This is a genomic window from Sphingobacterium sp. UT-1RO-CII-1, from assembly GCF_026711005.1.
In the GTDB taxonomy this organism is placed as follows: Bacteria; Bacteroidota; Bacteroidia; order Sphingobacteriales; family Sphingobacteriaceae; genus Sphingobacterium.
The window spans coordinates 346,029-807,401 of record NZ_JAPPVJ010000002.1 but is presented as its reverse complement, the minus strand read 5'-3'; the positions used below and the strand labels follow the sequence as shown (position 1 = coordinate 807,401).

Annotated in this window: 382 protein-coding genes, 4 tRNA genes, 3 pseudogenes and 2 riboswitches (2 of these 391 running past the window's edge); of the genes and pseudogenes, 233 read left to right on the top strand and 156 right to left on the bottom strand. The window is 37.4% G+C overall.

Going from position 1 to position 461,373, the window contains the following annotated elements:
- A protein-coding gene (locus ORI89_RS07280) for a mechanosensitive ion channel domain-containing protein (protein WP_268229786.1) crosses the window boundary here: on the top strand, nt 1-901 show its 3' portion. Its footprint begins 896 nt before the window's first position; 901 of the gene's 1,797 nt are visible here — the last part of the coding sequence; the start codon falls outside the window, past its left edge; it ends in the stop codon at nt 899-901.
- A gap of 221 nt (nt 902-1,122) precedes the next feature.
- Here ORI89_RS07280 and ORI89_RS07275 read toward each other — a convergent pair whose 3' ends face one another.
- From ORI89_RS07275 to lysS, 6 genes are all read right to left on the bottom strand, one after another.
- Nucleotides 1,123-1,905 carry an NYN domain-containing protein gene (locus tag ORI89_RS07275; RefSeq protein WP_268229785.1) on the bottom strand — a complete coding sequence of 261 codons (783 nt, stop codon included), beginning with the start codon at nt 1,903-1,905 and terminating at the stop codon, nt 1,123-1,125.
- On the bottom strand, nt 1,878-2,492 hold the full coding sequence (locus ORI89_RS07270) for a sugar O-acetyltransferase (protein WP_268229784.1): 615 nt from the start codon (nt 2,490-2,492) through the stop codon (nt 1,878-1,880). The genes ORI89_RS07275 and ORI89_RS07270 overlap by 28 nt, the downstream gene beginning before the upstream one ends.
- 216 nt (nt 2,493-2,708) lie before the next feature.
- Nucleotides 2,709-3,152, bottom strand: coding sequence for a hypothetical protein (locus ORI89_RS07265; protein WP_268229783.1), 444 nt, complete (start codon nt 3,150-3,152; stop codon nt 2,709-2,711).
- 96 nt (nt 3,153-3,248) lie between these two features.
- On the bottom strand, nt 3,249-4,145 hold the full coding sequence (locus tag ORI89_RS07260; RefSeq protein WP_268229782.1) for an AraC family transcriptional regulator: 897 nt from the start codon (nt 4,143-4,145) through the stop codon (nt 3,249-3,251).
- Between the two features lie 155 nt (nt 4,146-4,300).
- On the bottom strand, nt 4,301-4,498 hold the full coding sequence (locus ORI89_RS07255; RefSeq protein WP_268229781.1) for a DUF6965 family protein: 198 nt from the start codon (nt 4,496-4,498) through the stop codon (nt 4,301-4,303).
- Nucleotides 4,499-4,617: 119 nt separating this feature from the next.
- Nucleotides 4,618-6,339, bottom strand: a complete 1,722-nt coding sequence (gene lysS, locus ORI89_RS07250) for a lysine--tRNA ligase (RefSeq protein ID WP_268229780.1) — start codon at nt 6,337-6,339, stop codon at nt 4,618-4,620.
- 327 nt (nt 6,340-6,666) lie between these two features.
- Here lysS and ORI89_RS07245 point away from each other — a divergent pair, with 327 nt between their 5' ends.
- The 6 genes from ORI89_RS07245 (at nt 6,667) to ORI89_RS07220 (ending at nt 11,588) form a co-directional block, all read left to right on the top strand.
- Nucleotides 6,667-6,915, top strand: coding sequence for a type B 50S ribosomal protein L31 (locus ORI89_RS07245; protein WP_268229779.1), 249 nt, complete (start codon nt 6,667-6,669; stop codon nt 6,913-6,915).
- A gap of 79 nt (nt 6,916-6,994) precedes the next feature.
- Nucleotides 6,995-8,185, top strand: a complete 1,191-nt coding sequence (locus ORI89_RS07240; protein ID WP_268229778.1) for a putative sugar nucleotidyl transferase — start codon at nt 6,995-6,997, stop codon at nt 8,183-8,185.
- 20 nt (nt 8,186-8,205) lie between these two features.
- Entirely contained in the window at nt 8,206-8,970 is a 765-nt protein-coding gene (tpiA, locus tag ORI89_RS07235; protein WP_268229777.1) for a triose-phosphate isomerase, read from the top strand.
- Nucleotides 8,971-8,972: 2 nt separating this feature from the next.
- Complete coding sequence (prmA, locus tag ORI89_RS07230; RefSeq protein ID WP_268229776.1) at nt 8,973-9,815, top strand: 50S ribosomal protein L11 methyltransferase; 843 nt, start codon at nt 8,973-8,975, stop codon at nt 9,813-9,815.
- 1 nt (nt 9,816) lies between these two features.
- Entirely contained in the window at nt 9,817-11,187 is a 1,371-nt protein-coding gene (locus ORI89_RS07225; protein WP_268229775.1) for a Mur ligase family protein, read from the top strand.
- 68 nt (nt 11,188-11,255) lie between these two features.
- Nucleotides 11,256-11,588, top strand: a complete 333-nt coding sequence (locus ORI89_RS07220) for a helix-turn-helix domain-containing protein (RefSeq protein WP_268229774.1) — start codon at nt 11,256-11,258, stop codon at nt 11,586-11,588.
- Between the two features lie 112 nt (nt 11,589-11,700).
- Here the strand turns inward: ORI89_RS07220 and ORI89_RS07215 are convergent, their stop codons facing one another.
- The 3 genes from ORI89_RS07215 to ORI89_RS07205 all read right to left on the bottom strand — a co-directional run bounded on the left by ORI89_RS07215 (nt 11,701) and on the right by ORI89_RS07205 (nt 13,679).
- Entirely contained in the window at nt 11,701-11,856 is a 156-nt protein-coding gene (locus ORI89_RS07215; RefSeq protein WP_268229773.1) for a hypothetical protein, read from the bottom strand.
- A gap of 129 nt (nt 11,857-11,985) precedes the next feature.
- Nucleotides 11,986-12,546 carry an SMC-Scp complex subunit ScpB gene (gene scpB / locus ORI89_RS07210; protein WP_268229772.1) on the bottom strand — a complete coding sequence of 187 codons (561 nt, stop codon included), beginning with the start codon at nt 12,544-12,546 and terminating at the stop codon, nt 11,986-11,988.
- An 11-nt stretch (nt 12,547-12,557) separates the two neighbouring features.
- Nucleotides 12,558-13,679, bottom strand: a complete 1,122-nt coding sequence (locus tag ORI89_RS07205) for a CofH family radical SAM protein (RefSeq protein WP_268229771.1) — start codon at nt 13,677-13,679, stop codon at nt 12,558-12,560.
- A gap of 332 nt (nt 13,680-14,011) precedes the next feature.
- Between ORI89_RS07205 and ORI89_RS07200 the strand changes: the two genes are divergently transcribed.
- Nucleotides 14,012-14,290, top strand: a complete 279-nt coding sequence (locus ORI89_RS07200) for a GNAT family N-acetyltransferase (protein WP_268229770.1) — start codon at nt 14,012-14,014, stop codon at nt 14,288-14,290.
- Nucleotides 14,291-14,525: 235 nt separating this feature from the next.
- Nucleotides 14,526-15,506 (top strand): diaminopimelate dehydrogenase, encoded by a 981-nt coding sequence (locus ORI89_RS07195; protein ID WP_268229769.1) that lies wholly within the window; start codon nt 14,526-14,528, stop codon nt 15,504-15,506.
- Nucleotides 15,507-15,589: 83 nt separating this feature from the next.
- Here the strand turns inward: ORI89_RS07195 and ORI89_RS07190 are convergent, their stop codons facing one another.
- Together ORI89_RS07190 and ORI89_RS07185 are read right to left on the bottom strand one after the other, a co-directional pair.
- The gene (locus ORI89_RS07190; RefSeq protein ID WP_268229768.1) at nt 15,590-15,784 is read right to left on the bottom strand and encodes a cold-shock protein; all 195 of its coding nucleotides are present in this window, start codon (nt 15,782-15,784) and stop codon (nt 15,590-15,592) included.
- Between the two features lie 41 nt (nt 15,785-15,825).
- Entirely contained in the window at nt 15,826-16,938 is a 1,113-nt protein-coding gene (locus tag ORI89_RS07185) for a DEAD/DEAH box helicase (RefSeq protein WP_268229767.1), read from the bottom strand.
- A 626-nt stretch (nt 16,939-17,564) separates the two neighbouring features.
- On the opposite strand from ORI89_RS07185, the gene ORI89_RS07180 reads away from it, so the two are divergent.
- Entirely contained in the window at nt 17,565-18,206 is a 642-nt protein-coding gene (locus ORI89_RS07180) for a nitroreductase family protein (RefSeq protein WP_268229766.1), read from the top strand.
- Nucleotides 18,207-18,434: 228 nt separating this feature from the next.
- Here ORI89_RS07180 and ORI89_RS07175 read toward each other — a convergent pair whose 3' ends face one another.
- Nucleotides 18,435-19,319: an AraC family transcriptional regulator gene (locus ORI89_RS07175; protein WP_268229765.1), complete on the bottom strand. Its 885-nt coding sequence runs from the start codon at nt 19,317-19,319 to the stop codon at nt 18,435-18,437.
- A 368-nt stretch (nt 19,320-19,687) separates the two neighbouring features.
- Here ORI89_RS07175 and ORI89_RS07170 point away from each other — a divergent pair, with 368 nt between their 5' ends.
- From ORI89_RS07170 to ORI89_RS07090, 17 genes are all read left to right on the top strand, one after another.
- Nucleotides 19,688-20,608 (top strand): dihydrodipicolinate synthase family protein, encoded by a 921-nt coding sequence (locus ORI89_RS07170; protein ID WP_268229764.1) that lies wholly within the window; start codon nt 19,688-19,690, stop codon nt 20,606-20,608.
- A 146-nt stretch (nt 20,609-20,754) separates the two neighbouring features.
- Nucleotides 20,755-21,966, top strand: coding sequence for an acyltransferase family protein (locus ORI89_RS07165; protein WP_268229763.1), 1,212 nt, complete (start codon nt 20,755-20,757; stop codon nt 21,964-21,966).
- A gap of 68 nt (nt 21,967-22,034) precedes the next feature.
- The gene (locus ORI89_RS07160; RefSeq protein WP_268229762.1) at nt 22,035-23,294 is read left to right on the top strand and encodes a purple acid phosphatase family protein; all 1,260 of its coding nucleotides are present in this window, start codon (nt 22,035-22,037) and stop codon (nt 23,292-23,294) included.
- Between the two features lie 18 nt (nt 23,295-23,312).
- Nucleotides 23,313-25,076, top strand: a complete 1,764-nt coding sequence (locus tag ORI89_RS07155) for a purple acid phosphatase family protein (RefSeq protein WP_268229761.1) — start codon at nt 23,313-23,315, stop codon at nt 25,074-25,076.
- Nucleotide 25,077: 1 nt separating this feature from the next.
- Entirely contained in the window at nt 25,078-26,256 is a 1,179-nt protein-coding gene (locus ORI89_RS07150; RefSeq protein WP_268229760.1) for a sialidase family protein, read from the top strand.
- Between the two features lie 24 nt (nt 26,257-26,280).
- A complete protein-coding gene (locus tag ORI89_RS07145) occupies nt 26,281-28,491 on the top strand; it encodes a hypothetical protein (protein WP_268229759.1) in 2,211 nt (736 codons plus the stop codon).
- A 19-nt stretch (nt 28,492-28,510) separates the two neighbouring features.
- Nucleotides 28,511-30,910 (top strand): hypothetical protein, encoded by a 2,400-nt coding sequence (locus ORI89_RS07140; RefSeq protein WP_268229758.1) that lies wholly within the window; start codon nt 28,511-28,513, stop codon nt 30,908-30,910.
- Nucleotides 30,911-30,914: 4 nt separating this feature from the next.
- On the top strand, nt 30,915-31,739 hold the full coding sequence (locus tag ORI89_RS07135; protein WP_268229757.1) for an HpcH/HpaI aldolase family protein: 825 nt from the start codon (nt 30,915-30,917) through the stop codon (nt 31,737-31,739).
- 261 nt (nt 31,740-32,000) lie between these two features.
- The gene (locus ORI89_RS07130; protein WP_268229756.1) at nt 32,001-33,059 is read left to right on the top strand and encodes a sialidase family protein; all 1,059 of its coding nucleotides are present in this window, start codon (nt 32,001-32,003) and stop codon (nt 33,057-33,059) included.
- A 96-nt stretch (nt 33,060-33,155) separates the two neighbouring features.
- Nucleotides 33,156-36,488: a SusC/RagA family TonB-linked outer membrane protein gene (locus ORI89_RS07125; RefSeq protein WP_268229755.1), complete on the top strand. Its 3,333-nt coding sequence runs from the start codon at nt 33,156-33,158 to the stop codon at nt 36,486-36,488.
- 16 nt (nt 36,489-36,504) lie between these two features.
- Nucleotides 36,505-38,187, top strand: a complete 1,683-nt coding sequence (locus ORI89_RS07120; protein WP_268229754.1) for a SusD/RagB family nutrient-binding outer membrane lipoprotein — start codon at nt 36,505-36,507, stop codon at nt 38,185-38,187.
- 3 nt (nt 38,188-38,190) lie between these two features.
- Nucleotides 38,191-39,048: a glycerophosphodiester phosphodiesterase family protein gene (locus ORI89_RS07115; protein WP_268229753.1), complete on the top strand. Its 858-nt coding sequence runs from the start codon at nt 38,191-38,193 to the stop codon at nt 39,046-39,048.
- A gap of 359 nt (nt 39,049-39,407) precedes the next feature.
- A complete protein-coding gene (locus tag ORI89_RS07110; RefSeq protein ID WP_268229752.1) occupies nt 39,408-42,860 on the top strand; it encodes a SusC/RagA family TonB-linked outer membrane protein in 3,453 nt (1,150 codons plus the stop codon).
- 10 nt (nt 42,861-42,870) lie between these two features.
- The gene (locus ORI89_RS07105; protein WP_268229751.1) at nt 42,871-44,535 is read left to right on the top strand and encodes a SusD/RagB family nutrient-binding outer membrane lipoprotein; all 1,665 of its coding nucleotides are present in this window, start codon (nt 42,871-42,873) and stop codon (nt 44,533-44,535) included.
- Between the two features lie 104 nt (nt 44,536-44,639).
- On the top strand, nt 44,640-46,016 hold the full coding sequence (locus ORI89_RS07100; protein ID WP_268229750.1) for a PhoPQ-activated pathogenicity-related family protein: 1,377 nt from the start codon (nt 44,640-44,642) through the stop codon (nt 46,014-46,016).
- Nucleotides 46,016-46,954 carry a polysaccharide deacetylase family protein gene (locus ORI89_RS07095; protein ID WP_268229749.1) on the top strand — a complete coding sequence of 313 codons (939 nt, stop codon included), beginning with the start codon at nt 46,016-46,018 and terminating at the stop codon, nt 46,952-46,954. Before ORI89_RS07100 ends, ORI89_RS07095 begins: the two co-directional genes overlap by 1 nt.
- Nucleotides 46,954-47,835: a bile acid:sodium symporter family protein gene (locus ORI89_RS07090; RefSeq protein WP_268229748.1), complete on the top strand. Its 882-nt coding sequence runs from the start codon at nt 46,954-46,956 to the stop codon at nt 47,833-47,835. The genes ORI89_RS07095 and ORI89_RS07090 overlap by 1 nt, the downstream gene beginning before the upstream one ends.
- A gap of 20 nt (nt 47,836-47,855) precedes the next feature.
- Here the strand turns inward: ORI89_RS07090 and pdxR are convergent, their stop codons facing one another.
- Entirely contained in the window at nt 47,856-49,280 is a 1,425-nt protein-coding gene (gene pdxR / locus ORI89_RS07085; RefSeq protein WP_268229747.1) for a MocR-like pyridoxine biosynthesis transcription factor PdxR, read from the bottom strand.
- 239 nt (nt 49,281-49,519) lie between these two features.
- On the opposite strand from pdxR, the gene ORI89_RS07080 reads away from it, so the two are divergent.
- The 10 genes from ORI89_RS07080 to ORI89_RS07035 all read left to right on the top strand — a co-directional run bounded on the left by ORI89_RS07080 (nt 49,520) and on the right by ORI89_RS07035 (nt 60,092).
- Nucleotides 49,520-50,656, top strand: a complete 1,137-nt coding sequence (locus ORI89_RS07080) for an aspartate aminotransferase family protein (RefSeq protein WP_268229746.1) — start codon at nt 49,520-49,522, stop codon at nt 50,654-50,656.
- Nucleotides 50,643-51,503: a pyridoxal kinase gene (pdxY, locus tag ORI89_RS07075; protein WP_268229745.1), complete on the top strand. Its 861-nt coding sequence runs from the start codon at nt 50,643-50,645 to the stop codon at nt 51,501-51,503. The genes ORI89_RS07080 and pdxY overlap by 14 nt, the downstream gene beginning before the upstream one ends.
- A 124-nt stretch (nt 51,504-51,627) precedes the next feature.
- A tRNA-Cys gene (locus ORI89_RS07070) sits at nt 51,628-51,697 on the top strand.
- Between the two features lie 62 nt (nt 51,698-51,759).
- The gene (locus tag ORI89_RS07065) at nt 51,760-52,500 is read left to right on the top strand and encodes a YggS family pyridoxal phosphate-dependent enzyme (RefSeq protein ID WP_268229744.1); all 741 of its coding nucleotides are present in this window, start codon (nt 51,760-51,762) and stop codon (nt 52,498-52,500) included.
- A gap of 105 nt (nt 52,501-52,605) precedes the next feature.
- Nucleotides 52,606-53,895, top strand: coding sequence for a serine hydroxymethyltransferase (gene glyA, locus ORI89_RS07060; protein ID WP_268229743.1), 1,290 nt, complete (start codon nt 52,606-52,608; stop codon nt 53,893-53,895).
- 395 nt (nt 53,896-54,290) lie between these two features.
- Entirely contained in the window at nt 54,291-54,719 is a 429-nt protein-coding gene (locus tag ORI89_RS07055; protein WP_268229742.1) for a hypothetical protein, read from the top strand.
- Nucleotides 54,720-54,730: 11 nt separating this feature from the next.
- A complete protein-coding gene (locus ORI89_RS07050; RefSeq protein ID WP_268229741.1) occupies nt 54,731-56,158 on the top strand; it encodes a sodium:solute symporter family protein in 1,428 nt (475 codons plus the stop codon).
- A 145-nt stretch (nt 56,159-56,303) separates the two neighbouring features.
- Nucleotides 56,304-57,392, top strand: coding sequence for an aspartate/ornithine carbamoyltransferase family protein (locus ORI89_RS07045; protein WP_268229740.1), 1,089 nt, complete (start codon nt 56,304-56,306; stop codon nt 57,390-57,392).
- Nucleotides 57,393-57,406: 14 nt separating this feature from the next.
- On the top strand, nt 57,407-59,359 hold the full coding sequence (gene asnB / locus ORI89_RS07040) for an asparagine synthase (glutamine-hydrolyzing) (RefSeq protein WP_268229739.1): 1,953 nt from the start codon (nt 57,407-57,409) through the stop codon (nt 59,357-59,359).
- A 91-nt stretch (nt 59,360-59,450) separates the two neighbouring features.
- The gene (locus ORI89_RS07035; RefSeq protein ID WP_268229738.1) at nt 59,451-60,092 is read left to right on the top strand and encodes a CatB-related O-acetyltransferase; all 642 of its coding nucleotides are present in this window, start codon (nt 59,451-59,453) and stop codon (nt 60,090-60,092) included.
- A gap of 113 nt (nt 60,093-60,205) precedes the next feature.
- On the opposite strand, the gene ORI89_RS07030 is transcribed toward ORI89_RS07035, so the two are convergent.
- A complete protein-coding gene (locus ORI89_RS07030; protein WP_268229737.1) occupies nt 60,206-60,688 on the bottom strand; it encodes a GNAT family N-acetyltransferase in 483 nt (160 codons plus the stop codon).
- Between the two features lie 228 nt (nt 60,689-60,916).
- On the opposite strand from ORI89_RS07030, the gene ORI89_RS07025 reads away from it, so the two are divergent.
- The 4 genes from ORI89_RS07025 to ORI89_RS07010 all read left to right on the top strand — a co-directional run bounded on the left by ORI89_RS07025 (nt 60,917) and on the right by ORI89_RS07010 (nt 65,172).
- Nucleotides 60,917-61,699: a hypothetical protein gene (locus tag ORI89_RS07025; protein ID WP_268229736.1), complete on the top strand. Its 783-nt coding sequence runs from the start codon at nt 60,917-60,919 to the stop codon at nt 61,697-61,699.
- 292 nt (nt 61,700-61,991) lie between these two features.
- The gene (locus ORI89_RS07020; protein WP_268229735.1) at nt 61,992-63,437 is read left to right on the top strand and encodes an FAD-dependent oxidoreductase; all 1,446 of its coding nucleotides are present in this window, start codon (nt 61,992-61,994) and stop codon (nt 63,435-63,437) included.
- Nucleotides 63,438-63,670: 233 nt separating this feature from the next.
- Nucleotides 63,671-64,900: a BamA/TamA family outer membrane protein gene (locus ORI89_RS07015; protein WP_268229734.1), complete on the top strand. Its 1,230-nt coding sequence runs from the start codon at nt 63,671-63,673 to the stop codon at nt 64,898-64,900.
- 53 nt (nt 64,901-64,953) lie between these two features.
- The gene (locus tag ORI89_RS07010) at nt 64,954-65,172 is read left to right on the top strand and encodes a hypothetical protein (RefSeq protein WP_268229733.1); all 219 of its coding nucleotides are present in this window, start codon (nt 64,954-64,956) and stop codon (nt 65,170-65,172) included.
- 208 nt (nt 65,173-65,380) lie between these two features.
- On the opposite strand, the gene ORI89_RS07005 is transcribed toward ORI89_RS07010, so the two are convergent.
- Both ORI89_RS07005 and ORI89_RS07000 read right to left on the bottom strand, forming a co-directional pair.
- Nucleotides 65,381-67,828, bottom strand: coding sequence for a TonB-dependent receptor (locus ORI89_RS07005; RefSeq protein ID WP_268229732.1), 2,448 nt, complete (start codon nt 67,826-67,828; stop codon nt 65,381-65,383).
- Between the two features lie 112 nt (nt 67,829-67,940).
- Nucleotides 67,941-68,846, bottom strand: coding sequence for a helix-turn-helix domain-containing protein (locus ORI89_RS07000; RefSeq protein WP_268229731.1), 906 nt, complete (start codon nt 68,844-68,846; stop codon nt 67,941-67,943).
- 145 nt (nt 68,847-68,991) lie between these two features.
- On the opposite strand from ORI89_RS07000, the gene ORI89_RS06995 reads away from it, so the two are divergent.
- The 3 genes from ORI89_RS06995 (at nt 68,992) to ORI89_RS06985 (ending at nt 72,782) form a co-directional block, all read left to right on the top strand.
- Complete coding sequence (locus ORI89_RS06995; protein WP_268229730.1) at nt 68,992-69,624, top strand: urease subunit beta; 633 nt, start codon at nt 68,992-68,994, stop codon at nt 69,622-69,624.
- A gap of 3 nt (nt 69,625-69,627) precedes the next feature.
- Nucleotides 69,628-71,340, top strand: coding sequence for an urease subunit alpha (gene ureC / locus ORI89_RS06990; protein ID WP_268229729.1), 1,713 nt, complete (start codon nt 69,628-69,630; stop codon nt 71,338-71,340).
- A 206-nt stretch (nt 71,341-71,546) separates the two neighbouring features.
- A complete protein-coding gene (locus ORI89_RS06985) occupies nt 71,547-72,782 on the top strand; it encodes a PQQ-binding-like beta-propeller repeat protein (RefSeq protein ID WP_268229728.1) in 1,236 nt (411 codons plus the stop codon).
- A 74-nt stretch (nt 72,783-72,856) separates the two neighbouring features.
- On the opposite strand, the gene ORI89_RS06980 is transcribed toward ORI89_RS06985, so the two are convergent.
- From ORI89_RS06980 to ORI89_RS06960, 5 genes are all read right to left on the bottom strand, one after another.
- On the bottom strand, nt 72,857-74,086 hold the full coding sequence (locus ORI89_RS06980; protein ID WP_268229727.1) for a benzoate/H(+) symporter BenE family transporter: 1,230 nt from the start codon (nt 74,084-74,086) through the stop codon (nt 72,857-72,859).
- Nucleotides 74,087-74,207: 121 nt separating this feature from the next.
- The gene (locus ORI89_RS06975) at nt 74,208-75,470 is read right to left on the bottom strand and encodes a hypothetical protein (RefSeq protein ID WP_268229726.1); all 1,263 of its coding nucleotides are present in this window, start codon (nt 75,468-75,470) and stop codon (nt 74,208-74,210) included.
- Nucleotides 75,471-75,476: 6 nt separating this feature from the next.
- Nucleotides 75,477-77,537 carry a hypothetical protein gene (locus ORI89_RS06970; RefSeq protein WP_268229725.1) on the bottom strand — a complete coding sequence of 687 codons (2,061 nt, stop codon included), beginning with the start codon at nt 77,535-77,537 and terminating at the stop codon, nt 75,477-75,479.
- 131 nt (nt 77,538-77,668) lie between these two features.
- A complete protein-coding gene (locus ORI89_RS06965) occupies nt 77,669-78,298 on the bottom strand; it encodes a response regulator transcription factor (protein WP_268229724.1) in 630 nt (209 codons plus the stop codon).
- On the bottom strand, nt 78,295-80,526 hold the full coding sequence (locus tag ORI89_RS06960; protein ID WP_268229723.1) for a sensor histidine kinase: 2,232 nt from the start codon (nt 80,524-80,526) through the stop codon (nt 78,295-78,297). Before ORI89_RS06960 ends, ORI89_RS06965 begins: the two co-directional genes overlap by 4 nt.
- A 234-nt stretch (nt 80,527-80,760) precedes the next feature.
- Here ORI89_RS06960 and ORI89_RS06955 point away from each other — a divergent pair, with 234 nt between their 5' ends.
- Nucleotides 80,761-81,105, top strand: coding sequence for a DUF4870 domain-containing protein (locus ORI89_RS06955; RefSeq protein ID WP_268229722.1), 345 nt, complete (start codon nt 80,761-80,763; stop codon nt 81,103-81,105).
- Nucleotides 81,106-81,195: 90 nt separating this feature from the next.
- A complete protein-coding gene (locus ORI89_RS06950; RefSeq protein WP_268229721.1) occupies nt 81,196-82,692 on the top strand; it encodes a hypothetical protein in 1,497 nt (498 codons plus the stop codon).
- Nucleotides 82,693-82,771: 79 nt separating this feature from the next.
- On the opposite strand, the gene ORI89_RS06945 is transcribed toward ORI89_RS06950, so the two are convergent.
- From ORI89_RS06945 to ORI89_RS06935, 3 genes are all read right to left on the bottom strand, one after another.
- On the bottom strand, nt 82,772-84,115 hold the full coding sequence (locus ORI89_RS06945; RefSeq protein WP_268229720.1) for an efflux RND transporter periplasmic adaptor subunit: 1,344 nt from the start codon (nt 84,113-84,115) through the stop codon (nt 82,772-82,774).
- A 14-nt stretch (nt 84,116-84,129) separates the two neighbouring features.
- The gene (locus tag ORI89_RS06940; protein WP_268229719.1) at nt 84,130-88,485 is read right to left on the bottom strand and encodes a CusA/CzcA family heavy metal efflux RND transporter; all 4,356 of its coding nucleotides are present in this window, start codon (nt 88,483-88,485) and stop codon (nt 84,130-84,132) included.
- A 142-nt stretch (nt 88,486-88,627) separates the two neighbouring features.
- Nucleotides 88,628-88,948: a DUF6660 family protein gene (locus ORI89_RS06935; protein WP_268229718.1), complete on the bottom strand. Its 321-nt coding sequence runs from the start codon at nt 88,946-88,948 to the stop codon at nt 88,628-88,630.
- 364 nt (nt 88,949-89,312) lie between these two features.
- Here ORI89_RS06935 and ORI89_RS06930 point away from each other — a divergent pair, with 364 nt between their 5' ends.
- Nucleotides 89,313-89,990: a hypothetical protein gene (locus tag ORI89_RS06930; RefSeq protein ID WP_268229717.1), complete on the top strand. Its 678-nt coding sequence runs from the start codon at nt 89,313-89,315 to the stop codon at nt 89,988-89,990.
- Nucleotides 89,991-90,047: 57 nt separating this feature from the next.
- On the opposite strand, the gene ORI89_RS06925 is transcribed toward ORI89_RS06930, so the two are convergent.
- On the bottom strand, nt 90,048-90,518 hold the full coding sequence (locus ORI89_RS06925; RefSeq protein ID WP_268229716.1) for a DUF7832 domain-containing protein: 471 nt from the start codon (nt 90,516-90,518) through the stop codon (nt 90,048-90,050).
- A gap of 386 nt (nt 90,519-90,904) precedes the next feature.
- On the opposite strand from ORI89_RS06925, the gene ORI89_RS06920 reads away from it, so the two are divergent.
- The 9 genes from ORI89_RS06920 to ORI89_RS06880 all read left to right on the top strand — a co-directional run bounded on the left by ORI89_RS06920 (nt 90,905) and on the right by ORI89_RS06880 (nt 104,776).
- Nucleotides 90,905-91,504, top strand: a complete 600-nt coding sequence (locus tag ORI89_RS06920) for an RNA polymerase sigma factor (RefSeq protein WP_268229715.1) — start codon at nt 90,905-90,907, stop codon at nt 91,502-91,504.
- An 87-nt stretch (nt 91,505-91,591) separates the two neighbouring features.
- The gene (locus ORI89_RS06915) at nt 91,592-92,773 is read left to right on the top strand and encodes a FecR family protein (protein WP_268229714.1); all 1,182 of its coding nucleotides are present in this window, start codon (nt 91,592-91,594) and stop codon (nt 92,771-92,773) included.
- Between the two features lie 298 nt (nt 92,774-93,071).
- Complete coding sequence (locus tag ORI89_RS06910) at nt 93,072-96,461, top strand: SusC/RagA family TonB-linked outer membrane protein (protein ID WP_268229713.1); 3,390 nt, start codon at nt 93,072-93,074, stop codon at nt 96,459-96,461.
- Nucleotides 96,462-96,463: 2 nt separating this feature from the next.
- Nucleotides 96,464-98,311 carry a RagB/SusD family nutrient uptake outer membrane protein gene (locus ORI89_RS06905; RefSeq protein ID WP_268229712.1) on the top strand — a complete coding sequence of 616 codons (1,848 nt, stop codon included), beginning with the start codon at nt 96,464-96,466 and terminating at the stop codon, nt 98,309-98,311.
- Between the two features lie 5 nt (nt 98,312-98,316).
- Nucleotides 98,317-99,585 carry a glucuronyl esterase domain-containing protein gene (locus ORI89_RS06900; protein ID WP_268229711.1) on the top strand — a complete coding sequence of 423 codons (1,269 nt, stop codon included), beginning with the start codon at nt 98,317-98,319 and terminating at the stop codon, nt 99,583-99,585.
- Nucleotides 99,586-99,787: 202 nt separating this feature from the next.
- A complete protein-coding gene (locus tag ORI89_RS06895; RefSeq protein WP_268229710.1) occupies nt 99,788-101,008 on the top strand; it encodes a serine hydrolase domain-containing protein in 1,221 nt (406 codons plus the stop codon).
- 178 nt (nt 101,009-101,186) lie between these two features.
- Complete coding sequence (locus ORI89_RS06890) at nt 101,187-103,103, top strand: peptide-N-glycosidase F-related protein (RefSeq protein ID WP_268229709.1); 1,917 nt, start codon at nt 101,187-101,189, stop codon at nt 103,101-103,103.
- Nucleotides 103,104-103,659: 556 nt separating this feature from the next.
- Complete coding sequence (locus tag ORI89_RS06885) at nt 103,660-104,232, top strand: Crp/Fnr family transcriptional regulator (protein WP_268229708.1); 573 nt, start codon at nt 103,660-103,662, stop codon at nt 104,230-104,232.
- A 118-nt stretch (nt 104,233-104,350) separates the two neighbouring features.
- On the top strand, nt 104,351-104,776 hold the full coding sequence (locus ORI89_RS06880; protein ID WP_268229707.1) for an SRPBCC domain-containing protein: 426 nt from the start codon (nt 104,351-104,353) through the stop codon (nt 104,774-104,776).
- A gap of 169 nt (nt 104,777-104,945) precedes the next feature.
- On the opposite strand, the gene ORI89_RS06875 is transcribed toward ORI89_RS06880, so the two are convergent.
- From ORI89_RS06875 to ORI89_RS06845, 7 genes are all read right to left on the bottom strand, one after another.
- The gene (locus ORI89_RS06875; RefSeq protein WP_268229706.1) at nt 104,946-105,593 is read right to left on the bottom strand and encodes a carbonic anhydrase; all 648 of its coding nucleotides are present in this window, start codon (nt 105,591-105,593) and stop codon (nt 104,946-104,948) included.
- Between the two features lie 56 nt (nt 105,594-105,649).
- Nucleotides 105,650-107,257 (bottom strand): SulP family inorganic anion transporter, encoded by a 1,608-nt coding sequence (locus tag ORI89_RS06870; RefSeq protein WP_268229705.1) that lies wholly within the window; start codon nt 107,255-107,257, stop codon nt 105,650-105,652.
- A gap of 122 nt (nt 107,258-107,379) precedes the next feature.
- Nucleotides 107,380-107,715: a hypothetical protein gene (locus tag ORI89_RS06865; protein WP_268229704.1), complete on the bottom strand. Its 336-nt coding sequence runs from the start codon at nt 107,713-107,715 to the stop codon at nt 107,380-107,382.
- Nucleotides 107,716-107,949: 234 nt separating this feature from the next.
- On the bottom strand, nt 107,950-108,603 hold the full coding sequence (locus tag ORI89_RS06860) for a hypothetical protein (RefSeq protein WP_268229703.1): 654 nt from the start codon (nt 108,601-108,603) through the stop codon (nt 107,950-107,952).
- A 20-nt stretch (nt 108,604-108,623) separates the two neighbouring features.
- Nucleotides 108,624-108,914, bottom strand: coding sequence for a helix-turn-helix domain-containing protein (locus ORI89_RS06855; protein ID WP_268229702.1), 291 nt, complete (start codon nt 108,912-108,914; stop codon nt 108,624-108,626).
- Nucleotides 108,904-109,257, bottom strand: coding sequence for a type II toxin-antitoxin system RelE/ParE family toxin (locus ORI89_RS06850; RefSeq protein WP_268229701.1), 354 nt, complete (start codon nt 109,255-109,257; stop codon nt 108,904-108,906). The genes ORI89_RS06855 and ORI89_RS06850 overlap by 11 nt, the downstream gene beginning before the upstream one ends.
- A gap of 38 nt (nt 109,258-109,295) precedes the next feature.
- Nucleotides 109,296-109,739, bottom strand: a complete 444-nt coding sequence (locus ORI89_RS06845; RefSeq protein WP_268229700.1) for a hypothetical protein — start codon at nt 109,737-109,739, stop codon at nt 109,296-109,298.
- A 541-nt stretch (nt 109,740-110,280) separates the two neighbouring features.
- Between ORI89_RS06845 and ORI89_RS06840 the strand changes: the two genes are divergently transcribed.
- Genes ORI89_RS06840 through ORI89_RS06830 form a run of 3 tightly spaced genes read left to right on the top strand, consistent with a single transcriptional unit; the run spans nt 110,281 to nt 117,281 of the window.
- Nucleotides 110,281-112,725, top strand: a complete 2,445-nt coding sequence (locus tag ORI89_RS06840) for a TlpA family protein disulfide reductase (RefSeq protein ID WP_268229699.1) — start codon at nt 110,281-110,283, stop codon at nt 112,723-112,725.
- On the top strand, nt 112,718-115,921 hold the full coding sequence (locus ORI89_RS06835; RefSeq protein ID WP_268229698.1) for a SusC/RagA family TonB-linked outer membrane protein: 3,204 nt from the start codon (nt 112,718-112,720) through the stop codon (nt 115,919-115,921). Before ORI89_RS06840 ends, ORI89_RS06835 begins: the two co-directional genes overlap by 8 nt.
- 4 nt (nt 115,922-115,925) lie before the next feature.
- Entirely contained in the window at nt 115,926-117,281 is a 1,356-nt protein-coding gene (locus ORI89_RS06830; RefSeq protein WP_268229697.1) for a RagB/SusD family nutrient uptake outer membrane protein, read from the top strand.
- Between the two features lie 51 nt (nt 117,282-117,332).
- Here ORI89_RS06830 and ORI89_RS06825 read toward each other — a convergent pair whose 3' ends face one another.
- The 3 genes from ORI89_RS06825 to ORI89_RS06815 form a co-directional block, all read right to left on the bottom strand.
- A complete protein-coding gene (locus ORI89_RS06825; RefSeq protein ID WP_268229696.1) occupies nt 117,333-117,683 on the bottom strand; it encodes a hypothetical protein in 351 nt (116 codons plus the stop codon).
- A 208-nt stretch (nt 117,684-117,891) separates the two neighbouring features.
- On the bottom strand, nt 117,892-118,383 hold the full coding sequence (locus ORI89_RS06820; RefSeq protein WP_268229695.1) for a MauE/DoxX family redox-associated membrane protein: 492 nt from the start codon (nt 118,381-118,383) through the stop codon (nt 117,892-117,894).
- 270 nt (nt 118,384-118,653) lie between these two features.
- Nucleotides 118,654-119,661 (bottom strand): helix-turn-helix domain-containing protein, encoded by a 1,008-nt coding sequence (locus ORI89_RS06815; RefSeq protein WP_268229694.1) that lies wholly within the window; start codon nt 119,659-119,661, stop codon nt 118,654-118,656.
- A gap of 276 nt (nt 119,662-119,937) precedes the next feature.
- Here ORI89_RS06815 and ORI89_RS06810 point away from each other — a divergent pair, with 276 nt between their 5' ends.
- From ORI89_RS06810 to ORI89_RS06755, 12 genes are all read left to right on the top strand, one after another.
- On the top strand, nt 119,938-120,882 hold the full coding sequence (locus ORI89_RS06810; RefSeq protein ID WP_268229693.1) for a hypothetical protein: 945 nt from the start codon (nt 119,938-119,940) through the stop codon (nt 120,880-120,882).
- Between the two features lie 424 nt (nt 120,883-121,306).
- Nucleotides 121,307-121,873 carry an RNA polymerase sigma factor gene (locus ORI89_RS06805; RefSeq protein ID WP_268229692.1) on the top strand — a complete coding sequence of 189 codons (567 nt, stop codon included), beginning with the start codon at nt 121,307-121,309 and terminating at the stop codon, nt 121,871-121,873.
- Nucleotides 121,874-121,941: 68 nt separating this feature from the next.
- Complete coding sequence (locus tag ORI89_RS06800; protein ID WP_268229691.1) at nt 121,942-123,138, top strand: FecR family protein; 1,197 nt, start codon at nt 121,942-121,944, stop codon at nt 123,136-123,138.
- Nucleotides 123,139-123,227: 89 nt separating this feature from the next.
- Nucleotides 123,228-126,623, top strand: a complete 3,396-nt coding sequence (locus ORI89_RS06795; protein ID WP_268229690.1) for a TonB-dependent receptor — start codon at nt 123,228-123,230, stop codon at nt 126,621-126,623.
- An 83-nt stretch (nt 126,624-126,706) separates the two neighbouring features.
- Nucleotides 126,707-128,167 carry a RagB/SusD family nutrient uptake outer membrane protein gene (locus ORI89_RS06790; protein WP_268229689.1) on the top strand — a complete coding sequence of 487 codons (1,461 nt, stop codon included), beginning with the start codon at nt 126,707-126,709 and terminating at the stop codon, nt 128,165-128,167.
- Complete coding sequence (locus tag ORI89_RS06785; protein WP_268229688.1) at nt 128,167-128,931, top strand: glycerophosphodiester phosphodiesterase; 765 nt, start codon at nt 128,167-128,169, stop codon at nt 128,929-128,931. The genes ORI89_RS06790 and ORI89_RS06785 overlap by 1 nt, the downstream gene beginning before the upstream one ends.
- A gap of 329 nt (nt 128,932-129,260) precedes the next feature.
- A complete protein-coding gene (locus tag ORI89_RS06780) occupies nt 129,261-130,340 on the top strand; it encodes a baeRF3 domain-containing protein (RefSeq protein WP_268229687.1) in 1,080 nt (359 codons plus the stop codon).
- Between the two features lie 601 nt (nt 130,341-130,941).
- Complete coding sequence (locus tag ORI89_RS06775; protein ID WP_268229686.1) at nt 130,942-132,231, top strand: hypothetical protein; 1,290 nt, start codon at nt 130,942-130,944, stop codon at nt 132,229-132,231.
- A 249-nt stretch (nt 132,232-132,480) separates the two neighbouring features.
- Nucleotides 132,481-133,017, top strand: coding sequence for an NADPH-dependent FMN reductase (locus ORI89_RS06770; protein ID WP_268229685.1), 537 nt, complete (start codon nt 132,481-132,483; stop codon nt 133,015-133,017).
- A 149-nt stretch (nt 133,018-133,166) separates the two neighbouring features.
- Nucleotides 133,167-133,478 carry a hypothetical protein gene (locus ORI89_RS06765; protein WP_268229684.1) on the top strand — a complete coding sequence of 104 codons (312 nt, stop codon included), beginning with the start codon at nt 133,167-133,169 and terminating at the stop codon, nt 133,476-133,478.
- 38 nt (nt 133,479-133,516) lie between these two features.
- Nucleotides 133,517-134,104, top strand: a complete 588-nt coding sequence (locus ORI89_RS06760) for a Crp/Fnr family transcriptional regulator (protein ID WP_268229683.1) — start codon at nt 133,517-133,519, stop codon at nt 134,102-134,104.
- A 198-nt stretch (nt 134,105-134,302) separates the two neighbouring features.
- On the top strand, nt 134,303-135,022 hold the full coding sequence (locus ORI89_RS06755; RefSeq protein ID WP_268229682.1) for a pirin family protein: 720 nt from the start codon (nt 134,303-134,305) through the stop codon (nt 135,020-135,022).
- On the opposite strand, the gene ORI89_RS06750 is transcribed toward ORI89_RS06755, so the two are convergent.
- The 4 genes from ORI89_RS06750 to ORI89_RS06735 form a co-directional block, all read right to left on the bottom strand.
- Nucleotides 135,017-135,298, bottom strand: coding sequence for a hypothetical protein (locus ORI89_RS06750; protein WP_268229681.1), 282 nt, complete (start codon nt 135,296-135,298; stop codon nt 135,017-135,019). The genes ORI89_RS06755 and ORI89_RS06750 overlap by 6 nt on opposite strands.
- 1,204 nt (nt 135,299-136,502) lie before the next feature.
- Nucleotides 136,503-136,718, bottom strand: coding sequence for a hypothetical protein (locus ORI89_RS06745; protein WP_268229680.1), 216 nt, complete (start codon nt 136,716-136,718; stop codon nt 136,503-136,505).
- Between the two features lie 1,590 nt (nt 136,719-138,308).
- On the bottom strand, nt 138,309-139,370 hold the full coding sequence (locus ORI89_RS06740; RefSeq protein ID WP_268229679.1) for a fatty acid desaturase family protein: 1,062 nt from the start codon (nt 139,368-139,370) through the stop codon (nt 138,309-138,311).
- A gap of 137 nt (nt 139,371-139,507) precedes the next feature.
- Nucleotides 139,508-140,944 carry a LuxR C-terminal-related transcriptional regulator gene (locus tag ORI89_RS06735; protein ID WP_268229678.1) on the bottom strand — a complete coding sequence of 479 codons (1,437 nt, stop codon included), beginning with the start codon at nt 140,942-140,944 and terminating at the stop codon, nt 139,508-139,510.
- Between the two features lie 570 nt (nt 140,945-141,514).
- Here ORI89_RS06735 and ORI89_RS06730 point away from each other — a divergent pair.
- From ORI89_RS06730 to ORI89_RS06715, 4 genes are all read left to right on the top strand, one after another.
- A complete protein-coding gene (locus ORI89_RS06730; protein ID WP_268229677.1) occupies nt 141,515-142,315 on the top strand; it encodes a hypothetical protein in 801 nt (266 codons plus the stop codon).
- A 103-nt stretch (nt 142,316-142,418) separates the two neighbouring features.
- The gene (locus ORI89_RS06725) at nt 142,419-149,837 is read left to right on the top strand and encodes an MBG domain-containing protein (RefSeq protein ID WP_268229676.1); all 7,419 of its coding nucleotides are present in this window, start codon (nt 142,419-142,421) and stop codon (nt 149,835-149,837) included.
- Nucleotides 149,838-149,842: 5 nt separating this feature from the next.
- The gene (locus tag ORI89_RS06720; RefSeq protein ID WP_268229675.1) at nt 149,843-150,787 is read left to right on the top strand and encodes a PorP/SprF family type IX secretion system membrane protein; all 945 of its coding nucleotides are present in this window, start codon (nt 149,843-149,845) and stop codon (nt 150,785-150,787) included.
- 642 nt (nt 150,788-151,429) lie between these two features.
- On the top strand, nt 151,430-153,217 hold the full coding sequence (locus tag ORI89_RS06715) for a DUF4091 domain-containing protein (RefSeq protein WP_268229674.1): 1,788 nt from the start codon (nt 151,430-151,432) through the stop codon (nt 153,215-153,217).
- A 7-nt stretch (nt 153,218-153,224) separates the two neighbouring features.
- On the opposite strand, the gene ORI89_RS06710 is transcribed toward ORI89_RS06715, so the two are convergent.
- The gene (locus ORI89_RS06710) at nt 153,225-153,641 is read right to left on the bottom strand and encodes an NUDIX hydrolase (protein WP_268229673.1); all 417 of its coding nucleotides are present in this window, start codon (nt 153,639-153,641) and stop codon (nt 153,225-153,227) included.
- A gap of 416 nt (nt 153,642-154,057) precedes the next feature.
- On the opposite strand from ORI89_RS06710, the gene ORI89_RS06705 reads away from it, so the two are divergent.
- Nucleotides 154,058-154,525 (top strand): Tll0287-like domain-containing protein, encoded by a 468-nt coding sequence (locus ORI89_RS06705; RefSeq protein WP_268229672.1) that lies wholly within the window; start codon nt 154,058-154,060, stop codon nt 154,523-154,525.
- A 46-nt stretch (nt 154,526-154,571) separates the two neighbouring features.
- Here ORI89_RS06705 and ORI89_RS06700 read toward each other — a convergent pair whose 3' ends face one another.
- Nucleotides 154,572-155,927 carry a KamA family radical SAM protein gene (locus tag ORI89_RS06700; RefSeq protein ID WP_268229671.1) on the bottom strand — a complete coding sequence of 452 codons (1,356 nt, stop codon included), beginning with the start codon at nt 155,925-155,927 and terminating at the stop codon, nt 154,572-154,574.
- Nucleotides 155,928-156,540: 613 nt separating this feature from the next.
- On the opposite strand from ORI89_RS06700, the gene ORI89_RS06695 reads away from it, so the two are divergent.
- Both ORI89_RS06695 and ORI89_RS06690 read left to right on the top strand, forming a co-directional pair.
- Nucleotides 156,541-156,972 (top strand): cold shock domain-containing protein, encoded by a 432-nt coding sequence (locus ORI89_RS06695; RefSeq protein ID WP_268229670.1) that lies wholly within the window; start codon nt 156,541-156,543, stop codon nt 156,970-156,972.
- A gap of 216 nt (nt 156,973-157,188) precedes the next feature.
- A complete protein-coding gene (locus ORI89_RS06690; RefSeq protein ID WP_268229669.1) occupies nt 157,189-158,682 on the top strand; it encodes an acyl-CoA dehydrogenase family protein in 1,494 nt (497 codons plus the stop codon).
- 17 nt (nt 158,683-158,699) lie between these two features.
- Here ORI89_RS06690 and metQ read toward each other — a convergent pair whose 3' ends face one another.
- From metQ to ORI89_RS06675, 3 genes are all read right to left on the bottom strand, one after another.
- A complete protein-coding gene (gene metQ / locus ORI89_RS06685; protein ID WP_268229668.1) occupies nt 158,700-159,512 on the bottom strand; it encodes a methionine ABC transporter substrate-binding lipoprotein MetQ in 813 nt (270 codons plus the stop codon).
- 85 nt (nt 159,513-159,597) lie between these two features.
- Entirely contained in the window at nt 159,598-160,254 is a 657-nt protein-coding gene (gene metI / locus ORI89_RS06680; protein WP_268229667.1) for a methionine ABC transporter permease MetI, read from the bottom strand.
- Between the two features lie 5 nt (nt 160,255-160,259).
- A complete protein-coding gene (locus ORI89_RS06675; RefSeq protein WP_268229666.1) occupies nt 160,260-161,006 on the bottom strand; it encodes a methionine ABC transporter ATP-binding protein in 747 nt (248 codons plus the stop codon).
- 395 nt (nt 161,007-161,401) lie between these two features.
- Between ORI89_RS06675 and ORI89_RS06670 the strand changes: the two genes are divergently transcribed.
- The 7 genes from ORI89_RS06670 to ORI89_RS06640 all read left to right on the top strand — a co-directional run bounded on the left by ORI89_RS06670 (nt 161,402) and on the right by ORI89_RS06640 (nt 170,756).
- Entirely contained in the window at nt 161,402-163,009 is a 1,608-nt protein-coding gene (locus ORI89_RS06670; RefSeq protein ID WP_268229665.1) for a fucose isomerase, read from the top strand.
- Nucleotides 162,999-164,660, top strand: coding sequence for a ribulokinase (locus tag ORI89_RS06665; protein WP_268229664.1), 1,662 nt, complete (start codon nt 162,999-163,001; stop codon nt 164,658-164,660). Before ORI89_RS06670 ends, ORI89_RS06665 begins: the two co-directional genes overlap by 11 nt.
- Nucleotides 164,653-166,203: a sodium:solute symporter gene (locus ORI89_RS06660; RefSeq protein ID WP_268229663.1), complete on the top strand. Its 1,551-nt coding sequence runs from the start codon at nt 164,653-164,655 to the stop codon at nt 166,201-166,203. Before ORI89_RS06665 ends, ORI89_RS06660 begins: the two co-directional genes overlap by 8 nt.
- 51 nt (nt 166,204-166,254) lie before the next feature.
- The gene (locus ORI89_RS06655) at nt 166,255-167,424 is read left to right on the top strand and encodes a sialidase family protein (RefSeq protein ID WP_268229662.1); all 1,170 of its coding nucleotides are present in this window, start codon (nt 166,255-166,257) and stop codon (nt 167,422-167,424) included.
- A 137-nt stretch (nt 167,425-167,561) separates the two neighbouring features.
- A complete protein-coding gene (locus tag ORI89_RS06650; protein WP_268229661.1) occupies nt 167,562-168,815 on the top strand; it encodes a DUF3748 domain-containing protein in 1,254 nt (417 codons plus the stop codon).
- 140 nt (nt 168,816-168,955) lie between these two features.
- Nucleotides 168,956-169,648 (top strand): hypothetical protein, encoded by a 693-nt coding sequence (locus ORI89_RS06645; RefSeq protein ID WP_268229660.1) that lies wholly within the window; start codon nt 168,956-168,958, stop codon nt 169,646-169,648.
- Nucleotides 169,649-169,886: 238 nt separating this feature from the next.
- Entirely contained in the window at nt 169,887-170,756 is an 870-nt protein-coding gene (locus ORI89_RS06640; protein WP_268229659.1) for a sugar phosphate isomerase/epimerase family protein, read from the top strand.
- 75 nt (nt 170,757-170,831) lie between these two features.
- On the opposite strand, the gene ORI89_RS06635 is transcribed toward ORI89_RS06640, so the two are convergent.
- Nucleotides 170,832-171,014 carry a ribbon-helix-helix domain-containing protein gene (locus ORI89_RS06635; RefSeq protein ID WP_268229658.1) on the bottom strand — a complete coding sequence of 61 codons (183 nt, stop codon included), beginning with the start codon at nt 171,012-171,014 and terminating at the stop codon, nt 170,832-170,834.
- A 45-nt stretch (nt 171,015-171,059) separates the two neighbouring features.
- The gene (locus ORI89_RS06630; protein WP_268229657.1) at nt 171,060-171,929 is read right to left on the bottom strand and encodes an SPFH domain-containing protein; all 870 of its coding nucleotides are present in this window, start codon (nt 171,927-171,929) and stop codon (nt 171,060-171,062) included.
- Between the two features lie 258 nt (nt 171,930-172,187).
- On the opposite strand from ORI89_RS06630, the gene ORI89_RS06625 reads away from it, so the two are divergent.
- From ORI89_RS06625 to ORI89_RS06595, 7 genes are all read left to right on the top strand, one after another.
- Nucleotides 172,188-172,260: transfer RNA gene (locus tag ORI89_RS06625), tRNA-Lys, on the top strand.
- 159 nt (nt 172,261-172,419) lie between these two features.
- Entirely contained in the window at nt 172,420-172,920 is a 501-nt protein-coding gene (locus ORI89_RS06620; protein WP_268229656.1) for a hypothetical protein, read from the top strand.
- Nucleotides 172,921-173,554: 634 nt separating this feature from the next.
- Nucleotides 173,555-174,646, top strand: a complete 1,092-nt coding sequence (locus tag ORI89_RS06615; protein ID WP_268229655.1) for a hypothetical protein — start codon at nt 173,555-173,557, stop codon at nt 174,644-174,646.
- 51 nt (nt 174,647-174,697) lie between these two features.
- Nucleotides 174,698-175,684: a hypothetical protein gene (locus ORI89_RS06610; RefSeq protein ID WP_268229654.1), complete on the top strand. Its 987-nt coding sequence runs from the start codon at nt 174,698-174,700 to the stop codon at nt 175,682-175,684.
- A gap of 24 nt (nt 175,685-175,708) precedes the next feature.
- A complete protein-coding gene (locus ORI89_RS06605; protein ID WP_268229653.1) occupies nt 175,709-175,942 on the top strand; it encodes a hypothetical protein in 234 nt (77 codons plus the stop codon).
- Between the two features lie 466 nt (nt 175,943-176,408).
- The gene (locus ORI89_RS06600; RefSeq protein WP_268229652.1) at nt 176,409-177,761 is read left to right on the top strand and encodes a hypothetical protein; all 1,353 of its coding nucleotides are present in this window, start codon (nt 176,409-176,411) and stop codon (nt 177,759-177,761) included.
- Nucleotides 177,762-177,767: 6 nt separating this feature from the next.
- Complete coding sequence (locus ORI89_RS06595) at nt 177,768-178,772, top strand: SPFH domain-containing protein (RefSeq protein WP_268229651.1); 1,005 nt, start codon at nt 177,768-177,770, stop codon at nt 178,770-178,772.
- A 52-nt stretch (nt 178,773-178,824) separates the two neighbouring features.
- On the opposite strand, the gene ORI89_RS06590 is transcribed toward ORI89_RS06595, so the two are convergent.
- A complete protein-coding gene (locus tag ORI89_RS06590; RefSeq protein ID WP_268229650.1) occupies nt 178,825-180,156 on the bottom strand; it encodes an amidohydrolase family protein in 1,332 nt (443 codons plus the stop codon).
- 228 nt (nt 180,157-180,384) lie between these two features.
- Here ORI89_RS06590 and ORI89_RS06585 point away from each other — a divergent pair, with 228 nt between their 5' ends.
- The 7 genes from ORI89_RS06585 (at nt 180,385) to ORI89_RS06555 (ending at nt 187,189) form a co-directional block, all read left to right on the top strand.
- Nucleotides 180,385-180,939 carry a Crp/Fnr family transcriptional regulator gene (locus ORI89_RS06585; RefSeq protein ID WP_268229649.1) on the top strand — a complete coding sequence of 185 codons (555 nt, stop codon included), beginning with the start codon at nt 180,385-180,387 and terminating at the stop codon, nt 180,937-180,939.
- Between the two features lie 75 nt (nt 180,940-181,014).
- The gene (locus ORI89_RS06580) at nt 181,015-182,235 is read left to right on the top strand and encodes an MFS transporter (RefSeq protein ID WP_268229648.1); all 1,221 of its coding nucleotides are present in this window, start codon (nt 181,015-181,017) and stop codon (nt 182,233-182,235) included.
- 39 nt (nt 182,236-182,274) lie between these two features.
- Complete coding sequence (gene folK, locus ORI89_RS06575; protein WP_268229647.1) at nt 182,275-182,781, top strand: 2-amino-4-hydroxy-6-hydroxymethyldihydropteridine diphosphokinase; 507 nt, start codon at nt 182,275-182,277, stop codon at nt 182,779-182,781.
- 107 nt (nt 182,782-182,888) lie between these two features.
- Nucleotides 182,889-183,869, top strand: a complete 981-nt coding sequence (locus tag ORI89_RS06570; RefSeq protein ID WP_268229646.1) for a deoxyhypusine synthase family protein — start codon at nt 182,889-182,891, stop codon at nt 183,867-183,869.
- A gap of 364 nt (nt 183,870-184,233) precedes the next feature.
- A complete protein-coding gene (locus tag ORI89_RS06565) occupies nt 184,234-185,274 on the top strand; it encodes a linear amide C-N hydrolase (protein WP_268229645.1) in 1,041 nt (346 codons plus the stop codon).
- Between the two features lie 30 nt (nt 185,275-185,304).
- Complete coding sequence (locus ORI89_RS06560; RefSeq protein ID WP_268229644.1) at nt 185,305-186,450, top strand: PCMD domain-containing protein; 1,146 nt, start codon at nt 185,305-185,307, stop codon at nt 186,448-186,450.
- The gene (locus ORI89_RS06555) at nt 186,443-187,189 is read left to right on the top strand and encodes an outer membrane beta-barrel protein (protein ID WP_268229643.1); all 747 of its coding nucleotides are present in this window, start codon (nt 186,443-186,445) and stop codon (nt 187,187-187,189) included. The genes ORI89_RS06560 and ORI89_RS06555 overlap by 8 nt, the downstream gene beginning before the upstream one ends.
- A gap of 127 nt (nt 187,190-187,316) precedes the next feature.
- On the opposite strand, the gene ORI89_RS06550 is transcribed toward ORI89_RS06555, so the two are convergent.
- The 5 genes from ORI89_RS06550 to ORI89_RS06530 all read right to left on the bottom strand — a co-directional run bounded on the left by ORI89_RS06550 (nt 187,317) and on the right by ORI89_RS06530 (nt 195,326).
- On the bottom strand, nt 187,317-187,994 hold the full coding sequence (locus tag ORI89_RS06550; RefSeq protein ID WP_268229642.1) for a LytR/AlgR family response regulator transcription factor: 678 nt from the start codon (nt 187,992-187,994) through the stop codon (nt 187,317-187,319).
- Between the two features lie 19 nt (nt 187,995-188,013).
- Nucleotides 188,014-189,363: a sensor histidine kinase gene (locus tag ORI89_RS06545; RefSeq protein WP_268229641.1), complete on the bottom strand. Its 1,350-nt coding sequence runs from the start codon at nt 189,361-189,363 to the stop codon at nt 188,014-188,016.
- 222 nt (nt 189,364-189,585) lie between these two features.
- Entirely contained in the window at nt 189,586-190,095 is a 510-nt protein-coding gene (locus ORI89_RS06540) for a GNAT family N-acetyltransferase (protein ID WP_268229640.1), read from the bottom strand.
- Nucleotides 190,096-190,200: 105 nt separating this feature from the next.
- Nucleotides 190,201-192,894, bottom strand: coding sequence for a M14 family metallopeptidase (locus ORI89_RS06535; RefSeq protein WP_268229639.1), 2,694 nt, complete (start codon nt 192,892-192,894; stop codon nt 190,201-190,203).
- A 2-nt stretch (nt 192,895-192,896) separates the two neighbouring features.
- On the bottom strand, nt 192,897-195,326 hold the full coding sequence (locus ORI89_RS06530; protein ID WP_268229638.1) for an alpha/beta hydrolase family protein: 2,430 nt from the start codon (nt 195,324-195,326) through the stop codon (nt 192,897-192,899).
- A 476-nt stretch (nt 195,327-195,802) separates the two neighbouring features.
- On the opposite strand from ORI89_RS06530, the gene ORI89_RS06525 reads away from it, so the two are divergent.
- From ORI89_RS06525 to ORI89_RS06505, 5 genes are all read left to right on the top strand, one after another.
- A complete protein-coding gene (locus ORI89_RS06525) occupies nt 195,803-196,816 on the top strand; it encodes a LacI family DNA-binding transcriptional regulator (protein ID WP_268229637.1) in 1,014 nt (337 codons plus the stop codon).
- A 426-nt stretch (nt 196,817-197,242) separates the two neighbouring features.
- Complete coding sequence (locus ORI89_RS06520) at nt 197,243-200,230, top strand: SusC/RagA family TonB-linked outer membrane protein (protein ID WP_268229636.1); 2,988 nt, start codon at nt 197,243-197,245, stop codon at nt 200,228-200,230.
- 11 nt (nt 200,231-200,241) lie between these two features.
- On the top strand, nt 200,242-201,807 hold the full coding sequence (locus ORI89_RS06515; RefSeq protein WP_268229635.1) for a RagB/SusD family nutrient uptake outer membrane protein: 1,566 nt from the start codon (nt 200,242-200,244) through the stop codon (nt 201,805-201,807).
- Nucleotides 201,808-202,024: 217 nt separating this feature from the next.
- Nucleotides 202,025-203,011, top strand: a complete 987-nt coding sequence (locus ORI89_RS06510; RefSeq protein ID WP_268229634.1) for a SusF/SusE family outer membrane protein — start codon at nt 202,025-202,027, stop codon at nt 203,009-203,011.
- 225 nt (nt 203,012-203,236) lie between these two features.
- Entirely contained in the window at nt 203,237-204,583 is a 1,347-nt protein-coding gene (locus tag ORI89_RS06505) for an MFS transporter (protein WP_268229633.1), read from the top strand.
- Here ORI89_RS06505 and ORI89_RS06500 read toward each other — a convergent pair.
- Nucleotides 204,557-205,495: a hypothetical protein gene (locus ORI89_RS06500; protein WP_268229632.1), complete on the bottom strand. Its 939-nt coding sequence runs from the start codon at nt 205,493-205,495 to the stop codon at nt 204,557-204,559. The two genes, ORI89_RS06505 and ORI89_RS06500, sit on opposite strands and share 27 nt — an antisense overlap.
- A 224-nt stretch (nt 205,496-205,719) precedes the next feature.
- Here ORI89_RS06500 and ORI89_RS06495 point away from each other — a divergent pair, with 224 nt between their 5' ends.
- Complete coding sequence (locus ORI89_RS06495; protein WP_268229631.1) at nt 205,720-206,166, top strand: hypothetical protein; 447 nt, start codon at nt 205,720-205,722, stop codon at nt 206,164-206,166.
- 341 nt (nt 206,167-206,507) lie between these two features.
- Nucleotides 206,508-207,776, top strand: coding sequence for a DUF2264 domain-containing protein (locus ORI89_RS06490; protein ID WP_268229630.1), 1,269 nt, complete (start codon nt 206,508-206,510; stop codon nt 207,774-207,776).
- Nucleotides 207,777-207,862: 86 nt separating this feature from the next.
- On the opposite strand, the gene ORI89_RS06485 is transcribed toward ORI89_RS06490, so the two are convergent.
- The 3 genes from ORI89_RS06485 to ORI89_RS06475 form a co-directional block, all read right to left on the bottom strand.
- The gene (locus ORI89_RS06485) at nt 207,863-208,882 is read right to left on the bottom strand and encodes an outer membrane beta-barrel family protein (RefSeq protein ID WP_268229833.1); all 1,020 of its coding nucleotides are present in this window, start codon (nt 208,880-208,882) and stop codon (nt 207,863-207,865) included.
- Between the two features lie 10 nt (nt 208,883-208,892).
- The gene (locus ORI89_RS06480) at nt 208,893-210,248 is read right to left on the bottom strand and encodes a TonB-dependent receptor (protein WP_268229629.1); all 1,356 of its coding nucleotides are present in this window, start codon (nt 210,246-210,248) and stop codon (nt 208,893-208,895) included.
- Between the two features lie 156 nt (nt 210,249-210,404).
- Nucleotides 210,405-211,229, bottom strand: a complete 825-nt coding sequence (locus ORI89_RS06475; RefSeq protein WP_268229628.1) for a helix-turn-helix domain-containing protein — start codon at nt 211,227-211,229, stop codon at nt 210,405-210,407.
- 269 nt (nt 211,230-211,498) lie between these two features.
- On the opposite strand from ORI89_RS06475, the gene ORI89_RS06470 reads away from it, so the two are divergent.
- From ORI89_RS06470 to ORI89_RS19270, 8 genes are all read left to right on the top strand, one after another.
- A complete protein-coding gene (locus tag ORI89_RS06470) occupies nt 211,499-213,412 on the top strand; it encodes an AAA domain-containing protein (protein ID WP_268229627.1) in 1,914 nt (637 codons plus the stop codon).
- 71 nt (nt 213,413-213,483) lie between these two features.
- Entirely contained in the window at nt 213,484-213,708 is a 225-nt protein-coding gene (locus ORI89_RS06465; protein ID WP_268229626.1) for a CDGSH iron-sulfur domain-containing protein, read from the top strand.
- 296 nt (nt 213,709-214,004) lie between these two features.
- Complete coding sequence (locus tag ORI89_RS06460; RefSeq protein WP_268229625.1) at nt 214,005-215,012, top strand: Rpn family recombination-promoting nuclease/putative transposase; 1,008 nt, start codon at nt 214,005-214,007, stop codon at nt 215,010-215,012.
- Nucleotides 215,013-215,229: 217 nt separating this feature from the next.
- Nucleotides 215,230-215,352: a hypothetical protein gene (locus tag ORI89_RS06455; RefSeq protein ID WP_268229624.1), complete on the top strand. Its 123-nt coding sequence runs from the start codon at nt 215,230-215,232 to the stop codon at nt 215,350-215,352.
- A gap of 330 nt (nt 215,353-215,682) precedes the next feature.
- Nucleotides 215,683-215,904, top strand: a complete 222-nt coding sequence (locus ORI89_RS06450) for a winged helix-turn-helix transcriptional regulator (protein WP_268229623.1) — start codon at nt 215,683-215,685, stop codon at nt 215,902-215,904.
- Between the two features lie 256 nt (nt 215,905-216,160).
- Complete coding sequence (locus ORI89_RS06445; protein ID WP_268229622.1) at nt 216,161-217,303, top strand: ImmA/IrrE family metallo-endopeptidase; 1,143 nt, start codon at nt 216,161-216,163, stop codon at nt 217,301-217,303.
- 6 nt (nt 217,304-217,309) lie between these two features.
- Nucleotides 217,310-217,747, top strand: a complete 438-nt coding sequence (locus ORI89_RS06440) for a DUF4411 family protein (protein ID WP_268229621.1) — start codon at nt 217,310-217,312, stop codon at nt 217,745-217,747.
- Nucleotides 217,725-217,811, top strand: coding sequence for a hypothetical protein (locus ORI89_RS19270; protein WP_442800874.1), 87 nt, complete (start codon nt 217,725-217,727; stop codon nt 217,809-217,811). The genes ORI89_RS06440 and ORI89_RS19270 overlap by 23 nt, the downstream gene beginning before the upstream one ends.
- A 690-nt stretch (nt 217,812-218,501) precedes the next feature.
- On the opposite strand, the gene ORI89_RS06435 is transcribed toward ORI89_RS19270, so the two are convergent.
- Nucleotides 218,502-218,663, bottom strand: coding sequence for a hypothetical protein (locus tag ORI89_RS06435; protein ID WP_268229620.1), 162 nt, complete (start codon nt 218,661-218,663; stop codon nt 218,502-218,504).
- A 732-nt stretch (nt 218,664-219,395) separates the two neighbouring features.
- Here ORI89_RS06435 and ORI89_RS06430 point away from each other — a divergent pair.
- Entirely contained in the window at nt 219,396-220,415 is a 1,020-nt protein-coding gene (locus ORI89_RS06430) for a hypothetical protein (RefSeq protein ID WP_268229619.1), read from the top strand.
- A gap of 107 nt (nt 220,416-220,522) precedes the next feature.
- Complete coding sequence (locus ORI89_RS06425; protein ID WP_268229618.1) at nt 220,523-220,765, top strand: hypothetical protein; 243 nt, start codon at nt 220,523-220,525, stop codon at nt 220,763-220,765.
- A gap of 286 nt (nt 220,766-221,051) precedes the next feature.
- On the opposite strand, the gene ORI89_RS06420 is transcribed toward ORI89_RS06425, so the two are convergent.
- Complete coding sequence (locus tag ORI89_RS06420; RefSeq protein ID WP_268229617.1) at nt 221,052-221,573, bottom strand: hypothetical protein; 522 nt, start codon at nt 221,571-221,573, stop codon at nt 221,052-221,054.
- A gap of 406 nt (nt 221,574-221,979) precedes the next feature.
- On the opposite strand from ORI89_RS06420, the gene ORI89_RS06415 reads away from it, so the two are divergent.
- Nucleotides 221,980-222,114 carry a hypothetical protein gene (locus ORI89_RS06415; protein WP_268229616.1) on the top strand — a complete coding sequence of 45 codons (135 nt, stop codon included), beginning with the start codon at nt 221,980-221,982 and terminating at the stop codon, nt 222,112-222,114.
- Nucleotides 222,115-222,555: 441 nt separating this feature from the next.
- On the opposite strand, the gene ORI89_RS06410 is transcribed toward ORI89_RS06415, so the two are convergent.
- Together ORI89_RS06410 and ORI89_RS06405 are read right to left on the bottom strand one after the other, a co-directional pair.
- Nucleotides 222,556-223,275, bottom strand: a complete 720-nt coding sequence (locus ORI89_RS06410; RefSeq protein ID WP_268229615.1) for an ABC transporter permease — start codon at nt 223,273-223,275, stop codon at nt 222,556-222,558.
- Entirely contained in the window at nt 223,265-224,140 is an 876-nt protein-coding gene (locus tag ORI89_RS06405) for an ATP-binding cassette domain-containing protein (protein WP_268229614.1), read from the bottom strand. The genes ORI89_RS06410 and ORI89_RS06405 overlap by 11 nt, the downstream gene beginning before the upstream one ends.
- Before the next feature lie 902 nt (nt 224,141-225,042).
- Between ORI89_RS06405 and ORI89_RS19265 the strand changes: the two genes are divergently transcribed.
- Nucleotides 225,043-225,267 (top strand): recombinase family protein, encoded by a 225-nt coding sequence (locus tag ORI89_RS19265; RefSeq protein ID WP_442800873.1) that lies wholly within the window; start codon nt 225,043-225,045, stop codon nt 225,265-225,267.
- Between the two features lie 113 nt (nt 225,268-225,380).
- On the opposite strand, the gene ORI89_RS06400 is transcribed toward ORI89_RS19265, so the two are convergent.
- Complete coding sequence (locus tag ORI89_RS06400) at nt 225,381-225,701, bottom strand: hypothetical protein (protein ID WP_268229613.1); 321 nt, start codon at nt 225,699-225,701, stop codon at nt 225,381-225,383.
- Between the two features lie 905 nt (nt 225,702-226,606).
- On the opposite strand from ORI89_RS06400, the gene ORI89_RS06395 reads away from it, so the two are divergent.
- From ORI89_RS06395 to ORI89_RS06355, 9 genes are all read left to right on the top strand, one after another.
- On the top strand, nt 226,607-229,048 hold the full coding sequence (locus ORI89_RS06395; RefSeq protein WP_268229612.1) for an AAA family ATPase: 2,442 nt from the start codon (nt 226,607-226,609) through the stop codon (nt 229,046-229,048).
- Between the two features lie 93 nt (nt 229,049-229,141).
- Nucleotides 229,142-229,360: a hypothetical protein gene (locus ORI89_RS06390; RefSeq protein ID WP_268229611.1), complete on the top strand. Its 219-nt coding sequence runs from the start codon at nt 229,142-229,144 to the stop codon at nt 229,358-229,360.
- Nucleotides 229,361-229,377: 17 nt separating this feature from the next.
- Complete coding sequence (locus ORI89_RS06385; protein WP_268229610.1) at nt 229,378-231,540, top strand: KAP family P-loop NTPase fold protein; 2,163 nt, start codon at nt 229,378-229,380, stop codon at nt 231,538-231,540.
- A gap of 45 nt (nt 231,541-231,585) precedes the next feature.
- Nucleotides 231,586-234,114 carry an HD domain-containing protein gene (locus ORI89_RS06380; RefSeq protein ID WP_268229609.1) on the top strand — a complete coding sequence of 843 codons (2,529 nt, stop codon included), beginning with the start codon at nt 231,586-231,588 and terminating at the stop codon, nt 234,112-234,114.
- Entirely contained in the window at nt 234,108-234,305 is a 198-nt protein-coding gene (locus ORI89_RS06375; protein WP_268229608.1) for a hypothetical protein, read from the top strand. The genes ORI89_RS06380 and ORI89_RS06375 overlap by 7 nt, the downstream gene beginning before the upstream one ends.
- 91 nt (nt 234,306-234,396) lie before the next feature.
- Complete coding sequence (locus ORI89_RS06370; protein WP_268229607.1) at nt 234,397-235,590, top strand: ImmA/IrrE family metallo-endopeptidase; 1,194 nt, start codon at nt 234,397-234,399, stop codon at nt 235,588-235,590.
- Nucleotides 235,591-235,604: 14 nt separating this feature from the next.
- Complete coding sequence (locus ORI89_RS06365) at nt 235,605-236,153, top strand: hypothetical protein (RefSeq protein WP_268229606.1); 549 nt, start codon at nt 235,605-235,607, stop codon at nt 236,151-236,153.
- 16 nt (nt 236,154-236,169) lie between these two features.
- A complete protein-coding gene (locus tag ORI89_RS06360) occupies nt 236,170-237,078 on the top strand; it encodes an AbiTii domain-containing protein (RefSeq protein WP_268229605.1) in 909 nt (302 codons plus the stop codon).
- 44 nt (nt 237,079-237,122) lie between these two features.
- The gene (locus ORI89_RS06355; RefSeq protein WP_268229604.1) at nt 237,123-237,353 is read left to right on the top strand and encodes a hypothetical protein; all 231 of its coding nucleotides are present in this window, start codon (nt 237,123-237,125) and stop codon (nt 237,351-237,353) included.
- Between the two features lie 131 nt (nt 237,354-237,484).
- Here ORI89_RS06355 and ORI89_RS06350 read toward each other — a convergent pair.
- From ORI89_RS06350 to ORI89_RS06330, 5 genes and pseudogenes are all read right to left on the bottom strand, one after another.
- Nucleotides 237,485-237,694: pseudogene (locus tag ORI89_RS06350) on the bottom strand (hypothetical protein); the annotation flags it as partial.
- Nucleotides 237,695-237,735: 41 nt separating this feature from the next.
- Nucleotides 237,736-238,404, bottom strand: coding sequence for a DUF6904 family protein (locus ORI89_RS06345; protein ID WP_268229603.1), 669 nt, complete (start codon nt 238,402-238,404; stop codon nt 237,736-237,738).
- Nucleotides 238,405-238,449: 45 nt separating this feature from the next.
- A complete protein-coding gene (locus ORI89_RS06340) occupies nt 238,450-238,941 on the bottom strand; it encodes a hypothetical protein (RefSeq protein WP_268229602.1) in 492 nt (163 codons plus the stop codon).
- A gap of 175 nt (nt 238,942-239,116) precedes the next feature.
- The gene (locus ORI89_RS06335) at nt 239,117-239,779 is read right to left on the bottom strand and encodes a hypothetical protein (protein WP_268229601.1); all 663 of its coding nucleotides are present in this window, start codon (nt 239,777-239,779) and stop codon (nt 239,117-239,119) included.
- A gap of 47 nt (nt 239,780-239,826) precedes the next feature.
- Nucleotides 239,827-240,375, bottom strand: a complete 549-nt coding sequence (locus ORI89_RS06330; protein ID WP_268229600.1) for a hypothetical protein — start codon at nt 240,373-240,375, stop codon at nt 239,827-239,829.
- 507 nt (nt 240,376-240,882) lie between these two features.
- Between ORI89_RS06330 and ORI89_RS06325 the strand changes: the two genes are divergently transcribed.
- The 3 genes from ORI89_RS06325 to ORI89_RS06315 are packed head-to-tail and all read left to right on the top strand — an operon-like array spanning nt 240,883 to nt 247,692.
- Nucleotides 240,883-245,088: a SusC/RagA family TonB-linked outer membrane protein gene (locus ORI89_RS06325; RefSeq protein WP_268229599.1), complete on the top strand. Its 4,206-nt coding sequence runs from the start codon at nt 240,883-240,885 to the stop codon at nt 245,086-245,088.
- A 4-nt stretch (nt 245,089-245,092) separates the two neighbouring features.
- Nucleotides 245,093-246,448, top strand: coding sequence for a RagB/SusD family nutrient uptake outer membrane protein (locus tag ORI89_RS06320; RefSeq protein ID WP_268229598.1), 1,356 nt, complete (start codon nt 245,093-245,095; stop codon nt 246,446-246,448).
- Nucleotides 246,449-246,453: 5 nt separating this feature from the next.
- Nucleotides 246,454-247,692, top strand: coding sequence for a TlpA family protein disulfide reductase (locus ORI89_RS06315; RefSeq protein WP_268229597.1), 1,239 nt, complete (start codon nt 246,454-246,456; stop codon nt 247,690-247,692).
- A gap of 60 nt (nt 247,693-247,752) precedes the next feature.
- Here ORI89_RS06315 and ORI89_RS06310 read toward each other — a convergent pair whose 3' ends face one another.
- The 4 genes from ORI89_RS06310 to ORI89_RS06295 all read right to left on the bottom strand — a co-directional run bounded on the left by ORI89_RS06310 (nt 247,753) and on the right by ORI89_RS06295 (nt 250,018).
- Nucleotides 247,753-247,977 (bottom strand): hypothetical protein, encoded by a 225-nt coding sequence (locus ORI89_RS06310; RefSeq protein WP_268229596.1) that lies wholly within the window; start codon nt 247,975-247,977, stop codon nt 247,753-247,755.
- 141 nt (nt 247,978-248,118) lie between these two features.
- Nucleotides 248,119-248,325, bottom strand: coding sequence for a hypothetical protein (locus tag ORI89_RS06305; RefSeq protein ID WP_268229595.1), 207 nt, complete (start codon nt 248,323-248,325; stop codon nt 248,119-248,121).
- Between the two features lie 147 nt (nt 248,326-248,472).
- Nucleotides 248,473-248,931: a hypothetical protein gene (locus ORI89_RS06300; RefSeq protein ID WP_268229594.1), complete on the bottom strand. Its 459-nt coding sequence runs from the start codon at nt 248,929-248,931 to the stop codon at nt 248,473-248,475.
- Nucleotides 248,932-249,235: 304 nt separating this feature from the next.
- Nucleotides 249,236-250,018, bottom strand: coding sequence for an MBL fold metallo-hydrolase (locus ORI89_RS06295; RefSeq protein ID WP_268229593.1), 783 nt, complete (start codon nt 250,016-250,018; stop codon nt 249,236-249,238).
- 183 nt (nt 250,019-250,201) lie between these two features.
- On the opposite strand from ORI89_RS06295, the gene ORI89_RS06290 reads away from it, so the two are divergent.
- The 6 genes from ORI89_RS06290 to ORI89_RS06265 all read left to right on the top strand — a co-directional run bounded on the left by ORI89_RS06290 (nt 250,202) and on the right by ORI89_RS06265 (nt 258,232).
- Nucleotides 250,202-250,741 carry an AAA family ATPase gene (locus tag ORI89_RS06290; protein ID WP_268229592.1) on the top strand — a complete coding sequence of 180 codons (540 nt, stop codon included), beginning with the start codon at nt 250,202-250,204 and terminating at the stop codon, nt 250,739-250,741.
- A 4-nt stretch (nt 250,742-250,745) separates the two neighbouring features.
- Nucleotides 250,746-251,297 (top strand): DUF1572 family protein, encoded by a 552-nt coding sequence (locus tag ORI89_RS06285; RefSeq protein ID WP_268229591.1) that lies wholly within the window; start codon nt 250,746-250,748, stop codon nt 251,295-251,297.
- A gap of 239 nt (nt 251,298-251,536) precedes the next feature.
- Nucleotides 251,537-252,403, top strand: a complete 867-nt coding sequence (locus ORI89_RS06280) for a helix-turn-helix domain-containing protein (protein ID WP_268229590.1) — start codon at nt 251,537-251,539, stop codon at nt 252,401-252,403.
- Between the two features lie 128 nt (nt 252,404-252,531).
- Complete coding sequence (locus ORI89_RS06275) at nt 252,532-253,662, top strand: efflux RND transporter periplasmic adaptor subunit (RefSeq protein WP_268229589.1); 1,131 nt, start codon at nt 252,532-252,534, stop codon at nt 253,660-253,662.
- Between the two features lie 9 nt (nt 253,663-253,671).
- Complete coding sequence (locus ORI89_RS06270; RefSeq protein WP_268229588.1) at nt 253,672-256,803, top strand: efflux RND transporter permease subunit; 3,132 nt, start codon at nt 253,672-253,674, stop codon at nt 256,801-256,803.
- 43 nt (nt 256,804-256,846) lie between these two features.
- Nucleotides 256,847-258,232, top strand: a complete 1,386-nt coding sequence (locus ORI89_RS06265) for an efflux transporter outer membrane subunit (RefSeq protein WP_268229587.1) — start codon at nt 256,847-256,849, stop codon at nt 258,230-258,232.
- A gap of 74 nt (nt 258,233-258,306) precedes the next feature.
- On the opposite strand, the gene ORI89_RS06260 is transcribed toward ORI89_RS06265, so the two are convergent.
- The 6 genes from ORI89_RS06260 to ORI89_RS06235 form a co-directional block, all read right to left on the bottom strand.
- Nucleotides 258,307-258,486, bottom strand: a complete 180-nt coding sequence (locus ORI89_RS06260; protein ID WP_268229586.1) for a hypothetical protein — start codon at nt 258,484-258,486, stop codon at nt 258,307-258,309.
- A complete protein-coding gene (locus tag ORI89_RS06255) occupies nt 258,483-258,773 on the bottom strand; it encodes a type II toxin-antitoxin system RelE/ParE family toxin (protein ID WP_268229585.1) in 291 nt (96 codons plus the stop codon). The genes ORI89_RS06260 and ORI89_RS06255 overlap by 4 nt, the downstream gene beginning before the upstream one ends.
- 14 nt (nt 258,774-258,787) lie before the next feature.
- Nucleotides 258,788-259,000, bottom strand: coding sequence for a DUF2683 family protein (locus tag ORI89_RS06250; RefSeq protein ID WP_268229584.1), 213 nt, complete (start codon nt 258,998-259,000; stop codon nt 258,788-258,790).
- A gap of 157 nt (nt 259,001-259,157) precedes the next feature.
- Nucleotides 259,158-259,724: a hypothetical protein gene (locus ORI89_RS06245; protein ID WP_268229583.1), complete on the bottom strand. Its 567-nt coding sequence runs from the start codon at nt 259,722-259,724 to the stop codon at nt 259,158-259,160.
- A gap of 18 nt (nt 259,725-259,742) precedes the next feature.
- On the bottom strand, nt 259,743-260,813 hold the full coding sequence (locus ORI89_RS06240; RefSeq protein WP_268229582.1) for a hypothetical protein: 1,071 nt from the start codon (nt 260,811-260,813) through the stop codon (nt 259,743-259,745).
- A gap of 132 nt (nt 260,814-260,945) precedes the next feature.
- Complete coding sequence (locus ORI89_RS06235) at nt 260,946-262,706, bottom strand: hypothetical protein (RefSeq protein WP_268229581.1); 1,761 nt, start codon at nt 262,704-262,706, stop codon at nt 260,946-260,948.
- 402 nt (nt 262,707-263,108) lie between these two features.
- On the opposite strand from ORI89_RS06235, the gene ORI89_RS06230 reads away from it, so the two are divergent.
- The 7 genes from ORI89_RS06230 (at nt 263,109) to punC (ending at nt 274,782) form a co-directional block, all read left to right on the top strand.
- Complete coding sequence (locus ORI89_RS06230) at nt 263,109-263,678, top strand: RNA polymerase sigma factor (protein WP_268229580.1); 570 nt, start codon at nt 263,109-263,111, stop codon at nt 263,676-263,678.
- 162 nt (nt 263,679-263,840) lie between these two features.
- Entirely contained in the window at nt 263,841-265,079 is a 1,239-nt protein-coding gene (locus ORI89_RS06225; protein ID WP_268229579.1) for a FecR family protein, read from the top strand.
- A gap of 188 nt (nt 265,080-265,267) precedes the next feature.
- Complete coding sequence (locus tag ORI89_RS06220; RefSeq protein WP_268229578.1) at nt 265,268-268,555, top strand: SusC/RagA family TonB-linked outer membrane protein; 3,288 nt, start codon at nt 265,268-265,270, stop codon at nt 268,553-268,555.
- 7 nt (nt 268,556-268,562) lie between these two features.
- Entirely contained in the window at nt 268,563-270,206 is a 1,644-nt protein-coding gene (locus ORI89_RS06215; RefSeq protein ID WP_268229577.1) for a RagB/SusD family nutrient uptake outer membrane protein, read from the top strand.
- Between the two features lie 37 nt (nt 270,207-270,243).
- Nucleotides 270,244-272,955: a GH116 family glycosyl hydrolase gene (locus ORI89_RS06210; RefSeq protein ID WP_268229576.1), complete on the top strand. Its 2,712-nt coding sequence runs from the start codon at nt 270,244-270,246 to the stop codon at nt 272,953-272,955.
- Nucleotides 272,946-273,518, top strand: a complete 573-nt coding sequence (locus ORI89_RS06205) for an RbsD/FucU domain-containing protein (RefSeq protein WP_268229575.1) — start codon at nt 272,946-272,948, stop codon at nt 273,516-273,518. Before ORI89_RS06210 ends, ORI89_RS06205 begins: the two co-directional genes overlap by 10 nt.
- 79 nt (nt 273,519-273,597) lie before the next feature.
- On the top strand, nt 273,598-274,782 hold the full coding sequence (gene punC, locus ORI89_RS06200; protein ID WP_268229574.1) for a purine nucleoside transporter PunC: 1,185 nt from the start codon (nt 273,598-273,600) through the stop codon (nt 274,780-274,782).
- A 55-nt stretch (nt 274,783-274,837) separates the two neighbouring features.
- Here punC and ORI89_RS06195 read toward each other — a convergent pair whose 3' ends face one another.
- Both ORI89_RS06195 and ORI89_RS06190 read right to left on the bottom strand, forming a co-directional pair.
- On the bottom strand, nt 274,838-275,329 hold the full coding sequence (locus ORI89_RS06195; protein WP_268229573.1) for a hypothetical protein: 492 nt from the start codon (nt 275,327-275,329) through the stop codon (nt 274,838-274,840).
- A 167-nt stretch (nt 275,330-275,496) separates the two neighbouring features.
- The gene (locus tag ORI89_RS06190; protein WP_268229572.1) at nt 275,497-276,795 is read right to left on the bottom strand and encodes a hypothetical protein; all 1,299 of its coding nucleotides are present in this window, start codon (nt 276,793-276,795) and stop codon (nt 275,497-275,499) included.
- A 490-nt stretch (nt 276,796-277,285) separates the two neighbouring features.
- Here ORI89_RS06190 and ORI89_RS06185 point away from each other — a divergent pair, with 490 nt between their 5' ends.
- From ORI89_RS06185 to ORI89_RS06145, 9 genes are all read left to right on the top strand, one after another.
- Complete coding sequence (locus ORI89_RS06185) at nt 277,286-280,444, top strand: SusC/RagA family TonB-linked outer membrane protein (protein WP_268229571.1); 3,159 nt, start codon at nt 277,286-277,288, stop codon at nt 280,442-280,444.
- Between the two features lie 18 nt (nt 280,445-280,462).
- Complete coding sequence (locus ORI89_RS06180) at nt 280,463-282,388, top strand: RagB/SusD family nutrient uptake outer membrane protein (protein WP_268229570.1); 1,926 nt, start codon at nt 280,463-280,465, stop codon at nt 282,386-282,388.
- A gap of 39 nt (nt 282,389-282,427) precedes the next feature.
- On the top strand, nt 282,428-283,645 hold the full coding sequence (locus ORI89_RS06175; RefSeq protein WP_268229569.1) for a DUF5000 domain-containing lipoprotein: 1,218 nt from the start codon (nt 282,428-282,430) through the stop codon (nt 283,643-283,645).
- Nucleotides 283,646-283,672: 27 nt separating this feature from the next.
- Nucleotides 283,673-284,395, top strand: coding sequence for a DUF4998 domain-containing protein (locus ORI89_RS06170; protein WP_268229568.1), 723 nt, complete (start codon nt 283,673-283,675; stop codon nt 284,393-284,395).
- Nucleotides 284,396-284,827: 432 nt separating this feature from the next.
- A complete protein-coding gene (locus tag ORI89_RS06165; protein ID WP_268229567.1) occupies nt 284,828-287,866 on the top strand; it encodes a SusC/RagA family TonB-linked outer membrane protein in 3,039 nt (1,012 codons plus the stop codon).
- Between the two features lie 20 nt (nt 287,867-287,886).
- On the top strand, nt 287,887-289,572 hold the full coding sequence (locus tag ORI89_RS06160) for a RagB/SusD family nutrient uptake outer membrane protein (protein WP_268229566.1): 1,686 nt from the start codon (nt 287,887-287,889) through the stop codon (nt 289,570-289,572).
- A 113-nt stretch (nt 289,573-289,685) separates the two neighbouring features.
- Nucleotides 289,686-292,184: a hypothetical protein gene (locus ORI89_RS06155; protein ID WP_268229565.1), complete on the top strand. Its 2,499-nt coding sequence runs from the start codon at nt 289,686-289,688 to the stop codon at nt 292,182-292,184.
- A 171-nt stretch (nt 292,185-292,355) separates the two neighbouring features.
- Nucleotides 292,356-294,197: a carbon starvation CstA family protein gene (locus tag ORI89_RS06150; RefSeq protein ID WP_268229564.1), complete on the top strand. Its 1,842-nt coding sequence runs from the start codon at nt 292,356-292,358 to the stop codon at nt 294,195-294,197.
- Between the two features lie 281 nt (nt 294,198-294,478).
- Entirely contained in the window at nt 294,479-295,462 is a 984-nt protein-coding gene (locus ORI89_RS06145) for a lipoate--protein ligase (RefSeq protein WP_268229563.1), read from the top strand.
- A gap of 1 nt (nt 295,463) precedes the next feature.
- Here ORI89_RS06145 and ORI89_RS06140 read toward each other — a convergent pair whose 3' ends face one another.
- Nucleotides 295,464-297,185, bottom strand: a complete 1,722-nt coding sequence (locus tag ORI89_RS06140) for a hypothetical protein (protein ID WP_268229562.1) — start codon at nt 297,183-297,185, stop codon at nt 295,464-295,466.
- 216 nt (nt 297,186-297,401) lie between these two features.
- Here ORI89_RS06140 and ORI89_RS06135 point away from each other — a divergent pair, with 216 nt between their 5' ends.
- The 4 genes from ORI89_RS06135 to ORI89_RS06120 all read left to right on the top strand — a co-directional run bounded on the left by ORI89_RS06135 (nt 297,402) and on the right by ORI89_RS06120 (nt 302,059).
- Nucleotides 297,402-297,899, top strand: a complete 498-nt coding sequence (locus tag ORI89_RS06135) for a hypothetical protein (RefSeq protein WP_268229561.1) — start codon at nt 297,402-297,404, stop codon at nt 297,897-297,899.
- A gap of 191 nt (nt 297,900-298,090) precedes the next feature.
- On the top strand, nt 298,091-299,641 hold the full coding sequence (gene guaA, locus ORI89_RS06130; protein ID WP_268229560.1) for a glutamine-hydrolyzing GMP synthase: 1,551 nt from the start codon (nt 298,091-298,093) through the stop codon (nt 299,639-299,641).
- Entirely contained in the window at nt 299,598-300,875 is a 1,278-nt protein-coding gene (locus tag ORI89_RS06125) for a hypothetical protein (protein ID WP_268229559.1), read from the top strand. The genes guaA and ORI89_RS06125 overlap by 44 nt, the downstream gene beginning before the upstream one ends.
- Nucleotides 300,875-302,059 (top strand): RsmB/NOP family class I SAM-dependent RNA methyltransferase, encoded by a 1,185-nt coding sequence (locus ORI89_RS06120; protein ID WP_268229558.1) that lies wholly within the window; start codon nt 300,875-300,877, stop codon nt 302,057-302,059. Before ORI89_RS06125 ends, ORI89_RS06120 begins: the two co-directional genes overlap by 1 nt.
- A gap of 27 nt (nt 302,060-302,086) precedes the next feature.
- Here ORI89_RS06120 and ORI89_RS06115 read toward each other — a convergent pair whose 3' ends face one another.
- A complete protein-coding gene (locus ORI89_RS06115) occupies nt 302,087-302,554 on the bottom strand; it encodes a universal stress protein (protein ID WP_268229557.1) in 468 nt (155 codons plus the stop codon).
- Between the two features lie 257 nt (nt 302,555-302,811).
- Between ORI89_RS06115 and ORI89_RS06110 the strand changes: the two genes are divergently transcribed.
- Both ORI89_RS06110 and ORI89_RS06105 read left to right on the top strand, forming a co-directional pair.
- Nucleotides 302,812-303,630 carry a C40 family peptidase gene (locus ORI89_RS06110; protein ID WP_268229556.1) on the top strand — a complete coding sequence of 273 codons (819 nt, stop codon included), beginning with the start codon at nt 302,812-302,814 and terminating at the stop codon, nt 303,628-303,630.
- Between the two features lie 24 nt (nt 303,631-303,654).
- Complete coding sequence (locus tag ORI89_RS06105) at nt 303,655-304,632, top strand: tetratricopeptide repeat protein (RefSeq protein WP_268229555.1); 978 nt, start codon at nt 303,655-303,657, stop codon at nt 304,630-304,632.
- Here ORI89_RS06105 and ORI89_RS06100 read toward each other — a convergent pair.
- A complete protein-coding gene (locus ORI89_RS06100) occupies nt 304,629-305,513 on the bottom strand; it encodes a DUF72 domain-containing protein (RefSeq protein WP_268229554.1) in 885 nt (294 codons plus the stop codon). The genes ORI89_RS06105 and ORI89_RS06100 overlap by 4 nt on opposite strands.
- Nucleotides 305,514-305,672: 159 nt before the next feature.
- Nucleotides 305,673-306,773 carry a redox-regulated ATPase YchF gene (gene ychF / locus ORI89_RS06095; protein ID WP_268229553.1) on the bottom strand — a complete coding sequence of 367 codons (1,101 nt, stop codon included), beginning with the start codon at nt 306,771-306,773 and terminating at the stop codon, nt 305,673-305,675.
- Nucleotides 306,774-307,059: 286 nt separating this feature from the next.
- On the opposite strand from ychF, the gene ORI89_RS06090 reads away from it, so the two are divergent.
- Both ORI89_RS06090 and ORI89_RS06085 read left to right on the top strand, forming a co-directional pair.
- The gene (locus ORI89_RS06090) at nt 307,060-307,491 is read left to right on the top strand and encodes a hypothetical protein (protein WP_268229552.1); all 432 of its coding nucleotides are present in this window, start codon (nt 307,060-307,062) and stop codon (nt 307,489-307,491) included.
- 202 nt (nt 307,492-307,693) lie between these two features.
- The gene (locus tag ORI89_RS06085) at nt 307,694-308,617 is read left to right on the top strand and encodes a polysaccharide deacetylase family protein (protein ID WP_268229551.1); all 924 of its coding nucleotides are present in this window, start codon (nt 307,694-307,696) and stop codon (nt 308,615-308,617) included.
- On the opposite strand, the gene ORI89_RS06080 is transcribed toward ORI89_RS06085, so the two are convergent.
- The gene (locus tag ORI89_RS06080) at nt 308,614-309,648 is read right to left on the bottom strand and encodes an MBL fold metallo-hydrolase (RefSeq protein ID WP_268229550.1); all 1,035 of its coding nucleotides are present in this window, start codon (nt 309,646-309,648) and stop codon (nt 308,614-308,616) included. The genes ORI89_RS06085 and ORI89_RS06080 overlap by 4 nt on opposite strands.
- Nucleotides 309,649-309,830: 182 nt before the next feature.
- Nucleotides 309,831-310,784, bottom strand: a complete 954-nt coding sequence (locus ORI89_RS06075; RefSeq protein WP_268229549.1) for an acetyl-CoA carboxylase carboxyltransferase subunit alpha — start codon at nt 310,782-310,784, stop codon at nt 309,831-309,833.
- 244 nt (nt 310,785-311,028) lie between these two features.
- On the opposite strand from ORI89_RS06075, the gene ORI89_RS06070 reads away from it, so the two are divergent.
- The gene (locus ORI89_RS06070; RefSeq protein ID WP_268229548.1) at nt 311,029-311,895 is read left to right on the top strand and encodes a mechanosensitive ion channel family protein; all 867 of its coding nucleotides are present in this window, start codon (nt 311,029-311,031) and stop codon (nt 311,893-311,895) included.
- Nucleotides 311,896-311,907: 12 nt separating this feature from the next.
- Here the strand turns inward: ORI89_RS06070 and coaA are convergent, their stop codons facing one another.
- The 5 genes from coaA to ORI89_RS06045 form a co-directional block, all read right to left on the bottom strand.
- The gene (gene coaA, locus ORI89_RS06065; RefSeq protein WP_268229547.1) at nt 311,908-312,855 is read right to left on the bottom strand and encodes a type I pantothenate kinase; all 948 of its coding nucleotides are present in this window, start codon (nt 312,853-312,855) and stop codon (nt 311,908-311,910) included.
- 59 nt (nt 312,856-312,914) lie between these two features.
- Nucleotides 312,915-313,316 (bottom strand): OsmC family protein, encoded by a 402-nt coding sequence (locus tag ORI89_RS06060; RefSeq protein WP_268229546.1) that lies wholly within the window; start codon nt 313,314-313,316, stop codon nt 312,915-312,917.
- Entirely contained in the window at nt 313,316-313,684 is a 369-nt protein-coding gene (locus ORI89_RS06055) for a methylglyoxal synthase (RefSeq protein WP_268229545.1), read from the bottom strand. Before ORI89_RS06055 ends, ORI89_RS06060 begins: the two co-directional genes overlap by 1 nt.
- A gap of 15 nt (nt 313,685-313,699) precedes the next feature.
- Entirely contained in the window at nt 313,700-314,929 is a 1,230-nt protein-coding gene (locus ORI89_RS06050) for a nucleoside recognition domain-containing protein (RefSeq protein WP_268229544.1), read from the bottom strand.
- Between the two features lie 64 nt (nt 314,930-314,993).
- Nucleotides 314,994-316,043 (bottom strand): patatin-like phospholipase family protein, encoded by a 1,050-nt coding sequence (locus ORI89_RS06045; RefSeq protein ID WP_268229543.1) that lies wholly within the window; start codon nt 316,041-316,043, stop codon nt 314,994-314,996.
- Between the two features lie 209 nt (nt 316,044-316,252).
- Between ORI89_RS06045 and ORI89_RS06040 the strand changes: the two genes are divergently transcribed.
- A tRNA-Ser gene (locus tag ORI89_RS06040) sits at nt 316,253-316,340 on the top strand.
- 132 nt (nt 316,341-316,472) lie between these two features.
- Here the strand turns inward: ORI89_RS06040 and ORI89_RS06035 are convergent.
- Together ORI89_RS06035 and abc-f are read right to left on the bottom strand one after the other, a co-directional pair.
- Nucleotides 316,473-317,165 (bottom strand): SMUG2 DNA glycosylase family protein, encoded by a 693-nt coding sequence (locus tag ORI89_RS06035; RefSeq protein WP_268229542.1) that lies wholly within the window; start codon nt 317,163-317,165, stop codon nt 316,473-316,475.
- Nucleotides 317,158-318,765, bottom strand: coding sequence for a ribosomal protection-like ABC-F family protein (gene abc-f / locus ORI89_RS06030; RefSeq protein WP_268229541.1), 1,608 nt, complete (start codon nt 318,763-318,765; stop codon nt 317,158-317,160). Before abc-f ends, ORI89_RS06035 begins: the two co-directional genes overlap by 8 nt.
- Before the next feature lie 287 nt (nt 318,766-319,052).
- On the opposite strand from abc-f, the gene ORI89_RS06025 reads away from it, so the two are divergent.
- The 5 genes from ORI89_RS06025 (at nt 319,053) to fbp (ending at nt 324,851) form a co-directional block, all read left to right on the top strand.
- Complete coding sequence (locus ORI89_RS06025; protein ID WP_268229540.1) at nt 319,053-320,063, top strand: NAD(P)H-dependent glycerol-3-phosphate dehydrogenase; 1,011 nt, start codon at nt 319,053-319,055, stop codon at nt 320,061-320,063.
- A gap of 3 nt (nt 320,064-320,066) precedes the next feature.
- Nucleotides 320,067-320,966: an oxygen-dependent coproporphyrinogen oxidase gene (gene hemF, locus ORI89_RS06020; RefSeq protein WP_268229539.1), complete on the top strand. Its 900-nt coding sequence runs from the start codon at nt 320,067-320,069 to the stop codon at nt 320,964-320,966.
- 19 nt (nt 320,967-320,985) lie between these two features.
- Nucleotides 320,986-322,239 carry a M16 family metallopeptidase gene (locus ORI89_RS06015; protein WP_268229538.1) on the top strand — a complete coding sequence of 418 codons (1,254 nt, stop codon included), beginning with the start codon at nt 320,986-320,988 and terminating at the stop codon, nt 322,237-322,239.
- Entirely contained in the window at nt 322,226-323,512 is a 1,287-nt protein-coding gene (locus ORI89_RS06010) for a M16 family metallopeptidase (RefSeq protein WP_268229537.1), read from the top strand. The genes ORI89_RS06015 and ORI89_RS06010 overlap by 14 nt, the downstream gene beginning before the upstream one ends.
- A 313-nt stretch (nt 323,513-323,825) precedes the next feature.
- A complete protein-coding gene (gene fbp / locus ORI89_RS06005) occupies nt 323,826-324,851 on the top strand; it encodes a class 1 fructose-bisphosphatase (protein ID WP_268229536.1) in 1,026 nt (341 codons plus the stop codon).
- Nucleotides 324,852-324,887: 36 nt separating this feature from the next.
- On the opposite strand, the gene ORI89_RS06000 is transcribed toward fbp, so the two are convergent.
- The 7 genes from ORI89_RS06000 to ORI89_RS05970 form a co-directional block, all read right to left on the bottom strand.
- Nucleotides 324,888-326,264: an exonuclease domain-containing protein gene (locus tag ORI89_RS06000; protein ID WP_268229535.1), complete on the bottom strand. Its 1,377-nt coding sequence runs from the start codon at nt 326,262-326,264 to the stop codon at nt 324,888-324,890.
- A gap of 39 nt (nt 326,265-326,303) precedes the next feature.
- Nucleotides 326,304-327,035, bottom strand: a complete 732-nt coding sequence (locus ORI89_RS05995; RefSeq protein ID WP_268229534.1) for a tRNA threonylcarbamoyladenosine dehydratase — start codon at nt 327,033-327,035, stop codon at nt 326,304-326,306.
- 2 nt (nt 327,036-327,037) lie between these two features.
- Nucleotides 327,038-327,694 (bottom strand): TatD family hydrolase, encoded by a 657-nt coding sequence (locus ORI89_RS05990; protein WP_268229533.1) that lies wholly within the window; start codon nt 327,692-327,694, stop codon nt 327,038-327,040.
- A 27-nt stretch (nt 327,695-327,721) separates the two neighbouring features.
- The gene (locus ORI89_RS05985; protein WP_268229532.1) at nt 327,722-329,014 is read right to left on the bottom strand and encodes an anthranilate synthase component I family protein; all 1,293 of its coding nucleotides are present in this window, start codon (nt 329,012-329,014) and stop codon (nt 327,722-327,724) included.
- An 18-nt stretch (nt 329,015-329,032) separates the two neighbouring features.
- Nucleotides 329,033-330,304: an adenylosuccinate synthase gene (locus ORI89_RS05980; RefSeq protein ID WP_268229531.1), complete on the bottom strand. Its 1,272-nt coding sequence runs from the start codon at nt 330,302-330,304 to the stop codon at nt 329,033-329,035.
- Between the two features lie 126 nt (nt 330,305-330,430).
- Nucleotides 330,431-330,928, bottom strand: coding sequence for a Fur family transcriptional regulator (locus ORI89_RS05975; protein WP_268229530.1), 498 nt, complete (start codon nt 330,926-330,928; stop codon nt 330,431-330,433).
- Between the two features lie 79 nt (nt 330,929-331,007).
- A complete protein-coding gene (locus ORI89_RS05970) occupies nt 331,008-333,215 on the bottom strand; it encodes a RelA/SpoT family protein (protein ID WP_268229529.1) in 2,208 nt (735 codons plus the stop codon).
- A gap of 151 nt (nt 333,216-333,366) precedes the next feature.
- Here ORI89_RS05970 and ORI89_RS05965 point away from each other — a divergent pair, with 151 nt between their 5' ends.
- The 4 genes from ORI89_RS05965 (at nt 333,367) to gloA2 (ending at nt 335,814) form a co-directional block, all read left to right on the top strand.
- On the top strand, nt 333,367-334,005 hold the full coding sequence (locus ORI89_RS05965) for a DUF4294 domain-containing protein (RefSeq protein WP_268229528.1): 639 nt from the start codon (nt 333,367-333,369) through the stop codon (nt 334,003-334,005).
- A 66-nt stretch (nt 334,006-334,071) separates the two neighbouring features.
- Entirely contained in the window at nt 334,072-334,563 is a 492-nt protein-coding gene (locus ORI89_RS05960; RefSeq protein ID WP_268229527.1) for a glutathione peroxidase, read from the top strand.
- Nucleotides 334,564-334,689: 126 nt separating this feature from the next.
- Nucleotides 334,690-335,415, top strand: coding sequence for a bacillithiol biosynthesis deacetylase BshB1 (bshB1, locus tag ORI89_RS05955; protein WP_268229526.1), 726 nt, complete (start codon nt 334,690-334,692; stop codon nt 335,413-335,415).
- A 6-nt stretch (nt 335,416-335,421) separates the two neighbouring features.
- Nucleotides 335,422-335,814, top strand: coding sequence for an SMU1112c/YaeR family gloxylase I-like metalloprotein (gene gloA2, locus ORI89_RS05950; protein ID WP_268229525.1), 393 nt, complete (start codon nt 335,422-335,424; stop codon nt 335,812-335,814).
- A 115-nt stretch (nt 335,815-335,929) separates the two neighbouring features.
- Here gloA2 and ORI89_RS05945 read toward each other — a convergent pair whose 3' ends face one another.
- From ORI89_RS05945 to ORI89_RS05935, 3 genes are all read right to left on the bottom strand, one after another.
- Nucleotides 335,930-337,009 (bottom strand): agmatinase family protein, encoded by a 1,080-nt coding sequence (locus ORI89_RS05945; RefSeq protein ID WP_268229524.1) that lies wholly within the window; start codon nt 337,007-337,009, stop codon nt 335,930-335,932.
- A gap of 192 nt (nt 337,010-337,201) precedes the next feature.
- Complete coding sequence (locus tag ORI89_RS05940; RefSeq protein WP_268229523.1) at nt 337,202-339,796, bottom strand: DUF5686 and carboxypeptidase-like regulatory domain-containing protein; 2,595 nt, start codon at nt 339,794-339,796, stop codon at nt 337,202-337,204.
- A 283-nt stretch (nt 339,797-340,079) separates the two neighbouring features.
- Nucleotides 340,080-341,753, bottom strand: coding sequence for an RluA family pseudouridine synthase (locus ORI89_RS05935; RefSeq protein WP_268229522.1), 1,674 nt, complete (start codon nt 341,751-341,753; stop codon nt 340,080-340,082).
- A gap of 137 nt (nt 341,754-341,890) precedes the next feature.
- Between ORI89_RS05935 and ORI89_RS05930 the strand changes: the two genes are divergently transcribed.
- The 5 genes from ORI89_RS05930 to ORI89_RS05910 all read left to right on the top strand — a co-directional run bounded on the left by ORI89_RS05930 (nt 341,891) and on the right by ORI89_RS05910 (nt 345,235).
- Nucleotides 341,891-342,847 (top strand): aldo/keto reductase, encoded by a 957-nt coding sequence (locus ORI89_RS05930; RefSeq protein WP_268229521.1) that lies wholly within the window; start codon nt 341,891-341,893, stop codon nt 342,845-342,847.
- Between the two features lie 19 nt (nt 342,848-342,866).
- Complete coding sequence (locus tag ORI89_RS05925) at nt 342,867-343,340, top strand: Dps family protein (RefSeq protein ID WP_268229520.1); 474 nt, start codon at nt 342,867-342,869, stop codon at nt 343,338-343,340.
- Between the two features lie 179 nt (nt 343,341-343,519).
- Nucleotides 343,520-343,939, top strand: coding sequence for a DoxX family protein (locus tag ORI89_RS05920; RefSeq protein WP_268229519.1), 420 nt, complete (start codon nt 343,520-343,522; stop codon nt 343,937-343,939).
- Nucleotides 343,940-344,082: 143 nt separating this feature from the next.
- Nucleotides 344,083-344,640, top strand: a complete 558-nt coding sequence (locus ORI89_RS05915) for a hypothetical protein (RefSeq protein WP_268229518.1) — start codon at nt 344,083-344,085, stop codon at nt 344,638-344,640.
- Nucleotides 344,641-344,818: 178 nt separating this feature from the next.
- The gene (locus ORI89_RS05910) at nt 344,819-345,235 is read left to right on the top strand and encodes a VOC family protein (RefSeq protein ID WP_268229517.1); all 417 of its coding nucleotides are present in this window, start codon (nt 344,819-344,821) and stop codon (nt 345,233-345,235) included.
- A 3-nt stretch (nt 345,236-345,238) separates the two neighbouring features.
- Here ORI89_RS05910 and ORI89_RS05905 read toward each other — a convergent pair whose 3' ends face one another.
- The 6 genes and pseudogenes from ORI89_RS05905 to ORI89_RS05885 all read right to left on the bottom strand — a co-directional run bounded on the left by ORI89_RS05905 (nt 345,239) and on the right by ORI89_RS05885 (nt 350,407).
- Entirely contained in the window at nt 345,239-345,826 is a 588-nt protein-coding gene (locus ORI89_RS05905) for a Crp/Fnr family transcriptional regulator (protein ID WP_268229516.1), read from the bottom strand.
- Between the two features lie 91 nt (nt 345,827-345,917).
- Nucleotides 345,918-346,154, bottom strand: a pseudogene (locus ORI89_RS19260) (VUT family protein); the annotation flags it as partial.
- 74 nt (nt 346,155-346,228) lie between these two features.
- Nucleotides 346,229-346,675, bottom strand: a complete 447-nt coding sequence (locus ORI89_RS05900) for a hypothetical protein (RefSeq protein ID WP_268229515.1) — start codon at nt 346,673-346,675, stop codon at nt 346,229-346,231.
- A gap of 76 nt (nt 346,676-346,751) precedes the next feature.
- Nucleotides 346,752-348,527 (bottom strand): S8 family peptidase, encoded by a 1,776-nt coding sequence (locus ORI89_RS05895; protein WP_268229514.1) that lies wholly within the window; start codon nt 348,525-348,527, stop codon nt 346,752-346,754.
- A 16-nt stretch (nt 348,528-348,543) separates the two neighbouring features.
- Entirely contained in the window at nt 348,544-349,227 is a 684-nt protein-coding gene (locus ORI89_RS05890) for a tail fiber domain-containing protein (RefSeq protein ID WP_268229513.1), read from the bottom strand.
- 553 nt (nt 349,228-349,780) lie between these two features.
- On the bottom strand, nt 349,781-350,407 hold the full coding sequence (locus ORI89_RS05885) for a 7-cyano-7-deazaguanine/7-aminomethyl-7-deazaguanine transporter (RefSeq protein WP_268229512.1): 627 nt from the start codon (nt 350,405-350,407) through the stop codon (nt 349,781-349,783).
- Nucleotides 350,408-350,409: 2 nt separating this feature from the next.
- Nucleotides 350,410-350,453, bottom strand: a riboswitch (PreQ1 riboswitch).
- A gap of 152 nt (nt 350,454-350,605) precedes the next feature.
- On the opposite strand from ORI89_RS05885, the gene ORI89_RS05880 reads away from it, so the two are divergent.
- From ORI89_RS05880 to ORI89_RS05870, 3 genes are read left to right on the top strand one after another with little or no spacing between them, the layout of a single operon-like run.
- Nucleotides 350,606-351,172, top strand: coding sequence for a hypothetical protein (locus ORI89_RS05880; protein WP_268229511.1), 567 nt, complete (start codon nt 350,606-350,608; stop codon nt 351,170-351,172).
- Between the two features lie 9 nt (nt 351,173-351,181).
- Nucleotides 351,182-352,147: a hypothetical protein gene (locus ORI89_RS05875; RefSeq protein ID WP_268229510.1), complete on the top strand. Its 966-nt coding sequence runs from the start codon at nt 351,182-351,184 to the stop codon at nt 352,145-352,147.
- A 1-nt stretch (nt 352,148) separates the two neighbouring features.
- A complete protein-coding gene (locus ORI89_RS05870; RefSeq protein WP_268229509.1) occupies nt 352,149-352,811 on the top strand; it encodes a hypothetical protein in 663 nt (220 codons plus the stop codon).
- Nucleotides 352,812-352,903: 92 nt separating this feature from the next.
- On the opposite strand, the gene ORI89_RS05865 is transcribed toward ORI89_RS05870, so the two are convergent.
- Both ORI89_RS05865 and ORI89_RS05860 read right to left on the bottom strand, forming a co-directional pair.
- Nucleotides 352,904-352,978, bottom strand: coding sequence for a four-helix bundle copper-binding protein (locus ORI89_RS05865; RefSeq protein ID WP_268229832.1), 75 nt, complete (start codon nt 352,976-352,978; stop codon nt 352,904-352,906).
- Nucleotides 352,979-353,436: 458 nt separating this feature from the next.
- Nucleotides 353,437-353,676: a DUF1456 family protein gene (locus tag ORI89_RS05860; protein ID WP_268229508.1), complete on the bottom strand. Its 240-nt coding sequence runs from the start codon at nt 353,674-353,676 to the stop codon at nt 353,437-353,439.
- 275 nt (nt 353,677-353,951) lie between these two features.
- Between ORI89_RS05860 and ORI89_RS05855 the strand changes: the two genes are divergently transcribed.
- The 5 genes from ORI89_RS05855 to ORI89_RS05835 all read left to right on the top strand — a co-directional run bounded on the left by ORI89_RS05855 (nt 353,952) and on the right by ORI89_RS05835 (nt 358,585).
- A complete protein-coding gene (locus ORI89_RS05855; RefSeq protein WP_268229507.1) occupies nt 353,952-355,280 on the top strand; it encodes a gluconate:H+ symporter in 1,329 nt (442 codons plus the stop codon).
- Between the two features lie 27 nt (nt 355,281-355,307).
- Entirely contained in the window at nt 355,308-355,778 is a 471-nt protein-coding gene (locus tag ORI89_RS05850) for a RidA family protein (protein WP_268229506.1), read from the top strand.
- Nucleotides 355,779-355,781: 3 nt separating this feature from the next.
- Entirely contained in the window at nt 355,782-356,888 is a 1,107-nt protein-coding gene (locus tag ORI89_RS05845; protein WP_268229505.1) for a D-TA family PLP-dependent enzyme, read from the top strand.
- A gap of 4 nt (nt 356,889-356,892) precedes the next feature.
- Nucleotides 356,893-357,975, top strand: a complete 1,083-nt coding sequence (locus tag ORI89_RS05840) for a dipeptidase (RefSeq protein ID WP_268229504.1) — start codon at nt 356,893-356,895, stop codon at nt 357,973-357,975.
- A 145-nt stretch (nt 357,976-358,120) separates the two neighbouring features.
- Nucleotides 358,121-358,585, top strand: a complete 465-nt coding sequence (locus ORI89_RS05835; RefSeq protein ID WP_268229503.1) for a DinB family protein — start codon at nt 358,121-358,123, stop codon at nt 358,583-358,585.
- 63 nt (nt 358,586-358,648) lie between these two features.
- Here the strand turns inward: ORI89_RS05835 and ORI89_RS05830 are convergent, their stop codons facing one another.
- The gene (locus ORI89_RS05830; RefSeq protein WP_268229502.1) at nt 358,649-359,620 is read right to left on the bottom strand and encodes a helix-turn-helix transcriptional regulator; all 972 of its coding nucleotides are present in this window, start codon (nt 359,618-359,620) and stop codon (nt 358,649-358,651) included.
- 210 nt (nt 359,621-359,830) lie between these two features.
- Entirely contained in the window at nt 359,831-360,154 is a 324-nt protein-coding gene (locus tag ORI89_RS05825) for a MerR family transcriptional regulator (protein ID WP_268229501.1), read from the bottom strand.
- A 192-nt stretch (nt 360,155-360,346) separates the two neighbouring features.
- Between ORI89_RS05825 and ORI89_RS05820 the strand changes: the two genes are divergently transcribed.
- Together ORI89_RS05820 and ORI89_RS05815 are read left to right on the top strand one after the other, a co-directional pair.
- The gene (locus ORI89_RS05820) at nt 360,347-360,793 is read left to right on the top strand and encodes a nuclear transport factor 2 family protein (RefSeq protein ID WP_268229500.1); all 447 of its coding nucleotides are present in this window, start codon (nt 360,347-360,349) and stop codon (nt 360,791-360,793) included.
- Between the two features lie 193 nt (nt 360,794-360,986).
- Complete coding sequence (locus tag ORI89_RS05815) at nt 360,987-361,658, top strand: isochorismatase family cysteine hydrolase (RefSeq protein WP_268229499.1); 672 nt, start codon at nt 360,987-360,989, stop codon at nt 361,656-361,658.
- A 49-nt stretch (nt 361,659-361,707) separates the two neighbouring features.
- Here ORI89_RS05815 and ORI89_RS05810 read toward each other — a convergent pair whose 3' ends face one another.
- Both ORI89_RS05810 and ORI89_RS05805 read right to left on the bottom strand, forming a co-directional pair.
- Nucleotides 361,708-362,232 (bottom strand): OsmC family protein, encoded by a 525-nt coding sequence (locus ORI89_RS05810; protein ID WP_268229498.1) that lies wholly within the window; start codon nt 362,230-362,232, stop codon nt 361,708-361,710.
- Nucleotides 362,233-362,448: 216 nt separating this feature from the next.
- Nucleotides 362,449-362,553, bottom strand: a riboswitch (SAM riboswitch).
- Between the two features lie 125 nt (nt 362,554-362,678).
- The gene (locus ORI89_RS05805; protein WP_268229497.1) at nt 362,679-363,764 is read right to left on the bottom strand and encodes an endonuclease/exonuclease/phosphatase family protein; all 1,086 of its coding nucleotides are present in this window, start codon (nt 363,762-363,764) and stop codon (nt 362,679-362,681) included.
- 216 nt (nt 363,765-363,980) lie between these two features.
- Here ORI89_RS05805 and ORI89_RS05800 point away from each other — a divergent pair, with 216 nt between their 5' ends.
- Both ORI89_RS05800 and ORI89_RS05795 read left to right on the top strand, forming a co-directional pair.
- Nucleotides 363,981-364,487, top strand: coding sequence for a lipocalin family protein (locus ORI89_RS05800; protein WP_268229496.1), 507 nt, complete (start codon nt 363,981-363,983; stop codon nt 364,485-364,487).
- A 184-nt stretch (nt 364,488-364,671) separates the two neighbouring features.
- The gene (locus ORI89_RS05795; RefSeq protein WP_268229495.1) at nt 364,672-365,832 is read left to right on the top strand and encodes a TlpA family protein disulfide reductase; all 1,161 of its coding nucleotides are present in this window, start codon (nt 364,672-364,674) and stop codon (nt 365,830-365,832) included.
- A gap of 69 nt (nt 365,833-365,901) precedes the next feature.
- On the opposite strand, the gene ORI89_RS05790 is transcribed toward ORI89_RS05795, so the two are convergent.
- Nucleotides 365,902-367,830: a RagB/SusD family nutrient uptake outer membrane protein gene (locus ORI89_RS05790; protein ID WP_268229494.1), complete on the bottom strand. Its 1,929-nt coding sequence runs from the start codon at nt 367,828-367,830 to the stop codon at nt 365,902-365,904.
- Nucleotides 367,831-367,851: 21 nt separating this feature from the next.
- Entirely contained in the window at nt 367,852-371,106 is a 3,255-nt protein-coding gene (locus ORI89_RS05785) for a SusC/RagA family TonB-linked outer membrane protein (RefSeq protein WP_268229493.1), read from the bottom strand.
- An 853-nt stretch (nt 371,107-371,959) separates the two neighbouring features.
- Here ORI89_RS05785 and ORI89_RS05780 point away from each other — a divergent pair.
- The 10 genes from ORI89_RS05780 (at nt 371,960) to ORI89_RS05735 (ending at nt 385,361) form a co-directional block, all read left to right on the top strand.
- Nucleotides 371,960-372,937 (top strand): FecR family protein, encoded by a 978-nt coding sequence (locus tag ORI89_RS05780; protein ID WP_268229492.1) that lies wholly within the window; start codon nt 371,960-371,962, stop codon nt 372,935-372,937.
- A 188-nt stretch (nt 372,938-373,125) separates the two neighbouring features.
- Complete coding sequence (locus ORI89_RS05775; RefSeq protein WP_268229491.1) at nt 373,126-376,584, top strand: TonB-dependent receptor; 3,459 nt, start codon at nt 373,126-373,128, stop codon at nt 376,582-376,584.
- 15 nt (nt 376,585-376,599) lie between these two features.
- The gene (locus ORI89_RS05770) at nt 376,600-378,546 is read left to right on the top strand and encodes a RagB/SusD family nutrient uptake outer membrane protein (protein WP_268229490.1); all 1,947 of its coding nucleotides are present in this window, start codon (nt 376,600-376,602) and stop codon (nt 378,544-378,546) included.
- A 36-nt stretch (nt 378,547-378,582) separates the two neighbouring features.
- Nucleotides 378,583-379,848, top strand: coding sequence for a DUF4959 domain-containing protein (locus ORI89_RS05765; protein WP_268229489.1), 1,266 nt, complete (start codon nt 378,583-378,585; stop codon nt 379,846-379,848).
- Nucleotides 379,849-379,876: 28 nt separating this feature from the next.
- Nucleotides 379,877-381,136 carry a DUF4998 domain-containing protein gene (locus ORI89_RS05760; RefSeq protein ID WP_268229488.1) on the top strand — a complete coding sequence of 420 codons (1,260 nt, stop codon included), beginning with the start codon at nt 379,877-379,879 and terminating at the stop codon, nt 381,134-381,136.
- Nucleotides 381,137-381,246: 110 nt separating this feature from the next.
- The gene (locus tag ORI89_RS05755; protein ID WP_268229487.1) at nt 381,247-382,332 is read left to right on the top strand and encodes a DUF4855 domain-containing protein; all 1,086 of its coding nucleotides are present in this window, start codon (nt 381,247-381,249) and stop codon (nt 382,330-382,332) included.
- Nucleotides 382,333-382,354: 22 nt separating this feature from the next.
- Nucleotides 382,355-383,572, top strand: coding sequence for a ComEC/Rec2 family competence protein (locus tag ORI89_RS05750; RefSeq protein WP_268229486.1), 1,218 nt, complete (start codon nt 382,355-382,357; stop codon nt 383,570-383,572).
- Nucleotides 383,573-383,761: 189 nt separating this feature from the next.
- The gene (locus ORI89_RS05745; protein ID WP_268229485.1) at nt 383,762-384,352 is read left to right on the top strand and encodes an RNA polymerase sigma factor; all 591 of its coding nucleotides are present in this window, start codon (nt 383,762-383,764) and stop codon (nt 384,350-384,352) included.
- 106 nt (nt 384,353-384,458) lie between these two features.
- Complete coding sequence (locus ORI89_RS05740; protein WP_268229484.1) at nt 384,459-384,632, top strand: DUF5808 domain-containing protein; 174 nt, start codon at nt 384,459-384,461, stop codon at nt 384,630-384,632.
- A 6-nt stretch (nt 384,633-384,638) separates the two neighbouring features.
- Nucleotides 384,639-385,361: a 3-keto-disaccharide hydrolase gene (locus ORI89_RS05735; protein ID WP_268229483.1), complete on the top strand. Its 723-nt coding sequence runs from the start codon at nt 384,639-384,641 to the stop codon at nt 385,359-385,361.
- A gap of 64 nt (nt 385,362-385,425) precedes the next feature.
- Here the strand turns inward: ORI89_RS05735 and ORI89_RS05730 are convergent, their stop codons facing one another.
- Nucleotides 385,426-385,668: a hypothetical protein gene (locus tag ORI89_RS05730; protein ID WP_268229482.1), complete on the bottom strand. Its 243-nt coding sequence runs from the start codon at nt 385,666-385,668 to the stop codon at nt 385,426-385,428.
- Between the two features lie 483 nt (nt 385,669-386,151).
- Between ORI89_RS05730 and ORI89_RS05725 the strand changes: the two genes are divergently transcribed.
- From ORI89_RS05725 to ORI89_RS05715, 3 genes are all read left to right on the top strand, one after another.
- On the top strand, nt 386,152-386,316 hold the full coding sequence (locus ORI89_RS05725; protein WP_268229481.1) for a hypothetical protein: 165 nt from the start codon (nt 386,152-386,154) through the stop codon (nt 386,314-386,316).
- Nucleotides 386,317-386,403: 87 nt separating this feature from the next.
- Nucleotides 386,404-387,222, top strand: a complete 819-nt coding sequence (locus ORI89_RS05720; RefSeq protein ID WP_268229480.1) for a GLPGLI family protein — start codon at nt 386,404-386,406, stop codon at nt 387,220-387,222.
- A 38-nt stretch (nt 387,223-387,260) separates the two neighbouring features.
- A complete protein-coding gene (locus ORI89_RS05715) occupies nt 387,261-389,894 on the top strand; it encodes a carboxypeptidase-like regulatory domain-containing protein (RefSeq protein ID WP_268229479.1) in 2,634 nt (877 codons plus the stop codon).
- Nucleotides 389,895-389,907: 13 nt separating this feature from the next.
- Here the strand turns inward: ORI89_RS05715 and ORI89_RS05710 are convergent, their stop codons facing one another.
- The gene (locus ORI89_RS05710; protein WP_268229478.1) at nt 389,908-390,828 is read right to left on the bottom strand and encodes an alpha/beta fold hydrolase; all 921 of its coding nucleotides are present in this window, start codon (nt 390,826-390,828) and stop codon (nt 389,908-389,910) included.
- Between the two features lie 151 nt (nt 390,829-390,979).
- On the opposite strand from ORI89_RS05710, the gene ORI89_RS05705 reads away from it, so the two are divergent.
- The gene (locus ORI89_RS05705) at nt 390,980-392,131 is read left to right on the top strand and encodes a TlpA family protein disulfide reductase (protein WP_268229477.1); all 1,152 of its coding nucleotides are present in this window, start codon (nt 390,980-390,982) and stop codon (nt 392,129-392,131) included.
- Nucleotides 392,132-393,124: 993 nt separating this feature from the next.
- Here ORI89_RS05705 and ORI89_RS05700 read toward each other — a convergent pair.
- Nucleotides 393,125-394,282, bottom strand: a complete 1,158-nt coding sequence (locus ORI89_RS05700; RefSeq protein WP_268229476.1) for a metallophosphoesterase family protein — start codon at nt 394,280-394,282, stop codon at nt 393,125-393,127.
- Nucleotides 394,283-394,663: 381 nt separating this feature from the next.
- Here ORI89_RS05700 and ORI89_RS05695 point away from each other — a divergent pair, with 381 nt between their 5' ends.
- On the top strand, nt 394,664-394,993 hold the full coding sequence (locus ORI89_RS05695; RefSeq protein ID WP_268229475.1) for a DUF6686 family protein: 330 nt from the start codon (nt 394,664-394,666) through the stop codon (nt 394,991-394,993).
- 77 nt (nt 394,994-395,070) lie between these two features.
- Here the strand turns inward: ORI89_RS05695 and ORI89_RS05690 are convergent, their stop codons facing one another.
- The 3 genes from ORI89_RS05690 to ORI89_RS05680 form a co-directional block, all read right to left on the bottom strand.
- Entirely contained in the window at nt 395,071-395,538 is a 468-nt protein-coding gene (locus tag ORI89_RS05690; protein ID WP_268229474.1) for an OsmC family protein, read from the bottom strand.
- 8 nt (nt 395,539-395,546) lie between these two features.
- Complete coding sequence (locus ORI89_RS05685; RefSeq protein ID WP_268229473.1) at nt 395,547-395,921, bottom strand: SdpI family protein; 375 nt, start codon at nt 395,919-395,921, stop codon at nt 395,547-395,549.
- 192 nt (nt 395,922-396,113) lie between these two features.
- The gene (locus ORI89_RS05680) at nt 396,114-396,740 is read right to left on the bottom strand and encodes a hypothetical protein (RefSeq protein WP_268229472.1); all 627 of its coding nucleotides are present in this window, start codon (nt 396,738-396,740) and stop codon (nt 396,114-396,116) included.
- Between the two features lie 307 nt (nt 396,741-397,047).
- On the opposite strand from ORI89_RS05680, the gene ORI89_RS05675 reads away from it, so the two are divergent.
- Nucleotides 397,048-397,389 carry a winged helix-turn-helix transcriptional regulator gene (locus ORI89_RS05675; protein ID WP_268229471.1) on the top strand — a complete coding sequence of 114 codons (342 nt, stop codon included), beginning with the start codon at nt 397,048-397,050 and terminating at the stop codon, nt 397,387-397,389.
- A gap of 110 nt (nt 397,390-397,499) precedes the next feature.
- On the opposite strand, the gene arsB is transcribed toward ORI89_RS05675, so the two are convergent.
- The 7 genes from arsB to ORI89_RS05640 all read right to left on the bottom strand — a co-directional run bounded on the left by arsB (nt 397,500) and on the right by ORI89_RS05640 (nt 402,531).
- Nucleotides 397,500-398,531, bottom strand: coding sequence for an ACR3 family arsenite efflux transporter (gene arsB / locus ORI89_RS05670; RefSeq protein WP_268229470.1), 1,032 nt, complete (start codon nt 398,529-398,531; stop codon nt 397,500-397,502).
- A gap of 7 nt (nt 398,532-398,538) precedes the next feature.
- Nucleotides 398,539-399,147 carry a protein-tyrosine-phosphatase gene (locus tag ORI89_RS05665; protein ID WP_268229469.1) on the bottom strand — a complete coding sequence of 203 codons (609 nt, stop codon included), beginning with the start codon at nt 399,145-399,147 and terminating at the stop codon, nt 398,539-398,541.
- 10 nt (nt 399,148-399,157) lie between these two features.
- Complete coding sequence (locus ORI89_RS05660) at nt 399,158-399,613, bottom strand: DUF6428 family protein (RefSeq protein WP_268229468.1); 456 nt, start codon at nt 399,611-399,613, stop codon at nt 399,158-399,160.
- A gap of 167 nt (nt 399,614-399,780) precedes the next feature.
- Entirely contained in the window at nt 399,781-400,107 is a 327-nt protein-coding gene (locus ORI89_RS05655) for an ArsR/SmtB family transcription factor (RefSeq protein ID WP_268229467.1), read from the bottom strand.
- A gap of 335 nt (nt 400,108-400,442) precedes the next feature.
- A complete protein-coding gene (locus ORI89_RS05650) occupies nt 400,443-400,817 on the bottom strand; it encodes a VOC family protein (protein WP_268229466.1) in 375 nt (124 codons plus the stop codon).
- 308 nt (nt 400,818-401,125) lie between these two features.
- Entirely contained in the window at nt 401,126-401,797 is a 672-nt protein-coding gene (locus ORI89_RS05645; protein WP_268229465.1) for a class I SAM-dependent methyltransferase, read from the bottom strand.
- 80 nt (nt 401,798-401,877) lie between these two features.
- Nucleotides 401,878-402,531: a CatA-like O-acetyltransferase gene (locus ORI89_RS05640; RefSeq protein WP_268229464.1), complete on the bottom strand. Its 654-nt coding sequence runs from the start codon at nt 402,529-402,531 to the stop codon at nt 401,878-401,880.
- A gap of 133 nt (nt 402,532-402,664) precedes the next feature.
- Here ORI89_RS05640 and ORI89_RS05635 point away from each other — a divergent pair, with 133 nt between their 5' ends.
- Together ORI89_RS05635 and ORI89_RS05630 are read left to right on the top strand one after the other, a co-directional pair.
- Entirely contained in the window at nt 402,665-403,243 is a 579-nt protein-coding gene (locus ORI89_RS05635; protein WP_268229463.1) for a Crp/Fnr family transcriptional regulator, read from the top strand.
- Between the two features lie 59 nt (nt 403,244-403,302).
- Nucleotides 403,303-403,725 carry a GNAT family N-acetyltransferase gene (locus ORI89_RS05630; protein WP_268229462.1) on the top strand — a complete coding sequence of 141 codons (423 nt, stop codon included), beginning with the start codon at nt 403,303-403,305 and terminating at the stop codon, nt 403,723-403,725.
- A gap of 268 nt (nt 403,726-403,993) precedes the next feature.
- Here ORI89_RS05630 and ORI89_RS05625 read toward each other — a convergent pair whose 3' ends face one another.
- Both ORI89_RS05625 and ORI89_RS05620 read right to left on the bottom strand, forming a co-directional pair.
- Nucleotides 403,994-405,169: a multidrug effflux MFS transporter gene (locus ORI89_RS05625; RefSeq protein WP_268229461.1), complete on the bottom strand. Its 1,176-nt coding sequence runs from the start codon at nt 405,167-405,169 to the stop codon at nt 403,994-403,996.
- A 290-nt stretch (nt 405,170-405,459) separates the two neighbouring features.
- Complete coding sequence (locus tag ORI89_RS05620; RefSeq protein ID WP_268229460.1) at nt 405,460-405,837, bottom strand: helix-turn-helix domain-containing protein; 378 nt, start codon at nt 405,835-405,837, stop codon at nt 405,460-405,462.
- 169 nt (nt 405,838-406,006) lie between these two features.
- Between ORI89_RS05620 and ORI89_RS05615 the strand changes: the two genes are divergently transcribed.
- Together ORI89_RS05615 and ORI89_RS05610 are read left to right on the top strand one after the other, a co-directional pair.
- Complete coding sequence (locus ORI89_RS05615) at nt 406,007-407,110, top strand: hypothetical protein (RefSeq protein WP_268229459.1); 1,104 nt, start codon at nt 406,007-406,009, stop codon at nt 407,108-407,110.
- Between the two features lie 7 nt (nt 407,111-407,117).
- Nucleotides 407,118-408,824, top strand: coding sequence for a hypothetical protein (locus ORI89_RS05610; RefSeq protein WP_268229458.1), 1,707 nt, complete (start codon nt 407,118-407,120; stop codon nt 408,822-408,824).
- Between the two features lie 548 nt (nt 408,825-409,372).
- Here the strand turns inward: ORI89_RS05610 and ORI89_RS05605 are convergent.
- A tRNA-Ser gene (locus ORI89_RS05605) sits at nt 409,373-409,457 on the bottom strand.
- A gap of 265 nt (nt 409,458-409,722) precedes the next feature.
- On the opposite strand from ORI89_RS05605, the gene ORI89_RS05600 reads away from it, so the two are divergent.
- Nucleotides 409,723-410,580, top strand: coding sequence for a glycoside hydrolase family 25 protein (locus ORI89_RS05600; RefSeq protein WP_268229457.1), 858 nt, complete (start codon nt 409,723-409,725; stop codon nt 410,578-410,580).
- A 38-nt stretch (nt 410,581-410,618) separates the two neighbouring features.
- Here ORI89_RS05600 and ORI89_RS05595 read toward each other — a convergent pair whose 3' ends face one another.
- Complete coding sequence (locus tag ORI89_RS05595) at nt 410,619-411,950, bottom strand: hemolysin family protein (RefSeq protein ID WP_268229456.1); 1,332 nt, start codon at nt 411,948-411,950, stop codon at nt 410,619-410,621.
- A gap of 227 nt (nt 411,951-412,177) precedes the next feature.
- Here ORI89_RS05595 and ORI89_RS05590 point away from each other — a divergent pair, with 227 nt between their 5' ends.
- Together ORI89_RS05590 and ORI89_RS05585 are read left to right on the top strand one after the other, a co-directional pair.
- A complete protein-coding gene (locus ORI89_RS05590; RefSeq protein ID WP_268229455.1) occupies nt 412,178-413,293 on the top strand; it encodes a phosphotransferase enzyme family protein in 1,116 nt (371 codons plus the stop codon).
- 12 nt (nt 413,294-413,305) lie between these two features.
- Nucleotides 413,306-413,947: a carbohydrate-binding family 9-like protein gene (locus ORI89_RS05585; RefSeq protein ID WP_268229454.1), complete on the top strand. Its 642-nt coding sequence runs from the start codon at nt 413,306-413,308 to the stop codon at nt 413,945-413,947.
- Here the strand turns inward: ORI89_RS05585 and ORI89_RS05580 are convergent, their stop codons facing one another.
- The gene (locus ORI89_RS05580) at nt 413,948-414,841 is read right to left on the bottom strand and encodes a 1-aminocyclopropane-1-carboxylate deaminase/D-cysteine desulfhydrase (RefSeq protein WP_268229453.1); all 894 of its coding nucleotides are present in this window, start codon (nt 414,839-414,841) and stop codon (nt 413,948-413,950) included.
- A gap of 53 nt (nt 414,842-414,894) precedes the next feature.
- Between ORI89_RS05580 and ORI89_RS05575 the strand changes: the two genes are divergently transcribed.
- Entirely contained in the window at nt 414,895-415,929 is a 1,035-nt protein-coding gene (locus ORI89_RS05575; protein ID WP_268229831.1) for an RluA family pseudouridine synthase, read from the top strand.
- A 19-nt stretch (nt 415,930-415,948) separates the two neighbouring features.
- The gene (locus ORI89_RS05570) at nt 415,949-416,803 is read left to right on the top strand and encodes an aminotransferase class IV (RefSeq protein ID WP_268229452.1); all 855 of its coding nucleotides are present in this window, start codon (nt 415,949-415,951) and stop codon (nt 416,801-416,803) included.
- Nucleotides 416,804-416,871: 68 nt separating this feature from the next.
- On the opposite strand, the gene ORI89_RS05565 is transcribed toward ORI89_RS05570, so the two are convergent.
- The 5 genes from ORI89_RS05565 to ORI89_RS05550 all read right to left on the bottom strand — a co-directional run bounded on the left by ORI89_RS05565 (nt 416,872) and on the right by ORI89_RS05550 (nt 422,252).
- A complete protein-coding gene (locus ORI89_RS05565; RefSeq protein WP_268229451.1) occupies nt 416,872-418,305 on the bottom strand; it encodes an amino acid permease in 1,434 nt (477 codons plus the stop codon).
- 21 nt (nt 418,306-418,326) lie between these two features.
- Complete coding sequence (locus tag ORI89_RS05560; RefSeq protein WP_268229450.1) at nt 418,327-419,643, bottom strand: type IX secretion system plug protein; 1,317 nt, start codon at nt 419,641-419,643, stop codon at nt 418,327-418,329.
- Nucleotides 419,644-419,750: 107 nt separating this feature from the next.
- Nucleotides 419,751-419,903 (bottom strand): FeoB-associated Cys-rich membrane protein, encoded by a 153-nt coding sequence (locus ORI89_RS19255; protein ID WP_442800872.1) that lies wholly within the window; start codon nt 419,901-419,903, stop codon nt 419,751-419,753.
- A 5-nt stretch (nt 419,904-419,908) separates the two neighbouring features.
- Entirely contained in the window at nt 419,909-422,011 is a 2,103-nt protein-coding gene (feoB, locus tag ORI89_RS05555; RefSeq protein ID WP_268229449.1) for a ferrous iron transport protein B, read from the bottom strand.
- Nucleotides 422,012-422,015: 4 nt separating this feature from the next.
- Nucleotides 422,016-422,252, bottom strand: coding sequence for a FeoA family protein (locus ORI89_RS05550; RefSeq protein ID WP_268229448.1), 237 nt, complete (start codon nt 422,250-422,252; stop codon nt 422,016-422,018).
- 129 nt (nt 422,253-422,381) lie between these two features.
- On the opposite strand from ORI89_RS05550, the gene ORI89_RS05545 reads away from it, so the two are divergent.
- The gene (locus tag ORI89_RS05545) at nt 422,382-422,840 is read left to right on the top strand and encodes a MarR family winged helix-turn-helix transcriptional regulator (protein ID WP_268229447.1); all 459 of its coding nucleotides are present in this window, start codon (nt 422,382-422,384) and stop codon (nt 422,838-422,840) included.
- A gap of 6 nt (nt 422,841-422,846) precedes the next feature.
- Here the strand turns inward: ORI89_RS05545 and ORI89_RS05540 are convergent, their stop codons facing one another.
- Nucleotides 422,847-423,656: a ZIP family metal transporter gene (locus tag ORI89_RS05540; protein ID WP_268229446.1), complete on the bottom strand. Its 810-nt coding sequence runs from the start codon at nt 423,654-423,656 to the stop codon at nt 422,847-422,849.
- On the bottom strand, nt 423,653-424,252 hold the full coding sequence (locus ORI89_RS05535) for a phosphatase PAP2 family protein (protein ID WP_268229445.1): 600 nt from the start codon (nt 424,250-424,252) through the stop codon (nt 423,653-423,655). The genes ORI89_RS05540 and ORI89_RS05535 overlap by 4 nt, the downstream gene beginning before the upstream one ends.
- A gap of 180 nt (nt 424,253-424,432) precedes the next feature.
- Between ORI89_RS05535 and glmM the strand changes: the two genes are divergently transcribed.
- On the top strand, nt 424,433-425,815 hold the full coding sequence (gene glmM / locus ORI89_RS05530; RefSeq protein ID WP_268229444.1) for a phosphoglucosamine mutase: 1,383 nt from the start codon (nt 424,433-424,435) through the stop codon (nt 425,813-425,815).
- Between the two features lie 91 nt (nt 425,816-425,906).
- Here glmM and rlmF read toward each other — a convergent pair whose 3' ends face one another.
- Entirely contained in the window at nt 425,907-426,815 is a 909-nt protein-coding gene (gene rlmF, locus ORI89_RS05525) for a 23S rRNA (adenine(1618)-N(6))-methyltransferase RlmF (RefSeq protein WP_268229443.1), read from the bottom strand.
- A 39-nt stretch (nt 426,816-426,854) separates the two neighbouring features.
- Here rlmF and ORI89_RS05520 point away from each other — a divergent pair, with 39 nt between their 5' ends.
- Both ORI89_RS05520 and ORI89_RS05515 read left to right on the top strand, forming a co-directional pair.
- The gene (locus ORI89_RS05520) at nt 426,855-427,241 is read left to right on the top strand and encodes a type II toxin-antitoxin system ParD family antitoxin (protein ID WP_268229442.1); all 387 of its coding nucleotides are present in this window, start codon (nt 426,855-426,857) and stop codon (nt 427,239-427,241) included.
- Nucleotides 427,234-427,533, top strand: coding sequence for a type II toxin-antitoxin system RelE/ParE family toxin (locus ORI89_RS05515; RefSeq protein ID WP_268229441.1), 300 nt, complete (start codon nt 427,234-427,236; stop codon nt 427,531-427,533). Before ORI89_RS05520 ends, ORI89_RS05515 begins: the two co-directional genes overlap by 8 nt.
- Before the next feature lie 44 nt (nt 427,534-427,577).
- Here ORI89_RS05515 and ORI89_RS05510 read toward each other — a convergent pair whose 3' ends face one another.
- The gene (locus tag ORI89_RS05510; RefSeq protein ID WP_268229440.1) at nt 427,578-428,846 is read right to left on the bottom strand and encodes an ATP-binding protein; all 1,269 of its coding nucleotides are present in this window, start codon (nt 428,844-428,846) and stop codon (nt 427,578-427,580) included.
- 204 nt (nt 428,847-429,050) lie between these two features.
- On the opposite strand from ORI89_RS05510, the gene ORI89_RS05505 reads away from it, so the two are divergent.
- Entirely contained in the window at nt 429,051-430,049 is a 999-nt protein-coding gene (locus ORI89_RS05505) for a hypothetical protein (protein WP_268229439.1), read from the top strand.
- 418 nt (nt 430,050-430,467) lie between these two features.
- Here ORI89_RS05505 and ORI89_RS05500 read toward each other — a convergent pair whose 3' ends face one another.
- The 3 genes from ORI89_RS05500 to rhuM (ORI89_RS05490) all read right to left on the bottom strand — a co-directional run bounded on the left by ORI89_RS05500 (nt 430,468) and on the right by rhuM (ORI89_RS05490) (nt 433,410).
- A complete protein-coding gene (locus ORI89_RS05500) occupies nt 430,468-430,908 on the bottom strand; it encodes a hypothetical protein (protein WP_268229438.1) in 441 nt (146 codons plus the stop codon).
- 188 nt (nt 430,909-431,096) lie between these two features.
- Nucleotides 431,097-432,161 (bottom strand): alpha/beta hydrolase family protein, encoded by a 1,065-nt coding sequence (locus tag ORI89_RS05495; protein ID WP_268229437.1) that lies wholly within the window; start codon nt 432,159-432,161, stop codon nt 431,097-431,099.
- Nucleotides 432,162-432,405: 244 nt separating this feature from the next.
- Nucleotides 432,406-433,410 carry a RhuM family protein gene (gene rhuM / locus ORI89_RS05490; protein WP_268229436.1) on the bottom strand — a complete coding sequence of 335 codons (1,005 nt, stop codon included), beginning with the start codon at nt 433,408-433,410 and terminating at the stop codon, nt 432,406-432,408.
- 305 nt (nt 433,411-433,715) lie between these two features.
- On the opposite strand from rhuM (ORI89_RS05490), the gene rhuM (ORI89_RS05485) reads away from it, so the two are divergent.
- The 5 genes from rhuM (ORI89_RS05485) to ORI89_RS05470 all read left to right on the top strand — a co-directional run bounded on the left by rhuM (ORI89_RS05485) (nt 433,716) and on the right by ORI89_RS05470 (nt 437,140).
- Nucleotides 433,716-433,853: a RhuM family protein gene (rhuM, locus tag ORI89_RS05485; protein WP_268229435.1), complete on the top strand. Its 138-nt coding sequence runs from the start codon at nt 433,716-433,718 to the stop codon at nt 433,851-433,853.
- A gap of 260 nt (nt 433,854-434,113) precedes the next feature.
- Nucleotides 434,114-434,305, top strand: a complete 192-nt coding sequence (locus ORI89_RS19250; protein ID WP_442800871.1) for a Fic family protein — start codon at nt 434,114-434,116, stop codon at nt 434,303-434,305.
- A gap of 506 nt (nt 434,306-434,811) precedes the next feature.
- Nucleotides 434,812-434,934 carry a hypothetical protein gene (locus tag ORI89_RS05480; protein WP_268229434.1) on the top strand — a complete coding sequence of 41 codons (123 nt, stop codon included), beginning with the start codon at nt 434,812-434,814 and terminating at the stop codon, nt 434,932-434,934.
- Between the two features lie 401 nt (nt 434,935-435,335).
- The gene (locus ORI89_RS05475) at nt 435,336-436,094 is read left to right on the top strand and encodes a type IV toxin-antitoxin system AbiEi family antitoxin (RefSeq protein WP_268229433.1); all 759 of its coding nucleotides are present in this window, start codon (nt 435,336-435,338) and stop codon (nt 436,092-436,094) included.
- 143 nt (nt 436,095-436,237) lie between these two features.
- Nucleotides 436,238-437,140 (top strand): nucleotidyl transferase AbiEii/AbiGii toxin family protein, encoded by a 903-nt coding sequence (locus tag ORI89_RS05470; RefSeq protein WP_268229432.1) that lies wholly within the window; start codon nt 436,238-436,240, stop codon nt 437,138-437,140.
- Nucleotides 437,141-437,226: 86 nt separating this feature from the next.
- Here ORI89_RS05470 and ORI89_RS05465 read toward each other — a convergent pair whose 3' ends face one another.
- Nucleotides 437,227-437,472 (bottom strand): hypothetical protein, encoded by a 246-nt coding sequence (locus ORI89_RS05465; RefSeq protein WP_268229431.1) that lies wholly within the window; start codon nt 437,470-437,472, stop codon nt 437,227-437,229.
- Nucleotides 437,473-438,123: 651 nt separating this feature from the next.
- Here ORI89_RS05465 and rhuM (ORI89_RS05460) point away from each other — a divergent pair.
- The 5 genes and pseudogenes from rhuM (ORI89_RS05460) (at nt 438,124) to ORI89_RS05450 (ending at nt 441,863) form a co-directional block, all read left to right on the top strand.
- Nucleotides 438,124-438,387: a RhuM family protein gene (gene rhuM, locus ORI89_RS05460; protein ID WP_268229430.1), complete on the top strand. Its 264-nt coding sequence runs from the start codon at nt 438,124-438,126 to the stop codon at nt 438,385-438,387.
- Between the two features lie 131 nt (nt 438,388-438,518).
- The gene (locus ORI89_RS19245; protein WP_442800870.1) at nt 438,519-438,641 is read left to right on the top strand and encodes a hypothetical protein; all 123 of its coding nucleotides are present in this window, start codon (nt 438,519-438,521) and stop codon (nt 438,639-438,641) included.
- 78 nt (nt 438,642-438,719) lie between these two features.
- Nucleotides 438,720-438,827 (top strand): annotated as a pseudogene (locus ORI89_RS19240) (hypothetical protein); the annotation flags it as partial.
- A 469-nt stretch (nt 438,828-439,296) separates the two neighbouring features.
- Nucleotides 439,297-439,626: a nucleotide pyrophosphohydrolase gene (locus ORI89_RS05455; protein ID WP_079645741.1), complete on the top strand. Its 330-nt coding sequence runs from the start codon at nt 439,297-439,299 to the stop codon at nt 439,624-439,626.
- 8 nt (nt 439,627-439,634) lie between these two features.
- The gene (locus ORI89_RS05450; protein ID WP_268229429.1) at nt 439,635-441,863 is read left to right on the top strand and encodes a DNA/RNA helicase domain-containing protein; all 2,229 of its coding nucleotides are present in this window, start codon (nt 439,635-439,637) and stop codon (nt 441,861-441,863) included.
- 207 nt (nt 441,864-442,070) lie between these two features.
- On the opposite strand, the gene ORI89_RS05445 is transcribed toward ORI89_RS05450, so the two are convergent.
- The 3 genes from ORI89_RS05445 to ORI89_RS05435 all read right to left on the bottom strand — a co-directional run bounded on the left by ORI89_RS05445 (nt 442,071) and on the right by ORI89_RS05435 (nt 445,655).
- Nucleotides 442,071-443,630, bottom strand: a complete 1,560-nt coding sequence (locus tag ORI89_RS05445) for a Fic family protein (protein ID WP_268229428.1) — start codon at nt 443,628-443,630, stop codon at nt 442,071-442,073.
- Between the two features lie 265 nt (nt 443,631-443,895).
- On the bottom strand, nt 443,896-444,798 hold the full coding sequence (locus ORI89_RS05440; protein ID WP_268229427.1) for a DNA-processing protein DprA: 903 nt from the start codon (nt 444,796-444,798) through the stop codon (nt 443,896-443,898).
- A 2-nt stretch (nt 444,799-444,800) separates the two neighbouring features.
- Nucleotides 444,801-445,655 carry a phosphoribosyltransferase gene (locus tag ORI89_RS05435; protein WP_268229426.1) on the bottom strand — a complete coding sequence of 285 codons (855 nt, stop codon included), beginning with the start codon at nt 445,653-445,655 and terminating at the stop codon, nt 444,801-444,803.
- 275 nt (nt 445,656-445,930) lie between these two features.
- Between ORI89_RS05435 and ORI89_RS05430 the strand changes: the two genes are divergently transcribed.
- From ORI89_RS05430 to ORI89_RS05420, 3 genes are all read left to right on the top strand, one after another.
- Nucleotides 445,931-447,133: a helix-turn-helix domain-containing protein gene (locus tag ORI89_RS05430; RefSeq protein WP_268229425.1), complete on the top strand. Its 1,203-nt coding sequence runs from the start codon at nt 445,931-445,933 to the stop codon at nt 447,131-447,133.
- A gap of 2 nt (nt 447,134-447,135) precedes the next feature.
- The gene (locus ORI89_RS05425; protein ID WP_268229424.1) at nt 447,136-447,771 is read left to right on the top strand and encodes a P63C domain-containing protein; all 636 of its coding nucleotides are present in this window, start codon (nt 447,136-447,138) and stop codon (nt 447,769-447,771) included.
- 320 nt (nt 447,772-448,091) lie between these two features.
- The gene (locus ORI89_RS05420; RefSeq protein ID WP_268229423.1) at nt 448,092-449,024 is read left to right on the top strand and encodes a hypothetical protein; all 933 of its coding nucleotides are present in this window, start codon (nt 448,092-448,094) and stop codon (nt 449,022-449,024) included.
- 314 nt (nt 449,025-449,338) lie between these two features.
- Here the strand turns inward: ORI89_RS05420 and ORI89_RS05415 are convergent, their stop codons facing one another.
- From ORI89_RS05415 to ORI89_RS05385, 7 genes are all read right to left on the bottom strand, one after another.
- Nucleotides 449,339-449,740 (bottom strand): hypothetical protein, encoded by a 402-nt coding sequence (locus ORI89_RS05415; RefSeq protein ID WP_268229422.1) that lies wholly within the window; start codon nt 449,738-449,740, stop codon nt 449,339-449,341.
- Nucleotides 449,741-450,081: 341 nt separating this feature from the next.
- Nucleotides 450,082-451,839, bottom strand: a complete 1,758-nt coding sequence (locus tag ORI89_RS05410; protein ID WP_268229421.1) for a UvrD-helicase domain-containing protein — start codon at nt 451,837-451,839, stop codon at nt 450,082-450,084.
- Nucleotides 451,830-453,920 (bottom strand): ATP-dependent nuclease, encoded by a 2,091-nt coding sequence (locus ORI89_RS05405; RefSeq protein ID WP_268229420.1) that lies wholly within the window; start codon nt 453,918-453,920, stop codon nt 451,830-451,832. Before ORI89_RS05405 ends, ORI89_RS05410 begins: the two co-directional genes overlap by 10 nt.
- A 283-nt stretch (nt 453,921-454,203) precedes the next feature.
- Nucleotides 454,204-454,722: a hypothetical protein gene (locus ORI89_RS05400; protein ID WP_268229419.1), complete on the bottom strand. Its 519-nt coding sequence runs from the start codon at nt 454,720-454,722 to the stop codon at nt 454,204-454,206.
- Nucleotides 454,723-454,755: 33 nt separating this feature from the next.
- The gene (locus tag ORI89_RS05395; protein WP_268229418.1) at nt 454,756-455,211 is read right to left on the bottom strand and encodes a WapI family immunity protein; all 456 of its coding nucleotides are present in this window, start codon (nt 455,209-455,211) and stop codon (nt 454,756-454,758) included.
- Between the two features lie 72 nt (nt 455,212-455,283).
- The gene (locus ORI89_RS05390) at nt 455,284-455,877 is read right to left on the bottom strand and encodes a hypothetical protein (RefSeq protein ID WP_268229417.1); all 594 of its coding nucleotides are present in this window, start codon (nt 455,875-455,877) and stop codon (nt 455,284-455,286) included.
- 65 nt (nt 455,878-455,942) lie between these two features.
- A complete protein-coding gene (locus tag ORI89_RS05385) occupies nt 455,943-456,239 on the bottom strand; it encodes a helix-turn-helix domain-containing protein (RefSeq protein WP_268229416.1) in 297 nt (98 codons plus the stop codon).
- 799 nt (nt 456,240-457,038) lie between these two features.
- On the opposite strand from ORI89_RS05385, the gene ORI89_RS05380 reads away from it, so the two are divergent.
- Entirely contained in the window at nt 457,039-460,515 is a 3,477-nt protein-coding gene (locus tag ORI89_RS05380; protein ID WP_268229415.1) for a SusC/RagA family TonB-linked outer membrane protein, read from the top strand.
- Nucleotides 460,516-460,602: 87 nt separating this feature from the next.
- Nucleotides 460,603-461,373, top strand: the 5' portion of a protein-coding gene (locus ORI89_RS05375) for a RagB/SusD family nutrient uptake outer membrane protein (protein ID WP_268229414.1). It continues 585 nt past the right edge of the window; the window shows 771 of its 1,356 coding nt (coding positions 1-771); the start codon lies at nt 460,603-460,605; its stop codon lies off the right edge, out of view.

The window sequence follows — 461,373 nt, the reverse complement described above, 5'->3', positions numbered from 1 at the left end:
TATTTTTCCATTTACGCAAGGATGGGCTAATCAGCTCATTTCTTTAATTACTAAACCTTTAAATAAAACATTTTCAGCAGTTATTGCTTATATACCAGATTTAATAACAGCTCTTGTTATTTTATTTGTAATGCGTTATTTGATCAGGTTTGTTAAATATATTTTTGCAGAAATTGACCGTGGAAATTTAGAGATTTCTGGGTTTCATCAAGAATTTGCAATGCCAACATTTACGATTGTTCGCTTTTTGTTGTATGCATTTACGATGGTGCTTATTTTTCCATATTTGCCAGGAGCAAACTCAGATGTATTTAAAGGTGTGTCGGTGTTTATTGGAGTTTTGTTTTCTTTAGGCTCATCTTCCGCAATTTCTAACATAGTTGCAGGTTTGGTGATTACATATATGCGTCCGTTCCGTATAGGCGATCGAATTACTATTGCCGATAAAACAGGAATAGTATTGGAAAAAACAGCTTTAGTGACCCGTTTGCGCACTATAAAAAATGAAGAAATTACTATTCCAAACTCTTCTATTCTCACAGGAAATACAGTTAATTACTCTACCTTTTCGGAGCAGGGTATTTGTTTTCAAGTAGAAGTAGCGGTAGGTTATGAAGAACCATGGACCAAAATACAGGAAATTTTATTAGCTATCCCTTCTAGATTAGAGAGAGTGAAAACAGATCCGCCACCATTTGTTTTACAGAAAAAATTAGATGATTTCTATGTTCTTTATGAGTTAAATGTATATATATCTAAATCAGGAGAAATCGATTTAGCTCGGTCCGAGATTTATCAGGAAATTCTTAATGATTTTTCTAGAGAAGATATTGAACTTAATGCCCCGCATCTTTATGCTGGGATGGATTTTGTGCCACAATATAAGGCGAAACAAATGTAAAAAATAGATGATAATATTTTTCTCTTCATAGAAAATGCAAGTTGTTTACTAAACAATATTGTAAATAAGCTTGAAATGAACTGTCTTAAAAAGACTGTTTTGTAAGAGTATTTTGGCCAGAGAAGCACGATAGGATTGATCCTATTACTTTTGCGTTAATCCTGATTAGCATGATAATAATAAAGATATACCTACAGAAAGAGCTTAAATGCAATGATATGTTAATCTTTTTTCAACTTGTTTTTTATATAAAAGTAAATGGCATTTGATTTTTCAATAGTTCTTTCTTCAACTTCGAAATCTTTTTTGAGCACTTTAAATAATTGTGATATCTTTTCATAACCATAGTTTCTGGAGTCAAAGTCGGGTTGTCTTTTTAATAGTAAATTGCCTATATCACCTAAAAAAGCCCAACCAACTTCATCAGCGGTATCATCTACTGTTTGTTTTAATAACTGTAGTATTGTTTTATCTATTTGGATGTTTTCAACTGCATTTTCTAAATCTTTTTTAGTGGTGTGCTTTGTGTTTTTATTTCTATCTCTAGATTCTTGACTTGTTTCTTTTTGAAGTATTTCAACATATATAAACTTATCACATGAGGCGATAAATGGTTTAGGTGTTTTGCGCTCGCCTATGCCAATAACGAGCTTTCCGGATTCCCTTATCCGAGTTGCTAATCTTGTGAAATCACTATCACTGGAAACGATGCAGAAGCCATCTACTTTATCCGTATGTAAGATATCCATAGCATCAATTATTAGAGCGGAATCTGTTGAGTTTTTGCCTTGTGTATAGCTGTATTGTTGAATAGGAGTGATAGCGTGTGTTAGCAGGTAGTCCTTCCAGTTCTCTACATAAGGGCTTGTCCAATCTCCATATATTCTCTTTATTGTTGGGACACCATAACGTTTAACTTCATTTAATATTTCTTCTATTTTCTTGTAGGAAACATTGTCTGCATCTATAAGTATTGCTATTTTGAGGTCTTTTTGATTTGCCATGAGAAATCTTCTTTATCTTGATCAGTTATTTTTCGTATAATTCTGCATGGGTTGCCTGCTGCAACCACGCCTGCAGGTATGTTTTTAGTTACTACAGATCCAGAACCAATTACTGTCCCAGCTCCGATGGTTACACCTGGGTTGATAACGGTATTCCCACCGATCCAGACGGCATCTTCTATTGTTATTGGTTTTGCAATTTCCCACCCCTTTATTCTTAAGGATGAATCTATGGGGTGACTGGCGGTAAATAACGATACATTGGGACCTATTAGAACGTTGTTCCCTATAATTACTGGCGCACTATCTAAAATTGTTAGGTTGTAATTAGCATAAAAAGCATTTCCAACTTCTATATTATAGCCATAATCGCACCGAAATGGTGGTTCGATAAAAAAACCTTTAGCAGTTTTTCCGAGTAGGTTTTTTATGATACTGTTTCTTTCTTTTATTTTAGAAGGATCTAGTAGATTCAAGGTCTGTAGAGCCTGTTTAGCTCGCTGCCTATCGTCAAACAACTCACGGCCATTAGCTTGGTACGGATCCCCTGATATCATTTTTTGTTTAACACTTTTTTCAATATTCATGTAGCTGAAAATTAGCTATAATTTTTTATTTAAAAGCCATATTCAGGAAAAAACATATTGATGATGTGGTTTAATAATGAAAACAAAAAAGGATTTTCAAACATGGAGAGTGAAAATCCTTTAACTAATCAATTATAAACCTAAATGATGATGGTGTAAATACAAGTAGTAATAGTGTGGTCTTCAATTAAACTATCCTGTAAAAGGACTTCTTTGTTATGATTGTATATCCAATGTGTTGTATCCTTTATCTTTCAGTTCAAACATGTACAACCATGCGTTTTTTGTGATTTCAATTCTTTTGTCAATTTTCGATTTGTCAACTTTAAACAAATCTAGCGCATATTCACATACTACAAGTTTTGCGCCAACAGCTTCGCTTTTTTCAATGTCTGCTTTTAATTCCTTATTTTCAGCAATTTCTTTAGCTAACTTACCAACCATAACGATTTCAAAAATGTAACCGTTTTTTTTAAGGTTCATAAGTTCTGCAGTTTCTAATGCTACCTTAAAGTGCATGACATCTGTAATCATGACGCCAAACTTTGTAGATGTTCCATTGTAGATGAGTCCATTTGTATTTGTAGATGTTTGCGCTGTAGCAAGAAGAGTAACACTTAGGAGAAGTACTGATAAAATAGTTGTAAATAATGATTTCATTTTCATAGCCATTTTTTTTAGTTGTTTTATATACTAATGCAAATTTCGCTATAAATAGGTAGAGATAAAATGGAGAAACGGGAGAAAAAATGGTAGTTATTGGTATTTGTTCCGGAAATCAGAAGGTGTTTTTTTAGTATGTTTTTTAAAATACTTGACAAAGTAGGAGTTGTCTTTGAATCCGAGCCTATCTGATATTTGATTTATATGTAGGGAAGAATGCTGTATTAATCTTTTTGCTTCTAGTATTATACGGTCTTGTATAATGGATGAAGGAGTTTTTTTAACTAGGTTGTGAGTTAAGTTAGAAAGAGTACGCATTGAAATGTGTAATCGGTCTGCGTATTCAGAAACGGTGAGGTTTTTATGGTAGTTTTCTTCGATTAAGTTGACGAAACGAATCATCATATTCTTTCTTTCATCTATAATAAAAGGGCTCGGGGCTGAGGAAGTATGCTCTAACTGAATTTTATGTCTTTGTACTTGGATAAGAAGAGCTTTTAGGTAAAAACGTAAAAGCTCTTCTCGGCCAAAAGATTCATCTTGAGCTAGTTCGCTTTGTATTTGCTCTATATATTCGCTTATTTTTTTTTGATTACCACTTCCAATATAACATGAAGGCTGTTGAAATGGATTATTGAACATACTGCATTTAAGGAAGAAGTCAACATCACTATCTCTTTGTACAATAAAGTTTTCACTAAAATTTAGAACATATCCATTATAAGCCTTTGATTTATCAAAAGAGTGTACTTGATTTGGCCCGATCAGAAATAGGGAATGTTCTACAATAGTGTAGCTTTGAAAATCGACTTTATGTGTTCCATTGCCTGATTGAAACCATATGATTTGAAAGAAATCATGCGTATGTGGAGAGGTAACGTTGCGAGTATTTAGATACTCATTTAGAGTAATAATTTCAAAATAAGAAGTTAGAGGAGCTAGAATGTGGTTAGGAAGGAAGTTTGTTACTGTATGTTTTTCAAAATTCATCTTATAGTTGTGTTCAAAATGTATTTAAAGTTTGTAATACAGATTATCTTTTAAAATTAGAAACATTTTGCAATTAAGAAAGAAATCCAAAAAATGTAATATCCTAAACTAGTATAAAAAGGTATACGAGGTAGAGTTTATTTTTGGTTAAAGCATTACCGCACAGCTTCGTGGAAAGCTAATAAACGTAGATATGCAGGAGATTTTATGATTTCTTTTTTCCAGATATCTATTTCGATAAATTGTATTTTTAGAAACTTATCAACTTCAGAAACAACCTGATGTTTGTCTATTTTTACTGTTTCTGGAAAATCCCTATTTAATAAGGCGGTTTTTAATTCTTCTACTGTCATTTATTTAAAATTGAAATAACGGGCTTCCGGGATCTGTTTGTAAATGAAAAGAAGAAATGGAATACATGTAATGTAGGTGTTTAACCATTTCTTCTTTTTAAATAACCAAGTGATTGTTCTTAATTAGTAAACCAATTAAGAACTTCTTCTTTCGTGGGCATGGTAATGTCTAGTTTCATTTTTTTTCTCATACCCCCTAAATCATTGAATACTTTATTTGGATTAGCTTCCTTAAGAGATTCTATTGTCAAAAAACCCATTTTTTGCAAAACTGGTACCCAGTCGATAGGGATACCTAGTGCTAGATAATCTTCGGTAGAAGTTGTCTTTGCTACTTTTTCAGGGCGCATTTGTGGGAAAAATAAAACTTCTTGTATAGAAGCATTGTTTGTTAAGAACATGATTAGACGATCCATTCCTATGCCTAGACCTGATGTGGGGGGCATGCCATATTCTAAAGCTCGTATGAAGTCTTGGTCGATAAACATAGCTTCATCGTCACCCTTTTCGGATAAACGCATTTGTTCTTCGAAGCGCTCGCGTTGATCTATGGGGTCATTAAGCTCTGAGTACGCATTTGCGATTTCTTTACCACAAATCATCAATTCAAAACGTTCTGTCAACTCAGGGTTATCCCGATGCTTTTTCGTTAATGGAGACATCTCTATCGGATAATCAGTAATAAATGTCGGTTGAATATAGTTACCTTCGCATTTTTCACCGAAAATTTCATCGATTAACTTACCTTTACCCATACTGGCATCTACAGCAATTCCCATACTTTTTGCAGCTTCACGGATTTCATCTTCTGTTTTTCCGGTAATATCAAAACCGGTAAAGTCGATGATAGCCTGTGTCATTGTAACCCGTTTATATGGAGCTTTGAAATCTATATTATGTTCGCCAAAGGTTGCTTTCGTAGTTCCATTAACTGATTGGGCACAGTGCTCTATTAGGTTTTCAGTAAATTTCATCATCCAGTTGTAGTCTTTGTAGGCTACATAAATCTCCATTACTGTAAACTCTGGATTATGGGTTCTGTCCATACCTTCATTGCGGAAGTTTTTAGAAAACTCGTAAACACCTTCAAATCCACCAACGATTAGGCGTTTTAAGTAGAGTTCATTCGCGATACGTAGATAAAGTGGAATATCTAAAGCATTGTGATGGGTGGTAAAGGGACGTGCAGCAGCACCTCCAGGTATAGATTGGAGAACAGGAGTTTCTACCTCCATATAACCAGCGTCGTTAAAGTATTCGCGCATCGCGCTGAAAAGTTTAGTACGCTTGATAAACGTTTCTCTATTTTGAGGGTTAACAATTAAGTCGACATAACGCATGCGGTAACGCAACTCAGGGTCTGTAAAAGCATCGTAAGTTTTTCCATCAGCTTCTTTGACAATTGGTAGTGGACGTAAGGCTTTCGATAGAATAGATAACTTTTGTACATGTATGGAGATCTCACCTGTCTGTGTAGTGAAAACATAACCTTCAACGCCAACGATGTCGCCTATATCTAATAGTTTCTTGAAAACTGTATTGTATAGTGTTTTATCATCTGTCGGGCAGATCTCATCACGTTTAACATAAGTTTGGATACGACCACTGGCATCTTGAAGCTCCATGAACGATGCGTTCCCCATAACACGACGTGTCATGATGCGACCTGCGAAACGTATGTTCTTATAGTTTAGTTTGTCACGATCATAGTTCTCTAAAATGTCAGCAGCAGAAACGTTAACTTCAAATTCATGTGCCGGATAGGGGTTAATACCTAAATCGATGATAGCTTGAAGGCTAGATCTTCTTTGTTGTTCCTGTTCCGATAATAAAGCACTCATATTTTTACAATTAAAATCTTAAAGTATAAGCCAGCTAATACTGTGATTTTTTCTTTCAGAGGAAAGTATTTATGTATTATGCAGGGATGCAAAAATAGTAAAAAAGCGGCAATGTAGGTGCATACTTACAAAATAGCCTTAAAATTGACGCTACCTTCGTTAAATTTACGGTGTGAAGTTGTCTTGTTTTAGAGGGATAAGTATTATATTTGCGATGCAACAAAGAATTGGCTTACACAAAAATGTGTAGATAATTTTGTCTTTTTTGAAAAGTTAGATTATCTTTGCACCTCGATTGTTGAAGTAATACGTAATCATAAAGATAAAATGAAAAAAGATTTGCATCCATCAAACTACAGATTAGTTGTTTTTAAAGATATGTCTAATGACTATGCTTTTGTAACTAAATCATGTGTAGAGACGAGAGAAACTATTGCTTGGGAAGATGGCAACGAATATCCATTAGTGAAATTGGAGATTTCTCATACATCCCATCCTTTTTATACAGGTAAAATGAAATTGGTTGATACGGCAGGTCGTATCGATAAATTCCGTACTCGTTACAATAAAAAATAAGGTAGCGAATTAAAACGTTATAGCTTTATCCCGATAGGAGTACTTATCGGGATTTTTTTTGTATTTTAAAATTTGCTTTATGTTGGAAGTTGTATTACATGATCGAGCGGTGTGGCGACAGCATTTATTGCCTTTATTACATACGAGATCTGCTGCTGAATTGAGGGTAGGTATTTTAACGATAGCTGAAAAATGGAGGAAATTTTGGAATGTAAAAGTAAGTTATCATACCGCAGAACATCTTCAAGGTAAATATGCTGCAAGACCCGAGGAAGGGAGTTTTTTGGTGGTAAGAGCAAATCTTTGTCCGTCTGAGGAGCTTTTAATGGTGTTAGCTTCGTTACCAATGAACACCGTTTTGGAAAGCAAGGGAAGGTGGTTGGCATATAGAACATCACAATGGGTCGAGGAACCTAACGCTGATGACTTTATAGCTCTTGAATATGAGGGACACCCTGTTTTGATAGAGTTTTTAGAGGATATTTATCTGAAAAATGAACAACAGATTTGTGCTGATTTTGATTTGCTTACGAAAAATGTTGCTTCTGAGATGTTAGAGCCCAGTAATACCTTAATTGGAGAAGCTTTGTTCTTAGGGAAAAGTGTTGAAGCTTTTTGTTGTGTGTTTAATACAGTAAAAGGACCTATATATATAGGGGAGGGGGCTGTTATAGAGGAAAGTAGTGTTTTAAAAGGGCCTTTGGTTATAGGAGCATATTCACGAGTGAAAGCAGGTGCGAAGTTATATCCGAATGTAACTATAGGTCCTAGATGTACAGTAGGGGGAGAGGTTAATAATGCAGTTTTTTTAGGTAATTCATCGAAAGGGCATGAGGGGTATTTGGGATGTGCAGTTTTAGGAGAGTGGTGTAACATAGGGGCAGGATGTAGTAATTCTAACTTACAAAATAATTGGGCTTCGGTTAAGCTTTATGACTATAAATTGGCTGACTATCGGAATACAGATTTGTTGAAAATCGGTACTTTTATTGGTGACTTTGCAATGATCGGAATAAATTCCTCAATTACAACAGGGGCGGTTATTGGAGTGGGAGCCCAGATTGCAATATCGAATATTATTCCGAAATTTGTACCGGATTTTGTTTGGTTGACAGATGGAAAGAAGTCATCTTATATTTGGGATAATTTTGCTGAGATGATGCAGAGAAGAATTGATAGAATAAGTGAAAGAGATGGAATAGAAGTCGATGTGTTAGCAAGTGTTTATGAACAAACGAGAAAAAAAAGAGAAATATTTATAAAAGTATAAACATAATAAAATAATAAGATATGCGTAAAAATATTGTAGCAGGTAATTGGAAAATGAATTTGGATTATGAACAAGGTTTAAGTTTGTTTTCTGAAATTGTGAATATGGTTAAAGATGAGGTTGTAGGTGATCAGGAGGTAGTAGTATGCAGTCCTGCAATTCATTTGCATAGTTTGCATCAATTGACAAATTCGAATAAAGTTTCGGTTGGTGCTCAAAATATTTATCAAGCCGAATCGGGGGCTTATACAGGTGAAGTATCAGCTGCTCAAGTGCGTTCTACAGGTGCTGAATATGTTATTTTGGGACACTCTGAGCGTAGAGCCTATTTTGCAGAAACCGATGAAGTGTTGGCTGAAAAGGTCAATTTGGCACTTAAAAACAGTTTGAAACCTATTTTTTGTATTGGGGAAACAAAGGATCAAAGAGAGCAAGGTGAGTTTTTTAATGTCATTCAAGAGCAGTTGGAAAAAGGTGTTTTTCATTTGTCTGCAAGCGAATTTGCAAAGATAGTATTAGCATATGAACCGGTGTGGGCTATTGGAACGGGGCTTACTGCTTCTCCTGAACAGGCGCAGGAAGTACATGCATTTATTAGAAAAAGTATTGCAAAGGCTTATAATAGTGATGTAGCAGAGGCAACAACTATTTTATATGGAGGAAGTTGTAATCCTACGAATGCAAAAGAACTTTTTTCACAAACTGATATTGATGGTGGCTTAATTGGAGGAGCATCATTAAAGTCTAGGGACTTTCTAGATATAGTGAAGGTATTTAATACGTAGAGATGAAATATTCATCGGTAATCTTTACTTCCACTAACATGGAGGATTGGCAAAAAGATTTGTTAATAGACTCTTTGGGAGATGTGGGGTACGATACATTTGAAGATATAGTTAAGGGTTTTGTTGCTTATATTCCTACAGCTAATCTTGATGTACAAGTTTTGGAAACAGTATTGCTCTCTAATACAAATGGATTTGATGTTTTTTATGAAATCGAGGATATCGAAGAGCAGAATTGGAATAGTTTATGGGAGAGTAATTTTCAGCCAATTACTGTAGATGGTTTATGTTATGTACGTGCTACTTTTCACGAACCACAAATCGATTTACCTTATGAGATAGTGATAGATCCAAAAATGTCCTTTGGAACAGGGCACCACCAGACTACCTCAATGATGTTATCTTATATCCTTGAGAATGATTTTAAGGGTAAAGATGTGCTTGATATGGGATGTGGAACAGGGATATTAGCCATATTAGCTGCTAAGCGAGATGCTCGTACGGTATTAGCAGTTGATTATGATGAAATATGTGTGGCTAGTGTGGAAGAAAATAAAGTTCTTAACAATGTGATGATGATAGAGTCAAAGTTGGGTTCTAAAGAAGTTATTCATGGAAAAGCCGTTGATGTTATTTTGGCCAATATTAATAGAAATATTCTGATTGATCAGCTCGATGAATATGCTATTGTGTTGCGGGAGAATGGAGAGCTTTATATGAGTGGGTTTTATGAAAGTCCAGATCTTGAGATTCTAAGGGGAAAAGCAGATTCGTTAGGCCTACTTTATCAAAATCATAAGGTTTTAGATAAGTGGTGTTCCGCTAAATTTATTAAAAAGTATTAGTATGCGCATTCATTTTATTGCTATTGGTGGAACTGTTATGCATGACTTAGCAATTTCTTTAGCAGAGCAAGGACATCAGATTACTGGCTCTGATGATCAGGTAGTTGAGCCATCAAGATCTAGTTTGTTGAGGGCAGGGTTGTTGCCGGAAGAGATTGGTTGGTTTCCAAGCCGAATAACAGAAGACATTGATGCAGTGATTTTAGGAATGCACGCGGAAGATAATAATCCTGAGTTAGAAAAGGCACAGCAGTTGGGATTAAAGATATATTCTTTTCCTGAGTTTGTATATGAGCAAAGTGTCAATAAGTTGCGTGTAGTTATTGCTGGTACTTATGGTAAAACAACGATCATGAGTATGGTGATGCATGTACTTAGGAAAATAGGAAAGGATTTTGATTATTTGGTTGGAGCTAAGTTAGAAGGATTCGATTCTTTAGTAAAGCTAACACAACATAATAAAATCATTTTAATTGAGGGGGATGAGTATTATGCATCTTCTATAGATAAAAGGTCGAAATTTCACTTATTTCGACCTAATATTGCTTTAATAAGCGGAGTCGAATGGAGTGAGGCAGGCTCTGATTTGGATCAGAATGAATATATGGAGCAATTTGAAGTTTTTATAGATACTATAACCGAAAAAGGAACGTTAATATACAATAAAGATAATGCTGTTTTAAAAGAGATTGTTGAAAAAACATCAGAGTGTAAAATAAATAGACATGGGTATAAACTGCCTGAGTATACAATAAATAAAGGCATAACTTATTTAAGTGTAGGGGAAAGTCAAATTCCTATACAGGTCTTTGGAAAGCTTAATTTGTCTAATATTGCTGGAGCATACACAGTATGCGAATGGTTAGGAGTAAAGCGTGCGGATTTTTACGAAGCAATAAAAGACTTTAGAAGCTCGGTGCGTTACTTAGAGTTTGTGGCGAGTAATGAGAGTAGCGTAGTATATCAAGATATTTTACACTCTTCATATAAATTAAAAACTAGTATTCATGCAGTAAAGGAGCAGTTTCCAGATAAAGACTTGATTACTATAATTGAGTTAAATATCTATGATGTTTTTGATAATAATTTTCTTAATTCTTACAATGGTGCTATGTTAGAAGCTGATTATGCTGTGGTTGTAGTCAATATAGAGCTTCTGAAAGATAAAAATGCAGTAATAGGAAATTTGGAAGAGCTTATTAAAAATGCTTTTAACCACAAGAATCTTGTGGTTCTTACAACTTTATCAAATCTAGAAAGATATCTAGAGTCTTTTAAGTCATTGAACTGTAATCTTTTATTTATGGTTCCTCCTGATCATAATAGTTTGAATATTGTAAGTTTTGCTGATAAGTTTTTTAAAAATTATTAATTATAGGGTTTGCTAGTTTTTCTTTAATGAATTTTTTATTACTTTTGATGCAAGAAAAACAATAAGTCATGAATGCATTAGGAAAAAAAATACGTCTTTTGAGACACCAGAAGGGATGGAGCCAAGAAGATGTGGCAAAACGTTTGGATATATCTATACCAGCCTTTTCAAAGATTGAAACAGGCATTACAGATGTGAACTTATCTCGATTAAATCAGATATCGAGATTGTTCGGTTTATCGCTAGTACAATTGTTATCTACTACTGATCTTGAAGAAGAAAAGCAAATAGCCGATGAAATTACGGAGCTGAATAAGAAATTACAAGTTCGTGAGGTAGAGGTTATAGAATTGCAGAAAAAAGTCATAGATCTTTATGAGCAGCTACATAAAAGGTCGTGAAAAATTTAGGTGATAAAACTAAAAAGGCAGTGCTTATTAAGAGCACTGCCTTTTTAATTTTCATTTGAATTTGTTTTTTACCTTCTTCTAATAAAAGTGAGTAGTGATGAGACTAATAGTCGTCATCGTCAAAGTCGTCAAATTCATCAATAGAATCAATGTCCTCCAAGTCGAAGTCGTCGTCGTAGTTGTCGTCAACATCATCTTCAGGTCCATTAAAATTGATGATTTCATCAATTAACTCCTCATTTTCAGCCGATAGCGTCATGGTCTTGTTTTATTAAAAAATAATTAATTTGTTGTTTTTTCAAAGGTAAAATTAATCAAGAATATGATAACTTAAAACTTTTTTATTTTTTTATTCTATTGATATTTAGTGTGTTGAATAATCTCTTTTTTAGACAGGTACTTCACCAATGCTGTTTTCCTCTGTAATAATATCTTTGAGTTGTGGAAGGTCTTTTGCCGAATTTATTCCGAAGTGGTTCATAAACTCATCACTTGTTGCGTAAATTAAAGGCTTACCTATACTATCTGCTTTTCCTGCAATGGTTATTAGTTTTCTCTCCAATAACCTTTGTATAGAGTAGTCGCAATTTACTCCTCGGATTTGTTCAACTTCTAACTTGGTAATAGGTTGACGATAAGCTATGATAGCAAGAGTTTCTAATGCTGCTTGGCTTAACTTTTTTTTATCTTTATGTGCTTGTAGCTGATTTACTACTTCATGATAGAGTTCTTTTGTCAAAAATTGATAGTGATTGTTTATCAATCTTAAGTCAAATACCTGATCGTCGGATCTGTATTTCATCTTGATTTTATCTAATAAATCTGTTAGTTCCTCTTTTGTTATTTGGATTGATAAAGCCTCTTGTAAAACCTGTTTTAGGTCATTTATACTTACTCCTTCTTCGGAAGCGAATAGAAGAGCCTCAATGTTTAAAAGTATATCTTTCACTGCACTTACTCTTAGTAATTAATAATTTGTTCTTCCATATCTGGGAGTTCTCTGAATTCGTATTTTTGAGTTCTGAGTTGAGGCTCAAAGCCCGCTTGGAGTATTGTTTCTTGTATCGATTTGGACGTGAAACGGTGCGGTGCACCTGCTGCCGAAACGACATTCTCTTCAATCATAATAGAGCCAAAATCATTTGCTCCTGCGTGTAAGCACAGTTGAGCCGTTCGTTTACCTACAGTTAACCATGAAGCCTGTATATTTTTAATATTTGGTAGCATGATGCGGGATAAGGCAATCATTCTAACATATTCTTCACCGGTTACATTGTTTGTTATTCCCCGAAGACGTTTTAGCAAGGTGCCATCGTCTTGAAAAGGCCAAGGAATAAATGCTATGAAGCCATGCGCACGTGCCGGCTTTTCATTTTGTACTTCTCTTATCCAGACAAGATGTTCAAAACGTTCATCTATTGTTTCAATATGTCCAAACATCATAGTTGCAGAGGTTGGAAGATTTATTTTATGTGCAGCTCGCATAACATCAAGCCATTCTTGCCCACCACATTTACCTTTTGAAATTAATCTACGAACTCTGTCGTTTAATATCTCAGCTCCAGCTCCAGGTAGAGAGTCTAACCCCGCTTTTTGTAGTGTTGTCAATACCTCTGTATGTGATAATCCTTCTAGTTTTGACACATGTGCTATTTCTGGTGGACCTAACGCATGTAATTTAAGTTCTGGATAAAGTTGCTTTAACTGCTTAAATAAATTGGCATAAAAGTCTAAACCCAATTCAGGATGATGACCACCTTGTAGTAATAATTGATCTCCTCCATAACGAAGCGTCTCTTCAATTTTTTCTTTATAAGTCTCTATATTAGTAATATAGCTTTCTTCATGACCAGGACGACGGAAAAAATTGCAAAATTTACAGTTTGCAATACAAACATTTGTTGTATTGACATTTCTATCAATTTGCCATGTAACTTTACCATGAGGAACTTGTATTTTACGAAGTTCATTTGCTATATAAGTGAGGTCCGATGTAGCAGCATGATGGTATAAGTATATACCTTCTTCTTTAGATAGAAAATCGAAGTTTAAGGCTCGTGTAAGTAAGTTGTCTACATTCATTAATAGCAAATATACATAGGATTTTTTTTAGCGAGAAATGTTATATTTTACTTTAGTCTTTCTCAACATTTAATCAAGTTGAGTGCTTTGGTAAAAATTTGTTTTTAAGATATTTGTTTATATTTGAGACACATTTATAAAATTAGCTTTATACCCGTTTAGTATTTTATAGAATGTATATATATATGTAACCAATAGTTTTTTGTAAAATAAGAATAGTTGTTTTGACGTTATTATTATGGTAGATGCATTTAGGTGCAGTTATTTATTCATTACACACTGAATTAATAGCATTTAATGTCTGGAATTCAGTTTTTAAATATATAATTATTATGGAATTAATACATGTAGAAGAGCAGAAGGAATGGTTGGCCTTAAATGATGAAGTGCAGATTGGAAAATTGGTCTATAAAATTGAAGATGGTTTTTTGATAATAACGCATACCGAAGTTGAACCCTATTATAGAGGAAATAAGATTGCAGAGGATCTAGTGTTAGCAACAATTGACCAAGCGCAAAATCAGACCCTGAAAATTAAACCAGAATGTTCATTTGCAGCTATTGTTTTTGATCGTTACCCAGAGCATGCTGAACTTTTAGCTGGCAATTAGTGCGATAAACTATAATTATAGGGTTTGAACATTACTAAGCTAGTTTGATTACTTTTTGTTATCAACAGATATAAATAATACTGTAGATTTTGTTCGATTTTATTTAAATTCGTCAACTAGTCTTTTCTAGGTAGATAGTAATTGCTATTCTTAAGAGAAAAGACTTATTAATCAACATCATTTTCGGATTTGATGAGATTATTTTTTTATAAGAATCAAAGTTATTGTAACAGTAATGGAAAAAGAGGTTTTGAGAATAGGTATTATAGGCTATGGCAATTTAGGAAAAGGAGTACAGCTAGCTATTGAGCAAAGTCAAGATTTAGAGCTTGTGGGGATTTTTTCAAGAAGAGATCCAAGCTCTCTTGGGGGGGGGACTTTGTTTATAGCTATGAATGAATTACATCTGTATAAAGATAAAGTAGATGTCATGATTTTATGTGGAGGTTCCTCCCAAGACCTGCCTGAACAAGTAATTGAAGTATCTAAAATATTTAATACAGTGGATAGTTTCGATACCCATGCTAAAATACCAGATTACTTTGTAGCAGTGGACAAATGTGCTAGAAGCAGTAGTAAATTGAGTTTGATATCTACAGGGTGGGATCCAGGGTTATTTTCAATCGCTCGATTGTTAGGTCAGAGTATCCTCCCTGAAGGTACTGATTATACTTTTTGGGGCAAAGGGTTGAGTCAAGGACACTCAGATGCAGTTCGTCGTGTTAAGGGCGTGAAAAACGGTGTTCAATACACAATTCCTATAGAAGAGGCATTACAGCAGGTGCGTCAGGGTGATAATCCTAATCTATCGGCAGCAGAAAGGCACGAAAGGGTTTGTTATGTTGTGGCCGAGGACGGTGCAGATTTGAAGGAGATTGAGAGATCGATTACCTCGATGCCTCATTACTTTGCGGATTATAAAACAACTGTATATTTTATTGACGAAGATGAATTAAGCAAGAATCACAACACAATGCCGCATGGAGGGATTGTATTCAGATCGGGTGTGACAGGTAGTGGTGCAAAACAAAGAGTTGAATTTAGTTTGGCCTTAGAAAGTAATCCAGAATTTACAGCTAGTGTCTTAGTAGCGTATGCTCGTGCAGTTGGAAAAATGGCTAAAGAAGGCCAAGTTGGTGCAAGAACTGTTTTTGATGTGCCATTAGGATATTTATCACCCAAATCACCCGAACAACTTAGAGCTGAGTTGCTGTAGTTTATAGATATAAATAAAGCCCATTAAATACGTATTAATGGGCTTTTTTAAAGTAGCTTTACTGTTGTAGCTTGAGTAGGTAATTATCCTACTACTTTTACATTAACAGCGTTAAGTCCTTTTTTTCCGTTTTCAACATCAAATGTAACGCTGTCATTTTCACGGATATCATCTATTAATCCTGAAGAATGTACAAATACGTCTTGACCACCATTAGCAGGTGTGATAAAACCGAATCCTTTTGTAACGTTGAAAAATTTTACTGTTCCTTCTTGCATTGTGTTATTGTATTTATTTATTAATGAATTTTAAATTTTAATTATTCTAAAACTGTTAATTGGAAACCAATTAGCTTTTGTATACTTTGTAATTCCTTTTTTTGTTCTTCACTACAGAAAGAAAAGGCGGCACCTGATTTGCCGGCTCTTCCCGTACGGCCGATTCTATGCACGTAGGTTTCGGCATCATTTGGAAGATCATAATTGATAACGTAAGGTAGCTTTTCAATATCTATCCCTCTTGCAGCTATATCTGTAGCTATAAGCAGGTGCACCGAACCCTTGCGAAAGTCTTGTAATGCTTTTTGTCGTGCGTTTTGCGATTTATTACCGTGTATGCTCGCTACGCTTACATCTTTTTTCGCCAATTGTTTAGCTAATCGATCCGCACCATGTTTGGTTCTAGTAAAGACTAAAGTCTGTTCGATACGGTGTTCAGCCATGATCTTTAGTAGCAACGCTACTTTGTCCTTTTTTTCCACAAAATAAACAAATTGCTCAACAGTTTGAGCTGTTGATGATACAGGTGTAACGTTTATTTCTTCAGGTTGCATTAATATGCTATTTGCAAACTTTCGAATTGGCGGAGGCATAGTAGCTGAGAAAAACAAAGTATGTCGTTTCTGAGGGATTTGTTTTAAAACCTTTTTGATGTCATGGATAAAGCCCATGTCTAACATGTTATCAGCTTCATCTAAAACAAGAAAACGAATATCTCTAAAAACTATAAAACCTTGATTAAATAGATCGAGTAGCCTACCAGGAGTAGCAATGATGATGTCAACACCATTTTTTAATTGCTCTATTTGTTTTGTAGGAGAAACTCCGCCAAAAATAACTGTTTGTTTTATATCCAAATATTTGGCGTACTGTAAAAAGCTATCTCCTATTTGTATTGCTAATTCACGTGTCGGTGCAAGAATAAGGGCTTTTGGAGCTTTATGGCGATGTTTTGGTTCTTTGGATAGTAAATGTAAAATTGGAATAGCAAATGCTGCTGTTTTTCCAGTTCCTGTTTGTGCACAACCTATAATATCTTTTCCTTTCAAAAGAATCGGTATTGCGCGTCTTTGTATCTCTGTCGTTTGGGTATAACCAACCGAGCTTATTGCTTTTAATATAGGATCAGCTAATCCTAATTCTTGAAATGTCATCTTTTAATATTAAAGGCCTTTTAACTATATGATATGATTTATAGGTTTAAAGCCTTTTTTAACTCATATTCTTTTGATCGATTATTAAAACAAGAAGTTATTTTGCTAAATGAACAAAGGTGAGTTGCAGTTTTTCTTCTATTTCTTACGCAGCATATATTGCCAGTTGTATACATATCAATGTGATAATAATAAATTGGCAGCTGAAAAGCGAAGACTGAATGAAAAGATTTAACTAAACAGTTTCAGAAAAAGCGTAGGCAGAGGCCCATTACAATGCAAAGATACATGAATTATTATTATAAAGTATTGTTTTAGTTTTTTTAATTCGTTTTATTTTGAATATCTCTTCCGATTTATGGGCTAGATACGACTCTATCACTATTATAAAAAATCAGTTTTGTAAGGTTAACTAAGTTAAATGGAGAAATTAATGCTAGTGTATGATTAGTACATATGTTTTTTTTCTGTCATAGTATTGTTGCTCTCTTGGCTAATCTTTGTAGGGCATTAATGGCATTATTATCTTTGAGCTTGTAAGAGATTATAGCAACATAGTATTTTGTTGTAAAATAGGTGAGTAAAAATAAAGTGGTAAAGCTTAGCTTAGATAAATTAATAAAATTATGTCATTAATAGAGGATTTGAAATGGAGGCATGCTACAAAAGCATATGATCCAACAAAAAAGGTTAGTAAAGAAGATTTGTCGAAAATTTTAGAGGCAGCACGTTTAGCTCCTACTTCATCAGGTTTGCAGCCTTTCCGTGTAATTGTTGTGGAAGATAAAGGTGTTAGAGAGAGATTGATGGAGGGGATATTTAATCCTGAGTGTTTGAGAGACTGCTCATATGTATTAGTTTTTGCTGCCTGGGATGAATACAGCTCGGAAAGAATTGACACAATGTATGATAAAACTACAGAGGAACGAGGCTTACCACAAGGTCGCTTCAATAGCTACACGGATATGTTGAAGAAATTGTATGGCAACCAGGAAAAAGAACGACATTTTGAGCATGCGGCACGTCAAACTTATATTGCTTTAGGGCTGGCACTAGCGCAAGCTGCAGAATTGCGAATTGATAGTACCCCTGCAGAGGGATTTAATAATGATGTTTTTGATGAGGTGTTAAACTTACGGGAGCTTGGGCTTAAAAGCGTAAATATTATGTACCTAGGCTATAGTGACCCCGATAGGGATTGGTTAGCTTCAATGAAAAAGGTTAGAAATGAAATGAATGAATTTGTTTTATGGGCAAAAAACAAATAACTTTTTTTAATAAAGCTTTGTGTTTTATTATTCGGAATGGAGTGCTACTTAATAAGTAACGCTCCATTTTTTATATTTTGATGGTCGGTGTAGTACATTATGGTATAACTCTTATATATAGGATGTTTGTTCGGCAGTATGACTATTTATAAAAAGTCTCAAACAAATTTAGAAAGCATGTTCTATATAAGTAAAACGACATAGACATATGGAGGTCAATTCTAGTTACTATATGGTTAGTTTTTTAGAATGGTATTTTCGTTTATATTCTAAAGGGGTCATATTGGTTATCTTTTTGAAATGTCTATAAAAATTTGAAACGTTATTGAAACCACATTCAAAACATATTATTTCTGTCGGTTGCAGATCTTCAATAAGCATACGACAGGCATGGCTAACTCTTATTTCAATGAGGAAATCATAATAGGTTTTCTTAGTTATAGTTTTAAAATATCTACAAAACGACGTGACGCTAAGATTTGCTATGCTAGCGATTTCTTCTAATGTGATTTCCTTTTTAAAGTTAATTAATGAATAGCTACAGACTTTATTAATTCGATCTACGACATTATCATCTGTGTTTTTGTAAAAGGCGTGCGGAGTAGCAATGTTAAAGTATTCCGTTGTTTCGGCCAATATTTTTAAAGTAGATATTAATATCAGTAGCCTTTTAAATTCGGAAGCATCTTGTCCTTCCATCATAAGATCTATGATCCTTTTTTTTGAATCTCCATAGATGGACATTCCCTTCTTTGCTTTTTCAAATAAGACCGGTAGTAGATAAGCTTCGGGAAGAGATAGAAAGTCCTGACCTAGGCAATAGGGTAGAAAATGAAAAATCATAGCTTCAACTTTTCGAGAAGGGTTACTTTGATAGTAGCTCTCATTGCTTTGCCACATATGTGGAAGATTCTCACCAAGTAGTATAAGTTCTCCCGATGAAAAATTACTTATGTTATCACCTATTAAGCGCACACCTTCGCCCTGAATAACATAATGTAATTCCAATTCAGGGTGATAATGCCATTCTGAGCCAAAATTTGCTGTTTTATCATGGCGTATACTAAATGAAGATAAGGCTGGTACAGGAACTCTATGAAATTGTGGTTTCATAACATGTAAATAAAAGTTTATATGATAAGAATTGGTTGTAACGGCACTGAATCACACATAAGATTGTTTATTAAGGCACGACATAAAGATAATTAATGCTTTTGTGAAAACAAAAAAATAATAACAGTGGTCTTTAAACTTAATATACTCTTAATCTCTAACGATAGTGTTTACTTTTTCCTCGTTTAGTGCTAGAATTATGTTTAAACTATGATTTTCCCTATATATTTTTATCAAGGTTGCCATTCTTATAACTTATATCTTTTTGAATCACGGTAAGATTGTACAAATCTCTGCGAAAAAACTAGAATAAATGGTTTGTTGTGATTTATACCTTTGGTTTATACAATTTAAACTAATACTCATTTATGAACAAAAATAAAAAAGACTTCATTCCCGTCATGCTAACGCCTTTTAATGATGATGGTAGTATTGATTTTGGTATGTTAACAATTTTGATAGAGGATTATATTGAAAAAGGTGTAGGAGGGCTTTTTGCAAATTGTTTGTCAAGTGAAATGTTTGATCTACTACCAGAAGAACGTTTGGCTTTAACACAACATGTAGTAAAAGTTGTCAATGGTAGAGTCCCGGTAGTGGCGACAGCTACTTTTGGTGGTGGTGTTTTAGAGCAGGCAGACTTTGTTAAGAGAATGTATGATACCGGAATTACAGCTACGATTGTTATTAGTAATATGTTGGCGGAAGAATCTGAAGCCTCTAAAATTTTTGAAGAACGATTTTTTCAACTTTTAGAATATACAGAACGGATTCCAATGGGATTATACGAATGTCCAGATCCTTTTAAAAGGATAGTTTCGGCTGATCAACTATCTAGGTTTGTTGATACAGGACGTGTAATTTACCATAAAGACACTTGTCTGGATATAGCTATGGTTCGAGATAAAATAGAAAAAACAAAGCATGAAGATGCTTTTGGATTGTATGATGCTTATATGGTGCATGCTGTAGAATCTTTAACAGCGGGATCTGCAGGTTTGTCATGTATACAAGGTAATTATTTCCCCGATCTAGTCGTTTGGTTATGTGATAATTACTATCGAATAGATAAAAAGAAAGAAGTTAAAGCTGTACAGGATTTTTTTACAAAGAATATGCATTTAATGCATGATGGGTATCCGAAGGTTGCAAAATTTATGGTAAAACATCGTATTCCTGATTTTCCAACTAAAGTGAGAAGGGGAGATTTTGGTTTGACCATAGAGTTGAGGGACAGTTTAAACAAACTTTGGGTAGAGTATACGGAACTAATGACAAATATCGCATAATAAGTGTGGGGTATAATGTGTAGGGTGAAATATCAATAAAAGCTATTTTTGAAAGAGTGTTTTTAATTGATGCATGTAGGAGTGGTGTATAGTACATTAGTATTAGGCGATATTTAAGATATGTCGATAATTTAAAGTTATATATAATGAAAGAACGTTATTATTCTTTGGATGTTTTTAGAGGAGCAACTGTTGCGCTTATGATATTAGTAAATAATCCGGGTACGTGGGAACATGTTTTTTCTCCCTTGTTACATGCAAAGTGGCACGGTTGCACACCAACAGATTTAGTTTTTCCTTTTTTTCTTTTTGCGGTAGGAAATGCGATGGCATTTGTTATGCCTAAATTAAAAAGTGCAGGATTAAATATATTTTGGAAAAAAGTGTTGAAGCGTACTTTAATTATTTTTGGAATAGGTTTGTTTTTAAATTGGTGGCCATTTTTCGAATGGTATAATAATGCACTTTATTTTAAAACCTGGAATGAAAGCGAAAATATCACTCAGGGTGTCCGTGTTTTGGGAGTTTTACAACGTATCGCCTTAGCCTATTTTTTTGCATCTATAATTGCTTGTTTTTTTAAACCTAGAAAGATTATTTATATCTCTGTCGTATTACTGGTATTGTATTGGGGTTTGTGTCTTATGTTTGGAGGAACGGAACCTTATTCTCTGGAAGGGTGGTTTGGAAACAATGTCGATAAATTTATAATCGGGCAAGTTCATATGTATCATGGTGAAGGTGTTGCGTTTGAGCCAGAGGGGATTATGAGTACCATGACATCGGTGGTACAAGTACTTTTTGGTTATTTAATAGGTTTGTTTATTTTGGAAAAAGGGAGGGTAGATTGGATTTGGAAAAAGATGCCTATCATTTCCCCAACAAATTATAGCATGCTATGTACTATTATGGTTACTGGTTTCATTGTTTTATTGATAGGATGGACTTGGTCTTTAGGATTTCCTATTAATAAGAAAATATGGACAAGTTCGTATGTTTTTTATACAACAGGTTTGGCTGTATTAACTTTAGGTGTCGCTATTTGGTATATAGAGATTGGTCAACACCGAAATGGTTTGATGCGTTTTTTTGATGTTTTTGGCAAAAATCCTCTATTCATTTATATTATGAGTAGCATGATTCCAGGTCTTTTAGAATTGATTATTATCCCACATAGATCCGCTGATGGTTTATCAACAGGAAGTAGTAATCTATTGGACTTCTTTTATAATGAGGTATGTACTAAAGTACCAGGGCCTCCAGAGTTTGGTTCGTTATTTTATTCGCTTTGTTTTTTAGGCCTTATGTGGGTAATAGGGTATCTATTGGATAAAAATAAAATTTATATAAAAGTATAATCTCTATTATAGACGGATTATCAGTACATAAGCTGATTGCAAAGAACTACTAATTAGAACAAACTAATATGATGTTATTTTTCAATAAACGCACTCTTATGCTCTTTTTTTCGCTATTGCTCTTTCGAGTTCTTTGCGTTGGGCAGTCTGAAGATGCAATAGTAGATAATACTCCTGATCAAATTGTATTAAGTGTAACAGAAGATATGGCGACTAGCGTATCAGTAAGTTGGCGTACATCAGTAAGTGTGCCAATTAGTAAAATACAGTTTGTTAAGGAAAATTCACTGTTTAATATAGAGGATTCGGCTTATACGGTAGTCTCAAAGTCAGAACTTTTAGATTTTAAGGGGATGAAAACTTGGCATCACTCTGCGCTAATCAAGGAGTTACAACCCCATACTACTTATGCTTATCGTGTGGGTAATGACCATAAATGGAGCGAGTGGATAAATTTTAAAACAATAAACGATAAAGAAGAAAAATTAAAGTTTATTTATTTTGGAGATGTTCAATCTAACATAAAAAATCTATGGACAAGAGTTGCAAAGCAGGCCGTGAAGTCAGTGCCAGATGCCGAAATAATACTTTACGCAGGAGATATTGTTAACAGGGGCAATAATCTAAATGAGTGGGAAGAATGGTTTGAAGCAAGTGGAAACATGCATCAAGCAATTCCTATAATGCCTGCAGCAGGAAATCATGATCATGGTGATTCTGAATTTGGAAAATATGAAATTTCTGCATATTGGAATAAGCAATTCAAAGTGCCTAGTAATGGTGCTGATGGGTTAGAAGGTACCTCTTATTATGTAGATGTTAAGAATGTACGTTTTGTAGTTTTTAATACAGAAATGTTCAATACCTATGAAAAAGATAGAGATAGCCAGATGGAGTGGCTGAGAAAAGTATTAATCACTAATAACCAAAAATGGTTAATTATGCTTTTTCACCACCCCATCTACTCTACAAAGAAGAATAGGGATAATGTAGAATTGCGTTCACTTGTTAAACCGCTAATTGATGAATTTAAAGTAGATCTTGTATTGCAAGGTCATGATCATACATACGCAAGGGGCAAGGAGAAAATAGCTATGCTTGATACTCGTGAATCTCACGCTACTTATGTAGTATCTGTTTCTGGCCCCAAAATGAGTGTAGTAAAAGAAGCGGATTGGATGGACAGGTCGGCAAGTTTTACTCAATTATTTCACGGAATAGAGATAGATAATAATAAGTTGATATTTTCTTCATATAAAGTTAATGGTGATCTTATGGATTCTTTCACTATTCTTAAAAAAGGAAATCGAAATACCATTAGTTATTAACTATGAGCGATGTATAGTATGTTTTATAGATTGTGTTTACAGCTAGCTGTTGTCTGCTGGGGTGGGATATCACTTCAGTCTTGCGCTACTGAACCTATAGAAGAAAACAAGATAGAGCGTGTTATTGACCTAGCAATAAGGCGAATTTATGATTCGGATCAAGTTGGTGATTTTGAGCAGATAAATCAACAGGGAGTTATGAGCTATTTTACTGCAGATGAGCTGGAAGTATTAGCCAATGATTATTGGGTTTTTGATGTTTCTACAGATGTTGAGGTTTTTATCTGTCGAGACATAAGACAAAGAGAATTGCCTTTTTGGTTGCCTCAGCGTAAGTTTCAAAAAACTTCGGATACCGTTAATAACGATAATGTTACTTATGAAGTCTGGAGCAAAACATTTGAAAAAGGGCGAGTTCGTCTAGGAATTAACGGTTTTGATAGACATAGGTATGTTTATTTTGTTATTGTTAAAGGGCTGGATGATGAAAAAGATATTGAGCTAACTCCCATATGGCCTATTGCTCAAGAAGTCAACCCTGTTGAGAGAGGAAGTGTAATTTATCATGATTGGGATGAACTTACTTTAACTCAAATGCCAGATTCTTTTAAAGGAGGATACATATTACCAACAAATCGAGGAAGGTCAAGAGAGGCTCATCTTATAGATGCTTTTCGGCGAACAGACTTTCCCGCTGCCAATATACCAGATCAATTTATACGGACATGGACTGATGATCCTCGGACTACACTCAATATCAGCTGGAGAACAAGTATGGATGTAAGTAAGAGTATGATGAAATATTGGGAGAAAGGAAGTCAGGATACTATTATGGCAGAAGGTAAGGAAACCATAATTAGTGATGTGTTATTGTCAAATAATCCCGATGTTAAAAGATATCATGTTAAACTTGAAAAGCTTAAACCTGGAAGTACCTATGAATTTACGGTTGTTTCGGATGATATAGAAATAGAAAGCCAAATGTTTACTACGGATTCAGGAGATGGAATTTTTGAATTTGGATGGTTTGGTGATATACATAATGATGAACAATGGGGAAAGAATTTGCCGCGATGGAAAGCGATGTATCCCAATGCTAAATTTTATTTGCAAGTCGGTGATTTAGTAAATACAGGACAATATAGAGACCAATGGGATAGGTTATTAGCTGCTGCTAGGCCTATAATGAAGGACAAGCCTTTTATGGCTGTTCCAGGTAATCATGATAGTCAGGAAGGGCTTTTCCCCAATATGTATTTAAAACAGCTAAGCTATCCACATAATGGACCCAATAATTTACCGAAGGGATTAAGTTATAATTTTGTTTACGGCAATACTTTTTTCCTGATGTTAGATATAGTTACTTTCTCGGTAAAGGATCAAGAGGCTTGGGTTGAAAACCTGCTTAAAAATAGCAAAGAACGATTTAAAGTAGCTGTGTTTCATTTTGCACCGCATACAGAAGAAGCAGATTATAATGAAATTTCGGAAGGTTTAGGGCGTTTATTTGATCGTTACGAAGTGGATTTAGTACTAACTGGGCATTTTCATTATTACTACCGAACGGCTGTAGATAACGATACACTTAAACATCCAGTATATGTAATGTCTGTCGGGACTAAAGAGAAGGACGATGAAATGGAAGTAAAAAAAGGATGTTTTGGTGTACATAAGGGGTATTTATATCAGCATGTAAAAGTAGATAATTCTAGTTTGTACTTAACTAGTATAGATAGCTTAGGGACTAAAATAGATGAATTTAGAATAACGAAAACCAATTAATATGAAGAATACTTTTATAGTTATTTTGTTTATGCTGGGAGTAACTTTTGCTTCGGCACAGCAATCACATTCTACTGTGGTTCAACAAAGCCTTATTTTTCCTCTTCAGGAAGAGCATGTTCATGGAAGCTCTATTGTAGAACTACCTGATGGAGATCTTTTAACCTCGTGGTTTCAAGGCTCGGGCGAACGAACAGCTGATGATGTCCGAATTATGGCTTCAAAGTTTTCACAAAGGACAAAAAAGTGGTCTAGTCCTTATTTGCTTGCAGATACAGAGGGGTTACCTGATTGTAACCCTGTTCTTTATTTAAATGGCGGTAAGCTTTTTTTAATTTGGATAGCTGTACAGGCTAATAGATGGGAATATTCGATCTTGAAGGTTAAATCAACAACGGATTTTATGGGAGAGAAGGTGAGTTGGCAATGGCAGGATAATATACTGTTAAAGCCAGGAGACGAGTTTGTCACGGAGGTTCGTGAAAAATTTAAGCAGCTCCCAAATTTAGGCAGAGGTTGGGCTGAATATGCGCCTCGTTATGATGATATGATTATATCGGCCAGTAAAGATCTTATGAAGCGATCTTTTGGTTGGATGACGAGAATTAAGCCTTTGATACTTGAGGATAGTAAAATATTGTTACCAATATATTCAGACGGACTTAATTTTTCTATGATAGCAATTAGTCAGGACAATAGTGAAACATGGAAAAGTAGTATGCCTATTGTAGGTAGAGGAAATATACAGCCAACATTAATTAGTAAGCTTAATGGTGATATCGTGGCATATATGAGAGATTCTGGTGATGCTCCTTCTCGTATGCATAAAAGTATATCAAAAGATAAAGGGCAAACATGGTCAGTCTCTGAAAAAACAGATATGCCAAGTAGTGCAAGTCTTGATATAGTGAAGCTTAGAGATGGTAGATGGTTATTGGTCCTTAATGATACAGATAGTGAGCGTTATAAATTATCCTTGTACCAATCTAATGATGAGGGGGCTTCTTGGAAGTTTGCTCACCATCTTATTAATGATACTAAAGATAAAGGAAGATATTCTTATCCAGCTATGATTGTCGGTCAAGATGGTAAGGTGCACTTAACTTATTCACATCATAAAACAGGACAGCAGAAATCAATCATTTATACAATGATTGATCCCGATAAAATAGAACGTTAACCGATATTTTAAAATATACAAATTATGAAGAAGCTAACATTAATATTATTGATTTTTTTATGTCTTTTTCTGGGCTGCAAGTCAGGAAAGAATCAAAAACAGAATCTACCTTACCATGAAGATATAGTCTATATACAGGATTATGCGGTCAAATATAAATATGACGGTGACGGTGTGTTGCTTAATATGGGCATTGACCGCAATGAGAATATTCAGATTTTGAGTAATAAAGGTTTGTTGCGACTGACAAATGGAGAATTGTTATGGCCAGGTAAAGTGGTTGAAGACAATTCTTATAGATTCATGTCTGATAAAAATATTGTTTCTATAGAGGAGGTGGATAAACAGTTTGTTTATCTCGATAGTAAGCATATTTTTAGTAATGCATGGGCTGGAAGTTTATTTGTAGAACACCATGTTGTTAATCCTAAGGGGTTTGTCCCGTATCAAAAAGACGCTTTTATAGTTTATAGCAATTCTGTAGTTAATTTTGTACAAGGAGGAAAAGTTGTCTGGAATAAAGAATTAAACGGTGAGACAGTCCTTTCTATAATACAATCTTCTTCGAAGCCTACAACTTTCTATGCGTTAACATCTGCGCATATTTATCAGGGAGATGTATTGTCTGGTGAAGTAAAAGAAGTATATGTTGGTGATGCTTTGGCTGCAATAACTGAATATCAAGGGAAGCTTGTGTTAGCACATCATAAAAAGGGCTTAATATATCTGGACGATAATTTTCAGAAAATCCGTGTTTTAGACAAACTACCTTCGTTAGATCTTACTTATGTAAAATCCATAGGCAATGATTTATGGGTTGGCAGTAAGGCTGGAGCGTTTAAAATAAACAGTGAAGATCAAATTGCTTATTATGCGAGTAAACGTTGGTTGGTTGACGACAGTGTTTTGAAAATATCAGCAATGGGAAATGATGATGTGTTGCTGCTCACAGAAAAAGGTCTTTCTCAAATTGTTTTCAAAGAGATGACATTAGCAGATAAAGCAACGTTTTATGAGAAGCAAGTTCGGCAGAGACATATAAGGAATGGCTTTAATGCTACTGTTCGTGGGATGGTTGATGGCAACTTGGGAATGGGATATATGGAGGACTCAGATAATGATGGATTATGGACTTCTATGTATCTAGGATCCCAGGTATTTCGTTATGCTGTAACAAAAGATAAAGAGGCTTTACAAAACTGTAGAGAATCGTTGGATGCTATGGAAAGACTATTTACAATTAATCCTGTGAAAGGCTTTGCCGCACGATCCTATGAACGCACAGGGCATAAAGAATTGCTAGGTGGTCCCGAGCACTGGTTGAAATCACATGAAGAAGACTGGGATTGGAAATCAACGACTAGTAGTGATGAGGCAATAGGACATATATTTGTATATGGAGCTGCAGCAGAACTTATAGACGATGTTGAGGTAAAACAACAGGCGATTCGCTTGATCGATTCAATGATGACGCACATCATTGAAAATGATATGTACCTCGTTGATTTTGATGGTAAACCTACTTTATGGGGACGTTGGAACCCTGAATATGTGAACAGTTTTGCTAAAAATATAGGTGATAGAAAATTGAACTCATCAAATATTATAGCTATGCTACAAACAGCTTATCATTTTACAAAGAAAGATGTATTTAAAGATAAAGCTTATGAGTTAATGGATAAACACGGATATCTAGAAAATCTCATGCGTCCAATGAGTGATATTGCTAAAGCAGGTGATAGTCAGGATGATCTTAGTCAATTGCTATCAACACATTGGAATCACTCTGATGATGAAATGTATTTCTTAGGTTATTGGGGCTTGTATAGATATGCTTTTACAGATGAACTGAAATTAAAGTATAAAGAGACAATTTTGGATCATTGGGAAGCGGAAAAACCAGAGAAAGATGGGCTGTGGAATATCATGACTGCTCTTACCGGTGTTTCAGAATTTGGTTTGGGTGATGCTGTCTGGTATTTGCAAAAATACCCTTTAGATCTTGTGGATTGGACGATAACTAATAGCAATAGAAAAGATATTCAGTTTATAGAAGAAAACTTTAGAAATCAATTTACGAAAGAAGTATTGCCTCCTTCTGAACTCCGTATATCAAGACATAATGCAAATAGATTTGGATTAGATGGCAGTGGTGATGGTCGATCTGAATGTAGTGCTGGGGATATTTGGTTATTACCCTATTGGATGGGGAGATACCTGGAAGTAATTAAGTAATGTAATTTCTTTTGGTATTATGAATTTCCGTTGTTTAGTTTTCGCAGTAATTACTATGTTGTTTTTCGGCAAGGAACAATATCTATACTCACAAGAATTCTCCGTCTCTGAAGCAACTATATCAATTTTTACTAAAGATCAAGGGGAATTAAGACGTACTATAAAAGTATTGCAAGAGGAGGTCTTTAAACGAACAGAAATTCATGTTTCTATCCATAGAACTAACCTATCTACGAATAGTTTAACAATTATTTTAGGGCTGGAGAAGGATGTCGAACAATTATCCCTACAGGATAGAGAATTAATTCAGAAGATGCCCAGTATTGAAAACGAAGGCTTTAAATTCTTGGTGCATCCTGAACGTAAAACGATCTTTATAATTGGTCACGACAGTAGAGGGCTTTTGTATGGTGTTGGCTATTTTTTGAGAAAGACAGAGATGCGTCCTTCCAAGATTACGCTATCTACATTACTGAATAGATCTTCAAGCCCTAAGTACGCTGTAAGGGGGCATCAGCTTGGTTATAGGCCAAAAACTAATTCGTATGATGCTTTTACTGTAGCCCAGTTTGATCAATATATAAGAGAGCTTGCTATATTTGGTGCAAACACTATTGAGATATTGCCGCCTATTACAGACGACGAGTTTAGTAGTCCACATATGAAACTGACGGCTGCCGAAATGATTGTCGAGCAATCACGTATATGTGAGGAGTATGGTTTAGATGTTAGTATGTGGTTCCCTAATATTGGAACTGATTATTTACACCCAGACTCAATAAGAGAGGAGCTTGATTATAGAGAAAGTGTGTTTTCTTCGCTTCCAAAACTTAATGCTTTATTTGTTCCGGCGGGTGATCCAGGTGATTTAGAGCCTAAAGTTTTGTTTACTTGGCTTGAACAAGTAGCTAGATTACTAAAAAAACATCACCCTAATGCCAAAATATGGTTGTCACCGCAGTTTTTTAATCCCACTGATGAATGGTTTACAACATTTTTTGATTACATAAACCGCGAATATGAATGGTTGGGTGGTGTAGTCTTTGGGCCATGGGTTAATATGCCTATACAAGAGATTCGTAATCGTCTTAATTCGTCTATTCCTATTAGGCGATATCCCGATATTACGCACAATTATAGTTGTCAATATCCAATTCATGATTGGGACTCTGCTTGGGCATTGACGCTAGGCAGAGAGAGCATAACACCGAGGCCTTATAGTATGAAAAAAACACATAACGCTTTACATCGCTATGGTATTGGTAGCATTACGTATTCAGAAGGTACTAATGATGACATCAATAAATTTATTTGGACTGGTCAAGATTGGGATCCCGAGACTAAGGTAATTGAAACTCTAAGAGACTATACACGTTTTTTCATAGGAGCAGATCATACTGAAGCAGCTGCTTTAGGTTTTATAGATTTGGAAAATAACTTAAAAGGGCCGCTTTTAACTAACCAGCGTGTTTTGCAAACATTACGTCGCTGGCAACATATAGAAGAGCATGTTCCTTTATCAATACGTCAAAACCCAAGATTTCAGATGGGGTTGATTCGTGCGTACTTTGATGCTTATACTTATCGTAGACTTTTTTATGAAACTGAAATAGAACAGCAAGTACGATATTTATTAGAACAGGCAAAAGGAGATAGTTTAACAAAAAATATTCAAGAGGCACTAAATATTTTACAGAGAACCCAGCAGCAGACGGTGGCACAGGATTGGAAGGAGAAGTGTATTGCCTTAGCTGATTCGTTATTCAGTAGTATAGGCGCTCAATTGACTGTTGAAAAGCATGGAGGACGGGAGGAACGAGGGAATTTTATAGATCATATTGATATGCCTTTAACTGATAGTCCTTGGTTACTAGCACAGCTTAAGGAAATTGAACGGTTACCTCATAGAGCTGAAAAGGAAAAGCGGATATATTCCTTATTGTATCGTACAGATCCTGGACCTGGCGGCTTTTATGATCATTATGGTACTATGGCTAGTACTGATCGTATTGTTATTAATTCTAGCTTATGGGATGATCCTGGAAGTTTAAGATCGCCACGTGAAGGCTTTAACATTAAGGTACTTAATGCTTCTCAGAGAGAAGCTACTCCCTTAGCTTGGTTAAAACAGGTTGAGACTCTTTATGATCAGCCATTACAAATCTGCTATAAAGACTTAGATACTAAAGGGAATTATAAAATTAGAATAGCCTATACAGGCCGATTTAAATCACATGTCAAGTTGGTTACAGATGATGACTTCGTGATTCATGATTATTTACTTCTTGGGCAACAGCCAGTGTATGAGTTTCAGGTTCCCGCTAGCTCGACAGCTGACGGTCAAATAACTTTTACTTGGAGCTGTAAAGTGGGGGAACGAGGATTGCAGGTGGCTGAAATATGGTTAATAAAAGAGTAAGGATATGCTTGAATTAAAAAAAGACCATCTTCTAAAAAAGATAAAGGGTGGACAGAATGTATATGGCACTTGTATAAGTTCAATTGCGCCTCATTGGCCTGTGGCTGCAAAAAAAGCTGGTTTAGACTTCGTTTTTATAGATACTGAACATATTGCTTTAGATCGAAGTCAGCTTGCTACTCTATGCCAGTTATATGAAGCCTTAGGTATTAGTCCTATTGTGCGTATACCAAACCCTGATAGTTATTTAGCTTGTCAGGCCATCGATGCTGGAGCACGTGGGGTCGTGGCACCTTATGTGGAGTCAGTAGAGCAGATAACCCAATTGACAGCTGCGGTTAAATATCGCCCATTAAAAGGCGAGGTTTTAACCAGTTATCTCTGTGGCGAAAAACTAATGACAAAGCATATGCAAGATTACTTGCAAGCCTATAATTACGGGAATATATGTATTGCTAATATAGAAAGTGTCCCTGCTATCCAACGTTTGGACGAGCTCTTGTCAGTTGCTGGACTAGATGCGGTATTTATAGGGCCGCATGATTTATCCGTGAGTATGGGGATTCCGGAAGAATATGATAATCCGTTATTTGAGGAGGCACTTACTACTATTATTAAAAAATGTAGAGAAAGAAAAATTGCGGTTGGTGTTCATTTTTCTTTGGAAGTAGAAAGACAGCTTAGATGGGTTAAAGTCGGAGCTAATTTGGTTATTCATAGTTTTGATGTTGCTTTATTTAGTCAACGACTTTGTAATGATATTTTCTTTATTAAAAATGAAATGGGCGACACATTTAATGAAAGTAGCGGCAAAGATTTAATTGTATGATTACGTGTTGTAACTGGTTGCTATACAGTTGTGGTTCTGTTTTCGTCGTTTAAACTTAATTAGCTAAGATGTGCAATTTATAGGCTAATATGCTATAATATTCACACTGTTACATGTGTTATTTTTGTCTAGAAAGAATTGGTTTTTTAGAATAAATACTTTCTATTTTAACTAAGTTAGAAAGTTTTGTTAGCATAAATATAAAACTAATACTAGTTAATCTATGTGGAATGATTTGAATATAAAAAAAATATACTATTTATGAACAAGCCAATAATGAACACTCTATTTTTCCTCTGTGCACTTTTTTTTGCGAGTTCCTGTAACTCTAAGGCAGAGAATTCTCAATTTAAAATGGTTGATTCATCTGATGTCTTTAAGGATGGGGAATATTTTGCCGAGGCCCATGCTTCGACCTTAGTAAGGTTAGATAATGGAGAAGTCTTGGCTTCTTGGTTTGGAGGTACAAAGGAAGGTAATGATGATGTGGGTATATGGCTGGCTCGAAAAACGAATGGTAATAATTGGTCTAAGTCGATACAGATTGCAAAGATTAGAGATGATGCCCATTGGAATCCTGTCTTGTTTGTTGATAATTCTAAGCAGGTACATTTATTTTTTAAAGTAGGGAAAAAAATTCCTACCTGGGAAACTTGGCTTATGAGTTCCACAGATGGTGGTCACACTTGGAGTGAACCTGTTGAACTTGTCGAAGGAGATCGAGGAGGTAGAGGACCGGTACGTAATAAACCTATTATATTAAGTAATGGTAATTGGATTGCAGGAGCTTCTACAGAAGAAGGAGCATGGATACCCTTTGTTGATATTAGTAAAGATGATGGACAAAGTTGGCAACGATCTGCCGATATAAATTTTGATACAGTAGAGGTTAAAGGAAAAGGTATGATACAACCTACTCTGTGGGAGTCTACTCCAGGTAAAGTACATATGCTATTGCGTACAACAAGTGGGTTTATTTACCGCAGTGATTCAGAAGATAACGGACAAACATGGTCAGAAGCTTATAGTATAGGTCTTCCCAATCCGAATAGCGGTATTGATTTAGTGAAGATGAAAAATGGTGATCTTGCATTACTTTATAACCCTGATAGCAAAGACTGGGGGTCAAGAGGTGAGTTACGTTTGGCGCTATCAAAAGATAATGGTTCAACATGGAAGGATGTGTTTACATTAGAAAGTGGTGATCCGAAAGATGAGTACTCATATCCAGCTATTATTTCGTGGGATAATACTTTGGGAATGACGTATACCTTTAATCGTAAAACAATTGTGTTTCGTGAATTGACGATAAGCAAATAAAAATAAGCTACTTAGCTGTAGCTTTTATAAACCAATTAATAATATTATTTCAAAATAAATTTATACATGTAACATTTGAGATTAAACTATTTAATTATGAGAATTAAGTACAAAGTTTTGAAACTGGTTGCATTGGTTTTGTGTTGCCAATATATTATTGGCATTCCCCAATCTTTTGCACAGCAAAGAGCTGAATATACAGGGATAGTATATTCGTCTGGAACCAATACTCCACTGGAAGGGGTAAGTGTTGTCGTAGCTCAAACGGGAAAAGCGACTTCTACGGATAAAGAAGGGAAGTTTACCATAAGTTTAACTTCTAGAGAGTCAAGTCTTAGGTTTTCTTTTGTAGGCTATCAGAGCAAAGAGGTTGTTAGAGGTCAAGAGTCTAACTTTACGGTTTATTTAGATCCTGCTGAAGGATCTATTGATGCGGTAGTCGTTACAGCGCTAGGCATTAAAAGAGAAGAACGCTCGTTGGGTTATTCGGTTGGTAAAATTGGAGGCGAGAGTCTCACAAAGGTTACACAAGAAAATGTATTTGGTGGTATGACCGGAAAAATTGCTGGTGTTACACTAAATCAAACGGGAGGTGTAGGTTCTTCGGTTAGTATGGTTATTCGTGGAGCTACCTCTTTAAGTTCTGATAACCAACCTTTATTTGTTGTTGATGGGGTTCCCATATCCAGTAGCGTAAACAATGTAAGGGGAATGGGAGATCGTAACGAAGTGGATTATGGTAATGGTGTTGCCGATATTAATCCAGACGACATAGAGAGCATGACAATATTAAAAGGACCTAGTGCAGCAGCGTTATATGGCTCACGTGCAGGAAATGGAGTCGTCATGATTACTACTAAATCAGGTAGGAAGGGTGAGAAAACGAAAGTTAATTTCACAACAAGTAATGTGTTTGAAAAACCTTATCGTTATTTGGATCTCCACTATAAATTTGGACCTGGCGATAGAGTAGGGCTTTTTGACGAATCGTCTGGTTATTGGTCAGGACCTGAGCTTGATAAAGGTATTAAAGAAGTTCAGTGGAATAGTCCTACAGATGCAAATGGACAGAAAATTCCGACTGAATTGCGATCCTATCGGGACAATATGAAAAACTTTGTTAATACCTCGTTCTCCTCCACTAATAACTTATCTCTTATGGGGTCAGGTAACAAATTTGTGTATCGCTTTTCTTTAAATCATTTAAATCATAAGGGACTAATTCCGAATTCAGATCTTTATAGAAATGGTCTGAACTCCAGTATCAGTTATGATTTTAGAGACAATCTAAAATTATCAACTAATATTAATGTGGTTCGATCCAACTCTAATCAAATGCCATCAACAGGTAATAGAGGAGGAAGTCCTTTGCAAGCTGTTTATAGTTATCCCCATGTCGATATTCGTGATCTGAAAAATTATTGGGAAGATGGTCAAGAGCATATTAAGCAACGTCAGGTTGCGCCAGAGATGGATAATCCTTATTTTTTAGCTTATGCCTTAACGAATGGTTTTGTAAGAGATCGTGTGTACGGTAATATTAAGCTAGATTGGACGATCAATCCTAATGTATCAGCGTTCTTTAGAGCTGCTGAATCTAGATCAAACGAACAAAGAGAAACGAAGATACCCTGGAGCTATAGTCGGGATATGAAAGGTGGTTACCACTTACAAGATCTTACTGATAAAGAGAATAACTTTGACTTTCTTTTTACCTATAAAGGGACAGATAATGGTAGCGATTTTAAATACTCTGCTTCTGGTGGAGGTAACTATATGTATAGATATTGGTCAGATTTTTACTCAGGATCTGATCGTAATGCAGGACTTACTATCCCAGGATTGTATCGGCTAGATAATATTCCAAGATCGGGGCTGAATACATATAATCGTAATTATAAAAAGATGGTTCTTAGCATGTACGCTATGGCAAACTTAAGTTATAAAGATCAACTTTATTTAGATATCACGGCAAGAAATGACTGGTCAAGTACTTTAGGGGAGAATAAACGTTCATATTTTTATCCATCAGCTTCTTTAAGCTGGGTAGCCAATGAAACCTTAGCATTACCAGATCAAATTTCGATGTTAAAGTTCAGGACAGGTTGGGCACAGGTAGGTAATGACACAGGTCCTTATCAGTTAGACCCAGCGCTTGGGCTGGGTAAGTGGGGCGATATAATTTACAGTGACGTACCCGGCACTCTATACAATCGTGATTTAAAACCAGAGATTGCAACATCTTCTGAGTTTGGACTTGATTTAAATATGTTTTCCAATAGATTACGCTTTGAAGGAACTTACTATCAGGCACAAAATAAAAATCAAATATTATCTGTTGAAATGCCTGGTTCGGCAGGTTACTCTCGAAAAAATATTAATGCGGGAAAACTTGAGAGTCGTGGATGGGAGTTTACTTTAGGTGGTACACCAATTAAGCAGGAAAATGGGTTAACTTGGGATGTTAATGTGAGTTTTACAAGAACTAGGACAAAGATTCTTGAACTAACTCCAGGTATTGATTATATTAATTTTTGGGACGAGAATGGGGCGGGGGCATATACATGGGTAGGGCAAGAAGTTGGAAATATCTACAGTAGGGGGTATGCATATGTAACGGATCCTACATCTGAATATTATAGATGGCCTCTTCTTAGTAAAAATGGTGAGTGGCAAAGGGTCGATACAAAAGAAGCTATGATCAAAGTGGGGAATTTTAACCCCAATTTCTTGGCGGGTATGCAATCTACATTTAATTACAAGAGGTTTAGCCTTAGCTTTAGTTTAGATTGGCGTAATGGGGGACAGTTTCAATCTTTCACGTATAGATATGCAGGTTCCGATTGGAAGTCACAGATTCAGTTGGACAATATGATACCTGGCGGCCTATATTCACCCGAGGAATTAGCTAATTTGTTGCGATCGGATCCTGAAAAGTACATTATCCCACGAAATGGAAATTATCCTCGAGTTGGTGGATTGACTAAAGAAACAGGTGGTTTTTATTATGATAGTGGTAGTTTTGCTTCTTATGATGGTTCATTTACCCCTGGTGTTATTGGTGTTTATGATAATGATGGTAAACTAGTTGGTTATAAAGAAAATCTAGGTGAGGATGGAACTGTTGTTTTTGAATCGTCCGATCAATATCCTTGGAATTATAATCAGGACATTACTTTTGATGCTGACTATTTAAAATTACGTGAACTGTCTATTGGCTACGATGTGCCTAAAGTGAAAGGAATTTCAAATTTACGTGTTTCTGTGTTTACTAGAAATATCATGCTTTGGAATAAAGCGAAAATTGGTGTAGATCCAGAACGGGCTTTTAAAGCTTCGAGCAATGGTAATTTTCAACAAGGTATAGAAATGAATAATGTGACTCCTTGGACAATACCTTTTGGTGTTAAATTAGATCTTACTTTCTAACCATAAAAATTCGATCATGAAAAAGATACTCTTATACAGCTTTATGGTTACACTGCTTATAACAATAAGTGGTTGTGATAAGAAACTGAATGAAATCAATGTTAACCCTAACGGTGTTGACTTATCAAGTGCTAATGTCAATCTATTATTACCAGGTATTTTGTCTCGTGTATCTGAACACTATACAGATTTAGATTTCAGTTACACAAGTGGTGTTGTTCAACATTTACAACGTGATGGTTGGTTTACTGGCTTTAACGACTATTTATGGTCACCCGAAGATTGGGTGAAGTGGTATGATGTCTTGCGGAACAATGACCTTTTAATTAAAAATGCAAATAGAGATGGTTTTGTGTTTCACGAAGGAATAGGTTTAGTTGTGCGTGCTTTTGTATACGGTAACATTGCTGATTTATGGGGAGATGCACCATATACTCAATCTATGAAAGGTGATGAGGGAGTAACGCAACCTGTTTACGATAGTCAAGAAGAAATTTATAAAGGTGTATTGGCTGATTTGGAAAGAGCAGCAGAATTATTTTCTAAAAATGATACGCGTGGTATTATTAGTAGTAATGACCTGATTTATGCTGGTGATGCGGTTAAATGGTATAAGTTTGCTAATAGTTTGCGTTTGCGTTATGCAATGCGGTTATCTACAAAGTTGCCTCAGCAAGCTGAACAGATCATTAAAACTGTTTATAATAGCCAAGTTTATATAGACAAATCAAGTGATGATGCCAATGTAGAGTATCTAGGTAACACAGCTAATGATTCTTGGAAAGTAGCTAGTCAATTTGATACTGATGGCGGGTCAAATTATAGACGAATCAAGATTGGTAAAGGATTTTTAGATTTATTGAAATCTTGGAATGACCCCAGAATATATGTTTGGGTGCAGCCTGTGCATTGTCAGTGGGTTGAAGATCTTAATTTAAGTGTAGCTACAGATGATGCAATTAGAAAAGATGGTGTCTTACAGTCTGTCAAATCTTTAACTGATTTGGAGTATAGAGCTGAAATTGCTAAGGGACATAAATTTACAAGACATTATAACCCTACTAAATTGGGATACAAGCTTGATACCGATTTGTATGTTGGCATTGGCATCGGATTAAAGGATCCTGATAGTTATAACTTAAATCCTACTCCTGGTCAAGTAGTACAAAATCAACATGTTTCACAGCTAAATCTTGCTTATACTGAGAAAAAAGGTGGTTTTTTAAAAAGAAGAATTGCTTCTGCTTCTGAAACCTATTTTATTCTTGCTGAAGCAGCATTTAAAGGCTGGATTACGGGAGGGGCTGAAGGACACTATAATAATGGTATTAAAAACTCTTTACAAGTATGGGGAGTTGAGTCATCGTATAACACTTTGATAGCTAAACCTGCAGTGAAATTTAATAATACTTTAGAGCAACTTATCGAACAAAAATGGATAGCAAGTTGGAATAACACGGTAGAATCCTGGATGGATTTTAGACGCTTAGGACTTCCTAAACTTAAACCTGGACCAGGTTCTGCTCAAGCGGTTTTACCAGTACGCTTTATTTATGGTGATAATGAAGTGAAGTCAAATGAGAAAAATTTGAAAGAAGCCTTAACTAGATTAGAAGACACACCTTATTCTAACGTCAGAGGTAAAAATAGTCAATGGTCAAAGCCATGGCTTTTACAGGGAACAAATAAGCCTTGGTAAAAGATGAAGAAGAGCATTTTTTTTATACTTATTTTCTTATCCTTGTTTATTTCCTGTCAAAGGGGTAAAAGTGATAGTTTTGCCCTGTTAGAGAAGAAGCAGAAGGACAAGGTATGGGTTGTGGCCCATAGAGCGAATACAGGAGAAGGTCAATATCCTGAGAATTCTATTGAAACAATGGAGTCATGTATAGCCAATGATGTGGATATTATTGAAATTGATGTTAGAGAGACCATTGATGGGCATTTTGTGATAATGCATGATAAAACGGTGGATCGGACAACTAATGGAACGGGCAATGTGAGTGATATGACTTTAGAAGAAATAAAGCAATTATTACTTGTACATAATAACGATACGACAACTTATAGAGTTCCTACTTTAGAAGAGGTGTTTAAAATAATTAAAGGTAAAATACTCGTTGATTTAGATATCAAGTTTGAAGATAGTGATTCATATAAAAAGCTTATTGATTTAGCCAGTGCTTACGATGTTCAAGATCAATTACTCCTATTTTTATATGATAAGGAAGATGTTGAAAGTATTCATGAAATGGCAGTTGATCTGCAAATATTACCTCGAGCTAGGTCTTTGTCCGATATTGAGTATTTGAAGAAATATGGTTTTATAAATATTATTCATATTGATGAAAGCTATTATGACGACATGGCTATGAAGAAGCTAATAGAAGGTGGATTGCGCCTTTGGATAAATACATTAGGAGAATTTGATGAGCTTGAAAAGAGTGAAAAAAATGGTTTTGAAAGTTTTTTTTATAAAATGCCTCATGTCAATGTTGTACAGACAGATCTCGCAATAGATCTAATGAATTATTTGAAAAGTAAAAAAATGAGAAATTAGATATAACCGATCTAAAAATTTAAAAATAAAACGGGATTATAAAATTGAAAATCTTGTTTTTTTAATAGTTTTGTTTCTAATGCGTAAACTAGAAGTCCCTATTATTTTTAATAGGGACTTTTTTGTTTAGATATAGTATGCTAAGATATTATAAAACAATGTCAATATTGTACATTAAAAAGCTATGCTAGCATAGTAACTTTGAGTAGTTGATAGAAATATAAATTATAAACTTTTAGAAGTCAGCGAATTATTTTCTTAATATGTTTTTAGTTATTACTAAATATTAGCTTGTTACTATTGTTTTAGTGATTATATATAAATCAATTTGATATTAAAAATTATGAAAACATCCAATTATGAGAACAATTAGAATTAAAATTTTTAGCGTGATAGGCTTTATACTCGTTTTAGGGAATATAGCCGTATCTAATTCTCGGAATTTAACTGATATTGAATTACAGCAAATTCGAGTGACTGGTAAAATATCTTCTCAGAAGACTGGTATGCCAATTTCAGGAGTTACAGTAAGCGTTAAGGGAAAATCAGGAAGTACTATTACTTCTGAAACCGGAGATTTCACACTTAATGTAAGCAATATGTCTGATAAACTAGTTTTTACACACTTGGGCTACCAAAGTCTTGAAGCTGAAATTCCGACTTCGCGTACATTATCGGTTCATTTGGTTGAAAATGATGAACGTGTCGAAGAGGTTGTAGTTACGGCATTAGGGATTAAACGTAGTGAGCGTTCATTAGGATATTCAGTTGGTGTGCTTGATAATGAACAATTGAATAAAGTGAATAATGAAAACTTTATGAATGCAATGGCTGCAAAAACACCAGGCGTATCAATTAGCTCTACTGGAGGAACAGGTTCGTCTGTAAACATGGTTATCCGTGGGGCAACATCTTTAAGCTCAGATAACCAGCCTTTAATAGTAGTTGATGGTGTTCCAGTTCAGAATACTGTGAATAACATTGGGGAGATTGGTGATCGCAATAAAGTAGATTATGGAAACAGTATTTCAAGTCTAAACTCTGAAAATATAGCAAGTATAACTATTTTAAAGGGACCAAGTGCTGCAGCTCTTTATGGATCCAGAGCTGGTAATGGTGTTCTTTTGATAACAACAAAAAGTGCAGAAGGGTTAACTAAACCCACCATACATTTAAGTTCAAACACTGTTTTTGATATTCCTTATAAATATTTAAAAACCCAGTCGAAGTTTGGTTCAGGACAATTTTCTGCGATTCCACCTGATATTTCAGGTAGTCCTCTAACTAATCCATTTGGCAATTTAGTTGATGATAAAATTGGAGGAGGCTTTGGAGCAGAGTTAGATAAAGGTTGGGAGTCAATTCAATGGAATAGTCCTTTAAACGAAAATGGGAAATATGCGCCCCTTCCTTTGATTTCTCATCCTGATAATGTAAAAAATTTCGTCCAAACTGGTTTGACTACAACCAACGGAATTTCCATTGCAAATAACTTAGAGAAGTTGTCCTACCGAATTGCTTATAGTAATATGACTAACCAAGGTATTGTACCAAAAACTAATTTATTCAATAATACGTTAAGTCTAAATTCTATTTTAAAATTTAATGACAACCTTAGTCTGAGTACAAATGTAGATATCAGTAAAAATAATTCAGGCAATAGAGCTGCAGGGAATAGGGGGACTAACCCCTTAGAAGCGGCTTATTTACTGTCAGCTAATGTTAATATTTTGGATATGAAAGATTACTGGATTGAGGGGTTAGAAGGGTTAGAGCAAAAAACACAGGATATCCATAATTCATTTTCTAAACGTCAGTTTAATAATCCCTATTTTCTCGTCAATGAAGTGAAAAATTCATTTGTCAGGGATCGTATATTTGGTAATGTCCGTATGGATTGGAAGCCATCTACAAAACTTTCCTTTATGGCACGTTTTGCAATGGATAAGCTTGATTTTGAAAAAGAAACAAAGATAGGGCAAAGCTATAGTAGAGAAAAGAAAGGGGCCTATGGAATTAGTTTCTCTCGAAATATGGAAACTAATACAGATTTTTTAGCTTCTTACACAGATAAAGCCAATCAGTTTTCTTATTCGGTATCTGCAGGTGGAAATTGGAGGTATCAGAAAGGAAATTCTATTCACAATGCCACAAAAGCATCAGGTTCAGGTTTGATAATGCCCAATGTTTACTCCATATCTAATATTTTACCTGAAAACCTAGATTATTACGATTACCGTTCTGAAAAAGGTGTGTTAAGTTTTTATGGTTTAGCTAATTTGGGGTATGCAGATATGATATATCTGGATATTACTGGTAGAAGTGATTGGTCGAGTACGCTTCCTGGCGCTAAAGCTTATTTTTATCCGTCAGCATCTCTTAGCTTAATTGCTAATGATTTATTAAGTCTTCCTGAGTCAATTAATTTATTAAAGTTGAGAGGTGGAGTTGCTCAAGTAGGTAATGATACGTCTCCATATCAATTATTAGCTGTGTTAAATAGATATTCTACCTGGGGTGATCTTCCTAGATTAGGCACTTCATCTGTGTTGAAGAATGCCTTTCTTAAACCTGAGAAAGCCACGTCAATTGAAGGGGGGATAGATTTAAATATGTTTAATAATAGACTTAGAAGTAGTTTTACCATTTATAAAAATGATAATAAAAATCAAATTTTTAATACCAAAATGCCTCCATCTTCTGGTGCTGTCATGAAAAATATAAATTCAGGATTATTAGTAAGTAAAGGACTTGAATTTTCATTAGGAGGAAATATTGTTCAGACAAATGATTGGCACTGGAGTGTTGATGCAAATATAAGTAGAAACAGGACGCGTATAATGGAACTTTCTGACGACCTTCCTTATTTTACACTATGGGAAGATGCAAAGGGAGGGGCCTGGACATATGTTGGCGACGAAATTGGCGATATCTATGATGCGGAAGTTCGTACAGTAACTGATAAGAGTAGTCCTTATTATGGTTTTCCTTTATTAGATCAGACGGGTAAATGGGTTGCTATAGAATCGGATAATACCAAAAATAAAATAGGAAATTTTAACCCCAAATTTATGATGGGGCTTCAGTCGACTATATCTTATAAAAACATGCATTTAAGTTTTTCCTTAGACTGGAGAAATGGAGGAGATTTTATTTCACAAACCTATAGACAGTTTGAAGAAGAGGGGCGTTCTGCCTTATTTATGGATAAACTTTTTCATGCTGATAAAATGGAGGGAAAAGAGCTTCGTGATTTTCTTATGGATAATGCCGATGAACATATTAGGATAAACAGTGGTTATTTTCCTCTGGTAGGAGGCCCCACTCCTGAGTATGGAAGTGTTCCTTTTGTTTATCCACCGTATACATTACCTTATGGTGGAGTTTTTATTCCAGGTGTTTATGAAGGTAAGGATGCAAATGGAGACCCTATATTGATTGAAAACCTTGGCGAAAATCTAACTGGCAAAAATGGAACCAAAACCCTTCCTCTAGCTGGCGCTACGACCTGGTCTTTTGCTAGACCTTTCTTATATGATGCTTCATATTTAAAGTTAAGGGAAATATCGTTTACCTATGATTTGCCGTCTGCGTTTGTTCGTAAGATGCGTATGGAAAAACTGAGTGTTTCAGTGTTTAGTAGGAACATTATGCTTTGGACAAAAGCTAAGATAAATATCGATCCTGAGCAAGCTTTTCAACCTGAAGGAGGGGTGCAGGGCAATGGAAGCCAGTTTAAACAAGGTATTGAGCGTTATAATATTAATCCATGGGTTATGCCCATAGGTTTTAAATTAGGTGTTACATTTTAATTGTGCGATAATGAAAAAGATAATTCACGTGATACTAGCCTTCATACTTGTGCAGTTTACAGGTTGTAAGGATCATTTACTTGAAATGAATGTTGATCCAAATGGAGCGGATCCAAAAACAGTACATCCGAATATGGTGATGACAACTGTATTAACAAATGTTGGTAAAAACCATATGAGCCTTCATTTTGATGATATATTCGCAGGCTTAATGCAGCACACTCAAAAAGATGGGTGGGGGAGCGCACATAATGAATATGACTGGAATGGAAGTCAGAGTTGGTCGCATTATTATGACATGTTAAGAGACAATGAGCTCGTTTATAAAAGATCTGAAGAATTGGGGTATGAAATACATAAAGGCATTGCGATAACTATGCGAGCTATGCTTTTTGGTTTTATGACCGATTTATGGGGAGATGTTCCTTATACGAGCTCGTTGAAAGCTGATCTTGGAGGTAATGAAAATACCTTTCCTGAATTTACAAAGCAAGAAGATGTTTATAGAGGTGTAATTCAGGAACTTAAGGAGGCTAATGATATTTTATCAAAAAACAGAAATGATTACAGTGCAGATCCAGGCTCAGCAGATATTTATTATGGTGGCGACCCTACGAAATGGCGCAAGTTAGCAAACTCACTTTTATTACGCTTTTATATGCGTTTATCGTACAAATTACCCGATTTTTCGAAAAAAGGTATAGAGGAGATAATGAACGACCCCTCAAAATATCCAGTAATTATGGATGCGAAGGATGATGCTATGATGGGGTTCCCTGGTACAGATCCTACTGCTTCTTGGATTACTAATATAAAGTTTGATTCTAATATGTCCGGATTTCGACGTATAAAAATGTGTGCTACATTGGTAGAGCGGTTGCGAACATTATCTGACCCGCGTTTATCAGTTTGGGCTGCACGTGTCAAAACCCCTATTGTTATAGATCCAAATGCTCCTCAGGGTACTGATATAATTGTGAGTGGAGAACGTATTATATCGCCAGATAAACTAGCAAGTATGAATGTTAAGTTAGAGGATATTAATCAAAATAAAGATTATATTGGTTTACCTCCTGCTTTGGAAATTCCTCAAGGTTACAATTTAAGTCCAAGTGCTCTTCAGGCCGCAGATAATCCACATGTTTCATGGCTTAATGATATATACACCAATACTTCCCATTCCTTGTTAAAAGTGCGGTTGATGACCGCTAGCGAAGTCTTATTTATTTTGTCTGAAGCCGCATTAAAAGGTTGGTCTGTCGGGGCGTCTTCTAAAGATTATTATGAAAAAGCATTACAAGCTTCTTTAACCTCTTGGGGAATTGGTGGCGGTGATATTCTAGCTTATATGAGTCAGCCAAGTGTTGTATATAAAGGCAGTTTGGAACAACTTATCGATCAAAAATGGATAGCTAGCTGGAGTGCGGCAGGAGAAGCTTGGTTTGATTATCGAAGAACGGGTTTTCCAAAATTAACCCCTGGAGTAAATGCTAAAGGATCTGTTTTACCTGTCAGGTTCTATTATATGAATGATGAATTGAATTTGAATAAAGAGAATGCTTTAAAGGCGATCGAAGGATTGGAGGTTACAAGTTATTCTAATTTTGGAGGCGACGGAAAAAACAGCGCCTGGTCAAAACCATGGGTACTGCAAGGAACGGGTAAACCGTGGTAATAGTGATTTTTTTAAATCAAAGATATAAGTTATCGATCTAGTGCTGGAACGTTGTATGCATCGATAACACAATGCTAATAGTAATCAGATAAAATAATTATAAAATGAGAAAAATAGGTGTAAGTATAAATAAGCAAAAGCATTTGGTTTTTTATGTAATAATTGTTTCTTTTTTATGGATACAGAATGCTTACGGACAACAAAACATAACACCCGAAACAGCATTAAAATCATATCTTAATAATAAAGATAATAGTTATAAATGGTCTGTCCAGGATTCTATCATCCTTCCTCAAGGAATTGTTTACGATATAAAGTTAATTTCCCAAACCTGGAAGAATATTGTTTGGACTCACCAATTAACTGTCATTATTCCTAATAATGTAAAACAAAAAACGGCTATGTTATTTATAACAGGTGGACGTAATGAAGATGGAGAGCCTCGTTTTACAAATATTAAAAAAGATGGTTTAAGTAAGGCTTTCGGAGTTTTTGCAATACAGAACAATGCTATCACTGCGATTTTACATCAAACTCCTAATCAACCTTTATATGGCAGTAAAACTGAAGATGAGTTGATCTCATACACATTGCACAACTATAAACAGGATAAAGACTATGAGTGGCCTTTGTTGTTCCCCATGGTAAAAAGTGCGGTAAAAGCTATGGATGTGATGCAAGAATTGTCTCATGAGAAAAAAGTAACCATAGTTGATGATTTTGTTGTGTCAGGAGCCTCCAAAAGAGGTTGGACAACATGGCTAACTGGTGCTAGTGATACACGTGTAAAAGCTATAGCGCCAATGGTTATTGATATTTTGAATATGCCCATTAGTCTTCAGTATCAAATCGAAAGTTGGGGTGATTATAGTATACAGATTCAAGATTATGTAAATTTAGGAATACCCCAAAGCGCACAAAGTGCTTCCGGACAAGAAATAACAGCTATGGTGGATCCATATTCGTACAAAAAGTTTCTAACGATGCCTAAGATGTTATTTATGGGCACTAATGATGAATATTGGGTAGTGGATAATGTTAAAAACTATTTGAGCGATATTCCGGGGGATAATGTTTTACATTATGTGCCTAATGTTGGTCATAGTTTAGGTGGCAGAGAAACAACTGTTGAAGCGTTGAGTGCCTTCTTTGCAACTACTGCAAATGATAAAAAGCTGCCGGTTATAAACTGGAAGTATAAAAATAGTAGTAAGAAATCAAGTGTGGAATTTCACTTTACAACTGATGAATTGATAGGGTTTGATATTTGGCAAGCAGAATCTCGTAGTCGTGATTTAAGAAAAGCAAAATGGGAATTAGTTGATCAAAAAGTTGCGAATAAAAAGTTGAAAGTTGATCAGAAGAAACCTATGGGAGGTTACAAAGCATTTTATGTGGATTTTAAATATAAACATCCCATAGATGGTTATTATACTGTTAGTTCTAGAATATTTTTAATGGACTCAAATGGAATAATGTAATGAATTTTTTTTATGTACTATTACTCGTAAGTGTTTCAGTCTATAGCGCCCATGCACAGACATTAGTAGAGTGCCTTGGATATGATGCGAATGCTAAATTGCTGATTATTAATAATGATGACGCTGGTATGTGTTATTCTTCCAATCAAGGAACAATTTTAGGGATGGAGAATGGCTTGTTATCTTCAGCAACAATTATGTTTACTTGCGACTGGAGTCCTGCTATGGTAAAGTATGCTTTAGAAAATCCAAAGAAAAGCTTCGGCGTTCATCTGACTTTAACTTCTGAATGGAAAGGCTATAAGTGGGGAAGTGTTGCTCCATCCTCAGAGGTTTCGTCTTTACTTGATGAAAATGGGAAATTATGGGCAGGAGTGCGAGATGTCTATAAACATGCTAAACCCGAGGAAGCTTACTTAGAAGGTAAAGCACAAATCCAAAAGGCACTGGATTACGGCCTAGATATAACTCATATAGACTCTCATATGGGCACTTTTCAATTGCATCCTAAATATCTTGAAAAATATATACAATTAGCTGTCGATTTTAACCTCCCTTTAAGAATGGCTTCTCAGTCAACACATGAACGATTTAAAATGGGAGACTTGAGAAATATTTGCGAAAAAAAAGGACTTATATTTCCAGACTTTCTAGTTTATGAAGAATTGGAAAATTACAATAGTACTGATGTCGAAAGTTTTTGGGTAAATATTATCAATAACCTTTCAGTAGGAGTAACAGAGCTTTATTTGCATGCTTCCACCGAAAGCGATGAGTTAAAGGCAATTACTAATAGTTGGAAAAAGAGAGCCGAGGAACTAAATGCTTTTACTTCCAGTGAAGCTGTTAGAAATGCTTTAAAACAAAACAATGTTCACATAATCAGTTATCGTGAACTTCGAGATTTACAGCGTAATACAATAAATAATAAGAACTAATGGAAAGTAATATATTGACGAGTGTTCTTATGCCCATTGCGTTGGGAGTTATCATGTTTGGTTTAGGGCTCTCCTTAACAATCGATGATTTTAAAAGAGTATATAAGTACCCTAAGGCAGTTTTTGTAGGCTTATTTTGCCAATTGTTAATTTTACCAGTTGCTTGCTTTGGTTTGATCTATCTATTCGGTCTATCTCCTGAGCTAGCGGTAGGTTTAATGCTCTTAGCGGCTTCGCCTGGTGGTCCAACAGCCAATTTATACAGTCATCTTTTTGGAGGTAATGTTGCATTGAACATTACGTTAACAGCGGTAAATAGTGTTTTAGCTCTATTTACACTGCCTCTTATAGTGAATTTTTCAATACAACACTTTATGCATCTTCATGAAGTCGTTCCTTTACAATTAAGTAAAGTAATAGAGGTTTTTTTAATAGTTATGATTCCTGTTTCAATAGGCATGTGGGTAAACAGTAAATCAAAAAAAATGACTACAAAAATAGCAGGTATGGTGAAAATTCTTTCTGCTATTTTTTTAGTTTTAATTATTGTAGGTGCTATATATAAAGAAAAACAAAATATTGTCGTTTATTTTAAACAAGCCGGATTAGCTGCTTTGTCCTTTAATATTTTGAGTCTTATGCTTGGTTATTTTATGGCAAGAATCTTTTCTATTAACAAAAGCTCATCTATGGCTATTGCTATGGAAGTGGGGATTCATAATGGTACCTTAGCTATTTATATAGCTTTAATTGTCATTGGCAATAGTGTAGTAAGTATTCCGGCTGCTATTTATAGTATTATTATGTTTTTCACCGCACTCTTATTTGGTTATCTATTTAACGTTAAAAAAAATACTCTTGAACCTGTAGTAAAAGAATAATTAATTTTTTGAAAGAAGTGTTAGAAATCATTTAATACTTCTTTCAAAATTAGGATCCCTTCTTCCATTTCTTCATTAGTAAGTGATCCATAACCGAGCCTTATACCATCTATTTTACTGTTGTTGTAATAAGTAGGTAAAGGAATATGAATACCTTTTTCTTCGACTTTTGCTAAAGTATCCATCCAGTTTATATTATTTTTAGACCATAACCAAACAGCAAGACCACCTTCAGGGATATGAAAATCAATATGATCATTAAGATGTGTTTTAAATAAACTTATAAGGAAATCTCTCTTTTGTTTGTAATAGTTTGTTGCTTTTTTTATGTGACGTTGAATCGTGCCGTTATTCATCAGTTCTAGCACAGCTTTTTCCATAATGCTATCTCCTTGTATATCTATTATTTTTCGGAGCTGTCCAATTTTCTCTAAAGTATCTTTATTTTTTGTTGCCAGATAGCCCATCCGGAGAGCAGGAGCTACTACTTTGCTTAGAGTGCCTACATAAATAAAATTACATAAGCTTTCATAAGATGAAATTGGTGGTAACGGACGATGACCAAAATGAAACTCATAGTCATAATCATCTTCGATAATAGTGAAATTATATTGTTTAGCAAGTCTTATCAATTCCATACGACGAGATAGACTCATTGTTACTGTTGTTGGATATTGTCTATGTGGTGTGATATAAATAGCCTTAACTGTATTGTTCTTTTTTAATTCCTTTTCTAGATGATCGATTTTTAATCCTTTATTATCGACCGCGATTGGTATCAGGGTGGCACCTGTATTTTCAAAACACTGCCATGCTGATTGATACCCAGGAGATTCTACAATAATAGAATCATTTTTTGTTAAAAGGCTATGCGCTATGAGGTACATAGCCATTTGGCTACCGCGAGTTATACATAAATTAAACTCGTCAACTTGCATATTTCGTTCGTGGTTTAACATTTTGACAATAGCACTTCTAAAGTCTAGATCTCCATATTCATCGGCATAGCCCATCATTTTCCAGCGTGCTTTACGTTTGAAAATATCTCTATAAGCTCTCGCAAGTTCATCAATTGGGGCGATTTTACTATCAGGATGTCCGTCATCAAAACGTATACGGATAAGCCTATTATTTTCTTTTTCTTTTCTTTTAGACTGTTTGTTCTTGTTTTTTATTGTCTCAATGGGTAAAATATCTGCGACAAAAGTTCCTCTTCGTTCCTGTGGAATTAACCAACCTTCGTTTATTAGAATGTTTAAGGCTTCAACTACCGTGTTTCTATTAATACCTAGTTTTATGGCCATGCTTCGACTACCGGGCAATGCGGTTCCTTTTTGAAGTCTTCCCGAAATAATATCTGCAATTATAGCATCTGCAATTTGTAAATAAATGGCTTTTGAATCAGCTTTGTTTAACGTAATTTCTAAATTCCAAGGTCTCAACATCTGGATTAGTGGTTTTGTTTGTTTTTTCGATATATTACTAGTCCAAAAATAGTATAATTATCTTACTTCGTTGTTCATCTCGAAACAATTATGACATGAATTTGTGTAAAGAGATACTTTTAGTGGACTATATTATTTTTTATTTACTGGACTATGATGATTAAGTTTTGAAGTACGAGATTCGTGATCTTAAAAGAGAAAGAAAGTTCTACTGTATTTTGTTTTAAAAGATAATAATTATGAAGTTGTTTGATGTATTTGAAAAATTACCAGTCAATTTAGTGCGTGGCAAGGGTAATTATGTTTATGACGATAAGAATTTTTCTTATCTAGATTTATATGGAGGGCATGGTGTTATTTCTATCGGGCATAGTCATCCGCATTATGTATCAGAGGTTACTAAGCAACTCCATGCTCTGGCGTTCTATTCAAATACTATTGAAAATTCCTTGCAAAGTACTTTAGCCCATCGAATAGGTGTTTTATCGAACTATGAAGATTATCAGATTTTTTTTAGTAATACGGGCGCTGAAGCGAATGAAAACGCATTAAAAATAGCATCATTTCATACGGGTAGATCTCAAGTGATTGCATTCTCAAAATCTTTTCATGGACGTACTTCAGCAGCTGTTGCTGCTACGGATATCGAGGCTTTGCGTGCTCCAATTAATCAAAGTGATAAGGTAGTTTTTATGCCATTTAATGATATTGATAGTGTTCGTAAACTTTTAAAAACAAATGAATTTTGTGCAGTTATTATTGAAGCTATTCAAGGGGTAGCTGGTGTTTATGTGGCAGATGATTTGTTTTTGCAAGAGCTTCAACAAGCTTGTAAAGAGACAGGAACGATGTTAATTGTGGATGAAATTCAATCTGGTTATGGGCGAAGCGGTAAGTTTTTCTCTCATCAATATGCAGGAGTCAAACCTGATTTAATAACAGTTGCTAAAGGTATTGCAAATGGCTATCCAATGGCTGCGACGCTAATCAGTCCATTTATTGAAGCCAAAGTTGGTCAACTTGGTACAACTTTTGGCGGTAATCACTTAGCCTGTGCTGCTGCTTTATCGGTTTTAGATGTTTTGGAAGATGAAGGTTTAGTCAATAATGTTGCCGAAGTAGGTGATTATTTAATGAGTGAGTTACTCAATGTTAAAGGTGTCATTGCTGTTCGCGGAAGAGGTCTTATGATCGGTGTCGATTTTGATTATCCCATCATTCAGTTAAGACATAAACTATTAGTTGATGAATATGTATTTACGGGCTATTCTGGTAATTATACTTTACGTTTATTGCCAGCTTTAACTTTTACCAAAGAATTGACAGATATATTTATTAGCAAACTTAAAAAAGTAATCGAAGATGCATCACGCTAGACAATATATATTATCTATTCAAAGTTTAGTTGCTACTGGCTTTGTTGGCAATAATACCGCAGTTTTCACCTTGCAAAGCTTCGGTATAGATGTTGTTATGTTACCTACTGTTCTGTTCTCAACCCATGCCGATGAAAATGAATATTACGGAGATTCAACGTCAGTGCAGTTATTTTCAGACCTTATTAAAGGAATACAGGTTTCCAAAGTATATAAACATATAAATATTGCATTAACCGGTTATATTAATAATATCGATCTGATTATGTTAACCGCTTCTTTTTTAGAGAAGTGGCGAAGGGATAATACTTCTGCTTTTTATATTTATGATCCTGTCTTTGGTGACACTCGGACGGGAGGATTATATATTGATGAAATAGTCGTTCAGCAATCTATCGCGAGTTTATTGCCTTTAGCAGATGTGTTAACCCCTAATCATTTTGAGCTGGAATACCTATTAGGAAAGACCATTTCGACTGAGGAACAATTAAGAGCTTATCTGATACAAGATCAACGTTTTTATGGTAAAAAGATTGTTCTAACAAGTGCAGAACTATCTGATATTAAAAAAGGTAGCGTAGAAACTATTTTGATAGAAAATGGTCAAATTTCACGTTTTTCAAGTGAACGTATAGCTATTGAGGTCGTTGGAACGGGGGATTTGTTTAACGCTTGTTTATCAGCTTTTTTAGAACGAAGATATAAATTACAGGATGCTATCCCCAAAGCAATGTCTTTGGTAAAAGATGTGCTCAAATATGTAAATGAACATAAAATTATTGAAATTAATGCGGCTGCTTTGTGTTATGCCTTTGAGAAAAATCAAGATAGGAGATTTCTGGACTAGTATTGTTTTCATGAACTGTATCACTTATGGTATGATTTAAGTCTTTAATTTAGCAGTGTATTAAGGTTCTGTTTTACAATTTTTAATTTAAGCGTAGGCGTTTTAAAAAGATATTTTTTCAATAGGTCGGGTGGCTGATCGGAAGGCAAGAGTTTGCAAGACTCTTTACAATGGTTCGAATCCATTCCCGACCTCTTTAACGTTTATAATTCAATAATAGCACCAGCATACATTGACAGCATAATTTTACGATAAAATGAAAGATACTATTCAACATAATATTAATATTATAAATGAGCGTATTGAAGCAGCTTGTTTACGAAGTGGACGTCAAAGATCAGAAGTGCAATTATTACTAGCAACTAAAACAGTGCCTGCTGATCGAATTAAATTAGCTCTCGAGTGCGGTGAGCTATTAATAGCGGAGAACAAGGTGCAGGAGATTAAAGAGAAATATGAAGTCTTAAAATCGACACAGCATACGAAACACTTTATTGGTCATTTACAATCTAATAAAATTAAAGATATTTTAAAGTATGACGTTGCATGTATACAGTCGATTGATCGGTTTGAATTAGCAGAGAAGCTAAATCAGCGTTTGCTTTTTGAAGGCAAAACAATGGACGTCTTTGTGCAGGCTAATACATCGTATGAAGAAAGTAAATTTGGAGCTAGGCCAGAAGACCTAATTCCTTTAATAGAACAAATTGCAGGACTAGAAGCTTTACGAATAAAAGGATTAATGACCATTGGTTTGTTTAGTGCTGAAGCAGAAAAAGTAAGAAAGTGCTTTAGATTATTAAAAGGCTTACAAGAGCAAGCTAAAGCGTTAAATATTCCTCAGGTTCAGCTCGACGAGCTGTCTATGGGTATGAGTAATGATCTTGAAATTGCTATTGAAGAAGGGGCAACTATTATACGGGTAGGTACAGCTATTTTTGGAGAGCGTATTTATCCGGATAGTTATTATTGGAATGAAGCAAAAAAGATAAAGTAAGTTATCGCATATTTTCTTGGACCAGTTGTTAATCTTAAAACTGTATCAGGTATGTATAGCAGATATCCGATACTTTTGTCGAAAATAAAAAAACAAAGGAGGACGATGGATATCAATTTACACATTTCGGGTTTGATTGCAGATGAGCAACAAAGACAAAAACAAGGGCTTGAACTTATTGCCTCTGAAAATTATGTTAGTCAGGGTGTTCTTGCCGCAGCAGGTTCAATTTTAACGAATAAATATGCAGAAGGATATCCCGGGCGAAGATATTACGGGGGATGTGAAGTTGTTGATCAAGTAGAACAGTTAGCAATTGATCTAGCTAAAGAAGTTTTTGGAGTGGCCTACGCAAATGTTCAACCGCATTCGGGGTCCCAGGCAAATGCGGCTGTTTTGTCGGCGTGTTTGAAGCCTGGTGATAAGATATTAGGATTTAATCTTACCCATGGGGGGCATTTGACACACGGTGCAGAAGTTAATTTTTCTGGAAAACTGTATCAGACAAGTTTTTATGGAGTGGATATCGATAATAATCTATTAGATTATGAAGAGATACAGTCGATTGCAGAACGCGAAAAACCAAAACTGATTATTGCAGGAGCAACAGCATACTCCCGAGCTATAGACTATAAAAAATTTAGAGAAATAGCCGATGCTGTAGGAGCATTATTACTTGCAGATATTGCTCATCCAGCCGGTTTAATAGCGACCGGGTTGCTTATGGATCCTGTTCCTCACTGTCATATTGTGACCACCACGACCCACAAAACATTGAGAGGGCCTCGCGGAGGATTAATTTTAATGGGTAAAGACTTTGAAAATCCTTTTGGGCTTATGGATAGAAAAGGTCAGCCAAGAATGATGTCTAATCTATTAGATATGTCAGTTTTCCCAGGAAATCAAGGAGGCCCGCTTATGCATATTATCGCTGCAAAAGCAGTTGCATTAGGAGAAGTACTTACTGATGATTACAAGCTGTATATACAGCAAGTACAGCATAACGCCAAAGTTCTGGCAGAGTCATTTATAGACTTGGGCTATCGTGTTGTTGGAGGTGGCACAGATAATCATTTAATGCTCCTTGATCTTACGACAAAAGGAATGACTGGGAGTCAGGCTGAAAGAGTTTTAGAACGGGCTAGTATTACTTTAAATAAAAATATGATTCCTTTCGATCAGAAGTCGGCTTTACAAACTTCAGGTATTCGCCTAGGGTCAGCGGCAGCTACTACTAGAGGTTTAAACACGGATGACATGAAGCAAGTTGCTTTCTTCGTTGATAAAGTATTGAGCTCTTTTAGTAATGAAACTATAATCAGAGAAACCAAACAACAGGTGAATAGTATGATGCAAGATTTACCATTGTTTTGCATGTCAGGTCGTATATCATAATCAGATATTTTGGGAATTTAACTTTTAAAGAGATATTTCCGTTGTAATCATTGTCATAACAATTTATGTAATGCGTAAGTGTCTTGTCTAATTATTAGATAAGACACTTTTTTATGTAGAGAAAAGCCACAGTCTTCAAGTAGATATAATATTTACTGATATGTTTTTTAAGAATATATCAGTAAAACTAATTGGATAATGCTTCCTGTTTATATATAAGTTTGTATTTTTTAAAATATTCTTATTTTTTATTTATTGAAATAATCCCTGTTTTTTTTGGAATTTTAATAGATAACCTCAACCTTTGTAATACGTTCTACAAATTCATGGGTGTTGGCCCCGGTTTAAAAACCTTCTGCCAGCAATAATTTTTTTATTTTATTACAACTAATAGGATGCTAAAAACATATTTATTAATCGCTATTTTTCTGGCGTTATTACCGTATTGTGTCCGGTCTGAGATACCGGATTTAAAAATAGCCAACGGCACAGAAACCAAACAAGGTGTAGTCAAATTAGACTGGACTGTTAGTGGGCAAAATAGTTTGGAAAATTATGAACTTCAGGAAGCTAATACTCCCAGCTTCACTCAACCGAAAAAAAGATATGATGGGAACGATACTGGTACCTTTATATCAGGATTAAAGAATGGAACTTATTATTATCGTGTAAGGAAAGTAGGTGATAATTGGTCAAATATAGTTTCTGTACAAATCAAACATCATTCACTTACATTAGCCATTAACCTATTAATTCTTGGAGCGATTGTATTCATCATAACTACAGCTTTAATTCTTTTTAGCCTTAGAAACCAAAATAAATAATCTAAAAAATAATGACAAACAATTCTTATATCATCTCTCCGAGTATCGGGTGGCTTATTTTGGCGGTCTTAAGTATTCTTTGGTTAGGCTTAGGGCTCTATTGGGGACGTAAAGCTAAAAACTTGGAGGGACATATGCTTGCCGGCCGTAATGTCGGAATGGCATTAGGAACAGCGACTGTTATGGCAACATGGGTCACTTCTAATACAACTATGTTAGCTCCGCAATTTGTATTAGAAATGGGAGTTTGGGGTATGTTAGCTTATTCCACTGCAGCTATAGGCCTTCTTCTTTTTGCTCCGTTAGCTAAGCGTATCCGTACGCTAATGCCGAAAGGTTATACTAGTGGCGATTTTATTCGGCTACGCTACGGTAAACCTGCTTGGATTGTCTTTCTTTTCATCAGTATTTTTTATAGTTTAATTTGGTTAATCAGCATGGGCATGGCAGGCGGTATATTAATGAATGCTATTGCTGGTATACCCTATGCATTAGGGACAACAGTTATCATTACTGTTTGTGTGGGTTATACACTCTTTGGAGGCTTGTATGCTGTAATTGGAACCGATTTTATACAGTCTGTACTTATTATGATCGGTATTGTGATCGTAGGGTTCGGTATATATCATGTATTTAATTTTGATACGATATACAGTGACTTGGAAAACAACCGTCCGATGTTACTTAATTTGCTATTTCCAGCTGCACTGATGTCAATATTTAATAATTTATTATTCAGTCTGGGGGAAGTTTTTCATAGTAATGTTTGGTGGAGTCGTACTTTTGCTCTCCGTAAAGAGGTTGGTAAGAAAGCATATACTTTAGCTGGCCTGGCATGGCTTCCTATACCTATTGCAGCAGGGTTTATTGCATTAGCTAGTGATTCATTGGGTATTAATATCGTTCGACCAGATATGGTTGGACCATTAGTTGCAGCTAATGTTCTTGGTCCAACGGGGGCTGTTATTGTTTTTATTGTTCTCTTTTGCTCATTAGCTTCTAGTATTGATGCTGTTTTAGCCGCCATTTCTGATTTAATTACCCAAGATATTTACAGGAAAATATTTAAACCTCATGCAACAGATCAGGAGCTTAAAAAGTTTGCTGCTTATATTATCGTTTTGGTTGGCATTGTTGCCCTTTTATTATGCTTACCTCGGATCGGTACTTTAGCCAGTATTTTATTTTTTGCAGGTCCGATGGTTGGTAGTACGATATGGCCCATTGCGACAGGGCTATTTTGGAAGAAAGCAAATGGTAAAGGTGCGTTATGGGGTATGCTTTTGGGGTCATTGTGTGGCTTGGTTAGCTATTTTTATCTCGGTTGGTATACTTCATCTTTAGTAGGGGCTACGGTGTCTATGCTTACTGTGTTATTGTGTACATATCTATTTCCATCAAATTTTGATTGGGAAAAACTTGATGAACCTACAACTTAAAAAAATGATGTTTTCAGAGAATTTTATTAAAATCTTAATCATACTATCACTTATAATTATTGCTTTTAGTGTCTTAATACTTATTGTATTACTAATTAATGATTACAGAAAAAAACAGATTTGGTAATAACAAAAAACTAATATCATGAACTCTACCAACCCAATGTTGTCTAGCGGTCTAAACCCTGACCCAACAGATTTACTAGGAAACGGAACAATTAACTTTTCTTTATTAAAAAAGCTTGTAGGAAAATCTATTACTGCTGTTCATCAGTTTGACAAAGAGTTAGTTTGTGAACTTTGCAAGTTTGCAGCATTGCTCGAATGTCGTAAAATCAGAACATATGATATTCTAAAAGGACAAATTGTAATTACGGCATTTTTCGAACCCAGTACACGCACGAGACTTTCATTTGAGAGTGCTGTATTGCGCCTCGACGGAAGGGTTATAAGTATTCCAGAAGGTGCGCGCAATACAGGAGTTGCAAAAGGAGAGTCATTATCAGACATTGGTGAAATGTTTAATGCTTATGGTGATGCCGTTGTTATTAGGCATACCGAAACTGAGGCATTGGCTGAAATCTCCAAAAACTTAAGGGTGCCCCTTATCAATGCAGGAAATGGATCGGGAGAACATCCGACGCAGGCATTAGCTGATTGGTTTGCCATATTGAAATGGAAACCACAAATGCAAAGTGCACAGTTACCAGAGGAGGAACAGATACATTTAGGTATTTTGGGAAGCCCAGGGAGTATGCGAACGGTGAACTCTTTTTTAAGAATGTCGCTACTGTTTAAGCAAAACATTAGAAAAATAACAGTTGTTTCAGAGCTTGCAAACCCGCTCGGTGAAGAGTTGTCGGATCTATTGGAACAGTCCGGAATTGTATTCGAAATCACTGATAATATTAACAATGTGCTAAGTGATTTAGATGTTGTTTATATGAACTCAATTGCTTTTTTGGGTGATTCATACCGTTCTTTAGACTCAAGCTTTAAATTAAATACAGAGAGTGAACTGAAGAAAGATGCAGTTGTATTACACCCATTAGCACGCTTAGATGAGCTAGACTCAACTTTGGATGAAACAGATCATAACTTGTATTTCACACAGGCGCATGGAGCTGTTTTTGTACGTCAGGCATTATTTATAGCCATACTGGATTGTTTTGATAGAATTCCTTATCAAGATCGAAAAGAAACAAAAATAGAATACGAATTACAAACTATATAATACACACATTATTAATGAGTGGAATAACAGGATATTTTAAACCAGAAGGTTTATCGAGAAATACGAAGAAGAATTTGGAACTTATGCTTTACAGTTTAAAGCATAGGGGAGATGATGGAAGTTATCAATATATTAATGAAGAGCAAGGAATTGCAATAGGACATCAATATTTACATATTAATGGTGACCCTGAGAGCGTCAGTCCTATTTTTGTTGATAAACAAGGAATTATCTCAACTGCAAATGGAAGGTTTTACGATGCTAAAAAGCAGCGCACCAAACTACTTTTTGAAGGTTATGAATTGGTATCCAAGAACGATAACGAGCTCGTTGTCCCTTTGTATCAAAAATACGGACTTCAATTTGTAGAACACCTACGTGGAGAGTTTGCTATAAGTTTATTTGATAGTCAACGTAAACGATTAATCTTAGCACGTGATCGTTTTGGAGTGAAACCTTTATTTTATCATATAACGAATGGTACAATTTATTGGGGCTCAGAAATAAAAGCATTACTGGCTCACCCACAAATTACCCCTCAGTTTGAAGGTAAGGGGTTGTTGCATCAATTGATGCATACTATGTCAAGTGGCAGTAGTGCTTTTCAGGATATTCATGCCGTAAAACCTGGGTATATGCTCATTATAGATGCCAATGAGAATACTCTTCAGATAAGTGAAAAGAAATATTGGGATTTAGAGTTTCCAAAACAAGAAGACCGGGATTTAAGCTTATCCGCCCAACATCATATAGATAATACAAGAGAACAATTACTAGATGCTGTCGCGGTCCGCATGGAAGCAGATCAGGATGTGGCTGCTTATTTATCAGGAGGAATTGATAGCTGCGCTATATTGGGTATGGCTTCCTCTTTAAGTCAGAAAAGTCTAAGTGCTTTTACAATTAGTTTCGATGACGATTCGTATGACGAATCTGCTATAGCCCGTGAAATGGCAGCTACTGTGCATGCCAAGCATACGCAACTCATTTTGACAGCCGATGATTTGTACGGCGATAATTATGCGAAAACATTATGGCATGCCGAGCGTACATTTTATAACACCTTAGGCGTTGCAAAAAAGCTGATGAGTAGAAGGGTACGCGAGGCTGGTTGTAAAATAGCGCTTACTGGTGAAGGATCGGACGAATTGTTTGGTGGATATCCTAGTTTTAAACGAGATATGTTACGATATGGCTTAGGCACAGGGGTTAGTGCCGAAGAGTCTTTATCATTTCAAAAGTTAATGAATGAATCTAATAAGCTGTTTACAGGCGCAATCTTATCCGATGAAATCCTTTCCCATCCTGCAATGGAAGATGTATGTGGGTTTACACCTTCATGGTTACAGCCTTGGATGAAAACATTGGATATAGCCCGCCCCTTACTTCATGATAACTTAATAAATGAACTGGCAGATTATGACCCCATCCAACAGATTGCTGCTTCGTTTGATAGTACACAATTGACGGGTAGACATGTTTTAGATAAAGCGCAATATACCTGGTGTAAAACAATGCTAGAGTGTCAAATTTTAAATTGGGGTGGAGACCGCGTAGACATGGCAAATGCTATGGAGTCACGGCCCCCTTTCCTTGATCATTTTGTGGCAGAAATGGCGGTTCATATCCCGCCACATTTACGGATAAATGGAAATACTGAAAAATGGGTATTAAGAGAGGCAATGAAACATATCATACCTGAAACTTTATATAAAAGAGAAAAATTTGCTTTTATGGCTCCTCCCGGTCACACTGATCCAAGGAAGATGCAAGGGTTACAATCGTTATTGAGAAAATACATGTCTGAAGAGACGGTACGAGAAGCGAAAATATTTGACTATGATCGGTTACAACAATTTATGAACAACTATAAAGTTGATACTGATCCGGTTTCTTTAACCAGAAAAGATGCGCTAATCAATCATATTTTAGGGCTTCATATACTTTGGCATCATTTCATTGCTTAAATTATATGTTATATCATTCTCCTTGAATCTTTATTTGTAGATTTGATTTCATATTAAATCAAAAGATTTATTGATGAATAACATATAGTTAATGATTAAAGATAAAGTAAAGCATTGGTCTATTGTTGAGTATTTACATGAAACCGTGAAAAACCCAAATATTCATATTAAAGGAACAAGTAGCTATTATAGTAATGCCTGGACAGATTCTTTTGAAGATAGTGTTGTGCGTTACCTGTATGGCGACCAATATAGTTTGGATAATTGGCAACCTCAATGGGAGATAGATCAACTTTATATTGGTTCTTACGTTTGTATTGCGGCGGAAGTTGTTATACTAATGGGAGGCAATAATACGCACCGTGTTGATTGGTTTAGTTTATATCCTTATGCAGAATATATTGCAGAGTCGTATCAGAAGAGCGGTGACACTATTATTGAAGATGGCGCGTGGATCGGTATGAGGGCTATGATTATGCCAGGAATACGAATCGGTGAGGGGGCGATTGTGGCATCGGGTGCAGTAGTCACGAAAGATGTTGCACCATATACTATTGTTGCAGGTAATCCTGCACGATTTGTAAAGTATCGATTCAATGAAGAAATAATAGCCTCACTCTTAGATCTAAAGATATACGAGTGGAATGAGGATAAGTTCAATGCATTGCTTCCTTTTTTAGCGTCTAATAATATTGAGCAATTAAAACAAGCTATTAAAGTATATAATGAGTAATAATAGGGCAATACTATTGTTTTGTCTGTGAATGAGGTATAATAAAAGTAAAATAGGGTTCGAATTTTCGAGCCCTATTTTATTCTCTATAGCCCAGCTTTCCCTAGTTTATATTAAAGCTCTAGCACCATATCATGCCAAACAGCACCTCCATGCATGGATGAAGAAATACCTAAGTCTATAAAGCCAAACTTTTTATAATACATTAGGAGGTGTTCTTTACAAGTTAGTATTACACCTCTCCTGTGTTGTTCTTTAGCCTGAGCAATCATATATTCAAGTAGCTTGGCCGCATAGCCTTTTTTTCTATATTCCTGCTTAACTGCCAACCCAAATACACTTTGCCATATACCATTTTCATCATGTAGGTCTGCTTTCTGAAACATTTCGTCTTCAATGGTTTTTTGATTAGAAACCATTCCATTAATATATCCAACAATTTCTCCTTCAATTTCAAGTAGCCAGAAGTGTTTTGAAAAAAACTTTAACCGTTCGTGGAAGGCATCTAAAGAGGCGGCTTCGTCAACTGGAAAGCAAAGATTTTCTATGCTATTTATTGTTTGTAAATCGTCTAGAACTGGATTTCTAAATATCATATTTTATAGAATAGTGAATGTTATTTATATTTAATTAACGTTTCTTGTTTAATTAATATAGCCCTAGGTAATGTACAAAAAATACCTATTGTTAGGTATTGATTCGCATAGCTTATCTGATGTACATTTACAATATGTTTATTTACCTATTAGGTTTTTCTAAAAAACTCTGTGTTGCTGAATTTAAAATAACGGAAATAACTTAATATGTCCAAAACTAAAACTACCATGAGAAAGATAATACTCCCAATTGTTTTATTTGGTCTGTGTGTTTCCTTTTATGTACACAATCATATGAAAGTGCGGTCGGTATTTAGAGATGCTGAAAAGGCTTTTCAATATAAAAACTATTCACAGGCATTAATCTATGCTAATGAAGCCGAGAAAATACTAGGACAATGGACTCTTTTTACATCATATCTTAAAATACAGTGTTTATATGCACTGAGCGATATGAATAACTTCGAGTCTGTTCATGTGCAAAGCCTGTATGAAGAAACAAATAAATACATTAAGCAGATAGATATCTTGCAAATTGATCATGTTTCGACAGGGGACCGTAATCTGATTTATACTATTAAGAAGAAGTTTCGAGCAATGAAAATAGAGGAACGGCATGCCCCCGGTTTTTTTGAAGCTAAAAAAGCATACGACACAAAAGATTATTATTTGGCTGTTTCATTATGGCAGACGTTGGCGCATAAAGGAAATACTTGGGCTATGCGCCACTTAGGATTGCTTTATAGGTCGATAAGAAAAACAAAGCAATCTGAGTACTGGTATCATAAGGCTGTCGAAAATGGTAATTTGCAGGCTATGCATGATTTACAAACTTTTGATAGTAGACAAGGTTTAGCTTTCTTAACTCAAAGTTCTAGTATCATGTTAGACACCTTACGGGGTGGACAAATAGAAATAAATCAATTCCGTAGTAGGAACAGCAATTCCATATCTATGCGTGAACAAAAAAACACTTTTAATATACTGCTCAAAAAAACATTGAATTTCTGACTATTAAAAAAATAAAAACACTGCTATTCATACTTTTTTTTGACTTCTCGTACTTCTCATTTTTGGAATTATGAACGATTTATCATTCAAATAAAACATTTTATTTTTCTTATTGCATATCTTTTGTTTTTAAATTTGCAGCTTCGCTTGTACCAATAGAGTAATAAAAAGCGAATGCTTATATCGCTATATAGAAGCAAAGGTTGTCTTATTCACGGCTATACTATTATTCTGGGGTGGTTGTTTTACGACATTTTCTTTCTCATATATACTAACGAAAACAAGAAGTACAGTGAGTAAAAAAGAATTTAAAGAAACAAATCGGATGATATGCCCCCGATGTTTAGGGCGTGGTAAAAAAAGCAGGAGACTACGTAAGAAAGTGCGTCAATCTTATCAGAGTGCATATGAACAGTATGTAAAAGTAGGAGAGGTATCAGACCCACCGACTCGTCCTAAAGGACAGCTGTACGTTTGTCAAGATTGTCATGGAACTGGCTTGATACTATCTTCGGGACCCGTTTCTGCAGATTATAATAAGTATCCACATGTAGCTATAGTAGGAGGAGGTATTGGTGGTACAGCATTAGCTGCAGCTTGTTTACATCGCGGTATTCCCTTTTCCCTCTACGAACGTGACCTCCATTTTTCTTCTCGTGCTCAGGGCTACGGGCTTACTTTGCAACAGGCAAGTAAAGCCATTGAGGGCCTTGGTGTAACTATTGCTGATATGGGCGTAATTTCTACCCGACATATTGTTCATACTCCGGAAGGAAAAGTGGTTGGACAATGGGGGGGAGCATGCAGAGGAGGGGAAAGTACAAAAGATTATACTAAGCGTTCAAATGTACATATTGCTAGACAGTCTTTACGCTCTGCTCTTTTAAAAGAAATTGGTGGAGAAGGTGCTATTTTTTGGGGACACAGACTAGTTGATATTATAGAGGATAATGGCGGTGTCGAATTGAGTTTTCTAGTAGATGGCGAGGTGAAAAAAACGAGAGCTGATTTAGTAGTTGGCGCTGATGGAATTCGAAGTTCGGTTCGTCAATTAGTGTTAGGTGAGACTATTAAACCATTACGTTATTTAGGTTGTATTGTTATACTGGGGATATGTCCTCTACTAGCTGTTGCTGATTTACAGAGTACCTTGCTCGATTCTGCCACTGTTTTTCAAACAGCTAACGGTCATGAACGTATTTTTATGATGCCTTATACGGCACATGAAATCATGTGGCAACTAAGTTTTCCTATGACAGAAGAAGCAGCTAAGCAATTGAGTGCAGGGGGGGCTGTAGCGCTTAAGGAAGAGGCTGTTAAGCGCACCCCATGGCATCTTCCTATTCCCCAAATTATAGCTGCGACTACGGAGGAACAGATATCCGGATATCCTGTTTATGATCGTGATCTATTAGCTGATGAATTGTTTAATGAAGATCAAGCAGTCACCTTAATAGGAGATGCGGCACACCCCATGAGTCCCTTCAAAGGACAAGGAGCTAATCAAGCGCTCTTAGATGCTTTAGCCCTAGCGCGTGCAATTTTTAGTGGTTGTCAAACCGATGAGTGGAAGACAGTAGGCATTAGAGATCTAGTACTAACAGAATTTGAATCTGAAATGATCAAGCGCAGTGCTTCTAAGGTACAAGGTTCTGCTGACGCAGCTCGATTTCTACACTCGGAAGTCGCCTTAGAAAAATGTGATCGACCGCGCGGCCAGTCATTGAAGACAAAGTGAATTTTGTGCAATTTTTAAGTCAATCTATAAATCTAAATGCGATAATTAAATTAATATAGAATATTTTTTAAGTATCTGTGAAGTACTGATTCGTTTGAAATTCAGTTAGTATAGTCGTTATCGTATGAAGTTTTGTCGATTTAATCTTACCAAGCATAAAAAAAAGCATGTTTTTTGAATAAGGTAATTTCGAAATTATTATATTACCCCATGTAGCGAAAAACGCTTTTTAAATGACGAAAAATATTTTTTTGTTTTTTTTTATCTGCTTAAGCTTTATAGGTGTTTGTTTTGGACAGAGACCTGTGAATGAAATTGAAATAACTGATTTTCGTACAGATACCAGTAAGCAACGAGATCTGATAGACATAGGTCGGGAGCTTTTAAAAATTAAGCCACCCGGAGATCAAGATAGCACAGGACAGAAGTTTTATTTTTCTTTTTTACCCTTTTCTACAAGTGTTCCCGGCGGAGGGACTGCTTTGATTACCTCAACTACAGCAGGCTTTTACCTCGGTGATCGTAAGAACACCTATTTATCTCGTGTTACTTTTACTCCATATACCAATTTTGCAAAACGCTTTGGTTTTCCTATTCGCTCGTATGTCTGGTTAAAAGAGAATAAGTGGGTTATTGATGGGGATATTAGACTGCTTAAATATCCGCATGAAATATGGGGACTTGGTAAACAATACGGTCCCAGTGATAAAATAAATCTCGACTACACCTATTTTAGGTTTTATCAACATGCATTGAAGCGGATTCGTGGCGGTTTCTTTATGGGAATAGGCTATGATTTGGACTATCGTGTAAATATTAAAAGTACAAGTGAGTCGTCCTTAGCAGACTTTACGGGCTATCCTTACGGAACGTCAGAAGAGGGGGCGAGTATTTCATCAGGGCTCAGTTTAAACTTAATATTTGATACGCGTGCCAACTCGATTAATACATTGGACGGAAACTATGCGAACTTGCAATTTCGGTTTAACCCCACATTCTTAGGGAGCACTGAAAGTTGGCAATCCCTATATTTAGAAGTAAGGAAATACTATAGGTTAACGGATAATCCTGATCGTCAAAATATGCTTGCTTTTCGAAATTTTTTTTGGACTGTGTTCAATTCCAAAACACCTTATCTCGATTTGCCAAACTTAAGTTGGGATCCTTATAATAGTTCTGGACGAGGCTTACCACTTAGTAGATATCGAGGTAAATCGCTCTACTATTTAGAAGGGGAGTATCGTCGTGATATTACCCGAAATGGACTACTTGGTTTTGTCATCTTTACGAATGCAACAAGTGTAAGTGGTCCTAAATCAGACTTGTTCGGTTCATGGAGTTTAGCAGCAGGGGCTGGTGCCCGGATAAAATTTAATAAAAACTCAGGTACTAATATAGCCATTGACTATGGTGTAAGTAAGGGACATCGTGGTTTAAGATTATCATTAGGTGAAGTTTTTTAGTGCCATGAAAATGAATTTAGTCTTTGTATCTTTGCGCTTATAAATACAATAATATGGCAAGAGAAACAAAGCAAGGGCTATATCAGGGAATAATAGAACGTGATGAAAAAGGAAACTATTTTTGTGGACCTTATCTTTTAGATTACCAATTAACTGAAGCACAATTTAAGTTAGGAGATAAAATCAGTATAAAAAAGATTATAGGAAATAATAGCGGCAAGAGTGCGGCTGATTACCCACAAAAGGCTATTAAATTCTTTTTAGCCAATTAAGAAATTGATTATTAAATAACATGGTTTACTGTATTAAAGTAAACTTTATTCATGAAATCGATTTTTAATGAGTCATGAAAATTTTACTATCTCTATCGCAAATACTTATGTATTTGCGTTTTTTAAAGAATACTTTTATAATGGTCTGCTAGTTTATTCATTGTGATATAAACAAAGTAAGCTATTAAGAGGTGCTATCTCATGGATTTTAAAATTCAAATATCACACCTAGCGACGGTAAAGGGTGCCCTTTTTTGTTATATAAGATTACTGGTATAGCGTTGTTTCCGTCCATGGCGACAGGCAGGCCATCGGTTGTGACAAAATCTGTGTTTTGTTCATTTCTTTTAAAAGTAAAATTAGGATTACTCTCGTTTTTTTGCACCAATAGATTTTGAATATCTAGGTACACTCCCAAGGCTGTTTTTTTGAAGTTATATTTTTTATCTATTCTGAAATCTAGTTGATTGTAATTCGACAACCTGTTTTGATTTAACTGCGTAGCATCCATAATTCCCTGTCCCAATAACATATAGTTTTGCTGCGAAGCTGACATATCAAAGGGCGTATATGGGTTTCCGCCAGCAAAGCGATATTTTAACCCAATATCCCAATCGTTCTTTAACTTATAGCCCATAGTTGCAGAAAATAGGTGCCTATTATCCCATGATGATGCTGTTAAAATATCGTCAATTCCTGAAAATTTACTGACTACATACGAGTAACTTAGTACATAAAAGATATTTTTCGTCATTTTTTGCTGCACGAATAATTCCACGCCATATGTTTCTCCTTTTCCTTTTGTTAATATCCGTTCACTACCTATAGAGCCGTACTGTGTCCCTTGATTTGCTAATGAGACACCTGTGCTCTCTGAAACCGGATAATTGTCATATTTTTTATAGAAACTTTCGAGTGTTAAACGTAAAGATCGATTAGGTAAAAACTCTGTGCCTAGCACATAATGACTAGAACGGGTGTAATCCATGTCTTTATTAATGAAATCACCATCTTTATCCTTGTAACCCAGTGCTGTATACACTGGTATTTTGAAGTACGTCCCTACAGATGCGTTGATATTCCATCGTTGTGTTAAGCTATATGCTGCTGATAAACGAGGCGATATAGTTTTTAAAGCATCATTTCCGGAGTCCGTCAGGTTATTCATATCTGTCCGTAATCCTCCTGATAAGAGAAGCTTTTCCTGAAGAAGCCGTTTTGATGCATGGGCGAATAGCCCATATTTCCAAAAATTTACTTTACTATTGAATTGTACTTTTTCCTCTGGTAGTATCACTGCCCCGCTAGCATCTTTAATTTCGCTGGATATACTATTTAGTACATCACCAAAATAATGTACATATTGTGCATCAACTCCGGCAGACAGTCTCCAACCTTGAATAAATTTTGTGTAATCAAATCGGAATTTGTTTTCTACTTCATCTGATTTAATTAACAATGTTCTATTTTCTTCTATTTTATTTTCATCTTTAAACTTATCAAGCGTCGTATTAAACATATTTCGGCTTAAAGTGAAGTTCATAAAGCCATTATCAATCCTTTTATTTAAAGTAAGTCCCATTGTATAAGTCCACTGACTCATGTATGGGGTAGAGCGCAATATATAGATATCTTCAGGCGTAGATTCTTTTGTCGGCGCAAAACTAAACTTATCAATAGCACCTATACCAATCGCTGTTATTGTTGTTTTATCGTTCAATTTATGATTTACTTTATATTGAAAATCATAAAAATCCGGGCGTATTGGTAGGTCTACCATTTTGAAAAGTAAGCCTAAATATGATTTTCTTGCAGAGCTTAAAAAGGTTGTTTTAGAAGAAAGTGGCCCTTCTAAAGTTAAGGCTGTTTCGGTCATACTTGACCTTATATTACCCGATAACCGGTCGGGGTTCCCGTTTCTTTGATTGATGACAAAGGTGGAAGAAAGGGCATTGCTATATTTGGGGTCAAATGCTGATGTTGTTAATTTTAAACTTTCTATAAATGAGATATTTAAAATACCTTGGGCTCCCCCCGAACTTCCCTGCGTTTGAAAATGATTTAAAACAGGTATTTCGATCCCGTCCAAGTAATATACGTTTTCATTTGGAGCCCCACCTCTAATGATAATGTCGTTTCGGTCTCCAACGCCGTTACTTAACCCAACTCCAGGTAGTGTTTGTACAACTTTTGAAACGTCAAAATTTCCTCCCGGGTTTGATTTGATTTCCTGTGTTGTTAATTGTTGTACAGATAGCGGTGTTACCATATCAGTAGCAATAGCTGAAGTGCTTTTTGTCAGGTCGATTGTTATATCTTCCAGCATCGCTGTTTGCGGGTTTAAAGTATAGCGTGCAATTAGATCGTTGCCTGAGCTTATTTCTAAGTTGTATTGCGTAAGTGTTTGGTAGCCTACAAAAGAAGCTGTCATCGTATGTTTCCCTACAGGTATACGCAACTTAAACACTCCGGCTTCATCCGTAATTGTTGATAAATCAAGACCCTCTATTTTAATACTTACGCCTTGAAGAGGCTCGTTTGTTCTTACATCCTCTACTTTACCTATAAGTTGGCCTGTCTTTTGAGCATATAAAGGAACAGTAATCGATACTAGTAATAGTAGCAAAAAAATAAGACGTTTGGGGTTGGTCATCATCGATATAAGTAATAATCTAAACTATGGAATATGCGAACATACTGTTTTTTTTAGAGCAAATTTCTTTTCTACATATTAAAATAAGCTGAAAAAGTATAACCCATCATTGGGTTTACTCGTTCGTGTTTTCTGCTAAGTTTATAATTTGTAAACTGTTTCTATATTGTACCGGGGATAGGCCAATAGTTTTTTTAAATACTTTTGAAAAATAAGTAGGTGTTGGGTAATTGAGCTCATAAGCAATCTGTGCAATATCTTTTGTCAAATCTCGCAGTAATACAAGGCTATATTGAATATTAATTTCCCCGATCCAGTATTTGGCCGACTTTCCTGTTACTTTTTTTACACAACGGTTTAAATAGTTTTCCGATATGCACAAATTTTGGGCATAAAAACCCACGGTTCTATGCTCAATATGATGTTCGTTTATGAGTTGTTTGAATAAGTATACAATTTCAAAATCCCTTATATTATGCTGCTTTTCTTTGTTGTAGCTATTTAGCCTTGATAAAATAGAGTAGAAAATAGGCATGTAAATATTCGGCCTGTTTTCACTATGCAACAGCTCTCCGTTGAGCAAAATAACACTTGCAATAATTGCTTGATAATCAAATAGACTTAAGCTGTAATACGGTGTGTATTTAAACTCGTCTTGTCTACCTTCCATTAAAAAATACTGTGTCAGCACATCTGACTCATAAACAATAACGAAACCTTCCGCATCGTTTGATACATATTGTGTTACTGTCCATGCTCCTTGGCGTATATGAACGCTTTCTTGCTGAGATATTTTATAAGTTGTTTTATTTATTTGTTGCTCAACAACTCCGTTTGTTACGAATATGATAAAATTAAATGAGGTTCGGTAAGGGTGCTGCGCTGTTAATATGCCTCTTAAATATTGTTCTATTGTGTACAGTTGTAAAGAGTTGGAGTTACCTGATATTGTAGTATCAAGAAATGGTAAATAGGCTTTTTTAAATTCCTGACTTGATAATATTCTATATATGTTTTCCACAGTGTAAACGAAAAAAATCAGTAGCTAAAATACAGAATAATATTGACAGAATAAAGTCCTGAAAAGGGACAGCTATTGCCTGTTTTAGGTATGGTTTTGCTCGACATACAGCCTATTTTAGCGCCTAGTTTATAATAAATAATTTATGTATTTAACACAGCAAGAAAAGGAAAAAATGTTTTTGCTTTTCGCGGCTTCCATTGCGAATAGCAGAAAAGAAAAAGGGCTTAAGTTAAGTTATCCTGAGGCCGTAGCCTATCTGTCAGGTTATGTAATTGAAGGTGCGCGGGAAGGGAAAAGAGTGAATACTTTGATTGTAGAATGTTCAAAGTTATTGACGTCCGAAGATGTGATGGACGGTGTTGCAGAGTTATTGGAAGATTTACAGGTAGAGGCCATGTTCCCTGACGGGACAAAACTAGTATCTATTCATCGACCAATTTTACAATATAAATCATCTGTCGTGATACCCGGGCAGTATACTTTTGCAGAAGATGACATTATTCTTTCCCCACACCGCAAACGCATTCAGGTAACGGTGGTTAATATTGCCGATCGTCCTGTGCAAGTAGGTTCACATTATCATTTTTACGAGACTAATCCAGCTCTTTCTTTTGATAGGGAGAAAACCAAAGGTTATCATTTAGATATTGCCTCGGGTTTATCTATCCGTTTTATGCCAGGAGAAGAGTTGTGTGTAGATCTGGTGGAATTTGGAGGAGAGAAAGAAATTCATGGTTTTGCAGGAAAAGTAAATGGTAAAATTCAAAAAGATTAGAAGATGAAAAAGATATCGCGCAAAGAATATGCAAGCTATTTCGGCCCAACAACAGGAGACAAAATCAGACTAGCAGATACTGATCTCTGGATCGAAATTGAGAAAGATTTTACAACATACGGTGATGAGTTGCTTTTTGGAGGGGGAAAAGTAGTACGAGACGGGATGGGGCAACACCCTTTAGCGACCAAGGAGGAAGTGCTGGATATCGTTATTTCTAATATAATGATTGTTGATCATTGGGGCATCGTAAAAGCGGACATTGGTATTAAGGATGGGATTATTGTTGGAATTGGAAAGGCAGGAAATCCTTTGGTGATGGATGGTGTTACACCTAACATGGTTGTTGGTGTAGGTACCGAATATATAGCCGGTGAAAACCTTATTGTAACGGCAGGAACTATTGATACTCACGTACATTATATATGTCCGCAACAATTTGATGTTGCTTTACAATCCGGTACAACTACTGTTGTTGGTGGCGGAACGGGGCCAACGGCAGGAACATTAGCAACTAACTGTACATCTGGCGTGTGGAATTTACAGAAAATGGCATTAGCAACGGATAAAATTCCTGTTAACTTTATTTTTCTGGCAAAGGGGAACAGTTCTAGTGCAGAAGCTTTGAATGAAATCATTACCGCTGGTGCCGGAGGGATGAAGATTCATGAAGATTGGGGCAGTACGCCCTATGTACTGAATAAATGTATGGAAGTAGCCGATGATGCCGATATTCAGGTATGTATTCATACAGATACATTAAACGAGGCAGGCTTTGTTGAAGATTCATTAGCATCTTTTAATGGACGCTCTATACATACTTACCACACAGAAGGCGCGGGGGGAGGGCATGCTCCCGATTTATTAAAGGTGGTTGAGCATGAAAATATTTTACCATCTTCTACCACACCTACCAATCCGTTTACAATCAATACTATAGATGAACACCTCGATATGATGATGATATGCCATCATCTAGATAAGAATATTCCAGAAGATATTGCTTTTGCAGAATCTAGAATCAGGGAGCAGACTATTGCTGCTGAAGGTTATTTACATGATATGGGGGCGATATCGATGATGAGTTCCGATGGACAAGCGATGGGAAGAATCGGAGAAGTCGTAACCCGGACCTGGCAGATAGCAGATAAAATGAAGAAAGATCGTGGATTTCTTTTTGAGGACCAGCCCAATGGCAACGATAATTTCCGAGTAAAAAGATATGTCTCTAAATACACGATCAATCCGGCTATTACGCACGGTATTTCAGAATATACCGGGTCTATAGAAATAGGTAAAATGGCCGATTTAGTTTTCTATCGTCCTGCCGCTTTTGGTATAAAACCCGAAATGGTTATGAAAGGTGGCTTTATTGCCTATGCAGGTATGGGTGATCCTAATGCCTCGATTTCCACACCGCAGCCCTATATGTATCGCCCTATGTGGGGATCTTATGGTAAAGTAGTAGGAGCGACATCTGCATTATTTGTTGCGCAACAAGCTATTGATAAAGGTGACTTGCAAGAGTTTGGGATAACTAAAATGTTGAAAGCAGTTAAAAACACACGAACTATTAAGAAACAAAATTTGATTCATAATGACTGTACACCAAAGATTGTTATGGATCATATTACCTATGATATCAAGATTGATGGGAATGAGGTTTCTGTGAGCCCTTCTTCATCTTTGCCATTGACACAATTATATTTTATTTAATCTCCAGCTAATAGGTCTTTAAAAATATCAAAGCTTCTTTTTTTAATAACGCTGAAAGCTTATTTGCATTCAGCGTTATTTTTTTGTTACTCTCCATGTTATTACGTGCGTTTATAAGTCATCTGCGAAGCATCAAATTAGTACCTTTTGGAATAATAATATATTTCCTTAGGTTTGTGTTAATCAATTATTTACAACAGGTTTTTATGCGTATATATACTCTTCTTATTCTTTATGTCTGTATATTTTGCTTTACCGTTCAGGCGCAACAATTTGCACGTACAGCAGATAGACAGAATAGTGCCGAATCAAGCTTTAGTGCCGATAGTGTCCAGGTTAAATGGAAAACAGAAACAGGAGGGAAGATTTTTTCTTCTCCTATTGTTTCAGATGGCATTTTATATATAGGTTCCTGCGATAGCAATCTTTATGCACTAGATAAGAATAATGGAAACATATTGTGGAGGTATAAAACAGGTGGCGAAGTGCGCTCTTCAGTTGCTATTGATGGGGGCATTGTTTACTTCTTATCCGGCGATGGTGTCTTTTATGCATTAAATGCCAAAGAAGGAATATTAAAATGGCAATTTAAGACAGGTGGAGAGCAACTTTATGACATGTGGGATTATTTTCAATCTTCGCCTACTGTAAGAAATGAGACTGTGTACTTCGGTTCGGGCGATCATCATATTTATGCTTTAAATAGTCAGGACGGTTCTTTACGTTGGCGCTACAAAACTGGAGGTATAGTCCATGCTTCTCCAGCATTATCTGAAGATGCAATATTGGTAGGCAGCTTTGATGGTTATTTTTATTGTCTTGAGGAAAATGGAGATCTTCGTTGGAAATTTAATACCTTGGGAGAGCATTATTTTCGAAAAGGTGAGGTGCAGTTTAATGCGACAATAGCAGATAGTAGTGTCTATTTCGGTGCGCGGGATTTTAATTTATATGCCTTAAAAATAAAAGATGGTTCCGGGCATTGGGTATATCATCAGCAGGGAAGTTGGGTAAGTATTCCAAGCATTGCTCGTAATCGTTTGATCGCAACTATGTCTGATTCTTTTTCTATTTTAGTGATGGGCAAAACTTACGGAAATATAGAGCACAGTCCTTGGGTGCCATTGAATGTTTTTAGTAGCGCTTCTTTGAGTGATAGTTCGGCATACTTTGGTGCTATAGATGGAGTCCTATACCACCTCAATATTTCTACAGGAGTTGTTACTTCAATCTTCCAAACAGACGCTAGTAAGAAAAATAGAATAAATTTTTTCAATACCGATGGTTTATTACGTGATGAATTACTGAGTCTTTACAACGATGATTTTATGCAAGCTTTTCTTGGTTACTACGATATGGGGAGTATTTTTTCTACCGTTTGGCTCGATCAAAAGTCGATTTATTTTGCTTCGACAGATGGGTATATCTATGCGTTAGAATAAGTGATTGTTATATCCCTACCCTAATCGGATTACCTTTTCCAATCGGGATAGGGGAAGTTCATTTTTTTTATCCACTATTTATTCGTTATATTGGATACAAGGCTTTTTTGTTTCTTCCGCCAAGTGAAGCGCCTATTGATAATAAAATGAGCCAACAGGCCTGCTATTAATCCCCAAAATGCACCTCCGATACCGAAAAGGGTGATATTAGCTGCAGAAACTAGAAACGTAATCAGGGCGGCTTCCCTCGTTTTTACATCAGCCATTGCATTTGTTATACTTCCGGCAATAGTTCCCAATAATGCTAGGCCGGCGAGCATTGCGATAAAAGACGACGGAAAAGCCATGAAAAGAGCTACAAATGTTACTCCAAAGATTCCCACAAGAGAATATAGTACCCCACAGGTAATCCCTGCTATATATCTTTTCGTAGGGTTTTCATGTGTATCCTTTCCGGTGGCAATTGCCGCTGTAATAGCTGCCACATTAAAAGGCGATGAACCAAATATTGCAAATACCATAGACCCTAATCCCGTAACAGCTAATATCGGATTAGCGCTTACCGTATAACCATCGTTCTTCAGTACGAGCATACCTGGCATATACTGACCAGTTAGTGTGACAATAAAAAGTGGTAGTGCTACGCTCAGTACTGCATTCATTGAGAAATTAGGTGCTGTAAAAATTGGCTGAGAAAAGCTCCACTCTAAAGAATTGAATGTAATATTATCGGTCAGCAACAGATAGGATAGCCCAACCAGCAAGACACCTAAAATAGCATAGCGAGATGTAAATCTTTTAATTATGATAAAACAAGCAAACAGCAGACATACGAGTACAGGGTCAACTGCTATCTCTTTAAAGGCGTTGATGCCAAAGGGGAACAGAATTCCAGCTAGCAGTCCTGCTGCTATCCCTTGGGGAATAAGTTTAATCACGCGGTCAAACATCCCTGATAGCCCTAGAATAAAGAAAGCAGTTCCTGATAGTATGTATGCTCCTATAGCCTCTGAATAGGGCACAGTTGCAAGTGCTGTAATGAGAAAAGCAGCTCCAGGCGTCGACCAAGCTGTAATAATTGGCGTTTTATAACGAATACTTAACCATAGGCCTGTTAATCCTGTTCCGAGGGATACTGCCCAAACCCACGATGAGGTAAGAGCCGCATCTAATCCTGCAACTTTAGCCGCTTGAAATATGAGAATAAAAGTGCCTCCATAATTTACGATTACCGAAACAAAACCAGCAATAATGAGGCTTGGGAAATCACTGGCTCTAAGTTTGTTTTTATTTGTTGTTGTCATCTTGCTACTTCTTTAAAATCTACTGCAAAAGTACAAGTTGACTGGTGTGTTTTAGGGTGACAGATTTTTTATTCTTAGTAGTCCAGATGGAGGTGTCAATGACCGGACATGCTTATACTCGCTACTGTGAGTAAGTCACTTTCCCTTTTAGTGTCAATGTTTTTATATCTTCTTGGGTAGCATTAAGCGTAGCTTTTACTTTCTTCTCCTTTAGCCTTTTTAATATCGATATACTCCAGCTTTCCGGCCAGTCTTCAAAGTTTACAAAAAAATATAGGGGATATAACGTTTGCTGCGGTTCTGCGCGTGTTGGAAGAATCTCCGCTGTTGAGCTTATAAGGTATTGACCAACTTGTTTTTTTTGAAATTTATAAAACAGAGCATCGGGTAATGAAGCTTCTAAAATTTTGTTATATTTCCAAGCCTGTGTAATTGTTGGTACATTTACTTCGTTGATCTGAATTTCTTCCATCATATTGAAATCATCGTCGTATGTATAGGCTATTGATGTGTCTTTTTGCAAGCTATATTGACTACTAATCTGCAAGTCAAAATAATCATCTTCCAGCTGTCCAGGTTTTAACGTGGTGTAGCTATTGATAAAAGTTGTGAGAAGTGGTATTTCCTCGGCAGGCAATACATTCCAGAACGTCAAGATTTGCTGAGTTGTATCTATATCTCTTATTTTAAAATTAGTTTTTAAGTCCTTGTTTAGCAGCCATTTTCCATCTATTTCAGTTTGTGTTTTTTTTATAGTTGCTTCTAGCTTTAAAGCACCGTTTTTTTCATTATAGGCGATATGTTTTTTTGATAATGCATCCTCAAAGCCCTTAAATGAGCCTATTTGTACCCACTTATCTTTTTCCAGCAACAAGGCTCGCAGGTCTTTAAAATCAGCATTACCTGATGTTGTTATTTTATAGACGATATTATCATAATCAAATAAGAGCTTGATATTTTTATTGATAACTACGCTCACTATTCCTTTTTCTTTATCTAAAAAGTCAATGGCCTCCGGGTAAAAATTTGCAAAAAAAGAGAAGCAGTCGTCATAGTTTTTCAACTTCAATATACCATAAAACTCCGCTTTCTGTGAAGGTATCGTAAATAAATGTATCCGAGCCGGAATCGAAATTCCGGCATCGAATACAAGTCTTTTTATCCAAGAATTGCTTTCCTTTGTTTTTGGCTGTTTATTATTCCAGGGAAATACACTAGATATATTGTCCAGTAATAGGTCGTCTACTGCAAAAGATAAAACACTCGTACTCGTGCTACTCACATATTGCTCTTTGATTTTACTTTTTCTAACGATATATACCGTGCTTATAGAGCCTACGATGAGTAGGACGAGGGTAGCTATTATAAGGGCAACTCTTTTCATGTATACTTAGTTTGTATCGCTATTATTTAAGTTCTCCATGATCTGTTTTAACAGATGTTCAAGTGCACTTTTATCTTTTTTAGGCAATTCAAGAGACAGCTCACCGTATATTCCCTTATTATTTACGGTGTTCGACTTAATTTGAACATCACCATAGTCAGAAAGGCTCTTTAGTTGTTTTTTCCAAGATTCAGTGACCGGTATTTCTAGTTTTTGTATCATCTCAGGAATAGCGGGAGTATGTACTACAAAATTGAAGGGGTACTTCATTATATCTTTCTTGATACTAGCCTGTGAGTTACTTTTAAACCTGTTTTCCTGAATAGATTTGATTTGATCGATGTCGCTTCCTACAAATACAATATCTTTCTTGAAAAGAATGTGGATAGCTTCTCTATTGTCTTTTTCTGCAATAGTATAAATATCGTTATCGTGTGTAGCTTCTTCTTTTTTTACTGCATATGCAAGAATTGTTTTGAACAAGCGCTGATCCTCAGAGGTAAACATCCATAGATAGCTAGGCACGTATTCCTCTTTGGTTTTTGTAACTTCTACATAATCGTAATTTTCATCATATTCATAGTCGATATATTCTTTAGACACTTTCTGTAGGTCATTGAGGAAAAATAAATTATCTCCTTTCATTAGTTTTCCTATCGCTTTTTCGTCCAATCCAATTTCTAAAGCTGTAGTAGCAAGGCTCAATATGTCAGCATATTCTTCACTCATCATGGGCGCATACCAACGCGAAACTAGGGTAGGCAATTGCTGCAGATATCCTTCTGTGCTAATATTTAAAGAAACATAAGCTAAATGATTATCCGGAATGTATTTTATAAAATCTTTATTTAATTTGTTTTTATAAAGCTCTTTGAAAAAGCGAATCATCTCTTGATCCACATTTACAGTACCTGCTAGTTTAATCGTATGTTTATCTTGGATGAGATCTAGTGTAGCATCTTGATAGCCATACTTAATATCTCTGATACGAACACCATATGCTACTTCTAAGATATCGTAAGGCAAAGCTTCTTGATAGGCTTGATCTAAATTTGGTATCCACATACGTACTAAGACTTTATTATCATTGATATGTATAGCTTTATTCTTAGCTAGATTATTTTGTGGCTCTAAGTAATTGTCAAAGTCTTTGGGAAACCATTGCATGAATAACTCATTTTTGATTGAATCATTTATTGCTATCCTTTCTTGGTTCAATAGATAAATAGAATCTGTTTCCATATCATATTCGTCATAATAGCTACTGTCGGAATCAAAATCCCAGTCTGTAGCTTCTGCTGAATCTCCTACTGCTTCCCAGTCTTCCCAATTTTCAATAGCCACTGTGGCTTCCTCTTCATTATAATCCTCTTCCCATTCATCTAAACTCTCTGCTTCCATTTCTTCTTCTTCCCAATCCCATTCTTCTAGGTCTTCTGTTGTTAATGTATCTACTGTAGCCGCTTCATTTTCTATGTTCCAGATAACTTCTTCCGCTGCGTCTGCTAATGTATCGTTGTACTCCCATGCATCATATCCGTATGCTTCAAGATTTAGACCGTAACGGTCGCCAACCTCTTGTATTTGAAAATAACTGTCGTTTAGCGATCCTGTCAAAATCAGTAAGCTTTCCCCATTCCAAGCTACTTGTGTTTTCCCGTCTTGTGACACTCTTTTTTCATAACCTTTATAGCTTGGGATTTCGTTAAATTTAGAGAACATGTGTTCTTGAATACGATGCCCGGCTTTCAGTGGGAATAATATTCCCGTGTAGTTTAAACTATCTGAGCTTGTTCGGTAGATATAAGCTTGCTTATTAAGATCTAAATCCTGCTCAAGAAGCTCTTTCACGGACATCTTTATGCCATTGGTTTCTTCTTCTATGGCTCCAATTTTAGCTAACGTTTCACTCCATAAACTCAGCGAACTGCTTTCTATAATACCCTTGTTGTTTATACTTACAACAAATTGGCTTTCTGCCGGTATTTTGCTGCTCAAGTCCTGAGCATGAGAAGCGATTGTTGTTAAAAATGGAATCGCTGAGAAAATTAAAAATTTTAATTTCATATATATAGTATGTTATATCAACGGTCAATATTATCCTCCTGTATATTTGGCTAACCGTTAATACAAAGTTATCCACTAATTTAGGGATTCACCATCCCCGAAAACAGGGGTTTTGTGCCCTGCAGTATAGATTATTGTATGATCAATCCGTATTCGGTTGCTAGTTTAATTGCTGAGCTTAAGTTTTTTGTGCCAAATTTCTCAATCAGGTTCTTTCTATGGCTCTCTACTGTATGTGGGCTAATAAATAGTTTTTCTGCTATCTGTGCAGTTGTTAGGCCTGATGCAGCTTCTGTGAGCACCTCTTTTTCTCTTCTAGTCAGCTTAGGTACAGTGCGCAGTTCATCTTTTGTTTTTTTATCCACGACTAGTTTTGTCTGCGAGCATAAAAATATATCTCCGTCCAACACTCTATTTACACCCGAAATAATTTCTTCTACAGAAGCATTCTTTTGCATATAGCCACGTGCACCTTGCTCTAATACACTATTAATTACTGCATATTCATTATGTACACTAATGATGATGATCTGCGTAGCGGGATATTTTGATCTCAAAGGCTTCACCAGTTCAATGCTATTAGCATCGGGTAGGTTTATGTCCAACAATAACACATCAATGGCTGTATTAGCTAATCCTGCTTCCATTTTGGTAGCGTCAGGGTAACAACCTACGACCTCAAAGCCCTCTTCTTGGGATAATATATTTCTCAACCCTTCTAACAATAAAGGGTGATCATCTGTAATGGCTATTTTTGTCATTTCGTATTGTTTTTAGGAAAGGTGATTTCTACACTTGTTCCAACGTTTATCTCCGAGTGTATATGTAGTTTTCCTTTTAAGAAATCAATTCTATATTGAATATTATGCAAACCTGCCGATTGATTGCCCTTCACTTTTTCTACGTCAAAGCCCTCTCCATCATCCTCTACTGTTAGGTGGTATTGAGTTTCCTCTTCTACAAGTTGTATTAATATCTGTTTTGCCGAGGCGTGTTTAATGGCATTATTCACCAATTCTTGTATGATCCGATAAATCAGAAGCTGTTTATCCTTTTCCAAATCACTCTCCATATGCAAAAACTGTACGTCAATATCTAAACGTTCGTTTGACATCCGTGCAGCATAATCTTTTAATGCCTCTTGTAAGCCGTATCTATTCAGTAAATCAGGCATCAGGTTGTGTGCTACCCGACGCAATTCTTCCACAGCTGTATCCATCTGTTTCAGCGAGTTCTCCAGATCGTTTTTAATCGGGGATGCCACCTGATCGCTTAATTGCGATAGGCTAATTTTTGTACTGGATAATAATCCGCCGAGGCCATCGTGCAAATCGCGTGCCATCCGTCCTCTTTCTTTTTCTTGCCCATCGAGCATCGCCGTTAGGGTAGCAATTTTCACATTCTGCCTTTCTTTATCCAGACTGAAATTATAGAGCTCTCTATTTTGTCGTAAACTTCTTGAACGTTGTTTATAAGCGTATAGAAGGAAAATAACAGCCAGTAAAAACACGACAATTAAGCTAATATAATACTTGCTTATTTTTTCTTTGTATACAATTTCATTTTTGTAATTCAATATATCTTGGGCACGGTTTTGTGCTTCTAAACGTGATAGTTTAAGTTCTTGCGATCTTTTTATCGACTCTAACTCCGTTAATTCCAGTTTCTTTCGTTGGTTTTCCTCATGCAGCTTTAGGTTCTCAAACTCTTGCTTTTGCTGTAAACTAATGCTGTGCATCAAACTGATCTGCTGTTCTTTCTTATCAGCTTCTAGCTGCATATTGATAAGCTCTTGCTGTTGTCTTTCTTTCTCAAATTGCGCTTCCAATTTGCGTCCCAATTCGAGTTGTTCTTGGTTGTGTATAGATTTAAACGTCTCCATATACGCCCGCTGATAATGAATAGCTTCGACCAGATTGTTTTCTGACTCTGCAATATCCGAAAGACTTTCGTAAATACTCAGCATAATATTTTGATCATAAACAGCGCTCTGTGTAATGGTTGTTAGTGCGGCAAGTAGGTATTCTTTAGCGCGCTCGGGTTCATTGTTTTTAACCGCTACTTCTGCCATAATGCCGTATGCTGAGGCGACATGGGTATACTGCCCTGTTGCCAATCCTTGTTTTCGGGCAAGGTCAGCATAAAAAATCACTTTATCTTTATATGACGCTGGGAAAAACCTATGGTACAAATTGGCCAAGTTATTGGCTACAAAAGAAAGGCTAGAAGGGAAGGGGATTTTATTTTTATTCTTATTGTAGGTATCAATCGCTTTTAGGTAATATTGCTCCGCTTGGTCACGTGTGTGTAGGTTGCTTTCATCTGCTATATATCGTTGTTCATACATATAGCCCATCAGCATGTAAGCATCAAAGATTGCTACAGGATCCTTTTGCTGTCTAGCAAGGTTTAGCGCAAGCTGACTGTATTTTTCTTGAAGCTGATATTCGTTCCAATTTGCATATATAGAAGTTAGTTCCTTGTAGGTTGACGATTTGCGGCTGTTCAGCGTAGGCGAGGCTGGTGCGGCATCAAAATGATTTATTGCATTTAAAAAACTTCTTACAGCCTCGCCTTCTTTATTGTCTCTCACTAAGAGCCAACCTTCGCAATAGCTTACATAACCTTTTATTTCTTGATTTTTTGACCTTTCCGCAAAGTCTTTTGCTTTTCTCAAGCTACTTTTTGAAGCTTCTGTTTCTTCATTGATGCGGTTACTCATAGCTTCAATAGCATAGAGATAGGCTGCATAACCTCCATCTTTTAACTGTACAGCTTTTTTGATATTTTCATCTAGGATAGTATAGGCCAGTTGTTCTTTTTTATTGAAAAACAAGGCCTGTATGTATTTACCGGCTATATAAAATTTTTCTGGGTTATCTGCACTTGTATTTTCATACTGTGTTTTCAAATTATCTAAAACTTCTTGTGCATGGCTAGGCTTTACTGCGCATAAAAACATAAAGCTTATACAGAGAAACTTTATCATTAATTTGAAACCTATTTTATTTAGACCCATCGCTTTATACTAATTACTTGCATATACTATATTTTGCAGTGCAAATATTCTTCCTTTTATTAAGTTATGCAATCCCTGCTTTCAACTATTTTCTGTTATTGTATTACCTAGCATAAATATCCCCAGTTTCAGCTATAGGATTAAACTTTCAATAAGTACAACTTTGTAAACGTTAATTGTATTCATTTAAACAACATTATAATCATGGACAAAAGTAGAAGTAATTTAGGAGAAGCCGATCAAGGAAAAACAGTAGCTATCGTTTCTTATCTGACTATTATAGGGCTCGTTGCTGCATTAGTGATGAACAACAGCAACCCAACATCGCTGGGACGCTTTCATATCCGTCAAAGTATTGGTATTACGGCCGCTGCTTTATTTTTAGGATGTGTTAGTTTTATTCCTGGCATCGGAGAGATACTTGGCAAAGTTGTGGGTATTATTGTTCTTTTTGTTGTTGTTTTAGGTATTCTAGGGGCTGTCAACAAACAGGAAAAAGGTATACCTGTTGTTGGGCCTTTGTTTCAAAAATGGTTTTCAATGATTTAGTACTCTATATAGGTTTAAGAAGTTGCTTACTTTTTGTAGCAACTTCTTTTCATCTTGATGAGTACTTTTATATTTTCTCACTCTCAAAATATGAAATTGAAAATCATCTCTTATATTTTACATCTGCTATTTATGACTTCCTGTGTTCAGGGAGCAGATAAAGCGCAAGATGTTCGGTCTGCTACAACTAATGAAAAATCTGTGCAAGATATAGACTGGATGCCTTACCTAACTAAGGAAGGCGATTTTATATATGTAGATAAAAAAATGAATCAGAAACTGCCTGGAACATATACGCATGCAGCTCCTTTTTTGTCTACCGGCTATGCGCTCGTGCAAGATGCTGACAGGCGCAGCGCATTGATCGATACCGCGGGTAATATTATCGTCGATTATACGGAGAACACGATTGAATTAATGCCAGTTTCAGACTTTACGCTAATGATGACCGTACGAGAGTATGAAAAAACGATGCCTGTTTGGAAATGGGAGATGAACATATTGGGGGGTGGTATTAAAAAAGAGCAAACTTATCACCGTGTTGAAATTCGTATCATAGAGAGCGACCAACTCATTTTGTCGAAAAATGTTCCTTACGCTGAAGATGATTTTAGTTTGCGCTATTCCATGCTTAATGATAACCATATTGTCTTAAACGATTTCTTGTATGAAATCAAAAACAAGAAACTTAAAAAATTAAAAGAAGGAATTGCCTATACACTAGATAAGGGGCGTTATATTCCTTATCATGAAAGTCGTTTTAGTCTTTACGATATACAGAGTAGCCAACCGGTCTTAGCAAATTTTGTTGGTACAAACCAGCTACAGCTAGATTTCAATAATCAGCCTTTAGTGCTGGACTCTATAAACATGGATCGTTATGCGCCTGTTGTGCCTAAGCTTTTAAAAGGAGGGAAGAATCAAGATGTTTACGTTTTTCCACAGTATGATAAAGCTTTCCCTAAGCACATAAAGCATGCTACAGCGGATCAACTAGCCTTTTTAAAAGAAGTCGGTTTTGTATATTCTGTAAACAATTCTCCCTACTTTATTTTAGGAAGATTCAACTATGATCATGCGGTGTGGGCTTACGATTGGTTATATATCGATATCCAGGGAAATCTGTTGAATGAAATTCAGGTTGATGACTTTTACATAATCGATCAAATCGGCTATATGGTATGGCCTGATAGGTATATGCTTTTTTCAGAAGAAGTTCTTGGCCAAGATCTCGGTAAACTCAAGTCTAGCTATGTGTATGACTCTGATAGCCTTTATATTGTTAAAACGCAGCTTGAAAACGAGCCTGTAAAAGAGGGCTTATGGAATGCGCAGAGCAAATTATGGGAAATGCAGCCCAATTATTATTCGGTAAGCATATTAGATGATAAAAATCAAATTTTTGCTATACAAAAAGAATTGGAAGGTAAATATTACCTCTACAATAATAAAACCAAAAGCGAGATCGTCACTCCAGGGTATACGTATATTTATTCCAGTGGTCTAGTTCGACTCACTGACGACAATAAAGACGATATCTACTTTTACATTGATATTCCGACAGGTGCCGAGTATAGGGCATTGTAAGCCTAATTAATCTTATTATTTTTGATATGGCCTGCTCGGAAACTTAAGCAGGCCATATCAAAAATACAACTGTTATTTTTTAATGTTCGTGCCCTCCAGTATCGTTCATCTTGGCAAGTATAAAAAAAGCGCCCTTTGTTACTATTTTGATATGAGGAGGCAGTTCACTTACTGCTGTAATTGCTGTGTAACCCATATATGATGTCCCTTTTATAACTTCATATTTTTTAAAATTGACTGCACCATTTCTATCTTTACTTTCAGCACTGTGATCGTGTTTTTCACCTTCGGGGTGCACATGTTCCTTTTCGTTAGTGTGGTCGTGGTCGTCGCCCTCTTTATGCAGGTGTTCTTCTTTTTTGTGGGGGGCCTGATCCCCTTTATCAATATGCACAAAAATATAGGTTTTACCGTCTACATCTACTAAGGCCTCATTGGGTACTGCGGTCACATAGGTGTCGTCAATATCCAGTGTGCCTACAATGTTCATTCCGTCTATTAAGCCATTTTTTTCGCCTTCAATAGCACTGTGTACGGCAATTGATTTGCCATCATTTTCAAATGATGAACCTATGTTAAATACTGTAGCGGTATAATTTTTAGCTGGGTTATTTGTTACCACAAAATTAACACGCTGCCCTATTTTAATATTTGGAATATCCTTTTCAAAAACTTGCATATCTACATGCATCATGCTGTTATCTATTATCTCCACTAAAGGAAAAGTAACATCGACATAGCTGCCTACTTTGGCGTATACATTACTGATATTGCCATTTATGGGGCTGCTTACGGCTAATATATTTTTTAAATTCGTCGTGCTTATTGTTCCTGGGTTAATTCCCATCATTTGAATCTGTCGCAGTAGGGAAGCTTTTTTGGTGCGTAGTGCGCTAAGTTTGGAGGTTGCATCCTGTAGATTTTTTTTCGCTCCGGCATTTCCTGCATTGAGTTCCTTTTGTCTTTCCAACTCTTGTTCGGCCAAAACAATGCTACTTTCCAAACTTAAGAACTCCTCTTGTAGCAGTATAAACTGAGGGTTTTCTATAGTTGCTATAACTTGTCCTTTACGCACATAATCGCCTAATTCTACGTTTAGTGTTTTTATTACGCCACCATACAGAGACGTTGCATTGGCTCTATTTTTATTCGGCACTCGCAATGTTCCATTTGCTTTAATTACAGCTGTCATATTTTTGTTTTCGATATTTCCAAGGGTTATACCCACGGCGTCCATTTGTTCGGGAGTCAATGAGGTTGTGTCCTCATCTTCCTCTGTGTGTGCTGCATCCGAGCTTTGTTCTATATTTTCAATTTTGGTTTCTTCTGTACCCTTATCTTTCTTGGAGCTGCATGCAAATCCAAAAGCACTTAAGGTCAGTACTGTCAAGAGAACGATTGAATTATTTATTTTAAATTTCATGACTTTAAAATTATTTATCTGTTTAATAAAGAATAGATGTAAATCGCCGATTCATTTACCTTTTGTATACTTTTTAGGTAGCTAATCTGTGTATCTGTTGCTGTTTGCACCGAGAATAAATATTCTACGTACGATATGTCTCCTGTGCGGTAGCCCAATTGAGAAGCTTCTATAATATCCTTACTGTTAGGAATCGCTTTTTCCACAAAATATTGATACTGCTCTATGTTTTGTCTGTAGCTTTTAATAGCGTTGTTCAGCTCTGTCTCTAGTTTTTGTGTTTGCCATTCTGCGGCTAATTCGGCTGATTTCTTTTGAAAGTCCAGTGCACGTATACGTGCTTTTGTTGCGCCATACGTGAAAGGAATAGATATGCCGATATTAAAGTAGTTAAATCTTTGGCCTCTTCCGTAATAACTATCCACTCCGTTTTTAGTATGTGTGCCTATCAAGGAAATGTTGTTATAACCCAAGGTAAATTGGGGCAAGCCCATTGCTTTTTCTAATTTTTTATTTTCCGAAGCAAGTTGCGCTTCTTGGTATAATAATTGAACTTGAGGGTGTTTGGCTACAACCGATTTATCAATCAGTTCTGTTATTGCTAGAGGGCGGTAACCGTCTGGGCTTACGATTTTAAAATCCTCTTCTACTTGTAGTAAATTCTTAAGGTTGTCGTAAGCAATATTTTCTAACACTTTATTTTCCTGATACAGCAAGCGTATTTCCCCTTGTTTAGTTTCTGCTGTACTGATATCTATTCTTTTAGTATCTCCTGTTTTAAATCGTAGTCTTGCTATCTCAATAAAGTCGAGGTATATGCTATCCAGCTCGGCTAATGTTCGGTTATTATTCTGGAGATATTCAAGCTGATAGTAGTAAGTCCTTATCTCGCTCTTGATACTATTCTCGGACAATGTTTTTAACCACTCTTTATTTTTCACCTGTGCTTTAATCAGGTCTTTTCGAGCACCAAAAAGAGTTGGAAAAGGTATTGTTTGCGAAATCATGATACCATCGTCATTAGCAAAGCCACCACTATTTCCGTATTGAAAATTGACATCTGTTTGAGGCAGTTCACTTGTCGTTTTTCGTAGTGCTTTGGTCGCTGCTATGTCCATATCATTTGCTTTTAGCTCTCTACTGTTCTGTATTCCTATTGTTATGGCTTGTTCTATTGTCAAGGGTTGCTGTGCTACTGCTACGGTAGATCCAAAAGCCAATAATAGCAGTAAACCAAGAGCTTTTATAGCCTTAGAACCTACTTTCGCCTTCATTTTTGAATTGAAAATGATATATAGTAGGGGTAATACAAATAATGTTAGTAAAGTGGCTGTAAATAAGCCGCCTATGACTACTGTCGCCAAGGGTTTTTGCACTTCCGCACCTGCACTTGTACTTATTGCCATGGGCAAGAATCCTAGTGAAGCCACCATACCGGTCATTAATACGGGGCGTAAGCGGATGAGCGTGCCTTTTTTTACCCGCTCGAAGATATCTTTTATACCATCTTTTTCCAGTTCGTTAAATTTTCCGATCAATACAATACCATTTAGTACGGCTACACCAAACAAGGCTATAAAACCAATGCCTGCACTTATACTAAAAGGCATATCTCTTAGCAATAAGGCGTAAACACCACCTATTGCACTCATGGGGATTGCTGTAAATATCAAGGTCGCTTGTTTTAGAGAGTGAAACGTAAAGTATAAGAGTACGAAAATCAATAACAGTGATATAGGCACTGCAATCATTAAACGTTGACTTGCTTTTTGCAAGTTTTCAAATTGGCCACCATAAGTAAAATAATATCCCGCTGGTAACTTTACTTTTTTGCCAAGCTCTTCCTGTATATCTTGGACCACACTCTGCACATCTCTTCCTGCTACGTTAAAACCGATTACTATTCTTCTTTTGCCAGCTTCTCTGCTTATCTGGGCTGGACCGAGTTTATAGTCGATCTCCGCAATTTGATAAAGCGGAATCTGGTTTCCATCAGGCAGTGGTATCATCAGGTTTTGGACATCAGAAATATCACTTCTGTAGGTGCTGTCCAATCTTACGACCAGGTCAAATCTTCGTTCGTTTTCATAAATAAGGCCGGCGCTTTTTCCTGCAAAGGCAGTGCTCAACATATCATTGACCTCTTCTACAGTTAATCCATAATTTGCCATTCTCGCCCGATCATAATCTACATTAATCTGTGGTAGTCCACTTACCCGTTCTACCTGTGGTGGTGTTGCGCCTTCAATTGTTTGAATAACTTCACTCACTTGTTTAGCATAAGTCGCTAGACTATCTATATTTTCTCCGAAAATTTTCACAGCTACATCTTGTCTAATACCTGTCATTAGCTCATTAAAACGCATTTGTATGGGTTGGTTTTTCTCAAAAAATACACCGGGTATCACTTCTAATCGTTCCATCATAGCATCCCCGAGTTCGCTAAAAGAGCGTCCCGATGTCCATTCACTTTGCGGTTTTAATATAATCATGAGGTCAGTGGCCTCTGGAGGCATGGGGTCTGTGGGCACTTCGGCAGCTCCTGTCTTGCCTACAACCATTTTCACTTCGTCAAACTCTTTGATTAGACGTGATGCTTGCATCGATGTCTCTATACTTTGGCTCAGAGAACTACCTTGGGGTAAAATACAGTGAAAAGCGAAATCCCCCTCCTGTAGTTGCGGTATAAATTCGCCTCCCATTCTATTGAATAAAAATATACTGCTTGCAAACAATGCTACGGCGATAGTGATAATTGCGTACTTCAGGCGAATTGCTTTTTGTAGTAGAGGGGCATAAATTCCTTGCATCTTTTCCACCATTCGATCACTAAAGCTTTTTTTACCGCTCATTTTTTTAGGGAGAAACAATGCGCACATCATCGGAATATAAGTCAACGATAATATTAACGCACCCAAAATAGCGAAGCCTACAGTTTTAGCCATTGGTGTAAACATTTTCCCCTCTACACCCACTAAGGTGAGAATAGGGATATAAACAATGAGAATAATAATTTCACCGAAAGCTGCAGCCGTACGGATCTTTGATGCCGATTCAAACACCTCTTGATCCATTTGTTCTTGGGTTAGTTTTTCTGTAGATTTTCTTAAGCCTAAATGATGCAAAGTTGCCTCTACTACGATAACGGCACCATCCACAATTAGCCCAAAGTCTATAGCTCCTAAACTCATCAGGTTTGCACTTACTCCGAAGACATTCATCATGCCTAAGGCAAAAAGGAGAGATAAAGGTATAGCAGATGCTACAATCAATCCTGCCCGCATGTTTCCTAAGAATAACACAAGCACAAATATGACAATCAGCGAGCCTTCAATTAGGTTTTTCTCCACGGTTTTTATCGCTCTTCCCACGAGGTCTGTCCGATCTAGATAGGCCTCAATAACCACATCTTCAGGTAGCGATTGTTGAATAGTAGGTAGTTTTTCTTTAATTCGCTGTACTACTTCATTGCTATTTTCACCTTTCAGCATCATTACTACGCCGCCTACCGCATCTACCTCTCCATTGTAGGTAAGTGCACCATATCTCACCGCACTTCCAAAACGTACATCGGCTACATCTTTAATCAAAATAGGCACTGTTCCACTCTTCTTGACAGGAATATTTCCTACATCTTCCAATGAAGTTAATAGTCCTATTCCTCGTATGAAGTAAGCATTCGGTTTTTTATCAATATATGCCCCGCCTGTATTTTGATTATTAAGCTCAAGTGCCTTAAAAATATCAGGCACACTGACATTCATAGCTTTTAGTTTGTTAGGGTCTACCGCTACTTCATACTGTTTAAGCTCTCCTCCAAAACTATTTACTTCGGCTATTCCAGGCGTGCCGTATAGTTGCCTTGCGACAATCCAATCCTGCATAGTACGCAAGTCCTTAGCTGTATACTTTTCTTCGCTTCCTTTTTTGGGGTGTATAATATACTGGTACACTTCGCCCAGTCCTGTACTTACGGGAGCCATCTGTGGAACTCCTATTCCTTGAGGAATGGCTTCATAAGCTTCTTTTAGCTTTTCATTGATCAGTTGGCGGGCAAAGTAAATATCTACATTTTCTTTAAAAACCACCGTAATAACAGATAGGCCAAACCTTGAAATACTACGTATCTCTTCAATGTCGGGAACATTTGCAATACTTTGCTCGATCGGAAACGTAACCAGCTGTTCTACTTCTTGGCTGGCCAAGGTGGGGGTTGAGGTAAAGATCTGTACCTGGTTATTTGTGATATCCGGCACAGCGTCAATCGGCAGTTTGCTGGCGCTCCAAACTCCCCATATTATCAATATCAAGGTCATTATTCCTACAATGAACTTGTTTTTGATGCTAAATTTAATGATGCTATCTAACACGTCTATTTTATTCTAGATTGAAAACTTGAGAAAACAAGAGGTTGTCTTCTCTTTGAAAAAAGAAAAACAGGGATTAAATTATTGTATGTTAACTATTTTGAAACGTAGTGTACAATAGTTGAACAATCAAGTTCCCTAAATATTAGACGTTAAATTGCGGAGGGTGCCAGATGCTAGCGTTGTAGTCAGTAATTATAAAAACATCTTTAACAATACTGTTTTTTACCTTCGGCTGTACTAAGAAAATAGGGAATACCGCCTTGCTATTTTGAAATGGGCTTATTGATATTCCGCAACATGTACATGCACACAAAGGAGAACAAGTGTCTGCTGTGTCTTTTTGGTCATTATTAGCAATTTGTGAAGTGCTATTTTCTATTACTACAGCTATACCATCTGTACATTGCAGTACCGATAGCGCTGTGAAAATAATAGTTAATAGTATTGCTGACCATTTTATCATACACCAAAGGTATAAAAATAATTATGCAATAGAATTGCAAAGTTCAGCGGTTGCGATATACTATTTTTATAAGCATACATACTCTAACGGACCATTTTTAACTATATCAAAAATAAATGACCATCAGTAAGATCAGAGCCAGACATAGAATAAGCACTAATAAAGAGCTTCTATCAACCTTAAACTTTGGTCTGTAAATAATCTTAATCATAATTGCCTGTTTATTAATTATATCATAGATAAATTCAATATAGTAAATATAAAAAGATGTTAGCGGCATCAATTAAGAAACATGATTTTTTATCTTTGGTATTTTAATCGCAGCAGAGTGCTTATAGCTTTGTGAATATATAGATTATTAGTCATGACACAAAAAGAATATGCCCTTTACCTTGGTAAACTTATTGACGAAGAGGTGGACACCGAAAGCGAATACCTAGATCTAGACGATCAGTTTTACGCATATTTTCAATGTTTTATGCCTTACGGCGAGAAGGCAGAAAAAATATTTGAACCAATACCTAATGGCGCTACGTTTTACGAACGTCTAAAACCTATTTTTGAAGTAACAGCACAAGAGGTACTGGGTGTCGTCGAGCAGGGGGCTTCGCCAGGCTATTTTGTTCCTTCCAAAACTGCTGATAAAGAGCAGTTACAGAGTTTAGGACGAGATCTGTTAAAACATCTTCTTTTGTTTGCCGAATTTATTCAGGATGAAGAGCTTTGGCACGCTCTTCAAGGTATCAAAACTATTGAAATAGCCGAGTCCGATGCTGTTGATTTTGATAGTAGTATGCATGAAATGTGGTATGAAGCTTTTTCCAATTGGCGACTCGAAAACTCAGATACGGATTCGTTAGTCGCTATCCTAGACGAGGCCTATTACTCGATTAGTTGCGACTATTATCTTTCCGCCTATTTCCAATATCCGCGCTATAAAAACAGGCCAGCTATAGATTTTTTAAAGCCCTACTTTGAGCTTTGGAAATACGGCTATCGTTTTGTTATCAGCGATACTAATAAAATGATACTCTACGCGTAGAGGGCTGTATGAGTCCTATACCTTTATACGTGTTTACAGGTAAGTACTAAAAAGAGTTTATTTTTTATAGGCTAACCATTCTTGAAATCGTCTGTCTATTACAGTTTTTATCAACTCGTAGTTTTCAAATGTGTTTTCTACATGGTAAAAACTTTCATATTCAAAGCCCTTAGCTTCTGCTTGTTCGTCAAATGTGTCTGCGTAGTCGTCTGCAAACGAATTGTACTGTTCGGCAAAGTCGGTTTCGTCCTCGTAGTAATCTTTTGCAAATTTATTACCCACTTCGTTTAAATCTACATCGCTTAGTTTTTCGTCGCATATTTTGATTAAAAATTCAGCACCACTCAATCTTCTGTTTTTTACCAGCTCAATTTCTTGTTCTGCATCTTCACGCAGTTCTTCCGAGATCAGGTCATTATCTATGCACCATGTCAAGAACATACCTATGTGTGTCGCAGCATTTTCATTCGCTAGGTTTTCGGGGTAGTCACCGCTATAATGCCATGAAGCATCGTCGTATTTTGCCATTGTTTGCTTTCTTTTATATGTTGATATTCTCAATCACTTATCATCAAAAATAATCCATTGTTTTGGGTTTTCTATATTAAGTTTATGTAAGGTCGATTGGTAGGGGATACTTTGGAACAACAGCTTTAAAAAGCTATACTTATATTATATTTTTATTTTTTCTGATAGAGCAGATGGAACTTACTTTCGAAGTGTATTATAAGTAAGAGCATAAATAAATTTTAAGAAGCTGTTAATTTGAATTTATAAGCTTTTAATTCTTTGTTGGTTCATTTTTTAGGAGAAGAAAAATGTAACTTGTCAAAGAATTATCTATTTTTTGCCTAAATATTGATATGTAATTAAGCTTTAGATATAAGCTTCACTTTTTGTATGAAAAGCTAATAATGTACAACCTAACGATTGATCCTAACGACGAATTTAAACTTCTGGTTGCTATGCAATCAGGAAATCAGGAAGCTTATGGAAGGATTTACCAAGTTTATAGCGCAGCTCTTTATCTTAACATATTAAAAATGGTTAAGAATGAAGCTGATGCTCAAGAGCTTTTACAGGTTGTTTTTTTAAAAGTTTGGTTGAAACGTCATCTGATTGATCCTAATCAATCATTCCGTCCATACCTATTCCAAATAGCTAAGTATAGTGTGTACAATTTTTTTCGAAAAAAAAATCTGGACAGACAGGTCGATAACTATATGCGGGAACATCAGGTTGATAGTTATAGTCATGTGGAGGAGCATTTACATGAGAAAGAAAGTGAACAATGGTTGATGCGTACAATAGAACAATTGCCTGAAAGGCGGCAGCAAATATTTAAACTTTGTAAGATTGAGGGTAAGAGTTATGCCGAGGTTAGTGAAATGTTGGGAATTTCTACCTCTACTATTAATGATCATATTGTGAAAGCCACAAGATTTATTAAAGATAGACATCAGGAACTGGGGAAGCTTGCTATCATGTTATTGATCTTTTTAATATTTAAGTAAGATGTTAGATCAAGTGCAATAAAAAAGGATTGGTGAGCAGATGATGTTTTCTTGTTACGTGTATTATGATTATAAACTCCATATGATTTGAAAGAAGATATAAAACTTCAGGACACATTTCGAAAGTATATTAACGGACAGCTTAGTGCAGATCAAGTTCGTGATTTTCTTGCTCATATCCAGTCTGGAGAAGATAGTGAGCTTCTGCAAAAATTAATAGAAGAAACTTTTGGCGAGAAAATAGATTCTGTTTCGTCTAATGATGTTTTTTTAGAGTCGGCATTAAAAAAATCTTGGAGCGCTGTTCAAGACCAGATGGAGTCTGAACCAGTCCGCAAAATTCAAAATTGGCGACTTATTGTGGGGCTAGTTGCTATCTTAATCAGTATTTTATCTGTGAGTATATGGTTCTATTTGCTTAAAGAATCTACGACAGATGACTATCAAACAGTATATAACCCTATTATACCAGGACAGCAAACTGCAACTTTAACCTTAGCTGATGGAACTCAAATTAGGCTTGCTGAGACAGCAGAAGGGCAATTGGCAAAAGATGGTCCTATTGTTATATCTAAAACTGCGGATGGGCAGTTGCTTTATGAAATACAAGAAACCGGAGAGTCTGCCTCAGGATATAATGTTCTTTCTACCGCTCGTGGTGAAACATACAAAGTGAAATTACCTGATGGTACGCAAGTTTGGTTGAATACTGCTTCTTCACTGCGTTATGCTACAAACTTTTCAGCCTTTTCTTCTAGGAATGTTGAACTCCAAGGCGAGGGGTATTTTGAAGTCGCCAGTAATCATACAAAACCTTTTATTGTACATAGTAGCGGACAAAAAATTGAAGTATTAGGTACTCGTTTTAATGTTAGTAGTTATCGTGAAGACTCGATGGTAAGTACTACTCTTTTGGAAGGAAGTGTTCGTATCGATCATCACAATAAAAAGACAATTCTTGTGCCCAATCAACAATTTCAACTTAGTAGTTCTGGTGATTTTTATCTACGAGAGGTAGACACAGATCGTATAGTCTCATGGACTAATAATGAGTTTATGTTTGATGGTGACAACATTGATGAAGTGATGAGAAAGCTGGAACGGTGGTATAATGTAGATATTATTTATGAGGGGGAAAAAAGTGTTGAGAAATTTGGCGGTGTAGTTTCCCGCTTTGAAAAGATAGAAAAAGTTCTTCAACTTTTGGAAAAGACGGGTGGGGTTCGTTTTAAAATTGAAGGTCGATCGGTCTTCGTTTTCTCTAAATAATAAGGGCTAAAATAATTCTGATAAAAATACCAACTAACATTTTATTTATTTATTAAACTACTATGATGATATGAAAAGAAGTATCCTTTAATAATAATGCTAGAATAGCATAAAAAAACAGCCAAGAACTCATAGAACTTGGCTGTCGTTTGGACATTATTTTTTAACGCTAACCAGCAGCAGGTCTTAGTTTTCGACGACAGGGACATGCTGTGTTTACCAAACTTTACAAATGTATCGAAATTATCTAAAAAAAATCGGTATTGACAGATCGTTATACCGTAGAATTTGGCTTATTATGCAATTGACCAGTTTACTTTTACTATTCACTTTGATGCAAGTTAGTGCAAATTCTTTTGCTCAAAAAGTGTCATTGAACCATAGTAAGGGGTCACTTAAAACTATTTTTAAAGATCTTAAAGTGCAAACAGGTTATAATTTCCTTTATACGGAAAGTTTACTTAAGAAATCTGTACCAGTAGATATACATGTGACTAACAAGGATTTTGAGCAGGTTTTGTCTCAAATTTTTGTTAGTCAGCCTTTAAGTTACGAGCTTGATAGCAAGACTATTGTGATTCGTGAGAAAATAAAAATTGATAATAAAACTGAAGTAATTATAAAGGATTTGTTGAATTTGGCAGTCATTCAACAGGCAATCCGGGGCCGTGTTATGAACGAGCATGGCGATGTAATATCTGGAGCAACAGTTCGAGTAAAAGGAACCAATATAGCTACAAGTACGAATGACGAGGGGATGTATGAAATAAACGAAAGCCGTTCCAGTGTCGTGTTAGTTTTTAGTGCAATTGGTTTTGCTTCACAAGAAGTAGCTGTGCATGGACAACAAGATGTTTCTGTTGTACTGAAAGAACAACTGGCCGATTTAGAGGATGTAGTTGTTATTGGATACGGTACTGCTAAAAAGAAAGATCTAACGGGAGCTGTGAGTAGTATTAAAACTGAAGATCTTGGCGGGCAGGCACCAAGAAATGTAACGGATATTTTGCGAGCCAACGCTCCGGGCGTAAATATTGGTATTGCAACAGATGCAAAATCTGAGGCCTCCGTTTCTATTAGAGGAAATGGATCTTTAACAGCTAGTAACGAACCTTTGATTGTCTTGGATAATGTGATTTACTTTGGGAGTTTAGCAGATATTAACCCCAACGATATCGCTAATATTGATATTTTAAAAGATGCTAGTTCTGCTGCGGTTTATGGTTCTCGATCTGCAAATGGAGTTATTGTTATCACTACTAAAAAGGGTAAATCTGGGAAACCTTTGATAAATTTTTCGGCCAATACAGGATTAGCTACTGTAGCAAATAAGCAGAAAATTCATGATGAAAATAGCTTTCTTAAATTTAGACAGGATTATAATGAAGGGCGTGTTGGTGAAGAGTATCTAGACAAATATAAAGAGATGTTTGTTAATCCTGGAGATTTAAAGAGAGTAGATCCGGTTACCTGGTATAATTATGATCAAAGCGTACCTGTTTCTTCTGCCAATGATCAGGAGCTTACAAAAAAATGGCTGTCTAGGTTGAATTTGACGTCTCCTGAGATTGATAATTACTTTGCAGGTAAAATTACTAAGTGGGATGATCTAGTCTTTCAAACAGGGCTTCAACAAGATTATAACGTTAGTGTTGCCAATACTTCAGAGTATACCTCCCAATACCTTTCTTTAGGTTACATTGATAGAGAGGGTATTGTGGTTGGCGATAAGTTTAAAAATATCACAGCACGCGCTAATTTAGAATCTAAGATAGCTTCTTTTTTAACTACTGGTATCAATGCTCAATTTGCTTCTCGAGATGATGGTTCTCTTCGTGTTGATTGGGGGCAAATGACCATGATATCACCTTATGGCTCGAATAACCTTGACGATTTAAACAGTGCTTATAGAAAACGTCCAACAGGTCTTGATCCAATTAACCCACTTTACGAAAAATTATATATTGATCGTAATCAATCCACTCAAACTTTAAATGCTACTTTGTATGCTAAGGTTAAATTGCCTTTCGGTATTCAATACACGATAAATTATAACCCCTACTTTAATCATCAGAATTATTTTAACCATAATTCATCTAAGTCTGAGACCTATCAGCCGGTGGGAGGTGCTGTTCAACGTAATAACACCAAGTGGTTTAGCTGGCAAATTGATAATATTTTAAATTGGCAAAAACGTATCGCAGATAAACATCAGGTTGAGGTCACTCTATTAGCTAATGCCGAAAAGGGGCAGTATTGGTATACAGGTGTGTCTGCTCAGGGTTTCACCCCTAATGATGATTTAGGGTATCATTCTTTACAGTCAGCTTCTACCAATACGATATCGAGTAATGACACCTATAAAACTGCCGATGCTTTAATGGGGCGTTTGTTCTACTCTTACGATGATCGTTATATGTTTACGGGATCTGTTAGAAAGGATGGTTATTCGGCTTTTGGTAAATTAAATCCGAGGTCGGTTTTTACTTCTGTAGCATTAGGTTGGGTCTTTTCGGAAGAAGCATTCTTCAATAATGATAGTTTCCTTAATTATGGTAAGTTAAGATTGTCATGGGGCGAAAACGGAAACAGAGAGATAGGACAATATGCTGCACTAGCTCAAATGGGCTCCGGTTTGTTGCCTTATATAAATTCGTCAGGCAGTATTTATAATATCTCACAAATTTATTTAACAAGCATGGCTAATTACAACCTCAAATGGGAAAGAACTGCTACTTATAATTTTGGATTAGATTTTGGCATATTGAACAACCGAGTTTCTGGCGCATTGGACGCCTATGTTTCCCAAACTAGCGATTTGTTAATGAGTAGGGCCTTACCAAATATTACGGGGTTTAATAGTGTTATGTCCAATTTAGGTCGGGTTAGTAATTATGGAGTAGAGTTATCCTTACAAGCTACAGTTATTAATAACGACCGTTTTAACTGGAAGTTGTTTAGTACTTATTCTATGAATAGACGGAAGATCAAATCCCTGTATGGTGATATGATTTCTGTTTTCGATGATTCGGGGACTCTGATTGAGCAAAAAGAGGCTAATGACGAAAATAACGGATGGTTTATTGATCAAGATCCTGATAGAATATGGAGTTATAAAAGAACTGGCATATGGCAGCTAGACGAGAAAGAGACGGCTGCAACTTATGGCTTGCAACCTGGAGATTTTAAGTATCTCGATCAGAATGATGATGGTATCATGGATAATAGAGATAAGGTTTTCCAGGGTTATAGGACACCTCGATCACGCATTTCTTTACGTAGTCAGATGTCATATAAAGGCTTCGACTTTTCCTTTATGGTCTATTCTTATCTTAACTATTATGGTGGTTTTCAAAGAGCGGCTAATACTTATGCTTTTCCTGATAGAACGTCTGACTACGACTTACCACGCTGGACATCAACGAATCCTATTAATGATTATGCTCGCATAGGTTCAAAAAACATAGGGACAAATTGGGTTAATAAAACCTTCTTTCGTTTAGAACATGTGACATTGTCTTATAACATTCCTAAACACTTAATTAAGGCTGCGAAAATTGAGAATGTGAAGCTTAATTTTAGTATACAAAATGCAGCTGTATACAGTAAGAATTGGAGTTTTTGGGATCCTGAAAGCGAAACTGCTACTCCGCGTACGTTCAATTTTGGTATTAATTTAACATTGTAATCATGAAACTAACGACAAAAACTATATATTATATATTGCTATTTCTTGGTAGTACAATAACTGCAGGTTGTGATAAAAACTGGCTTGAACCCAAACCTTTGTCATTCTATACGCCCGAGCAGACATTTACTGAACAGAAAGGCTTTGATGCGGCTTTAGCTGCATGTGAAAATATTATGCGTTCCGAGTTTTTTGGAGATGGTATGCCTCAACTTACCGAAATGATTCTGTCCGATATATCTGTTGAAGGTACTACGGATAAAGCCGGGCCGCAAATGGATATTGACATTTCGTTACTACCGGATGCGAACCTAAATAGTATGGATTTTACTCGGGTGGGCTGGTATTGGGAAAATGCTTATAAAGCCATACAGTATGCGAATGTTATTATTTCTAATATAAAAAATACAGGACTGGAGTCCGAGGAGGTCAAAAATAGAATTTTAGGCCAAGCCTATTTTCACCGTGCCTATTGGTACTATAAGTTAGTCCACCAATTTGGTGATGTCCCTTTTGTAGAGCATCAAGTTGTAGACGCACGTACTGACTATTACTCGGCTGATCGTTGGAGTATTTTAGAACGTATAAAAACGGAATTGGAACAAGCTTACGGGTGGGTGCCCAGCGTTGTTGATCGTGGGCGTGTAAGTAAAAATGCTATTGGTACCCTGCTTACGAAAGTTTATATATCCTTGGGGGATTTTGATAAAGCAATTCAAGTAGGACAGGCTGTGGTTGGGGCTCATCCGTTAATGACCCAACGTTTTACTACTAACCAAACTAAAGAACGTACAAATTTAATGCATGATTTGCACAGTGTTGAGGCGAAGTTAGATCCGCAAAATACGGAGGGGATTATGTATGTAGTTTCTTACCCTAATATTCCCGGATCAATTAGATCGCAGTTAGGACGAAATTTAATTCCGCGTATTGCTGGTGTTGTTACACCTGACGGACAAATTGGGGTTTCTTTCAACAAAAGTGTAGAACCTCAATATGAAATCAATACTCGCTATGGGCGAGGTATAGGACGGGCTCGTTCTACGAACTATTTTCAATACACGATCTGGACAGATAAAGAGCAAAAAGATCTGCGGGGTGTGTATAATCGCGATAGTTGGATAAGCCCTGCCGATTTATGGTACAACGACATCGAGTTAAAGAAAAAAGGCAGTGTTTATTATGGCGAACATTTGGTTAAAAATCCAGCTATGTCCGTAGAGGACTCTATTCGCTCTTGGTACCAGTGGCCACATTATAAAACCCTCGTTCCCGATCCTACTGTAATTGACTGGTGGGGAGGTGAAACTCCGATGTATATTTACCGCTCTGCCGAAGTGTATTTGCTTTTAGCAGAAGCGTACTATTGGACAGATAACTTAGTTTTGGCAGCAGAGATGATTAATGTCGTTAGGAAGAGGGCTGGTGCTAAGATTTTGACCGCTAATGATATTAATATAGGAGCTATAGTTGATGAGCGCGCACGTGAGTTGTATTTTGAAGAAAATAGACATATTGAACTTACTCGGATTTCTTATGTTTATGCAAAGACAGGTAAAACCTGTGAATATTTTGGAAGAAGTTATAACTTAGCTACACTTTCTGGTCCGGGTGGCGCTGGCTCTAATGTTAAGCAATCAGGTTATAATTTCTATTATGATTGGGTAATAGAAAAAAATAATTTTTATAACAAGGGTATAAAGCATAGGTGGGCAGAATATAAACTAAGTGTACATCATATATTGTGGCCTGTTCCAGCTTCGGCTATTAATGCAAATACACAAGGCGTGATTAACCAAAATAAAGGATATTCAGGTGCTGAAAATAATGTAGAACCTATTAAAATATAAGAATTATGAAATACACTTTTAATTTATTAGTATTCGCAATGCTTTTTTCTATTACCCACTCTGTTACCGGTCAGACGGTAAATTACGATGAGTCGAAAGTCCCAAACTATAGTCTCCCTGATGTACTAAAGACGAATAGTGGTCAAGTTGTTAAAAATTCAAAAGAATGGGAGACAATCCGCCGTCCCGAAGTATTAGATATTTTCACTAAGCAGATGTATGGGAAAACGCCTGCTGAGCAAATAAAAGTTAGCTATGAAATGCTACTTGAAAACAAAAAAGCGCTCAATGGTAAAGCAACGAGTCGACAGATCAAGATGAGTTTTGAAAATAATGGGAAAAAGGTAGATGCTCTCTTACTTTTATTGTTACCTAATAATCGGCAATTAACTGAGAAGTTGCCTGTTTTTGTGAGTTATAATTTTCGAGGTAATCATAGCACTATCAATGACTCTACTATTGTGTATAGCTATAATTATGGTTTGTATACAGAAAAAGGACATCCTTTTTGGGAGCGAGGCAACCAAAGTAGTCGTTGGGATTACGATTTGCTTATCGATAGGGGGTATGCGGTGGCGACAATGTGCTATCATGATATTTTTCCTGATAAGCCTGATTTTAAAGAATATAGCGTTGCGTCTTTATTCTCTGACTATCCCAACAGCCAATTGGCGGATGATAGTTGGGAAGCTATTGGTGCTTGGGCGTGGGGATCAAGTAGAATAGTTGATTATTTACAAGGTGTTCCCGAAATAGATACTGAGCGTGTTGCTATTGTTGGACACTCTCGATTGGGAAAAGCAGCTTTGTGGGCCGGCGCGCAGGATGAACGTTTTAAAATTGTTATTTCTAATAATTCTGGAAGTGGGGGTGCAGCACTTTCCAAGCGTGAGTTTGGTGAAACTGTTAAGATTGTATCGAATATAAAACCTGCTTGGTTTGCAAAATCTTTTAATGCTTACCGGGATAATGAAGCAAAATTGCCATTTGATCAGCATATGCTTATTGCCCTTATGGCCCCTCGTTCGGTTTATATTGCAAGTGCAGCAGAAGATTTATGGGCAGACCCAAAAGGCGAATATCTGTCAGGAGTTTACGCATCCCCGGTTTACAATTTGTATAACTTGAAAGGTCTTGAAAATACAAAGATGCCTCTCTATAACAAGCCTATTCATAATAATATAGGTTATCATATCAGAACTGGTAAACACGATGTAACTTCTGTTGATTGGACATTCTTTGTTCAATTTGCAGACCAGCAATTTGCTCGATAGTAATTAAGACAGTAAATCTGGCTAGTACTTTCTAGTCATTAAAAAATATAGGTTCGGCAAAGTATATGTCGAACCTATATTTTTTTTAGTTACTTTAGCTCAGTCAATTTAGAAGTTATGGTGCTAATAATGCTTGTAGCGTCTTTGTAATATACTTGATGATTTTTAAAATATTATTTTAACACCAGCAGTCTAAAAGAAAATGAAAAATATATTTATAATCTTTTTCGCTTCATTTTTACTCTTTTCTTGTCAATATGGGCACAAAAGCGAAAAAAGCCAACGGTTAGCTGATGATGCGCTGACTAAGAGTTTAGAATTAGCCTATCGTAAAGATGGCATTAGAGGTTTTTCTGTGGCTGTTGTTGATGAAAAGGGACTCGTGTACAACAAAGGTTTTGGCTTTGCTAGTCTCGATCAAATAAAGGCATATACTGCGCATAGCACTCAAAATATAGCTTCCATATCTAAAACCTTGATAGGTGTTGCTCTGCTTAAAGCGCAAGAGTTGGGTAAGCTAAACATTAATGATCCCATCAACGACTATTTACCTTTTAAAGTCGTTAATCCTCATTATCCTGAAATCCCCATCCTTATTAAGCATTTGGCATACCATACTTCTTCAATTAACGATCTGGATGAGGTTTACGCAAAATCTTATGTTTTAAGCAAAGATCAGCACGACGAAAATGAAGGTGTTTATGATTATTTTAATAAGCCCGAAACCCATATTTCATTAAAAGACTTTATGTTGAATAGTCTTACCCAAGGTGGTAAGTGGTATCAAAAAAGTACATTTTTAGACTCAAAGCCAGGCGAAAAACGAGAATATTCCAATATAGGGGCTGCTCTTTGCGCTTTGGTTATTGAGTCTGCAGTTGAGCAAGACTACCGTATATTCACACGAAACTACATCATGCAACCTTTGGAAATGAATAGTTCCGGTTGGTCCGTAGGAGATATTGATAGCTTAGGACGTTCTCGGTTATTTGCTTATAAAGGAAAAATGATAGCCGAATACTCTCTTATTACCTATGCTGATGGTGGACTTGTAACATCGAGCCATGATATGGGATTATTTTTATCCGAGTTGATTAAGGGGTGTAACGGAAGTGGCAAGTTGTTGACAAAGGAAAGTTATAATACCCTTTTTGAAAAACAAAGATTTATAGATCAGGATGAAACTGAAGAATATGGTGTTTTTATGGAGTTTCGAAATGATTTTTTACAGGTTAAAAATGATATGATAGGGCATAATGGTTCCGACCCGGGAGTCTTTACAGCTATGTATTTCAATCCTACAACTAAAGTGGGTAAAGTAGTTTTGGTTAATACAGATACTGATTTTACCGATATCGTATGGCCCGAAATAGAAGAAATATGGAAGTCTTTATCCGATTACGAAAGCATGATCAGTAAGTAAACGTTTCTAATTTGTTGTTTTGTATTAATTGCCCAATGGGTTTTTACTATAAAGCTATTTTTGCATTCTGTGACTACATTTTTTACAAGAGAGTACCAATAATTGCTAATGTTTTATTCTTTTAAAGTAGATTAATAAAACATCTTATCTTTATCTTTTCAAAAGCATTTTAGTGATAATGAATTTTAAATCAATCTTAACGTTATTTCTTGTTATTATATGTTTTGGAGCGGTTGCCCAAAAGCCTGTTATAACGTATGTTAACACACACGATCGTTCTACGATTATTTGTGACCCTATTACCGCGGCAAATCCTTATCCTGCTTGGGCTGTGTTTCCCAGCAAGGATGAGTCTATCCGTAAAGTCACTATGCATGTTACTTTGGGTAGCCCTGATAGCTTAAACACTGCGCATTGGGATTATTTAGATCATATTATTTTACGGCGCAAAGGCGGTAAAAATAGTCCGGAACTGAATTATGAGTTGAGCAGAATGCTGACACCTTATGGTAGTATATATAACAAGGGGTGGAGTTGGAAATGGCAGGTCGATGTCACTGATTTTGCACCGTTGTTGCGCGATAGTGTGGAGATTGTTTATGTACATACTGGCTATGAAGACAGTACAGTGGGCTGGGCTTTGAGTATAGATTTTGAAATACTGCATGGGCCTTCTGTCGTTGAGCCATTAGGTATGGAGCCTTTATGGAACCAAGCCTATAAGTATGGCGATCCTCGAGCGAATATTGAAGAACATCTTTTGCCTATATCTTATGAGTCGGAGAAAGGTGCCGAGTTGAGTCGCATCCGTATACAGCATACGGGGCATGGTATGGACAAGCCTCGTGGTTGTAGTGAGTTCTGTAGCCGTTGGCGGGAAATCTCTTTAGACGGCAAGGTCGTTGACCGCAGAGATATGTGGAAGAAATGTGGAGATAATCCACTTTATCCGCAGGGCGGAACCTGGATTTACGACCGTGCTTATTGGTGTCCTGGCGATTTGCAAGAGGCCGATATTATTGATGTTTTTACTAAACCCGGTAAACACCAAGTTTCCCTCACTATGGAGCCTTATACCGCTACGGACAATATACAAGCTGTTGAAAACATAACTTCCTTCTTGTTTCATTATTCTGCGCCAAAGCAAAAAACAGATGTAGCAATCGAGGCTATTATGGTGCCTAGCGACGAACAGCGTTTTTCACGGATGAATCCGGCAAGCTCTGGGCCACGTATTTCTTTCAGAAATTTAGGCGCAGATCTGCTTCGTTCATTGACTATCGTATACGGTACGAAAGGTTTCCCTACTAAAACCTATCACTGGAAAGGTGAGCTTGCTTTCAATCAGGTAGCTGATATTATTTTGCCCGGAGAGATCGACGAGAAAGATGGCGATAATGTTTTTCATCTAACACTTGATAAACCCAATGGCAAGAGGGATGCCTGGATTGGGGATAATAGCAAAGAGATAAAGTTTACAGCACCGGAGAGATTCCCTAATGAGTTTGTACTGGAACTGCTTACAAATAAACATCCTGAAGACAATAGCATTTATCTGGTCAATGCACAAAAAGATACGTTATATCAGAAATTGTCCTCCGTTTTGTCTCCTGAAACAGTTTATAGAGACACCATCCGTTTATCGGAGGGGCTGCACTCCTTACAGTTGATAGATACTGCGGGTAATGGTCTGGAGTTTTGGGCACAACCTCAAAAAGGAGATGGGCATCTGCGCATATTTGATTTTGCTGGCAACCTTATTCATGCTTTTGAAAGCGACTGTGGAAGTGGTGAAATGTTTAGCTTTAAAGCTACTTCCGGTTTTGAAATGGATACGTTAGTAGCTAGACATGCTTTTTCTCTATATCCTCGATCTGTTATTGATCATACTGAATTAAAAGTTGTTTCCAATACATTCAGCGACATGACTGTGCAGATTACTGTCGATGGTGTGCTGTGGCAAAAGCACGAATATAAAGCAGTTAAGAATGCAGCATATCAATATGATTTAAATCATCTTCCAAAAGGAAGGATTGTCGTAGAAGCTTTTATGAATGGAGTGAGTAGATTTAAAGGGCGGATAAATAAAAAATAATAGCGACTGTTCATCCTTTTTTGGTGGTCCTGTAAATTTGGTTTTTGATAAATAACCTATGCTTTTTATTAACTCCTGTTACAAAGAAGCTACTTTACAGCGACATTAGGTAGCTATATGCTTATATTTCAGATTGTTTTCGTTATATTAACCCTCAATTGATTAATTGCGGGGGTATAAAGCTTTCTGCAACCCCTATAATAAAAGCCTGCGTCTTTCTCTTCAAGGCTTTTATATTTTAGCACTTTATGCTATTCAGTTGTCTCACGCCCGTGGGACAACTGTTATGCATAAAGATGAAAGCATTTTAATCTTTTGAAGTTCTCTCTGTCCATTGAAAAATTAAGTCATCTAGAGAAAGTTTGTGTTTTATTTTTCGGCAACTATTTTTCCGGATATTCCTGTTCTCTCACTGCATGCATGTCCTTACTTTCTTTCATTGGTAATTATGGTATCGAGTAGTTTAGAAGTCTCTTTTGTCACTATAGGCTATTTACACAAGGTGGGCAACAAATAATATTATGTAAATTTGTAATTATTCTCAAAAACCAACAAAATGACAGAGCTTGAATCAAGTATAAGATCCTATTTTGGAATAATAGAACCAACAGAATTAAAATCTATCACTTCGCTATTCAGGCTAGAAACTTTCGATAAAGGCCATTATGTCCTTAAAACAAACAAGAAATGTGAAAGATTGAGTTTTGTACAATCTGGACTTTTACGGATTTTTACCGAGATAGAAAGTAAGGAAGTTACGCAATGGATCTCAACCAAAGGTACTTTTGTAACGGACCTATCTAGTTTTATCTTCAATAGCCCCAGTCGCTGGACAATTCAAACCTTGACCGACACAGAGCTTTACACCATCAACAAAGACGAATACGAAAAAATTAAAAACACCCTTCCCAAATGGTCTGAATTGGAAAAACTGTTTATTGTCAAATGTTTTACAACACTTGAGGACAGGATTTTTAGTCACCTTTCTATGTCGGCCGAAGAACGATATCTCTTTTTTTTCGAGAACAACAAAGAGCTATTTAATCAGGTCCCACTACAATACATTGCATCAATGCTTGGGATGACACCAGAAACTTTTAGTCGAATAAGAAAAAAACAGCTTTCTTGATTTTTGTCAAGCCAATACTGTTAAATAAGATAGACCTTTGTCATGTTAAATAAATGGAACGAGAAATTAAAAGTTTTATCTCTCTTATTTAGTGACGATTTTTATCAATTCACCAGCTATGGCAAAAGAAATCAAGACAGAAATTCTTATACACGCAACCCCAGAAATAATATGGTCAATTTTGACAGACTTTGATAACTATCCGAGTTGGAATCCTTTTATTGTTGCATTAAAAGGAAAAGTAGAAAAAGGCAATAAAATTAAAGTCAGTATTAAACCGCCGAATGGCAAAGCAATGGCTTTTAAACCAATTATAATGACTAAAATAGACAATAAAGAATTGAGTTGGTTAGGTAAAGTATTTATTGGTGGACTATTTGATGGAAGACATACATTCGAATTAATTGACAATGGTAACGGCACAACTACTTTTATTCAAAGAGAGCAATTTGAAGGTGTCTTTGTAGGGCTATTCAATCCCCAAAAAACGATTAATGGCTTCAATGAAATGAATGAAAAGTTGAAAGAACTTGCAGAACGGTAATAGTGTTTTATTTGTTGTATTTTAATAATCGCTAATTCATTTTATTAAAAAAGAGCATGTTATGGAGCTATCTTTAGCAATGCCGTATTACGCCATACAAGAAAACAAATCACGAGCATTTTGTTACTACAAATACTCGTGATTGTCTTATTAAATATGTGTGTGAATTTTATTTATAAGCAAATACTTCACCCAAATCATCGTTGCTGGTGAATGTAGAACCAAGGTCTATTAGCTCTCCCGTGCCAATGTTGATAACCATTCCGTGTACTGCTAGGTCATTCCTTTCTTTCCAAGCATTTTGAATGATCGATGTGGTGCATAAATTGAACACCTGTTCTTTAACATTAAGTTCTATCAACCGGTCGACTTTCTGGTCGTGATCTGCTATTGCATCGATCTCTTTAGCATGTATACGATATACATCTTTGATGTGGCATAGCCAATTATCTATGATTCCGAATTGTTGACGGCTTAGCGCGGCAGCAACGCCTCCACAACCATAATGCCCTGCTATAATAACCTGCTTTATTTTTAAAACATTGACTGCATAATCAAGTACCGATAGCATGCTCATGTCGGAATGGATAACCATATTGGCTATATTACGGTGTACGAATACCTCTCCAGGTTTTGTGCCTGTAAGCTCATTGGCCGGTACGCGACTATCTGCGCAGCCTATCCATAGTATTTCTGGATTTTGACCTTTAGCCAATTGTTGAAATCTGCCCGTTTTGTCTTTGCTTACAAACTCAATCCAGTTTTTATTACCTTCGAGTATTTTTTGAAAACCTATTTTTAATTCTTTATTTTCCATGTTATAAATATTATATGGTGCGTTTTTCATGCGTCCAACTTGCAGTGATAAATCTACTAGTATGCTTTTTGCATTACTTTCTTCCGTTTTAGGAATTGCTCTTGCGGTTGTTTTTTGTATGTAATATCAATTAAGATAATCTCGATACCTTTGATGCGTGCATTATGCTCATAATCTTTAATTACTTCAATCACGTCTTTATCCAAAAATTTACTGTTACGGCCATCTATTGTTACCGATTTTACAGTTTTTGGTAATGCATAAAGCTGTTTCTGTATAGCGGCTTTATTAAGGAAAGTAACCTCTTCCGCCAATGTTATTTTTACTTTAGAGCCATCTTCATTATCTTGGTCTGTGTCTTTTGAAAAATGGAAGATAAAAGCATTCTGTATGTTTGCCCGAAAGATGTAAAACATGGATACTAAGATTCCTATTCCTACGCCTTTTAATAAATCTGTTGCAACAATAGCCAATACCGTCACGAAAAAAGGAATAAACTGATCTAAACCTTTGCCATACATAGATTTAAATAAGGAGGGCTTAGCTAGTTTGTAGCCCGTATGTAATAAGATCGCAGCTAGACAAGCTAAAGGGATGAGGTTGATAATTGCTGGAATGGCTAATACTGCTAATAGTAACCATATACCGTGTAATATGGCCGATTGACGAGTACGACCGCCTGAGTTGGCATTGGCCGAGGATCGAACGATCACTGAGGTGAGCGGGATACCGCCAAGAAATCCAGATGTCATATTACCTACCCCTTGAGCCAAGAGCTCTTTACTCGTTGGAGAAACTCTTTTCATAGGGTCTAACTTATCAACCGCCTCTATACTTAGCAATGTTTCTAAACTCGCTACAATTGCTATAGTGATGGCGACGGTCCAGACCTCTATATTCGCTATTTGGGTAAAATCTGGAAAGATAAATAAAGCTTTAAACTCTTCAAATGATGACACCACTGGGATAGTCACAAAATGCGCACTTCCATTAATTAGTGCAAAGGAAGTGTTCTGAAAGCTGTAGCCTAAGGCTACACCAACTATAACCACTAGTAGCGGAGCTGGAACTTTGTTGAGGTATTGGATGGATGGCCAGTAAATCAATATGAATAACGACAATAAACAGATAATAGTTGCGCCGACATTGATTGTCGAGAAAACGGTGTCTGTAAAAGCTTTTAAGCCGCCGCCATTGTCAATTTCGAAGGCGTGAGGCTCCATCATGCCGAAGGCAAGAGGCAGCTGTTTCAATATAATGGTGATACCTATTGCTGTAAGCATACCAAGGATAACGGCTGATGGAAAGAAGTTCCCAATCATACCTGCTTTAATAATTCCCAGCACGAGCTGTACAAGCCCTGCAATAACTACTGCTAACAAGAATGTTTCATAAGCCCCTAGCTGTTGAATGGCACCATATACTATAGTGGTAAGTCCTGCTGCAGGACCACTTACGCTGAGCTGTGATCCTGAAAAAGACGCAACTACTATACCTCCTATAATACCTGTTAATATACCTGCGAAAAGGGGAGCGCCTGAAGCCATCGCAATACCCAAGCATAGGGGTAGAGCTACCAGGAATACTACAATACTCGCGGAAAAATCATATTTCAAGTCCCTTTTCGATAGTTTGAGAAAAGCGGACATACGTGTTCCTAACATAAAAAAAATTAAATGTATTTATTGATGATATTTTTTCGAATACCCTATACAACACATGATGCTATTGCATCCTTAACCAGGAGCAAAAGAAGCAGTGAAGTATGAGCTTTTAAAACTGTGTTTTAGCTATTAGGAGGCGGGGTAGGGACCGAGGCAACGAATGTACAGATGATCTTTTCATTACGTAGATAGTTACGTTGCTTTCCGTTGTTTTCTATAGTTGGGTTTAGTGTTAAGTAGTCTATAGCATCTGGTTTGAAAACTTTAGCGCCATTTTCGTGTAGATCTTCATTATTAGTGGTCGATCCTTTAGACGTTTGTTCAACTTCAAGTTGCATCAAAACTTGTAAGACTGTTCCTTTGTCCAGTGTATCTACAAAGATTGGAGTGCCAGCAATGAGCATTTTTGTTAAAAAAACAAAAAAACAAACCTTTGCTACTAAGATTTGTTTAGCCATATCAAATATATGTATGTGCTTAGCTATTTTCACTTAAACAAAAATAAAATAAAAGATCGAAATATATGTGCGTTTTGAAATTTTATTATAAAAAAAAATGAAAAAACATACGTAAAAGGTTGTTTTTTTGAATAGGTGGTATCTATTACTACTTAAAAATATAAGGCGATATTGCTTGTTATGAAGTTGAAAAATTATGCCATTGTTCAGTATTGTTGGGTGCTTTTTTAGGTTTTATTTTTTGTGCAGTTTCCAATACTTCAACACGCCATCAACAGCATCTTTCTCTAGTAGCTGTTGGTTAGCACGGCATAATATCTTGAGACATTTTTCGAGCTCGCTGATGTGGAGTTCGACATTTTCAGCCTTCAACTTTTTGTATATTTCCAAAGCATTTTGTTTTTGATCGAAATACCCATCGGCTATCCATTGCTTGAGAAGAGCCAAGAGTGGCTCGTTTGTTTTGCGTGTAGTTCCTTTTGGAGCCTGTTTCTTTTTCCAAATGATGCGTGTTCCGTCACCATTCATGTCGTAAATGATATGCGAGAAGCCTTTGTATCCTTCCTCCTTAATCTTTTTGGTATAATGGAGGTGTATATCTCCAGGTGGCGTACTGTTGATAAGTATTCTCGAAAAAGGACAATCGAGTAGATAGGGCAGTAGGTCGATCTGATCTTCGTGGAATCTGTTCTTGTCATTGGGCTTAACGATGAAGCCAAAGACGTAATTGTTGGGTTTGCCAAGGAGAAATGAAAGCTCATCATCGCTCATACCGATTTCGTTGAGCCGTTCGATTACCTGACAGATGATAACATAGTCCATCCGTGCCATGACCACGTCTGGTTTTTCAGGTTTGCGTACAGATACTATATGTTCGACTTCGATCAAGGTTAAGGATAGGTGAGAATTTAAAATTCAATGGATATTTTGACTTTTCCACCCAATCCTTTTTCGACAACATCGTATAAGGTTTTTAGGGTAATGTTACTCCCGTTATTCTCTATTTTTGAAATGTACTCACGCTTCTTATCGATGATTTCTGCAAGTTCGGCTTGGGTCAAATGTTTTTCTTCACGGGCTTTTTTAAGCATTAAGCCGATTTTAAAAGATTCGAAGTCCCTATCGAGTTCATCACGCCTTTCAGTCCCTACTTTACCGTAAATATTGTCCTTTATATCTTTCCAGTTTTTAGTTTCCATCTTCTTTGCCTTTCTGTTCGTAATATTCAACCATTATTTGTTGCGCTTTGTCGATTTGGCCTTTAGGTGTCTTCTGTGTCTTCTTTTGAAATCCATTCATTAAGACGACAAGTCTGTCGCCATCAAAAAAGCAAAACACACGCCATATGTTAGAACCTAGTTGGATCCTAGCCTCATATAGACCATCGGTTCCTGTCAAATGTTTCAAATAGTTTTTTGGAACGCGTTCGAGAGTTTCAATAGCCTCAATTATTTTGAATATTTTGTCTTGTACTTTCTTTGGTTGCTCCAAGAGGAAGTCCTCAAAATAATTTTTAAAAGCTATGACTTCTCTAACTCTCATAATACAAAGGTAATTTAAAAGTTACTTTTTATCAAGTTCTATTTCTTGAACTCTTCCCACACTTTGGTAACGACGGCTACCTCTTCAGGATTCTTACTGGTTAATGCCAAATGCTTCAAAAGCTCTTTTATATCGTTAAGCACATAGGCTTTAGAACTTGCGTGTATACCTGCTATAACTTCTCTCGCAAATGCCAGGTCGGTAAGGGATACTACGGCTTTGTCTACCTTATCATGCGAATTACTCACCTGCCAATCATCAGGAGGAGTGATGTCGGACAGCTCACAAACTAAGGCATCTGCTATAAGGGGATAGTCGGCTGAGTTGTATTGGTAAGGGGTACTTTTGTTTTCAATAGCAGCAACGTAACCTTCACTTTTTTTGATGTCTATGGAAAATAGATAGGCAGACCGGCCCTTAACTAATCTTTTAAATTTTACCTTATTTAAGATGTATAGCGAAAACCTGTTGATTTTATCCATCACGCATTATACATGAGTTGATTTATATATATAATTCAAATCGTCTACGGTAAAATTTGTAAAAATCAAAATTATGCTTACCTTTGAAAAGTGGAAGTGGTATTTATAGCTGTTTCCGCTATGTTATTTGGCTATTGACGCTGAATCTTGCTAACGAAAACGTAGGAAATTTTCATCAAGCGCAAGTTCAGGAGATCAATGCCTAATCTCTACCTTTGTAGCAGAAGGAGAGATGGGCATTCTCTTGTTTTCGCTTAAGGTTCTCCTACGACCCTCGTTGGAAAATAAGGTTTGTCCCATCTCTTTTTTTGATGGATATTCCTTTCACATAGATTCATTGCTCAATCGGCTACGATTATAAACTAAGGAGCAATGATGAAAAAACAACTACTTCAAAACATTTTTTGCCCTCCAGAATAATGGGGTATGCATAGTTTATTTGCTACAAACTATGCTTATGTATTCCTATGGACGAGGGCGCCCCGATATAGGATTTTTATTTTTTATAAACCATTTATGAATTTTATAAATCTATGTTACTATGATGCGATTTTTACGCAAAGGGGATTGTTATGCCCTTAATAAACCCCTGATAAAATACTCTGACTCTTCCCTTTATGGCTTTAGGTGCCTAATGCTGTCTTTTTTAGGCAAGTTTTATTATCAGTTTAGTTGTAATGTTCAGAAGTCCCGCGCCCGCGGGACAACTGGCGATGCCTTTAAATTGAAACGTGCTTCGACACATGGGCTACACTTTCTAAAAGCCGTCTATGAACAACAGCGACACATGCTCGATACATATCTGACACATGAACGGCACAACAACAACACATGTTTGACACATGAACGACACATGAACGGCACAACAAAGTGTGTGAAAAAGGGTGATAAAGGCAAGAAACCAGCAGTTATGAAGCGGTCATGGAGCATGGCTAGTGTAATGTCTTTTAATACACTCCTTATACACTGTTACTACTTCACGCATACTTGGCTAATACTTAGGCCATACACTAAGAGCGCTTCGGCTAGGGTAGCCGGATGGTTCGGGGTGGCTTCGAGATTGGGTCGTACTTTGGTGCACATTTGTTCGACTGGTGTTCGACTGCTGTTCGAGTGTTGTTCGAGTGCTGTTCGAGTGCGACTCGAAGCCCAGTCGAAGGCGAGTCGAAGAGCACCCGAAGGATTGTCGAACAAGTGTCGAAGCCGACTCGAAGCCCAGTCGAAGGACTGTCGAAGAGCACTCGAAGGATTGTCGAACAAGTGTCGAACACGACTCGAAGAACTGGTAAATAGATTGCTGCGTTTTACTTGCAAGGAGGGGAAGGTGGAGAATGATCTGTACATTAATCGATTGATTTTAAGGTGGTTTGGGTCGATTTGCGGAGGGGTTAGGGGTGAAGTGGGGTCTATGTTAGTTAAAAATAAAAGGAGCTCTCAAAACAGCTTAAATGAAGCGAATGGTTTTCTGCTTGATAAAGAAAGAGCTGACGATATTAAAAAGCCTATGGTCTATGGCTTACAGGTTATAGCGATATTTTGTGTGTTGTTTAATTTTGCTTCCGTGGTGGAAGCAAAGGCTCAGGAGCTCCGCCAAGGCGGGGCAACTGGGATAGGGGAGATCAAGCCTTTAGAAATAGGGGATACCATCCCTGAGGAAATATGGAATATGCCTTTGCAGGTAGTAGAATATGGAGGGAAGACTAAAGAAATTCGCCTGGCCGACTATCGTGGGAAGGTTATAATTTTAGATTACTGGGCGACGTGGTGCGGGAGCTGTATTTTATCTATGCCTAAAATGCACAAATTAGTAGATGCGTATCCAGATGATGTGGCTTTGATTAATGTCACTCATGAAGGAACTGAATTGATTTCTAAATTTGTTGCAAAAACTGCTTCGCCACAAATTCGTGAACTGGGAGACAACTTTTTTTCAGTGGTAGAAGATAAAGTTTTAAACGAGCTCTTACCCCATCAGGGTTTACCTCATATTGCTATTTTTAATACTGAAGGTGTTTTAGAGCATATTACTAATCCAATGGCTCTTAATCAGGATGTGATTGGCGGAATGGTAAATAAGCAAGAATATTATTTGCCGAAATACCGAGATAAACTAGATACTACTTTACTCTCACTTACTTTTTCGGATATTAAATATGAAAGGCCTGCTTACTATACCAGTGTATTGGGCTATTTAGATGGGTTTATGTTGCCTTCGGGTGAAAGGATAGACTCCCTAAGTAAGGTTAAACATGGTTTTTATATTAATTATCCAATTCTTAGACTGTTATCAATTGCTTCGCAATCAGAATTTAGTGTAATGATGCCTAATAGACGTGTTATGCTCTTAGATAATCCAAGTAAATTAGAATTTCATCATCTAAGAAATTCGAGTTATAACTGGAACATATATGACTATACCTATGAATATGTTTTACCTCTTTCTTATAATAAAGAGCAGGTTTTAAAAAGAATGTATAATGATTTGTCTGAGCTGTCGGGGTTTTATGCTGAAAAAGTAAGACTCTCAATGCCATGTCTTATCGTAAAGGATGGTGATCATGAAACTAAAAGATCCTTGCAATCCAAGAATAATGTTGTTTTAGTTTTGAATGAAATAGTAGAAGATAGAAGCATTCCACAAAAAGTTGGGCTTTCAGCCGATGGGGCAAAGAACTATTTTAAAAATACATCGGTAAATAATATAGTCTACTTTCTAAATAATCTTAAGTCTGGAGCTGTTCCTTTTCTCATTGATGAGAGTAGCATTGATTATAGCATTGACTTTGACCTGCCCGATGATTTAACGGATATTGATGCATTACAGAAATGTTTTGTCAATCAAGGGTTACAGCTTGAGTTAGAAGAAAGAGAGATCGATATGTTTGTGGTCTCTGATGGGCGGATTAATACATCCGATCTTGTAAATGCTCCTTTGGAGTTAACCAAATTTGGATATGTGCTCAAGGAGGGAGATCAAAATGAGTAGGTATATTATTAAATATGCAGTGCTGATCGCTTTGTTTTTAAGTGTGAAAACTAGCGTTTTTGCACAATCGATAATTCGGGGTAGAGTACAAAGTAATAGCTCTGAGGTGGTAGAGAATGCTACGATTACCCTTAAGGGAAGTCAAATCAAGACAGTTACAAATAAAGAAGGTGAATTTACATTAAATGTAAATGTAAAAAAAGGAACCTTAGTGGTCAGTAAACTGGGGTTTAGTTCTTTCGAATTAGATTTTGAAAATAATAATCTACCACTTTCAATAGTTCTTAGCACAGAAAAAAAAGAAATAGAAGAGATCATTGTCAATACTGGTTACCAAAGAATACCGAAAGAAAGAGCTACAGGTTCTTTCGAATTTGTTGATAGTACATTATTTAACAGGCAGATGGGCTCAGATGTCATTAGTCGTTTGGATGGTATTATGCCTGGCCTTCTGTTTGATAAGAGGAGAGGCAATGAAGCTGCTATGATAGTGCGAGGAGTTGCCTCATTGGGGCTTACAGATATGCGTCCACTTGTTGTAGTGGATGATTTCCCTTTTGAAGGAGATATCAATAGTATCAATCCAAATGATGTGGAAAGTGTAACCTTACTCAAAGACGCTGCTGCTTCCAGTATATGGGGGGCGAAGGCAGGTAATGGTGTTCTGGTTATCACTACAAAGAAAGGCAAAGATAATACACCATGGCAACTTTCTGCTATTGCTAATAGTACTTTTATTCAAAAGCCAGACTTATATTATAGTCCTCGGATAAACTCTAAAGATTATATTGAACTGGAACAGTTTCTTTTTGATAAAGGGACATATAACTCTATGTTAAATAATACGAGCAACAGACCTCCGCTCACACCAGTAATTGAACTACTAGAATTACACAAACAAGGGGAAGTAAGCGATAATGAACTTGAAGAGAAGCTGCAGTTTTATTCTTCGCATGATATGCGTAATGATTTATCCAAGTATTTTTACAGAGCAGGGTTAAACCAGCAGTACGCCTTAAATCTTAGTGGAGGAGGGCATAATTATTCTTCGTTATTTTCTATAGGGTACGATCAAAACAGCGCAAATACTGTAGGGAGAGATTTGACAAGGTTGACTCTAAATTTTCAGAATACGATACGTCCGTTGAAAAATCTGGAAATTGATATGGGAGTGAGGTATTCACTAAATGATCAAAAAAACAATCATCATGTTGGAGATTTGCAAATGATGTCGGGCAGAAATTTATACCCTTATGCACGGTTAGTAGATGAAAGTGGAAATGGATTGGTAGTCGAGAAAGATCTTAGGGGGAGCTACCTTGATATAGTTGAAGGAAGAGAAGAAGTATTAGATTGGCGTTATCGCCCCTATGAAGAGTTGTCGTTGGCAGACAATACGATTAAGAAGAGTAATATTCTATTTAATACAAGGGTAAAATATCAAATATTGAAAGGGCTATCTGGAGAAATGAGCTATCAATATGAATACCAGCCTACGCTAGAAAGACATCATTATAGCGATAAAACATATTTTACACGTAACCTCATCAATCGTTTTACACAAATAAATGGAGCTAATATTAATCATCAGATACCATTGGGAGGAATTTTAGATCGGTATTATTCTAATATTCATGGGCATTCTGGTCGTGGACAAGCCAATTATAATAATAGATTTGGTCAACATTCTGTTTCTGCAATCGCAGGCTTTGAGCTAAGACATACCAGTAATCGTGGAAATAGTTACAGAACCTTTGGGTACGATGACGATCTTTTACTCACATCCCTTGTTAATTCTGTTGATAGATTGCCTGTTTATGATAATTTAAGTGGAGGAGCTTTGATACCAAGCTTTAACAACGAATATGGTACAGTGCACCGTTTAGTATCTTCTTATATTAATGCAGCTTATACTTATAATGACAGATATACTTTTTCAGCTAGTGCTAGAAGAGATGCTTCTAATTTATTTGGTGTGAAAACCAATGATAAGTGGACACCTTTATGGTCCGTCGGAGGGGCATGGAATATAAGTAACGAACCATTTTATCAGTTTGATTTAATTTCCTTTCTAAAGCTCCGTACTACATATGGGTATAGTGGTAATGTCTGGGCAAATGGTGCAGCAGTTACGACTATTGATTATAGGGGAGTGACTAGGACAGCAAGGTTACCCTATGCTATTGTCAATAACCCTCCTAACCCAGATTTGCGTTGGGAGAATATAAGAACCATAAATGTAGGCGTAGATTTTGGTTTAAATAAAAATATTTTGAGAGGAAGTATTGAGTTTTATCAAAAGAAAGCTTCTGATATTATAAATTCGGTTACTACTGATCCTACTATAGGTTTTAATTCTGTTGCAAGAAATAGTGCTATTGTAAATAATACAGGATTAGATATTACTTTAGATAGTAGATTGGAATATGCTGGGGTTACTTGGTCTGGGCATGTGAATTTATCAATAAATAAAAATACGGTTGAGAAATATCTTGTTGAGCCAAATAGTTATAATTCTTGGGTCGGTGGGTCAGGAAGTACGATATCTCCAATAGTTGGTCAGCCTGCTTATTCTATGGTGAGCTACAAATGGAAAGGTTTGGATCCTGAGACAGGTGATCCTATAGGATATTTAGAAGGAGAACCGTCTAAAGATTATGCACGTTTGACCCAAGCTATTGCTTTAGAAGATTTAGTGTTTCATGGTACCGCTTTACCTGTAACTTTTGGAGCTTTACGAAATACTTTCAGCTATAAAGGGTTTTCTTTATCAGCAAATATCCAATTTAAAAGTGGCTACTATTTCCGACGTGAAACTATTAATTATACATCACTTTTGTCTCCAAGTATGTCGCTCTCTCATGGAGATTATTATCAGCGTTGGCAAAAGCCGGGAGATGAAATCAATACGACTGTCCCTTCTATGATATATCCATCCAATAACCGTAGAGATGAATTCTATCGAGAATCAGAAGCAACTGTTGAAAGGGGAGATCATATACGTTTACAGGATGTGAATTTTTCTTATTCAATAAGCAATAATAATAAAAATATGCTTGTTAAAAGCCTCACTGCCACACTGTATGCTAGACACCTGGGTATTATATGGAAAAAAACAAAGTCTGATTTAGATCCAGAGGTAAGACAAGTACCTTTCCCTAGAACTATTGGAATAGGGGTAAATGTTAAATTTTAAGATTATGAGAAGTATTTTATTGAATATTATATGCTTATTGGGGCTTCTACAATTCGGTTGTACAGAATATTTGGATGAAAAACCTGATCAATCATTGGCTATACCGAGATATATCCGCGATCTACAGGCACTAATGGATTACGAAGATAGAATGCTTATGCATTATCCAGCCGCAGGTGACGTGGCAGCAGATTATTATTACCTCACAGAAGCAGACTGGGAGGCGAGAAATGTCGATGTTCGAAATACCTATATCTGGGATGAAAATGCACAGAATAGACAGGATTGGACCTATGGATATTATCGAATATTCTACTCAAATGTAGTTTTAGATCATATTGATAAGGTGGATTTAGGAGGACAGTCTGAAACGAATAGAGATAATGTAAAAGGGCAAGCCTACTTTTTTAGGGGAATGGCATTATTTCAGTTGGCAGAACTTTATTGTCCATATTACAGTATTGGAATGGAAGATTCAGAATATGGTTTGCCTCTGCAACTTGAGTCAGACATCAATGAGCTCGTCAATCGGTCGTCTGTAAAGGAAACTTATAAACAGATTATAGAGGATCTAACACTTGCTCATCAATATCTTCCAGAGAAATCACATACTGCAGTTCGACCATCTAAAGAAGCTGCATATGCTTTGTTAGCGCGCATAAATTTAGTGATAGGTGATTATGAAAAAGGATTGAAGTATGCTGACTTAGCTCTAAATGTTGATAATGAGTTGATTGATTATGGTGAACTAGATGCGAATTTACCTTTCCCTTTTACTTTATTAAATAAAGAAGTCATTTTCTATGGAGTTAGTTTAGGTACAGCAAGTGTCCATAATCAAACAAGAGCAAAAGTGGATACACTTTTGTTTGAAAAATTTAAAGAAATTGACTTAAGGAAGTCTTTGTTTTTTGTGAAGGAAGGCGATAAGACGATAAAATATAAAGGAGATTATAACGCCACTGGTACTTCAATATTTGGTGGTTTGGCTCGAGATGAAGTTTTTTTAATAAAAGCTGAATGTGAGGTTAGATTAGATAAAGATTCTGACGCAAGGCACACGTTAAATCATTTATTGAAAAATCGATATGTGGCGGGCAGTTATGGCGTGCCTGATGATTTGAAGAGTGAAAGCCTTTTAAGTTATGTTTTAGAAGAACGTGAAAAACAACTACTTTTTAGAGGAGGGATTCGATGGTCGGATTTGAGAAGATTGAATCAAGATAAAAGATTTGAAAAAACATTACAACGAAAGTTAGGAAAGGAGCTTTATGAGTTACCTCCCAATGATTTGCGTTACACTTTTCTTCTTCCTTTTGATGTAGTAGAAATAAGTAGTTTAAAACAAAATCCGCGTTAATAAAAAAAAGGCATGCTAAAAACATGCCCTTTTGATTGACGATATTGTCTTTTAGAAAGTTGGTGTATATGGAGCAAGGTGAATATTTTCGTGATCAAGATCACTACTCAATGCTTCTTCTAAACCATCAATATCACTAAAATTAGGCTTTTCACTATCTTCAGCACTAGCTGGAGCTTCCACCATACAAACCTCTTCTATTCCTCTACAATCTGAGATGCTACCAGTTGTTGGTTCATAATTGTCAGGGTCTGCAGGGTTTAAATTTGGAGACTTCAACATCCATTTCTGCTCCGTTTGCGTCTTTTCCGCAACAGCTGCTTTCATTTTAGCGTTTACCGTGTAAACACCTAATGCTAATAGTAGTGCCATCGCAGGCACAAGTTTAATGAGCTTTTTCATAGCTTCAAAAATTTAATTGTTTATAATATTTGGTCAGAGAGCGGGAAAGCCTGGTAGAACGTTTTAGCAACTTGCCTGTTCTTATGTTTTTCCTTGCGGAGATTGATATCTAAATTGTCGCAATCCCAAAAGGTTCTACCTTTATTTCCCCGGTCCTCAAGACCCTTTTTGCGGCTTCCCGCCGAAAGCCACTATGCATAGTTTGTTTTTATTCTTTCTTATTGTTTGCTTTTAATGTTTTGCTTTTATAAACGAAATAAAATCCTGCTAGCGCCACCAGCGTATGTATGGCGTTAAAATAAAAGTGTTCGCGCCAGCCCATATCTTCAAACACTTTCCCGCAGGCACAGATCACATAGCCATACACTTCTTTATAAGCCAGGTAGGCATATACGGTATAGGCAAACAGCAGAGACCCTGCAAGCAGAAGCCCCCAAAGGCGTGTCCGCCTAAATAAGAGCAGCAGCACGGTCGTCCACTCAATAATGGGCAGTGCATAAACCAATATTGGTTTTGACCAGCTCGGGAGCGGTTGCTTGCCCATCTGAATACGAAACACCGCATGGTGCAATACTTTGCTCAAAGCTGTTTGTACAAAAAGATAGATCAGCAGAGCAGAACAGAGCACCGCCAGAGCGTCTAGATAGATTGTCAGATGCTGCCTGAAATGTTTGTTAATATCGCCTACTACTGCTTTCATGTTTCTTTGTCTTTTTGTTTCTATACAGCCAAGAAAATCTTGTGGTTTTCTTGTATGTAGCTAAAGCAAAGATAATAGCAGTTGTTGGGCTAGGGTTGACCAAATCCGTGGTCTTGTGTATACAGTTTCCGTGGTAGCGCTCAGGGGCGTACTACAGGCTTATAAAAGATAGTATTCTTTCTTCGGTGGATATCCCGTTTCCCTTTCCTTGCGTCAATTCTGCAATAAGAGGTTTTGCTTGTCATATTCCTTAAAGTTAGGCTCCCTTAGTTAACGCATTTTTTTAGTATAGTTAAGAAACTCACTGGGCGTCTTGCCTGTTTGCTTCTGGAAAAAACGTGTAAAGGCCGACACCGAGCTATAACCGCAAGCGTAGGCGCAGGAGCTTATGGAGGGCGAGGTGGCCAATAGCTTTTTTGCTATAGCGAGTAATGTGGTGTCTTTTAGTTCACTTAACGAGCAGCCGTAATATATTTTATGGATTTTGTTGAGATAGTCGACATTTCGATCCAGTAACTGTGCGAGCTCATGCACACGATACTCTTGTCCCAAGTGTTGTACCTTTTGCACAAGTAGTTTGTGTGCTTTAGTGGCCAAATTTTTGTCTGCGCTTTCTATCTTATACTCATCAAACACCTTTTCTTTTGAAAGTTTGATCAAGGCAATATAATGTGTCAATATGGTGCTTTCGTTGGATAGGTCAACATCGGTCAATTCATCGCAGAGTTGCTCGATATAAGCATGTGTTCGTTCAGCTACTTTAAAATCAATGCTGGCAACAGGCGCTGAGAGTTGCTGGCGCTGTGCATGCAGTAGGGGCAGAAGAAAATCAAATTGTAATTCATAATTTCTGCGGAATATCTTACCGTCAAAATAGAAACCAAAGAGTAGGCTTCTGCCTTTGGGCAGTACAAGGTAATATCGCCCTGTCGGAAGGTAGAAGTAGCGGGCACGCTTTGCAGATAAAACTATTTTGGTGTCTTTTTTATTTTTAGCATATAATTCAATCTCTTGGCCCTGTATTAGGTAGAGCACATGTAGATCGTTTTTCTTGATCTTGATAGGCATAGTTTTTTCTTGCTCTACGCTTATTTCATGGCAATATAGATAGCCATATCTGCCATCGAACTCTTGCGTAATGGCCCAATCGGAATCTTTCTTATAGTGCTTTTGTTTCGAATGACGGATTAACACTTCGGGCTCTCTAAGACCGACTGTGCTCGGGTTTAGAGCTCGGCCAAAGTAAGCGCGTAAATTGATATGTAAACTTTTTTTCATGATGTGGAAAGATGAATAGTGTATACTATTCTTTTTGTTTATAAATGTTTCGGGCAGTTTAGGACTATTGGCTTGCTTTAACAAGGCAAAAAAAGGGGAATTTACAGAATGTACATTTTTTGCACAGGATTTAAGGACTTTTTTACAGAATGTGCTTTTTTTGTACAGGGTTGAGTAATAGTGTTTTAAATAAAAATGATTATATTAGGTTTTTATATGTTATGTTTTATGGTGGAATGGCCTTTTAATAGGCAATTCTCTAATCATGGATAACTTATGAGGAAGCTAACTAAACTGATTTGCCTAACACTGTTATATATAATGGTGGCGCTACTGATTAATTACGGCTGGAAGCTGGTGTCGGGGCAAAGCATAAACCTGTGGTCGAAGAGGGCCTTTGTGGTGCTGTGTGGTACGCTGATTTTGCTGCTGCTGTATACCTTTTGGATATGCGGTGCGTCGAGCTGGATGTTTTGGAAAGAGGACGTGTTTAAGGGGCGTATGAACATGTTGCTGTATTTTGCACTTTACCTGATTGTCGTTGTGCTGCCAGTGGTAGGGGCGCATACCTTGCTGCTTCATGTGATAATGGAAACGCATAAGCTTAGTTTGATGCAGTCGCGCTATTGGACGACAGAGTTTTTGTTTTTCCTGCTGCCTGTGGTGAGCTATGCCGTAGTGGTTTATTTTTACCCGCAGTATAAGCTGTTTAAGGGTGAGATGGGCGAGGAGAATGGGATCTCCGACTTGCAGAAGTGGGAGTACAGCAGAAATACAGCTTTCCTACGGATGCACCTGAGAAGAAAGTACCCGCAAGAACCGTCATTTCTTAAAAACAGTGCGGTAATGTTGCTGTATGTTGTGTTTCTAGAAAAAGTAGATCGCTATGATCTGGCGTATCTGGTGACAGGCGAGAAAATAATTATCGATCCTGACAGGGGTGTGCTGGAAGAATGCGAGGCGAAAAACTGGATAGTGAAAATTTCGGAAACCGTGCAAGTGAATATGCTCTATGTAGACTGGCCGATAAAAAATTTTAGAAAATTGAGACTAGAAGAGGAGGTATGGTACCGATTTAGAAATAAAGGAATAGAGCTGGATAAATTAAAAGAACTGATAGATGTAGGGCGAAGAATGGAAGATAATGTAAAAAAATTTATTGCGACCAATAATAAAATGGGGGATGCAGGCTGGGATACACAATTAAGGCTGTTGAAATAGACGCATTTATTACAGCGGTTCCCAAAACGTTGCAAGAACTACCTCGGATACTGTCGCGTCAAGAAAGCAGGGCAGCAGTCCGATAAGAATGGATTTTGGAAGCGCAGCGGCTTAAATACATTCCGGACTTCGCACTGCTTTTAGCGAAACAGCATCCTAGTCTTGATTTTTGTTTACTTTTTATCAAGAAAAAGTAATAGATCTTTCATCAAAAAAAGTAATAGGTAAAGATAATAATATAATAAAGGCATTATAAACGAGCGAATAAAAACAAGCAACAGTATCCTGTGCTAAATACGAAGTTATCAATAGGTGTGAAGAGTTGTTTTTTGTAATACCCTTTTTAACCTTAATGATAAATTAACACCCTATTAATAGCAGCTTTATAACGAAATGTTAACCTTGTAGCATCTCGTTTTTGTGTATGAAGCAGCAGGTTAAGGATATATCAGTTGAAGAGTTCCGCTCATTTCAAAGCGGCGACTCTAAGGCTTTCCGTATGATCTTTGAAAAATATAAAGATACCTTGTACCGCTTTGCATATTCGATTAGCAAAGACAGTTTTGTAGCCGAAGAAGCCGTTCAGGAATGTTTTATAGTACTTCACGAAAAGCGCATTACTATACAAGAGCCAAACGGAATTTACCCATTCTTATTTGTTTTAATAAAAAGACACCTTATAAAGGTATTTAGGAGATCCGTGGTGGCAACCCGATACAAAAATGAACAACTGCCCACCTGGACAGAAGATCGTAATACTTTGGAAGAGCACTTAGAATGTAAAGACCTTCTAGATTTAATAAATAAGTTGGTAGACCATCTGCCCGATAAAGAACAGCAGGTTTTTAGGCTTAATAAACTGGACGGGTATAGCTGCGAAGAAATATCGCAAGACTTGAAAACATCAAAAAATACGGTAAAGAACCAATTGGCAACCGCCTCTAAAAAGATAAGACTACAGCTTAGTCGTATGTATTCGTTAATTATTTAATTTTTTTTCAGTTTACAATAGTTCTTTCTATTGACCTAAGCTATTATAGGTTTAAAAGGAAGAATAAATTGAAAAGAGAAAGACTCTATTTTTTGGTAAAACAGTATAGAGATGGCAACATCGCTGATGAAGAGCTGAAGGAACTTAAACAGTATGTGGAAAGTGAAAATTCGGATGAGCTTCTGTCAGCAGTATTTGTTGAGCTGGATGAAAAGGAGGCTTTGTTACCGCCAAAAGAGCTGGGGGGAACGGAGCTGTTTGAGAAGATAAATAAAGTGATAGATGATAGTGCCCGACGGAAAGATAATAAGCAAGTAAAACTTTTGTTTTATATGAAAACGGCAGCTGCAGTATTGCTTATGATAGGGGGGGCTTTGACGATTTGGAAGATAAGTAGTCCTTTGACACTGCCAGCAGATGAGGTGTTTGTTGGTTTACAAGAGAGTATTGTACCAGGCAATAATAAAGCTCGCGTAGTACTTGAGGACGGGAGGGAGATTGACTTGGAAAGCCTGCCCAATGATACTGTCCTGCGGATGGAGGGCTATGCTTTGGTAAAAGGTAAAAAAGGAGAGGTTTCTTATAAAATGGATGCCGGCACTAGCACGAAAAACGGACGGTATAATACAATTATTGTACCAAAAGGAGGTGAATATAAGCTGAATTTGCCTGATGGTAGTGAAGTGTGGATGAATGCATCCAGTAGTCTGAAATACCCACTGTATTTTGGTAGTGAAAGTAGGGAGGTTGAGCTACAGGGCGAGGCTTACTTCAATGTGAAGAGGAAAAAAGTAGGCCCTAAGAATTTACCTTTTATTGTGCATTCGGGTAAGCAGAAGTTGGAGGTGCTTGGTACAGAGTTTAATGTAAATACGTATGCTCATGCTATCCGGACAACTCTGGTGGAAGGTGCTGTGCGGCTAAGTTTTGGCAATGCAGAAATAAAAGAACTAAAACCTAATCAACAAGCTGTTTTTAATGATAGAACCCAAGAGCTGAATATACGGACGGTACGTGCGTATTATACAACGTCGTGGAAAGACGGCGTATTTGCATTTGATAACGCTGAACTGGATGAAGTATTGGGCAGTATAGCACGGTGGTATGACGTGAGTTTTGATTATGAAAAGGATAAACCCAAAATACGTTTTACTGGAGTGATATCTAGGTATGAGAATATAGCGAAATTATTAAAGGCGATAGAGATGACAAACAGCGTGAAGTTCAAAATAAAAGAAAGGAGGATAATGGTTCAGGCACTTTAAGAGAAAACTAAAAGTATCAGGAACGCTGCGAACGCTCCTGATATGTGCAGTATTTATAATTCAAAACAATTAAAAAACCGTATTAACAAATGTATAAAAAAATTAACATATCTTTTTTAAAAAGGGATATGCGTTCGGGTAGAGGGCGATCGCTTTCTATGAAATTAGCACTTGCGTTTATCTATACCGGAATATTGTCTTCCGGCGCAAATACGTTGGGACAAGTAGTTACTATAAATAAAAAAAATGTAAAAATGATCGATGTGCTTTGGGAAGTACAAAGACAAAGCGGTTATAATATATTTTACGATGCGGCACTTATACCAGCTAATTTGCGGTTGGATGTCAAGTTGAAAAAACAGAGTCTAGGCACTGCTTTGACTCAGATTCTTCATGCGCATGGCATGGATTATAATATGTCTGATAAAAATGTAATTCTCCATGCACGTAAAGTAATCGAAAAAAATCAACAGGAGAGTACGGTGAAACTTGGAAAGCAACAGCAGCTTGTGCAGGGAGTGGTAAAAGATGATAAAGGAGCAGTGCTATCAAATGTTACGGTGAAGGAGAAAGGTACAAATAATGGCAGTATCACGAATAGTGAAGGCTATTTTGAAGTTGAAGTATCTAAACCATTGACAGTTTTACAGTTTTCGTATGTGGGCTTTGAAACTCAAGAAATGAAGCTGACCAACCAAAAGATAATAGAGGTGAGGTTAAGTCCATTGTTTAATGAAATGAACGAGGTAGTGGTTGTGGGTTATGGTACACAAAGAAGAAGCGATCTGACGGGCTCGGTGTCGAGCATAAAAGCCGAGCAACTGAGTGTGGCACCTATGGGACAGGTGTCTAATTCGTTGCAAGGACTCTCTTCAGGCTTGGAGATTGTAGCTAATGGAGGGGCGCCGGCCGAAGAACCAACGATACAGATAAGAGGAACAGGAAGTATTAATTCTTCCAACCCCTTGGTGGTGATTGATGGGGTGCCCTCGGGAAAACTGTCAGATATTAATCCTAATGATATTGAGCAGGTAGAAGTATTGAAGGACGCATCTTCGGCAGCTATTTACGGAACAAGAGCTGCAAATGGTGTGATACTTATAACGACGAAAAGAGGGAAGCTGGGGCAGCCGACACAATTTAATGTTAATCTGTATTCGGGTATTACGAAGGTAAATAATAAGTTAGATTTGCTCGGTGCAGAGGAGTTGAGTATGCTTAAGAAAGAACGTTATACAAATGATGGTATAGCTGTTAACGAGTTTTGGAAAGATAATTATTATAGCAAGACCAGAACAGATTGGCAAGAGGAGCTGTTTCAGACCGGAAGATTGGAAAATATAGATTTAAGTGTTCGTAGCGGAGGGGAGAAGTCTTCGTATCTCACAAGCTTGGGTTATTATAACGAAAAAGGAATAATGTTAAGCTCCAAGTTTAGTCGTCTGTCTGCTCGGGTCAACTCAAATCATGTAATTTCGGATAAATTGAAGTTGGTGCAGAATTTTCAGTATAACTATAGAAATTGGTATAGCCCGTCAACAAGTTCTGTATATACTGGTGTGTTGTGGCAGGCTTTACGCTTTAACCCGGCTATTCCCGTAATGGGAGAGAATGGCGAGTGGGGGACAGCATCGGCAAATAATGAATTGGGAGATATTAATAATCCGGTGTATGAATTGGCTACAGAGGATAGAAATAAAAATAACCACAATATATTGGCTTCTCTTGCGCTGGAATATGGTATAGTAGAAAGCTTGAAGTTGAAGGCAAATGTGGGTTTTGAGGGGAATGTATATCAAGCGAAAGATTTTTTTCCGAGCGTAACGCAACAAATGAGAAGACGTAATGATGCGGAGTTAAGTGTGACGGATGAAAGAAATCATACGCTTTTGGGAGAAGCATATTTGGATTTTCGACGCACGATAGACCAACATAGTTTGGATGCTGTAGCTGGAGTGTCGATGCAGGCGAAGAAGGGAAGTTTTCAAACAGTGAAAAAGATAGGTTTTGCGGATGAGGATATGGATCAGATTGTGTTTGATAATGGCGCAACGATGAATTCAATCACAGGAAATTATGTAGTACCACAGAAGTTGGCTTCTGCTTTTGCAAGGGTTAACTATAGTTTTGATGGAAAGTATCTTTTGACAATGACCATGCGTAGCGATGGTTCGTCGAAGTTTGCGCCAGGTAATAGATGGGGATATTTTCCAGGTTTTTCAGCAGGTTGGAAATTATCGGAAGAAGCGTTTATGGAGTCCGTTTCTTTTGTTGATGAGTTGAAGCTCAAAGCAGATTGGGGAATGTTAGGCAATCAAGAAGTGGCAGATATGCAATATCTGACGGTGATCAAAAGAAATATCGATTATGGTAATAAATATACGTTTGGACCAGATAGGGTAGGTGGCGCACGTATCACAAGTTTGGCAAACCCGTTTATTACTTGGGAAAAAACGGCCATGACAAATATAGGGGTTGATGCTGTATTGTATAATGGAGGACTTACAGCAGGTATAACTTGGTTTGATAAACGTACAACAGATATGTTGATACCGGCAGTAGCAATGGGAACAGTGGGGAGAGCGACCATACCGGATTCGAATATCGGAGAGTTGAGAAATTGGGGATGGGAAATTGAGCTGGGACACCGAAAGCAGTTGGAAAATGGGTGGGCCTATAGTGTGGGAATGAATCTGACATTGCTTAAGAATAAGGTGACGAAGCTGTATGGAGATAATAATTATATCAGTTCGTTGTTTTATGGAAGACAGTCCCAAGAGATATCGCGTACCTACGAAGATATGCCTTTAGCTTCTTTCTTTGGTTGGAAGACCAAAGGCTTGTATCAGAACCAGCAGGAGATTGATGCCGATGCCTATATAGCGAATGATAGCAGAAAGGGAAATATAAAACCCGGTGATGTACGTTTTGTGGATACAAATGGGGATGGTGTAATAGATGAGAATGATAGGATGTATTTAGGAGATCCGAACCCAGATGCTATATTGGGGCTACAGCTGGGGGTGGCGTATAGGGGTTTGGCTATGCAGGCAAATGTTACAGGGAATTTTGGTGGACAATTGTATAATGCAGATCGCATGCAAGGTTTGGATCCGACGTATTCGTATAATATGTATGCAGAAGCTATGAATAGGTGGAACGGTGAAGGAACGAGTAATCAAATACCACGGATGAGTACACAAAGAGTTAACCTGAATCACCGTACATCGGATCTATTTGTAGAGAATGGGAGCTTTGTGAAGCTAAAGACATTGACTCTTTCGTATACGATTCCAACAGGTGAGAGAAGTTTTATGAAAAATATGAATGTGTATCTGATGGGAGAGAATTTGTTGGTGTTAAGTTCTTATAAAGGTTATAACCCGGAGATAGGTTATTCGGATGGTAATTTACAACGGGGCGTAGATTATGCAAACTTTCCGTTTAGTAGGAAGATAAACTTGGGCTTTAGATTTGATTTTTAAGATGAATGAAATGCTCATGTTTAGGGAAACACAAATATCCATGAGTATTCCATATGATAGATAAAAAATAGATTATACACATAATGAATAAGAGATTAATAACAGGAGCACTTCTTGGAATATTGATAAGTGTCTCCTCTTGCGATAGCATGTTGGATGTGGATATAAAGGGCCAGTATACGGAGGAAAATTATTTTAAAAATGAACAGGCGGTAGTGGATGCCGTTACTGGGCTTTATGGGATTTTTATAGCAGAGGACTTTGTGGCACATGGCGATTACACCTGGGATATTGCGTCAGATGATGTGTACCGTGCCGGAGATCATTCGGAAGATGAGGCCATAGAAACGTTTACGTTCGACGCCTCAAACCCGAAGTTGAGTGAAGGCTGGACTTGGAAATATGAAATGGTGTCACGATCGAATATCATTTTGGCGCATGTACCGCAATTGGAGTCAATCTCCGCGGAGGTGAAAAGTAGAAGTTTGGGCGAAGCGCATTTCTTTAGAGCATTTGCCAATTGGTGGTTGTATTTGCCTTATGGCGAGTTTCCTGTAATTACTCAGGAGGATGCTGTAAAAGCAAATTATAATAAGCCTAAAGCAACTATTGAAGAAGTGATGCAGACGATAGAAGAGGATTTGAAAGCTGCTGTGGAACTTTTGCCATTTACAACGGGCGAAGGAAGAGTAAGTAAGGGGGCGGCATGGGCGTATTTGACACAACTATATATGCATTGGGCAAGTTACCCTAACCAAGATGGTAAATTAGACTTGGCGATTGCGACAGGAGAGCAAATTGTGGGAAATAATGTGTTTAGACTGTCGGATAATTTTCAGGATAATTTCCGCCAGAAGAGTAAACCATTACCAGAGATGTTGCTTTATGTCACTTCGTCACAAACATGGAGAAGTACTTCTACAATTAATTATTTTAGTCCGCGAACGTTGGGCGGCTGGAATTTTTTCCATCCGATGAAGAGCTTGTATGATGCATATGGGAATGACAAGAGACGCATAGCGACAATATGGGCGGATGGAGATGAGATTGATTTGGGTGATACGAAGATGAAATATGAGGGTGCGAGCTCGGAGACCGGATATCATTTTAATAAATATACCACTTTTACACCGGAAGGAAAGCTGAGCTTTGATCTTTTAATTCCGTTGATGAGAGCCAGTGATGTGTATCTTTTGGTAGCAGAAGCAAAGATTAGAAAGTATGGTAATGGGGCAGGCGATAAGGAGATTAATATGGTAAGAGCAAGGGCAGGCGTTGATTTAGTGAGCAATGCAGGAAAAGAAGAGCTAATGCTAGAAAGACGTTTGGAGCTGGCAGGAGAGAATAGACGCTTTTTTGACTTGGTGCGTTGGGATAGGTTAGGTTGGGTAGATATTGCTTCGCTGTTGAAAAATCCAGATGCGGTGTATCATGCGGATTTAAACCGAATTAATTTTTCGCGACCGAAGAACTATTTTTTTCCATTACCACAGGTTGAAATAGATAAAAGTGGTGGTGTATTAAAACAAAACTCTAATTACTGATGAGAAGGATTGTAATAACATGGTTGTTTGTAGCAGCTTTAGTTTCTGGCTTATACGCACAGAGTGGTGAAGTGAATTTGATAGCGCATCGTGGAGGAGTGGTAGATGAGTATACAGACGAAAATAGTGTGGCGGCTGTAAGGAAAGCTGCCGACCAGGGGTATTATATGGTTGAGCTAGATGTACGTCTGACGAAGGATAGTGTTTTAGTGGTGCATCACGACCGGGATTTGGTACGCTTTTTTAATGTAGATAAAAAGTTGAACGATTTGTTTTGGGAGGAAGTATCTGTTTATGAAACTGCAAATGGACATAGGATGCAAAAACTGGAAGCTATGCTACAGTTGTGTAGAAAGGAAGGTCTGCAGGTGATGATTGATTTTAAAATAGAGGGAAAGCAACCGGCGGTATTTGAGGAGGTGTACAGCTTGTTGAAGACTTATGAGCTCGATACGGAGGCTTTGATTATCCCCTCGGAGAAAGCAACAGATTATTTTAGAGGGAGAATAAAACTAAGCTGTACGCGTGCGCAGGTTGAGGCTTATCAGAAAAGAAACGATTACTCGGCAGCGCATTATTATCTTTTTACAAACCCATCGGTGGAGGATTATCAATGGGCAGTAAGAAATAATATTCAAGTAGTAGGCGCTATAAATTATCAGAAGGGTATAGAGGAGGGATACGAAGAGCTGGCAAGTGAGTTGAAGGATTTGGGGGTGAAGTATGTGCAGTTAGATAGTCAGTTTGCTCGTTTTTTTAAGTAGCTGAAAACCTGATGCATGTTGTGCACAATAAAAGAGAGCTAGGATGCTGCTGTGTGCTTTACGGATGAAAGTAGAGCAGCAGTTGACGATCAGTTGGCGGTGCTGCGCACAGTTTAAGTTTATCATAGTGCAGCCATTTGGTTTACCAAATGGCTGCTTTGTGTCTGCAGAGAAGAGGAGGCATGGTTTTCATTGGGACGTTTATATATACTCTTGTTTGTTTTATGTGGCTTCATCTAGTTTCCTTAACAACACGCAAACAATTCTGATTAAAATATGTTGTATCAGTAATAGTCAAATAGCTCAATTAGAACATAAATTTTCTTAGAATGGATGCACAAAAACTCTTAAATGTATTAATAGACTCTACTTCAGAAATAAACATCACAATTTCTCTTAACACACACCGGACTTCTCCAGACAATCAGAAAGATGCTATCAAACTGAAAAACTTTATTTCGGAAGCAAAAAAAAGATTGTTGGAAGAATTTAATCAAAAGGATCTAGAGAAAGTTTTAAGATTGTTGGATGAAATTCAGGAGGAAGTCGATGTCCATCACAATCTTGATGCGCTGCATATCTTTGTTTCGAAGACGAAAAAGGAAATCTTCAGATCAGGATGGTCAACAGATCAAGAGGGGGTGCATATAAGTAGATATTTTGCTGTCAAACCTTTGATAAAGGAGATAACGCGTCTTTCTGAATATGGAATTTTGCTCCTTTCAGCAGGTTCTGCAGAATTATTAATAGCAAGTAATGATGCTATTGTTAAGGAAGTTGATAGCGATATTTTCCCAGTGACTGACAATCCGTTTTTGAAATCGGATCCAAATCGTCAAAGTGATTCTAAGTATCAAGACGAACGGTTGGCAGAATTTTTTAATTTGCTGGATAAAGCCATCAACCGCATAGAGTTGCTCAATAATGTAAAGGTGGTGGTCGTAGCGAGTGAAGATAATTACACCAGGCTTATGCAAGTTGCTGATCAGCCTAAGAAATATATAGGTCATATTTCACTGGACCAATCATCAGTCAATAAAACCACTATAGGAAAATCGACGTGGGATTTTATGAAAGCTCAGCATAAAATGCAAGAAGAAAGTTATTTCGCTGAGTTGGAACAAGCTGTAGGAAGTGGTTTGATTTTGACGGATCTGCAAGAGATTTACCAAGCTTGCCTAGATGGTAGAGCTGACCTTCTCATTCTGGAAGAAGATTTTAAACAATCGGTAAAATTGCAAGGTGAACGAGAAATAAGTTTAGAAAATAGCACAGGTGGAGTGGATGTAATTGATGATCTGGGGGGATTCTTGGCATGGAAAGCATTTGAAAAGAACGGGAGATTTGTATTAGTAAACCAAATTCCTAATCCGGAATTCAGACCCATTGTACTAAAAGTTCGATATTAATAGATATTCCAAATGAAGAGGACAGGTTTCACTGATCAAAATAGAAAATAGCAATTTAAAAAGCTTCGACTTTTAACTTGTAACTCCCAAAAAAGAGCGGGTTCCTTTATAAAGAAGGAGCTCGCTCTTTTTTTGTATCTGTTGTAAAGGAGGTGTGGGGTTGGTTTTCATTGACAGGCTTATTTTACCTCTATTTACGCTTTTTGTGTGCTTAAAGTAGTTTTTTAGGGCAAAACTAGCCAAAAGGTATAGCTAGACTAGGGTCGATGAGAATGGATTTTAAAAGCGTTTCTCAAAACGCTGCAAGAACGACCTTGGATGCTGTCGCGTCAAGAAAGCAGGGCGTAGTCCGATGAGAATGGATTTTGGAAGCGCAGCGGCTTAAATACATTCCGGACTAAGCGTTGCTTTTAGCGAAACAGCATCCTTAGTCTTGATTTTTGTTTACTTTTTATCAAGAAAAAGTAATAAGTCTTTTATTAAAAAAATTAATAGGTAAGATATCAGTATAACCAAGCCATCATAAAAATACCTAAGTCTGGGTATTTTATCAGATATGATAGTCAGTTAGTTTTGTATATATTAATTTAAAACTGAGATTATGATGAAGGTTATCAAACTCGCTATCCTATTGCTTTTTACTTGTAGTATAGCTCAGGCGCAAACAAAAGATTGGCTCAAATTTTATTATGAAGCCAAAGATACTGACGGGCAAGAAGCTATTGATATATTGACACAAGGTATAAAAGCATACCCAGATGAAACAACACTGTACCTCACTAGGGCAAGTGTCTATATGGAAGAACAGCAATATACTTTGGCGGAGGCCGATGCAAGAAAAGCGCTGAGTATAGAGGAGAAGAGTACCGCCGCTATGTTCATACTGTCCAATAGCTTTGAATATAGAGGTGATACAAAGGAAGCTGATCTATATCTGAAAAAGATAGAAAAGACTGATAAAAATGATGCTATGAAGTTTGCCTCTGAGTTGGTAACTGGTGCAGGTTATGCATCTCTGGATAACGAAGATGAGGTGAAGGAAGCTATTCGTACTTGCCAGCGGGCAATTCTATTATACCCTATGGTAAGTAGTTATCTTGTTATGGCAGAATTTCAGATACATGCAAAGCAGTATGGAGAAGCAAGCGCAACTTACCATAAACTCTTGAGCTTTACAAAGGATAAAGAAAGTAGACAAGAAGCTTACGTAGGCTTGGCAATAGCCTGCCATATATGTGCCGAAAAAAAGGTTGATGAATATCTTGCAGCAGCAGTAGCGGAAGATGCTTCAATGACGTTGAAAAAATATTTCGAAAAGAAAGGTGTAGAATTAGAGTCGTATAATAGTGAGAATTATATGCAAGTGATGAATAGATGGGCAAGGATAGCACCTAATGACTATATGATGTTATACCACAGAGGAGCTTACTATTATACAAATAGGGAATATCAAAAGGCTATAGATAGCTTTACAGTAGGTATAGAAACAGCCGGTAGCAGGAAGGTAGTGGATATGGTTGATCTGCTGTATTACCTCTATCGGGGGGAAGCTTATCATCACTGGTACCATCAAAATGATAATGCCGACTTATTGCCGTTGGCCGAAACAGATTTTACGAAGGTCATATCACTGGTTAAAGATGTGGAGCAGGCTTACCAATATCGGGCAGAGGTAAGAAAGCATATGTTTGAATTGAAATATTTTGCTGATGGTACGATAGATCATGAGTTGGCGAAATTAGTGTTTGAAGATTTAGACTATCTGTACGAGCGGGATGATACGAATGCTTATATTTATAGAAGCCGAGCAGTTATAAATTACTACCTCAGCGGCGAGGAGACAGAGGAGGTGTTGAAAAATCTAGAGCTTGCCGAAAAATATGCGAAGTAAAAGCAGGCTTTGATTGTCGGATAAGAGCTTATCGGATGCTGCGGGGTTGGTTCTGGCATTGTTGCTGAAGTAAAGGGGTGCTGAATTTTTTTGTTTTCTTAATACATCAGGCGATGGAGTCCCTTTTAATTGAAAGGGGCTTTATTTTTTTAAATACACGTATTTCTTAATCTAGATCAATGTACAGTCGTGGGCTTTGCGGTAATTTTGCTTGCAAAGAATCAATAGGTATTAAAAAAACATATAAATATGAACATAGTAGCTTTTGGAGCATCGTATAGTAAAAACTCTATTAATAAAACATTTGCGGCTTATGCAGCCTCACAGTTTGCGGCAGAGAAAGTAGAAGTACTAGATTTGTCAAACTATCCTTTACCACTGTTTACAACAGATGTAGAGGCGGAAATAGGACATCCCGAAGGAATATCTCATTTTTTAAATAAACTGGAACAAGCCGATCTGATTGTTATTTCATTAGCGGAGCATAATGGGACGTACAGTACAGCATTTAAAAACCTGTTTGACTGGACATCACGTGTGAAACTAAAAATGTTTGAAGGCAAGAAGGTGTTGCTTTTAGCTACAGCGCCGGGAGCAAGGGGTGGTATTTCGGTGCTGGAAGCAGCGCAACAGAGATTCCCGATACACGGAGCAGAGATTGCAGGTGTGTTTTCATTGCCTAATTTTCATGATAATTTTTCGGAAGATACAGGGATTTTACAAGAGGAATTGAAAAACAAGTTTCAGGAAGTGTTAGCGGATGTTTCGGTAGGAGACTTAGTTTAAGTGAGTTGACACAGGTCGATGTGGCAAGTTTACGGGGATATTGATTATCTTAGTGGAACAATTTGTGAACTGGAAAATAGAGACCTGTGGGAAGAATAATGAAAAGCAGCATTGAAAAAGCTGTGATGCAAGAAAAATGAATATTGTAAATGGAGAGTCTTAGTTTTTTAGTTGTAGGAAAGAATACGGATATACTGCAGACACTGCAGCGGATTATCGAGAACAATGAAGGCTGGAAAGCAGAAATTATGAGCGATGAGATGCATTGCCAAGCGTATCTGCTGGAGAAGCCTGTGGATGTGCTGCTTCTAAGCTCGGGCTTGGAAGCTGCCTTTGAAAAGGAAATGAAGATATTTGCTCGTTCGTTGGAGAAAAGAGTGGAAGTGATCGAGCATTATGGGGGAGGTAGTGGTTTGTTAAAAAGTGAAGTGTATACAGTCTTTCCGGAGTTGAGTATTTAAAAGCATGCAATGGAGCAGGCTTTTTTAGAGCCAAAGCTATGTTTGAAAATATTATAAACAGTGTAAGTAAGTATATCACGCTGACGGAAGAAGAAGAAACCGTTTTTACCGATCTTTTAGAGCGTAGAGAAGTGCCTAAGAAAACGGTGATGCTGCGCGAAGGTGAGGTGTGCCAGTTTGAGGGCTACATCATTAAAGGATGTGTTAGGATTTATTATTTGAATGAGAATGGTTTTGAAGTAACGCTGTCGTTTGCAATAGAGGACTGGTGGGTGAGTGATATTGCGTCATTTCATGAAAGAAAGCCTTCCGCTTTTTTTATCGAAGCACTGGAGGATACCGAAATGCTAGTACTGACGCCTCATGCAAAAGAAGAATTGCTTTTGTCGGTGCCAAAGTTTGAAAGGGTGTTTCGTATACTGGTTCAAAGAAACTTATCAAGTGTGCAAGATCGTTTGGTGAAAACTATTTCAAAAACGGCTACAGAACGTTATTTGGAATTTGTTGAACGTTATCCAACGATACCACTACGTGTGCCGCAATATTTTATAGCTTCTTATTTGGGTGTTTCGCCAGAATTTGTCAGTACGATAAGAAAGCGGTTAACGGCAAAAAAAGAAGAGTGAAGGTATAAGTTTAGGTGTTAATGTCAATATAGAAGAAGCCCTCGTGCTGATAAAAGGCAGTAGGGCTTTTGTTTTGGTATATTTCTTAATCTAGTTCAATGGATGGGAAATAGAGGTTTTGCATCTTTGTAAGAGTAGATAAAGAAATAAACCTGTTGAATTTCCTATGAGGAAACTTCGACATAAACTTACAGAACTATGGGAAATACAGTTTTACACAAAGCAGAGACAAGAGGTCGTGCAAATCATGGGTGGTTAGAAAGCTACCATACATTTAGTTTTGCCAATTATCATAATCCAGAGCGTATGAATTTTGGTGTGTTAAGGGTGTTGAATGATGATACGGTGGCAGCAGGTAAGGGGTTCGGAGCGCATCCGCATGATAATATGGAAATTATCAGTATTCCGTTGGAGGGCGATTTGGAGCATAAGGATAGTATGGGGAATGCAACTGTTATCAGAAATGGTGATATACAGGCGATGAGTGCCGGGACAGGGATTACCCATAGTGAATATAATAAGAATAGTGACCGGCAGGTGAAATTTTTACAGATATGGCTTTATCCGAATAAACGGAACGTGACGCCACGATATGACCAGATTAGTTTGGATGTGAAAGAAAGGCGTAATAAGTTTCAACAGATTTTATCGCCCAGTCCGGATGATGCCGGCGTATGGATTAACCAAGATGCTTGGTTTCATTTGGGGAATTTTGAGGATGGTATTGAAACGGAGTATACCGTTAAAAGTGAGCAGAATGGAGTTTATGCTTTTGTACTGAAGGGAAGTGTAGAAATAGAAGGTCAGGCGCTGGAAACGAGAGATGGCTTCGGAATCTGGGATGTCAAGAGCTTGAAAATTAAGTCTACAGCAGCGGATACGGAGGTATTATTGATGGATGTGCCTATGGCGTTATAAGTATTGCCAACAGAGAAGAAATAATGCCGCTCCTTGCACTATAGCTACAATGTGCCAGATAACGCCTTTTAGCTGCCCTATAGCGAAAAAAGACAGTGCTGTAAGGGTAGTCAGTGTCGTAGCGAAGAGCGTGCCTTGTAAGGGCTGAATGCGTTTAAAATGATTTACGCTTTCTTCCTGTGTATTGTATAGGCTACTTATGTAAAACCAGGAGATGAAGTAGTAAAGGTTTGCTAATAACGATAAGCAAACAAAAGAAGGAAGAAGTTTACGCATAGCAGTAGTCGTCTTAAATATATAATAAGGTTTAAATAACAATAGCGTCTTGCTTTGTAAGGCGCTATTGTTATTTAAAGATACTAAAGTTAATTTGAGGTTGTATGCTACGCTAGTCTGTGCTCAATAAGAAGTTGGCTCGGTGTACTCACAAAAACGGTTATGTTAGTATTCTGCTAATAGGGCGCTTTCTAAAACGAATAGGAACGACCTTGGATGCTGTCGCGTAAAAAAGCAGGGGATAGTTCGATCAGAATGGATTTTGAAAGCGAAGCGGCTTAAATACATTCCGGACTAAGCGCTGCTTTTAGCGAAACAGTATCCTAGTCTTGATTTTTATTTACTTTTTATCAAGAAAAAGTAATAGGTCCTGTTATTAAGAAAAAGTAATAAGCTACGATGTGGTTATGAGTATATCAATATAATTAACGCACCATAAAGAAGAGCATAAAGATAGACCATGCTAGTCTATGCTCAATTAGATGTGGCCTCAGTGTGTTCAAAAAAAACGGTTATGTTAGTATTCTGCTAATAGGGCGTTTTCTAAAACGAATAGGAACGACCTTGGATGCTGTCGCGTAAAAAAGCAGGGAGCAGTCCGATCAGAATGGATTTCGGAAGCGCAGCGGCTTAAATACATTCTGGACTAAGCGCTGTTTTTAGCGAAACAGTATCCTAGTCTTGATTTTTGTTTACTTTTTATCAAGAAAAAGTAATAGGTCGTTTATTAAGAAAAAGTAATAAGCTACGATGTGGCATGAGTGTATCAATATAATTAACGCATCTTAAACGAGTGCATAAAAATAGACCATGCTAGTCTATGCTCAATAAGAGATTTGCAATTAAAGTTTTCTAAAACGAATAGGAACGACCTTGGATGCTGTCGCGTAAAAAAGCAGGGAGCAGTCCGATCAGAATGGATTTCGGAAGCGAAGCGGCTTCAATACATTCCGGACTTCGCACTGCTTTTAGCGAAACAGTATCCTAGTCTTGATTTTTATTTACTTTTTATCAAGAAAAAGTAATAGGTCTTTTATTAAGAAAAAGTAATAAGCTACGATGTGGTATGAATATATCAATATAATTAAAGCATCTTAAACGAGTGCATAAAAAAGGCTATGGTATCTGCATCATCGATGACATCATAAAGAAGCGCATAAAAACAGAGAGGGCTATGGCTCCAAAATGGAATCATAGCCCTCCCTTATGTTAAGCTGTCAATAAGCTTAACAGATAGCCCTAGAGAGTTTGCAATTTCTTCGGAAAGAGCTCCCATTTTTTTAAGCTTTAGAGCCGACAATAATTTTTCACTTTTGACACGTGAACAGTGATCGCCCTTGTTTAATTGTACGTTTTTTATCAACTTTTTTTGTAGTGTTAAATCTATTGTTTTTTTTCTTTTTACCTCTGTTTCTATCATGCCTATTTTTCCTTTCTTTTACTTCGCTTTAGACACATAAATTAACGATTCATTGCACGAAGCTATAACGCTTCTTTACGATGAAACGACCATTATCCTAAGTTACAAAATATCGAAAAAAGATATCTCATAATTCCGTAAAAATAGGCTAGTGGTATTTTGTGATGCGTAAGTTTTATTCGACAGTTCTCTTATTGTCTATGGGATATATAGTCTTTTTTGCAAGATGTTATACCTGTGAAAAGATGAGAGAGCTGGTGTTAGTGGATTGTTAGAGGTGAGGCGGACGGGTTTTATATTTTGATTAGCGAATAAAATCGGTTCTCGAAAAAGTAGAATCTAGTATTATTAGACTTATAAATGGTGTGTGAATTTTAAGTTCTCTTGAGGTTCCTTTTTTTATAGTTAAAGCTTTTCGGAGTAGGGGAGAGCTTCTGTTTTTTGCGATCTAGCTGGAAGGATAACAAGAGGTGAATCATTGTTTTTTTAGAGGAGCACTGCGACTTAGGATTCAAACACTTTTTAGGACTGCTTTGTCGATTGTAAAATTCGTAATTCTTTAAATGTTTGGTTTTCTTTAGGGTTAATTGATGTTGGTTTTAAGATTGTTGTGTATGTTATATGATTTTTTTATTCATATAAAATTACTTTTTATAAGCTTGTTCAGTGCGTTTTTTTGTCGTTTCTGTCTTTTTAGCTCTAAAATAGTGTTTTTTACTTACATTTTTAGTTAATTTAAACTTCATAAATACATATCATATAAAGATTTAATGTTTTTTTTAGTTTTGTTTTTACGGTGTTAAAAAGTTTGTGTTTTTAGGGAAACTGACTGTTGTGATTTTATTGTTTTAGGATTCGGCTCTCCTTTTTAATATGATTCTTTATTGTTCTTATGCCTGTTAAATGTAGGCGGTTTTACCTTGTTGAACGTCATAGGGTATTTCTGATACTACTCGAAATAGAGTTGGTCGCTATGTGTTTTTTTTATGGATAGTTTAAGGGGTTTTTATTTTTTGTGAGCTAAAAGTAAGTGTGTTTTACACGTTGTGTTTTAGGTTTAGGTGGGCAGTGAAATGTTGTTAAAGAGTCTTTTTAGTGATTGATTTTTTGTGTGAAAATTAAATGTCAAACGGAAGTTGGTGTATGTTTTTATGTGAGAGTTGATTTTATAAATAGAAATAATGGGCTCTTATTTTCACCTGTGTTGAAGCCTTTTTTTAGATTTTATGTATAAATAAGATTGTGATATTTATGTATTTTTCTGTGAGATTAGAGCCGTGTAAGTAGTCGAAAATTAGGTATTGATGATTGCTTTTTTTATGGGTGAAATGCACATGATATTTAAGATATACGGTGGTGTTTTTATAGAAATGAGTGTAAGAAAGTAGAGTGAAATAAATGGATGGTTGATGAGGGTTTGAAGTCGTAACGAGGATATAATTACGTATGCGATTCCTGCTATAAGTAGCATTTTAAAGCTGATGATATATTGCTTTACCACGAACATCGTAAAGCAGGGAAATCATAAATTAATGCAAAACGGGCAGTGATTATCACTGCCCGTTTTGTTGCTGAATCGGGGAGTTATTTTTATCTAGACATAGCATGGATTACTTGCACATGTGAGCGAAAAGCAGTCCAAAATGATGTGAATTCATTATATTTAATATTGTACTCTTGACAAGTTTGCCGTACAATTCGATTGAGCGCTGGATAGTGAACATGGCTGATCTTGGGAAATAAATGATGCTCTACCTGATAGTTTAACCCGCCTAGTATCCACGTTAGCACTTTGCTTTTGGTTGAAAAATTGGCTGTGGATTGTATCTGGTGTATCATCCATTCTTCTTCCACCTTGGCCTTGTCAATAGTTTTGAACTCGGTTTCAGAGACGACATGGGCCAGTTGGAATACTGTTGCTAGGCTTATGCCGCATACAGCGCCTGCAATCAATAGTCCGAGCAATGTCCATAGCCATCCAACAATAAGTACTGGTAGCACAACAAAAAGGCCAAAATGAAGGGTTTTACTGGTCCAGAATATCAGTTTTTCTTTTCGTGGGAAGTGAAATTTCTCAGAGCTATGCCCCATGCGCTGCTTAAAGTACTTTTCATAATCTTGATAAAAAATCCATGCTAAGTAGGAAATACCATATAGCAATGGGAAGTAAAAACGTTGGTAGCGATGATGTTTTCGTAGCTTTTGATCATGATGTATACGCATAAACTTTACTTCTATATCATGATCTTCGCCATCGATATTGGTGTACGTATGGTGAGCGATATTGTGTTTTAGTTTCCAGAAATAGATATTTCCGCCCAATAGATTGAGCGAATAGGAAAGAAATGTATTGAGTCGCTTGCTTTCGGAAAAGGAATTATGCCCTGCATCATGCATGATGTTAAAACCGATGGCAGCAAGATTGACCCCAAACAATATACACAGCACTATAGAAATAGCCCAGTGCGGCTGTACAAAGACCAATAGGCTGTAGAGAGTGATAAATGTGAGTAGTAAGATAGTCGCTTTTATAAAAATCCGGCGGTTGCCCGTTTTCTTTTGAAGTGTTTCTTTGAAATATTGATTGGTTTTTTCTTTAAGAGTACGCGAGAATAGGGCGTTTACATTGTTGAATTTGATTGTTGGGGTCATTGAAATGAGGATGGGGTAAGTGTTGATTGTTTAAACGACAGTCTAAATTGACCGAACACTGTAAACCTACGATTAAAACTTTAATAAGCTATAGGATAGTTCGTTAAATTGATGTTAAATAATGATGTAGGTGTTTGTTATGGTTTTAACGAACGTACCTCACTTCTCGTGCTGACATCTAGTTTGACATAAAGTTTGCCTACGTGATATTTTACGGTATGAACCGATATGCATAGTTTTTCGGCTATTTCTTTATTGGAGTCGCCTTTCCAGATATGATGTAGAACCTCTACTTCGCGCTCGGTTAATTGAAATTGCGTTTGTATTTCTTCGAGCATAAATTGGTCCCGATCTGTCGGGGCACTCCGCGTGTAAGTGGAGGTTTCTTGTTTGTTTTTTTCATATTCAAGTTCTTTATCCAGCCTTAAGAGGGATAGATAGTGCCTAAGTTCTGTTTTATAACGTGCGTTTTCTTCACGAATGGTCCGTACCTTAAAAATAAGTGCAAAGCTAATGGCGACAATTTCGATGGCACTGGCTAGTCTGAGTGTATGTATATTGAAAATTGATAGAAAGTTGAGATCATAACGACGGTATAATGCATAGCCGATCCCTACAAAAACGAGTAGACCAAAGTTGATGAGTAGAAAACGGGCGTACGGATTGGTCTTGAATAGCTTACTGGCCTGGTAAAAACAAAAAGCAGGAAGAGCAAAGCGAATAAGTAAAGATATAAGGTTGAAGCCCCACCAATCGCTATAGCTATAAAGGGAAGCTGTCGCTAATAGACTGATCCCCGCTATAGTGATTAGCTTACCGAAAAATGGGATATGCTGCTTAAGATCGAGAAAATAATAGGTGAATATTGCGGCTAATACACAGGAAGCAGAGGTGTTCCAGATGGAAAAATAGGGTAATATCCATTCCTGGTTAGAGAAGTAGTATAACATACCATCCTCATAAAAGAAGGTCAGGAAGATAGAGAGCTGTAATAAAGCATAGGTGATAAACCGTAGGTCGGTAAATATGAGGTAAAAAACAACGTTGAAGAGAATAACCATTATCGCAAGCCCATAATACATGCTGAAGTATAGGATAATAAGCGAAGCCGATTGACCAAAGCGCCCAATTTCATTGGTGAATAGTTGCAGCTCATGGGGATCCGATTTTCTGATATTGATGTAATATTCGGTTGCAGACGGTATGTAATAATATACCGGATACCGGGTTTTGACCTGCAGGCCGTTGCGGTCTACATTTTTCTTTAAGCGTATCAACTGCCCGTCCTCATAGGCATATAGATCGTAGTCCATAATATGGATGGAGCGGTTCTGGAATAGAACAATATGATGGAGTAGGCTGTCGGCGATATGGCCTCTTACCCAGGTGTCGCCAGAGCTGTCTTGAGCATGATATAGACCAGAGTGGGTGTTTAAAGGCTGATAGCTAAGTTGGGTAATATTTAAGGAGTCCATGCTGCCTGCCCGGCTGTCGCTTGCGCTTGAAAGTAGTACGAAAATGGCTAGTAAAAATGTATGTACCGCAAAAGATAGATACTCCCAAATGGTATTCATAATAGGCTTTATGCTACATGGATATTTCATAAATAATTATCAGAATCGGAAATCAAACATAGAAAGAATTTAAGAGGATACAAAACTGTTCACAAAATCAGGTCTAGGATAGCCGGAGGTTATATAGGGGATGGTGTAGGCAGCCTAGTGCCTCAGGAAGGCGATAATGATCGGTTTATTTACAAAACTAGCCAAAAGGTATAGCCGTATAAGTGTTCAGAAGCAGTAGTTTTGGCGGTATTAATAGGTCGTTACCCTATTCTTATGAGTTATTATTACAAGGTTATTATTTTGCTGATAGGGAGCATATGCTTTATTGGTACAACCTCTTCTGGCAGGGATAAATGGCGAGCGTGGGATTCAGGAAATAGTGTTGAGTTTCGCCTTTTTCACTGGCACAGTCAATATTCTTTATCTCGATCAAAAAGACTATGGTAAATGTGCAGGCAAGTATCACTAGTAAAGGGAATGACCTTGTTTAAATAAAATGAAGGGTAAGCGAAACAGGAAATCGCTTGAAATTAGAACCAAATAAAAAAACACCTTAGTATGCACGCTAAAAACAATACTATGAAAAAAATAGACATACAGTTTATGATCATAATGGCGATTCTATTAGTAGTTGCGAGGCCAACGACAGTACAAGCTCAAGTAGGGATTGGTACAGAGCTGCCCCATGCTTCTGCGCAGCTGGAAATTGCTGCCGACGGGAAGGGTATTTTGATCCCTCGTATGGCAGAAGCCGATAGGCCGGCATCACCGGCAACAGGCTTACTTATTTATCAGACGGATAACCAGGCAGGGTTCTATTATTATACGGGCACGGCTTGGGAGAAGTTGGGAGCTGAAACTGGTGCTCCTGGATCCATTGGAGGAGGGGAAGCAATTGTGTCTTTCACATCGGGGTCTGCTATTTCTATGAATAGCCATCTACCAGGTGGTTCGGGACGCTTTTATATTGTTGGGAATGGAACGAGCGCCTATTGGGATGGGGCTCTGGGCGATTTAAATTTAGGTCTGGGCGCTTATCTACCCGTCACAATGTCTAGAAGTGGGACGATTTCGTCCTTTTATGCTTTGCTAAGCCTTTCTCAAGATATAAGACAAGTTGATGACAATATACGGGTTACAGCACAGTTGTATCATGCGGCTCCTGGGAGTAATATGTTTACCGCATTGGAAGGCACTTCCATAGAAATGACGGGGTTGACTTCGACATCAACGAAGGAGACGATGATAGAGGGTGATTTACCCAACTTAAATATACATCTACCCAGAAAGTCAAGATTGCTGCTTGTCTATTCTGCCACAACTGCGGCGAATAAAGTGTATGTGCAGGGATATGCAACAGCGAGTATCACGATTGACTAAAATAGCTCGGTATAGATGTAATGATGAATAAAAAAGTCAAAGTAATGAATCCAAGGCAAAAGTATGATGTGTTTTGTATTTCTTGCCTTTCCTTAGAAGTTATATGAAGAGTATAAATCGATTGTTTCGCTACGAGATTGCGGGGCTCATTTTGAGTATGTGTTTGTTTATTTCTCTTCCAGTTGCTGCACAATTAGCTGTTGGTAGCGATGGAATGTTTGTTAAGTCGGGTACACCGTTTTCGGTCAATAGGCTAGAGCTTTTTCCATCAGTGGATATTACATTTTCTACCAACCTTTTGGAGCAATCCGCTACAGACTTGCCTTACAATGGTACACAGTCTATTAAGCAGGTTTATAAATTTGCTGCGCCCATTGATTATCAAGGTAAAATTCGAATGTATTATGAAACGGGTGCGCTAAATGGTGTGGCAGCAGAAGAGTTGATGTTGGTTTATGCAGAAACGGTGGGCGGCGTATTGAGAGCCTTGCTAGGATCGACTATAGATAATATAGCTGGGTTTGTAGAATATGAATTTGTTGAATCTACTCGTATACAGCTGGTAACAGCGGTGTCTAGTTTGGCTTTGTCAGTAATTTCGCCAGACGCTGACAACATCCTCTACGTCAACCAAAGCGTCGATCAGACCGCTGCGGGCTATACCAGTTCTGGGGACAGCTGGGCAAATGCTATACCCGAACTGGCAGATGCGCTGAAGTGGGCCAACGATAATAAAGCAGCTAACTTTTGGGATACCAACAATCCTTTAAAGATTTACGTCGCCAAAGGTACCTACAGGCCGAAGTATTCTCCCGAAGATGGTGCAAACTACGGTACGGACCAAGGGCGTGACAATACCTTTTTGATGGTGGAGAATGTACATCTCTACGGGGGATTTGTAGGGGTAGAGTCAAACCCAACGGAGCGGGTACTATCCGCAATAGGGGCGACGGGAACTATACTGAGTGGAGATTTGGACGAAAATGATATTGTAAACGGACTAGGGACTAGTCTAAGTATTCAAAATAATGATGAAAATACATATCACGTAGTGATGGCTTCAGGTGACGATCAGGACTTAAATGTTTTTATAGATGGATTTGAGATAACCGGAGGTAACGCAGATGGTAGTGGGGATATTTGGGTGAATACAACTGTTTCTAGAAACGCAGGGGGTGGATTTTATCTTTCAACTTCGGGAAAGATTACCCTGACCTTAAATAACTCGAGGATTAGTGGGAATTCGACTGATAGTGAGGGAGGTGGCATTTACTCCTATGCTTATGCACCATTTGCGATTTCTAAGTCTCCACATTCTGAAATAATATTGAAAAATGTCCATGTAATAGAAAACTATGCGGTAGGTAACGGTGGTGGAATTTATAGTAAATCTTATTATAGCCCTAATAATAGCACTAAAACTTCAGCTTCTAGTATAATATTCGAACATGGAGCTGTTAGCGGAAACTATTCTGGTGGTTTTGGGGGAGGGATCTTTTCAGACGCATTTACGAATGCTACAGCAGGGGCCTCGTCTTTGCTGAATATCAGTCTGGTAAGAGTTAATGAAAATTACTCCAACTTACAGGGAGGTGGCATTTTTTCAGGTGCTGATGGGGGGTATTCTAGAGTCGAGATTTCTAAATCTGAGCTGACTAAAAACACAGCAAAGAATGATGGAGCAGCAATTAGTACATCAGCTCCTTTTGGTACTAATCATGAAAATACGATTGCTTTACATAGCTGTACTGTCGTAGGGAATAGAGGAAATTCTTACATCGCTTATAACGGTGGAAAACGGAACTTTAATGTAGGTAATAGTGTTTTTCTAGATAATAGAAAAGCCGATAATAGTAACAGCTCAATGATCGGAACACCGGTAAAAAATATTGGGTATAGTTTGATACAGGGTGAAACGAGTACGGCAAATGGGAATGTTAGCGCAGCTGGTCTTACTATCGGACAGGTTTTTACCGACTCTGCTAATGGTGATTATAGTTTGACAGATAATAGTCCGGCAATAGATGCAGGAAGTAATACCTTATATCAAGGCGATTTAGCCAATGACCTGGATCTGGCAGGCAATCCAAGATTGTATAATAATACCATTGATATGGGAGCCTATGAAAATCAAGGCGTCCAATATACTCCCAATGCGGACAATATCCTCTACGTCAACCAAAACGTAGATCAGACTGCTGCGGGCTATACGGGCTCGGGCAATAGCTGGGATAATGCTATACCTGAATTGGCGGATGCGCTAAAATGGGCCAACGATAATAAAGCAACTAACTTATGGGGTGCCAGCAATCCTTTAAAGATCTACGTAGCCAAAGGCATATACAAACCTAAGTATTCGCCTGAAGATGGGATCGTCGATCCCGCTAACCCAACGGATAACCGAGATAAAAGTTTCCTGATGGTGGAGAACGTTCAATTGTATGGAGGTTTTGACCCATTAAATAATATAATTACACTAGATGACGCTCGTGTGATGCCGGAAGTGCTTGCAGATGGTGTACCAAAGGAAAGTAGCACAATTCTAAGTGGTGATATAGGTATGACAGCAGAGAAAGGAGATAATGCATATCATGTGATGGTTTCATCGGGAGATGTAGGGAAGGCATTGGTGGATGGGTTTTTGATTCATGGCGGAAATGCAACAGGTGGACAGTCTTCAATCCCTATAAATAGTAACTATATAAAGCGCTGGAATGGTGGTGGTATCCACTTGTATAATTCCTGTCCAGTCTTAAGAAACTTAGTGATCTCTCAAAACCACGCGGATAAACATGCGGGAGCTATAGCGATGGAAGCCATCCAAAACTATTCCTTTTTATACAATATATTGATTTGTCATAATACAGCTGAATATGGAGCAGCAATAGTTTTCTGGGGAGCTGAGGGAAAAGGAAATTTCTCAAATTTGACGATGTATGACAACCAATCGATCAGTAGCTCATCATTATTTGGCTTTTTTGGAACGACATTTTTGCTGTCCAATAGTATATTGGTGGATGATGAATGGAGTCAAATAGGAGTGTCGGAACTGAAAAATACTTTACTCGTGGGAGATGATGATTTTGAAAGTATTGTTTGGACTGATGGTGGAGGAAATATTATTACAACAGAAAGCCCGTTTAGAAATGAGCAGGAAGGGGATTTCAAATTAAAGGAATCTAGTCAAGCTCAGGATGCAGGGAATGCACAGGTGTATTGGAACCTACTGCATGACGCAGCACCTTCGGCTAATCCATCATTAATGCCCGAAGCTGAAAATGAATCTTGGGGAAGGGACTTGGCAGGTGAAAGGAGATTTAGAGGGGAGGCTATCGATATGGGAGCCTATGAGTATCAAGGCGTTCAATATAGTCCGAATGCGGACAATATCCTCTACGTCAACCAAAACGTAGATCAGACTGCTACGGGCTATACCGGATCTGGGGACAGCTGGGAAAATGCTATACCCGAACTGGCAGATGCTTTGAAATGGGCAAGAGAGAACCACGAGGCTGACAATGATTGGCTGCAAAACGACAGCTTGCAGATCTATGTGGCCAAAGGGATTTATTTGCCGAAGTATAAACTCGCTGATGTAGACAATAACAATACCCCTACTACAGATAGAGACAAGAGCTTTCTGCTGGTCAACAACGTACAGCTTTACGGTGGTTTTGACCCCGCAAATGGCATCACCGAGCTGAGCCACGAGCGTATAATCCCAAGTGTCGGCAGTACTCCGGGAGAAGGTACCGTACTAAGCGGGGATCTAGCGGGCGACGACGAAGCCAATATTCCCATAGTGCAGCTAAAAGATCACCACACTAGGAAAGATAATGCCTATCACGTGGTAGTAGCAGTTGGTCATACCGATGGAGCAGAAGTAAAGCTGGATGGGTTTACCATAAGCGGTGGTAATGCTAATGTCATGTCAAAAATTCAGGTAGAAGGGCGTATAATTGATAGAAATTATGGCGGAGGGATATACTTTCATTCTCTCAAGCCAGTAAGGCTAACAAACTCTATGGTAAATGGAAATTCTACTTCACATTATGGCGGGGGGGTCCATGTTTCTTCTGTAGCAGTAAACCTGATAAATTCTACTGTAAGTGATAATTATTCAGGTCTTTATGCTGGTGGTATATGTGCCGTTGGGACTAATTTGAGCGTGACTATGATTAATTCTGCTCTGACTGGAAATTTTGCAGTGCAATATGGTGGAGGGATTTATACTAGGGTACTATCAGGGCTAAATGAAATAAATTTGAACAGCAGTACGCTTGCCGGGAATAAAGGTAGCTCCTATATTTATTTGGATGGAACGGGAACTAATCGTTTTACAACATACAATAGTGTGGTGTATGGTAATGTAAAAAGTACAGACAATTCTCAGAGTAGTTTACGAGCTAATAATTTAATTATCGATAAAAGCATCCAATATAGCTTGGTTCAGGGCGAAAGCAGTACAGCTGATGGTAATTTGGATGGTACAGCTGTTTATACCGATCTATTTACCGATGTAGCGGGTGGGGATTATAGGTTGACCGCCTGTTCTCCGGTAGTGAATGCAGGTAGCAACAGTCATTTTGTTGGACTCGATGCCGATACGAAAGATCTGGTAGGTAACCCAAGGGTATATGACTTTGCTAATGGAGGTATCATCGATATGGGAGCTTATGAATTCCAGGGCGAACAGGTCAATTACGATAATGTGGTGTTTGAAGATGCAGCCGTTACTTATAATGGCATTGCGAATACGATACTAGCAACAGATCTTCCGCAGGGTGTTACTGCTGTGTACGAAATCAAGGACGCATTGGGTGCTGTGGTTACGGAAGCGGTAAATGTAGGAACTTATACCGTTACGGCTACACTTTCGGGTTGTGGGCTGGACAAAGAACTGACAGCCACGCTCAAAATTGAGGCTGCTACGCTAACGGTAACTACCAACGTTGGACAGGGTAAAGTATACGGTGATACCGATCCGGTGTTTACTTATACGGTTTCGGGTTATCAAGGTACAGATGACGACAGTATCTTAAGTGGTGCATTGAGCAGAGTTGGAGACGAGGATGTTGGGATCTATCCGATTGAGCAAGGTGATTTAAGTGCGGGTGCTAATTACGATGTAGTGTTTGTATCAGCCCAATTTACGATTACTAAAGCTATCCTTACGGTAACTGCCAACAGTGGACAGGGTAAAGTATACGGCGAAGCTGATCCGGTGTTTACTTATACCGTTTCGGGTTATCAAGGTGCAGATGATGAAACGCTTTTAACGGGTGCATTGAGTAGAACAGCAGGCGAGGATGCGGGGACTTATCCGATTGGGCAGGGCGATTTAAGCGCGGGTGCTAATTACGCTATAGACTTTACGGGAGCTGATTTTGCTATTACTCAAGCTATGCTGACGGTAACTGCTGTCAGCGGACAGGGCAAAATGTACGGTGAAGCTGATCCGATGTTTACTTATACCGTTTCGGGTTATCAGGGTGCAGACGGCAACGGCATCTTAAGCGGTGCATTGAGCAGAACAGTAGGCGAGAATGTAGGAGCCTACCTGATTGAGCAGGGCGATTTAAGTGGGGGTACTAATTACGCTATAGACTTTACAGGAGCTGATTTTGCTATTACTCAAGCTACGCTGACGGTAATTGCTGCGAGTGGACAGGAAAAAGTATACGGTGAAGCTGATTCTGTGTTTACTTATATCGTTTCTGGTTATCAAGGTACAGATGATAACAGCATATTAAGCGGTGCATTGAGCAGAACAGTAGGTGAGGACGTCGGTGTTTATCCGATTGGGCAGGGCGATTTAAGTGGGGGTGCTAATTACGCTATAGACTTTACAGGAGCTGATTTTGCTATTACTCAAGCTACGTTAACGGTAACTGCCAACAGTGGACAGGGTAAAGTATACGGTGAAGCTGATCCTGTGTTTACTTATACTGTTTCGGGTTATCAGGGTGCAGAAGGCAACGGCATCTTAAGCGGTGCATTGAGTAGAGTTGTAGGCGAGGATGTGGGGGGCTATACGATTGAGCAAGGCGATTTAAGCGCGGGCGCTAATTACGATATAGACTTTACAGGAGCCGATTTTAAGATTACGAAAGCGGTACTACCGGCCTTTACTTTTGCAGATGCAAGTTTCGTTTACGACGGCACGGCAAGATCGCTGAAAGCTAGCGGCCTACCTGCCGGTACTATAATGAGCTATATAGGCAACGACCGGACGGAAGCTGGGGAATATACGGTTACGGCCAATATTGCTGGCGGCAACAACTATGAAGACGGTTCGCAGACCGCCAAGCTGACGATTAAGAAAGCGGTATTATCGGCCTTTGTTTTTGCAGATGCAAGTTTCGTTTACGACGGCACGGCAAAATCGCTGAAAGTTAGCGATCTACCTGCCGGTGCTACAGTGAGCAATTATATAGATAACGACCAGACCGAAGCAGGCGAATATACGGTGACAGCTAAGGTTTCTGGCGGTAACAACTATGAGGACGGTTCGCAGACCGCCAAGCTGACGATTAAGAAAGCGGTATTACCGGCCTTTACTTTTGATGATGCAAGTTTCGTTTACGACGGTACGGCAAGATCTCTGACAGCTAGCGGTCTACCTGCCGGTGCTATAGTGAGCAGTTATATAGATAACGACCAGACCGAAGCAGGCGAATATACGGTGACAGCTAAGATTGCTGGCGGTAACAACTATGAGGACGGTTCGCAGACCGCCAAGCTGACGATTAAGAAAGCGGCATTGCCGGCCTTTACGTTTGATGATGCAAGCTTCGTTTACGATGGTTCCTCTCGTTCTTTGGCAGTAGCAGGATTACCTGTTGGTGCTGCGGTTACGTATGTAGGTAACGGGCAGACCGAAGCAGGCGAATATGTGGTTACGGCTACGGTCGACGCAGGTGATAACTATATTCGGGGACTTAGTAAAACAGCGAAGCTGACGATCTCGCCATTGCAGCAAGTGCTTAGTTTTGCTCGAATTTCTGCTCAATATCGTGACGCAGGTACGGTGCAGCTTGATATTACAAGTAATAGCGATCTACCGATTCAAGTGTTTAGTGATAATCTGCTTGTAGCAGAAGTGCAGGGAGCAAGTGAACTCTTGATTAAGGGAGTAGGACAAGCTCTCATACGTGCGGAGCAGGCCGGCGATTCTAATCATATTGCTGCGCAAGCTGTAGAACAGATTTTAGAGGTTGTAAATGATCGTGGGGCTAAGCTTCCTGTCAGAGTACACCCGGCTGTATCGCCTAATGGCGACGGTATCAATGAGTTTCTACGTATAGAAGGTATCGAGCAGTATCCCGAGAATAAGTTTGTTGTTTTTGACGCAAACGGAGCTGTTATCCAGCGTTTTGAAGGTTATGACAACGCTTCTATTGTTTTCGATGGTAGTAAAGCGGGTAGACCAGTGCCGAACGGTACTTATTTCTATGTGCTGGAGGTGAAGATAGCTGGTAAATGGGAGTATGATAAAGGATATTTTGTGGTACGTAAATAACAGTTATGCAGGATAATTTAAGAACGGTGATAACGATGGTACAAAAGAAGATATTATATATAGTTTTATCGATACTGCTATTAGTTTTTTGTAGCCGTATGGTGTATGCACAACAATATATTGACCCTGCATTGTCAGGTTCATTTTCAAAGACTTTGAATCCCAGTTTTAATGCCCTTCTTTCGCAGGGCGAAGGCGATGCTTCGTTACTGTACCGCCACCAATGGGTAGGTATGGAAGGGGCTCCTAAAAGCATATGGTTTAACGCGAATATGGCTTTGGGTAGCCAGGGGGTAGTTGTTGGGATAAACGCCAAGCAGTTTAAAATCGGTGTGGAGCGCAGCACGGAGGCCTCTGCCAACTTCACAAAAACGCTGCGCATTTCGGAGTCGGAATACCTGGGTCTGGGTGTAAACCTGGGCTACACCCAGCAACGGGGCGATTACAGCAGTTTAGACCCTTCGGATCCTGCTTTTGGTGATATGCAGTACGGCACTTTGCTTTACGGCCTTTCGGTTTCGTTGGTGCGACCTGATCGTTATTATGTTGGTTTTGCTATGCCTCGGGCTATCTTCGGCTCGAACGATTCGGACTATGTTCGTCAGTTCGGCCGTGACAATACGTTTTATGTCTCGGGTGCCGCTATCTTTGACTTGGATGAGAGTATTTATCTTCGCCCAAGTTTATTGAGTAGCTACCGTGAGGTGACGGGCTTACAGTTTGATGTATCGGCTATGATTTTCTTTACCTCTAAGTTTGGTATCGGTGGCGGGTACCGGCAACGTGGCGACCTGATGGGGCATGCGGAGTTTAATTTAAAGAATATCCGCTTTGCGTATAGCTATCAGCAGAACTTGAAGAACAGCAACCTGAACCGTTTCATTAGCAACAGCACACATGAACTGGGGCTTTCTATATATTGGGGCAGGGTATGGGGGAAACGCTTGTAAGAATAGAGGGCGCTTTTAAGAATAGAGATTAATGTGTGTTTTTTTGTTGTTTAATTTTAAGTTCTATTTTGGTTAACCGGACACTTAAAAAGATAAAGGTAATAACAGCCCCTAAAATTATGGGAGCAAGGAGGGTAGTTTTATATAGAAAGATGGGTAATCCGATGATGGTGGTTATTATTAGATAAAGAGATGAAAAGGCTATTAAATAGGCTATGATTTTTCTTTTCCTTTTATAAAGCTGATTAATGATACAATAATTGCTTTGGGGCTTTAGTTTTATTTTCATGCTCTTTTTATAGAATTTTGTTTCTATATGATAATTATCAAATTATGATATAGAAAAATCATGTATAAATAAAACGTTTACTATGAAAGGGTTGCTACATGGGATGAGAAAATAATTGTTTTTTTGATGTGATTTTTTTAGTTTTTTTATGCTGTATGAAATAAGTAGGTAATATTGCTTTAACGAGGTATGTGTTAGGCCAAAATTATGATTGTTTAATACCTTGTCTAGGTAACATTTGTGATGAAATGAATTCGTGCAAACGTTTGTTTCCGAACCCTGTATTGTGTTGTTGTGCAAAAATCGCTAGTTTGTACTGTTTTTTACAAATAGAAAATATTAACTATCGATATATGATGATATTTAAACCTAGAAAAATTGCTTTTGCTCTTGTTGTTTCGATGTTCTGCGGCTTAGGGGGAGCTTATGCGCAGACTCCGGCTTTTGAATTGGTGAATTTTAAAGAAATGGCGGATCCGACGGCAGACACCCTCGCAGATTGGTCGAAAGTGAAAGCAGGGCTCCATAGTTCTTTCGTAACAATAGATAAGCGTTATCCAAAGTCTTTGGTGCCGGATGTGTTGAAGAAAAAGAACGAAACGCTGATGGGATGGAAAGGAGAGCGGGTTTCTGCACAGGTCTTGTTGTGGACAAAAGATGCAGTACATGATGTGGAGGTGAGTGTCTCGGATTTTAAAGGGGCTAAAGGAGCAAAAATATCAGCTGATGCTGCCTCTGCAAGGTTTGTAAGGTATGTCATGACAGATGAGTTTGCTGCGGGGTGTGGCTACCGCAAGAAGGAGGATTTTGTGTCGTCCCTATCACCCGATATGTTGGATGACTTAACTTCTTTTAATTTGGAAGCAGCTAAGGCACGACCGGTATGGATTACGCTAAATATACCTCAGGAAGCCCAAGCTGGAGATTATGTAGCAACAGTACAGATAGCACGCAAGGGAAAGCCGGTAGAGAAATTAAATCTTCAGGTAACAGTACTGAATAATGTTTTGCCAAAACCTGCTGAATGGGGATTTCATCTAGACCAATGGCAGCATCCGTCAGCAGTGGCAAGAGTGCATGGGCTAGAAATGTGGAGTGATGCACATTTTGAAAAGATGAAGCCTATTATGAAAATGTTAGCTGATGCAGGGCAAAAAGTGATTACGGCAACAATGAATAAAGACCCTTGGAATGTGCAAACCTACGACCCGTATGCAGATATGATTGTGTGGAATAAGAACACGGATGGAACTTGGACATACGATTATAAAGTTTTTGATAGATGGGTACAGTTTATGATGGACTTAGGTGTTAATAAAATGCTTAACATTTATTCGATTGTGCCTTGGAATAATGAAATACATTATCGAGATGTAGCAACAGGTGAAATAGTGAATGTGGTAGCGAAACCGGGAACGCCTATTTTTGAAGAGCTATGGGCTCCTTTTTTGACAGACTTGGTGAAACATTTAGGAGAAAAAGGCTGGTTAGAGATTACCAATATTGCAATGGATGAGCGGACAAAAGAGGAAGTAGATGGGGCTTTGGGCCTTTTGAAGAAGATTGCCCCAGCTTTAGGTGTGTCTTATGCAGATAACCAGAAAACTTATCAACGTTATCCAGATAGTGATGATATTAGTATAGCTGCCGATCATCCTTTTTCGCAAGAAGACCTGAAGGATCGTAAAAGTAGAGGTTTAAATACGACATTTTATGTCTATTGTGGTAATAACTTCCCTAATCAGTTTACATTTTCGGATCCTGCCGAGTCGGCCTATATGGGCTGGTATGCGGAAGCTGCAAATTTTGATGGCTTATTGCATTGGGCATTTAACTCGTGGGTGGAAAACCCGATTTTAGATTCTAGGTTCCGTACCTGGCCTGCAGGTGATACATTTATTGTATATCCGAATGGTAGGAGCTCTATCCGTTATGAAAGAATGTTGGAAGGTATACAAGACTATGAAAAAGTACAGCTTGTAAAAAAAGCATTGAAACAAAAGAACGACAGTTTATCTTTGCAAAAGTTAGAAGAAGCTATACAAAAATTAAATAGCGCAGAAAGAACGGATAGATGGAATACAGACTTAAATAATGCTAAAAATCTCTTAAATGAAATAAGTAAGGAGTTGGCCATTTAAAATACTACTAGATACAAAGTTTGTCGGCTATTAGTTTTTCAAATACCAATAATACACCAATAACTTGAGCCGGTTCGTTTTTATAATCTTCAAGACTAAAAAAGCGAACCGCCTCAATTTCACTAGAAGGGGAGATGTTTTCGTTTAGGTCATATAAATAGCATTCCTGCTCCATAATTAGATTTTTATTTTCGCCATAAGCCGGAGCTGATATGTGGCAATAATAAGTGAGTTCGGACTGATTGATAGTGAGATTAAGTTCTTCCTTTATCTCTCTTATTAAACCTGAAATTGCGGTTTCTCCTTGATCTATTTTTCCGCCTGGTAAATACCACGCTTTTTTATTTCGGCTGAAAGCTAATAGCAATCGTTTATTCTGTATGACGAGAAGCCCTGCTGTTGGTAGTTTTGTTGTTTTTTCCATCTAATATATCTGTGTTATAGCTAATGAAGTAGCTGTGTAAATATACAATGATGTCTTGGAAATATATGACCGTTTGTGGCAATAGTTTTAGAGAAAAGTGCTGAAGTATGTATACATATCAATAGTTGATGATTGATAAACTATCTGTAGTTTATGAGTGCATGAATGAGTTTAGTTTTGGACTGGTTTTTGAAGTGTATGGACATAGTTCGTAGATTGCTTGTTTTTTGCTACTCAGGCGTATGTGAGTAAATCTAGAGTGATAACTTTTGTAGACACAGGTTTCGTTTTTTCGAGAAAGTTTAAATATATGATATATGGGGCGACTGAGTATTTTTTGTGTATTGCTGTTATTTTGTTTTGCGTGTAATGTTGATGGACAGCATCATTTATCAGAAAATGAAAAAAATTCTTATATGAAATTGGGTAATCGTATTTCGATGGAGATGCAAAATGAATTGCTGAGTAATGTAGCTAAAGCTATACGAGAAGGTGGTGTTGGATATGCTGTGGAGTTTTGTCATCAGCATGCTTTGCCCATAACAGACTCTATGGCAAATTTAAATAAAGTTTATATTCAGCGATTATCGGATAAAAATAGAAATCCAGATAATGTTATTCAAACAAATGCTGATATAGAAGCATGGGAGAGAGTTAAAAAAGAGAAGGTAGATTTCATTATAGAAGAAGAGAAAGGAAAAGTGGTGTATTATAGACCTATTTTATTAGCTATGAAAACCTGTATGCAATGCCATGGTAAGGTAGAAGAGATAAAAGAGGAGGCTTTGCAGGTTATTCATGAGAAATATCCAGAAGACAAAGCTACGGGGTATGAGCTGGGGGATTTGAGGGGGATGTGGAAATTAACTTTTGCGGATAGATAGAAAAGTAATAAAAGAGGGGGCTGCTTTAAAGTAGCCCCCTCTTTTATTAAGCACTTTGGGAATCTAGATAAGCTTCTTCTATTAAAGCATTGAGCTCGTCGTCGAAGAAAAACTTGTCACCAAAGGCAGGTTTTAAATCATCCATCCAGCGCGCCTCGGGGTCGTATTTAGCAAAGAAAGGGCGGTTTACCCAGTCGGGATTTCTACCTTGAATCATTTGGAGAACAAACACTTTTTCCATCTTTCCATGTAAAGGGATTTCTTTAATGCCTAATATCTCTACTTTCCCTGGTGTACAGGACATGCTAGGTCCTCGTACCGTGCGGCAGACACCACTAACTTGTTGGTAAGCTTGCTGAAATATTTCCCATGTCTTTTCGAGAGGCACTTCAAAGTAATGGCGCGCACCCGTATCTCTTTCGACAAACATGTAATAAGGAATCATGCCTAAATTGACTTGCTCACGCCACATTTCTGCCCACATATCGCTGTTGTCGTTTATGTTTTTAATTAGTGGCGACTGGGTCCGTATCTGTGCGCCGGTAGCTCTGATCAGTCGAACTGCTTCGCGGACAGCATCTGTTTTTAATTCATTGATATGGTTGAAATGGGCCATAAAAGAAAGATTGATGCCGCTTTCAACTATACGTTTAAAAAGATCTAAAAAATCTTGAGCATCTTTGTCGGTAATAAATTTATAAGGCCAGAAACCCAGAGCTTTAGTGCCTATGCGTATAGTCTGTATGTTGGTTTTATTATTGGGATCTAAAAAGGGCTCTATGTATTGTTGAAATACTTTAAAACTCATAATCATAGGGTCGCCGCCTGTAAAAAGCACATCCGTTACTTCTTGATGTTCTTCAAGGTAGCCCATTAACTGCTCGGTTTCGCGCATGGCAAATTTTAGACCATCCATACCAACAAACTGTGCCCAGCGAAAGCAAAATGTACAGTAACTATGGCATGTTTGTCCCGAACTAGGAAAGAATAGTAGCGTTTGTTCGTATTTGTGTTGTATGCCTTCGAGTTTTTCACCCTTATACTGCGGTACGTTCATTTCCATTTGACCGGCCGGGTGTGGATTTAATTTTGTTCGAATAGAGTCGGCTATTAATTTAAGCTCATCTTTGCTGCTGTTTGCGTCAAGTGCTTCCCGCATAGTTGCGAAGTCTTGCGGATGTAGCATCTCTTTTTGTGGAAATGTAAGTCTAAAAATCGGATCATCGAGGTAGTTGTCCCAATCAATTAATTCATCGATGACATAATTGTTTACTTTAAAAGGGAGAACATTGCCCACAACCTCTATATTTATTTTTTCTTCATCACTCATGCGAGTTAGTTGGGGGATAGTTTTAAAGTTGTGTACCTGATAAGCCTTATACTTCATTTCTTTTTTAATCATATTAAGTTGTTTAAAACAATAAAAAATACTTTACGTAACGGGAAATCATATTTTATAACGAATAAAAATGTGATTTTGCTCATCCTCAGTGTAATGTGTTCTGTTGAATAATAGATTAATCGGCCATCAGATGAGCTGTGTTGCCGTTTTAGAAAAATTCCGCTGTGTGCGGAAAAATTTAATATAGATAAAAGAATGTTAAAAATAAAATAACTGAGCCATTTTATTTGAAATCGGATTTATTAGTAGGCATGATAAAGACGTTTTTTAGTGCTTTTATTAAAGCTGCTCTCCTTTCAACGGAATGAGAGGAGAGGGATAAAATAATTGAAGTAATACCGTATATAAATTGCTATATGGTATTGGTTTTTTTATAGATATAATATGGGCTATTTGTAGAACCATTTATATTTTTAGTAATTATCTGAGATTAAACAAGAGTGAGATACGATTGGCTGGTCGAGGACTTTGGTAAACTGTGATTTGAAGAATAAAATTCGTATATTTGTGAAAACGCCTTAAATATCGCCTTTTTACCTTTCGCAAGGCTGGAAAATCCGCTACTTTAAGAAGTCAAAGAAAATATTTATTTCACTTAATATCATTTTATTTAATGGGTAAAAGCCAAATTACATTTAACAAGAAAGAAAGAACCAAGAAAAAACAGCTAAAGAAAAAAGAGAAGCTCGAAAGAAGAGAGTTTAGCAAAGAAAATAACGATAAAGGGAAATCGTTTGAAGAAATGTTTGCTTACGTGGATGAGCATGGGAATTTATCAGATACTCCGCCCGAGAAAAAGTATGAGTTTAAAGAAGAAGATCTTGTACGTCCGGGAGATGGTGAAGATGAATTCATGCATGGAAAAGTTTCTTATTATAACGAGGAAGGCCGTTACGGATTTATCCGTGATAATGTGACGCGACAAACCGTTTATTTTAATGATCGTTTAGCGGGCATATCACTAAAGGTCGAGCAGCGTGTACAGTATAAATCAGTACGCACGAAGCAGGGAGAGCAAATTTCGGAGGTCAAACTTGAAGCGTAATTAGGTTTATTGACTTACAACATTTAGTAAATTTAAGAGAAAACGAAGATTTATAGGTCGAAATAGGTAACGAAAATATTTAATTTTAAAATGTAACTTCTTGTTTTATAGTTTGTTTTGTTATTTAGAGAGCTTATTCTTGCTACCATGTGTCTTTGGGAGCTTTATATTTCGTAATTTTGTCGCCGGATCAGAATGTCCCAAAAAAAATAGTACATGAACGAGAGCTTCGCACGCTTTATAAGCCAATTTAAAAGTCGGTTATTTGATTTGTTTCATAATGAATCAAATATCAATGAGTTAAGCCTGGAAAGAGGCTTGCCGCAGGAAATGTGGAAAGGAATTATGGACCTCAAGCCATTGTCGGTAGCTGTACCTACAGAATTTGATGGTAGAGGCGTAAAAGTAGAAGAATGCTTGAGTATTCTTTCTGCAGCTTCTTATGAATCACTTCCATTATCTTTGACATTTGGAATTAATATTGCCCTTTTTCTAGAACCAATGGCTAGATATGGGGATGAAGAGTTGAAGAAAGTAGTTTTCAAACGTTTTATTGAAGAGCAAGCAATGGGGGGGCTCATGATTACAGAGCCTGACTATGGTAGCGATGCTTTGAATATGCGCACGGAATATACACAGGTTGCTGATGGTTATACGTTGAAAGGACAAAAACACTGGCAAGGATTGACTGGAATGGCAGACTTTTGGATTGTGGCTGCAAGAAAGAAGTTGGAAGGTGGAGACTTAGCGCGTGATGTCGAGTTTTTTGTAACGGACAATGGCAAAGCTGAACAAAAAATAGTAGTAGAAAAGTATTTTAATAACCCGGGACTTTACATGATCCCTTACGGTTTGAATAATATTGATGTTACTGTACCAACTAATCAAAAATTGATTCTCCAGAGTACTGGACTGAAAATGATGCTTGATATTTTACATCGAAGCCGTTTGCAGTTTCCAGGAATGGGTATGGGATTTATACAGCGTATGTTGGATGAGTCTTTGAAGCACTGCCAAAATAGAAAAGTAGGAGCCAACCCACTTACTGCATTAGATTCTGTGCAATACCAACTATCACGTATACAGTCGTCATACACACTAACTTCAGGGATGTGTGCGAAAAGTACGTCAATTAGTGGTGTTGAGTTTGATCTATCGGGCAAAGGATTGGAAGCAAACAGTATGAAAGCTTTGGTCACTGACATGATGCAAGAAGCTGCGCAGATTTGTGTGCAGTTGGCCGGATCAAGCGGTTATAAGATAGAACATATTGGCGGTCGTGGAATTATGGATAGTAGGCCGTTTCAAATTTTTGAGGGATCAAACGAAATGCTCTACACACAGATTGCGGAAATTGTATTGAAGCATATGCGTAAAAGCAAAGAAACGAATTTCAATAAGTTCCTAGTTCAATTTGAACAGACCAAATTAGTTGCTGATAGATTTAGCAAGACATTAGATTTTGATCTTGTAGCAGATACATTAGCACAAAGACAAATGGTTCTGATTGGCCAGATTGTTGCACGTTTGGTTTGTTTGCAGTATGTAAATGAGATGGTAGATAAGGGATTCCGTCAAGATTTATATGATAATTGTTGTAAGCATATGGAAATGGATGTGAAGAGAATTACTTCGGACCTATCCAGCCGTAATAATGCAGTTCCGATTGTAGAATATCAAGAAGGATCGAACTGGATCGACTTTATATAAGAAAATAAAGGTGGCTGCTACCAGCCTTTGATAGCACCACCTTTAAATACCTCTTCCGCCATAGTCTCAACCTCTTCAGATTGATAGGCTTTCAAAAATGTTTTTACTTTCTCATCTTCTTTATTGTCCGTGCGGCTAACAATTATGTTGACATAGGGGGAATTTTCATTTTCAATAAATATACCGTTGCGTTTAGCCGTTAAATCATAGTTGGCCGCAAATGTGTTGTTTATGATAGCAACCGTTACTTTATTGTCGTCCAATGTACGGGGAAGCTGTGGGCCTTCCAGTTCTAAGAATTGAAGTTTGAGTTTGTTTTCTTGGATATCTGTCAATCTGGGGAGCAAACCAACACCATCTTTTAACGCTATTAAGCCAACTTCTTGTAGAAGTAATAATGCACGACCTAGATTGGTAGGGTCATTGGGGATAACGATGGTATTGCCTTCTTGTAATTCATCTATGCTTTTTATTTTTTTAGAATAGCCTGCCATCGGAAAGACAAATGTTTTTCCGACTATGGCGAAATCATAACCTCGATTGGCTGTTTGTTCCTCTAAAAAAGGTTTCGTTTGAAAAACATTTAAATCAATATCTTTTTGACGTAACGCTTCGTTAGGCATAACATAATCATTAAAAGAAATCAATTCTACATCCAGTTCGTATTTGTCTTTAGCAACTTTTTTAGCTTCTTCGGCTAGTTTATATTCAGGTCCAGCTTGGACACCCACACGAAGCGTAGAGCTATTACTGTCAGACCCCGAACCGCAGGCTACAAAACTGCTTATAAGAAATAGTGCGGTAGTTTTTTTAAGAGTTTTTTGGAACATATAGTTTGTTTTTAAATGTATAGTCAGGATGAAGATATACTTTTCAAATTAAAGTAGTTACTACGAGTGTATAAGTTATGTGTAATTACTGTCGGTGGTCAACACGTTTAGAAATAATATCACCCACAAACTGAATAGCAAACACAATGGCTATTAAAAGGATCAGGACAGAGTTCATGATGAGTGCATCGTAGCCAATATAACCGTATTGGTAACCGATGTGCCCAAGACCACCTGCACCTACTGCCCCTCCCATTGCTGAGTAGCCTACTAGAGTAATTAATGTAAGAGATGCGCTGTTGATGATGCCAGGAAGGGCTTCCGGTATCAATACTTTTCGGATAATTTGATAAGTGGAAGCACCCATTGACCGTGCGGCCTCAATAACACCATACGGGATCTCCAATAAACAGTTTTCGACAAGACGAGCTACAAAAGGAGCGGCACCTATACTTAAAGGAACAATCGCCGCTTTCATACCAATGGAAGTGCCAACCATCATTCGAGTAAAAGGAATCATCCAAACTATTAATATAATGAACGGGATAGAGCGAAAGATGTTAACGAAGAAAGCGATAACGCGATTGCTAGCCTTATTGTCGAGGAGCTGTCCTTCCCGTGTCAAGAATAGTAGAATGCCAAGGGGAAGCCCTAGTGCAAAGCTGAAAAAACCAGAAGAAAAGGTCATTACAATGGTTTCCCACGTGCCTTTTAAAAGTAATGATAGGGTTGCTTCAGACATACTATTTAATCAATAATTAGAGAAGGGTTTAATAAATCTTTTGTAATCGGAGAAAGGGGGCTACTAAATAAATTTTCAACAGTATTGCTTTCGATGATTTCGCCATCGGAGATGACTGCCACTTTATTGCAGATAGCACGGACAACTTCCATTTGATGCGTGATAAGCACAATGGTGATGTCCATCTCTTGATTTATCTTTTTTAATAGTGAGAGTATAGATCGTGTGGTCTGTGGGTCTAATGCACTGGTTGCTTCATCACATAATAATATTTGAGGATCTGAGGCTAGAGCGCGGGCAATAGCGACTCGCTGTTTTTGTCCGCCTGACAGGCTTGAGGGGTAGTCGTCATGTCTGTCTGCTAGACCAACTAATGCAAGTAAACTTTCTACTTTAGTTTTAATAGCTTCCGTATTCATGGAAGTAAGTTGTAAAGGAAAAGCTATGTTTTCAAATATAGTACGCGAAGATAGCAGATTGAAGTGCTGGAAGATCATACCTATTTTTTGACGATAACTAATGAGCCCTTTTTCGTCAAGATTGATTAAATTATCATTAAAAACATAAACAGCACCACTTTCCGGACGCTCCAATAAGTTGATGGTACGAACTAAAGTACTTTTTCCAGAGCCTGAGTAACCAATGATTCCGTAAATATCTTTTTTCTGGATATGAAGAGATATGTTTTTCAGTGCCTGTATCTCCTTCTTCTTTTTGAAGAATGTTTTGTTAATGTTCTCTAATCTAATCATATAAACCTTCGTTCATGCGAACAAACCATCAGTAGGGTTTTTGTGAGGACAAAGATACTGTTTTTTTAGTGATTTTAAATTTAGTCTATAAGTTTTATAGGGAATAGTAAGACCTTGGCTATAAGGAGGGCTATCAACTCTATTTTTTCATTTTTTAAAGGGTAGGAGCTCTGTCTATTGTTTGAATTTTATACCTTTAGTTTATGTAAAGATGTGTTGGATTTAATTTTCAGCAGTAGACTAAATTATGGGTATATCAATTATTAATACTTACAAGTCACTTGAGGAGTGGAAGAGGTAAAAATGGTATGATGTTAGAATAATTGGATAATTTCTTGAAAAAATAGATCGGTTTTTTGGAAGATATTTGTTTTATAACCAAAACACGAGTATTTATGACACGATTAGAATCTAAACAAGTAGTGATAGTCCGCAGTGGCGATTTAAGACCTTCAGCAAACTTAGATTGTTGGCCAATGCAAGAAACGATGGAAAAAAAGCTGGATGAAGCTTTGGCTAAATTTGGATGGACATCGTGGAAAGCATATGACTTTAATAGTGACAAGGGGCATGGTTTTGTAGACTACCAATACGTGGGGATGGAGATGTTTAGAAAGATAAATAAGGACGCTTATTTGATTGTTGCAATAAGTACTTGGCAATATAGTCATCATGTTTTAGCAGGTTTATTGTCGCATAGAGGACCGATTTTGATTGTAGCTAACTGGGATGGAACATATCCAGGGTTGGTAGGCGCTTTGAATCTTACAGGTTCATTGACCAAAGCGGAAAAAGCGTACAGCTTTCTATGGTCGGTGGATTTCGAGGATACGTTCTTTTTGCAAAGATTGGAAAAGTGGTTGACAGGAGAAGCTATTAAGCATGATTATAGCCATGTTAGTGCGTTTACAGATGTTGGATTATCTGTAAAAGACAAGGGATTAGCATCTTCTTTTGCTGAAAAATTGTTGGAAGAGAAAGTTATATTCGGAGTTTTTGATGAGGGGTGCATGGGGATGTTTAATGCAATAGTACCTGATGCTTTAATACACTGTTTGGGGATTTATAAGGAGCGTTTAAGCCAATCGACGCTTTATGCAAAAATGTTAGAAATAACTGATGTGGAGGCGAATGCAGTTTTAGATTGGATGTTGAATAAAGGCATGCGTTTTGACTGGGGAGATGACCCAATAAACCAGCTGACCAAAGAACAAACATTAATACAGTGTAAAATGTATATCGCCGCTTTACGCTTAGCCGACGAGTTTGGCTGTGCTGCAATAGGTATACAATATCAGCAAGGTTTAAAAGAGTTAACGCCTGCCAGTGATCTGGTAGAGGGGTTATTGAACAATACCGATAGACCGCCAGTCAAAAATGCGGAAGGAAAGATACTTTATGAGGGAGAAGCTTTGCCACACTTTAATGAGGTGGATGAATGTGCCGGTATTGACGGATACATAACTTATCATTTGTGGCGGGAACTAGGTTTAAATGGCGATAATACCTTGCATGATATCCGTTATGGCGAATACATAGAGGTGGATGGAAGAGAAGAGTTTGTATGGGTATTTTTAATTTCAGGAGCTGCGCCTGCATCTCATTTTATTGACGGCTATAAGGGTGCCGACAGCATAAGGCAGCCGCCAATGTTTTTTAAAAAAGGAGGAGGGACGTTAAGAGGAGTCAGTAGACCTGGTAAAATCGTTTGGAGTAGAGTGTATATTGAGAATAATGAATTGCATTGTGACATAGGAACTGGAAAAGTTGTTGAATTGAGTAAAGAAGAGACAGAGAGACGGTGGAAATTAACGAATCCGGAATGGCCAATTATGCATGCTGTTTTAGATAATGTAAGTAGGAATCAAATGATGGCGAAGCACAAAGCAAACCATATTCAGGTGGTATATGTTGATGGAGATTATGATGTGGAAAGGGCGGCTCGGATTAAGGCTGCAACTTTTGATAAGCTAGGTGTTAAAGTGAACTTCTGTGGGGTTTAAGTATGATAAGATGAAGGGTAAATGGGTTATAGGAATTGATTTTGGTACAGATTCGGCGCGGGCCATTCTTGTTGAAACGGCAACAGGTGAGATTTTAACTAAAGCTGTTTCGGAGTTTAGTAGATGGAAGAAAGGTCTTTATTGTGATGCTGAACTGGATCAATATAGGCAGCATCCGCTGGATTATATAGAAGCTATTGATGACCTGCTGGAAACTTTGCTGAAAGATATAGCAGCGTCGGATAGAAAAAACATTGTTGCAATAGGATCGAACACGACAGGTTCAACACCCGTGGCAGTCGATGAAAATGTACAGCCATTGGCTATGCAAGAAGAATTTAAAGATAATCCGAATGCGATGTTTATATTATGGAAAGACCATACTGCAATAAAGGAAGCTGACGAGATTAATGCTTTAGCAAAAAAATGGAAAGTAGACTATACGGTGTATAGCGGAGGGATTTATTCTTCAGAGTGGTTTTGGTCTAAGATATTGTATGTAAACCGGCGTGATAGTCGTGTAAAAGAACAAGCTTTTTCCTGGATGGAGCAGTCGGATTGGGTTCCTGCTTATTTGAGCGGAGTGAAAAAGCTTTCAGACGTGAAGCGTAACCGTTGTGCAGCAGGGCATAAGGCAATGTGGAATGAACAGTATGGAGGCTTGCCTTCTAAAGAGTTTTTGTGCTCATTAGATCCATCATTTTATCAACTGAATAATAGGTTCTATACAAAAACATATACTTCGAATGAGGTTTTTGGCAATATAGCACCATATTTTGTCGATAAGTTTGGGCTTTCCCCTGATACTAAAATTACAGTGGGAGGGATAGATGCACATCATGGAGCAATAGGTGCTGGTATACAACCATATGCTTTGATAAAAGTAGTAGGCACATCAACCTGTGATATGTTGACAGTGCCGAAAGGGGTAGCGCCACCTTTGGTAGATGGGATTTGTGGACAGGTGGATGGTTCTATAGATCCCGATACAGTAGGGTTTGAAGCAGGTCAATCTGCCTTTGGTGATGTATACAGGTGGTTTAGGGATATGTTGTTGAAGTCTGTATTCGAAATGTCCGGAGAAAATATAGATAAACAACACAAACAATACTTGGAAGATAATTTTTTGAGTTATCTCAGTGATAAAGCAGCTTTATTATCGGTGAAGGAAGATGATTTAGTTTTTACCGATTATTTTAACGGACGCAGAACACCAGATGCGGACTTTACTATTAAATCAGCCGCTATGGGTTTTTCATTGGCGACAGGGGCTGAACATGTTTTTAAAGCTTTAGTAGAAGGGACTGCCTTTGGTTCTAAAGCGATTATAGAGCGCTTTCAGTCTGCTGGTATTGCTATCAATGAGGTCATAGCAACAGGAGGAATAGCTAATAGATCTCCCTATGTGATGCAAGTTTTAGCAGACGTTCTGAATTTCGAGGTAAAGGTGGTAGATAGCGATCAAACATGTGCTTTAGGAGCTGCGGTGTTCGCAGCAACTGCTGCTGGACTTTTTGAAAATGTACAAAAAGCGAAGAAAAATTTATCAGCCGCAGTAAATAAAAATTACATTCCGAATGCTAGTAAACAAGAAATTTATAATATTTTGTACAAAAAATATAAGACTTTAAGTCGACTGAATTATGAATAATTTACCCTTTATTGACTTAGCCATTATTGTTGTATATTTAATTGCAATGGTGCTTGTTGGTGTTTATTTTTCTCGGAGAAATACATCGGCAGATGAATTTACACGAGCTGCAGGTCGGATTCCTGGTTGGGCAATTGGTATATCTATATACGCTACATTTTTAAGTTCTAATACGTTTTTAGGGGTTCCTGGGAAAGCATTTGGAGGCAATTGGAATGCTTTTGTGTTTAGCTTGTCCATGCCTTTGGCTGCATGGGTGGCAACCAAGTATTTTGTTCCTTTTTATAGAAGTACAGGAGAAGTGTCTGCTTATACTAATTTAGAGCAAAGGTTTGGAACTTGGGCACGGACTTATGCGGTAGCTTGTTTTTTATTGACACAGCTGGCAAGGATCGGTTCTATATTTTTTGGAATATCGTTGACATTACAGGCTTTGACCGGTTATGGTATGGTTGCTATTATGCTTATTACAGGCATATGTATCGTTATTTATACTGTAATGGGAGGAATAGAAGCAGTAATTTGGACTGAAGTAGTGCAGGGTATTCTGAAGACTATTGGCGCTTTGATAATTATATATCTCGTTGTAAAAGAGGTGCCAGGAGGGTTTTCGGATATCATTGCTATGGGTAAAGCAGAGGGGAAGTTTTCTTTAGGAACATTTGAATTAGATTTTGTAAGCTCTTCGTTCTGGGTTGTATTGTTGTACGGCTTTTTTATTAACCTTAATAATTTTGGAATGGATCAAAATTATGTACAGCGTTATCATACTGCAAAGTCTGCAAAAGAAGCGAATAAGTCGGTTTGGTTATGTGTTTGGATTTACGTGCCTGTCTCCTTATTGTTTTTTATTATCGGTGCGTGTTTATATACCTACTATCAACAAAACCCAGATTTATTAGTCGGCATAAAGCTGCAGGCAGCTGCAGAGCAATTGGGGCTATCGCAAGATAATCCAGCCGTAAAAGAACTCGCTTCTACATTATTGCCAGCAGATTATGGTGATAAGATTATGCCTCATTTTATGGTAAATATGATCCCGACCGGTATCTTAGGGCTTATTGTTTCAGCTATCCTTTCAGCTGCTATGAGTACGATAAGCTCAGGCATGAATGCTTCAGCAACAGTATTTACAGAAGATATTTATAAACGCTATTTTAATAAAAAGGCAACGGATAGTAAAAGTCTGAAAGTGCTATATATTGCAACTGTGATTGTAGGTTTGGTAGGTATGTTATGTGGGATTGCAATGATTGGAGTAAAAAGTTTGTTGGATATTTGGTGGACTTTATCAGGTATATTTGCTGGTGGAATGTTGGGACTTTTCTTACTTGGACTCATTGGTAAGCATGTTGGAAATAAAGATGCAGTTGTGGGTACAATAGCCGGTATATTAGTTATTTTATGGATGACTTTTTCATACATTCTGCCAGCAGATTTGGCTCATCTGAAAAATCCATTGCACTCCAATATGATCATTGTGGTGGGAACACTAACTATTTTTCTTGTAGGTAGTATTAGTCAACGAATACGGAAAAAATAAACTGATCCAGCTCTATGTTAATATATTTTCTAAATCTTTTACAGAAAAAATATGAAAAGTAATAAATCACTGTGTAATACTTTGTTGTTTATGATATTACCTTTTATTTGTTTTTCGCAAAAGGTGCCGGGGGAGATTGTTTGTTACGAACCTGCATCGTCTCAAAAGTATATCGGATCTCCTAGTTTGGTTGTTATGCCTAACGGTGATTATATAGCTGCGCATGATTTCTTTGGCCCAGAGAGTTCAGAATGGCAACAGGCTGTTTCAAGGATTTATATATCGAAGGATAAGGGAGTAAAATGGCAATTGCAGAGCACAGTTTATGGGGCGTTTTGGAGTTCATTATTTGTACATCGAGGAACGTTATATTTTTTAGGGCCCGACAGACATCACGGTACTGTTTTGATCAGAAAGTCTACCGATGAAGGTAAAACCTGGACGCAGCCTACGAATAAAGATAATGGTGTTTTGTTAACAGGAGAGTTTCATTGTGCACCAATGCCCATAATAGAATATAATGGTAGGCTATGGAGGCCTATGGAGACAGCGCATGGGCCAATAAGGCAATGGGGAAAACGATATGGAGCCATGGTGATGAGCGCTGCTATAGATGCCGATTTATTAAAAGCCGAGTCATGGCGTGCAAGTGACCCCGTCTATTATGATGAAACTTATTTGCAAGGTAATTTTGGTGGGTGGTTGGAGGGGAATTTTGTAATAGATAGAGAAAATAGGATGTGGGATATGTTGCGGGTAGATGATAAAACGAGTCAAAATGAGAAGGCTGCAATGGTGCAAATCTTAGAAAATGGTAAAGAAATGAATTTTGAGCCAGCTACAGGTTTTATTGATTTTCCTGGCGGTTCGAAAAAATTTGTCGTAAAATATGACCCTAAATCCAATGCCTACTGGACACTAGTAAATGTTGTTTCAGATGAAGTTAAGAAAAAATACCCCAGTCGGAATTCAGCAACAACGAGGAACACATTGATGCTTAGAAAGTCCCATGATTTATTGAATTGGGAGGATGTGCAAATTATACTAGCACATGAAGATGTGTTGTATCATGGGTTTCAGTATGTGGACTGGTCATTTGAAGAAAATGATATTATTCTACTTTCTAGAACAGCTTATTTTGATGGTGAAAATAATGCCCATAATAATCATGATGCCAATTATTTAACCTTTCATCGCATCAGTAACTTTAGAGATTTATAATCGGGCGGTGGAGCCGCTTATTCTATAAGCGCTCCATATTTTTTATATAATAAATGAAGTGTTTTAGCATTTATAATTATTGGAAATACGGCGTTTTATTTTTTATACTTTGTGGATGTCAATCTGTGAAAAAAAATATGAATAGAGATGAAAATTTGACAAGAAGTCTTGAAGGACACACCTTGCATCATAATAATGTTTTTTCTAAATCGGGGGAATGGATTGTGTTTGATGGGAGAAATGATGATACGAAAATCGGCGAAACAGCAGTGATAGGTATAGTAAATGCTTATACAGGAGAAGAACGCTTATTGTATAAAGTACCTAATCAGACAGTCTATGGGCCAGGGGTAGGAGCCGCTTCATTTCATCCGAAAGAAGATAAAGTCATTTTTATTCATGGTCTACCCGATGCTGATGAGCATATGCCTTATGCAATATCGAGAAGAACAGCTAAAATAGTCGACTTGGCTGATCTAGGTACGGCTTTAGATGCAGATGCACGTGATATTGAATACCCTTATTTACCAGGATCTCTGCGCGGTGGGACGCATTCCCACTGTTGGAGTCCCGATGGTACAATGGTCAGCTTTACATATAACGACGAATATGTAGATCGTGATATTCGTATGGTAGGGGTTATGGTAAAGGCCGATTCGATGTTACAGGTGGATAAAATGGGAGGGAACAATGATGGGGCTTATTATTCAGCTATAGTATCTGACGTAAAGCGTAATCCTTTAAAAGGGTCGGATGAAATTTCTAAAGCTTTTGATGAGTGCTGGCTGCCTGCTACAGCTGTTAATGGTTTGAAGCATGATGCTGTTGTCTTTCAGGGAAATACCTTAAATAGCCAGGGCGAGGTTATTACAGAGATCTATTTAGTGGAAATTGATAAGCAACAATTGCTTGCCGATATAGAGGCGGTAGGTGAAAAAGGTGAACGTCCAAGAGTGCCTCAGCTGGTTGTAGCGAGAAGGTTGACCCGTTCTGAGAACGGTTTGTCTGATTTTCGACATTGGTTGCGCACGAGTCAAGATGGCAAATATATCTATGCATTGGGAAAAGATGATAAAGGTAATAATCAATTAGTGCGTTGTGAAGTTGATTCAGGTAATTTAAATTATTTGTCAGATTTTTCTTTTTCCATAAATTCGCCTATAAATCTGAATCCCCAGTCAGATGCGCTGACATTCGTAGCGCAAGGTCAGGTTTATGTGTTTTATCTTTTAAAAGACTCATTAGTGAGATTGACGGATTTTGGAAATGATGATGGTGAGGTTGTAGGTGTGCCATCTTTTTCTTCTGATGGAAAGTTTATTGTGTTTAATCAATTTGTAAAGGCCAATAATAATAGGTGGTATATTCAGATTAAAAAATTGACTTTGTAATCCCTCTTTCGTTTTTCAGATTAATAGTTGCCTGTTATTTTAAGGTTTTCATATGACGCTATACCTTTCTGTATGTGCCATCAGTTTTGTGCTCGAATTGTGGTAGAAGTAGAATTATTTTAGGATATTAGAAACTTATTATGAAAAATTTCGAACACACGCAGGTTATTGGAGACCTGTTAAAGATAGGAAGAGAGTCTCGTGATGAGAAATGGATGAGTACTTTCTTATCGCATGTAGGTCAAGCTGCTTTCGCGTGCGGAGAGCCGCAGGTGATAAAAGGACCTGATGGGTTTCCTTATTTTCAGTTTTTTCTGCCTAAAAACGAGCAGCTTAAAGAGTTTTATGTGTTGGGTGATATGTTGGAGGATTTTCTACTTGAGAATGGCTTCGGTATAGCTTTAGAACCGAGAAATAATCAAGTAGAGTGGATACTGAGTTATGGCGACTTAGTGCATTATGCGATACACCGCACCTTTGCTATACCAACTTCACATATATTTGAGAACTCTACACTGAAAGACGAGGTGATTGATGGCTCACAAAGTGTTCAAACACTAAATCCTCCTGCTTATATTTTACCTGTAAAAGCTAGAAAAGTTATTAAGGCCTTTTTGGAAGCACAAGGCGTGAAAGAGCCAAAAGTATGCTTATTAGATAGGAGTGAAGAGGGGAAAGGCCGTGATTTAGTTTTTAATTTGGCACCCTGGCAGTTTGAAAATGAAAATCGTTATCATCAGATAATGGAAGTGATGGGTTGGTTTTTACCGAGCTATTATTCCTATGTAGCTATTCCCGAGGCTGCATTAGGTGAGGGGTTCTTTAAGCTTTGATAATATACTAAAAAAGTAAAAAATTAGGTTTTGATTATTACTCCTTCTTACCATAGAAAAATGGCGGATAGTAGGAGTAATAATAATTGAAATCTGCTAAAAAAAGCTGTGTTTTTCCTATATAGAGGCAATTTACAACGATTTCGTATTTAATTAAGGGGGTTACCTATAAAGCTTCACTGAAATTTTATTATTATTGTTTTGGTCAAACTTTAGTAAACTAACACGGATAATTATTATGATCAATTCAAGAAGACAATTTCTAAGAAATATTTCACTGGCAGCCACATCTGTTGCTATAGCGGGCGAGGTTTTTGGTGCTCCCCATAAAGAAAATGTAAGAGTAAAAGAGTCTGCAGGTGGGAAAGGTTTAAAATTAGGTGTAGCGGGGTATAGCTTTGTACATTTTAATTTAGAAGAATCTTTGAAAATGATGAAAAGAATGGATATACACTATTTGTGTATTAAGGATTTTCATTTACCCTATGATAGTTCGGATGAGCAGATCAAAATTTTTCATGAAACTTTAGCACAGTCTAATGTGAAAGGATACGCTGTAGGCCCTATCTATATGAAAAGTAACCCAGAGATAGATAGAGCTTTTGAATATGCAAAGCGTGTCGGTGTTGATTTAATTGTAGGTATTCCTGAGCCTGATGTACTTCCGTATGTAGCAGAGAAATGTAAGGAGTATAATATTAGATACGGTATACATAATCATGGGCCGGAAGATAAACTCTATCCTAATGCGTCTGTGATTTATAATTACATCAAAAATTTAGATAGCAGAATGGGGATGTGCTTTGATATGGGGCATAATATGCGTGATCAGCATGATCCTATTAAAGATCTGATTCGTTATAAGGACAGAATATTTGACTTACACTTGAAAAATGTGACGATGGCAGAAGCTAAAGGCACAACATGCGAACTGGGAAGAGGAGTAATTGATATTCCTGCCTTTGTTAAGGCTTTGAATAAAATTAAATATTCGGGTGTTTGTAGCTTGGAGTTTGAAAAGGATATGAAAGACCCGCTAGCAGGTATAGCTGAGTCTGCAGGTTACTTTAAGGGTGTAACAGCTGCTCAAGGTATTCAAGTACTTTAGAAACGAGCGCTATTTAAGATTGATTATATTTACGGGCGGAAGAGTAATCTTTCGCCCGTTTTTTTTAGAGTGGTTTTATTCTGTTTTTTTATCATCTGTTTTGATGGTGACTTTTTTACATTTTCGTCCCGTTTCTACTAATGCTTGATGAATAAGGTACTCTACCTGACCGTTCACACTCCTAAATTCGTCTTGCGCCCACTTTTCTAAAAGTTTATACATATCTTCATCAATCCTCAACACAAAATTCTTCTTCATGATGCTTGTTTTATTATAATTTTGGCCCGTTTGTTATACGTTCAATTAGTTGTAAAGTGTGCCTGTATTCACAACAGGTTGTGCAGCTTTATCGCCACATAACACGACCATAAGATTGCTGACCATAACTGCTTTGCGTTCTTCATCAAGCTCAACGACACCCTCAGTGGCTAATTTTTTTAAAGCCATTTCAACCATGCCAACAGCTCCTTCTACTATTTTACTGCGAGCGGCTACAATAGCTGTTGCTTGTTGTCTTTGAAGCATCGCACTAGCAATTTCAGGGGCATAAGCCAAGTGACTAATTCTTGCTTCTTCAACAACTATACCTGCTTTTTCTAGACGTGCTGTCAATTCGTTTTCTAAAATATGATTAACTTCTTCGCCACCGTTTCGTAAGGTTATTTCTTGAGTACCTTCTTCAAAATCATCGTAGGCAAAGCTAACTGCTAAATGTCTGACAGCAGCCTCGCTTTGAACCCGGACATAATCTACTACTCGCTCTACATCGTAAACAGCTTTATAAGTATTGCCTATTTTCCATACAACGACAGCGCCAATTTCTATAGGGTTGCCCAACTTATCATTAACTTTAATGGTTTGTCCTTGTAAATTCTCTGAACGAAGAGAAAGTTTAATGGTACTATAAAGTGGGTTGATGAAAAATAAACCATTCTCCTTTACTGTTCCTACATATTTTCCAAAGAAATTTAATACTCGAGAATGATTGGGATGAATAATCATGATGCCTTTTGAAATAAAAACAAAAGCAATAAAGAGTATAACTGAAATCACAATGAGAAAAGCTACTTCATTTTTTATGCCTGTAATAAAAAGATAAATAGAGAGTAGTAGACTGATGATAGCGACACCTAAAGCGGTGTATCCTGAAATGGGTTTTACTGTTTTTTCCATAATTTTTTGTTTAATGTAGTTTGTATGATATCAAAATGATATCATAAATATATTTTATTTTTCTTGTTTATCAAAATATCGGTCCATATTTAACAGGCTTTTTTTATTTGACAAATAAAATCTAACAATAATTTCCTCATATTGAGTGTGTTTTGATTTAATATGCAAAATTATGCTGTATTTGTTTGGTATTGTCTTCAAAATACCTACCTTTGCATCACTCCAAACAACGAAGGAAACTTCAAAAGTTAGAAGTGAGATTCCGTAGCTCAGCTGGTAGAGCAATACACTTTTAATGTATGGGTCCTGGGTTCGAATCCCAGCGGGATCACAAACAAAAGCTTCACTGAAAAGTGAGGCTTTTTTTGTATACCAATATCTGGGATGAGAACACAAGGGTTCAATCTCTTTACTTCTTGAAATCGTCATCCGCCTCATCTTTTTGTTTGTAAGAGTGCTATGCAAAGCAAAGTCTGTAAGCTTTGTGAAGATGTCTGCAGGTTTTGCTTCTGCAAGCCTTGCTTCGAGCTGGGCGCGGCGTATGCAGCGTTTTATGGCAGAGGCAGAATTGCAGATGAAGCTTATTAGCTCTTTGATATTCAGCGCGATGCTCATAAGCGGAAAGTTAATATTGGTCATAGACCGAACAAATTTGAAGTTCGGGAGTAGCAATATCAATATTTTGATGTTACGCATGGCATATAGAGGTATTGTTGTTCCGTTTCTGTTCAAGATGCTTGACAAAAGAGGAAACTCCAATGCACAGGAACGGATCGATCTAATGCAGAACTTCACCGATTGGTTTGGTCTAGATCAGATTGATTGTCTATTGGCCGATAGGAAGTTTGTGGGAGATCTCTGGCTCAACTTTCTAACCCTCCATAATATTCGTTATCATATCACGATATGTAATAATTTTAAGGTCTTCTTGGCAATAAAGCAATATTTTGTCAAAGCTTCCTATTTGTTCAATGTGATGATAAATTATTAATATTCAGAATGTTTGTGTATTGTGAAGCTAGGGGGAGAACTTTGCTACTTATCAGCTGCAAAATCCAGTGTTTAAGAAAAGACCGAATGGCTTATATTAGTCTCTTCTAATAAGTCTGATAAAGCATTGACCTCTTATAAAGAGGGCTGGCAGATCGAAACCTTTTTCAAAGAAATGAAATTCAGTGGGTTCAATATCGAAGCCCCCATGTAGCGGCATTGGAGAGGCTCGAAAAATTAATGATGCTTAGTATGTTGGCTTGTATCCGGTACTATCTTACGGCAAACGACATTGCTCGAGAAATAAAACCGATCAAGATCAAAAAACACGGGAGAAAGGCTAAATCTGCATTCAAAAATGAACTCGATTGTCTATCCGAATAGCCCCTTTCTGGGTGTGAAAAAACTGGACTTCTATATCATGAAATTTTGTCATGTAATTGGGTTTAAATTATTTTTTTTAAAAACATAAGCCGTAGGAAAAAAATAAAATAATTTTAAATATTAAATTATAATTAATATTACTATTTTTATAAAACATTTTACCAACTAACCATGGAGTCCAGATACCATTTGCAAAAACGGGGCAAAATTCTGAAAGAGCCTTATGAGTAGGAAATTAAAAAACGAGATTTATGAAAGAAAGTGAATTATTAGTTCCATTAGATTCAAAGTTTAATATTCAAGGAACAAAACATTATGTATTTAATCAAACAGGAAATATAATGATGTCATCAACAGACCCTGATGGTAATGATATTCCTGAGTCTGTTAGAGAAACTTTCTCTGAAGTATCAGTGTTTTTTGCTGCAATGACTAAATCTATATCTCAGACAATTAATCCTAATTTAATTAAGAAAGTTAAAGTAGGAGGAAAAGAGATTGAACAACCAATGTATTATTCGTTATATGATTATGATGCGTTAGAAGCTATTATTGATGGTTCAGGTTATTTTGTGAGAGTTACTGAACAAGATTTAGTATCTAAAACTAGTACTTACGGTACAACGTTTTCAACAGATTTGCTTTCTGGTGTTATAGGATTAGCAGTTGGTGATGCTATAATACCATTTGCTCAATCTATGTTAGCATCTATAGGGAAAAAATCTGAAGATTATGTGAATTTTAGTATAGCTAACTCGAGTAGTAGTAGTAAGGTAGCCAATATTATTTTTGTGTGTGAATATATAATGGGTATGCCATTAATTTCTGCAATAGTACTATCAGTTGATTCAAGTATTGCTAATTCTACCTACCAAGCAGGTCCTTGTTTTAAAGCAGAATCTACCAAAACTGAGTTGAAAATCCATAAAGATACTTACATGTTTGTTACGCCTTCTTTTATAAAAGAATTCGCTGAGGAACTTAATACAGAAATGAATAATCGTGATTATATTCAGTTGATTAACCATCTAAAAGCTTTAGTTGGCAGATCTCCATTTTTTAATAGTTTTGATACAAAAGTATCTGGAGAAATACGTGAAGGTGAAAATGGATTTATCATTGGGGAATATTTTGGACTTAAGGAAGTTAAATTGACTATAATTGGAACAGATAAAGTTTCTTTTGGTGAAGGAGGAGATAAGGTTATGCCTTCTGAAAATAGTATTTCTTTTTCAGTTTCGGGAACTGAAGAGGCTTCTTTCTCTATCAAAATAGAAGGCACTTGTACAAGCACAGGAAACAGTTATACTTTAACAACTACTTCATTACAATTTAAAGTATAATAGAATTCTAAAATATAAAATTCCTTGATAAATTAGAGAGGTTGTTAAATTATGACGGAAATTGAAAAGTTCTACACCTTTAATCAAACAGGAAATATATTAATTATAACTACTGAAAAGAGCCAGTATAAAATACCTTTAGAAGTTACAAATCTGTTTGATGAGGTTTCAGTTTTTTTTAGTACGATGATAAAGTCTATAAGTCAAACAAAAAAAGATGATGAAAATTCTTATTATTCAATAAATGATTATGATGCGGTAAGCTCTATATTAGATGGTTCGGGGTATTTAATAAACACTTCTAAACAGGAGTTATACTATAAAATTGATGATAATTCTAAAGACTTAGGCAGAGAAATTATCGGTAATGTATTAGGAATAGATCCATCTAGCTCTTCATTATCTTTTGCAGATGGAATGCTAAATTCGATGAAAAAGGACACTTTAAAGAATGTTATAAATGGAGACTTCCATATCAATCCATTAAAAAATAGAGTGTCAACTATATTTTTTATTTGTGAATATTTAATGGGTATGACATGTATAAGCGTGATGGTACTACATTTTAAATTAGACGAAAGTTTGAAATTAAATAAAACTATTCCACCTGAAAGTATATTATCTTTTAAAAAAACTGGTGCATTGCCTTCTGCCAACATGAATCAAAAAGTTAATTTTAAGAAAGTTATTAAAATTAAAGAGGCAGTTATTGATAATTCAGGTTCATTAGTTGGTGAGAAAAATTTACTTAACAAAGAAGAGTTTGTCTCTTTAGGGAAATTTATTGAAGTTGATACTAAAGAGCTAGATAATTTAAATAAGGGTTTATTTCAATCACAGATATTAAAAAGTAAAGATATAGAATCTTTAAATTTTGTTCATTTTAGAAAAGATACATATAACTTTATAAGTCCTAAAGCATTGAGTTTGTATGCTAAAGAATATAATGTACAAAAAAACAATTACGACATATTAAAAATGAAAGAGGAATTTATATCAATGATTAAAAATGTGGAATCCGAAAAACGAATAGAGTAGGAATATATTAGATAATAAAGTATTATGGCAGTTTACAATGTTCAAAAATTCTCCTACGATGGAGGTGATAGCGTATGCTTTGGTCAACAAGATGAGCATAATCATGATAAGGCAGTACAGTTTACTCACGATGTAACTAATTATTTAGTTAGTCAGGGATGTGTAAAAGTTGTAGCTGGTATATTTCAATCAAAACAACCAAGACCTAAAGCAGGAAAAGAATTTAGATGGAATGGTAATAATTGGATAAGGATCTAGCTTCAGTGATTCTAAAAGTTACTAAGACAAAAAAGTACACAATTTTAGGATAGTCTTAAATAAAAACTCCAAAGAATTACAGTTGGAGTTTTTTATTTTATAAATTATTTCTTATTCGCTTTATATCATTTTCTAGCTTTAACAGCCCCAGAAGTGTCCGACATAAGATAAGTCAGGAGAGGAGTAAGTAAGTAGTTAAGAAATTTAGCGCCAATATTACTGGCACCATACCAAAGTGTCTGACCTGCTAACTGTTTAATTGCTGCCAATAGAACGGAATTTTGAACTCGAATTTAGTAATTAAAGTGGAATTTCTGTTCTAAAAGAAAGAACTATTGTGTCTTTTATAAAAAAATATAGAAGTTGCCTACTTAACTGTATAACATAAATCGATAAATAGTAATGGTTTGTGTAGTTTTGTGAATTGTTTTTTGGACTTACAGGGAGTTAATCTGATAAAAAGGCTATGGCCAAATATATTAAAGCATTAAAATGTCCGCAGTGCGGTAGTGTAAAGAAGCAGGAGTATAAAGAAGATCATTATATCTGTAGTAACTGTGGTACCGAATATTTTTTGGACAATGATGATATTCACGTCAATATTAAACATACTTACAACAGTGAAAAAGCCCCCTCTCTGCGGGATAAAAACCGTAAAAATATTATTTATTTCTTAATCTTTATTGTGGGGATTACTCTTTTTTCGACTCTTATTACCTCACTATGGGAAGGAAAAAACGTTGTTAACACTATACATGCTAATAAAAATTATAGCGAGCGCATAGAATCTTATTTAGCATACCCGGGAAAACACCCTGAAGATATTGTCGTAATGTTTAAAGTAGAACGTAGAAATAGTTCCGCCGAAGAAAAAAGAGAGCAATATTTCATTCGTTTCTACGACCCTATACATCAGAAGGTGTTAAATGAAGAGGAAATGGTGGACTGGAAAGATGGATATCACTTGCGCTCCCGAAAATTTAGTGATGGAAAATGGTACTTATTGCCTGATAAAAGCAGCCGTCTTTATCAGTTGAATGAAGAGCGGAATGCATTGGAAGAGATAACTGATGAGATTTTTGGTGCCGTACCAGAATTGTCCTCGGGTATTGCTACCTTGGATTTTGTAAATAAAGAAAATGGAGACGGATTCCGGTTAATGACAAATGACGGTAGAGAATTTTATTATTATCCCATTGTCCAAAAGCTGTATAAGGATTTTAAGGAGCTTCGTGAATCCTACCTTGGTCTGAAAAGTTTAAAGGACGATGCTGTAGAGAGTATTCGCTTTATTTTCACTGAGAAGAGTCATGAATATCCCGATGAAAAAAGACAGTTGATTAAATATCGCTATAAAAATAATCTAGGTTATCCCATTCAATTGCCTTACAGCAACCAAACGAAGTGGCAAAAGGTCTATAATTTTAATAATCGTTTGGGCACCACCTCCTATGATAAAAAGCTGTTCCAAAACTCTCGGATTAGTGAATTCAGGGATCTTACGCCTGATAGGCTTTACTTTAGTGCCGAAATAATGTACCAAGATAAAGATAACCTGTACATTAAAGGTCTGCCGAACGCCAATCCTGAAGGTAAGATGTACATACAGAAAATTGATACAGAAACTGGAGCGGTACTATGGACATACACACCGGAAGAGGATGTTTATGCGTATGGCACAGATTTTTTTGTATACGCTAATGGAGTGGTTTTTGATTATTATAATTATGGCGCTCCAGGTCGTATAAATAAAATTGTGGTGTTGGATAATGCAGGTAAAGAAATTAGCACCATGGATCAAGACAAACTATTTAATTAAAAAGCTATGGGATTATTCCGTTTTTTTAAGAAACAGCTTGCTACTGTAGTTGAATGGCAACCGCAGGAAGCAGATAGGTTATTTTGGAAGTTTCCTGCAGTCACAGACGAAATTAAAAATGCCAGTAAGCTGATTGTAGCACCAGGGCAAGGTTGTATTCTAGTGTACGAAGGGAAGGTCGTTAATGTGATTGATAGCGAAGGAGTTTATAATCTTTCTACAAGCAATCATCCCTTTATTACCTCTCTATTAAAGTTCGCTCAACTTTTTGAAAGTGAGCACAAAATGGGGCTCTATTTTTATCGAAAAGCTCAAGTTTTAAATCAGGGGTGGGGGACATCTGCGCCTATTAAATATATAGACGAAGAATATAATATACCTGTACAGCTTTCCGCCTACGGTAATTTTTCTTACCGATTATTAGAAGCTGAAAAGTTTTTTATAGAGTATGTGGGCGCGCAAGATGAATATACTACGATGGAATTTAGAGAAGTAGCCCAGTCCCGTATACCACAAATTTTCGCTTCTTATCTAGCGAAAGAAAAAATTCCTTACCTGAAAATCGATCAGCAGGTAAACGAATTGGCTAAAGGCGTAGGTCTGGAGCTGGCTACTGAGTTTGATAATTTCGGTTTGGAGTTATTGGATTTTCGGATTGAAGGCAATTCTTTTGATAAAGACACACAGGAACGTATCGGTAGGATAGCGGATGTTTCTGCTGATACACAAGCGGCAAGTGAAGGCGGCCTGACTTACGCGCAATTGGAAAAGTTGCGTGCTTTACGAGATTCTGCCCAAAATGAGGGCGGGGTAGCTGGTGTTGGTGTAGCCTTGGGGGCGGGGGTTAGTATGGGCAAGATGTTTAGCGATCAGGTTGATGAAGTAACGCAACCTGTAAAAGGTAAGGACCCGGTAGAGCAGTTGCGTAAACTGAAACTGCTTTTTGATGAGGAAATTCTAACGAAGGAAGAATACGAAGAAAAGAAAAAGGCTTATTTGAATGATTTGTAAAAAATGAACTCCTTTAATAATCAGAAAATTAAAGGAGTTCATTCTATATGCGTTATTTTTTTAAGGTGTTTTTATACACTTTACCATCTTTTATAATTACAACGAAATTTTTATCAGGGTCGGCAATTAATTTTAAATCTTTTAATGGATCCCCATCTACTAATAGAACATCGGCTAGTGCTCCCTCACTGATTACGCCAAGTTTACCGGCATAAGGGCTTCTTAATCCTGCCATTTGCAACAATTCTCCATTATCTTGTGTGACCATTTTTAAGATCTCAGCATTTGTAAACCATTTTTGTAGTCGCAGGATAAATTGGTTTTGTTGTTCATTTAATTCAGGCTCGAATAAAAAGTCTGTTCCCCAAGCTAGTTTAACTTTGTGTTTCTTTGCCAAAGGCCATACCTTTTCTTGTCCTTCAATGACGGGTTTGCGTTTAGCTATACGTTGAGGATCCATATCTGGAGTGTCATCGACCAAATTCTGTAAGCTTAGCCAAATATCTTTTTCAGCGATAAGCTTTATAGTTTCTTCATCCAATAGTTGTCCGTGTTCTATACTTCTCACACCTGCTTCTATTGCTCTGCGTATGGCCCTTGGTGTATACGCATGGACAGTAACATAGGTGCCCCAGTCTTCAGCTGCTTCTACTGCAGCTTTCATTTCATCTAAAGTGTACTGCGTGACATCTACAGGGTCATAAGCGGATGATGTTCCTCCGCCTGCCATTAATTTGATTTGGCTTGCTCCAAAACGTAAGTTTTCCCGCACCGCCGTTAACACCTCATCACGGCCATCGGCAATGAAGGTTGCTCCATATCTTTCGGCACGTGATACTTCTCCAAAGAAGCGGCGTGATCTTTCGTTTGGTGTGCGGAAGTCGCCATGACCAGCGGTTTGACTAATGGTAGCCCCCGAAGGCCAGATTCTGGGACCTGTTATTTTACCAGCATCAATAGCTGCTTTTAACGGAAAAATAGGCCCCCCCACATCACGTATGCTGGTAAAGCCTCGCATAAGCATTTTGTGAGCTGATTGACTGATCGTTTTAAGAAGAAATTCCTCCGATAGGTCGTTCGTTACCATTTGAGGCATCGTTAATGAACCAAAAACCATGTGGACGTGTGCGTCTATTAAGCCTGGCATTAATGTTTTTCCAGAACCATTTATTTTAATGACATCTTTCGTATTTACTTTAATCGGCGACATACTGATTGTCTCAATGGTGTTGCCTTTTATTAAAACATGACGCCGATCGGTTAAAGACTGTGTCTCGTGATCCAATATTCGGACATTCTCTAATAAGATTTGGTCTTGCTGTGCTTGAGCAGAGAAAATAGAGATCGCACTGAAAAGTAAAGTGCATAGATAGACTAATCGCATAAGCAGCTTTTGTTTTGGTGTTTACTAAGGTACGAATATTTAATCTTTTTAAGTACGTCGATGTTAATTCATAATTAATTTAAGCAGTTACTGTTAAAACCGATTTGCTGAATGGATCATCAGTTTTTTCAAGATCAAGGAAGATTGTTAAAAGTGCATTTTTAATTTTTCTTAATTATCTTTAGTGGCATGTAGTAGTTTATTTAGTGCTATTTGGTAGAAAAGGTTATGAAAGAATTGATTGATTTGTTAGCGAAAAAGTATGAGGTTTTAGAATCATCTCTGAACCTTTTATTAAACAACATGACTAAAGTGGCTTTTGAAAACCATGATGTTATTGCCGATTCTGGTAATGACACTGCTAATTATTATATTATATCTGCAGGGATATGGAGAAGTTACCGTTATGAGGATGGAGACGAAATCACACTTTGGTTTGAGCGTTATGGAGATATTATGTACAGTGAAATAGCACCAACTTATAGTATTGAGTCTGTCGGGAATAGTGAAGCATATATGATAAGTAAAGCGGCTTTAGATGAATTGTGTTTGCATTCTCATGAAATATCAAACCTCATTCGGATACTGATTGAACGTTTTTACTTCGATATTACCCGTGCTTCTGTTGATTTTTCAAGTCAATTAGCCAAAGAACGATATTTAGCTGTTTTAGAGCGGGATCCCGAGTTGTTTCAGTTGGTACCTTTAAAATATATAGCTTCTTTTTTAGGGCTAACCCCGCAGTCATTAAGTCGGATCCGTAGAGAAATTTTTTCCAAGTAGGTGAAGTTACCAAATGATAACCCGAATAGGCGTTGATATTGTCTATCATTGCATGATTTTTAATAGTGCTATGTTATGACGGAAAATATGGATTTAGTGAACTGGAAGAAGAAGTTTGTTTTTATATGGACAGGACAAACATTTTCTATTCTTACAAGCTCTATTGCACAATTTGCTTTTGTTTTATGGATAGGGCTAGAAACTGGCTCGGCTAAGGTGTTGGCGTATGCAACTATTGCAGGGCTATTACCTCAAATAGTTTTAGGACCTTTCGCTGGTGTATTCGTTGATCGTTGGAACAAAAAGATAACAATGATTGCTGCTGATAGCTTTGTGGCATTATGTTCGGCAATAATTGCATTGCTTTTTCACTTGGATATGCTGGAGTTATGGTCTATTTACCTTCTATTGGCTTTACGCTCCATTGGAGGAGCTTTTCATGCACCTGCTTTGAAGTCATTAGTGCCCACTTTAGCGCCTAAAGATCAGATGGTAAGGGTAGCTGGCGTAAATGAAGTCATACAGTCGATTGCGCTAATTAGCGGTCCTGCATTAGGTGCATTTGTATTGCTTAATTATGGTATGAGTGTAGTCATGATGTTGGATGTGGTAGGTGCTTCTATAGCTTGTGTTGCTTTACTTTTTGTTCATGTTGTTAGCCCTAAAATCAAGAGAGAGCCCACAGATTCTGTTGTAAAAGACATGCTAGGGGGCGGGGCCGTGATTTTGAAAAACAAATCTATGTCCTGGCTGCTTTTTACTGAAATTATAGCACGTTTTTTTATCTTTCCGGTTATTGCAGTAACACCTTTAGTAACCTTGAATTATTATCAGGGTACAGCCTATCAGGTCAGTTTGGTAGAGATTGTCTTTGGTATAGGCTTGTTGCTTGGTGGTGGGTTATTAGCTATCGTAAATCAGCGTTATCGAAAGATATCTTTAGCGATTATTGGATACGTGATTTTGGGTGTTGTTTTAATAGTATGCGGCCTATTACCTTCCAGCTATTTTACATTATTTGCTATCTTAACTGTTTTACAAGGTATAGCAGTTCCGCTTTATGAAGGCTCTATTACAGCTTTAATACAGACACAGTTTGATATTAAATATCTGGGTAGAATTTTTGGTATAGTAGGTAGCGTCTGCCAGATTCCTGCTATAATAGGTTTAGTGTTTACGGCACAGCTAGCCGATAAACTTGGCGTGCAAAATGTTTACGTAGCAGGCGGTATGGCACTTTGTTTTTGTGCAGTATTAGTTATTTGTATTCCTAGTGTACGTAATTTAGAAAAGTAACCTTTATCCGTTGTAAACAATTTACCTAACTTTAGCCCTATGATAGCACATCAAGTTATTTTTTCTATAGGTACGAATATAGGTGATCGATTGGCTTATTTACAGGAAGCTGTTTTTGCTATTCAGAAACAGATTGGCACTGTAAAGCAAGTCTCTGCTATTTTTGAAACTTCGTCTTGGGGTTTTAATAGTATGGCCTTTTATAATATTGCTTTACTTGTTGACACATTGCTACATCCTACTGATGTTCTTGAGATAGCTTTATCTATTGAAAAAGAATTGGGACGGAAACGTAAGGAAGGTGTAGGGTATGAGGCACGACCTATTGACATTGATTTAATAAGCTATGATGATCTGGTCTTAGCATCTGAAAAACTTACATTACCCCATCCGCTCATGCATAAAAGAAAGTTTGTTTTGATACCGATGTTGGATTTAGAGATAAATTGGAAGCACCCTATTCTCGGTAAAACGCTAGTTGAGCTGTTAGAGTTATGTGGTGATGATGAGGCAGAGATCCTGAGAATAACTCCTTTTCCGAGGTGATTTATTTAACAAATGCTAAAATTTTTCTTATGTATTGTCGATAGTTTTGTACTGCTTATTTAAGCAGGTGCAATGCGTATATATACTTAATGAATAAATTTTATAAAATGGAAAATAACAAGGGGGCTGTTTCACAATTTGTAGAAAGAAATTTCCTACATTTTAATGCAGCAAGTTTAGTGGATGCTGCAAAGGGGTATGAAGCTCATTTAACAGCAGGAGGTAAAATGCTTGTTTCTTTAGCCGGTGCAATGAGCACTGCCGAGCTTGGCATTTTATTGGCCGAGATGATCCGTCAAGGTAAGGTAGATATTATAAGTTGTACAGGGGCTAATCTTGAGGAAGATATTATGAATTTGGTAGCCCATTCACATTATAAAAGAATCCCCAACTACCGGGATCTGACGCCGCAAGATGAATTGGACTTACTGAACAACAAGTATAATCGTGTCACCGATACGTGTATTCCCGAAGAGGAAGCGTTTCGTAAAATACAACATCATATCGAGAAGATATGGAAAGATGCGGAAGCTAACGGCGAACGTCACTTTCCTCATGAATATATGTATAAGCTTTTATTAAGCGGTGTCTTGGAAGAAGATTATGAAATAGATCCTAAAAACTCTTGGATGTTAGCAGCGGCAGAACGAAACTTACCAATAGTTGTGCCCGGGTGGGAAGATTCAACAATGGGAAATATATTTGCTTCTTATGTCATTAAAGGCCAGTTACAAGCTTCGACTATGAAGAGTGGTATAGAGTATATGGTTTGGCTAGCTGAATATTATGAGAAAAATGCTGTAGGTACTGGGATAGGTTTTTTCCAAATAGGAGGAGGCATAGCTGGTGATTTTGCTATGTGTGTGGCGCCTATGTTGGAGCAAGATTTAGAGAAAGAGAATACCTTGAAATGGCGTTACTACTGTCAGATAACAGATTCGACAACTTCGTTTGGGTCATATTCAGGATGTATTCCGAATGAGAAAATTACTTGGGGAAAATTAGATGTGGATACGCCAAGCTTTGTCATAGAGTCAGATGCCACTATTGTAGCACCACTGATTTTTGCTTGGGTGCTGGGGCAATAGCTTTAGTCTTTATCCATCACCTGCCATAATTCTAATACAGTTACTTATACCTGTGGAAATTACGATATGCCTCACTTAATATGAGGCATATTTTTTTACTGTTTTGCCTTGTTTTGGATTGATCGTTGCTAGTTTGTGTGTTGTTAAGGTATATTCTTATTTGTCATGTTATTGTTTTAAGAGTCAAAAATATAGTATCGTCTTTTGGGTATGAATTTATTCTAACCAATATTCAAAGGCTGTAGTTAATTTATTTTTTTTCTGGTCTAAAAATACTTGTCGGTTGCGGATGATTCTTTATCTTAGCTATTAAAATAAAAATTAAATTTTTAATAGTGTCAAGTCACCATTTAATTTAAGAAAAATGAAAAAATTATTTGCTTTATCCCTAGCAGTCTTAGCTCTTTTAAGCTTTGATGCTAAGGCTTGTACTCGCGTGGTATATAAGGGACCGAATGGTAATATAATTACCGCCCGTAGCATGGATTGGAAAGACGAGATCGCTGCTAATATATGGGTGTTTCCAAGAGGGTTATCTCGTAGTGGAGAGGTTGGGCCGCAGTCTGTTCAATGGAAGTCAAAATATGGTTCTGTAATAGCGTCAGCCTGGGACATTGCTACAACCGATGGGCTGAATGAGAAGGGGCTTGTTGCCAATGTACTTTGGTTGGTGGAATCAAATTATCCAAAGTTTGATCCCGCCGGACAGAAAAAAGGTTTAACTATTTCTGCATGGGCACAGTACGTTTTAGATAATTATGCTACTGTAGCAGAAGCTGTAAATGATTTAAAAGATGAGCCTTTTGTGTTGGTAAGTGATTATATTCCCGGTACGCAGAAATTTACAACCTTGCATCTTTCACTTTCTGATGCTTCAGGTGATAATGCAATTTTCGAGTATATCGATGGTAAATTAGTTATTCACCATAGCCCGAAATATACGGTGATGACAAATTCACCTACATTTGGAGATCAATTAGCACTGAATAACTATTGGGCAGGTATTCCTGGAACCGTGATGTTACCGGGTACTAATCGTGCTGCAGACCGTTTCGTACGTGCTTCATATTATATCAATGCTATTCCACAGACGGAAGACACACGCACATCTGTAGCTAGTGTTTTTAGTGTTATCAGAAACTGTTCAGTTCCTTTTGGTATCAGTTCAGAAAGTGAACCTAATATATCGTCAACGCGTTGGAGATCAGTTGCTGATCAAAAAAATAAGGTTTATTATTTTGAAACGGCTTTAACGCCTAATACGTTTTGGGTAGATTTAAAGAAATTTGATCTGTCAGAAAATGCTAAGACGATGAAGCTTGATTTGACTAATCACGCTACTTTCAGTGGTTTGTCGAACGACAACTTCAAAGAGTCTAAGCCATTTACCTTTGTTGGTATTTAACCTTTATATTTAATCTTAATTCACCAATTAATGATAAAATATTTCAAGTGCCTGCCGATAAGTTTATTCTTTTTAGCAGGCATATTGCTATTTACAGGTTGTATTAAAGATGCATTACCTAATATAGAAGCTGATATTCTCTCTGTAGAGTACAAAGACGACGATTTTTTTGCAGCACCTGTTGTTACAAATGATGAAGTTAAGTTGTATGCGAATGAAGATAAAATTGATCTAAAAGCTTATGCTTTTAGTTTTAAAATGAGCCGCGGAGCAACAAGTATACCGGCTAGTGGTACTGTGCAGGATTTTACCAATCCAGTCATTTACAAAATAACTTCTGAAAACGGGGCGTTTAGTAAAGAGTATACTGTGACGATGACAAATGAGAGAGTTGCTTTTATTCCGTTAGCATTTGATTTTGAGAACTATAGTATAGATCAATATTATAAGTACACTGAGTTTTATGACCTCATACAGGAACGTAGAATCGATACCTGGGATTCTGGAAATTCAGGCTTTGTACTTAGTATTTCTCCTCTGGTCAAAAAGAAAGCCAGTTTATACCCCATGCAGTTTACTAATGAAGCGCATTCGGGAGAAACTGCTGCTATGTTAGAAACAAAATCGACAGGTACTTTCGGGGCGGCCGCTAAAAAACCAATTGCTGCCGGTAATATTTTTCTTGGTGAGTTCGATTCAGGCAATGTTATGGGCGACCCTTTACTGTCTACACATTTTGGTAGACCAATAGGAGCGCCACCGATTGCATTTTCTGGTTTTTACCACTATACACCTGGAAAGAAAGTAATAGATCATAATAGTAATGTCTTGTCCAACGTGAAAGACAGTTGTTCCATAGTAGCCGTATTGTACGACTCAGAAGAGTTGTATTCACGTACAAAACTAGACCATTTGAATGGAACAAATCTTTTGACAGATCCAAGTATCGTAGCAACTGCTTATTTGTATGATGGCAATACAACCAGCTCTAAAACGTATAAAGAATTTAATATACCTTTCGAATACCTAAAGGATAAACCTCACGACGAATCTTTTAATGCCGGCAGATACCGTTTAGCTATCGTGCTAAGTTCCAGTAAAAATGGCGATAGTTTTGTGGGTGCTGTAGGGAGTGTTTTATTGGTTGATGATCTTAAGATTCATACAAATGATTAAGTATATACTATTGACAGTAGTTGCGGTGTTAGTTACAGTGGCTACACATGCGCAGGTTCAGATAGACCGTCTTGTTATACATGCAGGGTTACATATGGGGGGTGTTACGCCAGCATCTATTCCGCGCGAAATCCGATCCGTAGAGAGCTACCAGCCTTTAACCCCGATTGCAATAGGCGTGGAGCTTCCTTTCTATCAGATAAACAATAAGCTTAGCCTTTCTACCGGATTAAACCTGGTCAACAAAGGGATGAAAACAAAAGCTTTTGCAGAAAACTTTAAAGCGATGATTGATTTTGAAGACACACCCTACCAAAACTTCATCGGTTATTTCACAGGTTCTGTACGATCTAATTTCAATAACCTCTATTTGGAGCTGCCTGTCAACCTTCATTATGAGATTAATCACAAATGGAGTATACAAGGCGGTTTTGCTATTGATCGTATCTTATCAAGGTCTTTTGAAGGTGGGGTGCAAAATGCCTATATACGTTTAGGACTGCCCACAACACCAAAAATAGAAATTGATCGCGCTACCTTTGATGTATCTAAACAAATCAGTAAAACGGACTTGACGGTGCATGCTGGAGCGGTTTATGCGCTAAATGATACATGGCAAATTCGAGGAATATTTAATTATGGGCTACGAAATGTAGTTGATGCGCCTACAGAACATTTGCCTATAAAGCTCCACAATACATTCCTCACGTTAGCAGCAGGCTATGTACTGCCTTTCTAGTTATTAGGGAGGCAATATCAACTTTGTCAGCTATAGAGAAAGATATTTATGGAGAATAATTTTGTTTGAGGTCATACTGTATAAGCCGCTTCTTATAAAAGGAGCGGCTTTTATGTTTAATAAATAACTAATACATATTTCTGATTTTCAAACTGTTTATATATGTCGAACCTATCGGAACCACATAAGCCCCAATACTTATTTGATGGCGTTCAATTTTGTCAATTCTATTTTCGTTAACAATGAATGATCTGTGTATTTGAAAAAATGTAGTACTGGGGAGTAAATCAGTTGTTTCTTTTAAAGTGGCTCGGGTAAGGATCTCTTTGTTAGTTAAGACATACCGCATATAATTCCCTGTAGCTTCAATAAATAATATATCTTGGTGATAAACCTTTTGAATGTGGTAGCCGTCCTTTAGAAATATATAAGGTGTAACCTGTTGCTTCGATGATAAAGTATCTAATGCTTTGTTACATGCTTTTAGAAAGCGAGTAAAAGTAAAGGGTTTCAAAAGATAGTCTAAAGCCTCAAGTTCAAAACCCGTGACGGCATGCTCTGAGTATGCGGTAGTGAAAATAATAAGAGGTTTTCGACTTAAGCTATTGTATAATTCTATGCCAGATATATCTGGCATGTTAATATCTAAAAATAATAAATCAACATCGTTGTTAACGAGGTAATTGATCGCGTCAAATGCATTAATGAAGGTATGTTCCAAGATTAAAAAAGGAATTTTTTCGGCATGCTTTTTTATTACCTCTAACGCAAAAGGCTCATCATCTATGGCAATAGCTCTTATCATTTTATAGTATTACTTTTAGTTATTCTAATTTGATAGTTAAAAATATGAAATATTCTGATGTAGTTTCTTCAAAATGAAGCTTATGCTGTCCAGGATATAAAAGTAATAAGCGGTTGATTACATTATTTAACCCTATTCCTGAATTATGTGATTCTGGATCGTTATTCGATCGTGTGTGTATGCTGTTGTATATACTTAGTTTTAACTCTTGCTCATAAACTTGGAGCTGTATGCGTATCCAAGATCTATTTTTAAGACTTATACCGTGTTTAAAAGCGTTCTCAATAAACGGGATTAATAACATCGGGGCAATTTTTAGATTATCGTGTATTTCCTCTGGTAACTCTACTTGTATCATAATAGAGGGGAGGTCGGCAATACGTAGCTTTTGTAAGGCTATATACTCACTAATATAGTTTATTTCACGCGTAAGCAAGATGTTTTCTTGTTGATTTTCATGTAGCATAAACCGCATCATTTCACTAAGTTTATGGATGCCTGAAGCTGTTTTTTCCGCATTTTCTATAAGTGCTATACTATAGAGTGTATTCATGATATTAAATAAAAAATGAGGGTTTATCTGTGACTGTAGGAGTTTTAGGTCTGCAGCTGTTTTCCCTAATTTTTTCTCCAAGCCTAAAATTTGAGATTCTTGTTGATTTTGTTTTGCGAAAGATAAATAAGTGAGAAAAGTAATAACAAAACCTAATATTGCACAAAATGCAATATTAAAACCGTTAAAACTGGCATTGGCAAGACTTAAAGTCATCTCCATAAGGCTGGAGAATAAAGCTATATATACTAAATTACAGAGTATAGATAATGTAATACGAATGATGTTAGAATTATTATATAGTCTTAAATAAGAAAGTAGGTAATATTGATGTGTGACATACACTAGATAACAGAAAGGAATGCTCCACGCAGTTAATGTAGCGAAATATGGACTTGTTTGACAGATAATAAGAAATAGGAAAAAGCCTATTCCGAGAGAGAGAAGAACTTCTCTTATTATTTTTGCACTTAATCTGTCTTCAGAAAATCGGGTGTGCGAGTAAAGGGATGTAAGGGCTGCTTTGCCTGCTGAATATATTAGTAGGCCCAACAAGGTCATTCCACTTAATGCTAGTGGTGGTATGATTTGATTGTGAGGGAGTGGATATATTTCAGAAACAGTGTAATGTGCCAACGACTGGACCGCAAATAGTCCTATAGTCCATACTATCCATTTCTTCATTCTTTGTATAGAAAAATATTCTGGGTAGATGTATAGTAAATAGGTGCTGACAGTAGCATAACCTGTAAAGAGATGTAATTGTAGTGCTACTTGTTTAACATGATCAGAAATATCATGTATCCCTGTAATCATAAAAAAGAGATAAACAATTGTAATTAGAAAAAATTCAATCCAGCGTGTCTTCATAGTATTGGTTTTGAGTATGTTTTTTGTAATGCAAGAATAGCTAGAATTGTCCCTGAATCAAATAAAATGTGATGAACCTCGGAGAAGGTGTGATGAACTAGCGCTTTTTTAGTTTTTGTCGACTATTTCAAACTTTCTAACTACTCTTTATTTGGAATGATTTGGTTGCTATTTACGAGATAGTTTAAGCTTTTCTGTTGGCAATCCGTCTTCCATGCCTATGAAGTAAGTTTTGAACCCAAACTTCTCCAGTAGTTGGCGTGATGCTATGTTGTCAGGATCTATTATACCGATAAGGTCTACGTTGCTAGCTATTATGTCTGCTTTATTAAGTAATAGTCTACATATAGCCGTTCCATAGCCCTTACCCCAAAACTCTTCTTTCAAAATATATCCGATTTCGAGTACATTATGGTCGTATTTATAATACTCTAATTTTGCATCCCCTAAATAAATATCATCGGTGTTATATACTTTAAAATAACCTAGGTCAGTATGGTTGATGTTAGTATCAATTATTGCATTAAATTTGGTTTTGGCCTCTTCTCTGGTTAAACCTTTGCCAGATACATATTTCATGACTTTATCGTCCTTTACTAAGGTATAATAAGCTTCGAAATCTTCAGGATTGTGTTTAACTAAGTATACACTGGGGATTTTTTTCTTTGAAAGCATCATCAAATTTATCGATTTTTTTCATGAATAGTTAGGAGAGAGGGGAAAGGTAAAGTAAAAGCTCTCCGATACTATTTACCAGAGAGCTTGATATATTTGTTGTTTAGTTTAGTTGTAAAGTTGATTAAATAATAACTTAAAAGTTGCGTGACTTTGTGCTCTATTAGTTATTTCCGGGCCAAAAGCGATTAGTTTTCCTTTTCCTACTTTGGCTGCCACGCCTATGCTTGTACCTTTTAGATACTGCTGCCCATGAGCCCAGCCACTTAAAAGTGGTTTATCGGTTGTAATACTACCTAAGGCATATATATCTGCATTATTTTCTACTTTAAACACCGGGCTGTTGTTAAAAACTATATTTACCTGTCCGGTCATTCCGGCATTTTCTGTTTTTGAAAGATCTAAGCTTGCTTGCAATATGCTGGTCGGTATATAGTATTCGGAGCTCGAGAGGCGGATCTGCTTTCCATCTTCCTTGATTTTCATTAAAGGATCCGTAATGGGTAGTCCAAAATGATAAACCAATTCGGATGAACTTCCAATAGTTAATACCTGCCCACCATTTTCGACATACTTCTTTAATATGGGTATAGAGCTTTCCCTGCTTACCTGCCCTAGTAAATGAGCATATTTTTCAGGTACGAGATCAGCATCGGGTTGTCTAAACATCGTCGCAGCAGCATTCCTTGACGGAATACCTTGCCCCACAAAGAGAAGGATATCGTACTTTTCAATATCGTTATTGTCTATATTTTTCGGGTAAAATAGCTCGTAAGAAAAGCCATACTGTTCCAGTATCCAGCGCACCCACCCCGAAGGCATAGAGCCACCATAATGGTCAAATAAACCTATTTTTAAAGGCTTTACAGCCTTTAGATTTTTTGGTTGCTTGTCGATTGTCTCTATCGTTAAGCCTAAATCTTGCGACAGTTCTTGCAGCAAACCTCTCTGTTTACCTGTTACATAAAACTGCTTTGTATCTATATCTTGTTGTAGTTTTATCCCCTTATTTATAAGTCGGTTAGCAAGTAAAAAAGCATCGTTCGCTTTGCCATTAATAAGGTATCCGCCTTTGCTCTCCGATAAATTGCCACTTGATGCCACTAAAAGCACGCCATGGGGTTTACGATCAAAAGGACCTGTTACATCTTCATAAAACCTATCATATTGAACGCCCATCTGTAAGCCCAATGTCCAGCCTGCGGCATCATACGGACGCACTGGTGGTCCACCTTCATACTCGGTATCATGTGGATGGTCTTGTGGCTCGAACATATCGATAATCTGCGGGCGGAAAGCTTGATTAGTTTTTACTATAATAGAATTTTTCGGGTACTGCTTGCCGTTCACTGTAAATTGATCATTCGCTTGGTATACATAAACGCCTGATTTAATAAGTGCATTTACAAACTTTACAGCTGTTCCGAAGTCCGCTTGATCGGCAGGGAGTATAAAAACTCTTGGGTCTCTATTTTCTGCACTTCGGTACAAGCTATCATAATATGAAGCGGGAATTCGCCTTGTATTATAACCAGAAGAGCTCCCTGTCTTCACTTTACCCGATTTGATATCCTCCTGGTAGGCAGTTTGCACTGCATCTATATATTTTGGATAGGCTGTCCAATGGTTACTACTTCCTCTATCGATCGAGTTTTTTCCCATTTTATAAAAATTGTAAAGCAGTTTATCTCCATTCCGAGCAGCATAGTCCAGTATGGCTAGGTTCATAGAAACCGAATAATCTATAGAACGCTTAAAATGCCATTTTTGTGGTGCAATAGGGTTAGGCAAACCATTTCTAGGTATTTGTCGTTCGGCTACAAAAGGTATTTCGGATGGCGTGGGGCTTCCGGTTGTTTCCGTTAATATACCAATCATGTTGTGAAAGTATGGAGATGTTCTAAGTCCACCATTCCACCAAGTGGAAAACATCGATTGGTCCATGCGTACGTAGCCCGGTTTGTCTTCTTCATTCAACCTATTGATCATGGCAAAACCTACACCGTCTATTCCCGAAACCACCAAGGGGTCATATACATGATTAAAAGGATCACGGTATGGCGGGCCTGCAACTACAGTGCCTTCTGGTGAAGTTTGGTGATGATTGTAAACAATTTGAGGAAGCCAGTCCACATACATAACCTTAGCGAGGTTGGTTGCTTCTTTCATGTTGTACATAAAGAAATCCCTGTTGTTGTCGTGTCCTACATACTTTTGGTACATCGTTGGAATAGACATATTCCGTTTTGTAGGGTCTTCGTATTGCATATACCAATCTGCGAGCAGATCCTGTCCGTCCGGGTTTACATGCCACATCAAAACAACCACCTTATCCAAGTAATTTAGAATCTCTTTCTCATTACTGGATGTCAGCTTATAGAGTGTCTCAATTAATTGGTGCGAGCCCACCATTTCGTTGGAGTGCATACCTCCATCGATCCAGACAATAGGTTTTCCTTCGGTTGATAGTTTTTTTGCTTCCTCCTCGCTTATACCTTCGGCCCGCCCTAGCGATTGCGATATTTGCCTGTACTTCTCTCTGTTCGCTAAGTTCTCTGGAGAAGAAATGACAAGGAGATATTGTTGGCGGCCTTCTTCCGTCATGCCCGCTTTCTCCATATGTACACGATTTGACTCTTTAGCTACTTTAAGAAAGTAGCTTTCCATCATTTTGTAATTTGCGATCTTATAATCTTCGCCTATTTCGAATCCGAAATGTGACTTTGGGTCACTGATCTGCTGGGCGTGTGCAGTACCTATTGCTAGGGCTAATAAGCAACTAAGAATACTTTTTATCTTCATTGTTATTTATCCTTCCTGTTTTTAACATGATTTTCTAACCATTGATCCTGTTCCCAAAAAGTATGGAGAACACCTTCACGGCTGCGGTAGCCATGGAATTCTTTTGGTAAAAGTACAAGACGTACAACTCCTCCGTGTCCTTTTATTGCAGCGTATAATCGTTCACTTTGTATAGGAAATGTGCCCGAATTCTCATCATCCATACCGTGTGTCAGCAGTAATGGTTTTTTAATATTTGGGGCATAAGTGAAGGGAGACATTTTATCATAAACATCTTTAGCCTGCCAATAGGTGCGTGATTCTCCTTGAAAACCGAAAGGTGTTAATGTCCTATTGTAGGCGCCGCTTCGAGCAATACCTGCTGCAAAAAGATCAGTATGTGCCAATAGGTTGGCCGTCATAAAAGCACCATAGGAGTGTCCACCGACTCCGATACGGCTACGGTCGGCAACGCCTAAGTCAACAACATAATCGATTAAGGCCTTTGCATTATCTTCAATTTGCTGTATAAAAGTATCGTTGGGTTCGTTGCTTCCTTCACCTACTATAGGCATGTCCGCCTGATCAAGAACAGCATAACCTCTTGTTACCCAAAAGACGGGCGAGCGGAATGCTAATCGTGGGTAGCGATTCGGCGACCCTTTCACCTGGCCTGCTGCTTCTCTGGTTTTAAACTCTCTTGGGTAAGCCCAGATAAGTACGGGCAGAGGTTTGTCACCGGTTTTAAAATTTTCAGGCAAATACAGGGTTGCAGATAGCTTAAGACCATCTTTACGTGGATAGGATAGCAATGTCTTTTGCACGTTCTGTAAGCTCGGGTATGGGTCAGCGAAATGTGTCATCTGTTTTTCTTGCTTGGATTTTATACCGATAGAAAAAACATTCGGCGAGACTGTAGAAGATTCCCGAAACACGTAAATAGTTTCCTTCAAGTCGTAGTATAGTGGCTCTTCATAATAGTTTCTTTTCGACTTATATAACGTATCTTGTTTAGTCGAAAACACATTCCAGCGCATGATAAACGGTCGGTCTCCCTCGGGAGAGGCTCCGAGTCCCTGTGTGTAAATATTTCCTTTATTGTCACCGCGCAATATTCCTTTTTTGTCCACGAGCAGATTACCAGGGTCGGAATAGGTGTCCTCTGATTTCCGATTCGCTAAAATGCGTAATACCTTATTTGTTTTTGCATCTATGAGGCTAAGTTGTGAAGTACGGTCTTTGCGCCAGCTTTCCTCGATGATACCAAAACCTGTACCCCATAAAACCTGACGGATACGGTATTTTCCAGCGTATACTTTTGTAGCATTATTGATAGCAAAAGGGGCCGTTGCTTCAAAAAGCTCATCGCGCACTTCGCTGTTTTCATTGGGGTTGCCTTTATCTGCGGCGGCTGTCCATAGTAGAGTTGCATCTTTGTCTTTTCTCCACGAAAAATTGCGAGGACCAGCCACTACAGCATCAAAACTGATGGGTAAATTGTCAGCTAAAGGAATAGTATGCACCCTTGTGCTTGTCTTGTCAGTTAGCTTCAAAATAGAAACTTCGGTCGGGAACAGCTGTATGGGCACAAGGTATGAATAGGGTCTTACAATTTTTTCTATAAGTAGGTACTCCCCATTAGGAGCATAGCTGCTATTTTTTAATATTCCGGATACGCCTATATCTTTAGCCTGTCCATTTTTATTGACTTCCACCAGCTTAGAACTTAAATAATAAGCCATTAGTTCTTCGTCATATGCATTACCCAGTAGGTTTTGGTAGGTTCTCGCAGGTGTAATACCGTCTAGGTTTTCTTGCACGATAGGACCTTTAGGAACGGGGTTTTCCTTAGGTACTTCCTGGTCTGCAAAGGCTATCTGTTGTACGAGCAGTTCATTGTCATTCTTCCATTGAAATGTTTTTCCGAATGTATCATTCACCTGATCCAATATTTTTTTTGCTTGGCGCGACTGCAAATCAGCAACCCAGAGCTCTGTTTGCTTTAATGTTTTGTTGAGAAAAGCCAGAGACGTTTCTGATGGAGACCAAGTAATATCACTGAGTTGTATGTTTTGGGGTAAGCCCTCAAAAGTAAACTCTTCGTTTGTCTTTATATTCTTAATTTTTATCGAACGAAATGCTCCCGAATTTTCTCCTACCGTAGTATAAGTAATCGGGTTTATGCGTATACCCGCGAGACCTAGCACAGGTTGGGCTATTTGTTCGACTGTTTCAAATCCCGGAGATTCTAAGATTAACATCCATGTACCATCATTACTTATTTTAATATTTGGTATTTGCGGAGCATCTATTAAATCAACAATACTTTGTGGTGGTACCTTGTAAGGGATCTGCTCTTGCCCAAACGAGGGCATCGTCGACAACCAAGCGGTTGTAATAAAAGTTAAACCTTTAGCCAGAGCAATCCAGTTGGTTTTTCTTTTAAAATTCATCTGCATATATTTAAATGTATCGTGTGTTTTTTTAGTTAGCATAAAAAGGCGACTTATTATTTTTTCAAATCAGGACGTAGCTTTTTAAATAAGACGTTGAATGGTAGTCTTTGCGTTAAGTTGCTTATCGTTAGAATTGCGTATAGAAGTCTTTATCGTTTGTCTAATAGTCTCCAAATGAAAATTTTTTTTCGATGTTTAATCTGTTAGCCGAATAAAGTGCTTAAGCACTTTTTAGCACATAAACATAAGTTATTTTTATTAAATAATGGTTGGTTAATGTTTTTGAAATTATTATGTATCCGATTAGTTACTTAGCGTTGCGTAGTGATTTTATGAAAGATGTAGTTACTAAAGAGTGGGCTTATAGTGAAAAAAATAAGTGTATATTGCGCTTCGATAATTCTAATGAAGTTATTCAGAAGCTTTGTGTGGGCGATAGGGCTGTTCCAAATATATTTTAAAATTATTTTGCTATGTCACAGATTACTATAATTGATTTGGCGAAACGACTTGGTTTATCTAAATCTACAGTTTCCCGCGCTTTTCGAGATAGTAGTGATATTAGTGCGAAAACCAAAGAAAGGATATTAGCCATGGCTGATGAGCTGGGGTTTTCGCCCAATTTGTATGCGAGTAATCTACGCGTTAATCGAAGTCGGACCATCGCTATTATTATTCCTGAATTTGGTGATAATTTTTTTAGTCAGGCAATTAAAGGAATTGAGCTAATAGCACGAAACGAAAAATATCATACTTTAATTTATGTTACTGATAGTAATGTTCACAATGAAGCTAGTATAGTTCGTTCTTTAGTAAATGGACGGGTAGATGGCGTTTTAATCTCGGCTTCAGGAGAAGGTAAAGATCATAGTCATCTTCAAACATTAATAGATCATAGTATTCCTGTTGTTTTCTTTGATCGGAGCTACGAAGATATTCATACGAATTTCGTAACGGGTAATGATTTTGAATCCAGTCGCTTAGCCACGCAACATCTTATTGATAGTGGTTGTGATAAAATAGCCTATTTTACCATTAATCAAATGGTTTCTATTGGTAAAGTTCGGTTGGAAGGTTATAAGAAAGGATTGGAAGATAATGGGAAAATTTTTCAAGATCATCTCTTGTTGGATACAGAGAATGACGAGCTCATTAATAGAAGAGATATTAGAAATTTTATCAGAGAACAAAAGCCCGATGCTATTTTCGCTTCAGTAGAGCGTCTTGCTATATCTACAATTCGTGTCGCAAAAGAAGAGGGCATACGTATTCCCGAAGACCTAAAATTGATTTGTTATTCTTGTTTGGAAATTGCCGATCTTTTAGAACCTTCGTTAAGTGTGGTAAAACAGCCTGCTTTTGAGATGGGAAGGGTTGCTGCTAAGTACTTAATGGAAGAAATTAATGAACCTAAATCTTATTTAAATCAGGAGATCACTTTATTAAGCTCCAGTCTTCTATTGCAAGAATCTACTGCTACGACTTAATTATATCTATCCCATTATTATTTTTATAAAAAAAGCAGTTTCACTTTTGGAAAGTACTTTAAAGATATTATCTTTGATTTGGTTTCGGGAACATTCCCGAAATCCTAACGATTATAAAAAAAACAATCTCAATAAAATAAAGTAGTTGCTGTTCTTTTCATAATTTACTGATTTCATTCTTCTTTTCTAAAGAAAAATGATTTACCAAATTAAAGAACGAAATATTATTGTTGGAAAGCTATTGCCTTTAGTATTAGATGTTTTTAATGCTGCAAAAGCGATACGATATAATAACGATTATTTGCTACTCGTATAGTTGAGATTGTAGTGAGAGAATAATCTGTAGAGAGAAGGGGGATCACTAGGACAGAGATATCAGTGTTATGCTAACAAAATGAACTAAAACAATAATAACAAACTAATCACATGATGAACAAATTTACATTCCGTACAGTGGTGGCTATAAGCTGTTTACTGTTGCTCAGTGCACTGACGTTCGCTCAGACAACACAATTGAAGGGACGTGTTGTTGATGTTGAAGGAAAAGGTATTGCTGGAGCAACTGTGCAGGTTGTTGGCCAACAAAAAATTACCTCAACAGGTCCTGATGGACAGTATTCGCTTAGTGTAATACCAATCGGTACTTATACAGTAACTGTGTATATGATGGGGTATGAGCAAGGAGAACAGAAGTTAACAACTTCAGGAACTGAAAATACCTTAGACTTTACTTTAGTTTCTACTGCTAGTAGCTTAGATGAAGTAGTAGTTATCGGTTATGGTACTGTTCGAAAGAAACAAATAACCGGCTCTGTGTCTAACGTGACGCCGGAAGAGTTTAACAAAGGTGTTGTTATTTCTCCAGACCAATTATTGGCAGGAAAAGTAGCTGGGCTTACAGTTAATAAATCAGGTGGCGATCCTACTGCAAGTTCCACTATACAGCTTAGGGGGCCATCATCTTTAACTGCGAGTTCTTCACCATTATATGTTATTGATGGTATAGTGGGAGCCAGTATAGAGCTTATAGCTCCGGATGATATTGTATCCATGGATGTGATGAAAGACGCTTCCTCTACAGCTATTTATGGGTCTCGTGCGGCTAATGGAGTTATTTTCGTTACCACAAAGAGAGGTAAAGCCGGTGCTCCGGTATTGTCTTACAGTGGATGGGCAGCAAGTGAATCTGTCGCTAATAGTGTGAATGTACTGAGTGCGGCTGAGCATAAACAGTTTATAGAAGAACATAATCTAACAGTAGCAGCCAATGAAAGTGGGCATGCTACAGATTGGCAGAAAGAGATCACTAGAACTGGATTTTCTCATAATCATAATCTGTCATTGATGGGAGGAAGCGAAGGTACGAGATATAATGCATCAGTTAATTATTTTAATAACCAAGGGATTGTTAAAAGAAGTGGTGTCGAACGTATTATAGCACGAGCAGGTATTGATCAGAATGCCTTTGATGATCGTTTGAAATTAGCGATTAACTTATCTAACAGTATTAATAATTCTGAACATGTTGACTATAATATATTCAATGGTGCAGCACGTTATTTACCAACTTCTCCCATCCGTTCAAGTGAAGCACAATATGAACAATACGGTGGTTATTTTCAGATTCCCGGTCGGACAAACTATATGAATCCTGTTGCTATGTTAAATCAACGAGATGAATCGAGAAGTAACAATATTCTTTTAGCAAATTTCAAAGCAGATTTGACACTGATAGAAGGCTTAATTTGGTCCAATGTACTTTCATATCAACGTACTCATTACGATAAAAAATATTATATGCATCGTACAGATTTTGATTCTAAGGCTTTAGGTCGGGGGTATGCTGATAGAACAAACTTAAAACATTTGGATAAAATATTAGAGTCTTACCTAAACTATACATTTTCAAGGGATAAACACACCTTAGATGCCATGGCCGGATATTCTTACCAAAGCACAAAGAATGATGACGGTATATGGGCATCTTCTGTCGGGTTTTTATCGGATGATCTAGGTAGTAACAACTTGAATTTGGGAATGCTTCCTGAAGGCTATAATCCTTATACAGATTTTCCTAAAATTAAAGAGTCTCGTCTTATTTCGTTCTTTGGACGTATAGGTTATAATTATGATGACAAGTATCTTTTAAGTGCTTCACTAAGAAAAGACGGATCTTCAAAGTTTGGTGTTAACAATCGCTGGGCAACCTTCCCTTCTGTTTCGGCTGCATGGCGTATAAGCGGTGAGTCGTTTATGGCTGATCAAAACGTCTTTTCAGACCTGAAGCTGAGAGCTGGTTATGGAGTTTCTGGTAATCAGAACATAGACCCTTATCGCTCTATTATTGTTTTTGGTCCACAGTCGGGGCAATTTCTTTATAATGGGACATGGATGTCTGCTTATGGAGTAAATCAAAATGAAAATCTTGATTTAAAATGGGAAACGACATCCATGTTTAATGTTGGAGTAGACTTTGAAATTCTTAGAGGAAGGTTTAGTGGTACGGTAGAATATTATGACAAGCGTACAAAAGATCTTCTTTATGAATATGATGTGCCATCTCCTCCATATCAGCATAATCGTTTACTTGCAAACGGTGCAAGTATGAATAACAAAGGAGTGGAAATTGTCTTAAATGCCAATGTCTATAGAAACAGCAACTTTTCTTATAACACGTCGGTTAATTTTGCGAGAAATGTTAATGAAGTCGGATCTCTATCTTCTAATATTGAAAATATTGGTGTCGCTCAGCGCTACGAAGGTGGTATTGGTTTAGAAGGATGGACAGGACAAACAGCTTCTATTGTATTGCCAGGTCAACCGATCGGTACATTTTATGTTGCTAATTATATAGGGTATGATGAAGCAGCTAAACGTACAATTTATCAGAAAGCGTCGGGCGAATTGGTAACACAGGATCAAATATCAGCACCCGATGATTATCAGGTGATGGGACATGCACTTCCTAAATTTACTTATGGATGGAACAACAACTTTAAGTATAAGCAGTGGGATTTGAACATATTCTTACGGGGTATGTATGGTAATCAAGTGTTTAATGCTACGAGAGCTGATTTGTCAAGGCTTCAACAAGCCAATGTAACTAATATTTCTAAAGATGCAGTGAAAGAAGGCATTTTTGAAACTCCGTTAATAGCTTCGAGCCGCTTTATTGAAGATGCATCTTTTTTACGCCTGGATAATGCAACCTTGGGTTATCGTTTTAGTACCAATACGTCACGATATTTTAAGCAGGCCCGATTATATGTAACCGGACAGAATTTATTTGTATTAACAGATTATAAAGGAGTTGATCCTGAAGTAAGTCTATCTGGGTTGGCCCCTGGTATTGATAACCGTAACTACTATCCACGAACACGATCATTTGTTGTAGGCGTTAACTTAACATTTTAATAAAAAGGATTATGAAAATTAGATTCAACAAATTATATATGTTGCTATTTGCTGGAACTTTGTTTACAGGAGTGTCATGTACAAAGTTTGATGTAGATATGCACTCTGAATATACAGAAGATACTTTCCCTAAAACTCCTGAGCAGTTTGTAGCGCTCACTGGTCCGGTGTACACTTCAGCAAGAGGATATTTTAGCGATTATTTCGATCTACAAACAGCAGGTTCAGATGAGGTTATTATTCCTACCCGAGGTGGCGATTGGTTTGATGGAGGGAAGTGGAGAGATATGCATAAACATACCTGGTCTTCTTCGCATGAAGTCGTGCGTAATGCTTGGAATTGGGGATATAATGCAATTGGGACATGTAATCGAGTCTTAGGTGTATTGAATAATGCTCCTGAGTCAGATACTAAAGAGCAAACTATAGCAGAAATTAAGACGATGCGCGCTTGGTATTATTATTTGATGATGGATGCTTATGGTAATATACCACTGCAAACTTCATTTGATACGGGGGGAGAGCTTCCTTCCACCACAGCTCGTGCTCAAGTGTTTGAATTTATAGTGAATGAGCTTGAGCAAAATATAGCTTTGCTCAGTACCGAGAAATCAGAACGTACTTATGGAAGGCCTACAAAATGGTTTGCACACACTTTATTGGCAAAGATATATCTTAATGCATTTGTGTATACAGGGGAGGCAAAGTGGGATAAGGTAGTTGAACATACAAATGTAGTCTTGAACGAGGGGACTATGTTCACTTTGCAGGCAGATATGTTAGCTCAATTTAAACCTGATAATGGGGCTCAAGACTCTGAACCCATTTTTTCTATTCCGTTTCATGCATCTCGTGCTACGGGAAATACACTATTCAATAAAGTGTTGCATTATGCCCATCGTGAGACGTATGGTCTGAGTGTCAATACGTGGAATGGGTGGAGCGCACAACCAGATTACTTTGACTTATTTGATGATGATGATATGCGTAAACAGCAATGGTTGTATGGTCAGCAGTATACTGCAACGGGGCAGCCTTTGATATATGATGGAGTTAATGTCGTAATTGATCCTTATGGTTATAATTTGTTACCAGGTTCTGATTTTGATATCGGGGGAGTTGCCGATGCTGGACGTCTAGCTGGCGCACGTTCTGTAAAATATTACCCAGACAAGGATCAAATAAGTAATAATGCAAATAATGATGTGGTTGTATATCGTTTAGCAGATGTGCTATTGATGAAGGCCGAGGCTATACTACAAGGTGCCACTAACGGAACAAAGGCGGAAGCACTTGCAGCTGCTAATCAGGTTCGTGCACGGGCATTTCCAGCAAATCCTGAAAAGCACTTTACAATTGCTACATTAACTAAAGAAGCAATCTACAAGGAGCGTGGATTAGAATTTACTTTTGAAGTAACCCGTCGGACCGATATGATCCGTTTTGGAAAATGGGAAGATGCAATGCTTTTTAAGCAAGCAAATTCTGCAGAAACTTATAAACGTATATTTCCAATTCCAGCGACTGTATTGGCTAATAATGGAAACTTGACACCAAATCCAGGCTATACAAATTAAGGTGGGGGGATGATGACACTAGCTATTTACAATGATAGGTAGTGTCATTTAATACAAATTATATGAAATATTCATATAGCGCAGGTAGCACGAATGACTGAGCAGTAGTACGAACACCTATTTAAAATAAAAAAATGTTCATAATATAGTTTGGGTATTCCATATAGCAACTAAAAATCAAACCGAGCTTGCGAGCTCACGAAGTAATTATATACATATGAAAAATCAACATACACATATTATATTAATCGGGTTATTATTACTTTTAATAGGCTTCAATTCTTGTAAAAAAGTCGAACATGGAATAAGTGAACCTATTGTATCTATTAATGAAACAACACCTAGTGCGGTCCAAGCAGGGCAGTCTTTAAAGGTTGGTTTTATTTCTAATAATGTGCGTTCTTTTCAGATAGCCATTGTTAAAGATTCAGAAGTTTTACTTAGTGAAGAGGTCAGCCTCAATGAGGCTGAAAGAATAATTTACCGAGAGTTATTGATCGCTAACGAAGCATCTTGGATAGGAGAGGCTCAGCTTGTTTTAAGTTACGATGCAGGAGGAGAACGTATCGAAAAGAAAAAACCGCTTCTTATTTCAGAAAGTAACCCAGAAATGTATTTAGTAGGTGGCTCTACCGGAGCTGGTTGGGTCCCCGAGTTAGCGACTCCTATGTTTTTATACAATAGTGAGAGTAAAGAGCAGTTTGATATTTTTGAATATATTACTGTTAATGGAGATGGATTTAAGTTTGTGCCGAGCACATCAGGTTGGGATAATGCCTATGGTAAGGGGGCCGCTTCAGGCGTTTTATTGCAAGATGAAGATGCCGAAAATATTACAGTGGATAAAGATGACTTCTATCGGGTTCGTATGGACGCAAAAGCGTTGACTTATGAGTTATTGAAAGTAACGTGGGGTATTGTAGGCGATGCAACAGCTGGCGGTTGGGAAAATAGTACCGCGATGGTCTTTAGTGGTGATAAGGGAAATTATACCTGGAAAATAACCACTTCTTTAAATAAAGGTGAGTTAAAATTTAGATATAATAATGAGTGGGATATAGACGGCTTCCCTGCTAATTTGGGCGGAGACTTGTCAAATTTAACATGGGGAGCCGGTAATATAGCTATCGAATCCGCAGGAACATATATTATTGAATTAAATTTAGATCCAAAAGGTTATACAGCTAAAATAGATAAACAATAATTTCGACTATTTTGAGGTGGTTGCACATGTTTTACAGCCACCTCAAATAATAAAAAAGCTAAACATAATTTACTCGATCTTTGGTGTAAGCTATGATCTAAAACACGTATCTATTTAGTTCCTCAGATGAATTTCAATTTTTATAAAAAATAAATCTTGAAATTTATATTATATTTAGTGCCAAACTGTTTTAAGAAGGCCTAAATTAAAGTCTGACGAATATTTATGAACAAGATATGTGTTAAACCAGCCTTAAGCATATTTCAGATTATTAATATGAGCATGGGCTTTTTAGGAATACAGATGGGATTCGCTCTACAAAATAGTAATGCCTCTCGTATTCTACAAGCTCATGGGGCTGACACAGAGTACCTCTCTCTTTTTTGGCTGGTCGCACCTATAACAGGCATGGTTGTACAGCCTATTGTAGGATACTACAGTGATCGTACTTGGACAAGAATAGGACGACGCAGACCCTACATTTTAGTAGGTGCACTTTTAACTGGCATAGCACTTTTTCTTATGCCAAACACGGTGTTTTTTACAAGTTTAATGCCTTCTTTATTAATAGTTGCAGGTATATTATTGCTGATGGATACGTCAATTAATCTCACTATGGAGCCCTTTCGAGCACTAATAGGAGATAGCTTATCCAGTAAACAACGTAGTTTAGGCTTCTCTGTACAAACTATTTTAATAGGAATAGGTGCTGTTCTTGGTTCATCCTTACCTTATCTATTGACGAGATATTTTGGTTTTTCTACTACTGATTTGCAGAATGTTATCCCCGATAATATTAGATACTCTTTTTATATTGGTGCAATAGTACTTGTATTAACTGTTTTATGGACAGTTTTTACAACAAAGGAATATTCGTCTTACGAGTTAGGATTTGATAATAAATCTGTAAATACAAAAGGTATAAAGAGCTTTCTTTACGATTTGAAACACATGCCTTTAATTATGAAAAAGCTAGGGTGGGTGCAATTTTATACGTGGTTTGCTTTTTTTATGATGTGGGTGTACATGACTCCTGCCATTGCTGAACATGTTTTTTATAAAATGGAAGGTAATCTTAATCAACTTTATATTGAGGCGGGTAACTGGGTAGGTGTACTTTTTGGAGTATATAATGGAATATCTGTCCTCTATGCTGTTTTTATTTCTCGTTTAGTCGCTCGGTTTGGTAAAACAAAGGTACATGGGCTAGGACTTTTTATAGGAGGAGTATCTATGATTTCTATATTATTTATATCGTCACCCTACTCTCTGCTCCTATGTATGATGGGGGTAGGGATAGCATGGGGAAGTGTTTTATCTATCCCTTATGCCATACTAGCTGATAGTTTGCCTTCCCATAGAATGGGAGTCTACATGGGCATATTTAATTTTTTCATTACTTTTCCCCAAATAATCTGTGGTTTACTAGGAGGCATGCTGATCAAGTTTGTATTTAATAATCAACCAATTTATGGTATAGTTTTAGGCGGTTTTTTTATGCTAATAGCATCTTTTTGTGCATGGCGTATAAAAGAATCTGCTAGCCTATTCACTAATCAAATGGGAAGATAAAGCTACTTTTTGTTTCCATAAGCCCTCTATTTCAAAGTTGTTTCCCGAAGTTTTATTTTTGATAGTCAATGTATACTTAGAGGTTCTTTCTAAATATTCTATTTCACCACTTAATTTTACTGTTGTAAAGGGTTGCACAGTTAATTCTGTTTTAGAGCTATTGGGTTTAACGTAATTATCCGTAGATATCCCTTTTAAGTAAGGCACTTGTTGTGCCCAGACTATAAAATTATTCTCCTCAATTTCGTCCCTTAAAAGGAAGGGGTTTTCTTCGTCCATCCATTCAAAAGCCCCATAATCGTCACTTGAAAACTCCGATAACGATTGTACATCTTTAAAAACAGCGCTGGTTTCCATGCTTTTTTCTTTATCGCTACCATTCGTCAGCGTAATTGTAGTACAACCATCTGTACTTGTGTATATTTTTCTGCTTCCTTCAATTTCTACAATCTCTTTTTTAACCAGTTCATACCCTTCACCTTTACTTTGGTCTATGCGAATATCCTCTATACGGTTGGCTGCTGAAATCCCGATAATAAAACTTCTAGGAGTGTCTGTGAAATTTTCTTTAAGATTGATAGTGAGGTTATTATCCTTTGTCTTTTCTAATTCTAGCCAACCTTCCTCGAGCTGCACCTTGCTTATACTTTCTAGTTTTAAAGGGATTCCTTCTGTATCGTTAAACAGTGTTCCCGTTTTTTGATCTTTCACGTAAGCTACAGCCCAGATATCCGCTTCTATTTTTAGTACATCATTTGTTAAGCCCCCACTCAGTACTATATTCTTTAATCCCGGGTTGATTAAGGGAATGTTGTTTTCGTTACTCTCTTTGCTACAGGAGGATAAAAAAATTAAACTACCTATTGCAAAAGAAAAAAGTGTCGTCAGAAAGTGGTTGTAGGTGCTGCGCATGCGTTTAATTATTTTATAAAGTTCTAGTTATTCACTGTCTATAATAAAACAATAGTAGTCAATATTCACTTGAATGCAAAGTAAGAATGTTGTAAAAACTTCAATCAAATGAAAATAATATTGAAGTTCCAAGACTTCCTTCGGGAAATTGTATAGTGGAATTGCTTCAAGATGGCTATATTTATGCACAGAATTTGGATATAAAATAAAATCACCTTAAAATTATGATGGTTCGTGTTTTTTTTAATATTATTTTAATTTTGTCAATTTCATGTACTAAGGAAAGCAGTAGTGAATTTGCCACAGGCACTTCACAAGATGGAATAGTCGGCAAATGGAAACTAGTTGAGTACTCCCTTAGTGATGGAACAGCTCTACTAAAAAAGAATGATGTTAGTTCTAAAAATTATATTATAACATTTGATGACAAAGGAAATGTTAAGTCTCCAGATTTCCCATGTACTGGTAAATTTACTTATGATATGAGCAAACTTGGGAATAAAGGAGAAAATAATCTACAGGTCTCTTTTGCTGAATGTAGTGCATCCGAAATGGTCGAATACTCTATTAAAGGAAACGCTGATGCAAGTATTGTAGATAACAATACGCTGATTTTAAACTCAGAGACTTGCGACGAACCATGTACGAGGATATATAGAAGATTAAAATAGGAAAAAAACTATTCTGGTAAAGAATAATTAAGAGCACCACTCTTTAAATACCTTTTGCATCTTTGATGCAATCCCTTATTGTTAAAGAAAAATCGATGATATAGAGTCTATGTTTTTGATGGTAAATTTATCAATGGTTAGGAGAACGGCTTTATACTTGGTCTATTCCTCAGGCAGAAAGAGAACGAAATACCGATTTAACCCAAAATAATGGTTGGGATGATTAGAAGATTTTAAACAATAATAGCAAAGTTGTTATTTCGTTTAATATTGTAATTTTAAAGCACCGATTATAAAATATATAATCGGTGTTCTATTAATAATTGTTAGCAGCATACCTTATGAAAAGAAGAACCCTACTAAAAACTATTGCATCTATCACCACCGGCACGATCTTATCGCCTACTATTTTGCAGGCGTCTCCCGTTCATCTTTCCGAACAGAAAGAACATAACGGTATTTCCGACCGTGAATATTGGGTGTCTCTACTCTCTAAAATGGCTACACCCATCCTAGAGAATATCAGCAAGGGCGAGTTACAGAAAAATATGCCTATGCCGTTAAGCCCATCCTACGATAGCAGGGGGGCGGCAGTCGGTTATCTGGAAGCATTTGGCCGTTTGATTGCCGGTATAGCACCATGGCTAACCTTACCTGACGATGAAAGTACGGAAGGGCAACTACGCAAAAAGTTTAAGAAACAGATTTTATTAGGCATCCAGCACGGAGTAGATCCAAATTCGCCAGACTACTTTGCTTGGCGCGGAAAAGCCAGTCAGCCTTTAGTCGATGCCGCTTTTCTCGTGCAAGGCTTGTTACGTGCTCCAGATGCCCTGTGGCATCCTTTGCCCAGTACTGTAAAAGAACAGCTTATCACCGAGCTTAAGCTACTCAGAAGAGTGAAACCCTACGAGAGCAACTGGTTGCTTTTTGCAGCCATGACCGAAACATTTTTATACTACGTAGGCGAGGAATGCGATCGCGAGCGCATAGATCATGCTGTCCACAGGTTTGACAAAGACTGGTATGTTGGCGACGGCTGGTATAGTGATGGTGCTCGGTTCAGTTTCGACCATTACAATGCTTATGTCATTCACTCCTTGTTGGTAGAGGTCTTACAGCACAACATCACCGCTGGGGCAGAATACCAGGAAATGTACGACAGAGCTTATAAGCGTATGCAGCGCTATGCGCACCATGTCGAGCGTATGATATCTCCTGAGGGGTATCCGCTAGTCGTCGGGAGGTCGTCCACCTATCGGAATGCAGCCTTTCAATCTTTAGCATCTGTTGCTCTTGATGGCAAACTGCCTGCCGATATCTCTAAAGGCCAAGTCAGAGCTGGGCTGACAGCCGTGTTGAAACACACCTATAAAAAAGATCCTTTTGATAGTTTGGGTTGGCTACATATAGGTTATGTCGGCGATCGCCAGCAGGATTTAGGCGACTCTTATACAAATGCAGGTTCACTATATATGGCCTCTCTCTCATTTCTACCTTTAGGTTTGCCCGCCACGGATGACTTTTGGACTTGTGCACCTGAAAAATGGACATCTCAAAAGGTGTTTGACGGCGATCCCTTCCCTAAAGACTATGTAGTATCTTATTAGCTTTTAATAAGACCATTTTTTATAAACATCAACATTCTCTTGTATCCCGCTAGCAAGGTACAGGGGAATGCTTTTAGTAGCACGTCTTAAAACTCTTTCTCTCCAAACTCACTTTTACTAAACTTTAATACCTTGCCCAGTTCATTAATTTTATAACTAAAACTGAGAGAAATTTTATCAACCTCATTAATATAATTTGTCGACGCGTAAAAATCCCTTCCTCTTGTCGTTAATCGCTGCTGGTTAGCATCCCATAAGCCCATGCTTATACTGGCCCATTGCAAGGTAAACGCCCCTCTGTTGTTGAAAACAGATTTCCTCACGCTTAGATTAGGAACAAATAATTGGGTGTCTTCTCCCTGGACGGTTTCTGTCCGCGAGAGGTAGTTGAAATTCAGCTCGGTAGTCCATGTAGGCGTTATTTTAAAATGCGTATTGATATTAAATGAATAATTCAGGCTATTTCCTTTTAGCTCTTCATCAAATATATTGCCCTTCACAGCATATTGATAAAGCGTTCCTCCAAAGTATAATTTCCACCATTTTACAGGGTTTAGGTCCAATCCTGCTTCTAAACCATAGGCATCCGAAGCCTTAGCGTTCGTGTAAGTTCGATACAGAATAATATCATTATATACACTGTTCACCCGGCTGATAGGGTTTGCAGTATGCCTATAAAAAGCATTTGCAAACAGCGAGTTTTTGCCGAAGCTCTTCACAAAACCCACTTCCACTGCATCTATAAACTCGGGGCGCAGCTCTGTGTCACCTTCCTCCAATACTTCCGAGTGTCGCCTCGCCATAAACGGATTCATCATACTTGTTTTCGTTCTTTCTATACGCCTACTGTATGCAGCTTTCCATTCGTAGCCATTCTCAGCTTTATATAAAGCGGAGAATGTTGGAAACAAATCCCACTGCTTGTAAGCATAATTATCTCCCTTGGCTTCCTCCAATAACCTATCTGTATGCTCTAACCGCAGTCCGGCGCTATAGCTTAATTTTTCTCCTGTTTTATTGTACTGTGTAAAAACAGAGTGAATCTTTCGCGTTAGGTCAATGTCTCCGCCATACTCCGGTCGCTGTACAAAATCATCAGTCCCGATTATCCGCTCATTATAAGCAAACTCTCCAATATGTTTTAAATACCTCCATTATATGCTGCTCATAGACATCGTTATGATCTGTTGGATTCACATTAAGGTTATCTGTCGGGCCTCCCAACTCTGTGCGCTCGTATAAAGCCGAAGCTTGGAGCGATGATTTATTTGCAAAAATATGTTGATAATCTAAACTGCTAATAAAGAAATCACCTCGCCGTTCACGCATATTCTTGTTAAAATAAGACGAGCTAGCGAAAGGTATGTCTTCACCTTGCCTAGTTTGTATTTTTTCATACAAAAGGTCCGCTGTTCTCCATTCCGATTTTTTTCCACCATACACCGATGCCGACAGGCTGTTCCACTCGTTTATCGCATAGGTCATTGCCGCTCTCCCCGAGTATGCTTCTCGGCGGTAGCTCCGTTCACCCAACGAAGGCGATTTTGTTTGCACCCCGTCTATAATCGTGCGTACTATTCCATCTCTATAACCCGTATTATCATTTCGTTTATAATCTCCGCCTAGCGAAATATCCCATTTTCCTTTTCTGATATTCGATATGAAATCGCCTCCAAAGCGTCGGGCAGTTTTTTCATTCCCAAAAGTCTCTATACTTGGTGCGCCCAGTAAGGCATTTACCTGAAGATATGCTGCATCTCCCTTACCTTTTTTAGTTTTCACATTAATTATCCCCGATTTTCCGTCCGGGTCATATTTTGCCGAAGGCGACGTGATAATCTCTATATCTGCGATACTATTGGCTGGCAACTGGCTCAGAAAATCTGTAGCATCCGCTGCCACAGGTCTGCCGTCCAGGAGCAGTAAAAAGCCTCCCGCTCCCCGCATTAATATTTCGCCATCCACATTAACAGAAACGGAAGGCATATTTCTAAGAACGTCTATCGCCGATCCTCCGCTGGCTGCTATAAACTGGTCGGCCTTATAGATCTGTTTATCTATGCTATGTTTCATATCGCTGCCTGTCGCTTCAACCACTACGGCATCTAACATTTCAGTATTTAAAGTCAGAGCAATATCGGTCAAGTCTATTTTATTGTCTGTTCGGTCGAGTTCAATATTGTTTACCGTTTTGTTGCTGTAGCCTATAAACTGTACAGTCAAATAATAATTCCCGAAAGGTAAATCTTTTAGTGAAAATAGGCCTTTATTATCTGTCAGGGTGCCCGCAATCAGCGATGAGTCCTTTTTAGCATACAAGGCTACTGAACTGTATTCTATGGGGGCTTCATTGTTGGCGTCAATCACCTTACCGCTAATTGCTGCGGTTTGTTGCGCATGTACTGTTGTAGTACATAGAAAAAACATAAAACTCCACCAACAAGAGTGGGTTAAGATCTTTGCATATTGCATAATAGAAAATAAAAAACGGTTTGGTGTTATAGCTACTATAAAAGCAACAAAGCCAAAGAAATACAGCGCATCATAAAAGTCCCCATTTCCGTTCCAGCGTTGTTACGAGTAAATAGTGCCATACAAATTTCAAGTAAAATAGCAGCCTTGTACGGTCTATTTGAAATTATTGTGGTTTATACTGTTGTTCCGAAAAGCTTGGGGTGTGGTGCCTACATAGCGTTTGAAATACTTCACAAAATGAGAAGTATCGTTAAATTTCAGATTGTAAGCTATCTGTGTAATGTTGTTATCTGTATATATCAACAATCTTTTTGCTTCACTGATCATATGTTCAGAAATTAACATCGAGGCCGACTTCTTATAGTCTTTCCTACAATATGCATTTAGGTTTTGGGGTGTAGTATTTAGTTTTTCAGCATAATAGGCTACACTATTTATCAGATCGTCTGGTTGGTTCAGTAGATCTTTGAATTGCACACTTAAGTTCTCCTGCTGTTTGTCGGGTATAGCAAGCGGAGGTATCACTTTGTTTATCTTCGCCAAGAGTGCTTTTAACAAACCTTCAACAACTGTAAAGTCTTGCTCATCCACCAGCAATCGAAAGAGTGTCTCTATGCTATCCACCTCTTTTAGCTGCAAATAGTTCAATGCACTTAAACTGGAAAAGAGCTTTTTCAACTCATTGTCTAGTGTTTTTTCAAGAAAAGCCCTTCTCAGTAGTAGTACATACCCCTCAGGTTCGGACGTGATATCCCAATGGTGCACCTGCTCCTTGCGCACCAGAAATATAGTAGGGGGTTCTATCGGGTATATATTATAATCGATGCCATGCGTGCCGCTACCTTTCGATAGATAAATAATCTCAAAATAATTATTGTGCGTATGCGGTTTAGTCGTTCGTACATTCTTTCTAAAGGGCGCAACTTTAATAAGTTCGGTTATTTCTATCTTATTTTTTATGGCTATCGATTTTCTCAATTTGGCTTTGTATAAATGTACTTCTATTTATAAAAAGGTAAATATACATGAAGCGTTTGCTATTTGCCAATAGTTAAGCAAACAGAAAGTGCCTACTTTTTTTATAGTGGATATCACTTTTATATGCAAAAGCATATAGAAATGAATTTAATAACGCATTTTGTAAAATCAAAAAGAAAACAATGGGGTAGGGTTAACACCACATTATTTTGCGCCTTCAAAAATATTTTAAATCATAAAAATCTATAAAAAAGCTATTTCTTTGTACTATGAATTATTTTGATCAGCAAATCACTCTTTTAAAAGAAGAAAAAGACTATGATTTTGCTCAGCATGAAAAATTACTACTACATAGCACTTTACAAGAGCGTCGGCTGCAGGGCGTGAGCTGGTTTCCTATTTCCATTACCAATACCGAATTAGGGCGAGGCGATTATCTAAGTATTACCATTCAGAAGACCAATTTTTTAGAGGAAGGACACAAATTCCGCTTCGGAATGCCCGTCGCTTTATTCTCTAATTACGATCCCCAGACCGATCGTATAGAAGGCGTAATAAGCTATGTCGGGCGTGATAGCATGCGCATCTCTATCCGGGAAGACGAATTGCCCGATTGGTCACGTAGAGGCAAACTAGGGGTTGACCTTTTATTTGATGAGTATTCCTACCGCGAAATGTTTGTAGCCCTAGAAGAAGCCAAGTCACAAATAGCCCATGCTAAGCCCGGTAATATTGTAGCGCAGTTAGTTGGTCAAGAATCATGGGAAGCAGCGCATGAAAAAGAAAACCACTATCATAACCCCAAACTCAATCAAAGTCAAAATTTAGCCATTTCGGCCATGCTTGCTGATCAGCCTTTGACCATCCTGCACGGTCCGCCGGGTACAGGAAAAACTACTACCCTCATTGAGGGTATCAAAGCACTGTTAGCAAAAAATAAAAAACAAATTCTGGTTGTCGCGCCCAGCAACACAGCGGTTGATTTGCTGTCCGAACGTTTAGCCCACGTCGGGGTCGAAGTCGTGCGTATAGGCAATCCGGTACGCGTATCTGATCATCTGCAGCAATTAACATTAGACGCCCGTATTGATGCGCATCAGGCCAATAAAGAGCGCAAAACGCTCGAAAAACAGGCAAGAGCATACCTAGATATGGCGCATAAGTATAAACGGAGCTTTGGTAGGTCTGAACGTGAACAGCGCAAGGCACTTTTTGCCGAGGCCCATAAAATCCGAAAAGAGATCGATGCGGTTCAAGATTATATCAGTGCTGCTATTTTGGATAATGCCGAGGTGATAACGACAACCTTAGTAGGTGCCAACCATCCCAGTATACGGGAAAGAAACTTTCATACCCTTGTTATTGACGAGGCCGGACAGGCCTTGGAACCTGCCTGCTGGATTCCGATACTGAAATCCAATCGGGTTATCATGGCCGGTGATCATTGCCAGTTGCCTCCAACAGTCAAGTCATCGCTCCAGCCGGGGGAAGGTTTGTACATCACCCTGTTTGAGAAAATGTTCCATCGATTTGCTGCGTCTGTCTTCTTATTGGATGTTCAATACCGTATGCACCAGCAGATCATGCACTATCCGTCTAAGATGTTGTACGAAGGCAGGTTAACCGCTGCTGAAACCGTCGCCGATTGGCATTTGATTGATGACGACAAGCCCCTTGTTTTTATAGATACAGCTGGGGCGGGCTACGAAGAAACGATTGAAGATAGTGCAATTTCAAATCAAGAAGAGGCTTTATTTGTCTACCGTCATCTTCTGGAAACGGTTACCGGTCTGTCCAAAAAATATACAGCGTCTGATTTTCCAACTATTGGTGTTATAGCGCCTTATCGTCAGCAGTCTATTTTGTTAAAAGAAATTATCGCTGCCGACGATCTGCTAGCCTCCATTCGTCCATCCATTCAGATCCATACCATTGATAGTTTTCAGGGGCAAGAGAAAGACATTATTTATATCTCTTTGACACGAAGCAATGCTATTCAGCAAATAGGTTTTCTATCTGATATCCGACGCATGAATGTTGCCATGACGAGAGCGAAGAAAAAACTTATCGTTATCGGCGATAGCGCAACCATCGGAGAGCATGATTTTTACAAAGGCTTTTTAGATTATGTTACTTCCCTCGACCAATACCATAGTGTGTGGGAGTGGATGGAACGCTTCTAAATTAGGAAAACAATGCTGCTTTATCAATTCATTTTGGTTATTCTTGTAGTAAATATTTTTTATTTACTATTATGTCGAAAACGAAACTTACTATTAATAATAACGGGTCAGTAAAGATCGAGGGAGATTTTGAAATTCTTGATAGAAACGGTAATGCATACGGCCTTCAGGGCAGAACAGTACTTTCTATCTGTCGTTGCGGATTATCCAAAAACAAACCTTTCTGCGACGGAGCTCACAATGGGCATTTCGAACACGAAGCCGTAGCTTTTGATCTTCCTCCCAAAAAGGTATAGATAATTTTGTCTTGTGTCGTCTGCGCTGATGACCAACTAGATTTTAAAAAACTGTGTCTGATATGATAATTTATATTGGACACAGTTTTTTTATGCCCTTCTGTGTAGGCTCTGTTTTTCATTCACTTTATTATGCTTAGTAAGGTGTGGGCAGAGAGCTTTATCCTTGGAAGTGTGGCCAGTTCGTTGTTTTCATCCTTTAAATATATATATATATTTATGATTTAATGCTAATTATTTTAGCTTTTTAGTTTTTAAATTATTATATTTGCTTAATAACCAAATAAATAATGATTATGGGTAAATTAAAAAAGCACTTAGGTAAGTATGTTGATCCAAGAACCGATTTTGGTATCAAATTTTATTTTGGACGTGAAGAAAATAAGATCCTTCTGATCGAATTTCTTAATAGTCTATTTGAAGGCGAGAAGGTAATTGCCGATCTAAAGTATAAAACTGTCGAGCATGATGGCGATCAGCAAGATATGCGCCGCGTTGTTTTTGACCTACACTGTGTGGGTAGTGATGGCGAGGTTTTTATAGTCGAGTTCCAGCAGTTGTTTCAAGAGTTTTTTAAGGATCGTGCTGTATTTTATACCTCACGTCTGATTAATAAACAATTGGCTAGGGGTAAAAAAGGCAATGACTACTGCCTTCCAGAAGTTTATTTCGTTGGTATTTTAGAGTTCAATATGGATAAAGGCGAGGGTACAGCGCTATCCCGAAAAACAGACCGCCCGTATTTCTATGATGTCGCCTTATGTGATAAACATACGCATGAGGTTTTTTATGACAAATTGGGCTACAAGTTGGTCTCTCTCCCTGTTTTCAATAAAAGGCCAGAAGAACTCGAGACCATAATGGATCAATGGCTCTATCTTCTTAAACACTTGAGTACCATGGATAAATTGCCGTCTTTTTTGGATAAACGGATATTTGATCGTATGTTTGCTATAGGAGAAGTAGGACGATTAAAAGAGGAGGATCTAATGTCATACGAAGCAAGTTTAAAACAAAGACGGGACGCAGAAAGCGTTTATAACTCCGCATTGCGCTCAGGCCATGCTGCAGGTCTAGCTGTAGGCAAGGCTGAGGGGCTGGCTAAAGGGAAGGCTGAGGGGCTGGCTAAAGGTTTGGCTGAAGGCAAAGCTGAGGGTTTAGCTGAAGGCAAAGCTGAGGGTTTAGCTGAAGGCGCACGTAAAAATGCGATTGAGACCGCCAAGGCTATGAAGAAAGATGGGTTAACCATCGAGCAGATTGTGAAATTCACTAAACTGACAGTCGAAGAGATCGAAAAGCTTTAAGCAACATAGCATCTGCTAAAAATATATATAGCCATTCAGTTTATTGAATGGCTTTTTTTATGGGTGCTTTTGTTCTATGTCAAGTCATGGTTGCGCTAAGAAAACAATCAAAGAAGTCATAACAAGGTTGGTAGGTGGGTTGGTAGGTGGGTTGGTACAAAGTCAGCAGGAAATAATAAGGTTGATAGAAGCGAACCCATAGATATCAAAGAAAGCAATGTCAGAAAATATTGGAATCAGTACGACACCTATTGATAAACATATACGAGGTTTAAGAGAAGATAATATTATAAGGCGTGTTGGGAGTGATAGATCAGGCTATTGGGAATTATTAAGTTAATCTTACTTCCAGCATACTATTTCATCGAGAGCCGAGGTGTGGCATCTTAAAACTGTTGGTTCTGGCCGTCTACCACTTCGATGCAGAGAGTTTTATCAGAGAATAGAATAACGACATCCATACTAACTGAGTAAATATGGTGAAAAAAATGTTTTTCGCCACCGTTCTGTAGATATCTATACTGACAATCACAACGAATTATTTGCACTTCCTCTTGTTGATTTATTAGTATCTCCTTGTCGATATAGATAGGTAATGAAAAGTTATCGCTATTTTTGGTCAACCATATTTTGATAACGCTTTTCGGAAGGATTTCGGAAAGACTTCGGAATGATTTCGGAAGCGCTTCAGGACGACTTGTCGAGAGAAGTGTTTGAAATATTCAGATTTATTAGAGAATATCCTGCATACTCTGCGAAACAGCTTTCCGAAATGATTGGAAAAACGTCACGGACAATTGAAAATCATATTGCAAAATTGAAAGAATCAGGCCTCATCATTCGTAGAGGATCAAGATTGGGAGGTTATTGGCAAATAATTGATCGAAAATAAGCTTTTTAAAATAGTTAGGTCGTGCAATTACCTCATCAGGGTTAAAAAGGCCCCGTCAGCTGCAACTTAAGAAGATAGAAGAAGGGCTTCACCGTCTGGCAGCAGAGCTACAGGCTGTCGAGTTGGTGTAAGATAATAAAAAGTCGTATCTTACAATGATTAGTAATCTAAGTAAGAACCTTTTGTAAGTGGTTTTTCGAAAAACGTTAGGGAGATTACATCGGAAAATAAGACCAAAAGTAAGTACCTTTGCATTATGGCAGTAACTGTTCCAGTCAATGAAAATATTATCACATGGGCATTAGCTCGTGCTGGATATGATGTTACGGCTTTTTCCCGCAAATATCCTAACTTAAAAGTCGATAGGTGGTTGCATGGCGAAAGACAACCAACTGTTAAGCAATTGGAAGACTTTTCTAAAAAAGTGCACGTACCTTTTGGTTACCTTTTTCTCGACGAACCGCCAAATGAGACCATCGGTTTCCCATTTTTCCGAACCGGGCATCTAGCGCCTAGTTATCAGGTAAGTCCTAATGTTTATGACACCATCTTAGATTTAAGCCGACGTCAAGATTGGCTACGCGAATATCTCCAACAATTGGAGGTAGAGCAATTAGACTATGTAGGTCGATTTGATATTCATACCCCAGTAGATCGGTTTGTTCAGGATCTTCGCAAAACTCTAAATCTCAGAGCTGGCTGGACGTTAGCCTGTCAAACTTGGGAAGATACATTAAGCTTACTCATAGACGCCATCGAGCGTATCGGAATTATAGTTGTGCAAAATGGGGTAGTAGGCAATAATACGCATCGCAGCATTTCTGTCAACGAATGTAGAGGTTTTGTACTTGTCGATGCTTACGTACCATTCCTCTTTCTCAATAATAGCGATGCCAAAGCTGCCCAGTTATTCACGTTAGTGCATGAGTTGGCTCATGTCTGGTTAGGCCAAAGCGCAGGCTTCAATCAAGATCAGCTACTACCTGCCGACGACCCTATAGAGTCTTTATGTGATCGTGTGGCAGCAGAGTTTTTAGTTCCTGCCAGCATCTTAAGAAACGTTTGGACAGGTATGGAAGATATTCGTTTGCTCTCTACTCGGTTCAAAGTAAGTCCTGTAGTCATTGCTCGACGAGCCATGGATTTAGGTATGATCAGTAAAGCTCAATTCTTTGCGTTCTATGATCAGTATATGGAAACCGTGCGAACCAAAAAGGAGCAAAGTAGTGGGGGAGGAGATTTTTATAGAACAAATAAAAGACGTGTCAGCCCAATATTTGCCAGTTATGTGGATAGCGCAGTCAAAAGTGGCGCTATTACTTATCAGGATGCATTCAAGCTTACTGGTCTTTACGGAGATGTTTATACAAAATTTATACAAAATGTTGTCATAAAATAACCAAATATGACCTGTTATATCCTAGATACCAATTTCTTCGTACAAGCACATCGTCAGTATTATCCATTCGATGTGTTTCCCAGCTTTTGGGATACTATACATAGATTATGTAAGGAAGGCATTTTAGTAAGCATAGATAAAGTCTACAATGAGCTCAAGCACAATAATGATGCACTGACGCAGTGGGTAGAGGTGCATTTGCCTAAAAGTTTTTTCGTCTCCACCCAAGAGGTAATACCGCAGTATGCAGAAATAGTTAAATGGGCAACATCGAGGTCTGCTCATTATAAACCTGCTGCTTTAAGTGAGTTTCTGCATGCAGACGAAGCCGATGCCTGGCTTGTAGCCTTTGCGCTTGCTGATCGTGATAAACGCAAGCTTATTACGCACGAAGAGAGCAGGCCCGAGGGGCGAAAAAAAAATCAAGATACCCGAAGCCTGTAATGCCGTAGATGTTTGTTTTATGGATAGTATAGCCATGTTTAGGGAAGTAGGCGTCCGTATTTAACCTTCTAGGGTGCGGTTTATTTTAGCCTGATAAGACATGGGGCTTTCGTCACGGTGCTTGTGTTCTATGAAGAGATTTTATTAATGCTACTGTGTAGTTCAGGAGTAGGGGGTTATTTTTTTACATTATACAATCTAATATGATAACCTTATATAAGTTTTTTTATGTTTTCTTTTTACATTATTCAAGGTTTAAGAATGATGTACCATGGCTCGGGGCATTTTGTGCTATTGTAGTGTGTATTTACCTGCTCGTCTTATCTTTATTAGGTGCTGTCGGTCTACTAAATCTGATATCAAAGTTCGTGGGTGAACTTACCGTATATCCAAAGCTTAATTCATTAATTTTTGCTTGTACATTTCTCTATTTAATTGGAAAAGTGATTCATTTCATTTTATTTAAAAAAATGGAAATATCTAAGGTTGATGGAAAATCTCCATATTACGAATTTCAACCAACGAAAAGGGACAAGCTCAAAGTGTATTTTGTCACGGCTATAATTGTTGCTACTCTATTTATAGTCAAAGGGATCCAGGTTGTTTTAGAGTAAGCTTGATAAATGATATAGTGTATAGTTATCCTAGGACTAGACATATGTAGAAACTCTTATTTGTCCAATACAATAAGAGCTTCTTATTAACCAACTTGACACCATGTTTTAGATAGGTGTTTTTTTAACATTTTTTATTTTTAGGTCTTGTCATAAATCGCCAAAATAGCTGCTTCAATTCCTGTTATAATTATTGAAGATAAAAGTAGAATTAGAACATACATCCAAGTTGATATGTTGTCTTTTTTTGTTGGAGTAAAATCAAATAGTGGGCTTTTACCATCTACTTTCGATATTTGCATTTTTTTATAGAGAAGATATGAAAGTCCCTTCCATATTGAAAATATCAAAAAAAAGACGAAAATATATTTATTTAAGTGTACAGATGTATTTTGAATATGGAATAAAGCTTTTAGTGGAGATAGTAGACAGAATGTTCCCAAAATCCCAGCGCTTAAAGACCCAAAACAAATTGTTAATATTATCTGTGCTTTAAACCATGGTGTTTCTCCTTTGTGTTTTGAATAATATAAAAATAAAGTGTAATATATTTTATAGATAAATAGTTGCATATTTACATTCTTATTGTGGGGTTTTTTGAGGTTTGTTTTGAGATTTTTGATAGAATTCGTACAATTCCCATGTTGTTAAAATGTTGTTCGATTATCTTTTAAATAATATTTGAAATTTGAAGGTTAAATACGCATGCATAATATATATAATTGCTAATTAATCTCTCCCTAAGTCGAAATATTCAAAACTAAAGAATTTCAATAATAGTTTCCCTTTTTCAAGAACAATATTACTGTGTGGTTTATTTCGACTCCGAAATTTATAAACTAGTAAAGAATTAGTAATGTCAAAATACACGATGTTTGTTTGCTCTCCTTGTTCTAGTCTTTTGCTAAATTAACAATGCTTTTAAAAAATCAGCTCTTCGCTGCTATATCATGACACATCCTTATTGCTAATAATATTAGTTCTAGTCGTTTTTAATTGTTATGTTTGTGTTGTTAACCATTTGATAAACAGTTATGGCTAGAAAAGCTAGACGTGTAGATGACCTTTTGTGGAAATCTATCCTCGAACAAACTTTTTCTCATTTTTTGCAGTTCATGTTTCCTGATGCTGCAGAGGTATTCGATTTGGACAAACCTTTTGATTACTTGGACAAAGAGTTCGAGAGCCTTTTTCCGCCAGAGAATGGGGGCAAGGGTGTGCGTTACGTTGATAAGCTTGTCAAGGTATTCTTAAAAGATGGTAGCGAGAAGTTTATCCTATGCCATATTGAGGTTCAGAGTAGTAAGGGCAAAGGTGATCTTGCCGAGCGTATGTTTCGTTATTATTACAAGATCTTCGAACGCTACCAAGTTCCGGTTACAGCTATTGCTATCCTCAACGATCGGAATAAAAGCTACCGTCCGTCTGTGTATGTGAGCGAATTTATGGATACCAAAATTCAGTATAATTTTAAAAGCTATAAAATCTTGGACCAGGATGAAGCCGCATTACGTGCTAACGACAATCCTTTTGCTGTTGTGGTGCTTACAGCGTTGCTAGATATTCGACACACTGCTGCTGATGACGAACAACTGAAAACCATCAAGCACGACCTGTACGACGAAATGATGAAACGTAAGATGAGTAAGGCTACCCGTCAAGGGCTATATGACTTTCTTACTTATTATGTGAGTTTTGATAACCAACAGGTATTGAGTATCTTTGAACAAGAAATAGAAATTAAGTTAGGAAGGAGTATTATCATGGGAACTCGTGAATATTTACTAGATAAGGCAAAAAAAGAGGGGCTCGATAAGGGAATACAAGCCGGAATGGCTACTGGAATGGCTACCGGACTTGAGAAAGGTATGGCTACCGGACTTGAGAAAGGAATAGCCACCGGAATGGCTACTGGCCTTGAGAAAGGTATGGCTTCTGGCATTCTTAAAGGAAAAATCGAGATGTTGCAAGAACTAGGATTTAGTGTTGCTGATATCTGTAGTAAGCTTTCTTTAACCAAGGCCGAGTTAGAAAACGCTTTAAAAGGTGTTTAGTAAAGGTTTATGGTGAACTTGAACAAGAAATAGAAATTAACCCCGAAGGGCTCTTGATGGCCATATAATATAAACACTATCATCAAAATTTAGGAAGGAGTATTATCATGGGAACTCGTGAATATTTACTGGATAAGGCAAAAAAAGAGGGGCTCGATAAGGGAATACAAGCCGGCATGGCTACTGGCCTTGAGAAAGGTATGGCTACCGGACTTGAGAAAGGAATGGCTTCTGGCATTCTTAAAGGTAAAATCGAGATATTGCAAGAACTAGGATTTAGTGTTGCTGATATCTGTAGTAAACTTTCTTTAACCAAGGCCGAGTTAGAAAATGCTTTAAAAGGTGTTTAGTTAAGGTTTATGGTGAATTGTCAGAGCAGGAGCTTATGTCACACCAAACAAGTTTAAAACATAAGCGAGATACACAGCAAGCTTTCTCAACTATTATAAAACCACCTTCACCAATGCCGCTTTAGAGAAGATTACAGGCATCAACCAGCGTCAGCTGCAATCACCTCATCAGGACTGAAAAAGCCCCGCCTGCGGCAGCTTAAGAAGATAGAAGAAGGAGGGCTTCACCACAAGGCTTTAGTGTTATCTTAGGGGAGGTTGCAGGAAGTCTAGATAAAGCATGAAATTATTTTTCTTTGCTCTGATAGTCCGCATAAATCGAGTCTAGTTTATCTTTTATAATCTGGATATCTGTAGTCGGGCTTTGGCTATCCATTATTATTCCCAATTTTTGGTAAGCCTTCGTGAAGGCTTTATACGTACGCGTTTTATCAGTCCTATTTTTGATAAGTTTATGTATCTCTTCTATTTGTTTATAAAGAGCCATCAAAGGACCATTCCTTTTAATGCGTGCTTTCAGCAGGTTGGCAGCTTCTTGTTCCCGTTCTTGTATTAGTTTTTGTTCAAGTTCCTGTTCACGTCTCTGCTCTCGCTTTTGTTCGCGCAAACGATCACGTCTATTCTGCCAGTCCAAATTATGTTCCCGATTGTAAGCTGCAATCATTACTTCTGCTTTATCTGGAACATCAAATACAGCTTTTCTACTCGTCACATGCCAGCCATCACAAGAGGTGCAGTGGTAAGCCCGCACCGGGGCAAACCCAGCTTTACGTTTGATGGCATATCTGTTATATTTTATAAATGCCATTGCTTTTGCCTCGGTTTCAAAGAGAGCCTTAGACCGTCTGGCATCACGACAGAATATCAAACATTTAGAAGGTTTCATATTTCAATCCTTAAGTTATAATTGCGCTCTTATCATCAATTTGGCGTTCTTTCTTTATTTTAAGTATAATTGTTGTGCTTTATGCTAACTTAATGATAAATACCTGTAACATAAAATCATATAAAGTATCTATAGAAAATTTCACTCGCAATATAGTGGTAGATATACTACTTTGGTGCTGTGGATCTCAAGATGTACCTGGCAATTTAAGGGACAGATTGTCCAAGCTACATCTTAAATTATTTCAATATGAAATCAAGTGCGTTCCACAGATTTTTGCGAAATAATGGCTGGGCCCATATCCGTACCAGAGGCTCTCATTATATTTATGAGAAGGGGGGGACCTTATCCAGTTCCTTATCATGGTAGCAAAGAGATAGGAGAAGGGCCGCCGGTCAAGGTCTTTTTAGGAAGGACTGTTCACATGGATGCTGTTTACGTCTATCTGTGTGCACTTCTTTAACGTGTTGTGATTCTTTGAGAAAAGTGGAACAAAAATATTTTCGTATCAGGACGAATTACATCCCGCCTTTTTCGTTTTATGACAGCTTCTCTGAACCCTTTTGTTCCGTTTGTTCATAAGCTTTAGTTAGTGTATAGTTATCCTAGAACTAGATAATCTTTTTGGTTTTGTGAAAAGAAATATAGACTTAATAAATAATCTATATATGAACTCCAATAATTACTTAACGGGTCATTGTTTTTAAGCAACTTATTTTGAATTGTGAGAAGCTTTATATTGTTTTTTGTAACAAAGCTTACTTCAAATGCCTTATTAATATCATCTTCCAGTGAAAAGAATACTGTATCATTAGAGTTTTTTAAAAATTTCTTTTCATCTATACCTGTTTCAGAATTGTAAGCTGATGTAAAAGTTAATATTCCAGCTATATAATTAATATTCTCATATGGTTCTTGGAATTTTTAGATTGTGAATTAATAGTCTGAATACAATAGCGAGGCTAATAAACCATATTAATAAGATTGTAGTACTAAAGTTTTCATGTCTCATATATGACAGTAAATGGGTTGTCGGCAATAGGTTTTTTATGAATTTTAAGATAGGATGAGCACCTGTCATGCTATAAAAAATGTCCCCAACAAACATCAATATAAAATAAACTATATTGGTCAGCGTTTTACCACTATCTTTTTTACTTAAAAAAGAAACGCACAATCCTAATAAAGAAAATATGACTAAACTACTTATGCTACCAATTAAATATATTGGCATTTCCTGCCATACATTAAAATCGTAAATAAAATGAGATAAAAGTAATAGCAATAGGATAGAAATAATAAAGAACATCATACGTCCCAATAAAAAAGAAATAAAAAAATAAGAAATATCAACTGGCATAAATTTCATATATCTAATACGACCAGATGAATAGAATTCTTTAATAACAGGGCCAATTGAAAATAGACCTTCACTCATTCCCATTAACACAAATAATCCAGGTAAGATAAAACCAATATAATTTGGGTTATCAGAAGTCCAAATAGCACTAAAAACAATAAATAATAGTAATGGAAAAAGAATAGAAAAGAACACGGCTACCTTTAACCTGAAAAAACTTAGAATATCTAAATAAATATTGTATAAAAACACCTTAACTTTCATTTTTTATCAAATAATAATATACATCGTTTAATGATTTCTGAGTTCGTGTAAATATTATATCATTTTCATTTAACCAAGAAATAAGCTCTTCGTCAAAACCAAATAACATAATTTGTTGATCATATTTAAGATATAAATCAACCTTTGAATAAACTTTAGACAAATCCTCAATTTCTCCTTCCTGAATAACTAGTTTTTCTTTAAACGGAATATATCGCTCTGATAAAAGAGTGTTTACAGAAATGCCATTATCAAATAGTTGTTTTCCTTTATAAATAAAAAATACTTTGTCAGCAAACTTCTTAGCTGCTTCCCAGTCATGGGAAGCTATAAGAACAGTTCTAGGGAAATCAAAAATTAACTTGTGAATTTTAAATTGACTATTCGGATCAATACCACTCATTGGCTCATCCAATATTAATAGCTCAGGAAAATGAAATAAGGCTGTAAATAATCCAACTCTCTTTTTTTCTCCAGTTGATAACTTTCCGATTTGTTTATTCTTAATTCTATCTAACTCTAATATTTCATAAATGGAATGATCAACTTCTTCTGTAATTGAATATAGTAATCGATATTGTTTAATAATTTCTTTAACCTTTAATATATTAGAAAAAGGATAGCCATCTAGCATTAAACCAATTTTATCCTTTTTTGGCATATTGTTTTGAATGTTTCCCGAGGCTTTTATATTATCTAATAGAACGTCTAAAAGTGTAGATTTTCCCGACCCATTATTACCTAATATAAACCACTTTTCATTTGGACCTACTTGAAGGGATATATCCTTTAAAATTTCGTTACGATTGCTTATATACGACACTAAGTCTAATTTAAATATGAATGGAAGATTACTTTTTATCATACTACAAAATTAATTGAAATGGGAAATGTAACCATTGTAATAAATGCTGTGAAATAAAATACTATGCTTAAATAACATAATATGATATATAATAATTCAAGGTAACTGATGTTTGAAATTTTATTGCCTTTCAATATTAATTTGACCTTTTCATGTAGGTTACTAAAACTAAACCTCTCGTTAAGAATATCGAGCAGAATGAAGTACATATCGGAGCCAAGAGAGAAAGGGTGAGCATTGTATACAAGTTTTATTATCAAAATAAAAAATATAAAGCAACTAATAGAACGAAAGAATACTTAAACTTAATGATCTCTTCATAATAATTAAAGATTAGATTTCCTACTCTCTTGTTTACTCCATACCACAATTATGGTTGGATAGGTTTTTCAGACACACCTTAAAAAAAATCGTGTTTATATTTAGATATATCATTTAAACTAACTCCATAAATTATTTTTGAATACTACACATATTTAAATATTTGCTATTTCACATGTGCGTGCTCAATACAAAGGAGACACTTTCTCGTAGAGCACCTTAGTTTCTTTATATTGGTTATGTAAATATATAATTTTTTTTAATAAAACTATTTTTTTGAAATACTATTATCTGTCAACAATATAAACTATTTTTTTTATAAAAAAAATTGCTAATTGGTTTATAAGTTGTTTCTTTATCTTATTTAAGATCTTATCTTAATAAGATTTATGTGTATACTCTAAATATAACACGCCAAGCGAATGTTGTATATCATTATATGATGTTTAGTCTGTGTCACTTATGACTATACTATTTTTATAATGATTTTCATATATTCATGGTATGAAATCTATAAAGTACATCAGAGTATCATCTCGTGATCAGAATATTGATCGACAGTTACAGACTTAGAATATTATATTGATTACTGTAGCGGTAGCGTTAAGTTTGAAGATAGACCTTTTGGAAAGAAGATAATACATGTAGTCGAAAAGGGATTAATAGAAAAGATTCATGTTCATTCTATTGATAGATTAGGACGAAATACTGTTGATATTTTAACCACTATTGATTTTTTTAATAAAATGTCTCTTCCTGAAATCACAATATTTCCCTTGCGCAATCGGATAAGGGATACAATTTAAGAAAGTAGTTCTTAACTTGGTTATGAAACTTTTAAGAAACCGGAAGTTTAACTGGTACTAAATTAGAAACCTTCCTGAAATCTGGTTCATATGCATATGTCTATTCTTCATGTTTAGGTACTTGACAGTTTACTTCTACATGCATGCAGTTTGCTTCTATCTGTATGCAGTTCTAGTTTACATGAATGCATTTTGGATTGGCCTGCATGCAGTTTACCTCTATCTGCATACAGTTTACTTCTACATGCATGCAGTTTGCTTCTATCTGTATGCAGTTCTAAGTTTACATGAATGCATTTTGGATTGGCCTGCATGCAGTTTACCTCTATCTGCATACAGTTTGCTTCTATCTGTCTGCAGTTTAGTTCTATCTGTATGCGGTTTACCTCTATCTGCATACAGTGTACGTCTATCTGCATGCAGTTTACTTCCATATGCATGTAAGTCACTTTTACATCAATGCAAGAGTTCGCTTTTTTCTCTCTTGTTTTATGTTGTAAGTAGCAGTTTGTTAGCGCTTTAAAAAAGGTGGGGTAAAAGACTATGCTAATGATGAGGAATAGCTATCCCAACTTGATTTAGTATTAATTTATAAGATCAATTAGTTAATTCAATAATCCGTCTATTTGTACTTATCTCTGCTTTTTGGTTAATTATTTCTTTTAATATATTAATATAATGCAAGTATAGTATTTAAACATGTAGACAAAAGTTTGTGGAAATACTATCTTGTAGCAGATTATGTGCAATTATTAATTGTTGGATTTATTGTTTTCCAAGATTTTATTTAGAAGTATGAGAACTAACAAATGGTGTGTGAATTATAGACCACGATAAATACTACTTTGAATCATCTTTGGAAAATAGGGATGTTTTGTTATGATTTTTTCTAATTCTTCCCATACATAAAGAGTAGTTGAGTATTGGTTAACGAGAAGGCGACGATTGGATAGATATGAAGGCTTTCTGAAAGAAGGATGAATTTCATTTGAAGATGGTTTTATCATCAATAAAGTATCTTTTTTTACTTAATATGTTAGTGAAAAAATAGGACTAAATTAATTTGAGTTGATTTTTTTAAGTTTAATTACATTTTACGGTTTCCCGTAAACCTATCCTTATATATTAGCTAGCTTCGATACGAAAGCAATTATTAACAGAGTAAAAAGAAATTAAGGCAAGGGTATGAGGTTAGAAGTTAGTTGTAAAGTATAGCTTTTGGCTTTATAAATTTTTTATGAATATAGATATATTCTTTATTTTAGAAAAGGACCTTATCTCACTAGTGAAATTAAAGCAACTATTAGCCAGTTATTAATACTTTTTATTGTAAGAAATTATGATTAGACAAATTAACATTAACAACTTCGGTATATACAATGGCTTCTCATGGGACTCAATAAGAGATTCTGGAAATACTGTGGTTAGGTTAAAGAAAGTGAACATATTTTATGGACGAAATTATTCAGGTAAGACTACCTTATCTAGAATACTTCGAGGAATAGAAACCAAATCTATCTCGGAGAAATATGAAAGACCAGATTTCCAGTTAACTTTGGAAAATAGGCAAGTGATAAATTATACAAATTATCATCAAGGTAATCTGCTAATGAGGTGTTTCAATGAAGATTTTATTAAGGAGAATCTAAAGTTTGTTATTGATCATGAAACAGATATAATTCCTTTTGCTATTATAGGCGAAAATACCGGGATTGAAACACAAATTGAGGAAATTAAAAGTCTGTTAGGCAGTAATGAAGAAGGTGCAGAAACTCTCTTATATGCTGATTTAAAGCAAAGTAAAGCCAAGCTAGAGGTAGCGTCCTCGCAAGCGACAATATTAAAAACTAATTTGAATACTCAGTTAGCGAACAAAGCTACTGTAGGAGAAGATAGCATTAAAAAGAACTATGTTACTTACGGTGATATTAATTATAATATTGCAAAGCTGAATGGTGAAATTAGAGATATAAAAGAAAATAAAGTACAACTAATTGATTTAGAAAAGAAACACCAATATGAAACACTATTGAAAGAGAATGAAAAGACAGATGTTTCAGAATTAGAGGGTGTTGAGTGTGAAATAGAGACTATTCATTACAAGGTAAAAAGACTGGTTATCAAAGAAATTCTGGGTAGCAATAAGATTCAAGAACTTCTCGAAAATGCAACACTTAACAGGTGGGCGCAAGAAGGATATGATTTACATAAAGCTGATAGAGAATGCAAGTGCTCATTTTGTGGTAATCCTATTTCAACTGACCGTTGGGTCGCACTGGATAAGCATTTTGATGAAGAGACAGCACAGTTGAAGGACGAATTATTAGATATTGTGTCCTTAATAGAGAATAAGAAAAATCAATTATCCAGCAAAAAGACCTCAATATCTTCAGAGTTTTTTTATAGCGAATTGCAACTTAATGCATCTTCAGCAATAGATGCTATGAATTTAAGTTTGGACGTTGTTCTTGAAGAATTGAGCCAGTATGCTAGTATAGCAGAGGCCCGGTTACAGTCTTTATTAAGGAGTATTGACTTTTCTAAGAAAGTTAATGCGAACTGCATTGAAGAAGTGAATTCGAAAATATTCTTAATTAATGAAATAGTCAAAGAAAACAATGGTTTGACAAGTGAGCTTAAGGAGAGAAAAAAAAGCGCTCAAAAAGATTTAAGATACTACGAGATAAATAGTTTCATTGAGACTATAAACTACTCAGGGCAGCAAACTATTATTTTGGAAAAAGAGACAGAGGTCCAGGATAAAAAAGAAGTATTTAATGCGATACAAGAAGATGTACAGAGTAAAGAAAATGCTATAGACGAATTAGGACGAAGGTTAAACGACGAGGAAGAGGGGGCAAATCGAGTTAATCACTATTTGATAAATTATTTCGGGCATGGGCATCTCAAGCTACAGGCTGTAGAAGAAGAAATAAATGCGACGAAGAAAATTAGGTTTAATATTGTTAGAGACAATAATATAGCCTACCATCTTAGTGAAGGCGAAATTTCGCTGATCTCGTTTTGCTATTTCATGGCAAAACTTGATGATATTCATACACTAGGAAGTAAGCCTATAATTTTAATAGATGACCCTATATCCAGTCTAGACTCTAATCATATTTTCTACTTGTATAGCGTCATCAGCTCAGAGCTTTTTGTGAAAAATCGATTCGATCAAATATTTATTTCAACCCACAATTTAGATTTTTTAAAGTATTTAAAAAGATTGGATTTATCTCATCTTGAAGTGCCTAAAGCAGAAAAAATAGAACATTTTATTATAAATCGAATAGGAGAAAAAAGTGAGATAGGTCTTATGCCATCATATCTCAAAGATTATGTTACAGAATTTAATTTTTTGTTTGACCAAATTTATAAATGTGCCAAAGCAGAAATTGTAAATGATGAGAATCATCATGTTTTTTACAACTTTGGTAATAATGCGAGAAAGTTTTTGGAAGCCTTACTTTTTTATAAGTATCCATCTAGAGTGGAAGGTCAGACGATTAATGCTAGTTCAAAACGTTTATTAAAATACTTTGGTAACAATAACCAAGCTACTATTTTAACAGAGCGTGTCAATAATGAGTTATCTCATTTAGAAGAGATATTTGATCGAGGGATGCAACCTATTGATATACCAGAAATGAAAAAAGTTGCCCAGTTTATACTTGATAAAATCGAACATAAGGATCCTGAACAATATGAAGCATTGCTAGAAAGTATAGGTATAAGTATACCTGCACCGTTAATCCAAGCTAGTACAGAGTCTGCCTAAACGACAAATAAGATTATTATGACCCTAAAAGAATTTAAAGATAGTTTTCCCAAAATATTTAAACAATATGAGTTCAGTTGACATAGTCGAAATATGAAGATGAAACCTATCGATCGAACCATGTGGTTTATTGAATCTACCTATGATATTCGTTTAATTAATGTAGGACATGAAACAAAGGATATCTATCGTCCTATGATTAAATTTGATACGAAGGAAAAAATATATTATATACAATTTTCTCTTTCTGACTCGAAATATTTTTTGCTAGGGAAAGCCTTAGAGTTGATATTAATGGGGAGAGTTTATTAATTAAAATTAGTTGAAAAATGTTTGTTGACCAACCCATTATCGATTCTTCGGAGGATTCTTTTCAAAGATATCAGTTCGCAGAAAGAGTTGCAGCGATAGCTTGTAATGATAGTGAAGATCGTTCTTTAGTAGTCGGTCTATATGGAAGATGGGGAGAAGGAAAAACTTCTACGCTCAATTTTGTACAGGCTCAGTTACCCAAGGACGTTATAGTAATTAATTTTAATCCTTGGTATTTCAGTGATGAGCACCAGTTGCTTAAAGCCTTTTTTACTAGTTTATCAGTCGCTTTAGATAAAGAAATTAATACAGGTAAAGAGAAGATAGGTAGGGTGTTAGCTGATTATGGTGAATCTATCGGCGAATTTACGGAGTATATACCAAAAATAGGAAGGGCTATTAAATCCTTAAAGAGCTTTGGTAAAAAACTGAGTGAAGTAACTCTTGAAAGCCAAAAGAAAAGAGTAGATAAGATTATTCAAAAATCAAGTAAGCGAATCGTCGTTTTCATGGATGATATAGACAGACTGGATGTATCTGAAATTCAAGCCGTATTTAAACTAGTGAAATTGGTTGGTGATTTTCCGAAAACTACGTATGTATTATCTTTTGACGATGAAATGGTAGCAGAAGCTTTATCTCCAATGTATGGTAATGGAAGTTTGAACTCAGGACATAGCTTCATGGAGAAAATTATCCAGGTTCCAATAAAAATACCCAAGATTACATCCGATGTACTTTTGCAGTATACACTTAAACATATAGAAAAGGTACTTGGAAATCATTCCCTAACTTTAAATGATCAAGTGCTTCACCCTTTTATAGAAAGTTTTACGAAGTATTTGCTTCCAATGTTAACAACTCCACGAAGTGCAATTAGGTATACCAATTCGATGAGGTTATCAATAGAAATCCTTTTGGAAGAGGTTAACATCAATGATTTACTTTTCATAGAAGGAATAAAAGTTTTAGAGCCAAAAGTCTATGAATTTATACGATTCTATGGTCCGGATATTCTAAATGTGGGAAGTAAAACGTACTATGATAGCAATCACAAAAAAAGAGATGATGTGTTAGGAATAGTTGACAACTTTATTTCTGCCTATAATGATGAAAAGGGAAAAGCTATTAAAAATCTGATTTTGCATATTTTTCCCCAATTGTGGGATACTCATGGTGGAGGCATATTGTCAGACAAAACAGTGATGAAGCTAATTTCTGACAAAAGAATATGCACAAAAAGATATTTCGAGCGCTATTTTACATATTCTTTAGGAGCCGATGAGATTTCAGAAAAACATTTTAATTCGTTTTTAACTGAATTAAATGAGACAGACTCTGATGATAAGATTTTAAGTTCATTACAAACAATAGTGGAGCAATATAAAGCTTTCAATATTGTAGCGCGGCTTCGGGCTATGGAAGGAAAGTTCTCATATCAGCAGTCTAAAAACTTGCTAAAAAGCTTATCTTGTTTAGGACATGAATTTCCCTTAGATCAGAGTATTCGAATTGCTACTACATACTCACTGTCTGCAAGTTTAATAGTTCAATTATTCAAAAGTATAAAATTGGAAGAACGCTTTAATACTATAGTCAAAGTATTAAGTGCGCCTACTAATTTCAATTATGCAATGGAGATTCATTATTGGCTATTGTATAAAGGGAGAAAAGACAATTTAGAGGCTTTGACACATCAAGAAGAAAAAGATTTAGAGGAAATATTACTAGAGAGATTTATTGTCGAGTTGAAAGCAAAGGATCTCTTTGCGATTACTTCAGATATAAATCTTTCAAGAGTATTGCATTGGTGGATAGATTCAAATACAAAAGGGAGCCAGCTCTCCTCTTTGTTATACGATAAGTTAGAAGGAAAAGATGCAAATGAATTCGCATTAAGATTACTGAAGGTGTTTACACCAACTATTAATTCCACTACTTTGAGTCCAAAAGGAGTAGAGGCTAAAAGAGAAGAATATAAAGCTGGTTTCTTTGAAAATAATTATAAAGAGCTAAAAAAAGTAATTGCTCCAAAGTTATTAAATGAAAACCTTTTTGCAATTTATGGAATGAACCCATATCAAGGTGATTTGTCAAAAATATCAGATAGAGATAAAATAGATGACGAAACCCTAGTCTCAGTTTTTCAAAGATATCTTAAAGATGATTTAGAAAAGTAAAAAATATCAATCGCTATCAACAATTCTATAACAATAAAATCTACAATGAGTTTTAAAATTGATAATTCATTAAAATTAGACGAACTGGAGCTTGTTTCATATCTTAAAGGAAAAGGAAGTCCATTTATACCAGTTTTATATGACGTATATGCAAATATCATAGACAGCTTAGATAATCGAATTGCCGCAGTTTTTCCAAAATATACATTACACAATAGTGCCCACTCGTTTAGAATAATCGAGTATATGGCTAAGATTGTGACGGATTATAAAGAGTTAAGTGATCTTGAAATCACAATGTTGATTTGTTCTGCACTGTTACACGATATTGGAATGGCTGCTAGTGATGAAGATATTACTGCTATAAAAAGTGATTCTTTTGTTTTTTCGGATGTTAAGTATTCGAATATGCAGCCTTTACTAAATAATGATGAGATAGAAACCCTTCAAGAATTTATACGGAGGATACACGCCAAACTTTCTGCGAGATATATTAGAGAAAATCTAAAAGATATTTTGAAAATCCCAAAACTAACTGACCTTGATTTCGCAGAAGAATTGGCGCTAGTCTGTGAAAGTCATACCGAATCACATGATTGGATAAATAGGAAATTACAAAGGCATGTTGTACGAGGAGAGTATGTTTTAAATGGTCAGTTTATAGCGTCAGTGTTAAGAATTGCTGATATTCTAGATGTTGACCAACAGAGAACTCCATATAAATTATACAAACTTATTAACCCCAAAGGGAGAAGCAATGAAGAGTGGCTCCAACATTTCGTTATCTCTAATACGGATAAGATTGAGAAAAACCCCATTACAAACTTAAAGCAAGTGGTTTTTCATGGGACGGCTAAAAATGCGGATACTCATCGTAAGCTCTTGAACTACATTGATTGGGTGGAAATTGAAATAGCAGAAAGTATTTCACTACTTACTGGACAGGATTCTCGTTACAATTTACTATTTGACCCAAAACCAAAAATCCATATAAAACCCGAGGGATATACTTTCTCTGGGTATAAGATGACATTGGAATTTGCAGCAATAAGCTCTTTGTTAATGGGGGAAAAAATTTATGGAGATAAGAAGCTTGGACTTCGAGAGCTTATACAAAACTCACTGGATGCTTGTCGATTAAGGAAGGTTAGCGATGTGAGAGGATTTGGAGATGAGGAATATGTACCTTCTATAAAAATTCTACTGGATAGAGAAAAGAATGAAGTCATTATAAAAGATAATGGCATCGGTATGTCTATGGATGTCTTGAAAAATCATTTTTTAAACATTGGAGTTTCATATTACAAGTCCTTCGAGTTCTTGATTAGAAATTTAGAATATAAACCAATCGGTAATTACGGGATCGGTTTTCTATCCTGTTTTATGCTTTCAGATACAGTCAGGGTAAAAAGTAGGTATTATCGTGATAGAAATAGGTTAGATGTACAATTGGAAAAAGGAAATGAATGGACATCTCTCACCGAAATGGAAGATTCCTTGTTTTTTGGTACAGAGGTAATTTTGAATTATAATCAGTTCATGCACCTGTTCAATAAAGATGTAAATGAAATCAATGGGTTTCTTTCAACTTATTTTTTAACGGACGGCATTGAATTTCAAGTGTTCGATGAACCAAATGTCTATAAAATTGAGAATCCAATAGATTATGTGAAGAAAATTGAAAAGGGTAACGTTAGAATAGATTTGTCCGATTATCTTGAAGGAGTTGAAGGATATGCGGTTTTGAAGAATAAAACACAATTTATAAAAGACATTGATGAACTTGACTTACAGGGGGAAATTTATGTTTATCAGAAAACATATGAGGAAGAATATGAAGAATATAATTATGAGATAAACGAGTTATCCGATTGCGGTTTAGTTAATTTTGGAGATTTTGTAAAAGATAATGAGTTACAATATTTATTGGTTCCTCTTGTAGAAGATGAAAATGTGGAAGCTTACACAAATGGAATGAATTTTACAGATGACATTGAAGAGGTTATAGAAAAGCTTGATAATAAATTACGTTGGATTTCAATTTTGATTCCTAGTAGTGAATTTGGCAACATACGTGGAGGAGTTCTGGACAATGAAATTGATGAACTTCTAGACGGAATTTCGTACAATAAACTTGTGAAATTAGGCCATAACGGGGAGTGTCCAACAAAGAGTACTTTGTGTAAAATAAAATTGTTTGAAGGTCGCAAGAATGAGCTCTATCTGCCTTTTGATAACGATGATTTAAGTCGATATTTTTGGAAAGAAGGACCTCGAAAAGAATTATTTGTTCGAAGTGTCTTAATAAAAGATTTTGAAATTAGTTTACCTTGGGTCGCTTCTGTATTTGAGCTTTCTTCGATAGTTGTAAATGTTAACTCCAGAAAATTTATTCCAGATATTTCAAGAAATAAGATGGATAGCAACAGTTCGGTAATGATAAACAACGCGATTGGTAAAGCACTTCATAAGGCGGCTATTGATCATTTAGGTTATGGGCCAGACGAGCAAAAAGCTATTCAAGATTTTGTATCTAAATTTTATCCTGATAAAACAGAATTTGAAAAATGCTAGATCTTTTTGCAATAGGGGGATGCAAATACGAAATTTCGATAACAGATGGTCCTGGTGATTTGTATGAAATTAAGGGCACTGACTTTTATATAACATTTATTGGATACTATGGCTACGCTGGATATGGCGATGAGGGCTTGCTGATTATTAATACTTATGGGAATGGAAAGTTTATAAAGTATGAGGATTAAATATCGTTTTTAAAAATTAAAGGGTATTTACCTTTAATTTTGTTTTATTGTGAATAATTTATCTATATTTGAAGGGTAAATACTTTTAAAAGTGAAAAATATAGATATCGACAAATTGCTTGAAGAGATTTTTAACGATGATGTGTCGCTGGATCTGAAGGCTCGTTTTGAAGAAAAAATAGTTGAATACGGTGTTACCAAGACCAAGGCATTAAAACTCCTAAACGTCGATAAGGATGTGTTTGAGGATATCATTAATGGTACTGCCAAGCAACCAAACCTTATTCATGTTGTCAAGATTGCTGAGTTCTTGGAGATAAATGTAGACGACTTTATTCAAATGGTTCTTAAGAACCAAAACATCGAAAATATCACTTCTATCGACCGTGCCCGCAAGGTTAGGTTCCTGATGAAGAACTTTGATGTAAAGGCGTTGACAAAATTAGGCTTTTTTGATAATACAGATGATATAGATGAACTCGTCGAGCGTATATTGCATTACTTCGGTTATGATTCTATCCGCCACTTTGAAGAAGAATTAGTAACACCGTTATATAGCAGGACGAAACGTAAGTTTTCGGACAAGATGAAGGATTTCTGGGTCAGGTCAGCCTATCAAACCTTTCGATTGATTGACAATGAAAATGAATACGACCGCGAACGCCTTAAGGATGTCCTCGTGAATATGAAACCCTATTCACAAGATGTCAGGAACGGCCTTTATACGGTGTGTCGGGCTTTATACAATGTAGGGGTAACCGTAATTTTTCAAAACTATTTAACAACTACACATGTAAGAGGAGCGACATTCATCATAAATAATAAGCCTTGTATTGTATTAACGGACAATCAAAAAAAATATCCGACTATTTGGTTTACCCTGTTGCACGAGCTGCACCACGTCTTGTTTGATTACGATGCAATCAAGACCAATAGCTATCACCTTTCCGATGATGAAGATCTCTTCCTTATCGAAGAGAAAGCCAACAGCTTCGCACGGGATTATTTTATGCCTAGGACAAGTTTTGATTACATTAAGACGTATATTAAGAATGACTATATGGTTGAGCAGTTTGCCAAAGAAAATGAGATTCACAAGTCCTTGGTGTATTCATTCTATACGTGGTACCAGCAGGAACTTTATAATAAGAATTACTACGCAGCCTTTAAGGAGCACTATCCAGACTATAAACCCGCTATTGCTAAATTAAACCCTATCACTTGGGATGAGGATACTGTCCGGGAAGCCAGCGAAAAAATAAAAGCCGTATTCGAAATCAATTAATAAAATTTAAATCTATGGAAGAAAATAACAAGAAAGAGACTCAGCAGGAGCAACAGGTAAGTCAAACAGATCTAGAACGATTGGAGCTACTACAACGTGCCCATGAGAAGAAAGGCAAGCAACTAACCATTGACGGCGAAGCCGGAAACTTGAAAGAGATTGACGAGCTTCGGGAGTTAATAGGTAGGCAACTGGATAACCCAGAAGAAAAATACAATATCTACTACAAGGGGATACGTAAGTTACTCATGGATCATTTGCCAAAAGGAGAGGAGTATAAGGAGATGCGTGATATTATCTACGACGAGAAAAATATCTTTTTAAATCTAGGCAAGCGTAAGTGTGACGGTGGTGGCGTCCGTGGATCTGACGGGCGGATGACATTTCAGCCTGTAATGAAGGATATTTTAGATATTGTAATTACATGGGTAGGTGGATCTCAAAATCCTTTTGACCTATATCGTGAGTTTTATATGCTAAATGAAAAGCATGGATATGCGCATGAAGAATATGATGATTCAACCAGAGGAGTGGCTAATGCTATGCTGAAGTTGGCGCAATAATAGTAATCACTATATTATGAAGTTGTTAGAGCTGATTATAAATGAGTTGGCAATCAATAACGTATTGATTTCAGAACCTTTGTTAAAGACGAAAGTTCTCGCAAGTAGAATAAAAAATAGTTATTTGCTCGAATGGGTCAATTCCGAATTGAATGGCTATTCTGAGGATACAAATTTGCCAGATTATCGGGTTGAATACGGTGTGCTGATAGGAAATTATATTAACAACGGCTTTCAAATTAGCAATGCGCAAATACCAGTCCCCAACATAAGTAAAGAATTTAAGGACTTATATACTAAAATTGAGAATAGAGATAGTATAGAAGCTGTTTCAAATCTTGTGGGCAAGGATAATCTCGCATTTAGCGTAAGCAATGATAGAAGATTATATCTCGAGAATGAATTAAGAAGCTTAGGCTATTCACGTTTTCAAATACTTAACCTTCACATACAAACCCCAGTGAATTTTTTTTCAAATATTGTTTCAAATGTTCGTTCAAAATTATTGGAATTTATGTTGCAATTAGAGCAAGAATTCGGAATAGAAGCAGATCTTTCGGATTTAGCAAAAAATAATCAAATAATAAATCAAATTATGAATACAACAATTAATAATTCTGGAGATGGGGCAATTATCAATAATGGTGATAACAATAAAGTTGATGCCACTATTAAAATTCACAAAAATGATAAAGAGTCTTTAAGAGAGAAATTGTTATCAGAAAATATTCAATCAGAAGATGTTTCCGAATTGTTGGAAGTTCTAGATATTATTAAGCCAGTATCAAAAAATAATTATGGCCCTAAGGTTAATATCTGGATACAGAAAATGCTGGGAAAGGCACTTGATGGTTCCTGGAAAATTGGAATTGGAGCTGCGGGAACTCTTTTGGCGGATTGTATTAATAGTTATTATGGTCTCTAGTAATAGATGGAAAGAGATATAATTAGCCTTTTAATAATTGGAATTTGAAAAATAGTGCAGGGGTTGGAAATATTCATTTTAACACGAAGCGATTAGAGGCGATGATTGGCTACAACCACAATGACAAGAATAGCTTTAAGATATGGAATCATATAACAGCAGATGAGTTTGAAATATCTGATCGATTATTTCCTGAATCTTTTGAGTCGTTTTTTCTAATTAATGAATTAGAAAGGGCTGCTGCGATTAATAATGATGAAGGTCCTCCTATTTAACTATGTGTTATAATATTAGGTAACAATTCAAAGTTTTCCATATTGTTTTTTTTAAAAGACTCATTTCTCATTATTTGAATTAAATACAAACTATATGATATTTATTAGCCACAATTACAACGATAAAGTAGTTATTGAACCCATAGCTGAAAGACTTGGAGAAATTTTTGGTAAAGACAAAGTTTTTTATGATTGTTGGTCATGATGTTTTCCAGCGTATATTTCAACCAGTGAAAGGGATTTACCTCATGCTTTTTGCAGATAGCAAAGAAAGAGTATATCATGTCTGCATGCATAGTTGCGTCATGTAAACCAGCAAATAGATAATTTTTGCTGCCCAGATCAGATCTTATTTCGTATTTACTACCTACTAACAATTGTGTTACCATTTGATTTCCGGGAATTTAGAAAACTCGAGATCCCCAATTTCGCACTGTTGCTCTGTAGCAGAAGTTTGAAAAGAAGCGATTAATTCTTGGTATTCGGGCGAGGATATCAAAAAGAAGGAATTCAGTAATTTTGGTATATTTCGAAACCTTGTCTTGCCTAGCTTCTTATTTACGAATTCAATATGAATTGCCTGGTAAATTATAAAAACATGTTGGTTTGTAACATCGATTCGTTGAGAAATAAACTCTTTGATAGAATTTGCACCTCTTGGGTCGTAGGCGAAAAGTGCTTCTTCAAGAATATGCTCTAGAATGTAAAGGTTTGCTTGATCTCTACCGTCGTTTCGAGTGAAGCCAGCATTAAAACGAAGCGTGCTTAGAAATATAAGTATATCAGTCCATATTAGTTGAAATCCATAATAAGTGTATTGCGTGTCATCACCGATATATTCTAATTTATCCTTTATCCTTTGACCGGAAAATGCCTTTCTTATTTCATATGCGAAGTTCATTAAAAGCTTATGTTGACCTTTTTGATATTTATCTGCTTCTGAAAGAGTAGATGCTATCTTATGAACGGTTTCATACAGGCTATTAAGGTCTGCATAATCGCCATAGATATTGATTCCGGTGCCATTTTTACTAGGGTAGCCTTGTATCATTATGTTAGTGTTATAGTATTCCTTTTCAATTCGTAAAAGTTTTTATCAGTGAGAATAGAGCACTCCCACCTCTCTCTCTTCTTTCTTTTTTGTTCCCCGTTTTCCTTTGATCGAATATTTTGGTGAAAACTTGTAGTACAGCCTTTCCTCAAGTTCTTTCCTTCCAAGCTCAACTAGAATATACGAAACAGTCAGATGTGTTGTGATTTTTTGATTCAGCAAGTTCTCGATTTCTTGACAAAATCCTTTTTTTGAGCTTGGTTTTTCATAAGTATGAAAGTTAGAAAAATAATGATTTCCTATATTCCTTCGCAATGTGTGATTTTTGGTGTTTAGAAGATCAGTCATTCTCCCTTTGAGACTTCCAGTTTCTCCAACATAACAAATTTCGCCATCTTCGCGGAATATGTAGACTGCCGCCTTGGAAGAAAAAGAGTTAGCCCAACTTCTAGATAGTTCAATTTTCTGATTATTAGAATTATTTAGCAACTCATACTCAAGTCTTATTAAGTATTCTTCAATCTGTTTTTTTGTCATATTTACTTGTCTTTAGGGTTAATTTGTATTGAGGATCCTTAGTTGTGTCGAATATTAGCAATTCACAGAATGAAAACAAATCACTTTGGTTTTATAAAATTGACCAATTACATCGACTTTAAATATTGAGCTTCTCTGTTACGTTATTAATAGTGTCCATGATCTTCCTGCAATATTACACATCCTCCTTATACAACAGCCACTTCTCGTCTGTTTTGGGAAGCTTTCTGTGTGGCAGAAACTTGGGTTTCTTGCGTTTATTGGATAGCGTTGTGACGGCGCGGGATACGAGGATAGGGCGGAAGGACTCAGGAAGCTGTAATTCTCCCGACTCAGCTTTAGCTAATAAATCTTGGTAAAGTTTATACCCTGTAACCCCGTCTTTAAAATAACCATCCTGAAGCCAATCTTCGAGTATGCTCAAGACCAAAGCTTCGTGTTGAGGCGTTACATTATATTCAGGTTCTAACGGAATAGAGTAAGGTTCAATGACCGTTACCTTCTTGTTGAAACTTCCAGTGCCTTTGAATTTAATGGTTTTCTTTCCAGTTTTCTTACTTTCTATTTCTGTCTTCGTGGCGTAAATCTTGATAGTAGCCTCCTCAAATGAGTCCTTGAAAAACATATCCTTGGGGATTTTTCCCAAGACGCGCGCATAGAAATTGGTGTGATTAATATCATAAGCCGCATCGGTCGTCAGATCTTCATTATCTTCTACCTCTTTAAAGTCCTTGCCGATCAAAAATGCAAACTCCTCCTGTGTGTAGCCTTTGGCTTCACGATACATTCGAACTGTTGTGTTAAGCTCGTAAGAAAGTGTCGGGATAGTAATCGGCATATAAGAAATGATATAGGCCCAAATTTAAGAAATAAAGGCGAAAACGCTTAATCTTCTTTCAATTCCATGTTGCGGACAAACCTAATAAGCTTGGCTTTCTTTTTATCTTCGTCTGCCATTTGAACTTTAAGTAATTTTCCCTCATTATATAAATCTTCCAATTGTGCGGAAAAGTCGGAGTCCTTTTTATGATTCTCTTGCGGCAGAAATGAATTATAGTAAGTTGTAATTTCAGCGCGTAGACGTGGCGTATCAAAATAACCTTCTTCAAGTAATGAATTAAGCGCCGCTTTGACGCTCATTTTTTTAAGAATAGGTATTCTAGTCTTCTCTACCAATTGATCATCATCTAATAATTCATCTGGTAAAATATCCTGCATGGTTACACCAAAATAATTCAAAGCTTTTTTAGTGAACTCAGGAGTATAGCTTTCGTTATTATAGATGTTTTCAAAACCAGCAACTCGTGTCGGATTTGACCCTTCTGTTATCCTTCTAGAAAACTCCCTTCCAGAGATCCCTTCTTCAGAGTAAAGCGTTCTAAAAGTGTCAATGATATGTTGAGCTAGTACTGTAATTTTCCCTTTTGGTTTCATTACAGCTAATACAATGAAAACTTGTGTTATTAGTCGATAGGAGATGTTTGCATTTTATTAAAAATATGTTTATATTTGTTTTATAATTAGAAGGTTGAAAATCTTCATTGGTGTTAAATTTAGAGTCTTGCGACTGTTTATTTCTGAGGTCACAACGCAAGTCGGCAGATTAAACACCCATGTCTACGCATTTATGCTATATTTGCATAATTGGTAGATGTGGGACTGCTGTAAACCCGTGTTGTGTAAAGCCTCAGAAACTTTAAATAAACAGTCACGGTGTGTAGTCCCACATGTATCAAATTACTACTCTCCAACAAGACTCATAACATAAACAAGTTATGAGCTTAAAACAATTTCTTCAAAACATTTTTTGCCCTCCAGAGTAATGGGGTATCGTAGTCTATTTGCTAGACTACGATGATGTATTCCTATGGACGAGGGCGCCCCGATATAGGATTTTTATTTTTTATAAACCATTTATGAATTTTATAAATCTATGTTACTATGATGCGATTTTTACGCAAAGGGGATTATTATGCCCTAGAAAAACCTATAAAGAAAAGATGTTACTTATCTCTAAATAGCTTTCAATGTTTATTGCTGCCTCTCGGCACAATTTATTATCAGTTTAGTTGTAATGTTCAGGAGTCCCGCGCCCGCGGGACAACTGGCGATGCTTTTAAATTGAAACGTGCTTTGACACATGCGCTACACTTTCTAAAAGCCGTCTATGAACAACAGCGACACATGCTCGGTACATATCTGACACATGAACGGCACAACAACCACACATGTTTGACACATGAACCACACATGAACGGCACAACAAAGTGTGTGGAAAAGGGAGAAAAGAGCAAGAACCAGGCAGTCATGAAGCCATCATGGAGCATGGCTAGTGTAATGTCTTTTAATACACTCCTTATACACTGTTACTACTTCACGCATACTTGGAGAATACTTAGGCCATACACTAAGAGTGCTTCGGCTAGGGTAGCCGGGGTGTTCGGCATGGCTTCGAGATTGGGTCGTACTTTGGTGGACATTTGTTCGACTGGTGTTCGACTGCTGTTCGAGTGTTGTTCGAGTGCTGTTCGAGTGCGAGTCGAAGCCCAGTCGAAGGCGAGTCGAAGAGCATCCGAAGGATTGTCGAACAAGTGTCGAAGCCGACTCGAAGCCCAGTCGAAGGACTGTCGAAGAGCACTCGAAGGATTGTCGAACAAGTGTCGAACACGACTCGAAGAACTGGTAAATAGACCACCACGTTTTACTTGCAATGACGGTAAGGTGGTGAATGATCTGTATATGAATCGATTGATTTTAAGGTGGTTTGAGTCGTTTTGCGAAGGGGTTAGGGGTAAAGTGGAGTCTATGTTAGTTAAAAGCAAAAGGAGCTCTCAAAACAGCTTAAATGAAGCGGATGGTTTCCTGCTTGATAAAGAAAGAGCTGACGATATTAAAAGACCTATGGTCTATGGCTTACAGCTTATAGCGATATTTTGTGTGTTGTTTAGTTCGCTTGTGTATACGCAGGCGGCCGCTCAGACGCAGACCGAGCTTGTGCTTCGTGGTGAAGTACGCTCGGCTGCCGATGGGCAAGCAATTGAGGGGGCAACAGTATCCGTGGCTAAAAGAAATGCTTATACCGACAAAGAGGGGAAGTTTAGCATACGGGTGAATAACACATCGGGGATAATCGCTGTAAAGCATATAGGCTATAGCGAACAGAAAGTTACTTATGAAAATATAAATGCATTTTTAAAAATCTCTCTACAGACCAGTGAGCGGCAGATAGAAGAGGTAGAAGTGATCAGTACAGGATTTCAAGCTATACCCAAAGAGCGGGCAACAGGCAGCTTTGAATTTGTAGACAACAAACTATTCAATAGAAAAGTGTCTACGGATTTCGTGAGCCGACTTGAGGATGTCGTACCGAGCATATCATCTATAAAGACGAGTTCTTCCAATAGGGGTAACGTTATGAACCTTCATATTCGAGGTCAAAGTACATTAAGATCCGAGCGTTGGCCTTTAGTTGTTATTGATGGAATACCTTATGTTAATCGTTTTGGTGAATATGGTAAGGGAATGTTTAATAATATTAACCCCAACGATATTGAAAACATCACCGTATTGAAAGATGCAGCAGCATCTTCTATTTGGGGCGCGCAGTCTGGGAACGGCGTGATTGTTATTACGACGAAGCGTGCAAAGTATAACCAGCCTTTCCAGTTGTCTTTTAATAGCAGCTTGACAGTGGGTGAAAAGCCCGACTTGTATTATTACCCACAAATGTCAAGTGCAGACCATATAGAAGCTGAACGTTTTTTGTTTGATAATGGATATTGGGACAGTAGAATGTACGATTTTGATGAAAATTTAAGTCCCGTAATACAACTACTAAAGAAACATAAAGAAGGTGGTGTTTCTGACGTAGATATGGAAGCTGAGTTTGAGCGTTTGCGTTCAATTGATGTACGTGATGATTTTTTGAAACACGTATACCGTAATTCTACAAAACAGCAATACAACTTGCAGTTGTTGGGAGGCTCGGAAAAGATAAATACACAACTTTCTATTGGTTACGATAAAAATTTAAATTCTTTAGTTACTTCTTCTTATGAGCGGTTTACTGTGAAGAATAATACGCAATTACGTCCGTTGAAGAACTTGAGTTTAGATCTGGGTATAACTTATACAGAAGCAAAAACAAGAGATGCTACAACTAGTGGTGTGGAATATATGCGTTTGTATAGAAATTATCCATATCTAGAATTAGCTGATGAAGCAGGTAGACCACTAGTTGTTGATGCTACCCATTATAGTCCTGAATTTCGAGATACGGCTGCGGGTGGACGGCTTTTAGATTGGAAATATAGACCTTTAGAAGAACTGTATGAGGATTATGAAAAGACTCATTTACGAGAGGTGTTCTTAAATTTTCAAACTGCTTATCAACTTTCTCCTTCTTTGGCAGTAAAAGCTTTGTATGCCTATCAGCATTCCACCAATCCTATTGAACTTTGGTACGGTTTAGGGTCTATTTTTCAAAGGTCGTTAATAAATTCCCATGCTTCTTGGACAGATAATGAAGTGATTTGGGGCTTACCCGTAGGAGATTATTTAAATACGATATCTAGATATAACAAGAGTCATCAGGGGCGGTTACAATTAGATTATACGAAATCCTGGAAAGCAAAGCATGAACTGAACGCTATAGCAGGAGCTGAAATTCGTCAGGTAGGTAATAATTTAATCGGAGCAGCATTTTGGGGCTATGATCCTCAAAATTTAAGTTTTAAATCTTTAGAATTCGGTAAGCCGATTCCGGTCTTTAATGGAATGGGAGGATCGGTCTATTTAGATGACCATGCTCAGCTGGAGGGATATACTAACCGATACATATCCTATTATGCAAATGGATCTTATACGTATGATAAGCGCTATATATTGAGTGCTAGCGCCCGGCAGGATGCTTCAAACTTATTTGGCGTAAAGACGAATGATAAGTTTCAACCTTTTTGGTCGGTCGGTGGGGCTTGGTTGCTTTCGAATGAAAGCTTTATCAATGAGCAGGTTTTTCCGTTACTCAAATTGCGAGCTACCTATGGTTATAACGGAAATGTAAATAATTCTACTGCTGCATTTCCAATTATCAATGTACAGTCTGCACCACATTCTGTAACAGGCAACTCATATGCGCAAATGCAAGCACCGCCAAACCCAAGCTTGCGCTGGGAGCGCGTAGGAATGTTTAATATGGGCTTAGATTTTAATGTCAAAAACCGTTTCTCGGGTGCTTTAGAGTATTATATTAAAAAACCTAAAGACTTGATCGCCACATCCACCATAGATCCGTCAACAGGATACAGTACTTTAATGGTAAATGCTGCCGATTTAGATGGTAGAGGAGTTGATCTGTCATTACAATCGCTAAACATACAGACAAAAGATTTTAATTGGATAAGTAACCTAGTATTTGCTTACCACACCATGAAGGTAACAAAGGCTTATAACCTTAATCTTCGTTCAGATACGTATCGTTCTGGAAATTTTGGAACTATAATGACTCCTATAAAAGGTTATGATTTGTATAGCTTATTAACTTATAAATGGGCAGGGTTGGATGCAGAGACAGGTATGCCACAGGGTTATTTAGATGGAGAGGTGTCGGATGATTACTTTGCTTTAGTATATAACTCGCAAGTGGAAGATATGGATAATCACGGCTCATCACGACCTAGATTTTTTGGCTCACTCCGAAATAGTATTTCTTACAAAAACTTCGATTTATCCTTTAATATATCTTATCAATTGGGTTACAAATTCGTCCGTTCTTCCTTTGATAATCGCTATTTTAAACAAAGTGGTTTACAACATAAAGATTTTGGAAACCGTTGGCAAAAGCCAGGTGACGAGAAATATACAGATGTTCCTTCTTTTATATACTCAAATAATGTTGCTGCTGCGGATTTATATTACTATTCCTCGGCTTTAGTTGAACGAGGTGACCAGATTAAGCTGCGGGATATTCAACTGAGCTATACAATGAAGCAACTCGAAAAAGTAGGGCTTAAAAATGCACGTATTTACGCTTATATACAAAATATAGGGACACTATGGCGGGCAAATGAAAAAGGAATAGACCCAGAGTATGGAGAAAATATTCCAGACCCGAGGTATACTTCTTTTGGTGTGAACTTTAATTTATAAAATCATGAAACACAATTTACTTTTTATATTTCTGATAAGCCTTTTAAGTTTTGGCTGTAAAGATTATTTGGACCTAAAGCCTGATGCTAAAATGGCAGTGCCCAAGACCTTGGAACATGCCGATCTTTTATTGAATGATTACGGGACTTTAAATAACGGCTACCCGTCACTTAGTGATATAGGAACGGATGATTATTATTTGAAGGATAGTGATTGGAAGAGTTTATCTCAAGAAGATGAGAGAGTAACTTATAATTGGTCTGCTCAGATTTTAACAATGACTACTCAATGGCAAAATCCCTACAAAACCGTCTATTTAGCAAATCAGGTTTTGGATATTTTAAAAGATGTGGATAAAAATCAAAATCAGGCTAAGTATGATAAAGTATGGGGCGGAGCACACTTCTTTCGGGCATTTGCTTTTCATCAAGTAGCTCGGAATTTTACTTTGCCTTACAGGCCTGAGACGGCAAAACAGGAGATGGGTATTCCTTTGCGATTGACTCCAGGCTTGGATTATAAGTCGGTGCGAAGTTCGCTAGAGGATACTTACCAGCAGATTATAGCCGATTATAAAGAAGCGCTACAGTATTTACCTAACAGAGAGCCAGTGGTTGCTCGGCCTCATAAAGCTGCTGCTCATGCAGGGCTTGCACGGGTATACTTGGATATGCAAGATTATGAAAAGGCTTATATATATGCTGAAGAAAGTTTGAGTATTTATGAAGAGTTATTAATGTATGAAGATATAAATCCAGTACTCTCATATCCTTTTCAGCGATTTAATAAAGAAGTTCTTTTTCCTGCTGTTAGTTTAATTTCTGCAGCTATAGGACAAAATTTTGGACGTATTTCACCTGATTTATATAATTCATATAGTGAACATGATTATCGCAAAAGACTATATTTTAGAGCGCATACAGCAGAATCTGGAGCTTATGTGTTTAAAGGTTCCTATAATAACAATGCAGGAATGAGTTTCTTAGGTTTGACAACTAGTGAAGTCTATTTGATTAAAGCGGAGGCTGGTGTACGCATCGGAAAAGTAGATGAAGCATTAATTGCTATAAATACATTGCTCAAAAGCAGGATAGATGCAGATTATTTCGCTCCCATTACGGAGTCTGATGACGATCGTCTGCTCAAATTAATACTGGACGAGCGGAGAAAAGAACTCGTATTTCGGGGAAGCCGGTGGGCAGATTTGAAGCGGTTGAACCAAGATGAACGTTTTAAAAAGAGATTAACCCGTAGCCTAAATGGCCAAATATATACCCTAGAACCCAATAGTTTGAAATATGCACATTTGTTGCCAAATATGGTCATAACCGAGTCGGGTATGCCACAAAATAAACGTTAATGACGATGAGAATACAGATAAAGATATTATTCTTGCTGTTGGCTTTAAGCCTACAGGCGCAGGATAAGGTCGATTTGAGCAAGGCTTTAAAAGTAGGACAGGAGCTGCCTGTTTTGCCGGATTTGCCAGTGCTGAATTACCAATCGCCCAAAATAGATTGGGGTGAAATAAACGATAAAGTTATTATTCTGGACTTTTTTGATACGAGTTGTAGCAATTGTATTCGGGATATGCCCAAACTACAAAAATTGCAGGATGAGCTGAGCGACAAATTGCAGATTGTACTTGTGACCTGGCAGGATAAGGAGACTATAGAGAGATTTTATGCCAACAATGCCTATTTGAAAAAGAACAAGGTGCATTTGCCTACAATTTATGGTGACACCTTATTAAAATCGTACTTCCCGCATAAAGGAGTACCGCATACGGCTTGGATTTTTCAGAATAAGGTACAGGCAACTAGTTTTGCTGATTTTTCAAAAGCAGAAAATGTAGAAAAATTATACAACGACGGTGCAGTTAGGTTGCCAATTAAAAATGATTTTGCGGATAAAATTGTATCAAGTCTAACAAAAACCTCTGAGTTAAATAGAATTGGTTCTGTACGTATTTTAAAAGGGTTTAATGAAGAAGCTAAAGAAAGTGGATTGGAAATACGTTATGATTCACTAGAAGATGTTAACGTGTCTACCATTAATAACTTGGATGTTTTGGGGGCGTATACCTCGGTACTTGCAAGATTAAAGAAGCCAACCTTTTTTCTCAAAGAGGAACGTATAGTTTGGTCTGTTAAAAATGCTGATAAATATCGATATCCCATAAATGGAGAAGGGAAAACATCATGGCTGCTTATTAATGGGATTAATTATGAACGTATTGAAAGTAAAATTAGAACGGAAGAAGAAATTGCAAATGCTATTATATCGGATTTGAATATGTTTTTAGGATTAAATGTCCGATGGGATAATAGAAAAATACCTTGTTTAGTGTTGCAAAGTATTAATAATAAGTTGGTGCAAGAAGAAAAAGAAAGTGGTTTGTCAAGTACAGATGTGTTAGCTTTTATGATTGATTATCAAGGAGAGTTTCCGCCGGTTGTGGATGAGGTTAAATCTAAATTACGTATGGAAATTAAAGACTATTCGAGCGTAGAAACTTTAAACAGGCAATTGGAAAAATACGGGCTGATGTTAAAGGAAGATATGCGTGAACTTGAAGTCTTAGTATTTGAAGAAGTAGAATAAAAATCAAAAGGGGGCTGCTTTTATGCGCCCCCTTGCTCATTTGTTATATGCTTTAGTAACCTACGGTTTTTTTAACTTTACATTAGTAGATGAACTGCGGGTGTGTAGTGCCAAAATCATCTCGTCTTTCAGTGCCTCAGTCAATTCAGGATGGTCGGAACCATCATTGTTGGCCTGCACTGCGCAGATTTGATCTGTACCTATTGGACAACTTGGCGCAGAACTTCTTAATGTATAGTCTTGAGAAAACGTAGGATTACTGCCAGTTAATTCAAACCAAGACATAATCTTATACTTTATCTGTTTACTATTCTGTTTACAATCGGTTCATTCCGTTTTTTAAGCGGAACGGCTGCTGTGCCTCTGCCTAGCAGAAAAACCATCTATTCATGGTGCAGTCGCAGTCATTTAATATCTTATCCCGCGCTACCGGGTGAACACCGCAAACTTACGCCGGTACATTTTCATGTGCGGCTGTTTGCCGGAAACAAAAGTAAGCAGCAGCTGGGATACAACCATCAGCCCGATTCCTTTTAGGAAGTTGCTGTGGCGCATAGCTTCGCCAACAGCCCTTATGTGAAGTGCTTTTGCGCTGTATCTGCCTTTACTCCTTATATTTCCTGCGTGTTGCATTTTTATAACTTTATTTTACCTCATCCGTAAATGTATAAAACAAAGTTAGGGCAGTTTTGAAGAATTGCAGTTTCGATTTCGATAATAATAAGTTTCGAAATCGGTATTAAAAAGTTGTGATTTTGAAACTTTTAATACCTAGTATATTTATAAGGTGCTGTAGTAGCTTCTACTCATACTTAAATAATTGGCTTTGTCTCTATTGCTGATTGCTTGGGCAATGCCTTTGAAATAGGTAGGGAAAAGATCTTTAGCTTTTTCCTTTTCCTGCTTTAAGAGCTCGCCACGTATAGCACGGCGGCGTTGCCAGTGCATAATCAGCTTTTGATAGGGCTTAAGCAGATACGAGTGGGATGCCATAATTTGAATAAAATCGGCCTCCGACAGGCTGAGAAACTGGCCAGCTGTTAGTGTGACAAAAACCTCGGCATACTTCATGGGTGGGATAATAAGAAAATCGTTCGGCCCTATAAAGTGTTTGATGTCTTCATCAGGTACGCCTATTTTCTTGATAACACCTTGGGCGACGTATACGATGTCGCCTTTTTTTAAGCTTAGCTGGCGGTTTTGCCCAAGACTATGTTCTTGCAGACGGTTTTTGAGCATTAAGGTGGCGTCTGCACAAATTTTGACGTGCTTGTTGATTTCTGTAAATAATTGATCGGTCATCTCTTTTCATCCTTTCTTACATGTTTAGTTGTGAATGGCTTTATTAAGTTAGTCGTACTTGTGTGGCCTTTTAAGGAGTTTACAAGTTGGTTTATAAAAGCTTCTTTAAATCAGTTTATTACAAATGAAAGACATATATCTTTATAAAGCGAATATTTGCTTTATAAATAACTGATTTCTTAAAAATTGTAGAGAAAGCTCACATCTGATGTCGTACTGGTTTTTGATCTGTATGATATAATCAATTGTTTTTTGTAAACGATTTAAATTCGTTGATGTCGTGATAGCCGAAAATCTTAATTTCAGGATGCTGTGAAATCAAATCTCGAATCTTGTTGAGTGATTTTATTCGCATCTTATTATTATCTGCTCTGGCTTCTGCTAGTGCATGGACAGGATGTTCAGGGTAATTTAGCTCCTCACGTAGATAGTAAGCATCCGCCACATAAAATATCCATTTACCATCGACTTTTAGTGCAACTCCGCAATGCCCTAAGGTATGCCCAAATAGCGGAATGAAGTAGATTTCCGTATCAAGGGAGGTATTAACCTTTCTGGCTTCAAAACCAAACCATTGCTGCGTGGAATTTCCATATGTTCTGATTGTCGGATTGTGGTCTAACGGAGATTTTAGATATCTCGCATTTCCGGAAAGAAAATTTTCATATTCTTCACGACCAATATGTACCGTTGCATTCGGAAAATCGGGAAGCCCGCCAATATGGTCATTGTCCAGATGAGAGATGACACAATCATGGATCAATTCGGGGCTCAGCCCCAATTGTTGAATTTGTCTGATGGCAGTCAGATTTTCATCAAATCGGTAGCCCGTTATTTCGATCAGCTCTTTACCGATTCGTTCTTCCGGATAAAGGCTGTCTGACAGACCGATTCCAGTGTCGATGAGTATCATTTTGTTATCTTCTTTAACAAGCAAACAATGTCCGCAAACGTTCTCCCGGAATGGAGAAACAATTCTAACACAGTTTAGGTGATATAACTTTGGGGTAGCCTTTACAGTCATTATTGTTTTTTGAAAATTAAATATACTGTTGAAAGGCTATAAATGTAGTATTTTTCTTTAAAAACTAGAACATTTGTTCTAATTTTGTGTGCTAAAATTAGAATCGAAATTTTTACAGGAATGAATATTTTGAAATTAGTTTATTAAGGGTAACCGAAACATCAGCTTATTAGAAAAAAGATAATGAATAATTTATTTGTCATTACAGGCGGCCCCGGGGCAGGAAAAACAACCTTACTGAATTCTTTGGAAGCAAAAGGATATAAGGTCATTCCTGAAGTTGCTAGAATAATTATCCGTAAAGAAGTAGAAAGAAAAGGTGATGCATTACCATGGAAAAACAAAGAGCTTTATACAGATAAAATGATAACAGCTTCAATTCAGGATTACAAGACCGTAAATAAAGAGCAACAGACCGAAATTTGTTTTTTTGATCGGGGTACATTGGATGCTCTTTGTTATGCGGAAATGATAGGATATACACTGGCGCCCGAAATAATTGAGAAAGTGCGGAAGTGCAAGTATAATTCTAAGGTTTTTATATTGCCGCCCTGGAAAGAAATTTATACAACGGATACCGAGAGAAAGCAGGACTGGAAAGAAGCGAATGATACATATACCTACCTCAAAAATATGTACGAAAGATTTGGATATGAAGTTGTCGTTGTTCCGATAGGTACAGTTGATGAAAGAAAAGAATTTATATTAAACCAAATTAGTTAAGCAAATGAACAGCTACTTAAAAGGTGTTAAAAAACAGTTTTTGTATTACAAAATGCTTGGAGAAAAGGCAATGGAGCAATTGCAGGAGGAGCAACTTTTCTGGCAGTATAACGTAGAAAGTAATAGCATTGCCGTCTTGGTCAACCACATTGCCGGAAATATGCTTTCGAGATTCACCGATTTCTTGACCTTAGATGGGGAAAAGCCGTGGAGAAACCGTGATGCAGAATTTAGCAATCAATTTCAAGACAAAGAGGAAGTGATGAAACATTGGAATAAAGGTTGGAGTTGTTTGTTCACTACTTTAGATAATTTAAAGGATTCTGATTTGGAAAAAATTATTTATATCAGAAATGAAGGCCATACGGTTGTAGAAGCGATTAACAGGCAATTGGCTCATTATTCTTATCACATTGGTCAACTGGTTTTTATAGCTAAAATGCTGAAAAATGAAGACTGGCAAACGTTGTCTATAGAAAGGAATAAATCGGCAGATTATAATAACCTGAAGTTCTCTAAAAAGAAAGATATAAGATATTTTACGGATGATTTATAAAAAGTAATTGAAAAAAGTAAGCACCATCTTGAAAAAGAGAACGTATTGATGAGTATTTCAGACCAGAAAAAAAAGATTTTGAAAAAAACTATTCATTATAGGTGACTTGTGGTTGTCTCACAATGTTTTATACAATCAATATACCAGAGGTGAGGCCCGCCGGGATTTTGTATCTGCTTTGCTGTCCGTTTTATTACCTTATGCCAATGATAGTGCTAAAAGTTAAATAAGATTAGAAGATGGATATAAAATGGATGACCTTGTTGTCGCTACAGAAAATATTTGCCGAGTTGGGTTCCGATGAGCACTATATCCATATGCCCGTTCATAATTTAGAATATTATCCGAGGGAACCTTACCGGTCAAATTATTATGGTATCGGATTAATTAAAGAGGGTGAAATAGAATTTTTTACCGATTTGACCAAGCATCACATATCAGGGCCAGCGATTATATTTACAGGAACTTCTTCCATTAAAAGATGGAATACAACGATATCACCCTGTGAGATGGAATCAATACTATTTTCTGAAGAATTTTTACAGGAAAAGTTAATTGAATCCAATATCGTACGTGCTTTTTCCTTATTCTCAAATAATGGAGGCTATGTACTGCAAATTAATGATGACGATTATGGTGTATTTAAGCGACTTTTTGATGTAGTCGCTTCCAGAAGCTCATCTGCCTCTCTTTATCATAAGGAAGTGGTTCGCGGTATCATTTACAGTATGATCAACGAAATAGGTCATCTCTATATGAAATACCCTCCAAAGGAAGAAAATACAAACCTGCTCGTGACCAAGTTTAAAGAGGCTGTATTTAAATATTATAAAAAAAGCAGAACAGTATCATACTATGCGGAGCTGCTTAACGTTCATCCAAAACATCTGAGCCAAACTGTTTCATCTGTAACGGGGATGCCTGCCAGCGAATGGATACACCATATTGTCATTCTGGAAGCTAAAATACTTCTTCAGAATAAGCAGCTCACTATCTCAGAGATAGCATATATATTAAATTTTCCTGAGCAAAGTACTTTTGGGAAATATTTCAAAAAATATGTAGGGATAAGCCCTGTATCTTATCGCAAAAATCTTTTTCAATAACCTTACCTTTTGACCATTATTTCTGTATTTAAGCCCTTTTTATAGGCTATCTTAAAGGTAATTTTGCCAATGAATTATGTAACGGTGTTATGTCGTTACCTAACGAAGTAATATCAATTCTATTTATTATGGCAAATAAACTTATCCGGAAACTTTGTATGTTGCTTATTGCTACAGCTTTTTTATCCTGTAAAAATGACCGGCAGCAAGATCAGCATCATGAGGAGGTCGAATCGTATCAGACTATCACCGTAAATCCTCAAAAAACAACTATTCATACAGACTTTCCTGTGACCCTGAAAGGTATACAGGATGTGGAGATCCGTCCGAAAGTCAATGGTTTCATAGCTGATATATTGGTAGATGAAGGACAAAAGGTAAGTAAAGGGCAATTATTGTTTCGTCTGTTTGCTCCTGAGTACGAAGAGCAACTTGTTCAATCTCAAGCTGCAATACAAAGTATAGAGGCTGAGATGGAGGAAGCAAAACTTCAAATCGAGAAGACAAAACCGCTTGTGCAGGAAGGGGTAATCGGGAAATATGAATTAGAATCGGCACAGCATCAATTGAAGAATAAGACCGCACAATTAAATCAGGCGAAGTCTGTTCGTAAAAGTGCGGAGGTAAACGTTGAATATACACAGATCCGTGCACCCTTTGACGGAGTTATGGACTTGGTGCCATACAAAAAGGGAAGCTTAGTTAGTAGTTCTTCTCCCAACCCACTTACTCGTATATCAGACATATCCAGAATCAATGCTTATTTTTCTATAAACGAAAAGCAATTTTTTGATTGGATGGAAAAGTCCGGTGGAAAATCCGTGAGCGATTACATTAACGAGCAAGGCGAAATTAATTTAATACTGCCCAATAATCAATTATTCAATAAAAAAGGAATCGTGGATATGGTGAGTGGACAGGTAGATCCCAAAACGGGAAGCATTGTGCTGAGAGCTATTTTTCCCAATCCTGATCAAGTTCTCAGAAGCGGTAATAGTGCTAAATTAAGAGTGTATGAAAAATTAGATAGCGCTTTGATAATACCCCAACGGGCAACCGTTGAAATACAGGGCAACCGATTTGTCTATAAGGTGGATGGCGAAGGGATGGTTACGAGTGTGGCCGTAGATTTATGGGATCATACGCCATCAAACGAATATTTTATTGTTAAATCGGGACTTATAGCAGGCGACAGGATTATTGCAGAGGGGGTGGCCGGTATAAGAGAGGGTGTCAAAATTAAAACAACCACTAAATAAGACTGTGTTATGCTAAAAATATTTATCGAAAACCCTGTTTTATCCACTGTTATATCTATCATCATTGTGATACTTGGGGTGTTGGGTTTATTATCACTTCCGATTACACAATATCCGGAAATTGCACCGCCAACTGTTCAGGTAGTAGCCAACTATCAGGGGGCAAATTCAGAAACGGTAATGAAAAGTGTTATTATCCCGTTGGAGGAAGAAATAAATGGCGTAGAGAAAATGGTCTATATGAGTTCGAAAGCAAGTAATGATGGTTCTGCTGTCATTACAATTGTATTTGAACAAGGAGCAGATGCCGATATGGCTGCTGTGAATGTACAGAACAGAGTCAATCAGGCAGTGAGCCAATTGCCAGAGGAAGTTATCAAATATGGAATCACCACCACCAAACGGCTAAGTAGTGAAATATTTAGTTTTATGTACTACAGTGAAGATGACCGGTATGATCAGGCTTTTCTGGAAAACTATATACGGATCAACGTTCTGCCGAAATTGAAACGAATCGATGGCGTGGGAGACGCCTCTATTTCCGGAGGAAAAGAATACAGTATGCGGATCTGGCTTAAACCCAATGAAATGGTGGCTTACGGCCTTACGCCTACGCATATAATGCAAGCACTCTCCGAGCAGAATGTGGAAGCCGCACCCGGAAAGATAGGAGAAAATAGCAATCAAACATTTCAATACTCGCTTAAATATACAGGTAGGCTCGAAACAGAAAAAGAATTTGGAGATATTGTTATTCGCTCTACCGGAGAGGGGCAGTTCCTTCGTTTAAGAGATGTGGCCGATATTGAGTTAGGAGCCTATTCGCACGCTACTTCCATCACAGCATATGGAAAAACAGGGACTTACGTTGCGATCAACCAAACGGCAGGTTCCAATGCACACAATATCATTAAAGAATGTGAACAAATTCTTAAGGAAGCCGAATCGGACTTGCCGGCGGGTACTAAATTTGTGCAGTATGCCAATTCTAATGATTTCTTATTGGCATCTATTAATAAATTAATTTCCACACTAATAGAAGCCTTTGTTCTGGTTTTCATCGTTGTATTATTGTTCTTGCAGGATTGGCGCTCAACATTGATTCCCGCAATAGCCGTTCCGGTAGCATTGATAGGTACATTTTTCTTTTTGAACCTCTTTGGTTTCACCATTAATCTTCTGACCCTTTTTGCGTTGGTGCTTTCTATCGGTATTGTGGTCGATGATGCGATTATTGTTGTAGAAGCCGTACACGCCAAACTGCACGAGGGTGCTAAATCAGCCAAACAAGCCACGATAAGTGCCATGCACGAACTGACAACGGCTATTATTTCGATTACCCTTGTTATGTCGGCAGTTTTTATTCCGGTAACCTTTATTGACGGTTCTGTCGGTATTTTTTATAGAGAATTCGGAATAACACTGGCAGTAGCCATATTAATTTCAGCAGTAAATGCGCTAACGCTGAGCCCCGCACTTTGTGCGATATTGTTAAAGCCCTCCAAAGAAAATCAGGAACAAGAAAAAGGATTTACATCACGTTTTAAAACAGCTTTTAATCAGGGGTTTAACAAAATAACGGATCGTTATCTCGGTGCGTTACGTTTCTTGAATAGATATAAATGGATTTCATTAGGAAGTGTAGTCGCATTTGGTACATTATTCTATTATCTCGTAAAAAACACGCAAACAGGTTTTGTGCCTAACGAAGACAGCTCTTCGATATACGCCAATATTATTTTAAATCCTTCTACCTCTTTAGAAGAAACGGAAAGAATTACCGATATGGTAGATAGCCTGGCAATGACCATTCCCGAAGTGGAATATTCATCACGTTTGGCAGGAATGGACTTTTTCAGCGGAAACGGGAGTTCGTATGCGGTGGTTTTTATTAAGTTAAAACATTGGGATCAACGTCCTGACAAAGAACAGGAAATCCAGCATGTTGTGCAGAAGCTATTTGCAAAAGCAGCCTTTATAAAAGATGCCCATATCGTTTTTTTTGCCGGTCCTACATTGCAGGGATTTGGAAGTAATACCGGATTTGAGGTGCAACTACAGGACAGAACCAATGGTGCCTATGATGCTTTTGAAAAAGTAATGGGAAATTTTCTTGGTGCATTAAACCAACGTCCGGAAATTATGTATGCCACTTCTTCATTTAATACCAATTTCCCGCAATACGAAGTCAGTATAAATGTAGAAAAAGCAAAAGAAGCCAATGTATCGGTAACCGAAATACTAACAACCTTACAGGGATATCTCGGAGGAATATACGCTACCAATTTCAACAGATTTGGAAAACAATACAAGGTAATGATACAGGCTGCTCCTTCATTCCGACAAAACAGACAGGCCATAGAACAACTCTATGTGAAAAATAGTGAGGGAGAAATGGCACCTATTATTAGCTTTATTGACTTGAAAAAAGTGTATGGACCTGAATTTCTCACCCGATTTAATTTATTTAATTCGGCCTATGTAAACGGAGCCCCCAACGCCGGTTACAGTTCCGGAGATGCTATTCAGGCCATAGAAGAGGTGGCAGAACAAACACTGCCGAAAGGTTACGGATTTGAATACGCAGGACTTACACGGGAAGAAAGCCTGAGCGGCAACCAGACGGTTATCATATTTTTACTGTCTCTGCTGTTCGTTTACTTCCTGCTTAGTGCCCAGTTCAAAAGTTACATTCTCCCGTTTGCGGTATTGTTTTCTCTTCCGATAGGTTTATCAGGAGCCTTTCTGTTTGCACGTATGTTTGGTATTGAAAACAATATTTTCCTACAAATCAGTTTGATTATGCTGATAGGGCTCTTAGCTAAAAATGCGATTCTGATAGTCGAGTTTGCATTTCAATACAGAAAATCAGGAGCATCTATTATAGAGGCTGCTTTAGAAGGAGCAAAAGTGCGTTTAAGACCAATCCTGATGACCTCTTTTGCTTTCATTTTTGGTCTTTTACCATTAATGCTGGCTACAGGAGCAGGTGCTTTAAGTAATAAATCCATCGGGACAGCCGCAGTAGGCGGTATGTTAATCGGCACCATAGTCGGCGTATTGGTAATCCCTTCGCTGTATATTCTTTTCCAATATTTACACGAACGGATTTCAGGGAAAGCGTATACGATAGAAAATTAGAATCTGGAAGAATTCTTTTTGTAAAATTTAATTCAATCAAACAATGAAGTTACATTTTAAATATACAGTTGCTTTAGCTCTCATAAGTTTGTTATCATCTTGTATGACAAGCAAAAATTATATAAATGCAACACATATTGATGAGTCTTTGTACCGTACGGATGAGGCGCAGGACACGCTCAATATGGCTGATATATCCTGGCAGGAGTTCTTTAATGATGAACAATTAAGAGAATTGATAGATACAGGCCTGAAGAACAATCATGATTTAAAAATAGAGTTAGAAAGAATTTATAAAGCACAATCTCTTTTAGCGCAGTCTAAAGAGGCGTTTTTCCCTCAGTTGTCTATTGACGGAGGAGTAAAGCAGTCGCGGATGGCTTACCCGCAGAGTTTTGGATTCGTAGAAAATGCCACCATGTATGAGGCCGGATTGAGAACTTCTTGGGAATTGGATCTATGGGGCAAATTAAAAAACGGGAAAAAGGCAGCGGTTTACAAATTACTCCAGGAAGAATCAATGCAACAAGTAGTTCAAACGGAATTGATCGCAAAAATTGCAGATTATTATTACCAATTGCTGACATTGGATGAACAAGTTAGTATACTTGAAACGACCATAGAAATCCGTAAGGAAGAAGCCGAAACGATGAAAAAACTTAAAGAGGCAAACATCGTTACGGCCGCCGCCGTTGCCCAAAGTGAAGCTGGGTATCTTGAAGCTAAAAACCTGCTTCCTACTGTACAGAGACAAATACACTCCATAGAAAACGCATTGAATGTACTGCTGGGACAGTCTCCTGAAACCATCAACCGAAATACATTCAAAATCGAACCCTTATTTCCGGATGTACACATCGGAATTCCTGTACAGTTATTGCGGAACAGACCTGATGTGAGGGCAACTGAATTTGAATTGGCATCATATTTTGAAAAAATTAATATGGCAAGAAAAGCGTTTTATCCTTCTTTGACTATTAATGCTTCAAGTGGTTTTACTAATTTTGGTATAAGCAATTGGTTTACTCCGTCAGGTTTTTTCGCAAACGTTGGGGGGGGATTATTACAGCCGGTGTTTTCTAAACGGTTGAATAAAACCCAGCTTGAACTGGCAAAATCGGAGTATAGAGAGAAAGAACTGAATTTCAAAAAAACATTATTAATTGCCGGTCAGGAAGTTTCAGATGCACTGTTTAATTATAACTCAGCATCTGAACAGGAAAAGCAACGGTTAACCCAATTGATTAAATTACAGGAAGCATTAGAATATACTCAAAAATTGCTTTTATATCATAGTTCAACTAATTATACAGATGTTTTGACAGCCAGACAGGCATTACTATCAGCACAAATACAAATGACGAATGATCGCCTATTAAAGTATCAGTCCCTGATTTATTTGTACAGGGCATTAGGTGGTGGAGTATAGAGTAAGAAAAATTAATAGAACAATTATTCGTTTTTGTTGATTTTTACCATTCTTAGCAAAAAACATGCACATGCTTAATCCACAAATTTTAGCTCGCCAAAGAATAGAGTCTTTTTCCCGATCATCGTATAATTGTCATCATACTCGGGGTCGTACATATAAATATAGAGGCTGGTTTCTATATCTTTTAGCGCTACTTCTTGCTGGGCCGTGATGTCGTACAGTTTTTTTGGTAAGATGAATGTGTGATTCATAGCCAAAATGGCTCTTGACGACTGTCGACAATATACAGCAATGTTAGCTGACCTTCGCCAACAGCATAAAAAAGTGAACTTAGTTTTTTGATCGGAGCAACGCGTACTTCTCTATCAAAGGAACTTGCTTTGTACATATTAGGAAAAGAGGCAATTAATTGAATTGTTTTCTCCGTTTCTTTAACAAAATCACGTACAACCTTATCACCCCAATTTTCGTGTATGAACTCTACCAACGCTTTAAATGTGTCCTCGAAAGTGTCGGTATATTGAACTTTCAGCGCCATAACAGCTATAGAAATTAACCATTATTTAAAATAGTGTCCAGACCTTTGTAATCTTTGACACGGCCTAGCTTTAAATCTTTCTGGGCCTTACGGACACCTGCAGTGACATGGTCTGGAAAAGTAGGTTGATCACTTACTTCGTCATACCTTACGCCCAAAGCATCCAATACAGCTTTTATAGCTTGTTCGGATTTTTCATTGTCTAGATGTATTGTTAATGTCGTCATAAGCATACATTCTTAATAAATTCTAAGATACGGCTTTCTACCAATAATCGCAAAAACCGTAGGATTTACGCCAAGTCTATTTAACAAATTGTTGAGGCAAATGAAGCTAATTTACTCCCGTGAGAACAGCTTTTCTTAGCAAAAAATATGCACATGCTTAATCCACAAATTTTAGCTCGCCAAAGAATAGAGTCTTTTTCCCGATCATCGTATAATTGTCATCATACTCGGGGTCGTACATATAAATATAGAGGCTGGTTTCTATATCTTTTAGCGCTACTTCTTGCTGGGCCGTGATGTCGTACAGTTTTGTAATGGTGCGGGTGCCGGTCCATTTTTCAGGTGTCCCTATCGGATTTCTATCAAAACGGTGGTCGTTTTCGTTTGTATAGTACCAGTAAGAAGGGGCGGTTTCCATGAGGTACAACTCTTGGTTTTGATTATATAACACTTCTGCCATTCCCGTATTTTGAAACCAGGGCTCATCGGGTTCTAAAAAATCAACCGCTTCTCCAAAATGATTTTCGTCCGTCGTTACGCCCAACAAAAAGCCTTCGATCTGATCGGCCTGTATCTCGAACTGAAACGTCGATTTTTTAAGCACGTAGACATCGTCTACAGATTTTACGGCTTTGCCATTTTGTTTTACCACGACTTTTAAAGTCTGGGCCATCGTCATCAAGCTACCCAACGAAAGGAGCAATAATAGGAATGTTTTTTTCATGATAATAATCTGTAAACCTTAGTTAAACAAGGTGGGTTTTAGTTGGATTTTGATATACGACAGTTTTTGTTTTTTTCCATTTTCCGGAGCCGAATTCGTAGGGTATACTTCTGCATAAAATGTGTCGTGGTTTATCCAAAAGCCTTTGGTATCATCCGAAAATTTGAAATTTGTAAAATTAACGTACAACTGATTGATCTGCTTTTTTTCCTCTGGCAGGTATTGAGCGACTAAAAAATCTACGCCTACATCATTATTATTGCTAATGGCAGAAACTCTGTTGATGGAGGGGATAATATGAGGATAGCCTGCGGTAAATAAATCCATCGAGAATTCTGCTTCAGGATTATAGAAAACATGATAAGAGTTGTTGAGATCCAGGTTATCCTCTTTAAAAATCTCTAAATTCAAAAAATCAGAACGCCCAATATATTGATAGGATAATACCCCATCTTCGGTTTCTAAATTTTCATGTTGTTGAATCTTTTGCTCTTGTCCGTCTTTGCTGTATATCCAGTCGTTATCCTTCAGCTTTACATGCGGATTTTTTGAAAACACTTCTTCTGTTTTCGATGGAAGGGCTGCACGGTATTCATCGGCCGTTACTTCTTCTATGGTGCCATATGGAGCAAACGATTTGTTATCCAAATCAGGCCTGTCCATATAGGTGCTACTTCTGATTTCGTAAAGATTTATTCCCTTTAATGTCAGGTCAGATGAGGCCGTAAACTCCGATTTTAGCACGAAGGCTTCGATGCTATTGGATAAATTGTTTGCTATGCTGTAGTGTATCGAGTAGAAATCATCAAACTCTTTGAAGCCATAGTAATTGTCCAGTTTATGATAAGGTATCTTTACAAAAGCTGAATCTTGATGAGGAGCCAAATAAAACCGCACAGTATCTAACTGGGTATGCAATTGAAAAGGCACTTCCTGTACATTATCTACCCCTTTTACCTTTTTAAAATCGGCAAGGCTTATGGGGTGTTTTGTAGGTTGGTTTTCGTTTTTTGTTTGCTGAGCACCCGTGTTACACCCCACAAAAGTAAGAGTGAAAAATAATAATAAAAGCCCAATCCAATTTTTCATCCGTTTATCTATTAACGATTATATATAATCTGGCAACGAAGGTATTTATATTGAAATAAATGACCAAGGAAACCAGAAAATATGTTGCAAAATTGGCTGAAATCAGGGATATAAAAACACCTTTATGAGCTACTATTGTTTCTTACTTTCTATAATACACTCGGCCAGTATGATGGCTTTGAGTGCCGAGGGCTGAGCCGTGATATCAGCGATGAGCTCTGAAAATTTGTCGCAGTAAGGAGCCATTTTTTTCATGGTGTTTTTTAGTTGTCGGCAGAATTTCTTGAAGTCATCACCAAAGTGATGAAAGCGCTGTAGGTCATAAAAAGCCAGGTTTTCTTCCGTTTCGTGCAATAAATACTGCTGGTCTTCCCGCTCTAAGCGAAGGGAAGTGATCAACCAGCGCAGCCTATCGTCATTTAGCTTGGAAATATATTCAGGGTCAAGGGCAATGCTTTCAGACTCTATCAATAAAAGGGTCAGTAGGTCATTACGCTGATAGGCATTGTCCAGTTCACGTACAATATCGCTTCGCACTATTTCGCCGTTCTTGCCTAGTTCAAGTGTATCGCTGTAGTGGTCCATCAACGTTTCGTAAAGCTGGGAAACCTCTTTGGGTTTTTCTTTGTCGGTTTGTCTTTTTATTTCTTCTAGACTTTTCAAACCAAAGACCTCACGGAGATGTTCCAGGAAAAGCTCCTGAGCCGCTGGCATACCATCGGCGGGGATTGAATCAGACAGTTTGGTGGGCGGCGACGATGGAAGGAGTAGCGACAAGAAGTCTTTGAAAGCATCGTGCTCGATACGGGTATAAGTGTGTCGCTTGCCAGATAACTTTTCATAAAAGTCAAGGTCTTTTCTTGTGGGTTTGCGCATGTTAAAGGATGTTAGGCAGGCACTCAAGATAGCTTGTTTTAAGAATTTCCTCTCTTTGTTAGCGAGCCCTTTATCTTTTTTGTGCCAAGTTGAAAGAATACGGGCTGCCCGCATATAATCTGCTCCTAGTTTTTCGAAGGTATGTTTGCGGATAGCGTCGCCTATTTTTTTTAGTTCAAAATGAAGTTCTTGCTCCTGCTTTAACTTTTGACTTAGGCTTTGTGTTTCAGCCAGTAGGCTGTTAACTTCTTCCAGTAGTCCGGCACGGTCAATATCTTCTAAGTCGGATAATATTTCCTGCTCACTTAGAGAAGCTTGGTACAGCCGATAGCTGTTTTTTTTGGGCTGTTCATCATCCATATCGGGCCTAGGCTCTACCTGTACTTTTTCGCCAATGCATCGTAGGAAAAGGCAGTCGCAAAGGTGATGAAAACGATCTATGGAGATGCTCATGGTATCAAGCTCGTGGAGCATGTCCAAGATAAAATCGTCCAATTCTTTGGACCCACTGAATACATAGTGGTCAAGAGGGCTGCTTTTTTCGCCCAGCGATTGGTCGATGATGTCCATCACGGTCGTTCTATCGGCTAGATGGGAAAGACATTCCGGGCGATAATACAGCTCCAGAACGGCATACTCCTCTGGCCATATGCGGTTTTCGGTAATGCGGTCTCCCTGCCAGAAAATGCGGTTGTCTAAGAACCCGAGGCGTAAAGGTTTTTTCTCTTCTTGATAGCCGAGAGTGGATTTCCTGCCTATACTTAGGCGTAGGCAGACGACGGGTTCGGAGGGGGCGTTGATGAACGTTACAGGCTGGCTAACCTGATATTGCCTGTAGCAGAGCAGCCGGCCGATGCCCGTAATAACCAGTGATTTGGACTGCCAGCTCTTTCCGCCACCGTTTATTCTGCCGAGGTGAACGCTGCCATCGGGATCGGGCTCTGGAAAATTAAAAGTAATAGGAGGGCCTTCTCTCCCTTTCTGGTTGTGGTAAATTGATAATAGGGTATTTCTCATAACTTTGGAATATAAGTAGGGTTATATATTCTATTGCTCCTTAAAGCTAACCAATATAAAAGCGAAACCGAAATATTTACCCGATAAAAGCCTATAAACAAGGCTGTAACGCTTTAATCACAGTTGTGACCCTAACCGATTGTCACATAAGTTGCTCGTAATCTAGTGTTTATTGGGTTTATGTAGTGTGAGTGGAGGGGGGGGATTAGCCTGCGATATATCGCTTAGCCTCGATCTATATAACGACAAACGTGGGTTACTTTGATATCGGCAATTGAACAGAAAAGGAAAGTATTTGGCGGCGGCTAGTCGAGCTAAGCTATTTTCAATATATTTTTTAACTTTGACTGTGATTGAAAAAAACTAACTTAGGGGCTTACGTATCAATATTAGGCAAGACGAATGCAAATCGATAGTTATTTTGAAGACTTTAAGCGGGGAGAAGAGTTTGCCCTCGACCATTATATTCAAAAATATATTCAAAAGTTATCGTTCTTTGCCCTGAAGCTGACCAAAAATCAGGAAGCCTCGGAAGAAATAGTATGCGACACATTCTTTAAGTTATGGCAAGACCGCAGTAAGATAGAAACAGACTCCCATTTGTATAGCTTCTTATTTCGGGTAACGAAGAACGCTTGCCTAAACCACCTGCAAAAAAATAAAAATTTACCTGTTTTTGAAAGCGGCTATGAGAGCTTCGAATATGCCGACGACCAGGACATTCAGTATAATATTATTTATGCGGAGTTTATTGAGATGCTTTACAAAGAGCTGGACAAACTGCCCGAACAGCAGAAACGTGTGTTTAAGATGAGCTACTTGGAAGGATGCAGCACCGCGGAAATCTGCGAGGCCCTGAACACAACAACAAGCACGGTGTTTTACGCAAAATCAAAAGCATTACAATCGCTACGGAAGACATTCAAAGGCCGTGACTTTTTCCTGTACCTGGTGTTTACCTGGTTGTTTTAATTCCTCTATTTTTATTTTTCCAAATGGATCAACCTATAAAACTGCTTGATGATGCTGTTTTCTGGGTTGATAATGAGTGCGTTAATTTGTTTGTTAAATTAATGTGTCTTTTTTACTAAGGTATGAATGGAAAAAATGTATAACTAGATAAAGACCGACGTTATGTATGATCTACAGAATATTGCAAGTTTAATAAAAGAATATGCGGAAGGTAAACTGTCTTTGGAAAAAGAACAGGAGCTTTCTTCATGGCTGGATGCAGACCCTAAGAACCGAGTCTTTTTTGAGGATGTGTTGCATAAGCAAGATTGGAAGGTCGATGTGACGATTTTTCATGAGGCCAATTACAAAACAGACACGGCAGATAATGTTAGCAGGTTGACGGCTGCCGTGAAGGAACGTATTGTGGAAAACGGCGGTTCGTTTGCAGCGCAAAAGAAAAGGTCAGGAGGGGCACGTATCTGGTATTATGCGGCGGCAGTAGCGGCGGTATTGCTGTTTGTGGGGGTTAATTATTTAAGCCAGCGCTCGGCTGCTGTAGAAATATACGATGTGGCACGGTATCCCGAAATAGCGCAGGTTGCGCCGGGCGTAAATAGTGGTATTTTAAAAATGACAGACGGGCGGGTGATTCCGCTCAAAGAAGGGAGCAAAGCGCTGCAGATTGCAGATGGTATTCGCTATGAAAACGGCGAGCAGCTGTTGACGACCGCAGAATGGTCGGCTTTTAAAAAACTGCCCAATGCAAGCCTGACCTTGGAAGTGCCGGCAAAAAGTTATTACGAGATACTTTTAGCAGATGGCACACGGGTGTGGGTGAATGCGGGCTCTAAGCTGATGTTTCCGGCAGAGTTTGCAGCAGGCAGCCGAGAGCTAGAGCTTCTAGGCGAAGGCTATTTTGAGGTAGCAGCGCGGAAACAGGGTGGACAGTCTGTACCGTTCCTGGTGCGCAGTGGTGCGCAGCTACTGGAAGTTTTGGGGACGAAGTTTAATATTTCGGCCTATCCGGAAGCAGCAGGAATTAAGACGACCCTCGTAGAGGGACGGGTGGCAGTATCGGCCAAAGATAAAGACGCCGTGCACCTGACGGCAGGCAAGCAAAGCCTGTATAATGAGAAGGGCTTTAGGGTGAAGGAGGTGGACGTGGAGCAAGCCATAGCCTGGAAAAATGGCTTCTTCCAGTTTGACGGCCTAGAAGCGGGCGAGGCTTTCGAGCAGCTCGCACGTTGGTATGATATCACGGTAAGCTACGAAGGGAAGCATCTGAACGTGCCTTTTTATGGGATCATCGAGCGGAATAAAAACTTAAGTGTGGTGCTGGATATTCTGCAGGCGGCCGGCTTGCGCTTTAAAATGAAGACCAATGGCGAGCAAAAAGAACTGATTGTAGTTGATAAATAGAACGATAAAAACCTAAAGATGAAAGGAGGATAGGAAAAAAGTAAAAACGTAAACCTAAAAGTTATGCTATTTATCAAAGAGTTATTGAGCAGTGCTACGAACACCGCTCAATGATGGATGAAGGCATGAAAGGCGTTGATAACGCTAGCTAATTAAACTAAATCATAACCATCAAACATTACAAAGATATGTTTTATAAATCATTTGTAGAGTGGCATAAACGCTTCTTTACAAAAAGAATCCTATTGTCCATGAAGTTGACAGTTATTTTACTGGTTGCCTCTGTTTTTCAAACAATAGCTGTAGCAAAGGCGCAGAAAATTAGCGTAGTAGCCACGAGGCAGCCCCTGAAGACGGTAATGAAATCTATACAGAAGCAGGAGGGCTATTCGTTTTTCTTTACAGGGACGAATACGGCCAATATACCCGTTTCGGTAAAATTGAAGAACGCAAACCTAGAAGAGGCTATGCAGGCGATTTTGAAAGATAAAAACCTGACCTGGTCTGTGAAAGATAATACGATTGTTATAGCAGAAGCAAACAGAAATATAAGAACGGCAGAAAGCGAAGTTGGTGTACAGAACGCTGTGTCTGGCCGTATTATTGATGAAAACGGTAGGCCGGTAAGAGGGGTGACCGTGCATGCCCGAGCGACTGACGTGCGGACGCAGACGGATGAAAATGGGCGTTTTTCGTTTACGAATGTGCCCTTGGAGAGCGATTTGTCCATTACTTCTTTGGGCTACGAAGCACAGCTGTTTACTTGGAACGGGCAGAAGGATATAACGATTACTTTGGCGGCTTCTAAGATTGATATTGCAGAGATTGTGGTGGGCTATGGAACGCAAAAACGCAGCAATGTGACAGGGGCTATCGGGACAGTAGATGTAGAGAAGTCTTTAAAGTCAAGAGCCGTGACCAACGTGCAGGAACTGTTGGCAGGTACGGTAGCAGGATTGAATGTAAGCAAGGGCAGTGGCGCAGTGGGCAGTGGCGCTTCACTGAATATACGCGGTACCTCTACGATAGGAGGAAGTTCGGGTGTGCTAGTGCTGATTGACGGTGTACCCGGTAATATAAATACATTAAACCCCAATGATATTGAGAGTATTTCTACTTTAAAAGATGCAGCTTCAGCTTCCATATATGGGTCAAGAGCGGCAAATGGAGTGATTTTGGTGACAACCAAAAGCGGACAGGTTATCGATAAATTAACCGTCGAGGTGAATAGCTCGGTGGGGGTGCAGTCGCCGCAGTTTATGATCGACTTTGTGGGCGCGGAGGATTTTATGAAGCTGTGGGATAGAGCGCTACTGAACGATGGGAAAGAGGCGCTGTATGGCGAAGCGGGCTTACAGGCTTTGAAAGACGGGAAGTATGCCGATGTCAAATGGTATGAGGAGATTTACAAGAAGAATACATTGATCAATAATAATTACCTGGCGCTTTCCGGCAATTCGGAAAAAGTAAGGTATAGGTTTTCAGCTTCGCACGATTATCAGGGAGGAACACTCCCAAACAATAATTATAACCGGGTGATTTTTAAACCCGATATGCTTTTCAAAATAGCAGATAATTTTGATGCACGCGCCAATATCCAATATACCGAAACCTATATCAATGCACCGCAGGGCGGAACGGAAATATGGCAGACGCAAGCAACACGGGTAGCGCCTACGAGTTTTATACGAAATACGCTTGGGCAGTACGGCATGGGGTCGTCCATTGCAGGCAACCCCATAGCCGGCGTGTACGAGTCGGGCTTTAATAAGCAGAAGTATAAAGAGCTGATGGCGATATTCGAATTGAGCTATAGGCCGATCGAGGGAATGGAGATTAAAGGTAATTTCTCGAGGTATACGTACGATAATTGGTCGAAAAATAGGGTGAGCACCTACCAATTGTATGATGAGCAGGGGAATGTGGCGTCGGTGGAGAATAGGGTGACTTCCTTGACAGAGGGCGTAGATAACAGCTATAGGAATATGTTTCAGCTAACGGCAGATTATGCGAAAAGCTTTGGCTTGCATAATTTTAAGTTGCTAGGTGGTTTTTCGCAGGAATACTTTAAGACGACGGATTTTTCGGCCTTTCGGGATAACTTGCCTTTCGATGATATACATGTGTTGAATAGTGGTGGCCAAACAAATATGCAGGCTTCTGGTAAAGGCAGTGAGGTGGCTATACAATCGTTGTTTTCGCGCTTTAACTACGACTATGAAGGGAAATATTTATTTCAGGCCAATGTGCGGGCTGATGGGTCTTCGCGTTTTGCGCCCGGACACCGTTGGGGCGTGTTCCCCTCGTTTTCAGCAGGCTGGAATATACACCAGGAGGATTTCTTTTCCACCGACTGGTTGTCGAGTTTGAAACTGAGAGGGTCGTGGGGGATATTGGGCGATGCTGAAAAGGTGGGCTATTATGCGACGGCTGCGGTGTTATCCTATAATTCGGCGATGTATGGTTTTAACGGGGCAGTGGTGCCGGGTGCATGGAATAATGTCGCTATAAATCCACGGATCAGTTGGGAGCGGTCGGAGCAGTCGAACTTTGGTTTGGATATGGGGCTGCTTAATAAACTGAACCTGACGGTGGATTATTTTATCAATAAACGTAGCCAGATTTTGTATGCACCGCCTGTGCCGGCAGAGTTTGGCTTAGGTGGGCCGTATAATAATTTATTGCGGATGAAGAGTTACGGGCTGGAGGCTATGGTGTCGTATGCAGATAGAAAAGGCGACTGGCGCTGGGGTGTGGATATGAATACTTCCTTTGCAAGAAATAAGGTGGAAGACCTAGCAGGAACAGGCCCTTGGATTCAGGATAATACGTATACAGCTGAAGGGGGCCGGTATAATTTGGCTTACGGTTATGAGGCGATGGGGCTGTTTCAGACGGAAGAGGAAATTAAAAATGCAGCATCGCAGGGCGCGAATATTGTACCTGGAAATATACGCTATAAGGATCAGAACGAAGATGGTGTCATCAACGGAGCAGACCGGGTAATACTGCGCGATAAGCCAAGTATACGCGTGGGCATGAACATCAATTTAGGCTGGAAAAACTTGGATGCATCGGCCAATTTTTATGGCTTACTGCAAAATGCAAGGTATATATCGGGCTATGAAGGCTGGGCATTTTTCCTTACACAGAATGCACGCCCGATGCATATCGATAACTGGACACCCGAAAACCCGAACGCAACGTACCCACGGTTGAGCTTGCAGAATACGTCAAACGATACGCAGTATTCGAGCTATTGGTTGCGCAGCGCTAATTACTTTAAAATACAGAACGTGCAGGTAGGCTATACGTTTCCGCAGGAGCTGGTAGAAAAGTATAAACTTAGCGGTTTACGCTTGTTCTTATCGGCACAGAACCTCGCAACGCTAACAAATTACGAAGGTTTTGACCCAGAGGGCGGGTATTATCCTTTGGCGAGGACCTTTTCGTTTGGTGTAAACCTTAAATTTTAATGATATCATGAAGATCAATTATATATTAAAAGCAGCATTAGCAACTTCTATTGCTTTTACAACGCTATCCTGCGAGAGTTTCCTGGATAGAGACCCGCTGTCGGAGGCTTCGGAAGGAACATTTTGGAAAACAGAAAATGATGCATTGGTAGGCTTAAATGCAGTATACACGGTGCTGCCCGGAGAACGGGATTTCTGGAAAGATTCGCATAGCGACAATTCAGTGATGACCAATGCATGGGGGGAGAAAGGGCTGGGCTATATCAGTATGGGCAATCATAATGCCGCTACAGAATACCTGGAAGAAGAATGGAAATATGACGATATACGTAAATGTCTTTACTACCTAGAGCGTTTGACGGAGATGAGCTTTGATGAAAATAAGAAAAACAGATTTGAAGCAGAAGCACGTTTTATATTGGCCATGAAGTACTTCAGAATGGTGCAGCATTTTGGAGACATCCCCCTGATTAAAGAAAAACCGCTGAGCTTGGAGGAAAGTGCTTTACCACGTTCGCCAAAGTCAGCAGTGCTGGAGTATGCTTTAGAGAATGTGGAGTTTGCAGTGGGGCGTCTGCCTGACCGCTATACAGGAGCTGATTTAGGACGCGTGAATAAAGCAGCAGCTTATATGCTGAAAGCAAATATATTGCTGTATAAAGCAAGTATGAGCCAGTTTCATGAAGGCCAGGCTGCTAACGATCTTTGGAAAGAAGCTTATGAAGCTGCGGCTAAGGTGATGGGCATGGGCTATGACTTAGTGGATGATTATGCAGCTGTGTTTAAGCAGGAGAATAATTTAAATACAACAGAGGTGATTTTGGCCCGACAGTATGTGGAAGATAAGATTACGCATATGCTGCCGGTATTGGCATCGCCATCGGGTACAGGCATTACAGGTTCGGGCTGGGCGAGTTTCTGCCCGACAAGGGAGCTGATAGATTCGTACCTGTGTACGGATGGAGAAAGTATACAGAATTCGGCCAAGTATGACCCGACAAAGCCTTGGGAAAATAGGGATGAACGTTTGAAGAAGACTTTTATGCTGCCTGGAGAGCCAGTGTTACGCCCCAATGGCACGCATACGGCCTACCAGCCGCACCCCAGCTACAATATGCCCGAAAAGATTAATAGTGAGGGAGGCGGAATAACGGGCTATATGTATCTGAAGTTTAATGAACCCGAATATAGTAAGCCTTCCAGTGGTTTTGCCAATTGGCCGATTTACCGTTATGCGGAGACCTTGCTGCTTGTGGCAGAAGCTCTGAATGAGTATAAACCGGGCGATCCGCAGATTAAAGAGGCGGTCGATAAGATCAGAAAAAGGGCCGGACTGGTGCCGGTGAAGGCAGCCGAGCTGGCGGACCAAGCGGTTATGAGGAAGCTTATCCGCGAGGAACGCAGGCATGAGTTTGTGGCAGAGCACAAGCGTTACTTTGATATTTTGAGATGGAAGATTGCAGAAGACGTATTGAGCGTACCAGCAGAGGGAATAAACAGCAACCCAAATGATAAGGTGGGCGATTGGAGCAAGCCCCGATATTTGGCGCAGGAACGCATATTTGATGCAGCGAAGCATTACAAATGGCCGGTGCCGCAAAGTGCAATTGATAAGAATAAGAATTTACTACCACAGAATACAGGCTGGTAGACAAAGGACGAGTATAATAGAGAAGTAAATGAAAGATATGAACAGAAGAAATTTTTTGAAGAATTCCAGTCTGGTTGGTCTGGGGGTGTTAGCGGCGCAGTTTCCGGCTTGGTCACGAAGTGTATTTGCTTGGCAACAACCGGTACATAATATCCCGGCCGAAAAGCAGATCGATCCACAGTGGCTATCTTCCCTGTATGAACGGGGCGAAAAAATAAGCTATACGAAGTCTAAAAACGAATTGAAGTATATCGGGATGCCGGTAGGTGGGCTGCATACAGGAACAGTGTATATTGGAGGCGATGGAAGGCTGTGGCTGTGGCAGGTATATAATGATGCTTACGACGGGGCAAAGGAAGGGATTGAGACGAAGCTTGTGCAATGGAATAACGGGAAAGAGCTTGTGCCCGTGCGCCCGAGAGATGGCGCAGCGTATATAGAGCCCGCGATTGCCGACAATCTGAGGGTGCTCGAACAGGGCTTTGCAATTTCGGTGGAGCAAGGTGGCAAACAATTGGTGAAGGAGCTGCGCGAGAACCATTGGGACGAGATTATATTTGAACCATCTTACCCGACTTGTACAGTGACTTATCGCAGTAACGATTTTCCGGTAGATGTAGTGCTGACAGCTTTCTCGCCATTTATTCCTTTAGATGTGGAGAATTCATCTTTGCCTTTGGCTTCTTTGCACCTGGATGTTAAAAACAAAACAGGTAAAGCGCTCGATGTGGTGATTAGCGGTTGGATGGAAAATGGGGTGTTTAAGAATAGAAAGAACTTTTCTAAAGTACGTAAAGTGGCTTCTGCACAGCCTGTGGACGGTGGACAGACTATTTTCTTTGCTTGTGATGAGGTGCCTAGCGAGGAGCTGAAAGCAGGAGATTACGGAACGATGGCTATTTATTGTAACGACAAAGACGCGGTAGCGGTAGCTGCGGTGCAGTCATGGCCTATAGCACCGAGTGCTTTGCTACAGTCTATTGCAAAGAATGAAGTGAGCTTTGATGATTTGCAGGTGGGAAGTTTGAGCCTAAAGAGAAGTATACCTGCAGGTGGAAGTACCAGCGTGTCGTATGCGGTAAGCTGGCATTTTAATAATCCGCACCCTAAATTGCAGGAAAAGCTGAAAGATGCACAGGAGGGGTATTGTTATGGTAAGCAGTATAAGGATGCGCTGGCAGTGGCTGCGTATTATGCCCAGCATAGCGAGCGCTTGAATGGGAATACTTTAGCTTGGGCAGCAACTTGGAACGACTCGACCTTGCCACATTGGTTTTTGGACCGCACGTTTGTGAATATCGGAACATTGGCGACGGCCAATACCATGCGCTTTGGTTCGGGACGCTTTTGGGGCTGGGAAGGGGTAGGGGCATGTGCCGGAACCTGTACGCATGTGTGGCAATATGGGCAGGCTATGGGGCGTATATTTCCCGACTTAGAGCGTAACCTACGGGAGACAACAGACTTGGGTGTGGGCTTTAGGCCCGAAACGGGCGGGATTATCTTTCGCGCTGAATACGAAAGCAGGCCCGCTATCGACGGACAGGCCGGTGTGGTGCTGCGTTTCTACCGGGATCATCAGATGTCGAAAGATAACGCTTTCTTGAAGAAAAACTGGGCAAATCTTAAAAAGGCTATACAGTTTATCATCGATCAGGATAAGAATGGAGACGGCATGACGGATACACCTATGGAGAATACTTTGGATGCGGTATGGGAAGGGGAGATTGCCTGGATTGTAGGTTTAACCTTGGCCGCTATACGCGCAGGCGAGTACATGGCGGAAGAGGTGGAAGATACCGAGTTTCAGAAACGTTGTGCCAATTATGTGAAGTTGGGTACGGCGAATATGGATAAGGAGTTGTTTAATGGTGAATATTATATTCACAGACCGAATAAGGAGTTTGGACGTAAAAAACTGGGCTCTTACAATACCTGCCATATCGATCAGGTATATGGTCAGGCCTGGACTTTTCAGCTGGGGATGCCACGTATTAACGATAAGGAAAAGACTTTGTCGGCTTTAAAGGCTCTCTGGAAGTATAATTTTACGATGGATGTAGGACCGTATATTAAAACCCACCTGAATGGAAGACCGTATGCGCTTCCAGGAGAGGGAGGGATGGTGATGAATACAAACCCGAAAGATGAACAGAAACCTTACGGCGAAAATGAAACTTGGCAATTGGGCTATTTCCATGAGTGTATGAGTGGTTTTGAACATCAGGTGGCCGCACACATGATGGCCGAGGGGATGATTGATGAGAGTTTGATCCTGACAAGGGCTATTCACGATCGTTACCATGCCGCAAAGCGAAATCCCTTTAATGAAATAGAATGTAGCGATCACTACGCAAGGGCTATGGCGAGCTACGGTACTTTTATCAATGCCTGCGGTTATGAATACCACGGCCCAAAGAAGTATTTGGCTTTTTCTCCGAAATTGTCGGCCAATAATTTTAAGGCGGCTTACACAACGGCAGAGGCGTGGGGTTCGTACGAGCAACAGATAGCGGGCAGTACGGCTGATTATAATTTATCAGTAGGTTATGGCGACCTGCAGCTACAGACCTTCGGTATCGGAAAAGTAGCTGGCAAGAAGGTTGGAAAGGCACAGCTCGCTGCATTGGTGAACGGTAAGTCTGTGGGCATATCGGCTGTGAACGAGGAGGGAGATAAGGTTGTTGTTGCTTTTAAGGAGCCGCTAAGATTGCAAAAAGGAGATAATTTGAAGCTGGTATGGGCATAAGAAGAGTCTTAAGTTTTGCATTGCTAGGCGCCATGTTAAGTGCGGCAGTGAGCTGCCAGGAGCCTGCAGGAGGTGCTGCAGAGGATAGGCAGTTGAAAACATGGAAAGAGGAGCTGCGTGAGCAGCTCCCTTTAATGGGGCATAGAAACTGGATATTGGTGGTGGATAAAGCATTCCCCATGCAGACAGCTCCGGGGATGGAGTATATCTATGTGGATGAACCCCTGACAAAGGTGTTGGAGCAGGTGATGGATGAGGTGCATAAAGAAACACATATCAAACCCATCGTGTACAACGATAAGGAGCTTTCCTTTATTGAGGAAGCAGATAGCCCGGGTATAAACGATTACCGCAAACACTTGGATGGGGTGCTGAAAGGGATGAATGTACAGACTCTGGCACATGATAGTGTTTTTAAACAACTGGATGATGCGTCGAAGTTGTTTAAAGTGCTGGTCATTAAAACCAATGAAACGTTAGCTTATAGTTCTGTTTTTGTGGAGCTGGATTGCAAGTATTGGGATGGAGAAAAAGAAAGTAAGCTTAGAAAAGCGATGCCCTGATATCGCTATTTAGTGAAGTGGCTAGAAGGATTTACTGCGCTATTTGTTTTATCTTTGCTCGCAATAAAATAGCGCTGTTATGGTTCGTCAGGAGAAAAATAGTTTTTTATTTTTAGTGTATTTAGCAGGGTTAAGTATTATCGGTTTTTTAGCGACCGATATGTATTTGCCTGCGTTTGATACCATGCGTGTCGATTTAGATACTTCGAAGAGTAATATCAGTGCTTCGCTTAGTCTTTTTCTAGGGGGCTATGCTATTGCCCAATTGATGTGGGGGCCTATATCTGATAAACTGGGGCGACCTAAAGCCATTTTGATGGGGCTGGCCATTTTCGTGATTGCCTCGCTAGGTATTTACTTTACGAAGCATGTTCATGCGCTTTTGATATTACGCCTTGTGCAGGCTATTGGCGTGTGTGCAGCTGCAGTGAGCTGGCAGGCTTTGGTGATTGAGCGATACCCGAGTGCCGAGGTGAATAAAGTGTTGGCCAGTATTATGCCACTGGTAGCTCTTTCGCCAGCATTAGCCCCCTTGGTTGGGGTGTTTTTATTGGATTATTTTTCCTGGCGCTCTATATTTATCGTATTGGCGCTGTTGGCATTGCTGCTTATAGCCTATACGTTTACGTTAAGCAAAGCGACGGCAGTGGAGCGTGCAATGCCTGGCGATGCTGCGAAAGAGGGGCAGCACAAATCGTATTTTGATTTACTGCGCTCGAAGAGATACCTGGGGAATGTGCTGATTTATGCGGTATGTTCAGGAGCATTTTTTGCCTGGCTGACAGGGTCGCCGTTTTTCTTGAAAGATTTGGGCTATAATGAAAGTCAGATAGGCTTTAGTTTTGTGCCCCAAACGATTGCGTTTATGGCAGGAGGATACGGCTATCGTTTACTTTCTAACCGGGTCGAGGGTAGCCGTTTGGTACCTTGGCTATTGACAGGTTATACCATTGGTTTGGTTGGGGTATTTTTAATTACCATAACGGTGCAGCCGACGCTGACTTTACTGCTGATCCCATTTTGTTTGATGGCGCTTTGTAATGGTGCTTGCTATCCGATTGTGGTAGCACAGGCCTTGAAGACATTTCCGAACAATTCGGGCAAAGCAGCTGCTTTACAAAATACAATTCAACTGGGGATTTGCTTTTTGGCGAGCGCTTTGGTTTCTTTTTTTGCACAAACGCCCTTGTTCACAACAACTATAGTGATGCTGTGCACGATACCTTTTGCAGTTTTAGGGTATAAGTGGAGTTTAAAAGCTTAAGAGATGATGTAAGTTTTGCTGCAGGTGAATGGTAGGTTCGCCTGCAGCAATGCTGCTAAAAGAGGTCTTTAAGTTTTCCCAACAGGTCGTTGGAACCACCGTCTTGCTTGCCCGTTTTATCAGTCGAGCCACCTAGCATATTCCCGATAGTAGATAGGTCAATACCTCCGCCTTTACCCGAAAACTGGCTAAGCAAATCCTGCATGTTTAAACCACCGCCCGACGACTGGCCGAGTTTGCTTAAAATAACCGGAATCAATGACATAGCAACAGTTTTTGCGGTGTCCATGTTAATGCCCAAACCACTAAGTTTCTGTGCAAAGCTATTGGAAATCTCTGTCCCGGTATCACCCATTGATTTTTGATCTTTAAAGCTGTCTAATAGAGAGTTTATATCGCCAGAAGCAAGTTTTTGTTTAAGGACGTCAATAACCGAATCGGATGCAGCTTGAGCCGCGGCCTCATTTTTTTCGGTAGGAATATTGTCATTGGCAGATACCGCTTCTTGCGCGTAGCCTTTGATGATGTTTTGAATCTGTTCAAGCATGCTGATAAGAGTTAAGATGAATATTGTATATATAGAATACTCAATGTAGCAAATTGTTTGCTATAAAGACCTTTAGCAAACAATTTTATTCTCCAATTGTAGTTGGAAGTTGACGGATGCCTATGCGGGATATGAATAGCTGTATCGTGAATAGGAGCATGATTGTGTTAGCTCGATAGTTTTACATCCTTAATTTCGCCGACGCCGGAAAACATAAACTCTATACCGAGCAACTGGCCTATAGGTTTTTCATAGGTAGTACTGAATATTGGCTTATCGTCCAGGTATATGATGACCTTTTTATTTATAATGCTTAGGCGTACTTTCTTTCCATCCCTTAGGTCGTGACCAAAGTTTTCTAAATTCTGGTTTCGGCCACCTTTATAGTTTTCTGAAAATTTATAATCTGCCCAGGAAATACATTCCGGTTTAATCAATACAAAATAATGTGTGCTTTCCTCGCCGTACAGTAGTAAATCGACTTGCGAGCAACGCACGCCCGGCCGTATGGGCGAAGTCTTGATAAATGCTTCTATGGAAAGCTGATCAGCAGATTGATTAAAAGGCTGAACGTTTGAGAAATGAGTGAAAAATGTACGCATAGTATCGACACCCGCACGGTGAACATCTTTTAAAGAGATGCTTGGCGGGGTGAAAAGATCGATTCCTCCTTGAGTAATAGGGTACATACGGGTAGTATCATGATTCATTTTACAGGTAACTTCCCATCCTGCAGAGTTTAAAACCACACGTTGTGTATCTATTATTTTGTCTTTATAATATAATTTGGGATAATATACACCGGGCTTCTCATAATAGAATGTAATAACGCTGTCGTTCCATTTACGGTATCTACTGCGCCAATTGTCAAAGTCCATACTAAAATTGCTTAACTCCAACTGGTCACCTGTATTATTCTGAAGTTTAAATATGGCCGAATGTGGTGAGTAGCCAGTAGGGTGAAGATTCACTAATTTTACATCTATGGAGCTACCCTCTTGCGAACTTATGTAGGTGAATACAAAAAATGAAACCAATAGCACAAAAGCGGCTATAAAACCATAGATATACTTAGGGCTCTTTGACGGATTTTCCAGAGTCGCATTGGTCGTGCTGTTTACGGTTGCTTGCTCGGGGAGTTGTTGATAGGCCTTTCTATTCGTGTTTTCTACTTTGACAAATTCTTCCCAGTCGCGGTAGCCGATGTAAAGTGCGAGCGCATCCCGCGTCGCTTTTTGGGGTGTATACTCTTCTGATGTGGCTAATTTTCCAAAGATCCTTTTTAGTGTGTTTTCACTGATATAAACTTTGGTTTTCTTTCTTAGTTCTGCACTTAAGTATATGTAATCACTATTTTTCCAGTCGGTATAATTTCCACGATTAAGCTTTGTAGCTATTTTTAGACAGCATATTTCTAATATATTGAAACTTTCATCTCGATTTACGTGTCCATAATTCTTTTCCATGTTCTCTAAGTTATTGTTTACCTGAGTCTTAATTTGTTCATTGTTTTTGTACAAACTTTGGATACTTCATTTTTCTTTTTCTAAAGAAGTGACATATATGTTTGTTATGTTTTTGTAACAAAGGTATAACTGATAACCATCTAAGCCCAAATGTATGAATAAAAATGAAGTTTAATGACGCTCTAAAAAAAATGAGAAAAAAGTGCTAAATAAATTGCGGTAGATCTAAGATTTATTAGCGTATTGACTGTCTTTAATTATTGTGAGATAGCATAGAAAGGTATATTCTTAAATAACGTATTTCTTAAGAAAAGCCTCAAAAAGGCCATTGCTATTGGTACAAATGAAAAAAGACATAAAGATATCCGTAATTGGATGCTTTCTAACTAATTGATTAATGTTATGACGAATTTGTTGGTAAAGCGCAAAAGCTTTGCGGACCTATATTTTCGTGATTAACCAACAACCATTATAAAACTATTATTTAAATATGAATAAACTTAAGATTTTAAGTATTGTATCTGTATTCACTTTTTTTTATACGAATGTTAATGCCGATACGAAGACTAAAAAAACTGATTTTGATTATTATCAGTCTGAAAAAGTAACTGGTATTGTTAAAGATGAAAATGGAAATTTCTTAGCGGATGTTACGGTGTCTGTGAGAGGTACGAGTACAAGTATAGCGACAGGGCGGGACGGAAGTTATACAATAAATGTATCAAGTTCTAAAGATACATTGTTATTTACTTCGGTTGGTTATATTTCGCAAAATATACCCATAAATACTCAACGTACTATAAATGTTACGCTGGTTCAGACAGAAGCTAGTGTCGAGGAAGTAACTGTAGTAGCATTTGGAACACAAAAAAAAGAAAGTGTTGTATCTGCAATATCTACAGTTAAGCCAGGAGAGCTACGTGTGCCGAGTAGCAATCTCACAACAGCTTTGGCTGGACGTGTTTCTGGCCTTATAGCCTATCAACGAAGTGGTGAACCTGGACAGGATGATGCTAGTTTCTTCGTCAGAGGGGTAACCACATTCTCGTATGCTAGAGGTCCATTAATCCTGATTGACGGAGTAGAAATGACATCAGCAGATCTAGCTCGTTTGCAAACTGATGATTTAGCAACTTTTTCTATAATGAAAGATGCAGCTGCTACATCATTATATGGTGCGAGAGGAGCAAACGGAGTGATTATGGTTACAACAAAAGAGGGGCAAGAAGGAAAAGCAAAATTATCTTTCAGATTAGAAAACTCATATTCGACACCAACTAGAAATATTGATTTGGCTGATCCAGTGACATATATGCAGTTAAATAATGAAGCAGTTACAACTCGAGATCCTTTAAAATCTATCATATATGACTACGATAAAATTGATAATACAATTGCAGGAGCTGATCCACAGATTTATCCAGCTAACGATTGGTATAAAATGCTTTTTAAAAATTATACTACAACGCAAAGGGCTAATCTTAATGTAAGTGGAGGTGGTAAAGCTGCTCGATATTACGTTGCAGGAAGTTATAGTAAAGACAACGGTGTTTTAAAGGTTGATAGAAATAATAACTTCAATAATAATATTGACCTCAAGAAATATCTACTTAGAGCGAATGTCAATATTAATTTAACACCAACAACAGAGGCGGTTGTACGTCTAAGTGGAACTTTTGATGACTACAAAGGACCTATTGATGGGGGACAAGATTTATATAATAAGGTAATGAGGTCCGATCCAGTGTTATTTCCACCATTTTTTAAATCAGATCGTACATATTCTTATGTGACACACACACTTTTTGGTAATTACGACAAAGGGCAGTATATAAATCCATATGCAGATATGGTAAAAGGGTATAAGGATTATGCAAAATCTATGATGCTTGCGCAATTTGAGATTAAGCAAAAGTTAGATTTCATAACCAAAGGTCTGTCGATAAGAGGATTATTAAGTACCACAAGGTCATCATACTTCGATGTTAAACGCGCTTACAATCCATACTTATATTCACTTGTAGCATATGATAAACATACCGGAGAATATATGTTACAGCAGTTGAATACCGAAACAGGAACTCAATATCTCAATTATGAAGAAGGACCTAAAGAAATTAATACATCTACCTATTTAGAGAGTGCTATAAATTATTCAAGAACTTTTAATAAACATGAAGTAAACGGATTGCTTGTTGGTGTGCGTAGAGAGAGTTTAAAACCTAATGCTTCTACTTTATTACTCTCTTTGCCTTCTAGAAATTTAGGATTGTCAGGACGTGCAACATATGGCTACGATAGTCGATATTTTGCTGAGTTTAATTTCGGATATAATGGTTCTGAAAGGTTTGCAATGAAAGAACGTTTTGGGTTCTTTCCATCTATGGGCTTTGGTTGGATAGTATCAAATGAAAAGTTTTGGAATGACCGTTTAAATAATATTGTGTCAAAACTAAAATTGAAAGGTACATATGGTTTAGTCGGAAATGATGCTATTGGTGATGCGAACGACAGATTTTATTATTTATCACAAGTTAATGTAAACGATCCTGGGAAATCTTTTGTATGGGGAGAGAATTTTGATCAAACTGTAAATGGAGTGACGATTAGCCGCTACGCTAATGATAAGATTACTTGGGAGACTTCTTCTAAGATGAATTTAGGTTTTGAGCTTGGCTTGTTTAATAAGATGCAGATCCAAGCAGACTATTATACGGAGCATAAGAAAAATATTTTAATGGCACGCGCAAGCATTCCTTCAAGCATGGGACTGCAGGCAACTCCGCTAACAAATATAGGAGAGGCAAAGGGAAAAGGTGTAGATTTTTCAATTGATTATAACCATGTTGCAACAGAAGATTTTTGGATTACTGGTCGAGCTAATTTTACATATTCAACTGCAAAGTTTCAAGTTTATGAAGAGGTAGATAATTCTTTAACTCCATGGCTGTCAAAAATCGGTAAACCCGTATCTCAAACATGGGGCTATATTGCAGAACGCTTGTTTGTTGATGATATTGAAGTTGTTAATTCACCAACGCAGGCTTTTGGAGAGGTTATGGGAGGAGATATTAAATATAGAGATATTAATGGAGATGGTCAGATAACCGGCCTGGATATGGTCCCAATTGGTTATCCAACGACGCCTGAAATTATATATGGATTTGGATTCTCAACTGGTTATAAGAGTTTTGATTTGTCTATGTTTTTTCAAGGATTGGCAAGGGAGTCTTTTTGGATAGATCCTGTGAAGACCGCACCTTTTATTGATACAGATGATAACGCAAGCATAATATCGAAAAACGCATTGTTAGAAGTATATGCAAATGATCATTGGTCTGAGGATAATAGGAATATTTATGCACTGTGGCCTAGGCTCGCAGATCGATCAATCCCTAATAATACACAACAGAGTACATGGTTTATGCGTGATGGTACATTCTTGCGATTAAAGTCTCTCGAATTTGGATACTCCTTACCAAAACATATAATTTCTCGTTTAGGTGCTACTACTTTTAGAGTATATGTGTCGGGAACTAACTTATTGACTTTTAGCAAATTTAAGTTGTGGGATCCAGAGATGGCTGGTAATGGTTTAGGTTACCCTGTTCAAAAGGTGTACAACCTTGGTTTGCAAATGAACTTTTAAATACATAAGTAATTCGAAATGAAAAAAATATTATACTATTTATTGGTGTTAGTGCCAATAACATATTCATGTAATAAATACTTGGATATCGTGCCGGATAATGTGGCAACATTGGAATATGCATTTCTAGATCGTACAAGTGCAGAAAAATTTTTAGCTACATGTTATCAATATTTGCCAAACCTAGGTGTAATATCAGATGATCCTGCGATTCAAGGGAGCGATGAGTTTTGGGGTATAGAAGATCCTTTTTATGGAGCTACCAATTATAGGGGAATGAGGATGAGAAAGGGAGAGTTAAATGTTAACAGTCCGATTTTTAATTATTGGGACGGAGAATATGGAGGTAAGCCACTATTTAAAGCTATAAGAGATTGTAATATTTTCCTGGAAAATATTGTCAATTTAGAAGCTGATTTATCCGAACAAGAAAAATTGAGATGGATCTCCGAAGTGAAGTTCTTGAAAGCTTACTATCATTTTTATCTTGTACGAATGTACGGAAGTATACCCATCCAAAGGACAAGCTTAGATGTTGATGCGGGTATAGATGAGGTAAGGGTTTATAGAGAGCCTTTTGATGATGTGATAAATTATATTGTCGACCTCTTAGACGAAGCTGTGCCAGATTTGCCTATCGAAATTGCGAATAGGGCATCAGAACTGGGGAGAATTACGCAACCTATTGCATTAGCACTAAAAGCAGAGGTGTTGGCGACAGCGGCTAGCCCTTTGTTTAATGGTAATCCAGATTTCGCTAGTTATGTTGACAAGAGAGGTGTTGCTTTATTTAGTAAAGCTTACGACGAAAAAAAATGGGAAAAGGCTGCGTTAGCAGCTAAAAATGCTATAGATACAGCTTTGTTGGCGGGACATAGGTTATATCAATTTGAAGAATACCCAACGGCATTGTCGGACTCAACTCGTTTATTAATGACACTTCGCCATGTATTTGCAGATAAGTGGAATAAAGAAATAATTTGGACGGCAGCTAAATTGACCTTGAATAATTATATGTATGCAACTGCGCCCTATTTTCTTAGAGATTATAATATGTGGACGCCGTCAGATCCGTATATGGTCCCTGACTTAAGAATGGCAGAATTGTTTTATACAAATAATGGTGTGCCAGTGGATGAGGATATAAGTTTCGATTATGTAAATAGATTTCAGACAGTAGAAGCGCCAGCTGATCATAAATTTTTTGTGGAACCTAACTATATAACTGCTAAAATCAATATTAGCAGAGAAACAAGGTTTTATGCAAATTTAGCTTTTGATGGTAGTGTATGGTTTGGCAATGGAAGGGTCAAAGATGTCGGAAAAGGAAATTTGTCGGAGCAACCATGGGTCTTTAAAACAAAAAAAGGAGAAGTGCAAGGAAAAAATGGAGCCTTACGATACTCACTTTCTGGGTATTGGATTCGAAAAAGCTCTCACTTTGAAAATGTCGCAACTTCGGCTACCTCTAAAGTGACAGTACGCTCGACATTTCCAATTGTGAGATTAGCTGATTTGTATTTGTTATATGCAGAAGCTTTAAATGAAGCATTAGTGACACCAGATGAAAGAGTTTATGATGCTATAAATATAGTGAGAGAAAGAGCAGGGTTGCTAGGTGTTATTGAAAGCTGGGCAGCGTACTCTAAATATCCTACTAAACCTAAAACCAAAGAAGGTTTCCGCCAGATTATACAGCAAGAACGAATGATCGAGCTAGCTTTTGAAGGAAAAAGGTTCTGGGATTTAAAAAGATGGAAAACAGCGGCTAAATGGTATAATCAGCCAATACGAGGATTAAATGCTGATGGAGAAACAGTAGATGAGTTTAACACTGTTAAAACATTATTTGTTCCACAGTTTAAAAATAGAGACTATTTATTCCCTGTTAAAGAATACAATTTAAGGGTGAACGCCAATTTAGTACAAACGCCAAATTGGTAAACCAAAATTGGAGTTTTTAAATGAACGATAAATAATATAATGATGAAAAAAAATAGATTTTATATAATTTTGATTCTTCTGCTCGATGTTTTTATGTATTCATGTAACGAGGAAAGAATTGGCCAATTTCCTATAGAGAGTACCGCACCACAAGAATTGATAGACCCTTTTGTAGAGAATTTAAAAGGAGGAGCTACTATTCATTATACCCTGCCAGGCGATGCAGATTTATTATATGTAAAAGCGACATATACATTACCTTCAGGAGAGGTTAAAATTCAAAAAACATCAGCATTCTCTAGTTCAATCACGATTAAGGGCTTCTCTAGATCAGGAAAATCGATTGTTGAGTTGAGATGTGTAGACCGTAGTCAAAATGAGTCAGAACCAATTTTTGTTGAAATAGAACCTAAAGATTCACCAATTTTTGATATTTATAATAGTTTTAGTGTAGAACCTGCATTTGGGGGAATTAAAGTAAGCTGGGAAAATACTGAAAGTGAAGAAGTGCTAATAGATGTATTGAAAAAAGATAACGAAAATAATTGGTCGTCTATTGAAAAATTATATACCTCTATAACCAAGGGGATTGGTTTTGTTAGAAACCAAGAAGCTGTAGAAAGCAGTTTCGGAGTATATGTTCGTGATACGTATGGAAATAGAACAGATACATTATATGTAACAGAAGTACCATTCGAAGAACAGATATTAGATAAAGCTTTATGGAAAGAAATGCGTTTGTGCCCAGGCATAGAAATGAATATTTGGGGAGCAAAAAGCATGAATGTATTGTGGAATGGGATAACTAACGAAGGAACAGCATATTATTTAAATGATAGTCAAAATGGGCTAAATTCCTTTTTTACAATTGATTTAGGAGTTAAAGCACAGCTCTCTAGGTTTAAATTTTGGGGAAGAAGTGGTTGGTACTTTAATTTGCACCATCCTAAAGAATTTGAAATATGGGGGACTAATGATCCAATTGTAGCCAACTCAGATCCATGTAGTTGGAATGGGTGGACTTTATTAACTACAGGGGTATCTGAAAAACCTTCAGGTCCAGATCCATTAGCTGCAGACAAGTTATCCACTGAAGATAAAGCATTAGCAGCACTGGGGGAAGAATTTGAGTTTTCTGAAGAAGCCCCACCAGTTCGTTACATAAGATTTAAAAAGGTAAAAACTTGGACAAATTCGCCAAATGTGTTTTTGGCTGAACTATCATTTTGGGGTAAGCCCTTAAATGAAAATCAATAACAATCAATTTAAGAAATGTAAATGACAATGAAATATATAAAAATAAGTGCGTTATTCTTTGTGGCTATAGTGAGTTTATCCTTTTTGTTGAGTTGTTCTAAAATGAATGATGTACATGAGGTGTATATGAAAGACGGGGAAATAATTTATGTTGGCCGGGTTGATTCTGCGCATGCATTTCCAGGTAAAAACAGAATGTTGATTAATTATTGGATGAGTGATCCTAGGGTTAAACAATTAATTGTCTATTGGAATAGTAAAAAAGATTCTATCATTGTAGATGTTCCCAAACACGCTGTTAAAGATTCGGTGGAATTTTATATTGGAAGCAAAGAAAAACCAATAGAACAAGGAAGTTACACCTTGGAGTTTTATTCGACTGACGGAGGTAAATCGAGATCAATTGCATATGAAATACCTGTAAATATCTATGGAGAAGATTTTACAGAAACTTTGTTAAACAGGTTAATTAAAGAATCTACATTTGACCATCATAATTCAGACCTTTTAATTCAGTTTTATGCTGCTTTTGCTAAGACTGAGGTAGCCGTTGAACTGAATTATACGGATAAAGAGAACGTACAGGTGACCTCTCTCTTTAAAACGGAAGAAATTGAAAGTGCTAATAATAAGGTTGTTTTGAAAAATGTAAAAACAGCAGCTCCTATCTCTTATAGAACGCTGTATCTGCCAGAAAGTAAGTCGATTGATACTTTTTATACAGATAAAAGTTTTATAGAGTTAAAGTAGGGAGCTTATGTTTCTTGATGAAAAGTAAAGGAATATTGTTCTTTGACTACACATTAGACTATCGTTTAAATAGATTAATGTGTAGTCATTTTATAGTAGTAAAAAGTAAAGGTATGTTGTGAAGTGAATCAGTAGTATGGATAATTGATTCTATTCTTTATTCAGTTTTATACCGACGTTAGAAAAGCGATGATTAGTAAAGTACTATTTGTTTGACTGTGTGTTTACTAGTAGAGTAAATTATAGTATATAAATACCTGTTCAAAATGCATTTTTGAAATACCTAACTTTTTGATTGACTGTCATTTATCTTGTGCATAATATTGGGTGTATTTTGGCTATGTTTTTCTTCTTTATCCTACTACAGTACGGTTAAGTTTGTCTTGCTTTCTAGTGATAAGGAAGCTTTTTGTAAACCTTAAAGCCAAATATATGAATATTAAAACAACTTTATTTTTGTTGGTTCTGCTACTTTTTAATAGTAGTATGTTGATGGCGCAAAGCCGGCAAGTGAAAGGAAAGGTACTGGATGCACAAAACAAACAGCCATTAGTAGGGGTAAGTATTACTGCAAAATCAAGTGCTTTGCAGACCAGTACTGACCAAAATGGGGCTTTTACTATACAGGTAAATAGCCTAAATGAAATGTTAACTTTTAGTTACTTAGGTTATAGTAATTATGAACAACAAGTTTCTGATAAGGAACTACTGATTTCTTTAGAACCGATTAACCAGGGACTGGATGAAGTGGTAGTGGTAGGGTACGGGACGCAGCGGAAAAAAGATTTAACAGGTGCTATTAAGACTATCGGTTCGGAAGATGTAGAGGGCAGGCGAACGGTGCAGATTTCCGAATCGCTGCAAGGAAGTATGGGCGGTGTTAGTGTAACACGCAGTAGTGGAGCGCCCGGAGGAAGTTCGAGTATTTTAATACGCGGTATTACAACCATAGGTACCAATAGCCCACTGATTATTGTGGACGGATCACCGGTGAATAATATAGATCACGTAAACCCGATGGACGTAGAAAGTTTGACCGTATTAAAAGATGCAGCCTCAGCAGCTATTTATGGGTCGAGAGGTGCGGCAGGCGTGATTTTGATAACAACAAAAAGGGCAAAAGCTGGACAGCAGAGTTTTGACTACGCATACGAATTGGGGGTGCAAGAGGTTACAGCTTTGCCTAAATATGTAGGCATACAAGATTTTATGCGTTATTTTAACGAGCAACTCGTGAACGACGGAGGCTCTCCATTGTATGCGCAAGATCATATAGATAATTATTTGTCGAATCATGCCAATGATCCAGATAAGTACCCGAATACCGATTGGCAAAAAGCGGTGATGACCAACGATAATCCATTGCGAAATAGACATGAACTTGTGTTTACCAGTGGAAATGACCGTCTGAAAACAAAGGCCTCTTTAGGCTATACCAAACAAGGAGCATTTTATGATAATTACGATTACGAACGCCTGCTGGCTCGGGTGAATAATGACTTGAAAATATCGGATAAATTTGATTTAAAACTTGATTTAGGCTATAAGAGAACGAATACAGACGAAGTGCCTTATAATGTGATCTATAGAGGACGAACACTCCCTGCTTACTACGATGATTATTACCAAGATGGACGCTACGCACCGGGAAAAGACGGTGACAACCCTGTAGCTGAAATATATGATGGAGGGAATAAACGCACGCAGCTTAATCAATTATCGGCACGCATCGCCTTCAGTTATAAGCCCGTTGCAGGCTTGACACTAACAGCGCAAGTAGCTCCGATTCTTGATTTTGATAAGGTGAAGAATTATACTAAGAAAATTGAATACACCGATTTAAATGACCCGGCACGTGTTATAGCGCAAAATAGGTCAAGAACTTCACTAAATGAATCGCGTATAGAAAACTACTCCATCAATACACAGTTGTTGGCCAATTACAATTATACGCTTCGGGAAGATCATAATTTTGATGTACTGGCTGGTTTTGAAGAGAATTATAGACATTATGAAGGCTTGGCGGCTTCTAGAAACGGTTTTGCTTTAGTTGGCTTTCCTTACCTGAATGCCGGCGCTATCGATCTGAGAGATAATTCAGGCTCTGCGAATGAGTCCAATCTGCATTCTTTCTTTGGCCGATTACAGTATAATTATAAAAGCCGCTATTATATACAGGGAAATATTCGTGCAGACCGTTCGTCGAGATTTGCCAATGGACATAGGCAAGCGGTGTATCCTTCGGTTTCAGGAGGATGGGTGCTGACAGAGGAGAACTTCTTGAAGGATAATCCTTATGTTAATTTCTTGAAACTGCGTGCTTCTTGGGGTAAATCAGGAAATGAGCGCCTTTTAGACAGAAATGGAAACTCTAGTTATTATCCGTATCAGGCGCAGATAGATTTTACAAATGCATTGTTTTATCAGAATGGAAAAATTGTACCGCTGCCAGGCGGAGGACAACAGGTGTATGCGGTGCAAAACATATCTTGGGAAACCAGCGAAACCCTAGATGTTGGTGTGGATATGTCTTTTTTGGATAATAGGCTATCGGTATCCGCTGATTATTATGATAAGAAAACCTATGATATTTTATTGCCACTGGATATTCCTTTGTATTTAGGATATGATAAACCAAATCAGAATGCCGGAGAGTTAGGTGTAAAAGGCTGGGAGCTTGAGTTAGGTTGGTCTGATCGGGTAGGCGAATTAAAGTATAGTGCAGCTTTTAATATATCAGATGCTAAATCTAAGATCAGGAGTTTAAAAGGAACAGAGTTTTTAGGCGATCAGATAATCCGGCAGGGCAGCGAGTATAATGAGTGGTATGGCTATAAGTTTGATGGCATTTTTCAAAATGAAGAGGAGTTGGCAAAAGGTCCTGTGATGAATCCCAATACGAAAGTTGGTGATTTTAGGTATGTAGATGTGGATGGTAACGGCGTGATAACGCCGGACGATAAAGAGTTGCTGGGCGGTGCTTTACCACGCTTTCAATATGGAGGTAATATACGCTTGGATTATAAAAACTTTGATTTCGGCCTGGTATTTCAGGGCGTAGCAAAACGTTTGAGCCGTTTGAATAGTGAGGCAATAGAACCATTTGCAGAAGGCTTTGGTAGTTTTCCGGAAGAGCTGGTAGGCGGATTTTGGAGTGCGGCTAATACCGAAGAGCAGAATTTAGGAGCATTTTATCCTAGGCTGTCTCGGGTATCAACCAGCAGTAATTACGCTTTGTCGGATCACTGGTTGATTGACGGTTCGTATTTCCGTATTAAGAACCTTACGCTAGGCTATACATTTAAGAACAGTGTGTTTGAAAAAGTGGGTATAAATAATATTCGTGTGCACACAGCAGTGAATGATTTATTTTCGAAAAGCAAGTTTCCTAAGTATTTAGACCCCGAAGCAGGCAATTACAGCTACCCGATAACACGGACCTTCCTGTTCGGTGCTAGTGTAAGATTTTAATAAACCAATTAACTGAAACAATGATGAAAAAATATATATACATAGTAGTAACTTTAGGTTTAACGCTGAGCTCCTGCTATAAATTAGATTTAAACCCCTTGTCAGAAGCAACAAACGAGAATTTTTACCAAAATCAAACGGAACTCGAGATGGCAGTAAATGATTTATATCGATTGGATTTTTGGGGAAACGACAATGAACTGCATTCGGATAATGAATGGCACCGCGCACAATTGACAAATGCCGTGATCGGAGGGACGATGAACTCAGAGGATGGCAACGTAAAGAATTATTGGTTGGTGTGTTATAAAGCTATTGCTAGAGTTAATTCCTTCTTACACTATAAAGATAAAGCTGCCGCTAACACGGCCGAAAGTGTAATTAGCCGTTTATCAGCGGAGATGCGTGTGATACGTGCCTATCAATATGCTAAGCTGATAACGCACTTTGGAGATGTGCCGTTTATAGATGGTGTATTGACTTTAGAAGAGTCGTACGGAAAGGATCGTAATGATAAGAAAATGATCACGCAGTTTATATTTGATGAACTGGATGAAGCAGCAAAGGTGTTGCCAGAGGCTTATTCGGGGAGTGTAAAACGCTTAACTAAAGGAGCAGCACTTGGAATAAAAGCAAGGTTTGCCTTATACGTGGAGGAGTGGGCTGTGGCACGGGATGCCGCACAACAGGTGATGCAATTGGCAGACAAAGGGATCTATGAATTGCATGATGACTATGCTTCTGTATTTACTAAGCAGGGAAGCCAGAGTAAAGAAATGGTTTTTTTAATACCGAAGAGCGAGGAAAATAATGTAAATAATGGCGCAGCCTATGTGCAGGACTTTATATCGAGGAATGCAGGAGGTTTTGGAGCTTGGTTGCCAACCAGGGATTTGGTCGATGCATATGAGACTATTGAGGGGAAACCTATTGACGAATCAGCTATTTATAACCCAAAAGATCCGTTTGCAAACCGTGACCCCCGCTTAACTGCCTCTATCGTGCCGTTTGATACACAGTGGCTAGGCTTTAATTATACGCCGCACCCCGATTCATTAACGGTGTACAGCGAAAAATTTGGCAGACAGGTAAGCAATAAAGATTCGAGAGGAGTGGCAGCTTTTGCAAGCTATACCGGGTTTTTGTGGAAGAAAGGGATCGATCAGACCTGGGCCGATCGTTTGGTAGAAGATAATGATTTTATCGTGATGCGTTATCCGGAAATCTTGCTTACGTATGCAGAAGCAAAGGTGGAATTAGGAGAGTTAGATCAGTCTGTATTAAATGCAGTAAATCAAATACGTGCACGCGCTTATGCTGTAGAAGTTGGAGATGTGACGAACTATCCTGCTGTCGAAACGATGGATGCTAAGGAGCTGCTGAAGGTAATCCGTAGAGAGCGTAGAGTGGAGTTTGCAAAAGAGGGGCTTCGTTATATGGACTTGATTAGATGGCGCTTGGCAGAAGTTGTTTTGACAAAGCCAGTAATAGGCTTGCCTGATCCGGATAAACAAGATAGGAGTAAATGGCCTTTCCCGGGGGTAACACCATTGGATGAAAATGGTATTGCGGATTATAGCGGTTTTGGGGCAGACGTAAAAGTTTTAATCGAACGTAAGTTTGATAAATCTAAACAGTACCTATGGCCGATACCAGCAGTAGAAAGACGAATTAATCCGAATATTGGACAGAATCCAAATTATTGATTGATCTGATTTTTATAAAAAATTAAAACTTATAAAACAAGTTTAGCAATAGGCCATCTGTTGTGTCCTATACAGGTGGCTGAACACTATTATTATAAAGAGTAAAACAATTTATGTCAGAAGTTAAAAAGAGAGAGGCTGCTTGGTACAAGAGCAGTATTGCATGTGCATTATTAGTATCAGGTTCTTTAATTATGCAGGATGTTCAGGCACAGCAATCGAAGAATTATAGGTCGGTGAGCGGAATTTATCCGCATTTAGCGATGTATAATGACGAAGGTGAGGCAGGAACGGGCGCTGTAATCCCTTGGGCTGGAAAATTATGGGCAATTACTTACGGCCCGCATTTGCCATTTGGCTCGTCGGATAAATTGTACGAGATTGATAGCGAACTAAACCGAGTGGTGCGCAAAGAGAGTATAGGAGGTACACCCGCCAATAGGATGGTGCATAAAGAAAGTAAACAGCTTTTTATCGGGCCGTATGCTATCAATGAAAATGGGTATGTCCGTTTGATACCGTATGCGAATATGCCTGGACGTATTACAGGAACGGCCCGGCACTTGACCGATCCGGCAAATAAAGTGTACCATGGCACCATGGAGGAAGGCTTTTATGAGGTTGATGTGCATACCTTAGGGGTGAAGTGGCTATATGCCGATACCAATGTGCCAACTAAAAATCGCAATAATGTGCCGACGGCTGATCTGCCCGGCTATCACGGTAAAGGCCTATATTCAGGGCAAGGTGTATTGGTGTATAGTAATAATGGTGAATATGGAAATGATGCTTTAAAATATTTTGATACCCCATCGGGCAGTTTATCAGAATGGGATGGTGAGAAATGGAAAGTTGTACGCCGCAATCAATTTGTTGAAGTAACAGGACCAGGAGGTGTACAGGGGAATGAAAACGCCGAGACAGACCCGATTTGGGCGACAGGCTGGGATCATAAGTCGATTTTACTGGGCGTGCGAGGAGATAATGACTGGACTTTCTATAGATTGCCTAAAGCTAGCCGAAGCTACGATGGAGCCCATGGCTGGAATACAGAGTGGCCAAGGATTAGGAATATTGGCGCAGACGGACAAAACGAATACGTGATGACTATGCATGGTATGTTTTGGTCTTTCCCGGAAACATTCACGAAAAAAACGAGTAAAGGGATTCGACCACGTTCGGCTTATTTGAAGGTTATTGGTGATTTTGCGCGCTGGGGAGATAAGCTGGTGTTCGGGACAGATGATGCAGCTAAGTCGGAGTTCTTGAATAAAAGGGCAGCAAAAGGTGGTATTGCAGGACCGGGACAGTCGCATTCTAACTTATGGTTTACTGATGCGAATATTATAAATGAGCTTGGACCAAATACAGCAGAGGGTTCTGTATGGCAGAAAGATGAAGTGAAAGCAGGAGAATATTCAGAGCCGATGTTGTTTGCCGGCTGGGAAAGCCGTTCGGCTTGGTTGCATAACCATAGTAAGGTAGAGGTGTTATTAACAGCAGAAGTGGATATAGACGGAACAGGCAAATGGAGTAAGCTGGCTGATTTTAAATTAAAGGCTGGAGAGACTATACGTAAGGTGTTTGCGGAAAAAGAACAGGGCGAATGGATACGTATAAGATCGGATAAAGCAGCGCAGCTTAGCGTGCATTTTACATATCAGAATCGGGATGGCCGATCAACTGTAAGTGATGCGAAATTTGCGGGACTGTCGACCGACGGGAATTTAAACGGTGGTATACTGTATAGCCTAGGAGCGGACAGACGTGCATTGGGTTTGCTTTCTTATAATTTTGACGGGAAGGGAAATAAACAAAAAGTAGGGTATTATGAGATGGATGATAAGTTTAATTTGGTAGCCAAAACTGACGAGAAAACTGAACAGTTTATAACAGAGAATATGGCTATACCAGAGCGTGTTGTGGAAATTGGGGAATCGTCTGCACTGATTATTGATGATGCAGGCCGACGTTGGCGCTTGCCACTTAATGATAAGGAGTATACGGCACTAACAGACCAGGCCGTGTTGCGAGTGGCACGGGAGGTAGCAACAGAACGGGATCTTTTTAGTTTGCATGGTACGTTTTATGAATTGCCGGCAGAGAACGCAGATGGCTATGCGAAGATCAGGCCGATAAGTACGCATAACTTTAAGATCAACGATTATGCTTCATACCGTGGAATGCTGGTAATGACAGGCGTTGACTTGGATAAGGTAGCGGGTAATAAGGAGCATATTCAGGTTTCTAATGATGGAAAAGCAGCTGTCTGGACCGGTGTAATTGACGACTTATGGAAGATGGGGAAACCGACAGGTAAAGGAGGCCCATGGCATAATTCGAAGGTACTAAAAGGCGAAGCTTCTGACCCGTATTTAATAGGTTTTTACGATAAGAAATCGTTGGAATTATCGCATAAAGGACAAGGAACTGTGCATATTCTAGTAGAAGTAGACCCAGGGGGAGATGGCAACTGGATGACGTATAGAACAATGGCTGTGAAAAAAGGGAAAACTCTTAAATATGAGTTTCCGGCAGATTTTCAAGCTCGGTGGATACGTTTTGTTGCCGACCAGGATGTCGAGGCTACAGCGACGTTAACCTATAAATAATAAAGAGTTTGAGGGGCAATAGGTAGACTAATGCTCCTCAGACTTTTTTGTTCTTTTTGGCATATTGTTGTGAAATGTCGAGAATATTGTAGAATAGTACCTGAAATAGTATTAGTATTCTTATATTTAAACAGTTAATACATAGAGACTAATACGTAAACCTTAATTTCGATGAATTTTTTAGACAATGTTAGTGCGCTGACTTTGGTATTTGTAGCCTTACTATTGCTGGCGATAGGGTATAGGTTTTATGGGATATTTATTGCGCATAAAGTACTTCGGCTGAATGCAAGAAACACAACTCCAGCTTATGAGTTTGCTGATGGACAGGACTATGTAGCTACGAATAAAAATGTACTTTTTGGCCACCACTTTGCCGCTATAGCAGCAGCAGGGCCGTTGGTCGGACCGGTGCTGGCTGCCCAATTTGGGTACTTACCCGGAACACTGTGGATATTGATTGGGTGTGTTTTAGGCGGTGGCGTGCATGATATGTTGGTGTTGTTTGCCTCTATACGTCATAAAGGAGAAAGTTTAGCCAGTATCGCTGCAAAAGAGATAGGCCAAACGACAGGACTGGTAGCAGGTGTAGCGATATTGTTTATTTTGATTCTCACACTAGCCGGTTTATCACTGGCATGTATTAGCGCTATGCATGAAGCTCCTTGGTCGCTTTTTACCGTGATTATGACCATGCCTATTGCTATTCTTATGGGACTGATTATGCGCTACCGTAAGGATAGTGTGCTTTTGGCAAGTGTGCTGGGCGGGGTGTTGCTAGTGGTAGGAATAATAGGTGGCCATAGTTTGATGGAAGTAGACTACATCAGTAATCTGTTTAATTGGAAGGTATCTACCATTTCTATAGCAATAGCGGTGTACGGCTTCTTGGCTTCTGTGCTGCCGATGTGGTTATTGCTTGTGCCTCGAGATTATTTGTCAACTTACCTGAAAATAGGAACTATACTGATGTTGGCAGTGGGCATTATTTTTGTAAACCCGAGTATGGAGATGCCCGCGCTCACGAGTTTTATTAATGGCGGCGGGCCGGTGATCGGTGGACCGGTATTACCTTTTATTTTTATTGTGATAGCCTGTGGTGCTATATCAGGGTTCCATGCTATTATTGCAACAGGTACTACGCCTAAAATGATAGGAAATGAGAAAGATATTCTTTTTGTGGGCTACGGGGCTATGTTGGTTGAAGGTTTTGTTGCATTAATGGCTTTGATAGCAGCTTGTACATTGGTGCCCGGAGATTATTTCGCAATTAATACACCCACACATTTATATAACGATTTTTTGGCAGCTAACCCCAGCCTAGCTATGGTTGACCTGCCGTACTTTAGTGAGAAGATTGGAGTGGATTTGCAGGGCCGAACAGGAGGAGCGGTTTCTTTAGCTGTAGGTATGGCGCATATCTTTAATAGCATACCTTTTATGGATCAGCTGATGGCCTACTGGTATAATTTTGCCATTATGTTTGAAGCAGTTTTCATTTTGACAGCAATCGATGCAGGAACACGTGTGGGACGTTATTTTTTGCAAGAAATGATCGGGGGATTTATTCCTCAGTTTCAAAATAAGAGCTGGATCCCTGGGATCGTATTGTGTAGTTTTCTGTTTACTTTTTCATGGGGCTACTTAGTTTTTACAGGAAACGTTAGTAGTATATGGCCCTTGTTTGGTATAAGTAATCAACTTTTAGCAGCTTGCGGCTTAATCGTATGTACAACGATGTTGATTCGTATAAATAGGGGTAAGTATGCACTGTGCGCCGCAATACCGGGGGTGTTCATGGCCGTGATTACGTTTTGGGCAGGCTACCTGCAGGTCGTTGATATCTATTTACCGGCAGGAGATTATTTGCTAGCTAGCTTGGCGGTACTGGCAATGCTATTGATGTTTATAGTTTTTATTGGCGCATTTAAGAAATGGAGACAGCTGTTGAGAAAGAACGAAAGTTATGTAGACTATTATGGAGAAGCGGTAAAAGAGTTGGTAGAACGTTAAGGCTGACGGATGCCTAGTATTTTTGCTGATTTTTGACTACACATAGTGTAGTACAGTTTAAGCTAGGGTTTAGCAGGAGTTAAGCCAAGAATATGACGGACTTACACGGACTATCACGTATATTGACGGACTTTGGCGGAGTAGGAATGAATAGGTGATGGAGAGAATTTTGGTAAACTGACTGTCTGGATGGTCAATTGTAAAAATACATATTTAGAACCAGCATTTAAGTATCTAATCGGAAAAACTTATTATTTTTATAGTACTAAAATCTTTTTGCTATGATAATAATTGATTCACCCTCAAATAACGCTTATTTCAATATAGCATCCGAAGAGTATTTGCTATATAAATATCCGGAAGAAGATCTGTTCCTATTATACGTCAATGCGCCTTCTATTATTGTAGGGAAATTTCAGAATACATTGGCTGAAATAAATTTGGATTATGTAGAAGCAAATGATATTGCTGTAGTCCGTCGTTTATCGGGTGGAGGAACAGTCTATCATGATCTGGGGAATTTAAATTTCTCTTTTCATACCTTGATAGGTAAAAATGATTTTATGGATTTTTCGCAGTTTACAGAGCCTGTCATTAAGATGTTGAATAATATGGGAGTGCCAGCGGAGTTAGAGGGAAGAAATGACCTGCTGGTGGACGGTAAGAAGTTTAGTGGTAATGCGAAGTTGATGAAAAACGGTAAAATGATACAGCATGGTACCATCTTATTTGATTCGCATATGGAGGTACTCAGTGAAGCGCTGCGAGTAAATCCCCTAAAGTTTGTAGATAAAGCAGTAAAATCAAATCGCGCACGGGTTACTAACCTGATTGAGTATACACCCCAAGGAATGACGCTCGATTTGTTAAAAGAGCAGTTGATTGAAGAGATGGTGAAAAGTAATAGTGGAGTGGAGTTGTATACATTTACAGAAGAGGATATGCAGGCTATTCAAAAACTAGTGGAGGATAAATATAGTACGTGGGAATGGAATTATGGTTTTTCACCCAATTATAATTTTAAAAAAGCGATAAAAGTGCCAGCTGGGTTTATTGAGTTGCATTTAGATGTCGATAAGGGGCTGATTAAAGCAGCGAAAATATATGGTGACTTTTTTGCCTCTAGACCTATTGAAGAATTAGAGAAACAATTAATTGGTAAACAACATAGAAAAGAAGATATTTTACCTTTCTTATCGGGGATAAACCTGACTGCATATTTCGGAAAGGTTACGACAACCGAACTGCTCGATTTATTTCTGTAAATTATTGAAAAAATTGATGGGAAATAGGACCGTATTTCTTTCTTAGACGTTGTTTAGCTTTTTTTATAGCATCGACTGTTACACCTAGCGTATGGGCAATCTGTGTGTTGTTAAGTCCCAGTTTGGTTAACAATAGGATGCGAAGGTTTGATTCCGTAAGATCCGGTAAAGAGTTGATGACAAGCTGATAATAAGAAGGGAGCTCTTCCTCAAAGGAAGTTTTGAATCGAGCCCAATTATCGTCCGTCATCAGGTGGGAGTCAAGTAGCTTGCTAAGGGTGTAATGGTGGGCTTGCCCTCTTATGGCATTGGATTTTTTTGCACTTGACAGCTCTTTCTCTAAATTTTGTATTTGTAAATTGCGCTCTTGTAAAAACAATTTAAAGGAGGCCAGGGAATTGTTGGTCTCTTTTAGTTTCTTCTCGGAATTTAATTTGTCCATCTGTATAGAAAGAACCTTCCTGTTAAACTCTGAAGTTTGTAGCTTTAGTTTCCGGCGGTAGGTGAAAAAAAGTAAAATAACGACCACAATAAGTAATAAACTGATGGCAGTCCAACTTAACCGGATGATAGTAGCTCTTTCTACTTTTGCTTTCTCGATTTCGAGTTGAGTGATGACTTCTTTTTTTTGAAGCTCCCAGTTAATTTTACTCAAAGCATTCTCGCCGTCTGCAATGGAAACTTGAGGCTTTAAAATATTTAATTCTCTAAGAGCGTGCAATTCGTCTTTTTCATTACCGGTTAATTGTGCGATCTGTAACTTTATTTCGATACTTTCCTGTTCATAACCTTTTAAATAGCTCTTGGACTTAGCAAAAGTATAGGCTTTGTGGATTGTCGTACTGGCTTCAGTTATTTTGTTGGTTTTTAGATAGATTTTCGCCAGCTGTATTTCGGCGTACATCTTGTTGCGCTGCTCATCTAGTCTCTCTGATATCTCAATATCTTCGAGAAGCATTGTTTCGGCAAGTTCGTTAAGCCCTCTTTTTTCATAGATGGAAGCGAGGTCGCCAAGTGCTTTAGCATAACGCAGCTCATCCTGTATTTTTAAGGATAAATCCTTAGCTTCAATTAAGTGCTTTTCGGCATGATCTAAATCGTTCTCCTGTAAATAGTAAGCACCTATTGCATAACGGATAGTGGCTTCTGTATTTGTGTTAAGTGGAGCATAGGGCAAGGCTTTGGATAAATAGGTAATAGCACGTTGGGGGTCGTCTATATTCCCGAAATAATAAGCGCTTTTTACATAGACTTCGCAAGGCTGTATAAGAAGTTCTGTCTGCGGATCGTCGAGTATATTAGATACTTTTAAAAATAATGGAAGAGCTTTTGTGAGCTGTGAATAGCTGTAGTAGTAAAAGCCGAACGAGTTGTTGGCCCATGCGATGAGGTTTTTGTCTTTTGTTTCTTCAGCCAGTGCTATTGCCTCTTCAAACAATTGCGTACTTTGATTGTTTTTAGCATCGTACTGATATGCGTATTTTTCAGCTAATAGGACTTTGTGGATAATATCTAACGTCTTGGGCGTTTGTTGGGTGATTTTTTGTGCTAAGTTTTGGAAAGTGCGTTCGAAACTTGCTAAGTCGTGATGAGGTTGTCTTGCTTTATTAATAAGTGAATCTAGCGTAAAAGAATCTGCTGGTTTTGCTCCTAAATAGAGGGAAGGGAAAACCATTAAAATTAGAATGGTATAAATAGATGGTAGCAGCCTAGGTAGAAACATGGTCAAATATAATATTTTAAGTTTTTGTAAGGATATAAAAGTTAAAATTGTATTTTACTATAGTAAAGAATATAGTTTTTGGTAGCGCTTAAAAAGTTGAAATTCAATTTCTTTAACTTACTGAGAAAACGAATTTTGATAAGGACAATGAAAAGTCTATAATTTGGCTTGTTATTTGTGTTATTATATTTATATAACGACTGATTTATGCTAAAAATGAGAACTTTAATAACCTTAGCTTTATTTTTTTCTTTTAGTTTGGCTAATGGTCAGAATCTGGAGATGACAGATATAAGACGTGATTTTAAGATCGGACATAAAGATAAGGACTTGTGTCAGAGGTATCTTAAAGAGTTGGAAGAGCATGCAAACTCATCGGTGGAGCGTGGGTATGAAGCGGCATATCATATGTTTATGGCAAACCATACAGGCAATCCTTTTAAAAAAATGAGTTATTTTAAAAGTGGGCGCAAAATGTTGGAAGAAGCCATTCAGTCTGATCAAAATAGCGTTGAATTACGTTATATACGTTTGTGTATACAGTATTATATACCGAGTTATTTAGGGTATAAAGGAAATGTAGAGGAAGATAAACGGTATTTGACCGAAAATCTTTATAAACTAAGAGATGACTCGGTGAAAGACTTAATTTACAATTATTTAAAAGGTGCTAAAATGTATTCGGATGAAGAGTTAAAGCTGTTGGGGCGGTGAGCGTAAAGATGTTATTATTACCCGTTGGGCAGCTTTTATTAGAGCTGTTGTTTTTATAAAAATTTGATTATAAGTGAATTGTTGTGTTTTAGCTATATGCCTAGTTTTAGTTTGAAATTAGCTTTAATTTTTTTGGCTAATTAGTCTAAAAACGTTAAAAAAAATACAGCACTAATCCGTAACTTTGTCGCATGTCTGAAAAAATTATCATTCTTGATTTCGGCTCACAATATACACAGTTAATAGCACGCCGTGTTCGTGAGCTAAATGTCTACTGCGAAATTCATCCCTATAATAAGTTGCCTGATTTTGACTCATCTGTGAAAGGTGTGGTGTTTTCAGGTAGCCCGTATTCTGTGCGTCAGGAAGATGCGCCTCAAATAGATTTTAAATCTATTCAGGAACGCTTTCCTGTTCTAGCTGTATGCTATGGCGCACAATACTTAGCTCAACAATTAGGAGGAGAGGTTTCTCCATCTGAAATTAGAGAGTACGGACGTGCAAATCTTCAGTTTGTAGATACAACGAGCGCTTTATTGAAAGGGGTACCTGTACAATCACAGGTGTGGATGTCGCATGCGGATACAATTAAGGAGGTGCCTGCTAATTTTAAAATTATAGCAAGTACAGATAAAGTGCGCGTAGCGGCTTATCAGATAGAAGATACCATGACATACGGTATACAGTTTCATCCGGAAGTAACACACAGTACAGATGGGCTGCTCCTGATTAAGAACTTTGTTATTGATATATGCGGTTGCGAGCAAGATTGGACTTCGGATGCTTTTGTAGAAACGACTGTTTCATCACTTAAGGAAGAGTTGGGTAACGATCATGTTATCATGGCTTTATCAGGTGGGGTGGATTCTACAGTAGCAGCTGTTTTATTGCATCAGGCTATTGGTGAAAATTTACATTGCGTATTTGTTGACCACGGGTTGTTGCGCAAAGGAGAGTATGAGCAAGTGCTGGACTCGTATAAGTCTATGGGCTTGAATATTAAAGGAGTGAATGCAAAAGAGCTTTTTTACGGGCGTTTAGCAGGAGTCTCAGAACCAGAGCAGAAGAGAAAAATTATTGGTAATGCTTTTATCGATACTTTTGATCAAGCAGCGAAAGAAATTCAAAAGGAATTACCGAGTGGTATTGAAGCAAAATGGCTCGGACAAGGGACTATTTATCCAGATATTATAGAGTCTATTTCAGTTAAAGGACCATCGGCTACTATTAAGTCGCACCATAATGTAGGCGGACTGCCTGATTATATGAAGCTTAAGGTCGTAGAACCATTAAAAGCTTTGTTTAAAGATGAGGTGCGTCGAGTGGGAAAAACATTAGGAGTAGACCCTGCAATACTGGGAAGACATCCGTTCCCCGGACCAGGGTTGGCAATACGTATATTGGGAGATATTACGGAAGATAAAGTGCGCATTGTACAGGAGGCCGATGATATATATATCCGTAACCTGAAAGAAGCAGGTTGGTATGATAAAGTATGGCAGGCGGGGACTATATTTTTGCCGGTACAGTCAGTTGGAGTTATGGGGGATGAACGTACGTATGAGCATGTAGTTGCGTTGCGTGCCGTAGGTTCCTTAGACGGAATGACCGCTGATTGGATTCACCTGCCTTACGATCTGTTGGCAAAAATTTCTAATGAGATTATTAATCATGTTAAAGGAATCAATAGGGTTGTGTATGATATTAGTTCGAAACCACCAGCAACAATTGAGTGGGAATAAATTTTTATGGATAGCAATAGTGGCGCTTGCTTTTGGTGCTTGCTCGCCAAAAGTAGGTGTTTTAAAATCGCCAGATCATCGGGCAGGAAGTGTAGGCACACCTAAAACTGAAGAGACAACTAAGGAAACGGAAGTTAAAGTTTCAGCAGCCGAAGCTTTTAGACTTAAAAAGCTTAAAGAGAATAGTATATCATTACTGCTTCCTTTTCAATTGGACCAGGTGAATACTAATATGCTATCTAGACAGGATGTGGAGAGGTCGGCGATGGCATTGGATTTCTATCAAGGTTTCCAAATGGGGCTCGATGAATTAGCTGCAGCAGGTACATATTATGGTCTGAATGTTTTGGATTCACGCGATAACGAAGCTTTCATTTCATCACTAGCCGCTTCAGAGAAAATAGCCAATTCAAGCTTGATTGTAGGACCGGTGTTTCCAAAGGAAATTACTTCTTTTGGAAAAGCCCATGGAAATAAAGAGGTTTTACAGATTAATCCGTTAGCGGCTACTAAAGCAAGTGATTTTAGAATACCCAACCTGGTTTCCTTGACACCGTCAATTGATGTGCATAGTAATACTATAGCAGAAAAGGTAGCTAAAGATTATAGACAAGGTGACGTTATTATAGTTTATAACACATCGGATAATGATGGGAAACAGTTTTTAGAGCAGATGTTTAATGCTATCAAAAAGCAAAAACCGTCAGCTAAGATCGAGCAGGTGTATTCATCGGCTGAGCTTAATGAAGTGTTGACAAGGACAGGGGCAAATCTTTTAGTGACAGGTACTACAGATAGAAATAGTCTGCGCATGTTGTTGGGGAATTTAACCGCTAAGAACTTAGAAGAGTATTATATTTTCAAACTGTACGGACACCCACTTTGGGATCGTATCGATTTTAGCAATTTTGACAATTTTAGCGCTTTTGAACCTGTAATTACTAGTGAAGGACATTTGAAGGCTTGGTCTGCTAATGTGAGGGATTTTGATAAAGCTTATTTGCAACGCTACACGGTGCAGCCTTCAGATTTTTCGTATAAAGGTTATGATGCGGCGAAGTATTTTGGTCGTTTGCTTGATAAGCATGGATATAATTATGTGGATCACCTGACTAAAGAATCGTATGAAGGAATTTTTAATTCTTATGATTTTGAACATAACGACCAGTGGGGATATACGAATAAGGGAGTGAGTTTTAAAGTGTATAAGGGTACGTCCTTTCAATTGAAGTAATGACAGCTGCAGTTTTTAACCCGCGTAGAGTAGAACAACAGGTTCGAAATTTTGAACGTATGATAGAGGCTTATGATAATCATGAGCCTTTTTCAAGATTTCTGACCCGATTTTATAAAGCTAACAAACAAATGGGCTCTTCGGATAGAAGAGCGGCATCCCGATTGTGTTATAATTATTTTAGGCTGGGGAAGGCGTTATCGCATACCGAAAAGCTAATTAAGCTTACTATTGCCGAGTTTCTCTGCGAAGAAAAAAGTGATGTGGTAGGCTTGTATCAACCGGAATGGGTAGCATACCAGGGAAAATCTATTGGGGATAAAGTTAGGTTCTTAGAACAAATAGGGTTTCTTATTGAAGGGGATCTTTTCCCTCTTGCAGATAGGCTGTCAGCCGCTATTGATAGACGGAACTTTGAACTTTCGCACTTGAAGCAACCTGATCTATTTATTAGGGTACAGACAGATGCTATAGAAAAAGTAGAGAAAGAGCTGACACAAAATGCTATAGCTTTTAAAAGAGAGCAGGGCAATGCTTACCGTTTGGATAATGGAACAAGATTGCAAGATTTGGCTAAAATTAAAGGGCTTTATGAGGTTCAGGATTTATCGTCGCAACAGACAATAGATTTTATTCCTGCTGCTAATGGGCGAGCATGGTGGGACGCATGTGCCGCATCGGGAGGAAAGTCATTGATGCTATTGGATAAATATCCGAATATTAATCTTTTGGTGTCGGATATACGGTTGAGTATTTTGCGAAATTTGGACGAACGCTTTATGCAAGCGGGCATAAAAAACGAATACCGCAAAAAGGTGATTGACTTAAGTAAGGATGCTTTTCCTGTTTTAGGAGCAGAGCGTTTTGATGGAGTTGTTTTAGATGTTCCTTGTTCGGGATCAGGTACTTGGGGTAGGACACCTGAGGCTATGCTTGACTTCTCCGAAAGTCAAATTCGTACCTATACTACTCTTCAAAAGACAATCTGTTCCAATGCTATCCCTTTTCTTAAAAGTGGGGGAACACTGACTTATATTACCTGCTCTGTTTTTGCTGATGAGAACGAAGAGGTGGTAAAGCACCTAGTTCAAGAGCATGGCCTGACAGTGGAAAAAATGGAGACCATAGCAGGCTATACCCATGGTGCAGATAGTATGTTTGCAGCTTTATTACGGAAGGTATAAGAAGGCAGAAAGCTTTGATTGGCCTGTTTAGTCACATTTGCCCGGAATAACCAATACTGGACAACTTGCTTTGCGAATGACCGATTCAGAGACACTGCCGGATATAAAGTGATCAAAACCTGTACGTCCGTTTGATCCCATGATGATGAGGTCGGCAGTCCACTCCTGTGCGGTTTCTAAAATCTCTTCACGGATGTTGCCTACTTTATTAAATAGAAATATTTCGTGTGCACCTTCAAATTGTTTTGCTACATCTTCTAGATATTTTTGTGCTGCAGCTGACTGAATTTCGGAAACTTCTGCAACGACAATAGGCTGTTGACCAAGCAGAGGGTCGGCACCATAATTAGCCGGTGATGTAGGAGGTACTACAGTTACAAGGGCTATGGATGATTGAAATTCGCGCACTAGATCGGTTGCATAACCTACTGCTTTTTCTGAACAAGGGCTGTCGTCAATGGCGACTAAAATCCGGTTAAATCTATTATTGCTCATGCTGTGGTTTATTAAAATAAGTTATATTCGTATGTAAAGAAACATAGTGCTATGCACTTTGTTTTATAAATATAAGAAATATCTGCGATTGTAGTATGTGAAAAAAGGAACGATTGCGAAGTTTCAATTGTAAAAACAATGAAACATTATGCATAGTATAGTGGGTGTAGGAGCATGCTGCACGCTATGGGTATAGATTATAGGATTGTTAAAAAAACAAAGCTATCTGGGGGAGTGCGGGAAGTAAAAACGGGGTATTGGATAGATACGTTAGAGAAAGTAAGGAGACGAATAATAAAATACATATGGATAAAATGCTAATAGGCGTTTGTAATTTATCGATAATTCCGCTGCGGGCAGAGCCTTCACACCGGAGTGAGCTCGTTAGTCAAATATTATTTGCAGAGCGCTTTGAAATACTTAAAACCGAGTCGGATTGGACGTATGTACGTTTGTTATCTCCTGATTATGAAGGCTGGGTGCAATCTGGACAATTTGTGATTGATAGGGGGGCAAGCATAAAGAATGAAGAGGGCTTTGTTGTAGACTTATTGGGCGCAGTGGCGAAAAGAGAGGGGGTAAGTATCGATCTTGTGCCCGGAACGCGCCTGAGTGGCCGTAGTGTAGTTCTTATCGAGGGTGATGAAGCGTATACTGTGAGCTCGCCGTTGCGAAAGCCGGGATTATCGGATTTTGCTACAGAGCTGCCTAAATTAATGACCTATTATAAAGATCGCCCATATTTGTGGGGAGGCCGTTCTGCTGCTGGTATCGACTGCTCGGGCTTGTCGCAGGCAATGTATCGACATTTTGGTGTTGATTTACCTCGTGATGCTTATCAGCAGGTTCTGCAGGGAGAAAACGTTGATTTTATCGCAGAGATTAAACCAGGGGATCTTGCTTTTTTTGATAATGCGGAAGGACGTATTATCCATGTGGGCATGATGGTGGATCAACAGACGATTTTTCATGCTTCTGTATCTGTACGACTGGATCGTATGGATGCACAGGGGATTTTTAATGCGGAGCAAAACAAGTATACGCATAATTTTAGGATAGTAAAGCGTTATTTTTAAGGCCTTACAGATTACTTTTTTACAATGAATTTTTTAAAAAATCTATATTTTCAATTGGTTAGTTCGCAGCTATTCCCTATTCCTGAAGCTGTTTGTTTTGAGGATGTACATGAAAGTGAGGCTATGAAGATGGCTGAGCTAGCGCATGAAGCTTATCATTTGCAGGACTACAAAAAGGCTAGGGATATATATACGCAAGCTATAGAGACATATCCGGAACAACCCTTTTTTTATGCATGCAGGTCATTAATCAATGAATTGCTCGAGGATGGCGAAGGAGCCTTTTATGATTATCAAGTAGCTAAAAAACTAGATTTTAATTACCATATTTTTTTAGAGTGGGTAGAGAATGGAACCGCTGAACTAGGAAGTAAAAAAACTTTTACTAAAGAGACTGATGTAGTGGAAATGGGATTGGAGCAAGTGCAGAATTTTAATTATGCCGGAGCAGTAGTAACTTATAGTAAAGGTTTAGAGGTTTATCCAAATCATACAGATATCTATATATTTAGAGGGGCTGTGTATATGCGGATGTTAAAATATAGGGAGGCCTTAGATGATTTTAATAAAGCTTTATCCATTGAGGAGGCTTCTTACAAAGCACTACTCTCAAGGGCTAAATTGTATGCCGCAATTCGCTGCAATGAGGAGGCTGCAGCAGACTTTGACCAGGCGGTGCACTTGGCTCCTATGGAGAGTGTTGTGTACGAAGAGCGGGCTGATTTTCTGCTAGGCCAAGAAAAGTATGAGGAAGCACGTAAGGATTATGATAAGCTTGTAGACTTGCTCCCCGAAGATTTTTATGTATATAGCCTAAGAGCGGATCTGTTGGAGAAATTGGAACTGTGGCAAGCTGCTTTGAAAGATTATGATAAAGCGATAGGCCTAAATCCTTATTATTCGGACCTATATATGTATAGAGCCGATGTTAAAGAGCAGTTGGGCGACCTCGTAGGGGCCGCGCAGGACCGTAAACTAGGCGAAGAAATGGATGAAGACTAGAATAGAGTAGGATTGCCGCTCTTGGGAAGTTGGAGATCGGTTCCGATTTCTTTATTTAGTTCTTTAATAAAGTGTGTAGCTAAGAGTGGAGATTCCAATTCAATATTTTGATGTATAAAAAAGTATAGTTTTTGTAATCCGGCTTCTTTCCATATTTTGATGGTTTTAACCCAGTCTAGCAGACGGTCATAATCTGTCGGGTGGTTGGCACCAACATAACGAATAAAAGCAACAGGGGTAGTGAGGTGCATGTGTAGCATATCACGGCGACCCGCAGTATCCACCAATATGTTGGTGATGAAATTTTGATGCATAGTTTTATAAAGTGCACGAGCAATCTCAGGATTACTGAACCACTCTTTATTTCTAACTTCTAAAGCTAAAGGATAGCCTTTAGGAAAGTTCTCTAAAAAAGTAGCTAAACGGTCGAAGTCTTTAGGTTTGTAGTTGTCATGCATTTGTAGAAAGGCCATGCCTAACTTATCTTCAAATAGAACCGTTGAATCTACAAAAGTAGCTACTTTTTCATCACAGTTTAGTAAACGACTGTAATGACTGATAGATTGGGGAAGCTTTGGGAAAAATTTAAAATTAGCTGGGGTTTTGTCTTTCCAAGTAATGATCTGTTCTTTGGAAGGGGAGTTGTAAAAGGTTGCATTCAGTTCAATAGAGTTAAACTGTCTGGAATAATAGGATAATTCGTCCTTTGTACCGCGTGGATAGAAGCCTTTTAAATCAGCTCGGTTCCATTTGGCACAACCTACATAAACTTCTAAAGGATTGCTGTTTTTATGTTCATTTAAAAGATCTATGGTTTCTTGAGCTGTACGGGGAAGGCTAAAATCTATTCCTTCAGGGTTGTCTACTTGTCCGAATTTCATGAGCTTATATTTTTACAAACGTTCTACTGTTTCCAAAAATACTAAAGTTTAATTAGATAAGCAGGCGAATAGTGCCATAAGGGACACTGTTTGCGGAAAATAAAAAAAGTATCAACTTTAGGAAAATTGATACTTTTTAATATATTTTAAATAATTGATTTAAACGTTGAAACGGAAGTGCATAATATCCCCATCTTCAACGATATAAGTCTTTCCTTCTACGCTTAGTTTTCCAGCTTCCTTTACAGCCGCTTCGGAACCGTATTGGATAAAGTCATTGTATTTAATAACCTCGGCACGAATGAAACCTTTTTCAAAATCGGTGTGAATAACACCAGCTGCTTGTGGAGCAGTATATCCTTTTTCGATGGTCCAAGCACGTACTTCTTGAACACCAGCGGTGAAATAAGTGGCAAGATCTAATAGCGAATAAGCAGCTCGAATGAGTTTGTTTACGCCGGATTCTTCCAGCCCTAGATCTTCAAGGAACATTTTTCTCTCTTCGTAAGACTCTAATTGTGCTATTTCTGATTCGATTTGTGCAGAGATAACTAATACTTCTGCATTTTCATCTTTAACGGCTTCTTTTACTTGATCAACATAAGCGTTGCCATTGATGACCGAACCTTCATCTACGTTACAAACATAGAGTACCGGTTTGATGGTTAATAAAGCCAGGTCTTCGATGAATTCAAAATCTTCAGCTTCTACAGGAGCAGTACGAGCCGATTTACCAGCTTCAAGGTGTGTTTTTATGACGGAAAGAACATCAAAAGTTCTTTTAGCATCTTTATCCCCGCCTGTTTTAGCCATTTTCTCGACCTTTTGTATACGCTTTACGACCGTATCCAAGTCTTTTAATTGTAGCTCTGTATCGATAATTTCCTTATCGCGGATGGGATCTACTGAACCGTCAACATGTATAACGTTGCCGTCATCAAAACAGCGTAAAACATGTATGATAGCATTGGTGGTGCGAATGTTGCCTAAGAATTGATTGCCAAGGCCTTCTCCTTTTGAAGCGCCTTTTACCAAACCGGCAATGTCGACGATTTCAATGGTATTGGGAAGAATACGCTGTGGCTTTACAAGCTCCGCTAATTTATTTAGACGCTCGTCCGGCACGGTAATGACACCAATATTCGGTTCGATTGTACAAAAAGGGAAGTTTGCTGCCTGTGCTTTCGCATTGGACAGACAGTTAAATAATGTTGATTTACCAACGTTGGGCAAGCCAACTATACCACATTGTAAAGCCATGAAATTGCAAATTTTAAAAATTGCACAAAGATAGTTAAAATACTGATATATATAATTGTTGATTTTTGTGCAATTTTAACCTGATGTGAATTCACACTTTTTAACGATTTCCGATTTAATCTATACGGGAAATCGTAAGTCCTAATAAGTAGAAGCTATAGCCGAAGGTGCTGTATCTTGTTTTTCTAATAATGTCGACCTAGAGAGGGCTTCAATACTTTTTGTTCTATTGAGGATTTAAAAGGTGGCATAAAGGTTTTATTTATACTTTAAAATGGAGGTTGTTATGCGAAAAGTGATTTTTATTTGTGCTTTGCTTTGTACTGTAGGGGGGACTTCAATGGTTAAGTCGCAGGTGAGTGTGAATGTGAATGTAGCATTGCAACCGAGGTGGGGGCTTGCCGGGCACTCTTATGTGCAATATTATTATTTCCCAGAAATTAATAGTTACTATGATGTAGGAGGTAAGCGTTTTATTTATTACCACAATAGAAAGTGGGTGCGTCATAAGAAACTACCTAAGCATTATAGGCACCTAGACCTGTATAGTACGCCTAAGGTAGTGATTAATAGGAGCGAGCCGTGGCGAGAGCACAGACATGGGAATAGCTATCACAAAGGGCATGGGAAGCATAATAAGCATTACAATGGACATGGTAAGAGAGATTATCATGGCAAGAATGGACATAAAAAGCATAAACATAGAAAGTACGATTAAATAGATTAGGTCTCTCGGCTTGAAGTAGATATAAAAAACTTTTGTAGCTTTTTGTTTACTTGCTCTTTTCTTGCTTATATTTTTTTGTAATTAGTCAGTTATTCTTATAATTTTGCATCAATAATAGCGCTAATTGAATAAGGATAACATGCTTAAAAGGACGAGAGACCTGATTTTTTTGGGTTGTATAACAAGTGTAACTGTGGTATTTCTAAATTGTAATGGAGGTATGAATAGTAAGGCTAAGGCTGCAAGTACTATACAGGACACTGCGAGAGTAGATAGCATACCTTTAATGCCGATAGCGGATACATTGGATGGCTCTATAACTAAACGTTTGCGTACTAAGATTAGTATAGAAGCAGATAGTTTAAATCCGATAAGCAGAGATTCGCTTTTAAAATTGACCAAGGCAGAGCAGCGCCGTGTTCGTGATTCTGCACGTTTGGCTCTGGATGAGAAACCAAAGCATGTATATTTTACATTTGATGACGGACCATTATTAGGTAGCGCTGCCATAGATTCTATAGCGACTGCCAAGAAGATAAAAATTAATGCTTTTTTGGTCGGTAGACATGCAAATATGTCTAAAGGTCTAAAAAGAGATTTTGAAAGATATTATAACAATCCATTGGTTGATTGCTATAACCATAGTTATACACATGCTAACAATAAGTTTTCAGCTTTTTATAGCAACCCTGTAGGTGCGTATGATGATTTTGTGAAAAATGAAGAGGACTTGACCTTAAAGCATAAGATTGCACGACTTCCTGGCAGAAATATTTGGGTGTATGAAGATGTTCGGAAACTGGATCTGCAAAGTGGGGCCAGCACAGCTGATATGTTGTTTACGAACGGTTATAAAGTTTATGGCTGGGATGTGGAGTGGAAAATACACGGTCTGACAGGAAAGCCTTTACAGTCCGTTAACGATATTTATAAGAGTATTCGCCGCTTTATGGATAATAAGAACTCCATGGAGCCTAATAACGTGGTGCTATTGATGCATGATGATATGTTCCAAAATAAGAAAGGCCAACAGCTCTTGTCGGCGTTGATTGATTCTATACAGGTAAATACGGACTATAAGTTTGAGTTTATGCGTAGTTATCCGTTCCGTTATTAATTTGAGCTAAGCCACCATTTTTGAAAATGCTGTTCGGTACTGTCTAAATAAACAATCTCGCCTATGCGGGGTGTGATTATTTTTTTATGTTCCTTTTGTGCTATTCTGGAAACTTCATTAAGTGGCTCATCCCAAGCATGGTCTGATAATTTAAACTTGGCAGAGTGCACAGGTAAAGTACACTGGGCACCGAGATCTGTCGCAGCTTTTATAACTTCTTCCGGGGTCATGTGTATGTATTTCCATGCTTTATTATATTGTCCGTTATCTAGTATGGCAAGGTTGAAAGGGCCGAATTTATGGCCTATTTCTTTAAAATGAGGGCCATAGCCCGAATCACCCCCTAAGTAGAGGTTTAACGTAGCGGATTGGAGGATAAATGAAACCCATAGGGTGTTGTTTCTCTGTAAGGAACGACCTGAAAAATGACGTGTTGGAGCTGCAGTAAGACGAATCGGACCTAGATCTATGTATTCATGCCAATAGAGCTCTATGATTTGATTGGTGCTGTAACCCCAGGCTTCAAAATGTGAACCTACGCCTAAACCGGTTATAACTTGATCAACCTTGTCTTTCAGTTTGATGACGGTAGGGTAGTCTAAGTGATCCCAATGATCGTGCGTAATAAGCAGGTAGTCTATTTTGGGGAAATCTTCGACAGTGTAATTGTTTGTGCCTGAAAATGCTTTTATGGAGTTCGGTATAGGTGAAGCGTTGTTGCTGAAAACAGGGTCAACAAGAATGCGTTTGCCATCAATTTGCATGTAATAGGAGGAATGGCCAAACCAGATAAGTATATCTTGGTCGATAGCTAAGTGCTTTAGGTCTGTTTGTATAACTTTTAACCTGTGATTAGGTGTTGAATGGGTGTGTTTATTCAAAAATGTTTTTAGCACCGTCAGTATTGTAGCATCTTCAGCCAAGGAAGGTGTGTGTACGAGGTTCTCAAAGACACCGTTCTTAAAATTAGGTTTTGTAGCCATGAGCTCTAGTCTCTTTCCTTTAGGAGCTTTCCCGAATTTTGTTTGCATAGGAAAGAGGATAATTATCGCTATAACAAGGACGATGAGTAGAAGAAAGATATACATTAGTTTTTTATAATTATTCATGTGGGTGTGGAAGCGTTAATGGAGGACTTCGCTAGTGGACTTAACATAAAAAAGCCATTTAGGAATGGCTTTTTTATGTTGAAAGGAATAGAAATGTGTTGGTTTTATTCGACCACCACACCCATATTACTAAATTTATCTATACGCTCACTTACTAAAAACTGTGCATCTTTAGCCGTTAAAACTTTAAGATCTGAAATGATTTGGTTTTTTAAGTTTTGAGCAGTAAGTTCTGCATCTTGATGAGCACCACCTAGTGGTTCGCTTATAATACCATCGATTAAGCCATTGCCTAACATATCTTCTGCCGTAAGTTTAAGGGATTCAGCAGCTTTTTCTTTTTGATCCCAGCTACGGTATAAAATAGAAGAGCAGGACTCTGGAGAAATGACCGAGTACCAGGTGTTTTGGAGCATATAAACACGATCGCCTATACCTATACCTAGAGCGCCTCCTGAAGCGCCTTCGCCAATAACTACACATATGATAGGTACCTCTAATACGGACATCTCGAGGAGGTTCCGTGCGATAGCTTCTCCCTGGCCACGTTCTTCGGCTTCTAAACCTGGGTAAGCGCCCATTGTATCAATTAGGGTAACGACAGGAATACCAAATTTCTCGGCCATTTTCATTAAGCGTAATGCTTTACGGTAGCCTTCCGGATTAGCCATTCCAAAATTACGGTATTGACGTTCCTTTGTGTTTTTTCCCTTCTGATGTCCTATGATCATGACCGACTGCCCATTAATAGAAGCGATACCGCCAACGATCGCTTTATCATCGCGTACGGTACGATCGCCATGAAGTTCAATAAACTCATCACAGATCATTTCAATATAGTCGAAAGTTTGAGGACGCTCGGCATGTCTGGACATTTGTACTTTCTGCCAACCGGTCATATTGTTGTAGATGTCAAGTTTTGTTTCTTCCAGCTTTCCTTTAAGTTCATTGATGGTAGCACTCATGTCTACTTTTGTCTTATCTTGAACCTGTAAAACTTTCTCTATTTGTATTTGCAAGTCTGCAATGGGTTTTTCAAAATCGAATGTTGTTTGCATAATTATTATGTATCTAGCACATTTCAGCCCGCTAAGTTAATTTATTTTTGCCTATAATAAAATTATCATAACGTATAAGTTTATTAAATGTTTGAAAAACAGCTCTCTGAAAGTAATAACACCTGTAGTCGGTTACTGATAAATGGATAGATTGGAATCGTTTTAAGAAGAAACGATGATTATGCCAATATCCATATTGTAAAATGTAATCAAAAGTGATATTTTAGCCTATTGAATTCTAGACATGGGAGAAGATAAGGCTATTAACTCAAAGATTTCGTTGCAATTTGTTTTTAAAATTGTAGCATGGTTGTTTCTGTATGTTTCGTTCTGGTATTTTAGTGATTTTTATAAAGCGAATCCTAGAATAGACCATGTTACAGATGCTATTAATTTATTTTTAACCTTAAGTATTATCTTTTCTATAGGTCGTTTTATTTTGATAGCACTCTATAGAAGTAGGCACGCCAACCGTGCCGTTAGGGGTAATTTTGTGTTGGGAATTAATCGGTTGACGGCGGTTTTAAACACGAGTGTTGCCATTATTGCTATTATGGTAGCATTAGGGATCAATCCAAAAGAGTTTGTTACGAGTATGACGATTGTGGCGATGGCTATAGCTGTTACTTTTAGAGAGTATATTACCAATATGCTCTCGGGTTTATTTATTATGTTTTCGGATTCATTATCGGTGGGCGATCGCGTGAAAATAGGGGAGTATAAAGGACGAATTGTGGATATCACATTTTCGAGCTTAATTATTCAGGACGAGGAGGAAGATATGGTAATGGTGCCTAATAACTATGTGTATACGATGCCGATGGTAAATCTATCTGCACACCGTTCGACTCTGTTTACCGTTAAATTTGAGCTGCCCTTGCAAACTGCCGTTGAGGTGGTTGAGTTGGAAGAAAGGATAAGAGGAACGCTAGTGAATCACCCACAATTGGAAGGTGATGACGATATGGGATTGAAAGTGATAGAGATTGGTAAGGACTTTGTAAAATATAAAATTGAGCTCCATGCAACAAGCAGTAGCAATAGGCTACATAGGCAGTTGGAGAACGAGATTTTAAGGGAGGTGCTAAAATTTAAACGTGAAAACGATTAGAAAAAGTAAAAGCTAAACTTTTCGAACTTTTACTTTTTCAATAAAATGATTGGATCCCTTTTGCAAGATTAGCCCTGCACGGTAGCGTGTAGGTAATATATTTTGATGGAGATTGGGGCCATTTATTTCATTCCATATCGTAGTTGCCATACGATTGCTTTCAGGCTGACTCATATCGGCGTAGCGATGAAAATAAGAGCTTTTATTTTGAAATGAAGTGGCGCGTAAAGATTCGAATCTTTTGATGTACCAATCAATAATGTCCTTTTCAGCAGCATCTACATAGATGGAGTAATCGAAATAGTCGGAGACAAATACTGTGTTTTCTTTTGTGGGACTTACTTGGAGTACATTAATACCTTCAACAATTAAAATATCAGGTTGTGCAATTGTTTGTACTTCATTTTTAAGAATGTCATACTCTAGGTGCGAGTAAACGGGAATCTGAAATTCGCATACTCCTGTTTTCATAGCAGCCAAAAATTGAAGAAGTAACTTTGCATCGTAACTTTCCGGGAAACCTTTCCTATTCAGAATGCCTCGATTGATTAGCGTGTCATTCGGATATAAAAAGCCGTCTGTCGTGACGAGGTCTACTTTTGGTTTGCCAGGTAACATAGACAGGACTTTCTGCAGTACCCGTGCCGTTGTACTTTTACCTACAGCAACGGAGCCAGCTATACCTAAAATAAAAGGTAGGTGCGCTGTGTCTTGATTTAGAAATCTATTAACAGTACTGTGTGCTTCTCGATGTTGCTGTATGAGAATGCTGAGGTAATGTGCTAAGGGAAAATATATATCTTCAATTTCACTGATATTTAAGGGCTCATTGAGTGCGCTTAAATATTCCAGGTCACCGGCTGTAAAGCGGTAAGAGAAGTCTCCGTTTAGACCTTTCCAGTGTTCCCTTTCAAATTCTTGAAAGGGGCCATTAAATTCACTATTTTCACTTAAAGACATTTCTTGCTTTTTTTAATGTCGGCAAATATACTATGTTCTTTAAAATTTAAATGAATTATTTAAATCAAATTACTAGCTATAACGATAGGATTGCTTAACTTCTTATGAATCGGACATCTATCTGCTATCATTAATAGGCGCTGACGCTGTTTGTCATCTAAATCGCCAATGAACTTAATATGACAGTTTATAAACGTGGTTTCTTGGTGTTCACTTTTTTGTTCACCGACAGATAGCGCTATTTCGACACTTTCTAACGCCCATTCTTTTCGATCTGCATACATGCGGACGGTCATAGCTTTACAGGCGCCCAAGGAAGAAAGCAGTAGCTCTAGTGGATCTGGACCTAAGTCTTGACCACCTAAATCTGTGGGTTCGTCAGCAATGATTTGATGAGGCTCAATGTTGATTGTTGTCGTGTATTTTTCTTTTCCAATAATTACTTTTATTTCTCTGCCCATTAAAATAAACCTTTTATAATTAAACTTCCTGTTGCCGGATTTGTAGCTAGGGGTACATTGTATAAATCGGAGATACGCATTAACATTTGAATGTCTGGTTCATGCGCATGTTTTCCTAAAGGATCTCTGAAAAATATGATGCCGTCAATTTTCCCTTCGGCAGCCATAGCTGCTATCTGCGCATCACCGCCTTTAGGGCCACTTAATTTACATTCGACCGCTAAGCCTGTTTGTGTTACGTAAGAACCTGTTGTTCCGGTGGCAACTAGGTTAGCATTTTGTAAAAGTGTAACATGATCTTTTACAAAAGCAACCATATCTGCCTTTTTACCATCATGCGCTATTAAAGCGATTGTTTTTGTATTCATTTGTTAAAAGATATACTATCCAAAAAATATATAAGAAACAATTATTGCAGCGACTACTCCTACCAATTCTGCTAATAAAGCACAGGGCAGGGCGTGTCTTGTCTTTTTTATGGCTACCGAACCGAAGTAAACGGCTAGGACATAAAAGGTGGTTTCAGTAGATCCCTGTATGACACAGGCAACTTTGGAAGCGAAATCATCAGCTCCTTTTGTAGCCATTAACTCGACCATGAGACCACGAGCACCAGAACCACTTAGCGGCTTCATGAAGGCTACAGGTAAGGCCTCGACAAAGGAGGTGTCCATTCCTGCAGCACTGATGAGATAGGTGATGCCATCAACTAAGTAATCCATCGTGCCTGAAGCTCTAAAAACGGCTATTCCTACTAATATAGCAACTAAATAGGGAATTATCTTGACAGCGACGTCAAATCCTTCTTTTGCTCCTTCTATAAAAGCATCATATACGTTAATGCGTTTAAATAAAGCTAAGACTATAAAGGATACAAATAGCCCGAATAAAACGAAGTTGCCAACGACTTTAGAAATGATGCTTATTTCATCTTGTGATAGAATGCTGAAATAATAAAGCATTCCTCCTATAGCCAATACTAAACCTCCTAGGTATAAGAGTATTGTTTTTTGGAAAAGATTTATTTTCTGGTATATAGCAACTAGGATCAAAGCTGCCAGTGTAGAGAAGAATGTAGCAATCAGGATGGGCAAAAAAACATCTGATGGCTGTAGGGCTCCTGCTTCCTGGCGATAAGCCATAATGGAGATAGGAAGGAGGGTGAGACTTGAAGCATTTAGCACAATAAACATAATTTGTGCGTTAGATGCTGTTTCTTTTTCAGGATTTAGCTCCTGCAATTCCTTCATAGCTTTTAAACCCAAAGGTGTAGCTGCATTGTCTAGACCCAACGCATTTGCCGAAAAGTTCATTAAGATAGAGCCCAGGGCTGGGTGGTTCTTAGGTATTTCTGGAAATAGACGGTTGAAAAATGGACCGACAGCTTTCGCAAAAATATTAATCATTCCGCCGCGTTCGCCAATTTTCATGATGCCAAGGGCAAAAGTCATCATACCGATAAGTCCTAGAGAAATAGTAGCCCCATTAGCAGCGCTTTCAAAAAGGGAATTGACGATATGCTGGAATACTTCTGTATCGCCTCCAATAAGTTTGATTAGAGCAACAATAAAAGTAAGTAGAAAAAAAGAAACCCAAACGTAATTTAGCGCCATATCTTAGTGTGATGTAACTGTTGTAAAAGTAAGCTTTCTACTTTAGAAGGTCAAAGCTGAACAATTAATTTTTGAGAAAGCTCCATACAGAACGTTCTGTAGATACCTTTTTGTCGTGAACCAGTTCTGCGACTATTTGGTTGATTTGGTTTTCCTTTTCGCTGATTAGCTTGTCTGCTAATGCAATTATCTTTTGAATGTTGTTGGGAGAGGCGGAATCCATGGACGGGTTAATAGAGGAAAGGTCGGTGGGTTCTATCCTGATGTAGTTTTGTGGACGGCTGACGGATTGAAAGAGTTGCTCTAGATAGTAGTTTACACTTTCTGCTGAGCTACTTCCCATAATGTCGACTAAGGCCGGACCTATAGAAATAGCCCACTTCTTTTTAAAATCTTCGTAGTTGTAGGAAGTTTTTGATATGCCGGTTCCGAGCGATAATATAGCAATATCGTGGATCTTGTAGGTGTTGTATGACTGTATAACTTCTAGTAATGCGGATAAAGCTGGGTTATGCGCAAAGACACCACCATCAATTAAAGGAAATCTAGTTTTGGCTAAAGAAAAGATCTCTGCTACCGAAAAGTAGGTAGGTGCAGCAGAAGTTGCTCTGCAGACATCTTTGAGGTAGAAATCTCTGGAATCGCCATGGGTGATTGCCTTTTGCTGACGGAAAAGATGATTTTTTCGGAGTTCGATATTATAGGCTGTAATGATGCATGGGCGTATAAGCTGACTTAATTTGCGGTCGCCGAAGTATTCAGCTAATATATGTTCCAATACAGTTTCATCGTATAGTTCGCTCAGTAAGCCAAATTTACTAAGGAAGTGTCGCCAAGGTTTTGCCGCAAATATTTCAGAACCGTGGTTAAGGTATAGATCAACCGCTTCTTTAGCTGTAAACCTAGGTTTGGTAGGGTTGTCATCCATAGGGCATAACAGTAAGGATAATAAAATACCCCCCGTACTTGTGCCCGCGAAAAAGTCGAAGTAATCAGCGAGTCGTGCGTCAGGATTGTCAGTCGCTTTTTGAATTCTTTCTTCTAAAGCAACTAAGAACATACCAGGAATAATACCGCGGATACCACCTCCATCTATAGAAAGTATTCTTTTCATGATTTCATTACAGCTATAAAGAACCTAAATTTAGGAAAAAAACACGTGTAAAAGGTTTATTATAGAATTTACTGTAGATTAATTGATTTGTAATGACAGTATTTTAACAGTTAAGTTGCTAAGGTATAGGAAGTACTTTCTAAGAAGAGAATATTTGAATAGAAAAGTTTAGGCGGATCATTAAATTCTCTTATATTTGCAATCCCAAAGGAGAGGTGTCTGAGTGGTTGAAAGAGCAGACCTGGAAAGTCTGTGTACGGGATGACTGTACCGTGGGTTCGAATCCCACCCTCTCCGCAAAATATAGCCTTCATCGATAGATGAAGGCTTTTTTTATTTGGTGGGATGAGAAGCCATAGGGTTCGATTCGTAGAAGGTTTAGGGTGCTGTAAAAATACAGCCTTCATCGAGAGATGAGGGCTGTATTGGTTATATAGGTTGCAGAGCCGTCAAATACTTGTCAATGTATAAATCTTTTTCTTTTGACTTATATTGTTGTATGTATCTTGGATGTTCTAGGACGGTCATTTTGCCAAACAGCCTTTCCTGTTTATTTATTCGATCTAAAAATAGTGCGTTTTTCTTACCTAAAATAAAAACTTCTGAGGTGTTTAACCCTAGTTTAATATGCTCCTTTAAGGAGGAAATCATGAAAGGTTTTACCATTTCAAACAGTACTTTATCATCGTAATAGTTGGCATTTATTAATTTCCCATGGGTCATTTCTCTGGTAATTGCTAATGGAAAAGGAGAATTGATGTAAAATTGAGCATAAAATAAATCGGGACCACCATAAGCTTCTATCATATCGTACATATAAACGGAGGATATCTCGTGCGTGTGTGCAGACTTCATGAAAATACCACATGCGGATGCTAAGCGTTTGGTATCCGTAAAGGGCACACCCGTGACACCTGCGCCATGCCGACTGGGATTGATACCAATTATAAATCTTCGCTGTTTGCTGTCATTATAGTATTTGTAATAAAATTCTTGCATGACTTTCCATGTTTCGGGGTTTTCAAGATATGGATTCAAAACCCTAAAACCATTTGGCAGAGCTCCGTTGTATGCTAGTTTTTTGTTGAACTCTATTATTTCTTTTGCGAGGTTTTTATGCATTTTTTACATTCCTTTCTACATGAATCTCATTTGTAAGTCCGATGTCATTTAAAAAAGATTCATCGTGACTGATAACAATCAATGTTCCTGTATAGTCGTTGATAGCGCTGGTAAGGATAATGATGTTTTGTATATCTAGGTTATTGGTGGGCTCGTCCAATACAATTAACTCAGGAGCTTCTTGATCGATAGTTAAACAGCATAAAGCCAATCTCATGCGTTCACCGCCGCTAAGTGTGGAGCACGGCTTATTCCAGGTGTCATTGTCGAATAAAAAACGGTTTAACCTTATTTTTATATCATGCTCTTGAAGAGCATCAGTATTATACTCCTGTGCTTGCTCATAAACTGTCAGGGTGTTGTTGATGAGGGAATAGTCTTGATCAATATAGCTCGTTTTACGTAAATTATTGGTGACTGCACCTGTGTGCGGAACTAGTTCTCCTAAAATAATTTTAGCTAATGTGGTTTTTCCCGATCCATTGTCTCCTTTTATAAGGATACGTTCGCCGCTTCTTAATTGATAAGTTATAGGAGATGACCATAAGTGATTAGCGGAATATTTGACGTTGACCTGCTGTAACTCGACAAGAACCTTGCCTTGATGAAGGGTAGATTCGGAAAAGCCTAACTTCATTTTATCCTGTTCCGGGCGCTTGTTTCTCAAATCGGTTAAATCTTGCTGAATACCAGATATTTTTTCGGCATGTGCCCCTTTTAGTTTAGACGTGCTGTTTTCTGCGTTGTTGCGCAGCGTATTCATTTTTATGCGGGGTATACCGGCTTTTTCTGATTTCTTTTTTCCTCTAGCGTCTAATCTTTGTTGCCTTTCGGTAGTCTCGCGTTCTTTTTCTCTAGCTTTTCTTAATTCTTTTTCTCTATTATTAATATTTTGAAGTAAGGTTTCTTGTTCTATGTTTTTTTGCTCAACATAAAATTCGTAATTGCCACCATAAGTTTTTATACCTTTATTGCTAAGCTCAAGCATTTGGTCTAAGGTATTAAGCAGTTGCCGATCATGACTGACAATAAGTAAGGTAGCTTTTGTTTCTTTTATAAAGTCATAGAGCTTCTTTCGAGCAGTGTTATCTAAATGGTTGCTGGGTTCATCTAAAAGGATGAGATCCGGTTCATGGATTTGGATCCCTGCCAAAAACACTTTGTTTTTTTGTCCGCCACTGAGGTTTGCCATAGGCTGTAGTAGGTCTATGTGTTGTAAATCCCAAAATTCCAGTGCTGTACACACTCGGTCTTCGATAGTCCAGTCGTCATCAAGTAGCGTCATGTTTTCTTCTGTTGCTTTTCCATCCAAAATATCATAGAAAGCTTTGAGTTTGTCGGCTATCAGTAGAGCCTCAGCCACTGTCTGCTCATTGTATTGACCAATGACTTGGGGGACATAGTATACTTTGCCTTCAACAGTTATTTTGCCACTATGGGGTATAAGAAGGTTACTTATTAACTTAAGCATGGTGGACTTACCAGAGCCATTATTACCAATAAGTGCCGCTTTTTGATGTGTGGCAATTGAAAAACTGATATTATCAAATAATAACTCTTTATCCGGGTGTATATAGGTGATGTTTTGTACAGTAAGCATAATTTCTTTTCTATAAATAATATCTGATAGGATCGATTCATTAAATCGAACGCATGATTTTATATGGAAAGAAATATATATTACATAATATGCTTTGTGCTTTTGTGAATTGCAAATATAAAGTATTGATTTTTAGATTCCAAAAATAGCTTTTGTTATTTTATGAAAAGGTTCTTGTATAGACAGCTTTATAAGTTTTCTTAGCAATTATTGTAGCGTTTTCAATATTGCACTGTTAAGGCGTATTAAAATACCGTATATTTGTTGGTTTTAGAATTATACAAAGTATGGGGCAGTCTGGTTATAAAGTTGGTATGATTGGGAGTGGTAGTTGGGCAACAGCTATCATGAAGATGTTGGATGACAACGTTGTTGAAAAAGAAGTGTTCTGGTGGATACGAAAACAAGAGGATTTAGATTATGTTCGTCAATTTGGTCATAACCCATCTTATTTAAGTGCTGTACAATTACGTATTTCTGGTGAAAACCTTTTTGTAGATGTGAAACGTGTAATTGAAAAATCAGATATTATTATTTTAAACACACCATCAGCCTATTTAAAGATTGCTTTAGAAGGACTGACTGCCCAAGATTTTAAAGATAAAATTGTAGTCTCTGCTATAAAGGGGATTATTCCTGATGAGAACCTGATTGTGGGTGAATATTTAGCAAAGGTATATGAGATTCCTTTGGAGAATATTGTAGTAGTAGGTGGCCCTTGTCATGCAGAAGAAGTTTCTGCTGAAAAATTATCGTACCTAACATTAGCTGCTAAAGATAGTGTAAAGGCGCAGCTGCTTGCAGATGTCTTACAAACACGCTATATAAAAACAATAATTTCTTCTGATGTATATGGCGTGGAATACGGTGCTGTATTAAAAAATATATATGCAATGGCTGGTGGTATCTGTCATGGTTTGGGTTTTGGCGATAACTTTTTAGCGGTTTTGGTATCCAATGCTATTCGTGAAATGGAACGCTGCGTTTCGGCAATAGACCCTGGGGAAGAACGGGATATCAATGACTCTGTTTACTTGGGGGATCTATTGGTAACAGCCTACTCTCAATTTAGCAGAAACCGTACTTTTGGCCATATGATCGGTAAGGGATATACTGTTCAATCGGCCCAATTGGAAATGAATATGGTAGCAGAAGGATATTATGCTTCAGCTTGTATACAGAATATCATTAGAGAGTATGGCTTGGATATGCCAATTTGTAATATGGTTTATCAGGTGCTTTATAATAAGCAATCAGCAAGTATTGAAGTAAATAAATTAGTAGATAAATTAACATAAATTATGTTGACAAAAGAACATATTGCAGAAACATATAAAACTATTCAAGACGAGATATGCAAAGGTTTAGAGGAGCTTGATGGGGGAGCGAAATTTGAAGAAGAGTTGTGGGAACGTGAAGGTGGAGGGGGCGGTCGTACGCGTATTATTCAGCAGGGAAATGTATTAGAGAAAGGTGGAGTTAATTTTTCTGCGGTACATGGTAAGCTTCCAGAGGTTATTAAGAAGAGTTTTGGGGTAGACGAAGATGATTTTTTTGCAACGGGGGTATCTATAGTTATTCACCCGAATAATCCGTGGGTGCCAATTATCCATATGAATATCCGTTATTTTGAGCTGAATGAGAAGATACGATGGTTTGGTGGTGGCATTGATTTGACTCCGCATTATGTAGAAGAGGGGGATGCTAAGTTCTTTCATCAGATGATGAAAAATGTGTGTGACAAACATCACCCGTCATTTTATTCTGACTTTAAAACTTGGGCTGATAACTATTTCTATATAAAGCATAGGGAAGAAACCCGTGGTATCGGTGGAGTGTTTTATGATAAACTTACGCCCGAGAAAACAGGTTTAAGTAATGAACAGATATTTGATTTTTCTTGTGATTTAGGTCGTACTTTTTTACCGACATATAAAGAATTGGTAGATAGGAATAGAAACCGAACCTTTACCGAGAAAGAAAAACAGTGGCAATTGTTGCGAAGAGGACGCTATGTGGAGTTTAACTTGGTATACGATGCTGGTACTCGTTTTGGATTGGAAACTAATGGACGAATAGAATCTATCCTAATGAGTCTGCCTAGTACTGCGAATTGGGCATATGATTTTAAAGCTGCTGCAGGCTCAAAGGAAGCGGAAACTTTAGGCTTATTAAAAAAAGACATTAATTGGACGCTATAAAGCTACTATAATTTATTGCATGATAAACTTTAAACGTTTTACACTGGATAATGGATTAAGGGTTCTTGTTCATGAAGATCATCATACACCGATGGCTTGTGTTAATTTGCTCTATGATGTTGGTGCGCGTGACGAATCTCCAGATAAGACAGGTTTTGCACACCTTTTTGAGCACTTAATGTTCGGTGGATCGGTGAATATACCTAATTATGACGCTGCTTTACAAGAAGTGGGTGGTGATAATAATGCTTTCACCAGCAATGATATTACCAACTATTACATTACATTACCTGCTGTTAATTTAGAAACTGCTTTTTGGTTAGAGAGTGATCGGATGTTAAGTTTGGCATTCAGTGAACAAAGTTTAGAAGTACAGCGTAATGTGGTATGCGAAGAGTTTAAGCAGCGGTATCTTAATCAACCGTATGGCGATGTATGGCTGCGGTTAAGGCCCCTTGCTTATAAGGAACATCCTTACAAATGGGCAACAATAGGAAAAGAATTGGCGCATATTGAGAACGCTACGATGGAAGACGTAAAGTCTTTTTTTTATACCTATTATCGTCCGAATAATGCCATTTTAGTAGTTTCTGGGCATGTTGATTTCGATGAAGTACAGCTTTTAGCAAAAAAATGGTTTGGTGGAATACCCAAAGGTAATACACCTGTACGTTGCTTGCCCAAAGAGCCTAAACAGACAAAAGCACGTAGAGAAGTGATTGAGGCTAATGTGCCCATTAATAGTATATATATCGCTTTTCATGGTTCTGCACGTATGGAAGACGACTATCCTGTTATGGATATGTTGTCTGATATTTTGTCGCGTGGTACTTCCGCTAGGTTGTACAGAGCCCTGGTAAAGAATGAACCTATTTTTAGTGAAGTTAATGCTTATGTGCTTGGCTCTACGGACAATAACTTGTTTTTGGTAGAAGGTAAGCCTCTGCCCGACGTTACTATGGAGTATGCGGAGGAATGTCTGTGGAAGCAACTGGAGCTCTTAAAAGAGCAGTTGGTAGAAGAGGAAGAACTTCAGAAAATAAAGAATAAGATTGAATCTACGTTGGTCTTTGCCGAGTTGTCTATTTTAGATAAAGCTATGAATTTAGCCTATTATGAAAGTTTGGGTGATGCGAATCTTTATAATGAAGAAGCGCAAAGGTATATGGAAGTAACTTCCTTAAAGATGCAGAACTTGGCTCGTGAAATGTTTGTCGAAGAAAACTCTTCAACATTAGTTTATTTAGCAAAAGAAAATAATGATATTAAATAGGGTAGAGGCTCCTCAAAAGCATGCGATTGAGTCTATTGACTTAATAGAACCACAGGTGTTTGATTATGATAATGGTTTGAAAATGTTTTTGTTTCAAACTGAGGAAGTAGATCTGGTAAAAGTTGAGTTTATTTTTGATAATGTTTTCAATGCTTTGCAGTCACCACTTTTAAATCCTTGTCTTTCCGGTATGTTAAAAGAGGGTACGCTAACAAGAATGAGTGCGCAGATAGCTGAGGAAATAGACTTTTACGGAGCGTATTTAATACCTGAATATGGCTATGACCAGATGTCTTTGAACTTATACTCTCTGCCTAAATACTTACCTAAGGTGTTGCACATTGTTCAGGATATATTGAAAAATGCAATTTTCCCAGAGGAGGAGTTAGAAACTTTTAAGAGAAATAATAAGCAAAAGCTTCAAGTCTCTTTGCAGAAGAATGATTTTGTTGCACGGAGATTATTTTATAAAAGTTTGTTCGGTGACGAACATTATTATGGTTATACACCAGATGTAGAGTCGTATGATAGTTTAACGCGCGAAAGCTTGCTTGAATTGTATAAAAAAGAGATTCAACCGAAGAATTGTACACTAATCGTTTCAGGAAATGTATCAGCGGATTTGATTACACAGATTGAAGAGTTATTTGTGGCAGATTGGAGGAATTCACAGCTTTACTCCAAGGATAGTTTGTTTTTATTAGCAGATGTGGAGCCTCAGAATATCGTTGAAGAGCGTACAGATGCTTTGCAGTCTGCTATTCGCTTAGGCATGCCTATGATTAATCGTACACACGATGATTTTCCAGCGGTGCAATTTGTAAACACCTTATTTGGAGGTTATTTCGGATCGCGTTTAATGCGTAATATACGAGAAGAAAAAGGGTATACCTACTCTATAGGTTCTGCTGTTGCAAGTTTAAAATATACAGGCTTTTTTACTATAGCTTCAGAAGTAGCTGCGGAGAGTACTGCGCTTACAATGCTTGAAATTGAAAAAGAATTCGATATTTTATGTAGTATAGTACCGGATGAAGCAGAAGTGGAGTTAGTGCGTAATTATATTTTAGGCTCTATGATGGGTAGCTTAGAATCTATATTTTCGCATGCAGATAAATTTAAAGCCGTTTATTTTTACGGCATGACTAACGATTATTATAAGCAATATAATACAGTCATAAGAAGTATGACTGCGGAGAAGGTGCTACAAATAGCGCAAAAATATTTCAATTTTAACCAACTGGTACAAATTGTGGTTGGTAAAATGAATTGATTTTTTCGTTTAAAAAAAAAGAAAATTTGTATAATTCCCAGTAATTAGTGAAATTGGTTTTGCCTAAGGACTTGTTAAAAGTTAATCGGAATAATAAAGTTTGAAAATATTTATCAATACAACAGATAGAATATCAGTTGTTTGTAGATGTGTTTTTTGTACAATAAGCTAGTTTTGAGTTTTTTAATAGGCTTTTTCTTTCTAGTTTTGCGACAGGTTTTTACTGGGGGCAGTGCGCCAATATAAAAAATTCGTGCGTTTGTTTTTCCTACGCTGCCCCCTTTACCTTTATTTATGATTAAATATTTTAAGCATGTCATTAAAAACATTAGGGCAATTTATTATTGAAAAGCAGGCTGATTTTCCTTATGCTAAAGGCGAACTATCTCGCTTACTTCGTGATATTGGAATAGCTGCGAAGGTGGTTAATAGGGCAGTCAACAAAGCCGGTTTAGCAGATATGCTCGGTGAAAATGGAAGTGCAAATATTCAAGGTGAAGTACAGCAGAAATTAGATGTTTTTGCAGATGAGCAATTTATTGAAGCTTTAAGTAGAGGCGGAGAGTGTTGTTATATTGCTTCAGAAGAGCATGAGGATGGCATTGACCTCTCAACTCTTGTTACTTCAAAATATGGACAGTATATCGTTTGTGTTGATCCATTGGATGGCTCATCAAATATTGATTTAAACGTTTCTGTAGGTACTATATTTTCTATCTATCGTAGAAAAAAGGAAAGTGGTGTTATTGAAAGCCAAGAAGTACTACAGTATGGGCGTGAACAAGTAGCCGCAGGTTATGTTATATATGGATCATCTACGATGTTGGTTTATACTACGGGTAAAGGGGTAAATGGATTTACATTAGATCCGTCAATTGGAGAGTTTTGTTTGTCTCATCCGGATATGCGTATACCAAAACAAGGGAAAACCTATTCTGTTAATGAAGGTAATTATAGAAAATTTCCACAGTATATTAAGGATTATATAAAATATTGTCAGGAAGAGGATGCTTCAACTAGTAGACCTTATACTTCTCGGTATATTGGTTCTATGGTTGCAGATATACACCGTACTTTAATTATTGGAGGTGTTTTTCTTTATCCTGAAAGTAGTGCTTATCCGCAAGGAAAGCTACGTTTATTGTATGAATGTAATCCTATGGCTTTTATTATAGAACAAGCGGGAGGAAGAGCCATTTCTAATACTTGTAGAGTTCTGGATATTAGGCCCACTCACCTTCATCAACGTGTTCCGATTGTTATAGGAAGCGCAGATATGGTGGGAAAGGTAGAGAAATATCTAGAAAAGGTTGATATTCTTACAGCCACTGAAAGTTAAGCTTACTAAGGATATGTTGTTTGGTCTTACGCTGATTTATGGACGTGGTAAGTTATATACTTTATCAGGGTTTTTAATTGCATAATCCAGTACTAATTGCTGCATATAATAATTACTGATACATTTATCCTGGTAAGAGACAATATCTTCTGCTGCATGCCATTGTAGGGTGGAATCTATAAAACCCAAAGCAAAAAGTTTATTTTCTTTGTAATAGATGTAACTTTGCTCTTCGTATCTGCGGCCCTTGTCAATGAGAATGAAAGAACGATTAAAGTTGCTTAAATGATCTATAGCACTGCTCATTAGTTGGTTGGAAGAAATTATATCCTGTGGGCTTTCCTTCGTTTCACTTTTTATTGTTTTTGTCTCATTACCGGGAGAGAAAAATGTGCAGAAAGCAGGACTTAAATTAAAATCACGAATTAAATTACTCAGGTATAGATTGGCTTGATTGGCTGTTTCAAAATATTGTAAACCTAAAAGGTTGGGCATTGCCTTACTTATAGCTAGCCTGTCGTAACCTCTGATATCTTGATAGTGGACAAGTACAAACTTAGGCTCGTACTTTTTTAATGCTTTATTATACACTGGCCAATGTTTTTTTATGAGTTGGCATTCCATTAATAAGGCCATTAACTCCGTCCCCGACTCTTGAAAATCAATAGAAGAAATGTTTCTAATAAATTCTTGTCTCTGTAAGCTAGTATTACTGCCTGTGAAATGACTTAGAATACGCTTTTTTATGTTTAAGGCTTTACCTACATATATAATTTTACCTTTTTTATTCCTGAATAAATAGATACCGGTAGTTTCTGGAATTTTAGCAAAGTCTTCACCTGACACCTGAGGAGGAAGTCGGTGTTCTGTATTCTTTCTGATACTTTGGAGTATATAGTTGTCCGTGTCTTTTTTCAAGAGAATCTCAAATAGCTTGACCGTGGCTTCTGTGTCGCCCATCGCCCGGTGTCTATTCTGAATAGATATGTCAAGCTGGGCACATAGCTTACCAAGGCTATATGATTTGTAGCCAGGTATTATCTTTCGAGCTAAACGCACCGTACATAATTTTGGAGCTTGCCATTCATAACCTGCCTGTTTTAGTTCTTTTACTATAAAGCTAAAGTCAAAATTCACATTATGGGCTACAAAAATTTTTCCTTGTAAAAGGTGAAAGATATCTTCGGCTATGTCTTCAAAACGAGGTGCACTCTCTACCATTTCTGGACTAATTCCTGTTAGTACCTGAATATTGTAGGGGATAGGGCAGTCGGGGTTGATTAGTGTTTCATAACGATCTATAATCTTTTTACCGTTATGTATAACAATTGCAATCTCTGTTATACGACTACCTGATGCATGACTGCCTGTTGTTTCAATATCTACAATTGCAAAATCCTTTTGTTTATTCACAATGCAATTATACTAATTTAATTAGTATAATAAAAGGGCTTATTTAACTTCCATTCCCATTAGTTCTCGAATGGCAACCGAGGCGATTGCTCCTCCAAATGCTGCAGGTAAATAAGAGATTGTTCCATAGGCAGATTTTTTAAAATTACTACCGTCTGTGTATAATAATGAGTTCTTATCAGGAAGTTCTGTAGAAAATGCTACTTTAACCCCTGTGTTGATGCCGTGCTTGCGTAATTTTTTACGTATATGCTGAGCTAGTTTACAGTTGTAGGACTGACTAATATCTGCTATTTTAATTTTTGTAGGGTCGACTTTACCACCCGCACCCATAGAGCTTACAAAGGGAATTTTCTGTTCGATGACTTTACGTATGAAGAAAAGTTTTGGTGTTATACTATCTATAGCTTCGACACAATAGTCTGGTTTTAAATCTAGTAATGCTGGTATAGTTTCAGGTAGTATAAAATCTTGTACAACATTTAATTGCAGTTCCGGATTTATAGCGAGCAGTCTTTCACGCATGATTTCAGCTTTTGCAAGACCATGGTTTGTTGAAAGGGCAGGTAATTGTCTATTCCTATTTGAAGGGTCGACTGTATCTCCATCGATGATTGTCATTTTGCCGACACCAGCTCTACATATAAATTCGGCAGCAAACGAACCTACGCCACCTAAACCGAGTACCATTACATGAGTCTGAGCGAGCTTTTCTAATGCTTCGCGTCCTGTTAAAGCTTCTGTTCTAGAAAGCCACGATAAATCCTTCATTTTTAAACAAACGTCTTAAATACCTTCTTAAAGTTACTACCAACCAGTTCTTTCAATTCAGCTAAACCAATTTTTCGAACTTCGCAAAAGTACGTATAAACATCTGTTATTTTAATAGGTTTCCCGTCAGTTTCTAAGAATAAATAAGCTAAAGGTAAATTTGTAATCAAGTCGTCTTTTTTTCCTTTTAGGAGTATAGGATCAAGGCTTAAGTAATAGCCTTGATGTAAAAGCTGTTGCGCTAATTGAAGGTGCTTATTGAAACCATGGAAAATAACAGGCACCTTTACTTTTTCTTTTTTTAATACTTTTATACATTCTTGGTAAGCCCGAACACAATGTATAATTAATGGCTTTTGGACTTTATTAGCGATAGCTATTTGTCGTTCGAACACTTGTATCTGGAGCTGCCAATCTGTAGCAGATAATTTATCAAGCCCACATTCGCCAATAGCGATTACCTGGGGTAAATGAGCTGCATGGTGAAGTTCGTCCAGTTGTTTTTGCCAACAATCAGAAATATATTGAGGATGGATTCCTACAGAGCTTGGTAAAGTAGATAATTTGTCTTTTCCTAAAATAATATTGGGCAGTGAGAAGAAAGCAGCATTGTTTTCTTCAAATTGATGGGTATGTATATTTATAAAAGGAGCAGACATTTACTATTTCATCATAAATGCTGCATATTAAGGATAAATATCTGCATTTAAAACTTGTAATATGGCAGAAGCTTTTAATAAACATTCTTGGTATTCATCTTCAAGCTTGGCATTTAAAGTGATAGCGCCTCCGGTGTGAAAAGATAAATATTTTAAATTCTCATTATACAATATGGAACGGATGATGACATTAAAGTCAAAGCTACCATTTGGGGCAAAGTATCCTATAGAGCCTGAGTAGAGACCTCTTCTACTGTTCTCATATTTTTCACATATTTGCATAGCGCTAACTTTTGGTGCGCCCGTCATAGATCCTGGAGGGAAAGCATTTTTTATAGCAGTAAGATCGTCTATTTCATTGGCTTGCTGGCAGGTTATCGTAGATATAAGTTGATGTACTTGTTTGAAGCTATGAATTTCTAATTTTTTGGAAGCATCAACAGAGCCTGGTTTAGCACTTATTGTAAGGTCATTACGCACTAAATCGACAATCATAATGTTCTCGGCAATTTCCTTAGGGTCATTCTGCAACCGTTTTATAATTAGCTCATCTTCATTTGCGTTTTTCCCTCTTGCTGCAGTACCTTTAATTGGTTGGGAAATAAGTGTATCATTACGTTTTGCCAAAAAGCGTTCAGGAGAGGCGCATAAAACAAATTTATCTTTCCATTTGAAAAAAGTAGAAAAAGGAGTAGGGGAAACTGATTCTAGTGCTCTGTATACTTCAAGGGGTTGAATATCAGTTTCTTCAGCATAAAATTCCTGACAGAGATTAACTTCGTAAATATCGCCGCGGTTGATATGTTGCTGTACATGATTGAAAGCCTTTGTATAATCTGACTTGGACATGCGGCTTTTAACTTTGATATTTAATGTTTGACTACTTGCTGTCTCTGTTATTGTTGTGGCTTCAATTTGTGCTAAAATTAATTGGGGATCAGGAGCTATAATTTCGACAAGTTCTTTTTTGAATTTGATGAGTGTTTGTGGCACAAAAAAAGCAGCATTAGGAAATCCCAATCTATCGGGCTTATTAGTTGATAGACTTTCAATTTCATTTTTAAGATCATAACTAAAAAAGCCAAACATCCACGTATTGGGATGTTTGGCTTTAAAATCTTGAAGATTTTGAAAAGTATTGATCTGATTGCTTTCAAATACAGAAGCAGCATGTACAGCTAGTACACTATCTACTGCTGTGTATTCGTCTGTTGTATAGCCACTAGAATTAAGATATGCAATTTCCTTAAATTTTTGTGCCCATGTTAAGGCTTTTTCTTTAAAGACTTTTATATCAACAGTAAAAGTGGCCGAAGACATTGGAGTAATTAAAAAGAATTACAATTCAATAGTTTGTACACGATCTGGACCTACTGATAGGAACTTAATTGGTACCTCTAATGCTTTTTCTAAGTAATCAATGTAATTTTTCAATGCTGTTGGAATTTCTTCTTTTGTTCGGATTCCTGTAACATCCTGATTCCAACCTTGTATTTCTTCTAGTACAGGCTCTGCTTGATTTGTAATAACCTCATATGGCATATAATCAATTACTTCACCTTTGTACTTATAATGTGTACATACTTTTATGGTTTCAAATGTATCTAAGACGTCAGCTTTCATCATGATGAGGTCTGTGACACCATTTAACATGATCGCATATTTTAATGCCGGTAGATCAATCCAACCTGTACGGCGTGAGCGTCCGGTGATAGCACCAAACTCATGACCTAATTGGCGTAGTTTTTCACCAGTTTCACAGTCAAGTTCCGTTGGAAACGGCCCACCACCAACACGTGTTGCATAAGCTTTAAAAATACCGAATACAGAACCGATTTTATTAGGCGCAACACCTAATCCTGTACAGGCTCCAGCTGTAGTCGTGTTGGATGAAGTAACAAATGGATATGAACCAAAATCTACGTCTAATAATGTACCTTGAGCACCTTCTGCTAGTACTTTTTTACCAGATTTGATGTAGCTATTCACTAGATGTTCAGCATCTACATGAGGAATAGTTTTGATAAACTCTATAGCCTCCATGAAATCTTTTTCTTTATCATCGAAAGCGGGGATTTCACCGTAATGCGATAGGATCTCTAAATGTTTGTTTTTTAACTTTTCGTAACGCTCTTTGAAATCTGGTAATGTGATATCACCAACACGTAATCCGTTTCTACCGGTTTTGTCCATATATGTTGGACCAATGCCCTTTAAAGTAGACCCGATTTTACCCGCACCCATTTTAGACTCCGATGCTGCGTCAAGTAATCGGTGCGTAGGAAGAATAAGGTGCGCCTTACGTGCAATGACTAACGTGCCTTTTCCTACTGGATCTGAACCCGCTGCTTTCAAGCTCTCTATTTCCCGTTTTAATGTAACAGGGTCAATAACTACACCACCACCGATTAGGTTTAATGTGCCTTCATTAAATATTCCTGATGGAATGGTATTTAAAATAAACTTTTTGTTATCAAACTCTAATGTATGTCCGGCATTAGGACCTCCTTGAAAGCGAGCGACTAAATCGTATTGTTTACAAAATACATCGACTATTTTTCCTTTTCCTTCGTCGCCCCATTGTAGGCCTAGAAGCACATCAACTTGCATAATATTTGTAATATTGAGTTTTTAAATTATTTGATATTCTTACTTTTTTAAAACGATAGTACCTGTAAAAAATAAAAGATGTTTTTTACGGGACAAAGGTAATACAATAAAGTGTTGATTATTGTATTAATTTGAAATTACAGGATTCTCGCTTTTTGAGTCTGTTTTTTCTGCATTTTTTTTCTGACAAGCTTCACAGACACCATATAAATTTAAAGAGTGGTGCTTGATATCAAATTTTAGTAATTCACCCATTAAACTTTGAATCTGGTTGATACGTGGGTCACAGAATTCCACGACAACATTACATTCAATACAGATGACATGGTCATGCTGTTTGTAGCCAAATGATTTTTCAAATTGGGCCATGTTTTTACCAAACTGATGCTTAGTCACCAAATCACAGGAAACAAGAAGTTCAAGGGTGTTGTATACCGTAGCTCGGCTTACACGATACTTTTTGTTCTTCATGTGTATATAAAGTGACTCGACGTCGAAATGGTCTGAACGTGAGTAGATTTCCTCCAATATTGCGTAACGCTCTGGAGTTTTTCTTAGATTTTTATTTTCTAAGTAAGCTTCAAATATCTTTTTTACCGTAGGGTAGTTCTCTGCTTGATTCATATTCGAATTTAATTCCTTACAAATTTACCAATTTCATTTTTAAAAAACGATGATTTAAAAATACATCAAAATAAGCGTTTTATGTATTTGCCTCATAGCGTGTTACACTAGTTATGCCGTTGATGTTTTTTAAATTTTCCATTAGTTTGTCTAATTGCTCCGTGTTGTTTACAAAAACCATTATGTCACCATCGAATATTCCCTCATTACTTACTATGGAGAGGGAGCGAATATTAACATTAAATTCGCTAGAGATTACATTCGTGATTTTGTTTACTAAGCCTACATCATCAATACCGATAATACGTAGCCCAGTAAGGAATGCTACATTAGCTTGCGAAGACGACCATTTCGCTTTTAGAATCCTATAACCATAATTAGCCATGAGTTTGGAAGAGTTTGGACAACTGGTTCTATGAATCTTTATGCCGTCATTAACTGTTAGAAAACCAAATATATCGTCTCCCGGGATAGGGTTGCAGCAAGGGGCAAGGGTATAATCGATCTTTTGCATATCATCGCCTATAAGGATAGTGTCAACTTCTTTTTTGTTGATTTTTTCTACCAATCCCGTGATATGACTATTAAATTGTGGGTGATGTTGTTCAGGACCTTTTTCGCTCGCTGCGTACTCTCTTAGGTTCTTTACATCGATAACACCTTTGGCAACATTGTAAAATAGATCTTGTGAACTTGGGTATTTAAAATAGTTTGCTATTTTATTAATGTTATCTGTGTTGTAGGTGATCTTTAGTGACTTTAGCTTACGCTCAAGTATCTCCTTACCATCTTCAGCTATGCGTCTTTTTTCTTCTTTTAATGAAGATCTGATTTTGGATTTAGCCTTGGCCGTTATTACAAAATTTAACCAATCTTCTTTAGGTGTTTGTTTGTTTGACGTTATAATTTCGACTTGATCGCCATTTTGTAATGGATGACTTAGTGGAACTAACTTATGATTTACTTTAGCCCCTATACAGGTAGCGCCTATATCTGAGTGAATTTCGAAAGCAAAGTCTAATGCTGTTGCGCCGTTTGGAAGTTGGACAAGAGAGCCTTTGGGGGTAAAAATAAATATTTCATCCGAAAAGAGGTTCATCTTGAAATCGTCGACAAAGTCCATTGCATTTTGCTCTGGACTACTTAACATTTGCCTAACTTTTTCTATCCATTGGTCTAAGCCACTGTCTGAATTTGATTCTTTATATTTCCAGTGTGCAGCAAAGCCTTTTTCTGCAATTTCGTTCATGCGTTTTGTTCGTATCTGCACTTCTACCCATTGCCCTTTTGGCCCCATTACAGTGGTATGTAATGATTCATATCCGTTTCCTTTAGGAGACGACACCCAGTCTCTTAGGCGATCTGGATTCGGTCTATATAAATCCGTGATAATTGAATAGACCTTCCAACATTCTGTCTTCTCCCGTTCAGTTATGGTGTCAATAACTATACGTATAGCGAATAAGTCATATACCTCTTCAAAAGGAATGGATTTTTTTCGCATTTTATTCCAGATAGAATAAATGGATTTTGGTCTTCCGAAAACTTCCGCTTTGATGCCCTGTTCTTCTAAGATAACTTCTACGGGTTTAATGAATTCTTCTACAAAACGCTCTCGTTCTGCTTTCTTTTCATTTAATTTTCGCGCTATAAATTTATACGTTTCCGGATCGGTGTATTTCATGGAGAGATCTTCAAGCTCTGACTTTATAGCGTACAAACCTAGGCGGTGCGCTAAAGGGGCATAAAGGTAACTTGTCTCTGAAGCTATTTTTAATTGTTTATGGCGGGCCATGAACTCCATAGTGCGCATATTGTGTAGGCGATCGGCTAATTTGATTAAGATCACCCGGACGTCATCGGCCAAAGTAAGGAGCATCTTTCGGAAATTTTCAGCTTGCATAGAGCTGTTCGGATCAAATATACCGGAGATCTTTGTTAAGCCATCAATAATACGTGCGACCTTTTTGCCGAACATGGCTTCAATCTCAACTAGTGTCATTGAAGTGTCCTCTACAACATCGTGTAGTAATGCGCATACGATAGAAGTGGTGCCTAACCCTATTTCTTCAGCTGCAATTTGTGCGACCGCAATGGGGTGATAAATATAGGGCTCGCCTGATTTGCGGCGCATATCTTTGTGGCTTTCTAATGCTAAATCAAAAGCTTTTCTAATTTCTTGTTTATCTCCCCGCTGCAGTGTGGGTTTACAAGCCCGTAATAAAGCCCGGTATCTCTTTCTGATGTCTTTGTTTTCTGCTTCTATATCAATCACATAATCTTCCATATACACACTGAGAAAAATTGCTTTTATATAATGTTTTTTGTACTTTTATTATTGTTTTCTTTGTTATCTTACTGGAACAACGAAAAGGTTATCATAAATATAGTAAATATTTCACTTATTTTTAAAACTGTGTTAATATTTTAGTGAGGTCATGAAGAGATTGTTTTTTTTGGTTTTCGTGTTTTTCTCTTTTTCGATACTGCTGCAAGCACAAGAATTGCAGTTGCCTCATTATGGCGAAGGTGAGGGGGCCATTATCACAAATTACTTAACTAATAAGCTGGAGTCAGGAGAGGTGGTGCCTTTTTTTGTTATTAAGGAGATTGTAGTTACTCGGAAACGTACGTTTAAAACTGTGGAGGATCATCAGCGTTATTTGAGATTAGAACGTAATGTTTTACGAGTTTTACCTTATGCTATATATGCACAACGACGTTATGAAAAGCTTGATAGAGAGTTGGCCATGGTGTCAAGTAAGAGAGAGGAGAAACGCTTGATCAAAATTTGTGAAGATGAGATTAAGGCTAAGTTCAATGCGGAGATTAAGAATTTGAGTATCTCACAAGGGGCTATCTTAATTAAGCTTATACAAAGACAGACCGGTAGTACCAGTTATGAACTTGTGAAAGAGATGAAAGGAGGGCTTTCTGCTTTTTTCTTTCAGTCAGTAGCAAAGGTTTTTGGTCATAATTTGAAAAACACATACGATGTAGAGGAGGATTATGAAATTGAGAACATTATCCGTAGTTATGAACGTGTGCGGCCAATCAAAAATTTGTACAATTACTAAATAGTAATATCGTTTTTTAACGTTAGCATAGTACATCATGAATTTGTAGAAAAGAAAGGAGAAGTTATGGAGTCCGTTTATAGTTTTAATGCTTTACAGTTTAATGGCGAAAAGAAATCTTTACAGGACTATTCTGGAAAGGTTCTTTTGATCGTTAATACGGCAAGTCGTTGCTTTTTCACGCCACAATATAAAGCACTCGAGAGGCTTTATCAGCGTTATAAAGATTTAGGTTTTGAAATATTGGCCTTCCCCTCGAATGATTTCCGAGGGCAGGAGCCTATGACTGGATTACAGCTTGAAACTTACTGTAGAATACAACAGCAAGTAACCTTCCCTGTGTTTAAACGTTTACATGTTGTCGGTGATTATGCGGACCCTCTGTATCAGTACCTTGCTGATAAAACAAAAAATGGAAAGGTAAACAGCAGGCCTTTGTGGAATTTTCATAAATATCTGATCAATAAGCAAGGAGAAGTTGTAGATTTTTTTTATAGTACGACAGGTCCGGAGGCGAAGCGTGTTTTGACAAAAATAGAACAATTGATTGCTGAATAATACCCCTTTTTAATTTTTATCTTTGTTACTTATTTAAGCTAATAGACTTGGTAGTTGTAAATATTTACATATCCATTGCGCTATCCATTAGGTTATTTGTAGTTTTAAAAGATAAAATACGAGATTATGAAGTTGGATTTGTTAGTTATAACGGTACACCCTGATGATGCAGAATTAGGTGCAGGAGGAACGATCGCTAAATATGTTGCTGAAGGAAAAAAAGTAGGAATTGTTGATCTGACGCAGGGCGAGTTGGGGACAAGAGGTAATGCCGAAACAAGAAAGATGGAAGCGGCTCGTGCAGCAGAAATTCTAGGCGTCAATATAAGGGAAAATCTAAAGTTACAGGATGGATTTTTTGAAAATAATAAGGAACATCAGTTAGTTATCATTGAGTGTGTACGTAGGTATTGTCCGGAAATTGTTATTACCAACGCTTTGGATGATCGCCATCCAGATCATGGTCGAGCCAGTACACTTGTGAATGATGCTCTGTTCTTAAGTGGTTTACGTAGAATAGAAACCACAGACTTGAATACGGGTGTGTTACAGGAAGCTTTTCGGCCTAGATTGCAGTTGCAACTGATTCAAGATAAATATATTCAACCTGATATTATATTAGATATAACAGATTATTGGGACATTAAAGAAAAGGCTGTTTTAGCATATACTACCCAATTTAATGCCACTGCTAACGATTCTGAACCACAAACTTATATTTCTAATCCGGATTTTATGGAGTCAACAAAAGGGAGGGCTATGGAGTTTGGTAGAAATATTCAGGTGAAATACGCCGAGGGTTTTACGGCGCGTAAACTGTTGGGGGTAACTGATATTTTTCAATTGGTCTAAATAATTATGGGGCTAGGAATCAGCGGCCTTCATCATGTTGCTATTATATGTAGAGATTATAAACATTCGGTAGCATTTTACACAGATATTTTGGGCTTTAAAGTACTTAAAAAGACGTATAGAGCGGAGCGTGATTCGTACAAAATTGATCTAATGCTTCAAGGGAAATATATGCTTGAACTTTTTAGTTTTCCTAATTCACCGGATAGACCCTCTTGGCCTGAAGCTTTAGGTTTACGGCATATTGCTTTTGAGGTAGAGGACTTGAAAAAAGCGGTAGAGTACCTGAAAACTATGAATATCCCTCATGAATCTATACGCATAGATGAACTTACTGGTAAACAGTTTGTCTTTTTTAATGATCCAGATGGGCTTCCATTAGAGCTTTACCAGAAATAATATATTCGTAAGGTTGGTTTTGATGTCTCATGATACAATCGGACAGTTATCTGTTGAAATCCGATTGTATTATGAAACTTAAATAATTTGTGATGCGTCTAAAAAGAAGTTATAACTAGTCAAAGTCGATGGGAACGCCTGTTTTTAGACCATTGTTTTTTGCTAGTACGCCGCACATATGAAAGAGGAGTCGAGCGCCTACGTTGCCATCCCATTCGTCATCTCCAGGTGCTACTTCAACAAGGTCTATTCCTATAATGTTTTTGTCAGAGTTAGCAAGTGCTGTGAGCATATATTGTGCTTGTTCATAAGATAAGCCTCCAGGTACAGGAGTGCCTGTGTTTGGACAATACCAACGGTACAAAGCATCTATATCAAAACTAATAGCTACTTTATCAGGTAAGAGGGCGATCATTTTATCTACTTGTTCTTTCCAAGTAGAGCCTTCAAATTGTTGCTTTTTTAAATCTTTATCGGTGAATACGTGAATTTTGTCAGAAGCCAATGCTACTGCAACTTCTTCTTCGCAGAAGTCACGTATACCCACTTGTACTAGCTTGGAGATTTCAGGCATTTGTACGGCGTTGTACATGATAGATGCGTGAGAGTAAGTGAAACCTTCGTAGGCAATGCGCAAGTCCATGTGGGCATCAAAGTGTAATATCCCGAAATCTTTATGTTTAGTGGCTAAAGCTTGATAGTACCCTAGCGGGGTTGAGTGATCTCCTCCTAAAAGAATTACCTTCTTGCCTTTATCTAGCCATTTCAGAACTACTTTTTTTAGGCTGTTATTCAGTTGGTCAGAGGCAGCATTGATAGTGTCTAGGTCGGTTTTTAAGGCAGGTATTTTAGCGATATCTTGCCCATCCTCTAAAGCTTCTATTATGGGTTGAGCTAGTGCTTTATAGGTGTCGCTGTTTTCTTTCCATTCTTTTGGAGCCTCGTCCATGAAAATTCCCAGCTTCCATAATTCTGGAAAATCTTGATGTAATAAGTCTACTTGAAATGAAGCATCAAAAATAGCGGCAGGTCCATCGGACGCACCAGCTCCATAACTTACTGTTACTTCCCAGGGAACAGGAATGATAATGATATCGCTTTCCTCAGCATTGAAAGGTAAACCATATATACTCGCATCCGCTAAGCCTGGTTGTGAGGGGTCGAAGTTTTTTATTTTTTCTTCTTTTGTTGACATGATAAACAGTTGAAAATATTCGCACAAATATAAGAAGATGCTCTTATAATATTAAACTGATAATAGGATGGAGGGGTAATATATGGGAGAATCCATTAGAAAGGCTATAGTCAGTACTTTTTTATGGAAAAAAATAAAGCCGGTCTTGTTGCGGAGACCGGCTTTGGAAATATAAAATAAACATGAAAAATTTTAAAAATCAAACTTTATACGAGCTCGTATACCGTGTTTTGGTGCATCAGGCTGATCTAAATAATTAAGCCTCTTTACGTAGTCTACACGTAATATTTTAAAGATATTCGATAACCCAAAGCTGGCTTCCATATATGGTTTGCTACCAAAACCATAAGTAATAGGGTCGTCGTTTTCGTTTTTCTGAAATTGAAAAACATCATTTGTGTATTTAGGGTCGTTCTCCTCACGGAGTGCACCATAGATCCCTTTAAAACTAAATACTTCACGTAGTTTTAATTTCTTTAGTAATGGTATTTTATTCAAAATAAAACCATTCATATAGTATTGTACGTTTACGGATGCAGAGTGGTCACTTACAAACTCCAAAAAGTTCATTAAGTTGTAGGAGTTCAGTTGGTAGGCATATGTCTGGTTTGCCCGGTGTATGTTAAGGAATGGGAAAGGAATATTATCACCTAGAATATAATTTCCTTCAACGTTTACGTCTGCATATCCCAGTTGTGAAAAGTAAAAGCGCTTATCTACACCTAGAGTGAAATTATGGTAGGTGTGTTCGCCATCTAATACATTTTTAAGCCCTGCTACATAATTCATATACATTATGGGGTACTTGTTGAAGATGGGTGTGCGGTATAATTTCCCTTGGTAATACTCTTCGTTCGGAGCATAGCGTAAACTTAAAGAAAGTTCTGTCGTATTTAACTCTCTGAAAATAGTGGTGTTACCTTGGTCGTCAACGGTCTCATATTTTAAAATACCTGCTGGCTTCTGCTTCCATTTTGAAAAACCCAATACATATGAAAAGTTATTTTTAAACTCAGCTTTATACTCTAAATTATAGATGTCATTGTATAAATAACGTTCATTATCACCGCGTTTAAATGATAATAAAAAGTTGTCTTCCTGAACAAACTCTAGCTTTTGACCAGGGATTTTTGTGTCCCTCATAAAAGATGCGCGGATGTAATGCTGCGGAAATGTGTATATGGACTTATTATTTAGGGAATATGTTCCAGCCAAGAAGTATTTCCACTTCTCATCTTTGAAACCATAGGCTGCATAGCCTTCCGCATAAAAGCGTTTACTTAACCTCTCTGTCGTTCTTCCTCCAAGTCGAAGCCTAAAGCCTTCAACAGGGTTGAAGCTGTAGAATGTGTTTACCGGACCGACTTCCACAGGTCCAGCTTGCTTATAGCCCGATAGAATTAAAGCTGAAATATCCATGAAACGCTGAAAAGAAGGAATCAACTGTAGCGTGTCAATATTGTGGTAAATATTCTTCTCATTCTGCTTCAGTGGTATTGGCCTGTTTAGAGCCCAGTATTCCTCTCCAATTGTTTCTTGACTTTTCTTGTTTTTGTCTTCAAATATTTTTACGACAGAAGGACCTTGATATACACTGTCTGGTTGTATTATACCTGTTTGAAAATTTTCAAAAGTTACAGTTCTATTTCCTTTTATTCCTGTACCCTTTTCAGTTAAGGAGAAATCAAGCCCAAGTGAACTACTTTTTAAATAGTAACGGTTTGTTTCGTCTTTTTCAAAGTCAAGACTAACGTCAAGATCACGTACAAAATTTAAGTTGATATCGTCTGCTACGCTTAAGTCTGCTCTTTTTACAGCATATTTTCCATCCAATGTAATATATAAACGGCCTTGAAATAAAAGGTCTGCTTTATTTCTTGGAAAGAAGCTTAATTCAACAAGATAGGGTTGTTCCGTTTTGATGGTATCTGTAATATAGAAGCGATAAAAAGTTGGAGAAGATCCCGCAATAGGACTAAGGAACTGGTTGGTTACCAGTTCAATATTGCTATCATAGATGTCAATGTCTTGATATAGCTTGTTGAAATACGCACTCAAACCATCATTATCAACAAACTTAGGGTCAAATTGTGCCCGTTGCTCTGCAAGAATCAGTTGCTTGACAGTATTTGGTTTTTTTCGGGAGTATATTTGAGATAGACGTTCTTCTATAAATGCAGGAAGAGTATAACCCCTAGATGCTTTACCTTCTTCTACTTCTTCTTTTTCAAATAAAAACTGGTAGTTTTTGAAAATCTTTCTATTCTTAAATTTTTCAGAAAGGTTACTTAAGCCTAATGATATTTTTTCATACTGCTGATATTCCGCATAATCATAGGCTGAAATTCTGTTCTGGTCTTTATGTTCAATAACTTTTCTAATCAGTTCAACTGCAGGGTTATTTTTATTTGAATATTTTGCTCGACGGGGCGCTTTTACGGTGATAGTTTCAATTACATTATCATCGGGAACTAAATATACATTTAACTCTTGATAGGGATCTGCTGTAATGGTAATGTCCTGCGGTTCGTAGCCTAGAAAGGATACTCTTATTTTTGAAAACCTAGGCTCAACTTTTAAAATATAATTACCATTTTCATCTGTAGATGCAGCGTTTGTTGCACCAATAGCTGATACCGTTGCATAACCGACAGGTTCTTTAGTCGTAATATCCACAACTTTACCTTTCAAGTGTATAGTTTGTCCTAACACTATGTTTGCTAGTAGAACGAATACAGAAAGAGTAATAAACTGTCTAATGTGCTGAATTATGTAATTTTTTAACATATTAATTTCACCTTAATATTTTCTTACTGACTTTTGAACTTCAGTAGTCAGTATTTTAGAAAAACAAACAAAAGTAACAATTGTTTAACTGAATTAAAAAGAGAATTCACTGTTTATTAATGATTTTGACTTTATCTTGATTTTGTTCATTTATTTATAATCTGTTTTTCTTTGTTATATGGCGTATTATTTGTGTTTCTATTTCTTTTCATGACACTTATACTACTTGGTGGTTACGGGAGTTTGTATTTTGCTAATCTTATGTAATTCATTTAATAAATCTCTAAAAAGGATCTGCAATTACGAAAGAGATTTGCTTTTTTGTCCCTGGATGTGTAAATTCTAAATATCCCGCGTGAAGATGTAAACGGTCTGCTTTTTTGCCGTACAGATCATCGCCAACTATGGCTGTGTTTAAGCCTAACTTATGTGCTGCATGTACACGTAACTGGTGGGTACGACCCGTATGGGGGAAAAAGTGAATTCTAGTTTTAGAATCTTTAACATCAACTACTTTGTAAGTTGTTTTTGCGGGTTTTCCATGTTCGTAGCAAACGAGCTGTCGTGGTCTATCATCTAAATCCACACGGATAGGAAGTTCAATCGTTCCATCTGTTGAGGCGATAAGGCCATCCAATAATGCTGTATATCGTTTCACAACAGTTTGCTGCATAAATTGTGCTTGAATGTTTTTATGCGCCTCTTTATTCCTTGCTAAAACTAATATTCCCGATGTTGACATGTCTAATCTGTGAACAATTACAGGGCCAGTAATGTTTGGGAATAAATCAAGTACTCTTGTGTACACTGAATCTTGGATGTTAATGCCTGGGACAGATAAGAGTTCAATAGGCTTATTAACGACTATAATATCTTGATCTTGATAAATAATTTCAAGCTCAGTGTCTATTGCTATATTTTGAAGTAGGGGGTTGGGCTCAATATCTAGTCCTTGTAACATATGCCCCAATATGGGCTCACATTTATTCTTGCAAGCCGGGTAAAAATGCTTATGTTTTCTTATTTCTGAAGAAGGTGAAGATCCCCACCAAAATTCTGCTATAGCTAGAGGCTTTAAGTCTTTTTGGTAGGCATATTGCAAGAGTTTGGGGGCGGCACATTCACCAGCTCCAGCAGGTGGTAATATTTGATTAAAATCGTCAAAAACAGCCAAGACTGATTTTTTTTCGCCCCTAGCATTCAAAAAGTAATACTGATCAAATAACTTTCGTTGTAATGATGCCGACTTATGCTTGCGTTTAAGTTTAACTTCTTCTTTTTGTTTTTCTATACTATTTATTTTTTCCGCAATTGTAGTAAGTTGCGTTTTATAGTTAGTTTTGAGCACATCATACTCATGTTGGTCTCTATAACTTTGTTTAATAAGGTCTGCAAGAAGTAGCTCATAATTAGATGTGTTTAACGTGTTTATGTTTGCCTCTCTTTTCTGTTGACGTTCTTGCTTTGCTTTTTTCATAGCTAATCTAGCCTCTTTCAATTTTAATTGACTTTCTTTTTCTAAAGAGATAAGTTCCTGTTTTAATAACTTTAATGCTAGATTATTTTCCAACTGCCCAAGCTGTCTGTTTAATGCATTGATTTCTTCCTCTTCAATTAAAAAGAAGCTATCTTTGGTTAACATGTTAAATATGGGGGGCACGAAATAAGCGTGTTCATTACTATCTGCTAACTTTCCCGAATAGGCGGCTAAATAGCCTAGGTCTCCATTTTTTTGTTCCACTACTAATACACCAAACATTTTGCCTATGGCTTGTGTTTTATCTTTATCGAGGCCGAAGTTATGTTGAAAGTCGGTTTGGGTTTCTAAATAATTTTGTAATTCTTGGGCTGCTATTATACTTAATTGATGCGGCTCATAAGAAAAAGGAAAAGTGAATTGTTGGGGCTTTTCGAAAGAAGATGTTTTAGTATTGAATGTATGTAAATATAGGGGCATCTTGCACATGTTCGGGAAAATTGAAATGCAAAACTAATAACATTATCTTTCTTTTATGACAGTAAAATGTACTTTAACCTTTTATTAACTGTAACAAAAACATTAACTTGTTGTATCGATAAAATGGAATAGTATTTATGAAGAATATAAAATTTAGTTCTACTGACTTAACAATTGTGCCAATCATCTTTGGCGGAAATGTTTTTGGATGGACATTGGATGAAAAGGAATCATTTCAGATTTTAAATCAATTTACCGAATTGGGCTTTAATGCTATTGATACTGCAAATAGTTATTCGCACTGGGTGCCGGGTAATAGAGGGGGTGAATCGGAAAGTATTATAGGCAAGTGGATGTATGACCGTAAAAATAGGCATGATTTGGTGGTTATGACTAAGGTGGGCGGAAGATTTTCAGATAACCCAAATTATAATACTTCTCGTAGTCATATTTTAGAGCAGGTAGATTTATCATTAAAACGATTAAAGACAGATTATATTGATGTTTATCAAACTCATTATGATCAAGAAGAAATTGGTGTAGAAGAAACATTACGAACTTATGAGGACTTAGTACGTTCTGGAAAAGTACGGTACATCGGAGCCTCCAATATATCTGCTGACAGGTTAAAAGAATCTTTAGACTTCAGTCGCGAACATAATTTACCTGCTTACATTAGTCTACAACCTGAATATAATCTTTATTCGCGTGCGGGATATGAAAATAATTATAGACAAATTGCCCATGATTATACTTTAGCTGTTATTCCATATTATTCATTAGCAAGCGGTTTTTTGACCGGAAAATACCAAAATGACAATGACTTCTTACAATCTGTGAGAAGTGAGGGGATAAAAGAACAATATTGGAATGAACGAGGACAAAAGATAGTTAAAACATTAATCGAAGTAGCAAATAAACATGAAAAAAGCCCATCTGCGATAGCTTTGGCGTGGCTTTTGCATCAAGATACAGTAGCAGCTCCTATAGCAAGTGCAACAAAGACAAGCCATTTAGATGCATTTGTAGATGCAGTTGATTTAGAGTTGGATAATGAGGACTTGATTAGATTGAATGACATTAGTAATTATTAATATTTTAAATATATAAGCTATGAATATAAGTATTGGTATTAAGAAAGAAAATACAAAAGCTGTTGCAACAATTTTGAATAAATTATTAGCCGATGAACATGTGCTGTATATTAAAGTACGGAATGCTCATTGGAATATTGAAGGGGCTGATTTTCATGCACAGCATCTTTTTTTTGAAGAAATTTATACAGAATTGAGTGAAACAATTGATGAAATTGCAGAACGTGTACGTGCTATTGGACATTATGCAATAGGTTCGATGAAAGAGTTTTTAGAATTAACTCATTTAAGTGAAAGCAAACCGAGTAAGAATGATAGTAAATCGTACATTAAAGAAATTTTAGCCGATTTTGAGGCTATTATTATTTATATCCGGGAGCAAATTTCCATCGTTGGTGATGAATTGGACGATGCTGGAACGGAAGACTTTTTAGTGGGTATTATGGCCGCACATGAGAAAACTGCTTGGATGTTACGTTCGCATATTATTTAAAGTATTTTTTACAGCATAGATAGAAAGAATGGGCAGGTTTCTTTTTAGAGATCTGCCTTTTTTTGCTTTATAGGTGGAAGTATTGCTATCTAATTTATATGTTTACGAAAGATAGAGGTACAGTTTGCTGTTAGGATGTGTAATTTTGTTATATTTTTGAGATAAAAAGAACAGATGCAATGAAAAAGTTTTTTCTTTCCGTTAATAAAGGTACAGTTCAAGCTAGTCTGGCAGCCTTGGTGTTGAGGGTTGGCTTTGGTATATTGATGATACCTAATCATGGTTATGTAAAGCTTGTCGAGTTTAATGAGCGCAAGGATCAGTTTATGAGCTTCATGGGGTTAGGGGGAACTATTTCCTTAAGTTTAGCGATATTTGCTGAGTTTTTCTGTTCTATACTATTAATATTTGGCTTATTTACAAGACTGGCGGTTGTACCATTGTTATTTAATATGTTGGTTATATTTTCCGTTCACGACTGGATGTTACTTGGGAAATATGAATTAGCTACAGCTATTTTTATAGGTTACCTATCGTTGTTTTTCTTAGGTCCGGGACGTTATAGCATAGATTACCTGCTCTTTAAAAGAGGAAGGTAAACTTGTTTTACTCCTATGTTTATTGAATTAGGGCTATGGATGAGTGGTATAGTTATTAAAAACTAAGCTGAGGTTGCGAGGTCACGAAGCAAATACGTAGTGGGCATGAGTTAGTTAAAATAAATAAACGGATAATTATATATATGAAGAAGTACATTTTATTGTTTTTATCGTCTTTGATGATCAGTTGGGCTTGTGCTCAGGAATCGAATTCGAAGACATTTATGGAAGCTTTTAAGCCACATTTAGGTAAATACTATGAAGGCACCATAGTGGAGGGCGGAAGAGAAGGAGATGGTTTTACGGGAGAACGTTTATTGATGCAGGTGATGAGTTGGGAAGATAGAGAGGTAAAAGTGCCTTTTTTCGTCGGAGAAGATAAATCGCGTACCTGGATATTTTCATGGAGTAATAATCGTGTAGAGTTGAAACATGATCATAGATTAGGAGATGGAAGTCCGGATAAAGTAACATTTTATGGTGGTACAGCCACAAATGAAGGTCAACCGCATATGCAGATGTTTCCAGCTGACGCAGAGACTGAGGAGCTTATTGATTATGCAGCTTATAACGTTTGGTGGGTAACGATTGATGATACTAAATTCACTTATAACTTAAGGCGTATAGGTTCTGACCGCTTATTTTCGGTCGAATTTGATTTAACAACTCCTGTCGAGTCTGATTTCGAACCATGGAGATAATTTAGCGTGTTGCAGTAATCTATGTATTTAAATATAACTAACTGTTAGATTACTGTAATAGCCGTTCAATAAATATTACGAGGGGTGTAAATATTTGTGTTTTCTTGTCTTATGGCAAGTTGTTTTTTGAGTAAGTGCTTTACTTTTGTCAGTACAGTAAACTTTTAAACAAATAATTATGCAATTAAACCCCTATTTGAATTTTGAAGGAAACGCAGAAGAAGCCTTTCTTTTTTATAAATCTGTTTTTGGTGGAGAGCTTTCTATCCAACGTATGGCAGAAGTGCCGGATGTAACAGGGCTGTCAGAAGAGGAGATGAATTGCGCTATGCATATTTCTCTACCGTTATCTAATGGGCAATTGTTAATGGCATCAGATATAATTCCGTCGCTGGGTCATGTGCTTAAGGTTGGTAATAATAATTATATTTCTTTATTCGTGGATAGTCGAGAAGAAGCTGAACGATTTTTTAAAGGGCTATCTGCTGGTGGAAAAATTGAGATGCCTTTAGAAGATATGTTTTGGGGAGATTATTTTGGATCCTTTACAGATAGGTACGGGGTTAATTGGATGGTTAATTATAGTGCACATTAAAGTTTATATTTTTTTATTGTTAACAATTTCCTTTCGTATTCGACTTAAAGAAGTGTCGGTAATACCTAGATAACTTGCTAGGTGTTTTAAGGGAGATTGAAGCACCAGTTCTGGCTGACTTTTCATCAATTGAAGATATCTTTCCGTAGCAGGGCGTGTAATCATTTCGGTTGCACGTTTTTTGTTTTTATATAATTCTGATGCCATCCAGGAACGCCCCCATTCTCTAAATGCAGGAATTCTGTCAAATAACTTCTGAAAATCAGCGAAACTTATTTTCCACAATTGTGTATCTGTAAGACATTGCATATTTTCATTAGTCGGAATGCGGGAAAAAATTGAACTTACTTCAATCACTAAATCTTTTCTAGTAGAAAAGTCTGTTGTTATATCTTCGCCTTCATAATGATATACAAATGTTCTTATTAGTCCTTGTTCTACAATAAAGTATTCATTTGCTACCTGTCCTTCTTGGAGAAGATAATCGCCTTTATTATAGTATTTAAGTTCGTGAGCATCGCATATATCTTCCAAGTTTTGTGTTGTGAGTACCGGGTGTTGGTACACCTCAAATAGTATATCTCTTGTCATAAGGTTTGGTAATATGTGCCTACTATTCAAACTTATATAAAAATTGTTTTACATGCAATTGTATTTGTTTATCAACGAGTTGCTTAAGGAATTATTTGGAGCCTATGCTGATGATAATTCTGTTTAAAAGCACTTTGTATAGTGGAAGGAAAAATAATGTACTTATCAACATTTTGAATGCATAGTCTACTGTAGCCAATTCAAATACATTTTCTGCAAGGAAGCTATCAGAACCTTTGTAAAAAACTATGTAATAAAAACTATATGTATCTATAAGATTTCCAAAAATAGCAGCAGCTACTGGGGCATACCACCAATATTTAGCTTGTCGTAATTTGTTTAATTCTGTGCTGAATCAGGTTTCGATTCATCGTTCTTTATGGACATTGTTTTCGGTAGTTCTTACTTCTTATTACGGCTAAACCAGATATCTCCATACCAGCTTCTGTCTCCTGGAAATTTTCCAATTACGTTAGCGACACTAGGTGCGAGATGATTAATCCGTAGGAGACCGTCATCCGATATTACAAATGGAAGTTTAAAATCAGCATCTTGTTGATGGTGCTCATCAAAACGACGTATGGACAGGGTGTGGTCATTTTCAAAACGGTAATTGGACCATTCCGAAGTTTTAGCGTCTATCGTTCCTGCCGACGTCGTAAAACGGATAGCTTGCGGTGTAAAGTCGATTTCATAGAATCCGCTTTCCGGCATCTGACTATACCATTTTCCGAGCAATTCTTTTGGTATTATACGCTCTTGATTTTCTCGCATGACTTCTTCCTTGTTGCATGAATGCAAAATAAATAAGCTGAACAATAGGACAGGATATAGTAGTGTTTTTATCATAATAAATTGTATATGAGTTTTAACTTGATGTAAATGTACGATTTATATTAAATTTCCAGAATGAGCAAATACTTCTTCAGGGTATAATCAGCGAGTTACCACTTGATACTGTAAAGTTTGATGATAGCAACACATATCCACTTGCGATCACCGTTAATGACGATCCGCTTGTAACGCTAGAGTTTTTAAACTCAAAATTGCATCCGTTGAGCGTTGTATTTTTAGTGTAACTTACTCCATTAATTATTGTTGGCGATGTCGACGGTGTACAGGTGCCGCCACCACCTCCGGCAGCAACAAGTGCTGCATGTGCATTTATCAAACCATAGCCCATTTGGTTATTCCAGGTGCCGTTTGGACGACCTGCGGTTGTTGTATAGCTGTAGCCACCTACCTTTTGTGCGGTGCTTTCGATAAAGTTATTAACTTGTAATCGCGTTAAGGTTGGTTTGATGGATAAGATAAGACCTGCTAAGCCAGAAGCAAAGGGGGCCGCCATGGAGGTACCATCTTTATAATTCGTGGTGTTGCCAAATGTGGTTGATAGGATATAAGAACCAGGAGCGACGACATCTAGCGCAGCACCATATCCCGAAAATGAAGAACGACTGCCACTTGAGGTGATAGAGCCTACAGTTAGTGAGTTTGGCGAGTAAGTAGCAGGGTAGTCCATTACGGGAGCATAGTTGCCCGATGCAAAAACCACAATAGTTCCTAATCCTCCTCTGCCACTGTTTTGTGCACTATTAATTGCGCTTTCTAGTACGGCACTTTGCAGGTTGCCATAATAGGCGCCTCCTTGGTCTCCCCAGGAATTATTTATAACATCGGCTCCGTTTTGCCATGCCCAATTTAGTCCTGAGGCAAGTTGTGCAGAGATGTTAGGTATTACGGCAAGCGAGTGACTTACTGCCATTAATTCTACGGATGGCGCTATTCCTGAGATGAGGAAGGCGTTTTGATTTGCCCCTATTATTCCAGCGACATGTGTTCCATGGTCGTTGGAGTAGACAACAGCAGGCGAGGTTCCCGACTGTGCGTCAAAAGATGTTGACGACAAATTTGTCGCAAATTCCGTGAGGCTTGGATCTATACCTGTATCCAAAACGGCTACTTTTGTTGATAGTGATCCTTTCGTTATACCCCAGGCGGCGCATGCTTTTACATCTATCCCATTGGTGTTCCGCAGGCCCCACTGTTGTGGGAATTGAGGGTCGTTCGTGCATGCCTGAATGTAGTTTCCGAAAAAATGTTTATCTCTCTTCTTGTTAAAGAAAGGTGCGAAATCAAACATGAAGTCTGGCGAAATCTCCTTTATTTTCCCTGTTTCGTAAAGTTGGTTAGCTATTGCTAAACTCGACTTTAAACCTTTACTCTCAAAAGTGTGCCATCCATCTGTATAGGGAATAGAGCCAACATAATCTGCTCCTTTTTTTTGAGCTTGCTCGATGACTTGGTTTAATTGACTTTTGTTTGCTATTTCTATGTGAAAAAATTGAGATATAGCGACGTGCGAAGTGTCATTAATGTCTATCACGGGGCCAATATAAGAAATGTTGGGCAATGACCTAAGCTGTTGGATATCTTTGGAGCTTTTTTCTATGCCAATGTCAACGACTACCCAATATCGTTTTTTTTCTTTTGTTGTATATACACCTCGGTCATTAATTTGCACGCCCATGTCCGAAAGGGCTTTTAGAGGTTGTATGCTGTCTTCTAGAGCAAAATAATATAGACGGGGATGAAATTTGATTGATTTCTTCTCTCCATTATAATAATAAAAATTCTCCTGCGCATAGCCCATCGTCAGTATGCTCAGCAAAAAGAAGAAAGTTAAATATAGCGTTTTCATAACGTTTCTCCTTTCTTTATTCTTGCGGATTCATCGCAAGATGTATTAATCGCTTTTCGTCTCGGGTCGCTTCTCCTGCTAGCCTTTTTTCTATACCATTTGTATCGGTAGTCGATGCAGAAAGTTTTTGCTTTAACTGGTCAATCTGCACCTGCTGTTCTTTAATCGCTTCTACCAAATAAGGGATGATCGCCTGGTAATCTATAGCTTTATTGCCCACACTGTCGTCTGTTGATACCAGGTGTGGTAACACTTTCTCCAAATCCTGCGCTATGAAACCAGCATGCTTTCTGCTCTTTACATCATCGATAAAATCAAACTCCACACCTTTAAGTTGCTTGACCATCGCCAATGCTCTACTTTTTGCCCCTATGGCAGCCACATTGGTCTTGAGTTTTGCATCTGACGTGGTGATAACCGATCGTACTTCAATATCGATATGGGCATTGTTGGCGGTGTTGTAGAATACAATTTTCCCGCCTGAAGTGGTTTGAATGCGCGGATCAGTGGCACCAATGGCAAATACCAGAGGGCGGCTAGTTCCCGTCATTCCCACTGTATTTATAAAAAATTGAACGGGATAGATAGGTGTGGTACTTGTGTTATTAGTTGCTACATAGCCGTTAGGCCAAATTTTTAGTTGTGCTGTTGCGCTTATTGTTCCAAACAATAATGCACATAGGAAAAAGAAATTTTTCATGATAGTTATATTTTAAAACAATTAAATAATCTTATTGTCAATGTTTTAAAGGGCTATAGGGAATCGGCAATAACAAAGAATAAAGTAGTTCTTAATCTTAAGATATCTAGCGCTTATAATTTTCTTTTTTCAAGATACGAAAAAGAAATGAAAAACAAAAATACTGAAGTACAGTCTTAATAACTATTTATTCTGATTTTTAGTTATCTAGGTAACGAAATATTCTTTTAGTAGACAAAATTATCTCGGGCATTGTATAGAAAAGTAAAAGTTTCTATGGATAAACATTCTTATATCATCTCTTTTGCAAAGGATCTTTTTTAAAGGTTTTTTATAGTTTTGTATTAACGTAATTAACATCATGTTTAGTGAAACCTAGAGGTGATCTTGCAAGAAGATTATTATTCATAAGCTATGCGGATTAGCTATTGTTTAGTTATTTCTATAACCTTAGGACGATTATTAAAAGTAGAGTAAACGTGATATTATACAATAGACCTTATAATTTAATTACATGCAATTGTATTTGTTTATCAACGAGTTGCTTAAGGAATTATTTGGGGCCTATGCTGATGATAATTCTGTTTAAAAGCACTTTGTATAGTGGAAGGAAAAATAATGTACTTATCAACATTTTGAATGCATAGTCTACTGTAGCCAATTCAAATACATTTTCTGCAAGGAAGCTATCAGAACCTTTGTAAAAAGCTATGTAATAAAAACTATATGTATCTATAAGATTTCCAAAAATGGCAGCAGCTATTGGGGCATACCACCAATATTTAGCTTGTCGTAATTTGTTGAATACATAGATGTCCATAATCTGTCCTACAACGTAAGCTGAAAAACTCGCTAGTACGATGCGGATTGAAAAAATACTGAAGGTATAAAAAGAAGACCAACCCGCCCAAACGCCCTCTCGGAAGCCTACAGTGATAAAATAAGAAACAAGCAAGGCGGGCAGCATAGCCTTGAAAATGATCTTTCGAGCTAGTTGAGCACCGAAAACACGGACGGTCAGATCTGTGGCTAGAAAAATAAAGGGAAAAGTGAAAGCTCCCCAAGTTGTGGTAAATTTATAGATTTCTATTGGAAATTGAACCAGGTAATTGCTGGCGGCAATAATCACAATATGAAAAGCTGTTAATATATAGTATGACTTTTTCTGATGTAAAAGCATGTTATGTTATAGTTTTTTTTAGTGGGAGTTTTCGAACCACTCGGACGATCGCAAAATTACATTAATTTTTTATACTAAATCGTTTTGTTAAATGTATATTAATTATATGTAATCTGTTTGTTTAGAGAATATTAAGTTTTTCACTCTCTTTTATAAAACTAAAAAATACACTTATATTGGATTTTAAATAGTTTGAGTATGAAGAAATTCGGTTTTAAACTTGGTATACAATATGCAATAGAGCCCTCTTTGAATGTACCTTCCTATGGAAATAAAGTATATGGTCTTAGGTCCTTACAAAGTGAAAAGGCATTTCCTGATCCTAAGGGACATGGTGTCAGCATAGCGTTAGCCTTAGGTCTTGCTTTTTATTGTATATTAATAACCTTCCTAGTAATCTATTATTTTGTTTTATCAGACCCTGTAGAAAATAGAGTTTCAAGATGGACAGTTGCTTTGTTTCCTCTAGCGTTTATAACGCCGGTGGTACTTCTGCAGTTGTTTTTATTTCCAGTGTTAGATCGGTATTGTGCCCGTAGAGGTAAATATATGGCTGATGGAATTGTGCTTGCGGTGGATTTAGGAGGCGTGGTTGTAAATGATGATGCGCAGCAGAGAGCGTTAATTAAAGTTTCGTATAAAGGGGAACATTATATTTTTGTAGCTAATCAATTTGGTTTATGTCTCAAGAAAGGGAGTCGCGTTAAAGTGTCATGGAAAGATATAAATTCTGAGCTGTGTTATGTTCATGCTGATATTAAATGAGAAAAGTTTATGAAGAAGTTTAAGGTGTTTTTTTTCATTTTTTTTGTGCTCATATTTCCTTTATTACTGGAGATTACTAATCTGGATAATAGAAACATGGAAATATTAATGCAAAGAAAAGCAGATAATGTTATAGCCTACCTAATTCTCGGAGGGATATTATGGGTGCTTGTATTTTATTATTATTTTTCTAGAAATATTTATTCGCTTATTATCTATAAAACAAGATTAAAGCGTATCCTCAGAGATGGTATACAAAGAAGTGCTGAAATTGTCAGTAAGAAAGTTTTAAGTCTTGGCAATGGAAGCATTGCAATGAAGCTTAAACTTTCACTTGAAAATTTTCACCATCACCCGATAGAGATTGATTATTGTTTTGTTCCTTCTAATAAGCAGTTAAATTCATTTAAGAAAGGTGAAGTAGTGTCTATTTATATTGATCGAAAGTTGCGTCCTCCTTATTTTTATATAGAAAGCACCAGTTATGGCGTTTCTTTAAGCAATATAGGGAATCGAGTGTTTATATTGTTATTCCTGATTACCTATGCTGTGCTTTTGTTTGTTGGGAGCTTTTATTTTCAGAGTAAAGGCATGGGCTGGCGTTTTCTCCACTTTTTTCACCCTTGGATTTTAGTCCCCCTGTTGTGCTTTTTAGCCTTTAAACTCTATGCTTATCTTAATAGAGATTTTCTCTTGGCTAAGGAGCTAGAAAATAAGCAGAATAAAGTTTTGTTTTCTGGTAAACCTGCAAATGCGCAGGTTATTAAAGCAATACAAACAGATAAGTACATATTTGAAGATGCTTTAGTAAAATATGAAGTCAAATTTCCAACTTTTTTAAATGAATGGTGTGAGACAAGTATTTTGAAAACTGTGGCGGTGAATCAACTTTATAATATTGAACATAGTCCTAGAAAAATACTCTATGTGCCAGAAAATCCTGCTCAAGCTGTATTTATAGACAAAGTGAGTTAGTATGTGGAAGATATTTGAAAAGCATTGTATAGTTTTCTTAGTTGTATTTTTATTGTACGGATGTGATTTTATCCGTACTTCCATTAGTGACACCTATAAGGAGAATAAAGGAGATAGCTCTAGTTTTTCTCACCTTTCCATTGAAAAAATTAAAAATTTGATGCGTGAAGGAAGATGGGATGGTAAAGTAAACTTGTTTAGTAGACCTGATTGGTGGGAGGATGCACAGCATGGTTTGCACTCTATTGAATTGCTGAAAGAACGACCTTTGTTTTTTTATAAAACTATACATTTTTATAGTGACGGACGTATAGGTGTGAAAATACAAAATCCGGATAATGAGGGAGAAATTGATTCCTATTGGTATATAAAGGGAGAGTGGAAGGATAAAGCACCAGTCAAATTAAATGTAGCTACAAAACCACAAGCTTCTTTGTCTGCATTAAAAAATGTAAACTTTTCTGATGTGGCTGAAATATATAATTTAGTTACTAGTGATAGGGAAGAACCTGCCGAGAGCATAGTTATAAGCCATATGTACTTAACACAGCATAATAAAAAAGATAATAAACTTATTTGGCGGGGTAGTTTAAGTACGGAAAGAAAGTTACTTAATTTTAGTGCTGAGGTTTCTCAAGGTAAAAGTATGACGATTCAATATTAAAAAAAAGAGACCGCTTAGTTATCATACGTTATGTTGAGTAATTAAACTGTCTCTTTTAAAAAAAAGCATCTCTCTTGATGCTTTTCAATTGTTTAAGCAGCTAACATTTGTTCGCATGTTTCGGCACATTTACGACATGCTTCTGCACATTCTTTACAATGATCCATTCCCATTGCGGCATGTTGCTCACACTCTTCTGCGCATTTGTTGCAAATATCTACACATATTCTGCACAACTCTTTACTGAATTGCCCATCTATACTCATTACTTTTACTGCTGCATCACATATTGCTACGCATTCTAAATTCAGTTGAATGCATTTTGTGAGGTGGGCTACTTCGCTTTCGTGGAGACAAGCAATGGCGCACTGGTTGCAAATTGTTACGCAGTTTTGGCATGCTTGTATACAGTCTTGAAATTTTGTTTGTATCATAGCGATATAATTTTATTGTTGTTTATAAATCTGTTCTCTAAATCTATAACACAATAAAACTGTTTGAGTTCTGTTTATTACAAAATTATAAGCGCTGCCTATTAATAAATATTTTTAGTCTTTGAATTGTGCGTTGAAGATGGTAATAAGACTAAGCTTTAATACATACTGTTGCAGTAGGCGTTTTTTTATTAACTTTTTGACGGAGTGCGAGGTCTGGGGCCACGTTTGTAAATAATCAACCCGTTTAGAAAGTTTCTGAGCAACTGGTCGCCACAGGGTTTAAAGTTTGGGTGATCTTCTTTCCGGAATATAGCGCCAAGTTCTGTTTTAGTAACCCTAAAATCAACTAAAGCTAGTACTTCAACAATATCATCATCCGTAAACTTTAAAGCTACTCGAAGCTTTTTCATAATATCATTATTGCTCATGATGTAAAAGTATGAAAAGAATATTTAAAAAAACATTAGAAATAATTTATGTGTATCGTAATCGTTGTGGGGGGCAGAAGTTTTTTGTGATAATAGAATCGTGTTTTTTTATTTGATGATCTGTTTACAAGACGCTGTTTATTCTCTCTTAAGGAAAATAAAATGAAAAAGTCAATTGCCTTATTATTAATATTATTATATTAGGTGTTCTAATTAATTAAAGGTGGGTATATGTTAGTCGCCTTATAAACCACAATAACTGATTTATAGACCCAATGGTATTTATAATTGTACTTCTGAGCTTACTATTGTTAATTATTAGTATAAGCTATCTTAAGGTTGATGCTTTTTTATCTTTCTTAATCGTATCCATATTGGCTGCAGTTGCGCTGGGCATTCCCCTGGATATGATACCTAGTACTGTCGAAAAGGGGATAGGTAATATTATGGGAGGCCTAACACTGATTATTGTTTTGGGAGCTATGCTTGGTAAAATAATAGCAGAAAGCGGTGCTGCAGAGAATATTGCAACAGTAATGGTTAAGTTATTTGGGGTTAAATACCTACAATGGGGTATGGCCTTTACCGGTTTTGTTGTGGGGATACCTTTATTTTACGGTGTGGGTTTCGTTTTATTAGTGCCCTTAATTTTCTCTATCGTTTATAAATACAAACTGCCTGCGGTTTATATAGGTTTGCCTATGTTAGCCGCTTTATCAGTTACACATGGTTTTATTCCTCCACATCCATCTCCAGTTGCTCTTGTAGTCCTGTTTGATGCGAATATGGGCTTAACTTTAATCTATGGTATACTTGTGGCAATACCCGCTATTGTTGTGGGCGGACCTTTATTCGGAAGAACATTAAGGAAAATAAAAAGTGTTAATGAAGGTTTTTTTCAACCCGTTCAGCTTGATCAAGAGGAAAGCAAGTATGGTGTGCCCAATACATGGAAAAGCTTTGTTACCGCATTGCTTCCCGTATTTTTGCTTATACTTTTTACTGTGCTTCCCTATTTTATACCTAAGTCTAATAATTTTGCGCACGAAATTATTTTATTTTTAGGATCACCAACTATTGTGATGCTAATAGCCATTGTTTTTGCGACAGTAACTCTCGGTGTCAAGCAAGGTCGTAGTATTGCTAAAGTGATGAACATTTACACGGAGGCTGTTAAAGATATTGCTATGATACTTTTAATCATAGCAGGTTCAGGAGTCTTTAAAGAAGTAATGGAGACGAGTGGAGTGAGTGTTCTGTTAGCAGAAAACTTGCAGTCGCTCGCTATACATCCTTTAATTTTAGCTTGGCTCATTACCGCTATCATACGGGGGTGTGTAGGCTCAGCTACTGTTGCAGCACTGACAGCAGCAACAGTATTATTACCACTGAGTAAAACCTCGGGTGTCGACCCGAACTTAATGGTACTATCCATAGGAGCAGGCAGCCTGATGTTTTCACATGTTAATGATGCTGGATTTTGGATGTTTAAAGAGTATTTTGGACTGACGGTGAAAGACACCTTACGATCGTGGTCAGTTATGGAGGCGATCGTAGCAATTGTTGGGTTGCTTGCCGTGTTATTCTTATCAATTTTAATATAATATTACATACACTAAATAATACACACAATGTACAATGCAGATCATGAGTTTGAAAAATTAGGTCTATCATTACCTCCCGCACCGGCACCTAAAGGAGTTTATAAACCCTATGTTATTGATGGTAAATATTTGTATTTATCCGGTCATGGCCCTGTTCAAGACGATGCAAGTCTTATCATAGGACGTATTGGCAGAGATATAGATATTGAGGCTGGGAAACGTTCGGCCCAACAAGTTGGCTTGACTATGTTGTCAACGATTAAAACAAACTTTGGTTCTCTGAATAGAGTCAAAAGGGTTATTAAAATTCTAGGTATGGTCAACTGTACTGATGATTTTGAGCAGCATCCCTATGTAATTAATGGTTGTAGCGAGCTGTTTGCCAAGGTTTGGGGCGAGGAAAATGGTATAGGGACACGTAGTGCTGTGGGGTTTGGGTCACTCCCAGATAATATTCCTGTGGAAATTGAAGCACTATTTGAGTTACATGAGGATTAAACTATGTTAAAGTGGTATCAATTAGCGGATGTTAGCTCGATAGAGTCGCCTACACTTCTCCTTTATCCTGAACGCATCAGAAAGAATATTCAATTATTAATAGACATGGTAGAAGGACAATGTGAACGTTTGCGTCCACATGTTAAAACCAATAAAATGGTGGAAGTCTGCAAAATGATGATTGAAGAAGGAATAACGCAATTCAAATGTTCTACTATAGCTGAAGCAGAAATGCTAGGTTTAAGCGGTGCCGGAGATGTTCTTTTAGCTTATCAACCTGTCGCCACTAATATTTCGAGATGGGTAAAACTGATCGAGTCTTACCCTAATACACATTTCTCTTGTCTTGTAGATAATACAAGATCAGTGGAAGAACTTAGTGTATACGCAGAAGATAAGGGTATAAAAATATCTGTATACTTGGATATTGATGTGGGCATGGGGCGTACTGGTACGCCATTTTCTGAAGTTCCTAAATTGAAGAAAATCCTATCAGAAAAAGAGATGCTTATTCTAGAAGGAGTGCACGGTTATGACGGGCATATTAGTAATCCAGTTTTAGCAATACGCCAAGAGGAAAGTGACCTAAGTTATAAGATATTAAAAAAAGCTTATAATTACCTACAAGGACAAACGAAAGATGAATTAAAGATGGTGTTAGGTGGAAGTCCTTCGTTTTCATTTCATCGGCATAGGCCCGATGTTGTGTGTAGCCCAGGTACTTTTGTTTTTTGGGATTGGGGATATCGAGAACGTATCGCTGAGCAACCATTTGAATATGCTGCTGTACTCATGACACGTGTAATATCTATTATTAGCGATACTCGAATTTGTGTAGATTTAGGATATAAAGCGGTTGCCTCTGACCCACCTTTACCACGGGTATTCTTTTTGGATGATAAAGATCTTAAGGTAGTACTTCAAAGTGAAGAACATCTGCTGCTGTCTGTGCCAGATAGCAGTAAGTACCCGATAGGCAGGGAACTTTATGCTGTGCCCACACATATCTGTCCTACTGTAAATCTTTATGATAAGGTAAATGTGATAGGTGAACACTGCGTAATAGATTCTTGGGAAGTAATTGCCCGAAAAAGAAAGATTAATATTTAAGAATATGAAAGAAGAACAGCTTTTTTTAATTGACGGACATCTTGATCTTAGTATGAATGCGATGGAATGGAATCGGGATTTACGGATATCTATTCATGAGCTTAATAAGAGAGAAGCAAATATGGTTGATAAGCCTGACCGGGGCAAAGCCACTATCACATTTGAAGAGTTGCGACGAGGGAATATAGGCTTAGTTGTAGCTACGCAGATTGCCCGATTTGTTGAGCCTACTAGCCTTCTTCCTGGCTGGTATTCTCCTGAACAAGCATGGGCACAAACGCAAGGACAACTCGCCTGGTATAGAGCGATGGAAGCGGATGGACATATGCGAATGATTTGCAGTAAAGAAGAATTGGATCGACATATTACTGAATGGATTACGGAAGCCGATACGACTAAAGTTCCTATCGGTTATATTTTAAGTCTAGAAGGAGCAGATTCTTTGGTGGATATAAGTTATGTAGAAAGAGCATATAATTATGGGCTTCGGGCAATAGGGCCAGCACATTATGGACCAGGTAGGTATGCAAATGGAACAGACTCAAGCGGTAAATTGAATAAGGCAGGTGTAGTCCTTTTAAAAGAGATGGATCGTTTAAATATGATATTAGATACTACTCATTTAAATGATGATGCTTTTTGGGATGCATTGAATCGCTACCAAGGATCGGTATGGGCTAGTCATAATAACTGTCGTACTTTTGTTGATCATAATAGACAATTTAGCGATGAGATGATTAAAGCTCTTATTGATCGTAATGCTGTTATTGGCGTTGCATTAGATGCTTGGATGATGGTACCTAATTGGGTGAGGGGAACATCTACTCCTATAGGTACAGGTTGTAATATGGAGATTATGGCCAATAATATTGATCATATTTGCCAACTTGCAGGAAACACCGATCATGTCGCAGTAGGTAGTGACTTGGATGGTGCTTTTGGTAAAGAGCAATGCCCTTATGATTTAGAAACTATTGCTGATATTCAGAAGGTATTTCCAATTTTAAGGGATAGAGGCTATAAACAAAAAGACTTGACTAATATAGCACATGGCAACTGGTTACGTTTTATGCGGGATGCTTTGTGATAGTTTTAAAATGTTATTGTAATATATTGCTAAAAGGGTAAATAGCTTTTTTTAAGTTTTTGAAAGATGTTTTTTTTAAGAGCTACTGACATAGGGTTGTCATTTGATCCGCTAGTTTTGGCCTTATAAAACAATATATACAGATATGGAAACACAAGCAATTATTTCAAGACAAAGTCTTTTACGAAATTGGCAGGATCATCGTGCAACGACAAAACGTGTTATAGAATGTTTTCCTGAGAAGGAGCTCTTTGAATTTTCAATTGGTACTATGCGTACCTTTGGTGAGATTGTAAAGGAAATGATTTCTCTGGCGGTCCCTGGTCTCGAGAGTATCATTAATAATAAGGTAGAGAAATACAATCATGACATTCCTTTATTTACTAAAGCTCAACTGTTAGAAAGGTGGGACGAAGACACCACGCGTATTAATGAGCTATTCAATAAAATACCTACAGAACGGTTTAAAGAAAATTTTAACATGTTTAGTTTTTATGACTATCCGATTGAGGATAGCATTCAATATTTTATTTATAACGAAATTCACCATAAAGGGCAGGGCTATGTATATTTACGAGCTTTGGGCATAGAACCGCCTTCTTACGTTTAGCTCTTTATTGAGGAGATGTCTATCTACTAGTAACGTGGGCTTTAGTCCACGTTATTTTTTATGCTAGAAAGTTTCGTTTTTAATACAATCTAAACTCTTATCCAGGATGTTCTTTACGATGTCTTTAAGTGTCTCTGGGTGTATGATTTGTGCGTCATCTGCATACATCATATACCATCGGGCAAAATACTCTATTGGTCCCTTATAGGCGAATGATAAGTCAACATGATCTCTGCATTTATCTTCATAGGTAAAACCAAAGTGTTTTTTTTGCCAATCTAAATAGGGGGCTGTATCTTTTCCTACTCGTATCATTATGTTTATAATCTGACAGCCATTCTCGCGGTTCCCTATCAGTTCCTCTAAACTGATATGGTCTTGACTAAAACTTTCCGGCAAAAGATCAATAGTATTGATACGGTCAGCCCTAAATTGTCTATAATCATTTCGGGTTAAACAGTAAGCACCGATATACCAAAAATTATTTTCATGGAATAAACCAATAGGCTCAATGGTTCTCGTTTTGGGATATTCATCATGAGTTCCTTTATAGGATAAATTAACTTGTTGTTTTTGTGCCATACTTTCAAATAATGTTTGCAGAGCATGTGGAGCTGACCTGTTAAAAGTATCGAAGTTACCTTCACGCATAATAATCTGTTTTTCTATCGTAGAAATAGAGTCGCGGGCACTATGTTTTAAAACAGATCGGACTTTATACATTGCAGATTTATAATGGCTTATTAACCTGTTATCCATAAATTTTTCCATTAGCTTTTCTGCACCGATAAAACTCATTGCCTCTTCTTTGGTAAACATAATAGGCGGAAGCCTAAATCCTTCCACAATTGAATAACCAGTTCCTGCCTCGCCTATAATCGGTATACCAGCTGATTCCAAACTCTTGATATCTCTATATATTGTCCTCAGGCTTACTTCAAAACGGTCAGCTAGTTCTTGTGCCTTTAATACTTTTTTAGACTGCAGCTGCACAAGTATTTCAATTATTCGATCAAATCTATTTTTTAATTCCACGGTCGCTTATTCTTTTTGAGGTAAAACTTGACATTATTGCTGTACTTCATATGATATTTTCATGTTTCTTTTATACAAAAACACAAAGGAGTATTCCGTATGATAGATAAAAGAAAAAACCGAACTAGCGAGCTCATAAAGTAATTATGCACATATGAAAACTTATACCCATTTAAGTAGTATTGCTATTGTCGTGATAAATGTCTGTTTTTAAATCTTTTTCTTTTGCAGTTTGTTGAGAGTCTCCTCAATCATTTCCATGCGTTTCTTAACTTTATCAGCAGATGCATCTAACGTATATCCCTCATCCATTAGTTCCTTTATTAGTAACATTTTTTTGATGTTTTCATAATCGTAGCGTCTATTTTTACCTTCTTCTCCCGTCAAACTTAGCACGATACCTTTTTCTTCCCAATAACGTATTTGACGAGTCGGAATGCCTGTTATCTGAGATACTTCACCTATTCCCACGACTAATTTATTTAAGAAATCAAAGTCAAAAGAAAGATCCCTTTGTTCTTCTGTTTTTTTCATTTTTGTAATTTATTTACAATTTATGTTGTAAATATAAAAACAAAGCCTTTATTTTGCAATTGTAGTTTATTTACAATTTATGATGAATTTATGCAATTTAAGCGTGCTAATAACAATGGTGATATCCATATTATTAACACTAATGAGTATGCAAGATGATAACAAGACTGAAAATAGCATTTATAGAAATTGATGAACAAAAAGAACAACCTAAAAACAAAAGAAGATATTACGCTTGATAGGGAAGTACTAAGGGTACTTGTTAAAGAGACATTTATAGATGGAGCATTAAACAGTATGAATGTAGACAGTATGGCTCAGGGCTTTCACCCAGAGTTTGCTATTCTAGTGGCGAAAGGAAGTGCTTTACAACGTCTTTTTCTTTCAGACTGGATTGCTATGGTGAAAGCGTATAAGAAAGACCCGATAAAAATGAGCTCTGGTATTAGATGCTTAGAGTACACGATTAATATAATGGATATTACAGGAAATACAGCTATCGTTAAAACACAGTTTTACAGAGATAATAAATTGATAATAACTGATTACCTGTCTTACATTAGATATGATGAGGGGTGGAAAGCTGTGTCAAAAATATCTAACGATCATGTTTCTAACCCACTTCGACTAGATTTTTAATGTAATAATGGGGAGGCTTTTCCTTTTAGAAAACATAAACACCGACAAGTGAGAATCAGGATGCTCGGCATTAAAAGAAAAGTGATGAATAATAAAAAATTGGGATTCCATAGGGGAGTTGAAAATCAAATCGAGCTGGCGAGCTCATGAAACAAATATGGAGTATTCATAAATTTTATTAAATAATACACACATGAAAAATATAATTTTAATAACTATTACCTGCTTAAATATGAGTTTTATGTACGGACAAACAAAAGATAGATCGGCGCTTATTCTTATTGAAACACAGAATGAGTGGATGCATACAAATGGGAAACTATATAATGCTTTGGTGGCCGATAAAGATATGATGAATAACTCCATCGCTAATATAGAAAAGGTATTAAATCATGCAAGAAAAAATAATATTTATGTTATCCACGTAGGTTTGCGCTTTGAAAAAGGCTATCCTGAATTAGCTTATGGAAAAAGCGGCCTACGGAAAGCTATTCCTAATGCTGGAACTTTTCCAATAGGCGAATTTGGTTCGCAGTTTTATGAGTCGGTAAAACCGATTGAGGGAGAATTTATAGTTACAGGTCGGGTAGGGGCAAGTGGTTTTACAGGGTCTAATCTTGATGTTTATTTACGTAATAACAAAATTGAAAACCTTTATTTAGTCGGCTATGCTACACATGTGTGTGTAGAGAGTACGTTGCGTGATGGGCACGAAAAGGGTTATAACACTTTTTTGATATCGGATGCAACAGCTGCATTTAATCAGTATCAGCAAGAGTATGTCTTAAATGAAATTGTTCACCATTTTGGTGAGCACCTGACAGCAGATGAATACGTATTTGAAGTAGAGGAAAAGGCACAATAAATTGTTTTAAGAGTCGGTTTCTGCTTAAAACCGACTCTTAATCTATCGATTAACCTACCAATTCATGCTTGTTTTTGATGGTTAATTTGCCTTCAACTTTTAGAGGTTTTGAGATTATATCTAAAACAGGACAAATGGCGTCAACTTGTTGCGCTAGTCTTTCAAGTTTTTCAGGGCTCTCATCAGAAACAATAATAGTTTCAAACTCAATTTTTTCATAACCAGGGCGTACATTGCTATCTAAACCTAAAAAGCCTTGTAGGTTTAGATCTCCTTTTGTTTTAACCGTTACACTCTCGAGTTGTATTCCCTTTAAAGAAGCTAATGCGCGGTATACAATAGCTTGACATGATCCTAATGACGCTAATACATATTCAACCGGATTAGGTGCACCATCTTTACCGCCTAGTAATTCAGGCTCATCAAATTTAAATTCAAATTGACGTACCGTACTTCTTACACTTACACCTTCTTCAAGGACCGAAGTGGCCTCAAAACTTACTTGTGCTTTATCTGCATCTTTTTTTAATTCTTGAATAAGAGTGCCTAATGATTGTTTTACAAATTCTGACATAAAAAATAATATATATTAAATGGATAATGAAATTCCAGATGTTTTGGAACTTTCGATTTAGTGCTACTATCCCATGATTGTATGGGACTTTTTTCTAAAAATCAGAGCTTAGCATACCGACATAAGCGAACGATAACAACAATATTTATTGTTAGTAGTTGCATGACAGTCTGATTCTTTGTAGAATGTTTTTGTGTTGATTTGCATGATGTCTTTTATTTATATTTTCCCCTTTATTGGGGACAGGAATTAGCACCGTTCAATTGCTTGATGGTTGCCAGCGGGTCATAGAGCCTGTCTCTCGCCACTTCTTTATAAATCAAGACTCTTTTTAGAGAGGTCTTTCTATTATTATAGTGCAAGTATAATAATTAAATTTTAAAAAGGAGCTTTTATTATTTTTTTGTTGAGAAAAGTACATCAAACATTGTATAATTTTCTTCCAGTTATTCAGAGGCTACTTGTTCTCTATTATCACTCTCTTCTTCTTTACCTTCCTCAATTAGTTCATCTACCTCCTTTTTTTGTTCTTCATCTAAGTCTTCTACAAACTCTTCTTGGTGATTAGATTGATAGTCAATATGAAAGGTGCAGCTTACGGGGAAATGATCAGAACCTACGGGGGGAAGTATTTTCAATGAATCTATATAAACATCAGGGCTATGAAAAAATAAGTCTAAAGGAATTTTAAAAAACCAATATTTTGCATGGAAAGTAGCTAAAATTCCTCTACCTATCCTTCCGTCTATTAGTTTGCTCGTTTTACTAAATAAAATTGAGCTTTTTGCCCAAGCTACGTTGTTGAAATCTCCAATAACGACTACAGGCAAAGCACTGTTGCGAACTTTTTTTGCGACACTGAGTAAGTCGCCATCGCGTTCTTTAGAAGTCTCTTCTTCTGTTGGGCTTGGTGGGGGTGGGTGGACTCCAAAGAAGAGAAACCTATGTCCGTCTTTTGTTTCAAGTTTAGCTTCTATACTCGGCACATCATCTGCAACAAAGTAATGGGTTTCAATATGGTTTACTTTTAGCTTTGTGTAGAAATGCATGCCGTACGTATTTTCTAAAGTTACCTTTTGTTGTATAGGGTAGTCTTCTTCCAGTTCTTTCATCGCCATTTCCCATTCACTGTTGCTTTCCATGGTGATAAATATATCTGGTTTTTCTATTCTAATGAGCTCTATGAAGCGATTAAACTCTCTATTAAACTGATACACATTACAAGAGATTATTTTTATTTTTTCTGATGCTGTTGGCGATTTTTTGATTTTTTGTGTTCTCCAAAACTTCGTATATCGGCTTAATATATAGGCATGATAAGCTATTAAAATAGTTTGTACACTTTGTAATAGCCAAAATAGCGTTCCTTTTTCCATTACTATAAAAAGAATAATAACCGTGGGAACCTGTAATACTAATATTTGCAATTTTAAAAACTCAGGTACACGAAACACCCAGTGTTGATGTTGGATAAAAGAAAGGGAGCTTAATAAAATGAGTAGTATAGATAAAGTAAGTAAGGTTGTAATCATAGTATGTATTTACCTTTAATAAATACAAATGAGCTGCGTTTTTTGTTTGTAAATCACACTACGAAACTATAATATTTCGCTCCATTGTTTCTCTAGTTTACTTTTTTTTATTTTGATGTTGTCAAACATTCCATTTTTGACATATTATAATTTTCACAAATTACCTGATAATCGGGATATTTCTCATCAAAGCTAAATATTACTTTTGTGTACGATATGAAACATTCAATTTTTATAATAATACCAATACTCTGCTGTTTGGTTTCTTTCAATAAAGCGATAGCTCAAAGTGTTGATCCCGAAAAATTATTAGGTGTTTGGAAACTGGAAAAATCAGGCTTTATAGATAATGCGGAAGTTGTTATCAAGCAATTTAATGATTGTAGGCTGTCTCAAAATTTTGTTTTTAAATCAGATGGTACTGTCGATCACACCTATTACGAAGGAGATTTAGATACATGTTACATAGGAAAAACGGAAAGCTATAAATGGCATATCCTAGAGGATACTCTTGTTTTAAGTAGCGGAGAATATTTTGGTTACTATGTATTGCAAATGATTAATAATGGGTCGTTTCGGATGCAAGCTGTGCAGACGGAAATAGAAAGTACGGGCGACGAAATCTTAGATAAAATGCTAAATACCGTTCATTTTGATGTTTATACCAAGCATAATGGTCCAGTATCCTGTGATCAGTGCAAATTGATTTTGAAGTTGAATTAGTTGTTTGTTAAAATTGTCGATTCGGTATTTATTGTGGTCCTCTTGCTATTAAAAACTGTAAAGAATGGAGCTTGTTAAAGCTGATATGGGGTGTTAAAATATGTTATTGAAAATAATATAATAAAGATTTAACCTAGTTTTATTAAGACGTTAATAGATTGATCTCATTTATATAAAATAACTTATGCTTTTTGCACGACCACAGTATACAGCTTTCTTAATCATCTTTCTTTTGGTTAATAATTTTCTATATGGGCAAGACTCAGTTAAAGTTCAAATGAATTTTCATGATATCGACAAAGATAAATTGGTTATCCACTTCGATGACGGTATCGTGCTAGAGCACATAGATTTAAAACAAGTGGATTTGTCCCTTACCTTTTGTAAACCTATTTATACCACTCATCCTGCGTTATCGGTCTCTTATGAGGGGAAAAATCATAAACGATTTTTAATGGATAGTGATAAAATAGTATTTGATTTTTTTCTGAACCAAGGTGAAACCGATAATGCTTTATATGTGGATAACGATCAAGATCTTATCGATGTCTACGATACTACTCTAAATACTATATATGGACAATTGCTCGAAAATCACGCTTCGGAACGTGCAAGTTTGAATGCTATTATGATAAAACATGGTCATGAGTTTAGAACTAATGACTCTATTAAATATGTGCTTAATGATTTGGTTAAAATTATGAATACCAAGTCAATGGATTTTCTTGTTCCATATGCGGAAGATTTTTTCTCATTTTATTATTTTAAAGATCAAATTCTCGGATTATCAGATTTTATAGAAGTTGACACTGAGCATTATATAGCGTTATTAAGATATTACAATAATACTTTTCCCGAACAGTTTAGGTCTACAGAAGAAGGACGTAAGATAGTTGCTTTTTTTAAACAAAAAATTTCCCCTGTGGTGCTGAAGGAGAATGAAGTGATTCCAAATTTAGATTTTTTGGATATTTATGGAACTCCAATTTTTCATAAAGATCAAAAAGAAGATTTTGTATTATTGGATTTTTGGGCGACTTGGTGCGCTCCATGCATCCAGCAGATTCCCGATATCAAAAGATTAAGGGATATGATCTCCACTGATAAACTTAAAATAGTCGGTATTTCTATTGACCGTGACTCAACAAGTTTTATCCAGGGTGTGAAAGAACACAATATGCATTGGGATCATAGTTTTGATAGAGGAGGGGTGTTAAGTGAAAGATTAGGCATTACCAGTATACCAAGAGTAGTTCTGTTAGATCGTAACGGAAAAATTCTTTACTATAAAACTGGAGGAAGACTTGATGTAACAAAAATAAATGCCATTCTTAAAGAAGAATAGCCGTCTTCACAAAAATTGTGAGACGGCTATCTAACTTAACTAATTACTGGGAAATTCTTTATAATACTTTTACCAGCCTGGGTTCTGTGTTAATGACGGTGTTTTCTTTATTTCGGCATCCATTATGGGAAATAAATAATGTTGTGGAGTGTTAAATACACGTGTTTCAACTAGAAATCTTTCCATTCTATATTTTTTATCACCAATCAAAATCTTTCCATTTGGGTCTTCAATTGGTCTCATGCCGTTAATCATACGCTGATTTTTTGGGTATGGGCCATGTCCTGCTTTCCAATAATTAATAGAGCGTTCATTTCCATTAGCTCCTGCTGTATTAAAGAGTTTTTCTTTGGCAGACTCTTCGTTGGAAGTAGGTTCTAAATATAAACGGAAGTCAAATGCTCTTCTATTTTCATAGAAAAACTCTACTCGGCGTTCGCGATAAATATAATCTCGCATAAGCTTTTGATTTCCCATTGTTTCGGGTGGCATTGGTGCCATAAACGAACGACTTCTCACCTGGTTCACTAAGTCGTATATTTCCTTATTGGGACCAGCCAATTCATTGACTGCTTCAGCGTATATATAAATAAAGTCTGGTAATCGCCACACAGGTGGAGCATTAATTGTTACACTCGAGTTTCTATTCCAATCTTCATGTAGAAATTTACGGAGATAGTAGCCAGTTCTTGTAGCATTTGATGCACCTATTGCATCACTTCCTGATGCAATGTTCAACGTAGAAGGTTTGTTACTACCATCCCTGAATGCTGCCCCATGAAATATAATATCTCTATAAAAACGCGGATCTCTTTTCACTGATAAATATGGGTTCCCGTCATCATAACCATCTTTTGCTGCGCGTTTATCATAAATAGGATATCCAAAACCATCCGGACCAATATATTCGTACTCGTCTACTTGTTCTTGAACAGGCTGTTGACGCGCTCCACCTCCCCGGCTGGGAGGATAAACATCGCCAAACCAACCATCCCATTTGTATTTAGTAAAGAATAGAACGTATTCCTCTTTAAAGGCCTCCATTTCATAGTACATTTGCCATAAGCGGGTGTTTACAGTAGAATTACTGGTGTTTTGGCCACCACTATCATTATAGTCCGAATTACTATATTTTTGATACAAGTTGTAACGTTTGGCACCAGTAGTCAATTTCATATCTAAGACTGCTTTCGCTGCATCTCTAGCTTTTTCCCATCTTTCTGGTTTTGCTGCACTATATTCAGATTCGAATTGGCGGTTTCCATCGTAGTTTTTTGCGGCGGCTCCATTCCATAATGGGGTTGCAGCCATCCATCTTACTGTAGCAATTAACCCCAAAGCGGATCCTTTGTCAACACGTGCAAAGTTTTGCCCTTGCCAGCGATCCGGTAATTTCTGATAGGCTTCCTCCGCATCTTTAACTATTTTTTCTACCACAGCATGGAATGATTCTTTTTCGAAATCCATATTATCTGTTGCCTTAATTACCCGATCAATGTAAGGTACTTCTCCATAAATACGAATCAACAGGTAATGAAAATAAGCACGCATAAATTGTATTTCACCTATTCGATAATTCAAGGATCCAGGTTCTAAAATATCATCTGGTGTGTTGTAGTTTTGGATACCTTCTAAGATAATATTTGTCCGTCTTATTCCGTCGTAAAGGGTATTCCAGAATTGACCGTTATCACCCGGTAAAGAATTTATATTCCAGTCGCCAGTATTGTATCGGTTTGTAATATTTCCTTCTACTGTTGATCCTTCAGCTTCATCTGTAATGGCTGCGCTAGAGAAATGATAAAACCATGATATTGGTTGATTGGAGTTTTTTGCTCTACTATACACGTCCGTCACCAACTCATTTACTTTGTTGAAGCGTGTAAAAACTTCATCTTCCCGAAGCTGATCGTCTGGTAATTTGTCTAAAAATTTCTCACAAGAACCTAAGGTCAAGCCGAGAAATATAAATTGTATTATGAATAATAATTTTCTCATGATTTTTGTACTTAATAGTCCCTAAAAATTAACATTTACTCCAAAGTTTACAGTCTTTAGTATTGGATACCAATATCCACTTGAGCTTCCTGTTTCCGGATCTATACTCATGTCTTTTAAACCTGACCATGTAAATAAATTCATTCCCTGTGCGTATGCGCGGACTTGGTTTAAGCCAATCTTTCTGATTAGGTTTTTTGGTAAGCTGTAACCTATCTCAATATTTTTTAGTCTTAAATATTTAGCGTCATAGAGGAATAAACTGCTATTAGAGTTTTTGTTGTTTTCATGGTTGCCGATATGTAAAGCAGGATATGTAGCAGTTTCAGCGGTTTCTGGCGTCCAACGATTTAGGTGTACAGGTCGTACAGCCCCGAGTTTATCTTGGTCGAAAGTAGGAAAGTCCCATACAGCACCATCTGTTAACTTCATTGAAGTTTTTAATGCGCCTTGGAATAATACGCTAAAATCAAAGTTTTTGTACTGGAAAGTCACAGGTAATCCAAATTGAATTTCTGGGCTTCTCGGATTTCCTGTTGCTTTACGATCCCCTAGGTCCGTAATTTTGCCATCTCCATCTAAATCTTTATATACAGCATCTCCAGGCATTAATTTCCCCCAAGGTTGATATTGTATTTCATTAAGATGGTCTGCTTCCGCCTGATCTTTTACAAAATGATCAAATTGGTAAAGAAAATGTTCATAAAGTCTTTTTCCTGTTTCTTGCCTGAACTCATGTTCTTTGGGTATTTCTTGTCTGTAAACCAGCTTGTTTCTTGCAAAAGCTATATTTGGTTTGACAAAGAAACGAACATTTTCTCCAATCATATCGGAATAACTTACTTCGACATCAATCCCTCTGTTTCTGACTTTACCAATGTTGATAGGAGGGGAGTTCTTACCTACAATCCATGGGAAACTGATATCTTTATTAGCATCAAGTACCGTAATGATATCGTATCTGTAATCTTCGAATAAATCGACAGAGAGGTTTAATTTATTTTTCATAAAGCCCATGTCGAGGCCTATATTTGTTTTTCTAGAAGTTTCCCAACGAATATCTTCATTACTTAGTCTACCCTCTCTTAAGCCACCACGATTATTATTGAAATTTTGCTCTCCAAAATCATAACCACTACCGTCTCCATAATAAGCGAGGTACAAGAAGCGCTCGTTGGATGTTTTATCATTCCCGACCAACCCCATCGAAGCACGCACTTTTAAGAAGCTTAGCCATTCTTTGGTATTGTCCATGAAACTTTCTTTACTTACCACCCAGCCTAATGCTCCTGCAGGAAAGAAACCATAGCGTTTTCCACGTTTAAAATTTTCCGAACCGTTATATCCAAAATTAAATTCTGTGAGGTATTTTTCATTATAGTTATAGGTAAACTGCCCTGTCATACCTTGGTAACGTATATCAACTTGCGCTTTCCCACCATCGTAAACAGATTGGTTCGACCTGTTAAAAAGAAGCATACCTGCCACATTGTGTTGCTCTAAGAAGGAACGCTGATAATTGATTTTGGCTTGTAAGAATGTTCTATTAAAAGGGTTACCTTGCGAAAAGCCATTGCCTAAAGTTTTATCCATATCATATTTGTTTCCTGTGTTATATGTACCTTCATACGTACGTGGATTCATGTATATATCGATACCTTCTGAAGGGACAAAAGTTGCATAACCTGGATATGTACGGTAGCCTTCGCTATATGTATCCACTTCACGCCTTAAAAATTGCTGTTCATTGGCATCATACGAGAAAACAGCATCTACTGATAGACCTTTGGTAATGAAGTCTAAATCCCAACCTGCCGCAAAACTACCTTCTAAATATGTTTTTTTCTCTGTGTGGTAACCCGATCTTGAAAGTTCTCCTAGAACATTAAAACGGTAAATCTGATTTCCAAAAAGCATACCTTGTGGGTTGTTCTCCATGTGTGCTAATGTGCTGGGATTGTCGTTTGGGGACACAATGATTGGCAAATAGGGAGGTTGTGTCATGCCCAGGGTCATTAATCTATTTGCGCTTGTTCCCGGAGATGTTCTATCTGTGATCCTGGCTCCTAAGTTGAGTTTTATCCATAAGTTTTTTGTAATATTAACATCAATGTTAGACCTGAAGTTATATCGTTTGAATTTAGCTGCTACACCATATCTGTCTAAATCAACATGATCATAGTTATTGGCTTGACCTAGATAGCCACCCATCACAAAATATTTAGCGATCTCATTACCTCCTCTTACGGATAAATTATATTCTTGCTGTGGAGCAGTACGGAAGATATAATCGAAATAATCCCAGTCATAACCCAAGCCATCAGAATTATCTCCCTTGGCTTTACGAAAATTACTAATTGATTCTTCAGAGAATAATTTTAGGTTAGCGATATCTCCACCATCTCTTCTGGCATCGTTGATGAGAGCTTCATTATATAACATTGCGTAGTCCGCTGACCCTAATAGTTTAGGAAGTTCTGTTGGGCTATTAAAACCAAAATTTGTTTTAAAATCTACTGTTGCTTTGTCTGCTGCCTGACCTCTTTTTGTTGTTACTACGATTACACCGTTAGCTCCTCTTATACCATAAGGTGCTGTAGAGGAAGCGTCTTTTAGAATGGATATTGTTTCGATTTCATCAGGCGCTAAGTATGACATATCGCGTTCTATACCGTCCACAATAACAATAGGCGATTGATCTCCGTACGTTGATTTTCCTCTGATAAATAACTCTGATCTATCGACACCGGGTTCGCCTCCTGCATATTGATTGGCAACTAAGCCTGGTAAACGTCCCGCTAGCATATTGTTAATGTTTGCAGAAGGGCTTTGTACTAAGTCTTTTGTTGTGATGGTGGATACCGAACCCACCACATTTTGTTTCTTTTGCATTGTATAACCAACAACAACGATATCATTCAATGCTTGAATATCCTCGACGAGTTGAATATTTACTTCATGCTCTCCAGTAAGGTCATGTTGTTGTGGCTGGAAGCCAACATACGAGAATGTTAATGTTGCCGTTGCATAGGGAACTTCTATTGTATATTGTCCGTTTTCGTCGGTGCGTGCTGACTTATTAGCTCCTTTTACTACGATGCTTACTCCTTCCATCGGAGTGTTTGTGCTGCTATTAATGACTTGTCCCTTAATAAAGATAGGTTGTTGTTTTTCACTATCTACAACAGAAGCATATAGATCTTTCTTATTTGTACTACCTGCAAAAGAAAGCGTCGGAAGTATACAAACGATTAATAAGAATAAATTTCTTTTCATAATTAGTGATTTTACATTTTTTTTAAATTCAGTTTAGTTAGATTGTTTTTTCTTTTCTTCATTTAGGTGGTTTTAAAATGTTCATAAATAATTGTTTACGGTTAGTGAAACTTGGTCCGTTCAAATATTTTCTTACCCTCTTTTCTTATTGAATTATTTTGAATTTGATAGTAGAATACTATTCCCAGTCTTTTAATAAGAGGTCGTAATTATTTTCAAACTTATAAGATCTTGTGTGTAAGAGTTGTTAATGAAATGATAACACTTTGTTAATAAGTAGTTAATAGATTGTTAATGACTTGTTAACAGGCAACCGATTGCTTTTTTTAAAGAGAAATAATTATTCTTTTTTTGAGAATGGGTTTAGTGTTATACGTAATATATTTGTATGTCTTATACGTGATATATCTCTAAGTATGGGATGGTGAACTAAGGCAGTAAATAGTTAGGTTTTTATTTTTCGTAAGCTTATATGAATGAATCTATAGTTGATAGAACGTGTGTAAGTTTTTTTGCTAAAAAACGCTATTCTGAAGCCTATTAATAACAGAGATGATCTTATTGTGATTTCTTATCAGTAAAATACTGATGCATATATTGAGAAGCTCTAAGGGAAATATCTTGTTGATATTAATAATTTAGTTTATCACAATTTTTGGCTACGTATTGCCCAATAGTTTCCCTTTTTTCCATTAGACTATATCTTTTAAAACTTTCTGATCATTTCTTTCAATCTTCTTATTCTAACATGTCATTAAGGTATTTTAGATAAAAAAGCAATTATTTAACAAAAGTTTAACATTTATTTAAAGGACATTCTGTTCCCTGCTGCGAGTTATAGGTAAAGAGCAAAATGAACAACAAGATAAAAGAACTTTTTAGACGCTATGAAATGGGTGAAGCTTCGGAGTCGGAAAAAAGATTGATTGAAGCTTGGTTTAAGCATCACGAACAAGAGCCCATTGAACTTGATAAGTTAGATAAACGTGCACTTAAGAAGCTGGATATTGAGGTAAATAAAATTTTCAATAGACAGTTTAGCATAGAGCAACCATGGTATAGAATTTTGAGAAAAAATCTGCTACCGTATGCGGCTATATTTATTGCATTCGTCATGATATGTTTAGTATTGTTTTTAATAAATACTTCCCAGAATAATGAAGATCTAATTTATGTGACAAAAACTAATGAAAGTGGCAAGCCATTGTGTTTTATTTTGCCTGATAGCTCAGAGGTTTATTTGGGTGCAGCTGGTAGTGTTCGCTATCCTGTAACGTTTGATAGAAAAGTACGTTCCGTTGATTTAATCGGTGAAGCTTTCTTTAAAGTTAAACGAAATGTTGAGAAGGAATTCATTGTGTCATCACAAGGTATACTCACGAAGGTTCTTGGAACATCATTTAAAGTAGAAGCTTTCGATAAAAATAATGTTAAAATTTCTGTAGCCACCGGCAAAGTTGGAATAGAGCGACGACTTAAGGGGAGAGAAGTATCTATCTCAACCCTGGCACCAGGAGAAGAATTGATATGGGATGGCGTGAATGAACGATCTGTTTTGAACAAAATAGATGTGTATATGCTCGAACAATGGCAGGGAGGCAGTTTAGTATTTGATGATCATGAATTATATGAAGTGTTTAACATTTTAGAAAGACGATTTGGAGTAAAGATTATTGTTACGGATGACAATTTAAAGAAAAAGAAGATAAGTACAATGTTTGGTGATAATGAGACACTTGATCAGGTTTTCGGTATAATCAGTAAAATCGGAAAGTTCACTTATACTACATCAGATGGTGTCAATTATCATATTTATAAAATAGGAGGCTGATGAAATAAACTACTATAAAAAACCATACATAAAAATACGCCCCCAATAGCATGGGGACGTTGAAAAAAGCCATATAATTGATACTTAGCTTGGCTTTACATAGATTTTTAGACCAAAATCAGATTATGATCTAAAAGATATGGAATTAAAACAAATACATTGAATCAAACCATATTAATCACAAACATATGCAAAAAGTAGTATACCTACTTCGCTTTTCACGACTTTTCCTGATGTTAGCTTTTGTGCTATTTGTGTTATGTAGCAAAATTTTCGCTCAGGATCTCAAGCAGAAAATAGCAGTTGAACTTATTGATACTTCAATTAAAGAAGCATTTGTTACACTGCATAAAAAGACAGGTTTTATTTTTTCTTACGGAGAGGATATTCAAAAATATAATACTGTAAAAGTTTCTCTGTCAGCGAAGGAAATTTCGGTGGAAGAGGCGCTAGATGCTATCCTCAAAAAAACGAATTTGAAATACACACGTCAAAACTCTCATTTTCTTATTGAGGAGAAGGCCGTTAAATCAACGAAAACACTTGTAAATACATCACAAACAAAGGGTAAAATTACTGGAAAGATAGAAGATAATAATGGTAAGCCAATAGCTGATGCAGCTCTTAAGATTCTCCAGACAGATTATGTAGGTAAGTCGGAAACCGATGGGAGTTTTACAATCAATATATCTCCAGGCACATATACGTTAGAAATAGGACATATATCATATATAACCCATAGAGAGGAAAATATTATCGTTAAAGATGATAAAGGTATTGATCTGTTCGTAGTGCTTCAAACAAGAAACGACAACCTCGATGAAGTGGTTGTGACGGCATGGGGTCGAGAACGAAAAAATACTGTTGTAGGTTCTGTGTCAACAGTGAGCCCAAAGGAATTGAGAGGACCGACCAGTAATCTGACTTCCATGCTTCAAGGGCGAGTTGCAGGGCTTATCAGTTATCAGACTTCGGGCGAGCCTGGGAGAGATAATGCTGAATTCTTTATCCGTGGTGTAGGTTCATTTGGGACAGGCAAAGTCAATCCCCTAATATTGATAAATGGTATAGAGTCAACAACTACAGAGTTAGCACGCATACAGCCAGATGATATTGAAGGTTTTTCGATCCTTAAAGATGCAACAGCCACCTCAATGTACGGTAGTAGAGGTGCTAATGGCGTAATTTTGATATCCACTAAAAGTGGGTTAGTTGGTAAAACAAAATTTAATATTCGTTATGAATCTTCTTTATCTACAAATGCGCAAGAGTATAATCTGGCTGATAATATCTCTTATATGGAGCTTGCTAACGAAGCTTCGTTAACTAGGGGAAAGCAGCGATTATATAGTTTCGATAAAATTGATAAAACGAAGGCAGGAGCTAATAGCCTATTATATCCAACTAATAACTGGCGTGATATCATGATTCGTGATTTTACACAGAATCATCGTGTTAATCTGAATGTTTCAGGTGGGAGTGATATCGCAAAATACTATTTATCGTCTTCCTATCGCTTTGATGATGGTATGTTAAAGACCCATAAGATTAATGATTTTGAAACGAATGTGCAGAGTCAGAGTTTGGAAATACGTTCTAACATTGATATCAAGCTTACCAGCTCCACAAATGCTACTGTCCGTATTAATGGTCTTTTTGATGGGTTAAATGGTCCGGCTGTAGGGACAGGATCTGATGTGTTTAAAAGTATGTTGAAAGCCAATCCTGTTATGTTTCCTGCGGTTTACGATCAAGGGTATCGCTCTTGGGTGCGCCACCCATTGTTCGGAAATGCTCGAATGTCAGCAAACTCAGAGTCTGAGACAGATTTGTTCTACAACCCTTATGCTAATGCTTTATCGGGATATAGTGAAGAAAATACGTCAAATTTTGTAGCACAGTTTGACCTTAGTCAGGATTTTGCTTTCCTCACTGACGGTTTAAAAGGTCAATTTATGGTTTATACTAAACGAAGTACTAGAAGTTCGCTCAGTAGGTCTGTTGTTCCTTTTTATTACACTGCTGTAGAAGATGAGTTAAATCGTGGACACGTAAAAGATATTGTTGCGCTTAATGAAAATTCTGGGCGTGAGTATTTAGGATACTCTGAAGGAGGCAAATCCGTTTGGAATGAAAACTGGATTCAGGGTTCACTGGCATACGAGAAAACATATAACAACGTTCACAATGTTGGTGGTACAGTATTAGGCTTTATTCGGGAGAAAAAGCTATCTAATGCGGGTAATCTTGAGCGTTCCTTGCCTCAACGTAATGTTAGTTTATCGGGTCGTTTGACATATGGGTACGACAACCGTTATATGGGCGAATTCAATTTTGGCTATAATGCTTCCGAACGTTTTGATAAACATAATAGATGGGGTTTTTTCCCATCTGTTGGTGTGGCATGGAATGTTGCCAATGAACCTTTTATGAAAAATGTAGACTTCTTGAATAAACTTAAGGTTCGTTTGTCTCATGGTCTCGTTGGTAATGATGAACTTACAAACTGGTTTGATTATGGAGAGGAACGGTTTTTCTACCTGAATATGATGAATATGGATGCGGGATCTATTGCCTTTGGGACAGATTATGGTAAGAAGTTTACAACGGTAGCTATATCTCGATATGGTAATCCAGGAGTTACCTGGGAGCGTGCAAACAAAACAAACCTAGCTTTCGAGATAGGTGTATTAAACGGGTTGAATGTAGAAGTCGACTTTTTTAAAGACAGGCGTAACAGTATCCTAATGATTAGAAACGATATTCCCACTACAATGGGGCTTCGTTCTGTTGTGCGGGCTAATGTTGGAGGGCTAGAGTCCCGTGGTTTTGAAACAGCAATCGATTACAACAAGAGTTTTGGTCCTGATTTATGGGCAACAGTACGCGGAACATTTACCTATTCTAGAAACAAAACAGTTATATATGAAGAACCTAATTATCCTGAAAATATTGCACATCGATCTAAAATAGGTTACCCTTGGAATACAATGTGGGGATATGTTGCTGAACGTTTATTTATCGATGAAGAAGATGTAGCTAACTCGCCTGAACAATTTGGGGATTATATGGCGGGAGATATTAAGTATCGGGATGTTAATGGCGATGGTGTCATCAACGATAATGATATGGTGCCCATGGGCTATCCAACACAGCCTGAGATCAACTACGGGTTTGGTTTTTCGTTAGGATATAAAGATTTTGATCTGAGTGCCTTTTTTTCAGGAATTGCGCGCGTATCATTCATGGTTGATGCAGCAAGTATTACGCCTTTTGTCAGAGAAGGAGGGTATGTGAACGGATTGCTGGACGTAGTATCAGCAAATCACTGGTCGGAAACCAATCGTGATCCTTATGCTTTCTTTCCAAGGCTATCAACTGAATTAATCACCAATAATAATCGTAATTCTAGTTGGTGGCTACGGGATGGTTCATTCTTTAAACTTGCATCTGTAGAATTGGGGTATCAACCCAAAGGTAAGTGGGTGAAAGAACGATTAAAGTTTGATGGGTTTAGGGTATATGCAAGCGGGTCTAACTTATTCAAGTTAAGTAAATTTAAATTATGGGACGCTGAAATGAAGGGTAATGGAATGGGATATCCTTTACAGCGTGTTGTGAATCTTGGTGTTCAAGTTAGTTTTTAACCTAAAAAAAATGCAATGAGTATAATCAATAAATATAAACCATTAAAGAAATATATGGAATCCATAAAGAAATGTGCTGTCGCTCTGTTCTTCATGATTACTGTAAGCGGTTGTAATAGTTATTTAGATATCTTGCCTGACAACATTGCCAATATCGACCACATCTTTGCTAACAGGAAGGAAGCTGAACGTTATGTCGCGACATTATATTCCTATGCGCCTGCTGTTCATCATGATAGTAGGAGGACATTAACCTTCTTAGGAGGTGATGATGTGTGGACTTACGATATTGGCAATAATTACGACCGCAGTCCTGGTATTCGAATTGCTAGGGGCGAACAAAATATAAATTCGCCATACGAGAATTTTTGGGATGGCGATATGTTTAAAGCTATTAGAGATTGCAACGTGTTTATTGAGGAAATGAGTAAAACGTCGCGGGTTCCGGAATTAGAGATGTCGCTTAGAAAACGCTGGTTGGCAGAAGCGAAATTTTTGAAGGCTTATTACCATTTTATTTTGTTCAGGATGTATGGCCCGATTCCCATCATTGATGTTAATCTTGATATTAGTTCTGACGTAAATGAAGTGTTGGTTTCGCGTGCTCCCGTAGATGAAGTTGTAAAATATATTTCAGGTTTATTGGATGAATCAGCAGCAGATCTGCCTGTAGTTATTCAGAATACTGCAGAAGAAGCTGGTCGTGTTACAAAAGCTGCTGCATATATGCTTAAAGCAAGGTTATGGGTGACAGCGGCAAGCCCTCTTTTTAATGGCAATCCCGATTATCAGGGATATGCAGATCATAGTGGTCAGTTGCTATTTTCCCAGCAGTATGAGGCAAATCAATGGCAGGAAGCAGTTAATGCCTGTGAACAAGCCTTAGAAAATATTTCGGGCGCAAAATTGTATTATTTTACAGAGGCTGTCGATATCCATGATCCCACTCGCTATCAGATGAATTTTCGTGGTGCGCTCACGGATCGTTTCAATACGGAGATAATATGGGGCAGATATATGGATAGTTATCAAAATATTGTTTTGCAGGCAGAAACATCTGTACCTCGCATGATTTCTGGCGGACGTAATCCATTTCAACATTCTGTTTTTTCTGTTTCAATGAATATGGTTGAACGTTTCTATACTGAAAATGGAGTGCCTATTGATGAAGATATAACCTGGAGGAATACCAATCGTTATGAAAGGCGTTATAATACATCGTCAACAGGTAGCGATCAGCGGTATAACCTTATTGAAGGGTATAGTACAGCTTTAATCAATCAACATCGTGAGAATAGGTTTTACGCCAGTCTGATGTTTGACGGTGCGGTTGTCTTCATGAAAAACACACTGAGTGATGAGGCTCCTCATAAGATTAGAGCGTTGTTTTACGATGAAAATGGTACAACCGGGCAGCAGGGCTGGAGTACAGTCACAGGCTATTGGATTCGTAAATTAATTAACTGGGAATATACACATAATCAAAGCGGTGCAAATACACGTACATATTCTTGGCCTGAAATGAGATTAGCTGATTTAAAATTGCTTTATGCAGAATCATTGAATGAAATGGGACGACCAGCTGAGGCTATCAATCAATTGGATGAAATACGAAAACGTTCCGGATTACAGGGGGTTGTTGCGTCTTGGGCACAGTTTTCATCGAATTCAGGAAAGCCCAATACCAAGGACGGGTTAAGGGAAATTATTCATCAAGAACGGGAGATTGAACTTGCGTTTGAAGGACATCGTTTATGGGATTTGAAGCGCTGGAAGAAAGCAGCAGACTTTTTAAATAAAGATGTAAGAGGCTGGAATTTTATTGGTAAGAATGCTGAAGAATATTATCAGGTAGGGAAAGTTTTTGAACAAAAGTTTGTAGCTCCACGAGACTATCTGTGGCCTATATCATTAAGTGCTTTGCTACGAAACCCGAAGCTTGTTCAGAATCCGGGTTGGTAATGAATCGTCCAAATTTGTCCAAACAAAAGAGAAATCATGTATAGATTAAATTATTATATCAATAATAAGCAGGCCTTATGTGCAATACAGGCTTCGAAATTTTTGCTCTGCTTTGTTTTATTGTTTTTTATTTTCGGTTGCAAAGAAGAGTTTAATAAACCGATAGAGGCTGGACAAGAAGTCCCGGGTATGGTACAAAATGTTCACGTAATCCCTACGCCTGGCGGTGCGGATTTAGTGTACGATTTGCCTTCAGATAGTCATCTTTCCTATGTAGAAGCTCTTGTAGAGATTTCGGATCATGAAAAATTGAATTTCAAATCCTCTTCCTACCGAGATACTATTAATATCACAGGATTAGCGAGTACCGCTTTGCAAGAAGTGAAATTGTATAGCGTAAGTAAATCAGGGGTAAGATCCGATCCCGTTATTGTACATATTGAACCCTTAACACCACCTTACCTACGTGTGTTTGAGACGATGACATTATCTAGCGGATTGGGGGGAGTCGATGTGCGTTTCGAAAATCAATCAGGTTCTGATTTAGCATTTTTTCTGGGAACTATTAATGATCAAGGTGAATTTGAAGAGCTAGATTCCCATTACACGAAAGATATTGATGGTCGTATTCTTTTTTGGGGGTATCCGCCTGAAGAAAAAAGATTTGGTGTCTATATTCGTGATCGATGGAATCATTATTCCGATACGAGTTATGCCGATATTAAACCGGTACTAGAGGTTATGTTGGATAAAAAGAAATTCAAAGGTGTAATGCTCATCAATGATACAGAGCAGTCAAATGATTATTATAATAATGCTGGCAATCTGTGGGATGGTATTTGGTCTGGTGCTTTTGAAAGTCCTTATAGTGGAAATGGAAATGATTGGAGACACTTAAGTGTGTATGGTACTCTTGATGAGCCCGGTACATTTACCATAGATTTAGGTCAGGTTGCTAATATCAGTCGGATCAGAATGAATCATTACTATCCATTTTCGCAATATGCACCAAAAAAATATGAAGTGTATGGGTTGGTTGATTATACGGAGAGTACACTTCCTATTGGTATGGGCGCTTGGCATAATTGGACATTACTTAGTGAAGTCGAGAATGTCAAGCCAAGCGATAGAGGAGGAGATGCAGGGGACGACAAAACAAGCTGGGAGGCAGGCGACATAATAACACTTAATCCCCCTTCACAGGCTATTCGATATATTCGTTTCAAAGTGAAAGAATCATGGGATGGGCGAGAAAATATATCGCTTGCAGAAGTTAGTGTTTTTGGTCAGCCGATAGAATAATTGTTAGCTATTTTAATAGAAAAATATTATGAAAAATATAATCAGGCTATATTGTATTATGGTTATGTTATCTTGCTTAGGAGCTTGTACAGATGCTATAGATCCTTTACAATTTGGTAATTCTGGCGAGGTAAGATACGCAGGCAAGGCTAAAGAAGCGTCTTATGCTGGCGGGGAAAATAGACTGAAAATTGAGTTCCTATTAGGTCCCGATCCTAATATCAGTAAAGCAATTGTTTTTTGGAATCTGCGTAAAGACTCTGTGTTGATTGAGATTGAAAGAGAAAATTTGCAAAACAATCGTGTCAGTACTATAATTGATAATCTTCCTGAGAATGTATATAATTTTGAGATATATACGTATGATAAATACGGTAATCGATCCGTTCCTGTTTATCTTACGGGAAGAACATTTGGTTCTCGGTATGCTACTATATTGAATAATCGTAAGATTGCGGATTACGAAGTTGTGGACGAGCGAGGAGATATTAAGATCTTGTGGGCAGATTCCGTCTTGTCTTCGTTCCAGACTAAGGTTGTCTATGAAAACAATATGGGGCAAGAAAAAACAGTAATAGTAGGCAATAAAGAGAATACAGTTCTATTGGAAGCAGTTAATACAGAACGTAATTTGAAGCTGATAACTCAATTTTTACCCGAATCTGCAGCATTGGATACCTTTCAGTCTATTGTTGATTTTGCTTTAGACCCATTAAAATTGGTTATGGAACTCCCGAAACCTTATGCCGCCTTTTTTGTAGATGGATTTGATCCCCCTAATAGTGGAGGTTTTTCTGTCTTATGGGATGGGCGCTGGGGTAAAACATTTAGTCAAACAGAAACATCTTGGGCTAGTGAAGCTGGATGGGGTTCGGTGACGGTATGGGACCCTACTTCCGATGGAACCGGAGATGCAACTTGGTTAACGTTAGATCTGGGGAGCTCAGTCCGTGTAGGAAGGTATCGTACAGGTCTATATTGGCCTTATTATGATTACTGTCCCATGAAAACAGAGCTTTGGGCATATACAGGTAAAGAGGCTCCACAAGCGAAAGATGGTTGGAATAATTGGGTGAAAATAGGGGAAGTAGATAATTCTTCATTCCTTAAAACGGAGGCAGATATGGTAAGAGAATATCCGAATGGGGATAATATTTATACGGATCCCGCTGCGGTTCCTTCGGCTCGTTATTATCGGGTCAAATGTATAGAAAATTGGAACTCAGATCCGAGGTATTCTAAAGTATCAATGTCGTTCTCAGAAGTTACTTTTTGGAAACTACCTTAAATTATTGTTTATGTGCTGCCTATTATTTGTAAAAATAGGTAGCACATAATATTGTTTTTCCTGTTCTGCCCCAATGAGTAAAATATTTTATATAAATTGAAAATAAAATTATGATAAGATTATTACTGCTTATTGCCCTATCGTTTACCTTTTATTCCTGTGCTAGTAAGCGATCGGCTCCACTAACAGCTATCGGATCGTATGCCGCTCCTCATAATATCTCAGATATGGTATTGATTTATGATGGTGGAGCTCATCGTGATCGATGGGATGAAGAACGTTTTCGCCCCTATGTTTATGCGCAGCATAAGAACGATGAAAAAGGAGATTGGCTGTTTGACGGTTTTCTTTTTTTAGAGATTTTTGATAGTGATCGTGTAGGTTTTGCTTCGGGCTATCGTCCTTTTTCTGCAAAGAAAGAAGATTGGCTGAAACTGTTAGATCATTATTTTGAAAAAGAGATGGGGCTTAATGCCCTTGATCAATGTATCGAGAACGCCAAAAAAATATGTGGAAAGCTGCCTTTCAAAAGGAAGATTGTGATGTCTTTACCTGAGCCCATTTCCCAACAGAAGGATTGGGGTAGTATTAATGGGGTTGCTCTTGATTTTTCTAAAGATGAAGATCGTATAAAAGCTTCGGAGTGGTTCATAGATCGCATTGTCGAGCGTTTTAAGAAAGAGCAATTATCTAATATTGAACTGGAAGGATTTTATTGGTTAGCAGAGGAGGCTACAAACACTCGGACATTTGTGAAAAATATCTCTGAATATCTGAAACGTGGACACCAATACTCTTTTTATTGGATTCCCTATTTTAAATCAGATGGATATGATACTTGGGAAACACTGGGATTCGATCGTGCTTATCTGCAACCGAATCATTTTTTTGATACAAATATTCCTGATTCTCGAATCGATGAAACATGTTTTATTGCTAAACAATACAACATGTCCCTTGAAATGGAGTTTGACGAGCGTATTGTTGAAAACGATGCTATGCGGGCACGTTTGTTTGCTTACATTGATGGATTCAAGCGGAATGATGTCTTTAAACAGACTGATATTGCCTATTACGTAGGCAGCGATGGTATGAATATACTTTGGAATGGTGATAAAAAGGATGTCGAATTGTACTATAATTTGACAGATATAATAGTAAAGAGGCAGCGCTCCAGAGAGTTAAGAAATAAGTGATATAATTATTATTTAAAATAAAATGAAGAAAATATCTACAAAGCTGGGTTTATATATATTATTTGTGTTTTTTGGACAATTTCATTTATTTGGCCAAAGTGATTTAAAAAAGAATAAATTACCAGATTGGCAACCTGGGTATTTAGATATTCATCAGATAGCAACAGGGAGGGGGAATGCCGCATTATGGATATTGCCAGATGCTACTACTATGGTAGTGGATGTAGGTGACCTGGGAGATACAAGTAATTTTAGCTATCCTATTATGCCTTTATTACCTAATAAAAGTAAAACTGTCGACGAGTGGATAATTCGTTATATTAATCATTTTACGGCTTCTCTCGGTAAAAAAAATGAAGTCGATTATATGTTTCTGACCCATCATCACGATGACCATGATGGAGCTTTCGAGCGAGTTTCTGAGAGCATGAAGATCAGTAGACTTGTTGATCGTAGCTGGCCTTCATACGATTATCCTTCGCGCGTTCATATTGCTAAGGCTCGGCCAAACTTGGATAATTATATTGATGCAGTAAAACGTGTTGCGAGTAATGGAACGAAAGTCTCTGCGTTTCATCCTGGTAGAAAGCAGTTTAAGTTATTGAATCAACCCAATAGATATCGTCATTTTGAGATACGAAATATTTCTGGAAGTGGAAAGATATGGACTGGGAAAGGGACAAAAGTCCGTAATTTGTTTCCTGAGCTTCACACAATAAATGAAAATGATTATCCCGACGAAAATATGGTAAGCTCCACATTATTGGTTCAGTATGGGAAATTCCGATATTTTGCAGGAGCTGATATTACTGGTTTAACTTGGGCTGAAGCTCCTTATAATAGAGATGTAGAAACTCCGGTAGGAAATATTGTTGGTTTAGTCGATGTTGCTTTAATGAATCATCATGGTTACTCGGATAGCCATAACAGAAATTATTTGGCTTCATTGCAACCTCGTGTATTTGTTAATCCTGTTTGGGATTTCTTTCATCCTCAACCCGAGATATTGTCGAGAATACTTGATCAAGAAATTTTTCCTGGAGAACGTCTCATTTTTGCAACGGGAATGGTGGCGGGGAACGTTGAACGTCTTGGGAAATTGGCAGAAAACATACATAAGGGACATATTGTTTTGCGTGTATATCCAGAAGGAGAAAAGTACCAAATTTTTGTGCTTGATTCTAGTAGTTTAGATTATCCGGTGATTTACCAAACTCAGATTCTAAAAGCGGGCAGATGATACTTATTGTAGATGGTATAAGTTTGACAGCGAAGTTTAGTTTTAATAACGTGTTATTGTGTTTGATGGGAAGATATGTAAGTTGCTGTAACCTTGCTTGTATTGTCTTTTTTACATTATAATGACGTTAATAATATAATATTATATTAACATTAAGCTACTAACTAATAGCTACCTTTATCCTAAATAATGAATAAAAAATGTCTAAAAATATCGGAGCTATTTGAACTAATGAGCGATGATAATGCTGAAGCTTTTAAAGAATTATATGCAAGATATAAGGAAGCTGTTTTTATTTCGGTAAAACGTAGAGTACCTGATGCGGAAGAAGCACGAGATGTGACACAAGAGGTCTTTATATATTTGTGGGATAATCGTAGAAAGCTAAAGCAACTAGAACATTTTGAAAGTTGGCTTTACGCCATTATTCGTAATAAAGTTATTTCTGCTTATCGTAAACATAGTATCCGTGTTCGGAATGAACAGTTGCTAGCTAATTTGGTTGAACATTTAGAATGGGATTCTGAGACTATGGTAATAGCCAAGGAATTGGAGGGAAAGATTGCTGATATTATTTCCACTATGCCTGAAACTATGCAAAATTGCTATAGATTGAGCAAGAAAGAAGGTTTAGATAATCACGAGATCGCCAAGTTGCTCAATGTATCGGAGAAAACAGTGAGAAATAATAAGTATGAAGTATCAAAAAAATTGAAAACAACATTGAGTTCTCATTATCCTGAGTTTCTAGTTTTATTATCAGTTTTGGATAACTTTTAATAATCGATTTTGATTTTGCTTATCAAAGCGGCACTTCATCTTTTTTTTGTTTTATTGTGTTTGTAATTAGTATATTAGAGTGCGAACTGTTTAAATCTCTACTGTTATGAAAAGTAATTTTTATTTTGGTGTATTCTATTATAATCCTGATGATCCACTTTTTTTTGTTAGAAAGCAAAACAATTTGGGCTGGACTGTTAATTTTGGGCATTGGAAGAAAATGCTTTTCTTCTTAATAGCCTTATTGTTATTAATCTATTTATATAATTCGTTAATATAACCCGCCATGAAGAATTACTCATTATATTTTTTTATTTTCTTACTGTTTGCTTTTTATGGTAATACAACCTATGCTCAAATAAATTATAATGAGGTGTTTAAACAGTCGGGATGGAAGGTTTTATTTGACGGTAAAAATCTTGATAAGTGGCAGACAGCCAAAGAACATGATGTTCCTAAAGAGGGGTGGCGCATAGAAGGTGAAAATCTGATTTTAGCTTCTGCAGGGGGAGATTTAGTTACAAAACAGATGTATGGTAATTTTGCGCTCAAATTTGATTTTATGTTGGATTCTGCTTCCAATTCTGGAGTTAAATATTTTGTAGATTATTTAAAAAGTAATGACAGCAATAAAAAAAGTATTGTGGGAATCGAGTACCAGCTGATTGATGATTATAATTATCCAGGACCAGCACAGGATAAAGTTGCAAATGGATTGACTGCCGCTGCTTATTTATTGTATGAGCCAGCTACGGATAAAAAGTTTTGGGGGCACGGGCAGTGGTGCACAGGCATGATTATTTCTAAAGACGGTATGGTTGAGCACTGGCTTAATGGGGAAAAAGTTTTAGTCTTTGATAGGAAAAGCTCTGAATTTAAAGATCGGGTCAATGAAACAAAGTTTAAACACTTTCCACAATATGGACAAATTGATAAAGGTTATATTATGCTGCAAGATCATCATGATGTTATAACTTTTAGAAATATCCTTATTAAAGAATTAGATTAGCTCGGTTATACCTTTACTACTCTATTCATATTAAATCAATCGGAGGGGCTTTAAAAGTTTTTTTTTATTTCCCAGTATACAGCTCTTTAAAGTAAACTATCGATTTCAAGGGGTAATAGTATTCCTTACTTCCTTTTTTAACAATGCCTAAGTCTGCTAATCTTTTTGTGTCAATAATGTACCTGTACAATACAAATAGCGCTAACGCTAAAGTAAACAGTAAGGAGTTTTTACTTAATGATACGATAAAGAGTATAATAGCCGGTATTATTATTGCCCATAAATAATATACGAATGTGTTTTTCATATCATTTAAGTTTTGTTTATAACATATAACATACATAATAATTTATCTATTAAAGAAAAATATAGAAGTGCAACTGTGCAATTCTTATACTGGTTATTTATTTAATGATAGCTTCATTAACAATTATAATATTACTCAATTCATTGTGGTATTACAAAAATAATTTATGTTGAATTTTTATATTTAGTGTGAGAGATCGTACGTTTAGAATCTTGTTACAATTATTAATAAAAACATAATTACGAGATTTCTGTAAAACTATACAAAAGTCTTTAATAGGTGGTTTTAGCCAATTATTATTCTTAAAATAAGTTTTTTTAATTAAAAATATTTACTAACATAATTATAAATCATTATGTTAGTAAATATAAATGCACAATACTGATTAGGAATGAACAGTCATTCATTGTAACTATTTTTTATAAAATCTTATTATTATGATAAAAAACTCGGAGCTACAGTTCTTATACTGTTTAGCTAATTATGGTAACTGCAACTTTTGCAAAAACACAAAACACATCAAATGCGGCTGAATCAGCTAAAAAGAAAGCATGTACTTTAACAGTTGACTGTGGAAATGGAGAAACTGTAACTGCTACTGCTAAAGATTGTGCCACAGCAGGAGCAATGGTTGATGCTGGCTGTTAAAGTCTATAGAAAAATTAAAATATAAATTTTATTAACTGATTGCCCATTCTGGTATTACGTATTTTTTTACTTTTAATTTATTGTAATATGAAGTGTCGTTATTTTGTATTCCTGTTATTGTTTTCTATTAATTATTCGTTTGGACAAACAGGAACTTTCTCTTATAGCGCTATTACGAATACATCTTTTGATGGTACCCCTAAAGAAGAACGTTATTTAGATGATTTGTATGCGGATGCTATATTATTTGTAAATGATGGTTTATCTCTTTATCGAGAACATCTTCCAGATTCTGTATTACAGAAGAGAATGGGGGGAGGAGAGGATGGGATAGTGCGTTCTAAGTTAAAGAGTATGAGAAAAGATGATGTTGGGGCCTTGTATAAAAAAGACTTTTCTAAAAATCAATATCTATCTAGAGTAAAATCTTACGATGGTAATGATTTTGGGATGGTTGAAGAACCTCTTTTACCCATCAATTGGATTTTGACCTCAGAGCAAAAGACCATAGGTAATTATGTTTGTATTAAAGCACACGCAGATGTTTTTGGGAGGACATGGGAGGTCTGGTTTACACCAGAAATTCCTGTTTCAGATGGCCCTTGGAAGTTACATGGTCTTGCCGGCTTGATTGTTGAGGCAAGTGATAGCGAAGGGAAGTTTCGTTTTATACTTACAAAAGCACAAGTTCCAAGTTCAGCGGAAGCAAGTGCCACGATGAATGAGCTATTAGATCATTTGGATGGAAAAAAATTCATGAGTAAAGTTGATTTTGTCAAAACTGAAGATAAAAAGAAAGATGAAAGAAAAAGAGCTAGGATTGCAAGAATGGCTGCGGCAGCCGGGGATAATGCAACTGATGTAGATATAAAAATTACATTCGCTGAAACTATTGAAAAATATTGAGAATAAGTAAGGGAAGTAATTTTTAGTTTTCTTAAGCTATGACTGGCAGGTGTATTTTTTCAATATTTCTATTTTGGTTCTGTATAACAGGTGTTTTTGGTCAGGAAAATTATATTCAAGGAACAATCCGCACTGATGATCATACTGTAATTCAAGGGGCGACGGTTATTGTAAGACTTTCATCTGATTCATCAGCTATTTTAGGTTATGCTGTTACAAATTCGGAAGGAAAATATCATCTCAACTTTTCTTCAAATCCTTTTCCCACGAAGGTTAAACTTACTTTTTCTGCCTTAGGCTATAAGAATGAAATTATTGAACGAGAAGTTTTAGAGAATGTAAATATAGATGTTGTTTTGTTTGCAAAGGCTACTGTCATAGATGAAGTTGTCGTCCAACAGAGAGCCCCAGGTTTTAGAGAAAAAGGGGATACAACAAAATATAACATTAGCTCTTATATTGATAGTACGGAACGAAACCTTGAAGACTTGCTTACAAAGCTTCCTGGCATTGATGTAACTGATAAAGGTGTTGTTTCTTTTAAGGGGAAGCGCATCGAAAAGATATTAATTGGAGGAGACGACTTTTTTTCATCTAATTATACAATGCTCACCAAAAACATTGCGGTAGATCTTATTAAAGGTATAGAAGCAATTGAGAACTATGATGAAAGTATAGTTCTTAAAGACTTAAGATCTTCAGACAAGGTTATATTAAATGTTAATCTAAAGAATAATAGACTTTCCAAGCCAATGGGCACCTTAGAACTGTCCGCAGGTAATAAGCAGAAATATAGTATAAATTCATCTCTGTTTTCACTTGCTGATAAAATGAAGATCGGTTTTTTTTTAAACAAAAACTCGATAGGGGAAAAGGGAATATCCGACATAAGTTCAGAGGATGATGGTAATGGGCAAAACTTGCCTTTCTCATTTGATCTTCCGGAGTATTTTGATCTTCCGGAAAGGGTTTATATTGACAATAATGATTTGCTTACAGCTGCCCAAATTAATTATAACTGGAAGCCTACGTACAGGGTTTCATACAGTGTTACTTTCGACAATGGAAAAAGAAATGTTCGCAATTCGGAAAAGATATGGTATCGTTTTCCCGATGAAGAAAGTAATATGGAGTTTAGTAACAGTAATAATAACAAATTATTTAACAAGAGTATAACGAACAGTATTTCTCTAAAGATGGGGTTTAAAAATAAAGCTGAGCTTTTATATGATGGCAATTATGTGTTTTCTAAAGCAGATAGACTTTACCACTTAGAGCGTTTGGACTTGGATAGACTAATTCTTCAAACCAATACAAATAAAGAAAGTTCCACAACACACCTTTTAAACTATAATTATAAGTTGAATAGTAAAAATGCATTGAGTCTTATTTATAACTATAAATATAGTAATATTCCGTTTCAAATGACTTCCATGAATGAATCTGTCTCTGGAACTGAAGAAAGTAATTATCCTTCTTATTTTTCTGGTCATCAAACTTTTAAGTATTCTAATGGTTCGTCTGACATACAATTAAAGTTTTATGGAGTTTCTAATTACTTAAAGTACGAGACAGGCCTGTTAGGGCTTATTAGTAATAGTCATTTACAAAACAGATCTCCTAATGAAGAAACGGAATTTCAGGTTAACAATAAATATATAGGAGGCTTTATTTCGATAGCTAGGGATATTCATAAGGGAGAGTTAGGAGCTAGAGGGATGGTGAAAAGAGAATTTGTGGATATTAAAACTATAGATGACAGTAAGAGTTTCTTATTTATAGAACCGAAGTTTTGGTTTCATTACAACATTAGCAGGATAGTTAGATTATCTCTTGATTACGAAACTTCTAATCAGGTGTCCCAAATTTTTCAATTGTATCCAAATGATATTTTTTTAGATTACTTCAACGTACAAAGAGGTAATAATAAGGCACATCATGTTAGAACACAAAATGTGGCAGTAAGATTAAGATATGCTAATCAGGATAAACAGCTTATGTCCACTTTTTCCTCTATTGTTAATATATCGGACAGCCCACATCTTAATCGGGTTACTGTTTTGAAAGATCAATTGCTTTTAAATGAACGTTATATTAGTGATATTAGTAGCTATTATATTAGAAACCAGCTTCAGACGGACTATTATTTCGCCTTTATAAGAAGTAATGTTAGAGCTACATTAAGACATTCTAGCATTCTTTTAGCTTCAATGTTGTCAGAAAGTGATGTGCAGAAAAATAGAATGGATAATATATATGGTGGGGCTAAAATAAATACTGCTTTTCTCGATAAACCAATTAATTTTATTTTAGAATGGGGAAAAACCTGGTCCCATCTTAACGGAATAGAACCTGCTTATGCTAAGACTTCCAGCCAAAAAATAGCACTAACTGGTATCTTAAAATTACCTTATAAAAGCATGTTTATCTTGTCGGCTGATAACTATTATAGAAGAAACTATAGTGGCACTATGAATACTACATTTATGGATGCTAGGTATACATTTCCCCTCAAAAAATTAGATGCTAAAGTTACGATATGGGGACGTAACTTATTAAATGCAGGAGACATTTCTTCCGTTTATAATTCTAATTATATTTTCTCTGAGAATATTTTCTGGTTGAATAAACGGTATTTTCTTCTGTCCTTTCAATTTAATTTAATAAATTAATAGGCTGTCTATATTATGCATTGGTGGTTAAATCATCTAACCAGTCTATAATTTTGGTATAAACAGATTGTCGGTCAATCTCATTCAGTATTTCATGGCGCATATGTGGAAATAACTGTATAGTCACGTTTGTAAAACCTTTCGTCTGTAGATTTTTGACAGTTTTTTTAACACCTTTTCCGAAGTTACCGATAGGATCTTCGCTGCCACTCACAAATAATAAAGGCATTTGTTTTGGCAAGCTATCAGCCCAGTTTGTTTTTGTAGCTTTAACATTTAAAGATATAAGGCCATAAAAAGCATTGTTGCTAAAGTCTAGACCGCAAAGTTCATCAGCTTGAAAGGCTTCACGATTGGCGGGGTTTGCACTTAACCAATTGGTGCCGTCATTTGGGTGTTCATTTTTAAACTCCTTGTTGTTTATTTTGGTAAACAGTTTATTTAGCCACCTGCTACGTTTTTTCGGAGCAAAGGCATTTGCCACGTATAATATTGGGCGAAATAGGATTGCAGCAGGATTTGAAGAACCTGTGCCCATGATGATTGCGCCTGAAAAAAGACCGCTGGTTTGCTGCAGCAATAAGCGCGCTATGAAGGATCCCATAGAGTGTCCCATCAAAATTAGTGGTGTATCTGGGAATTGCGATTGCATAAAATATGCCATCTGCTTAGCTTCGTATATTAGGAGTCCGTCAGGATTTCTTTTACGGAAAAAGCCCATTTCCGCTTTACTTTTCGCTGTGTGTCCATGCCCTACGTGATCATAGGTAATAACTGCATAGCGCTGTTGGTTTAGGTGCTTTGCAAAGTCTAGATACCGCCCACTGTGCTCTTGCATGCCATGTAATAGTAAAATTGCAGCTTTAGGTTCTTGACCAGCTGTTAAGTAGATATGGTAGTTAAGATGGTTTGGCGCACTATATTCTTTATCCATAACTAAAGTTACTTCATTTTAATGGTGTTTTTCACTAAAATTTGGTTTACTAGGTTAGTGAACGCTTATTATAGGTTTATCTTCAATATTTTGTACTATTCATAAACTAAATAAACTATCTTCATATTTAAAACTAATATAGGATCTGGCTATGCGATTATTTTTTATACTTATACTATTTACAAGTTTCAGTCGTCAGTTATTCGGTTTTATACAAGAGCCTTTGCATCACAAGTTGCACGTAACTTTGGAAAATGCGCCTTTTGACTCTTTATATCTTCATGATTATACAAACGGTAGAAACCTCTTATTTGCAGCCGAGAAAATCAAGCCGTTTACATGGGTAGTTGCCATCCCAGATAGTGTGGTCTTTGATTTTCAAACTATGGAACTCATACCCAACTCATCGGACACGGCCAGCTATTTATCCCATAAAATACGCTTTATTACAGATCATAGTGGAGAGCAACTGGCTGTTGTCAATATTGGGGTAGATAATCGAGATACCTATATTAAAGGACGATATAGAGAACAGAAGGTATTTGAAGATGGTACCTATTTTAATAAAGAGGGGCAAGAGCTGGTGAATAGTTTATATTGTGAAGATTTTGATCTGATTATTGAGGATAAACAAACTGATATTGCGGTGCGTGCGGCAGACCCGCTATTTAGTTGGTTTATGGACTATAATGGTGCAGAATTATCTTATGACGATTTTTTGAACAATTATATTGCGCTAGCGAGAAAGCACCCTGATTCCCGTTTTTTAATTAACAGTCTTGCAAATAACCTTAGGCAATACCGATCGAAAGACGATATTATGGCTGTGTACAATGAATTGTCGAATAAGCACAAGACGACGCTATGGGGAAGTCAAATTGAACGCTTTTTAACAGGTGAATTTGTGAATTTATCTTTGCGCACAATAGATACAGCATTTGTAGAAGATATTATTCAGGATCGATCCAAGCATAACTTTATTATTTTTACAGCTTCGTGGTGCGTTTGGTGTAGAGAAGAGATTCCACTATTAAAACAACTTTATAATGACTTGGGAAAGGATATTGTATTTACTTATATAAGTTTAGATGAAGAGCGAGCTCTACCGACCTTTCGTAAGCTGTTAGAAAAAGATCATATTCCCTGGCGCACCTTGCTTGCATATCAAGATATTAAAAGAGTGAAAAACCAATATTTCGTAGAAAGTTTACCTCATCATATACTAGTATATCCAAATGGAGAGATGGAAGCTTTGGAAGTGAGAAAAGAAGAGGATAGAAACAAACTCTATGCTCTTGATTAATATGAGCGGATTAATCTGAAAATGAATTGTATATTTCAGGCTTTGGTTACACTTTGTTCTACAAAAATGAAGCATCAGCTAATAAATAAGTTAGGCTATAACTTTTTTTTTAAGGTTTTATTTTTCGTACGGTGTTTTTTAGAAGTCGTTGTAACTATAGATTGAGTTGACCGGTTTAATAGATGGAGAAAGAGCGACTAGATTCTTGTGCACACAGCGATAAAATCCATAAAGTATTTGATGGCTAATGCTTCTTACATAGCCATGATGTCTTATGTTTTTAGTGCAACAGCATACTCATTGGGTTCAACCGCTGTATATTTCACGCTTAAAGCTTACTTCCTTAGACGTAAGCTCACATCTTAGAAAGCTATGTCAAGTAAACGAACAGCGACTGTGATAGACTTCGTTACTAGCAGCAAAAACCTACTCATATATACATCATACAGCTATGTTCTGGTAGTATAAATAGCCGCTAATGCTGAGAATCTGGCCATTTGCGCTACATTCATAGCCACTAGCGCAACATACATAGCGCATTTTGCAATTACATGGACTTGTTGTAATGTCTAAATCAGACTATGTATGTTGTTTTAGCCGTCAATGTTATTTACATGGAGCTTGTTGTCTTTTACAAAGGGCTTGTTGTTCTGTGTTTGTAGGTTGGTGTAATTACAAAAACGTCCAAACGTTGCAAAATGGAGCAAAGAATTATTCATTGAGGGCTAAGTATGTTTACTTAGCAGACAAAATAGCATACCTAGGCGGCTAAGTCATCATACTTGGCCGTTCATGTAGCGGCCTTACTCTTCATGTATGTCTTCAAAATGGATCATTTAGTAGAGATAGCTTCTTTGTAAGTTTGCTTCATGATGCTGTTAACAATCTTTGAACAGCGGTTCAAGTATAATTATTAAATTCCTTCTAGACATAAATATCATTCATTGTATATAATCATTTTCAAGCGTAGATGAAGAGACGATATTGCACGATTTATTCAATCGTTGTGACGTGTTTTAGTTTGATAGGGATCTCGAATGTATCAAACACTTTGGGTTGCATATTAGCTTCGGGATCAAATACTCTTGGAAAGGCATAGTATGTGCCTGCAATCAGAAGGTCGTTTTTTGTTTTTTTGATGTCTAGACGAAGAAAGCCAAAGCTGCGGTCGCAATAGGCTTCCAAACTAACTTGAGCAGTGTTTTTATTTACTGCAGACAGTGGTTGTACGCGCGGGTCACTAAGTTCAGCGACGCCATGTAGGTCAGCATATCCACCAGCACCAGCGACGAGGTATGGAGTTGTTGACCCATCGGCGTTTTGTTTGGCAAAGCGCTGATAGTTGTGCACATGCCCGCTACAAACCAAGTCGGGATATATGCCTGTTTTTGCGAAAGCTGTTTCTAGAAACTCAATCATAGCGAGGCTGGAACCGTGGTTCCAGTCGGCAGAGTAGGGCGCGTGGTGTAGGCACACAATAAGTGCCTGCTCGTGGCGAAAGCTTTTGGCATACTGTAATTCTTTGATAAACCATGCGCGCTGTTCTTCGTCAATAGTGCCAAACTTAACTATGTTTGGATATAGACCAATAAAACGTGCTAAGGGTGTTTCTAATGTCCAGTAGGGATTCGGTTGCACCATGCTGTGCCGGCTGGATTCGGGAGCAAACGGGATCGGACCTTGTTCACTCGCGCAGAAAACTTGCATAAAAGCTTCAAGACTGGTATAAGGCTTGGGTGTTGTAGGATTGATATCCGCATCGTGGTTGCCGGGAATAGCAAAAATGGGCGCATCGTACAGGCTATATGGTTTTAAAAATTGCTCGGGATATTCGTGAGCCTCTCCGTGGTTGTATACAATATCACCCAAGTGGTATAGAAAAGCGGGCCTTTTTTCGAGTGGAGAATTATTAATCTGGTCGGCAAGCGATTTGGCCACTAATGCTTGAAAATTGGAATGTCGCACGCTACCTGTATCACCAACCATATGAAAGCTCATATTTTCGGATAATGTGTCCGCAGAGTCTGGTAAAATAGTAGCAATGTTTAAACGGTATGGGGCAGGAAAGGTAGGTGCTGGAAGGGGCTTGTAGTTAGCCGAATCGTCCGTGAAGTTTTTTAATACGACAGGTGTCTTATATAGTCTTGACATACTGCAAAGATAACCAATCGCTGTTAACTTTTTGTTAGTATAGTGTTGAGTTTTATGTTATAGAATCTGCGTATAGGGTATGTTATAGGCATAGTTTTAGGTTTGAGCTAAGCGTCCACTAATGCTGTGCGCAAGTGAAGAGCCTCCTCTTATATTTTAGGAAGTAGCAACTGCTAATAAGTAGATATATAATGTAAATGTCATAAAGCGCTTCTTGTTTATCTTTATTTATATTCATTCTAAATAATATTATACATTTGTTGATACAAAAGTTCATGTACCTTTTACGGTAAAAAGAAGTCCTGTTTACCTGCGCTTAATAAGGTGCGCAGGTAAATCAGGCACAAAATATAGAACCCGCTTTTATCACATAGTAGCCACATGCATTGTCATAAATTAAAAATATTGTCGCAACGTAAAGCTGGATTCATTGGAGTCCGGGAGGGGCATAACTTGGTCCATCTTCGTTTTAATAATATTATGCTCAACTTTTCTTTTACAGATTTTCTTTCTTTCAGGAGAACTACAAAATTGCTTATGCGGAATGAATGTCGGGTGCTATTGCCTGATGGGAGTGAAAAGGTAGTTTTGAGAACGCCTTATCAGGGGGTTAATTTTCTTTTTAGTGAGCGGGAAATACGTTCATTAGTAAACCTGATGGATGAAGCTTACTATTTTCAGCAGATATATAGTCTATTACAAAGCGAATAGCTTTCTTTGGACTCTACGACCTCCAATACAGCACGCTTTGGCCAATTGCTAGTGCTTTTTGTATATACTTTAAGTTTTTATGGTGTTTTTACAGTCGGTTTGTGATGAACAGGGAAATTTACGGAGTTGGCGATAAAACAATACTCGCTCGCTTTTTTGTGTAATGCAATAGCCAGCTCTATCATATCCTCGCGTTGCACGGTTACAGTCGGGCGCAATATGACTTCCGTGAAATGCCCTTTTCCGTTGTTGCCTTCTAGCATTATGCCTTCGGCTGTGTCGGTATACTTGATTACGATAACATTGTTAACCGAACAAAAATGGAGATACCAAAGCATGTGGCACGACGAAAGGGAGGATATAAGCATATCCTCAGGGTTGTGTAGGCTTTTATCCCCACGAAAAGCCGGATCAGACGAACCTTGTATAATAGCCTTGTTTTTGATGATGATGTCGTGGCTTCTTTCGTAGTTATTGTAATGGTCAGTGCCCGAGCCTGTATTGCCTGTCCACGTGATTGTTGTACGGTATTGGTGTTCTTTCATTCTCGCTTTTACTCCTTGTTAAAGTTTTGTTTTAATGCTATCTCTACACGCCATATAAGTATTATGGAGACGAGTACCAGAAAACTAAGACCTATCGTCATGTTTATTGTAGGGGTAAAGTTGGTCAAGAAGCCGATGAAGGAACTCGCAACAAGTAGTGCACCTAATTTTATCATTTCTTGTGCCGAATAGCGTTGTGCGAAATTCCATCTTTCTTGACTTTTCATAGAGCTACTGGTGCGGTATCCGTACAGGGCATTGATGTTTTTAGGTGGAAATTTACTCATAAGATAACCTGCAATCATAAATGTCAGCCCACAAAGAACCGTGATGTTGATCAAAGGGTTGTTGAAAGCGGTAACTAGAAATTCGTACATATTCATGATGCAAGCTGAAATAGGGTTTACACCTGTATAACTTGGTGTAAATATACTATTTTTATTATCTGGTTTTAGGAGCTAATACTATTTGTTCAAGGGATAGATTAAGAGATATACAAATCAGTCATCTTTGTTTTAGCTTAAAAGCTGTGCGAAGCACAGCTTTTAATGAAGCACAGCTTTTAATAAGGTCTTTTATATTTCTGTGAATTTTACATTTTGTACCAAGTATGCTTTGCCAAAATTATCAGGATCATGGCTTACTGTTGCGCGTATGGATCTCCATTTTGGATAGGTGGCAATTTGTTTTTTTGAATTTTCTATTCGCTCTTCTTGATGTTTCCAGATTTTTTCTAATTGCGCTTCTACTTCATCATCACTATACGTGAGCTGGATGTCGTCGAGAAAGATGTATTTTCCATCTTCTTTAAAAAGCATGATCTGTGGTCCTCCGGGGATATAAGAGCGAATAAGCTCGATGTCGAAAGACTCGTTGCCCTCATATTTTTCTTTACTGATGACTTCCATAAATTTAAGATGATCTGTCGGTCCGCCATCTTGCATTTGTGGTCCTTTATATGCACTCATCTTCGCTTTTACACGATAGCTATAACCCGGTTCTCTTTCCGTAAAGTCATAAAGAGACAGTTGGGGAGATGTTTGGTGTGGCATAACTAAAGGTTCGTCGCCTACCGAATGGTAGTGGTGGCTGATTATTAGTTCGACTTCTTGGCCATCTTTTAACTTTAGAGGCCCATAGGTTTCTTCTTTAGAGCAGGCAGTAAAGAGTAGTATGGCAAGTAAAAAGTACAAATGTTTCATGGTTTATAAAATATTTAATGTTAGTTGATACATTTAATGAACGGTGTTGCTGTAAGAAGTGCTACAGTAAAGGCACAAATATGATTGATGTTTCCCAGCTGATTTGGTGTTATCCCTGTTTGTGGTTTTCAAACATGCATCTTTTTATATACTGTTTTATACTTTTGTAACGGATTGAAGGCAAGCTAAGGACGACAACACCACATATAAAAGTTATATTCAGTAGAGAGCAATTGTAGAAAGAGACATGGTTCTGAATTTTTTAATGAAAACTTCTTAAAAATTATTACTATAACTTTAAGCAGCTATGAAAACAAAAGAACGAGCAATAGAAGCTAAGATTTGCCCATTGGAATTTGCCGTTAATGCTATTAGTGGAAAATGGAAAGTTCCCATTGTTTGGCGCATTAATGAAGGAGAAAAACGGCCAAGCGAAATGTTAAGAGGAATTGTAAAAGTAGACAGAAGAGTATTGAACGAGCAACTCAAAGAATTAGTGCGGGATGGGATTCTGACTAAAGAAGTATTTGATGAATTGCCTCCAAGGGTGGAATATTCGCTTACCCCACTTGGCGAGCAATTGGTAGAAGTGCTATGGAAATTGAACGACTGGGGCAAGGTTTTATTGGAGCATGCTGACAAGAAATGATTATTGCAAGCAGTGCTCCGAAGGATGTGAATTTGCTTTTGTAAAGATAGATACTTTCGCAGATATCGTATTTATCTTTATAACGGCAGATTGATGTGTAAAGCTTGCTGTTAAGTGTAATATTTCTTTTTTAGCCACAAGCTTGCTCTAACGAGGGCAATGAGAACGGGAACTTCAACAAGCGGACCTATTACACCTACAAATGCTTGAGGGGAGTGTATACCAAAAACAGCTATTGCAACAGCAATCGCAAGTTCAAAGTTATTCCCGGTAGCTGTAAAGGATATAGCAGCATTTTTATCATAGGCGACGTGCATCGACTTATTGAGAAAGAAGCTAATGAAAAACATGAGTACGAAGTAAATAACTAAAGGAACAGCTACTTTCAATACCTGTGCAGGTAGTTGTATTATTTGTTCGCCTTTTAAACTGAACATCAATACAATTGTGAAGAGTAAGGCATATAGGGTAAAGGGGGATATGAAAGGTATAAATTTGCGGTTGTACCAATTTTCGCCTTTGATTTTAGAAAGATACTTATGGCTTAAAAAACCCGCAAAAAATGGAATTCCTAAGTATATTAAGACGCTTTTAATAACTGCGCTCATTTCTATAGAAATGTTGTAGCTCGCCAAACCAAAGTAGGCCGGTAGTACATTGATAAACAACCAAACAAATAAACTATAAAATAATATTTGAAAAATACTGTTTAGAGCGATTAACAAAGCTGCATATTCCCTATTACCTTTGGCCAGATCGTTCCACACGATCACCATTGCAATGCATCGGGCTAGACCAATGAGTATAACACCGACCATGTAATCGGGTTCATCTCTTAAAAAGGTAATTGCTAAGATAAACATCAGAATAGGCCCAACAAGCCAATTGAGTATAAGAGATAAACTCAATACTTTTTTATCTTTAAAAGCTAAAGGAAGTAGGTTGTAGTTTACCTTGGCCAAGGGTGGATACATCATCACGATAAGTCCAATGGCTAGCGGTATATTTGTTGCTCCGATTGACATTCTATCCATAACGCTTGAAATTTCTGGAAAGATATTGCCAATCAGCACCCCGAGCCCCATAGCTAAGAATATCCAAAGGGTGAGATAGCGATCTAAGAATTTCATTTGTACCTGCATAAAGTGATTATTTAATTTTTGAAAAGACGTAAAACATTTCAGAAGCAATTTCTAGACTTCTTTTTTTATAGGTTATCATTTGTTGGTTTGTGTTATCTGAAACTTTAGGATCTTCGTAAGTGATCGGAATACGTGTTTCAGCACCTGCAATATAAGGACAGCCTTGATCGGCTTGTGAACAGGTCATTACTGCAGCAAAGTTATATGGGGGGTTGTAAGTATCATTATATCGTTTGGAAAACCCTATAATAGGAAGTGAAGTATCGTCGTACCTTATGGTATATATGGGATTTTCTCCTTGAGATAAAGTATGTACTTTCATTCCTGCATCGCATAAAGTTTGAACCACTTGAGGAAAAAGCGCAGTTTCTTCGGTACCTCCAGAATAGCAATAAACATTGGGGATAAGATAGTAGGAAGCAGCTATTTGTGCCCATATTTGAGATAAATGGCTACGACGAGAGTTGTGTGTGCAAATAAAATTGATAGGTATAGCCTGATTTAACGTCTTTTTTTGTTGAACATAGTCAATCAAGGGTTGTAGCAGGGAGCTACGCCCTTGATTGATATTTATTTTTTGAATGATCGATATTGTATCAATTAATTTTGAATACATGGTCGGATAATTAGCAACAGCCAGAGCCTGGTGAGCAACTTGTAGAATCGAGTTTAGTAACCGTTGCCTGGCTAGGGATGCCACAGGCATCTTCTGCTAGACAAGCAGTTGTTTTGTTGGTAAGGAGGAATGTTTTACCGTTAAATTCCAGACCGTATTTTCCAATTGTATCACTTTGGTATTCGACTTCTATTTCGTAATCGCCAATGTTTAACTTTGTTTCTGACAGTTCGATAATGTGCAATAGCTTGCCGGGTTTTAAACGGTGTTCGTAATCATCAGCACTCCACAATTGGAAGTTAACAGTATGTTCTGTTCTGGTTACTCCGCCACAGTCAATAAAATGTTTATTGATCTGCCCGACTTCGGTCACATGAAAATGTTCGGGAACAAATGTTCCGTTTTCTAATTGAAACTCTACATTAGATAAGGTGGGGAGGATTTGTTTGATTTCTGATAGTGTCATACCTTTTTTATTATTCGTTTATTATTTTTATTAATGTAATTTGTAGATACTCGATAGTTGTATGTTGAGCTACAAAATTTGATGTGTTTTTGATTCTAGATCAATTCATACATCGTAATATTACGATGTATAGGTGCAAAAAAAACTCTATACGAGTTTCTATGTCATTAACAGCATTTCTGATCATTAACCGAAATTATAATATTTTTAAAATACTGCTTTAATACGGCAAATGTTGTTTCGTCTAAGCAATAACAGATTGTTTTACCTTCAATACTGCCTTTGATAATTCCAGCATTTTTTAATTCTTTTAAGTGTTGTGATATGGTGGACTGTGCTAAAGGTAATTCGTCGACAATATCGTTGCAAATACAAGTTTTTACTTTTAACAAATACTCAATTATAGCTACGCGAGCAGGGTGGCCCAAGGCTTTTGCCAGTGTTGCAATTCTATTTTGTTGATCGGTGAAATGATTTGTTTTACTTACGCCCACGTCCTTGTTATTTATATTTAAACATCGCAATATTACGATATGTTATTTAAAATTCGAAATTATTTTAGAAAATAAATGTAATTTACTTTGCATCTATCGTAAAGAAAGTACGCTGAAACGGTGAGGGAGTCAAGAGTTGTTATTATTTAGAAATAATAGTAACGCTAATTATTAAGGCCGTATAATGATGAGAAGCTATTAGAATTAATTAGTGGAAACGTGTGCATTGATAGCCTAAATTTCGCATTAATTTGACGATTTGCTTAGTCTCTATATGCATGTCATGAGCTTCAATGCGTAGGATCTGCTCATCATCTTCGAGGTCTATATTGATTTTATTTTCTTTCGATACTTTGTAAATTAAAAACTATACCTGCTGGATCTTGTATCCAGTGCATATTGTCTGGTATGACTTCCAATTCGTCACAGTTTTTTATGCCATGCGACAGTAAATAATCTGTTGCTTCTGATACATTAGGCACTGTCAGTTGTAACCAGATTTCAGCATGTGTATAGTTATCAACACAGTCTAACCAAATAATATTATTTCCAAACTTTACTTTATGAGTTCTGGAGACAGTAGGATTGTTTATTGATTTTTCTGAAACATCAAACTTCAGGATATCTCTGTAAAAAGCTACAGTTTTCTCATAGTTGCTTTTAGGAATTTTAATAGCAAAATTGATTCCTGCTTCAAATTTTTGATCCATATGTTGTTTATTACCTGACGAGTCAACCATGTCTTTTATGAGTTTGAAATGAGTGTAAAGATAGGAGCTTGAGAATTTATAATCCTTGCCATATGACAAGAATTATATTCTGTATTTAATTCTCTCTGAGAGGACGGCCTTTATTAGTTTCTATTAGCCCAATTAGGGTGGAATATTACTTTTTTTTACTGCAGATATGGGTATGACTATGCTATACCTCTCAAAAAAGGAATATCTTTTTGTTTTTCTAGAAATCGGCTGTCGATTAATGTTTAGTTATTTCAGCATTAGATGCTTACCAAAGTTTTTTAACCTTTTACCGCATGTACAATTAAAAAAGTGCGTTTTACGGGTGTACCATCTTTACTGATTGTATCATCGGTATAAGTCATCGATTGTATACCTTCAAAACCTATCTCGTGTAGGTGCTCCGCTAGTTCATCATCTGTATATAGTGAAAAGCCATGTTGTGTGAAAGGTAGTTTGGTCCCAAATTCCTTTTCTACGAAAGTGAGTACCAACTGGCCTTCTTCTTGTAATGTACGGTGTATTTCTCGCAGTGAAAATTCAATGTCAGGCCAGAAATACAAGGTGTTTACAGAGAAAATATGCGTAAAATGATTGTCGGAGAAAGGAAGGAGACCATTGCCTTCTACCTTTTTGAAAAAAGCCTGATGAGTATTAACTGCTGCTTGGTTATTACTGATAGCAAGATTTAACATGGCTTCGGATATTTCGACGCCATGGTATTTTATAGAAGAAGACACATCTAAGATTTGAGAAATATGTTGACCATTGCCAAAGCCTATTTCTAACACGATACTTTTATCTTCTAAGGTTAAAGCTTGAATAGTTTCTTCTATCATCGTATGGTTAGAGACAGACATGTTGTCTGCAATCGCTTCTGCCTGATGTCCAGAAGGACAACGGAGCTGCGAAGCAAGCTCTTTCATAGCGTTTTTATTTTGTTTATCATTCATACTTTTTATACATCTTACTTTTTTAATACAGTGCTAAATATATAATTATTATCTAGAATGTTTGCTTTCTTCTGTGGTGCCTAGATCCACCTGTTGATAGTATTACCCAGTTCTTCGATGTCGTTTATCAACTTTGAGGTGTGGTAGCCGTCGGCTACAGCATGGTTGACGAATACGGAAACAGGGATAAAGTGTCTGCCATCCCGCTCATAATACTTTCCAAAACGTATGATAGGGAAGAGGAGGTTGCTCTCCTGATAGGTATCCTGACTGAAGCTTTCAAAACTCAACCAGGGAAGTACGGATAGCGGACAGAAATTCGCAGGTCTACCTTCTCTCGCCTTAATCTTTTTGACGTTTTTGTATTTTTCGATATCACTTGTTACCTCCTGATAAAATTCACGGAAGTTAGACTTGTAATAACTCCATACATCTGAGAATGTCTTGTCATCGTCGTGAAAGATGGTATAAGATGGATTTACATAGTTCCAGATTCCCAGATCTCCCTCTTCATTAAAACTCATCCTAAATGCCTCATTTTGGTTGATAGCCTTCATGATGACAAATAAAAATGAAGGGTAAAACTTGAAACCATTACGCTTGATTTCAGAAAGAAAGGTAGTAATGTCCAGGTGGTGGGTTATATTATATTTCGTCTTGATTGTATAGTAGAAATAATCGAAATACGGTTTTCTTTTCCAATCGCTAGAGACTTTCGTGAAAATTGCTTCCATTTCTTTTTTTGAGACAATATCGGTTTTTTTTGCTATTTACTGTCTTTTTGGTTTAAAGATGTTGGATTAAGGGACTATTTTTTTAGGGATTAGATCGATTTGTCATTAGTTTTGTTTTTAGATATAGTTTGGTATGCTTCTAGAAAAACTATTTGAAGAGTTTCATATGGGGCTCGGTACTATCAATCCTGAGCAATCCCGTTTGTTTGACTCTTTTTTTGAAAAAATGTCCCTTAAGAGGAATACCTTCCTTATTCAGGAAGGTGAGGTGGAGCGTTATAGTTATTTTATTGCTGACGGTATTGCGCGATGTTGGACGTTAAATCATGAAGGAGAAGAACAGACATTCTGGTTCTGTAAAGCAGGTACATTCTCTATGTCTAATATATCCTTTACACTACAGGAAAAATCGGAATTCAATGTGCAGCTTTTGGTTGATAGTGTTATTTATCGAATCAATACGGAAAAAGTTAATGATCTATATGCAGCTATTCCTCCTTTGAAAATAACATTTGGCGATTTAACTGCGAGGCTACTAAGTCGATTGTTAAAGAGAAATATTGACTTAATTAAATATTCGCCAGAGCAGTATTATCTCTATATGATGGAAGAGTATGGGCCTGTTTTCAATAGCATTCCTTTAAAAGACATTGCCTCCTATTTAGGAATTACACCACAGGCATTAAGCAGAATACGTAAACGAATTTTTTAACCCAGGTTCAGTGTTTATAGTGATGAAGTAGCGACTTTTGTAGCTCTTAATGAATAGTTATGATTAGAAAAATAGAAAAGGCGGATTACCCACGGTTGATAGAAATATGGATTAGTGCAGTGCAGCATACCCATGATTTTCTGAAAGAAGAAGATTTTGTATTTTATAAAGAACAATTACCAGTTTATTTCGGTTATGTGACATTGTACGGTGTTGAGGACGAAGCGGGCTTGCAGGGATTCATGGGAGTAGCAGATGGTTGCTTGGAGATGTTGTTTATCCATGATGACTCCCGGGGCAAGGGAATAGGCCGGAAGTTGATAGCGTATGGTATAGCCAAGCTAGATGTAGTAAAAGTGGATGTTAATGAGCAGAATGGGCAAGCCGTAGGTTTTTACGAACATGTCGGGTTCCATACGGTTGGGAGATCCGAACGAGATGGACAGGGCAAAGCCTATCCGATTCTGCATATGCAACTCTAATTGTTCCTTAAACATCCAGATGTTCACTACAGTGTACACTTTTACTATTTCGAAGAAATTATATGGGGGTAAAGGGGAATTAATGTAGGTTTGAAAAACCTGAACATAAAATAGCAAGTGATAAAATGGAGCAACGTATAGTAATCAAGGATTTTGAGGAGTTAACCAACACCGAAATGCTAAAGCGATACGCAAAATAGCATAGATGAATAAACAGCATAGAGTCATTCTTTTCGAGAGAACGACTCTATGCTGATCATAATGGTTTTTATTTTCTGTTCAATGCTATTAGCCCACTATTGATCACAAACCAGAACAAAAGCAGTAACGGGAAGGTCAGGAATGATGAGCTGTGGAAATAACTTGTTAACCAGGTAATGCCACCTACTATAGCGTAGTAATAAAGACCTAAAACAGCGCCCGCTATACCTAGATAAGCCTTATGATGCATCAAAGCATTGCTTAGGCAAATAGGAAGCATGCAGGTAATACCAAACATCATCACAAAAATCGATAATAGTAAGATCATGATGAATGCCAATGGCCATTCCGAGAGAAAAAAGACATCTAACAAATAGATGCAGATCCCCAATAAAAAGACGAAATTTCCTATATTAAGAACGTATTGATTGGCGTGTTTTGTACTGATGGTCCTACAGAACCTAGCCCCACAGAAGCTAGCCAGTGCTACCAAAAAGCCTATACTTCCATATTCAATAAGGGAGAAGTCCAGCTGCTCTATAAAAATAAATGGCGCTTCTCCATAGTAACTGAAGATAATACCATTTATTGTTCCGATAAGTCCACCCAATACCCAAAAAGTCCGGTCAGCAAGTATGTTGCCAGCAATATTTTTTAAGTTGTAATGTGGCTTCGCTCGAAAGTCCAAGGTTTCTTCTAAGCTGCTGATTGACCAAAGTAGGGCTATACTTCCTATTAGAATTAAGAGCTTGAATAACATAGAGATGTCCCATATGGAAGCAACTACGCTACCGAGTAGCGGACCGATCGCAGGAGAGAAAGCGAGTACAGCCGATATTTTACTAAAAACCGAAATACGCTCTTTGTCACTATAGGTGTCACGAAGGATGGTCTGGCTGACATTAGATCCTACGGCAGCACCTAAAGCTTGGATAAGCCGTGCTAAGAGCAAGGCCTGGAAATCGACTGCATGTAGGCATAGAAATGAACCAACGATGTATACTACAATCCCGATCAGCATAGATATTTTACGTCCGATGAAATCAGAGAGTATCCCCCATAGGAAGACACCAATTGCGAAGCCAACAAAATAGATACTTAAGGTTTGCTGAATCTGATTGCCCGTGACTTGATAATATGACGCAAGTTCGGAAAGCGAGGGGGTGTATATGGTTTCACTGATTTGCGGAAACCCAACAAGAAATATAATAAGCCAAATGAATGACTTTTTTTGATTTTTCATTTTAAAAATATTAGATAATAAAACTCTTCTAGAAACCAGACAATGGTTTCCAATAACAGGTATATCTCTTATCGTGAGACAAGAGCCAGTGAGTTTATTTAGCTAATTTTTAAATAGAAAAACATAATATTTTTTTTGCAAAGGTAAGAAAAAGAAGCAAAAGCAAAGGATACCAGAGGGAGCAAAAGAGCTACTATTTCAAAAATGGTCACTTAAGGGTGTTGAATATTTTAAACTTTTCTTTATCTAGTTTTGAATCAGTAACAATTTTATCGGTAATAAGCAGAAAGCTATCTTTCTTTTAATAACCTTTCTAATAATTCTACTTTTGATTTTTCGGCTTCGAGAAGGCGCTCGTAGAGCTCAATTATCTTTTCTACAGGATTGATTGTGCAGAGGTAGTTGTTGTTATTAGAGCTACTGTCTTGAAATGTATTATTAATAATATTAAACACGGCATCTTCATCAAAATTACGTAAGGCATCTGGAGTAAGACCTAGTACCTGAGATACCTGAGCCAACAAGTCTTCTTCTACCTCAGCACTGCGCTCTATATTGGATACTGTCTGCTGACTTACACCTAATGCAGTTGCCAATGCTTCTTGTTTCATGCCGCGTAATTCGCGTAAGCGGCTAATTTTTGATCCGATCTTGTTTTCCTTACTCATACTTCAAAGTTAATAATATTCTGTCATTTGTTTATCGAGAATCTTAAGCCTTGGTAATTTACAAATTTGCTTTTGTTTTTTACTAGTGGGATTGGTGCGTTACAAATTATTGTGGTTCGGTACATGAATGATTGTTAGGTTCTTTGGGTAAACTAAAAATTATAACGCCATGTTTAGAGCAACTTTTACAGATTACACCCCCTGTTTTTTAAGGATAGAAGAAATTAAAGACCCATTCGGCTTTTTGCAAAGTATTTTTGAAAGCCAGCCAAATCCAGAAACAACTATAGATGAGTGTTGGGATTTTTGGACTATGGCTTTTAGACCGAACTATTGGATGACTCATGAATCTCCTAGAGTTCTGTACGAGAATTTTCTAAAATTAGCACGCCTCCTAGATACTGGATGGATAATCTCCAGAATATGTCCATCCTATCTAACAATAGGTAAAGCTGTGAAAATAGGTTATAAGCCTGGACAAGAATGTGATACCAATGAACATGCGAGGAGCTTGATAAAGGCCTACGAAACCCTCAACAATTCTTATTTACAATATAATAGATTTGATTTACCTTTTGAATTGTATAACACTTTTTATCATGGTTTAATGCCAACAAGTTTAGATTTTGAAGATTTATTAAAGGAGTCTACCTATTCTAGCTTTCAGGAAATTAATGAATTAATTATATCTCTTTATGAAATCTATCAAGCTGAAAAGGGGAGAAAAATATCAAAAAATGATACGGTGAAGTTAGAAGGGTTTACGAAGTTCGCATTGAATCATAACATCACTCAGTTCAATTATTACGACAGTGTGGAGAATATTTTTGAAGCTTTCGATAAAACCCAATTTCTTTCTATTATAGAATTTTTAAAGAGTACATCATGTTCTCATTTTTTCTGGAAGAGTAATGGTAATCCTGCAAATGTATTATATTATCTGGAAGAATTGCAATTTGTTATGGAAGTCTTATGGGACTACTACATAATAGAACCTGGATATGTAGGCTTCGAAAAATGGGAAATCCCGAAAAAGAATAGAAATCAGATAAAGCATCTTCCTAAACAAGCACTAATTAATCCGCTGAAATATCTGCAGGAAGAGTTCGAAAAAAGAAATTTAGCCCATCGACGGAAAGATATTGAGGAATGGAGATTAGCTATTTTAGATAATAATTGGCATAATCAGGATGAACATAAAGATATTCAAGACTTTCTTTGCTGTGTAATTGAGATAGCTGATCTTTTAGAATTTAAACCTGTTAATTATTAAAGCAGCTATGGAAACATTAATTTGCACCGAAGAACAAAGCAAGATAGATCAACTTGTGTTGAGATTAATCTCAAAATACAGAATTGACTATCTGTTTATCCGAGAGAGAGATAACTTTCAGGATGAAGGTGTAGTGCATTTTGAAATCGTTATACTTCTCGCTAATAAGGAGTCAGCAAATTTGCAAAAAGTTAATTCGCAAATTGAGATCGATATGGTTGATTATGTAAATTTCAATCATGTAACTTTTATTTCGACAACAGTAAAAGAAAAATTATCTCAAGGTGATATTTTCTTCTTTGATGCTTGTCACCCTAGCAGGCTTCTATTTAAAAACCCTAGTTGTTCTTATCAACTATATCCCCAAAATTTTTCACCAAAGCAAGATAAGAAAACATTGCAAAGAATCTTTGATAGAGAGAATTTAAAGATTAATGAATTTAAAGAGGGCTTCTATTTTTACAAAGAAAAAAAGAGTTTCGCATTAGCAGCATTTATGATGCATCAAGTCTTCGAGCTTCGTTTTCGTTGTATGGAAATTCTGTTTTTAGGAAAGGAAAAGCCAAGTCACAATATTAGAGTCCACCATAGAGCTTTAAGGAAGGTGACGACCTCATTAAATAGTTTGTTTTGTGAAAATAATAAAGAAGACAATCAATTACTAACACTCTTAAATGAGGTATATTGCGCCGTTCGTTATGAAGATAAGTTTCAGGTTCTAGAAACGGATATTAATCTACTTGAAAGCAAAATGAATAACCTCATTAGCGTGACTGATCAGCTTTTTTGTCAGTATTTAAAAATTTTAGATAAAGAGAATTTTACTAAAAATTTAGAATCAACTCTTTCTTCTGAAGTAGCCGAAGTAAAGCTCAAGGATTACCCGAATCATCCTTTTTTAACAGAAATACTCGTAAAAATTACAACTTCCTTGGATATCAAACAAGCCTATCTCGTTTCTTCTAGAAGTAGACAGACAAGCCGAGAGGGCTTTGAAGAAGAAAAGCAGAATAATTCTTTTATTGAATACATACTATTATTGGTCTCTGAGTCAAATATTAGTGAGGAGTCGTTTATGCTTCAAAGCACTCTTAATGGGAATTCTGACTATTCAGTACAATTACTAGGACATAGCATCAAAGAAGTTAATATTCATCTAAAAAGAGGACATCGCTTTTTTAGAAAAGTCTTGGAGCAAGGAAATCTAGTGTTTCAAATAGGGAATAATATTGTATGGTCATTCAAGAACGAAGATGTTAATTCGATATCAGACAAAAAACATAATAAACTAAAGCTCGCATGGGATGAACGGATGGAACGGGTCAATAGCTATCTTAATGGTGCTAATACTTTTGGAGCGGTAGATAATTACGCTTCAAAAACTGTAGTGTATGGACTGGCATTAGAACAGGTTTTTATTGGATTATTAGAGTTCTTTTATGACTATAAACCACAAAGGCTTTCTTTGAAAAATGTATTTAATATTTGTGCGGGAATTTGGAAGTTTCCTGCTGAGATATTTCCAAATGAGACAATAGAGAATCGCCGTATATGGAAATTATTAATAGAGATTTCGTTTGACATTAAACTTAATACAAAATTAGATATAAATTGGAGTGATCTACATACCATATCAGATAATTGCAATCTTTGTATAGATGCTGCTAATGAACTGATAAATAATTTTTATGAAGAAACTGGTTTTGCAAACTAGATTAATCAGTGAAATAAACAGTTGAGCAATAAGCGTGATGATGACTAAACAACACGCTTATTGTTCTATTACCTTTTATCTATATTTGATATATCGAAACTTATAAGATTGACCATTTCGATCCCCCAACCACATGTCCTGAACCTCCTACGGATCGAACCCCGGCCATCCCTTCTGGTTCTCATCCCTCTTAAACGCAAAAAACCTCCATCTTTCGATGAAGGTTTCTTTGGCGGAGAGCGAGGGATTACCTGCGGTCATACCTGATTAGGGGTGGCTTCAAATAAACCCAAAGCATTCGCCTTGCTCATTTCTTTTGTCGTTTTTATCTTTTTTATCAAACTGCGTTCGTAAAAAAGCTATAAAACGACAAAACCCGACTAACGTCGGGCTTTGTGTTTGTTTGGCGGAGAGCGAGGGATTGGTTCAGGCTCACAACCCCCAACCACATGTCCTGAACCTCCTACGGATCGAACCCCGGCCATCCCTTCTGGTTCTCATCCCTCTTAAACGCAAAAAACCTCCATCTTTCGATGAAGGTTTCTCTGCGGAGAGCGAGGGATTCGAACCCCCGAACCTGTTACAGTTAACGGTTTTCAAGACCGCCGCATTCGACCACTCTGCCAGCTCTCCGCCACAAAAGTAGAAATTCTGAACTGATTTCCAAAACATATTTCATGTGTTATGCCTTATCGTTTGATAATGAGAAAGATTAAATTATTTAATCTTTTTACAGCCATACTTTTTTACTTAAAAAATTGTTTTCAGAGAGTGGAGGACCGCTTTTTGAACAATAAAAATATATTTTTAAATAAAGAGTTGCCTACGAATGGGAATCTGTAGTTGCTAAATAATTCTTGTTGGCAATGAAAAATAATTCTACTAATTTCACGACGGAATGGGTAAAACAACACGAGTGAAAGCGAAGAAGCCGAAAGTACCGGCGAAAAAGATAGAGCAACGTAAATATTTACTTTGGAGTATTCTGTTGCCTTTTGTAGCAGTACTTTTAATTGTAGGCCTTTTGTTTAGGACAGAAATGTCGTATACGCTGAAGCATTGGTTTTATGGGCAGGAAACCATAGACAACCATACCGAAAATGAACACTATATCCGAAATGTAAAATTAATACAAGAACACGATAGTTATATTTACGGTATAGATGTGTCGCAGTATCAAGGGCCAATTAAGTGGAATGAGCTGCATAATATACATGGTATAGTTCCTGTAGACTTTGTCTTTATTAGAGCAACAATGGGAGAGGAGGCCTTAGATAAGCGCTTTATAGAGAATTGGAAAGGAGCACATAAACGGACCAAGCTAAGAGGGGCCTATCATTATTTTCGACCGAATGAAAATTCATTAAAACAAGCTCGAAACTTTATTAATAATGTAAAACTATCCGGAGGAGACTTACCTCCAGTGCTGGATATTGAAGAACGGCCAAAAAGACAATCGATGGATTCGCTGAAAATAGGTCTAAAACGCTGGTTGTTTGAAGTAGAGAAACATTACGGTATACAACCTATTTTATATTCTGGAGATAGTTATTTTACAGATTTTCTGCAAAAAGAGTTTTCTAATTATGTGCTCTGGATTGCCAATTATAATTTTTGGGTAGACGAACCAAAAAAACACTGGAACTTCTGGCAGTTTTCAGAGCGTGGAGCCGTCAGTGGGATAGAGGGCAATGTCGACCTGAACATGTTCAAAGGAAATATTGAAAAACTGGAAGAGTTAACAATACCTTACTGATTTTACTTTAAACAAAGTTCTTCTACCACAAACCTTAGCTAGTCTTCATTTTCGGGAATATCAAATTGTAGAGTAGGCAAAGCCGTAATAAGTACTTTGTCGATACGATGGCCATCCATATCAATTACTTCAAGTCGTAAGTTTTTAAAAGTAATAAATTCGCCTTCTGTAGGGACATGGTCTAGCATGATAAAGATCAAGCCGCCCAATGTCGTAATCTGATCGATATCTTCTTCTTCTTCCTCTTCTTCGCTTAGGGTAAGGTTAAAGTAGGTTAAAAAATCATCCAGTTGTACACGTCCATCAGCAATGTGTGAGCCGTCTTCACGTTGACGTATAGTTGTTTCAGAGCGTCCTTCACCACTATCTGTATTACCAAAAACAGTGCGCACAATATCTTTTAAGGAAACAATCCCTTTTGGTATACCGTATTCGTCGACAACAACAGCCAACTGTGCTTTTGCATTTTTAAAGACATCAAGTACTGCATAAGCCGAACTGTTTTCGTTGACATAGGGCATAGGTTGTATAAGGCTGACTATGTCGATAGGTTTATCGTCCAGGTAGCGCTGCAAGAATGATTTGACATGTACTACTCCTTTCACTTCGTCAAAACTTCCGTCGATAACCGGGAATTCAGTGTGCTTGGACCGACGGATAATATCTTTGTTTTCTTCAAAGCTGTTTTGAAGGTCCAGGCAGTTGATATTAGAATGGTGTAACATGAGGTTTACTGCCCGTTTGTCACCTAAAATGAAAAGCCTGTCCATAAGGTCGTGTTCAAAGCCTTCGATAACACCGCTGTCAACACCTTCGTCTACAAGAGCTTTAATCTCCTCCTCTGTAACCATGTTTTTAGTCACCTTAATATTTAGGAGTTTGACTATAAGTTCAGTGGAAACGCTTAAAAGCCATACGAAAGGACGCACAATGACACTGAGAGTTTTCATCGGCCGAGCAATAAGCATAGCATATTTTTCGGGAATAGCCATACCTATTCTTTTAGGAACAAGTTCGCCAATAACCAAGGTTAGGTACGTAATGATGAGAACAACAAGAATAACCGATATTTGCTGACTGTAAGGGGCAAGGAAGCTCACTTTTTGCAGATGCGCCGCTAAGAAGCTGGAAATTGTACCTCCACTAAACAAACCGGTTAATATACCGATTAAGGTAATACCTATTTGTACAGTAGAAAGAAACTCATTTGGGTTCTGTTTAAGATGAAGTGCTGTTTTTGCCGAAGCATTGTCTTTGTCAGCAGCAGCTTTCAGCCACGCTTTCCTACTGGAGACAATTGAAATTTCGGAAGCAGATAGGATACCATTAAGAATAATTAAAGTAACTATAATTATTATTTCGACGAGCATGTAAGGTCTTTTGCTAGCTAAAATACGAATTATTTTGTAATCTTTTGGCTATGGTGTAATTATTAACAGAAAAAAGATGAATATTTGCAACAATTATAAAGCAACACGATGTTTTGGCCTTGATAAATATGCAATCGTTTGATTGTAATTAATGTTTTTCTTTTCCAGAATATTTATTGATATTGGCTAATTATTAGGCGCAAATTATGTAATAATGAATTTTTCTAATGAGTGATAATAGAAGTGAGAGTTTAATAGAATCGACAAACTACTTTGATGTCGAAGGAAGTATAATAAGTGTAGAACGTTTTGGGTCTGGTCATATTAATGATACTTATTGTGTAAAAACAGATAAGGTAGGCGGGAAAAGCTATTTACTACAGCGCATAAATCATCACATTTTTGTTAATGTGGACGGACTTATGCAAAATACAAAACTTGTGCTGGATCATATTAAAGGTAAGTTGGCCCACTTAGGGGTAGAGCATGTTGAGAAAGCAAGCTTGACATTGATACCAACTAAAACCGGAGATTTATACAGGCAGGATGAGAACGGCGACTACTGGCGGATGTTTATTTTGCTAGAAGGAACGAAAAGTTACGATATCGTGGAGTCGGCCAATCAGGCATATTCGGCTGGACAGGCATTTGGCGAGTTTCAAATGTTATTATCGGACTTGAACGCTAATAAACTGGTGGAGATATTGCCGAACTTTCATAATATCGATTTTAGAATAAATAATTTAAAAGAGGTTATTAAACGTGATCCGGTGAAACGGGTAGCCGAGGTTCAAGATATACTTGATTTTGTTTTTGAGCGTGAAGAACGGATGCGTGCTGTTTTATTGATGGCAAAAGAGGGTAGGTTACCGCTACGTATTACACACAACGATACGAAGTTTAATAACGTATTGTTGGATAGTGAAGATCGTGTACAGTGTGTCATCGACCTTGATACGGTGATGCCGGGCTATGTAGCATATGACTTTGGTGATGCAATAAGAACGATAATTAATTCTGCTGCAGAAGATGAAGCTGATTTAAGTAAAGTGGTATTGAATATTCCTTTCTTTGAAGGATACGCTAAAGGTTATATGAGTAAGGCGAAAGACTTCTTGACAGATAATGAACTAAGCTCTTTGTTAGATGGCGTTTTTCTATTGCCATTTATGCAAGCAGTACGTTTCTTGACAGATTATATCGATGGCGATACCTACTATAAAATACAGTATCCGGAGCATAATTTGGTAAGAACTAAATCACAGATCAAGCTAGTACAGGAATTGGAAGCACATGAAAGTGAGCTGGTAGAAATTTTAGAATCAAGTGTACAACCTGTATAAATAAAAAAACAGATGGGTATTTTGAAAGTTGGTCATATAGGAAAAGGAGAATTGTCTTTAGATTATGTCGCTTATAAGGAGGCATTAAAGGAACAGAAATGGCATGCTATAGAGCATGTTAACTGGCCTGGTGAGTTTCCGTATAAACCTTTTGTCAACTTTCAAATTGCACATACTAGCAGCCATATTGTATTGCATTATGCAGTGGAAGAAGAGTATGTGAAAGCGCAGTACATTCGACCCAATGAGTCGGTTTGGGAGGATAGCTGTGTGGAGTTTTTTATTTCTTTTGACAATAAGAAACAGTACTACAATTTTGAGTTTAATGTGTTAGGGACAGGACTTATTGGTTTTGGTTCTTCTGATAAAGATACCAGAGTAAGGCTGGAACCAGCTGTAATTGAACAGGTCTCTACACTAACTACTGTGGTGAATAACAAGGGAGTAAAAACTTGGGCTATTGTGTTGCTGATACCTGTTACTGTATTTGAGAATATAGGTTTGAAAAGTTTTGACGGAATTAAAGCAGATGTTAATTTCTATAAATGTGGAGATGCTTTACCGACTCCTCATTTTATTTCATGGAATAAGATAAATCACGCCACGCCCAATTTTCATTTACCGGAATATTTTGGACAGGTAGAGTTTGCGTAGTTAAAATTTATCGAACATCCCAAGAAAACCGGTCAAACCACCCGTATGGAGGATTATGATCTTTGATCCACTAGTAAAATAATCCTGCGCTATCAAGTCCTCAACTGCATAGCACAGTTTTCCTGTATAAGTGGGTTCAATCAATATGCCCGTACGTCGGGTAAATTTCTTTACATAGTTTATAAGTTCGGGTTTGGTTTTGGCATAACCACCAAAATGATAATCCGTATGAAGGTGGGTATATGGAGAGCGTGTAGCACCGAGTTCACTGATTTCGTCCCAAATGAATGCGCCGCCTTTTAAAACCGGCACACCATGAATATTGATGTCGGGGCTTAGCGATTGCGCTGCTGCGCCTTGTATCAGTCCGGCAAAAGTAGTGCCTGTACCACAGGCGCAGAAAATATGGTCGAAGGGCTCTGTTAGCTCCTGTATTATTTCTGCACAGCCTTGTGCCGCCTTTAAACCATAGCCTCCCTCGTCAATGAAAAAAGCTTCCGGTCTGTCCTTAAAATATTGGTCAAACAGTACTTTTTTGTTTTTATAGCTTTCGCGGTCCACGAAATGAAGCTGCATGCCGAATACTTTGCATAGAGCGAGAACAGGGTTGTTTATTTCCTCGCCCCGTACGAAACCATAGGTCTGGAAGTTGAACTTTGCACCCGCACAGGCAGTAGCCAATAAATGGTTAGACCAAGCACCACCGAAAGTAACCAATAGCGTTTTATTCTTACTCTGGGCCGATTGTAGTGGGTATTTCAGTTTACGCCATTTGTTGCCCGAAATATAGGGATGGATGAGGTCATCACGTTTTATATATACACGTACTCCTTTTTCTTGATAAAGCGGAGCGTGTAACTCTTCAATTGGGCTAAAAAAATCAAATGTTTGCATATATACTTGGCGCAAAGTTAGTAGTTTTTAAAGGATTTCGATACTTTTGCGACATGGCAGAAGAAATAGATTTTCAAGAACAGGAAGAAAGAGAGCTTTACGAACATTTGAGGATCGAAGCAGATAAAGGTCAGGCTTTGCTGAGGTTGGATAAGTTCCTGATGAACAGGGTGGAGAACACTTCTAGAAATCGGATTCAGAATGCTATTGAAGCGGAGTCGGTATTTGTTAATGGTAAGATTGTAAAGGCAAGTTATAAGATAAAACCATTTGATGTGGTTACGATGGTGCTGCCTGATCCGCCAAGAGATACGGAAGTATACCCTGAAGATATTCCATTGGATATTATCTATGAAGATGATGATGTACTGATTGTTAATAAACAAGCAGGAATGGTGGTACATCCTGGCTTTAATAACTATACCGGAACACTGGTGAATGCACTGACATTTCATTTAAATCAGTTGCCTACCATGCCTGGAAATACGGGTCGACCAGGTCTAGTGCACCGTATTGATAAAGATACGTCGGGCTTATTAGTTATTGCTAAAAACGAATGGGCAATGACTTTTATGGCAAAGCAATTTTATGACCACAGTATACATAGAAAGTATGTGGCGTTGGCTTGGGGAGATATTGAAGAATCGGGCACGGTGACAGGCTATATCGGTAGGAACTTACGGGACAGACGGGTGATGGATATGTTTGATAGCGAAGAAAAGGGGAAATGGTCGGTGACCCATTATAACGTGCTTGAACGCCTGGGCTACGTGACCTTGATTGAATGTCAATTGGAAACAGGACGTACACATCAAATCCGTACACACATGAAATCCATTGGGCATGCTTTATTTGGAGACGAAGCTTACGGCGGAAATCGAATATTGAAGGGAACAGCATTTACTAAATATAAACAGTTTGTAAATAATTGCTTTGAACTGCTACCTCGACAAGCACTTCATGCCCGATCGTTAGGGTTTGTGCATCCGAGGACGAAAGAATATATGGAGTTTGAAGTGGATATACCGGCAGATTTTGCTGCTGTTCTTGAAAAGTGGAGAGGTTATTCGGTTACGATGGGGGAATAATTAGAGTATTTTAAATAGTATGGTGACACGTTATATAAACTTTGATGGGCAGATTATAGCTGCGGATACGCCTATCGTAAGTATTGAAAGCCGGGCGCTACGCTACGGTGATGGTTTGTTCGAGACGATGTTGTGGAGAGATGGGCAGATCAGGTTTTTAGATTTTCACGCTGATCGTTTGCAGCGTGGGATGAAGTTATTGCAATTTGAAGAGTATACTACCTTTGATAGTTTTTTTATTAAATCGAGAGCCGAAGAACTGATTCGGAAGAATAACATGGTCGGGCAGCAGGTGCGGGTCCGTTTTATTGTGTTCAGAAGTGGAGCAGGCCTATATGCCCCTGACAACAACAAAGCAATGTATAGTATGGAGGTGGTGCGCATCCCGCCTTCATTGCGGGATAAAAAGGTAGGTTTGATAGTTGATGTGTTTTCTGATTTTAAGAAGCCTTATAGCGATTTATCACACTTAAAATCTAATAATGCTCTGGTGTATATAATGGCAGGCCTGTTTAAGAAAAAGTTTGCCTACGATGAGGTATTGATTTTAAATCAGGAGGGATATCTCTGTGAAGCTTTAAATTCGAATGTTTTTGTCTTCTATGATAAGGTGCTGTACACACCGGCTCTGACAGAAGGTTGTGTAGAAGGAGTTATGCGGAGGGTGGTGATGGATATGGCCGCCGATGAAGGCTATCCGGTCGTGGAAGCACAAATAAGCCCCGAGATTATGAAACAGGCTGATGAGATCTTTTGTACCAATGCAGTGCAAGGTGTACAGTGGGTTATGGGTTATAAACAAAAACGATATTTCAATAAAATATCACGCGTGTTGCAGGATAAGTTGGAAAGCTGGAACTACGAGGAAGATTAATAATTGAAAGGTCGTTCTCCATTTCTCATAGTGGCGAACGACCTTCTTATAGTTGTAGCAGCAAAGCGTTAGGACGCCAGTTTCTTTTTTCTACGCTGCACCAATAAGTATGTTATATAGAGTATAACGAGCCAAATAGGAATCAATTCTACCGATATTTTTAAGCCCGTAAACCACATCATGACCAATACGGCTAATAGGAAAAATAAGCTTAGGTAGTTTGTAAAAGGATAGAAAAGAGTCGGAAAAGCCGATTTCTCTTTGTTAGCTATGATCTTGTTTTTAAAAAAGATATGGGTTAGGCTAATCATTATCCAATTAATCACCAAAGAGGATACCACTAAGCTCATTAAAATCGCTAATGCTTTTTCTGGAATTACTTTATTAATGACAATGCAGATAGCTACCAAGCCCGCAGAGGTAAGGATAGCATTAATCGGCGAGTGGTTTTTATTTAATCGGGTTAAGAATTTTGGGGCATTTTTTTGCTCGGCTAGTCCGTACAGCATACGCGAATTACTGTATACACAGCTATTGTAAACCGATAGTGCTGCCGTCAGTACAATCAAATTAAGTGCATTGGCAATGATGTTGGTAAAATAGTAAGTTTCGCCAAAAAGCTGAAACTCCATGCCTTTAAGGCTAGCAAATACTTCTACAAATGGACTGGTGTCTGCATTCATATTTCGCCAAGGCATGAGGGAGAATAGGATAACAAGCGACCCGATGTAGAAGATAAGTATACGCCATAACACTTGGTTGGTAGCTTTAGGGATGTTCTTCTCCGGGTTTTCCGCTTCAGCAGCTGTAATACCTACGAGCTCCAAACCGCCAAAAGAAAACATAATCATCACAAGGGCTGCTAACAATCCTTGATATGAGCCGTTTTCACTTGTCGTAAGCCAGCCTTTAGGGAAGAAGCCTCCATCGTTTGTCAAGTTAGACAGAGTGGCCTGTTCGCCGCCTTTACCTGTGATAAGAAGGTATGATCCAAAAATGATCATAGCAATTATAGCTACAACTTTAATGATGGAAAACCAAAACTCAGTCTCGCCGTATACCTTAACCGAGGCGAGGTTGATCATGTTAATGACTATAAAAAAGAATAGGCTGGACAGCCACAAAGGGATATCGGGCCACCAAAACTGTACATAATGACCAATAGCGGTAAGCTCGGCCATACTCACAAGGAGATAAAGCACCCAATAATTCCATCCCGACGCATAGCCAGCAAAAGGCCCCCAATATTTATGTGCAAAATAGCTAAAGCTACCCGACACAGGTTCGTGAACGACCATTTCGCCCAATTGCCTCATAATAAAGAAAGCAATAAGCCCGGCTATAGCGTAGCCTAATATGACTGATGGGCCTGCTAGTATCGCAGCTTGCCCTACACCAAGAAACAAACCCGTTCCTATAGCACCGCCTAATGCAATAAGCTGTATATGCCGATTGCTAAGACCTCTTTTCAGTTTGCGATTGTCTGATGATTTATTGTCCAAAATTATTGATTAATAAAGGTTTTATTTTTTATTGTTAATACTATTCTCTGAGAAGCCAACTAACTCATCCCAATATGTTCCCATACGGCGGTGGTAGATGAAAATTTGGTAGTCGTTGCCCGTGTCGTAATGCGATCCGGAGAAGGCATCGCTGATAACTTGTCCGTTAGGTGTTTCTAAAACGTACTCATAATCGTACAATCCTTGCTTAAGCTTTACTGTTACCGACCAAACCTTATGCTCTGTATCATAGCTTAATTTGTTTTCTGGGTTCCGCTGGAAGTTATTAAATCCACCCACGAGGTAAATGTCTCCTTTTATATCTTCGTTCGCTTGAAGAGAGAAGGTAACTGCTGCGTAGTCGCCATCTATATCTTCATCGTTGAAATCACGATTACGGGTATAAAACCGTCCATTTTCATCATAGGTCGCTGCATAAGTTTCATTATGGTTATTTTCGTCAGTGCGCAGGATAATATGGGTAATGCTATCTTGCCACATTTCCAGAACACGCTCACTAGCCACTCGGAAGCTTCTAAGATCGACAAATCTAAATTCATTGTTTGCTTTAAAATCTAAAGTAGCACTGTTGGTGTATCGAATATCGTTATTGCCAACAAAGCTGGGCTGCTCGAGAAGCATTTGGGTGTCTTCCCTGTGGTTTTGGCGTACGAGTACGGAGAGGTCGCGTTGCGGATTTTGTATCGTTAGGCCGGTCTTGAGCTGCACATTTAACTTTTGGTTGCGCAAGCGGTTACTAACATTGGCTGACGCTTGGATGCTAGATTCGACCTGCACTAAGTTATTGAGTACGTAAAATCTGTGGGTCAGTATAAGGCGGTCTTTGTCTGCATCCTCATATACTTTTAAGATGTAGTTACCTGCAAGTTTAGGCTTAATATATTCGGTAGGGAAAGTGACGCTGTAGGCCGTATAGTGCTGATAGGTGTTTTGTGATAGGCGGTAATCATCTATTCTATCTTCGTTGAATCCCTCCACATAATCCAATACCGATGTACGGCTAGGTGTCCAGTCTCGATCGCAATGTTCTATGCTCAGGTAATAATTTCTGACGTCCGATCGTAGGTCGTCGAAACGGAGCAATAATGGTTCGCCGCTTCCTATTTCATAAATAGGGGTCTCGTTTTCATTTCCTACGGGGTAAAACTGTACATTTTGTATGGTAGGCAGATAAGCTTTATTCTCATAAACTAATTCCTGCTTGGGCGAACGCTCAAACTTCACTTTTTCTTTCTTCTTTTTCTGAGCTGCGGCAGGCGCAATCCATAAAAGTAGGGTAAGAGATATTAAGAACGTTCTAGTCAGTTTTATGTTCATATGGTAAAAATAAGAAAACCGCCGGTATTTCAGCGGTTTTCCATATATTAATTAAAGTACACTATGTAAGCCTTCAAGTGGTTCACACTGTACTAAATTGCTTGATGTTATTTGGTTTTGACCTTATCGACTGGGCAATTACAACCTTTGGAACAAGAGCCCCCCTTGTTTTTTGAAGGTAAAAACCGCTTAATCATAAATACAAGCGCAATAATAAATATAACTGCGATGATGAGATATTGTAAGGTCAGTCCGTCCATTTAGTTTATTTTAAAAATTGATATACAACAAATGCTACAATATAAGCAATACCTGTCATCATCACAGTTTGTATGATGGTCCATTTCCAAGACCCAGTTTCACGCTTCATAATCGCTATAGTACTCATACATTGCATAGCAAACGCATAAAACAGGAGTAACGACATGCCAGAAGCTACATTGTATGCAGGGAGTCCTGTGTTTCTGTTTATCTCTGATCTCATTTTACCCAGGAGCGTCTCTTTTTGCTCATCGTCGTCTATATCGATATCTTCACCTAAGCTGTAGACGGTAGCCATCGTGGCGACAAAAACCTCACGTGCAGCAAAAGAAGAAACGAGGCCTATTCCCATTTTCCAATCATACCCCAATGGCTTAACAAAAGGTTCAATACCCATGCCTATATAACCTAGAAAAGAGTGTTCTAATTTGAATGAAGCAACCTCTTCAGCCAACTCATCAGAAGTTAAGTTTTGGTTGGCTTCAACTACATATTCTTCAGCTTTGCTGAATTTGTCGTTAGGGCCAAAATTGCCCAAAACCCATAGAATAACGGACATTGCTAAAATAATACGGCCGGCACCAAAAAGGAAGCTGCTTGTTTTATCCCACACGTGCGTGACTACGTTTTTCCAGTCTGGACTTTTGTAAGACGGAAGTTCGAAGATTAGAAATGATTTATGTTGTGCCTTGATAATTTTATTTAAAATCCATGCCGAAAGTAAGGCTGCTACAACGCCTAAGACGTATAGTAGTGTTAACACCAAACCTTGCAAACCAAAACCTAAAAATGTTTCATTTGGGATGACCAAAGAAATCAATACTACATAAATTGGTAAACGGGCAGCACAAGTCATAAAAGGTGTAACCAACATCGTGATCAGTCTTTCTTTGGTGTTTTCAATGTTGCGGGCAGCCATAATAGCAGGAACAGCACAACCGATGCCGGAAATAAGTGGGATGACGGATTTTCCGTTTAGGCCGTAGGGGCGTAACCACCTGTCCATAAGGAATACTACACGACTCATGTAACCTGTTTCTTCCATAAGAGAAACAAGGAGAAATAAAATCGTGATTTGAGGAACGAAGATGATAATACCGCCTATACCTGCCAATATCCCTTGCGTGAATAGACCCGATAAAGGGCCTTCAGGCAATAAACTGGCAACATAATCGACAAAGACAGCGTAGTTTTCATCAATCCAATCCATGAAAGGTTCAGATAGCGTGAAAACAAGTTGAAAGACTAAAAGTAGGATAGTGAAGAATATTAAGTAGCCCCAGATAGGGTGTAGTAATATCTTATCAATGCTATTGGTTTTGTTGAAAATATTATTTTCTAAATGTGCAACGAAACCTTTAATATCTTTTTCTATACGCTCACTTCGTTGTATAGTTTCGTCTTTTTGCAGTTCATTATACGATACCTGGTGTTGCTTACGTACAGCTGCTATCGACTTTTGCTGCTCGGTACTTAAAAATGATACCTTATCTTGTGCTAGAAATTGCCAAGTTTGGTATTCAGTATGAAGCGGGAACAGCTTTTTAGCATCCTCGACAAGAGGCTGGTATTTAGTGCTAATTTTAAACTGCCCGACATAAAGCTCTGGCCGATCGTCAAAAGCTTTGATAAGCTCTTGTATGCCTTTTCCGTTGCGGGCATCGGTAGTATATATTGTTGTATTTAGATAGGCTTCAAGTTTGGCGTAGTCTATTTCTAGTCCTTTCCCTTTAGCCTCATCGATCATATTAACAACAAAAATAGCTGGCACGCCCAATTCGCGCGCCTGTTGGTATAGTGCGATCGAACGTTTGATATTGTTTGGTTCAGAAACTACGACGACAAGGTCCGGATGAGATTTGTTATTCTTGTCTGCTAATGTATTGTATACAATTTCTTCATCCAATGAAGTCGGAAATAGGGTGTATGTTCCCGGGAGGTCAATTACGGTGTACGTCTTTCCGTTAGCTGTAACCGAGCCTTCTCTTTTTTCAACTGTAATACCGGGATAATTGCCTACATGTTGACGTAGTTTTGTAATACGATTAAATAAAGAGGTTTTTCCAACGTTAGGGTTGCCTAACAGGGCAATAATGGGTTGATTCATGTGACTATTTTTCTACGAGAATATGTATGGCTTCTGACTTACGGATGGCTAATAAGATATTGGATGTATGAATAAATAAACCAATAGGTCCGTTGAAAGGAGCTCTATGTTTCACTTCGACTATACTGCCAGGTAATAAGCCCATTTCGAAAAATTTAGAAGGCAATTCAAGCGAGTTAATTTCACTTATTTTTACCCTTTGACCTACTTGTAGCGAGTCAAGACTGGAAATATTTTGCATTTCTTATGTTAAAAAATAATTAAAAGTTATATTCGATATAAATAGCACTGTATAACCCCCAAATATAAATAATTTAGATTGATTCTATGGGGATCAGTGCGAAAGTTTTGAATTAAAAGATACGGAGCAATGAAGATAGAAGATGAGATTAAGGTCAGTCGGTTTGTAAATGATTGGCAACGAGCATCTGTTAATTTATTATATACAGCAAGCTGGTTAAATTCGGCATTAGAAAAACGGGCATCTGCATTTAATATTACTTTGCCACAATTTAATGTTCTTCGCATTTTACGTGGGCAGATGCCCAAAGCCTCGACAAACAATCTTTTAAAGTCTCGTATGATATCAGATACGTCAGATATATCCAGATTAGTGAATAGGCTTGAAAAGAAAGGTTACGTTATGCGTTCCAAAAATGAAGTTGATAAAAGAGCTACTGATATTGTTATAACAAATAGTGGTCTTTCATTGTTGACACAAATGGAGGAGGATATGTTATTGTTGGATATCCTGCCTCAGCATATCGATGAGAAGCAGGCAGCATTGTTGAGTGAATTATTAGATGTTTTCCGTCGCGGAAAAGAATAATATTTTTTAATGCTCATGCTTATGGTCATGGTCATGAGAATGGTCATGATGTTCGTGCGGTGCATTTGCCGGTCCATGGCTATGATCGTGTCCTTCAAATAAAAAGTTGGCCAAAGAAACTAAAACACCGAGCAATACAGCTATCATTTTGCGTCTGTTAAATTTATGGTGATCAGCAGAACCAGATTCGAATAGAATTGTTGTAGAAATGTGTAGAAATATACCAATCACAATAGCCATGATTTTATCAAAATATTGAGAGATATTCCCAATATCTCCACTGCTTATGCCTTTGCTCGTTAAGAAACCTAAAGGAGTCATGGCTGCAAACAAAAGTAAGAAAAAGCCTATCTTCTGTTTATTTAAGTTGGTATTGAGCAATAAGCTACCAAGTGCAAAAGCTGCTGGTATGTGATGAATAGCTATGCCAAAAACAAGCTCGGTTTGGTGGCCGGCTGCTAAGGGCATACCTTCTAAAAAGGCATGCAAACAAAGGCTGACCATAATACCAATAGGAAATACCTTGTGGTCATGATGGTGTATGTGGCCGTGTTCAATACCTTGTGAGAAATGCTCAAGAACCAACTGGAAAAGAAAGCCACAGAGTATGTAAACTCCGATAACTTCGGGACTCGTGTTAGCACTTAAATATACGTGGGGTATAAGGTGCAACACCGTGATGCTAAATAGATAAGCACCACTAAAAGAAAGTATGAGTTTAAGTAGAGAGGTGTTGTCTCTCTTGACAAAAAATACAGATAAGCCTGCCAAAAAAGCAGAAAAGAAAAGAATATTAACAATTAGAAATGAGCTCATGCTGTTGTAGTTTCTGTCGTCTTAGTTTGTTCTAAAAATTTCGGAAAGAAGCGATTAAATAAATAACCACTTGTCAAGCCGATCGCTGTCCCAAGGATTGCCCCGGCCAATATATCTGCAGGGTAATGAACGCCCACGTAAATTTGAGAGAAGCTGATTAAAGCTGCCCAAGTAACGCCTAACCAAAGCGCATGTTTCCAACGGCGGCGAAATAAGGCAATCCAAAAGAAAGCCATCGCAAAATGATTGGTAGCATGAGATGAAGTGAAGCTATAGCCCGAGCCGCAGCGAACACGCAAGTTTACTTGCTCTTTGAAAGCCAGGTCGTTGCAGGGTCTCACGCGCTGTACATTTTTCTTTATTAGATGAGAAGATATACCGTCCGAAGCTCCAAAATTGATTAACGTAAAAGCGACTACTAAAATCCCCATCTTACCGTAGGTTCTTATAAAGAAGATAACAAGGAATAAATACATCGGTGCCCAGGTGTAAGGGTTGCGAAGTATAGGAAGTAGCCAATCGAAAAAAGGATTACTTAATCCTTGATTAATCGCTAAAAAGAGTTCCTGATCAATATCTATAAGTTGATTCAACATAAATGATGGTATTGATGTGTTTACATTATTTTACCAAAAGTAAATAATAATTGTAAAGATCGCTACGAATTAATTAAATGAAACAATGTTGCAACAAAAGTAGTCTTTTGAATTTAAAAAATGAAAGTTTTATATGATTTATTTATTATATAAGGCTATTTTTGGGTCTTAACAACGATTATGGCACTTATAAAATCAATATCAGGAATCCGAGGCACAATCGGAGGAAGGTCTGGAGAGGGATTGTCTCCAATTGACGTGGTGAAGTTCACAGCAGCTTTTGCACATATATTATTGCAGAACTCGACGAGTAAGAAAATTGTAGTGGGACGTGATGCACGCATGTCCGGTGAGATGGTGAGCAACCTAGTGGTTGGTACATTGCAAAGTTTAGGTGCAGATGTTATTAATCTTGGGCTCTCAACAACCCCTACCGTAGAGATAGCCGTTCCTATGGAGAATGCTGCAGGAGGGATTATCTTGACCGCTTCGCATAATCCAGGACAATGGAATGCGTTGAAACTTTTAAATGCAGCAGGTGAGTTTATTAACGATGAAGAAGGGCAAAAGGTTTTAGCATTGGGTGAAAGTTTAGACTTTGACTTTGCTGATGTCGAGGATTTGGGCAAAGAAATCAAGGACGATACCTATCTGCAAAAGCATATCGATGCAGTTTTAGCTTTGCCACTAGTCGATGTAGAAGCAGTACGCCAAGCTAACTTTTCTGTCGCAGTAGATGCTGTGAATAGCACAGGCGGATTGTTTATACCAGCCTTGTTAGAGGCTATGGGCGTACAGACCGTGCACAAGATACATTGCGAGCCTAATGGTGATTTCCCGCATAACCCAGAGCCTTTAAAAGAGCATCTGACAGATTTGTCTGCAGCAGTTGTGAAAAATAAGGCCGATTTGGGTATTGCTGTCGATCCGGACGTTGACCGTTTGGTGTTTATGATGGAAGATGGCGAGCTTTTTGGCGAGGAATATACTTTAGTAGCAGTGGCTGACTATATATTGGAGCATACTAAAGGCAATACAGTATCCAACTTATCATCGACAAGAGCTTTGCGTGATATTACGCAGAAACATGGCGGCACATATTATGCAGCAGCTGTGGGCGAGGTGAATGTTGTAACGAAGATGAAAGAGGTAAATGCTGTGATAGGTGGAGAAGGAAATGGCGGCGTTATCTACCCAGAGTCACATTATGGTAGAGATGCATTAGTTGGTGTGGCGATATTCTTGACACACTTAGCAAAACTAGGTAAAAAGATGTCAACCTACAGAGCAGAATTGCCACAATATTTTATGTCTAAAAATAAGATTACGCTAACTCCAGGGCTGGATATTGATGGGTTGCTAGCTAAAATGCAGGACAAGTATAAGCATGAACAGCACTCGACAATTGATGGACTGAAGATAGATTTTGAAAACGAGTGGGTGCATTTGAGAAAGTCAAATACAGAGCCTATTATTCGTATTTACTCGGAAGGTCCTACGCAAGATGCTGCAGAAGCTATTGCGCAAAAGATCATCAACGAGATTGAAGCTATTATTAAATAGTTAAATAAAACGTTCTAACTAAAAAAGACCTGTATGCTATAGCATACAGGTCTTTTTATATTTTACACCTAAATTTTTTAATACTTTGTGGTTAAGCCCATTTCCAGGCTAGTATACGGCCAATTTTATTGCCCTGTGCTGTTTTAATGATTTCTATTTTTGCCGCTTTATTGTATTCGAGCACGGCAATAAGAGGTTTTAAATTGTTTTTATCCGAAATCAGGGATGTAACCCAGCCCAGTTGGGTTTTATACTTCATGCTTTCGTATATCATGTTACGCACAAATTGTTTTTCGCCTCCTTCACACCATAACTCGTTAGCATGTCCGGCAAAGTTTTGTACGGGTATTTTCTCCGGATTTTTATGCAGGTTGTTGAACTTTCGCGTCGTCTTTTGCCAGTTTTCTTCCCTCGACTTAAAGAACGGCGGATTGCATACTACAGCATCAAATCGATCATTTTTTTGAAGTATGCTTTCAAATATTTGTTTGGGGTTGTTCTGCAGTTGAAATTGAATTTGTTTCTTGAAGGCCTTGTTTGTTTTTATAAGGTTTCGGGCGTGGTTTAATGCATTTTCGTCAATATCAGTCCCGACAAAGCTCCAGCCGTATATACGCTGTCCCAGTAGGGGGTAGATGGCTGATGAGCCCGTGCCGATATCTAAGATATGCACTTTCTCTCCTTTCGGAATTTCGCCTTCATTATCTGTAGCCAATAAATCTGCCAGGTAATGCATATAATCGGCGCGACCGGGGATGGCAGGGCATAAACTGCCTTTTAAAATACTCCAATTTTCTATATTGTAATAAGATTTGAGTAAGCTTTTGTTGAGTTCGAAGACTGCGTTAGGGTCCGCAAAATCAATAGATGTATTCCCTGTAGGCGTTTCTAAAAGGTAAGGAATAAGATTTTCATTTGCTTTGGTTAAGCGTTTAAAATCATAACCTGCTATATGTACATTTCTAGGATGCAAGCTACTGCTTTTCTTTGTCGAGCTCATGTATTATTAATTTGTACAAAGGTATCATAAAAAAAGCATATGGGCTTTGATCTTCTTGCGCAAATGATAGGTTTTGCTGTGATAGAAGTGCTTAATTTTTTTGTACGATACAATCGTCTAATAAAATTTTGCAGCGGTTACCAATATTTGGTATCTTTAAATAAAGGTAAAGTTATGGGACGTAATACATCAGTATCATTAGGAAATTATTTTGAAGATTTTGTACAAAACAGAATTGCGGAAGGACGCTATAAAAACGCCAGTGAAGTAATTCGTGCTGGTCTGCGATTACTTGAAGAAGAGGAGAATAAAGTTCAAATTTTAAAAAACGCAGTTCAAGAAGGAATTGATAGTGGGCTTTCTGAAAATTTCGATCCTAAAAAGCACTTAGAAACGTTAAAAGCCAATAAGAGGATAAATGGCTAAATACATTCTAACAAATAAAGCTGTTGAAGATATTTCTGATATTTGGGATTACACCTATGAAGTGTGGTCAGAAAGTCAAGCAGATACTTATTATGAATTGTTAATAGAAACTTGTCAAAAAATTACAAACAATCCAGCAATTGGCAAAAGCTACCATAAAATATCGATTGAAATTTTTGGAACTCCCATTGGTAAGCATATTATCTTTTATCGAAAACTAGAAACTGACGATATTGAAGTAATTAGAATTTTGCACGAACGAATGGACTTTAAAAATCGAATAAACGAATAAAAAAGTAGCACTTTTGATAAATTATGCAGCACATAAGAACATCTTTACTTTAACAAAAGCCTTATGCGTTCTTTTTCTTTATCCGAAAGTGGAATAGACTGCTGGATAATAGGCAGTATTTCTGTTTTGCGTTCAGTTTGCAACAATAAATCTAGAAAGCCAAGGTATGTGCGTACAAGGTCCGTTTTTATCCCCACAAAAACACGAGGGTCGGCTATATAGAGTTCCTGTATCAGTTTTAGTAAGGTTTCTTTTCTTTGCTGATCTGGTGTCGAATCCGTATACTGCGGTAATATTTGTTTTTGTACCAGCTCTTTCAATTTTATCTCTACAGCCTGCTCGCGAATATATTTCTTTTGTTTCCTTTCCAAAAGATCTCGAAGTTCGGCAATTAATCGGCGATAAACTACTTGCTGTTCTTTTTCGCTAAATAAGTTAGAGTCGTTAGATAGTAAGATATCCGATTGCTCAAAATGGTCAAAAAAGACGGACTCTACATATACGGAATGGTGGTATTCAATAGCATTATTGTTAAAGCTGCTTAACACTTTTGCAACTTCTGTTTTTTGGCTATTCAGCAAGTAATAGTAGTAGCGGTCACCGATGCTATGTTTCCAGCGTATATAATTTATCTTGAACAGATACGAGTTTTCTTTTTCGGTATAAATGGTAATTGACGTCGTTTCAGTTTCTTGAATAAGTTGCTCGTAAGAAAGCGGGGTTCCATTTATTTGAATAGTGTATCCCAAATCTTTGTTGAGGTGTAAAAACCATCCAAATTCCTGTGCTAAAAAATCGATAAATTCATCGGATTCAAATGTCGATGCATTGAGTCCAAATACACCATGTAGTGTTACTGTGGTTCCTGTACAATCAGCCGTTGACTTTTGTGGCTCCGTGATTTCATATACTTCTTTAGTGTCTCTAGCAATACGTATACTATACTCTCTAAACGCATTCTCCTCCGTTATGATCGTATGCCAGCTGGCTCGAGCTGCAAAAAGAGAGAAAGAGAACCTGCCTTTTCCTTTTTTACCTCGGGTGTATGAGCTGCGCTTTGGACTTGTTTTCTTTAAAGAATCTAAAAAATTACCAAAAGAATGATTTAATAGTTTAGGGTCTATGCCATCTCCGTTGTCTATGATAGAAATTCGCTCAATATAGCCTAGTTCATTACTACTTATCTTAATATTTATATGGCTTGCTTTAGCATCAAAGCCATTCCAGATATATTCAGCAATAGCATATTTAGGATCTTTCGGCAATCCTGCTGATTCAATACTGGCGTTGGTGATTTTTGTGCTATTCTTCATGATGATGTGGAGGATTTTCGTATGCAAAGGTATTAAAAAATTGAGACATGAGAAGCTGTAGGTTTTAGTAGCGTGCTGTCTTGAAGTCAAGAACACAGTAAATCTTGTTTGTATTGTTATTTGACATTTATTGCTAATATTTTTGGTAATACGTTTTTTTATTTACTATTTTAGTGTTGCTAATTGTAAATAAATCAATTAATTATGTCTAAGGATAGCAAGCAATCTGCAGGTCGTGGCTCTGCCGAAAAAACCGAGATTCCGCACCGTAAGAACGACGAGTTGTTGAAAGGCATCTTTAAAGAGAACTTTCCCGATTTCCTGCGTTTTATGTATGCGGAAGCCGATCAGCTGTTTGATTTTCCTAAAGGTATCACCTTTCTGGATAAAGAGCTTTTAAAGATTATCCCCGATCGGGATCGCAAGAGTAGCACCCGTATTGCCGATCTGTTGGTCAAAGTTTTTCTACTCGATGGTGCCGAGCGCTGGCTCCTCGTGCATACCGAAATCGAGGGTGGGAGCGACCCTAATTTTTCCTTCCGTATCTTCCAGTACAACTACCGTATTCTGGATCGTTACAATGTACCTGTCGAAACTATTGCCATTTTTACTGGAGATGATAAGCAGGTTCGCCCCGGCAAGTATGTATACGATGGTATAAAAACGTCGCACTATTTTAACTATCTTTCTTACCACATTTTAGACCACGAGGAGGGCGAGCTTCTTGCTATGGACAATATCTTCGCCTATATCGTGCTGGCTTGCCGTAAAGCTTTGCTTGAAGGTAAAGTGCCAGAGGAGGAACTTGCGGCCGATCCTAGCACGATAGCCCGTGCTTTGATCGATACGCAGAAATACGATAAAGATCGGATTATCAGTTTTTTAATCTTCTTGAAAAATTTTATCTTTATCCGTGATAATGAAATAAACAGTATCTTTGATACATACATTTATGAAGTGACAGGAGGCACTATTGACATGGGAGTATTAGAAATCGTAAAAAGACAAGAAAGAGAGTCTGGTCTAGCAAAGGGACTTGAAAAAGGACGTCTTGAAGAGCGTAAGCGTGCGGTAGCTGAAAAACGATCTTTTATTCGCAATCTGATCAACCAAACTGATTTTTCTGATCAGCAGATTGCCAGTATCGCCGAGACAACTGTAGCTATGGTCGAGGATGTTCGGGCTGAGCTTGTTAAGAAGTAGAGCCTTGACATGGGAGTACTAGAAATCGTAAAAAGACAAGAAAGAGTTAAATATAGCACTGAAATAATTGGCAAATCTGCTCAATAGCTGCTTTACGGAATATCTTCGCCATATTAACCCTTTTTCCATCTTTAGGGGACAGTCAACAATTTCTATCGTCTACAACCAAGATAAATGGTTTGGTTAGTAGCCAGGTGCAGATCATTCCACTTTCTGCAATAACTCGGAAGGTGTTAGATTACTATGAGTTTTACGAATATTATTACGATGTGAGAGGTCTGTCTCTCAAAGGCGGGTTTTGAACAGTTTGTAAAGAAGAACTCGAGCTCTGCCAACCTGATTCATTGGGATTCCACTATGATGACTGATGATTTTGTTCTCAACGACACAAATAAATAAACCTTTTGAAAGCTCCTTCCTATTGCTTTATTTCTTTCAAATAATTTTCTACATTTTCTTCGCTTTTAAGGTTTATTAACACCCAACCCTTCTTATTCTTATAATATGAAAGTCGTAATAAAACAGGGAATAAATCATAATATAAGAATATGTTGGCGATAAATAGGCGCTTACCAATCGTGGTTTCAGAAATGATTTCATAGTCACTTAAGTCTCCCAGTTTGGTAGATAAACCGCTCCAGTACACTTCTACTTGTTTAGTAAAGTCTGCATTATGTGCTATATTAGTAACTAGTTTAATCCCTTGTGCGAAATCGTTGTAAGCCCCTTCAGAAAGGCTCTCCATTAGTTTTGAATTATGCTCTTTAATACGTTCTAGACTTTCCAAATGAGATTGTGAATGTGCTGGTACGATTCCAATAATTAAAAAAATAAAAATTTGTAAGAGTTTGCTTTTCATTATGTTATAATTGATGTGTGTTAATTGAAATTTTAATCTATGTAAATATACACCTATGGAATATTGCAACAAAATTATACCCACCGTTCCAGACTAAAGTACACTAAAGTTATTGACCAATAGGTCAAGCTATTTCAGTACTGTATCATATAGACTCTTCAATATTGATGCTTTTTCTTTTCTTGATTTTATTCGAAATCCCATCTCATGAACTCCATAATTACTTCGTTCCAAAGAGTTTCGTCTGTGCTCTTGAAGTTTTCATCGAGTTTATAATAGTTGTGTTCCAGTCCCGGATATGGACGCATCGTTAAATTCTTTTTCTTTGCCGTTGTAAAGTAAAAAGGCAAAACATCGGACATCACCGATTTTGGATCCATTGTGCCATAGCAAACATATATCGGTTGCTTGACTTTTAAGAAGTAGGGAATAAGTGGTTCATCAAAACTCAACCACGTTCTATTTGCATCAGCATATTTTGTTTCTTTTGCGTTTGGGTTCGCTGTCATATCTTCCCATGCTTTATAAAAGTAGTCAACGGCGTGCTGCACCTGCTCGTGTGTAGCTCTCCCCTGTATTGCATCGTACCTATATTCACGGATAGTGTGGTCAGTTCTGCCAAAAGGATTTCCGCCCGAGAAGCCTACTTTACGTACTTTTTTATTATCTACAGCTGTTACTATAGCCACTTTTGCTCCTTGCGAATGTCCAAATAACGAAATATGACTTTTATCTACCCACTGTTGCTTGCTCAGAAAGTCAATAACTCCTTTGGTTCTTCTTACATAATTTGCCAGCACATTTGCTTCATGATATGCAGGATCAAATACGCTTTCTGGTTCTTTTTCTTTAACATAAGCAATTCTATCATCAACATTTTCCATATTTACAATTAGTGGAACTGTCGGCATAGATATAGCCACGAGATGATACTCTTTTTTTAGTGTGTCAACTGTTTCTTTTTCTAAGAAAGAAAAAACCATTTGATGATTCTCATCATAAGCTTTTAACAATAATGGCACAGGGAGAGAGCCTTGAAGAAAAATTAATACGGGCTTCTTTTTATCATAGTCATCACTTAAAACAATAAAGGTTGTGGTATCCTTTTTTTCTTTCAGGTCATAATACTTTATATCTTCTTTTGTTGTATTCACAAAGCCACTTTCAACGTCTTTTATATTAAAATGTCTAGAACCTGCACAGCCTACCAATAAAAGGAAAGATAGTGCAATAAGTGTGATGAACTTTTTCATTGTATACCGTAAGGTAGCTAAAAATAACGATATATGAATATAAGTATCCTTTTATCGTTTATTATCATTTTTTACTTTTAATAATAGGTATAACTGAGAAAAAAAGGGTTCGATATTCTCAATCATATCGTTAGAGTTGGCCGAGTTATAGGCTCTCAACCGCAAGCCCATGTTGCAATGAATTCATTCCTGAGGTAATTATTATACTCTCATCATCCACTAGACCTTCAGCTCATTGGTGTATTCAAGATGGTCTTGTGATAGGGATACTTCTATTTAGAATACTAATGATAAACATTTTTACAGTTTCCATCTCATCCGATTTACTAGTAGCTACAAATAAAGTAAGAGCAGCCAATGCCTCGTTGCTGATGGCAGCTTGTCCGTTCGGAGAAAACAGAAGATTGTTTTTATTCAGAAAATGGAGAAAGCAAGCCGCTGCAATACGTTTATTGCCATCAACAAATGAGTGGTTTTTTACAACAAGATACAGCAACATGGCGGCTTTTTCTTCAATAGTAGGGTACAGCTCTTCGTTGTCAAAAGTCTGTTGAATCTGATTTACGGAGCTTTCAAAGCTTCTGTCTTTAGGCTTGGCAAATACATCAGAATCGAAATCCGACTTCATTCGATGTACGACATTTAGATATTCATTGATCGAAGGGTAGATGGTGTCTTTTAGTGTTATTCCCTTCATGTCTAGCTGTTCATGATCATAGTCGTCCAATAGCTGAAGGCCGTTAGCGAATATTTCTAATGCTTCACTATCTTCTGTAGATGCCTGTTGAGCAATAGCCCGGCTTAAGATTTTGATACCTGTCTTCAGATATTCCACCTGTTGTTTTTTTTCAGCAAGACGCTTTTCGTTAATAGCATACCCCTGCACTAGATAATCTTTCAAACGCTGCGTAGCCCATTGCCGAAACTGCGTACCTCTTTTCGATTTCACCCTGTAGCCGACGGAAATGATAACGTCCAAGTTGTAATATTCTATGTCTCTTTCTACTGTTCGTGTGCCCTCTTTTTGAACTGTCGCAAATTTTGCGACAGTTGAATTCTCTTCCAATTCCCCATCTTTGAATACAGTATTGATATGCTTACCTATAGTCTTTACATCACGGTCAAACAACAATGCCATTTGATGCCTGTTTAGCCAGACCGTATCGCCTTGAAGTGTTACCTGAACCTCAATCTCAGCATCAGAAGATTTGTATATTTCTATTTCATTAAGTTTATCATATTCCATCATAATAAATGTTTTAGAAGGTTAATAATTAAGCTCAAATATTTAGCTTATACTAAGTTAACGAAAAAAAAACGATAACTAAAAATGTTAGTAATGTAAGGTGTCTACTTGATCTCATGTTAAAAGCCATATCACAGCATAGTGCTATGTCCTGTGCAGATATCGATGAGTTGTTGTGGAATAAGCTGCCAGATTGGATAACAGAGAGTAGTATACAAATGAAGTATTTGGAATATTGAAAAAACTCTTATCGAAGTTAGTAGGCGGACTAGTTTTTACTGATGGTGAATTAGACGAAAAAAAGCAATGTGCAAATTTTGCACATTAGTGGTTCAGACAAACCAGTTAAGTTCTACAACCTCGATGTTATTATCTCCGTAGGCTATCGTGTCAGAAGTCATCAGGGCACCAAGTTCCGCCAATGGGCTACCGCACCTATACGTTAGTATATTGTCAAGGGCTTTACCATGAATGATGAGTTGCTCAAGCAAGCTGGAGGAAGCAACTACTTCAATGGGGTGTTGTGGCTCGCATCGGTGATATGCGCTTATCCAAAAAGATCTTCTGACGCACAGTATTGGATATCTCTGCGACCAGTATCGATTACAACGCCAAGACAGAGGTCTCGCAGCACTTTTTAAAACTGTGCAACATAAAATGCACTTTGCTACGTATGTAAATATAGTTCCACTTCTCTGAAAACTTTTTGAGAGTTACTTTGCCATCAAGTGAGCAAGTCACCCCTCAAGTCACCCCTCAAGTCACCCCCCAAGTCAGCCCCCAAGTTGAATCACTATTATCAGTGATGACGGACAAGCATACAAGGCATGAACTTCAGGAGTTATTAAACCTTGGAGATCGTAAAAATTTCAGAGTACAGTATCCGACGACAAGATGAAGCGCAACAATGAGAAATATCCCGTAGACAAAGCCAAGGGCACTGCCAAAAAATACAACGAACTATAAGAGATAGTGCCATATTCTTATAAATTTATTAAACCCTGCTGTGTTAATCTTATTAAACCTTGCTGTGTTATTTTTATTAAAACATGACGTGTTAATCTTATTAAACGGTGTTTTTTCAAAAGAGACGATCTATTTGATGATAAAGTCAAAGTCTTAACATTCTAATTTAACAGACAAAGGAAAGCAGTTTATACAGTCCTTACGCCCCATCCATTCACCAATTGATTTTTTTAGTAAAGCCAATAGCGCTACGGCTTCCCGTACAACAACCAATTATCAGCCTTGTATTATTGCGCATATTATTTGATTCACTATTAAATTTCAGGTATCTTGTAAGAGGCTAGAATATGGATATGGGAATAGGAGAGACCAAAATTTATTATTAACCAAGATTCTTTAGAGCAGCAGTTCAAAGAGCGTGTCGATGTAGAGATTGCCATGCAAGATATTAATAAGCCTATAGATGTAGCAGAATATCAAATTATGAAACCCAAAGCTGAATTGCAAGCGTTGGTATTGAGTGAGATAAATGCTCCAGAGACGGAAGATGGGCAAGATTAGGAAAAGAGTTAGTAGCGAAGTAGGAGAGGGAAAAAAGAGTAGAATACAGCTTATATTGCATTAACCATCCCCGACAAGCCTAGTGTCATCCTGAGCCTGTCGAAGGATAGACAACACTTTTTTGCAAAACAATAATATGCACGTTACTATCTTTCACACCCTATTATTTGATTTCTTATTAGACTGCATGCATCTTGTAGGAGACTTGAATATGCATTTGCTAATAGGGTGAAGAGAAGGAAAAAGTGTAGACGATAATGCCAGAATGATGGTAATAAAAGGAGATAGTTTAATAAACCATAAGTTTATTATGGACGGGTTTAAGGTATTTTTAATACCTTTATATCTATTTAAATAAACAAAATCATTTTTTAGTTTATTTTGTTTAGAAAAAAGGAAGTATGAATACTGTTATACAGAGTAAAATAAACAAGCTGATGACCGAGCTTCCCGCAGGAGTTGTTTATCTATCCAAGTGGCTCGCTGACAATGGTTACAGCTATGATCTTCAAAAAGCCTATCGAAAAAGCAATTGGCTTAAATCAATAGGCAGTGGCGCTATGATTCGCCCAGGAGATAGTGTCGGGTATCTGGGGGCATTATACGCGTTGCAGGAGTATGCAAAAATGTCCGTACATCCTGGGGGTAAAACAGCATTGGCATTATCGGGTAGATCACATTACTTAGAAATGGGTGCTCGTAAAGCAACCGTCTTCGGCGCTCTTAAAGAGGAATTACCCGCATGGTTTGCTAAGTATAATTGGGATGTGGAAATAGCTTATCATACCACTTCTATGTTACCTCCAGAAATGGGGCTTGTAGATTATAACGTGAGTAATTTTAGTATAAAAATATCAGGGGCGCCACGTGCCATGATGGAGTGTTTATATCTTGCAGAGGAGCATACAGACCTTAAAGAATGTTACGAACTGATGGAAGGGTTGAATAATCTCGTGCCACAAAAAGTAGAAGCGCTTTTGAAGCAGTGCAGCTCTGTAAAAGTAAAACGGTTATTCCTGTACTTCGCCGATAAAGCCGGTCATACATGGTTCAAATACGTAAAGACAGATGACATCGACCTTGGAAAGGGGAAGCGTAGCCTTGTGAAAAACGGTATATACATACCTAAATATCAGATAACGGTACCCGACATATCCTAAGTATGAAACCATCATAATGAATTCAAACCGAATGAAACGAGTTCATGAATACAGCTAAGAAACAAGTTATGAATGAATCTGAGAGCTTCATCACAACTGAAAGACAAACCGAGCTTGCGAGCTCATGAAATAATTATTTACATATGAACAAAGAACGATATGAAAAGCAAGTAGCGCTCTTATTGCAGGTACTACCAGAGGTAGCCAAAGTAGAGCGCTTTGCCCTGCATGGCGGGACATGTATCAATCTGTTTGTACGTAATATGTTAAGGTTGTCGGTGGATATAGATCTTACCTATATTCCCATAGCAGACCGTGAGACTTCACTTTCCAATATTTTGAAAGAACTCGGTAACATTGCTTCGAATATCAAAAGAATAATACCCTATGCCGTTACCGATATCAGAGAAAAAGAGTACAAGCTGATCGTAAGTGTAAAAAACGTTGTTGTCAAAATTGAAGTAAGCGTAATGAACCGTGGTTTGTTCGGCAATCCCGAACGTCGTGTATTATGTGAGAAGGCACAGGAAACCTTTGATGCTTTCTGTGAAATATCCACCGTGTCACTGGGACAGCTATATGGGGGAAAGATATGCGCAGCGCTAGACCGACAGCACCCAAGAGATCTGTTTGACGTCAAGTATCTTTTGGAAAATGAAGGGTTCACTCAAGAAATCAAGGAGGGTTTTTTGCTGATGTTATTGTGCAGTGAAAGACCCATGAATGAAATGTTGGCACCACATCTGCTTGACCAACATATTGCTTTTGAAAATCAGTTTGAAGGGATGACCCGTTCAGATTTCACCTATGAAGATTACGAAAATTCCCGTTTGGAATTAATTAAAATCGTTAACCAGGCGCTAACTAAAGAGGATAAGCATTTTCTTTTGGATTTTAAAAACCTCATCCCCGATTGGAGTCTTTATTCTTTTTCAGAATTTCCTGGTGTGAAATGGAAGCTGTTTAATCTGGATAAGTTAAAAACGAACAATCCAGACAAGCATGTCCAATTGTTCAACAAGTTAAAAGCAGTGCTGGAAGTGTGAATAAAAACTCTAATCAAGTTTGTTTTCTTAAGGAGAAACGAATCTTATATGCTAAATAAGCCTAAAACTTTGGAGGAACTGTACTTTTACTTATCAAGGTACAGATTATTTGATATCCAAAAGTCTTTAGCTGTTTTCAAATCTTTAATCGAAAGAGTTGGTGCTGATTTGTCTGGAAACTGATTTGCTTTCTCAATTTGGTCAAGCCAAGGAAAAGATTCAAACTCGTTTAAAAAATCCTTATAATTTGTTTTACCTTTTTTATCTGCTTGGTTATGATTATAACCTGCTAACTGAATATCCCAAGTGAATTTATCTTCTTTTATCATCATTTTTTCTTTATTAATTTAACGAGCAGGAATATATAGTTATAATCGACGCAATTAAAAATTGAATTTACCTATTTCTTATCGTTTTTTAAATCAATACGCTCGTCGAAATGCTCAAAATGATTTCTGAGTTTGTTGTCATAAATTGTATTGTTATCATCCTTTACTTTTAACAATAGGCGTAACCTTTCACTCCGTGGCTTATACATCTTGTTTATGAACCACAGTACTTTTGCGACATTGCCTGCAGCAACTATTACCGACTGAAGCGAACTAACCCATAAGTATAATAAATGTTCAATATATGGTGTATATGGCTTCCCGTAAAAAGGTGTTTATTTGGTGTGTGTGTTAACTTGGTTAATAAGAGCTAAGCATAGTGAAAATACTTTTACAAAGGGCCCTTTAACAGCCTTGCGATACTTTGTTTATACCTGATATTTCAACTATTTTGCAACTAAAAGTAAAATAATAAAATCCAGAAAATCGCATAATGACGCACGCTTCTCATAATAAATTAGTTAGTTTTACTTGGCTTTAGAAGAGCAGGCAGATGGTTTATTGCACGATATCTTAAACTTTTAGATTATGGATCCTCAAAGCGATATTATTATCTATTAGACCGATGATGGCCTGACCCGCATCGAGACACGATTGGAGGGCGAGACGGTATGGTTGACACAGGCACAAATGGCCGATCTCTTTCAGAAAGAAAGGAGTGTTATTACAAAGCATATCAGTAATGTTTTTACTGATGGTGAATTAGACGAAAAAAGCAATGTGCAAATTTTGCACATTAGTGGTTCAGACAAACCAGTTAAGTTCTACAACCTCGATGTTATTATCTCCGTAGGCTATCGTGTCAGAAGTCATCAGGGCACCAAGTTCCGCCAATGGGCTACCGCACCTATACGTTAGTATATTGTTAAGGGTTTTACCATGAATGATGAGTTGCTCAGGCAAGCTGGAGGAAGCAACTACTTCAATGGGGTGTTGTGGCTCGCATCGGTGATATGCGCTTATCCAAAAAGATCTTCTGACGCACAGTATTGGATATCTCTGCGATCAGTATCGATTACAACGCTAAGACAGAGGTATCTCAACAACTTTTTAAAACTGTGCAACATAAAATGCACTTTGCTACGTATGTAAATATAGTTCCACTTCTCTGAAAACTTTTTGAGAGTTACTTTGCCATCAAGTGAGCAAGTCACCCCTCAAGTCACCCCCAAGTCACCCCCCAAGTTGAATCACTATTATCAGTGATGACGGACAAGCATACAAGGCATGAACTTCAGGAGTTATTAAACCTTGGAGATCGTAAAAATTTCAGAGTACAGTATCCGACGACAAGATGAAGCGCAACAATGAGAAACATCCTGTAGACAAAGCCAAGGGCACTGCCAAAAAATACAACGAACTATAAGAGATAGTGCCATATTCTTATAAATTTATTAAACCCTGCTGTGTTAATCCTATTAAACCTTGCTGTGTTATTTTTATTAAAACATGACGTGTTAATCTTATTAAACGGTGTTTTTTCAAAAGAGACGATCTATTTGATGATAAAGTCAAAGTCTTAACATTCTAATTTAACAGACAAAGGAAAGCAGTTTATACACTCCTTACGCCCCATCCATTCACCAATTGATTCTTTTTTAGTAGAACTAATAGGATTAGGTTTTCCCGTACAAAAGGTATCTATCAGTCTTGTATTTTTATGCAATACTATTAGATTTCAAGTGTCTTTGATTCTGAGAGAACGATAATTCTTCCCGACTACATTAAAATTTGTAAATTTAGCGTTTAAGCTATTACACACAGACGATGACAGATATTCAAGACCTCATACAGCAGATCCGTGACTTTCGAGATGCGCGAGACTGGCAACAGTTCCACAATTCCAAGGACCTCGCCGTGGCACTCAGTATTGAAGCCAGCGAACTGCTCGAGCTGTTTCTGTGGAAGGGCAACGAAGATGCTAACCCCGACAAGCTAAAAGAAGAGCTTGCGGATGTCTTGATGTATGCCATCCTGCTGGCTGACAAGCACGGACTCGATATCAAGCAGATCATCGAGGACAAGATGAAGCGCAACAATGAGAAATATCCCGTAGACAAAGCCAAGGGCACTGCCAAAAAATACAACGAACTATAAGAGATAGCATGTCGCAAATTGATATTAAAGAAGTACATATAATTCCAGTTGGTAGCGTCGGAGAGGTAAAAGACAGCGATAGCGAACTTGACTTTTACAACAGTGCGCTTGTTTATCTGCTCAATGACACAAAGTCAATATATATTGGCGAATCCATAGATATCAAAAATAGATTTTCAAATCACAATAGACATATACAAAAAAAAGACCTGTTAGTCAGGCATGCCATATATTCTCATTTGTTCAATAAATCCGTGACTTTGCATCTCGAAGCATTCCTGATCAATCTGTTTTCAGCTGAAAAGGGATTAACGCTCATTAATGCTAATTTGGGCAATAATGGACATTATTACCACCAGAAGAAAGAATACGAGGAGCTTTTCCCGAAGATATGGAAAGAGCTTAAAGAACTCAAGATTGCACGTACATCTTTCGAGAAGATCATCAACAGCAATGTATTTAAGTATTCGCCCTATAAAAGTCTCAATCTCGATCAGCAACAGGCCGTACTTTCCTGTTTGAATATGCTTGTATCAGAAAAAAAAGGCATGTTTATCCAAGGCAATGCAGGTACAGGAAAAACCATTATAGCCATCTATATACTCAAACTACTCGTTACGCCGATACGCTATTTCGAACAGTTTGAGATGGAAGATGAATTTTCGATAGAAGCTTTCAGGTTGCTCAATCTGTATCGGGAAGCACATGGTATCACCGAAGCCAACGAAAGTGAACTCAAAAACGATATTGCACTTGTCGTATCCATGGCATCACTCCGCAGCACGCTTCAAAAAGTATTTAGAGATATCGATCAGCTCAGTTCAAGCATGGTCATATCACCAACTGATATTTCCAAGCGCAGTTATAAGATTGTGCTGGTCGATGAGGCACACCGGCTGAAACAACGGAAAAATATTTCTGGCTACGCCGAGTTTGACAATAGCAACGAGCGATTGGGCTTTGACATCCACCAGGGCACCGAGCTCGACTGGATACTAAAGCAGTCCGATCATCAGATTCTTTTTTACGATAGCAATCAATCTATAAAAAAAACGGATCTGCCATCGGCACGTTTTGAAGCATTGCTACACAACGTGCAGTATGATACCATTCATTTGAAGACTCAGATACGTTCAAAAGGAGGCGATCTGTTCACCGACTTTGTACATCGACTGTTCGATATGGAGTTATTACCACAAGAGAGCTTTCATTCCAACAACTTCGAATTAAAGCTCTACGAGAGCTTTGTAAGTATGCGAGCCCAAGTGTTCCAAAAAGAAAAAAGTGAAGGCCTGTCCCGTTTAGTAGCTGGTTTTAGTTGGAAGTACAAAACTAAAGACAAAAAGAATAGACACCTCTATGATATGACCATAGAGGGAGTAGACCTCCGTTGGAATTCATCAGCCAAGGACTGGATCAACTCCGAGAACGCAATAGAAGAAGTGGGCAGCATACACACTGTCTTTGGTAATGATCTCAATTATATTGCCATCGTCTTTGGCTATGAGATAGATTACGACCCCGAAACCGATTCAATCGTAGTCGACCGCGACCAATACCAAGATATTAACGGAAAGAATAGTACCGATGATAAAGATCTATTGTTCTATATTAAGAATATATACAAAACGTTAATGTTCAGAGGTATAAAAGGCGTTTATTTGTATGCGATGAATCAAAACCTCAAGACGTACCTGAGCCGTCATATGGAGATTGTGTCAGCTACAGCTCTGTCCCAATCAGAGCAGGCACTCGAATTGCAAAAGAATAGCATATTCATTAAGTCCACTGCGAGTGAGAGCACTATTTCCTACTACGATTTAGCCATCGCAGCAGGCGGCTTCTCCGAGTTGCAGCAGAGCGACAGCACACAATATATCGAAGTCGATGAGCGGTATCAAGATTCGGAGCGTTACTTTGCCTGCAGGGTAGTAGGAGAGTCCATGAACAAGATTATACCCAATGGGTCCGTTTGCCTCTTCGAACGCTATGAGGCTGGCTCCCGCAATGGTCTTATCTGCCTAGTCGAGTCTGACAGTTTCGAAGACCGTGATTTTGGAGCTAATTATACGGTCAAGGAATATACTAGTAAAAAGACCATAACCGACGAAGGCTGGCAACATCAAGAGATTATCCTCTTGCCCAAGTCTACCGACCCGACTTACAGACCTATCATACTGCGGGACGAAGAGACTACAGATCTCAAGGTCATAGGTGTGTTCAAGATGGTGTTGTAGTTCGGAGTTTGCAACACCTACTTTAGCAGATGAACCCGAAGTTATATGTCAACTAATTATCTGCACGAGCGTAGCGAGTTTGGCAATCATTAACGACTGCTCGAAAAGGAAATATTTGCATACGATATCCATATCCATCCATCAAAACAGTTAGACGTTAATACTTAGCCTAAGGAGACAAAGTCAAAAGAGCGTTTTTTAGAAAATTTATTCTGGCAATCCAGCCACAGATTTTCCTTTTATTCCCTCACTAATTAGGTGACCAACAAATGATGTAAAAGGTTCTATATCCTGTTCCACGCTTGCTTTTTCAAGCGCCTGCATATATTCGTCTCTTCTTTCCACGGGTATCACCGTCCAAGGATAACCTCCAGAAGCCAACATAGCATTCATTAAGAATCTTCCCATACGTCCGTTTCCATCCATGTAAGGATGAATGAATACAAATATAAAATGGCCTAAAATAGCCCTAGCAGAGGCCTCAGGCTCTTCTTCGAGCAGTTCAAACAAAACAGGCATAGTATCTCTCATAGCGTCTACACTAGGCGGTACATGCTTAGAATTACCTATATATACTTGGTGGTTTCGATAACCAGCAAGATCTGAGGCTTTTAGTATTCCGATAGTTACACTTGGATCAAACAGCTCCCTATACCATTTTGAATGATCTATATCTGCCTGAACGCCCGCGTTTTTTCCTTTCAAAATAGCTTTTATGCTCTCTTTTACAGATAGAAAAGCCTGATAGTAGCCTCTGGCTGCCATCGCATCACGTTGTTTACGGTCTTCCTTATTTTCTTTTGCGTCCCATTCTCCTGAACTTACCTTGGCAATAAGTTCGGGCGTTACGTGGTAACGCTCAATTGATAGTGAATGATAAGCATCTGTCACATAAATATCGTCTATATTTTTAAGATACAAATCATGGTTGACTGGAATGCCAGGTGAAGCTGGAAAGTTTTTGATTACAACTTCGCGCATCTGTATCCACATCAAACGTATACGGTTTGCGTAAGGCGAACGTTCTCGCGAGGATAACTTTAAGTCCAGTTTGCTTTCAAATGGATCTTCTTCACGGATATCATAATCTGCCTGCTTAAAGGTGTCTATAATTTGATTAGCCACCTTGTCCCTGTCAATATTGCGGAAAGCGCCCGCTAGGCGTCCAGCTAAAGTAGTATGCCCGTTCTCCAGAAGTACAGGTAAAAGCTCCGAAGCATCACGTATTAGTGACAGTGCTGTTCGCGCATCAATAGCGTTACTGGTATACGTGCTGGCAGAACTGTATACCAATGCCGACTGTAGATTGTACATCCGAATACCGTTTGGGGTTACCATAAGCTGATCCGCAGATGGCAGTTCTCCACGCATATTGAATAATGAAGTGTTATGTGGGAGCGGCGTAGGATTGTTATTTCCTTGTGGAGAACGAACAAGCAATTGCTGCGGTACTGAGTGATTGCCTGCATGTAACAATAGTGACTGATCGGCAGATAGGCACCAATTATCACCATATTTTCTTTCGAGAAATACGGCAACAAAATCCCAGTAACAGCTATACCAAGCTGTGGTCTCACCATTCTTTTCTTCCGGATTGGTGGCGATATACCATCCTTTAGCTACCTCTCGTATAAAACCATTCTTGGAAAGTATCTCACGGTATTTCCGATTCGGCATATCATCGGTATGAATGCCTACAATCCTCTTTTTCTGTATTTCTTGCAAGAATTTTAGGGCTTCTACAAATCTTTCACGTGGTGTTGCCATATTCTTATAAATTTATTAAACCCTGATGTGTTATTTTTATTAAAAACAGATGTGACAAATTTAGTAAATATTGTTGTGTTATTTTTATTAAAACATGATGTGTTAATCTTATTAAACCGTGTTTTTCAGAGGCGACGATCTATTTGATGATAAAGTCAAAGTCTTAACATTCTAATTTAACAGACAAAGGAAAACAGCTTATACATTCCTTATAGTAGCATGAAGTACAGCGAATCTTAGTTGGAAGAAATCCAAGCTTAATCTATCAGAACAAACTATACTTGTTTTCAGTTTCTATCAGTTCCAGAATCTTACTGATATTAGGTCTTTTTGTTTCTTTACTCATTTTTAGCGCAAAAGCACCTCTACTTAATAAAGTAGTGTTACCCAGGGCAGAGTCGGGGATGTCAGTATACTGTGGTACGAATAGCGCTTTATTCATATCCAATGTTTTATGTCCAGCATCCAAGCTACCTCCTGTTGCGCCCGCTTCAATCACCATCACTACATCACTTAACCCGATGATCGTAGCATTACGTTTCATCGCCCGGCTAGCCATCCATTTCTCAAAAGGCTGAAATTCACTAATTACTAGCACACGTTCCCAATCCCACACTTCCCTAAATTCTTTTTTTATACGAAAGTGGTTTATTCCCTCCGGGAGTACAATGATTGTCGAGCCCCCGTTTTTTAAGGCAGTATAATGTGCCGCAAAATCTACGCCTTTGGCGTAGCCGGATACAATTACAACATCTTCCGCAATGAGGGCTGTTACCGTATCTTCCGTTATTTTAATCCCTTTATCAGAAACATTTCTCGACCCACTGAAAGCAACTTTCTTTTTGATCAATAAATCTTTATTCCCAATTACAGATAGTACAGGGGGCGCACTCGAGCCGAGAGCCTTCTTAACCTCTTCCGGGTAAGCCTCTTCTTGCAGAAGAATAAACTCAACAGCAAACTTCGAGTTTATATCAATTGGCTGGTCTTTAATCTCCTCAAACTCCACTCGTTGCTGTACGTTTAATAGATTAAAAGCAATATTTTGGATACTGATTGGAGAGTAGTCATTCATAGCCAATAACAATCTATTGGTCTGGACTGGCCCTACGCCCTTAATACTCATGAAATTGAATATAGTATCGATAATATGTTGATTTTTAATCATAATTAAAGCGCTGTATTATTTCTAGACTTTACAATACTTATACCAAAAACACGATCTGCGCCAGCTTCTTTCAATTTTAAAGCTACGAATTGCATGCTAATACCAGACATATAGAGATCGTCCAGTAAAATTACGTTTTTTCCCTTTAAATCAGAAGTTATCGTGAGCTCAAATTCTTTTAGAGCAGTTAGTTTTTCTTCTATCGAACCTAGTTCTTTTAAACTTTTGTTTTTATTATTCCATTGGATTGCGGCTGATATATTTTCGTACTTCTCGATTTTATCTACTATGCGTCGTGGTAGTCCGGGGTTTGTAGGGTTAGTACATGGCATGGCGCATATAGTATCAGCGACATCATAGTACGGCAATTTATTTAACCAATCTTTCACCAAATCGACTATTTCCCTTTCACTGGCCTCATTATTTTTATACTTAGCCTGGTATTCCAATTCACCTATTTCGGTGCGGCTATCATCATCAAGCATATTCATGGATAACGCTAGGGATAGGTCTAATGTGTCCCTTAGAAAAACAATATGATTATATTCTTTGATGAACGACTCACATTTTTCATATTCATTTTTCGATTTAAAACCTCTCCAATAACCACCTTTTTGGGAGTCGAAAAAATATTTGTTCACTTCATCTCCAATTTTATGAACGATAATCTGCTCTATTGTTTGTGTAAATGGGATTTGTATAGTCCCGTGATAGGTGTCTTTTGGCGGTTTCAATGCATTGCTGTGTGTAGTCGCAAAATGAATTCTTTTAGTTGCCTTATCCTCCAGAAAAGTTTCTATCTCTTCTATAGAAGGAGCTTTTTTTTGCAGGAATAAATACCTGAAGTCAATTTTCATAATTTAGAGTTTATGCTTAAATTTAGTTAAATATTGTATTTGTTGCAACTTTAAGTGCTTGATAATCTTGTTTTATCTTGGCTGTATTTTTTGTTGACTTTTGAATAGCCCATCATTTGATTCCCCGTTATATCTACCAGTAAAGGAAAATTAGCATTTTGTCATATTGCATGAGCTGTTGTTGTTTGCTCAAAAAATGTACTAGTACATTTTTTTTAATATAACACATGTACATATGTTTATTTTTGTATATTTGCAGTGTACTAATAAAAGATATGGAAAATTTTAATGTAGACGATTTGTTAGATAAGATAATGTCGGAGGCGGGGGATCAATCTTCTAATACATTATCTGATATCTTTGAGAAAAGGTTGTCAGAACTCAATATTAATCAAACTGCAGCTGCTGAGATAATGGGTATTCAGCATCGAGGGTTAGTAGGGATTTTGAATGGAACACTAAAACGTATCGATTTTTCTACACTGAATAAATTATCTTCCTTTTTACAATTATCGCAAAAAGACGTTTTAGAACTTTTTATGAATACGTTCAGTAATCAGTATTCATCAAATGTTGATGAAGAAAAGGTGGATTTTATTAAGAATAACTTTGATTTAGCTGCATTGAAAAAGGTTGGTTTTATTGAGGATATTGCTGATTTTAATGAAATTGAAGCTCGGTTATGCGAGTTGTTTCGTTTAAAGGATATTTTAGCATATAAGCCCTCGGAAAAAGTTCCTGCTTTTAGCGCTGGGAAAATAAAGAAGAAAAATAGTTTTAGTCAAAGCACTTGGTTAACAAAAGCTGAGGAGTTACTATGGGAACTTAATAATCCCTACCCCTATGATAGAAATAAACTCATCGAAATTTTCCCTAAAATTAGGTGGTATTCGACAGACGTAGCTTTAGGACTAAAAAATGTAATAACCTTACTGTACAGGAGTGGAATTAGCGTAGTATTTGTGCCTTCTTTCCCAAATTTACATGTTAGAGGAGCAACTATAGCAGTAGGAGGAAAGCCTGCGATTATTCTAACAGATTACAAGGGCTTCTATGCAACGTTGTGGTTTGCATTGATTCACGAACTTTATCATGTATTATTTGACTGGGAAGAAATATCTCAGGGTGAGTATCATTTAAGTATCGATGACTCTAATGATGCTGTTCTGGTCCAAAAGGAGTTAGAAGCAGATAGTTTTGCTAGAAAATATCTTTTTTCTAAGGAAAAATCTGCAATGGTAAAAAGGTACTTAAATAACCATCCAGAGGTTTTAAAGTTTGCAAAGTTTAATGATGTACATCCAAGTATGATTTATTTATTCGAAGCATACGATGCAGGGAATAAGCCAGCTAATTGGGCTAGGGCTCAAAGGTATAATGCGAGTGTCCCTGATAGTTTAGGGAAGTTAAATTCGAGCTGGAGTGATATCAATACTATTAACCAATACGTGGCAAGAAATAAAGAGATATACAGTTAATTATGGTAAAGAAAATCGTGAGTACTCGTATAGGTCATAAAGAGCAAGTGTCTAGGCAAGAGATCAATCTTGATAAAGAGGGGCTTTTACAGTATTTGATTGAGTCAACAGAAGCTCTTGTTGACGAGAAGATTAAAGATGAGTATCTGGATCGCGAAAGTGAGAAGATATTACTAACTGGTGGTAAAGTAATTGACTTATCAGAGATTAAAAGGAACCTCGATACATATTTTACAAGTGAGGCTACTGTCTACGGAAAGAGATTTCCACAGTCTTTCTATGATGAAATATATCGCTTAAATAATTGGCCTATACCTAAGAATAAGACTATACGTAAATATGTTGTGGCAAGGTATACAAATGAAATTATTTACATGAGGTTTACAAAAGAAGGCTTATTAAAGTTGCAAACATTAAATCCTTATGCTAAAACATTTGTACGGTCTTATAAACATTTTCAATTTTTGAATGATGAGGGAAAGATGATGTTAGACCAATTTATATTTGAAGCAATTGAGTGTATGAATGAGTGTACTACTTGGTATGAATTCAGATTGAAGTACGGACAAAAATATAATCTTAATGTTCAGATGAGATTATTTGAGGATAGGTATAATTTAAATGCTATGGAGAGTTAAGATAGAATTGTACGAGACGATAAATAAAGACAAAATAAAAAACTCAGGAAGATCTCACCCATCCTGAGTCCTTATAAGTTTACTTTATCGTCAAGTCAATCGGCTAGGATTGAAAAGAAGATTAGCAAATGTTGTTTCTATTAAAACGGTGCAAAGGTATGATTTGTTTCATCCAGTACCAAAAATATTCCTAATTCTTCTTTTATCTGATTGATTTCATGGTCGCTTTTTAGCGGGAGCTTTGGATACTGGTGGTGTTTAGAGCTAGTCAACTGTGTCTACCATTTCTGGCTGAAAATAGTGAAATTTAGAATATCGATATGAAAGAAAAAAAAAATATAGTGAACACGATATGTTCACATTTTGGTTTAGATAAGAAAGGTTTTAATCAATCAAGTGTCGATTTTTTTGATGCTAATTTAAACAAGGATAACCTTGCGTTTTTTGATTACAATCGGGTTATGAATGATAAGAGTAGCCAATTAGGAAGAACTATGTCTGACAAATTACGAGTTTTTTTATTAGCGTTGATGACTCAAGCGTTACGGGAAAATCAAAAGGACGGGTTGAAATTGCTAGATGGAATTGCTGAGATAAATGATACAAGATTAGGATATTCTGCAAATAGTTCGTACGGTCTTTCTATAGGTAAAGTGATGAAGCCTCTTTTTTTCGACTCTCTTTCTTTTCTCAGAAAATCTTATAAAGCAGATCAAATATCTTTCAATGCTATTAGATTAGGAATTAAGGATATAAGTTATGATAGGATTTCAGATATCTGTGTAAGTCTCTGTCTGATAGATTTAGTGTCCTTTACACAAGAGCAGGCTAATTTACATGGAATACCACTAACTACTAAAAAGAGGTTTTCAATTTTTGATATTACTCAAAAAATATGGCAAACCAAAAGTTTCGAACTTCCAGAATATCAAGGTAAGACTATTGTTTTTATTCCAAAGAGGTATGTGTCTTCAAAAGTAAAGGCTATATGTACTCTTGACCAATTTATATCTTATGGTTTTTTTAACTTTCTTGCATACAGCGAAAAGTATTCTCATTTAAAGCGAAAAGACGGTAAAAATTATTTAAAAGATTTTGAGGAGTACTTAAAAAAACACAACATACCATTTAAGGATATTGCAAGGGATTTATTGTCTAATCATAAAAATATTCTTGACGATTTCGAGTCAAAGCATTTTTTGAAAATAGAGGAGTTGAGTACAGAAGAGCTTGTTAAAATAGCGAATTCATAAAATAGCCCTATATTTTTAGATTGGAATAATGTAGCCAACAGTAATTTGGGAAAGCAGGGCAGGAGTAATAAGTACTCGTAAGTAGCCCTAAACCTATGGCTTTGAATTTACATAAATATATCCCTTATTAAGGTAAGGGATATATTTTAAAGAGCATCTTATTACTTAATTGCTAGTGCTATTATGGCCAAAAATATTTGTAAAACAACTCTCGGCAAATACACGCTTGATTGAAATGAGTGTAAAATATGTCGAAAATACAGTGTTATTTGCTCTGGTCTATACGCTTCCTTACCGTTCGCATTTTTTTTGATTTATAATACTATTACTTTTTTTAAGGATACTAAATAGATTTTTATGTTTAGCGTATTCAGTGAAGGCAAATTTTTTTGGATCAATATTTCATGATTCATGGGAAAAGCCATGCAAAACTCATAGTTTTTATACTTTGGTTTATTCATTGTATTAATTGTTTGCAAAAGAGCTCCACTTACATGAGATGCGATTTGATTTCCCGTAAACGGGAGTCCATGCCGCTTCGTACCAACTTTTGAACTCGTTTCTCCTTTCACCTCTATACAAACGTGATTGCCGAGGCTATTTAATGCAGTTATGTCGATTCCACGTTGGTTTGTTGTTAGGCCGTTTATGTTCGTGTATCCATTTAGTTCAAGATGTGCTACTCGAATGTTTGTTATGTCATTTTCTGTCAGCATGTTAATCCTTTTTTTAGTTCGATAAATTATTTTACCTAATCACAGACCATTAATATCTTTAGAGCACATGGAGCACCTTCTTTAGCATTACACAGTTTCATAAGCATGATTTGAAGTCAAATGTCGTCAGATCAGTTTTGTGTCTATCTGAGGAACTCTCCGCCTTGGACGGTGATCACCACACGTATCCAGGTCTTGTCCTAATCCAAATTTGAATCCTAATATATTAATCTGGTAGGGGTGATCTTCAGATAATTTCCATCGGATTTTGTTTGAATCTCTAAGTTTTCTACATGTCAAATTGTAAAATAATAGCCTGTAAAATGCTTGAAGGGCACATTTTATAGATTATTTACCTCAAAAAGATGCTCAATTTGCTGCAATTTATCTTCTGCCAATGTTGGAACCGATATAAACAGTCTTTCTCTAGCGCGGCTTACCGCAACATAGAATATTCTGTGCTCTTCGGTTCTTAAGGTCTGATGAAGCAAAAAATCAAAATGTTCCTCTTTTTTCAGAACCACCAGAACATTGTCAAATTCATCTCCTTTGGATTTATGGATGGTTTTACTTGGGGATCTTTCATTATCAATCCTTAGGCAGATTGCCAGCTGCTGAAAAGAATAGCGATCATAAAATTCCTTTGCCTTTCCTCTGGTGATTGCAGGAAAATTATTCCTTACGTCATTGCGCACATGATTGTAGAAGTCCAAAAGCGGTTGATCGTGATATTCCTCATATTTTGACAAAAGATCCGAGAGTCCATTCAGGATCTTAGCTTTTCGGTCATTTTTGTTCCTGATATGAATGTAATTATATGAAATCTCTTTCAAAGCATCTTTAAACCGCTTTTCCCTTGCAAACTCTACGGCTCTGACGCAGGATAAAATAGCATTACGCCTATCAGAGTTATCAATCGCTAGCAATTCCTCTATAAGATTGTGTTCGGGTCTATCTGCTACCATTTGAGATCCGATCTCGCGTGCAGTAATATTGTCCCATGAAAGAATAGTAAGATCATCGCCACAAATTCTCTGTGCGAATTCACTTGCAAGTCTATAGTTTCCAATCAGTAGATTACATCTTTCACCGGGAACGTTTCTAAGAGGTTCTTGTCTCATATCCAATCGGATGTGGTTGAGGATGCCTACGATTTCATTTGTGCTTCTTCGATTATCGATAATTCTATAATCCTTTAATCCTTCTAAATGATAATCTGTAAACTGTGCGGGTTCTGCTCCCTGAAAGCTATAAATGGACTGGGCTACATCACCGATTATACCGGTAACGGTGCCATTCGCACCGATAAGCTTTAGTATTCTGGCCTGAATCGGAGTTGTGTCTTGAAATTCATCAATGAAGAAGTAGGGATATTTTGTTTTCAGTACCTCTACTATGAAAGGGTAACGCGTTAGTAGGATATAGGAATAATACAGCACGTCTTCATGGTGAAGTACACCTCTTGCCCAGAATATTTTTTTGTAGGACAGAAGATCGGTAGACAATATATTAAGACAGGTGGCTGCTCCAAAATTTCTTCGTGTACCGTCAGGCATAAAATAGTAAGCTTTCCTATTATCCACTGATAGGACAATTTGATCTCCATTTAATTTATAGTCTACTGTTGAAAGCCAGTTTGCGAGCCCTGTCATAAAGTAAGGAAGGGCTTTTAATTGATTGAGCGTATACGGATTTTTGAGGTTAGGTGCTCCTGGGTGTTCATTTAGCCACTCCGTAATTTTGCTCCGGCTGGCTCTGTGCTCCTCATGACCGTCCATTTTTACAGCATTGAAGCCAAATTCTTCGGCAATGGATCCAATATAAGGTTTGATGATATTGCTATACAGAAAGGCATGTATCGTTGAAACTTCGATTCTATCTGCACCGAACTGTAGCCTTTTTACGATCGTTTCTACAGCCACATTTGTGTATGTAATACATGCAATTTTTTTTGTTGCACCCAGTTTCTTAGAGTTTTGAAGCAGGTGTCGCATGTGATTTACAAGCCAATGTGTTTTTCCTGCACCGGGGCCTGCAAATATTCTAAAATGCTCTTCAGTATCTATTATGGTTTCTGAGGTAATTGTTGCTATTGGCATATCCAGTGAATTGCTTGTTGAATATAATCAGGTACATTTAAAGTCTTTCTAGTTTTATCTCCTGGGTTTGCTGGAACCATAGGAAGAAGAATGTTTTCTTCAAGAAATGTTGCAAGTTCCAGTGCATTTTCACCTTTGCCAACAGAAGAGAGGTATCTTTGGGCCAGTATTGACTGATTCTTTTCCTGTTCTGTCCACGTAGGGTCAGCTAATGCTTCAATAGCAGTACGGAAATCTGTTGCAGCGGTACTTTGATGAATTCTATTCAGAAGGTCTGCCATTGGACGGCCCGCATTGTAAAAGGCAATAAGCTCTGAAAGTTCATCTCGATTTGAAATAGAATTTGTTAGAAGTACATCAGTCTGAAAGTTACAAAGCATGAGCTCATATTCAAATGTTTTTCCGTTTTTATGATTTTGTCCAAAAAAACGGATATTTGGATGCGCGGAATAGTCAACAACTTTTCCTTCAATGTGGTTTGTGTAGTCATAAAGGACATTATCCTGTCCTGATTCAAAAGTATAACATTTTGTATACGATCGCGCATTTTTCAATTTTCTTTCAGGATCTCGGTCTTTCAAACAGACTATTTTCTTAGGTATCGTAAACGGCTTTGTAGAATCAAAAATATGCAGGAAATTGTCAAAATGTCTTCCACCTACAGGTACGATTGCGATATGATGATCATCAATATCTGTACCGATATATTTTGTAAGTGTTGGAAGAAGGATCTGTTCTGCCAGACCTTCTACAAATATTACTTTTTGTGCGAAGAGCATATCAGATCTTGTGGCGTCAAGAAATCTCTGTACATAAGCTTTGGATTCCAGTCCAGCGGCATCTGTGGCAAAACATTTTCCTGGATATCCGGCCGTGATTGTATTACCTCCGTTGTGTAAGCAGATTATATCATCAAGCGACACTGCTGAGGTAATCTGTGTGGAATGGGTAGTAACAAAAATTTGTCGTACTTTACGTTCCAGCCTGTTTTCCTTTAAAAATTTCAAAAATTTATATTGCATGGAAGGGTGGAGGTGCGCTTCTGGTTCCTCGATAGCAAGCACTGGAAAAACCTTTGCATTGCTGCCAAGATATTTTCCATCTGAATTCACTTGCATTTTAGCCAATAAAAGTGACATGTAAATCAGGTTGTTGTACCCCAGACCATTGTGAGTTGCGTGAATTTTAATATCCAGTCCCGAATATCCGATGATAAGCTTTAATGCCGAAAACAGTTCTACTTCGGAAATTCCACCTTCAAAATCTGGAATTGCATTATTAAAGGTAGCGCCCGTCTGTCTTGCATAATGTAGTATCTGATCTTTACCCGCACTCATCCTGTTTTGAAGTTGATTGATTAATAGAGTTGCCTGTTCTGAAAAAGTCCTTTTTGCAGCCTTTATTTCAGCAATCTTAATCTCATCCGTTTTGTCGGCTTCATCGGCGGATTTTATATCATAGTCCAAAAAGAAATCTAGTATTTCCTTTAACATTGTATTTCTTCCGGTGAACATGTCCCTTTCAACATCTCTAATAGCATTCAAAAACTGAAAATCGAATTTCTGAAGAGATTCTGAGTCTGCTGTCTGTAAAAGGGAGGGGTCTCCACCATAGATTTTGTAGGTGTAAAAGCGGAGATAATCTTGTTTGATCACCTGCCAGGCTTTATCTTTGGTATCACATTCTTGCAGTGAATCCAAATATTCCTCATGTTTTTCAATTGGAAGGAAAAATTTATAGGTTAGTTCGGCTTCATAGTCTGCATTCAGAACTGTTAACCAATTGGAAACAGTAACGAGGTCCTCACTATTTGGCGGTTCATCGGTGCTCTTTTTAAATGTTAAGGAAATACTAACTGAAGGAGGCAGCTGTTGCAGATTTTCCAAGGTAGTACTTTTAGAAAAATCGTCAAGTTCAAGACGTCTTGAAGCCTCACTGTTGATAACAAGGCTTATCGCTTTAATTAGACTTGTCTTTCCAGAATTGTTATGGCCTATTATAACGTTTACACCATCGTTAAACAAAATGTCATTTTTGGAAAAATTTCTGAATCCTTCAATCGATACTTTTGAAATATACATAGGTTAAATAGCTTTGTTATAAAACTAATTAAAATATTTGAATTGAGGGATAATATCCACATAACCTCGGTTCACTGGAAAGACTTCTATGAGTTATGTACTCAGTTAAGGTAGGATTTCTATCAAATTTCAGTGCTATTGTAGGCTGCACTGAATCTGTAGTAGAGCATAGATGAGATTCGTATTCAGTAAACTAGCATCACTATCTTAAGTGTCAAAGGCACTTTTTTACAAGAAGAAACTTAATAAGAACCGACTCAGAGCTAATATGCACTTCAATGTTCTAGTCTCGTTTACAAAGAAGGACTCTCAAGTTGTAGTTTGATCTGTAGAACTCCAAGCATTGAACCACAATAGATCTTATTATAGACTTCTTCTCAACAGTTAGTAACAGATGTTTCTTGACGTGATTACGTCTTATATAACCAGCAATGCTAACTAAATTACCGTACTCATCCATAGTGTTTTCCCGTCTGTTTTCTTTAATCCAAGCAGGATAATCTCTTTCAAGGTCATCGATTGGAATACATGTGTCTTTATACAAGGTCAAATCATACACTTTTCTGTTAGCAGAGTCGGCAAATTCGGTTAACGTCACATCTGTATTAAAAATGAAGTTTAATAGGAGGGCGAGATTACCTTGGTTGTCGATATGCGAAGATTCTATTACTATATCATTAGCTAGGTAAGTAGCAAAAAGTCGCTCGTCATTTAAGAATACCTTAAAATCTATATTATCAGTTGCGATAAACATTAAATCTAGAAATAATCCCGATGTGTTATCTGATTTCTGCTTCTTCATACTATCTAACTTCTTAGTATATAATCTTAAAAATTAACTCTTTTTAAAATCGCCAACAACGGGATGTCGTTTTGTTATTTCGTCGAGTCTCCGCACCATATCTTTAATGTATGTTTGATCGAAAGAAATCTGAAAACTAAGCTCCGATGAATAAATGCCAGGAGCATCATTGCATGTTACCTCCGCGACAAAGTTGCCTGTCCCATCACCTACAATTTTCAAACTCAAAAAGCCTTCGAGGTCATCAAACTCCATCTCTCCACCTAAGTTGTCGTAAAGCTTTTCTAAATCACATTTTAAGTTATCAAAGTCAAATGTTGTAAGATCAGCGTTGTACTTGCCTGAGAATACACCACCTTGGACTGTGATCACCGTACGTATCCAGTTCTTGTCCCAATCCAAAATGGAGTCGTAGTATATTAATCCGGCAGGATTAAGTTTTACAAAGTCTCCATCGCTTTTTATCTGAAATTCTAAATCTTCATTCATGTTAGGATGTAAAATGATAACTTATAAAAAGGGGGGCAAGCTTGCGCCATCTGGGGTTATAATAAGAAGATTTTAATCAGCTGATTTAATAATCTTGTCTGGATTGGTCCAATAAACATCAAGCATTCGCTTACCATATTTCCCGCTTTTTAGCATTATAGGTTTTTTATCTTTTAATAATATTCCTTTGGTAGCGGCATATCTAAGGGCTTTAGAAAGAGAGTCGTCAACGAATGTCTTGTCATATTCTAACTCAACGAACTTTTCTATCTCATTTAGATATTTAGGAGTTTTCAAAAAATCTGTAATCGCAAGTACATCACAAACAAATGAATCTATACTGCGATCGGTTTTTGTATTTAAAAAGTATTCTGAATTATCTTTGTGATTTTTCCGAAACTCCACAATTTTACCACATTTTGATATGCTGGCTGGAATTTCCGTATTGATGTTCTTGATAGTGGCTCCTTTAATTCCTGTTAGTTTACCAATATGTTCTGCAAGTGTATCACTGAAATCCCTAGAAACATTTAGTATCCCGTAAATATGTGAGGAATCTCTCTCAATAAAAACTGCAAAACCTGCTACAGTAAGACCTAAATGATTCATAATTTGTCTTAATCGAATAGCCATTTCTTGACTATAGATATTTGTTTGATTAGTCATTCAACAAATACCGAGTTTGTTTCTTGTTCATAATTTCCCCAGTGGTTATAATTGGTCTTGGTTTTTTACTTCTCCATCTTAGCTTCTTTTTCTTTTAGATAAGCTTCAAACATGGTAAAGAACTCTGAAAGGGATATTTCAGCATATTTACAGATTCTTGAAATTGTTGAAAATGGTACATCATATCCTTCACACTTTTTTATTTTATTAATAGTTGTTCTCCCAATTGAAGTGATTTCTTGGTATTTCCTATCAGATGGTTCTTTCCCGTTAATACTTATAGGAGCAATAAATTTCATATAAATAAAGGTTACTAAGTCTGTCGCTAAGTTTTCTTGTGTTTGGACTTTAATTTTTGTCATTTATGTTAAGTTTAAAATTTTGATAAAAAATATTGGCCACTATAGCGGTCAATTAAGATTTATTCATTATCTTTGTAATAGTTAATTAAATAGCGACTAAAAGGATAGAGGTTTATCCCTCAATCTTTACGATTGTCACTTACGCACGAAAGCCGTCAATTTTCCACGTAGGTCGACAAGGGGTTCGCTTTCCATTGCTTTTTGTATCTTTACATACTCATCAATGGAGCGGGCTTCCTGTCAGACTTTGTGGAACTAAGATTACGGTCTTAGGGGCTCTTGACGGCGCCACGTGCAAAGCTTGGAAGTTCGCTCCTTTGGCTTTTCCAAGTATGTGTGAGTGCCTTTCGTTTCATAAACTGTTAAAATTATGAGAACGAAAATGAAAACCAACAAGAACCAATTGACTCCGATATTCCATCGGTCGTCATGGTATTCCCAACTTTTACATTTAAAGAACGTATGCTGTCCGCCCGACTAAACCGCACTAAAATATAATACAGGTATAAAAGTGGAGGGGCGTGAGGTATTTAATAATACGTAATGCCCTATAGTCAGGTCAAAAGCCACAAGAGGCTTTGATCTGTCCTGATAGACCTGTTTACCGACTTCCTAACTAAAACACGGTGTACCTTGTTTTTGGGTTAATAATAATCGGTTTATTTTAGATTCGCACTTTAAAGATAGCTTGATTTTCTATTATTCCAAAACTATGTGTGTTTCCTCATGCTGTAAGCATGGGGAAGGGGTCGGTTTTTGATTTATTTATTCAATAAAAATAATTAAAAACCAAATGATTATGATGCGATTTTTACGCAAAGGGGATTGTTATGCCCTAAATAAACCAATAAAGAAAAATTATTACCAGTCTTTATCTAGCTTCAAATGTTTGTTGCTGTCTCTCAGCAGCTATTGTTATCAGTTTAGTTGTAATGTTCAGGAGTCCCGCGCTAGCGGGACGACTGGCTATGGCAGTGGAAGAAGAGGGATTTTAACTATAAAAGAGAGACTGCTTCGCATTGCTCGCAGTGACGCAAGATTACTATTAACCATATTTTGTGTGTTGTTTAGCTCGCTTGCGTTTACGCAGGCGGCCGCTCAGACGCAGGCCGAGCTTGTGCTTCGTGGAGAGGTGCGCTCGGCTGCCGATGGGCAAGCGATAGAGGGGGCTTCGATCATCGTAGATAAGAAGCACGCACGCACAGACAAAGAAGGAAGGTTTACCATCAGCGTAAACAAGCCTACAGGCACACTCACTGTAAAACATATAGGCTATAACGAGCAGAAGATTGCGTATGAAAATACAGCTACACTATTGAAAATTCTCCTAGAAACAAGTTCCAAACAGATCGAAGAAGTGGAGGTCGTATCTACAGGATACCAAAAGATACCCAAAGAACGAGCTACGGGGAGCTTTGAATTTATCGACTCGGCATTGTTTAATAGGAAGGTGTCTACCGATTTCGTGAGTCGGTTAGAGGATGTGGTGCCAGGGATATCATCTTTAAAAACATTTCGTGAAAATAAAGGTAGGCTTATGGGGATTAATATTAGAGGAGTAAGTTCAATGAAGTCAAATATTTGGCCCTTAGTAGTTATAGACGGAGTGCCCTATCAAAATAATTTCAACACGCAGACTGGCTACTTCATGAACATCAACCCCAATGATGTTGAAAATGTGACTGTACTAAAAGATGCTGCAGCAGCATCGATATGGGGTGCACAGTCTGCCAACGGTGTTATCGTAATCACGACTAAGCGAGGGAAATTCAATCAGCCATTTAATTTATCTGTGAATAGCAATGTGACTGTGGGGCAGAAGCCTAACCTTTATTATTACCCACAGATGAATACTTCGGATTACATCGATGCCGAACGTTTTCTATTTGACAATGGATATTGGGATAGTCGGATGTATGATTTCTCCTTGAATTTAACGCCAGTTATTCAGTTGCTGAAGAGACATAAAGAAGGGGATATTGGAGCGGATGCGCTGGAGAAAGGCTTAGACGCATTAAGGAGTATAGATATGCGCGAGGACTTCAACAAATACATCTATAGAAATAGTGTAAACCAACAATATAATGTACAGTTAAGTGGCGGTTCGGAGAAAATAAATACATCTTTTTCAATTGGTTATGATAAGACTCTGGATAATGTGGTTACGTCTTCCTACAACCGGTTTACGGCAAAGAATAATACACAGCTGCGTCCAATTAAAAACCTGATTCTCGATCTTGGGGTCACGTATACCGATTCAAAGCGAAAAGACGCTCAAGCTGGTACGGTAGGCTATAATCTGATGGGGAGGGGGCAAGGAAATTTTCCCTATATGCGTATGGCAGATGACGACGGCAACCCTTTAGTGGTAGATGCCATTGGCTTTAATCCCATATTTAGGGATACGGTCGCTGGCGGAAGGTTGCTAGACTGGAAATATAGGCCTTTGGCTGAATTGGATCAGACCCATGTTCTAACGAATATTAGAGAGACATTTTTAAATGTTAAGGGGAATTATCAGATATTTCCTGAATTAAGCGCTTCTATATTATATGCGTTTCAACATGCAGCTCAGCCAGAGGATACATGGAATGGCATGGGGTCTAGTGCGCACCGTAGCGATATTAATTATCGGGCCTCATGGGATGACAATCAGGTGATATGGGGGTTGCCAGTTGGCGACAATCTATATAAGACGGATCGTTATAATATGACTAACCAAGGGCGGTTCCAGTTGGATTTTAACAGAGATTTTGGACTACACCACAGTTTAAACGCAATAGCAGGTTTCGAAATTCGGGAGATAAAGAGCAAGGCCATGACCAATGTCCTTTGGGGATACGACCCAGAAAACTTTACTTATAAACATGTCACTTACGATGAAATGATGCCTGCGTTGAATGGCCTTGGAGGAATGACGGCGATATATGACTTTTCTCAGTCTGAAAATTATACCAACAGATTTACTTCCTATTTTGCAAATGCAGCATATACCTACAAAACGCGATACACGCTGAGTGGTTCTGTGCGTAAAGATGCATCTAATCTATTTGGCGTTAAGACCAATGACCGCGCACAGCCATTCTGGTCGCTAGGTGCAGCTTGGTCGCTGTCCAATGAATCTTTTATGGATAATGATGTTATACAGGTGCTCAAACTACGAGCTACTTACGGGTATAATGGGAATGTTAATAACAAAACGGCAGCTTATCCAATCATTAATATACAGTCTTCACCTCATTTTAGCACAGGCCAACCCTATGCCACTATGCAATCTCCACCGAATCCGAGTTTGCGTTGGGAACGTGTAGGGGTTTTGAATATGGGCTTGGATTTTGCGATTTTCCATAGACTTTCTGGTAGTTTGGAGTATTATATTAAAAAGCCTAAAGATTTGATAGCGAGCTCGAGTATTGACCCAACAACAGGCTATAGCTCACTTAATATTAATAGTTCCAATCTAGATGGGCGAGGAGTAGACCTATCGCTTAATAGTGTGAATATTAATACATCCCTGTTTAGTTGGCGTTCAAATCTGGTAATGGCTTATAATCGGACGAAGGTTACGAAATCATATTTAAGCAATACCCGAAGTCAGAATTATTTATCTGGCGCTTATAATATGCTGTTAACCCCTGTTGAGGGCATGGATTTGTATAGTTTATTGACGCACAAATGGGCTGGTTTGGATCCCGAAACAGGAATGCCCAGGGGGTATGTTAATGGTGAGGTATCTGATGACTATGGTACGATAGTAAACCGAAGCACAGTGTACGATTTAGAAAACCACGGCGCATTGCGACCAAAGTACTTTGGTTCGTTCCGAAACAGTTTATCCTATAAGAATATTGAGCTTTCTTTTAATATATCTTATCAGCTAGGACATAAATTTCTACGGTCGTCATTCGTTGCGGATGCTTTTATTGAGGAAGGAGTGGGGCATTCCGACTATGCTTTAAGATGGCAGAACCCAGGTGACGAATTGAAAACAGATGTTCCAACGTTCATGTATCCGAATAACTACTATGCGAGTGAGTTTTACCGCCTTTCGGCTGCATTGGTAGAGCCTGCTGATCAGATCAAATGGCGTGATCTGCAAGTTAGCTATGGGCTGAAAAAATTAGAGAAAGTAGGTCTTAAAAACATGCGGATATATGCTTATGCACAGAACTTAGGGGTGATCTGGCGTGCAAATAAGCTAGGCATAGACCCCGAGTACGGCAGTTCATTTCCTGAACCGTTCTCTTTATCTCTTGGACTCAATTTTAATCTTTAAATCTAGAATTATGAAATACTCATGTTTAGCGAAGTGCAAACACCCATGAGTATTCCATATGACCATTGAAAATCAAATTAATTACATATGAAATATAGAATATTTTACCCATTGTTCATCATGTTGCTGAACAGTGCCTGCTCGGGTTATCTAGACCTTAAGCCCGATCAGAAAATGGCCGTTCCGACCACATTGGAACACTGTGAGCTATTGCTTAATGATTATAGCGCGATGAATACGGGGTACCCTACATTGGGAGAAATCGCAGCGGACGACTACTATTTAAACACGAAAGATTGGAAGTCGCTGTCGAATTATGATGAGCAACAGACCTACAATTGGTCCTTAGCATATATGACGCTAAATACCCATTGGCAAAATCCATATAAGACTGTATACCTGAGCAATCAGGTATTGGCTATATTGGAAACACTCGATCGAAATATGGATAAGGATAAATTCCAGAAGATACTTGGGGCCGCTCACTTTTTCAGGGCTTTTGCTTTTCATCAAGTGGCCGCGGTCTTTACGATGCCATATCGAGCCGATACGGCACCGTCGGAAATGGGAATACCGCTACGCTTGAAGCCTGACCTTGACTATAAATCAACACGGAGTACCTTATTTGAGACATATGACCAAATTGTAACAGATTATAAAAATGCAATACGCTATTTACCAATTGTAGAAAGTTTAAAAGGTAGACCTGCTAAAGCAGCAGCTTATGCTGGGCTGGCAAGGCTATATTTGGATATGCAGGACTATGAAAGAGCTTATGCTTATGCAGACTCAGCATTGAATTTAAAGGCAGATCTGCTTAATTACAAAGATTTGAACACTTCTGCTTCTTTTCCCATT

What these genes read in the sequence shown, in the direction of transcription:
- ORI89_RS07275 (WP_268229785.1), bottom strand. Translation starts at nt 1,905, where the DNA reads ATGGCAAATCAAAAAGACCTCAAAATAGCAATACTTATAGATGCAGAC.
- ORI89_RS07270 (WP_268229784.1), bottom strand. Translation starts at nt 2,492, where the DNA reads ATGAATATTGAAAAAAGTGTTAAACAAAAAATGATATCAGGGGATCCG.
- ORI89_RS07265 (WP_268229783.1), bottom strand. Translation starts at nt 3,152, where the DNA reads ATGAAATCATTATTTACAACTATTTTATCAGTACTTCTCCTAAGTGTT.
- ORI89_RS07260 (WP_268229782.1), bottom strand. Translation starts at nt 4,145, where the DNA reads ATGAATTTTGAAAAACATACAGTAACAAACTTCCTTCCTAACCACATT.
- ORI89_RS07255 (WP_268229781.1), bottom strand. Translation starts at nt 4,498, where the DNA reads ATGACAGTAGAAGAATTAAAAACCGCCTTATTAAATAGGGATTTTCCA.
- lysS (WP_268229780.1), bottom strand. Translation starts at nt 6,339, where the DNA reads ATGAGTGCTTTATTATCGGAACAGGAACAACAAAGAAGATCTAGCCTT.
- ORI89_RS07245 (WP_268229779.1), top strand. Translation starts at nt 6,667, where the DNA reads ATGAAAAAAGATTTGCATCCATCAAACTACAGATTAGTTGTTTTTAAA.
- ORI89_RS07240 (WP_268229778.1), top strand. Translation starts at nt 6,995, where the DNA reads ATGTTGGAAGTTGTATTACATGATCGAGCGGTGTGGCGACAGCATTTA.
- tpiA (WP_268229777.1), top strand. Translation starts at nt 8,206, where the DNA reads ATGCGTAAAAATATTGTAGCAGGTAATTGGAAAATGAATTTGGATTAT.
- prmA (WP_268229776.1), top strand. Translation starts at nt 8,973, where the DNA reads ATGAAATATTCATCGGTAATCTTTACTTCCACTAACATGGAGGATTGG.
- ORI89_RS07225 (WP_268229775.1), top strand. Translation starts at nt 9,817, where the DNA reads ATGCGCATTCATTTTATTGCTATTGGTGGAACTGTTATGCATGACTTA.
- ORI89_RS07220 (WP_268229774.1), top strand. Translation starts at nt 11,256, where the DNA reads ATGAATGCATTAGGAAAAAAAATACGTCTTTTGAGACACCAGAAGGGA.
- ORI89_RS07215 (WP_268229773.1), bottom strand. Translation starts at nt 11,856, where the DNA reads ATGACGCTATCGGCTGAAAATGAGGAGTTAATTGATGAAATCATCAAT.
- ORI89_RS07205 (WP_268229771.1), bottom strand. Translation starts at nt 13,679, where the DNA reads ATGAATGTAGACAACTTACTTACACGAGCCTTAAACTTCGATTTTCTA.
- ORI89_RS07200 (WP_268229770.1), top strand. Translation starts at nt 14,012, where the DNA reads ATGGAATTAATACATGTAGAAGAGCAGAAGGAATGGTTGGCCTTAAAT.
- ORI89_RS07195 (WP_268229769.1), top strand. Translation starts at nt 14,526, where the DNA reads ATGGAAAAAGAGGTTTTGAGAATAGGTATTATAGGCTATGGCAATTTA.
- ORI89_RS07190 (WP_268229768.1), bottom strand. Translation starts at nt 15,784, where the DNA reads ATGCAAGAAGGAACAGTAAAATTTTTCAACGTTACAAAAGGATTCGGT.
- ORI89_RS07185 (WP_268229767.1), bottom strand. Translation starts at nt 16,938, where the DNA reads ATGACATTTCAAGAATTAGGATTAGCTGATCCTATATTAAAAGCAATA.
- ORI89_RS07180 (WP_268229766.1), top strand. Translation starts at nt 17,565, where the DNA reads ATGTCATTAATAGAGGATTTGAAATGGAGGCATGCTACAAAAGCATAT.
- ORI89_RS07175 (WP_268229765.1), bottom strand. Translation starts at nt 19,319, where the DNA reads ATGAAACCACAATTTCATAGAGTTCCTGTACCAGCCTTATCTTCATTT.
- ORI89_RS07170 (WP_268229764.1), top strand. Translation starts at nt 19,688, where the DNA reads ATGAACAAAAATAAAAAAGACTTCATTCCCGTCATGCTAACGCCTTTT.
- ORI89_RS07165 (WP_268229763.1), top strand. Translation starts at nt 20,755, where the DNA reads ATGAAAGAACGTTATTATTCTTTGGATGTTTTTAGAGGAGCAACTGTT.
- ORI89_RS07160 (WP_268229762.1), top strand. Translation starts at nt 22,035, where the DNA reads ATGATGTTATTTTTCAATAAACGCACTCTTATGCTCTTTTTTTCGCTA.
- ORI89_RS07155 (WP_268229761.1), top strand. Translation starts at nt 23,313, where the DNA reads ATGTTTTATAGATTGTGTTTACAGCTAGCTGTTGTCTGCTGGGGTGGG.
- ORI89_RS07150 (WP_268229760.1), top strand. Translation starts at nt 25,078, where the DNA reads ATGAAGAATACTTTTATAGTTATTTTGTTTATGCTGGGAGTAACTTTT.
- ORI89_RS07145 (WP_268229759.1), top strand. Translation starts at nt 26,281, where the DNA reads ATGAAGAAGCTAACATTAATATTATTGATTTTTTTATGTCTTTTTCTG.
- ORI89_RS07140 (WP_268229758.1), top strand. Translation starts at nt 28,511, where the DNA reads ATGAATTTCCGTTGTTTAGTTTTCGCAGTAATTACTATGTTGTTTTTC.
- ORI89_RS07135 (WP_268229757.1), top strand. Translation starts at nt 30,915, where the DNA reads ATGCTTGAATTAAAAAAAGACCATCTTCTAAAAAAGATAAAGGGTGGA.
- ORI89_RS07130 (WP_268229756.1), top strand. Translation starts at nt 32,001, where the DNA reads ATGAACAAGCCAATAATGAACACTCTATTTTTCCTCTGTGCACTTTTT.
- ORI89_RS07125 (WP_268229755.1), top strand. Translation starts at nt 33,156, where the DNA reads ATGAGAATTAAGTACAAAGTTTTGAAACTGGTTGCATTGGTTTTGTGT.
- ORI89_RS07120 (WP_268229754.1), top strand. Translation starts at nt 36,505, where the DNA reads ATGAAAAAGATACTCTTATACAGCTTTATGGTTACACTGCTTATAACA.
- ORI89_RS07115 (WP_268229753.1), top strand. Translation starts at nt 38,191, where the DNA reads ATGAAGAAGAGCATTTTTTTTATACTTATTTTCTTATCCTTGTTTATT.
- ORI89_RS07110 (WP_268229752.1), top strand. Translation starts at nt 39,408, where the DNA reads ATGAGAACAATTAGAATTAAAATTTTTAGCGTGATAGGCTTTATACTC.
- ORI89_RS07105 (WP_268229751.1), top strand. Translation starts at nt 42,871, where the DNA reads ATGAAAAAGATAATTCACGTGATACTAGCCTTCATACTTGTGCAGTTT.
- ORI89_RS07100 (WP_268229750.1), top strand. Translation starts at nt 44,640, where the DNA reads ATGAGAAAAATAGGTGTAAGTATAAATAAGCAAAAGCATTTGGTTTTT.
- ORI89_RS07095 (WP_268229749.1), top strand. Translation starts at nt 46,016, where the DNA reads ATGAATTTTTTTTATGTACTATTACTCGTAAGTGTTTCAGTCTATAGC.
- ORI89_RS07090 (WP_268229748.1), top strand. Translation starts at nt 46,954, where the DNA reads ATGGAAAGTAATATATTGACGAGTGTTCTTATGCCCATTGCGTTGGGA.
- pdxR (WP_268229747.1), bottom strand. Translation starts at nt 49,280, where the DNA reads ATGTTGAGACCTTGGAATTTAGAAATTACGTTAAACAAAGCTGATTCA.
- ORI89_RS07080 (WP_268229746.1), top strand. Translation starts at nt 49,520, where the DNA reads ATGAAGTTGTTTGATGTATTTGAAAAATTACCAGTCAATTTAGTGCGT.
- pdxY (WP_268229745.1), top strand. Translation starts at nt 50,643, where the DNA reads ATGCATCACGCTAGACAATATATATTATCTATTCAAAGTTTAGTTGCT.
- ORI89_RS07065 (WP_268229744.1), top strand. Translation starts at nt 51,760, where the DNA reads ATGAAAGATACTATTCAACATAATATTAATATTATAAATGAGCGTATT.
- glyA (WP_268229743.1), top strand. Translation starts at nt 52,606, where the DNA reads ATGGATATCAATTTACACATTTCGGGTTTGATTGCAGATGAGCAACAA.
- ORI89_RS07055 (WP_268229742.1), top strand. Translation starts at nt 54,291, where the DNA reads ATGCTAAAAACATATTTATTAATCGCTATTTTTCTGGCGTTATTACCG.
- ORI89_RS07050 (WP_268229741.1), top strand. Translation starts at nt 54,731, where the DNA reads ATGACAAACAATTCTTATATCATCTCTCCGAGTATCGGGTGGCTTATT.
- ORI89_RS07045 (WP_268229740.1), top strand. Translation starts at nt 56,304, where the DNA reads ATGAACTCTACCAACCCAATGTTGTCTAGCGGTCTAAACCCTGACCCA.
- asnB (WP_268229739.1), top strand. Translation starts at nt 57,407, where the DNA reads ATGAGTGGAATAACAGGATATTTTAAACCAGAAGGTTTATCGAGAAAT.
- ORI89_RS07035 (WP_268229738.1), top strand. Translation starts at nt 59,451, where the DNA reads ATGATTAAAGATAAAGTAAAGCATTGGTCTATTGTTGAGTATTTACAT.
- ORI89_RS07030 (WP_268229737.1), bottom strand. Translation starts at nt 60,688, where the DNA reads ATGATATTTAGAAATCCAGTTCTAGACGATTTACAAACAATAAATAGC.
- ORI89_RS07025 (WP_268229736.1), top strand. Translation starts at nt 60,917, where the DNA reads ATGAGAAAGATAATACTCCCAATTGTTTTATTTGGTCTGTGTGTTTCC.
- ORI89_RS07015 (WP_268229734.1), top strand. Translation starts at nt 63,671, where the DNA reads ATGACGAAAAATATTTTTTTGTTTTTTTTTATCTGCTTAAGCTTTATA.
- ORI89_RS07010 (WP_268229733.1), top strand. Translation starts at nt 64,954, where the DNA reads ATGGCAAGAGAAACAAAGCAAGGGCTATATCAGGGAATAATAGAACGT.
- ORI89_RS07005 (WP_268229732.1), bottom strand. Translation starts at nt 67,828, where the DNA reads ATGATGACCAACCCCAAACGTCTTATTTTTTTGCTACTATTACTAGTA.
- ORI89_RS06995 (WP_268229730.1), top strand. Translation starts at nt 68,992, where the DNA reads ATGTATTTAACACAGCAAGAAAAGGAAAAAATGTTTTTGCTTTTCGCG.
- ureC (WP_268229729.1), top strand. Translation starts at nt 69,628, where the DNA reads ATGAAAAAGATATCGCGCAAAGAATATGCAAGCTATTTCGGCCCAACA.
- ORI89_RS06985 (WP_268229728.1), top strand. Translation starts at nt 71,547, where the DNA reads ATGCGTATATATACTCTTCTTATTCTTTATGTCTGTATATTTTGCTTT.
- ORI89_RS06980 (WP_268229727.1), bottom strand. Translation starts at nt 74,086, where the DNA reads ATGACAACAACAAATAAAAACAAACTTAGAGCCAGTGATTTCCCAAGC.
- ORI89_RS06975 (WP_268229726.1), bottom strand. Translation starts at nt 75,470, where the DNA reads ATGAAAAGAGTTGCCCTTATAATAGCTACCCTCGTCCTACTCATCGTA.
- ORI89_RS06970 (WP_268229725.1), bottom strand. Translation starts at nt 77,537, where the DNA reads ATGAAATTAAAATTTTTAATTTTCTCAGCGATTCCATTTTTAACAACA.
- ORI89_RS06965 (WP_268229724.1), bottom strand. Translation starts at nt 78,298, where the DNA reads ATGACAAAAATAGCCATTACAGATGATCACCCTTTATTGTTAGAAGGG.
- ORI89_RS06960 (WP_268229723.1), bottom strand. Translation starts at nt 80,526, where the DNA reads ATGATAAAGTTTCTCTGTATAAGCTTTATGTTTTTATGCGCAGTAAAG.
- ORI89_RS06955 (WP_268229722.1), top strand. Translation starts at nt 80,761, where the DNA reads ATGGACAAAAGTAGAAGTAATTTAGGAGAAGCCGATCAAGGAAAAACA.
- ORI89_RS06950 (WP_268229721.1), top strand. Translation starts at nt 81,196, where the DNA reads ATGAAATTGAAAATCATCTCTTATATTTTACATCTGCTATTTATGACT.
- ORI89_RS06945 (WP_268229720.1), bottom strand. Translation starts at nt 84,115, where the DNA reads ATGAAATTTAAAATAAATAATTCAATCGTTCTCTTGACAGTACTGACC.
- ORI89_RS06935 (WP_268229718.1), bottom strand. Translation starts at nt 88,948, where the DNA reads ATGATAAAATGGTCAGCAATACTATTAACTATTATTTTCACAGCGCTA.
- ORI89_RS06930 (WP_268229717.1), top strand. Translation starts at nt 89,313, where the DNA reads ATGACACAAAAAGAATATGCCCTTTACCTTGGTAAACTTATTGACGAA.
- ORI89_RS06925 (WP_268229716.1), bottom strand. Translation starts at nt 90,518, where the DNA reads ATGGCAAAATACGACGATGCTTCATGGCATTATAGCGGTGACTACCCC.
- ORI89_RS06920 (WP_268229715.1), top strand. Translation starts at nt 90,905, where the DNA reads ATGTACAACCTAACGATTGATCCTAACGACGAATTTAAACTTCTGGTT.
- ORI89_RS06910 (WP_268229713.1), top strand. Translation starts at nt 93,072, where the DNA reads ATGCAATTGACCAGTTTACTTTTACTATTCACTTTGATGCAAGTTAGT.
- ORI89_RS06905 (WP_268229712.1), top strand. Translation starts at nt 96,464, where the DNA reads ATGAAACTAACGACAAAAACTATATATTATATATTGCTATTTCTTGGT.
- ORI89_RS06900 (WP_268229711.1), top strand. Translation starts at nt 98,317, where the DNA reads ATGAAATACACTTTTAATTTATTAGTATTCGCAATGCTTTTTTCTATT.
- ORI89_RS06895 (WP_268229710.1), top strand. Translation starts at nt 99,788, where the DNA reads ATGAAAAATATATTTATAATCTTTTTCGCTTCATTTTTACTCTTTTCT.
- ORI89_RS06890 (WP_268229709.1), top strand. Translation starts at nt 101,187, where the DNA reads ATGAATTTTAAATCAATCTTAACGTTATTTCTTGTTATTATATGTTTT.
- ORI89_RS06885 (WP_268229708.1), top strand. Translation starts at nt 103,660, where the DNA reads ATGACAGAGCTTGAATCAAGTATAAGATCCTATTTTGGAATAATAGAA.
- ORI89_RS06880 (WP_268229707.1), top strand. Translation starts at nt 104,351, where the DNA reads ATGGCAAAAGAAATCAAGACAGAAATTCTTATACACGCAACCCCAGAA.
- ORI89_RS06875 (WP_268229706.1), bottom strand. Translation starts at nt 105,593, where the DNA reads ATGGAAAATAAAGAATTAAAAATAGGTTTTCAAAAAATACTCGAAGGT.
- ORI89_RS06870 (WP_268229705.1), bottom strand. Translation starts at nt 107,257, where the DNA reads ATGTTAGGAACACGTATGTCCGCTTTTCTCAAACTATCGAAAAGGGAC.
- ORI89_RS06865 (WP_268229704.1), bottom strand. Translation starts at nt 107,715, where the DNA reads ATGGCTAAACAAATCTTAGTAGCAAAGGTTTGTTTTTTTGTTTTTTTA.
- ORI89_RS06855 (WP_268229702.1), bottom strand. Translation starts at nt 108,914, where the DNA reads ATGGAAACTAAAAACTGGAAAGATATAAAGGACAATATTTACGGTAAA.
- ORI89_RS06850 (WP_268229701.1), bottom strand. Translation starts at nt 109,257, where the DNA reads ATGAGAGTTAGAGAAGTCATAGCTTTTAAAAATTATTTTGAGGACTTC.
- ORI89_RS06845 (WP_268229700.1), bottom strand. Translation starts at nt 109,739, where the DNA reads ATGGATAAAATCAACAGGTTTTCGCTATACATCTTAAATAAGGTAAAA.
- ORI89_RS06840 (WP_268229699.1), top strand. Translation starts at nt 110,281, where the DNA reads ATGATGCGATTTTTACGCAAAGGGGATTGTTATGCCCTTAATAAACCC.
- ORI89_RS06835 (WP_268229698.1), top strand. Translation starts at nt 112,718, where the DNA reads ATGAGTAGGTATATTATTAAATATGCAGTGCTGATCGCTTTGTTTTTA.
- ORI89_RS06830 (WP_268229697.1), top strand. Translation starts at nt 115,926, where the DNA reads ATGAGAAGTATTTTATTGAATATTATATGCTTATTGGGGCTTCTACAA.
- ORI89_RS06825 (WP_268229696.1), bottom strand. Translation starts at nt 117,683, where the DNA reads ATGAAAAAGCTCATTAAACTTGTGCCTGCGATGGCACTACTATTAGCA.
- ORI89_RS06820 (WP_268229695.1), bottom strand. Translation starts at nt 118,383, where the DNA reads ATGAAAGCAGTAGTAGGCGATATTAACAAACATTTCAGGCAGCATCTG.
- ORI89_RS06815 (WP_268229694.1), bottom strand. Translation starts at nt 119,661, where the DNA reads ATGAAAAAAAGTTTACATATCAATTTACGCGCTTACTTTGGCCGAGCT.
- ORI89_RS06810 (WP_268229693.1), top strand. Translation starts at nt 119,938, where the DNA reads ATGAGGAAGCTAACTAAACTGATTTGCCTAACACTGTTATATATAATG.
- ORI89_RS06805 (WP_268229692.1), top strand. Translation starts at nt 121,307, where the DNA reads ATGAAGCAGCAGGTTAAGGATATATCAGTTGAAGAGTTCCGCTCATTT.
- ORI89_RS06795 (WP_268229690.1), top strand. Translation starts at nt 123,228, where the DNA reads ATGTATAAAAAAATTAACATATCTTTTTTAAAAAGGGATATGCGTTCG.
- ORI89_RS06790 (WP_268229689.1), top strand. Translation starts at nt 126,707, where the DNA reads ATGAATAAGAGATTAATAACAGGAGCACTTCTTGGAATATTGATAAGT.
- ORI89_RS06785 (WP_268229688.1), top strand. Translation starts at nt 128,167, where the DNA reads ATGAGAAGGATTGTAATAACATGGTTGTTTGTAGCAGCTTTAGTTTCT.
- ORI89_RS06780 (WP_268229687.1), top strand. Translation starts at nt 129,261, where the DNA reads ATGGATGCACAAAAACTCTTAAATGTATTAATAGACTCTACTTCAGAA.
- ORI89_RS06775 (WP_268229686.1), top strand. Translation starts at nt 130,942, where the DNA reads ATGATGAAGGTTATCAAACTCGCTATCCTATTGCTTTTTACTTGTAGT.
- ORI89_RS06770 (WP_268229685.1), top strand. Translation starts at nt 132,481, where the DNA reads ATGAACATAGTAGCTTTTGGAGCATCGTATAGTAAAAACTCTATTAAT.
- ORI89_RS06765 (WP_268229684.1), top strand. Translation starts at nt 133,167, where the DNA reads ATGGAGAGTCTTAGTTTTTTAGTTGTAGGAAAGAATACGGATATACTG.
- ORI89_RS06760 (WP_268229683.1), top strand. Translation starts at nt 133,517, where the DNA reads ATGTTTGAAAATATTATAAACAGTGTAAGTAAGTATATCACGCTGACG.
- ORI89_RS06755 (WP_268229682.1), top strand. Translation starts at nt 134,303, where the DNA reads ATGGGAAATACAGTTTTACACAAAGCAGAGACAAGAGGTCGTGCAAAT.
- ORI89_RS06750 (WP_268229681.1), bottom strand. Translation starts at nt 135,298, where the DNA reads ATGCGTAAACTTCTTCCTTCTTTTGTTTGCTTATCGTTATTAGCAAAC.
- ORI89_RS06745 (WP_268229680.1), bottom strand. Translation starts at nt 136,718, where the DNA reads ATGATAGAAACAGAGGTAAAAAGAAAAAAAACAATAGATTTAACACTA.
- ORI89_RS06740 (WP_268229679.1), bottom strand. Translation starts at nt 139,370, where the DNA reads ATGACCCCAACAATCAAATTCAACAATGTAAACGCCCTATTCTCGCGT.
- ORI89_RS06735 (WP_268229678.1), bottom strand. Translation starts at nt 140,944, where the DNA reads ATGAATACCATTTGGGAGTATCTATCTTTTGCGGTACATACATTTTTA.
- ORI89_RS06730 (WP_268229677.1), top strand. Translation starts at nt 141,515, where the DNA reads ATGAAAAAAATAGACATACAGTTTATGATCATAATGGCGATTCTATTA.
- ORI89_RS06725 (WP_268229676.1), top strand. Translation starts at nt 142,419, where the DNA reads ATGAAGAGTATAAATCGATTGTTTCGCTACGAGATTGCGGGGCTCATT.
- ORI89_RS06720 (WP_268229675.1), top strand. Translation starts at nt 149,843, where the DNA reads ATGCAGGATAATTTAAGAACGGTGATAACGATGGTACAAAAGAAGATA.
- ORI89_RS06715 (WP_268229674.1), top strand. Translation starts at nt 151,430, where the DNA reads ATGATGATATTTAAACCTAGAAAAATTGCTTTTGCTCTTGTTGTTTCG.
- ORI89_RS06710 (WP_268229673.1), bottom strand. Translation starts at nt 153,641, where the DNA reads ATGGAAAAAACAACAAAACTACCAACAGCAGGGCTTCTCGTCATACAG.
- ORI89_RS06705 (WP_268229672.1), top strand. Translation starts at nt 154,058, where the DNA reads ATGAAATTGGGTAATCGTATTTCGATGGAGATGCAAAATGAATTGCTG.
- ORI89_RS06700 (WP_268229671.1), bottom strand. Translation starts at nt 155,927, where the DNA reads ATGATTAAAAAAGAAATGAAGTATAAGGCTTATCAGGTACACAACTTT.
- ORI89_RS06695 (WP_268229670.1), top strand. Translation starts at nt 156,541, where the DNA reads ATGGGTAAAAGCCAAATTACATTTAACAAGAAAGAAAGAACCAAGAAA.
- ORI89_RS06690 (WP_268229669.1), top strand. Translation starts at nt 157,189, where the DNA reads ATGAACGAGAGCTTCGCACGCTTTATAAGCCAATTTAAAAGTCGGTTA.
- metQ (WP_268229668.1), bottom strand. Translation starts at nt 159,512, where the DNA reads ATGTTCCAAAAAACTCTTAAAAAAACTACCGCACTATTTCTTATAAGC.
- metI (WP_268229667.1), bottom strand. Translation starts at nt 160,254, where the DNA reads ATGTCTGAAGCAACCCTATCATTACTTTTAAAAGGCACGTGGGAAACC.
- ORI89_RS06675 (WP_268229666.1), bottom strand. Translation starts at nt 161,006, where the DNA reads ATGATTAGATTAGAGAACATTAACAAAACATTCTTCAAAAAGAAGAAG.
- ORI89_RS06670 (WP_268229665.1), top strand. Translation starts at nt 161,402, where the DNA reads ATGACACGATTAGAATCTAAACAAGTAGTGATAGTCCGCAGTGGCGAT.
- ORI89_RS06660 (WP_268229663.1), top strand. Translation starts at nt 164,653, where the DNA reads ATGAATAATTTACCCTTTATTGACTTAGCCATTATTGTTGTATATTTA.
- ORI89_RS06655 (WP_268229662.1), top strand. Translation starts at nt 166,255, where the DNA reads ATGAAAAGTAATAAATCACTGTGTAATACTTTGTTGTTTATGATATTA.
- ORI89_RS06650 (WP_268229661.1), top strand. Translation starts at nt 167,562, where the DNA reads ATGAATAGAGATGAAAATTTGACAAGAAGTCTTGAAGGACACACCTTG.
- ORI89_RS06645 (WP_268229660.1), top strand. Translation starts at nt 168,956, where the DNA reads ATGAAAAATTTCGAACACACGCAGGTTATTGGAGACCTGTTAAAGATA.
- ORI89_RS06640 (WP_268229659.1), top strand. Translation starts at nt 169,887, where the DNA reads ATGATCAATTCAAGAAGACAATTTCTAAGAAATATTTCACTGGCAGCC.
- ORI89_RS06635 (WP_268229658.1), bottom strand. Translation starts at nt 171,014, where the DNA reads ATGAAGAAGAATTTTGTGTTGAGGATTGATGAAGATATGTATAAACTT.
- ORI89_RS06630 (WP_268229657.1), bottom strand. Translation starts at nt 171,929, where the DNA reads ATGGAAAAAACAGTAAAACCCATTTCAGGATACACCGCTTTAGGTGTC.
- ORI89_RS06620 (WP_268229656.1), top strand. Translation starts at nt 172,420, where the DNA reads ATGTCTGCAGGTTTTGCTTCTGCAAGCCTTGCTTCGAGCTGGGCGCGG.
- ORI89_RS06615 (WP_268229655.1), top strand. Translation starts at nt 173,555, where the DNA reads ATGAAAGAAAGTGAATTATTAGTTCCATTAGATTCAAAGTTTAATATT.
- ORI89_RS06610 (WP_268229654.1), top strand. Translation starts at nt 174,698, where the DNA reads ATGACGGAAATTGAAAAGTTCTACACCTTTAATCAAACAGGAAATATA.
- ORI89_RS06605 (WP_268229653.1), top strand. Translation starts at nt 175,709, where the DNA reads ATGGCAGTTTACAATGTTCAAAAATTCTCCTACGATGGAGGTGATAGC.
- ORI89_RS06600 (WP_268229652.1), top strand. Translation starts at nt 176,409, where the DNA reads ATGGCCAAATATATTAAAGCATTAAAATGTCCGCAGTGCGGTAGTGTA.
- ORI89_RS06595 (WP_268229651.1), top strand. Translation starts at nt 177,768, where the DNA reads ATGGGATTATTCCGTTTTTTTAAGAAACAGCTTGCTACTGTAGTTGAA.
- ORI89_RS06590 (WP_268229650.1), bottom strand. Translation starts at nt 180,156, where the DNA reads ATGCGATTAGTCTATCTATGCACTTTACTTTTCAGTGCGATCTCTATT.
- ORI89_RS06585 (WP_268229649.1), top strand. Translation starts at nt 180,385, where the DNA reads ATGAAAGAATTGATTGATTTGTTAGCGAAAAAGTATGAGGTTTTAGAA.
- ORI89_RS06580 (WP_268229648.1), top strand. Translation starts at nt 181,015, where the DNA reads ATGACGGAAAATATGGATTTAGTGAACTGGAAGAAGAAGTTTGTTTTT.
- folK (WP_268229647.1), top strand. Translation starts at nt 182,275, where the DNA reads ATGATAGCACATCAAGTTATTTTTTCTATAGGTACGAATATAGGTGAT.
- ORI89_RS06570 (WP_268229646.1), top strand. Translation starts at nt 182,889, where the DNA reads ATGGAAAATAACAAGGGGGCTGTTTCACAATTTGTAGAAAGAAATTTC.
- ORI89_RS06565 (WP_268229645.1), top strand. Translation starts at nt 184,234, where the DNA reads ATGAAAAAATTATTTGCTTTATCCCTAGCAGTCTTAGCTCTTTTAAGC.
- ORI89_RS06560 (WP_268229644.1), top strand. Translation starts at nt 185,305, where the DNA reads ATGATAAAATATTTCAAGTGCCTGCCGATAAGTTTATTCTTTTTAGCA.
- ORI89_RS06555 (WP_268229643.1), top strand. Translation starts at nt 186,443, where the DNA reads ATGATTAAGTATATACTATTGACAGTAGTTGCGGTGTTAGTTACAGTG.
- ORI89_RS06550 (WP_268229642.1), bottom strand. Translation starts at nt 187,994, where the DNA reads ATGATAAGAGCTATTGCCATAGATGATGAGCCTTTTGCGTTAGAGGTA.
- ORI89_RS06545 (WP_268229641.1), bottom strand. Translation starts at nt 189,363, where the DNA reads ATGATTACAGGGATACATGATATTTCTGATCATGTTAAACAAGTAGCA.
- ORI89_RS06540 (WP_268229640.1), bottom strand. Translation starts at nt 190,095, where the DNA reads ATGATGCTTTCAAAGAAAAAAATCCCCAGTGTATACTTAGTTAAACAC.
- ORI89_RS06535 (WP_268229639.1), bottom strand. Translation starts at nt 192,894, where the DNA reads ATGAAGATAAAAAGTATTCTTAGTTGCTTATTAGCCCTAGCAATAGGT.
- ORI89_RS06530 (WP_268229638.1), bottom strand. Translation starts at nt 195,326, where the DNA reads ATGAATTTTAAAAGAAAAACCAACTGGATTGCTCTGGCTAAAGGTTTA.
- ORI89_RS06525 (WP_268229637.1), top strand. Translation starts at nt 195,803, where the DNA reads ATGTCACAGATTACTATAATTGATTTGGCGAAACGACTTGGTTTATCT.
- ORI89_RS06520 (WP_268229636.1), top strand. Translation starts at nt 197,243, where the DNA reads ATGATGAACAAATTTACATTCCGTACAGTGGTGGCTATAAGCTGTTTA.
- ORI89_RS06515 (WP_268229635.1), top strand. Translation starts at nt 200,242, where the DNA reads ATGAAAATTAGATTCAACAAATTATATATGTTGCTATTTGCTGGAACT.
- ORI89_RS06510 (WP_268229634.1), top strand. Translation starts at nt 202,025, where the DNA reads ATGAAAAATCAACATACACATATTATATTAATCGGGTTATTATTACTT.
- ORI89_RS06505 (WP_268229633.1), top strand. Translation starts at nt 203,237, where the DNA reads ATGAACAAGATATGTGTTAAACCAGCCTTAAGCATATTTCAGATTATT.
- ORI89_RS06500 (WP_268229632.1), bottom strand. Translation starts at nt 205,495, where the DNA reads ATGCGCAGCACCTACAACCACTTTCTGACGACACTTTTTTCTTTTGCA.
- ORI89_RS06495 (WP_268229631.1), top strand. Translation starts at nt 205,720, where the DNA reads ATGATGGTTCGTGTTTTTTTTAATATTATTTTAATTTTGTCAATTTCA.
- ORI89_RS06490 (WP_268229630.1), top strand. Translation starts at nt 206,508, where the DNA reads ATGAAAAGAAGAACCCTACTAAAAACTATTGCATCTATCACCACCGGC.
- ORI89_RS06480 (WP_268229629.1), bottom strand. Translation starts at nt 210,248, where the DNA reads ATGCAATATGCAAAGATCTTAACCCACTCTTGTTGGTGGAGTTTTATG.
- ORI89_RS06470 (WP_268229627.1), top strand. Translation starts at nt 211,499, where the DNA reads ATGAATTATTTTGATCAGCAAATCACTCTTTTAAAAGAAGAAAAAGAC.
- ORI89_RS06465 (WP_268229626.1), top strand. Translation starts at nt 213,484, where the DNA reads ATGTCGAAAACGAAACTTACTATTAATAATAACGGGTCAGTAAAGATC.
- ORI89_RS06460 (WP_268229625.1), top strand. Translation starts at nt 214,005, where the DNA reads ATGGGTAAATTAAAAAAGCACTTAGGTAAGTATGTTGATCCAAGAACC.
- ORI89_RS06455 (WP_268229624.1), top strand. Translation starts at nt 215,230, where the DNA reads ATGTCAGAAAATATTGGAATCAGTACGACACCTATTGATAAACATATA.
- ORI89_RS06450 (WP_268229623.1), top strand. Translation starts at nt 215,683, where the DNA reads ATGATTTCGGAAGCGCTTCAGGACGACTTGTCGAGAGAAGTGTTTGAA.
- ORI89_RS06445 (WP_268229622.1), top strand. Translation starts at nt 216,161, where the DNA reads ATGGCAGTAACTGTTCCAGTCAATGAAAATATTATCACATGGGCATTA.
- ORI89_RS06440 (WP_268229621.1), top strand. Translation starts at nt 217,310, where the DNA reads ATGACCTGTTATATCCTAGATACCAATTTCTTCGTACAAGCACATCGT.
- ORI89_RS06435 (WP_268229620.1), bottom strand. Translation starts at nt 218,663, where the DNA reads ATGCAAATATCGAAAGTAGATGGTAAAAGCCCACTATTTGATTTTACT.
- ORI89_RS06430 (WP_268229619.1), top strand. Translation starts at nt 219,396, where the DNA reads ATGGCTAGAAAAGCTAGACGTGTAGATGACCTTTTGTGGAAATCTATC.
- ORI89_RS06425 (WP_268229618.1), top strand. Translation starts at nt 220,523, where the DNA reads ATGGGAACTCGTGAATATTTACTGGATAAGGCAAAAAAAGAGGGGCTC.
- ORI89_RS06420 (WP_268229617.1), bottom strand. Translation starts at nt 221,573, where the DNA reads ATGGCATTTATAAAATATAACAGATATGCCATCAAACGTAAAGCTGGG.
- ORI89_RS06415 (WP_268229616.1), top strand. Translation starts at nt 221,980, where the DNA reads ATGAGAAGGGGGGGACCTTATCCAGTTCCTTATCATGGTAGCAAAGAG.
- ORI89_RS06410 (WP_268229615.1), bottom strand. Translation starts at nt 223,275, where the DNA reads ATGAAAGTTAAGGTGTTTTTATACAATATTTATTTAGATATTCTAAGT.
- ORI89_RS06405 (WP_268229614.1), bottom strand. Translation starts at nt 224,140, where the DNA reads ATGATAAAAAGTAATCTTCCATTCATATTTAAATTAGACTTAGTGTCG.
- ORI89_RS06400 (WP_268229613.1), bottom strand. Translation starts at nt 225,701, where the DNA reads ATGGAAGTAAACTGCATGCAGATAGACGTACACTGTATGCAGATAGAG.
- ORI89_RS06395 (WP_268229612.1), top strand. Translation starts at nt 226,607, where the DNA reads ATGATTAGACAAATTAACATTAACAACTTCGGTATATACAATGGCTTC.
- ORI89_RS06390 (WP_268229611.1), top strand. Translation starts at nt 229,142, where the DNA reads ATGAAGATGAAACCTATCGATCGAACCATGTGGTTTATTGAATCTACC.
- ORI89_RS06385 (WP_268229610.1), top strand. Translation starts at nt 229,378, where the DNA reads ATGTTTGTTGACCAACCCATTATCGATTCTTCGGAGGATTCTTTTCAA.
- ORI89_RS06380 (WP_268229609.1), top strand. Translation starts at nt 231,586, where the DNA reads ATGAGTTTTAAAATTGATAATTCATTAAAATTAGACGAACTGGAGCTT.
- ORI89_RS06375 (WP_268229608.1), top strand. Translation starts at nt 234,108, where the DNA reads ATGCTAGATCTTTTTGCAATAGGGGGATGCAAATACGAAATTTCGATA.
- ORI89_RS06365 (WP_268229606.1), top strand. Translation starts at nt 235,605, where the DNA reads ATGGAAGAAAATAACAAGAAAGAGACTCAGCAGGAGCAACAGGTAAGT.
- ORI89_RS06360 (WP_268229605.1), top strand. Translation starts at nt 236,170, where the DNA reads ATGAAGTTGTTAGAGCTGATTATAAATGAGTTGGCAATCAATAACGTA.
- ORI89_RS06345 (WP_268229603.1), bottom strand. Translation starts at nt 238,404, where the DNA reads ATGATACAAGGCTACCCTAGTAAAAATGGCACCGGAATCAATATCTAT.
- ORI89_RS06340 (WP_268229602.1), bottom strand. Translation starts at nt 238,941, where the DNA reads ATGACAAAAAAACAGATTGAAGAATACTTAATAAGACTTGAGTATGAG.
- ORI89_RS06335 (WP_268229601.1), bottom strand. Translation starts at nt 239,779, where the DNA reads ATGCCGATTACTATCCCGACACTTTCTTACGAGCTTAACACAACAGTT.
- ORI89_RS06330 (WP_268229600.1), bottom strand. Translation starts at nt 240,375, where the DNA reads ATGAAACCAAAAGGGAAAATTACAGTACTAGCTCAACATATCATTGAC.
- ORI89_RS06325 (WP_268229599.1), top strand. Translation starts at nt 240,883, where the DNA reads ATGATGCGATTTTTACGCAAAGGGGATTATTATGCCCTAGAAAAACCT.
- ORI89_RS06320 (WP_268229598.1), top strand. Translation starts at nt 245,093, where the DNA reads ATGAAACACAATTTACTTTTTATATTTCTGATAAGCCTTTTAAGTTTT.
- ORI89_RS06315 (WP_268229597.1), top strand. Translation starts at nt 246,454, where the DNA reads ATGAGAATACAGATAAAGATATTATTCTTGCTGTTGGCTTTAAGCCTA.
- ORI89_RS06310 (WP_268229596.1), bottom strand. Translation starts at nt 247,977, where the DNA reads ATGTCTTGGTTTGAATTAACTGGCAGTAATCCTACGTTTTCTCAAGAC.
- ORI89_RS06305 (WP_268229595.1), bottom strand. Translation starts at nt 248,325, where the DNA reads ATGCAACACGCAGGAAATATAAGGAGTAAAGGCAGATACAGCGCAAAA.
- ORI89_RS06300 (WP_268229594.1), bottom strand. Translation starts at nt 248,931, where the DNA reads ATGCTCAAAAACCGTCTGCAAGAACATAGTCTTGGGCAAAACCGCCAG.
- ORI89_RS06295 (WP_268229593.1), bottom strand. Translation starts at nt 250,018, where the DNA reads ATGACTGTAAAGGCTACCCCAAAGTTATATCACCTAAACTGTGTTAGA.
- ORI89_RS06290 (WP_268229592.1), top strand. Translation starts at nt 250,202, where the DNA reads ATGAATAATTTATTTGTCATTACAGGCGGCCCCGGGGCAGGAAAAACA.
- ORI89_RS06285 (WP_268229591.1), top strand. Translation starts at nt 250,746, where the DNA reads ATGAACAGCTACTTAAAAGGTGTTAAAAAACAGTTTTTGTATTACAAA.
- ORI89_RS06280 (WP_268229590.1), top strand. Translation starts at nt 251,537, where the DNA reads ATGGATATAAAATGGATGACCTTGTTGTCGCTACAGAAAATATTTGCC.
- ORI89_RS06275 (WP_268229589.1), top strand. Translation starts at nt 252,532, where the DNA reads ATGGCAAATAAACTTATCCGGAAACTTTGTATGTTGCTTATTGCTACA.
- ORI89_RS06270 (WP_268229588.1), top strand. Translation starts at nt 253,672, where the DNA reads ATGCTAAAAATATTTATCGAAAACCCTGTTTTATCCACTGTTATATCT.
- ORI89_RS06265 (WP_268229587.1), top strand. Translation starts at nt 256,847, where the DNA reads ATGAAGTTACATTTTAAATATACAGTTGCTTTAGCTCTCATAAGTTTG.
- ORI89_RS06260 (WP_268229586.1), bottom strand. Translation starts at nt 258,486, where the DNA reads ATGAATCACACATTCATCTTACCAAAAAAACTGTACGACATCACGGCC.
- ORI89_RS06255 (WP_268229585.1), bottom strand. Translation starts at nt 258,773, where the DNA reads ATGGCGCTGAAAGTTCAATATACCGACACTTTCGAGGACACATTTAAA.
- ORI89_RS06250 (WP_268229584.1), bottom strand. Translation starts at nt 259,000, where the DNA reads ATGACGACATTAACAATACATCTAGACAATGAAAAATCCGAACAAGCT.
- ORI89_RS06245 (WP_268229583.1), bottom strand. Translation starts at nt 259,724, where the DNA reads ATGAAAAAAACATTCCTATTATTGCTCCTTTCGTTGGGTAGCTTGATG.
- ORI89_RS06240 (WP_268229582.1), bottom strand. Translation starts at nt 260,813, where the DNA reads ATGAAAAATTGGATTGGGCTTTTATTATTATTTTTCACTCTTACTTTT.
- ORI89_RS06235 (WP_268229581.1), bottom strand. Translation starts at nt 262,706, where the DNA reads ATGAGAAATACCCTATTATCAATTTACCACAACCAGAAAGGGAGAGAA.
- ORI89_RS06230 (WP_268229580.1), top strand. Translation starts at nt 263,109, where the DNA reads ATGCAAATCGATAGTTATTTTGAAGACTTTAAGCGGGGAGAAGAGTTT.
- ORI89_RS06225 (WP_268229579.1), top strand. Translation starts at nt 263,841, where the DNA reads ATGTATGATCTACAGAATATTGCAAGTTTAATAAAAGAATATGCGGAA.
- ORI89_RS06220 (WP_268229578.1), top strand. Translation starts at nt 265,268, where the DNA reads ATGTTTTATAAATCATTTGTAGAGTGGCATAAACGCTTCTTTACAAAA.
- ORI89_RS06215 (WP_268229577.1), top strand. Translation starts at nt 268,563, where the DNA reads ATGAAGATCAATTATATATTAAAAGCAGCATTAGCAACTTCTATTGCT.
- ORI89_RS06210 (WP_268229576.1), top strand. Translation starts at nt 270,244, where the DNA reads ATGAACAGAAGAAATTTTTTGAAGAATTCCAGTCTGGTTGGTCTGGGG.
- ORI89_RS06205 (WP_268229575.1), top strand. Translation starts at nt 272,946, where the DNA reads ATGGGCATAAGAAGAGTCTTAAGTTTTGCATTGCTAGGCGCCATGTTA.
- punC (WP_268229574.1), top strand. Translation starts at nt 273,598, where the DNA reads ATGGTTCGTCAGGAGAAAAATAGTTTTTTATTTTTAGTGTATTTAGCA.
- ORI89_RS06195 (WP_268229573.1), bottom strand. Translation starts at nt 275,329, where the DNA reads ATGCTTGAACAGATTCAAAACATCATCAAAGGCTACGCGCAAGAAGCG.
- ORI89_RS06190 (WP_268229572.1), bottom strand. Translation starts at nt 276,795, where the DNA reads ATGGAAAAGAATTATGGACACGTAAATCGAGATGAAAGTTTCAATATA.
- ORI89_RS06185 (WP_268229571.1), top strand. Translation starts at nt 277,286, where the DNA reads ATGAATAAACTTAAGATTTTAAGTATTGTATCTGTATTCACTTTTTTT.
- ORI89_RS06180 (WP_268229570.1), top strand. Translation starts at nt 280,463, where the DNA reads ATGAAAAAAATATTATACTATTTATTGGTGTTAGTGCCAATAACATAT.
- ORI89_RS06175 (WP_268229569.1), top strand. Translation starts at nt 282,428, where the DNA reads ATGATGAAAAAAAATAGATTTTATATAATTTTGATTCTTCTGCTCGAT.
- ORI89_RS06170 (WP_268229568.1), top strand. Translation starts at nt 283,673, where the DNA reads ATGAAATATATAAAAATAAGTGCGTTATTCTTTGTGGCTATAGTGAGT.
- ORI89_RS06165 (WP_268229567.1), top strand. Translation starts at nt 284,828, where the DNA reads ATGAATATTAAAACAACTTTATTTTTGTTGGTTCTGCTACTTTTTAAT.
- ORI89_RS06160 (WP_268229566.1), top strand. Translation starts at nt 287,887, where the DNA reads ATGATGAAAAAATATATATACATAGTAGTAACTTTAGGTTTAACGCTG.
- ORI89_RS06155 (WP_268229565.1), top strand. Translation starts at nt 289,686, where the DNA reads ATGTCAGAAGTTAAAAAGAGAGAGGCTGCTTGGTACAAGAGCAGTATT.
- ORI89_RS06150 (WP_268229564.1), top strand. Translation starts at nt 292,356, where the DNA reads ATGAATTTTTTAGACAATGTTAGTGCGCTGACTTTGGTATTTGTAGCC.
- ORI89_RS06145 (WP_268229563.1), top strand. Translation starts at nt 294,479, where the DNA reads ATGATAATAATTGATTCACCCTCAAATAACGCTTATTTCAATATAGCA.
- ORI89_RS06140 (WP_268229562.1), bottom strand. Translation starts at nt 297,185, where the DNA reads ATGTTTCTACCTAGGCTGCTACCATCTATTTATACCATTCTAATTTTA.
- ORI89_RS06135 (WP_268229561.1), top strand. Translation starts at nt 297,402, where the DNA reads ATGAGAACTTTAATAACCTTAGCTTTATTTTTTTCTTTTAGTTTGGCT.
- guaA (WP_268229560.1), top strand. Translation starts at nt 298,091, where the DNA reads ATGTCTGAAAAAATTATCATTCTTGATTTCGGCTCACAATATACACAG.
- ORI89_RS06125 (WP_268229559.1), top strand. Translation starts at nt 299,598, where the DNA reads ATGATATTAGTTCGAAACCACCAGCAACAATTGAGTGGGAATAAATTT.
- ORI89_RS06120 (WP_268229558.1), top strand. Translation starts at nt 300,875, where the DNA reads ATGACAGCTGCAGTTTTTAACCCGCGTAGAGTAGAACAACAGGTTCGA.
- ORI89_RS06115 (WP_268229557.1), bottom strand. Translation starts at nt 302,554, where the DNA reads ATGAGCAATAATAGATTTAACCGGATTTTAGTCGCCATTGACGACAGC.
- ORI89_RS06105 (WP_268229555.1), top strand. Translation starts at nt 303,655, where the DNA reads ATGAATTTTTTAAAAAATCTATATTTTCAATTGGTTAGTTCGCAGCTA.
- ORI89_RS06100 (WP_268229554.1), bottom strand. Translation starts at nt 305,513, where the DNA reads ATGAAATTCGGACAAGTAGACAACCCTGAAGGAATAGATTTTAGCCTT.
- ychF (WP_268229553.1), bottom strand. Translation starts at nt 306,773, where the DNA reads ATGGCTTTACAATGTGGTATAGTTGGCTTGCCCAACGTTGGTAAATCA.
- ORI89_RS06090 (WP_268229552.1), top strand. Translation starts at nt 307,060, where the DNA reads ATGCGAAAAGTGATTTTTATTTGTGCTTTGCTTTGTACTGTAGGGGGG.
- ORI89_RS06080 (WP_268229550.1), bottom strand. Translation starts at nt 309,648, where the DNA reads ATGCAAACAAAATTCGGGAAAGCTCCTAAAGGAAAGAGACTAGAGCTC.
- ORI89_RS06075 (WP_268229549.1), bottom strand. Translation starts at nt 310,784, where the DNA reads ATGCAAACAACATTCGATTTTGAAAAACCCATTGCAGACTTGCAAATA.
- ORI89_RS06070 (WP_268229548.1), top strand. Translation starts at nt 311,029, where the DNA reads ATGGGAGAAGATAAGGCTATTAACTCAAAGATTTCGTTGCAATTTGTT.
- coaA (WP_268229547.1), bottom strand. Translation starts at nt 312,855, where the DNA reads ATGTCTTTAAGTGAAAATAGTGAATTTAATGGCCCCTTTCAAGAATTT.
- ORI89_RS06060 (WP_268229546.1), bottom strand. Translation starts at nt 313,316, where the DNA reads ATGGGCAGAGAAATAAAAGTAATTATTGGAAAAGAAAAATACACGACA.
- ORI89_RS06055 (WP_268229545.1), bottom strand. Translation starts at nt 313,684, where the DNA reads ATGAATACAAAAACAATCGCTTTAATAGCGCATGATGGTAAAAAGGCA.
- ORI89_RS06050 (WP_268229544.1), bottom strand. Translation starts at nt 314,929, where the DNA reads ATGGCGCTAAATTACGTTTGGGTTTCTTTTTTTCTACTTACTTTTATT.
- ORI89_RS06045 (WP_268229543.1), bottom strand. Translation starts at nt 316,043, where the DNA reads ATGAAAAGAATACTTTCTATAGATGGAGGTGGTATCCGCGGTATTATT.
- ORI89_RS06035 (WP_268229542.1), bottom strand. Translation starts at nt 317,165, where the DNA reads ATGCATAAAAACCTCGCAAAAGAAATAATAGAGTTCAACAAAAAACTA.
- abc-f (WP_268229541.1), bottom strand. Translation starts at nt 318,765, where the DNA reads ATGCTTACTGTACAAAACATCACCTATATACACCCGGATAAAGAGTTA.
- ORI89_RS06025 (WP_268229540.1), top strand. Translation starts at nt 319,053, where the DNA reads ATGGGGCAGTCTGGTTATAAAGTTGGTATGATTGGGAGTGGTAGTTGG.
- hemF (WP_268229539.1), top strand. Translation starts at nt 320,067, where the DNA reads ATGTTGACAAAAGAACATATTGCAGAAACATATAAAACTATTCAAGAC.
- ORI89_RS06015 (WP_268229538.1), top strand. Translation starts at nt 320,986, where the DNA reads ATGATAAACTTTAAACGTTTTACACTGGATAATGGATTAAGGGTTCTT.
- ORI89_RS06010 (WP_268229537.1), top strand. Translation starts at nt 322,226, where the DNA reads ATGATATTAAATAGGGTAGAGGCTCCTCAAAAGCATGCGATTGAGTCT.
- fbp (WP_268229536.1), top strand. Translation starts at nt 323,826, where the DNA reads ATGTCATTAAAAACATTAGGGCAATTTATTATTGAAAAGCAGGCTGAT.
- ORI89_RS05995 (WP_268229534.1), bottom strand. Translation starts at nt 327,035, where the DNA reads ATGAAGGATTTATCGTGGCTTTCTAGAACAGAAGCTTTAACAGGACGC.
- ORI89_RS05990 (WP_268229533.1), bottom strand. Translation starts at nt 327,694, where the DNA reads ATGTCTGCTCCTTTTATAAATATACATACCCATCAATTTGAAGAAAAC.
- ORI89_RS05985 (WP_268229532.1), bottom strand. Translation starts at nt 329,014, where the DNA reads ATGTCTTCGGCCACTTTTACTGTTGATATAAAAGTCTTTAAAGAAAAA.
- ORI89_RS05980 (WP_268229531.1), bottom strand. Translation starts at nt 330,304, where the DNA reads ATGCAAGTTGATGTGCTTCTAGGCCTACAATGGGGCGACGAAGGAAAA.
- ORI89_RS05975 (WP_268229530.1), bottom strand. Translation starts at nt 330,928, where the DNA reads ATGAATCAAGCAGAGAACTACCCTACGGTAAAAAAGATATTTGAAGCT.
- ORI89_RS05970 (WP_268229529.1), bottom strand. Translation starts at nt 333,215, where the DNA reads ATGGAAGATTATGTGATTGATATAGAAGCAGAAAACAAAGACATCAGA.
- ORI89_RS05965 (WP_268229528.1), top strand. Translation starts at nt 333,367, where the DNA reads ATGAAGAGATTGTTTTTTTTGGTTTTCGTGTTTTTCTCTTTTTCGATA.
- ORI89_RS05960 (WP_268229527.1), top strand. Translation starts at nt 334,072, where the DNA reads ATGGAGTCCGTTTATAGTTTTAATGCTTTACAGTTTAATGGCGAAAAG.
- bshB1 (WP_268229526.1), top strand. Translation starts at nt 334,690, where the DNA reads ATGAAGTTGGATTTGTTAGTTATAACGGTACACCCTGATGATGCAGAA.
- gloA2 (WP_268229525.1), top strand. Translation starts at nt 335,422, where the DNA reads ATGGGGCTAGGAATCAGCGGCCTTCATCATGTTGCTATTATATGTAGA.
- ORI89_RS05945 (WP_268229524.1), bottom strand. Translation starts at nt 337,009, where the DNA reads ATGTCAACAAAAGAAGAAAAAATAAAAAACTTCGACCCCTCACAACCA.
- ORI89_RS05940 (WP_268229523.1), bottom strand. Translation starts at nt 339,796, where the DNA reads ATGTTAAAAAATTACATAATTCAGCACATTAGACAGTTTATTACTCTT.
- ORI89_RS05935 (WP_268229522.1), bottom strand. Translation starts at nt 341,753, where the DNA reads ATGCCCCTATATTTACATACATTCAATACTAAAACATCTTCTTTCGAA.
- ORI89_RS05930 (WP_268229521.1), top strand. Translation starts at nt 341,891, where the DNA reads ATGAAGAATATAAAATTTAGTTCTACTGACTTAACAATTGTGCCAATC.
- ORI89_RS05925 (WP_268229520.1), top strand. Translation starts at nt 342,867, where the DNA reads ATGAATATAAGTATTGGTATTAAGAAAGAAAATACAAAAGCTGTTGCA.
- ORI89_RS05920 (WP_268229519.1), top strand. Translation starts at nt 343,520, where the DNA reads ATGAAAAAGTTTTTTCTTTCCGTTAATAAAGGTACAGTTCAAGCTAGT.
- ORI89_RS05915 (WP_268229518.1), top strand. Translation starts at nt 344,083, where the DNA reads ATGAAGAAGTACATTTTATTGTTTTTATCGTCTTTGATGATCAGTTGG.
- ORI89_RS05910 (WP_268229517.1), top strand. Translation starts at nt 344,819, where the DNA reads ATGCAATTAAACCCCTATTTGAATTTTGAAGGAAACGCAGAAGAAGCC.
- ORI89_RS05905 (WP_268229516.1), bottom strand. Translation starts at nt 345,826, where the DNA reads ATGACAAGAGATATACTATTTGAGGTGTACCAACACCCGGTACTCACA.
- ORI89_RS05900 (WP_268229515.1), bottom strand. Translation starts at nt 346,675, where the DNA reads ATGATAAAAACACTACTATATCCTGTCCTATTGTTCAGCTTATTTATT.
- ORI89_RS05895 (WP_268229514.1), bottom strand. Translation starts at nt 348,527, where the DNA reads ATGAAAACGCTATATTTAACTTTCTTCTTTTTGCTGAGCATACTGACG.
- ORI89_RS05890 (WP_268229513.1), bottom strand. Translation starts at nt 349,227, where the DNA reads ATGAAAAATTTCTTTTTCCTATGTGCATTATTGTTTGGAACAATAAGC.
- ORI89_RS05885 (WP_268229512.1), bottom strand. Translation starts at nt 350,407, where the DNA reads ATGCTTTTACATCAGAAAAAGTCATACTATATATTAACAGCTTTTCAT.
- ORI89_RS05880 (WP_268229511.1), top strand. Translation starts at nt 350,606, where the DNA reads ATGAAGAAATTCGGTTTTAAACTTGGTATACAATATGCAATAGAGCCC.
- ORI89_RS05875 (WP_268229510.1), top strand. Translation starts at nt 351,182, where the DNA reads ATGAAGAAGTTTAAGGTGTTTTTTTTCATTTTTTTTGTGCTCATATTT.
- ORI89_RS05870 (WP_268229509.1), top strand. Translation starts at nt 352,149, where the DNA reads ATGTGGAAGATATTTGAAAAGCATTGTATAGTTTTCTTAGTTGTATTT.
- ORI89_RS05860 (WP_268229508.1), bottom strand. Translation starts at nt 353,676, where the DNA reads ATGAGCAATAATGATATTATGAAAAAGCTTCGAGTAGCTTTAAAGTTT.
- ORI89_RS05855 (WP_268229507.1), top strand. Translation starts at nt 353,952, where the DNA reads ATGGTATTTATAATTGTACTTCTGAGCTTACTATTGTTAATTATTAGT.
- ORI89_RS05850 (WP_268229506.1), top strand. Translation starts at nt 355,308, where the DNA reads ATGTACAATGCAGATCATGAGTTTGAAAAATTAGGTCTATCATTACCT.
- ORI89_RS05845 (WP_268229505.1), top strand. Translation starts at nt 355,782, where the DNA reads ATGTTAAAGTGGTATCAATTAGCGGATGTTAGCTCGATAGAGTCGCCT.
- ORI89_RS05840 (WP_268229504.1), top strand. Translation starts at nt 356,893, where the DNA reads ATGAAAGAAGAACAGCTTTTTTTAATTGACGGACATCTTGATCTTAGT.
- ORI89_RS05835 (WP_268229503.1), top strand. Translation starts at nt 358,121, where the DNA reads ATGGAAACACAAGCAATTATTTCAAGACAAAGTCTTTTACGAAATTGG.
- ORI89_RS05825 (WP_268229501.1), bottom strand. Translation starts at nt 360,154, where the DNA reads ATGAAAAAAACAGAAGAACAAAGGGATCTTTCTTTTGACTTTGATTTC.
- ORI89_RS05820 (WP_268229500.1), top strand. Translation starts at nt 360,347, where the DNA reads ATGAACAAAAAGAACAACCTAAAAACAAAAGAAGATATTACGCTTGAT.
- ORI89_RS05815 (WP_268229499.1), top strand. Translation starts at nt 360,987, where the DNA reads ATGAAAAATATAATTTTAATAACTATTACCTGCTTAAATATGAGTTTT.
- ORI89_RS05810 (WP_268229498.1), bottom strand. Translation starts at nt 362,232, where the DNA reads ATGTCAGAATTTGTAAAACAATCATTAGGCACTCTTATTCAAGAATTA.
- ORI89_RS05805 (WP_268229497.1), bottom strand. Translation starts at nt 363,764, where the DNA reads ATGATTACAACCTTACTTACTTTATCTATACTACTCATTTTATTAAGC.
- ORI89_RS05800 (WP_268229496.1), top strand. Translation starts at nt 363,981, where the DNA reads ATGAAACATTCAATTTTTATAATAATACCAATACTCTGCTGTTTGGTT.
- ORI89_RS05795 (WP_268229495.1), top strand. Translation starts at nt 364,672, where the DNA reads ATGCTTTTTGCACGACCACAGTATACAGCTTTCTTAATCATCTTTCTT.
- ORI89_RS05790 (WP_268229494.1), bottom strand. Translation starts at nt 367,830, where the DNA reads ATGAGAAAATTATTATTCATAATACAATTTATATTTCTCGGCTTGACC.
- ORI89_RS05785 (WP_268229493.1), bottom strand. Translation starts at nt 371,106, where the DNA reads ATGAAAAGAAATTTATTCTTATTAATCGTTTGTATACTTCCGACGCTT.
- ORI89_RS05780 (WP_268229492.1), top strand. Translation starts at nt 371,960, where the DNA reads ATGAACAACAAGATAAAAGAACTTTTTAGACGCTATGAAATGGGTGAA.
- ORI89_RS05775 (WP_268229491.1), top strand. Translation starts at nt 373,126, where the DNA reads ATGCAAAAAGTAGTATACCTACTTCGCTTTTCACGACTTTTCCTGATG.
- ORI89_RS05770 (WP_268229490.1), top strand. Translation starts at nt 376,600, where the DNA reads ATGAGTATAATCAATAAATATAAACCATTAAAGAAATATATGGAATCC.
- ORI89_RS05765 (WP_268229489.1), top strand. Translation starts at nt 378,583, where the DNA reads ATGTATAGATTAAATTATTATATCAATAATAAGCAGGCCTTATGTGCA.
- ORI89_RS05760 (WP_268229488.1), top strand. Translation starts at nt 379,877, where the DNA reads ATGAAAAATATAATCAGGCTATATTGTATTATGGTTATGTTATCTTGC.
- ORI89_RS05755 (WP_268229487.1), top strand. Translation starts at nt 381,247, where the DNA reads ATGATAAGATTATTACTGCTTATTGCCCTATCGTTTACCTTTTATTCC.
- ORI89_RS05750 (WP_268229486.1), top strand. Translation starts at nt 382,355, where the DNA reads ATGAAGAAAATATCTACAAAGCTGGGTTTATATATATTATTTGTGTTT.
- ORI89_RS05745 (WP_268229485.1), top strand. Translation starts at nt 383,762, where the DNA reads ATGAATAAAAAATGTCTAAAAATATCGGAGCTATTTGAACTAATGAGC.
- ORI89_RS05740 (WP_268229484.1), top strand. Translation starts at nt 384,459, where the DNA reads ATGAAAAGTAATTTTTATTTTGGTGTATTCTATTATAATCCTGATGAT.
- ORI89_RS05735 (WP_268229483.1), top strand. Translation starts at nt 384,639, where the DNA reads ATGAAGAATTACTCATTATATTTTTTTATTTTCTTACTGTTTGCTTTT.
- ORI89_RS05730 (WP_268229482.1), bottom strand. Translation starts at nt 385,668, where the DNA reads ATGAAAAACACATTCGTATATTATTTATGGGCAATAATAATACCGGCT.
- ORI89_RS05725 (WP_268229481.1), top strand. Translation starts at nt 386,152, where the DNA reads ATGGTAACTGCAACTTTTGCAAAAACACAAAACACATCAAATGCGGCT.
- ORI89_RS05720 (WP_268229480.1), top strand. Translation starts at nt 386,404, where the DNA reads ATGAAGTGTCGTTATTTTGTATTCCTGTTATTGTTTTCTATTAATTAT.
- ORI89_RS05715 (WP_268229479.1), top strand. Translation starts at nt 387,261, where the DNA reads ATGACTGGCAGGTGTATTTTTTCAATATTTCTATTTTGGTTCTGTATA.
- ORI89_RS05710 (WP_268229478.1), bottom strand. Translation starts at nt 390,828, where the DNA reads ATGGATAAAGAATATAGTGCGCCAAACCATCTTAACTACCATATCTAC.
- ORI89_RS05705 (WP_268229477.1), top strand. Translation starts at nt 390,980, where the DNA reads ATGCGATTATTTTTTATACTTATACTATTTACAAGTTTCAGTCGTCAG.
- ORI89_RS05700 (WP_268229476.1), bottom strand. Translation starts at nt 394,282, where the DNA reads ATGTCAAGACTATATAAGACACCTGTCGTATTAAAAAACTTCACGGAC.
- ORI89_RS05695 (WP_268229475.1), top strand. Translation starts at nt 394,664, where the DNA reads ATGCATTGTCATAAATTAAAAATATTGTCGCAACGTAAAGCTGGATTC.
- ORI89_RS05690 (WP_268229474.1), bottom strand. Translation starts at nt 395,538, where the DNA reads ATGAAAGAACACCAATACCGTACAACAATCACGTGGACAGGCAATACA.
- ORI89_RS05685 (WP_268229473.1), bottom strand. Translation starts at nt 395,921, where the DNA reads ATGAATATGTACGAATTTCTAGTTACCGCTTTCAACAACCCTTTGATC.
- ORI89_RS05680 (WP_268229472.1), bottom strand. Translation starts at nt 396,740, where the DNA reads ATGAAACATTTGTACTTTTTACTTGCCATACTACTCTTTACTGCCTGC.
- ORI89_RS05675 (WP_268229471.1), top strand. Translation starts at nt 397,048, where the DNA reads ATGAAAACAAAAGAACGAGCAATAGAAGCTAAGATTTGCCCATTGGAA.
- arsB (WP_268229470.1), bottom strand. Translation starts at nt 398,531, where the DNA reads ATGCAGGTACAAATGAAATTCTTAGATCGCTATCTCACCCTTTGGATA.
- ORI89_RS05665 (WP_268229469.1), bottom strand. Translation starts at nt 399,147, where the DNA reads ATGTATTCAAAATTAATTGATACAATATCGATCATTCAAAAAATAAAT.
- ORI89_RS05660 (WP_268229468.1), bottom strand. Translation starts at nt 399,613, where the DNA reads ATGACACTATCAGAAATCAAACAAATCCTCCCCACCTTATCTAATGTA.
- ORI89_RS05650 (WP_268229466.1), bottom strand. Translation starts at nt 400,817, where the DNA reads ATGGATCAAAAATTTGAAGCAGGAATCAATTTTGCTATTAAAATTCCT.
- ORI89_RS05645 (WP_268229465.1), bottom strand. Translation starts at nt 401,797, where the DNA reads ATGAATGATAAACAAAATAAAAACGCTATGAAAGAGCTTGCTTCGCAG.
- ORI89_RS05640 (WP_268229464.1), bottom strand. Translation starts at nt 402,531, where the DNA reads ATGGAAGCAATTTTCACGAAAGTCTCTAGCGATTGGAAAAGAAAACCG.
- ORI89_RS05635 (WP_268229463.1), top strand. Translation starts at nt 402,665, where the DNA reads ATGCTTCTAGAAAAACTATTTGAAGAGTTTCATATGGGGCTCGGTACT.
- ORI89_RS05630 (WP_268229462.1), top strand. Translation starts at nt 403,303, where the DNA reads ATGATTAGAAAAATAGAAAAGGCGGATTACCCACGGTTGATAGAAATA.
- ORI89_RS05625 (WP_268229461.1), bottom strand. Translation starts at nt 405,169, where the DNA reads ATGAAAAATCAAAAAAAGTCATTCATTTGGCTTATTATATTTCTTGTT.
- ORI89_RS05620 (WP_268229460.1), bottom strand. Translation starts at nt 405,837, where the DNA reads ATGAGTAAGGAAAACAAGATCGGATCAAAAATTAGCCGCTTACGCGAA.
- ORI89_RS05615 (WP_268229459.1), top strand. Translation starts at nt 406,007, where the DNA reads ATGTTTAGAGCAACTTTTACAGATTACACCCCCTGTTTTTTAAGGATA.
- ORI89_RS05610 (WP_268229458.1), top strand. Translation starts at nt 407,118, where the DNA reads ATGGAAACATTAATTTGCACCGAAGAACAAAGCAAGATAGATCAACTT.
- ORI89_RS05600 (WP_268229457.1), top strand. Translation starts at nt 409,723, where the DNA reads ATGGGTAAAACAACACGAGTGAAAGCGAAGAAGCCGAAAGTACCGGCG.
- ORI89_RS05595 (WP_268229456.1), bottom strand. Translation starts at nt 411,950, where the DNA reads ATGCTCGTCGAAATAATAATTATAGTTACTTTAATTATTCTTAATGGT.
- ORI89_RS05590 (WP_268229455.1), top strand. Translation starts at nt 412,178, where the DNA reads ATGAGTGATAATAGAAGTGAGAGTTTAATAGAATCGACAAACTACTTT.
- ORI89_RS05585 (WP_268229454.1), top strand. Translation starts at nt 413,306, where the DNA reads ATGGGTATTTTGAAAGTTGGTCATATAGGAAAAGGAGAATTGTCTTTA.
- ORI89_RS05580 (WP_268229453.1), bottom strand. Translation starts at nt 414,841, where the DNA reads ATGCAAACATTTGATTTTTTTAGCCCAATTGAAGAGTTACACGCTCCG.
- ORI89_RS05575 (WP_268229831.1), top strand. Translation starts at nt 414,895, where the DNA reads ATGGCAGAAGAAATAGATTTTCAAGAACAGGAAGAAAGAGAGCTTTAC.
- ORI89_RS05570 (WP_268229452.1), top strand. Translation starts at nt 415,949, where the DNA reads ATGGTGACACGTTATATAAACTTTGATGGGCAGATTATAGCTGCGGAT.
- ORI89_RS05560 (WP_268229450.1), bottom strand. Translation starts at nt 419,643, where the DNA reads ATGAACATAAAACTGACTAGAACGTTCTTAATATCTCTTACCCTACTT.
- ORI89_RS19255 (WP_442800872.1), bottom strand. Translation starts at nt 419,903, where the DNA reads ATGGACGGACTGACCTTACAATATCTCATCATCGCAGTTATATTTATT.
- feoB (WP_268229449.1), bottom strand. Translation starts at nt 422,011, where the DNA reads ATGAATCAACCCATTATTGCCCTGTTAGGCAACCCTAACGTTGGAAAA.
- ORI89_RS05550 (WP_268229448.1), bottom strand. Translation starts at nt 422,252, where the DNA reads ATGCAAAATATTTCCAGTCTTGACTCGCTACAAGTAGGTCAAAGGGTA.
- ORI89_RS05545 (WP_268229447.1), top strand. Translation starts at nt 422,382, where the DNA reads ATGAAGATAGAAGATGAGATTAAGGTCAGTCGGTTTGTAAATGATTGG.
- ORI89_RS05540 (WP_268229446.1), bottom strand. Translation starts at nt 423,656, where the DNA reads ATGAGCTCATTTCTAATTGTTAATATTCTTTTCTTTTCTGCTTTTTTG.
- ORI89_RS05535 (WP_268229445.1), bottom strand. Translation starts at nt 424,252, where the DNA reads ATGTTGAATCAACTTATAGATATTGATCAGGAACTCTTTTTAGCGATT.
- glmM (WP_268229444.1), top strand. Translation starts at nt 424,433, where the DNA reads ATGGCACTTATAAAATCAATATCAGGAATCCGAGGCACAATCGGAGGA.
- rlmF (WP_268229443.1), bottom strand. Translation starts at nt 426,815, where the DNA reads ATGAGCTCGACAAAGAAAAGCAGTAGCTTGCATCCTAGAAATGTACAT.
- ORI89_RS05520 (WP_268229442.1), top strand. Translation starts at nt 426,855, where the DNA reads ATGGGCTTTGATCTTCTTGCGCAAATGATAGGTTTTGCTGTGATAGAA.
- ORI89_RS05515 (WP_268229441.1), top strand. Translation starts at nt 427,234, where the DNA reads ATGGCTAAATACATTCTAACAAATAAAGCTGTTGAAGATATTTCTGAT.
- ORI89_RS05510 (WP_268229440.1), bottom strand. Translation starts at nt 428,846, where the DNA reads ATGAAGAATAGCACAAAAATCACCAACGCCAGTATTGAATCAGCAGGA.
- ORI89_RS05505 (WP_268229439.1), top strand. Translation starts at nt 429,051, where the DNA reads ATGTCTAAGGATAGCAAGCAATCTGCAGGTCGTGGCTCTGCCGAAAAA.
- ORI89_RS05500 (WP_268229438.1), bottom strand. Translation starts at nt 430,908, where the DNA reads ATGAAAAGCAAACTCTTACAAATTTTTATTTTTTTAATTATTGGAATC.
- ORI89_RS05495 (WP_268229437.1), bottom strand. Translation starts at nt 432,161, where the DNA reads ATGAAAAAGTTCATCACACTTATTGCACTATCTTTCCTTTTATTGGTA.
- rhuM (WP_268229436.1), bottom strand. Translation starts at nt 433,410, where the DNA reads ATGATGGAATATGATAAACTTAATGAAATAGAAATATACAAATCTTCT.
- ORI89_RS05480 (WP_268229434.1), top strand. Translation starts at nt 434,812, where the DNA reads ATGCAAGATATTAATAAGCCTATAGATGTAGCAGAATATCAAATTATG.
- ORI89_RS05475 (WP_268229433.1), top strand. Translation starts at nt 435,336, where the DNA reads ATGAATACTGTTATACAGAGTAAAATAAACAAGCTGATGACCGAGCTT.
- ORI89_RS05470 (WP_268229432.1), top strand. Translation starts at nt 436,238, where the DNA reads ATGAACAAAGAACGATATGAAAAGCAAGTAGCGCTCTTATTGCAGGTA.
- ORI89_RS05465 (WP_268229431.1), bottom strand. Translation starts at nt 437,472, where the DNA reads ATGATGATAAAAGAAGATAAATTCACTTGGGATATTCAGTTAGCAGGT.
- ORI89_RS05455 (WP_079645741.1), top strand. Translation starts at nt 439,297, where the DNA reads ATGACAGATATTCAAGACCTCATACAGCAGATCCGTGACTTTCGAGAT.
- ORI89_RS05450 (WP_268229429.1), top strand. Translation starts at nt 439,635, where the DNA reads ATGTCGCAAATTGATATTAAAGAAGTACATATAATTCCAGTTGGTAGC.
- ORI89_RS05445 (WP_268229428.1), bottom strand. Translation starts at nt 443,630, where the DNA reads ATGGCAACACCACGTGAAAGATTTGTAGAAGCCCTAAAATTCTTGCAA.
- ORI89_RS05440 (WP_268229427.1), bottom strand. Translation starts at nt 444,798, where the DNA reads ATGATTAAAAATCAACATATTATCGATACTATATTCAATTTCATGAGT.
- ORI89_RS05435 (WP_268229426.1), bottom strand. Translation starts at nt 445,655, where the DNA reads ATGAAAATTGACTTCAGGTATTTATTCCTGCAAAAAAAAGCTCCTTCT.
- ORI89_RS05430 (WP_268229425.1), top strand. Translation starts at nt 445,931, where the DNA reads ATGGAAAATTTTAATGTAGACGATTTGTTAGATAAGATAATGTCGGAG.
- ORI89_RS05425 (WP_268229424.1), top strand. Translation starts at nt 447,136, where the DNA reads ATGGTAAAGAAAATCGTGAGTACTCGTATAGGTCATAAAGAGCAAGTG.
- ORI89_RS05420 (WP_268229423.1), top strand. Translation starts at nt 448,092, where the DNA reads ATGAAAGAAAAAAAAAATATAGTGAACACGATATGTTCACATTTTGGT.
- ORI89_RS05415 (WP_268229422.1), bottom strand. Translation starts at nt 449,740, where the DNA reads ATGCTGACAGAAAATGACATAACAAACATTCGAGTAGCACATCTTGAA.
- ORI89_RS05410 (WP_268229421.1), bottom strand. Translation starts at nt 451,839, where the DNA reads ATGCCAATAGCAACAATTACCTCAGAAACCATAATAGATACTGAAGAG.
- ORI89_RS05405 (WP_268229420.1), bottom strand. Translation starts at nt 453,920, where the DNA reads ATGTATATTTCAAAAGTATCGATTGAAGGATTCAGAAATTTTTCCAAA.
- ORI89_RS05400 (WP_268229419.1), bottom strand. Translation starts at nt 454,722, where the DNA reads ATGAAGAAGCAGAAATCAGATAACACATCGGGATTATTTCTAGATTTA.
- ORI89_RS05395 (WP_268229418.1), bottom strand. Translation starts at nt 455,211, where the DNA reads ATGAATGAAGATTTAGAATTTCAGATAAAAAGCGATGGAGACTTTGTA.
- ORI89_RS05390 (WP_268229417.1), bottom strand. Translation starts at nt 455,877, where the DNA reads ATGACTAATCAAACAAATATCTATAGTCAAGAAATGGCTATTCGATTA.
- ORI89_RS05385 (WP_268229416.1), bottom strand. Translation starts at nt 456,239, where the DNA reads ATGACAAAAATTAAAGTCCAAACACAAGAAAACTTAGCGACAGACTTA.
- ORI89_RS05380 (WP_268229415.1), top strand. Translation starts at nt 457,039, where the DNA reads ATGATGCGATTTTTACGCAAAGGGGATTGTTATGCCCTAAATAAACCA.